This is a genomic window from Paenibacillus sp. FSL R10-2782 (assembly GCF_038592985.1).
GTDB lineage: Bacteria > Bacillota > Bacilli > Paenibacillales > Paenibacillaceae > Paenibacillus > Paenibacillus terrae_C.
Genome location: NZ_CP151951.1, coordinates 4,093,835 through 4,555,207 on the forward strand (window position 1 = coordinate 4,093,835; position 461,373 = coordinate 4,555,207).

The 461,373-nt window shown below is 46.8% G+C and carries 448 protein-coding genes, 17 tRNA genes, 2 rRNA genes, 12 pseudogenes, 4 riboswitches and 1 other annotated feature (2 of these 484 only partly in view); of the genes and pseudogenes, 172 read left to right on the forward strand and 307 right to left on the reverse strand.

Going from position 1 to position 461,373, the window contains the following annotated elements:
* The 11 genes from NST83_RS18510 to NST83_RS18560 all read right to left on the reverse strand — a co-directional run.
* A protein-coding gene (locus NST83_RS18510; protein ID WP_342417995.1) for an NAD(P)-dependent oxidoreductase crosses the window boundary here: on the reverse strand, positions 1-616 show its 5' portion. Its footprint begins 32 nt before the window's first position; the window shows 616 of its 648 coding nt (coding positions 1-616); it begins with the start codon at positions 614-616; its stop codon lies off the left edge, out of view.
* A gap of 8 nt (positions 617-624) precedes the next feature.
* Complete coding sequence (gene ccsA, locus NST83_RS18515; RefSeq protein ID WP_137059962.1) at positions 625-1,452, reverse strand: cytochrome c biogenesis protein CcsA; 828 nt, start codon at positions 1,450-1,452, stop codon at positions 625-627.
* Between the two features lie 15 nt (positions 1,453-1,467).
* Positions 1,468-2,862 carry a glutamyl-tRNA reductase gene (gene hemA / locus NST83_RS18520; RefSeq protein WP_342415213.1) on the reverse strand — a complete coding sequence of 465 codons (1,395 nt, stop codon included), beginning with the start codon at positions 2,860-2,862 and terminating at the stop codon, positions 1,468-1,470.
* 263 nt (positions 2,863-3,125) lie between these two features.
* A complete protein-coding gene (yihA, locus tag NST83_RS18525; protein WP_342415214.1) occupies positions 3,126-3,740 on the reverse strand; it encodes a ribosome biogenesis GTP-binding protein YihA/YsxC in 615 nt (204 codons plus the stop codon).
* Between the two features lie 18 nt (positions 3,741-3,758).
* Positions 3,759-6,095, reverse strand: a complete 2,337-nt coding sequence (lon, locus tag NST83_RS18530; protein WP_137059964.1) for an endopeptidase La — start codon at positions 6,093-6,095, stop codon at positions 3,759-3,761.
* Between the two features lie 111 nt (positions 6,096-6,206).
* Positions 6,207-7,934, reverse strand: coding sequence for an ATP-dependent protease LonB (gene lonB / locus NST83_RS18535; protein ID WP_342415215.1), 1,728 nt, complete (start codon positions 7,932-7,934; stop codon positions 6,207-6,209).
* A 227-nt stretch (positions 7,935-8,161) separates the two neighbouring features.
* A complete protein-coding gene (gene ispG / locus NST83_RS18540; RefSeq protein ID WP_137059966.1) occupies positions 8,162-9,280 on the reverse strand; it encodes a flavodoxin-dependent (E)-4-hydroxy-3-methylbut-2-enyl-diphosphate synthase in 1,119 nt (372 codons plus the stop codon).
* Positions 9,281-9,390: 110 nt separating this feature from the next.
* Positions 9,391-10,647 (reverse strand): ATP-dependent protease ATP-binding subunit ClpX, encoded by a 1,257-nt coding sequence (clpX, locus tag NST83_RS18545; RefSeq protein ID WP_025684004.1) that lies wholly within the window; start codon positions 10,645-10,647, stop codon positions 9,391-9,393.
* Between the two features lie 12 nt (positions 10,648-10,659).
* Positions 10,660-11,250 (reverse strand): ATP-dependent Clp endopeptidase proteolytic subunit ClpP, encoded by a 591-nt coding sequence (gene clpP, locus NST83_RS18550; protein ID WP_137059967.1) that lies wholly within the window; start codon positions 11,248-11,250, stop codon positions 10,660-10,662.
* 413 nt (positions 11,251-11,663) lie between these two features.
* Positions 11,664-12,977, reverse strand: coding sequence for a trigger factor (gene tig / locus NST83_RS18555; protein WP_342415216.1), 1,314 nt, complete (start codon positions 12,975-12,977; stop codon positions 11,664-11,666).
* A 142-nt stretch (positions 12,978-13,119) separates the two neighbouring features.
* Positions 13,120-14,031, reverse strand: a complete 912-nt coding sequence (locus NST83_RS18560) for a hypothetical protein (RefSeq protein WP_170970713.1) — start codon at positions 14,029-14,031, stop codon at positions 13,120-13,122.
* Positions 14,032-14,290: 259 nt separating this feature from the next.
* Between NST83_RS18560 and NST83_RS18565 the strand changes: the two genes are divergently transcribed.
* A tRNA-Arg gene (locus tag NST83_RS18565) sits at positions 14,291-14,364 on the forward strand.
* 306 nt (positions 14,365-14,670) lie between these two features.
* A complete protein-coding gene (locus tag NST83_RS18570; protein WP_342415217.1) occupies positions 14,671-15,435 on the forward strand; it encodes an exodeoxyribonuclease III in 765 nt (254 codons plus the stop codon).
* Positions 15,436-15,523: 88 nt separating this feature from the next.
* On the opposite strand, the gene NST83_RS18575 is transcribed toward NST83_RS18570, so the two are convergent.
* The 4 genes from NST83_RS18575 to NST83_RS18590 all read right to left on the reverse strand — a co-directional run bounded on the left by NST83_RS18575 (position 15,524) and on the right by NST83_RS18590 (position 20,010).
* Positions 15,524-16,870, reverse strand: a complete 1,347-nt coding sequence (locus NST83_RS18575) for a GH1 family beta-glucosidase (RefSeq protein ID WP_342415218.1) — start codon at positions 16,868-16,870, stop codon at positions 15,524-15,526.
* A gap of 23 nt (positions 16,871-16,893) precedes the next feature.
* A complete protein-coding gene (locus NST83_RS18580) occupies positions 16,894-17,712 on the reverse strand; it encodes a carbohydrate ABC transporter permease (protein ID WP_137059972.1) in 819 nt (272 codons plus the stop codon).
* Positions 17,712-18,605 carry a sugar ABC transporter permease gene (locus NST83_RS18585; RefSeq protein WP_137059973.1) on the reverse strand — a complete coding sequence of 298 codons (894 nt, stop codon included), beginning with the start codon at positions 18,603-18,605 and terminating at the stop codon, positions 17,712-17,714. The genes NST83_RS18580 and NST83_RS18585 overlap by 1 nt, the downstream gene beginning before the upstream one ends.
* A gap of 76 nt (positions 18,606-18,681) precedes the next feature.
* Positions 18,682-20,010, reverse strand: coding sequence for an extracellular solute-binding protein (locus tag NST83_RS18590; protein WP_342415219.1), 1,329 nt, complete (start codon positions 20,008-20,010; stop codon positions 18,682-18,684).
* A 297-nt stretch (positions 20,011-20,307) separates the two neighbouring features.
* Here NST83_RS18590 and NST83_RS18595 point away from each other — a divergent pair, with 297 nt between their 5' ends.
* Positions 20,308-21,348 (forward strand): LacI family DNA-binding transcriptional regulator, encoded by a 1,041-nt coding sequence (locus NST83_RS18595; RefSeq protein ID WP_342415220.1) that lies wholly within the window; start codon positions 20,308-20,310, stop codon positions 21,346-21,348.
* A 213-nt stretch (positions 21,349-21,561) separates the two neighbouring features.
* Here NST83_RS18595 and glpK read toward each other — a convergent pair whose 3' ends face one another.
* Positions 21,562-23,058, reverse strand: a complete 1,497-nt coding sequence (gene glpK, locus NST83_RS18600; RefSeq protein ID WP_342415221.1) for a glycerol kinase GlpK — start codon at positions 23,056-23,058, stop codon at positions 21,562-21,564.
* A 30-nt stretch (positions 23,059-23,088) separates the two neighbouring features.
* Positions 23,089-23,910: an MIP/aquaporin family protein gene (locus NST83_RS18605; RefSeq protein ID WP_342415222.1), complete on the reverse strand. Its 822-nt coding sequence runs from the start codon at positions 23,908-23,910 to the stop codon at positions 23,089-23,091.
* Between the two features lie 407 nt (positions 23,911-24,317).
* On the opposite strand from NST83_RS18605, the gene NST83_RS18610 reads away from it, so the two are divergent.
* A complete protein-coding gene (locus NST83_RS18610; RefSeq protein ID WP_342415223.1) occupies positions 24,318-25,796 on the forward strand; it encodes a PTS transporter subunit EIIC in 1,479 nt (492 codons plus the stop codon).
* A 182-nt stretch (positions 25,797-25,978) separates the two neighbouring features.
* On the opposite strand, the gene NST83_RS18615 is transcribed toward NST83_RS18610, so the two are convergent.
* From NST83_RS18615 to NST83_RS18645, 7 genes are all read right to left on the reverse strand, one after another.
* Positions 25,979-27,100 carry an acyltransferase gene (locus tag NST83_RS18615; RefSeq protein ID WP_342415224.1) on the reverse strand — a complete coding sequence of 374 codons (1,122 nt, stop codon included), beginning with the start codon at positions 27,098-27,100 and terminating at the stop codon, positions 25,979-25,981.
* Positions 27,101-27,179: 79 nt separating this feature from the next.
* On the reverse strand, positions 27,180-27,800 hold the full coding sequence (locus NST83_RS18620) for a malonate decarboxylase holo-ACP synthase (RefSeq protein WP_342415225.1): 621 nt from the start codon (positions 27,798-27,800) through the stop codon (positions 27,180-27,182).
* The gene (mdcD, locus tag NST83_RS18625; RefSeq protein WP_137059981.1) at positions 27,794-29,467 is read right to left on the reverse strand and encodes a biotin-independent malonate decarboxylase subunit beta; all 1,674 of its coding nucleotides are present in this window, start codon (positions 29,465-29,467) and stop codon (positions 27,794-27,796) included. The genes NST83_RS18620 and mdcD overlap by 7 nt, the downstream gene beginning before the upstream one ends.
* A complete protein-coding gene (locus NST83_RS18630; protein ID WP_137059982.1) occupies positions 29,457-29,756 on the reverse strand; it encodes a malonate decarboxylase subunit delta in 300 nt (99 codons plus the stop codon). Before NST83_RS18630 ends, mdcD begins: the two co-directional genes overlap by 11 nt.
* A gap of 28 nt (positions 29,757-29,784) precedes the next feature.
* Complete coding sequence (locus NST83_RS18635; protein ID WP_342417996.1) at positions 29,785-30,609, reverse strand: triphosphoribosyl-dephospho-CoA synthase; 825 nt, start codon at positions 30,607-30,609, stop codon at positions 29,785-29,787.
* Between the two features lie 4 nt (positions 30,610-30,613).
* Positions 30,614-32,260 carry a malonate decarboxylase subunit alpha gene (gene mdcA / locus NST83_RS18640; protein WP_342415226.1) on the reverse strand — a complete coding sequence of 549 codons (1,647 nt, stop codon included), beginning with the start codon at positions 32,258-32,260 and terminating at the stop codon, positions 30,614-30,616.
* Positions 32,257-33,096, reverse strand: a complete 840-nt coding sequence (locus tag NST83_RS18645) for an acyltransferase domain-containing protein (protein ID WP_342415227.1) — start codon at positions 33,094-33,096, stop codon at positions 32,257-32,259. Before NST83_RS18645 ends, mdcA begins: the two co-directional genes overlap by 4 nt.
* 198 nt (positions 33,097-33,294) lie before the next feature.
* Here NST83_RS18645 and NST83_RS18650 point away from each other — a divergent pair, with 198 nt between their 5' ends.
* From NST83_RS18650 to NST83_RS18665, 4 genes are all read left to right on the forward strand, one after another.
* Positions 33,295-34,167, forward strand: a complete 873-nt coding sequence (locus NST83_RS18650; RefSeq protein WP_342415228.1) for a LysR family transcriptional regulator — start codon at positions 33,295-33,297, stop codon at positions 34,165-34,167.
* Between the two features lie 230 nt (positions 34,168-34,397).
* A complete protein-coding gene (locus tag NST83_RS18655) occupies positions 34,398-35,681 on the forward strand; it encodes an extracellular solute-binding protein (RefSeq protein ID WP_342415229.1) in 1,284 nt (427 codons plus the stop codon).
* Positions 35,682-35,715: 34 nt separating this feature from the next.
* Positions 35,716-36,591 carry a sugar ABC transporter permease gene (locus NST83_RS18660; RefSeq protein WP_342415230.1) on the forward strand — a complete coding sequence of 292 codons (876 nt, stop codon included), beginning with the start codon at positions 35,716-35,718 and terminating at the stop codon, positions 36,589-36,591.
* A 23-nt stretch (positions 36,592-36,614) separates the two neighbouring features.
* Entirely contained in the window at positions 36,615-37,442 is an 828-nt protein-coding gene (locus NST83_RS18665) for a carbohydrate ABC transporter permease (RefSeq protein ID WP_342415231.1), read from the forward strand.
* Between the two features lie 143 nt (positions 37,443-37,585).
* Here the strand turns inward: NST83_RS18665 and NST83_RS18670 are convergent, their stop codons facing one another.
* From NST83_RS18670 to NST83_RS18685, 4 genes are all read right to left on the reverse strand, one after another.
* Positions 37,586-39,004: a sodium:alanine symporter family protein gene (locus NST83_RS18670; RefSeq protein WP_289306496.1), complete on the reverse strand. Its 1,419-nt coding sequence runs from the start codon at positions 39,002-39,004 to the stop codon at positions 37,586-37,588.
* A 159-nt stretch (positions 39,005-39,163) separates the two neighbouring features.
* Positions 39,164-39,258, reverse strand: a riboswitch (glycine riboswitch).
* A gap of 17 nt (positions 39,259-39,275) precedes the next feature.
* A riboswitch (glycine riboswitch) is annotated at positions 39,276-39,352 on the reverse strand.
* Positions 39,353-39,543: 191 nt separating this feature from the next.
* Positions 39,544-41,001, reverse strand: a complete 1,458-nt coding sequence (locus tag NST83_RS18675; protein ID WP_342415232.1) for a glycoside hydrolase family 1 protein — start codon at positions 40,999-41,001, stop codon at positions 39,544-39,546.
* 24 nt (positions 41,002-41,025) lie between these two features.
* Positions 41,026-42,015 (reverse strand): Gfo/Idh/MocA family oxidoreductase, encoded by a 990-nt coding sequence (locus tag NST83_RS18680; protein ID WP_342415233.1) that lies wholly within the window; start codon positions 42,013-42,015, stop codon positions 41,026-41,028.
* A 36-nt stretch (positions 42,016-42,051) separates the two neighbouring features.
* A complete protein-coding gene (locus tag NST83_RS18685; RefSeq protein WP_342415234.1) occupies positions 42,052-43,086 on the reverse strand; it encodes an oxidoreductase in 1,035 nt (344 codons plus the stop codon).
* 196 nt (positions 43,087-43,282) lie between these two features.
* Here NST83_RS18685 and NST83_RS18690 point away from each other — a divergent pair, with 196 nt between their 5' ends.
* The 4 genes from NST83_RS18690 to NST83_RS18705 all read left to right on the forward strand — a co-directional run bounded on the left by NST83_RS18690 (position 43,283) and on the right by NST83_RS18705 (position 48,211).
* On the forward strand, positions 43,283-44,254 hold the full coding sequence (locus NST83_RS18690; protein ID WP_342415235.1) for a LacI family DNA-binding transcriptional regulator: 972 nt from the start codon (positions 43,283-43,285) through the stop codon (positions 44,252-44,254).
* Between the two features lie 232 nt (positions 44,255-44,486).
* Positions 44,487-45,335 carry a PRD domain-containing protein gene (locus NST83_RS18695; protein WP_342415236.1) on the forward strand — a complete coding sequence of 283 codons (849 nt, stop codon included), beginning with the start codon at positions 44,487-44,489 and terminating at the stop codon, positions 45,333-45,335.
* 262 nt (positions 45,336-45,597) lie between these two features.
* The gene (locus tag NST83_RS18700) at positions 45,598-47,454 is read left to right on the forward strand and encodes a beta-glucoside-specific PTS transporter subunit IIABC (protein WP_342415237.1); all 1,857 of its coding nucleotides are present in this window, start codon (positions 45,598-45,600) and stop codon (positions 47,452-47,454) included.
* A gap of 241 nt (positions 47,455-47,695) precedes the next feature.
* Positions 47,696-48,211 (forward strand): thioredoxin family protein, encoded by a 516-nt coding sequence (locus tag NST83_RS18705; protein WP_342415238.1) that lies wholly within the window; start codon positions 47,696-47,698, stop codon positions 48,209-48,211.
* 196 nt (positions 48,212-48,407) lie between these two features.
* Here the strand turns inward: NST83_RS18705 and NST83_RS18710 are convergent, their stop codons facing one another.
* A complete protein-coding gene (locus tag NST83_RS18710; protein ID WP_342415239.1) occupies positions 48,408-49,757 on the reverse strand; it encodes a sugar phosphate nucleotidyltransferase in 1,350 nt (449 codons plus the stop codon).
* Between the two features lie 155 nt (positions 49,758-49,912).
* On the opposite strand from NST83_RS18710, the gene NST83_RS18715 reads away from it, so the two are divergent.
* Positions 49,913-50,608: a response regulator transcription factor gene (locus NST83_RS18715; RefSeq protein ID WP_342415240.1), complete on the forward strand. Its 696-nt coding sequence runs from the start codon at positions 49,913-49,915 to the stop codon at positions 50,606-50,608.
* A gap of 45 nt (positions 50,609-50,653) precedes the next feature.
* Here NST83_RS18715 and NST83_RS18720 read toward each other — a convergent pair whose 3' ends face one another.
* Genes NST83_RS18720 through NST83_RS18730 form a run of 3 tightly spaced genes read right to left on the reverse strand, consistent with a single transcriptional unit; the run spans position 50,654 to position 57,295 of the window.
* Positions 50,654-55,081: a hypothetical protein gene (locus NST83_RS18720; protein ID WP_342417997.1), complete on the reverse strand. Its 4,428-nt coding sequence runs from the start codon at positions 55,079-55,081 to the stop codon at positions 50,654-50,656.
* A gap of 34 nt (positions 55,082-55,115) precedes the next feature.
* Positions 55,116-56,849 carry an ATP-binding protein gene (locus NST83_RS18725; protein WP_342415241.1) on the reverse strand — a complete coding sequence of 578 codons (1,734 nt, stop codon included), beginning with the start codon at positions 56,847-56,849 and terminating at the stop codon, positions 55,116-55,118.
* A complete protein-coding gene (locus NST83_RS18730; RefSeq protein WP_342415242.1) occupies positions 56,846-57,295 on the reverse strand; it encodes a hypothetical protein in 450 nt (149 codons plus the stop codon). Before NST83_RS18730 ends, NST83_RS18725 begins: the two co-directional genes overlap by 4 nt.
* Before the next feature lie 45 nt (positions 57,296-57,340).
* Here NST83_RS18730 and NST83_RS18735 point away from each other — a divergent pair, with 45 nt between their 5' ends.
* A complete protein-coding gene (locus NST83_RS18735; RefSeq protein WP_137060001.1) occupies positions 57,341-58,045 on the forward strand; it encodes a response regulator in 705 nt (234 codons plus the stop codon).
* Here NST83_RS18735 and NST83_RS18740 read toward each other — a convergent pair.
* From NST83_RS18740 to NST83_RS18755, 4 genes are read right to left on the reverse strand one after another with little or no spacing between them, the layout of a single operon-like run.
* Complete coding sequence (locus tag NST83_RS18740; RefSeq protein WP_342415243.1) at positions 58,013-58,924, reverse strand: glycosyltransferase family 2 protein; 912 nt, start codon at positions 58,922-58,924, stop codon at positions 58,013-58,015. The two genes, NST83_RS18735 and NST83_RS18740, sit on opposite strands and share 33 nt — an antisense overlap.
* On the reverse strand, positions 58,884-60,110 hold the full coding sequence (locus NST83_RS18745) for a glycosyltransferase family 4 protein (protein ID WP_342415244.1): 1,227 nt from the start codon (positions 60,108-60,110) through the stop codon (positions 58,884-58,886). The genes NST83_RS18740 and NST83_RS18745 overlap by 41 nt, the downstream gene beginning before the upstream one ends.
* Positions 60,094-61,359: a transporter gene (locus tag NST83_RS18750; protein WP_342415245.1), complete on the reverse strand. Its 1,266-nt coding sequence runs from the start codon at positions 61,357-61,359 to the stop codon at positions 60,094-60,096. Before NST83_RS18750 ends, NST83_RS18745 begins: the two co-directional genes overlap by 17 nt.
* Before the next feature lie 4 nt (positions 61,360-61,363).
* Positions 61,364-62,485: a glycosyltransferase family 2 protein gene (locus tag NST83_RS18755; RefSeq protein WP_342415246.1), complete on the reverse strand. Its 1,122-nt coding sequence runs from the start codon at positions 62,483-62,485 to the stop codon at positions 61,364-61,366.
* A gap of 398 nt (positions 62,486-62,883) precedes the next feature.
* On the opposite strand from NST83_RS18755, the gene NST83_RS18760 reads away from it, so the two are divergent.
* Positions 62,884-64,605: an NAD-dependent malic enzyme gene (locus NST83_RS18760; protein ID WP_342415247.1), complete on the forward strand. Its 1,722-nt coding sequence runs from the start codon at positions 62,884-62,886 to the stop codon at positions 64,603-64,605.
* Between the two features lie 24 nt (positions 64,606-64,629).
* Positions 64,630-65,583, forward strand: coding sequence for an AEC family transporter (locus NST83_RS18765; protein ID WP_342415248.1), 954 nt, complete (start codon positions 64,630-64,632; stop codon positions 65,581-65,583).
* A 51-nt stretch (positions 65,584-65,634) separates the two neighbouring features.
* Here NST83_RS18765 and NST83_RS18770 read toward each other — a convergent pair whose 3' ends face one another.
* The 4 genes from NST83_RS18770 to NST83_RS18785 form a co-directional block, all read right to left on the reverse strand.
* On the reverse strand, positions 65,635-65,829 hold the full coding sequence (locus tag NST83_RS18770) for an XRE family transcriptional regulator (RefSeq protein WP_342415249.1): 195 nt from the start codon (positions 65,827-65,829) through the stop codon (positions 65,635-65,637).
* A 66-nt stretch (positions 65,830-65,895) separates the two neighbouring features.
* Complete coding sequence (locus tag NST83_RS18775; RefSeq protein WP_342415250.1) at positions 65,896-66,063, reverse strand: aspartyl-phosphate phosphatase Spo0E family protein; 168 nt, start codon at positions 66,061-66,063, stop codon at positions 65,896-65,898.
* A gap of 265 nt (positions 66,064-66,328) precedes the next feature.
* The gene (locus NST83_RS18780) at positions 66,329-66,499 is read right to left on the reverse strand and encodes a hypothetical protein (protein WP_342415251.1); all 171 of its coding nucleotides are present in this window, start codon (positions 66,497-66,499) and stop codon (positions 66,329-66,331) included.
* Positions 66,496-67,146, reverse strand: coding sequence for a hypothetical protein (locus tag NST83_RS18785; RefSeq protein WP_342415252.1), 651 nt, complete (start codon positions 67,144-67,146; stop codon positions 66,496-66,498). Before NST83_RS18785 ends, NST83_RS18780 begins: the two co-directional genes overlap by 4 nt.
* Before the next feature lie 261 nt (positions 67,147-67,407).
* Here NST83_RS18785 and NST83_RS18790 point away from each other — a divergent pair, with 261 nt between their 5' ends.
* Complete coding sequence (locus tag NST83_RS18790; RefSeq protein ID WP_161797157.1) at positions 67,408-67,581, forward strand: hypothetical protein; 174 nt, start codon at positions 67,408-67,410, stop codon at positions 67,579-67,581.
* Positions 67,582-68,085: 504 nt separating this feature from the next.
* Here the strand turns inward: NST83_RS18790 and NST83_RS18795 are convergent.
* Together NST83_RS18795 and NST83_RS18800 are read right to left on the reverse strand one after the other, a co-directional pair.
* Positions 68,086-69,378, reverse strand: a pseudogene (locus tag NST83_RS18795) (transcriptional regulator); the annotation flags it as partial.
* 111 nt (positions 69,379-69,489) lie between these two features.
* Positions 69,490-70,458, reverse strand: a complete 969-nt coding sequence (locus NST83_RS18800; protein ID WP_342415253.1) for a LacI family DNA-binding transcriptional regulator — start codon at positions 70,456-70,458, stop codon at positions 69,490-69,492.
* A 172-nt stretch (positions 70,459-70,630) separates the two neighbouring features.
* Between NST83_RS18800 and NST83_RS18805 the strand changes: the two genes are divergently transcribed.
* The gene (locus NST83_RS18805; protein ID WP_342415254.1) at positions 70,631-71,974 is read left to right on the forward strand and encodes a 6-phospho-beta-glucosidase; all 1,344 of its coding nucleotides are present in this window, start codon (positions 70,631-70,633) and stop codon (positions 71,972-71,974) included.
* Between the two features lie 269 nt (positions 71,975-72,243).
* Here NST83_RS18805 and NST83_RS18810 read toward each other — a convergent pair.
* Positions 72,244-72,317 (reverse strand) — tRNA-Arg (locus NST83_RS18810).
* A gap of 176 nt (positions 72,318-72,493) precedes the next feature.
* On the opposite strand from NST83_RS18810, the gene NST83_RS18815 reads away from it, so the two are divergent.
* A complete protein-coding gene (locus NST83_RS18815; protein ID WP_137060014.1) occupies positions 72,494-72,787 on the forward strand; it encodes a DUF4870 domain-containing protein in 294 nt (97 codons plus the stop codon).
* 295 nt (positions 72,788-73,082) lie between these two features.
* On the opposite strand, the gene NST83_RS18820 is transcribed toward NST83_RS18815, so the two are convergent.
* Complete coding sequence (locus tag NST83_RS18820) at positions 73,083-73,442, reverse strand: hypothetical protein (RefSeq protein WP_137060214.1); 360 nt, start codon at positions 73,440-73,442, stop codon at positions 73,083-73,085.
* 162 nt (positions 73,443-73,604) lie between these two features.
* On the opposite strand from NST83_RS18820, the gene asnB reads away from it, so the two are divergent.
* Positions 73,605-75,449, forward strand: coding sequence for an asparagine synthase (glutamine-hydrolyzing) (gene asnB / locus NST83_RS18825; RefSeq protein ID WP_342415255.1), 1,845 nt, complete (start codon positions 73,605-73,607; stop codon positions 75,447-75,449).
* A gap of 172 nt (positions 75,450-75,621) precedes the next feature.
* Here asnB and NST83_RS18830 read toward each other — a convergent pair whose 3' ends face one another.
* From NST83_RS18830 to NST83_RS18840, 3 genes are all read right to left on the reverse strand, one after another.
* On the reverse strand, positions 75,622-76,254 hold the full coding sequence (locus NST83_RS18830; protein WP_044648295.1) for an XTP/dITP diphosphatase: 633 nt from the start codon (positions 76,252-76,254) through the stop codon (positions 75,622-75,624).
* A complete protein-coding gene (gene rph, locus NST83_RS18835) occupies positions 76,254-77,015 on the reverse strand; it encodes a ribonuclease PH (RefSeq protein WP_137060018.1) in 762 nt (253 codons plus the stop codon). The genes NST83_RS18830 and rph overlap by 1 nt, the downstream gene beginning before the upstream one ends.
* Positions 77,016-77,108: 93 nt before the next feature.
* Complete coding sequence (locus tag NST83_RS18840) at positions 77,109-78,167, reverse strand: GerMN domain-containing protein (protein ID WP_137060019.1); 1,059 nt, start codon at positions 78,165-78,167, stop codon at positions 77,109-77,111.
* Between the two features lie 152 nt (positions 78,168-78,319).
* Here NST83_RS18840 and NST83_RS18845 point away from each other — a divergent pair, with 152 nt between their 5' ends.
* On the forward strand, positions 78,320-78,877 hold the full coding sequence (locus NST83_RS18845; RefSeq protein WP_342415256.1) for a phosphatidylglycerophosphatase A: 558 nt from the start codon (positions 78,320-78,322) through the stop codon (positions 78,875-78,877).
* Between the two features lie 191 nt (positions 78,878-79,068).
* Here the strand turns inward: NST83_RS18845 and NST83_RS18850 are convergent, their stop codons facing one another.
* From NST83_RS18850 to NST83_RS18870, 5 genes are all read right to left on the reverse strand, one after another.
* Positions 79,069-79,854 (reverse strand): SDR family oxidoreductase, encoded by a 786-nt coding sequence (locus NST83_RS18850; protein WP_137060021.1) that lies wholly within the window; start codon positions 79,852-79,854, stop codon positions 79,069-79,071.
* Between the two features lie 107 nt (positions 79,855-79,961).
* Complete coding sequence (locus NST83_RS18855) at positions 79,962-80,600, reverse strand: TetR/AcrR family transcriptional regulator (protein WP_342415257.1); 639 nt, start codon at positions 80,598-80,600, stop codon at positions 79,962-79,964.
* Between the two features lie 128 nt (positions 80,601-80,728).
* The gene (locus NST83_RS18860) at positions 80,729-81,364 is read right to left on the reverse strand and encodes an SDR family oxidoreductase (RefSeq protein ID WP_342415258.1); all 636 of its coding nucleotides are present in this window, start codon (positions 81,362-81,364) and stop codon (positions 80,729-80,731) included.
* Positions 81,365-81,418: 54 nt separating this feature from the next.
* Complete coding sequence (locus tag NST83_RS18865; protein WP_342415259.1) at positions 81,419-82,441, reverse strand: MBL fold metallo-hydrolase; 1,023 nt, start codon at positions 82,439-82,441, stop codon at positions 81,419-81,421.
* Positions 82,442-82,464: 23 nt separating this feature from the next.
* Complete coding sequence (locus NST83_RS18870; protein WP_342415260.1) at positions 82,465-83,208, reverse strand: class I SAM-dependent methyltransferase; 744 nt, start codon at positions 83,206-83,208, stop codon at positions 82,465-82,467.
* 233 nt (positions 83,209-83,441) lie between these two features.
* Between NST83_RS18870 and NST83_RS18875 the strand changes: the two genes are divergently transcribed.
* Positions 83,442-84,320, forward strand: coding sequence for a DUF72 domain-containing protein (locus tag NST83_RS18875; RefSeq protein ID WP_342417998.1), 879 nt, complete (start codon positions 83,442-83,444; stop codon positions 84,318-84,320).
* On the opposite strand, the gene NST83_RS18880 is transcribed toward NST83_RS18875, so the two are convergent.
* From NST83_RS18880 to NST83_RS18900, 5 genes are all read right to left on the reverse strand, one after another.
* Entirely contained in the window at positions 84,312-85,430 is a 1,119-nt protein-coding gene (locus NST83_RS18880; RefSeq protein ID WP_342417999.1) for a glycosyltransferase family 2 protein, read from the reverse strand. The two genes, NST83_RS18875 and NST83_RS18880, sit on opposite strands and share 9 nt — an antisense overlap.
* An 89-nt stretch (positions 85,431-85,519) precedes the next feature.
* Entirely contained in the window at positions 85,520-86,350 is an 831-nt protein-coding gene (locus tag NST83_RS18885; RefSeq protein ID WP_342415261.1) for a methyltransferase domain-containing protein, read from the reverse strand.
* Positions 86,343-87,692 carry a nucleotide sugar dehydrogenase gene (locus tag NST83_RS18890; RefSeq protein ID WP_342415262.1) on the reverse strand — a complete coding sequence of 450 codons (1,350 nt, stop codon included), beginning with the start codon at positions 87,690-87,692 and terminating at the stop codon, positions 86,343-86,345. Before NST83_RS18890 ends, NST83_RS18885 begins: the two co-directional genes overlap by 8 nt.
* 2 nt (positions 87,693-87,694) lie before the next feature.
* Positions 87,695-88,675, reverse strand: a complete 981-nt coding sequence (locus tag NST83_RS18895) for a polysaccharide biosynthesis protein (protein WP_342415263.1) — start codon at positions 88,673-88,675, stop codon at positions 87,695-87,697.
* Positions 88,676-88,694: 19 nt separating this feature from the next.
* Entirely contained in the window at positions 88,695-89,402 is a 708-nt protein-coding gene (locus NST83_RS18900) for a glycosyltransferase (RefSeq protein WP_137060028.1), read from the reverse strand.
* 238 nt (positions 89,403-89,640) lie between these two features.
* On the opposite strand from NST83_RS18900, the gene NST83_RS18905 reads away from it, so the two are divergent.
* Together NST83_RS18905 and NST83_RS18910 are read left to right on the forward strand one after the other, a co-directional pair.
* On the forward strand, positions 89,641-90,354 hold the full coding sequence (locus NST83_RS18905; RefSeq protein ID WP_342415264.1) for a GT-D fold domain-containing glycosyltransferase: 714 nt from the start codon (positions 89,641-89,643) through the stop codon (positions 90,352-90,354).
* A gap of 224 nt (positions 90,355-90,578) precedes the next feature.
* On the forward strand, positions 90,579-91,706 hold the full coding sequence (locus NST83_RS18910) for an SGNH/GDSL hydrolase family protein (protein ID WP_342415265.1): 1,128 nt from the start codon (positions 90,579-90,581) through the stop codon (positions 91,704-91,706).
* Between the two features lie 160 nt (positions 91,707-91,866).
* Here the strand turns inward: NST83_RS18910 and NST83_RS18915 are convergent, their stop codons facing one another.
* Positions 91,867-92,283, reverse strand: a complete 417-nt coding sequence (locus NST83_RS18915) for a hypothetical protein (RefSeq protein WP_342415266.1) — start codon at positions 92,281-92,283, stop codon at positions 91,867-91,869.
* A gap of 165 nt (positions 92,284-92,448) precedes the next feature.
* On the opposite strand from NST83_RS18915, the gene NST83_RS18920 reads away from it, so the two are divergent.
* The 3 genes from NST83_RS18920 (at position 92,449) to NST83_RS18930 (ending at position 96,203) form a co-directional block, all read left to right on the forward strand.
* Positions 92,449-94,428 carry a methyl-accepting chemotaxis protein gene (locus NST83_RS18920; protein WP_342415267.1) on the forward strand — a complete coding sequence of 660 codons (1,980 nt, stop codon included), beginning with the start codon at positions 92,449-92,451 and terminating at the stop codon, positions 94,426-94,428.
* A gap of 53 nt (positions 94,429-94,481) precedes the next feature.
* Positions 94,482-94,658 carry a YjfB family protein gene (locus NST83_RS18925; protein WP_137060033.1) on the forward strand — a complete coding sequence of 59 codons (177 nt, stop codon included), beginning with the start codon at positions 94,482-94,484 and terminating at the stop codon, positions 94,656-94,658.
* Positions 94,659-94,847: 189 nt separating this feature from the next.
* Positions 94,848-96,203 (forward strand): dipeptidase, encoded by a 1,356-nt coding sequence (locus NST83_RS18930; RefSeq protein WP_342415268.1) that lies wholly within the window; start codon positions 94,848-94,850, stop codon positions 96,201-96,203.
* A gap of 76 nt (positions 96,204-96,279) precedes the next feature.
* On the opposite strand, the gene NST83_RS18935 is transcribed toward NST83_RS18930, so the two are convergent.
* The 5 genes from NST83_RS18935 to NST83_RS18955 form a co-directional block, all read right to left on the reverse strand.
* Positions 96,280-96,675, reverse strand: coding sequence for a hypothetical protein (locus NST83_RS18935; protein ID WP_170970714.1), 396 nt, complete (start codon positions 96,673-96,675; stop codon positions 96,280-96,282).
* 107 nt (positions 96,676-96,782) lie between these two features.
* A complete protein-coding gene (locus tag NST83_RS18940) occupies positions 96,783-97,274 on the reverse strand; it encodes a hypothetical protein (protein WP_137060035.1) in 492 nt (163 codons plus the stop codon).
* A 136-nt stretch (positions 97,275-97,410) separates the two neighbouring features.
* A complete protein-coding gene (locus NST83_RS18945; RefSeq protein ID WP_137060036.1) occupies positions 97,411-97,893 on the reverse strand; it encodes a hypothetical protein in 483 nt (160 codons plus the stop codon).
* A gap of 383 nt (positions 97,894-98,276) precedes the next feature.
* Positions 98,277-98,390, reverse strand: a complete 114-nt coding sequence (locus tag NST83_RS18950) for a putative holin-like toxin (protein WP_342415269.1) — start codon at positions 98,388-98,390, stop codon at positions 98,277-98,279.
* Entirely contained in the window at positions 98,380-99,018 is a 639-nt protein-coding gene (locus NST83_RS18955) for a hypothetical protein (protein WP_342415270.1), read from the reverse strand. Before NST83_RS18955 ends, NST83_RS18950 begins: the two co-directional genes overlap by 11 nt.
* A gap of 214 nt (positions 99,019-99,232) precedes the next feature.
* Here NST83_RS18955 and NST83_RS18960 point away from each other — a divergent pair, with 214 nt between their 5' ends.
* Positions 99,233-99,409: a hypothetical protein gene (locus NST83_RS18960; RefSeq protein ID WP_157136339.1), complete on the forward strand. Its 177-nt coding sequence runs from the start codon at positions 99,233-99,235 to the stop codon at positions 99,407-99,409.
* An 839-nt stretch (positions 99,410-100,248) separates the two neighbouring features.
* Here the strand turns inward: NST83_RS18960 and NST83_RS18965 are convergent.
* Positions 100,249-100,482, reverse strand: coding sequence for a LuxR C-terminal-related transcriptional regulator (locus tag NST83_RS18965; protein ID WP_028541512.1), 234 nt, complete (start codon positions 100,480-100,482; stop codon positions 100,249-100,251).
* A gap of 299 nt (positions 100,483-100,781) precedes the next feature.
* Here NST83_RS18965 and efeO point away from each other — a divergent pair, with 299 nt between their 5' ends.
* Genes efeO through NST83_RS18980 form a run of 3 tightly spaced genes read left to right on the forward strand, consistent with a single transcriptional unit; the run spans position 100,782 to position 104,889 of the window.
* Positions 100,782-101,660, forward strand: coding sequence for an iron uptake system protein EfeO (gene efeO, locus NST83_RS18970; RefSeq protein ID WP_342415271.1), 879 nt, complete (start codon positions 100,782-100,784; stop codon positions 101,658-101,660).
* Positions 101,661-101,664: 4 nt separating this feature from the next.
* Complete coding sequence (gene efeB, locus NST83_RS18975) at positions 101,665-103,050, forward strand: iron uptake transporter deferrochelatase/peroxidase subunit (RefSeq protein WP_342415272.1); 1,386 nt, start codon at positions 101,665-101,667, stop codon at positions 103,048-103,050.
* Between the two features lie 24 nt (positions 103,051-103,074).
* A complete protein-coding gene (locus NST83_RS18980; RefSeq protein ID WP_342415273.1) occupies positions 103,075-104,889 on the forward strand; it encodes an FTR1 family protein in 1,815 nt (604 codons plus the stop codon).
* A 135-nt stretch (positions 104,890-105,024) separates the two neighbouring features.
* On the opposite strand, the gene NST83_RS18985 is transcribed toward NST83_RS18980, so the two are convergent.
* From NST83_RS18985 to NST83_RS19040, 12 genes are all read right to left on the reverse strand, one after another.
* Positions 105,025-106,413, reverse strand: coding sequence for a type III PLP-dependent enzyme (locus NST83_RS18985; RefSeq protein WP_342415274.1), 1,389 nt, complete (start codon positions 106,411-106,413; stop codon positions 105,025-105,027).
* A gap of 29 nt (positions 106,414-106,442) precedes the next feature.
* On the reverse strand, positions 106,443-107,489 hold the full coding sequence (locus tag NST83_RS18990) for a Gfo/Idh/MocA family oxidoreductase (RefSeq protein ID WP_342415275.1): 1,047 nt from the start codon (positions 107,487-107,489) through the stop codon (positions 106,443-106,445).
* Positions 107,486-108,640 carry a UDP-glucuronosyltransferase gene (locus tag NST83_RS18995; protein WP_342415276.1) on the reverse strand — a complete coding sequence of 385 codons (1,155 nt, stop codon included), beginning with the start codon at positions 108,638-108,640 and terminating at the stop codon, positions 107,486-107,488. The genes NST83_RS18990 and NST83_RS18995 overlap by 4 nt, the downstream gene beginning before the upstream one ends.
* 17 nt (positions 108,641-108,657) lie before the next feature.
* Positions 108,658-110,151, reverse strand: a complete 1,494-nt coding sequence (locus NST83_RS19000; RefSeq protein WP_342415277.1) for a hypothetical protein — start codon at positions 110,149-110,151, stop codon at positions 108,658-108,660.
* A gap of 91 nt (positions 110,152-110,242) precedes the next feature.
* A complete protein-coding gene (locus NST83_RS19005; protein WP_342415278.1) occupies positions 110,243-111,055 on the reverse strand; it encodes an ABC-2 family transporter protein in 813 nt (270 codons plus the stop codon).
* Between the two features lies 1 nt (position 111,056).
* Positions 111,057-111,863, reverse strand: coding sequence for an ABC-2 family transporter protein (locus NST83_RS19010; protein WP_342415279.1), 807 nt, complete (start codon positions 111,861-111,863; stop codon positions 111,057-111,059).
* The gene (locus tag NST83_RS19015; protein WP_342415280.1) at positions 111,853-112,845 is read right to left on the reverse strand and encodes an ABC transporter ATP-binding protein; all 993 of its coding nucleotides are present in this window, start codon (positions 112,843-112,845) and stop codon (positions 111,853-111,855) included. The genes NST83_RS19010 and NST83_RS19015 overlap by 11 nt, the downstream gene beginning before the upstream one ends.
* A gap of 82 nt (positions 112,846-112,927) precedes the next feature.
* Entirely contained in the window at positions 112,928-114,013 is a 1,086-nt protein-coding gene (locus NST83_RS19020) for a hypothetical protein (RefSeq protein ID WP_342415281.1), read from the reverse strand.
* Positions 114,014-114,050: 37 nt separating this feature from the next.
* A complete protein-coding gene (locus NST83_RS19025) occupies positions 114,051-114,296 on the reverse strand; it encodes an acyl carrier protein (protein WP_342415282.1) in 246 nt (81 codons plus the stop codon).
* Positions 114,297-114,313: 17 nt separating this feature from the next.
* Entirely contained in the window at positions 114,314-115,690 is a 1,377-nt protein-coding gene (locus NST83_RS19030; RefSeq protein ID WP_342415283.1) for a peptide ligase PGM1-related protein, read from the reverse strand.
* 49 nt (positions 115,691-115,739) lie between these two features.
* Positions 115,740-116,933 (reverse strand): radical SAM protein, encoded by a 1,194-nt coding sequence (locus tag NST83_RS19035; protein WP_014277735.1) that lies wholly within the window; start codon positions 116,931-116,933, stop codon positions 115,740-115,742.
* 49 nt (positions 116,934-116,982) lie between these two features.
* Complete coding sequence (locus tag NST83_RS19040; RefSeq protein WP_342415284.1) at positions 116,983-117,261, reverse strand: phosphopantetheine-binding protein; 279 nt, start codon at positions 117,259-117,261, stop codon at positions 116,983-116,985.
* 445 nt (positions 117,262-117,706) lie between these two features.
* On the opposite strand from NST83_RS19040, the gene NST83_RS19045 reads away from it, so the two are divergent.
* From NST83_RS19045 to nagA, 3 genes are read left to right on the forward strand one after another with little or no spacing between them, the layout of a single operon-like run.
* Entirely contained in the window at positions 117,707-118,573 is an 867-nt protein-coding gene (locus tag NST83_RS19045) for a MurR/RpiR family transcriptional regulator (protein WP_342415285.1), read from the forward strand.
* Positions 118,574-118,575: 2 nt separating this feature from the next.
* Entirely contained in the window at positions 118,576-119,304 is a 729-nt protein-coding gene (gene nagB / locus NST83_RS19050; protein ID WP_342415286.1) for a glucosamine-6-phosphate deaminase, read from the forward strand.
* Entirely contained in the window at positions 119,301-120,521 is a 1,221-nt protein-coding gene (gene nagA / locus NST83_RS19055; RefSeq protein ID WP_342415287.1) for an N-acetylglucosamine-6-phosphate deacetylase, read from the forward strand. The genes nagB and nagA overlap by 4 nt, the downstream gene beginning before the upstream one ends.
* A gap of 97 nt (positions 120,522-120,618) precedes the next feature.
* Here the strand turns inward: nagA and NST83_RS19060 are convergent, their stop codons facing one another.
* Positions 120,619-121,569, reverse strand: a complete 951-nt coding sequence (locus NST83_RS19060; protein ID WP_137060054.1) for a YhcN/YlaJ family sporulation lipoprotein — start codon at positions 121,567-121,569, stop codon at positions 120,619-120,621.
* Between the two features lie 194 nt (positions 121,570-121,763).
* On the opposite strand from NST83_RS19060, the gene NST83_RS19065 reads away from it, so the two are divergent.
* Complete coding sequence (locus tag NST83_RS19065; protein WP_342415288.1) at positions 121,764-123,344, forward strand: alpha/beta fold hydrolase; 1,581 nt, start codon at positions 121,764-121,766, stop codon at positions 123,342-123,344.
* 105 nt (positions 123,345-123,449) lie between these two features.
* Here the strand turns inward: NST83_RS19065 and NST83_RS19070 are convergent, their stop codons facing one another.
* Together NST83_RS19070 and NST83_RS19075 are read right to left on the reverse strand one after the other, a co-directional pair.
* A complete protein-coding gene (locus NST83_RS19070; RefSeq protein ID WP_252361499.1) occupies positions 123,450-123,581 on the reverse strand; it encodes a hypothetical protein in 132 nt (43 codons plus the stop codon).
* A gap of 23 nt (positions 123,582-123,604) precedes the next feature.
* Positions 123,605-123,967 (reverse strand): sigma-70 family RNA polymerase sigma factor, encoded by a 363-nt coding sequence (locus tag NST83_RS19075; RefSeq protein ID WP_137060057.1) that lies wholly within the window; start codon positions 123,965-123,967, stop codon positions 123,605-123,607.
* 185 nt (positions 123,968-124,152) lie between these two features.
* On the opposite strand from NST83_RS19075, the gene NST83_RS19080 reads away from it, so the two are divergent.
* Positions 124,153-124,356 (forward strand): hypothetical protein, encoded by a 204-nt coding sequence (locus tag NST83_RS19080; RefSeq protein WP_137060058.1) that lies wholly within the window; start codon positions 124,153-124,155, stop codon positions 124,354-124,356.
* Between the two features lie 117 nt (positions 124,357-124,473).
* On the opposite strand, the gene NST83_RS19085 is transcribed toward NST83_RS19080, so the two are convergent.
* Genes NST83_RS19085 through NST83_RS19100 form a run of 4 tightly spaced genes read right to left on the reverse strand, consistent with a single transcriptional unit; the run spans position 124,474 to position 128,568 of the window.
* Positions 124,474-125,415, reverse strand: coding sequence for a DUF4340 domain-containing protein (locus NST83_RS19085; protein ID WP_342415289.1), 942 nt, complete (start codon positions 125,413-125,415; stop codon positions 124,474-124,476).
* Positions 125,412-126,803, reverse strand: coding sequence for a GldG family protein (locus tag NST83_RS19090; RefSeq protein WP_342415290.1), 1,392 nt, complete (start codon positions 126,801-126,803; stop codon positions 125,412-125,414). Before NST83_RS19090 ends, NST83_RS19085 begins: the two co-directional genes overlap by 4 nt.
* Positions 126,804-126,808: 5 nt before the next feature.
* Positions 126,809-127,531, reverse strand: a complete 723-nt coding sequence (locus NST83_RS19095; RefSeq protein ID WP_137060061.1) for an ABC transporter permease — start codon at positions 127,529-127,531, stop codon at positions 126,809-126,811.
* On the reverse strand, positions 127,528-128,568 hold the full coding sequence (locus NST83_RS19100; RefSeq protein WP_342415291.1) for an ATP-binding cassette domain-containing protein: 1,041 nt from the start codon (positions 128,566-128,568) through the stop codon (positions 127,528-127,530). Before NST83_RS19100 ends, NST83_RS19095 begins: the two co-directional genes overlap by 4 nt.
* A gap of 526 nt (positions 128,569-129,094) precedes the next feature.
* Here NST83_RS19100 and NST83_RS19105 point away from each other — a divergent pair.
* Entirely contained in the window at positions 129,095-129,466 is a 372-nt protein-coding gene (locus NST83_RS19105) for a glycosyltransferase (protein WP_342415292.1), read from the forward strand.
* A complete protein-coding gene (locus tag NST83_RS19110) occupies positions 129,466-129,591 on the forward strand; it encodes a hypothetical protein (protein ID WP_342415293.1) in 126 nt (41 codons plus the stop codon). Before NST83_RS19105 ends, NST83_RS19110 begins: the two co-directional genes overlap by 1 nt.
* 165 nt (positions 129,592-129,756) lie before the next feature.
* On the opposite strand, the gene NST83_RS19115 is transcribed toward NST83_RS19110, so the two are convergent.
* Positions 129,757-131,601, reverse strand: a complete 1,845-nt coding sequence (locus NST83_RS19115; protein WP_342415294.1) for a beta-glucoside-specific PTS transporter subunit IIABC — start codon at positions 131,599-131,601, stop codon at positions 129,757-129,759.
* 104 nt (positions 131,602-131,705) lie between these two features.
* Positions 131,706-132,986, reverse strand: coding sequence for a DUF4038 domain-containing protein (locus tag NST83_RS19120; RefSeq protein WP_342415295.1), 1,281 nt, complete (start codon positions 132,984-132,986; stop codon positions 131,706-131,708).
* 245 nt (positions 132,987-133,231) lie between these two features.
* Between NST83_RS19120 and NST83_RS19125 the strand changes: the two genes are divergently transcribed.
* The 7 genes from NST83_RS19125 (at position 133,232) to NST83_RS19155 (ending at position 141,432) form a co-directional block, all read left to right on the forward strand.
* The gene (locus NST83_RS19125) at positions 133,232-134,260 is read left to right on the forward strand and encodes a LacI family DNA-binding transcriptional regulator (protein WP_342415296.1); all 1,029 of its coding nucleotides are present in this window, start codon (positions 133,232-133,234) and stop codon (positions 134,258-134,260) included.
* Between the two features lie 437 nt (positions 134,261-134,697).
* Positions 134,698-136,623 (forward strand): BglG family transcription antiterminator, encoded by a 1,926-nt coding sequence (locus NST83_RS19130; protein WP_342415297.1) that lies wholly within the window; start codon positions 134,698-134,700, stop codon positions 136,621-136,623.
* Positions 136,624-136,863: 240 nt separating this feature from the next.
* On the forward strand, positions 136,864-137,187 hold the full coding sequence (locus tag NST83_RS19135) for a PTS lactose/cellobiose transporter subunit IIA (RefSeq protein WP_044645782.1): 324 nt from the start codon (positions 136,864-136,866) through the stop codon (positions 137,185-137,187).
* An 18-nt stretch (positions 137,188-137,205) separates the two neighbouring features.
* Entirely contained in the window at positions 137,206-138,501 is a 1,296-nt protein-coding gene (locus NST83_RS19140; RefSeq protein ID WP_342415298.1) for a PTS transporter subunit EIIC, read from the forward strand.
* Positions 138,502-138,590: 89 nt separating this feature from the next.
* Entirely contained in the window at positions 138,591-139,649 is a 1,059-nt protein-coding gene (gene uxuA, locus NST83_RS19145) for a mannonate dehydratase (protein WP_342418000.1), read from the forward strand.
* Positions 139,642-141,078 (forward strand): glycoside hydrolase family 1 protein, encoded by a 1,437-nt coding sequence (locus NST83_RS19150; protein WP_342415299.1) that lies wholly within the window; start codon positions 139,642-139,644, stop codon positions 141,076-141,078. The genes uxuA and NST83_RS19150 overlap by 8 nt, the downstream gene beginning before the upstream one ends.
* Before the next feature lie 30 nt (positions 141,079-141,108).
* Positions 141,109-141,432 (forward strand): PTS sugar transporter subunit IIB, encoded by a 324-nt coding sequence (locus NST83_RS19155; RefSeq protein ID WP_014277757.1) that lies wholly within the window; start codon positions 141,109-141,111, stop codon positions 141,430-141,432.
* 98 nt (positions 141,433-141,530) lie between these two features.
* On the opposite strand, the gene NST83_RS19160 is transcribed toward NST83_RS19155, so the two are convergent.
* The 3 genes from NST83_RS19160 to NST83_RS19170 all read right to left on the reverse strand — a co-directional run bounded on the left by NST83_RS19160 (position 141,531) and on the right by NST83_RS19170 (position 145,253).
* Positions 141,531-143,258: a methyl-accepting chemotaxis protein gene (locus NST83_RS19160; RefSeq protein ID WP_342415300.1), complete on the reverse strand. Its 1,728-nt coding sequence runs from the start codon at positions 143,256-143,258 to the stop codon at positions 141,531-141,533.
* Between the two features lie 100 nt (positions 143,259-143,358).
* Positions 143,359-144,123, reverse strand: a complete 765-nt coding sequence (locus NST83_RS19165; RefSeq protein WP_342415301.1) for a M15 family metallopeptidase — start codon at positions 144,121-144,123, stop codon at positions 143,359-143,361.
* A gap of 200 nt (positions 144,124-144,323) precedes the next feature.
* Complete coding sequence (locus tag NST83_RS19170; RefSeq protein WP_342415302.1) at positions 144,324-145,253, reverse strand: NAD-dependent epimerase/dehydratase family protein; 930 nt, start codon at positions 145,251-145,253, stop codon at positions 144,324-144,326.
* A 337-nt stretch (positions 145,254-145,590) separates the two neighbouring features.
* Here NST83_RS19170 and NST83_RS19175 point away from each other — a divergent pair, with 337 nt between their 5' ends.
* Positions 145,591-146,508 carry an NAD-dependent epimerase/dehydratase family protein gene (locus NST83_RS19175; RefSeq protein ID WP_342415303.1) on the forward strand — a complete coding sequence of 306 codons (918 nt, stop codon included), beginning with the start codon at positions 145,591-145,593 and terminating at the stop codon, positions 146,506-146,508.
* A gap of 73 nt (positions 146,509-146,581) precedes the next feature.
* Positions 146,582-147,298, forward strand: a complete 717-nt coding sequence (locus NST83_RS19180; RefSeq protein ID WP_342415304.1) for a glycosyltransferase — start codon at positions 146,582-146,584, stop codon at positions 147,296-147,298.
* A gap of 173 nt (positions 147,299-147,471) precedes the next feature.
* Here NST83_RS19180 and NST83_RS19185 read toward each other — a convergent pair whose 3' ends face one another.
* Positions 147,472-148,536 carry a glycosyltransferase gene (locus NST83_RS19185; protein WP_342415305.1) on the reverse strand — a complete coding sequence of 355 codons (1,065 nt, stop codon included), beginning with the start codon at positions 148,534-148,536 and terminating at the stop codon, positions 147,472-147,474.
* Between the two features lie 28 nt (positions 148,537-148,564).
* A complete protein-coding gene (locus tag NST83_RS19190; RefSeq protein ID WP_342415306.1) occupies positions 148,565-148,915 on the reverse strand; it encodes a hypothetical protein in 351 nt (116 codons plus the stop codon).
* 168 nt (positions 148,916-149,083) lie between these two features.
* Here NST83_RS19190 and NST83_RS19195 point away from each other — a divergent pair, with 168 nt between their 5' ends.
* Positions 149,084-150,301: a glycosyltransferase family 4 protein gene (locus NST83_RS19195; protein WP_342415307.1), complete on the forward strand. Its 1,218-nt coding sequence runs from the start codon at positions 149,084-149,086 to the stop codon at positions 150,299-150,301.
* 20 nt (positions 150,302-150,321) lie between these two features.
* Entirely contained in the window at positions 150,322-150,504 is a 183-nt protein-coding gene (locus tag NST83_RS19200; protein WP_068500425.1) for a hypothetical protein, read from the forward strand.
* Between the two features lie 98 nt (positions 150,505-150,602).
* Here the strand turns inward: NST83_RS19200 and NST83_RS19205 are convergent, their stop codons facing one another.
* From NST83_RS19205 to NST83_RS19285, 17 genes are all read right to left on the reverse strand, one after another.
* The gene (locus tag NST83_RS19205) at positions 150,603-151,313 is read right to left on the reverse strand and encodes a glycosyltransferase (protein WP_342415308.1); all 711 of its coding nucleotides are present in this window, start codon (positions 151,311-151,313) and stop codon (positions 150,603-150,605) included.
* Positions 151,310-152,239, reverse strand: coding sequence for an NAD-dependent epimerase/dehydratase family protein (locus NST83_RS19210; RefSeq protein WP_342415309.1), 930 nt, complete (start codon positions 152,237-152,239; stop codon positions 151,310-151,312). The genes NST83_RS19205 and NST83_RS19210 overlap by 4 nt, the downstream gene beginning before the upstream one ends.
* Positions 152,227-153,048, reverse strand: a complete 822-nt coding sequence (locus tag NST83_RS19215; RefSeq protein WP_342415310.1) for an SDR family oxidoreductase — start codon at positions 153,046-153,048, stop codon at positions 152,227-152,229. Before NST83_RS19215 ends, NST83_RS19210 begins: the two co-directional genes overlap by 13 nt.
* Positions 153,045-154,031 (reverse strand): polysaccharide biosynthesis protein, encoded by a 987-nt coding sequence (locus tag NST83_RS19220; protein ID WP_342415311.1) that lies wholly within the window; start codon positions 154,029-154,031, stop codon positions 153,045-153,047. The genes NST83_RS19215 and NST83_RS19220 overlap by 4 nt, the downstream gene beginning before the upstream one ends.
* Positions 154,024-155,115, reverse strand: coding sequence for a UDP-N-acetylglucosamine 2-epimerase (non-hydrolyzing) (gene wecB, locus NST83_RS19225; RefSeq protein ID WP_342415312.1), 1,092 nt, complete (start codon positions 155,113-155,115; stop codon positions 154,024-154,026). Before wecB ends, NST83_RS19220 begins: the two co-directional genes overlap by 8 nt.
* A 122-nt stretch (positions 155,116-155,237) precedes the next feature.
* A complete protein-coding gene (locus tag NST83_RS19230; RefSeq protein ID WP_342415313.1) occupies positions 155,238-156,929 on the reverse strand; it encodes a glycosyltransferase in 1,692 nt (563 codons plus the stop codon).
* Between the two features lie 59 nt (positions 156,930-156,988).
* Positions 156,989-158,107, reverse strand: a complete 1,119-nt coding sequence (locus NST83_RS19235; protein ID WP_342415314.1) for a glycosyltransferase — start codon at positions 158,105-158,107, stop codon at positions 156,989-156,991.
* Between the two features lie 33 nt (positions 158,108-158,140).
* The gene (locus tag NST83_RS19240; protein ID WP_342415315.1) at positions 158,141-159,232 is read right to left on the reverse strand and encodes a DUF3880 domain-containing protein; all 1,092 of its coding nucleotides are present in this window, start codon (positions 159,230-159,232) and stop codon (positions 158,141-158,143) included.
* A gap of 181 nt (positions 159,233-159,413) precedes the next feature.
* Complete coding sequence (locus NST83_RS19245; RefSeq protein ID WP_342415316.1) at positions 159,414-159,773, reverse strand: hypothetical protein; 360 nt, start codon at positions 159,771-159,773, stop codon at positions 159,414-159,416.
* A gap of 12 nt (positions 159,774-159,785) precedes the next feature.
* Positions 159,786-160,070: a hypothetical protein gene (locus NST83_RS19250; protein ID WP_137060080.1), complete on the reverse strand. Its 285-nt coding sequence runs from the start codon at positions 160,068-160,070 to the stop codon at positions 159,786-159,788.
* Complete coding sequence (locus NST83_RS19255) at positions 160,070-160,402, reverse strand: restriction endonuclease subunit S (RefSeq protein WP_149094711.1); 333 nt, start codon at positions 160,400-160,402, stop codon at positions 160,070-160,072. The genes NST83_RS19250 and NST83_RS19255 overlap by 1 nt, the downstream gene beginning before the upstream one ends.
* A gap of 29 nt (positions 160,403-160,431) precedes the next feature.
* A complete protein-coding gene (locus NST83_RS19260; protein WP_137060082.1) occupies positions 160,432-160,719 on the reverse strand; it encodes a nucleoside-diphosphate sugar epimerase in 288 nt (95 codons plus the stop codon).
* 119 nt (positions 160,720-160,838) lie between these two features.
* Positions 160,839-162,350 (reverse strand): glycosyltransferase, encoded by a 1,512-nt coding sequence (locus NST83_RS19265; RefSeq protein ID WP_342415317.1) that lies wholly within the window; start codon positions 162,348-162,350, stop codon positions 160,839-160,841.
* A gap of 72 nt (positions 162,351-162,422) precedes the next feature.
* A complete protein-coding gene (locus NST83_RS19270) occupies positions 162,423-163,154 on the reverse strand; it encodes a sugar phosphate nucleotidyltransferase (RefSeq protein ID WP_137060084.1) in 732 nt (243 codons plus the stop codon).
* Positions 163,151-163,951: a glycosyltransferase family 2 protein gene (locus NST83_RS19275; RefSeq protein ID WP_342415318.1), complete on the reverse strand. Its 801-nt coding sequence runs from the start codon at positions 163,949-163,951 to the stop codon at positions 163,151-163,153. Before NST83_RS19275 ends, NST83_RS19270 begins: the two co-directional genes overlap by 4 nt.
* Positions 163,948-164,883 (reverse strand): glycosyltransferase family A protein, encoded by a 936-nt coding sequence (locus NST83_RS19280; protein WP_342415319.1) that lies wholly within the window; start codon positions 164,881-164,883, stop codon positions 163,948-163,950. Before NST83_RS19280 ends, NST83_RS19275 begins: the two co-directional genes overlap by 4 nt.
* Positions 164,880-165,812 (reverse strand): glycosyltransferase, encoded by a 933-nt coding sequence (locus tag NST83_RS19285; protein ID WP_342415320.1) that lies wholly within the window; start codon positions 165,810-165,812, stop codon positions 164,880-164,882. Before NST83_RS19285 ends, NST83_RS19280 begins: the two co-directional genes overlap by 4 nt.
* Before the next feature lie 562 nt (positions 165,813-166,374).
* Here NST83_RS19285 and NST83_RS19290 point away from each other — a divergent pair.
* Positions 166,375-168,150: a M4 family metallopeptidase gene (locus tag NST83_RS19290; RefSeq protein WP_342415321.1), complete on the forward strand. Its 1,776-nt coding sequence runs from the start codon at positions 166,375-166,377 to the stop codon at positions 168,148-168,150.
* A 469-nt stretch (positions 168,151-168,619) separates the two neighbouring features.
* Positions 168,620-170,335 (forward strand): M4 family metallopeptidase, encoded by a 1,716-nt coding sequence (locus NST83_RS19295; RefSeq protein WP_342415322.1) that lies wholly within the window; start codon positions 168,620-168,622, stop codon positions 170,333-170,335.
* A 164-nt stretch (positions 170,336-170,499) separates the two neighbouring features.
* Here the strand turns inward: NST83_RS19295 and NST83_RS19300 are convergent, their stop codons facing one another.
* Entirely contained in the window at positions 170,500-171,258 is a 759-nt protein-coding gene (locus NST83_RS19300) for a WIAG-tail domain (protein ID WP_342415323.1), read from the reverse strand.
* A gap of 116 nt (positions 171,259-171,374) precedes the next feature.
* Positions 171,375-172,535 carry a glycosyltransferase family 4 protein gene (locus NST83_RS19305; protein ID WP_342415324.1) on the reverse strand — a complete coding sequence of 387 codons (1,161 nt, stop codon included), beginning with the start codon at positions 172,533-172,535 and terminating at the stop codon, positions 171,375-171,377.
* A 224-nt stretch (positions 172,536-172,759) separates the two neighbouring features.
* Between NST83_RS19305 and NST83_RS19310 the strand changes: the two genes are divergently transcribed.
* Both NST83_RS19310 and asd read left to right on the forward strand, forming a co-directional pair.
* Positions 172,760-173,875, forward strand: coding sequence for a YheC/YheD family protein (locus NST83_RS19310; RefSeq protein ID WP_342415325.1), 1,116 nt, complete (start codon positions 172,760-172,762; stop codon positions 173,873-173,875).
* An 88-nt stretch (positions 173,876-173,963) separates the two neighbouring features.
* Positions 173,964-174,761, forward strand: coding sequence for an archaetidylserine decarboxylase (gene asd / locus NST83_RS19315; protein WP_137060093.1), 798 nt, complete (start codon positions 173,964-173,966; stop codon positions 174,759-174,761).
* Between the two features lie 167 nt (positions 174,762-174,928).
* On the opposite strand, the gene NST83_RS19320 is transcribed toward asd, so the two are convergent.
* Complete coding sequence (locus tag NST83_RS19320; RefSeq protein ID WP_137060094.1) at positions 174,929-175,714, reverse strand: AraC family transcriptional regulator; 786 nt, start codon at positions 175,712-175,714, stop codon at positions 174,929-174,931.
* 220 nt (positions 175,715-175,934) lie between these two features.
* Here NST83_RS19320 and NST83_RS19325 point away from each other — a divergent pair, with 220 nt between their 5' ends.
* Positions 175,935-177,233, forward strand: a complete 1,299-nt coding sequence (locus NST83_RS19325) for an aminotransferase class I/II-fold pyridoxal phosphate-dependent enzyme (protein ID WP_137060095.1) — start codon at positions 175,935-175,937, stop codon at positions 177,231-177,233.
* A gap of 117 nt (positions 177,234-177,350) precedes the next feature.
* Here NST83_RS19325 and NST83_RS19330 read toward each other — a convergent pair whose 3' ends face one another.
* Positions 177,351-178,685, reverse strand: a complete 1,335-nt coding sequence (locus tag NST83_RS19330; RefSeq protein WP_342415326.1) for an ATP-binding protein — start codon at positions 178,683-178,685, stop codon at positions 177,351-177,353.
* Between the two features lie 149 nt (positions 178,686-178,834).
* Between NST83_RS19330 and NST83_RS19335 the strand changes: the two genes are divergently transcribed.
* Positions 178,835-178,951, forward strand: a complete 117-nt coding sequence (locus NST83_RS19335) for a YjcZ family sporulation protein (protein ID WP_209440990.1) — start codon at positions 178,835-178,837, stop codon at positions 178,949-178,951.
* 118 nt (positions 178,952-179,069) lie between these two features.
* Here the strand turns inward: NST83_RS19335 and NST83_RS19340 are convergent, their stop codons facing one another.
* The 5 genes from NST83_RS19340 to NST83_RS19360 form a co-directional block, all read right to left on the reverse strand.
* A complete protein-coding gene (locus NST83_RS19340; RefSeq protein WP_342415327.1) occupies positions 179,070-180,293 on the reverse strand; it encodes an ABC transporter permease in 1,224 nt (407 codons plus the stop codon).
* A gap of 2 nt (positions 180,294-180,295) precedes the next feature.
* Positions 180,296-181,042, reverse strand: a complete 747-nt coding sequence (locus NST83_RS19345) for an ABC transporter ATP-binding protein (RefSeq protein WP_342415328.1) — start codon at positions 181,040-181,042, stop codon at positions 180,296-180,298.
* 18 nt (positions 181,043-181,060) lie between these two features.
* The gene (locus NST83_RS19350) at positions 181,061-182,452 is read right to left on the reverse strand and encodes a DEAD/DEAH box helicase (RefSeq protein ID WP_342415329.1); all 1,392 of its coding nucleotides are present in this window, start codon (positions 182,450-182,452) and stop codon (positions 181,061-181,063) included.
* Positions 182,453-182,605: 153 nt separating this feature from the next.
* Positions 182,606-183,385, reverse strand: coding sequence for an SDR family oxidoreductase (locus tag NST83_RS19355; protein ID WP_342415330.1), 780 nt, complete (start codon positions 183,383-183,385; stop codon positions 182,606-182,608).
* A 39-nt stretch (positions 183,386-183,424) separates the two neighbouring features.
* Positions 183,425-183,883, reverse strand: coding sequence for a chemotaxis protein CheX (locus NST83_RS19360; RefSeq protein ID WP_137060098.1), 459 nt, complete (start codon positions 183,881-183,883; stop codon positions 183,425-183,427).
* A 427-nt stretch (positions 183,884-184,310) separates the two neighbouring features.
* Between NST83_RS19360 and NST83_RS19365 the strand changes: the two genes are divergently transcribed.
* The 3 genes from NST83_RS19365 (at position 184,311) to NST83_RS19375 (ending at position 186,938) form a co-directional block, all read left to right on the forward strand.
* On the forward strand, positions 184,311-185,213 hold the full coding sequence (locus NST83_RS19365; RefSeq protein WP_137060100.1) for a LysR family transcriptional regulator: 903 nt from the start codon (positions 184,311-184,313) through the stop codon (positions 185,211-185,213).
* A 60-nt stretch (positions 185,214-185,273) separates the two neighbouring features.
* Positions 185,274-186,083, forward strand: a complete 810-nt coding sequence (locus NST83_RS19370; protein WP_342415331.1) for a histidinol-phosphatase — start codon at positions 185,274-185,276, stop codon at positions 186,081-186,083.
* A 114-nt stretch (positions 186,084-186,197) separates the two neighbouring features.
* On the forward strand, positions 186,198-186,938 hold the full coding sequence (locus NST83_RS19375; RefSeq protein ID WP_342415332.1) for a GTP pyrophosphokinase family protein: 741 nt from the start codon (positions 186,198-186,200) through the stop codon (positions 186,936-186,938).
* A 416-nt stretch (positions 186,939-187,354) separates the two neighbouring features.
* Here NST83_RS19375 and NST83_RS19380 read toward each other — a convergent pair whose 3' ends face one another.
* On the reverse strand, positions 187,355-188,014 hold the full coding sequence (locus NST83_RS19380) for a hypothetical protein (RefSeq protein ID WP_137060104.1): 660 nt from the start codon (positions 188,012-188,014) through the stop codon (positions 187,355-187,357).
* 174 nt (positions 188,015-188,188) lie between these two features.
* On the opposite strand from NST83_RS19380, the gene NST83_RS19385 reads away from it, so the two are divergent.
* The 4 genes and pseudogenes from NST83_RS19385 to NST83_RS19400 all read left to right on the forward strand — a co-directional run bounded on the left by NST83_RS19385 (position 188,189) and on the right by NST83_RS19400 (position 192,159).
* Positions 188,189-188,404: a helix-turn-helix transcriptional regulator gene (locus NST83_RS19385; protein WP_137060105.1), complete on the forward strand. Its 216-nt coding sequence runs from the start codon at positions 188,189-188,191 to the stop codon at positions 188,402-188,404.
* Positions 188,405-188,439: 35 nt separating this feature from the next.
* Entirely contained in the window at positions 188,440-188,652 is a 213-nt protein-coding gene (locus NST83_RS19390) for a helix-turn-helix transcriptional regulator (RefSeq protein ID WP_342415333.1), read from the forward strand.
* Positions 188,653-189,983: 1,331 nt separating this feature from the next.
* Positions 189,984-191,045: a hypothetical protein gene (locus NST83_RS19395; protein ID WP_137060107.1), complete on the forward strand. Its 1,062-nt coding sequence runs from the start codon at positions 189,984-189,986 to the stop codon at positions 191,043-191,045.
* 227 nt (positions 191,046-191,272) lie between these two features.
* A pseudogene (locus tag NST83_RS19400) lies at positions 191,273-192,159 on the forward strand (NAD(P)H-binding protein).
* A 183-nt stretch (positions 192,160-192,342) separates the two neighbouring features.
* Here the strand turns inward: NST83_RS19400 and NST83_RS19405 are convergent.
* From NST83_RS19405 to NST83_RS19435, 7 genes are all read right to left on the reverse strand, one after another.
* A complete protein-coding gene (locus tag NST83_RS19405) occupies positions 192,343-192,975 on the reverse strand; it encodes a GNAT family N-acetyltransferase (protein ID WP_342415334.1) in 633 nt (210 codons plus the stop codon).
* A 52-nt stretch (positions 192,976-193,027) separates the two neighbouring features.
* The gene (locus NST83_RS19410; protein ID WP_342415335.1) at positions 193,028-193,768 is read right to left on the reverse strand and encodes a metallophosphoesterase family protein; all 741 of its coding nucleotides are present in this window, start codon (positions 193,766-193,768) and stop codon (positions 193,028-193,030) included.
* A 97-nt stretch (positions 193,769-193,865) separates the two neighbouring features.
* Positions 193,866-194,810, reverse strand: coding sequence for a metallophosphoesterase (locus NST83_RS19415; protein WP_342415336.1), 945 nt, complete (start codon positions 194,808-194,810; stop codon positions 193,866-193,868).
* An 88-nt stretch (positions 194,811-194,898) separates the two neighbouring features.
* Positions 194,899-195,708, reverse strand: a complete 810-nt coding sequence (locus NST83_RS19420) for an AAC(3) family N-acetyltransferase (protein WP_342415337.1) — start codon at positions 195,706-195,708, stop codon at positions 194,899-194,901.
* A 172-nt stretch (positions 195,709-195,880) separates the two neighbouring features.
* Positions 195,881-196,648, reverse strand: coding sequence for a succinate dehydrogenase iron-sulfur subunit (gene sdhB, locus NST83_RS19425; protein ID WP_137060113.1), 768 nt, complete (start codon positions 196,646-196,648; stop codon positions 195,881-195,883).
* Between the two features lie 30 nt (positions 196,649-196,678).
* Positions 196,679-198,424 carry a succinate dehydrogenase flavoprotein subunit gene (gene sdhA, locus NST83_RS19430; protein WP_342415338.1) on the reverse strand — a complete coding sequence of 582 codons (1,746 nt, stop codon included), beginning with the start codon at positions 198,422-198,424 and terminating at the stop codon, positions 196,679-196,681.
* 106 nt (positions 198,425-198,530) lie between these two features.
* Positions 198,531-199,205, reverse strand: a complete 675-nt coding sequence (locus NST83_RS19435) for a succinate dehydrogenase cytochrome b558 subunit (protein WP_137060114.1) — start codon at positions 199,203-199,205, stop codon at positions 198,531-198,533.
* A gap of 226 nt (positions 199,206-199,431) precedes the next feature.
* On the opposite strand from NST83_RS19435, the gene NST83_RS19440 reads away from it, so the two are divergent.
* Positions 199,432-200,337: a LysR family transcriptional regulator gene (locus tag NST83_RS19440; protein ID WP_137060115.1), complete on the forward strand. Its 906-nt coding sequence runs from the start codon at positions 199,432-199,434 to the stop codon at positions 200,335-200,337.
* A 5-nt stretch (positions 200,338-200,342) separates the two neighbouring features.
* Here the strand turns inward: NST83_RS19440 and NST83_RS19445 are convergent, their stop codons facing one another.
* Together NST83_RS19445 and NST83_RS19450 are read right to left on the reverse strand one after the other, a co-directional pair.
* Positions 200,343-201,020 (reverse strand): TrkA family potassium uptake protein, encoded by a 678-nt coding sequence (locus NST83_RS19445; protein WP_137060116.1) that lies wholly within the window; start codon positions 201,018-201,020, stop codon positions 200,343-200,345.
* An 18-nt stretch (positions 201,021-201,038) separates the two neighbouring features.
* Positions 201,039-202,379, reverse strand: a complete 1,341-nt coding sequence (locus tag NST83_RS19450) for a TrkH family potassium uptake protein (RefSeq protein ID WP_342415339.1) — start codon at positions 202,377-202,379, stop codon at positions 201,039-201,041.
* 376 nt (positions 202,380-202,755) lie between these two features.
* A riboswitch (cyclic di-AMP (ydaO/yuaA leader) is annotated at positions 202,756-202,905 on the reverse strand.
* Positions 202,906-203,168: 263 nt separating this feature from the next.
* Between NST83_RS19450 and NST83_RS19455 the strand changes: the two genes are divergently transcribed.
* Positions 203,169-204,899, forward strand: coding sequence for a type II CAAX endopeptidase family protein (locus NST83_RS19455; RefSeq protein ID WP_342415340.1), 1,731 nt, complete (start codon positions 203,169-203,171; stop codon positions 204,897-204,899).
* On the opposite strand, the gene uvrC is transcribed toward NST83_RS19455, so the two are convergent.
* From uvrC to NST83_RS19475, 4 genes are all read right to left on the reverse strand, one after another.
* Complete coding sequence (uvrC, locus tag NST83_RS19460; protein WP_342415341.1) at positions 204,868-206,958, reverse strand: excinuclease ABC subunit UvrC; 2,091 nt, start codon at positions 206,956-206,958, stop codon at positions 204,868-204,870. The genes NST83_RS19455 and uvrC overlap by 32 nt on opposite strands.
* A gap of 155 nt (positions 206,959-207,113) precedes the next feature.
* Positions 207,114-207,431, reverse strand: a complete 318-nt coding sequence (gene trxA, locus NST83_RS19465) for a thioredoxin (RefSeq protein WP_010347861.1) — start codon at positions 207,429-207,431, stop codon at positions 207,114-207,116.
* A 119-nt stretch (positions 207,432-207,550) separates the two neighbouring features.
* Positions 207,551-208,504 carry a primosomal protein DnaI gene (dnaI, locus tag NST83_RS19470; RefSeq protein ID WP_137060120.1) on the reverse strand — a complete coding sequence of 318 codons (954 nt, stop codon included), beginning with the start codon at positions 208,502-208,504 and terminating at the stop codon, positions 207,551-207,553.
* Between the two features lie 229 nt (positions 208,505-208,733).
* Positions 208,734-210,251 carry a helicase DnaB gene (locus tag NST83_RS19475; RefSeq protein ID WP_342415342.1) on the reverse strand — a complete coding sequence of 506 codons (1,518 nt, stop codon included), beginning with the start codon at positions 210,249-210,251 and terminating at the stop codon, positions 208,734-208,736.
* 348 nt (positions 210,252-210,599) lie between these two features.
* Between NST83_RS19475 and hemQ (NST83_RS19480) the strand changes: the two genes are divergently transcribed.
* Positions 210,600-211,379, forward strand: a complete 780-nt coding sequence (gene hemQ, locus NST83_RS19480; protein ID WP_137060122.1) for a hydrogen peroxide-dependent heme synthase — start codon at positions 210,600-210,602, stop codon at positions 211,377-211,379.
* Between the two features lie 123 nt (positions 211,380-211,502).
* Here hemQ (NST83_RS19480) and NST83_RS19485 read toward each other — a convergent pair whose 3' ends face one another.
* The 4 genes from NST83_RS19485 to NST83_RS19500 all read right to left on the reverse strand — a co-directional run bounded on the left by NST83_RS19485 (position 211,503) and on the right by NST83_RS19500 (position 215,980).
* Positions 211,503-212,669 carry an ABC transporter permease gene (locus NST83_RS19485; RefSeq protein WP_342415343.1) on the reverse strand — a complete coding sequence of 389 codons (1,167 nt, stop codon included), beginning with the start codon at positions 212,667-212,669 and terminating at the stop codon, positions 211,503-211,505.
* Positions 212,666-214,003: a biotin/lipoyl-binding protein gene (locus NST83_RS19490; protein ID WP_342415344.1), complete on the reverse strand. Its 1,338-nt coding sequence runs from the start codon at positions 214,001-214,003 to the stop codon at positions 212,666-212,668. The genes NST83_RS19485 and NST83_RS19490 overlap by 4 nt, the downstream gene beginning before the upstream one ends.
* 114 nt (positions 214,004-214,117) lie before the next feature.
* Positions 214,118-214,624, reverse strand: a complete 507-nt coding sequence (locus NST83_RS19495) for a MarR family transcriptional regulator (RefSeq protein WP_342415345.1) — start codon at positions 214,622-214,624, stop codon at positions 214,118-214,120.
* A gap of 165 nt (positions 214,625-214,789) precedes the next feature.
* Positions 214,790-215,980, reverse strand: a complete 1,191-nt coding sequence (locus NST83_RS19500) for an NAD(P)/FAD-dependent oxidoreductase (protein WP_342415346.1) — start codon at positions 215,978-215,980, stop codon at positions 214,790-214,792.
* 247 nt (positions 215,981-216,227) lie between these two features.
* On the opposite strand from NST83_RS19500, the gene NST83_RS19505 reads away from it, so the two are divergent.
* Positions 216,228-217,232 carry an NAD(P)/FAD-dependent oxidoreductase gene (locus NST83_RS19505; RefSeq protein ID WP_342415347.1) on the forward strand — a complete coding sequence of 335 codons (1,005 nt, stop codon included), beginning with the start codon at positions 216,228-216,230 and terminating at the stop codon, positions 217,230-217,232.
* 160 nt (positions 217,233-217,392) lie between these two features.
* On the opposite strand, the gene sda is transcribed toward NST83_RS19505, so the two are convergent.
* Both sda and NST83_RS19515 read right to left on the reverse strand, forming a co-directional pair.
* Positions 217,393-217,536: a sporulation histidine kinase inhibitor Sda gene (gene sda / locus NST83_RS19510; RefSeq protein WP_137060128.1), complete on the reverse strand. Its 144-nt coding sequence runs from the start codon at positions 217,534-217,536 to the stop codon at positions 217,393-217,395.
* A 281-nt stretch (positions 217,537-217,817) separates the two neighbouring features.
* Positions 217,818-218,474 (reverse strand): YheC/YheD family protein, encoded by a 657-nt coding sequence (locus NST83_RS19515; protein WP_342418001.1) that lies wholly within the window; start codon positions 218,472-218,474, stop codon positions 217,818-217,820.
* A 221-nt stretch (positions 218,475-218,695) separates the two neighbouring features.
* On the opposite strand from NST83_RS19515, the gene NST83_RS19520 reads away from it, so the two are divergent.
* Positions 218,696-220,243 carry a Ppx/GppA phosphatase family protein gene (locus tag NST83_RS19520; protein ID WP_342415348.1) on the forward strand — a complete coding sequence of 516 codons (1,548 nt, stop codon included), beginning with the start codon at positions 218,696-218,698 and terminating at the stop codon, positions 220,241-220,243.
* Here NST83_RS19520 and ppk1 read toward each other — a convergent pair.
* Entirely contained in the window at positions 220,203-222,317 is a 2,115-nt protein-coding gene (ppk1, locus tag NST83_RS19525) for a polyphosphate kinase 1 (RefSeq protein ID WP_342415349.1), read from the reverse strand. The genes NST83_RS19520 and ppk1 overlap by 41 nt on opposite strands.
* Positions 222,318-222,612: 295 nt before the next feature.
* Between ppk1 and NST83_RS19530 the strand changes: the two genes are divergently transcribed.
* The 3 genes from NST83_RS19530 (at position 222,613) to NST83_RS19540 (ending at position 224,633) form a co-directional block, all read left to right on the forward strand.
* Complete coding sequence (locus tag NST83_RS19530; RefSeq protein WP_044645463.1) at positions 222,613-222,858, forward strand: hypothetical protein; 246 nt, start codon at positions 222,613-222,615, stop codon at positions 222,856-222,858.
* 260 nt (positions 222,859-223,118) lie between these two features.
* Positions 223,119-223,778, forward strand: a complete 660-nt coding sequence (locus NST83_RS19535) for a futalosine hydrolase (RefSeq protein WP_342415350.1) — start codon at positions 223,119-223,121, stop codon at positions 223,776-223,778.
* Positions 223,779-224,633 (forward strand): 1,4-dihydroxy-6-naphthoate synthase, encoded by an 855-nt coding sequence (locus NST83_RS19540; RefSeq protein WP_137060132.1) that lies wholly within the window; start codon positions 223,779-223,781, stop codon positions 224,631-224,633.
* Positions 224,634-224,784: 151 nt separating this feature from the next.
* On the opposite strand, the gene NST83_RS19545 is transcribed toward NST83_RS19540, so the two are convergent.
* The 6 genes from NST83_RS19545 to NST83_RS19570 all read right to left on the reverse strand — a co-directional run bounded on the left by NST83_RS19545 (position 224,785) and on the right by NST83_RS19570 (position 228,068).
* Positions 224,785-225,105, reverse strand: coding sequence for a hypothetical protein (locus tag NST83_RS19545; RefSeq protein WP_014277849.1), 321 nt, complete (start codon positions 225,103-225,105; stop codon positions 224,785-224,787).
* A 312-nt stretch (positions 225,106-225,417) separates the two neighbouring features.
* A complete protein-coding gene (locus NST83_RS19550; protein WP_342415351.1) occupies positions 225,418-225,708 on the reverse strand; it encodes a hypothetical protein in 291 nt (96 codons plus the stop codon).
* A gap of 6 nt (positions 225,709-225,714) precedes the next feature.
* Positions 225,715-226,053 carry a hypothetical protein gene (locus NST83_RS19555; RefSeq protein ID WP_342415352.1) on the reverse strand — a complete coding sequence of 113 codons (339 nt, stop codon included), beginning with the start codon at positions 226,051-226,053 and terminating at the stop codon, positions 225,715-225,717.
* Positions 226,054-226,083: 30 nt separating this feature from the next.
* Positions 226,084-226,428 carry a YkvA family protein gene (locus tag NST83_RS19560; protein WP_342415353.1) on the reverse strand — a complete coding sequence of 115 codons (345 nt, stop codon included), beginning with the start codon at positions 226,426-226,428 and terminating at the stop codon, positions 226,084-226,086.
* A gap of 10 nt (positions 226,429-226,438) precedes the next feature.
* Positions 226,439-227,053, reverse strand: a complete 615-nt coding sequence (locus NST83_RS19565) for a hypothetical protein (RefSeq protein ID WP_342415354.1) — start codon at positions 227,051-227,053, stop codon at positions 226,439-226,441.
* A gap of 85 nt (positions 227,054-227,138) precedes the next feature.
* Positions 227,139-228,068 carry a DMT family transporter gene (locus tag NST83_RS19570; RefSeq protein WP_342415355.1) on the reverse strand — a complete coding sequence of 310 codons (930 nt, stop codon included), beginning with the start codon at positions 228,066-228,068 and terminating at the stop codon, positions 227,139-227,141.
* Positions 228,069-228,220: 152 nt separating this feature from the next.
* Here NST83_RS19570 and NST83_RS19575 point away from each other — a divergent pair, with 152 nt between their 5' ends.
* The 4 genes from NST83_RS19575 (at position 228,221) to NST83_RS19590 (ending at position 231,185) form a co-directional block, all read left to right on the forward strand.
* Complete coding sequence (locus tag NST83_RS19575; RefSeq protein ID WP_137060137.1) at positions 228,221-229,099, forward strand: LysR family transcriptional regulator; 879 nt, start codon at positions 228,221-228,223, stop codon at positions 229,097-229,099.
* A gap of 83 nt (positions 229,100-229,182) precedes the next feature.
* Positions 229,183-229,494: a nuclear transport factor 2 family protein gene (locus NST83_RS19580; RefSeq protein WP_137060138.1), complete on the forward strand. Its 312-nt coding sequence runs from the start codon at positions 229,183-229,185 to the stop codon at positions 229,492-229,494.
* A gap of 376 nt (positions 229,495-229,870) precedes the next feature.
* Complete coding sequence (locus NST83_RS19585; protein WP_252361503.1) at positions 229,871-230,248, forward strand: IS110 family transposase; 378 nt, start codon at positions 229,871-229,873, stop codon at positions 230,246-230,248.
* Positions 230,249-230,477: 229 nt separating this feature from the next.
* Positions 230,478-231,185 carry a DUF421 domain-containing protein gene (locus NST83_RS19590; protein WP_252361504.1) on the forward strand — a complete coding sequence of 236 codons (708 nt, stop codon included), beginning with the start codon at positions 230,478-230,480 and terminating at the stop codon, positions 231,183-231,185.
* Between the two features lie 20 nt (positions 231,186-231,205).
* Here NST83_RS19590 and NST83_RS19595 read toward each other — a convergent pair whose 3' ends face one another.
* A complete protein-coding gene (locus NST83_RS19595; RefSeq protein WP_252361505.1) occupies positions 231,206-231,688 on the reverse strand; it encodes a ferritin-like domain-containing protein in 483 nt (160 codons plus the stop codon).
* Between the two features lie 271 nt (positions 231,689-231,959).
* Positions 231,960-232,331: pseudogene (locus NST83_RS19600) on the reverse strand (hypothetical protein).
* Between the two features lie 213 nt (positions 232,332-232,544).
* Here NST83_RS19600 and NST83_RS19605 point away from each other — a divergent pair.
* Entirely contained in the window at positions 232,545-232,781 is a 237-nt protein-coding gene (locus NST83_RS19605) for a helix-turn-helix domain-containing protein (RefSeq protein WP_014277858.1), read from the forward strand.
* Between the two features lie 714 nt (positions 232,782-233,495).
* Here NST83_RS19605 and NST83_RS19610 read toward each other — a convergent pair.
* The 20 genes and pseudogenes from NST83_RS19610 to NST83_RS19705 all read right to left on the reverse strand — a co-directional run bounded on the left by NST83_RS19610 (position 233,496) and on the right by NST83_RS19705 (position 245,886).
* Positions 233,496-234,269, reverse strand: a complete 774-nt coding sequence (locus tag NST83_RS19610; RefSeq protein ID WP_342415356.1) for an S-layer homology domain-containing protein — start codon at positions 234,267-234,269, stop codon at positions 233,496-233,498.
* A 244-nt stretch (positions 234,270-234,513) separates the two neighbouring features.
* Positions 234,514-234,612 (reverse strand): annotated as a pseudogene (locus NST83_RS19615) (iron-sulfur cluster assembly accessory protein); the annotation flags it as partial.
* A gap of 776 nt (positions 234,613-235,388) precedes the next feature.
* Positions 235,389-235,841 (reverse strand): phBC6A51 family helix-turn-helix protein, encoded by a 453-nt coding sequence (locus NST83_RS19620; protein WP_342415357.1) that lies wholly within the window; start codon positions 235,839-235,841, stop codon positions 235,389-235,391.
* Positions 235,838-236,341: a hypothetical protein gene (locus NST83_RS19625; protein WP_342415358.1), complete on the reverse strand. Its 504-nt coding sequence runs from the start codon at positions 236,339-236,341 to the stop codon at positions 235,838-235,840. The genes NST83_RS19620 and NST83_RS19625 overlap by 4 nt, the downstream gene beginning before the upstream one ends.
* A 52-nt stretch (positions 236,342-236,393) precedes the next feature.
* Entirely contained in the window at positions 236,394-236,837 is a 444-nt protein-coding gene (locus NST83_RS19630) for a DUF2577 domain-containing protein (protein WP_342415359.1), read from the reverse strand.
* 18 nt (positions 236,838-236,855) lie between these two features.
* Positions 236,856-238,094 (reverse strand): phage tail tape measure protein, encoded by a 1,239-nt coding sequence (locus tag NST83_RS19635; protein WP_342418002.1) that lies wholly within the window; start codon positions 238,092-238,094, stop codon positions 236,856-236,858.
* A gap of 45 nt (positions 238,095-238,139) precedes the next feature.
* A pseudogene (locus NST83_RS19640) lies at positions 238,140-238,652 on the reverse strand (phage tail tape measure protein); the annotation flags it as partial.
* Between the two features lie 329 nt (positions 238,653-238,981).
* Complete coding sequence (locus NST83_RS19645) at positions 238,982-239,197, reverse strand: hypothetical protein (RefSeq protein WP_342415360.1); 216 nt, start codon at positions 239,195-239,197, stop codon at positions 238,982-238,984.
* Positions 239,198-239,251: 54 nt separating this feature from the next.
* Positions 239,252-239,596: a hypothetical protein gene (locus NST83_RS19650; protein ID WP_342415361.1), complete on the reverse strand. Its 345-nt coding sequence runs from the start codon at positions 239,594-239,596 to the stop codon at positions 239,252-239,254.
* 51 nt (positions 239,597-239,647) lie between these two features.
* Entirely contained in the window at positions 239,648-239,848 is a 201-nt protein-coding gene (locus tag NST83_RS19655) for a hypothetical protein (RefSeq protein WP_342415362.1), read from the reverse strand.
* Between the two features lie 59 nt (positions 239,849-239,907).
* Positions 239,908-240,789, reverse strand: a complete 882-nt coding sequence (locus NST83_RS19660) for a hypothetical protein (RefSeq protein ID WP_342415363.1) — start codon at positions 240,787-240,789, stop codon at positions 239,908-239,910.
* Between the two features lie 19 nt (positions 240,790-240,808).
* Positions 240,809-241,129 (reverse strand): cold shock domain-containing protein, encoded by a 321-nt coding sequence (locus tag NST83_RS19665; protein WP_342415364.1) that lies wholly within the window; start codon positions 241,127-241,129, stop codon positions 240,809-240,811.
* Complete coding sequence (locus NST83_RS19670) at positions 241,126-241,476, reverse strand: hypothetical protein (protein ID WP_342415365.1); 351 nt, start codon at positions 241,474-241,476, stop codon at positions 241,126-241,128. Before NST83_RS19670 ends, NST83_RS19665 begins: the two co-directional genes overlap by 4 nt.
* Positions 241,477-241,624: 148 nt before the next feature.
* Positions 241,625-241,849 (reverse strand): helix-turn-helix domain-containing protein, encoded by a 225-nt coding sequence (locus NST83_RS19675; RefSeq protein WP_058830664.1) that lies wholly within the window; start codon positions 241,847-241,849, stop codon positions 241,625-241,627.
* 81 nt (positions 241,850-241,930) lie between these two features.
* A complete protein-coding gene (locus tag NST83_RS19680) occupies positions 241,931-242,890 on the reverse strand; it encodes a hypothetical protein (protein ID WP_342415366.1) in 960 nt (319 codons plus the stop codon).
* Positions 242,891-243,755: 865 nt separating this feature from the next.
* The gene (locus NST83_RS19685; RefSeq protein ID WP_342415367.1) at positions 243,756-244,055 is read right to left on the reverse strand and encodes a hypothetical protein; all 300 of its coding nucleotides are present in this window, start codon (positions 244,053-244,055) and stop codon (positions 243,756-243,758) included.
* A 680-nt stretch (positions 244,056-244,735) separates the two neighbouring features.
* A complete protein-coding gene (locus NST83_RS19690; protein WP_342415368.1) occupies positions 244,736-245,101 on the reverse strand; it encodes a hypothetical protein in 366 nt (121 codons plus the stop codon).
* 2 nt (positions 245,102-245,103) lie between these two features.
* Positions 245,104-245,304 carry a hypothetical protein gene (locus NST83_RS19695; protein ID WP_342415369.1) on the reverse strand — a complete coding sequence of 67 codons (201 nt, stop codon included), beginning with the start codon at positions 245,302-245,304 and terminating at the stop codon, positions 245,104-245,106.
* Entirely contained in the window at positions 245,304-245,432 is a 129-nt protein-coding gene (locus NST83_RS19700) for a hypothetical protein (RefSeq protein WP_342415370.1), read from the reverse strand. The genes NST83_RS19695 and NST83_RS19700 overlap by 1 nt, the downstream gene beginning before the upstream one ends.
* The gene (locus NST83_RS19705; protein WP_342415371.1) at positions 245,398-245,886 is read right to left on the reverse strand and encodes a hypothetical protein; all 489 of its coding nucleotides are present in this window, start codon (positions 245,884-245,886) and stop codon (positions 245,398-245,400) included. Before NST83_RS19705 ends, NST83_RS19700 begins: the two co-directional genes overlap by 35 nt.
* Before the next feature lie 211 nt (positions 245,887-246,097).
* Here NST83_RS19705 and NST83_RS19710 point away from each other — a divergent pair, with 211 nt between their 5' ends.
* The 4 genes and pseudogenes from NST83_RS19710 (at position 246,098) to NST83_RS19725 (ending at position 247,859) form a co-directional block, all read left to right on the forward strand.
* The gene (locus NST83_RS19710; protein WP_342415372.1) at positions 246,098-246,355 is read left to right on the forward strand and encodes a helix-turn-helix transcriptional regulator; all 258 of its coding nucleotides are present in this window, start codon (positions 246,098-246,100) and stop codon (positions 246,353-246,355) included.
* A 136-nt stretch (positions 246,356-246,491) separates the two neighbouring features.
* A complete protein-coding gene (locus NST83_RS19715) occupies positions 246,492-247,274 on the forward strand; it encodes an abortive infection family protein (protein WP_342415373.1) in 783 nt (260 codons plus the stop codon).
* 96 nt (positions 247,275-247,370) lie between these two features.
* Positions 247,371-247,559: pseudogene (locus NST83_RS19720) on the forward strand (DUF3102 domain-containing protein); the annotation flags it as partial.
* 18 nt (positions 247,560-247,577) lie between these two features.
* Entirely contained in the window at positions 247,578-247,859 is a 282-nt protein-coding gene (locus tag NST83_RS19725; RefSeq protein WP_342415374.1) for a pathogenicity island protein, read from the forward strand.
* Positions 247,860-247,915: 56 nt separating this feature from the next.
* Here NST83_RS19725 and NST83_RS19730 read toward each other — a convergent pair whose 3' ends face one another.
* The 4 genes from NST83_RS19730 to NST83_RS19745 form a co-directional block, all read right to left on the reverse strand.
* Positions 247,916-248,476, reverse strand: coding sequence for a hypothetical protein (locus tag NST83_RS19730; protein ID WP_342415375.1), 561 nt, complete (start codon positions 248,474-248,476; stop codon positions 247,916-247,918).
* Positions 248,477-248,496: 20 nt separating this feature from the next.
* Positions 248,497-248,766 (reverse strand): hypothetical protein, encoded by a 270-nt coding sequence (locus NST83_RS19735; RefSeq protein ID WP_342415376.1) that lies wholly within the window; start codon positions 248,764-248,766, stop codon positions 248,497-248,499.
* A gap of 575 nt (positions 248,767-249,341) precedes the next feature.
* Complete coding sequence (locus NST83_RS19740; protein WP_342415377.1) at positions 249,342-250,376, reverse strand: tyrosine-type recombinase/integrase; 1,035 nt, start codon at positions 250,374-250,376, stop codon at positions 249,342-249,344.
* 224 nt (positions 250,377-250,600) lie between these two features.
* Positions 250,601-250,960 (reverse strand): iron-sulfur cluster assembly accessory protein, encoded by a 360-nt coding sequence (locus tag NST83_RS19745; protein WP_013311832.1) that lies wholly within the window; start codon positions 250,958-250,960, stop codon positions 250,601-250,603.
* Between the two features lie 372 nt (positions 250,961-251,332).
* Here NST83_RS19745 and mqnE point away from each other — a divergent pair, with 372 nt between their 5' ends.
* Together mqnE and NST83_RS19755 are read left to right on the forward strand one after the other, a co-directional pair.
* Complete coding sequence (mqnE, locus tag NST83_RS19750; protein ID WP_014277863.1) at positions 251,333-252,439, forward strand: aminofutalosine synthase MqnE; 1,107 nt, start codon at positions 251,333-251,335, stop codon at positions 252,437-252,439.
* 224 nt (positions 252,440-252,663) lie between these two features.
* Positions 252,664-253,731, forward strand: coding sequence for an NAD(P)/FAD-dependent oxidoreductase (locus NST83_RS19755; protein ID WP_342415378.1), 1,068 nt, complete (start codon positions 252,664-252,666; stop codon positions 253,729-253,731).
* A gap of 121 nt (positions 253,732-253,852) precedes the next feature.
* Here NST83_RS19755 and NST83_RS19760 read toward each other — a convergent pair whose 3' ends face one another.
* Positions 253,853-254,110, reverse strand: coding sequence for a YuzB family protein (locus tag NST83_RS19760; protein ID WP_137060141.1), 258 nt, complete (start codon positions 254,108-254,110; stop codon positions 253,853-253,855).
* 86 nt (positions 254,111-254,196) lie between these two features.
* Here NST83_RS19760 and NST83_RS19765 point away from each other — a divergent pair, with 86 nt between their 5' ends.
* A complete protein-coding gene (locus tag NST83_RS19765) occupies positions 254,197-254,442 on the forward strand; it encodes a NifU family protein (protein WP_013311836.1) in 246 nt (81 codons plus the stop codon).
* 92 nt (positions 254,443-254,534) lie between these two features.
* On the opposite strand, the gene NST83_RS19770 is transcribed toward NST83_RS19765, so the two are convergent.
* The 8 genes from NST83_RS19770 to NST83_RS19805 all read right to left on the reverse strand — a co-directional run bounded on the left by NST83_RS19770 (position 254,535) and on the right by NST83_RS19805 (position 262,635).
* Complete coding sequence (locus NST83_RS19770; protein WP_342415379.1) at positions 254,535-255,299, reverse strand: SDR family oxidoreductase; 765 nt, start codon at positions 255,297-255,299, stop codon at positions 254,535-254,537.
* 143 nt (positions 255,300-255,442) lie between these two features.
* On the reverse strand, positions 255,443-256,285 hold the full coding sequence (locus NST83_RS19775) for a MetQ/NlpA family ABC transporter substrate-binding protein (RefSeq protein WP_342415380.1): 843 nt from the start codon (positions 256,283-256,285) through the stop codon (positions 255,443-255,445).
* A 75-nt stretch (positions 256,286-256,360) separates the two neighbouring features.
* Positions 256,361-257,029: a methionine ABC transporter permease gene (locus NST83_RS19780; RefSeq protein WP_137060143.1), complete on the reverse strand. Its 669-nt coding sequence runs from the start codon at positions 257,027-257,029 to the stop codon at positions 256,361-256,363.
* Entirely contained in the window at positions 257,026-258,048 is a 1,023-nt protein-coding gene (locus tag NST83_RS19785) for an ATP-binding cassette domain-containing protein (RefSeq protein ID WP_342415381.1), read from the reverse strand. Before NST83_RS19785 ends, NST83_RS19780 begins: the two co-directional genes overlap by 4 nt.
* Before the next feature lie 113 nt (positions 258,049-258,161).
* A riboswitch (SAM riboswitch) is annotated at positions 258,162-258,301 on the reverse strand.
* Between the two features lie 131 nt (positions 258,302-258,432).
* Complete coding sequence (locus NST83_RS19790) at positions 258,433-259,152, reverse strand: Cthe_2314 family HEPN domain-containing protein (protein WP_342415382.1); 720 nt, start codon at positions 259,150-259,152, stop codon at positions 258,433-258,435.
* A gap of 52 nt (positions 259,153-259,204) precedes the next feature.
* Positions 259,205-260,971: a UbiD family decarboxylase gene (locus tag NST83_RS19795; RefSeq protein WP_342415383.1), complete on the reverse strand. Its 1,767-nt coding sequence runs from the start codon at positions 260,969-260,971 to the stop codon at positions 259,205-259,207.
* Between the two features lie 169 nt (positions 260,972-261,140).
* Complete coding sequence (locus tag NST83_RS19800; RefSeq protein WP_342418003.1) at positions 261,141-262,073, reverse strand: COX15/CtaA family protein; 933 nt, start codon at positions 262,071-262,073, stop codon at positions 261,141-261,143.
* A gap of 217 nt (positions 262,074-262,290) precedes the next feature.
* The gene (locus NST83_RS19805) at positions 262,291-262,635 is read right to left on the reverse strand and encodes a thioredoxin family protein (protein WP_342415384.1); all 345 of its coding nucleotides are present in this window, start codon (positions 262,633-262,635) and stop codon (positions 262,291-262,293) included.
* A gap of 219 nt (positions 262,636-262,854) precedes the next feature.
* On the opposite strand from NST83_RS19805, the gene NST83_RS19810 reads away from it, so the two are divergent.
* Positions 262,855-264,144: a DUF2515 family protein gene (locus tag NST83_RS19810; RefSeq protein WP_342415385.1), complete on the forward strand. Its 1,290-nt coding sequence runs from the start codon at positions 262,855-262,857 to the stop codon at positions 264,142-264,144.
* A gap of 28 nt (positions 264,145-264,172) precedes the next feature.
* On the opposite strand, the gene NST83_RS19815 is transcribed toward NST83_RS19810, so the two are convergent.
* From NST83_RS19815 to NST83_RS19845, 7 genes are all read right to left on the reverse strand, one after another.
* On the reverse strand, positions 264,173-265,807 hold the full coding sequence (locus NST83_RS19815) for a polysaccharide biosynthesis protein (protein WP_342415386.1): 1,635 nt from the start codon (positions 265,805-265,807) through the stop codon (positions 264,173-264,175).
* A 131-nt stretch (positions 265,808-265,938) separates the two neighbouring features.
* Positions 265,939-266,418 (reverse strand): DUF456 family protein, encoded by a 480-nt coding sequence (locus NST83_RS19820; RefSeq protein ID WP_342415387.1) that lies wholly within the window; start codon positions 266,416-266,418, stop codon positions 265,939-265,941.
* Between the two features lie 51 nt (positions 266,419-266,469).
* Positions 266,470-267,219: a Cof-type HAD-IIB family hydrolase gene (locus tag NST83_RS19825; RefSeq protein ID WP_342415388.1), complete on the reverse strand. Its 750-nt coding sequence runs from the start codon at positions 267,217-267,219 to the stop codon at positions 266,470-266,472.
* Positions 267,220-267,301: 82 nt separating this feature from the next.
* Complete coding sequence (locus tag NST83_RS19830) at positions 267,302-269,380, reverse strand: penicillin-binding transpeptidase domain-containing protein (RefSeq protein WP_342415389.1); 2,079 nt, start codon at positions 269,378-269,380, stop codon at positions 267,302-267,304.
* Positions 269,381-269,559: 179 nt separating this feature from the next.
* Positions 269,560-271,644: a penicillin-binding transpeptidase domain-containing protein gene (locus NST83_RS19835; protein ID WP_342415390.1), complete on the reverse strand. Its 2,085-nt coding sequence runs from the start codon at positions 271,642-271,644 to the stop codon at positions 269,560-269,562.
* A gap of 20 nt (positions 271,645-271,664) precedes the next feature.
* Entirely contained in the window at positions 271,665-272,816 is a 1,152-nt protein-coding gene (locus tag NST83_RS19840) for a transglutaminase domain-containing protein (protein WP_342418004.1), read from the reverse strand.
* 16 nt (positions 272,817-272,832) lie between these two features.
* The gene (locus NST83_RS19845; protein ID WP_137060155.1) at positions 272,833-273,318 is read right to left on the reverse strand and encodes a hypothetical protein; all 486 of its coding nucleotides are present in this window, start codon (positions 273,316-273,318) and stop codon (positions 272,833-272,835) included.
* 212 nt (positions 273,319-273,530) lie between these two features.
* Between NST83_RS19845 and NST83_RS19850 the strand changes: the two genes are divergently transcribed.
* From NST83_RS19850 to NST83_RS19860, 3 genes are all read left to right on the forward strand, one after another.
* Complete coding sequence (locus tag NST83_RS19850) at positions 273,531-274,700, forward strand: MFS transporter (protein ID WP_342415391.1); 1,170 nt, start codon at positions 273,531-273,533, stop codon at positions 274,698-274,700.
* Between the two features lie 127 nt (positions 274,701-274,827).
* On the forward strand, positions 274,828-274,944 hold the full coding sequence (locus NST83_RS19855) for a sporulation protein YjcZ (protein ID WP_235332204.1): 117 nt from the start codon (positions 274,828-274,830) through the stop codon (positions 274,942-274,944).
* 165 nt (positions 274,945-275,109) lie between these two features.
* Positions 275,110-275,451 carry a toprim domain-containing protein gene (locus NST83_RS19860; protein ID WP_342415392.1) on the forward strand — a complete coding sequence of 114 codons (342 nt, stop codon included), beginning with the start codon at positions 275,110-275,112 and terminating at the stop codon, positions 275,449-275,451.
* Between the two features lie 116 nt (positions 275,452-275,567).
* Here the strand turns inward: NST83_RS19860 and cyoE are convergent, their stop codons facing one another.
* A complete protein-coding gene (cyoE, locus tag NST83_RS19865; protein WP_342415393.1) occupies positions 275,568-276,512 on the reverse strand; it encodes a heme o synthase in 945 nt (314 codons plus the stop codon).
* Between the two features lie 204 nt (positions 276,513-276,716).
* Between cyoE and NST83_RS19870 the strand changes: the two genes are divergently transcribed.
* Positions 276,717-277,700 carry a metal-dependent hydrolase gene (locus NST83_RS19870; RefSeq protein WP_342415394.1) on the forward strand — a complete coding sequence of 328 codons (984 nt, stop codon included), beginning with the start codon at positions 276,717-276,719 and terminating at the stop codon, positions 277,698-277,700.
* A gap of 262 nt (positions 277,701-277,962) precedes the next feature.
* Here the strand turns inward: NST83_RS19870 and NST83_RS19875 are convergent, their stop codons facing one another.
* Positions 277,963-278,184: an alpha/beta-type small acid-soluble spore protein gene (locus NST83_RS19875; RefSeq protein WP_025686385.1), complete on the reverse strand. Its 222-nt coding sequence runs from the start codon at positions 278,182-278,184 to the stop codon at positions 277,963-277,965.
* Between the two features lie 120 nt (positions 278,185-278,304).
* Between NST83_RS19875 and NST83_RS19880 the strand changes: the two genes are divergently transcribed.
* A complete protein-coding gene (locus NST83_RS19880; protein ID WP_014277888.1) occupies positions 278,305-278,472 on the forward strand; it encodes a hypothetical protein in 168 nt (55 codons plus the stop codon).
* A gap of 45 nt (positions 278,473-278,517) precedes the next feature.
* On the opposite strand, the gene trpS is transcribed toward NST83_RS19880, so the two are convergent.
* Complete coding sequence (gene trpS, locus NST83_RS19885) at positions 278,518-279,507, reverse strand: tryptophan--tRNA ligase (RefSeq protein ID WP_342415395.1); 990 nt, start codon at positions 279,505-279,507, stop codon at positions 278,518-278,520.
* 58 nt (positions 279,508-279,565) lie between these two features.
* Positions 279,566-279,824: a binding site (T-box leader), on the reverse strand.
* A gap of 141 nt (positions 279,825-279,965) precedes the next feature.
* Between trpS and NST83_RS19890 the strand changes: the two genes are divergently transcribed.
* Complete coding sequence (locus tag NST83_RS19890; RefSeq protein ID WP_342415396.1) at positions 279,966-280,931, forward strand: aldose 1-epimerase; 966 nt, start codon at positions 279,966-279,968, stop codon at positions 280,929-280,931.
* Between the two features lie 90 nt (positions 280,932-281,021).
* Complete coding sequence (locus NST83_RS19895; RefSeq protein ID WP_137060162.1) at positions 281,022-281,258, forward strand: alpha/beta-type small acid-soluble spore protein; 237 nt, start codon at positions 281,022-281,024, stop codon at positions 281,256-281,258.
* Between the two features lie 124 nt (positions 281,259-281,382).
* Here NST83_RS19895 and NST83_RS19900 read toward each other — a convergent pair whose 3' ends face one another.
* Positions 281,383-281,784: an O-methyltransferase gene (locus NST83_RS19900; RefSeq protein WP_137060163.1), complete on the reverse strand. Its 402-nt coding sequence runs from the start codon at positions 281,782-281,784 to the stop codon at positions 281,383-281,385.
* Between the two features lie 260 nt (positions 281,785-282,044).
* The gene (locus tag NST83_RS19905) at positions 282,045-283,832 is read right to left on the reverse strand and encodes a M3 family oligoendopeptidase (RefSeq protein WP_342415397.1); all 1,788 of its coding nucleotides are present in this window, start codon (positions 283,830-283,832) and stop codon (positions 282,045-282,047) included.
* A 96-nt stretch (positions 283,833-283,928) separates the two neighbouring features.
* Between NST83_RS19905 and NST83_RS19910 the strand changes: the two genes are divergently transcribed.
* The gene (locus NST83_RS19910) at positions 283,929-284,099 is read left to right on the forward strand and encodes a YycC family protein (protein WP_014277894.1); all 171 of its coding nucleotides are present in this window, start codon (positions 283,929-283,931) and stop codon (positions 284,097-284,099) included.
* The gene (locus NST83_RS19915) at positions 284,096-284,332 is read left to right on the forward strand and encodes a hypothetical protein (RefSeq protein ID WP_137060165.1); all 237 of its coding nucleotides are present in this window, start codon (positions 284,096-284,098) and stop codon (positions 284,330-284,332) included. Before NST83_RS19910 ends, NST83_RS19915 begins: the two co-directional genes overlap by 4 nt.
* Positions 284,333-284,422: 90 nt before the next feature.
* Here the strand turns inward: NST83_RS19915 and NST83_RS19920 are convergent, their stop codons facing one another.
* Together NST83_RS19920 and NST83_RS19925 are read right to left on the reverse strand one after the other, a co-directional pair.
* Entirely contained in the window at positions 284,423-285,133 is a 711-nt protein-coding gene (locus NST83_RS19920; RefSeq protein ID WP_342415398.1) for a DUF2225 domain-containing protein, read from the reverse strand.
* Between the two features lie 42 nt (positions 285,134-285,175).
* Positions 285,176-285,553: a globin gene (locus NST83_RS19925; RefSeq protein ID WP_044645421.1), complete on the reverse strand. Its 378-nt coding sequence runs from the start codon at positions 285,551-285,553 to the stop codon at positions 285,176-285,178.
* A 413-nt stretch (positions 285,554-285,966) separates the two neighbouring features.
* Here NST83_RS19925 and ylbJ point away from each other — a divergent pair, with 413 nt between their 5' ends.
* On the forward strand, positions 285,967-287,301 hold the full coding sequence (gene ylbJ / locus NST83_RS19930; RefSeq protein WP_137060168.1) for a sporulation integral membrane protein YlbJ: 1,335 nt from the start codon (positions 285,967-285,969) through the stop codon (positions 287,299-287,301).
* Positions 287,302-287,367: 66 nt separating this feature from the next.
* Entirely contained in the window at positions 287,368-288,171 is an 804-nt protein-coding gene (locus NST83_RS19935) for an NAD kinase (RefSeq protein ID WP_014277899.1), read from the forward strand.
* Between the two features lie 141 nt (positions 288,172-288,312).
* On the opposite strand, the gene NST83_RS19940 is transcribed toward NST83_RS19935, so the two are convergent.
* Positions 288,313-289,239 (reverse strand): YutD-like domain-containing protein, encoded by a 927-nt coding sequence (locus tag NST83_RS19940; RefSeq protein ID WP_342415399.1) that lies wholly within the window; start codon positions 289,237-289,239, stop codon positions 288,313-288,315.
* 24 nt (positions 289,240-289,263) lie between these two features.
* The gene (gene lipA / locus NST83_RS19945) at positions 289,264-290,166 is read right to left on the reverse strand and encodes a lipoyl synthase (RefSeq protein ID WP_342415400.1); all 903 of its coding nucleotides are present in this window, start codon (positions 290,164-290,166) and stop codon (positions 289,264-289,266) included.
* A 248-nt stretch (positions 290,167-290,414) separates the two neighbouring features.
* On the opposite strand from lipA, the gene NST83_RS19950 reads away from it, so the two are divergent.
* Positions 290,415-291,518: a M23 family metallopeptidase gene (locus NST83_RS19950; RefSeq protein ID WP_342415401.1), complete on the forward strand. Its 1,104-nt coding sequence runs from the start codon at positions 290,415-290,417 to the stop codon at positions 291,516-291,518.
* 56 nt (positions 291,519-291,574) lie between these two features.
* Here the strand turns inward: NST83_RS19950 and yunB are convergent, their stop codons facing one another.
* From yunB to NST83_RS20035, 17 genes and pseudogenes are all read right to left on the reverse strand, one after another.
* On the reverse strand, positions 291,575-292,381 hold the full coding sequence (yunB, locus tag NST83_RS19955) for a sporulation protein YunB (RefSeq protein WP_342415402.1): 807 nt from the start codon (positions 292,379-292,381) through the stop codon (positions 291,575-291,577).
* A gap of 167 nt (positions 292,382-292,548) precedes the next feature.
* Entirely contained in the window at positions 292,549-293,481 is a 933-nt protein-coding gene (locus NST83_RS19960) for an aldo/keto reductase (protein ID WP_342415403.1), read from the reverse strand.
* Positions 293,482-293,564: 83 nt separating this feature from the next.
* Positions 293,565-294,401 carry a carbohydrate ABC transporter permease gene (locus tag NST83_RS19965; protein WP_342415404.1) on the reverse strand — a complete coding sequence of 279 codons (837 nt, stop codon included), beginning with the start codon at positions 294,399-294,401 and terminating at the stop codon, positions 293,565-293,567.
* 2 nt (positions 294,402-294,403) lie between these two features.
* On the reverse strand, positions 294,404-295,306 hold the full coding sequence (locus NST83_RS19970) for a sugar ABC transporter permease (RefSeq protein WP_137060176.1): 903 nt from the start codon (positions 295,304-295,306) through the stop codon (positions 294,404-294,406).
* Between the two features lie 32 nt (positions 295,307-295,338).
* On the reverse strand, positions 295,339-296,703 hold the full coding sequence (locus NST83_RS19975) for a sugar ABC transporter substrate-binding protein (RefSeq protein WP_342415405.1): 1,365 nt from the start codon (positions 296,701-296,703) through the stop codon (positions 295,339-295,341).
* Between the two features lie 99 nt (positions 296,704-296,802).
* Positions 296,803-298,659: a histidine kinase gene (locus tag NST83_RS19980; protein WP_342415406.1), complete on the reverse strand. Its 1,857-nt coding sequence runs from the start codon at positions 298,657-298,659 to the stop codon at positions 296,803-296,805.
* A 23-nt stretch (positions 298,660-298,682) separates the two neighbouring features.
* Positions 298,683-300,278 (reverse strand): response regulator, encoded by a 1,596-nt coding sequence (locus NST83_RS19985; protein ID WP_342415407.1) that lies wholly within the window; start codon positions 300,276-300,278, stop codon positions 298,683-298,685.
* A gap of 71 nt (positions 300,279-300,349) precedes the next feature.
* Positions 300,350-301,039 (reverse strand): DNA alkylation repair protein, encoded by a 690-nt coding sequence (locus NST83_RS19990; protein ID WP_342415408.1) that lies wholly within the window; start codon positions 301,037-301,039, stop codon positions 300,350-300,352.
* Positions 301,040-301,058: 19 nt separating this feature from the next.
* Positions 301,059-301,676, reverse strand: a complete 618-nt coding sequence (locus tag NST83_RS19995) for a DNA-3-methyladenine glycosylase 2 family protein (protein WP_342415409.1) — start codon at positions 301,674-301,676, stop codon at positions 301,059-301,061.
* A 71-nt stretch (positions 301,677-301,747) separates the two neighbouring features.
* Positions 301,748-302,566 carry a radical SAM protein gene (locus NST83_RS20000; RefSeq protein WP_342415410.1) on the reverse strand — a complete coding sequence of 273 codons (819 nt, stop codon included), beginning with the start codon at positions 302,564-302,566 and terminating at the stop codon, positions 301,748-301,750.
* A gap of 2 nt (positions 302,567-302,568) precedes the next feature.
* Positions 302,569-303,084 (reverse strand): methylated-DNA--[protein]-cysteine S-methyltransferase, encoded by a 516-nt coding sequence (locus tag NST83_RS20005; RefSeq protein WP_342415411.1) that lies wholly within the window; start codon positions 303,082-303,084, stop codon positions 302,569-302,571.
* Positions 303,065-303,670: a bifunctional transcriptional activator/DNA repair enzyme AdaA gene (locus NST83_RS20010; protein WP_342415412.1), complete on the reverse strand. Its 606-nt coding sequence runs from the start codon at positions 303,668-303,670 to the stop codon at positions 303,065-303,067. Before NST83_RS20010 ends, NST83_RS20005 begins: the two co-directional genes overlap by 20 nt.
* A gap of 272 nt (positions 303,671-303,942) precedes the next feature.
* The gene (locus NST83_RS20015) at positions 303,943-305,823 is read right to left on the reverse strand and encodes a beta-glucoside-specific PTS transporter subunit IIABC (protein WP_342415413.1); all 1,881 of its coding nucleotides are present in this window, start codon (positions 305,821-305,823) and stop codon (positions 303,943-303,945) included.
* A 250-nt stretch (positions 305,824-306,073) separates the two neighbouring features.
* Entirely contained in the window at positions 306,074-306,904 is an 831-nt protein-coding gene (locus tag NST83_RS20020; protein ID WP_137060184.1) for a PRD domain-containing protein, read from the reverse strand.
* Between the two features lie 270 nt (positions 306,905-307,174).
* Entirely contained in the window at positions 307,175-308,614 is a 1,440-nt protein-coding gene (locus tag NST83_RS20025; protein ID WP_342415414.1) for a 6-phospho-beta-glucosidase, read from the reverse strand.
* A gap of 486 nt (positions 308,615-309,100) precedes the next feature.
* The gene (locus NST83_RS20030) at positions 309,101-310,471 is read right to left on the reverse strand and encodes a cellulase family glycosylhydrolase (protein WP_342415415.1); all 1,371 of its coding nucleotides are present in this window, start codon (positions 310,469-310,471) and stop codon (positions 309,101-309,103) included.
* A 555-nt stretch (positions 310,472-311,026) separates the two neighbouring features.
* Positions 311,027-311,248: pseudogene (locus tag NST83_RS20035) on the reverse strand (IS30 family transposase); the annotation flags it as partial.
* 82 nt (positions 311,249-311,330) lie between these two features.
* Here NST83_RS20035 and NST83_RS20040 point away from each other — a divergent pair.
* A complete protein-coding gene (locus NST83_RS20040) occupies positions 311,331-311,582 on the forward strand; it encodes a hypothetical protein (protein WP_342415416.1) in 252 nt (83 codons plus the stop codon).
* Here the strand turns inward: NST83_RS20040 and NST83_RS20045 are convergent.
* Complete coding sequence (locus NST83_RS20045) at positions 311,579-312,385, reverse strand: RNA methyltransferase (protein ID WP_342415417.1); 807 nt, start codon at positions 312,383-312,385, stop codon at positions 311,579-311,581. The two genes, NST83_RS20040 and NST83_RS20045, sit on opposite strands and share 4 nt — an antisense overlap.
* A gap of 40 nt (positions 312,386-312,425) precedes the next feature.
* Positions 312,426-313,091, reverse strand: a pseudogene (locus NST83_RS20050) (TrkA family potassium uptake protein); the annotation flags it as partial.
* A gap of 158 nt (positions 313,092-313,249) precedes the next feature.
* Between NST83_RS20050 and NST83_RS20055 the strand changes: the two are divergent.
* Positions 313,250-313,483: a small acid-soluble spore protein SspI gene (locus tag NST83_RS20055; RefSeq protein WP_044648543.1), complete on the forward strand. Its 234-nt coding sequence runs from the start codon at positions 313,250-313,252 to the stop codon at positions 313,481-313,483.
* A 147-nt stretch (positions 313,484-313,630) separates the two neighbouring features.
* Here NST83_RS20055 and NST83_RS20060 read toward each other — a convergent pair whose 3' ends face one another.
* The 3 genes from NST83_RS20060 to NST83_RS20070 form a co-directional block, all read right to left on the reverse strand.
* Positions 313,631-315,211 (reverse strand): peptide chain release factor 3, encoded by a 1,581-nt coding sequence (locus tag NST83_RS20060; protein WP_014277971.1) that lies wholly within the window; start codon positions 315,209-315,211, stop codon positions 313,631-313,633.
* A 310-nt stretch (positions 315,212-315,521) separates the two neighbouring features.
* Positions 315,522-317,078, reverse strand: a complete 1,557-nt coding sequence (zwf, locus tag NST83_RS20065) for a glucose-6-phosphate dehydrogenase (RefSeq protein ID WP_342415418.1) — start codon at positions 317,076-317,078, stop codon at positions 315,522-315,524.
* A 186-nt stretch (positions 317,079-317,264) separates the two neighbouring features.
* The gene (locus NST83_RS20070) at positions 317,265-318,029 is read right to left on the reverse strand and encodes a YwmB family TATA-box binding protein (protein ID WP_342418005.1); all 765 of its coding nucleotides are present in this window, start codon (positions 318,027-318,029) and stop codon (positions 317,265-317,267) included.
* A 119-nt stretch (positions 318,030-318,148) separates the two neighbouring features.
* Here NST83_RS20070 and NST83_RS20075 point away from each other — a divergent pair, with 119 nt between their 5' ends.
* Entirely contained in the window at positions 318,149-318,700 is a 552-nt protein-coding gene (locus tag NST83_RS20075) for a hypothetical protein (protein ID WP_342415419.1), read from the forward strand.
* A gap of 111 nt (positions 318,701-318,811) precedes the next feature.
* Here the strand turns inward: NST83_RS20075 and NST83_RS20080 are convergent, their stop codons facing one another.
* From NST83_RS20080 to NST83_RS20165, 18 genes and pseudogenes are all read right to left on the reverse strand, one after another.
* Positions 318,812-319,462: a response regulator transcription factor gene (locus tag NST83_RS20080; RefSeq protein ID WP_044648538.1), complete on the reverse strand. Its 651-nt coding sequence runs from the start codon at positions 319,460-319,462 to the stop codon at positions 318,812-318,814.
* Complete coding sequence (locus tag NST83_RS20085) at positions 319,440-320,519, reverse strand: sensor histidine kinase (RefSeq protein ID WP_137060192.1); 1,080 nt, start codon at positions 320,517-320,519, stop codon at positions 319,440-319,442. Before NST83_RS20085 ends, NST83_RS20080 begins: the two co-directional genes overlap by 23 nt.
* A gap of 15 nt (positions 320,520-320,534) precedes the next feature.
* Positions 320,535-321,182: a cell wall-active antibiotics response protein LiaF gene (liaF, locus tag NST83_RS20090; RefSeq protein ID WP_137060193.1), complete on the reverse strand. Its 648-nt coding sequence runs from the start codon at positions 321,180-321,182 to the stop codon at positions 320,535-320,537.
* Between the two features lie 147 nt (positions 321,183-321,329).
* Positions 321,330-322,034, reverse strand: coding sequence for a PspA/IM30 family protein (locus NST83_RS20095; RefSeq protein WP_342415420.1), 705 nt, complete (start codon positions 322,032-322,034; stop codon positions 321,330-321,332).
* Positions 322,034-322,522, reverse strand: a complete 489-nt coding sequence (locus tag NST83_RS20100) for a PspC domain-containing protein (protein ID WP_137060195.1) — start codon at positions 322,520-322,522, stop codon at positions 322,034-322,036. Before NST83_RS20100 ends, NST83_RS20095 begins: the two co-directional genes overlap by 1 nt.
* A gap of 6 nt (positions 322,523-322,528) precedes the next feature.
* Entirely contained in the window at positions 322,529-323,200 is a 672-nt protein-coding gene (locus tag NST83_RS20105) for a PspA/IM30 family protein (RefSeq protein ID WP_342415421.1), read from the reverse strand.
* Positions 323,201-323,284: 84 nt separating this feature from the next.
* A complete protein-coding gene (locus tag NST83_RS20110; RefSeq protein ID WP_137060197.1) occupies positions 323,285-323,596 on the reverse strand; it encodes a hypothetical protein in 312 nt (103 codons plus the stop codon).
* A 142-nt stretch (positions 323,597-323,738) separates the two neighbouring features.
* A complete protein-coding gene (locus tag NST83_RS20115; protein ID WP_342415422.1) occupies positions 323,739-324,950 on the reverse strand; it encodes an MFS transporter in 1,212 nt (403 codons plus the stop codon).
* Between the two features lie 157 nt (positions 324,951-325,107).
* On the reverse strand, positions 325,108-325,659 hold the full coding sequence (locus NST83_RS20120) for a TetR/AcrR family transcriptional regulator (protein ID WP_342415423.1): 552 nt from the start codon (positions 325,657-325,659) through the stop codon (positions 325,108-325,110).
* Between the two features lie 464 nt (positions 325,660-326,123).
* Positions 326,124-326,366 carry a hypothetical protein gene (locus NST83_RS20125; RefSeq protein WP_342415424.1) on the reverse strand — a complete coding sequence of 81 codons (243 nt, stop codon included), beginning with the start codon at positions 326,364-326,366 and terminating at the stop codon, positions 326,124-326,126.
* Between the two features lie 42 nt (positions 326,367-326,408).
* On the reverse strand, positions 326,409-326,693 hold the full coding sequence (locus NST83_RS20130; RefSeq protein ID WP_342415425.1) for a hypothetical protein: 285 nt from the start codon (positions 326,691-326,693) through the stop codon (positions 326,409-326,411).
* Between the two features lie 12 nt (positions 326,694-326,705).
* On the reverse strand, positions 326,706-327,947 hold the full coding sequence (gene glyA, locus NST83_RS20135; RefSeq protein WP_137060199.1) for a serine hydroxymethyltransferase: 1,242 nt from the start codon (positions 327,945-327,947) through the stop codon (positions 326,706-326,708).
* Between the two features lie 33 nt (positions 327,948-327,980).
* Positions 327,981-328,334: a GNAT family N-acetyltransferase gene (locus tag NST83_RS20140; RefSeq protein ID WP_342415426.1), complete on the reverse strand. Its 354-nt coding sequence runs from the start codon at positions 328,332-328,334 to the stop codon at positions 327,981-327,983.
* 177 nt (positions 328,335-328,511) lie between these two features.
* Positions 328,512-328,631, reverse strand: a pseudogene (locus tag NST83_RS20145) (pyridoxal 5'-phosphate synthase glutaminase subunit PdxT); the annotation flags it as partial.
* 17 nt (positions 328,632-328,648) lie between these two features.
* Positions 328,649-329,530, reverse strand: a complete 882-nt coding sequence (gene pdxS, locus NST83_RS20150) for a pyridoxal 5'-phosphate synthase lyase subunit PdxS (RefSeq protein ID WP_342415427.1) — start codon at positions 329,528-329,530, stop codon at positions 328,649-328,651.
* Positions 329,531-329,711: 181 nt separating this feature from the next.
* The gene (hemL, locus tag NST83_RS20155; protein WP_342415428.1) at positions 329,712-331,034 is read right to left on the reverse strand and encodes a glutamate-1-semialdehyde 2,1-aminomutase; all 1,323 of its coding nucleotides are present in this window, start codon (positions 331,032-331,034) and stop codon (positions 329,712-329,714) included.
* Between the two features lie 187 nt (positions 331,035-331,221).
* The gene (locus NST83_RS20160) at positions 331,222-331,542 is read right to left on the reverse strand and encodes an aminotransferase class III-fold pyridoxal phosphate-dependent enzyme (RefSeq protein ID WP_342415429.1); all 321 of its coding nucleotides are present in this window, start codon (positions 331,540-331,542) and stop codon (positions 331,222-331,224) included.
* Positions 331,543-331,626: 84 nt separating this feature from the next.
* A complete protein-coding gene (locus NST83_RS20165) occupies positions 331,627-332,370 on the reverse strand; it encodes a YggS family pyridoxal phosphate-dependent enzyme (RefSeq protein WP_342415430.1) in 744 nt (247 codons plus the stop codon).
* A gap of 188 nt (positions 332,371-332,558) precedes the next feature.
* Between NST83_RS20165 and NST83_RS20170 the strand changes: the two genes are divergently transcribed.
* On the forward strand, positions 332,559-333,983 hold the full coding sequence (locus NST83_RS20170; RefSeq protein WP_342415431.1) for a PLP-dependent aminotransferase family protein: 1,425 nt from the start codon (positions 332,559-332,561) through the stop codon (positions 333,981-333,983).
* A 116-nt stretch (positions 333,984-334,099) separates the two neighbouring features.
* Here the strand turns inward: NST83_RS20170 and NST83_RS20175 are convergent, their stop codons facing one another.
* Positions 334,100-334,831 (reverse strand): gamma-glutamyl-gamma-aminobutyrate hydrolase family protein, encoded by a 732-nt coding sequence (locus NST83_RS20175; protein ID WP_342415432.1) that lies wholly within the window; start codon positions 334,829-334,831, stop codon positions 334,100-334,102.
* Between the two features lie 255 nt (positions 334,832-335,086).
* Between NST83_RS20175 and NST83_RS20180 the strand changes: the two genes are divergently transcribed.
* The 11 genes and pseudogenes from NST83_RS20180 (at position 335,087) to NST83_RS20230 (ending at position 341,609) form a co-directional block, all read left to right on the forward strand.
* Positions 335,087-336,517 carry a PLP-dependent aminotransferase family protein gene (locus NST83_RS20180; RefSeq protein ID WP_342418006.1) on the forward strand — a complete coding sequence of 477 codons (1,431 nt, stop codon included), beginning with the start codon at positions 335,087-335,089 and terminating at the stop codon, positions 336,515-336,517.
* Between the two features lie 106 nt (positions 336,518-336,623).
* A pseudogene (locus NST83_RS20185) lies at positions 336,624-336,962 on the forward strand (helix-turn-helix domain-containing protein).
* Positions 336,963-337,120: 158 nt separating this feature from the next.
* Entirely contained in the window at positions 337,121-337,468 is a 348-nt protein-coding gene (locus NST83_RS20190) for a tyrosine-type recombinase/integrase (protein ID WP_342418007.1), read from the forward strand.
* 245 nt (positions 337,469-337,713) lie between these two features.
* Positions 337,714-337,902 (forward strand): AAA family ATPase, encoded by a 189-nt coding sequence (locus NST83_RS20195; protein ID WP_342415433.1) that lies wholly within the window; start codon positions 337,714-337,716, stop codon positions 337,900-337,902.
* A gap of 4 nt (positions 337,903-337,906) precedes the next feature.
* A complete protein-coding gene (locus tag NST83_RS20200) occupies positions 337,907-338,467 on the forward strand; it encodes a hypothetical protein (RefSeq protein WP_342415434.1) in 561 nt (186 codons plus the stop codon).
* Positions 338,468-338,485: 18 nt separating this feature from the next.
* Positions 338,486-339,157 carry a hypothetical protein gene (locus NST83_RS20205; protein WP_342415435.1) on the forward strand — a complete coding sequence of 224 codons (672 nt, stop codon included), beginning with the start codon at positions 338,486-338,488 and terminating at the stop codon, positions 339,155-339,157.
* Positions 339,158-339,241: 84 nt separating this feature from the next.
* Entirely contained in the window at positions 339,242-339,982 is a 741-nt protein-coding gene (locus tag NST83_RS20210; RefSeq protein WP_342415436.1) for a C39 family peptidase, read from the forward strand.
* Between the two features lie 11 nt (positions 339,983-339,993).
* The gene (locus tag NST83_RS20215; RefSeq protein WP_342415437.1) at positions 339,994-340,215 is read left to right on the forward strand and encodes a hypothetical protein; all 222 of its coding nucleotides are present in this window, start codon (positions 339,994-339,996) and stop codon (positions 340,213-340,215) included.
* A 124-nt stretch (positions 340,216-340,339) separates the two neighbouring features.
* Positions 340,340-340,543 carry a hypothetical protein gene (locus NST83_RS20220; protein ID WP_342415438.1) on the forward strand — a complete coding sequence of 68 codons (204 nt, stop codon included), beginning with the start codon at positions 340,340-340,342 and terminating at the stop codon, positions 340,541-340,543.
* Between the two features lie 699 nt (positions 340,544-341,242).
* Positions 341,243-341,332, forward strand: coding sequence for a hypothetical protein (locus NST83_RS20225; protein WP_342418008.1), 90 nt, complete (start codon positions 341,243-341,245; stop codon positions 341,330-341,332).
* Positions 341,333-341,411: 79 nt separating this feature from the next.
* Positions 341,412-341,609 carry a helix-turn-helix domain-containing protein gene (locus NST83_RS20230; RefSeq protein WP_014278025.1) on the forward strand — a complete coding sequence of 66 codons (198 nt, stop codon included), beginning with the start codon at positions 341,412-341,414 and terminating at the stop codon, positions 341,607-341,609.
* A gap of 303 nt (positions 341,610-341,912) precedes the next feature.
* Here NST83_RS20230 and NST83_RS20235 read toward each other — a convergent pair whose 3' ends face one another.
* From NST83_RS20235 to NST83_RS20245, 3 genes and pseudogenes are all read right to left on the reverse strand, one after another.
* Positions 341,913-342,893 carry an NAD-dependent epimerase/dehydratase family protein gene (locus tag NST83_RS20235; RefSeq protein ID WP_342415439.1) on the reverse strand — a complete coding sequence of 327 codons (981 nt, stop codon included), beginning with the start codon at positions 342,891-342,893 and terminating at the stop codon, positions 341,913-341,915.
* Positions 342,890-343,465: a TetR/AcrR family transcriptional regulator gene (locus NST83_RS20240; protein WP_342415440.1), complete on the reverse strand. Its 576-nt coding sequence runs from the start codon at positions 343,463-343,465 to the stop codon at positions 342,890-342,892. Before NST83_RS20240 ends, NST83_RS20235 begins: the two co-directional genes overlap by 4 nt.
* 140 nt (positions 343,466-343,605) lie before the next feature.
* A pseudogene (locus tag NST83_RS20245) lies at positions 343,606-343,842 on the reverse strand (MFS transporter); the annotation flags it as partial.
* 757 nt (positions 343,843-344,599) lie between these two features.
* Here NST83_RS20245 and hemQ (NST83_RS20250) point away from each other — a divergent pair.
* Positions 344,600-345,346, forward strand: a complete 747-nt coding sequence (hemQ, locus tag NST83_RS20250; RefSeq protein ID WP_342415441.1) for a hydrogen peroxide-dependent heme synthase — start codon at positions 344,600-344,602, stop codon at positions 345,344-345,346.
* A 555-nt stretch (positions 345,347-345,901) separates the two neighbouring features.
* The gene (locus NST83_RS20255) at positions 345,902-346,459 is read left to right on the forward strand and encodes an NAD(P)H-dependent oxidoreductase (RefSeq protein WP_342415442.1); all 558 of its coding nucleotides are present in this window, start codon (positions 345,902-345,904) and stop codon (positions 346,457-346,459) included.
* Between the two features lie 247 nt (positions 346,460-346,706).
* On the opposite strand, the pseudogene NST83_RS20260 reads toward NST83_RS20255, so the two are convergent.
* Positions 346,707-346,766, reverse strand: a pseudogene (locus NST83_RS20260) (transposase); the annotation flags it as partial.
* 190 nt (positions 346,767-346,956) lie between these two features.
* Between NST83_RS20260 and NST83_RS20265 the strand changes: the two are divergent.
* Both NST83_RS20265 and rarD read left to right on the forward strand, forming a co-directional pair.
* Entirely contained in the window at positions 346,957-347,730 is a 774-nt protein-coding gene (locus NST83_RS20265; protein ID WP_342418009.1) for an ATP-binding cassette domain-containing protein, read from the forward strand.
* 44 nt (positions 347,731-347,774) lie between these two features.
* Complete coding sequence (gene rarD, locus NST83_RS20270; protein WP_342415443.1) at positions 347,775-348,677, forward strand: EamA family transporter RarD; 903 nt, start codon at positions 347,775-347,777, stop codon at positions 348,675-348,677.
* A gap of 840 nt (positions 348,678-349,517) precedes the next feature.
* Here the strand turns inward: rarD and NST83_RS20275 are convergent.
* The gene (locus NST83_RS20275) at positions 349,518-350,117 is read right to left on the reverse strand and encodes a TetR/AcrR family transcriptional regulator (RefSeq protein ID WP_342415444.1); all 600 of its coding nucleotides are present in this window, start codon (positions 350,115-350,117) and stop codon (positions 349,518-349,520) included.
* Between the two features lie 231 nt (positions 350,118-350,348).
* On the opposite strand from NST83_RS20275, the gene gap reads away from it, so the two are divergent.
* The 10 genes from gap (at position 350,349) to NST83_RS20325 (ending at position 364,768) form a co-directional block, all read left to right on the forward strand.
* On the forward strand, positions 350,349-351,359 hold the full coding sequence (gene gap, locus NST83_RS20280) for a type I glyceraldehyde-3-phosphate dehydrogenase (RefSeq protein ID WP_342415445.1): 1,011 nt from the start codon (positions 350,349-350,351) through the stop codon (positions 351,357-351,359).
* Positions 351,360-351,579: 220 nt separating this feature from the next.
* Positions 351,580-351,819 carry a NifU family protein gene (locus tag NST83_RS20285; protein ID WP_342415446.1) on the forward strand — a complete coding sequence of 80 codons (240 nt, stop codon included), beginning with the start codon at positions 351,580-351,582 and terminating at the stop codon, positions 351,817-351,819.
* 1,165 nt (positions 351,820-352,984) lie between these two features.
* Positions 352,985-353,221, forward strand: coding sequence for a hypothetical protein (locus tag NST83_RS20290; protein WP_342415447.1), 237 nt, complete (start codon positions 352,985-352,987; stop codon positions 353,219-353,221).
* Between the two features lie 34 nt (positions 353,222-353,255).
* A complete protein-coding gene (locus NST83_RS20295) occupies positions 353,256-353,453 on the forward strand; it encodes a helix-turn-helix domain-containing protein (RefSeq protein ID WP_014278025.1) in 198 nt (65 codons plus the stop codon).
* Positions 353,454-354,287: 834 nt separating this feature from the next.
* Complete coding sequence (locus NST83_RS20300; RefSeq protein WP_342415448.1) at positions 354,288-355,499, forward strand: tyrosine-type recombinase/integrase; 1,212 nt, start codon at positions 354,288-354,290, stop codon at positions 355,497-355,499.
* A gap of 347 nt (positions 355,500-355,846) precedes the next feature.
* Positions 355,847-356,638, forward strand: a complete 792-nt coding sequence (locus NST83_RS20305) for a ParA family protein (protein WP_342415449.1) — start codon at positions 355,847-355,849, stop codon at positions 356,636-356,638.
* Positions 356,628-357,656: a ParB N-terminal domain-containing protein gene (locus tag NST83_RS20310; protein WP_342415450.1), complete on the forward strand. Its 1,029-nt coding sequence runs from the start codon at positions 356,628-356,630 to the stop codon at positions 357,654-357,656. The genes NST83_RS20305 and NST83_RS20310 overlap by 11 nt, the downstream gene beginning before the upstream one ends.
* Before the next feature lie 15 nt (positions 357,657-357,671).
* Positions 357,672-358,124, forward strand: a complete 453-nt coding sequence (locus tag NST83_RS20315) for a DUF6075 family protein (protein ID WP_342415451.1) — start codon at positions 357,672-357,674, stop codon at positions 358,122-358,124.
* A gap of 771 nt (positions 358,125-358,895) precedes the next feature.
* Positions 358,896-359,270, forward strand: coding sequence for a TnpV protein (locus tag NST83_RS20320; protein ID WP_342415452.1), 375 nt, complete (start codon positions 358,896-358,898; stop codon positions 359,268-359,270).
* Between the two features lie 3,023 nt (positions 359,271-362,293).
* The gene (locus NST83_RS20325) at positions 362,294-364,768 is read left to right on the forward strand and encodes an SNF2-related protein (protein WP_342418010.1); all 2,475 of its coding nucleotides are present in this window, start codon (positions 362,294-362,296) and stop codon (positions 364,766-364,768) included.
* 73 nt (positions 364,769-364,841) lie between these two features.
* Here the strand turns inward: NST83_RS20325 and NST83_RS20330 are convergent, their stop codons facing one another.
* On the reverse strand, positions 364,842-367,832 hold the full coding sequence (locus NST83_RS20330; RefSeq protein WP_342415453.1) for a DEAD/DEAH box helicase family protein: 2,991 nt from the start codon (positions 367,830-367,832) through the stop codon (positions 364,842-364,844).
* 290 nt (positions 367,833-368,122) lie between these two features.
* Between NST83_RS20330 and NST83_RS20335 the strand changes: the two genes are divergently transcribed.
* On the forward strand, positions 368,123-369,100 hold the full coding sequence (locus NST83_RS20335; protein ID WP_342415454.1) for a DUF3991 and TOPRIM domain-containing protein: 978 nt from the start codon (positions 368,123-368,125) through the stop codon (positions 369,098-369,100).
* A 4-nt stretch (positions 369,101-369,104) separates the two neighbouring features.
* On the opposite strand, the gene NST83_RS20340 is transcribed toward NST83_RS20335, so the two are convergent.
* Genes NST83_RS20340 through NST83_RS20350 form a run of 3 tightly spaced genes read right to left on the reverse strand, consistent with a single transcriptional unit; the run spans position 369,105 to position 373,964 of the window.
* Positions 369,105-371,780: an SMC family ATPase gene (locus NST83_RS20340; protein ID WP_342415455.1), complete on the reverse strand. Its 2,676-nt coding sequence runs from the start codon at positions 371,778-371,780 to the stop codon at positions 369,105-369,107.
* Positions 371,755-372,306, reverse strand: coding sequence for an ABC-three component system middle component 1 (locus tag NST83_RS20345; RefSeq protein WP_342415456.1), 552 nt, complete (start codon positions 372,304-372,306; stop codon positions 371,755-371,757). The genes NST83_RS20340 and NST83_RS20345 overlap by 26 nt, the downstream gene beginning before the upstream one ends.
* Positions 372,306-373,964: a dsDNA nuclease domain-containing protein gene (locus tag NST83_RS20350; protein WP_342415457.1), complete on the reverse strand. Its 1,659-nt coding sequence runs from the start codon at positions 373,962-373,964 to the stop codon at positions 372,306-372,308. The genes NST83_RS20345 and NST83_RS20350 overlap by 1 nt, the downstream gene beginning before the upstream one ends.
* A gap of 400 nt (positions 373,965-374,364) precedes the next feature.
* On the opposite strand from NST83_RS20350, the gene NST83_RS20355 reads away from it, so the two are divergent.
* The 10 genes from NST83_RS20355 (at position 374,365) to NST83_RS20400 (ending at position 381,786) form a co-directional block, all read left to right on the forward strand.
* Positions 374,365-374,847: a hypothetical protein gene (locus NST83_RS20355; protein WP_342415458.1), complete on the forward strand. Its 483-nt coding sequence runs from the start codon at positions 374,365-374,367 to the stop codon at positions 374,845-374,847.
* Complete coding sequence (gene mobP3, locus NST83_RS20360; protein ID WP_342418011.1) at positions 374,783-376,063, forward strand: MobP3 family relaxase; 1,281 nt, start codon at positions 374,783-374,785, stop codon at positions 376,061-376,063. Before NST83_RS20355 ends, mobP3 begins: the two co-directional genes overlap by 65 nt.
* Before the next feature lie 312 nt (positions 376,064-376,375).
* On the forward strand, positions 376,376-377,083 hold the full coding sequence (locus tag NST83_RS20365; RefSeq protein WP_342415459.1) for a hypothetical protein: 708 nt from the start codon (positions 376,376-376,378) through the stop codon (positions 377,081-377,083).
* Positions 377,084-377,120: 37 nt separating this feature from the next.
* A complete protein-coding gene (locus NST83_RS20370; RefSeq protein WP_342415460.1) occupies positions 377,121-377,981 on the forward strand; it encodes a hypothetical protein in 861 nt (286 codons plus the stop codon).
* Positions 377,978-378,493: a hypothetical protein gene (locus tag NST83_RS20375; RefSeq protein ID WP_342415461.1), complete on the forward strand. Its 516-nt coding sequence runs from the start codon at positions 377,978-377,980 to the stop codon at positions 378,491-378,493. Before NST83_RS20370 ends, NST83_RS20375 begins: the two co-directional genes overlap by 4 nt.
* Complete coding sequence (locus NST83_RS20380) at positions 378,444-380,045, forward strand: type IV secretory system conjugative DNA transfer family protein (RefSeq protein ID WP_342415462.1); 1,602 nt, start codon at positions 378,444-378,446, stop codon at positions 380,043-380,045. The genes NST83_RS20375 and NST83_RS20380 overlap by 50 nt, the downstream gene beginning before the upstream one ends.
* Positions 380,045-380,383, forward strand: a complete 339-nt coding sequence (locus tag NST83_RS20385; protein WP_342415463.1) for an MMCAP2_0565 family pilin-like conjugal transfer protein — start codon at positions 380,045-380,047, stop codon at positions 380,381-380,383. Before NST83_RS20380 ends, NST83_RS20385 begins: the two co-directional genes overlap by 1 nt.
* 62 nt (positions 380,384-380,445) lie before the next feature.
* The gene (locus NST83_RS20390) at positions 380,446-380,676 is read left to right on the forward strand and encodes a DUF6133 family protein (RefSeq protein WP_342415464.1); all 231 of its coding nucleotides are present in this window, start codon (positions 380,446-380,448) and stop codon (positions 380,674-380,676) included.
* Positions 380,677-380,738: 62 nt separating this feature from the next.
* Positions 380,739-381,575 carry a conjugal transfer protein TrbL family protein gene (locus tag NST83_RS20395; protein ID WP_342415465.1) on the forward strand — a complete coding sequence of 279 codons (837 nt, stop codon included), beginning with the start codon at positions 380,739-380,741 and terminating at the stop codon, positions 381,573-381,575.
* A gap of 1 nt (position 381,576) precedes the next feature.
* Positions 381,577-381,786, forward strand: a complete 210-nt coding sequence (locus NST83_RS20400; protein WP_342415466.1) for a mercury transporter — start codon at positions 381,577-381,579, stop codon at positions 381,784-381,786.
* 104 nt (positions 381,787-381,890) lie between these two features.
* Here the strand turns inward: NST83_RS20400 and NST83_RS20405 are convergent, their stop codons facing one another.
* On the reverse strand, positions 381,891-383,150 hold the full coding sequence (locus NST83_RS20405; RefSeq protein ID WP_342415467.1) for a HipA domain-containing protein: 1,260 nt from the start codon (positions 383,148-383,150) through the stop codon (positions 381,891-381,893).
* A gap of 143 nt (positions 383,151-383,293) precedes the next feature.
* On the opposite strand from NST83_RS20405, the gene NST83_RS20410 reads away from it, so the two are divergent.
* From NST83_RS20410 to NST83_RS20490, 17 genes are all read left to right on the forward strand, one after another.
* Positions 383,294-383,626 carry a hypothetical protein gene (locus NST83_RS20410; RefSeq protein WP_342415468.1) on the forward strand — a complete coding sequence of 111 codons (333 nt, stop codon included), beginning with the start codon at positions 383,294-383,296 and terminating at the stop codon, positions 383,624-383,626.
* Positions 383,623-384,048, forward strand: coding sequence for a prepilin peptidase (locus NST83_RS20415; RefSeq protein WP_342415469.1), 426 nt, complete (start codon positions 383,623-383,625; stop codon positions 384,046-384,048). Before NST83_RS20410 ends, NST83_RS20415 begins: the two co-directional genes overlap by 4 nt.
* A gap of 39 nt (positions 384,049-384,087) precedes the next feature.
* The gene (gene cpaB / locus NST83_RS20420) at positions 384,088-384,846 is read left to right on the forward strand and encodes a Flp pilus assembly protein CpaB (protein ID WP_342415470.1); all 759 of its coding nucleotides are present in this window, start codon (positions 384,088-384,090) and stop codon (positions 384,844-384,846) included.
* Positions 384,836-385,687: a hypothetical protein gene (locus tag NST83_RS20425; RefSeq protein ID WP_342415471.1), complete on the forward strand. Its 852-nt coding sequence runs from the start codon at positions 384,836-384,838 to the stop codon at positions 385,685-385,687. Before cpaB ends, NST83_RS20425 begins: the two co-directional genes overlap by 11 nt.
* On the forward strand, positions 385,684-387,027 hold the full coding sequence (locus NST83_RS20430; RefSeq protein ID WP_342415472.1) for an ATPase, T2SS/T4P/T4SS family: 1,344 nt from the start codon (positions 385,684-385,686) through the stop codon (positions 387,025-387,027). The genes NST83_RS20425 and NST83_RS20430 overlap by 4 nt, the downstream gene beginning before the upstream one ends.
* Entirely contained in the window at positions 387,024-387,962 is a 939-nt protein-coding gene (locus tag NST83_RS20435) for a hypothetical protein (protein ID WP_342415473.1), read from the forward strand. Before NST83_RS20430 ends, NST83_RS20435 begins: the two co-directional genes overlap by 4 nt.
* A gap of 12 nt (positions 387,963-387,974) precedes the next feature.
* Positions 387,975-388,184, forward strand: a complete 210-nt coding sequence (locus tag NST83_RS20440) for a hypothetical protein (RefSeq protein ID WP_342415474.1) — start codon at positions 387,975-387,977, stop codon at positions 388,182-388,184.
* A complete protein-coding gene (locus NST83_RS20445; protein ID WP_342415475.1) occupies positions 388,184-388,930 on the forward strand; it encodes a JAB domain-containing protein in 747 nt (248 codons plus the stop codon). The genes NST83_RS20440 and NST83_RS20445 overlap by 1 nt, the downstream gene beginning before the upstream one ends.
* 17 nt (positions 388,931-388,947) lie before the next feature.
* Positions 388,948-389,820, forward strand: a complete 873-nt coding sequence (locus tag NST83_RS20450) for a secretion protein F (RefSeq protein WP_342415476.1) — start codon at positions 388,948-388,950, stop codon at positions 389,818-389,820.
* 36 nt (positions 389,821-389,856) lie between these two features.
* Positions 389,857-390,249, forward strand: a complete 393-nt coding sequence (locus tag NST83_RS20455; protein WP_342415477.1) for a DUF4320 family protein — start codon at positions 389,857-389,859, stop codon at positions 390,247-390,249.
* A complete protein-coding gene (locus NST83_RS20460; protein WP_342415478.1) occupies positions 390,246-390,788 on the forward strand; it encodes a hypothetical protein in 543 nt (180 codons plus the stop codon). Before NST83_RS20455 ends, NST83_RS20460 begins: the two co-directional genes overlap by 4 nt.
* Before the next feature lie 134 nt (positions 390,789-390,922).
* Positions 390,923-391,540 carry a DUF6550 family protein gene (locus NST83_RS20465; protein WP_342415479.1) on the forward strand — a complete coding sequence of 206 codons (618 nt, stop codon included), beginning with the start codon at positions 390,923-390,925 and terminating at the stop codon, positions 391,538-391,540.
* A 66-nt stretch (positions 391,541-391,606) separates the two neighbouring features.
* Positions 391,607-393,346: a hypothetical protein gene (locus NST83_RS20470; protein WP_342415480.1), complete on the forward strand. Its 1,740-nt coding sequence runs from the start codon at positions 391,607-391,609 to the stop codon at positions 393,344-393,346.
* A gap of 18 nt (positions 393,347-393,364) precedes the next feature.
* Entirely contained in the window at positions 393,365-394,036 is a 672-nt protein-coding gene (locus tag NST83_RS20475; protein ID WP_342415481.1) for a hypothetical protein, read from the forward strand.
* A gap of 84 nt (positions 394,037-394,120) precedes the next feature.
* A complete protein-coding gene (locus NST83_RS20480) occupies positions 394,121-394,861 on the forward strand; it encodes a C39 family peptidase (protein ID WP_342415482.1) in 741 nt (246 codons plus the stop codon).
* A 13-nt stretch (positions 394,862-394,874) separates the two neighbouring features.
* Positions 394,875-396,692 (forward strand): DUF87 domain-containing protein, encoded by a 1,818-nt coding sequence (locus NST83_RS20485; RefSeq protein ID WP_342415483.1) that lies wholly within the window; start codon positions 394,875-394,877, stop codon positions 396,690-396,692.
* 95 nt (positions 396,693-396,787) lie between these two features.
* The gene (locus NST83_RS20490; protein ID WP_342415484.1) at positions 396,788-397,819 is read left to right on the forward strand and encodes a hypothetical protein; all 1,032 of its coding nucleotides are present in this window, start codon (positions 396,788-396,790) and stop codon (positions 397,817-397,819) included.
* A 62-nt stretch (positions 397,820-397,881) separates the two neighbouring features.
* Here the strand turns inward: NST83_RS20490 and istB are convergent, their stop codons facing one another.
* The 3 genes from istB to NST83_RS20505 all read right to left on the reverse strand — a co-directional run bounded on the left by istB (position 397,882) and on the right by NST83_RS20505 (position 399,803).
* Positions 397,882-398,556 (reverse strand): IS21-like element helper ATPase IstB, encoded by a 675-nt coding sequence (istB, locus tag NST83_RS20495; RefSeq protein ID WP_342415485.1) that lies wholly within the window; start codon positions 398,554-398,556, stop codon positions 397,882-397,884.
* A gap of 564 nt (positions 398,557-399,120) precedes the next feature.
* Complete coding sequence (gene istA / locus NST83_RS20500; RefSeq protein ID WP_342415486.1) at positions 399,121-399,597, reverse strand: IS21 family transposase; 477 nt, start codon at positions 399,595-399,597, stop codon at positions 399,121-399,123.
* 44 nt (positions 399,598-399,641) lie between these two features.
* A complete protein-coding gene (locus NST83_RS20505; protein WP_342415487.1) occupies positions 399,642-399,803 on the reverse strand; it encodes a helix-turn-helix domain-containing protein in 162 nt (53 codons plus the stop codon).
* A gap of 246 nt (positions 399,804-400,049) precedes the next feature.
* On the opposite strand from NST83_RS20505, the gene NST83_RS20510 reads away from it, so the two are divergent.
* The gene (locus tag NST83_RS20510) at positions 400,050-400,304 is read left to right on the forward strand and encodes an ABC transporter substrate-binding protein (RefSeq protein ID WP_342415488.1); all 255 of its coding nucleotides are present in this window, start codon (positions 400,050-400,052) and stop codon (positions 400,302-400,304) included.
* Here NST83_RS20510 and NST83_RS20515 read toward each other — a convergent pair.
* Positions 400,246-400,488, reverse strand: coding sequence for a hypothetical protein (locus NST83_RS20515; RefSeq protein ID WP_342415489.1), 243 nt, complete (start codon positions 400,486-400,488; stop codon positions 400,246-400,248). The two genes, NST83_RS20510 and NST83_RS20515, sit on opposite strands and share 59 nt — an antisense overlap.
* A 394-nt stretch (positions 400,489-400,882) precedes the next feature.
* Between NST83_RS20515 and NST83_RS20520 the strand changes: the two genes are divergently transcribed.
* Positions 400,883-401,968 carry an ABC transporter permease gene (locus NST83_RS20520; protein WP_342415490.1) on the forward strand — a complete coding sequence of 362 codons (1,086 nt, stop codon included), beginning with the start codon at positions 400,883-400,885 and terminating at the stop codon, positions 401,966-401,968.
* 39 nt (positions 401,969-402,007) lie between these two features.
* Complete coding sequence (locus tag NST83_RS20525) at positions 402,008-402,604, forward strand: TetR/AcrR family transcriptional regulator (protein WP_342415491.1); 597 nt, start codon at positions 402,008-402,010, stop codon at positions 402,602-402,604.
* A gap of 80 nt (positions 402,605-402,684) precedes the next feature.
* Here NST83_RS20525 and NST83_RS20530 read toward each other — a convergent pair whose 3' ends face one another.
* The 4 genes from NST83_RS20530 to NST83_RS20545 all read right to left on the reverse strand — a co-directional run bounded on the left by NST83_RS20530 (position 402,685) and on the right by NST83_RS20545 (position 407,474).
* Positions 402,685-404,016 carry an ATP-binding protein gene (locus tag NST83_RS20530; protein WP_342415492.1) on the reverse strand — a complete coding sequence of 444 codons (1,332 nt, stop codon included), beginning with the start codon at positions 404,014-404,016 and terminating at the stop codon, positions 402,685-402,687.
* 1 nt (position 404,017) lies between these two features.
* Positions 404,018-404,686, reverse strand: a complete 669-nt coding sequence (locus NST83_RS20535; protein ID WP_342418012.1) for a response regulator transcription factor — start codon at positions 404,684-404,686, stop codon at positions 404,018-404,020.
* Between the two features lie 17 nt (positions 404,687-404,703).
* The gene (locus NST83_RS20540; RefSeq protein ID WP_342415493.1) at positions 404,704-406,662 is read right to left on the reverse strand and encodes an ATP-binding cassette domain-containing protein; all 1,959 of its coding nucleotides are present in this window, start codon (positions 406,660-406,662) and stop codon (positions 404,704-404,706) included.
* A 176-nt stretch (positions 406,663-406,838) separates the two neighbouring features.
* A complete protein-coding gene (locus NST83_RS20545; protein WP_342415494.1) occupies positions 406,839-407,474 on the reverse strand; it encodes an FMN-dependent NADH-azoreductase in 636 nt (211 codons plus the stop codon).
* A 407-nt stretch (positions 407,475-407,881) separates the two neighbouring features.
* On the opposite strand from NST83_RS20545, the gene NST83_RS20550 reads away from it, so the two are divergent.
* Positions 407,882-408,157, forward strand: coding sequence for an Rrf2 family transcriptional regulator (locus NST83_RS20550; protein WP_342415495.1), 276 nt, complete (start codon positions 407,882-407,884; stop codon positions 408,155-408,157).
* 181 nt (positions 408,158-408,338) lie between these two features.
* Positions 408,339-408,992, forward strand: a complete 654-nt coding sequence (locus tag NST83_RS20555) for an NAD(P)-dependent oxidoreductase (RefSeq protein WP_342415496.1) — start codon at positions 408,339-408,341, stop codon at positions 408,990-408,992.
* Between the two features lie 58 nt (positions 408,993-409,050).
* Here the strand turns inward: NST83_RS20555 and NST83_RS20560 are convergent, their stop codons facing one another.
* Positions 409,051-409,998 carry a YafY family protein gene (locus NST83_RS20560; protein WP_342415497.1) on the reverse strand — a complete coding sequence of 316 codons (948 nt, stop codon included), beginning with the start codon at positions 409,996-409,998 and terminating at the stop codon, positions 409,051-409,053.
* Positions 409,999-410,180: 182 nt separating this feature from the next.
* Between NST83_RS20560 and NST83_RS20565 the strand changes: the two genes are divergently transcribed.
* The 7 genes from NST83_RS20565 to NST83_RS20595 all read left to right on the forward strand — a co-directional run bounded on the left by NST83_RS20565 (position 410,181) and on the right by NST83_RS20595 (position 414,994).
* Complete coding sequence (locus NST83_RS20565; RefSeq protein WP_342415498.1) at positions 410,181-410,777, forward strand: TetR/AcrR family transcriptional regulator; 597 nt, start codon at positions 410,181-410,183, stop codon at positions 410,775-410,777.
* Positions 410,778-410,939: 162 nt separating this feature from the next.
* Complete coding sequence (locus tag NST83_RS20570) at positions 410,940-411,122, forward strand: hypothetical protein (protein WP_342415499.1); 183 nt, start codon at positions 410,940-410,942, stop codon at positions 411,120-411,122.
* Positions 411,122-411,802 (forward strand): DsbA family oxidoreductase, encoded by a 681-nt coding sequence (locus tag NST83_RS20575; RefSeq protein WP_342415500.1) that lies wholly within the window; start codon positions 411,122-411,124, stop codon positions 411,800-411,802. The genes NST83_RS20570 and NST83_RS20575 overlap by 1 nt, the downstream gene beginning before the upstream one ends.
* A 415-nt stretch (positions 411,803-412,217) precedes the next feature.
* Positions 412,218-412,598, forward strand: a complete 381-nt coding sequence (locus NST83_RS20580; protein WP_342415501.1) for a sigma-70 family RNA polymerase sigma factor — start codon at positions 412,218-412,220, stop codon at positions 412,596-412,598.
* A gap of 78 nt (positions 412,599-412,676) precedes the next feature.
* Positions 412,677-412,874, forward strand: a complete 198-nt coding sequence (locus NST83_RS20585) for a helix-turn-helix domain-containing protein (protein ID WP_342415502.1) — start codon at positions 412,677-412,679, stop codon at positions 412,872-412,874.
* Positions 412,875-413,426: 552 nt separating this feature from the next.
* Positions 413,427-413,699 (forward strand): helix-turn-helix domain-containing protein, encoded by a 273-nt coding sequence (locus NST83_RS20590; protein WP_342415503.1) that lies wholly within the window; start codon positions 413,427-413,429, stop codon positions 413,697-413,699.
* An 83-nt stretch (positions 413,700-413,782) separates the two neighbouring features.
* Positions 413,783-414,994, forward strand: coding sequence for a tyrosine-type recombinase/integrase (locus tag NST83_RS20595; RefSeq protein WP_342415504.1), 1,212 nt, complete (start codon positions 413,783-413,785; stop codon positions 414,992-414,994).
* 44 nt (positions 414,995-415,038) lie between these two features.
* On the opposite strand, the gene NST83_RS20600 is transcribed toward NST83_RS20595, so the two are convergent.
* From NST83_RS20600 to NST83_RS20755, 32 genes are all read right to left on the reverse strand, one after another.
* A tRNA-Leu gene (locus tag NST83_RS20600) sits at positions 415,039-415,117 on the reverse strand.
* Between the two features lie 345 nt (positions 415,118-415,462).
* Positions 415,463-415,537: transfer RNA gene (locus tag NST83_RS20605), tRNA-Cys, on the reverse strand.
* Positions 415,538-415,549: 12 nt separating this feature from the next.
* A tRNA-Gly gene (locus NST83_RS20610) sits at positions 415,550-415,621 on the reverse strand.
* Between the two features lie 7 nt (positions 415,622-415,628).
* Positions 415,629-415,703: transfer RNA gene (locus NST83_RS20615), tRNA-Gln, on the reverse strand.
* Positions 415,704-415,716: 13 nt separating this feature from the next.
* A tRNA-His gene (locus tag NST83_RS20620) sits at positions 415,717-415,789 on the reverse strand.
* Between the two features lie 19 nt (positions 415,790-415,808).
* Positions 415,809-415,882, reverse strand: a tRNA-Trp gene (locus NST83_RS20625).
* A 7-nt stretch (positions 415,883-415,889) separates the two neighbouring features.
* Positions 415,890-415,975, reverse strand: a tRNA-Tyr gene (locus NST83_RS20630).
* A 5-nt stretch (positions 415,976-415,980) separates the two neighbouring features.
* A tRNA-Thr gene (locus NST83_RS20635) sits at positions 415,981-416,056 on the reverse strand.
* 22 nt (positions 416,057-416,078) lie between these two features.
* A tRNA-Phe gene (locus NST83_RS20640) sits at positions 416,079-416,151 on the reverse strand.
* A 39-nt stretch (positions 416,152-416,190) separates the two neighbouring features.
* Positions 416,191-416,267, reverse strand: a tRNA-Asp gene (locus NST83_RS20645).
* 25 nt (positions 416,268-416,292) lie between these two features.
* Positions 416,293-416,366: transfer RNA gene (locus tag NST83_RS20650), tRNA-Met, on the reverse strand.
* Positions 416,367-416,392: 26 nt separating this feature from the next.
* Positions 416,393-416,468: transfer RNA gene (locus tag NST83_RS20655), tRNA-Val, on the reverse strand.
* A 69-nt stretch (positions 416,469-416,537) separates the two neighbouring features.
* Positions 416,538-416,609: transfer RNA gene (locus NST83_RS20660), tRNA-Glu, on the reverse strand.
* Positions 416,610-416,626: 17 nt separating this feature from the next.
* Positions 416,627-416,718, reverse strand: a tRNA-Ser gene (locus NST83_RS20665).
* A 3-nt stretch (positions 416,719-416,721) separates the two neighbouring features.
* Positions 416,722-416,797, reverse strand: a tRNA-Asn gene (locus NST83_RS20670).
* A 66-nt stretch (positions 416,798-416,863) separates the two neighbouring features.
* Positions 416,864-419,793 (reverse strand): 23S ribosomal RNA (locus NST83_RS20675).
* A gap of 339 nt (positions 419,794-420,132) precedes the next feature.
* Positions 420,133-421,690 (reverse strand): 16S ribosomal RNA (locus NST83_RS20680).
* Together the 16S and 23S rRNA genes with 15 tRNA genes alongside form the textbook arrangement of a ribosomal RNA operon.
* A gap of 509 nt (positions 421,691-422,199) precedes the next feature.
* Positions 422,200-423,078, reverse strand: a complete 879-nt coding sequence (locus tag NST83_RS20685) for a nucleotidyltransferase-like protein (protein WP_342415505.1) — start codon at positions 423,076-423,078, stop codon at positions 422,200-422,202.
* A 130-nt stretch (positions 423,079-423,208) separates the two neighbouring features.
* Positions 423,209-424,927, reverse strand: coding sequence for a glycosyl hydrolase family 18 protein (locus tag NST83_RS20690; RefSeq protein WP_342415506.1), 1,719 nt, complete (start codon positions 424,925-424,927; stop codon positions 423,209-423,211).
* A 166-nt stretch (positions 424,928-425,093) separates the two neighbouring features.
* Complete coding sequence (gene perR, locus NST83_RS20695; RefSeq protein ID WP_137060235.1) at positions 425,094-425,540, reverse strand: peroxide-responsive transcriptional repressor PerR; 447 nt, start codon at positions 425,538-425,540, stop codon at positions 425,094-425,096.
* Between the two features lie 110 nt (positions 425,541-425,650).
* Entirely contained in the window at positions 425,651-427,048 is a 1,398-nt protein-coding gene (locus NST83_RS20700) for a DUF4097 family beta strand repeat-containing protein (RefSeq protein ID WP_342415507.1), read from the reverse strand.
* A 7-nt stretch (positions 427,049-427,055) separates the two neighbouring features.
* Entirely contained in the window at positions 427,056-427,709 is a 654-nt protein-coding gene (locus tag NST83_RS20705) for a hypothetical protein (RefSeq protein WP_342415508.1), read from the reverse strand.
* 82 nt (positions 427,710-427,791) lie between these two features.
* Complete coding sequence (locus NST83_RS20710; protein WP_342415509.1) at positions 427,792-428,505, reverse strand: MgtC/SapB family protein; 714 nt, start codon at positions 428,503-428,505, stop codon at positions 427,792-427,794.
* A 76-nt stretch (positions 428,506-428,581) separates the two neighbouring features.
* Positions 428,582-429,043 (reverse strand): GNAT family N-acetyltransferase, encoded by a 462-nt coding sequence (locus NST83_RS20715; RefSeq protein WP_342415510.1) that lies wholly within the window; start codon positions 429,041-429,043, stop codon positions 428,582-428,584.
* A gap of 164 nt (positions 429,044-429,207) precedes the next feature.
* Positions 429,208-430,653 (reverse strand): Asp-tRNA(Asn)/Glu-tRNA(Gln) amidotransferase subunit GatB, encoded by a 1,446-nt coding sequence (gatB, locus tag NST83_RS20720; protein ID WP_342415511.1) that lies wholly within the window; start codon positions 430,651-430,653, stop codon positions 429,208-429,210.
* A gap of 26 nt (positions 430,654-430,679) precedes the next feature.
* Positions 430,680-432,137 (reverse strand): Asp-tRNA(Asn)/Glu-tRNA(Gln) amidotransferase subunit GatA, encoded by a 1,458-nt coding sequence (gatA, locus tag NST83_RS20725; protein WP_342415512.1) that lies wholly within the window; start codon positions 432,135-432,137, stop codon positions 430,680-430,682.
* A gap of 27 nt (positions 432,138-432,164) precedes the next feature.
* A complete protein-coding gene (gene gatC, locus NST83_RS20730) occupies positions 432,165-432,452 on the reverse strand; it encodes an Asp-tRNA(Asn)/Glu-tRNA(Gln) amidotransferase subunit GatC (RefSeq protein ID WP_044644442.1) in 288 nt (95 codons plus the stop codon).
* A gap of 280 nt (positions 432,453-432,732) precedes the next feature.
* Entirely contained in the window at positions 432,733-433,119 is a 387-nt protein-coding gene (locus NST83_RS20735) for a hypothetical protein (protein WP_025684465.1), read from the reverse strand.
* An 80-nt stretch (positions 433,120-433,199) separates the two neighbouring features.
* Positions 433,200-433,409: a hypothetical protein gene (locus NST83_RS20740; protein WP_137060242.1), complete on the reverse strand. Its 210-nt coding sequence runs from the start codon at positions 433,407-433,409 to the stop codon at positions 433,200-433,202.
* A 243-nt stretch (positions 433,410-433,652) separates the two neighbouring features.
* Entirely contained in the window at positions 433,653-434,282 is a 630-nt protein-coding gene (locus NST83_RS20745; protein WP_137060243.1) for an MBL fold metallo-hydrolase, read from the reverse strand.
* A gap of 3 nt (positions 434,283-434,285) precedes the next feature.
* On the reverse strand, positions 434,286-434,855 hold the full coding sequence (locus NST83_RS20750) for a thioredoxin family protein (protein ID WP_013311914.1): 570 nt from the start codon (positions 434,853-434,855) through the stop codon (positions 434,286-434,288).
* Between the two features lies 1 nt (position 434,856).
* Positions 434,857-435,471 carry a DedA family protein gene (locus NST83_RS20755; RefSeq protein WP_342415513.1) on the reverse strand — a complete coding sequence of 205 codons (615 nt, stop codon included), beginning with the start codon at positions 435,469-435,471 and terminating at the stop codon, positions 434,857-434,859.
* A gap of 143 nt (positions 435,472-435,614) precedes the next feature.
* Here NST83_RS20755 and NST83_RS20760 point away from each other — a divergent pair, with 143 nt between their 5' ends.
* Positions 435,615-435,938: a dehydrogenase gene (locus NST83_RS20760; RefSeq protein ID WP_137060403.1), complete on the forward strand. Its 324-nt coding sequence runs from the start codon at positions 435,615-435,617 to the stop codon at positions 435,936-435,938.
* Between the two features lie 110 nt (positions 435,939-436,048).
* Here NST83_RS20760 and NST83_RS20765 read toward each other — a convergent pair whose 3' ends face one another.
* From NST83_RS20765 to yyaC, 4 genes are all read right to left on the reverse strand, one after another.
* On the reverse strand, positions 436,049-437,263 hold the full coding sequence (locus NST83_RS20765) for an SAM-dependent methyltransferase (RefSeq protein WP_342415514.1): 1,215 nt from the start codon (positions 437,261-437,263) through the stop codon (positions 436,049-436,051).
* Positions 437,250-437,906 carry a DUF6483 family protein gene (locus NST83_RS20770; protein WP_342415515.1) on the reverse strand — a complete coding sequence of 219 codons (657 nt, stop codon included), beginning with the start codon at positions 437,904-437,906 and terminating at the stop codon, positions 437,250-437,252. The genes NST83_RS20765 and NST83_RS20770 overlap by 14 nt, the downstream gene beginning before the upstream one ends.
* 205 nt (positions 437,907-438,111) lie before the next feature.
* Complete coding sequence (locus NST83_RS20775; protein WP_342415516.1) at positions 438,112-438,906, reverse strand: alpha/beta hydrolase; 795 nt, start codon at positions 438,904-438,906, stop codon at positions 438,112-438,114.
* Between the two features lie 86 nt (positions 438,907-438,992).
* Positions 438,993-439,583, reverse strand: a complete 591-nt coding sequence (gene yyaC / locus NST83_RS20780) for a spore protease YyaC (RefSeq protein ID WP_342415517.1) — start codon at positions 439,581-439,583, stop codon at positions 438,993-438,995.
* Between the two features lie 120 nt (positions 439,584-439,703).
* On the opposite strand from yyaC, the gene NST83_RS20785 reads away from it, so the two are divergent.
* The 5 genes from NST83_RS20785 to NST83_RS20805 all read left to right on the forward strand — a co-directional run bounded on the left by NST83_RS20785 (position 439,704) and on the right by NST83_RS20805 (position 441,681).
* Complete coding sequence (locus NST83_RS20785; protein WP_044644451.1) at positions 439,704-439,931, forward strand: DUF1128 domain-containing protein; 228 nt, start codon at positions 439,704-439,706, stop codon at positions 439,929-439,931.
* 128 nt (positions 439,932-440,059) lie between these two features.
* A complete protein-coding gene (locus NST83_RS20790; protein ID WP_342418013.1) occupies positions 440,060-440,221 on the forward strand; it encodes a phosphatase PAP2 family protein in 162 nt (53 codons plus the stop codon).
* Positions 440,222-440,465: 244 nt separating this feature from the next.
* Positions 440,466-440,723, forward strand: a complete 258-nt coding sequence (locus NST83_RS20795; protein WP_137060250.1) for a GlsB/YeaQ/YmgE family stress response membrane protein — start codon at positions 440,466-440,468, stop codon at positions 440,721-440,723.
* A gap of 41 nt (positions 440,724-440,764) precedes the next feature.
* Positions 440,765-441,169, forward strand: coding sequence for a YtxH domain-containing protein (locus NST83_RS20800; protein WP_342415518.1), 405 nt, complete (start codon positions 440,765-440,767; stop codon positions 441,167-441,169).
* Between the two features lie 104 nt (positions 441,170-441,273).
* The gene (locus NST83_RS20805; protein WP_342415519.1) at positions 441,274-441,681 is read left to right on the forward strand and encodes a DUF5665 domain-containing protein; all 408 of its coding nucleotides are present in this window, start codon (positions 441,274-441,276) and stop codon (positions 441,679-441,681) included.
* 91 nt (positions 441,682-441,772) lie between these two features.
* On the opposite strand, the gene NST83_RS20810 is transcribed toward NST83_RS20805, so the two are convergent.
* The 11 genes from NST83_RS20810 to NST83_RS20860 form a co-directional block, all read right to left on the reverse strand.
* Positions 441,773-442,741: a magnesium transporter CorA family protein gene (locus tag NST83_RS20810; protein WP_342415520.1), complete on the reverse strand. Its 969-nt coding sequence runs from the start codon at positions 442,739-442,741 to the stop codon at positions 441,773-441,775.
* Positions 442,742-442,848: 107 nt separating this feature from the next.
* Positions 442,849-443,622 (reverse strand): sigma-70 family RNA polymerase sigma factor, encoded by a 774-nt coding sequence (locus tag NST83_RS20815; RefSeq protein ID WP_014278091.1) that lies wholly within the window; start codon positions 443,620-443,622, stop codon positions 442,849-442,851.
* Complete coding sequence (gene rsbW / locus NST83_RS20820; protein WP_137060254.1) at positions 443,619-444,071, reverse strand: anti-sigma B factor RsbW; 453 nt, start codon at positions 444,069-444,071, stop codon at positions 443,619-443,621. Before rsbW ends, NST83_RS20815 begins: the two co-directional genes overlap by 4 nt.
* Positions 444,072-444,089: 18 nt before the next feature.
* Entirely contained in the window at positions 444,090-444,428 is a 339-nt protein-coding gene (locus NST83_RS20825) for an STAS domain-containing protein (RefSeq protein ID WP_342415521.1), read from the reverse strand.
* 111 nt (positions 444,429-444,539) lie between these two features.
* On the reverse strand, positions 444,540-446,210 hold the full coding sequence (locus NST83_RS20830; protein WP_342415522.1) for a response regulator: 1,671 nt from the start codon (positions 446,208-446,210) through the stop codon (positions 444,540-444,542).
* A 19-nt stretch (positions 446,211-446,229) separates the two neighbouring features.
* Positions 446,230-447,099 carry a protein-glutamate O-methyltransferase CheR gene (locus NST83_RS20835; RefSeq protein ID WP_342415523.1) on the reverse strand — a complete coding sequence of 290 codons (870 nt, stop codon included), beginning with the start codon at positions 447,097-447,099 and terminating at the stop codon, positions 446,230-446,232.
* A gap of 77 nt (positions 447,100-447,176) precedes the next feature.
* The gene (locus NST83_RS20840; RefSeq protein ID WP_342415524.1) at positions 447,177-450,833 is read right to left on the reverse strand and encodes a response regulator; all 3,657 of its coding nucleotides are present in this window, start codon (positions 450,831-450,833) and stop codon (positions 447,177-447,179) included.
* Entirely contained in the window at positions 450,817-451,998 is a 1,182-nt protein-coding gene (locus NST83_RS20845) for a fused response regulator/phosphatase (protein WP_342415525.1), read from the reverse strand. The genes NST83_RS20840 and NST83_RS20845 overlap by 17 nt, the downstream gene beginning before the upstream one ends.
* A gap of 240 nt (positions 451,999-452,238) precedes the next feature.
* A complete protein-coding gene (locus tag NST83_RS20850; protein ID WP_342415526.1) occupies positions 452,239-452,580 on the reverse strand; it encodes a general stress protein in 342 nt (113 codons plus the stop codon).
* A gap of 100 nt (positions 452,581-452,680) precedes the next feature.
* Positions 452,681-453,199: a hypothetical protein gene (locus tag NST83_RS20855; protein ID WP_342415527.1), complete on the reverse strand. Its 519-nt coding sequence runs from the start codon at positions 453,197-453,199 to the stop codon at positions 452,681-452,683.
* Positions 453,200-453,250: 51 nt separating this feature from the next.
* Entirely contained in the window at positions 453,251-453,772 is a 522-nt protein-coding gene (locus NST83_RS20860; protein WP_342415528.1) for a DUF948 domain-containing protein, read from the reverse strand.
* Positions 453,773-454,031: 259 nt separating this feature from the next.
* On the opposite strand from NST83_RS20860, the gene NST83_RS20865 reads away from it, so the two are divergent.
* Positions 454,032-454,199, forward strand: a complete 168-nt coding sequence (locus NST83_RS20865) for a DUF1328 family protein (RefSeq protein WP_137060263.1) — start codon at positions 454,032-454,034, stop codon at positions 454,197-454,199.
* A 139-nt stretch (positions 454,200-454,338) separates the two neighbouring features.
* On the opposite strand, the gene NST83_RS20870 is transcribed toward NST83_RS20865, so the two are convergent.
* Entirely contained in the window at positions 454,339-455,508 is a 1,170-nt protein-coding gene (locus NST83_RS20870) for an SH3 domain-containing C40 family peptidase (protein WP_342415529.1), read from the reverse strand.
* A gap of 191 nt (positions 455,509-455,699) precedes the next feature.
* A complete protein-coding gene (locus NST83_RS20875) occupies positions 455,700-456,569 on the reverse strand; it encodes a cation diffusion facilitator family transporter (protein WP_044644467.1) in 870 nt (289 codons plus the stop codon).
* A gap of 581 nt (positions 456,570-457,150) precedes the next feature.
* Here NST83_RS20875 and NST83_RS20880 point away from each other — a divergent pair.
* The gene (locus NST83_RS20880) at positions 457,151-457,336 is read left to right on the forward strand and encodes a hypothetical protein (RefSeq protein ID WP_013311941.1); all 186 of its coding nucleotides are present in this window, start codon (positions 457,151-457,153) and stop codon (positions 457,334-457,336) included.
* Between the two features lie 174 nt (positions 457,337-457,510).
* Here the strand turns inward: NST83_RS20880 and NST83_RS20885 are convergent, their stop codons facing one another.
* The 4 genes from NST83_RS20885 to isdE all read right to left on the reverse strand — a co-directional run.
* Positions 457,511-459,139 carry an ATP-binding cassette domain-containing protein gene (locus NST83_RS20885; protein ID WP_137060266.1) on the reverse strand — a complete coding sequence of 543 codons (1,629 nt, stop codon included), beginning with the start codon at positions 459,137-459,139 and terminating at the stop codon, positions 457,511-457,513.
* A 258-nt stretch (positions 459,140-459,397) separates the two neighbouring features.
* The gene (locus NST83_RS20890) at positions 459,398-460,213 is read right to left on the reverse strand and encodes an ABC transporter ATP-binding protein (protein ID WP_342415530.1); all 816 of its coding nucleotides are present in this window, start codon (positions 460,211-460,213) and stop codon (positions 459,398-459,400) included.
* Positions 460,203-461,186 carry an iron ABC transporter permease gene (locus tag NST83_RS20895; protein ID WP_342415531.1) on the reverse strand — a complete coding sequence of 328 codons (984 nt, stop codon included), beginning with the start codon at positions 461,184-461,186 and terminating at the stop codon, positions 460,203-460,205. Before NST83_RS20895 ends, NST83_RS20890 begins: the two co-directional genes overlap by 11 nt.
* Before the next feature lie 14 nt (positions 461,187-461,200).
* Positions 461,201-461,373: the 3' portion of a heme ABC transporter substrate-binding protein IsdE gene (gene isdE / locus NST83_RS20900; RefSeq protein ID WP_342415532.1), read on the reverse strand. Its footprint extends 763 nt past the window's final position; the window shows 173 of its 936 coding nt (coding positions 764-936); its start codon lies beyond the right edge, outside the window — the gene reads right to left on this strand; its stop codon occupies positions 461,201-461,203.

Below are 461,373 nucleotides of genomic sequence, written 5' to 3' on the forward strand. Positions count from 1 at the left end.
CCATCTCTTCTTGCGTCCATGCCGTAAATTCCTGACGTCGTATTTGCTCCAAAATTCCGCCGCTCGCCAAACGTCTCAGCAGTTTCGCCCTTTGCTGCGGGGAGGATACGATACGTTTAATCGCTTGCCGCATTTCGTACATGAAATCCAGGTACAGTTCGTATTCATTGCCAAACAGCGTATCCAGAGCCGATGTAATTTCGGACGTAACAGCCGGCCCCGCACCTGCGGTGGATACGCTGATGGTTAGCCTGCCCCGCCGGATGATACCCGGCGTTATAAAGTCCGCCTCTTCCAAACGATCCGCCACATTTACCAGTATACCCCTTTGTCCGGCCTCATGCGCAACCGCATCGTTCACATCTCTCTGGTCTGTCGCCGCATATACAAGAAAGGCTCCCTGGAGGTCACCCTCGCGGTATACGCGATTTACCCAGTGGAGCTGCTTATGATCGGCCAGAACCTGTAAATCCGGCGTTATATTCGGACTGATGACGGTAATGAGCGCCCCGCTTTTCATCAGTCCCTTTACCTTGCGTTCCGCTATCCTTCCACCGCCTACAATACAACAGATCTTATTTTTACAATTCAGCAAAATCGGCACAAAATGCTGCAAACGACCACTCACTCTCCCGTCCACTGATGAAATACAGACCAGGAATTAAGCAAAAAGTTAAGAATCAATAGCGTGTAGCCCACTAATGCCCACTTCGCCATTACGAGGCCCGACTTCTGATTGAACCTTTTGCTCACTAAAAATACAATATACACGCATAGGGCTATCGCTGTCATTAATACTTTGGTATCCAGCAACAAACGCCAGCGTTCTTCAGCAATAATAGAAATGACGGCAACTACAATAGAGACCGCAAGCAAAGGAGTACCGATCAACAGCGCCATGTGGGTATACCGATCCATCATTTCTAGACTCGGCAGACGCCGGATCGTATCATTCCATTTCTTGACTTTCAATTTACGATGCAAAAACAGATAAAGCCCCGAAAATACAGCCGCTACCGTCATGGCTACAAAGCCAAGATTGGCCAAAGCGATATGGATGAGAAGCAGCCCATGCACCGTATGCCAACTTCCAAGCGGATTGTTGGTGGGCTCCATCCATATATTATTGAGCACAAGAACTGCAAAACTAATAATGTTAAGCAGCAATACCGCAAATTCCGACCGCTGATAGCGTGACAGTATTAAAGAAATCACGACCAAAATAAATGAAAACAGGAATAAAAAATCGTAAGTCACGAAAATAGGAAGATGTCCTTCGTTCCAAGTTCTCATTCCCATATATATAAGCTGGAGACCAAGAACGACAGCAAGAAGCCCTGTACCTGTCCGTTTGGCACTCGCATTACGGCGAATGCCATCCGAGAATACAAACAGAAGGCTCAGGGCAAAAACATAAATCATCGAATCATATATAAGCGTGCTTAAGGCCACGTCCATCCACCGCCTTTACAGGCCAGCCGGCGCAAACGACGCTGGCGAGGCTTGGGCCTGACCGGATTTTTCATGAATACCGACCTCCGGTTTCATTAACGCGGATGCATCGCTTTTATCTACTTTCTGAGCGGCGTCCTCCAAACGATCCTCCAGAGCAAAAATGTGGCTAAAGAGTTCAAGCGCCTCATTCCCCTGCTTTTGGACAGCCAGTTCCTTCACCGTATTGATCGGATCATGCATCATCTGGTTCAGCATGCTTTTCGTCAAACGGCTAATCACTTTGCGTTGTCGTTCATTCAGCTCGGGAAGCTTGTTGAACAAGCTTTCGAGCGTATCCTGATGCACAGACTCTGCTTTTTCCTGTAAAGCACGAATCACCGGACGCACTCCCATCGTTTTTAACCATTGGTAAAAATCGCCAAGTTCTCCTTCGATCATATGCTCAATTTTGGCAGCCTCGGTACGACGCATTTCCAAATTGCTCTCTACGATGCCTTCCAGATCATCAATATCGTAAAGAAAAACATTCTGCAATTCGCCAATAGCCGGGTCCAAATCACGCGGAACCGCGATGTCAATCATAAACAAAGGCCGGGAACGACGTCGTTTCATACTGGCTTCAACCCGCTCCCGATCCAAAATATATCCTTGTGCACCTGTCGAGCTAATGATAATGTCCACATCCGCCAACCGATTCATGCCTTCCTCCATCGTGACCGGCGTTCCGTGAAACTTGGAAGCCAAATCTTCCGCTCTGGATAAAGTCCGGTTCGCCACAATGACCTCGGCTGCTCCCCCGCTGTACAAATGCTTAACGGTAAGCTCGCTCATTTTACCCGCACCGAGAATCAGCACCTTCTTATCGGTAAACATCCCGAAAATCCGTTTGCCAAGCTCCACTGCTGCATAGCTGACGGATACGGCGCTTTCTCCAATGGACGTCTCCGAATGGGCACGCTTGCCCAATGTGACGGCCTGCTTAAACAGCATATTAAACCACGTTGCCGTAATTTTCTGGGATTGAGCCTGAAGAAAAGCGTTCTTCACCTGTCCCAAAATTTGTGTTTCTCCGATCACCATAGAATCCAGGCCACAAGTCACACGAAACAAATGCCGGATGGCCTGCTCGTCCTCATATATATATAGATGCTGTGTAAATTGATCGCGAGGAATACCGAACCATTGCTCCATGAAACTACGTATAAAATAACCGCACATGTGAAGGCGGTCCACCACGACATATATTTCAGTCCGATTGCAGGTTGCGACAATTACGCCCTCCAACACACTTTTGGTGAGTTTGAGTTGTTCCAGCGCTTTTGGTAAATCTTGTTCCGCAAATGTAAAACGCTCTCTGACTTCCACAGGCGCCGTACGATAATTCAACCCAACAACGACGATGTGCATTGCAAGTTCACCTGCCTAAACTGTAATAAGAATAACCACTGTTATCATAAACTATGTTAATTATATCACAGAAGTCCGAATGTCCTCCGGCTGTTTTATGAATTGTTTATGAAAATTGGATGGCAAACTCCAACATCCAAAATGTTCTCTATTGTTTGATATAGTTTGAGCCAGTTTTAAAGCAAATAACCATGGATTAAATCCATGGTTATTCTTCGCATATGTCTTTTCCGATAGAGCGCTCTCCACGAACGTCCTTCTTCTTAGATTTCCGGTTGTTCCTCGTCTTCGTCGTTCTCAATATAGCTGGAGATGACCGACCATAGCTCGTCCTTACCCATGCCTTCTTCAGATGAAAAGGGGATAAACAACCCCCCGGGAAGTATTCCGAGTTCCTGCTTGATTACTTTATAATGCTTTTCCCGCCGTGTTTTGGGGATTTTATCTGCCTTCGTGCCCACAACGCATACCGGAAGCCCGTGATGGCGCAGCCAGTCGTGCATCATGATATCATCCTTGGATGGCGGATGACGCAAATCGACCATTTGAAGCACCAGCTTGAGCGGCTCCCGTTCCAGCAAATACGACTCAATCATTTGTCCCCAGGCTTTACGGGACGTTTTGGATACCTTTGCGTAACCGTAACCCGGAAAATCGACGAAATAGAGATCATCATTAATCCGGTAATAATTGAGTTGCTGTGTTTTCCCCGGCGTAGAACTGGTGCGCGCCAAGTTTTTACGGTTAATCAACCGATTAATCAGTGACGACTTCCCTACATTGGAACGCCCCGCCAGAGCAATCTCCGGCAAAGCGTCCACAGGAAACTGATCGGGGCCAACCGCGCTAATAATAAATTCTGCTTTTGTTACTTTCATTGTGTCCTTAATTCCTCTCTAATGTACCCTCGCCTGCTCAACCAAAGCATGCTCCAGCACCTGATCCATATGGGCAACGGGAACAAATTCAACATCCTGCCTAATACTGTCGGGAATATCTTTTAGATCCCGTTCATTATCCTTGGGAAGCAGAATTTTTTTGTAGCCTGCCCGGTGGGCTGCCAGCGACTTCTCTTTCAATCCGCCAATAGGCAATACGCGGCCGCGCAGGGTAATTTCACCCGTCATAGCCACATCCTTGGATACATGACGGTTGGTCAGCGCTGAAATCAACGCTGTAGCAATGGTAATCCCCGCCGATGGCCCATCCTTCGGAATCGCTCCCTCCGGAATGTGGATATGAATATCATTTTTCTCATAAAAGTCCATAGCAATGCCCAACTCAACCGCTTTGGAGCGAGTGTAGCTAAATGCTGCCTGCGCGGATTCTTTCATAACGTCTCCCAGCTTACCTGTAAGAATCAGCTTACCGCTGCCGGGCACGACCGTCACTTCAATCATCAGCGTTTCACCGCCAACCTCTGTCCACGCTAAGCCTGTAACCGTACCAATCTGGTCTTCCAGCTCCGCTACACCGTAACGGAATTTGGCGACGCCTAAATAATCTTTTAGATTATCCGGTGTAATTCGAATCGGGCCTTCTCCGCCGGATACCACTGACTTCGCAGCCTTGCGGCACAGAGAAGCCATTTGCTGTTCGAGATTCCGCACGCCGGATTCACGGGTATATTCGCGGATGACACGCAGCAGCGTATCCTCCCCAATGTCCAGCTGCTCCTTTTCCAAACCATGCTCTCTCTTCTGTTTGGGCAGTAGATAACGATTAGCGATTTCGAGCTTTTCCAGCTCGGTGTAACCCGGAATGTACAATGTCTCCATCCGGTCCATCAGCGGACGCGGAATGTTGTGAGCAGCATTGGCTGTCGTCACGAACATCACATTGGACAAATCGAAGGGCAGCTCGACAAAATGGTCACTGAACGTATTGTTCTGTTCAGGATCAAGCACCTCCAGCAACGCCGCCGAAGGGTCACCTCGAAAATCAGAAGCCATTTTATCAATCTCATCCAGCAAAAAGACTGGATTAGACGTTCCTGCCGTCTTCATCCCCTGAATGATACGCCCTGGCATCGCGCCCACATAAGTGCGGCGATGACCACGAATTTCTGCTTCATCCCGCACGCCCCCGAGCGAGATGCGGACAAATTCCCTCCCCATAGACTTGGCGATGGAACGAGCCAACGAGGTCTTGCCGACCCCAGGTGGCCCTACGAGACACAGAATCGGCCCCTTAATGGTCTTCACCAGTTTGCGTACAGCCAGATACTCCAGCACCCGCTCCTTCGGCTTATCCAGTCCATAGTGGTCATCATTCAGTATCTCTTCAGCCTTAACGATATCCAGATCATCATCTGTAAACTTGTTCCATGGCAAGCTTAACAGCCAATCGACATAATTACGGATAACCCCGCCCTCGGCAGAGCTTGCAGGCATTTTCTCCAGACGGTCGATTTCCTTTTCAACCTTCTCCTTCACAGGAGCGGGCAGCTCCAGTTCACTTAGCTGATTGCGCAGTTCTTCTACTTCTCCCGCGCGACCTTCCTTCTCGCCAAGCTCCTTCTGGATCGCCTTCATTTGCTCACGCAGGTAATACTCCTTCTGCGTTTTCTCCATCTGTTTCTTCACGCGCTGGTTAATTTTACGTTCCAGCTCCAGTACCTCACGCTCGTTATTCAAAATATCCAGAAGCTTCTCCAGACGCTGAGTTACGTCGATCGTCTCCAGTATATCCTGCTTCTCCTTGATTTTGAGCGTTAGATGGCTTGTAATCACGTCAGCCAGCCGTCCGGGCTCCTCAATATCGGATACCGCAGCGAGAGTTTCGGGGGTTACCTTTTTGGACAAGTTGATATAATGCTCGAACTGGGTCAGAACCGTGCGCATGAGCGCATCCGTCTCGGGATGCACGTTTTCTGCCTCATGCAGCTCCTTTGCCAGTACCTCGTAGTATTCCTCATTGTCCGTATATTGAATAATCTCGGCACGTTCCAGCCCTTCCACCAGCACCCGAATCGTTCCGTTGGGAAGCTTGAGCATCTGGCGCACTTTGGCTACCGTGCCGACTCGAAAAATATCCTCTTGTGCGGGTTCTTCAATATTTACTTCTGATTGAGAACACAGGAGAATCAAATTATCTTCAACCATCGCTTTTTCCAAAGCCTTGACCGATTTTTCCCGGCCCACATCGAGATGCAGAACCATGCTCGGGTAGACGAGAAGTCCTCTTAAAGGCAGCAAAGGAAAACGACGACCTTTTGTCTTGTTGGGTCCCATCGCTTTCGCACCTCCAGTGATTCTCAGGTTCCGGATTTTACAATCCTTCACGTTGTTATCTTTCATATTTTATCAAATGTTTTATGAAAAAACCAATGAAAGGGTAGTTCATTAGCAAGATCCTGTGTCCGATATCGTCCCGTTATGCGTCCCATCGGCCTGCAACAGGGAAGATTGGGATGGGCGAAAAGTCTCAATTGGCGCGTGCACAGGTAAATCTGACGTCAATTCCTCTCCAAATACGTGGCGGAATACTTCCGTAACCGACTGCACCGGAATGACTTTCAAGCCTTCAATGCTGTCAAAAAGAGACTGCCAGTTGTCCTGAGGAATGATCACCTTTTTAGCTCCTGCCTGAAAAGCAGCCTCAACCTTCGCTAATACGCCGCCAATCGGTTTGACACGACCGTGAATGCTGACCTCTCCGGTCATCGCAATTTCGTGATCCACCGGAATCCCTCGCATTGCGGAAGCAATAGCCGTTGCCATTGCAATACCTGCCGACGGGCCATCTACTGGTGTTCCCCCAGGAAAATTAATATGCAAATCGTAATTTGACGGGGACAATCCGAGCGTACGCAAAACGGTCAATACATTTTCTACAGAGCCTTTGGCCATACTTTTACGCCGCAGCGTGCGGGAGCCTCCGCCAATCTCTTCCTCATCGACCACACCCGTAATATTATAGGTTCCCTTTCCCGCAGGAACCGGAACTGCTGTAACCTCAATTTCCAGCAGCATGCCCATATTCGGGCCATATACGGCCAAACCGTTAACAAATCCGATTTGCGGCAGACCCGGTACTTTCCGGTCAGGACGCGGTTGAATTTGGCTGCTGCCCGCTACCCACTCCACATCCGAGGCGTTTAGACGTTCCCGTTTCTCCGTAAGTGCCAATCCAGCGGCAAGCTGAATCATATTGACGGCCTCCCGGCCATTTGTGGCGTAGCGCTGTACGACTTCAACTGCCTCTGGACAAGGACCGAAGCCCAGCTTGTGGACGGCATCCTCAGCAATACGAGCAATCTCCTGCGGCTGGAGAGCACGGAAATAAATTTCCATGCACCGGGAACGAATGGCAGGCGGCAACTCATGCGGCGAACGAGTCGTCGCACCTACCAAACGGAAATCGGCAGGCAAACCATTTTGGAAAATATCATGGATATAAGCAGGAGTATTCGAATCCTCCGAGTTGTAGTACGCGCTCTCCAGAAATACTTTTCGGTCCTCCAATACTTTCAACAGCTTATTCATCTGTGTGGGATGCAGCTCGCCAATTTCATCAATGAACAACATACCGCCATGCGCCTTCGTTACAGCTCCGGGCTTGGGCTGTGGAATACCCGCCACTCCCATTGCTCCAGCACCTTGATAAATCGGATCATGAACCGAACCAATCAACGGATCTGCAATACCCCGCTCGTCAAAACGGGCAGTCGTCGCATCAATCTCCGTAAATTTGGCGTCTCCCTTGAACGGGGAAGACAGGTTTTTCTTAGCTTCTTCCAGCACCACACGCGCAGCAGCCGTCTTGCCGACTCCCGGTGGGCCATAAATAATAACATGCTGTGGATTCGCACTGCATAACGCTGCCTTGAGGGCACGCAATCCATCCTTCTGACCGACAATATCCTGTAATGTGGCAGGACGAGTGCGTTCAGCCAGCGGTTTGGTTAATGAAATGGAGCGCAGTTTGCGCAGCTTATCCAGTTCCTTGCGGGATTCCCGGTCCACTGCGCTGCGGTTCGTCTTTTGGCTCCGCAAAAGGTTCCAGAAATACAGACCGATGACAATCCCAAAAAACATTTGCACCAACAACAAAATCATAGTAAAGTCCATCGTATTTCCTCCGTTTCTCATCTCAGCATTTTGAAAATGCCGCTAAAATGCCGTCTATGAAAAACAGTATTTCCTTTTCCCCAATAGCTAAACGGCAGTCTTCCAAAAGATCAGAGAGAAAATACAAAAACACCGCGAAGAACAGTTCTGTAGCAGAGCTGCCCTCCACGGCGTTTACATGATGGCAATAGAATATGATTATGCCTCTTTATGAGAACCGATGTGGCTTATACCTTCTCGGCTGTATGACGTTCCTCGCGACCCGGAATTTTACCCGTCTCTTCATACGCCTTGACGATGATGTCAATTTCTTTTTTCAATTCTTCAACCATGTCAGCCTCGGGTACTTTGCGAATCATTTTTCCATAACGGAACAGAAGTCCTTCCCCGCGTGCTCCGGCAATACCGATATCAGCTTCCTTTGCTTCCCCCGGACCGTTCACCGCGCAACCCAGTACCGACACTTTAATTGGCACCTTGAGTTTTGCAATATAGTCTTCGACTTCGTTGGCGATAGAGAACAGATCGATATCCAGACGTCCACAAGTCGGACAGGAAATCAAAGTCGCTGCATTCGTGATTAGCCCAAAGGTTTTGAGCAGTTCCCGCGCAACCTTCACTTCTTCCACTGGATCGGCACTCAGCGAAATACGCATAGTCGAACCAATACCTGCTGCCAATAAAGCCCCCATCCCCGCTGCACTCTTAACGGTTCCGGTAAAAAGCGTACCCGCTTCGGTAATACCCAGATGTAGTGGATATTTAATAATCTCGGCTGCCTTCGTATAAGCAGCTATCGCCATAGGCACGTCAGATGCTTTCAGCGACACGATAATATCGTGAAAATCAAGCTCTTCCAGTATACCGATATGGAATAGTGCGCTTTCTACCATCGCTTCCGGCGTAGGATAGCCGTACTTATCCAGCAAATGCTGTTCCAATGACCCGGCATTCACACCAATCCGAATCGGAATTCCCTTTTCCTTGCATGCCTTTACGACAGCTTCCACTTTTTCACGACGACCAATGTTGCCAGGATTGATACGAACCTTGTCAATTCCGTTTTCAATCGCCAGCAGAGCCAGCTTGTGATTAAAATGAATATCCGCTACGAGCGGAATATGGATCTGTTTTTTAATTTCCTTAATGGCTGCGGCAGCTTCCTCATTATTGACGGTGACACGTACAAGTTGGCAACCCGCCTCTTCCAAACGGAGAATTTCAGCGACGGTAGCTTCCACATCTGCTGTTTTGGTCGTACACATGCTTTGGATGATGACTTCATTGCTGCCGCCAATCGTCAGATTCCCGACTTTAACGGGACGTGTGTCTTGTCTTAAGAACATGTACTTTTCTCTCCCATTAACGCCAAACCTCCACCCCATAAAACCTCATATGGGTTTAGTGAAGTGGAGATCTGGCTTCTCGTGTTGTAGAGATCGCGAAGTATCAATCCTTAGGCGCTCTCTTCTTGTTTTTTATCCTTATCTGTACCACCAAGTTCAGGTGCGATTTTATCTTTTACAACCTGCTCATTGATGACGCAAGTCGTGATATCATCACGGGAAGGAACCTCGTACATCACATCCAGCATAATGCCTTCAATGATCGCACGAAGACCACGGGCACCTGTGTTACGCTTGATGGCTTCACGGGCAATGGCTTCCAGAGCATCTTGCTTAAACTCCAAAGTAACATTATCCAGTTCAAGCATCTTCTGGTACTGCTTGACTAACGCATTTTTCGGCTCAGACAAAATACGAACTAATGTGTTCTCATCAAGCGGCTCCAGCGTAGAAATAACCGGCAAACGTCCTACAAACTCTGGAATCAGACCGAATTTCAAAAGATCCTCAGGCAATACCATAGAAGTATATTCACCCGGTTTCAAATCCTTTTGATCTGTAGTCGCATTGAAGCCGATGACTTTCTTACCGACACGACGTTTGATCATTTGCTCCAGACCGTCAAAGGCACCGCCGCAAATGAACAGGATGTTCGTGGTATCAATCTGAATGAACTCTTGATGAGGATGCTTACGACCACCTTGTGGAGGTACAGAAGCAACCGTGCCTTCCAAAATTTTAAGCAAAGCCTGCTGCACACCTTCACCCGATACGTCACGCGTAATGGACGGGTTTTCGGATTTGCGGGCTACTTTATCAATTTCGTCGATGTAGATAATGCCGCGTTCGGCTTTTTCCACATCATAATCGGCAGCTTGAATCAATTTCAGCAAAATGTTTTCAACATCTTCGCCCACATAACCTGCTTCCGTAAGGGAAGTGGCATCTGCAATGGCAAAAGGAACGTTCAAAATTTTAGCCATGGTTTGCGCAAGCAACGTTTTACCTGAACCTGTAGGTCCGAGCATCAAAATGTTACTTTTTTGCAGTTCCACATCATCAATTTTGTTTTGTGTATTAATACGTTTGTAGTGGTTATATACCGCTACGGACAACGATTTTTTCGCTTGATCCTGACCAATTACATATTGATCCAGAATGTCACGGATTTGCATTGGTTTAGGAATGTCTTTCAGATCTACTTCTTCCTCATGACCCAATTCCTCTTCCACGATTTCTGTGCACAACTCGATGCATTCGTCACATATATATACGCCCGGTCCAGCAACTAGCTTGCGAACCTGATCCTGAGATTTACCGCAGAAGGAACATTTCAGTTGTCCTTTTTCATCATTAAATTTAAACATAGAGCCACCCCTTTACAGATTAATCGGTCTAGACAGCACCTGGTCAATGATACCGTATGCTTTTGCCTCTTCCGCTTCCATGAAGAAATCCCGGTCAGTATCACGTTCGATTTTTTCGAGGGGCTGACCCGTACGCTCTACATAGATTTGATTCAGCTTGGCACGCGTTTTGATAATCCAGTCTGCATGGATCAGCATATCGGAGGCTTGCCCCTGAATGCCACCCAACGGCTGATGGATCATGACTTCGCTGTTGGTAAGCGCAAATCTTTTGCCTGGCGCACCTGCTGTGAGCAGCAAAGAGCCCATACTTGCAGCCATGCCTACACAGATCGTCGATACGTCCGGCTTAATGAATTGCATTGTATCATATATACCCATGCCCGCAGTTACAGAACCGCCCGGTGAGTTAATGTACAAATTAATATCCTTCTCCGGATCTTCCGCAGAAAGGAATAATAGCTGTGCAATGACGAGATTGGCGACATCGTCATCAATCGGGCCACTCAGGAAAATGATGCGATCCTTAAGCAACCGCGAGTAAATATCGTAAGATCGTTCTCCTCGATTCGTTTGTTCCACAACCATAGGGACGAGACTCATCACGACCAACCTCTTTTCTTTATTAAAATGAACACCAGTATTCATCCACTTCCGTTAAATCCCATTCAAAACGAAAGCGGCAAGCATGAAACGGGGACACCTTACAAAATATTTTAACATGTTCAGAGTCTCGTGTCATATTTTCAACCGCTCATATATAGAGTTCGAGCTGTTATACAACGTACTTAGCTGAGACCTTCTCATATTTAACCATGTTTCGTATGTATGTGCAAATGTACAGCAGTGACTTATGTACAACAATAAAGTACAACTCACAGCACTTTCCATAAACGACTAAAATATGGATTACCCAAGGTAAAAATAAGGCACGTAACTTTCACTACGTGCCTTATCCCTATCTAATTGCTAGGTTGCAGCCTGTGCGGCATACCCCATATATTCTATCGTTTGAATTACTCGGCAGCTTCAGCTGGCGCTTCAACTTCTTTGCTGTTTTCCAACAACAAAGCGATCGTTTTGCGCAGTGAAATTTCTTCTTTCAGGTTTGCGAACGAACCGTTACCTTCCAGAATACTGCGAATTTCTTCAACCGAACGTTTGTAAGCTTCAGCCATGTTTTTCAGTTCTTCATCAATTTCCGCTTCGGAAACTTCGATGTTTTCCGCTTTAGCCACTTGCTCCAGCACGAGGTTGTTGCGTACACGCTTCTCAGCATCCACTTTCATTTGCGCTTCCAGATCTTCCTGACTTTGACCGGAGAATCCGAGGAACATCTCAAGATTCATGCCTTGGCTACGCAGACGGTTGTCGAAATCGCGAACCATGTTTTGCACTTCACTTTTGATCATCGCTTCAGGAATGTCGATTGTTGCGTTCTCAGCAACCTTCTCCACTACCGCACCCTCACGGGCAGCTTTAGCTTCGTTTTCCTTACGCTCCAGCAGTTGCTTTTTCAAGTCTTCCTTGAATTCAGCCAGTGTATCAAATTCACTTACATCTTTTGCAAATTCATCATCCAGTTCAGGAAGAACCTTGCGTTTCAGTTCATGAACTTTCACTTTGAAGACTGCTTGTTTGCCAGCGAGATCAGCAGAATGGTAGTTCTCAGGGAACGTTACTTCAACGTCCTTGGAATCGCCTGTGTGCAAACCGATCACTTGCTCTTCAAAACCAGGAATGAAGGTATTGGAACCCAGCTCCAGAGAATACTTCTCAGCTTGTCCGCCTTCGAATGGTACACCATCAACAGAACCGTCGAAGTCGATAATAGCCGTATCGCCGGATTGTGCAGCATCTTCATCAACGACAACCAGCTCAGCATGACGTTGTTGCAAACGCTCCAGCTCTTGAGCCAGTTCTTCGTCAGTTACTTCGAGTTTGCTTACAGGCACTTCTACGCCTTTGTACTCACCCAAAGTCACTTCAGGTTTAACAGTAACCTTTGCTTTGAATTTGAAGGATTCGCCTTTAGCGAATTGATCAATTTCAACGTCAGGGCTGTCTACCGGGAAAATATCCGTTTTTTCTACAGCTTGGCTGTAGGCTTCTGGCAGCAGGAAGTCAATTGCATCCTGATACAAGCTTTCAATACCATAACGCTTTTCAAAAATAGGGCGTGGTACTTTACCTTTACGGAATCCTGGTACACTTACTTGCTTAGCCACTTTATTAAAAGCTTTGTCGAGTGCAGCGGCTACACGATCCGCGTCAACCTCAACTTCAAGAACCCCAAGGTTCTTCTCTATTTTCTCCCAAGTTGCTTTCATTTTATGCTTTCCCCTCCAACAAAATCTTCACTTAGTTTTCATATGATCAACGCACACAAAATAACCACTATAGTATATCTAACATTACTATCTTTTTCAAGGGCAGCCCCTTGAATGCTTCACAGGTAAACGTTTCCGACCGTTATGGAGTGCTCATTCCCGCCGCTACGAATAGACGCATCGACCGGTATACCTGTTCAAAACGGAAGCGCAATGCATCGGTAATGCCATATATAGCACGGGTTTCTTCCTCATCCTTGTTGCCACTCAGACTCTCCGATACCGTCTGATGGAGTGCTGCCGCCCAAATATCTGGCATCCCGTCCTCCTCCACCAGCATTGACCTGTAATCTTTCGTGCCGTACACTGCCATCACATACTGCGACCATAGCTCCTGCGCAAAATAGAACAGCGTAGGCTCATGTACCTCAGTCTGATCGGCCACCCGCTCCAGAATACGCATAATCGGCTCAGGAAATTCATCCGGCTGCAGCGGAATCGACTCAATCTCGATCTCCGCCTTTTCATCTCCCCGGCTGATTTCGATCGTCCCTTCCATTCCACGTCGCCGTAGTGTCTGCAAAACACGGAATTGAAGCAGAGGGTGGATTTCCCGTTCCTTAATCCACTTAAGCAGCGCATCGTCGATTTCCGGCAGATCCAGATAAGACAGTTGTTCCAGCGCTAAAATCGTCTGTTCCGACAACGGTTCATCCATAGCCATATGTAGCAGCTTGTTGCCGTAGCCTGCGTCCTGCTCCTGCTTGAAGCGTACATGTCGACGGGCCAGCTCTGCTTCATTGATCTCATCATCTGCTGTAGCGTCCGTTTCCGCCCCTCTGTCGGCATACTGTGGAAATGCGGCCTCCAGCCATTGTAAAAGGGCCTCCCACTCTTCGTACTGCTTCTGTTCCTGTCCCTGACACTGTATCAAAAAACGCAGCATCGCCATCGCCTCTCCGTAACGCTCGTTTTCAAGCATCACAGTGAGTTGAATTTGATAGTAATCCAATGTCTTCGGAAACAATACAATATTATTTTCTTTTGTCGTCACCTTGGAGTCCTTTATTCAAGGCACCCCCTCTCCTCCGCAAGCTAAAGTATTTGTAGATTATATGAGAAACAGCGGCCGAAGTCCAACCTCTCGTCTTCCACATATTCACCTGTATTCTAGCATACCCTTTTATAAGGCCAAAAAAACCACACATCTACTCCAAACTTATGTCGCATAAAGGCTAAAACAATCAAATAATATAAAAAAGACTTGAATCTTTTTTGCCCATGTGATATATTAATATTCGCTTGAATTTTATGTCCCAGTAGCTCAGCTGGATAGAGCAACGGCCTTCTAAGCCGTCGGTCGGGGGTTCGAATCCCTCCTGGGACGTTATCGTGAGAAGCTTCCGTAAGGGAGCTTTTTTTCGTTTTACAACCCCCTACAAAAAATATATTCTATTTTAATTCCAGCATTTTGCATCATTTGACTCCCCACGCTCGAAAGTACAGTAGATAGACGAACTAAATCGTTTCGATCTCTATATCGCTGATTTGAGGTCGTGAATGCCATCATCTATAATGTCGAATATTTTCTGATATAATTTTGAATATTTTCTGAAGAGCATGAACTGGACAAAGTGCCTCAGAAATAAAGCAGTAAGCTTACATGTTGGGTACAGCAAGGGAGAAATAATTAATGAAATTAGTATCTTGGAATGTTAATGGCTTAAGAGCCTGTGTGACCAAAGGATTTTATACTTATCTAAAAGAAACGAATGCCGACATTTTTTGTGTACAGGAAACCAAGCTTCAAGAGGGACAAATCCTGATGGAGAACATGGAGGAATACACAGAGTACTGGAATTATGCCGAGAAAAAAGGATATTCCGGGACGGCTATCTTCACCAAAATCAAGCCTCTTTCTGTGCATTATGGGCTTGAAGAAAATGGGGAGCCTGAAGGCAGAACCATTACTTTGGAATTCGAGAAATTTTATCTGGTTAATGTATATACTCCGAATACCAAACGGGATTTGTCCCGACTGCCGTACAGACTGGAATGGGAGGACCGTTTCCGCAGCTATCTGCAACAACTGGATGCATTGAAGCCTGTCATTGTTTGTGGTGATCTCAACGTGGCTCATCAGGAAATGGATTTAAAAAATGCAAAAGCCAACTATGGCAATGCCGGATTTACGCCTGAGGAACGGGAGCGAATGTCACAACTGCTCGAAGCCGGATTTATAGACACCTTCAGATACTTTTATCCTGACAGGACGGATGTTTATTCCTGGTGGTCCTACATGCCGAAAGTGAGAGAACGGAACATCGGCTGGCGAATCGATTACTTCCTCGTCTCGGACAGACTTCGTCCGTTGTTGATAGATGCAAGTATTGATTGCCATATTACAGGCAGCGACCACTGCCCTGTTATATTGGATATGCAAGATATTTCAGCATAGTCCCCCCTTGCACAAAAATTTATGCAGTCTTAAAAGCCGTCATGCGCTGTATTGCAGCATGACGGCTTAGATTATTATGATACACTGTTTAAAACCCGTTATTCGCCATCACTCGCTTGAACCACAGCGCACTTTGTTTGGGTGTCCGTTCCTGCGTTTCGTAATTAACATGTACAATACCGAAACGTTTGCTGTAGCCCCAGGCCCATTCAAAGTTATCAAGGAATGACCAGACAAAATAGCCCTTGAGCTGCCCTCCCTCCCCGATGAAGCGATGGCATGCCTTTAAATGCTCCTCAATGTAGCGCTGACGTCCGGTGTCGTCAATCTTTCCATCCATCAGTTCGTCCTTCATCGCTGCTCCGTTTTCCGTAATCAGAATGGGCAAGCCCTTGGTGAAGTCCTTCTCAATCCGGGTCAGCAGCTTATAAAAGGATTCGGGGTGAATCTCCCATCCCATATCCGTTACCGGTTCCTCGAAGCGAACCTGCTCTGCCTGAAGCAACGAAGCGTCTGTGGCCGCTCGGATGACACTGCGAGCGTAGTAATTGATACCCAAAAAATCCCCTGGCTGCTGAATCAGCTCCATATCACCAGACTGTACAAAATCCAAGCCATTCAGATACGCACCATACCATTCCACCATATCCTCTGGATATTTCCCGTTAAACAACGGCTCGGCAAACCAACGATTGATAAAGCCATCTCGGCGGACGGCAGCGGCTACGTCCTCAGGTCGCTCAGAAGCGGCATCCACATGCTCCATGTTCAATGTAATACCTATCTTGCCCGTCAGCCCTTTTTCCTTGTGTAATTTGATGGCTATCCCATGACACAGCAGAGTATGATGGGCGGCAGTAAAGGCTTCCTTCCAGTTCTGATGGCCGGGAGCATGCTCTCCTGTACCATAGCCCAAAATAGAGGCGCAATAGGGTTCATTGATCGTATTCCACCAGCTTATACGCTGTCCAAAGCGATCCATAATGACAGAGGCATACGTCATAAAATGCTGGATAATCCCTCGATTTGTCCAACCGCCCTCGTCCTCGATCCACTGCGGAAGATCCCAGTGATACAATGTCAGCATCGGAATGAGCCCGGCCGACTCAATCTCATCCAGCAGACGCTCATAGAAGAGCAACCCCTGTTCGTTAACCACGCCGGGTGCGGGAATAATGCGCGGCCAGGCCACGGAAAAACGGTAATGTAAAAAGCCAAGCTGCTTCATCAATTGCACGTCTTCCTTAAAGCGGTGAAAATGGTCACAAGCTATATCTCCGCTGTCACCGCCTATCACCTTCCCGGGTGCTTGACAGAAAGTATCCCAAATGGAAGGCATTCTTCCTCCCTCAGCTACACCACCTTCAATTTGATAAGAAGAGGTCGAGGTTCCCCACATAAAAGTGTCTGGAAATAAAAAGGTATTCTCACTCATACTTGGTATCTTCCTTTCAGGATTTAAGACTTCACAGCTCCGGCCATTGCACCACCGACAATAAAGCGCTGTAGGAAAATATACAAAATGACCAGTGGTAGTGTAACAATCAGGATACCGCAAGCGAGCAGCGGCCAGTTGTTCATGTATTGTCCGTAGAAGGAGAACAATCCCTTGGTCACTGGCTGATACGCGGGATCAGACAAATAAATGGTAGGACCTATAATGTCGTTCCACGCCCCGATGGCTGTCAAAATAATGCCTGTCGCCAACACCGGCTTCATCAGCGGAACAAGAATCGTAAACAAATAGCGTGAATACCCGCACCCGTCCATTGCAGCCGCTTCATCCAGCTCTCGGGAGACAGACTTGATATATCCCACAAACATCAGGAAGGCAATGCCGGTACCCGTTGTTTTCAGCAAAATAAAACCAAGCTGCGTATTGTAAAGTCCCAGACTATTAATGAGAGCAAATTGCGGAATCAGCGGGTTCGGAAGATACATGGATATCAGGAAAAACACATAAAAGAAGGTACTGAACTTAACGTATCCCCGCGCCAATGGAAAAGCTGCAAACACGGATATCACCAACGTTAATAGCGTAGATACGCCCGTATACAAAATACTGTTCCACATGTACTGAGAGAAATTCCCTTTTTCCCAAGCGTCCATGAAATTCTCCAAGCGCAGACCCTTGGCTATAGCCACAGGATCTATCAGATACTCACTTTGAGTCTTCATCGATACATTAAAGAGGTAGAAAAGCGGGAATAAATATAACGAAAGCATGAGCAGTACGATGATGTAGCTCAGTAGTTTGGTTCCTTTGGTACTGCTCATTACATTTCCACCTCTCTTCTGCGCAAGTAATACAGAGCAATCATCGACACCGTAAATACGAACAGAAACTGGATCATAGCTACTGCGGAAGCAAGGCCGTAATCCGACGTCCCGGAGCCAAAGGCTGTTGCATACACATCAAACGCAAGTGTCGTCGTGTTGAATTTACCACCTGTCAGCACATAAATAATATCAAAGGTTTGCAATGCTCCGATAATGGACAGCAGCATATTGACTGTAAAGGATGGCGCAATCATCGGAAAGGTAATATTTTTGAACGCTTTCCACCCGGAAGCACCATCCATGTACCCTGCTTCATATAAATCATTGGGAATGGATTGAAGTCCAGCTAAGAAAATAGTCATCGAGTAACCCATGTACATCCAAATTTGCACAAAAATAATCAGTTCAAATGCTATATCATAGTCCCCGAAAAAGTTGGAGCTGGTTCCAAAAAAGTTCATCATGGCTTGCGCAGGACCGCCAAGCGGATTGGCAATCAACTGCCAGATCAGGCCGGATACCGTTACTCCGAGCACAACGGGCAGGAAAAATACAGCACGGTAAAACACATCACCCTTGAGCTTTTTATTAATAATGACGGCCATGAACAGCCCTACTGCATTTTGAATCACAACCACAGCTACGGCGAAATATAGGGAACGACCAATAGATGCGATTCGATCTCCAGAATCAGAAGAGGTAAAAAAGGTCATATAATTCTCGAATCCAACAAAATTCCACGTTTGTCCCGGAACCCCTGAAGCATTTGTAAAGGAAAACAGTACGGTTACCATTGAGGGACCAAAGCCAAGAAGCAAATAGAGCAGCACCGGAATACTCAGTAAAAGATACGGCATTAACCGGGCCGCGCCCTTTCCGAAGGGATACATGGGCCTCACACCTTTTTTACATTATTATGGGAGCTTTACAGTTGCCAATCTGCGCTCATGCAAAGCCTGTGTTGATTTATTTAGGGGCTGCCGCATCCCAGTCTGCCTGAGATTTTTGGGCAAGCTCCAAAGGCGTCTTTAGCGGACCAGCAGGCGTCAGAAATTCAGCATGTACGCTGGCATCCTTAATGTACTGTCCAACATTCTTACGATTGATAAACAGCTGATCCCAAGAGAGCTTGAAGTTTTCCAGTGAAGGCTGGATTTCATTAACAAATTCACTACTTATCTTCACATCAGGCTGTGTCGGCAAAAATCCGGCGGCGTTCACAAAATCCGTGTAGTTCTGCTTCTCAGAGAGCATTTCAAGCCATTTGATCGCATAATCCTTGTTTGGCGACTTTTCCAATACCATCCATGTCATATCGTACTTGCCTGCAAGGTTCTTATTTTTTGCCGGATCATTGCTGCCCGGAATCGGGAAATAACCAAATTTCATCTCTGGATTGGCTGTCTGGATCGTCGTTGCATCCCACGTGCCATCTGCAATCATAGCTACACGCCCTGTAGCAAACAAACTTGGCAAGGTTCCATAGTCAATCCCCATAAATCCACCAATGGCGTTGTTCATCAAAATTTGTGTTTTTTCCAGCACCTCAAGCTGGACGGGGTCTGTCAGCTTTGTCTTACCTGTCCACAGCCCTTTAATATATGCCAGCTGATCATCATGGATAGAGGCTTGAAGCCCTTGGACAGCAAGGTTAATAGGCCATACATCCTTCCCGCCGAAACCAATCGGTTCTACACCATTGTCCTTGAGCACCTTCATCACATGTACCAGCTCATCCCAAGTTGTGGGCACAGCAAGATTATATTTTTCAAAAATCTCTTTGTTATAGAACAGACCTGTAAGTGCCACCTTACCCATATTTACACCGTATACCTTGTCCTTATAGGTCATGGCATTTTTGACATCTGCAGGATTATAGTTTTTGATAAAAGCTTGATCCGACAGATCGGCTATTAGTCCTCCGTCAATCCATTGCTTCCACATCGGATCTGCTGCTCCCTTGGACCATTCCTGTGGGGCGCCTACGAAGCTGAATTTCAAAGGAATAATGTCTGCATCACCGGATGAACCAGCATTCATACGCGTTTGCATCAATTGATCATACGTTGAGTCAGCAGGAACCGTCGTATACTCCACCTGAACATCAGGATACTTCTCTTCAAATTTTTTATTGAATTCCTTTATATAGTTATTAATATTTTCCTGCTGCCAATGAATAATCTTTAACGTGACCTTTTTATTCCCCTCCTGTGCAGCTCCGCTACCTTTACCGCAAGCGGCCAATACCACGATTAAAGCGGTTACAAGAAGTAAAGAAAAACTCTTTTTTAGCATTGCAGAATCCCCCATATCATTTTTAGAATACATACACCCACACATTACGAAAGCAGTTTCGTTATTTACATTTACTATTATGTAACGAATGATCTGTATTTGTAAATAGAGATTTGTGAAATATCAAAAAAAAGATGAACCACCACTAAATCAAACTTATTTTTCCATAAAATATTAAGTTATATCCTACTAAGCACTGTTGACTCTCCTCTATAAGGTAGCATAGAATACGAGTAATCATTAAATTTAGAATGCAAAGTCAATTTCAACTAAACCAGTTTAGTTTCGGAGGATTTTATGAATATAAAAACAATAGCGAGTATGGCAGGAGTTTCGGTAGCAACGGTTTCAAAAATTATAAATAATTACACGGATATCAGTGAGGAGACCCGGCAGAGGGTGCTTAAAATTATGGAGGAAACAGGTTATAGACCCTCCTCCTCGGCTAAAACGCTTGCTACCAAGAAATCAAATCTGGTAGGCGTTATATTCGCTGGCAAGCTGAATGTCGATTTTAGCCATCCTTTTTTTGTAGATATCATTAATGTCTTCAAAAAACAGATTGGCTTGCTCGGTTACGATCTGTTGTTTTTTTCGAATGAAAAATTTCTGGACAATGGAGAGGACTATTTGGCTCGTTCGAAATATTTTTCAGTGGACGGGTGCATTATTATTGCTGGAGATGAAGTGGAGAAGAGCGTTTTTGATCTCGATGCCAGCCCCATTCCCTGCATCGGTGTCGATATTGAACTAACCGGAGCCAGTTCCTGCTATGTTATGTCCGATAATCAGAAGATCTCAATGAAGGTTGTTGAGCATTTTTACATGAATGGCTACCGCGAAATGGGTTTTATAGGCATCGAGCGCCCATCCCTGGTGATTAAGGAGAGAGAAGAAGCCTTTATCGCTTCACTAAAACGGTTTAGTCTTGATGTCAGACCCGAATGGATCGTGTATGCCAAGGACTACGCAGCGGAAGATGGGTACCAGATCGCGAAGACGTGGATACAGCAAGGAGATTTACCAAGGGCTATTTTTGCGGCTACCGACCTGCTTGCCTTTGGTGCCATCCGTGCTTTCAAGGAAAGCGGCTTGAGGGTACCCGAGGATATTGCTGTAGTGGGATGTGATGATATAGAAGCCTGTCGTTACACCGATCCTCCACTGACCACCGTAAAACAAGATAAACAAAAAATAGGCCGTCTAGCCGCTATGGTGCTATTTGATCTGATGAATAAACAGATGGAAACGAAATGTATTAAAGTAGAACCGGAGCTAGTCATACGCAGCTCCTGCGGAGCCCGGGAAAATTGGAACCATACGATAGTTCAGGGGTAGTACCCTAACGAAAAAAAGGGAGCCACCTCAGTGTTACATGACTATGCCCCGTAAGATGGACACTTTTTCTCAAAGTGTCCATCTTACGGGGCATTTAGGGTTTTAATCAGAGTAAACAACAGTGGAGCGGATAAAATACAACGTCTAATTCAAATGTCCTACGTCTAACCGAAAAAGACATTACGATGCTCTAGAAGATAACCTTCGTATAGGCTATGACTTGTAGGCCATCGCCGCGGTCACGGCCCTTTTCCAGCCTTCATACAAACTGCTGCGCGTTTCTTCATCCATACCGGGGGCAAAAGATCGCTCCACCCTCACACGCTTGCGAAGCTCATCCATACTCTTCCAGTATCCAATCGCCAAGCCTGCCAGGCATGCGGCTCCCAGTGCCGTCGTCTCATGGATAACAGGCCGTTCTACTGTGGCATCCAGAATATCGCTCTGGAATTGCATCAGAAAATTGTTCAGCACGGCTCCCCCATCCACCCGCAACGTCTTTACTGCAATACCAGAGTCTATTTCCATCGCGGCAAGCACGTCTTTCGTCTGGTAAGCAAGTGCCTCCAGTGTTGCACGGATAAAATGCTCTTTCGTGGTGCCCCGTGTCAGACCAAACATCGCTCCACGCACCTCACTATCCCAGTACGGACTGCCCAGTCCGACAAAAGCAGGTACCAGATACACCCCTTCCGAAGAGGAAACGCGGGCTGCATAGGCTTCGCTGTCTTTGGCTTCACGGAACATGCGCAGACCGTCACGAAGCCACTGGATCGCCGAGCCCGCTACAAAAACACTTCCCTCCAGCGCATATTGCACCTTGCCTTCCTCCAGCCCCCAAGCGATGGTCGTAATGAGTCCATGCTTGGATTCCACGGGTTGATCGCCCGTGTTCATCAGCATGAAGCAACCTGTGCCGTAAGTATTTTTGATCATCCCTTTTTCGTAACAAGCCTGACCAAATAGAGCCGCCTGCTGGTCACCTGCAGCGCCAGCAATCGGTATATTTTGACCAAAGAAATGATAATCCACGGTGTGCGCGTATACCTCGGAGGAAGGCCGTACCTCAGGCAGCATTTTTTTTGGAACATCGAGAATGTCCAGCAGCTCATCGTCCCACTTTAGCTCATAAATGTTATACATCAGCGTTCTGGCTGCGTTGGAATAGTCGGTCACATGCGCCTTGCCGCCGGACAGCTTCCAGATCAGCCACGAATCAATCGTACCAAACAGCAAGTCGCCTCGTTCCGCCTTTTCGCGCGCACCTTCTACATGGTCCAGTATCCACTTCACTTTTGTGCCAGAGAAATACGGGTCAATCAACAGCCCTGTTTTACTGTGGAATAGCTCTTCATGCCCTTGCTGCTTCAGTTCTTCGCAGATGTCCGAGGTTTGGCGCGACTGCCATACGAGTACGTTATACACAGGCAGTCCTGTATTTTTGTCCCACACCGCTACCGATTCTCGCTGATTGGTAATGCCGATGGCGGCAACCTGATTTGCTTTTACACCGGATTCGGATAGACAGGATGCAATGACCCCCAGAATGGAACTCCAGATTTCATTCGCATTCTGTTCCACCCAGCCGGGATGAGGAAAGTATTGCGGAAACTCCCGCTGAGCAGAGTACACCACATCCCCTTTACTGTTGAACAAAATCGCTCTTGAGCTTGTCGTTCCCTGATCCAGTGACAAAATATATTTTTCCATCGTTGATCTCTCCCCTGTAATGAATCCATTTTATGCAGTCATTTTATGAGCTTTATCACTTTTATAAGTACGGCTGAAACGAAAGGTAACCATAAGCACCACTACAATCATACCAAGCACAATCCAGAAAGCTGGAGTCATACTCCCTTTAAATACGGTCTGGTAAAACACCCCTCCGAAAGAGCCGCCCAGCAATGGTCCTACAATCGGCACCCAGGCATATTTCCAGTTCGATGTTCCTTTACCGGGAATCGGTAGCAACCAATGCGCAAGACGCGGCCCCAAATCTCTAGCCGGATTAATAGCATAACCTGTAGTCCCGCCGAGAGACAAGCCGATGCTGACAACCAGAAAACCCACAATGAGTGGATTCAGTCCCTCAGCGAAGGAGTTGACACCGAATGACTGCAAAGCAAGAACAAAGATGAAAGTACCGATCATTTCACTAAGCACGTTGGCAAACGGATGATCCATAGCCGGTCCTGTAGCAAATACACTGAGTTTGGTTGCTGTGTCCTCCGTCTCTTTCCAGTGGGGCAAATAGTGCAAAACCACAATCACGGCACCTGCCATGGCCCCGAGAAGCTGAGCTGCAATATAGCCCGGGACATCCCTCCACGGAAAAACTCCCTGAAATGCAAGCGCCAGCGTCACCGCAGGATTCAAGTGTGCTCCACTGATCTGACCAACCACATATACCGCAACGGCAACCGCGAGCCCCCACCCCAGTCCGATCACTATCCAGCCAGAGCCGTGGGCAAATGATTTTTTCAGGGACACCCCTGCGCACACTCCGCCACCTAGGGCAATAAGGATCATCGTCCCTATGAATTCGGCTGCGTATGGCGACATACAACCTACCTCCTCAATAGATCAACCGATTTTCAATCGCTTTCACCGCGCACAAAAAAGAAAAGCCATCACAAACCGCCCCCTATGTTCTAACATGGGATGTCTGCGTGGCTCTCTTGTCTCCGTCACGATTATTAACTTAAATTTGATATTATATAAGCATGTAAGCGATGTCAACTGCGGATTTACGTTTTCTTATGTACAAAAATAATCGTTGACTATGTCAGATTTCCCGATTTATGATGTAAAAAAATGGGCAACCCAGTTTTTGGGTATATGACCAAACTCATAGTTATGAGCTAGAAAGCGAAAGGAAAGAGATCCCCTTTGCGGTTCTTTTTTGTTGTCCAGTAAGAATTTCAGGATGGTACGACGCTTCCAAACTCGACGAAGAAGGGAAGAATGTTATGCTGAAATTTCTGCAAAAAATCGGTAAGTCATTAATGCTTCCAGTAGCCACACTACCCGCCGCAGGGATTTTACAAGGATTGGCTCTGATTAACTATGAAACGGATATACCACTTGGTCCCGAAGTGGGCGGATTTCTGAATCATTATGTCACTCCTTTTCTGAACGAGGGGGCGGGTGCCGTCTTCGGCAATCTGGCGTTAATTTTCGCCATCGGTGTTGCTATTGGCCTGGCCGGGGATGCTGTAGCCGCACTATCAGCAGTCATTGCCTACATGGTGCTGACCCGCATTTTGGCGGCTGTACCGGGCATATTTGCATATATCCCGGATGACGTCAAACTGGACATGGGGGTATTGGGTGGTATTTTTATCGGCGGATGGTCTGCTTTTCTGTTCAAAAAATATCACAGCATCCAGCTTCCGGATTGGCTCGGTTTCTTCTCGGGCAAACGTTTCGTCCCTATGATCACGGCCTTCACGACCATGATTCTGGCCATTCTGCTCGGTATGATCTGGAGTCCGATACAAGATGGGATTGCAGCCTTCGGCAACTGGATTGTCGGCTTTGGCGGAATCGGGTCGATGGTATTCATGATCGCTAATCGGCTGCTGATTCCGCTCGGTTTGCACCATGTCTTGAACGCTATCGCGTGGTTTCAAATCGGTGACTACACCAATGCAGCAGGCGAGGTCCTTCATGGTGACCTGACACGTTTCTTCGCAGGCGATAAATCGGCAGGAATGTTTATGTCCGGCTTCTTCCCCATTATGATGTTCGCTCTGCCTGCGGCTGCCCTCGCATTCATTCATACGGCAAAACCGGAAAAACGTAAAGCGGTCGCTTCCATCTTCATCGGTTCTGCGCTGGCATCGTTCCTGACCGGAATTACCGAGCCCCTCGAATTTTCCTTTATGTTCGTTGCACCGTTGCTTTACGGCATCCACGCACTGCTTACAGGTCTGAGTGGCCTGATCATGTACCTACTGAATGTCAAACTTGGCTTTTCTTTTTCGGCAGGACTCATTGACTATCTGGTCAATATGAAGCTCTCCACCCACCCATTGCGAATGATCCTGGTCGGGCTTGCTTTTGCCGTCGTATACTACTTCCTGTTCCGGTTCATCATTCTCAAATTCAACCTAAAAACCCCTGGGCGTGAAGACGATGCAGAAGACAGCCTCCTGCCTGACACTAACAAATCCAAACCCAATGAAAAGGCGGGTGCTGCATCCGACAGTCAGTCCAGTCATGCAGCCAAGGTGCTGACCTATCTCGGCGGTTCGGACAATATCCAAAGCATCGATGCGTGCATCACACGGCTGCGTCTCGTCGTCAATGACGACAAAGCGGTTAACGACCAAGCTCTCAAGCAGCTCGGAGCGTCGGGAGTCATCAGGCTTGGCAGCGGTACGGTACAGGTTATTTTCGGTACGCGATCCGAAATTCTGAAAGATGAAATACAACGGTTGATGTAGACAAGTTCAGGTTCGATAAGCTCTTGAATTCCTCCGCCGCTTCTTTACACAAAAAGGGTATCTCTTCAATCATCGAGATACCCTTTTGGGTTGCCGTCAATCTGCTAAATAACTTAAATACAACTAAATTATAGTGTCATATACACGATGTTACATGTATTGTTTATTTTTAAGCACTTATCTTAGTGATTGGTGCTGTGTGCTCCTTTTTGTCTCAGAAATACCCCCTCAGCCCATACCTTTAGTTGCGCAAAAGCATAAACGACGCCGAACGAACATGTTAAAGTCGAAAGATAAACCAAGAGCAGCGCCACGAAGAAAGGAAGCTGGCCTATCAAATTACCAAACAAGCGCAGCACGATGACCAGAATGAACACGTTCGCTGTAAAGGCCCGATACGCGTAAGTAGATAACCATTTGTAATAGGGAAGTGAACGGGAATTCAAGCTGATCAGATGCCTTGCCAGCATGTAAATCAGGAATATCACTACCAGACTATACAAGGTCATGGACGGCTTCAGATAAATCAGATTTCCGAAGGACATATCATCAAATCCAAAACCGAAAAATTCGTGATTTGTCCAAATGAGAATAAGCAGCATTACCGGAATGAGTATGAACTGAATCCGGCGAAGCACTCCGTCGAACTGTTTCTTATATACCCAAGCGATTCCACCTAGTAAAGCATAAATAAAATAACTAACGAAAAAGCGGTCAAGGTAACGCAGACTAATCGCATATGCTCCTCGGAATACAAAGGTATCGTACATCCATAACCACGCTCCGAAGATCACAAAGCTCACAATAAGCAGCGAAATGACCCGCTTAGGCTTAGCCAGGTATTTGTAGCAGATGAAAATAAGGACTGGCATCAGCAATTGAAATTGCAACATCATCACTGTGTACCAATACTGTGATGATGCATTACCGAGCACAAATGACTCGATGAGCGTCCAGAATGATGTAACGTGCTGATTAACCTGAATTTCCGGGAAGAAAATTAGGCCAGCCGCTGCCCACAGTAAATAAGGAATCACGAGCTCACCGAATTTTTCCTTGTAAAAATGGGATGCCTTCGTATGCTGATTATTTTTCACCATCCCATATACAATGGCAAAAATAAAGACTGGCGCAGTATACTTTACTATATTGAAAATAACACCTAATAAGGCTAGGTCATCATTAGTGTGTGCATACTTCAGAAACATTCCCAGAACGCTTTGCAAGATCGCTCCGCTGACGGCAAACACCTTTAAGATGTCGCTCTCATTAATATTAATATTCCGCTTTTCAGTGTTTTCCATATTACGCACTTCCCCTTGGACAGCTTGCCTAAAGCCAAATGGTCGTGCATTCCTCCCTTTTGCCGTTGATTATAGCTCCTTATTGCCGAGGATTACGAACGAGCTTGGGACCCGAAGAAGTTCGCAGCACCACAGTACTGGCCCGTCTCTCAAGAATTTCGCGCAGGACGTAGGCACCGTCTCTTGTCTCCAATTGAATGTCAATTCGAACACCCAGATGCTCCAACTTGTGCACAAGTCTTTCAGCTGCTTCATAATCAATAACCTCTGAACCATCTATAACAAGGTCAAGATCACTCGTTTCCTTCACAGTTGGGTATTGCGTTACTATTTCGAAACCCGCACTTCCCACTGGTCCCCAGCGCCAATCCAGCATGATTTCTGCTAATAAATCCATCACCTGCAGGACAGGCTGTTGCCGTCTTGTTGCAGATAAAGAGTTCCACATCTGGCGCTCCGCTATCGCATAAGGAGACACGAGCTGGCACACGCCCTCCGGGTCAAGCAAGGCAGATTCCCGTTGATTTCGGTCTGTTCCACGTATTCCGACGGGAATATAACTATTTTCTAATAGTCCAGCCCTGCGAACGACTACAAAGGGGGCCCGCCTCAGCGAGGCGGTTACCCACTCCTTGTCTTCGTAGAAGGAGAGATATTTCAAATTGGACACTTCAATCAGATCATGTGGCCGAATTACCATTGCTCCGAAAGCACTTGTCGCACGTTATTAGTTGCCATACGCCCACCTGCCAGAGCTTCCTTGGTCTGCAAGCGGAAGCTAAGGTCACGAGGCGCTCCTTTCGTACTCTCAATAGCCTCGGAAATGGTCCGTTCCACAATGGCTACATCACTGTTCTGTGGATCGTCCGCTTGGATCCCGCTCAGCAGCGAATATAGTGCTCCCAGAGTACTGTAGCTGCGCACATCGTAGGCCATGGCTGGAACTTTCTTGGTAGCTTCATCCAGCTCGGCAATCGTCCGCTTGGTGATTCGGGCAGCAGAAGCCTTGGACATGGCCTGAATATTAACCTTGCTGTCATCCAGTGCGATCAAACGATTCGATTGCAGCCCATGCGCGAGGAAGCCTCCCGAAATCGCGTTACCGACGATCACACCGATGACCGGATGACCCTCTAATCTAGCGGTTGCATAAGCATCTGCACTTGCAGCGAGGGCAAGGCTGATGCCGACCATTTCTTCCTTATAGCCGTAGGCTTGACTCGGTACATCAATGATGGCAATGATCGGACGTTTGGTTTCTTTTTTCTCATCCTGACGGATTGCGTCCTTGATGACTTGAGCCACCGTCCAGCCTTCAAGCATACCGACCTCGCCGTTTCTGACACGCGGGAATCGGTTGGAGGCATCCGGAACAATGGCGACATATCTGCACAATTGTCCGTTCTTTTCCACATCGGCCGCAAGTACGGAAGGAACATCGCTGACTGGGTGAGTAATGCCCGTCAAGCGGGAGAACCAGCGATAACCTCTACTGTCCGAAATGTCGACCGCGCCCTCTGTTGCCAGCGGGACAGGCTGCTGCACAGGCTGTATCTGCTTGTAAAATTCACGATAGCGCTCAGGTGTCCAAGGTTCTGTAGGATCAAGATTGCTTAACAGGGTCAGATAGAAATCGATTTGCTCTGTTTTAGCAGGCTTTGCCGGTGCCTTGAGCGCAGTATCAATCGCTTCGATAACTGCATCCGTCGTATCTTCCACCACTTCGTCAATCAATCCGGTTTGGAAGCGCTGGTTGACTCCAATTGTGTTCCAAATCAAGGCTTTGTCGCTTGAATCGAACTCCATAACCCCTGCTTCCTGCTCAATGACCTCCGGCCCGTTCAGACCGAGGCGCGCTTTCTTCGTAGCAATCAGAGTGGTAAACAATTCTGCAGTAATGGACATTCCCCCAAATGCCCCTACGCGGCCCGGAATCAGCCCGATAACTGGAACGTATTTACGCAGGCCGACGATCTGGGTCGCAATCTCCGAAATCGACAACAACCCATAGTTCGCTTCCTGTAGACGAACGCCTCCTGTATCGAAAATCATGATGGGATATAGCTTGTTCCCGTCCTTATTCACTTCCAGTGCCAGTTCGAGCGCTCCGGAAATTTTGGCCCCGCTGACTTCTCCAATGCCCCCTCCTTGAAAAGCACCTTCCATCGAAATGATCAAGACCTTCTGTTTGTGTATTTCGCCAAGAACCAGAATGATCCCGTCATCGCTCTGAGGAACAATGCCTTGCGGCTCTAAGTGGGGGGATTGGATTTTGTCCAACGGCCCAAGCATCTCCCGGAAAGTCCCTTCGTCCAGCAACGCTTTGGCTCTCTCGCGTCCATTCAGCTCCACAAAACTATTCTGCATAGTCTAGCACCTCCAACACTTGCGTAAATCTAAGCATTACTACCCCCGGAGTAGCTCCGAAGTCATGAACTGTAATATTGGCAGTAATCGGATAACGGTTAAAAAAACGGATCAGAACATTCTCCCATACTTGTCCAAATCCTTCACTGCCTGTTAAAATGCTGACGTTGGTGGTCTGGCCTTCCACAGGCTCTACAATAATCTCCAAATCCCCCGAACCGACAACACCGATATGTGCTGGCTTACGGATGGGCTTCGTCGTTTGATATTGAAACTGTAATTTTTCCATCCTTCAGGAACACCTCCAAGTAAAAGTATCAATCGATGAGAAACAATGTGGCGGCTAGCAGGTCGGCGCTGCCTCCAGGTGAGAGCCGTCTAAATTTACAATGCTCGGACAATCGGTAAAACAGCTTTCTGCCCGACTGGGTTCTGAATCCGTCTGCAGCAAGGAAGGCACCGGACATTCGCTTGATCGTTATCAGGTCTGACCAATGGCCGCGATGTAGGATGCAGGTATCGTCCACACTTGCCATCAAAGCCAATAATGCTTCGATGCGTGCTTCCTCCTCCGTCTTGCCACAAGCTCTGGCGTGCAGCAAAGTGGGCAGGGCATTATCACGGATGTGCGGAAAACCGAGCCTCGCCTCTTCCTCTGCTCCCATTACCGCGTATCTCTTCTTCACCGATTGTCCATTCGTCCGCTGCATCGGGCGGTACCGATCATGGAACGATGCGATTGTTCCTGCAATGCTCATAATCTGATGTGGGTCCCGTTCCCTTGGAAAGGCTGCCCGTGCACTGGTTAAAAGACCAAGGGCCCAAATGGCACCCTTATGTGTATTGACACCGTTCGTTGCACGGAGCATCACCTTTTCGCCCTCCCGCCCGATTAGAGCTATCTGCTCGCGCAAAGACTGGTCCACCGGGTGAAGGTATGACACAATGGCTATTTCCCGAAACGTATCCTCCAATGCTCTCGCGGATGCAAACATCAGATCGATGGACATATCTGTATGAGAGCCATTGTCTCTGGCATCGACAAGTCCAGGCTTGGGCGTAAGAAGAGCCTCTTCCGTCAATGCCTTTACCGCTTTGGCAGCCAGAGAAGCCGCGAAAGCCGAATGCTTCATCGTGAGCATGGCTTTAAGACCAGCTCCGGAATTTAGCCGGTGGATCATACAATCCGTCTGACCAATCTACGAGGTCGTTGATCGTTTGTGCTGCCAGCAGCGAGCGCTTGGCTTGTCTACGCATGATTCCAAGATCCTCCGGATAGGCCACGATCCCCCTGTCACGCAGCAAGCTTACATCGCTCTCATGGCTTTCCATACCCAATGGCGTTACGCCCGCAATTGCCGCGAGTGCCTTCTTTCTCTCCTCTATGCTGTCCGTCTTGTAGAGGTATGCGATACCTTCCTCGGTGAGGACGTGGGTGACATCATCCCCGTAAATCATAACCGGCGTAATGGCGAGGCCGGATTCATCCTTCACCTTGATGGCATCTAGCGAATCCACAAATACTGGCTTTTTGTTGGCACCGTATGTTTCAACCATCTGCACGACCAATTTCCGGCCTTTAGAGAGTTCCGTCGGGCGCTCGATCATGTCAAGCCAGGCAGGAGTCGCATGTCGCCGTCCCCGAGGATCATGCCCCATATTCGGTGCTCCTCCAAAACCGGACAGTCTGCCGGAAGTAACGGTAGACGAATTACCCGCGCAGTCCATTTGTAACGTTGATCCGATAAACATATCTACAGCGAATTGGCCTGCAACCTGACACATCGCGCGGTTGGAGCGCATAGATCCGTCCTTGCCGACGAAGAACACATCTGAACGAGCCGCAATGTATTTCTCCATACCGACCTCGCCTCCAAAGCTGTGAATGCTTTCGACCCAGCCGGATTCAATCGCCGGAATCAAAGTCGGATGCGGATTCAGGGCCCAGTGCTTGGCAATCTTCCCTTTCAGGCCGAGCTGCTCGCCATAGGTCGGCAGCAAAAGCTCAATCGCTGCAGTATTAAAGCCAATGCCGTGATTAAGCGACTGCACCTGATGTTTTCCATAAATGCCCTTGATCGCCATCATGCCCATCAGGATTTGCAGTTCAGTAATATTCTGCGGATCACGGGTAAAAAGTGCTTCGAGTGCGTAAGGTTTGTCGGCCTGTACAATGACATCGACCCAGGAGGCTGGAATATCGGTTCTCGGCAGTTCGTCCACGATTTCGTTGACCTGCACGATCACGATCCCATCCTTGAAAGCGGCCGCTTCTACGATCGTCGGAGTTTCTTCCGTATTGTTTCCGGTATACAGATTGCCCTCGCGATCTGATTTGTCTGCCGCTACCAGCACCACATCTGGAATAAGGTCAATGAAGAGGCGTCCGAACAATTCCAAATACGTATGGATGTCACCGAGCTTAAGCGTCCCGTCATCAATCATTTGCGCTACACGCAGGCTTTGGGAGCCACTGTAGGAGAAATCCAGCTTCCCGGCGATGCCTTTCTCGAAAATATCCAAATGTTCAGGTCTTGAAATGCTGGACATAATCATATGCAGGTCATGCACCTTGCCAGAATCGACTTCCAGCAGCTTCTGGGAAAGGAAGGACGCTTGCTTCTGGTTATCTCCTTCCAGTACGACCTTCGCACCTGGCTCGATTAGCGCCTCCAGCAGGTCGACGATTCGGGAGGAGTCGATGTATTTTCCGTCCAGCCACTTTTCCACCTTTCCTAACTTTTCCTGCTTTTTATCACGTTTTTGTGACCAGGATCGCAGTACTTTATTCATTCTTCTTGCTCCTTCCATTTTCTAATCAGATACTGAGTCGCTTCCAAACCGATCTCGTCCACAGATATTTGCCGGGTATCCTTATGGGCTTGCTTGGCAAGTGTGGAAAGAGTATGACCCGGCGGCATCTCGATGAAACAGTCAACTCCCGATTCGACGCAGACAGCCGCCATATCCATCCACCGGACGGGATATGCTACGTTTAGGGCAAGGTCCTCCGCAATTTTTTCCTTGGCTGTCGTCTTTCTCCCCGTATGATTCATCAAATATGGTATTTGAGCGTCCCGCATGGAAAAAGTGTGCATTTTCAGCAATAGCTTATTGGCTACCTCTGACATCAGCGGGGAGTGTGAAGGAATCGGAACCTTCAGAAGCACTGTCTTAGCGGCCCCAAACTCCTTCGCATGCATAAAAGCTTTATTTATCCCTTCCAATGAACCGGATATGACGATTTGCTGCTCTGCATTCATATTCGAGAGGTAGACAGGCATCGCCTCGCTATGAGAAAGATCCACGGCTTGTTGAACCTCTGCCTTCGTAAGCCCAATAATCACACCCATTCCATATCCTTCAGGAAAGGCTTCTTCCATCAACCGGGCACGGAGCCATACGATCCGAAGCGCATCCTCGAACGAGAGAACTCCCGCGATGACCGCCGCAGGAAATGCACCAATGGAATGCCCTGCCACAAATTGGGGACGGATCCCCTGCTCGATCAACCGGTAGGCTATTGCCGTTTCCTTAACGAAGAGTGCCGTCTGAATCCAGACCGTTGAGCCCATAGCCTTCTCATCATCACGCAGTTCAGTTCCGATGATACTTGTTGCCTTTTTCACATACTCGGGCACATCCTGGAGCATTCCAGGAACCTGTGACCCCTGGCCGGGAAATGTAAAAACGATGTTCAGAATCTCACCACCTTTAGCGGATTCATTTTCTTACATTGTCAATTGTAATAAGTGAGCAAATACCTGTAAAATATATATATTCACATATGATTGATAACCTAATGGTTATAAAGGAGCTACTCCATAATGGATTATTTACAGCTTAAGTATTTTCAAGTGACCTCGAAGTATGAACATGTCACACGTGCCGCGAACGAGTTGTTTATTTCACAGCCTGCCTTAAGTAAAATGATTCGAAACCTGGAGACGGAATTGGGTGTGCAGCTATTTGACCGCGAAGGAAAACATATCGTGCTGAATGAATACGGCAAGAAGTTCCTGAAAAGAGTGAATCAGTCGCTCTCAGCGCTAGAGCAAGGCATATCCGAAGTCAAAGAAATGAAGAACGAAAAGATTGAGGTCATCACGTTATACGTCGCCGTCGGCTCTATGCTATTGCCCAACCTGGTTGGTAAGTTTCGCGATCTCTACCCTCAAATTAGATTCAACCTGACCCAGCACCCTGCGATGGTGAAGAAAGGACTGGCGTACGATTTTGCGATTACGTCCGAAGAGTTGGCAGACAACGAACATGCGATCCTGCTGGAGGAGGAAATTTTGCTTGGCGTACCAAAATCTCACCCTCTGAGTTCTCAGGACACCGTATTCCTGAAAGATCTAGAGCATGAGAAGTTTATCAGCCTTACACCTGGAAATTCGCTTAGGAAGACAACAGACCGCTTTTTTACCCACGTCCCTTATGAACCGGACATCATCTTTGAAAGTGATGATCCGGCTACGGTAAGAGGGTTGATTCAGACAGGACTTGGCATCTCCTTTATTCCTTCTATCCTGTGGAGGAACGTCGTAACCGAAGACATCAAGCTGCTTCAAATCAGGGAGCCTCGATGTATGCGAACAATCTATCTGTCCTATCCTACTGGGGAACTGCACACCGATATAGAGAAATCGTTCTTCGAATTCATCATTAGATTTTTCCAGGATATTGCCCAGCAGTGACGATTTAGATACCTTTTGTCATAATAACTGACTTATTGCTTTATCATTCTTCGGATTAGTAGGATCAATATCTTTAGAATATTTAATTTCTATACATGCTTCGTTTCAAATTTTTTGTTTTTGGTTAAGGCATTTGCACATAAATGGATAACCGATTCATATGATGGAGCTATACCATTCACAACTTGTTCAGCAGGTAGACCATCTCAGACAGCAAGGAGGGAAATGACGTGAAGACAGTGCGATGGCTGGTGTTATGTCTTGCTTTCCTCACTATGATTAGTGGTTGTAGCGCCCCTCTGTCCTCTGAAAGTCGTTCATCTGGTAGCAATTTGCCAAACCGTAAAAAGATATCGCTTACATTATGGTACTGGAACCGTTCTATTGATGATGAGCTACTCGCTCGTGCCGAAAAGCAGTTTCCCGACATTGAACTGAACACCCAAAAAATCGGCGGTGATTTCAAAGCCAAGCTCAAGACAACTCTGGCAGCCCGTTCCGGGGAACCGGACATCGTAGCTTTGAACGACTGGATGGTAGAGTTATTTCCTAGTGCGGATCGTTTTTATGATTTGAGAACACTGGGAGCCGATCAACTCAAGGATCAGTATTTGGAGTGGAAATGGAATCAGGGCATCACCCCTGATGGCAAAATGATTGCCTTTCCCATGGACACAGGCCCTACCGCCCTCTTCTATCGTAGCGATCTCTTTGAACAGGCGGGTCTGCCCAGTGATCCTGAAAAGGTCAGTGCTACGATTCGCACATGGGACGGCTATATGGCCGCCGGAGAACAGCTTCAGCAAAAGTTCGGAAACCGTTCGTTTTTAGCTGACAATATTGTAAACGTTTACAATCAGATGCTTGCCCAAAATACGGACCTGTATTTCAAGCCGGACGGCAGCTACATCGGTAATCAATCTCCTCATATCCGTTTGGGCTGGCAAACCGCCGTGGCTTTTCACAAAAAGCATCTACTCGCCAATGCGGATGGCTGGACCCCCGAATGGAATGCTTCGGTCAATAACGGAAAAGTTGCCTCTTTTGTAGGGGCAATCTGGATGAAGCAGGTTCTCACGGAGGCCGCGCCGGATACTGCGGGCAAATGGAGAGTCGCCCGTGCCCCTGGAGGGGACGGCAATTTGGGTGGATCTTTCATTTCCATCCTCAAATCCAGCAAACACCCCAAAGAAGCCTTTGAAGTCCTGACCTGGCTTCAAAACCCGGAGCACCAGTTGGAAGCCTACCAAAAAATCGGGCTGTTCCCATCCACTCCTGGCGTCTATGACGATCCTGCCATGGAGACACCCGAACCTTTCTTTGGCGGTCAGGCCACCGGACTGATCTTTGCTGCCTCCGCACGTAATGTCAAAAGCAGCTATTTCGGCGAGCGTTATCCTGTCATTCACGGCATTGTGACACGTCGCCTTGCCAATGTCGCCAAGCAGGATGCCGATCCCGATGCATTATGGACGGAAACGATGGACCGAATCGAACGGGAATTACAGCGGTAAAAAATCAAAAATTTAAAAAAGGCGTGTGGTCAATATGCTGAAAGAAATATGGAAGCACCGTGCCGTATATGCCGCAATCTCGCCGTTTTACCTGCTGTTTGGCATCTTCGGCTTGTTTCCGATTGGCTTTTCAATATATCTGGCGTTTCACAAATGGGATGGCATCGGAGATATGACCTATAACGGCTGGGGTAACTTTCGCTACCTTGTGACAGATAACGAATTTTGGCAGGCTGTGGGCAATACCTTTGCGATCTGGGTGTATTCAACGATTCCGATGCTATTTTTTGCACTGATTATTGCCTTCCTGCTTTATGCACCCTTTGTCAAAATGCGTACCCTGTGGCGGGTCGGATTTTTTCTGCCGAACGTGACATCCATTGTGGCGGTTGCCATCATCTTTGGCGCTTTATTTGCCAATAATTTCGGATTTCTCAATTACCTGCTGCAACTCCTGGGCTTGCCTATGATTCAGTGGCTTAATGTGCCGTGGGGTATCCAAATCGCCGTTTCCTCCATGGTTGTATGGAGATGGACCGGCTATAACGCGATCATCTATCTGGCAGGACTCCAGAGTATTCCGCATGTGCTGTATGAGGCTGCGAAAATAGATGGAGCAACCGGAGCGCAGGCCTTCTTTCGCATCACCATTCCCATGCTGCGTCCAGTCATCCTGTTTACCGTAATTACGTCTACCATTGGCGGAATGCAGTTGTTCACCGAGCCGCAGGTGCTGGTCGGTAATGACGGCGGCGCCGGAGCAAGTGGCATGACCATTGTGTTGTATCTGTATCGTGAATCGTTCATTAACAATTATTTTGGATATGGCGCAGCCGTTGGATGGGGCATGTTCCTCATTATTGCCCTGTTTTCCATCGTGAACTGGAAACTCGTACAAGGTAAAAAATAACGGCAGGAAGGGGGCTCTACAACATGATGCAGGCACGTGTAAAATCCGTTATTTTATATACCGGGCTGTTGGCGGGAATGATCCTGTCGATGTTTCCTTTTTACTGGCTGATCGTCATGGCTACCCGTACAACTTCGGACATCTATCGTTTTCCGCCGCAGCTATGGTTTGGAAGCCACTTCTGGAGCAATGTGACAAGAGTGTTGCAGCAGATTGATTTTGCCGGAGCCTTTTTTAATACGCTTTTTGTAGCCAACTCCGTTACCCTGTTGGTGCTGTTTTTCGATTCACTGGCCGGTTTTGCATTCGCTAAGTTTGATTTTCCGGGCAAAAAAGCATTATTCATCATTCTGTTGGCTACCATGATGGTCCCTTCCCAACTGTCGCTTGTCCCCTCCTTTGTCATGATGGCCGCCTTTGGATGGGTGGGCACGTTCAAAGCGCTGATCATTCCGGGGATGGTAAATGCCTTCGGCATCTTCTGGATACGCCAATATGCAGAGGAATCCATTCCAACGGAGCTGCTGGACGCGGGGCGTATGGACGGATGCAGCTTTTTTCGGCTGTATTGGAATGTGGCGCTCCCGATTCTACGTCCTGCGTTCGCTTTTCTCGGCGCATTCACCTTTATAGGAGCATGGAATGATTATTTATGGCCGTTAATCGTATTAACCGATGAGCGCAAATTTACGCTCCAGATTGCGCTGTCCCAATTAAACGGTATTTACAATACGGATTATGCGATGGTCATTGCTGGCACCCTGTTGGCTGTACTGCCACTTATCATTTTATTTCTTTTCATTAGCCGCCAGTTTATTTCCGATCTTGCCGCCGGAGCGGTCAAAGATTAGATTTACTGAGCCAGCTTTATCCTGCTCTAAAACGCAAAAAGGGAGTGTCCTCCCAGCCTGTAATGGCTGAGGGACACTCCCTTTCGTTATCCTGGCAAATGTTCTTGCAGAGTCAATATTCTTAAATCCGGATATATCGGACTTTACGATCTGACTGTTTGTCCATTTTCTTCTATGTCTATGGCTGCTCCTGCACTGGCACCTGCGAGTATTCCCTTTTTCTTGTTGGGATACAGGGAATCCATATAGGTACGGGTTTCTGCAACTACAATTCCCGACAAGCCAAGCAATGCAATCAAGTTCGGGAAGGCCATCATGGCGTTAAAGATATCTGCCAGTAACCAGATCGCATCCAGCTTAATAAACGCGCCTCCGGCAACCAGCGCAATGAACAGATAACGGTACGGTTTAATCCATTTGACACCCAGCAAATATTCAACACAGCGTTCTCCATAGTAGTTCCAGCCAAGCATCGTGGTGAACGCGAACATAATCAGAATGATTGTGAGCAGTTCCGCACCAAGCGGGAATGCGCTGGAGAAAGCTTGCTGCGTCATCAAGCCCGCATCGGTAGGACCGCTCCATACGCCACTAACCAGCAGCGTTAGCCCGGTCATTACGCAAATAATCATCGTATCTATAAACACACCTGTCATGGAAATCAGCCCTTGCTCCGCAGGCCATTTGGTTTTGGCGGCTGCGGCTGCAATCGGTGCGCTTCCCAATCCGGCCTCGTTGGCAAAAATCCCTCTGGCTACCCCGCTGCGCATCGCCAGCATAATCGTAGCTCCGGCAAATCCACCCGTCGCAGACGTCGTGGAAAATGCCGAATGCAGCACAAGTGCGAGTGCGGCAGGAATCTGATCGGCGAACCGAATCAGTACGATCATACAGATCAACACGTACAAGCCTGTTTTGAAGGGGACAACTTTGGTCGATACCTTGGCAATGCTCTTGAGCCCTCCAATAGTAACGAGTCCCGTAAGGGTAGCAATAATCAATGCCGTTACAATTGGCGGAACACCGAAGCTGTTTTCGGTTGAGGATACAATCGCTTTGACCTGAGGAAATGTTCCAATCCCGAACAGCGCCACCAGCATCCCGGAAAAGGCGAATAGCATCGCCAACGGTTTAAAGCGGCGTCCAAGCCCTTTTTCAATATAATACATCGGGCCGCCGGAAAATTGTCCATTCCGATCCTTCACCCGGTATTTTACTGCAAGCACACCTTCCGCATATTTCGTCGCCATCCCGAAAAAGGCTGCAACAACCATCCAGAACAGGGCGCCTGGTCCTCCCAGTTTTATCGCTGTCGCGACGCCGACAATACTTCCTGTACCTACTGTAGCTGCCAGCGCCGTACTCAGGGCCGCAAAGCTGCTAACATCCCCGCTACCCTCATTTGGAGCCTTGCCGATCAGCTTGATCGCCAGAGGCAGGCGGAAAACCTGCAACATTTTCAAACGTATGGTCAGCCACAGACCTGTTCCCATAACGAGAATAATCAGTGGAGCCCCCCATATCCAACTGCTAATTGTCTCTAACACATGTACCAAATTCATTTCAACCCGCTCCTCCAGCATATTAAAAAACAAAAAAGAGTCAAATCCGCTGATTCGACTCCTGGAGAGGTTAAAGGCACGAAAAAATACAACCATCTTGTGCAGGATTCAGCCACTAACAGCTCATAAAAAAGCCTAGGGCATCCCCTGTCACAGGTTATTCGCGTCTCTGTCCTTTTGCCTGAGAGTTTAAGCAGATGATATCTGCGGTGCACCTTCGGCGCCCAATTAAGGGTCTCTCCAGAGTTCTGTCCGTTTACGGTCCCGCTTGTTGCTGTAATCAGCCCAAGCACCTGAGAGTTTTGCCCCTTCGGTCGGAACTTACGTTCCATCTCCCGCAAACATCAACCAGACATATGAAATTGTTTTTTATTATACAGAAAACTTTCAGCTTTTTACAAGTGAAAAATTTGTGAAGTTGTTCCGTTTTTTTAGGACGAGCCTATAAAATAAGAGCGGGCGCAGCCAGATTCATCCTCATGATGTTCTTCGCCGCACCCGCCCCCAGACCATATCGGGTTATATTCAGTTAGCTTGGATTACAGTTCTTCGCCGTTAGTGGCAATTACATTTTTGTACCAGTCAAAAGAATCCTTCTTGGAGCGCTTCAATGTTCCATTACCGTCATCGTCCAGATCAACATAAATAAATCCGTAACGCTTGGACATTTCGGAAGTAGACATACTCACAAGGTCGATAGGCCCCCAGCTAGTGTAACCAATCAAATCCACACCGTCCGCAATCGCTTCCTTCATTTGGGCGATATGCTGGCGCAAATAATCAATGCGATAGGTATCGTGAATGGAGCCGTCTTCTTCCACCTTGTCATATGCACCCAAGCCGTTTTCCACGATGAACAGCGGCTTTTGATAGCGGTCATATAATGTGTTCAGCGTAACACGCAGGCCGATCGGATCAATCTGCCAGCCCCAGTCAGAGGATTGCAAATATGGATTTTTCACGCCACCAATCAGGTTCCCCGCTGCCTTCTCGCCTTCCGGACCTGCAGAGACGGTCAAGGTCATGTAATAGCTGAATGAGATGTAATCAACCGTGTTGTTTTTCAAAATTTCGGCATCGCCGGGTTCTGTGTGCAAAACAATATTATTTTCTTCAAAATAACGATTCATATAATTTGAATATTCCCCACGGGCATGTACATCCGTAAAGAACAGATTCATTTGGTTTTCATGCTGACTTTTCAGCACGTCCTCCGGGTTACACGTATGTGCATAGCTTTCCATACGAGCCAGCATACAGCCGATTTGAGAGCCAGGAATAATCTCATGGCCTCGTTTTGTCGCCAATGCGCTCGCCACAAACTGGTGATGCAGGGCTTGATAGATCGCTTGTTGCTTGTTATCTACACGGTCAATGACCACACCGCCACCTGTGAACGGACTCATCGTCATCACATTGATCTCATTAAAAGTCAGCCAGTATTTCACTTTATCCTTATAACGTGTAAACACCGTTTCGGCATAATTGACGTAGTGTTGTATCACTTCACGACCGAGCCAGCCATTATATTTCTGTGTCAGTCCTAGCGGTGTTTCGTAATGGGACAATGTCACCAGTGGCTCTATCCCATACTTGCGCAGCTCGTCAAATACATTATCGTAAAATTGCAGTCCTGCTTCATTCGGCTCCGCATCATCACCATTCGGGAAAATCCGTGACCAGTTAATGGACATGCGGAATACCTTAAAGCCCATTTCCGCAAATAATGCGATATCTTCTTTGTAATGATGGAAAAAATCCACACCCTCGCGCTTTGGAAAACGGGCATTTACCTTACCAGACAAAATGTCTTCGAGTCGCTCGGACGAAATCTCTATAGCATGATCGTTTGTGCGCTCTGCTTTGGGTACATAAGCAATCACGTCCGCACTGGACAATCCTTTTCCATCTACGTCAAAAGCGCCTTCCAATTGGTTAGCTGCGGTTGCCCCGCCCCACAGAAAGTTTTTCGGAAATCCTTTTAATGTCTTAGTCATAGTATGAGAGCCTCTTTTCTTTAGTTATTTTTGTATATCTTCAAAATAAATGCCATTTTGATGGCGCAGCTCATTGCTGATCTTCTGAACCTCTATGCTTAATGACTTCAATTCTTCGTAGCGGTCTTTGTCCTTTTCGGCAATGATCCGATAAAATTCCTGAGCCTCGTGAAACATGAAATGATGAGTTTCAGGAGCACTTATAGTATCTATTTCCTGAGTACGGACATCCATCACCGATACCTCCGTGATACCAGAAACACCACTGGAGATCATAGTGGCCTGGTCCCCGTAAATTTCAACACGGTTGGTGGTTACAGCATTTTTGGCCAGTTGGATCACCACTGTAAAATCGGGATACGACAGTAGGATCGGGCCGCCCAAATCCACGCCATTCTCATGCTTTTGGGCACGGTACAAGCCTGATGTCGGAGCTCCGAGCAAATCAATGGCAAAATACAGTGAATACACACCCAAATCCGTTAATGCCCCCCCGCCATAAGACAGAGAAAAAATATTAGGAGTATCTCCTGACAGCAACTGATCATACCGGGAGGAAAATTGCATGGAGTACAAGGTGCCGCCCTGGATATTGCCCACGCGCTTCAAGTTGTCCTTAAGGCGCAAAAAATTAGGCTCATGGATATGGCGAACCGCTTCCAGCAGGTAGCAACCATTTCGGTCAGCCAACTCGTAAGCTTCTCGCAATTCCTGTTCTGTCAGGCTGATCGGTTTTTCGACAATCGCATGTTTGCCATGCTCCAAAAAAAGACGCGCTTGCGGCATGTGCAAGGAATTGGGCGTAGCAATATAAATGGCATCAATATCGGATTGAGCCATCTCTTCCAAACTGTCATACAGCGTAATGTTTTCAAGCTGACACCCAGCGGCAAAAGCTGTGCCTTTGTCCTTATTTCGAACAAAGAGGGCTGTAATTTCCCAGCCGCCACCTTCTTTCACGGCTTTAACCCATTCCGTGCTGATCCATCCGGTTCCAATCATTCCGAGCTTCATATGGCATAACTTCCTTTCTTGATGGCGAGTCTATCGTCAGAAATCAACGATGGACGGGGAAGGCTGCTTAAAGCCGCTTTCCAATATTTCGATTGTCAGCAATATGTCCTCGTCCTTAACCAGCTTGGGTGTTCCGTGCACAATGGACTCGTACAACGAGTCATACAATTGTCCATAATCTCCTATTGGCGTAGGAAGTGTTTCCTCGATAGCTTCACTACTACCGGGCGTCACGTATTTAAGTTTGCCATAGGAAGTGGGATTATCCAGTCCGAAACCTTCCGCATCCGGGGTCTTGCCGGCTTTCAGCCAGGTTTCCTGCTGATCGTCCCCCCATTTGACAAAGCTGCCTTTTGTCCCGTGAATGGTGAACTGCGGGTAAGGCAGGCACACCACCAGAGAAGTTTTTACAATCACTTTTTTGTCCGGGTAATATAATATAGTTTCATTGTAATCATCAGCGCCATGAGGAGTACGAATGGACTTGATGTCATACCCGACTTGCTCCGGTCTGCCAAATAAGGCGATGAGCCTGTCCAATGTATGAACACCGAGTCCGTAGTACATTCCGTTGACAGGATTGCCGCCGGGCATACTGGCATCGGGACGGAAATAATCGTAATGGGATTCAATTTCGACGATGTCGCCCAGTTTTCCGGAATGGAGAGCTTCCTTGAACGCTAGATAATCGCTGTCAAACCTACGGTTTTGATAAGGCATAATGATGAGATTATGTTCCTTGGCGAGTTGGGTCAGTTCCCGCGCTTGCTCAAGGTTTTCACAAAAAGGCTTTTCCACCAGCACATGCTTGCCATGGGATAGAGCCAATTTTGCATATTCATAATGCGTAGAGGAAGGCGTACATACAACGACAAGTGATATTTCCGGGTCGCCCAGAACGTCCATAATTTGGTCCGAGAACTGAATGTCCGGGTAAGCCGTTTCCATGTCCTCCCTCACTTGGCGTGTGAACACTCTCGATACTTGAAAGGTGTCCCTGATCTGAACATAGGGCAGATGATATCTGGTTGTACTTTTGCCAAATCCTAAATATGCAATTTGAATCGTCATTTCGCAAATCCCCTCGTTTCCTAAAGGCTTAGCTTTACGATATCGCAAGTATTGCCAGGATAATACCACAACATAAGGAACGTTTTTTTGAAATGCATCGACAGATGCTATAAAATAGACGTAATGCCCTCATAAGCATCCTAAACGTTGTAACGCGTTTCATGTCAAATATTTTTCATATGTGAGGAGAAGCAGCATGTCGAATCTTGATCAAATTGCCAAACTGGCGGGCTTTTCCAAAGCTACGGTATCCAGAGTGTTAAACAAGTCCCCCCATGTGAGCCAGGAGACGAGAAGCAAGATTTTAAAAATCATGCAGGAGCTGGATTACGTTCCCAATCGGAACGCCATTTCCTTATCCAAGGGTCAGACCCTTCAAATTGGCATCATCACTTCAACCATTAATGAAATTGTTCTCGCATTTCTGAACAGCTTTGTAGAGGTGGCGGGCCAGTACGAATTTCAAACGATAATTTATACTTCGGGAGAAGACAAGAAGAAAGAGCTTCAGGCCTTCGAAGATCTGAAAAGAAAAAGAGTTGATGCGCTGGTCATCATTTCCTGTGTAAATGATACCGATTTATTAAGCACTTATTGCAAGTATGGCCCGATTGTGTCGTGGCAACGAATGGATCATACCGATATTCGCTCCGTCGCCATGGACCAGTACGAAGGATACATGCTAGCGCTAAAACACTTGATACAAAAAGGCTATACTCGTATAGCCAATGCCTTTGGTCGCCCAAGCAGCATCAACACCCATAGCAGACAACGAGCCTATGCGTATATCATGGAGCTGCATAATCTTCCTGTATTGCAGCATTGGAATCAATCTTCCATCTATAACATCCGTGACGGTGAGCAGGTGGTGCGCGATTTATTACAGTATCGGGACGAATTCCCACAGGCTATTCTGTGCTCCAACGATTATGTGGCGGTTGGTATTCTCTGCGAAGCCCGCAGACAACTGCTGAGCGTGCCGGAAGATCTGGCAATCGTCGGGTTTGATAACACGGAGCTCTCGCATACGATGGGCATTACAACCGTTCAGAATCCAATTGAGGCTCAGGCGCAAAATGCCTTTTACATGCTTTCCCCTCAGCTCGTGGGTCGCCAAATGGAGCTGCAACCCCTGCAATACAGCCTCATTGAACGCACGACTACATAGAGTAACGCTTAACTGAGGGGCTAGGTGAAAGGACCTGTGTTTGTAATGTTTTTTGTCGAATAAGAATAAAATATGTTGAAATCGCTTTTTTTTGTGCTACAATAGCACTATATAAAGGATTGTGACCGGTGATGCGGGCAATGCCTGAGTTCAATTGAGTGCTATTGCTAACAATAGTGTTGAATTGTGCTTAGGCATTTTTTATTGGTAAAGGATGGGAGGGGGAACTTCAATGATTATTGAGAAGGTGCTCAATAACAACGTCCTGTTGACTAAAAACGACAAAGGCAAAGAGGTCATCGTGATGGGGAGAGGCATTTCCTTCAAAAAGGTGGCTGGCGACCACGTCGATGATGATAAAATAGATAAAATCTTCATGTTAAATGAAAACGAGTTCACGGCCAAGCTTACCGAGCTGTTAAACGACATTCCCGTATCTCATCTGGAGGTCGTGAATGAAATTGTAACCCATGCAACGGAAGTGCTGGATACGGAATTAAGCGATAATATTTATTTAACGCTGACTGATCATATTCATTTTGCGATACAGCGGCAAGAAAAGGGACTGGCGCTCCAAAACGCGATGCTGTATGAGATTAAGCGCTTTTACAAGAAAGAATTTGAGGTTGGGCTGAATGCTCTGCAAAAAATTGAAAATACGCTCGGAGTGAAGTTGGGCGAAGACGAAGCCGGCTTTATCGCATTGCATATGGTGAATGCTCGGATCGACGGTAACGAAATGAAGTCTACGCTGAAAATGACGGAAATCGTTCAACATATATTGAATATTATTACGTATCATTATGGTATTGTGCTGGACGAGTCCTCTTTTAGCTATTCGAGATTTTTGACGCATTTGCAATATTTTGCGATGCGGGTGATTCGTAAAGAAGTCATTCACAGCGGCGAAGAATTTTTGTACAACCAGGTAAAGCAAACGTATACCGAAGCTTTCGCTTGTGCGCAAAAGATCAATGAATATCTGGAAAAAACCTACGATCAATATTTAAGCAAGGACGAATATGTATATCTGACCATTCATATTCATCGAGTGACCGAGCGAAATAATATTGCGGAATAATATTGTCAAGTAACAAGTCAATCATAAATCTGGCTAAAAACTTCATACCTTCATCGTTCATGGATTGTGACTGGTAAGGCAGGCAAAACCTAAACTGATGGCGAAATCCACGTTCTTCTTTAAGAGGACGTGTTGCTTTCGCTACGAGTTTAGGTTTTTCTTGTTTACAAGGTTAAAAAGATGCACGCCGGCGCATCTTAGCAACATGAAGTAAACAGAAAGTCCTATCCATAACAAGAATAACCTATAAGGAGTTCTGAACATGAGCGATAAAGAGCTATCCAAAAAAATAGTGACCCTCGTTGGCGGCGAAGAGAATGTCAATTCGGTATTCCATTGCGCTACACGCTTGAGATTTAAATTAAATGATCGTACAAAAGCAGACAAAGCTGCCTTGGAAGCAACGCCCGGCGTCATTACGGTGGTGGAAAGCAGCGGCCAGTTTCAAGTTGTTATCGGCAACAATGTAGGTCAAGTATTTGAGCATATGATGGCAGAAACGAATTTGCAGGATGCCGAAAATGCAGGTGAGAAAAAGGAAGAATCTTCCGAGAAAACGAACTTTCTTGGTAAAGCCGTCGATATTATTTCCAGCATTTTCTCTCCTATTCTGGGTGCCCTTGCCGGAGCAGGTTTACTCAAGGGATTGCTGGCGTTAATTCTATCCCTCCATTGGATTGATGCTGCAAGCGGTACGTATCTGATCCTGAGCGCAGCTTCGGACAGTGTATTTTATTTCCTGCCTGTGTTTCTGGCTATTACGTCGTCCCGTAAATTCAAAACCAATACCTTTGTATCCGTGGCAATCGCCGGGGCTCTGGTCTATCCGGCCGTTATAGCAGCGGTAAGCAACCCGGAAAGATTGGCGTTTCTCGGTATTCCGATCATTCTGATTAATTACAGTTCCAGTGTCATTCCGATTATTCTCGCGGTATGGGTGCAATCTTATGTGGAACGCTGGTTCAATTCCTTTATCCATCAATCGGTGAAAAATATTATCGTACCGATGCTGGCGTTGCTGGTCGTTATTCCGTTGACATTCCTGGCTTTTGGTCCGATAGGTAACCTGATCAGCCAAGGCTTGGCGAATGGCTTTACATGGGTATACAATTTAAGTCCGCTGGTCGCTGGTGCTGTTGCCGGGGCTTTCTGGCAAGTGTTTGTTATTTTCGGCGTGCATTGGGGCTTCGTTCCGGTCATGCTGTCGAATATTGCTACACTGGGTTATGACACCATGCTGCCGATGCTTACAGCAGCCGTGCTTTCTCAGGCTGGTGCAACACTGGGCGTATTCCTGAAATCCCGCAATACTCAAATGAAGGCTTTGGCGGGTTCCTCTATGCTGGCGGCTGTTTTTGGGATTACAGAACCAACCATTTATGGCATAACTTTGAAATTGAAAAAACCTTTTATTTATGCTTGTATTTCCGGTGCAATCGGCGGAGCTATTATCGCTTCCGGTGGAGCGCATGCGCAATCCTTTGCATTACCGGGCCTGCTGGCGTTGCCGACTTACTTCGGACCTGGATTTTTGTGGGTTGTCATCGGCTTGCTCGTTGCCTTTGTACTCGCAGCTGTGCTGGTTATGATTTTGGGCTTTGATGATCCAAAAGAAGAAGCTGTCAAAGCAGCACCTACACCTGAGAAGAAAGAAACTGTGATTGAGAAGGAAATTCTCGTAAGTCCGCTGCAAGGTAAAGTGTTGCCACTGGAAGAATCTTCTGATGTCGCTTTTGCCTCAGGGGCTATGGGTAAAGGAATTCTGATTGAACCTACAGAGGGTGTACTGACTTCTCCTGTAAACGGAACAATTACGACGGTATTTCCTACCGGACATGCTATCGGTATTACTTCCAATGACGGAGCAGAAATTTTGATCCACGTTGGCGTGAATACAGTGAAGCTGAAAGGACAATTTTTTGACAAGCGCGTAAAAGAAGGCGACATCGTGACTCAAGGACAACTGCTGCTCGAATTTGACATTGAGCAAATTAAAGCCGCAGGCTACCCGACAGCTACGCCGATCATTGTGACGAATTCTGCTAAGTACCTGGATGTTCTGAAAACAGCAGAATCTGAAGTGAAACGCCAAGACTACTTGATGACAGTAGTTATCTAATCATGAATTAACACAGTAATATTGCCTCACGTATAAAAGAAGCTTCCCTTGCGGGGAGCTTCTTTTGCGTTCCTCCACTGTATTTTATATTTTTCCTCAGCTAATAAATTCACAAATATATCCTATTTATTGTTTATGTCATGATTCGTAGAAAAAAAGTAAAAATGAGACAATTATTACAGCGAAAAATGGAAATATCGTGTATGGTGTGTATAAGATTGTTAAATAAAGGAGGATTTTCGTGAAAAAAGGATATATCGTCGGTTTAAGCGTAATTGCACTGCTCGTCATTGCTATCGCTATTTCGGCTGTGTTCAAGTTTCAGGATCTGGAGCAGGTTGTTCAGCAAAAAGACAAAGAGATTCAAGCGAGTAAAAGCAATTATCCCGAAATATACGATCATTTGAATGCGGTTACAGTTGATGGTTTTAAAAACCTGATCCAGCAGGATCAAAGTGTGTTTGTCTATGTTGGCAGACCCAGTTGCGGTGACTGCAATCGCTTTGAGCCTAACTTTAATAAGATGATCGAGCAGTATGATCTGGGCTCCAAAATCACTTTTTTGAATGTTCACAAAATTCATAAGAACAAGCTAGAATGGAATAAATTCAAAGAGGAATACAACGTAAAGTACACCCCCACCATTGCGGAATTCAGGCATGGCAAGCTGGTGGATAAAGTGGAATGGACACCAGAAAGAGACCTCGGTACGGATGTGGTAAAAGAGTGGCTGATTTCCAAGAAACTGATTTTATAAGCATCGTCCCTATACCGTGCCTTACGCAAGCTTCAATGCAGAAAAAGGTATTCACGCGTTCACCGCATGGATACCTTTTTTTAGAAATTTTTAGTTGATTTAAGGATTCAAGAAAAATTGGTTCCTGACGCTCCTTACTGCCTTATGATAGCATCGTCCATACTCAGCTGAGTCCTACCTGGTACGATGGCTAGTATTAGATGGCGTCGGGAAATTCGTATCTGATAATATCGGTTTCTGATACAATATGCCCAATTTGAGATTCGATGAACTCCAAATCCCCCTCGACAGCACCTATATAATGCTTCGTACCCGGCTCGACGACGATAACCTCACCGGGGTTGACCGTTTGCTTTATCCCATCGATGCAGACATTACCCACCCCAGACACAATAGTCCAAACCTCTTTACGGAACTGATGCTCATGATAGCTGATGAATCTTCCAGCAGAGATGACTACCCGTTTGGTAACTGTTTGTAAGCCGCTGGTCGCTTGTTGGTGAGACAATACCGTTTGTTTCCCCCAAAAGCGCTCCTCAAAACGAGGGCCAATCTCAATTTCCGCCACCATATCCTTAATCCCTGTAGACGACTGTCGATCGGTGACCAGCACACCATCCGGTCCCGCAACGACGATGATGTCCGGGACATTCCATATGCTAACCGGAATCTCCAGTTCATTGATAATATGCGAATCACGAGAAGCTTCCGAAATATAGCCCGGGCCGCTCAGCTCCGAACTCATTTCCCGCACTAGCGAATCCCATGTTCCTAAATCCCTCCACTCCCCATGATACGGAAGCACCGAAAGCTGACGGGTCTGTTCCACCACCGCAATATCGAAGCTTGTTTTGGGCAATTCTGCATAATTTGTCGAAAGAGATGCATAGTCCGATGATAGGCCCTTTTGCTCCAGCATGTCCAATAAAAAACCAAGCCTGAAAGCAAACACACCGCAATTCCATAGGGCTCCTTCCCGGATCAGCGCCTCCGAACGGATCAGATCCGGCTTTTCCACAAATGAGCTAACCCTGAGATAAGGCTGATTGGAGGAAGGAGATGACGAAGGAACAATATAGCCATATTTGTCAGAAGGCTCCGTTGGAACAGCTCCCATGAGTGCGATGTCACTCCCGGATTGCTCCAATATAGATGGAAGCCTGCGTAAATGCTCGAAAAACTCATCTCCCGCATATCCGTCCACTGGCATAACCCCTACAACTTCGTCGCGCGATGCACCTGCCCGGTCATGCAAGTAGGCGGCAGCCAAGGAAATAGCTGGAAATGTATCCCGTCGGGTAGGCTCCTCAATTACTACAGCATCCGCTCCAATTTGCCCACGGATCAGCTCAGCTTGAGTTCCACTCGTTGAAAAATAAGCCTCCCCTGCCAAATTTGCTTCAGTTAACTGCCGCCAAATCCGTTGCAGCATACTTTCAGGTCGTTCGTCATGACGCAGAATCGAAAGAAACTGCTTGGGGCGACTCTCATTGGACAAAGGCCAGAGACGTTTACCAGAACCTCCAGATAATAAAATCATTCGCATTTATGCAACCTTCTTCCTCTTAATTAATAAGTTACATGCCACCTGGCACTGTTCGTTTTTCATAAATTTGCCGATTACATAAGTATGCATAAATCGAAATTTATACATGATTGCATCATGTATTTGTATATTTGTTTGTACAGGAGCTGTCAGTTATGTCCATTAAAATACTTATCATTGAAGATGAAAAAAGTTTGGCAGATATGATCGCCCTTCATCTTCAGGAAGAAGGTTATCTTACCGAACTTATTTACGATTCCAAGCAAGCAGTTTCGACACTTATACGTTTTAAGCCTGATATTATTGTGACTGATCTTTTGTTTTCCGGTATGGTCGAATGCGCACTAATCGGCCAACTCCGTCAATATACGACGGTTCCTGTGCTGGTGATCTCCAACAATACCCTTCTGAATATAAGAATTAAAGCACTGGAAGACGGAGCGGATGATTTTTTATGCAAGCCATTCAACCTGAGAGAGCTAACCGCCCGTATCAAAGCCTTACTTCGCCGCTGTGGCCGCAGCATGCCTGCCGAGTCCCAAGCCATAACCAAAAAACTCAAAAAAGTGCGGGTCTGGGTGAATGATTACCGTCACAGCCTGTTGGTCGATGACCGGGAGGTTGAAGTGACTCAAATCGAATTTTCCATTATAAAAGAGCTATCCTGCTATCCAGGCAAAGTCTTTACCCGCAGCGAGCTGATGGATCGGATTAAAGGCGGAGACGGTGCCTATCTCGATCGCACGATTGACGTACATATTTCCAGTCTCCGCAAAAAAATCGAACGCGATCCCAAAAATCCTCAGCACATCCGTACCGTTTGGGGCCGAGGGTACAAATACGAGATGTAGCCGTGCCCTCTAATGGCTACTGAATTGCATCATGGTAACTTCCTTCTATGGAATCTTTCGTTTTATCCATCGCCGATATGGAAGGAAGCAAGCCGCTCCACCAAGTATCCCAATAATGAACAGTATCCAGCCAAAACGGTAGGCGGAAGCCAGAATAATGACGACCTTGCCACTTCCGTTGCCACTCGTTATAAATCCGGTAGTCACTCCGTTCACCGACAGACGCGCACGCTGGGTTTCATTTCCCAGTCTGAATTCCCACAGTGGATTAGGCGACTCGGTTTCCCGAATAAGTACCTGCTGATTCGTCGGATTATACAGCGTAAAGCTGCGTTCCATGGAATTTTCACGAGTAGCCTGAATACTTTCTGAAGCATGGGGAACCGTAAAAAAGGTTTCCATATCCGTCCCCTCAAACAGCGTAAGCTGATCCACCGTAATCATTGCCCGATAAGGAATGATGGAATAATGCTTCATTTGAAATAAGCCTGACTGCTTCTTATGCGCATGTGCCAAAATCTGAAACTGCATAAAGGCGGCTCCTGCCGGAGCCTTCACAATCTGATCGTAATGATTCCATTGCTCCTTATCTCGCTCCTCCACCTCGTTAATATAAGAGGTCTGGAGGATTTGGGAGGCCTTATTCAAAAAAATAACCTTCATATGCCTGCTTCCAATTTGTTCTGACCGCGCATCCAGTTGTACGGCATACTCTTGTAGTGGCTCAGCCTTCATCTTCTTCGACGCATAGATATTCCAATCACATGAATAGCTCGGTGCGTAACGAATGGACAACCCCTCGCCATCTGAGGACAGACTCGTCTTGCCAGGCTGAATATCCGCCACGCAGCCTACATCATTGCTTAAAGATTCCTTCGTATTTTCCTCTGGCTTAACCGTCATTTCCTGCGCAGCCATCCGATGAATATCTCCATACCCGCTCATGGACGGCACCTGACTGTCCAACGCCAGCGTTAAGCGATACTTCCCCTTGGTCAAAAAGAGTTTCTTGAATTCTACTCGTCCATAATCGTTTAGCAGACCGGGAATTTGAATGATTTGTTTGGCAAAGCCATCCTGATTCGGCACCGTTTCAATAACCTGATCTTCGGAAGAAGAAGTAACGGGCAACCGCTTATACGACTCACCTGTATAAATCGTTCTTGTAAGCACCTTGCCTGTCTCTTCATTCGTCCACTTCATTGTCAATACGCCATGGTAACCCGCAGGTAAATCAGCCAGAATAGCTGTGGAATAGGTGCCGGTTTTGGCGATCTCCACATCCCTGCTTAATGTACCTTTCTGATAGCTGATTCCCCGTCCCATGCTGAGCCTCGGCAGAGCACGCTCTGACTGTACATTTCCTTGGACGTTAAAATCGCTCTCGGCCTCCAGAGTGAAAAAGAGCTTGCCTCGCTTCAATGCCTGCTCCACCGGAAAAGATAGCTCATCCAGTTGGTCTACAGGCACAATCGCAAATTGGTTGACCGCATTAAAGCCTTGCAGGTTATTCACCGTAATCGGGGTATCCCCTTTGGGAAAAGCATGCTCTCCCAGGTCAACCCATTGGAACTGATTCAAGCCTTCATCACGGGTCTTGATGTCGACCACTCCACCTGGCAGCGTAACTTGTAGCTTCCCGCCTGCCTTATTCATAAACACTCTCGCATATACATGCGAGGCTTGCGGCTGTTCCAGCTTTTTGTGCATCATAAACGCGTTGGGCCTACTATATTGTCCCAAATCACGTAATTGGATATCATGAATCCACCAGTAGTTCTTTTGCTGCGGGCGTTGCAGGGTTAACAAATCCATTCGCATCCAATAGCTGCCCGGCGGGGACACATATTCCCCGTAAAATTTCACACCGTCAAAATCATGTCCCTCCGAAGGAGCTACGACATAGCTAACCCCCAGCTCACGCATCTGCTTATCATAAAATCTCATTTTAACATGCATTTTGTTCGTGCCGCGTCCAGAGACAGTGATCTGAAACTGGTACGGGTTATTTTCCTTGGCTTCCAGTAAACCGGATCTGGCGACCTGCCATATATTGCTTGGGTCTCCCTTCATAATCTCGCCGTGCAGGGTCGGCACGTCATTCAATTCCTCACGCGGGTTAGCCTCCACGCTGAACAACTGCGGATTATCCGGTTTGAAAAAGGTTTCGGTCCGCAGCATGGAATCAAAATCCACGACGGTTTTCCCCTCAATACTGCTCATCTGATAAGGGGCCACATCCAGCTTCTTACTGGCAAAGGTGACAGCAATTCCAGCGTCCATTTCCATATCAAAAGGGAAATTTCGTATATTTTGGGACGATAAGTACCATAGCCATTCGCTGGTCGAGGCAAAGGTTTTGGACCATTTTAAAAAGGCGTTGCCGTCTTCAATGACATCAAACGGACGCAAATAATCCTCTGCCGGAAGCTGTGACAACAGCAAATCGTTAAAGGAGGCCGCTTCCACATAATCCCCCTTTTTGACCGTCTGAATGGTTTTTAGCTCAGGCTTTAACGCACTGAACAATACGCCGAAGCGACTAAAATCAAATCCAGGCAGATGGCTGTAACTCTCCAGTCGGTTAAAGCCGTAAGGTGTCACAATTTTGCTCGTTAATATGTTCATATAAGACGGGGCCTGATCCAAATTAAATATGGAAAAAATTCCGTTCTTGTATGTGCGTTTCAGCCCGGTCTGGCCTTCCAGCTGAGACAGATGGAAATCCTGCCGCTTCTCCTGCCCCTCATATTCGTCATGGTAGACTAGCTGATTAGCCCCAAAAGTGGAGAATAACGAGCCTAACCGCGAGCTTAGTCCATTGTCCAGCAGATACTCCAGAAAGTTCATATAGTATGTAATACCAGGATCGTTGCCTTCATGATGAAAGATCGTATTTTTGGGCGAAGAATATACCTGAAAATCTCCGGTTGCCTTTTCGTTCGCGGTCTTACCCTTATTCCATTTGGGTGTGGCTACGCCGTTGAAACTCTGAATCATATTGTCGGCAATCGGAAAATACAAGGCTTTGCTGTCAAAGCGATCCGGGTCTGTCAGCTTTTCAGCCAATTGACTGTAAGCCTCCGGTACTTGAACAGGCTTGTAATACCCCTCAATGAACTGGGTGCGCAGAGGAGCAAAATACACGCCAAGGCACAGGACCACAATGACAAGCGCCAGCCTTTTATATACTCGTTGCAGCCGCGATGATCCAAACCATTCCATAAACTGAATCACACCGAAGGTCAGCAGTACCCCGAAATTAAGGGCAATCAGCCCGATAAACTTGTTGGGATCACGGAAAACCGAGCCAATCACAGGGGTCTTCGTCACCAGAATGACAAACCACTTGGCAATGGATGGAAAGGTTGTCCCGGTGGCGGCGACGAGAAATAATAACGTAAGCAGCGAAAAAATCAGAATGATCGGATTTTTGTGTGAGCGTGTCACCATCGCATAGCCAATCAAGAGCAGTAAAAATCCTCCGCCCACATAAAACATTGCAGGCAGTGAGGAAAAGGAAAACATAGGCCACCAATAGCTCAGTAAATAGCCCACATTATATAAGCTGCTGTTGCGGCTGAACAGGGACAAGGTATCAACGACGTTGATATTATGCTGCGACGCTTGGGCATCCATCACCATACTGCCGAGATACAGGGACAACCAGTAAAAACTGAGCAGGCCGAAGAATACGCCAAAAATGATCCCTTTACGCAAAAAATTGCCGTATAACGGCTGTAAATAGGTGCGACCGGCCTTGCGGTGCGTCCAGGTCAGCTTGATCAGCAAAAGCATGGTGAACAATCCCAAATAAATCATGCCGAAGAAAAAATAATGAATCGCAGCGGCACTGACGGTAAATACCGCAGCCAATAGAAACAAGTCTATCCAGTTCCGCTGGTACAGCTTGTGAGGATTATAGTTTTTAATTTGCTGAATTTGAAATTTGGGATCAACCGCGCTGAAAAAGAAGCGCAGCATTAACGGGAACAAGCTATATCCACAGAGCAAGTAGATATGCTGAATGCGAAAAATAACCCACGGATTCAGTGCATAAAACAGTGCGCCAATCATGATGGCAAAAATGCGAGTTTTCGTAAAGCTCGGTGAATAATATACACTGACCAGCCGCTTGGCAAAGGCATACATCGAAAATGCCGAAACAAACAGCAAACCCGTGATAAACGACTTGAGCAAGACCGGTCCGCTTTCTCCGAATAGCAACGAAAATCCATAGAAGGGCAAAATATAAAGGATACGGGGGGCATTGAACATGGTAGAGGTAGACCACCGTTCGTTCCATACCCCCATAATTTCCTCCAGGTACCGATGAGAGGTGGCACCAAAGGCAATATCACTAAATACGATTTGCCCCGGTCCATAGATAGGCGCAAGATAAACGCCAATCGCAGCCAGCATTAGCAAGATTGCTGCCATATCATAGCGGTATCGAAACATCCATTTTCTCACCATGCCTGGCCCCCTCCTCTCTTGAAATTTCCGATTATCTTCTCAAACGAACAATTGCCTGCAAGCCTTTATCCGTATTACGCAGCTTTAAGCGGCCACTGATTGTTTTTAGATAGGCATCCATATGATACAGGCTGAACGTATGCTCCTGCGAATTTTGCGAATATTCAGGCTGAAAATAGCTCCAACGCATCTTGTCATCAATACCGCCGCCCGTATCCTCAATGGTAATAACGATTTCTCCTTCTTCCAGCCGCGAGCTGACCTTAAGCACTTGAGTCTGTCGCTTGGAGCGCAGACCCGTACGACCTCGCTCCTGAACCTCCGATAGCTCATCCACTTGTCCCATCGCCTTCACGGCATTTTCCAGCAGTCCCTGAATCGTCTTGTACAGCATTGGTGCTTGGGCTGCAATGGACGGAACAGGCTCTTGCCGCAAGATGACCTGAATTTCCTTCATGTTCATCGAACGGTTCGCCCATTTCAGCGACTCTGACAATACCACGTTCATATCCGTGAAGCTGATTCCGCTATTGTCGTGCATCTTCTCTTCCAGCTCATTACGCAAGGTGCGGACTCCGGTCAGCAGCCCTCCCAGTGAGGATTCCTGTTTGAGACGTCCCTGAATGAAATTTTCATTTAGCTCACGGAAATATTCCAATTCCTCATGGGATGCTCCCTTCCCCTGACTGGAAGCTGCTTCAAAGCGGTTCGCCAGATCATGATAAAAGCCTAACAGCTTCAAGTCATCTCCGCCAGTCAGGCGGGCAGTCTGCTCTTGCAACTCTTGTAGCCGCTGCTCAATCGTCTGCATTAACGGCAAGTAATACGTATCCTGCTGCTGACGCATATCTTCATCCCGCCGTTGGTCCCGCACCTGATTATTCACGAGCGTATCCTTCACGATCTGTTTGCGAAACTGTACGAGCATGGCCCATAGTATCAACAATAGCAGAGCCATGACCAGCCGCACCTTTTTGCGAAAAGAGCTAATTCGCTGGGCAGCGTCCTGATCAACATCCTCAACTGAAATGTAAAGAGCCTCTTCCCCAACGCGGCTGAACCCTATGCCATGTTTCACTCCCTGATCTTCAACAACACCCGTATTGCCCTCCAGCAACCTGCGGGTTACACCCGTAATGTCTGTCCGATTGATATCCGATGTGTTGAGGGAAGCTACGACCTTAAATTGATCATTATAAAATAAAGTCTCGTGCGGATTGATCGGTTTACTCTTGATGATACCGCTGAGCATACCGGAGTCAATGGTACGCACCATAAAGCCACCAGTCTGCGCCCCTTGAATCCTGCACACGATATACTGCGCAGGCTGATGATCCTCCGTCACAAAGGAGCTTACGGCACAGCCATTTTGCAGCAATTTAATTTGCTGTACCGCGCTTTTCATCTCACGGTTATCACGTCCGGCAATCACACGATACTGTTCATCCAGCACATAAAATGCCCCGCTTTTACGCTTAAAGCCCTCGGTATACTGACGTGTCCCCTGATTCAGTATATTTCTGCCGAGGCTGGAGGCCAGCTCATTCAGTTCAGCCTGCCATGCCGCGTAGTGCTCGGATATACGACTGGACAAATCCTGCACCTCATACCGGAGCTGCTCGTCCTGAATGTCCGCCAATTGACCGCTGAACTCCCGAACGATAAACCATTGAATCGCAATCGCCAGAAGCACGGTCGCGCCCAGAACAAGCAGGTACAGGATCAGCTTTTGCCAACCCGGTTTCAACAACGCCCATCGCTTCATGCTTCCCTGTCCCCTCCAGTCGGTTCAATTCGGCCCAGAATGGCCTGCATCAGACACTCCAGCTCGTAGCTGACCAGCGGCAGCCGTGCACACAGCAACCGGGGAGTCCGGCGCTGGAGTGCGGCAAACCTTGCAGCGGTTTCCGTTGCCCCATCCGTCAGCAGCAGCAACTCGCAGGTTTTTGCAATATATAAACGATCCAGCTCTTCTTCGCTGTACTCGCGCAGATCAACAATGTAAATATCATGACGATCGTCCATATGCTGAAGTGCGCTGGAGACGGTCAGGGTTACTCCTGCATGTCGTGCAGCATGGTACTGGTGAAGCAGACGCATTCCTTTTTCCCAGAGCGCATGTTCAGCCGAGTCGAATCGTTCACAAAAAAGACGCAACGCCCGTTCTGTATTGACATCTTTCAAAAATGCCAAAACGCTGATATTATACATGTAGTTCCTCATTTCTTACTTCATGATTGGAGTTGCGCAGTTCTTATGACACCCCAAAACATTCTATTTGTTGACGACAGTCCTATGGTTTTATCCCTGCTTGAACGGACATTGTCGGAAGAAAGGTTCACCTTACATACCGCTCATACCACCAAAGAAGCCTTGCAGGTGCTGGAGCAGCACCCGATTGATGTCGTGGTTTCCGATTTGCTTATGCCTGGTTTGGACGGAATTACCTTTCTTCGTATGATCAAGGAGGACTATCCCCATATCGTGCGGATCATTTTGTCAGGTCACCTGCATACGCAAACCATTTTATCCGCGATTAATCAAGTGGGCGTATTCCGCTTTTTGACGAAACCACTGGAGTTGGATGATGACACGCTGAAAACGATACTGTACGAGGCGCTTGATGAAGCCAAGCTCAATCGAACACATCTGAACACAGACCAGAGCATCGCTCCTGCCCTGTCGGTATTTATAGACAGCATTCTGAATGCTCCATACCGACCCTATGTGCTGCTGAATGAGCAAGATATCGTAACTGCTGTACACGTTGCACTGGCTGAACTGTATCCTGTAGGCAGCTCGCTTCGTCATCCTGCACAGGAAGGCATTCAGTTAACTGCACACTCACTGTATATACCGTATGATGAGTCGGAATCTTCCGATCCCGACCTGTACACGGTGGATACGCTGACCTTGGGCCGTTCATCCTTACGCCTTGTCCGCCTTAGCGAGATCGCCTGAGTGACGGCCGCCGCCCTTCAACACGGCGGCTGCCCCAATCACGGTCAGGCATGCATACATCCACAGCATCCCCGCCGTTAGCAGCGGGTGACGAATGTAGCTTTTCAGATTGCTCCATGTATATAGCACCGGACGGAAAAAGTACCACCGTTCCAGCGCCTTCCGCAATCCCCCCTCCTCAGACGACAGCGTACGATCCATCACCGAGAAGTAGTAAGCTTTTTTACGTAATACATCACGCAGATAGACTTGTTTTTCATCATGATATACACGGGTAAACACCGCCCGCCGGATGACTCCGCCAGACTCTATATAACGCAGGGTCGGCTGTATTTCTTCAAAAGCAATCTGCTCCGCGTTAAATCCGCCCGTCGATTCATAAGCGCTCATTCGCCAGAAGCGTGCCGCTTCAATCGAACGTTTTCCCAAGCTCTCACCCGCGTTGTTAATCACATTCCGCTCAAAGACTTTGACTTTGGAAAAAAAGTTGGCCGCCTCCGAATAGGCCTCCTCGGGAACGACCAATGCGCCGATGTCCTGATGATGGTCAAAAAAGTCGATGCTCTGCTGAATCAAATGCTCGGCTAAAATCATATCCGAATCCAATACAAGTATGTATTCGGCACCCAAACGTCCAGCTTCCTCAACCGCCTTGACTCTGGCAACTCCCCGCTCTCCATGAGGAAGCTCCAATATCGTTACGGGTACTGGACTCCCTGCGGCTAGGGTACGAATCGTCTCCACCGTCTGATCCTCCGAGCCGTCATCGGCAATCACGATATGCAGATCCTTGTAATTTTGCCACATACAGCTCCGCAAACAAGGCTCTATCGTCCGTTCATTGTTGTACGTGGAGAAGAGAATGACCACTTTGTCCACTCTGTTCCGCCTCCTTTACCCAATCTCCCATTAACTGCTCAAATGCAGCCGCCGTATGATCAAAATGAAATCCCAGCGCATACTGATACGCCCGCTCACGCATGGCCATATAGTCTTCACCGCCGTTGGCTGCTCTTTCCATTTGTTCAGATAATCCCCGGACGTCGCCGTGGAAGCACAGGTATCCGCTTTTCCCAAAATCCGTCGCATCCACCAGTCCGGGTGAATTACTGACGATGCTGGGAGTCCCCACAGCCGCTGCTTCAGTAATCGTCAAGCCCCAGCCTTCACGCAGGGAAGGGAATACGAGCGCGTGGGCGCGGCTCATCAGCTCCAGCTTATGCTCTGCTGAAACGAATCCGTAAAAGGTAATATCCGCTTGGGATTGTCCCTGTTCATCCGGTTCTCCGTAGGTCAATCCATACCGTTTCATAATCGGCAATAATTGTTCTGCCACATAGGTTTTATCGGTTTTTCCAGCGATCCATAACATAGCCTGCGGGAATTTTTTCTTAAGCTCTCCAAAAGCTTCAACCACCAGATCAATGCCTTTATATTTTACAAAGCGTCCGGCGTACATAAAGGTCGGATTGGACTCCTTGGTTAAAAATTGTTCCCGAGGCCAGTGTTCAAACTCGATGCCTTCAGGCAGTAGATGAACACGATCCGGGTGAAAGCCCAGCTTGAGCAGATCATAACGGGTAGATGGGGATACGGTAATTGTCCGATCCTTACGAGCAAGCTTGAGCATCAATGGCTCCAAGCGATATCCGATATGATTTAGCGGGAATCCAGCATTTTCAAACCATATTTCCCTTGTTAGCTGATGTATAAAGAAAATTCGCTTGGGCGCCTCCACCCAGAAACGGGTGAAAAACTGATGCGTGTTCGCCTGATTAATCACATAATCAATATACTTACGATGATGGCGATAATAGCGCATGGCATAATAAATAACGCTATAGATGTTTCCTTTTCGGATATACGTAATTCCGTCTATGATTTCTTCCTCGGGCATCCCCTCGAACCTGGGCGAAAAATGAATAAACTGAAAACGGTCTTGCTGCGAGCGTTTGAGCATTTCGTGGGTGAAAATTTCGGCTCCCCCGCTTTTAGGTGAACGAATGTCACGCCAGGAGAGCAACAGAACTACGGTTTTACCATCCTGTTCAGGCATTGTATTCACGGGTTGAATCCCCCCTTAGCTTTATTTTGAACAAATATACATAGGCATCTACCACAAAGTAGAAAGACATGGCGCCGTAAACAATCAATTCAGATAGCAGAAAGTCAGACGGGTTTTGATGCGCAATATGAAAGGCTGCCAATAAAGTTGCAGCTCCGGCCAGCAGCCCGAACATAAATTTGCGCCTGCCCACCAACACATGCACATGAACAAAGAACAGCACGATAGAAAACAGCCAATACACCCATCCCCCTAGCGGAATATAGGCTTCTGCCGACTGGTATGAAGACCCGAATAGTGCGGGAATAGAGGGCGGGAATACAAAGGTGGTGCCTACATATACACAGATCGCTGCAACAGCCATTAATCCGGCATAGACGGCAACCAGCTTGCCCAGGGCTTGGCGATCATGACCCTGCGCACCGAGCTTTGGTATAAAGGCGGCAATCAGGCTGTACGACACGTAATAGACCAACTGGCTATATTTCAGCGCAATCGCATAGCCACTGGCCTGTTCGGGAAAATAATGCTGCACATACAGCATGTCAATGGAAATGCAGAACAAAATAAATAAATTCGTAATAAGACTATCCGTAAAATCCTGGCCTAGTGATTTCCATAGCCCGGAAGGTATACGTTCCCTGGCATGACCGAGTAAGGATAAGCCTCGAACCGAAACAGCCCAGCCGTGAAGCAGCGACAGCAGCATTCCCCCACAGCTTGCCAGCAGCAAAGCCTCCAGTTTAAGCCCTGACGCAGCCAGTATAAAAAACAGGCTCAGCTTTCCTAAAACCTCAATGTAATAGTTGATATTGAGAGCCAGCATGCGTTCCCTGCCCTGTAAATCTCCACGGCACGAGCTGACGAGAATATGCAGCCCTACCAAGCCATACAGCATGAACAGCGGGCCAGAATCCACGCCTAATAGCGAGCGCAGCAGCGGATGAAACGCCAGCAAAATGACTATGGCAAGCGCGGTTAGCAACAGTGGTGCTTTTAGCAATAGGGAACCAAGTGGCAAGCTGCTCAATGGAAGCTTCTTGTCTCCCTTGGAGACCAGCTTGGCTGTTAATAGCTGAATGGACAGACCCAAAACGGACAAAAGTGCAAAGAGGGCCAGCAGCGCATTCGCCTGACCATAAGCTTGTCCGGTAAGATACCAGCTCGCTGCAATATGGAAGAAAAAATTAAAGCCGTTCAGCAGCACATTAAATAGAGGAAACATCAACGTTCGCAGGCGGTTTGTCACGTACTTATCTCACCCGCCGATCCAGTCGCCAAATATCAATGATGGAGCGCAAAAAACGAATAGAATCCTTCCAGACATGGATGTGCGATCCGTCCCGGTCAATACACTTGACAGGTAATTGCAGCACTCGAAGCTGGAGTCGCTTGGCGATAAACATCATTTCCAGATCCAGCGCCAGTCCGAGCTGTTCCTTCAAATGCGGGAACATCCTCTTCACAGCGACCGAACTCATCACTTTAAGCCCTGTTTGGGAATCTACCACGCCTGTCGGTAAAAACGGCCGCGAAATGACACGTTTGCCGAAACTGACTACAGATCGTAATAAGGAACGGTTTTCAGCCGTCATGTCCTTGGTTCCAATCACCACATCATAGTAGCCCTGCCGAACGACATTAATCATTTTGGCAATATCCTCAATAAAAAAGGAATCGTCCGCGTCCACAAATACATAGTAATCCGCGCCGATGGTACGCATCCCTTCCAGATACGTTCCTGCCTTGCGGGTATTGCGTCCCAGTTCCCTGGTTTGAAGCAGCGGACTCAGATTCTGATTAATCCGGTTCACGGACAGGTCTGTCGCTGCCTCCAGCGCTTTGATCAAGGCATTCGTCCCATCGTGACTGCCATCATCAATGAGATAAATGGAGCCCTCTACAATATGGCTGCGGATAAAGGCTTGCAGCCGTTCAGCAAACTTCTTGACATGCACAAAACGCTGCTCCTCGTTATACACAGACAAGATAAAAGCAATATGCCGACTTTTGGCTGAATACTCGGGATAGAGCAAGCTTTGAATTTCGGAAAGCAATTCTTCGTTGTCATGGGCTTGCCAAAACAGCAGGCGCAAACGGCCTATTCCGGTAATCTGCACCATATGCTGATCACTGAACGGATGCGATACATCCGTCACCAGCAACAGCGGCATCTGCGGAAATCGGCTACGAATCTGATTGGCTACCCATACAGCCTGTCCAGGCTCCCTGTAATCAATCAGGCAGCAGCATGCGTCTTCATAGACTGAAGTAGCCTCCTGATCCTCACACTGTATATACTCGTAAAAATAAATCACGTTGGGATAATCAATAGCCCTGTGGTTATCGCTAAAAATGGCTATAGGTCCCTGCACACAAACATCTCCTTTCCCTCCGGGTAGTTCTATTTTGTTGAAAAGGATTTAAAAATGTTCGCTTATAGGGATTAAACATAGCTGCAAATCCTTCATATTTTTTTAATAAAATAGCTCACACATCTTGATATATATGGATAATGTCGAAATGAGACTGATATTTCACATTTATCAGAAAACAAGTATTTAGACCTACTTTTCCCTGTAAAAATAAGTGTAAAAAGACCTTGTACCCCATTCTCATATATAGTTCTTTTTGATCAAAAACAGAATACATTATGGTTATTTTGTCATAGAAAACTAGGCGAATAAATCAGATTCACGCGTCCATACTATGGATAACATGTCATCTTTCATCACAAATGGTCATCAATACGAAGTGAAAGAAGGTTATTTCTATGGAAGCATTTTATGTGAATAAGGACGGGTCATTATCCACCCCGCTACGGGGTAAGGATGTATTAGCCAATCCTCTTTTGAACAAGGGGGTCGCTTTTACCGAAGAGGAACGCAAAGAACTGGGGCTTGAAGGAATTCTTCCGCCAACCATCCTTTCTCTGGAAAAACAGAGCGTTCGGGCGTACCAGCAATTTTTGGCACAACCGACCATGCTGCGCAAAAACGCTTCCCTAAACGACCTTCACAATCGAAATGTCGTGCTGTACTATCGGCTGCTAACCGACCATTTGAGTGAGATGCTGCCTGTAGTCTACACTCCTACGGTTGGGACCGCGATTCAGGAATATAGTCATGAGTATAATCGCCCCGGCGGCGTCTATTTGTCGATTGATAACCCGAACGGCATCGGACAAGCATTCTATAATTCTGGCCTGAGCGGTGAGGATGTAGATCTGATTGTCGTGACGGATTCCGAAAGTATTTTGGGGATTGGTGACTGGGGTGTGGGAGGCATTAATATTGCCATCGGCAAGCTGGCTGTATATACGGCTGCGGCAGGAATACACCCGGGGCGGGTGCTGCCGATTGTGCTGGATGTGGGCACGAACAATGAAAAACTGCTGAATGATCCGCTGTATATCGGAAACCGCCATAAACGGGTTCGCGGAGAGGCTTATAACCAGTTTATTGATACCTTTATCAGCAAAACGTTAGCTCAATTCCCAAAGGCGCTTTTGCATTGGGAAGACGTGGGTAGTGTGAATGCACGCCATATTATCGGAAAATACGGTCAAAGTATTCTCACGTTTAACGATGACATTCAGGGTACGGGAGCCGTAACCTTGGCTGCAATTCTTTCGGCGGTAGGCGTCACCAAGGTTCCGCTGCGTGAGCAACGAATACTGGTCTTCGGCCCGGGAGCAGCGGGAATCGGCAACGCCGACCAAATTCGCGGGGCCATGATCGTGGACGGCCTTGCAGAAAAGGATTCCTTCAAGTCCTTTTGGGCCTTTGATTATCGAGGTCTGCTAACGGACGATATGGAGGATGTATTGGATTATCAGAAGCCGTATGTGCGCAGCAAGGAAGAAGTCAGCTCCTGGACCCGGTCTGATGACGGCAAAATATCGCTGCTGGAGGTCATCCGACAGGTGAAGCCTACGATATTGATCGGAACTTCCGGTGTAGCGAGTGCCTTTACCGAAGAGATGATCAAGGAAATGGCCAAGCATGTGGAGCGTCCCATTATTATGCCGATGTCTAACCCTACGAACCTGGCGGAAGCCGTGCCGGAGGATTTGATTCGATGGACAGATGGCAAGGCCTTAATCGCTACCGGAAGCCCCTTTGAACCTGTTAGCTATAACGGAACGAAATTTGAAATTGGACAGGCGAATAACGCCTTTGTTTTTCCGGGGCTTGGTCTGGGCGCAATTGTGGTCCGAGCAAAAAGAATTACACCCGCCATGTTTACCGCTGCGGCAGACGCTGTTGCCAATGGGGTGGATACCGATCAACCCGGAGGCGCATTGCTTCCCAACATCCGAAAATTACGGGATGTATCGTTTGCCGTTGCTGTTGCAGTAGGAAAAGCTGCGATTCAGGATCAGGTGGCTCAGGCACGCATTTCAGATATCGAGCAAGCCGTTCGGGATGCGATGTGGAAGCCGGAATATGCGAAGGTAAAAGCAGTGGAAAACGTAATACACCACCCGCATTAAGAGGGCTTTCAGGAGGAACAATCCATGAGTGTCGGACATATCTTTTACATTTTGGTGCCTATTTTCTTCGTTATTATTTTAGGGTGGTTGGCAGGCCATTACAAAAGCTTCGATGCCTCTTCCTCGAAAGCCCTAAATTCACTGGTTACCAAATTTGCGCTACCCGCGCATTTATTTATCGGCATTACGACCACCAGCAGGAAATCTCTTATCGAGCAATGGCCTTTCTTGCTGGCTCTGTTCATCGGTATTGTCGGCTTTTATGCCGTCCTCCTGCTGGTGGGTCGGTTTGCGGTGAAGCAATCGGTAAAGGATGCATCCATGTTTGCTTTGAACTCGGCCCAGCCGACGTTTGCCTTTATGGGCATTCCGGTGCTGGGTGCCATCTACGGTTCCTCTGCTGTAGCTATCCCGATTGCGATTACGGGGATTGTAGTCAATGCTGTTCTTGATCCAGCGGCTACCATTATAGCTACCGTCGCCAGCCGGAACTCAGGCAAAGAGCGGAATGGTCACCTCGGAAAGCTTATTGGGGACTCCATTCTCCACGGTTTAAGAGAACCGCTGGCGCTGGTGCCGCTTATTGGTGTTATTTTGACCTTGTTCGGCTTCCACTCCCCGGATTTACTGAACAAATCGTTCAATCAAATCGGGGATATTACATCCGGGGCCGCTTTATTCGCGGTCGGTGTGACCATAGGTGTGCGCAATATCAGTTTCAGCATAACCGCCATTGCCATCGCGCTGTTAAAAACGGTAGTACAACCTCTATTGATGCTACTGCTTGCCTACCTGTGCGGTCTTTCGTCTGCCGATACGGTAAAAGCCGTATTGCTCGTTTCCTTCCCTGGCTCAGCCGTCGCTGCCATGATTGCTACGCGTTTTGAAAGTCTGGAATCGGAAACGGCCTCTGCTTTCGTCATTAGTGCGGTCATTTCTCTTGCTACACTGCCCGTGCTTATTTCACTGCTGGTGTGAATTCATGCGTATAGATAGAGCTGACTTTCTCCAGAAATAGATAAAGATACGTTATTCTTCAATTCCAAGCAATTCGGATACTTGCTTTCTATATCTCGTAGCCTTACGTGTCCCGTGAATGAGTTTGGACAATCTGGAGGCCGGAATATGATATGTAGTACAAAACGTTTTTTGATCCATTCTTTTCTCGATCAGTTTTTGTTTGATCTCCCACCCAAAAGGGGTTACAGCATTTCGTCGATTCAATTTTATTACCTCCAAGCCTGGTTTTTGAAATCATAGTATGATACAACACGTAATACACCCATTAACTTAATGCTCTGATTTGCCCGTTTGGTAATGATTCAGCAGATCATCCAGCTTCTTGGATTGTTCAATCACTTTGGGATGTGTTAAAAATCCGTACTTTTTCTGAACTTGATACAGTTTCCTCATGGCTCTCTCGACACGAAGTAAAGTCACACCTTGATTCATCAGCATGACCTCCTCCTATATGTCATATTTTATAATAAAAAGACTTTTTTGGATTTATGAATGATGATCCCAGCAAAAAAAGAGCAGTTCCAAAAGTTCGCATAAACTGGGAAGTCCCCAAGTTTTACGCAAAGGAACCTCCGTCTCCACTACTAAAGTGGGGACAGAGGTTCCTTTGGTTTGGATAACAACCCTTTTACAGTTTGATCTCTTTTCATAAATAATGAGAAAAAATCCCTTGATTTTTAATGCAATCAAGGGATAGACCGATTCATTTCTCTCGTTTTGACAATGCAAAATTGATTATCTCTCCAGTTACAGTTCCAGTCAAAATAATATAAAACATCATAGCATGAAACTTATACCCCAGTGCATAAAATATTCCCAAACCTATTGCATAGCCTAGCAAAATACTAGCATAACGTTTTAAAAATTTGTTCATGGAGTACATCCGATAGGGTATGGTTGCGAACTAAAGAACTTTGCAGAGTCAGTCGTACCAGTTACTTTGTTTCGTGATGCATCTTGATAGAACACCGTATGATTAGCGTAAGGGATAGCTTCACACTTTCTAGGATACGAATATTGATAAATAGTGTAATAAGATACGGTATTCAAACTTGCTCCAACGCCTATAATTGCAAGAATCGTTGATACAGGTGCTTTAGTAATAGTTGCTATTGCCGCTGCTGCATAAGTTATTCCTACGTTCACCCAATCATAGGAGTAATCAAACTTGCCTACAAAGGTTCCACCTGAAGGAACAGCATTTAACGAAAAATCAGAACGGCTCTCTTTAACATTAAAGTTCTCCTGTTTTACACCGTCAATCAGCAAAGTTTGATCTTGTGGGAAATACTCAATTTTAGTTGTTTTTCCATTCTCAACAACAGTCGTTATTCTATGATTGCCATCATTAAAGTTTGTTGTTACAGTGGCCTCTCCACGATCAGTCTGAATAACTTCTATTTGAACTAGGTTTACCTCTGGCTTAGTGACTTGTTCAGCATTACTCACCGAAGGTAAAACAGTCGCGCAGAGTAATACTGATGCCAATAAAGGAACGAACACTTTCTTGAAAATTTTCATAATAATTCTTCTCCTATACAAATATTTCAAACAGTTAAAAATATTACACTTTGTATAGTGAGAAGTAAGGGGAATTTTGTCGAACATTAAATCAATTAAAAAAGTCAACCTCATTTTAGAAAAAGTATTTAATTAACAATAAATTAAACTTACGTTCTGTTCGGATACTCTTCCAGCTTATGACCTACCCAACTACCAGCTCCTCAGTTATCACTAGGGGTTATGTAGCGAATCTACTTACTTCCTTAAGATAAGATGGTTATGATTGATTTAGGCACAGATAGAACTATTGATTCATATAAGCTTAAAAGTGATTCAAAGAATATGAGAATAAGCTTTTATAATCGGGGTGTAGGTTATGAAGGTGCATTTGCAACGAATGTAGGGGATGGAGATCTCAAAACGCTTCCTGATGAAAAAAAGTTTATAATGTAATCGAACCAACATAACTAACTGGTGAGCGCGCTGTTCTGACTGTAACAATGGACAATGGATTTGATAATTCCTTTAATTACTGTGATTAACAACGACGAATAATGGAGGAAGAATGAAAAGAAAGTGGTATTTAAGACCAATGGTCATAATTTTAATGATCATTATAACCCCGCCGATAGGCTATTTGAATGTATTCTTCAATAGGAAGAAATTTGAACCCAATGAACGATTAGGCTATCTGGCAATAACTACAGTATTTGCTGCCCTATGGTTAACTAAATTTCTACCGCATTCATGGCGAATTCTCGCTATAATAGTTGTTGCACTTATCGGGATATTCATATTCAGAAAAAAGTAAATAATAAAATAAATCCCCGTTACCTTAATTGGTTGGCGGGGATTTTTTTGTTCCTATCCGTTTAAGAACCTCCAATTTGCACTTGAGGCTGAATTTTTTGATTATCGCTATGCGATAGAACAGGCATAGCTAAGATAAACAAAAAGCTAGTTGTGATGACCAGTAGAACTACTTTTTTCAACATTGCTTACCCACACCTTTTCAATAAGATTGAAATACTCCGCTTTGGTTTCAGGAACCGCATGGACTTGGAAACGAACAAACAATCCCATACAATTTATAAAATATGTCTCATTATTTAGTATATTCGCTTTTATCGATGCATTCTTCAAATGTTTAAAGCCATTACTGTACATCCCTTGGTTTAAATAATAGTGAGCCAGTTCGTAGCCAAACCACGCGAAATAATCTGGCATCACTTGCTGAGAATACATATCATTAGATGCTGGCAATAGATCAAAAGAATCAATTTCCAATTTGAACCGCTGGAGTATATCATCTACATTCAGTTGATATCGATTAGCCGCTATCATAACGTTTAACAGCTTTGAGAGTTTTTCATTTTCGGCTGTGACTGAAGCTGCTGCAATATACTCAACATAATCCAGAAGCACACTTATATCTCCAGACAGGAGTTTATTTACATAGGTATTACCTTCTGCCCAATGTTGATACAGTTTGATCCAATGCAGGGTATCCTCGTCCGTCTCTTTGACCCAATCTAAATTAGCGTAGGCGTATGTATAATCTAGAGCTTGTTGATAATCGCCTTGGGCTTCACAAACACCTGCACACAACAAATCGGCATAGGTGATGTACACAAACATGGGACGACTCAGCCTTCTATCAGGCTCCACGCGCTTTTGCTTCTTCTGCTGATGTTTCAAAGTATATTGGATTTCCGCTTTATCTCTCATTTTTCTAGCCGTTTCATCCAGCTTGTCCCATTCACGCAATGAACGATACACATTCGCCAAATCTTTCAACGCATCAAGCTGGTCTATTTCATCCAGACGTTCGACAAAGGGCTCAAATAGCGTAGCTGCCCTGAGATTTCGGTTTTGATCGTCTCCAACCTGAATCGTAAACATACGATACTGACAGATGGCCAAGCGTTCAGAATGCTGGTACTTCTCTCCTTCCGCAACCCCCTCATAGAGCAACAACGCAGCAGCATGTCGACCTTGTGCGAATAATATTTCCGCTGTATCAAATAGCTTCGGGGAATATAGCAGCTTGTCCATGATATGACCAACTACACGCTGAATCGCTTCCAGCTTATCCAGCTCAGCACAGCGATACAATACTGGCTCAATTCGCCGCCAATCCGGGGAACGTTCGATAATGTAATGATCTATGTATCGTTCGTAAAAAGAGCCTTCTGGTAATCCCATAGCCAGCGTCATTCGATCAAGCTGATGTATAGCAACAGGACGATGCTTAAGAATCCAAATTTTATAAACTTATCTCATATAATTGTCCAAATATTGGCATGTGTCAATATGCTTTTTCTCTATATTCGCATATCAACTCAAAGCTCTTTCCCAAAATCAGGTGGTCGCTCTCTCCACTAATCTAAACTCCAAATGATGCAGCGCTTCCTCTAGTCCTTCAAGGGTGTTGCGAATCATGATGAACGCGTTCTCAGCCTGTTTATCAATCGGGTAATGAATCGTTGTTAAATCAAGCAAATGCGAAATTTCTGTGTTATCAAAGCCGACCACCGCAAATTGATCCGGCACAGAAACGTCGAGCCTGCGTGCTTCGGTCAGCAGCCCTGCTGCCAAATAATCTGTAGAACAAGCAAACGCATCCGGCTTGTTAGGTTGTTCTACCCACCAGTGAGCGATTTGTTCACCCTCTGCTATTGAATTTAAACCATAAAAATGCGGGAAGGCCTCAGCGTCCAGATCATATTTTTCACAAAAATCATGATAGGCCCGAATGCGTTCCTTCGTATTAAGTCCCCGCATATTGCCATACACGTTTACAATTTTCCGGTATCCTCGGGAATACAAATGCTCCAGCGCCAGCGTATAGCCCTGATACTGATCCATGAATACAGACGGGATTGCCTCTATGGTCACACGCTGCCATGTCACAATCGGACCGTATTTTGTATAATGCTCGATCACACTCCACTCATTGACGCGAATCATACAAACCAAGGCATCCAACTGCTTTCTCCGCAACATTTCCAGTGCTTCAAGCTCCCGCTCCTTATCCCCATTCGTAATAAAAAGCGCTATATTAAAACCATGCTCCTGAGCATACATCGTAAAACCACGCACAAATAAATTTAATGAATCATTAAATGAAACTGAAACAATTCCAATGAGCTTTGTCATGCCTGTTTTTAAAGAAATCGCATTCAAATTAGGAACGTAATCCAGTCGGTTTATGACCTCCTGCACACGCTGTCTTGTCGGTTCACTCACATACGGGTGGTTATTAATGACACGGGACACCGTTGCCGAGGATACACCCGCAAGCTTTGCAATCTCATGAATATTCGCCATAGTCCTCACCTCGTTCTTTCTATTTTAGCATGTTCGTGTCCCTCGTCCTATAATGTCATCCTTTCAAAATAAGTTTTTTAAAAGCTCTTGACCTGTAATGCATTACAGAGATTACAGTGAAACAGAAGCTTGAGAAAGCGGTTTAAAAAAATGTACTCAGGAGGCAACAATCATGAAAAAAGGCTTAAAGATAGCAACCATCGGTGGCGGCTCCAGCTATACTCCGGAATTAGTAGAAGGCTTCATCAAACGTTATGCAGAACTTCCCATTCGGGAATTGTGGCTGGTAGACATTGAGGCAGGACGCGAAAAGCTGGAAATCGTAGGGGCCATGGCCAAACGAATGGTGAAAGCGGCAGGCATTGATTGTGAAGTACATTTGACGTTGGATCGTCGTGAAGCCTTGAAGGATGCCGATTTTGTAACAACACAGTTTCGGGTAGGCTTGCTCGAAGCCCGGATTAAGGATGAAAGTATTCCGTTAAAACACGGTATGATCGGTCAGGAAACCAACGGTGCCGGAGGAATGTTCAAGGCCTTCCGTACCATTCCTGTCATCCTCAGTATCGTCGAGGATATGAAAGAGCTGTGTCCGAATGCGTGGTTGATTAATTTCACCAACCCTGCGGGTATGGTCACCGAAGCCGTGCTTCGCTATGGTCAATGGGACAAAGTCATCGGATTATGTAATGTCCCCATCGGAGCGATCAAAAGTGCATCAGCGGTGCTGGACAAACCGGAAGAAGAGCTGTTCTTTAAATTTGCAGGGATTAACCATCTTCACTGGCATAAAGTTTATGACAAAACCGGGGCCGAATTAACGGAGCAGGTGATTGAAGGGCTGTACGCACCCGGCGCAAAACCGGAAAAGGTCGTTGAAAATATTAGAAACATGCGTTTCCTGTATGATCAGGTTCGTCAATTGAAAATGCTGCCGTGTCCATACCATCGGTATTACTACATGACAGACAACATGCTGAAGGAAGAATTAGAGGAAGCCAAAACCGAAGGAACTCGGGGTCAAGTCGTCAAGCGTCTCGAAGAAAGCCTGTTTGAACTGTATAAAGATCCGAATCTGGATTACAAACCCGAGGAATTATCCAAACGTGGCGGTGCCCATTATAGTGATGCAGCCTGTGAAATTATTAATTCCATCTATAACAACAAAGGCACGCTGATGGTGGTTAGCACACGTAACAATGGTGCAATTGATGATGTTCCTTATGACAGCGCGATTGAAATTACCAGTGTAATCCGTGCGCATGGTGCTGAACCTGTAAACTTTGGCAAATTCCCGCCTGCACAGCGCGGCTTGCTGCAAGTGATGAAGGCGATGGAAGAATTGACGATTGAAGCGGCGGTTACTGGTGACTACGCAACAGCGCTGCAAGCCTTCACCCTGAATCCGCTTGTACCAAGCGGTGACATCGCCCAAACGGTGCTGGATGAGCTGCTGGAAGCGCATAAAGAGCATTTGCCACAATTTTTTGCGCATAAGGCGAAGGCGACAGTGTAAATTTATAAAGTAGTTTGTTCATGCTGGATGTATGACAGAACGGTCGTCTCCCTCAGCCTCGGATGGGATCACGACCGTTTTTTCATTGCACATCCACGTAGATTGTAGATGAACCTGCTACTATACGTCGTAAGAGGAATATTCTCCCAACGATTGAGGCTGCGAAATTTATGCTAGCACTGCTTGTGCTCCGACACTCCCCAAGGAGTTCTCATCCCACTACAACACAAAAAAAGCTCCTGCACAGGAGCTTTGAACTTCTAGCTATACGTCCCAGGAGGGATTCGAACCCCCGACCGACGGCTTAGAAGGCCGTTGCTCTATCCAGCTGAGCTACTGGGACAAAATGTATTTCGTAAAACCTTATGTATTCAGCGCATTGATTATTATATCACATCCATGTTCACTGTCACAAGCATTTTTTTCATTCGTACAGTAAACAGCCTGCAAAAGGAATCATTTGGACGCTGTCAGGGTATTATGTACAAAAGGGCCATGCTACGAAGGAGGTGTATGTCCGTGAGAGGTCTATTGTCATCACTTTGTTATTTCAGTATTTTTTTCGCCCCATTTCTGTTGCCTGTCATTGTATGGATTGCGGTACGGGACGAGTATGTTCGGGAACATGCAAAAAAGGCCATTTTATCGCACATTTTCCCCATGATCGCGGCGATTCCGCTATTTTATTTTATTGCAACGGCGAATCATGCAGGCTCTGTAATCGGGTTTGTGCTGCTATTCGCTGTGGTCTATCTCGGGGTATTTGTCTACAACATCTACAAAGGAATTATGACGCTCCGTGAAGCCGCATAAATCTAAAGAAGAAGCCTCCTGCATCCCGCGAGTTAAACGGGATACGGAGGCTTCTTTAAAAATTTTTAATGGACAAATTTATTTATTACCGAAGCGTCTAGGACTTTTTGGCACTTCATGCCTTACGTTTTTCTCAAGCACTTCTTCCGCAAATTCATTGTTATGAATATAACTGCTGCCCTTGTTCTTCTTGTATTTCGCTTTGCCGTCTATGATTTCCCCCTCCTTTCACGCGGATTCCGCGATGGTGCTGGAGCCCAAATCAACAAAAGCCGAGGCATGGCGCATCCTATTCTCATACGCCGAACTCCTTGGCAAATTCCGTGCTAAGCTGCCCATAGGAAAGCAGCTCCCTTTTAAACTTTTCCCGTTCTTCCCCAGCCGTAATGTGAGTGGAGTCGGTAAAAGCCTTATCCGTCACTTCCTCAAACGCGGAATGCAGGTTATTGTCGTACCAATCCAGCGCTAGATCGGCATCATTACGAATGATGCGTATCATGTCATAGCCTGCCTGACTGTCCTGCTGATTGGTGGCGGTAATGTAGACCAGCAGTTCCGGGTCATCTGCTGCACCAGGCCGCACCTCTACCTCTGCGCAGCGCACGCCGTCAAGCTCGGTGAAGCGGCGTATTTTAGCATCCTTGATGTAGTACATTGCCTTCCTCCTTCCTTGCGAATACACGGGTCGCCCCATTTGTAGTTTTCGGAACGGACAGACATTTTATGCTCCTTTTCGGCATATATACTGATGAACTGGGGATTTAGTTTGGTTTCATCCCAACACTGGATGAACACGACAAAGAGAGGATGAACATACATGTGCGGAATTACTGGTTTCATACAGTGGAACGGGGACTTAATGCATCAATCGGAGCTGCTGCTTAATATGACACAAACGCTCTCCGATCGTGGACCGGATGCTGCTGGCACCTGGATATCCAACCCGTGTGCCTTCGGACACAGAAGACTGAGCGTCATGGACCCGGACAACGGCGCCCAACCCATGATCCGCCAGCTTGAGGATATCACTTATACGATTGTATATAACGGGGAAATATATAACGCGCCTGAGCTGAAAAAAGAGCTGCAACAGCGAGGGCATATTTTCCGTACACAATGCGACACAGAGGTATTGCTTGAAGCCTACATGGAGTGGGGCCCTGATTGTGTGGATCGGCTGAACGGCATATTTGCCTTTGCGGTCTGGGACAGTGAGCGGGAGCAGGTATTTCTCGCACGGGATCGGCTAGGCGTAAAGCCGTTATTTTACAGCCAAGTCGGAGACGTATTCGTATTTGGCTCCGAGCCCAAAGCGCTGCTCCAGCATCCTGCGGTAGAAGCCGCAGTCGACGCCGAGGGATTGGCCGAAATTTTCATCATCGGACCTGCACGCACCCCCGGACACGGCGTCTATTCGTCCATGAAGGAGCTGCGCCCCGGACATACGCTAACGTACAGCCGAGACGGTGTGCGCATTCAAGCCTACTGGAAGCTGGAAAGCTTTGCGCATGAGGATAACACCGAAGAAACTGCACTCAAGGTGCGCGAGCTGCTGCTGGATACGGTGGAGCGGCAGTTGATTTCAGACGTTCCGGTATGCACCCTGCTGTCGGGTGGTCTGGATTCAAGTGCGCTGTCTGCGCTGGCTGTCGAGTATTACAAGCGTACCGGGCAGGGACAAGTTCATACGTATTCGGTCGATTATGTGGATAACGACAAGCATTTTAAAGCCCATGCGTTCCAGCCCGGAGCCGATGCCCCATGGATTCAGCGGATGGTCGATGAGCTAGGCACGAACCATCACTGGATCGAATTCGATACGCCCGAGGTCGTAGCAGCGCTGAACAACTCCACGCTAACGCGGGATTTGCCCGGTATGGCGGATGTGGATTCGTCGCTGTATCTCTTTTGCAGGGAAATTAAAAAGGGGGCTACCGTCGCTATTTCCGGCGAAGCAGCCGATGAAGTGTTTGGCGGATATCCGTGGTTCCATCGTGAGGAAATGCTCAATTCGGGTACATTCCCGTGGTCAGTTGCTCCCGACATGAGAGCCAGTCTGCTGTCTCCCGAGGTGCGGGACTGGATCAAGCCCTTGGAATATTTGAACGACCGCTACTCGGAAGCGGTAGGAGAAGTGCCGAAGCTGCCGGGGGAAACAGATAAAGCCGCGCAAATGCGCGTCATGTCCTATTTGAACATCACCCGCTTTATGCCTACTCTGCTGGACCGTAAGGATCGGATGAGTATGGGGGCTGGACTGGAAGTACGGGTGCCATATTGCGATCATCGGCTGGTACAGTATGTATGGAACATTCCGTGGAGCATTAAAATGACGGGCGGACGTGAAAAAGGTATTTTGCGCAAAGCGCTGGAGGGCGTATTGCCGGATGATGTGCTGTATCGCAAGAAAAGCCCCTATCCCAAAACGCATAATCCTTCCTATCTTGCTGCTGTGAAAAAGCAGGCGCTGGATCTATTGGATGATTCCTCCTCCCCGCTGCTCAAGCTGATTGATGCCCAAAAAGTACGGGATATCGCGGCCTCGCCGGAGGCATCCAGCAATCTGCCCTGGTTCGGTCAATTGATGTCAGGGCCTCAATTGTTTGCGTATTTGACTCAAGTGGATAACTGGCTGCGCACTTACAAGGTAGCGATTCGGTAAGGATAAGGCAAAAGCTAAAGTAGCAGGCTTCGAGGCAAAGAACGGCGGTGTTTTCTCGTCGTATATGGGAAATAAAGACGGGAAATAGTGAATGTCAAAAAGGCTATCCGCAGCTCATGACTGGCGGATAGCCTCTTGATCGTTATGTGTCTGGCCTGTTACTTATATCAAACTATGCCTGCGGATTCCCCAGCTTTTTCGCCAAGTCACGCAATGCTACGCCTCGGTGGCTAATGGCTTGCTTTTGTTCCAGCGTCAGCTCGGCCATCGTCTTTTCAAACTCCGGCAAATAAAACAACGGATCATAGCCAAATCCCCCGCTGCCTGCAGTTTCCGTTGTAATCCAGCCCTCCACCGAGCCAGTCGATTCCAAGGTCTCCCCTGTCTGCGGATTATACAGAATCAAGGTGCAGACAAATTGAGCCGGGCTTAGCAAAGGCTGTCCGGTATCATCACCAAGCTGCTTCGATTCCAGAACGTCAAGCAGCTTGATATTGTTTTCGTGATCGCTGGCACCTTCTCCGGCATAACGGGCCGAGTATACGCCCGGCGCACCGTCCAGCAAATCCACGCACAGGCCGGAATCATCAGCCAGCACAGGCAATCCGAGCACATCTCCGACCGCTTTGGCCTTTTTCAAGGCATTCTCGGCAAAGGTTTTACCATCCTCAACGACATCAGGAATGTCGGGGTAATCGTACATGCTTTTGACCTCCTTGCCAAACGGAGCAAAGGCATGTGCGAATTCACGCACTTTTCCCTTATTCTTCGTAGCGACAATAACAACCGGACCCTCCAGCAACATCAGACCCCAGCCCCCGCACGTCCTGCTCCGATCTTGTCTGCAATCGGTCCGAGCACCTCTTTTTGGCGCTCGATCATTTGCAGAATTCCTTGTTCACCCAAGCTGAGCAGTTGATCCAGCTCCTGACGGTCGAACGGACTTTCTTCACCCGTACCTTGCAGCTCAACATACTTGCCGCCGCCCGTCATCACGAGGTTCATGTCTACTTTGGCCTTGGAATCCTCTTCATAGTTCAGGTCGAGCAGCGCTTTGCCGCCAACAACCCCCACGCTGACGGATGCCAAAAAATCGGTAATTGGAAAAACAGGCAGCTTGTGCTGTAGCGCAATTTTATTCACAGCAATCGCCAGCGCTACGAAGGAACCGGTAATTGAAGTCGTGCGTGTGCCGCCATCCGCCTGAATCACGTCACAGTCCAGCGTAATCGTACGCTCACCCAGCGCCTGCAAATTTACAACCGAACGCAGCGCTCTTCCGATCAGACGTTGAATCTCCATTGTCCGGCCTGTCAGCTTTCCACGTGCAGCCTCGCGCTGATTACGCGTATGAGTCGCCCTCGGAAGCATGGAATACTCTGCCGTTACCCAGCCCTTTCCTTGTCCCTTCATAAAGGGTGGAACGCGTTCTTCCACGGTAGCCGTACAGATGACTTTCGTCTCGCCAACCTCTATAAAAACAGAGCCCTCCGCATACTTATTTACTCCTGCTGTCAATTTCATCGGGCGCAGCTCATCACCGTTTCGTCCGTTAGATCTACTCATGCTTTTTCCTCCTACGTCGTATGCAACCTGTTCTTATACGTTTATTTTACCAAAGTGTGCAGGCAAAAGCACCCCAAGGACGATTCGTCGCCCTTAAAGAGGAATTTCGTTAATGTGCTGGGGCTTGGCTACAGGCTCTCCATAATTCTGATTATTTTGTCCAATCACGCTTTTTTCACCGTTCAGCTCAATCCGGATTTTGGTTTTAACCGCATCCTCTGAATTGTCTGCCGCCGTCAGTACGACCGATTCCAGAAACTCGGCAGGCACCGCTTCTCCCTTGGCAAACATATCATCCGAGAGCGATACCGTAATCACGTTATCCTTGGAGCGTTCCACAGATTTCAGAGCCGTCTCCCCTGTCATGACTTCCTGTAGTCCATCCTGGGTCTGCGGCCCCTGGATCAACTGATGCAGCGCGGACTGAACACGATCTTTTTCCGGGGTGACCAGCCGTGTTACCGGCACATAATATTGAACTCCAGCGGGAGATGAAGATGAAAAATATACCGTAACCGGACTGGAATCCAGCGGCGTAACGCCATGACCTACCTCCAGATTAATGCCTACTGCACGGGTCAGGGGATGATCCAGCGGTGTGCCGCCAACAGGCATTTCGTTCAGCTTTTTGCCATCCACCCAGATTTGTACGCTTTGAATATCGGGACGGTCAGTCAGGGTCCAGGTCAAGCTCTCCATTAATTTGCGTTCTTCCTGTGCCTTGTAGCTGCCGAACGATTTGTTGAATTCGACGACTGCCAGCTTGTTCTTCTTGTCCACCGTCACACTCTTCACTTCTGTACCTTGGGGCAGCACGCCCTTGAAACCCTCCGGCAATAATCCGGCATACGGACCGCCCTCCACCAGCGTTTCCAGCGCCGACTTGGCATCCGCCTGCACATCACCTGTAGCAATCGGTAAGGATACCGGGGCCAGCAAACCGTTATGATCCTGTAAAAATACAGCTCTCAGTTGTCCAGTGCTGACGGGGGCTTTTCCGGTCACCGCTTTGATCATAGACTGCTCCGTCGTGGATGGCGGGGGATCAATAGACGCCGATTCATTGCCAAAAAGGCTACAGCCTGACAACAACAACGGCAGGGTCAGCAGCCCTACTACGGACGTCACGCGCAATGGATGTTTTATGTTCATAAATGAAGTTCCTCCCTAACAATTTTGTACAGATTGTACTAATATGTATACGAGCCTCGCGTAAAAAATAACTACTTTTTCATCCGATTGGACACACTGGTCATAATTGCAGTAACAATCAGGAACGATACGAGGAGGGGAACTTCAACTTTATGGACAAGAAAAAAGTGCCTTATAGCCTGAATAGTAAAAAGGTAGCCGATGCCACCCGCGAATGGCTGCACAAGCGTGGTGTAAACATTACGGAAATCGCAGAGCTGGTCATGCTTTTGCAAAAAAAATATTACCCGAATTTAACGATGGAGGAATGTATTGAGAATGTGGAAAAGGTACTGATGAAACGCGAAGTCCAAAATGCGGTGCTTACGGGCATCCAACTGGATATCCTTGCCGAGCAAGGCGCTCTCCTTCCCCCATTGCAGGATATGATCGAAAATGATGAAGGGCTGTACGGAGTGGATGAAATCTTGGCCTTTTCCATTGTAAATGTATACGGCAGCATTGGATTTACGAATTACGGTTATGTGGACAAGCTTAAACCGGGCGTGCTGGAACGACTGAACGATAAAAGCCTGGGACCGATCCATACGTTTCTGGACGATATTGTCGGGGCCATCGCTGCTTCGGCCAGCAGTCGTATCGCGCATCGCAAGCAGGCAGAACGCGAGCAGGAGCTTGGGGAGGAAAGCGCCCCGAATACAACCCGTTAAATAATAACTCGCTAAATAACGACGGTTAGAATACAACAGATATATGCAGGGTGAGAGGAGAACAAGACATGGCTGGAGTAGCGTCTGTGCGCTTGACCTGTATATAAGCAAAAATGCCGGGTCTGATCTTCAAATGAGAAGCGATCAGACCCGGCGCATGGGGAAAACTAACGTAATGGTTACAATCTGATTTATTTTTGTGGGCGCAGTGCACGTTCTACAATTCCCAGCGTGGATTGACGAGAGAAGAACCGGGACACCTGAGCTACCCAATAGTTTTGACGACCGGAAATGATGTGACTACGCCCCTTTTCAAATGCTCTCAGCGCGTTCTTCACAACGGTTTGGGGAGTTTCCCTAACTCCAATTGACGCTTCACTTGCGCCAACAATATCAAAAAACGGCGTTTCTGTTGAGCCTGGACAAAGCGCCAGAACTTTAAGCCCCCGTTTCCGATTTTCTGCCCATAGCGCTTCAGTAAAAGAAAGCACAAATGCTTTGGTTGCTCCATACACCGCCATATACGGATCGGGCTGAAATGCGGCTGTGGAAGCCACATTGATTAATCCGCCATCCCGGTTACGCAATAAATCAGGCATAAATGCATGGGTGATATCGACTAAAGCAGCCACATTGAGCATGACTTCCTCATGCTGCCGTTCTCCTGAAACCTGCTCGAAGTATCCATAGGTGGCAAAGCCGGCATTGTTAATCAAGAGATCCACCTTTAGTTGATGTTTTTGAACCTCCTGATGTAATGTTTGCGGCGCTCCTGTCGCGGAAAGATCAAGTGCGATGACTGTTGTCTTTACATTGTATTTAGCAGAGAGCTCCTCAGCCAACGCCTTCAACTTCGTTTCATTACGTGCCACCAAAATGAGATTGCATTTTTGAGCTGCCAGCGAATAGGCAAAGGCTTCCCCAATACCGGATGATGCACCTGTGATCAGAGCTGTTTTGTTTGCGTACATAAACATGATTATTAACCTCCGTAGTATCATTGTTTTATATAAGAAACATTGTTACCATTGCTACAAAATGAGCTGAAGTCATCCACTATGACGACCTCAGTACACTTCATATTTTAAGATTGGGATGAGGGTGTTTTAAATGCTGGGAGCGTATTCTTTAGTGTAAATGCATACACCTCTTGAGCCATGTCTATATCTGAAAAATGACCAGCAAACTGAAGATGTATGACTCCGTGTAAAGCAGACCAAAACATCCGGACAACCAGCAGCGGATCATGTTCTTCCAGTTCACCCTGCTCCATACCGTGTATGATGGTTTGCAGGATTTGAGACAGGGCCGTTGTCGTGCCCTCCAGACTCTGTTCATCCGGCTTAAAATCAGATAAAGCCCCACCAAACATCATTTTGTAATAGGCCGAATGAAGCTGCGCAAATTGCCAATACGCCCAGCTTAGAGCTTCCAGATCAGCGAGTACGTTATCGGTCTTCGGAACTTGTTGAAAGGTTTCGGCCAATAGCCGACATCCATCCAGATACATCTCATTGGCGAGACCATCCTTGCTGCCGAAAATACTATAAATAATTTTGGTGGAGCAGCTTAATTTCTGGGCAACTCGTCGTACAGTCACAGCCTCTGGCCCTTCTTCCGCAAGAAGGATACATGCCGCATCAATGACATTTTTACGAAGCAATTGCTGCTGCTGTAGCTTCACTTCCGAATAGGTTTTATAGGGATGCGATGGCTCGGACATTTTTTAATGCACTTCCTTACTATTTTTAACATAGAGTTTGAACATGGTCTTTCCGGAAACGTTGTTACCAACAAGAATCATAGTATTCTAAATCTGATTTTTTGTCAAATCCTAAAATCGCTACAGCATCAATAGGCAATGCCTACCCGTGTGTGTAGAAAGTCAGTGCTACTCAACTGACGATAGGTAAAATCGGCCGTGTCAGCGGTGGAAATTTGTGTGCCCCCCTCGGGCAGCAGATCCTTTTCCACGCGATATATGCCCGTCCGCGCTCCGTCCGGCAGATAGGTTGGGCAGACTATCGTCCAGTCCAGCGCTGAATCGCGCAGCAGTTCGTACACCCAGCGGTGTTCCTCAGCCGCACGGGTGCTGCGCCGCCGGGTCTCGGAGGATTCATACCGATACAAGCATGGCTCCGTCCGACTCTGCAAAATCCCTGCCGTCCCTACTGTAATGAGCCGGGAAACGGACTGCTCCTGCATAAGCCGGATCAGCAAACGCATATTCACGGATAAGGTCGTGGTTCCGTCCGTATTCAGCGCGCTGATGACTGCTGTCGTCCTGCCCTCCAGCGCTTGTGCTACATCCTCAGCATGGGTCGCATCTCCTTCTACGATCTGAAGCTGCGTTCCATATCTTAATTTGTATGCCTCCAGCTTGTCCGATGAACGAACAAGGGCTGTAACGGTATGACCGTCTGCCAACGCGTATTCCAGGATAAAACGCCCCACGCGACCGGTAGCCCCCAGCAGCAATAAATTCATATCAGCCTCTTTCCCGGCTTGGATGCCGTTGGTCCTTCTGTTAACTTTCCGCAATTATTTCCCGCAAAGTGGATAGAAACGCGCGGTATGGTTCGTCTCGCTCATCGAGGCCCGACCACGTCGCTCCAGTTCCACCAGATGGGCCAGTGTTTCAGACATGGCAAACCGCAACTGGTGAATACCCAGCTTGTCACTGAATACAGCGATACACAGCTCATAGGCTGTACTGCCCTCTGGCTGGATCAACTCATGGAACTTGTCCAGCCGTTCTTCATGATGCTCCAGCAGCGCCTGCGTCCGTTCACGAAAGTACCCAAACGGATTACGATGCCCCGGATATGCCCACGCTACCTCCAGCTCGCCAAGACGCTGCAAGCCGTCTAAAAAAGACTGCAAGGGCTGGGCATCGCTCCCTGGCAACAGACTGATATTAGGCGAAATCCTCGGTAAAACCGCGTCACCGCACAAAATAACGCCGCTATCCGGCTCATACAAAGAGACATGTCCAGGCGCATGCCCCCCTGTCTCAATGGGCAGCCAGCTACGTCCACCCCATTCCAGACGGGCAGCCTGCCCGACAGGAATAACAGTGATGTCAGGCTGTGGATTCACTTGCAGATGAGCCTGCTGCATGTGCAGCTCCAAGGCCGCTACCTGCTCCACAGGAAAGCCGTGACGGACAAAAAAGCTTGGCAGCCTCTGCTCCATCGGCATAGAGATATCCGCTTGTAAATCTGGGCGACCCCACATCATCATCGCTTCCTTATGGCTCCGCGCTGACATATGTACACGAGCCTGACCTTGCTGCTGCATCCAGCCCGCCAAGCCGTAATGATCCGGGTGATGATGAGTCACGACAATGTCCGAGATATCACCGAAGGACATCCCCAGCTCCTGGAAGACATGCTCCCATTCCTCCTCCGTATCCGTACTGCGCGGGCCGGGGTCTACGATCGTAAATCCGTCCTGTCCCTTCAGCACATAGCTGTTCACCCACCGCAGCGGAAAGGACATGGATATTTTGACCTGAAAGCCTCCATCTATTCGTTCACACGGCGTCAGCTCCGGCATCCTCATGGCTTCCCATCCGCCTTTCCGTATTAAGCACGCACGCCGACAAAAATCATTCGGGGCGATGCATTTTCGATATATTTATCTTCATTATAGCTTCCATGTACCTGCTCTACAGACAGTCCGGCTTCCTCCAGCAAAGCACGAAATTTTTCATACGGGTACAGCTTGACACGTTCATGATACACGCGTGCAGGCTCTTCATCCGCTAATCCTATTGAACGAATGGCGATCTGTTTTTTTACAAATCCGTCCTCGATAACCCGATGCTCCTCAATCTGATTTCCTTCATCCTCCCGTGATGAATGCGGCACCAGATGAGCAGCTACGTACGCAGGATTCAAATAATCTATAATAAAACGTCCGCTCGGCTTCAACAGCCGATAAATTTCTTTTAATACTTTAAGCTGCTCCGTGTCCTCCTCAAAGTAACCGAAGGAAGTAAACAAATTCACCACCGCATCAAAGCTTTCCTCCAGCGGCACCTCTCTCATATCGCCCTGATGCCAGCTTACCCGTCCTTCGGGATCGGAAGCATGTGCCTCACGCAGCAGCACACCGGACAAATCCACGCCCGTTACCTTATAGCCGGCATCGGCGAGCGCAAGCGAATGACGTCCCATGCCACAGCACAGATCCAATACGCTGGATCCCTGCGGTAATTTGAGCCAAGAGATCATTTTCTGCACTTCCTGATAGGCCCCCTGAAAATCGCGATGCTTGTATACTAATAAATAATCTTCCCCAAAGCTCTGCTCATACCATTCTGCCATATTGTTTCTCCTCCATGAACTCATTTCACTCTATTACATACTATATTAGCTTTTTAAAGCTGGAACTCAAAAACATTACGATTAAGGCTTTTGCAAAAATCCACAAAGCGACTTATATTAAATATTCGTAGGAACTTCATACCAGCTTCATGCGATTCATCCCATTTTATCATTAAAATGAATCAAGGGAACGCCTTTTGATGCTATTCATGAAGGAATGGAGCGGCAACGTTATGATTCAAATCGGACTTACGGGTTGGGGCGATCACGATGATCTGTATCCGGTCGGCACCAAAGCCAATCAAAAATTAAGCGTCTATGGAAGCCATTTTTCAGTGGTGGAGATGGATAGTTCTTTTTATGCCGTGCAGCCCACAGATCGTATGGCACGCTGGGCGACCGAAACCCCTGACTCATTTTCATTTCTCGTCAAAGCCTATCAGGGCATGACCGGGCATACGCGCGGCAAACAGCCTTATTTCAAAACAACTGATGCCATGTACGAAGCATTGCATACCTCCATACACCCTCTCCGCGAAGCGGGCAAGCTCAAGGCTGTGCTGTTTCAATACCCGCCCTGGTTCGACTGTACACGCGAGAACGTCGCCGTACTGCGGGACACGAAAAAAAGGATGGGAGAGGTCCCATCCGTACTTGAATTCAGACATCAAAGCTGGTTCACACCTGAATTTCGAAAGCAAACGCTAGCATTTATGCGTGAGGAAGGCTGGATACACAGCGTATGCGACGAGCCGCAGGCGGGACTGGGGTCCGTCCCGATTGTGCCGCAGGCTACGGACAGCAATCTGACAGTGGTACGTCTCCACGGACGCAATGTGTCCGGCTGGAATCAAAGCTCCGCACCCAACTGGCGAGAGATTCGTTACCTGTATCGGTATAATGAGAGTGAGTTGGCCGAATGGAAGGACCGATTGCTGGAGCTAGAGCAGCAAAGCCGCGAGGTGTGCGTTATGTTCAACAACAATTCAGGTGGAGATGCCGCCGCTAACGCCAAGCAGCTCATGACCATGCTCGGCATGGAGCCTAAACCCTTTCCACCCCGCAAGCCACCGGAAGAGGACAATGGACCGGAACAGCTCGAACTATTTTGAAGGGCGGGCTGAGGATGAAAGGTTTTGAATAGCACTCCTTAGCTTGCGCTCGTTATCCAGCAAATACGGGTCCTCAGGCAAATATCGCAAAGCTTTTTGGTTATGCTCATATGAAGCGTCCAGCTTGCCCAGATTGGCGCAGCAATGACTAAGTCGTACATGCGGCAGCCAGGAGTAGCAGGGCAGCGGAACAGCTCTCAAACCAGACACACCCTGCTGCTCCAGTGCTTTTTCGTACCAATAGGCGGCTATGCTCCACTCTTTTCGTGTAAAAAACCAGTCACCGATCATGCAGCACAGGTCCGCTTGCGGCACATCATATCGGAAGGAACGCAGCAGAATATCCAGTTGTTGCTCTGGCTCCCCGAGATGAAGATAGCATTCCGCCAACCTTACGCAAGCGGTAATCCGGTCCTCCCGGTAGCCGCTCGGCTCACCCAGCAGGCGATTGAACGCCTCTGCCGCCTCGGCATATTCCTTGCGATCAAAGCACTCATTTGCGTGAAAATACAGCAGTCGTCCCTCCAGCTTGTCGGTCTCGCTGATCCAGCGGGCAAGAATACGTTGATTACGGAGCGTGTGATCTTCCATGCGGCGGTGCGTTACAGCCACATCTGAATGGACGATTCGCCCCTCGGGTATCACCAGATCCTCATGCAGACGCCCTGCCCAGCGGTATTGGCGCTCCCTCTTTACGAGACGAATACGGCGCGAGGTGAACAACGGCTCACCCTGCTCACCTTCCGCCAGATGGAGTGGCATCATCACCGCGTCGATGTCCGTAGCCGTAGACAAATGCCGCTTCAAGGAACGCAGGCGCTCCCGATCTGGCTCCAGCAGCACATCGTCCGCATCCAGCCACAGGATATAGGAACAAGTGGCCTTGTCGAACGATTCGTTGCGGGCGGAGGCAAAATCGTCGTTCCAGTCGAATGTATACAGCCGATCCGTATAACGGGCTGCAATGGTCTTCGTCTGATCCGTGGAACCAGTATCCACAATGATCATTTCATCCATCAGGTCCGCCACCGAATCCAGACACCGGGCAAGCGTCTGCTCCTCGTTTTTCACAATCATACACAAGCTGATGGTGACGGGAGGTTTAGTTATAGAGCCTTCCGCGCTACAGCTATGCGTCTTGGGCATTTCCGTCGTCATGACTTCAACCCATCCCCTTTACCGTTGGCTGTATTCCCGGTCTATTTCCCAGTAGACCCGCCATCAGTATATGCACCTTTCCCTTCACCCTGCGCCTTGCCTACCTGTTCAGGACGTGCAGTCCTCTCCGCTGGCAAAGCCCGTTCCTCCATATGCCGGATTCGCTGTACCGCCTTGTCAAGCGCTGCCTTGCGCTGATTCATTTTGCGAACATGCTGCTGCTCCACCAGCCGGAATTGTTCCTCGTCTAGCTCCATCCAACGGGCCAAATGCTCTGCCCCCGGATTGACTTCGCGCATATCTTTCGATTTTTTGCGGCCTGCGAAGCACAAATATTTGTGATGCACTTCCAGCGCTTGTTCATCAACATAAGGATATAGCACACGGGACAGGCTCCCGGCATAGTAGGTCCGCTTGTGATCGTGAAACGGATGATATCCGTAGGGTACGGAAAGGACGAGCGTCCCTTTTTTATGAAGCAAACGGTAGGCTTGTGCAAGCAATGTATGAGGGTGTGCGTAATGCTCCAAAATCTCGCCTAAAATAATCGTGTCAAATCCGCCGGGAGGACGTTCGAATAGAGAAATATCCTTTAAATGAAAATGAACCCTTCCCCGAACAGGTGCAGATTCCTGACGAAGTTCTTTTTTTGCATATGAAATACTTCCCTCTTCCAAATCAATGGCCGTTACCTCAAAACCTTCACGCCCGAGCAAAATAGACGTTATCCCCTGACTACATCCAGCATCCAGCACAGTATGACCCTGCACATGGCGGCAAATCCAGTGGATTCGGCTACGGGTAGCCTCATGGGATTCCTCCGAGTTAATCTGCCCGTAATAACGCTCATTCACTTGATCACGGTTAGCCAACAGCGGTGGCCCCCCCTGCATCGGGTTGTCCCAGAATCACGACATGCCCACCTGTGCAATGCACCGTCGCATTGCGTGTATCGAACACCAGTGGCGCATGGTCGACCAGTTGCTGGTAATCCAGCACCGAATGATCCGTCGTGATTACGACGATATCTGCACTTTCCCACAGTCGGGAATCCGCCACACGAGATGGGATGACCTCGCTGTTCAGCTTAAAGCTCTTTACATACGGGTCGGTGAAGCTCACCACAGCACCCATCTCCTTTAGGCGCTCAAACAGGACAAGAGCAGGGGATTCCCGAACATCATCAATGTCTTTTTTGTAGGCAACGCCCGCTAAAATGATCTCGGCCTTGTTCATGGCTTTGCCCTCCTTGGCAAGCAGAGCTTCAATTCGCTCCGCTATATACAGTGGCATACGCCGATTCATACGGTCTGCCAAGTCCACAAATTCCAGCGGAAACCCATGCTGTTCGGATTTCCATGACAAATACAGCGGATCGATCGGAATACAGTGCCCCCCGATACCAGGCCCCGGATAGAACGGCATATAGCCGAAGGGCTTCGTTGCTGCCGCATCCAGTACCTCCCATATGTTGATGCCGATTTTCTCACAGGCCGACGTCAGCTCATTGACCAATCCGATGTTAACGCTGCGGAACGTATTCTCGAATAGCTTCGCGGCTTCCGCAACGGTTGTCGAGCTGACCGGAACCATTTGCTCCAGAAAGGAGCCGTAAAAGGCTACTCCTGCTGCCAAGCAATCCGACGTACAGCCACCGATCACCTTGGGCGTGTTCCGAATGTTAAAATAAACACTGCCCGGATCGACGCGCTCCGGTGAAAAACACACGTAAAAATCCTGACCTATCGTCCAGTCCCTGCGCTGTTCAATCACTGGACGGATCAGTTCCTCCGTTGTTCCCGGATACGTCGTGCTTTCCAAAATGATTAGCGTCTGTTTACGCAAATAGGGGATTGCCTGGTCGATAGCCGTTTCAATATAAGAAGTATCCGGCTGATGCTCATCCGTCAGTGGCGTAGGCACACAGATGACAACGATATCCGAATGCTCCAGCACCTTAACATCCGTAACCGGATACAGACGCTGCCCGATCAGCCCCTCCAACGCATCATCGCCAATATCTATGATGTACGATTGTCCTTGAAGCAGCTTGGCTACTTTGGCCGGATCTGAATCCACACCGTACACCTCATAACCAGCTCGTGCCATTTCCACAGCCATCGGCAGTCCCACGTAACCAAGGCCGATCACCGCAACCTTTACCGTGCCTTTGCTTATTTTATCTATAAGTTGCAAAATACCCACCTCTCTCATCGTTACTCCATGCCTCGCAATAGCTCGGCAATGCCTGCGCGGTCCATTAACTCATCGTCCGAGCGGTATTGATCAAAGCTCACACGCTCCAGCCCTCCGTACTGGCTCAGTAATCGCTTGTCTGCCTGCTGTGGGAGAATGACAAAATAACGATCATCATAGCGGTATGTGTACGGCACCTCATAAGGAGAAATCAGCACTTCGTGCAGCTTTTCCCCACTACGTATGCCGATACCCTTCAACTTCAGCGCTGGCTGACCTGCCTGCTCCTTCATCACTTCCGCCAGATCTGCAATGTTGCAGCCTTTCATTTTCATAACCAGCGTCTCTCCACCAATCGCCGCCACAGAAGCCTTCAGCAGCAAGCCAATAGCCTCTCCAAGCGTGAGGAAAAAACGGGTCATATCAGGACTGGTCAGCGTCAAATCCTGCCCTTCCGCAATCTGGCGCTTGAACAGCGGAACAACACTTCCGCTCGTACCCAGCACATTGCCGCCGCGAATGCACACAAAACGGGTGCGCTCACTCAGATCGTTGGCACGAATCATTAGCCTTTCGCCAATCGCCTTCGTCATGCCATATACATTCACCGGGTCAACTGCCTTGTCGGTAGAGACGTCAATAACCTTGGTGACTCCCTGCTCAATGCTGGCCCGAATTACATTTTGCGTACCGTGTACGTTCGTCTTGAAAGCCTCTTCCGGCTGTCTCTCGCACACGGGGACATGCTTCAACGCCGCCAGATGGAACACATAGTCCACCCCGCGACATGCCTCTTGTAATGCTTGTAGATCCCGAATATCACCAATAACGAAATTCAACCGGGGATCAGACTGGAATTGACGCTGCATGGCAATCTGTGCAAATTCACCTCGTGAAAAAATACGAATTTCCGCTGGCCCCTCCTTGAGCAATTCCGTCGTCAGACGTTGCCCCCAAGATCCCGTTCCTCCGGTCACCAGCAGTTTTTTTCCTTTGAACAATACAATCTCCTCCTGACCGTTACGAATTTGCAGTGCCTGTTCCCAGAAATTCAGCCAGCACAGCCTTCATTTCATCCTCTGTCAGCCGATCCTTTGCCGGTACTTTTTTCACCGAGGTATTCGCGGCATGAATGACGTTTACATAGTTGCGAAGCGGAATGACCTCATGTGGCAGCTCCGTTACATAGCCATGCGTACCCTTACCGGGAATGACAATACGATAATCATCCAGATAATCCTTCGCTTGATAGCGGAACACATAAAAGGAGGGCGAACGGTGAAATACCGGTGCCATCTGACCTTCTACGGCATCCCACAGGTAACCCATCTGGTTCACCAGCGCGACCGTATCCGGCTGAAATTCGTAATCATGCAACTGCTGTACAAACGATTGGTGATACAAATCGTCGGAATCAATTCGGGCAATTAGCAGTTCGTCCGTGCCTTCGATATATGCGTGAATGCGACGCTTGCTTTCGATGCTCGTACCGAAGCGGATGTGGCCGGGGATTGGCTCACGCTCGGCCAGTTCCTCCTCCACGATGTCGCTGCATCCACCTGCCAGCTTGACGACAGACAAGAAATCCGCATTCGTCTGACTAAGCAAGCTGCGCAGTGTAAAGGTTCTGAATACATCCAACCGCTCGCTGATCCACTCCCGTGTCAGCCGATTGGGATTCATCCCGTAGTTATTAAAATTAATCTCTATGACAATCTTGCGATTCATTCATCTTCCTCCCTTTCAACCGTCTCTTCACAAGTTATGGAACTGCTGGGGAAACGGCACGTACAAATGCATCAACTCTTTCAAAAATAGGTAGAATCCAAAAATGAATAGCCGATCATACAAAAATCTTGCTGCTTTCGACATATGATAGAATACAGAGTTTTGTACCATTGAGCATTTTGCAGCAATCCCAAGAGCGATTTCAAATCAGCAATAGATAGACAGGGAGGAAGCATATATGACTAAGCCAAAGTATCTGGAGATCGATGAGGTACTGAATCACCTAAAACTGGCACTGGATCAACAGCAGCCCTTCTCATTCATTCGTATCGGGGATGGCGAAAATTTGATTTTGTCTCAGGATACCGTATGGCCGATGGGAAAGGTGTTGCAGGAACGATGGGCAATCAAAGCCAATCTTGGGCAAAAAGGACTGTTCCTGCCGAATACGGAATTGCGAGATGAGGTGGCAGAGGCAGTACGTAAAGCCGATATTGCTGGCATCCTGCCATACGATGACGTATCTATTAAAGCGCCATCCTATATGAAGCGAGAGCTGACTGACCAGGTTTTTACTCACTACGGCCTCTCTCCCGCGCTGACCTGCCATGCCTGCCTGAACCGGTATTTGGCTGAGACACCCGCTTTCTGGGACATGCTGAAACATCGACGCATACTGCTCGTCACCCGAACAGCCGCCGAAGTGAAGCCCGTCCTTGAAGCTGAGCCGTATCAACTGCATATCTCGCACACACTTGCATTTCATCAATATGAACAAATGGATGAAACGCTCCAGTGGATCACAGAGCATAAAGATGACTTTGATATTGGGCTATTCTCCTGCGGGGTCAATGCGGTCGTACTGGCACAAAAAACGGCAGAACTCACTGGCAAAGTAGGGATAGACTTCGGCAAGGCGATTAACATCGTGATGTTCGGCAAAGCGAATTAATGGATAGCCTCTGCTTCTCATATCAAAAAAAGCACCAGCAAATTCAAGATTTGCTGGTGCTTTTGGCTATCACAAACCGTCCTAAAATCCGGGGCGCATGGAATATCTATATAAAGCCTCGAAACCTTACTTGCTTAAAAATAGACTTTGAGATTTCACGTCACTTATTTTACAATATTATAGAAACAAGCATTAAATTGGAGATCATGAGGAGGATATCGTAAATGACACATAACAATAAATTGAAGACATATCCACTTCCAAAAGCTAAGCATGTAAAGGTTCATGGTCGAACTACGCAAGCACTTAAACCACTAACTCTGTTTTGGACAGGCAGCGGCATTGAATTGAATATGAAGGGCTCGGAGCTGTGGATTGAAATTGAGGCCGATTACCAGGTGTATGAGCACTGGATCAGTATTGTCATCAATGGTGCCCCGATGAGTCGCTTGATGGTGACCGCAGGACGGCATTGGATTTGTCTTTTGAGAGGAATGAATCCTGACAGGGTTAAAAATGTCCGGGTGGTCAAGGACGTCCAGCCTATGAGTTTTGACTCGCGCATCTTGCTGCAAATTCATGCCCTGAGGATTGACGGAGAATTGTTGCCGGTCACCGATAAGCCCTACAAGGTGGAATTTATCGGTGACAGCATTACCTCGGGAGAAGGAGCAATTGGAGCAAGGGAGGAGACAGACTGGGTTCCCATGTTGTTCACGGCACTACATAATTATTCTGCCATAACTGCCGAAGCACTGAATGCCGATTACCGAGTATTGTCACAAAGCGGATGGGGTGTCCTGACGAGTTGGGATAATAATCCGCATGCGAACATACCCGCATATTATGAGCAGATATGTGGTATGCTCACCGGGGAGAGAAATGAAGCATTAGGGGCACTTTCCGATCATGATTTTACCTCATGGCAGCCGGATGTGGTCGTGGTGAATTTGGGGACTAATGACGGGGGCGCCTTCTATTCTCCCGCATGGACGGACCCAGCAAGCGGGAAAGTGTACAAGCAACGCTTGAACGAGGACGGAACATTCAATGAAGAAGATTTACAAGCTTTTGAAAACGCTACCAAAAATTTTCTTGTCAAGCTTCGGGCCTGTAATCCTGCTGCCCATATTGTGTGGGCCTATGGGATGCTTGGTACTCCGATGATGCCAGCGATCTACCGGGCGGTAGACGCGTACAAGAAAAGAACGAGGGATCGGAATGTGTCCGTGTTCCAACTGCCTAACACGACGGAAGAAACGTTAGGGTCTCGCAGCCATCCAGGGCTTCTCGCCCATACCAAAGCGGCAAATGAGTTGACAGGGTATTTGCGAGAAATTTTAAAGAATTAGAATCCATGAAGCAGAATCAACTCTGTTGAACCACGCTCATGAAGTAAACATAACGTCACAACACCCAGGATATTTGTGTTCTGGGTGTTGTTGTTGACCATCATAGGAGAACCATGAACAGGCGGCAAGGTCTTAATAAGGAAATACTCGTCTGATATATTTAGAAAAATGGAGTCGAAGCGATGCCAGTAAATACCTCCGGACCATTACGAACCGTCGTCGATACACCGGAAATATAAGAGGAATACACCGTTTGTATCACCCATGGCGCGGAAAGATCCTGTGCATTAAAAGCTTGCGTTTCATTAACCCCTGTAGCTCCCAATACCCCTTCGGCTCGATAGACTACCTCGCTCGGATTATAATCGGTGCCACGTACGATTTCAACCGCATACGTATCACCCAGTTCACCAATCAGCCCAATGGAACCGCTAAAAGTCACAATCGGACTCGGTACAAGAAAAGTTCGCAGGGTAATCAAACCAAACCGCTCCGGTTCAGGACCCAGCTGGATATCGGGACCCTCACCTGTTTTGGATGAATTTGTGGAACTTCTCATATCCAGAAAAAAACCCATTGTTTAATCCCTCCAAATTGCAAGATACTCCATACTATGCAAGCAATTCTTCTTTGACTTGGACAAATTAGTAATAAATCTATCAAATCCGCTTAAAATAACCGATAGTAAATACATACATTATGCATTTTAGAAATGAAATGCACATAGAAAGCAGGGGGTTTGATGAAACAACTGAAACGACTGAAAACTTTAACACTACGCAAAAAATTGACTGCGGCATTCCTGCTGGTCATGCTTGTTCCTAGCATTATTGTCAGCTCTTTTTCTTATCAGGCAGCGTATAATCAGACAGACCAACAATTAATGGACAGTGCGACAACTAGCGTTACCGCAGCCGACCGTGCGGTGGCTCAGACGATTCAAGCTAAAATTGCAGATATCGAATATTACGCTACTACGATGACAGCTAGTAACAGCAGTCCAGAAGCAGATGCAGCCATTCTGACAGAACTGCAAATCTATTTGAAAATGCATGCGGAAGCCCTCGATATGTTCGTAGGAACTCCCGAAGGAAAACTCATTATTGGCAAAGCCGTAGGCTCCACAAACGATCCTCGTGAGCGTCCGTGGTACAAACAGGCCATGGAGAAACCCGGACAAACTGTAATCAGCCCTGTCGGACTCAATACGACTAAGGTCGCCGTTGTGTATATTTCACGTACGCTTCCTGACAATAGCGGTGTTCTCGGTCTTTCCCTGAACCTGAATAATTTAAAGGAAATTACGAATTTAAAAATCGGGCAGCAGGGCTATGTCATGATATTGGATACCACCAAGCGTATCGTTACTCACCCGACAGAAGTCAGCGGAAGTACCCAATTGGGGGAAAAACTGTCGCAACTGTTTGCCTCCAAGGAAGGCAGCTTTAATTATGATCTGAATGGCGTATCCAAAAGCCTGATTTTTAAAACTAATGCTCTGACCGGCTGGAAAATTGCTGGAACGATGGACAAGTCGGAAACAAGTGCCTCCGCCAAACCGATCCTCATCACGACCATCGTGGTGCTGGTCATTTCAGCTATCGTCATCGGTGTGCTGGCGCTGTGGCTAATCAGCAGTATACTCAAACCGATCCAAAGATTGCGTAATTCTATGGATGCTATCAGCCAAGGCAATCTTTCCATCAATGTCGCTACGAACAGCACAGATGAAATCGGCGAATTATCGAGATATTTTCAAAAAACGGTGGATAGCCTGCGTAACATGATCAGAGAAATCCAAGCCATGACTGGCAATCTGTCGGCCTCCTCGCAAGAGCTCGCCGCAGGTGCAGAACAAACAACCCGCGCGATTGAGCATGTGACCGAAGCCATTCAGGATGTGGCCGCAGGCAGCGAGAGACAGGCCAACAGCGCCAAAGAAAATCAGGATCGTGTGTCAGGCATGTCAACAGATATCACGGCTATGACCGAGGCCATGACTGAAATGACCACGTTCTCTTCTCAGGCCATTCAGGCGTCGGATACAGGCAGTGAACATATCGGCAATAGTGTCGTCTCCATTGACGGCATTCGCACAACAGTGGAAGAACTGGATACGATTATCGGCGCATTGAGTGAGAGATCTGGACGGATCGGAACCATTGTCACCGTCATTACAGAAATCGCCAGCCAGACCAATTTGCTTGCCCTGAACGCTTCTATTGAAGCAGCACGCGCCGGGGAGCATGGTAAAGGCTTTGCTGTCGTAGCAACTGAAGTCCGCAAGCTGGCGGAAAACTCCGCTCATTCGGCACAACAAATCCGTGAGCAAATTCAAGGTATTCAAAACGGCGTATCCGAGGCCCTGACCGCAATGGAATCTGCCAAAGAACGCGTAAGCGAAGGCACCAATTCGGTTGACCTGTCCGGCCGCTCCTTCTCCCGTATTCGTAGAGCGATCGTTAAATCGGCGAAGCAACTCGACAACGTCTCAGCTTCTACAGCAGGAGTAGCACAAGGAACAAGTGCAGTAGTCGGAAGTATGGAGGAAATTACACGTATTGCCGAAGAAGCCGCATCCCATACCGAGACGGTATCTGCGGCTGCAGAGGAACAGCTCGCCTCCATGGAAGAGATCGGTTCCTCTGCCGCAGAATTAACCCGGCTGGCAGAACAGCTCCAGGATTTGCTGGCACAATTCCAATTGGATGAAATAAAATAACAGTTCTGACCGATAAATAGTAAGAGTCTTCACGACAAAGGAGGAATGAAAACATGGATATCGCAGCATTATCAACGGGTATGAGCCAGGCCAGCTTGGCGCAAGCCGTAAGCGTGAAGGTATTGAGTATGGCTAAGGATCAAGCTGGTGAACAGGGACAAGCACTGATCCAGATGATGGAGAAAAGCGTACAGCCTCATCTCGGGGGTCAACTGGACCTTCGAGCGTAGCTTTACCGCTATTGGATGGGCGATCTGTTCGGGTCTAAACGGACCGGAGCAGATCGTCTTTTTTTATCACATCGACCATCATGATTTTTCGTTCGACGCAAAACGTAGTAAACTATACATATTATCCACGGCCTTGATTCGGAGGATATAGCAAAAAAATGCACATTGAAAGAGGAGGATACATAAATCATGAGTTATTCTGCATATTTTGAAAAGGTCAGAGAGCAGCAGCTTGATGAGCTGAAGGAATGGTTGTCCATTCCAAGTATTTCCGCATTATCCGAGCACAAAGGTGACATTAACAAAGCAGCCGATTGGCTTGCTGCCAAACTGACGTCTGCCGGGCTGGAGAACGTTGAAATTATTCCGACTAAAGGCCATCCGCTGGTGTACGCGGATTATCTGCATGCGCCTGGCAAACCGACGATCCTCGTGTACGGCCACTATGATGTACAGCCGGTCGATCCCCTTCACCTGTGGGAAACTCCACCGTTCGAGTCGTCGATCCGTGATGGAAAGCTGTATGCTCGCGGAGCTACAGACGATAAGGGCCAGGTATTCTTGCACATTAAGGCGGTCGAAGCCATTTTGAAGCAGGAAGGCAAGTTGCCGCTGAACATCAAATTTTGCATCGAAGGCGAAGAAGAAGTGTCCAGTCCAAACCTGCTTGAGTTTTTGCAGACAAGTGCCGACCGTCTGACTGCCGACGCTGTACTGGTATCCGACACCTCCCTGATCGAAAAAGGCAAGCCTGCCATTTGCACAGGTCTGCGCGGATTGTGCTCACTGGAAGTTGCGATCCACACCGCCAATACGGATTTGCATTCCGGCTCCTTTGGCGGCGGTGTACCGAACGCGCTGCATGCTCTGGTGTCCTTGCTGGCAACGCTGCATGACGACAAGGGACGCGTCAGCATCGACGGCTTCTACGATGATGTCGCGCCGCTATCGGCGGAGATGAGAGCAGAGTTCATGAAGCAAGATTTTAATGAGAGCAAGCTGCAAAAGGATCTTGCGCTTGATTCCCTCTACGGCGAAGAAGGATTCAGCTTCGTCGAGCGTGTCGGGGCACGTCCGACGCTGGAGCTGAACGGCGTGTATGGCGGCTTCCAGGGTGAAGGCACGAAGACGGTCATTCCGAAGGAAGCTCATGCGAAAATTACGTGCCGCCTGGTTGCCAACCAGAATCCGCAGGACATTCTGGACAAAATCGAGCGCCATCTGCGCGCCCATGTTCCGACAGGTGCCACGGTGAACATCCAGCAGGGTGAAAAAGCAAACGCCTTTAACATCGACCCGTCACACGCATTTCTGCAAGCAGCGGCGGATGCTTTTGAAAAGGTATATGGTGTACGCGCCCTGTTTACCAAGGACGGCGGCTCCATCCCTATCGTGGAAACCTTCTCCCGTGTGCTAACCGCACCCGTCGTATTGATGGGCTTCGGCTTGCCGGATGAGAACTTACACGCGCCGAATGAGCATTTTAATTTGGAAAATTTCGATAAGGGTTTGCTAACCATCGTGGAGTTTTTGAAATCTGTGTAAGCTGATACCAAAAAAGCATTCACGGCATGTGATCAACCATGCTTCGTGAATGCTTTTTTACATTGGCTGCCGTCGCCTAAGAAAAACGGGTGTAGCGCAACAGATGAACCAGCCGATTCAACCGCTCTATTTCCCGATCCAACTCGTGAAGCGGTTGCCCGGCCAAAGCAGCGTTCGCTCTCAGATCACGCAGCGGGTTCATTTTCCGACCCATAAGTTTCAACACCGTGGCCTTCCCCATGTTGTTCACCACCGCATATTGCGTTAGCGGGTCAAGCTCGATCCACAATACATGATGCTGTTGAAAAAACGACAATAGTTGCTTTTTCAGTTCTTCCAGCTTTTTCGGATCTTCAAGCTCACCTGTAATTTGCGGATGATGATGAAAAGCCACATAGCCCATCACCCGCAGGTCACTTATCATTTGTTCCAAATGAAGTGTTTCGTTTATGTACACACTGTTCGTGCTCATGCGATTCCTTGCGCCGTTCGTATGATGTTCCCGGATGACGTTCACCACCTGACTATCGTTATCTTTTTATCGAGTATGCTTCAATCATATACAAAAAAACAACCGGCTTATACGCCAGTTGTTTCCCGCTCCACAAAATACTTATTGGTCATATAATGAGCCTTGCCTCTGGAAGTGTCAACCATTCCCTTTTTGTTGTCGAGAAAAACAATTTCCCGGCATTTGGTGCAGTACCACTTGGTCCGCTTAAATGGAGATTCCGTTACATACGAGGTGCCGCATTTGCAATCTACTTTGATCAAGGTTTCTGTCGATTTGTAAGCTTGGGAGAGCTCTTTCAAGCCCGTATCAGGCTGCTGAACCGGGATAATGACTTCCTGATAGCTTGAATATTGATTATGAACTTTAAAATCAGCCACCAGTTCCGCATGCAGCCCAAAGTACTCTTTGCCAATCTCGGTTACAAATTTCTTGCCGATTCTGTAACACTCAAGCCATTCCTGTATCTGTTGATTAGACAAAGGCACCGTGCCCTTGATACCGCTATTTAATGTGTAAGTCATGATGTATAAAGTATCATCTTGTCTATGTCCGTACATGGGAAGCCTCCTTATAATACACTTGATAATGTACTACAAAGCGCAAAAAACATCAATTTTATTATTTGGCAAAAGGTTAAAGCTGAATTATAAAGCTCAGGGAATGGACATATAGAATAAAAGCAACTGACAGATGTCAGTTGCTTTGTCTTTCCACATAGTATTTGTTGGTCATGTACCACGCCTTGCCTTTTTCCGTATCCACCATACCCTTTTTACGATCCAGGAACACAATGTTATTGCATTCCTTGCATGACCACTTGGTCCTTTTATGCGGCGACTCTTCTATATAGGAAGCTCCGCATTTGCACTCTACCTGAATCAACGTTTTATACTGACTGTATGCCTCTGCCAACGGGTCTACGTCTACAGCTTTACTTACCACTGCAGGCTGTATCATGGATATATGATCCCGCTGCTCCGAGTATTCATTATGTACCTTAAAATCTGCTACCAATTCAGGATTCAAACCAAAATACTGTTTACCAACTACCGTTACAAACTTGCTGCCAATTCGATATGCTTTTATCCATTCCTGAACCTGCTTATTGGATAGGTCGACTGTTCCCTTTATGCCGCTGTTCAGCGTATAGGTCATCAAATGTTCGTTTTGTGTCATATGTCTCCCCGTTCACCTCCGATCAAGAATATACCACAGGTAGACCTAAGCAAAAGCCACTTACTGCTACCTGGAGCAACAAGCTTTTCTGAATTGTGATCCTTTTAATACAAGTATAACTCAAAACCCGAGTCACCTTCCATTTTGTCTATATCCTGATCAGTGATTTCGCAGGGATCTATACTCGCCTCCTTAAACTATCACAAAATGCATTTTTATCTTTTTATCACTTTGTGGTACAGCCTTCTATATTAATCATTCATGTGGGCGAATGATCTAATGGTAGTTTCTTCCTTCCCTATATATTACAACACTTTTGCACAAATTCCTACATATTTCAGCGGTGTAATCATTTTTTTCGTCACCTTGCCAGAGTATGCCGTTTATTTCTTTTTGTTTTGGTTCAGTGCAATAACAATGGTGACGATTAATCCGATTAACGTAACTAATAACGTACCGAACAACATCATTAATGTCAGAGCATCTTTAACCTCCACAAGCTTGATCTTCTGCTCTTTCAACAGCTTGAATGAGAGTCATGTCTAGTTGATCTCGTTTATACTCAATAGCCTTTTCATATGTACCACCAGCGTCACGCCACTCCCAAAAAGTATGCACATCAACAGTCTCAAGGAAATAAACAGACAATGCCTCCACTGGGTTCGCAACATACATTTTGATGAATTCTTCATTAGGGAGTTGAGCGTACCGGAGATACTGGCTTTTCATTTTATAGAGTACATTAGCAATATCATGTAAGTTTATATTTTTAATTTTGCTGATGAATTCATTGCGTCTTTCAACCGTATTCAGTATGATTTGGATAGCATTACGAATACTCCAATCATCAGGTCCGATTTCGAGGATATTGATTAAATCGTTAGCAGTAAGATTAAAGTTAAATGGAGCTGGCTTAATAATACGTGTCCACACGTCATCATTTCCGTTTTCAAACACTTGAATGGCGTCTGATACGTTTAACCCGATGGTCTGCCATTTTCGGTTAAGGACATCTGTAATATGGTAGTAGTATAAGCCTGTGTCATCGTTTTCTTCTTCCCAAACCTGCTCCATACGTACAATGTCCTTGATGGCTAATTTGTTGACCTTTGTTTTATTCGTCATATGGCTCATCCTTCATTTTAATTTATAAAAAATAATTTCCAGAGGCCATTTCTATATATATTTGAATTCATTTATACCTATTATGCATTCATAATAACCATTTTAGAATACATAGTCAATTGTTTTTGAACACAAAAATGTCCTTTTTCAATTCATTTTCGTTTTTTTGAATTCATTCGTGTGATATATTTTCTCTTAGGGAGGCGAATCCATTTTGGAAAGAAAAAGTGTTATGGTGTATGAAGATATAAAAGAAAAATTACAATCCATAAAAACAGAGTTAGGTTTAAGTAATGAAAATGATGTTGTCAGTTATTTGATCAGTGTATATGAACACTCCGATTCTCTGCCCAAACAATCTCAAATTCAACTCATTAAACTTATAAAATAGAGAAATAAAAATCCTTGAGCGTATAAGTGCTCAAGGATTTTTTGATTTTTGGTAACGTGATTCGATCAACGGTGTTTGAAAGGAAATGGATTATATTTTATCTGTGAATCGTTCTTAACATCAGCCGTTAACGGTTTACACTGAAGCCTCATTGCAGCTATCACTGTGATATAATGGCCTAAGAGTATAAAAAGCTGTACCCTACACGTGAGTTGTATGTCTTTCATACCAATCGAACCGATGTACAAACAAGTCGTTGAATAATTTTTTTCTGGGTTCCACTTTCACCTTTAAAATAACTCCAAGCAGGTGACTCATGCCTAATCAATTAAATCAGATGACCATCACGCTCAGCCCGTAGAAGTATTGATTATACCCTTGGTTTCTCCTGCGGGCTGAGCCTTTGCCCAAGGGAGCGTGATGGTAATGAAGCCTAACCGAAAAAAACGTAATCAAGCCTATTTTAGACACCACAGAAAGCGAGTTATTCAGCGTAAGAAGCGACTTTCAGCACACCTGGGATGGGTCGCCAAATTCGACGGTGCATTCTCCAAAGGGAAAATTCATTGTTCCTGCTGGATGTGCAGTGAAAAAACAAACCGACTTGGGCATCCCAAATCGGAGTTATCAAGAATAGCTAACTGTCAGGAACAGCTTCTGGATTATAATTTTTAAACTACAAATGATCAAAACAAGCGAATGTCCTTTTCTGTGACAATCGCTTGTTTTTACGTTGGGTCACTTGGCAAGGTCATCCCACAAAAACAAAAGCCTTCCCGACCATCCTTCACTGTTGAAAGATTATCGAGAAGACTTTGCACCCCGCAAGGAACAAGAGGTCAGATTTTTAATTCTCCAAGCCTGATTAATTCCACGACCGCCTGTGAACGACCTTTTACGTTCAGTTTCTGCATTACATTGGAAATATGGTTACGCACCGTCTTCTCACTAATAAATAGTTGTCCGGCGATGTCACGTGTTGTTTTGTCCTGCACAAGCAGTTCAAATACTTCACGCTCACGGTGAGTTAACAAAAACTTGTTTTTGTGGTCGTTACCCTTCGTCAATTTCACCCCTCCTTGCTCGGGTTTTGTGTGGTGTAACAAGGTTAAGGGATACAGTCAACACATTTTATGTCATGTACTCAGGTATGGTTCAATATGCGTATAAAAATGGGCCTGGGCACTTATTTTCTGCCTTTGCTGAATCGTTAAACTCTGCGTCTAATTTTATGTATTGACAGGCATATGGGGCAGCCTTATGATAAGAAAAACCGCGACTGATAATCATTATCAAATAATAATTCGATATAGATATCTCGCTACAGATTATTGTTCATGGCCTGCTTGGCCAGAAAGGGTGTTCATTGATTATGAAATTACGTTACGCTGTACCAGCCGGAGTGCTGGTTTCTTCTATTCTGTTCGCAGGCTGCGGACAAACTGGAACTGCTAATCAGCAGCCCGCTGCAACGACCAAGGATGCGGGAGCAACTACACAGACAACGACTCCTGCGGCCTCTGCCCCCAATTTTGATCAAGCGGTAGCAGCTTACCGTGCCTATGCTACCCAGCAATGCGATACGTTTGTGAAAAAGACAGAAGAATTCACCAATGCGGTCAAAGCTGGCGAACTGGACAAAGCCAAGGCGCTGTATGCTCCTGCACGTATGTACTATGAACGGATTGAACCAATTGCGGAAGCACTGGGCGACCTCGACCCTAATATTGATGCGCGTGACGGTGATGTGGATGCAGCGGACTGGCGCGGCTTTCACCGGCTTGAAAAAACGTTGTGGGAAGAAAACACCACCAAAGGGTTGGACGAGTTTTCCGACCGCCTGTTGAGTGATGCAAAGCTGCTGCGTGCCAAGGTGGAGACGGTCAACATTGACGCCAGCCTGATGGTAACGGGTGCAGTCGAGCTGCTGAACGAAGTATCCACCTCCAAGGTGACGGGTGAAGAGGAACGGTATTCCCACACGGATTTGTACGACTTTGCAGCCAATGTAGAGGGCGCACAAAAAATATATGAGATTTTGAAAACAGATCTGAATCAAAAAGATGCGGCGCTGGAAAAGCAAATTGGCGAGCGCTTTGAGGCATTGCAGCAGGAATTGGCTCCTTTCAAGAAAGGCGAAGGCTATGTATCTTATACGAAGCTGAAACCGGAAGAAATTAAAAAGCTGAGCCAAAACCTCGATGCCCTGGCAGAGCCGTTGTCCCAAATGGGAAAATTGTTAGGAGTGTAACGATATGAAAGGCTTCAAGTGGCAAAAGGGAACGAGACAGGAACAGCAGCAGCGTACAGATACCCGTGAAGAACAGGTTGATCTGGTCCAAAAGGATGCTAAGTCAGAGGATGTTCTGCTAGAAAATGATGTGCGTTCAGCAAAGAGTAAATCTGTATCACGCCGGGATCTATTGAAGCTGGCCGGGGTCGGGGGACTGGGTCTTCTGCTCGGCGGCGGTGGTGTGGGAGCTGTGCTGACAGCCAGCCAACGGCTTGAAAGCATGATGACGGACGCAGATACCAAGGATGTGGTTCCTTTTTACGGGAAACATCAGGCTGGTATTGTGACTCCGGCACAGGATTTCATCTGCTTCGCCGCCTTTGATCTAACGACGAGTGACAAGGAACGGGTGCGCAGCCTGTTTAAAGCCTGGACAGAAGCCACCGCTACGATGACTTCCGGCGCGCTGATCGGCAACGATAACGAAAACCTCAACCTGCCTCCATCCGATACGGGCGAAGCGGCGGGATTATCGCCGTCACGGACGACGATTACCTTTGGTGTGGGTCCGTCCTTTTTTGATGGGCGCTACGGCCTGGCAGGGCTTAAACCTGCGGGACTTCGTGAGCTGCCCCGTTTTCAAGGGGATGCGCTGGACGACCAATGGTGTGGCGGCGATATTGGGGTACAGGTATGCGCCAATGATTTGCAGGTAGCTTTCCATGCCCTGCGTAATTTGGCGCGTATCGCCAGAGGAACGGCGGTGCTTCGCTGGACACAGGAAGGCTTCCAGCGGACAGCACAGGCCGATCCGGCGGGAAGCACGCCGCGCAATTTACTCGGCTTCAAGGACGGTACGGGGAACCCGGATACCTCCAAGGCTGACGAGATGAACCGTCTGGTATGGACACAGGCGAGTGATGGCCCCGCGTGGATGGGCGGCGGCAGCTATATGGCTGTGCGCCGTGTACGCATGCGGATTGAGGTATGGGATCGCTCGACACTGGGCGACCAGGAGGATACCTTTGGACGCCATCGCAGCAGCGGGGCCCCGCTGGGCAAGGCCAAGGAGTTCGACAAGCTTGATCTGGCGGCCACAAGTCCGGAAGGCAAGCCGATTACGCCCCCCACCTCTCATGTGGCATTGGCTCATGGGGACGGGAGCATTAATATTTTGCGACGGTCTTATTCTTATTCAAGCGGATTGGATAAGCAAACAGGACAGCTGGATGCCGGGCTGCTGTTCATCAGCTACCAGCGTGATCTGTTCAAGCAGTTCGTCCATATTCAGGAGAAGCTTGCACGCAATGACAAGCTGAACGAATACATTGTACACAAAGGCAGTGCGGTGTTCGCCTGCTTTCCGGGTGTATCGCAAGGCGGCTACATCGGGGATACGTTATTTTAGCAGCAGGCAAGGAAGGGGATTTATATGAATCGGCGCAATAAAAGCTTGGGATGGGTATTTCTGCTGGTGGCTCTGCTGCTGACAGCAACTCCGTTCATATCCGGCTCCGGGTCGGTCGCTTTCGCACAAACAGATGCCAAAGCTGCTTCCAATGATCAGCTCATGCCTGTGGTGGGTGGCGCACTGGTGGAGGCGGGACAAGCCCAATGGACGGAAGCCTCCAGGGACGTCAAAGAATTCCGTACGCTGTGGGAAGCTGCCAAAACAAACGGTGGTGATGCAGCCCATATCGCAGCGGTAGACAAGGCTCTCGCGGAGGCAGAGCAGGCACTTGCCAGCGGCGGCGGAGAACCAGCAAAAGCTGCACTGTCCGTGCTGGCTCGTTCGGCCAACGAATTTGTGACTGCTGCGGAAGGCGACAAGCCCGCCCCGGCTGGAGCCAAAGCAGCGGAAAAGCTGCTCCCCATGGCGAAGGGCAGTCTGGCTGCCATGCAAAAAGGCGATTGGACTGCGGCCCGCGCTGATTACGACCGGATCGTAAAAGCATGGTATCAGGTGGAGACACCGATTCGTTCGGACCATTTTCCGGTATATAGTGCGCTGGAAACTAAAATTAGCCTGATTCGCATCTCCATGCAAGCCGAGCCCATACGACAAGAGCAGGCTCTCAAGGAAATGCAGGAGCTAACGGCCTTGTTGTCGGATTACAGTCAAGGCAAGTTGGTGAACACGGGTCAAGAAGCTGGTGCAAACAACGCGGCTAATGGCTCATTAGCCTCGCTAAGTGATGCGGTCAAGCTCCTCGAATCCGCACGGCAGGATGCGGTAGCCAATCAGCCTGAGCAAGCGGCTGACAAGGTAGGGCGGTACATCGCCCTGTGGCCTTCGGTGGAAGGTCATGTGCAAATTTCCGATCCGGCGTCCTATACCGCGATTGAAAATGAAATGGCCGAGACTTCCGGTTATCTGCTGTCTTCTCCACCGAACACGGCCAAAGCCATCCAGACGCTGGATCAGATGCTGGAAAGGCTCCGTCCGTTGACGGAAGAGCGTTCCTACACCGCTTGGGATGCGGCACTGATTTTGCTGCGTGAGGGGCTGGAAGCCATTCTCGTGCTCGCGGCTCTGCTGGCGTATGCCAAAAAAAGCGGCGAAGCTGTGGCTGGTCGCTGGATATGGGCCGGTGCCGGAACAGGGCTGGTACTGAGCGGAATCCTGGCAGTGCTGTTCACTACACTGGTCGCGGCTGCCGCATCGGGCAGCATGCGTGAACTGCTAGAGGGTGTGACCGGACTGGTCGCGGTCGTGCTTATGCTGACTGTCGGTAGCTGGCTACATTCCAAATCCAATGCTGCCGCATGGAACCGCTTTGTCGAGAACAGCGTAGACAGCGCGCTGGCACGTGGTAGCCTGTGGTCGCTGTTCGCAGTTTCTGCGCTTGCGATTTTGCGTGAAGGCGCCGAGACGGCTATCTTTTATATCGGTATGGCCCCGGCCATCGAAACCTCTCAATTGCTGATTGGTATTGGCTCGGCAACTGTCATATTGGTTGTGCTGGCATTTGCGATCATCAAGTTTAGCGTACGATTGCCGATTCGCGCCTTTTTCCTGACAGCCACCATACTGATTTACTATCTCGTATTTCGCTTTCTCGGCGAAAGTATTCATTCGCTTCAGGTGGCTGGCAAGCTTCCGGGGCACACGGCCTCCTCGCTGCCATCCATTAGTTGGCTGGGCATGTATCCGACTTGGGAAACGTTCATCCCACAGGCCGCTGTGCTGATCTTCATGGTGTGGCAGCTTGTGCGTCAGGAAATGCGCAGCTCCAAGCAGCGTTAAGGTCCAAGCCTCACACATATAATTGAGGATTTTGCAAAATCCTGAATGCAAAAAAACGTCAAAACACAGGCCGATCTCTATCGGCCGACGGTTTTGGCGTTTTTTAGTCCTGAAAACGGAGTGCTGTTTTTACGATTAGAAAATGTCCTCCAACAACGGAATCATACGCTGATGATGCAGCAAGTCCGTACGGTCACCATGCTCACGAATTATGTGTACCTCACCGCGAAAATCCAGCAGCTCCGCCGGCGTAGCATGTCCCAGAAAATGCACCGGACTATAGCTTAGTCCATAAGCTCCTGCATTCGGAATGACAATATAATCGCCCTCCTGAATCGAAGGAAGCAGCGCTTTTTTCACAAGACAATCCTCGGGTGTACAAAGCGGTCCGACGATGCTCACGGTTTCCAGATCCACGGTTGCTTCTGGCTGAGGCTCCCCGATCCGGTCTGCGGCCTTCCCTAATGTTAGCTCGACAGCAGCAGCCTCTTGAACAGGCATGTCCTTCCCCTGTCCCATCTGAATCACCACTTCCTGTCCCTCTTGTCTACGCATAATTCGCAATGGATAGTTGTCCCTAATCCGACGTCCTCGAAAAGCAGCCGAGGCATAATGATTCATACCGCCATCAGCCACGACGAACTTCTCGCCCTTGGATTCCTTGGTGTACAACGCCCGACAGACGTACATACCCGCCTGAGCAACCAGATATCTGCCGCTTTCGATGATCAGCATAACACCTGGCAGACGGGATCGAGTTTGCTCGGCCATTGCGTTCAGTCCGTCAATCACTTGCCCCATATCCAACGGCTGCTCATGAGTAAAATAAGGAACACCAAACCCGCCGCCCAAATTTACCGTATGCATCGCCACACCATACTGATCCTGTATCCGTTCTGCCAATTGAAGAGTATTCGCAAATGAAGCTAAAATCTGATCCGCTTTCAGCATTTGCGTACCTGTATACACCTGAATGCCCTGGAAAAATACATGTGGACAATCTTCCAGCACCGTAAAAAAGTGATCCAATTGCCCCTCGTCCACACCAAAGGGACGAGGAACGCCGCCCATTTTGATCGTCGATCCCGACAAATCGTTATCGGGATTCACACGAACCGCAGCGCGGACAAACAAGCCTGCTCGGGCAGCAATATCCTCCAGCAGGTGCAGTTCCCGCACCGACTCGACATGAATGCAGCCGATTCCACAGGCTACCGCCTCACTCAGTTCGGCTACCGTTTTTCCCGGCCCGGCGTACAACACATCTTCTGGGGCATACCCGGCCTCCATCGCAACGAACATTTCTCCGGCCGAAGCGATTTCGACGCCACAGCCTAACGAGCGAAGCAATCCCGCCAAGGCTACGTTGCCATTGGCCTTGAGTGCGTAATGCACACGCACAGCCGGGTGCAGCCGGGATAGTAGCGAGCTGACATGAGCATACAGCGCGTCGCCATCGTAATAATAAAATGGCGTCGGATGTTCGCCGAAGCGTTCCAGCAAGGCTTCGTCCTTTTTATCCATCTGCTGAATCTCCTCCCTTCTTCTTTTTCCTATTCCGCATAGATCGTCTGGCCTGAACGGGCGGCCTGATGAATAGCTGCCAGCAATCTGACGCGCTCGGCGGCCTCGTGGAACGGAACAGGCTCCGCGACTCCCCGGATGATATTGCAAAACGCCTCCAACTGATTGACGTAATAGTTCATGGGCTCGAAAACGGTTTTCATTTTGGAGACTGCCATGGTATCCTTCGTTATTTCCGTCTTGAGCGTTATTTTATAAAAGCCCAGATTCGCCCGAAAGCAGTCCTGCAAAGTAACTACCGCCGAATCAAAGGTTAATACATGAGCGCAGCGGTATGGCCGCTCAAATGAAAAGAGGGCGGATGCCTCCAATCCCCCCGGATAGCGGGCCTGTGCACGAAATGTCCAGTCACAGCCGTTAGGACCGTCGAAATCCGATTGACTGCGGAACTCCGCCTGCTCCAGTCCAGCGACTGCCTGAAGAAACTGGAGCCAATACACGCCCAAATCCCAAAAGCATCCCCCGCCCTGCTCCGGTCGGGATCTATAATTCTCCGCATGCCCATCCTTTGCGGGAATGCACAGGCTGGTTGTTATGGAGCGCAAACAACCATAGCGACCGGAATCCACGATATTGCGCAGCTCGCGCTGCCAAGGATGATGCTGCACCATGACTCCTTCCAGCAGGTGAACGCTGCTCTGCCCGACTGCCGCTTCCAGGGGAGCCAGCTCCGCCGTATTCAGACATAACGGCTTCTCCACAAGCACATGCTTGTGAGCCTGTAATGCTTTACCGATCCACTCCGCATGCAGATCGTTACTCAGCGCAATATACACGGCGTCAATCTCCGGGTCGCTCAGCATATCCTCGGCATGCCGATAAACGACACTAACGCCGAAACGGTCCGCCAAATCTCCTGCCTTGGCAACGGTTCGGTTCGCAAGCGCGGTTACACGGGCCCCGGTAACGTAACGGATCGGCTCCAGCAGCGCACGAGGGGCAATGGCTGAACAGCCAATGAGGCCAAAGCGAATATCCCGTACCGCAGGCTCTTGTGCGGCGGCAGCGGTGTTCATGACCCTTTCTCCAATCCCGTTGAGCTTACTTGCACTTGGGCGTTCCTTACATATGACTCCACGTAGCGTGGTGTCTGACTACGCAACTCCACGATCTTCCGGTGCATGTCCTCCAGAATCTCAGCGCCGCCACCATAGATTTGCATCCACGTATCGTACCGTATCCCCAGTCCCAGCCGTTCCCACAGATCCGCATTATGCATTTCATGCACACCGAACGGCTCCAGCATAATGAGTGGAGTGGCTGTGGCGAACGAATCTGCCAGACTACCCCCGCCGGGCTTGCTGACAATGGCCTGGACATGACATGCCTGGTCTAGCATGCTATGGTAATCTGGCCTGGCCTCATACAACGTCTCCTCGCCTGCCTTCACCTCACCAAAAGGCGGAAAGGTATGCTCCCCGGCTTCATTCCGCTGCCATGTTCTCCACTGCGGGTCCATTCGGAAATAGCGTATACCGTCCCGCTGCTCATCTGGCTGATCCTGATCATACAGCAGCAAATCCAGCTCCCAGCCCGCCTCTTCCAGCCGTCCGACCTTTTCACGGTACGTGCCCATACCCCAACCGCCGCCATGCACAAATAAGCGGGATTTCCGGGCCTCAAAGGGAACATGCTCTACAGCCGGGACATCAATATAGTGGCTGACTTTATTTTGGTCACTTTCAAAAAATGTCATTTCTCCACACCCATCGGCAAAATGCGGGTTGTGCTTGGCTAGATTTTTCCATGAAGGAGAAGGCGTGGAATCCATATACACAATGTCCACATGTACTGATCCCGGCTCCCTGCGCTTGCGATACTCCTCCAGCACATACATCCAATGGCCGGACAAGCATATAAAATGCCGCCGATCTTCCTCTATCCATCGGGTCAGCAGCACTTCCATGGCAGCGAGATCAAGCGAATTGCGCATATCCTGGGGAACCTTCTGTGACATTAAGGCCACAGCGAAATTATCATGGTACGCTTTGCGGCTTTTGTCCACCTTGAGACGGGCCGACTCAGGCAGCACATTTTCAAATACATGAATCGCCGTCTCCACACCCAACCTGCGAAGACCCGCTTGCATAAGCAAGCCGGGAGTATAAAAGCCCAATCCAAAACCGGAACACAAAATCGTTACCTTCATACTCTTGTGCATACTCATGCTCATACGCCTCCCGTTTAATTCAGCACTGTAAAATGATGCTCCGCCAAAAAATGCTCCAGCTTCGTAGTCAGACGCATTTTTTCCTTATCACCCGCGGCAACCAGTTCCAAATAAAGACGACCTTTTCCACGTGCTACGCCTTCAGGCCCACCAGACACGGAAGGACCGTCACCACTGCTAATCCCGCTAACACGAGCCTGCTTGGCAGACAACCTGCCCCCGCGCTCCGTTGTATTTCTGCTTGGGGTGCTCTTAGGACCTGCATTCCTGTTTTCGCCATCTCGTCCGCCCGTGTTCACATACAGCGTATTGGCACCCAGCGGCATCACGCCTTCTTCACTCTCGCCTGTGAACAGCAGTCCCTCACATTCCAGCCCTTCCAGCAATTCTTCATAGGACAAACTGCCGTCATGGGACAACGAATAATTCGTCAGCGTGCCACGCATATTTTTCCCAGCTAAAAAGGTGTCCAATTGGTGCTTGATCAGACTCATGGATTTACGGGCGTTAATTTCGATAATAGGCTCCAGCTTCCCACCCCGAAGTGTCATCGAGTCAATGCAGACGTCGCCGTAATAACCGTCCTGATACAACTGCTTCCCTACATCCTGCATTAAGCGAAAATAGCCCTCACGCTCCAGCCGCTCCATAAAAGCCTCATCCGGCGACAACGATTCCCGGTAGGCGAATTGGGTGTTAGCCAGCCACTGCACAGACAGGATATCGACACTTCCGTTATCACCAATCGTAAATTGGCATGAAAAATCCTGCTCCTTCTCCAGAAAAGGCTCCAGAAGGAACAGTACGCGTTTGCCTTTTCGTTCCTGTCCACGTAAATACGATACAATCCGGTCCAGCATCTGTGTTGAGGTAATGTGCAGGTTTCCTTTGCCCGATACGCCAAAATCATCCTTGATTAAAAAGCTTCCATCCCGCAGCAGCTTGCGTCCCGCCTCGGCTACATCCGCAAACGAAGTCACAATATAGCCGGGATGACGCAGACCGAGACTGCGTTTTAAATCGGAAGAATAGGTTTTGGCATTCACCTTGCGGATCGTTTCCAGCGGCGGCTGATGCAGCGTAATACCCCAGGCGCGTGCGGCCTCCTCCACATGAGGCAAACCCGCAAACGGGCTAAGCACACATCCCTCCAGTTGCGGAAAACCCGTACTGGTATCGGCCTTGCGACTGCCCAGCAGTTCAAAAACAGAAGCCGCCGACACATTCCCCGCCTGCTCCGTTCCGTCAGTCAAATCCCGTTCATTCACAGCCGGGCGAAAGCCCAACTGCGCGATATACTGACGATGTACAGGCGAAATCGCATAGCGGGTCAACAACGCATCTCCCGGCTGGCAAAAGCTGAACAGCAGCTCATCCATTGCCGCCACAATCGCAGAAGAAGCCCGGTCAGGAATGGCGGGCAAGGAGGCTAGCTGGGCATCACGCCAGTAAGCCTCCGCCTCGAACGTTCCCATATACAAATGACGCTGGTTCGGTATCGCGTTCATATGATTCGCTTCCTTTCCTACTTCGCTTGTACAGCACCATCCCAATAATCCGCTTTCCATGTATATTTTCAACTCATATATGGCAGTACCGCTACTGGCTTGCACTTGTATAATCACGCAAGGCAAACTGCCATATAAAGCGGATCACCGCCAGTAGCCAGATCGGGGCGAGGAATGCCCATATGATCAAACCGGGTTCCATTTTGCCCAGAATAAACATGGGTGGAAAATTACAAATCACAAACACTGGAAGCACAAACAAGCCGATACGCTGGATCAGGTTACTATATACCGCCATCGGCACATAGTTCGTCTCGAAAATGCTGTTGGACAGCTCCGTCACCCCGTTCGTGCGGATGATCCAGAAGGCTAGCAGTTGGGGCAGCAAAAACACAGAATAGGCCGTCAACACTCCGCAACCGAGCAACACAGTAAAGCCCCCGACCGTTTCAAAATTAAACGGCAGACCGAGCTTATACCAGCCAATGCCCGTCATGATTCCGCCGCCGACTACGTTTGGAATGGTGTAGCCCAGCTCAAATTGCCGCAGCGTCACCATAAATTGCAGGGACACCGGCTTGGTCATGAGCACATCCAATGAACCGGTACGGATTTTGTCAGGCAGACTTGTAAAATTGCTGTAGAACAAGCCGCTGTAAAACCCGCTCATCATCGTAAATACGCCGATATATAGCAGCACCGCGTCAGGAGACCAGCCGTTAATATCCGTCCCGGCCCGGTATGGAACCGAGGCGTACAGCAGCTTGATGAGCAAATAAGCAGTTTCAACCAGAAAAGCAGTAATGAAATTAATGCGGTATTCCATCTGCGACATGACGGAAAACTGGACGAACTTCCAGTACAGTCGGATATAACGCCCAGCGTTTCGGAAAACATTTTTCATGTTAACCTCCTACCGAGACAAAGCGTTTGACCCCGGCTTGCCACACCCGGCGCGATACGGCCGCCAGCACTACAATCCAGAGCCATTGCACGCCAATGCCTTCAGCGGCTTCCAGCATGGTCAGCTTGCCCGTTAATGCGTTCACCGGAAAAAATACGGTGTAGCTAAACGGGAGCAAACTGAACATGCGGGCCAAAACGTCTCCAAAAATCGTCAGCGGAAACACGGTGCCACTAGCTACATAAATGACGAGCGACAGCGTGTAAAATAGTCCCCCCGATTCCGTCACCCAAAAGGCTATGCCGCTCAGCGCGTAATAGACCACAAAATTGAGCACCAGCGCCCCTGGCAACGCCAATATGTAAAGCAGGATATACGACAGCCCGAAGCTGATTCGTCCTTCCAGGCTAAGGCACAGCAGTAGAATTGCAGCCGCCAGCAGCACTACTGCGGACTGTACCGCCTTGCCTCCAATAAACCGACAAAAACGGTAAGCAAAATAATGTACAGGCTGCACCATGAATTTGGCCAGTCCGCCTTCCTTGATGTCTGTAGCAATTTCGTATTCAAAACCCGTAGCGATCAGCTTCCCGGTTACCCCTGCCATGACTACATACACCAGCATTTCCGGCAAAGAGTAGCCCAGCACCCTTGCTTGTCCCGAAGAACCGAATACCGCAAGCCAGAGAAAAATTTGGGTCATGATCGGCAGCATGAACCCCGCCATCTGGAGCCAGTAATTGGCCCGGTATTCCATTTCGTTTTGCATACCAAGCTGGAGCACCTTCATATATTTGTTATTTCGCATCAGCTAGCCTGCCTCCATCGTACAAATTGGCTATCCCCTCTTCCAACGGGACGTCCTCAATCGTAAAATCAATGACAGACAGCGCATCCAATATCTTTTTGGACCAGGTCAGAGTATCTTCTGCATCCAGCTCAAATACCGCCTCCAGCTCCGAGTTGGAGCGCAGCTTGCCAAGTCCCGCCAACGTCAGGTTAGGCACAGGGCTCTCCAGTCGAACCTTGAGCAGCTTGCGGGCACCGATCACCTCATTCACCTTTTTCAAATCCCCGTCATACACCAGTCTTCCCCCGCTGATAATGATGGATCTGCTGCACAAGTCCTCAATATCCTTCATGTAATGGCTTGTCAGCAGGATGGTCGTCCGGTGTGTGCGGTTATAGGCTTTGAAAAACTCGCGAATGCGCCGCTGGGAAACCAGATCCAGTCCAATGGTCGGCTCGTCCAGCAAGATGACCCGTGGGCGATGCAGCAGCGCGGCAATCAGCTCCATTTTCATACGCTCGCCGAGAGATAAGCGCCGAACCTGAACATGAAGCTGCTCCTCCACCCCAAGCAGGGTAACCAGCTCGTCCAGCGCCTCCTTGTAATGACTTTCATCTATCTCGTAAATAAGCTTGTTCAGTTCGAACGACTCGCTGGCAGGCAAATCCCACCAGAGCTGGTTTTTCTGTCCCATCACGATGGAAAACTGCCGTTTAAACTCCTTTTGCCGCTTCCACGGGGTAAAGCCAAGTACAGATGCCTCCCCGTCACTGGGATGGAGAATGCCGGACAGCATTTTGAGCGTCGTTGTTTTGCCAGCCCCGTTTGGACCGAGAAATCCGACAATTTCGCCTTCCTCAATGGTGAAGCTGACATCCCGTACGGCCTCCTTGGTCAGCTTTTCCCGCCTGAACAGGTTTTGTAATGATTTGCGCACGCCCGGCTCCTTTTTATAGTACGTAAACGTTTTCGACAAGTGATTCAATGTAATGGACGGCATTCAATTCTCCTCCTCTTTCATCTGTCCGTGACACCTTGGTGAGCCGTTTCCTGATATGATTTACCTGATACGTTATGCCTAATTACTCGGTTGCTTGCTCAGCTAAAATCATCAATTCCTCCAGCATGTGCCGCTGTTTGTCAATCAAGCTGAGGGCGCGTTCGGTAATGTCAGGCATCCGTTGCTTACGCAGTTGAAGACCTGTTTTGTAAATATGCAGGTTGAGCTTATGCCATTCCGCATGCAATGACTGCGCTAATTCCACCACATGCTGCGCTCGCGGTCCCAATGTCTCTTCATGCAGCATGCAATAATCCGCTGTGTAATCGGTCAGATGAAGGGCGCTGCCCAAACGCAGATTGTAATAGATTTCATGGCAGTACGTACGGAAGTCCGTATCCTCCATGTCTGTCAGCAGGCGGAAATCCTCGACAAAGGCACGATAGCCCTCATCTCCCCGCTTGACCTGTTTGCCAACTGCGACATCTCCGGGGTTATTTCCCGGGTCATCGGACGAGGGCACACCTCTCCAGATCGCTTCATGTCCAGTAACATATTGACGAATATGGTATGCACACGCCGCATGCAATTCGCCTGGCGAAAGGGGCGCGGGCTGTTCCACCAGCCAGGCATATTCAATAATGCCCTGCATCAGATCGTCGAGCCGGGCGGAACCGACGTAAGTCATGGCATGGCCCGAGGAATCCAGCAGGAAGCTGTCATTTACCTGTGCTGTTCGCCGCTGCAAGTCCAGTCCAGACAGCTCAATGACATGGCCCCTTGGGTAATTTTTCACATACACGTCGTGGTAGGTTAAAGCGGTACTCGATGTGTGTAGCATCGTACCGTAGCCTGTAGTCAGCGCCAGCAGCAGATCGGTTTCATTGCTTACGCCAGCAATCCACGGCTCGACCCGAATTACCGGACCGCCGCTGGCTGCCATTTCCTGAAGCTGCTCCGGATATTTCTCGGGACCGAAGCGCTTCAAATCGCCGCTATACTCCGCGCACATGCTGCCGCACAGCATGAACAGCTCGGATTCGGCCATGTTCACGCCATATCGCCGTAGCGAGGTGCGCAGGGAAGAATATACACAATGCTTCCCTGGAGCAGCATCTATCGATTCTTCAGCAGCGTAGTCGACAACGGACTCATGAACGTTCTCCATGCCCGATGCCTGCACAGGTCTGATCTCTGCCGCCCCCTTATGCATATTTGCTCAGCAGACGTTCAATGCCTTGAAGTGTAGAAAGATGCTCCAGCACCAGATCGTCGTCCTCCATCGTAATATCAAGCTCATTTTCCAGCTCTACAATCAATTCAACAGCGGATAGGGAATTCAGCCCCAAGGTTCGCAAATCCTGCTCCGGCGTCAATTGTTCCAGTTCACCTGGAGCCAGCTTCAATACCTTTTCCAGCAAAGGTACTACGTGGTACACATCTGTCTTCATCCTAAATTCCTCCCGGTTTATGAGCTTCCCAATCCCGCAATGATACCTTCCAGCCTGTGCGCATAGGCTTCGGCTTCCTGCCAGCTATCTGCCATAATCAGCGTGAAAATCCGATTCACATACCCCCGCTTCACCGGCGTACCGGACAACGTACCTGCCGTATAAACAAACACCCCTTCGGGGCGCTCGGGCGTGTAGAGTAAGCCTTCCTCTGCCAGCAAGCCGCATAAGCGACTGTAGGTCAGCGGTGTGGCGGTAACGTTGCGGTAGTAGCGGGACAGCGTTTTATGCTGCTCTCCCAAGACCGACGACAGGAACGAAATATAGGTAGACAGGGTAAACCTGCCGTTAATCTCGATCACCGGAACCAGCAAGCCTCCTTCATCGACAAAACCGTCAATGGAAGCCATGCCTGTATAACCGATGGAATACAGATACGTTCCCAACTGGTAAGCGCAGCGCCTCACTTCTTCTTCCAGCGCAGCGCCAAGCTCAGCCGGAACGCGGGACCCGGTGTACACCGTGCCGTCCACATTTTGCCTTTTCAGCGAAAACATCGTCACCCCACCGCCCTCGTCAATACAGAGCTGGTAGTTCAGATCCATCTGCTTGTTATGCCAGCGCTCCACCAGCCAGCCTCCCGAAGAAGGAGATGAGCCGCCAAAGCGTTTCATCACACTTAACAGCGTATCCAACTTGGACAGCTCGTCCAGCATATACATGCCTTGCCCCGATGCGCCATGCGGCTGCTTGATGATCAGCTTCACAGGCCCGTCCGACAAGTCGGCCAGTCTGCCGCATTCCCTGCGGATCGCCGCTTCGTCTGCGCATACGGCTCCCTCACTGACGGCAAAACCGAGCTTTTGCGCAGTCAGGCGGCTGAATATTTTATCATTCACCTGGGCACTGACCGAGGACGGTGCACCAATCAGCTCCAGTCCACAGCGCTCCGCAATCGCTTCCTCCTGCGGGGTAACCGCATACGGAACGAGCCACGCTTTGGCTCCGCTACTGCTGTGGCCTGCTTCCGCAACCACACGCAGCCGTGCCAAAAGTGCCTCGTCCGCCAGCACCAGCTCCGAAATCGGCGTTAACGGATCAGTCGGCTCCGGCACCTCAATACGCGGCAGGCTAAAGCCCAACCGCTGAAGCATGTCCAGAAAAGCCTGATCCGGCTGTTCTCGCAGCACGATCACATCCTGACTTCGGCACAACAGAAGATTCATTTCCTCCATTCGATTTACCACCTGCTGTTCATCACGATCTACCATCCCCCCCTTACGGGGGGACGGATGCCATACCTGCTCTGCGCCAATATTAAACAGCCAAATCAGGACTCCATGATCGCGTTCATGGGCAAGCGCTTCCACGAGGTTAATGGTTTTAGTCGTCACGTCCTGTCATCCCTCTCTTCCATCCAGTAAGAAACAACTGCGATCGAAACTAAATATATTTCAGGGAGCCAGCTCCGTGCAGATACAATACGCTGCATTTGGAGCACACCGGCGTTAATCCTTCGTGATTAATCGTTTGGCGTGTTTTCTCATACGCATCCGAATTCCAGATTTCCTTCAGACTGTGCTCTCGCAAGCTTCCAATCGTGAATTCGCTAAAAAATTTGCAAGGCATCACCTTGCCGTCCGGCAAAATATCCGTTCTGGAGGTGAGCGCCAGGCAATGATTGGAGCAGCGACTGACCATTTCCTCTCCATGTATAAATTTGTCGATTTCCTCATAGTCCAGACCAGGCTGATAGCGCACACGAATGTTCCACACCCGCTCATTGATCCGTTGTAGCTCCTGCATCAAAGGATCGATGTTATCCGGGTTGATTTTATATTTGAAAGCATGCCAGCTACTAATATTTTTTTCCTCCAGTTGTCGGAGCCAAGAAAAGTTTTGTGTAAAATAGTCATCCATTTTTAGGGAGGTTTCTTTGGAAATATACCAGGGGAACGTCAGCAGCACCAGATCCAGCCTCTTGTCCTCCAGCATTTGCAGAAACTCGTACATCCGTCCGATCATGTTATCGTTAATGACGGCATGGACGGTCACCCGTCCCTTGTACAATCCCTGGTCACGCAGTTCAATCAGCTTATCCATCTGCCGCATCGTTTTTTGAAAGGTGCCTTTACCGCGAATCAGATCATGTTCTCTTTCAAAGCCTTCAATCGCTATTAACAGCTCCAGATTTTCAGATAAATCCAAAATCCGGTCCAAATATTTATCAATCAGCAGTCCATTGGTACAAAAGGTCATTTCTCGCCGATCTTCCGCCAGCACGTCCAAAATTTCGTCAAAACGCCGATGAAACATCGGCTCTCCGCCCCACATATACAGCCGGGACTTGGCCTCCTTCGTCTCGCTCAAAATTTGCCGAAGCATATCCGGGGCAAGATCCATGTTTTGCTCTTCTTTATCCATTTGATGATGATAGCCTTCCTCGTTCCATTCAAAGCAGTGCGTACATCTCAGGTTGCAGCGGTTGGTCAGCTTAATGCCGATCGTCTGGGGCATGTCCGTTTTGAAGGCAGGGTCCTGTGTTGCGTTACGGTAAGATACAGAAGCGTTTTTCAGGTTGCGCTTGATGAGCTTGAACGCTTTCTCATCAATCAGCACATTGCTTTTGGGCTGCATGCTAACACCTCGTTTAATGGATTTTCAGGCACATGTACCAAGCTGTACGTCAGACCGTCTCCATTCCCTCCGGGTGCGGCGATTTTTCCGCATCGCTGATTCCCTGAATGTAGCTGCAAAACGCATCTACCGAGCTCAAATGCTCCAGCTCAAAGGAATCAAAATCAATTTCCACGTCAAACGCATCCTCCACTTGCAGCATGAAATGAACCAACTGCAACGAATCCAGTCCAGCATCATGAATAATGTCCGAATGTCCATCCAGCTTACCGATCAGCTCAGGATCTTCCTTGACCGCGCTGATCATTTCAATCACTTGGCTTTGCATAGCAAACTCCTCCTTGTGAGTGATTCTATTCGTGCCGCCCGACAATGCCATCTGCAAAGCTCCTCGAAAAATTCCTACACTGGAACTTTATTCAATTATACTCCTCCATTTAAGAGACAAGTCAATAGGTTGTTTTGTAAATATAACGCACAATATGTAAATTAATGTATGGTTATTTCGACAATTTTTGCTACCTTATCTAGTCATTCTTTTAAACTTAAAGGTTACCTCTGGCGCCAGTGCGCAGTCGGATCGTGGCTCCTATCGCCACCACCACCGGATTTCTTGGATAAAGCCTTAGCTTGCTTGTATCTTCTTGCATGTGAGACAGAATTAATTTACAATATACATAAATCATATGAAAATATTTTTCTTCATAAGATTAATTTTTACGATAATTATTTTCATACGAACGAAATATTCTATAGCCAAAGGAGCGCTGCTCATGTCCCCTATTCTTCATACATTAACTCACAGATTGGAGCAGCTTCCAGTCCAAGAGCGCAAGCTGGCGGAATCCATTCTGCAAGCTCCGGGAGATGTGCTGCATCTGGGCATTCGGGAGCTGTCGGAGCTTTGTGGGGTGAGTCCGGCGACCGTTACGCGGTTTTGCAAATCACTGCATTTTAAAGGCTATCCCGATTTCAAAATGAAGCTGGCCGCCGAGCTGCCCCGTTCGAACAGTGACGGTGAAGCCTCCTATCAGGACATCGTCGCCGGAAATTCGCTCTCTCGTATCGTGGAAGCTATAGAGGCGAATCATACCGCATCCATTGCAGATACGACCCGACTGCTGGATTTCAGCAAGCTGGAGCAGGCGATTGCATGGCTGTCCGCCACAAGCCGCATTGATCTGTACGGCATGGCGACCTCCTCGATTGTGGCGCAGGATTTTTATCAAAAGCTCATTCGAATTGGAAAAAATAGTACCGCCTTCGCGGACTCGCACATGCAGATTACCTCTGCCTCCTCGCTTGGGCCAGGAGATGTCGCCTTTGCCGTCTCCTATTCGGGGGAAACACAGGAAACCATCGCGGCTCTGCGCTGTGCACAGGAACAGGGGGCCAGAACATTATCCCTGACCTCCTTCGGAAATAACACGCTGGCAGGTATTGCGGATATTGCGCTATTTTCCTCCTCGCTGGAAGAAGGGATGCGGCGTGGAGATATGGCGTCACGCATTGCCCAGCTTCATATCATAGATATCCTGTTTACAGGTATGGTCAGCGCGAATTTTGACAAATATATTCCGAGATTGGAAGGTTCATATCAACAAGTAAGCAAGCTCAAAAAACAACCAGGGGGCCACTGAAGATGAACATACGTATTTTGAACAGCCGTGAAGACCTGAATGCTACCGCTGCCGCTGTGATCGCCAGTTTACTGCTGAACAAGCCTCAGGCCATGCTTGGGCTCGCTACCGGAAGTACACCTATCGGCATATACCGTCAGCTTGTAGAAATGTACCGTAAGGGACAGGTGAGCTTTGCACGAGCCTACTCCGTGAATCTTGATGAATACGTTGGCCTGCCCCCAGAACATCCGCAGAGCTACCGCAGCTTTATGAATGAGCACTTGTTTCAGCATATCGACATTCCTCTTGCCCATACACGCGTACCTGACGGTAATGCGGCCGATCTGGCAGCAGAATGTGCGGCCCACGAACAAGCAATTCTGGATCACGGACCCGTGGATGTCCAATTGCTCGGCATTGGCCACAACGGTCATATCGGCTTTAATGAACCCGGGCAAGGCCTGAAGGGAGCCACACATGTGGTAGATTTGGAAGAGGGGACGCGTGCAGCAAATGCCCGTTTTTTTGGCAATATAGCTGATGTACCCAAGCAAGCAGTCACAATGGGTGTAGGGACAATTCTAAAGGCGAAGCAAATTATACTGGTAGCTTTTGGCGCGGATAAGGCAGACATTGTCAAGCAGGCTTTCACTGGACCTGTAACCACAGAATGCCCGGCTTCCCTGCTGCAATGTCATCCCAACGTGCTAATTTTACTGGATCAGGAAGCGGGAGGTTGGTTAATTTGAACTCGGATGAAACGAATAGCTATTTAACCCAACTACTGTATGGACAGGTCGTCATTGGAGATCACATGATTGAAAAAGGGGTTGTCGCTATTGAGGGGCAATCCATCGTATATGCCGGTGCAGAGGATGATTTGCCTGCTGATCTAATTGCAGCAATAGTGAAAAATCAGAATATTGGTGTAGCGGTGGAGCCCAACATCGTGCGATTGGAAGGCGGCTACCTGCTGCCGGGCTTTATTGATATTCATGTTCACGGCGGTAACGGCGAGGACTTTATGGACGCTGACCCGCAGGTACTGGATACGATTACTTCTTTTCACGGCACCCAAGGAACGACCGCCATGCTGGCTACCACCATGACCGCACCAAAAGAGCGAATCGACCAGGTGCTAAGTGAGGTTCACGCCTATATGGCGCAGCCTATGCCCTATGCACAACTGGAGGGCGTACATCTGGAAGGTCCGTTCATTAGCCCGAACTGGCCTGGAGCGCAAAACCCGGAGCACATTCAACCGCCGAATCTGGATTGGGCGCAGGAATGGGAGCAGCGCTATCCCGGCCTTGTCCGCCAACTGACGCTTGCCCCGGAGCGGGAAGGCGCGCTAGAGCTGATTACCTGGCTGCGAAGCCATAACATTACTGCAGCTCTCGGTCATACGGATGCCACGTATGAAGAGGTGGAACGCGCAGTGGCGGCAGGCCTGAACCATGCGGTTCATTCATTTAATGCCATGACTCCGCTGCATCACCGCAAGCCGGGAGCCGCCGGAGCCGTGCTTGCCGATCCGCGCATTGAAGCGGAAGTTATTGCGGATGGTATTCACGTACATCCCGCTGCTGTCTCCCTGCTCGCCAAGCTGAAACGGGAGCACAACCTCATTCTGATCACCGATGCCATGTCTGCCACCGGGCTGGAGGACGGACAATACACACTCGGCGATTTACCAGTAATCGTGGAAGGCGGCGTGGCACGGCTAGAGGATGGCGTGACTCTGGCAGGAAGCACGCTGACAATGATTGAAGGCTTCCGGTATCTGGTTCGTCATGTGGGTCTGACCATTCCCGAGGCGTCACAAGCCGCTAGCCTGAATCCAGCTAAGTCCCTGAATATAGCGGATCGAACAGGCTCGCTTGAAGCAGGCAAACAAGCAGATGTTCTGTTACTGGATGCGGACTTAAAGCTGCAAGGCGTATGGATTAAAGGAATACGAAGATAGTTTCTTCTTATGGTTCCCCCTAAACCAAAGAGCTATCCCTCAGCGATTCGCCGAGATGGATAGCTCTTTCTTTGGCATTACACACATATGTGGTGAATTAGCGATGATTCATAGGTGCAGGGGTATAATTTTGTGGACGAGTTGGTGCGGTTGTTGATCCATTTGTTGGATGAGTTGCACCAGCAGCAGGAGTCGGGAATACGCGTTGAATGATATCTGCCAATTGGGTACTCATTCCTTTGATCGGATGACCGTTTTGCACACTGCGTGTAAAGTCAGTGGTATGCTTTACAAAATCCGGGTTAGCCGATACATATACCTGTTCAATCGAAGGTGCAAATTGCTTTACCTTGTTGGCGATGCGACTTTTGACGGCTTCGGTCAACGTACTAGGCTCATACGCAGTTCTTGCACCTTCCACTGTGGTGCCATCCGTGCGTCCGATATCCGTGCGGGTACCGTCCGCCAAGCCACGAATCATACCATAAGAACCAGTACCCATCGTGCCGTACAATCCGTCACCACGACGCGGAGGTGTTACGGGTCGGCTCATTCCATTGTCCGTAATTCCCGGCGTTATGCCATCGGTGGTATAGTTGCCTCTTGTACCATCCACCCCATACGTAGTCATGCCATGTGTATTCATGGGATGCTTAGTACCTTTAACGCTTGAAGTACCTACACCGGTTCCGTTGGCTTGATCCTTCAAGGAAACCGCTACATAAGCATTACGATTACCGACCAGCACTGTCGCAGATTTTACATCCGGCAACTCGGATATACGTTTGGACAAATTACGATCGACTTGCAGGTTACCAATTTGGTGTCCGGTTCCATTGGCATTTTGGTTTAAGCGCATTCCGTCCATACCGTTGGACTTAACTCCGAAACGGTTCACACCATCCATATGATGTGTACTTTGCGCATTATAGCGGGTAGTGTTCGTGCGGACATTATGATTCGCAGTCCCACACCCTGTCAAAGCAGCCATACTGGCGAGCAAAGCAGCAGAAATCGTTAAACTGATTACCTTCTTAGTCCCTGGCATGAACTCATCCTCCATACATATAAAATGTGTGACGAGATTAGGATGCGCTACGATTCTCAGGGCTATGCTGACTAAAAAATGACTAAAAAATAAATTTTTAATGTAAATATGAAATACAATTGATGATTTACCACAAGATGGCATGTATAATAAGATTGAAAAATACTTTATTTTACAAAAGGAGGATTTCAAGCTTGAAAAAGATCACCGTTTTGATGCTCATTTTTTTGTTGTCCGTCACTCTTGTCCCCGTCGGCGCCTTTGCAGGCTCCACTACACCCGAAGCCCCGAAAGCACCTGCTGGAAGTTGGGTAGAAGGCCCGCCACCTAATCGCGTTGATCCGGCTAAACCTGCGTTATTGTTTGTACATGGTTTGAACAGTAGCGCTGAGGTCTGGACTAAAAATGACAATGATATGCTTCAGCTCGCACGTGATGCCGGATATCAGACGGCCACCATTAATCTTTACGATGCAAATGGCACATCACAGGATATGTGGGACAATGGTAAGCTTCTAGCCGACAAAATTAAGGTCATTAGTAATCACTTTGGCAAAAAGCTCATTATCATCGCCCACAGCAAAGGTGGAGTGGATACCCAAACCGCTCTCGTATATAACGGAGCCGCTCCTTATGTACAACGTGTTATCACCCTCAGCAGTCCCCATCATGGCTCACAGCTTGCAGATCTTGCATACAGTAGCTGGGCTGGATGGCTGGCAGATATTGTCGGCTCACAAAATCCAGGTACCTCCACTCTACAGACATCTTACATGAAGTATTTCCGATCCAAGACTGATGCACTCAGCAACGCGACTACCATTCCTTTCTTCACGTTTGCTGGTGATAACTGGTCTGGCGGAAGCGCTTCCTACATACTGGGCGGACTTTATCTTTCATCCTTTGGCAAAAATGATGGAGTGGTCACAGTCGATAATGCAAAGCTTCCCGGTGGACGTATAGTCAAAGTCGGACCCTGGGATCATGCCAAAGTGCGTACCGGCTCTTACGTCTTCTCCCTGATCCAACCCTACCTCCAAGCAAACACTCCAGCATTGAATCAGGAAACTGAAGCACTTTCAGCAGCATCTTCCCTGACTGCTTCTGCTCTACAATCCACTTATGGCGAGATCGACAATTCATACTTTATCCGCGGCGGAGACTATAACGGAAAAGCCTCCGAAATCCTCACCGTTGAAAATGGTGTCAAATCCATTGATCTGGACTGGATCAGCGATAAACGTGTAAGTAAACTGGAACTGACCAAGCCTGACGGTACAAGCGAGATCGTTAATCTGAAAGCAGGTTATGATGACGAAATTTTTGCTGGTGCCTGGCATCATAACGCCGTCATTCAAAATCCAAAACCGGGTATCTATAAACTGAATGCCACGATTCCTGATACAGGAGCATATCTCCTGATTGCCCGTTATCAGGCCGCTCAAGTTCCTGAGCTGAAATATAATCTGAATGCCGTAGGTCCGAAGCTGAATCTGCAACCACAGGATTCCCCTAAAAGCGTTACACAAGTCACGTATCAGGTTCAATATTACGGTGATCCACAGCAAGGAATGACTCCCGCGTCCAAAGGTCTGACGGTACAACAAAAAACGGTCAACCCCACAGGACAAATCGAGCTGTCCAAAGCGGACAAGCCCGGCATGTATTCCGTAACCTATGAAATCGAGGGAACTACAAAGGCAGGCTATCCATACCGCCGTACAGCTGTTCAGTCCATTTATATTGACGCTGACGGGAATAAGTATGTTGATTAAACTCCCTACGTAATCATTTATATCAAAAAACAAAAAGGTGTAGGCCCTCAAAAGCCTACACCTTTTCTTTTCTGTATCATAATAATGGCGTCCGGTTTAATCACTTCAAATATCGTCACGCTTCAAGTCTTCTATAAAATCAGTCACAATACTTTGGACGGCATCTTCCCGGGACATTCGGATATACCGACTGGTTTTCTGAATATCCTCCTCGAACAGATGAAGTATACTGCTCATAGCTTCCTGATCTCCGCCTCGTGCTAATTTGAGCAGTTTGATGAACTCAGCATCTGAGATAATTGATTCAGCATTTTCTTTTTCCATTTATTCACCGCCTGTTGGGATAGCTTCAGCTCTCTTGCAATCTGTGCTTCGGTTTTGTCTAGTATGTAAAGGTCAAAGATGATGGCTTTTCCGATCTCAGATGGTAGAGAGTTAATGAGCTGTAGGGTATACATTTTAGAGTTTGCAGAGTCTGTAAAAGATGGAGTAGCGACGGCTTCGTTTTTTTCCATGACAAATTCATGATTGGTTTGTACCCGGGCACGATACTGGATTCTCCATGCAATGCGATATAGCTTCTTACGATATTGCTCAACCAATGTTAGCTGAGACTGATTCATCTTAAACCACCCTTTCTCTTTGGATTTGGCTTTTCTAAATCCTCATATTATAGGGTAATTTGAGAACACATTTTACAACCAAATCAGAACATTTGTTCTTATTTATTATACTATTTTTTGAGTCGGTTGTATACGATTCTTTTGATTTACCTTCCTTTATATACGGCTAAAAAGGAGGGAAACCATTGCAGATGGATGATGCTCTTTCTATCATAACCAACGTAGGCTTTCCGGCAGGTCTTTGCTTTATTTTGTTGCGACACATCCTGCACACCATGGAAGAAAAACTGGATAAGCTAGATCTCTCGCTCCATGAGCTGATTGAGGTCATTAAGGAATTAAACGATGGGAACCGTCATTCTTCCAAAGGCAGTAAGCTTGATGAATAATGAACACAAAGAAGCTCCAACCGACGATCCTCGCCGATGGAGCCTCTTTGTTCGTTTTATACCGAAAAATTTGCTTGATTGCGGATCTGCTCATACTCCAAGCTCGTGTTCAGATGATCATTTTCCAGCTTGAGCCTGGTCATGTCCAGCCTGTTCAATACGCTTCACGTCAGATACGGACAGACCATACGCCCAATTGCTTTGCGGAGGCACGACCCATACGGTATCCGGGTCACCGTCCACCGTCCAGCCCTGATACACCTGCTGCGGCTCATCCTGTTTGCCCAGCGATACGCTCAGCGTAAAGCGGTGAACAGGATGGTTCAGCTCGGAGGCTTTACGCAAGGATTGGCTGCTGGCCAGATTTTTGATTTGCTGCGATAAGGAGGTCGCCGTATCACTGGTTACCGACTTTCCATTCAGCGTCCAAGCTGTGGAAGAGCTTTCCCCGGTTCCCCCGTCACCGGATGACTTAAGCATCCAAGACGCGGACTGGCCTTCCCACTCCAGTCCGCTCAGCTTGTCATCATCCCAGTCAAACGGCGTCGTATCCGTAAAATCGGCTGCACCCAGTAACAACCCGGAAAGGGTATCCACAGGTACGGAGGCTACCTCTTTTTTATCTGACAGCACATAAGCAGCATCTCCGGAAGGCAATGTTTCGCCAAAAGCAAAGGTATGCTCGCTTCCATCCTTGGTCTTGATCTGAATTTGGTTGCCGGTGGCGCTGATTCCGTATTTGGCTACATCTTTTGGAGAGGTTTCCACCACCTCACCAAGCTTCACATTTTGAATAGCAGCTAACCAATTGTCTATCGTATAACCGTTTAACGGATAAGACTGCGGCTTGCTCATGCTCCATTTGCCATCACGTTGTGTAAGTTCGACCGTCTTGCCTTCCTTCCCTGTTATAGCAAAAGACGAAATATTCCCCTGCGTAAGCTGAACCAGTTGGCGAGCTGCAGGAGCTTGTTCACGAAAAAAGTTTTGGCTCTTGGCATAGACTATACCCGCTCCCAATACAACTAACAGCAGCACGGTGGGTATCCATTTTCTCATGCTCTTCTTCGCCTCCACCATAATAAGATTCCGGCTGCCGCAAACAACAATGGCAATCCGATCACGGATAGGGTCATTATCGTCTTCGCTTGCGCAGGAGTCAAATAAACCACCTTATAATCCTGCTCCTGACGAGGACGAATGGTAAGCCCGTCAGATTGTTCCTGTACATAATTCAGACTGTTCAGCACAAAATCCCGATTGCCTCCCGTGCTGATCTCGGTGTCGCTCATAAGGGCTGACGTTCCGAGAATAATGGCTTTGGGTTTGCCATCCTTGCCATTTACCGCGTAACCCAGATCAAGCGGCCCCTGCGGGTCCTTGTCATCCTTCTGTGTTTCGTTGTTTAGCAGCCCCTGAATATTCGTTTCCCCATAGCTGGCAGCAGAAGATTTGAGCAAGGCCGTAGTCTTCCAATTCTTCTGCTCCCCTGCTTGCAAAGCAATAGACAGCGAAAGCACCGGGTACAGATTGGAGGCCGCCAGCTTATCGGTAATTGCATGACTGCCAAAGGTAGGCACTGTAAACAGAGGTCCAAGCGTATTCGTCTGCTCCTGATCCACCACGATCGCATGTGTATCCTTCACACCGTAATCCGCCGCCAGTGCGTCAAGGTTTTTCCAGTCCGATTGCATGTTCGGATGAAAGCCCAACGCCAGAAAAAGCTTTCCACCACCCTCCAAATAGGTGCGAATGCTTTTCAGCTCCGTCGCGCTGATATCTCGTTGTGGCCCCACAATAGCCAGCACCGATGCATCTTTAGGCACACTCCCCGCCTGATTGAGCTGCACTTCTTCTGTTTTTACATTATCCTGCGCCAGTGAGCTGCTCAATCCGGTCATTTGGGACAAAGGGATTTCCTCATGTCCGGTCAGGAAAACGACTTTTCCCTGACGGGTAGATGATAGTCCTAGCAGTCCGCTGGTCAGCTTTTCTTCCCCGCTAAACTGGTACGCTCCCTCGCTACTTCCCTGTGCCTGCGTAAACAGACTACCTATATCAATAACACGTTTCTTCTCACCCTGAACCAGCACGATGGATGCTTCGGTGACACCGTATTCCTTGGCCAGCAGCGGCTCCTGATTCAGATCATATTGCTCGACCTTGAGCTTGCTGTTACGCTTGGCGTATTCACTCAGCATATCCGTAACGTCCCGGTTCAGCTTTTGATTTTGCGAAGTCGATACGGTAAAAGCAATCAGCCGTATGTCTTCCTTCACTCCCTGAATGGCCGTCAATGTCTGATCAGACAACGTATACTGCTTGCCTGCCGTCAAATCCACCTGAAAGCCTCCCAGCGAACGCAGAAACAGCGTCAGCAAAATAAAAATACCTGCAGCAGCAACCGACAATACCACACTGTTGGTATGACCCAGCCATTTTTTCATGTTCATCACCTCCACCGTTTCCGTTCGACCACCTGGATGCTGAATAGCAAAAAGAGCACCGCCACTGTCACGTAATACAGCACATCGGCTCCGTTCAGCAATCCTTTGGTGAAGCTGTCAAACCGTGCGGTTAGTGAAAAAGGCTCCAGCCATTGCTGCAAGTCCGCAGATGCGCCTGTTTGTCCACCAAACGAATCCAGCATCCAAAACACGAGCAAAATAATAAAGCTGACGACCGCCGACATCATCTGATGCTGCGAAAGCGTCGAAGCGAACAGACCAATGGCCATCATGGCTGCACCCAGCATAAACAGACCGATCACAGACGTAAATACCAGTGTCCAGTCCAGCGATCCGTAAAAGGACATCACGACCGGGTACGCCAGACTGCACAGCACCAAAATCAGCAGCATGCCCAGCGACGCCAAAAATTTACCCACAATCATTTCTGTCACACTCACTGGCGAGGTAAGTAACAGCTCATCCGTACCCTGTCTGAATTCCTCCGCTACCAGCCTCATCGTGAGCAGTGGGACAACGAACAACAGCATGGACAGCGTGTCACCGAGTACCAGCCGATAGTCCAAGATGCTTGGCTGATACATGACAAAATTCGTGTAAAAGAGCAGCCCCGTCAGCAGCATGTACACCGCAAGCGCAAAATACGTTGTCGGCGTCCATAAATAGGCTTGAAGCTCCTTTTGACAGACCGCGAACAAGCGCCTCATGATCGTTCACCTCCTGTACTCTTGTCTTGCCCGGCCTCATCCGTTTTCGACTCGCGAGTCGTTAACTGCTGGAATATATTTTCCAAGCTGAGGCTTTCTTTTTTCAACTCTATAATCGGAAGCTTCGCACCAGACAGCACATAAAAAAGCTCCTCACGGAAATCCTCATCGGAAGCGCCTGTGAGTAACAGCCCGGTCAACTCTTGCTCATTTGCAATTAGCTTTGTGTCAGCTTGAGACAAGCCAGATGTTAAAAGCTCCACCTCAACTTTCCCCCAAGCGCGAAGAACGTTCAGCACCTGCTCACGGCTGCCTTTGACCTCCACTTTTACCTTAAATCCGTCTTCTATCGATCCGCCTAGCGCATCAGGCCGTCCATCCAGCACCAATTCACCCTCATGAATGATAAGAACCCGATTGCACAAGGCGTCCACCTCGGGCAAAATATGCGTGCTGAGCAGCACCGTATGATTCTCTCCAATCTCCTGAATGAGCTGGCGAATCTCCAAAATCTGATTCGGGTCCAAACCTGATGTCGGCTCATCCAGCACCAGCAAATCCGGGTTATGAATAATCGCCCCCGCCAGTCCCAAACGCTGCTTGTACCCTTTGGACAGACTGCGTACCAGTTGTCTTTCACGCCCGTTTAACCCAAGCCGGGAAATCATTTCGGAAATGCGCAGCTTGTGCTCTCTCGCAGGCACATCTCGAATGCTCGCCACAAACTTTAAATAGGATCGAACGGACATATCTCCATACAGAGGGGGCGTTTCCGGCAAATAACCGATTTTGGAACGAGCCTGTCTGCCCTGCTCCTGAATCGGTATGCCATCAATCGTAATCACTCCCTCATTCGGTTGGAGATACCCTGTAATCATGCGCATCGTTGTCGTTTTGCCTGCACCGTTAGGCCCCAGAAATCCAACAATCTCACCACGCTGCATTTCAAAATCCAGCTTATGTACGCCCCTGTTGCCCTCATACCACTTGCTGACCTGCTGCACCTTGAGCACACGCTTCACCCTTTCTTTTATCATAGCTCTCCCTCAACACTTTAAACTCTAATGTTAATCCCACACATATAGCTCCAGCTTAAAGTCACTTAAATATAAGCTTAAAATAATGTGTCCAAAATGTGAATAGAAGAATGTACAGGAGCATTTCTGCATTATTTGAAAGCTGGTAAGTGCTAACCGTTACGATGCCATCGTCGTCTCGCCGGATTACCCGATGCTTCCCAGGCTAAGAACGTTGGGCTATCAGGGTATGCTAATCTATGAATCACAGGGCTTCGGTTCGCAGGTGGAAGTTGCGTAGTAAGCGAAGCCACACCCTTTCTACAAAGATACGCCAATGCAGTGCTGCTACCAGATACGGCTCATCTAATGGATTTATTCTCCAGTATGTGTCCCTGGCTTGAACGTTATGTATTTCCAAATGTGCTGGATACCCGCGTATTTAATTATGTTAATAACACTCCCCCCGATCATCCCGGTTATTGCTTGAGTTGGACGGCTGGAGCCGAACAAAAACTGGAGGCATTTTATCGATATCTCTTACTGGATGCTGCAAAACCGTCCGGATCTTCGCATCTGGATGTTCTATGATAATACCCTTTCGCAGCCAGAGGATAAGATACAATTCGAGAGCATGGTTACACAGCTTGGCTTGTCCTCCATTGTAGAACGTTTCAACAACGTGCCCCATGCTAAAATGCCTCTGTATTACTCCGTGATTGGCGATTCGGGAGGGTGTCTGTTGTCCACTTCACTGGTAGAGGGATTTGGATACGCCGTAGCTGAGGCCATGGCTTGCCGCTGTCCCGTGCTCAGCTCTGATTCTGACGGGGTGCGAGCCTTCATCGATCACAACGTAACAGGTAAATTTTATACGCAAGGAGATATCTGCAGGCGGTATTGGAGGGACTGGATCTGATGAACAACGTGCCACAACGCGAATCCATTCGCCAGAAGGGGCTGACAAGGATCGTCGACCTGTTAGCACCGGATAAATATGTGCAATCCTTCCGGCAAATGATGAATGCGCTGGGCGTGAGGTAATTTATTATTTTAATGAAGAATTACTCCAACAGCTTAAAGTAGGGCAGGTCTCCAAGACGATACAGAAACCATTATCCCCCAAAAATAATAGCTGACGACATCCCTTTTTACACACGGGCCATCGTCAGCATTATGACTTTCTTTTTTATCACTACTGTTCGGAATCTATCTAATCTTTAATAATTGGTCTCCAGCATGAATATCTGTTGTAGCTTCCATTATGATATCCGTGTACACGGCTGTGTTGGTTACAATGATGGATGTGGTGATATCATATCCTTCATCTGCTATAGCCTCGGGATCAAATTCAACCAGCTTGTCTCCTTTTTGAATGGTATCTCCTTCAGAAATAAAAGAAGTGAAATGTTTTCCTTTCAAGCTGACCGTATTGATTCCAATGTGAATGAGCAATTCAACTCCATCCTCAGAGATAAGCCCGATCGCATGCTTTGTTTTGAAAACGGTAACAACAGTTCCGTTAAACGGCGCGTAGGCTACCCCGTCTCTTGGAATAATAGCCGCGCCCTGACCCATCGCACCACTTGAGAAAGCTTCATCATTTACAGCGGTTAAAGGAATCAATTCACCGTTTAGAGGACTGAATACCACTTTGTCCTCCTCTTTGCTTACATCTGCAACCTTAATCTCAGAAGCAGGTTTAGCATTTTTGTAGCCGAAAAGATAGGTCAGGATAAATGCGAGTACAAAAGCCACAACCAAAGATATGATAAAGCCGATGAAACCTGCATCTATACCTTTTGGATTAATGAACAGCGGAATACCGAAAACGCCGCCTGAGGCAAAACCATATGCCGTTGATCCCAGCGAACCTGCTGCGGCTCCCCCTATACCTGCGGCAATGGAAGCTAAAATAAACGGCTTTTTGGTAGGTAGCGTAACCCCGTAAATAGCTGGTTCCGTAACTCCCATCACCCCTGCAATTGTAGCAGAAGTGGCAATAGGCTTTAATTTAGGGTCACGTGATTTCAAAGCAATGGCAAAGGCCGCACCGGTTTGAGCAAAAGTAGTACAGAACAACATCCCGTTAATCGGATCAAACCCGTTCGTAACTACATTATTCAGGAGAATTGGAATAAACGCCCAATGCAGACCGAAGATAATTATGCCCTGCCAGAACCCGGCCAGAACGAGGCCAGCTACAGCCGGACTTAACTGGTAAATCCACATGGAGCCATTAGCTAACCCATCGCTGACTATAGTTGCTATCGGCCCGACAACCAGAAAAACAATCGGTGATATGATGACCAAGGTCAGAAAAGGCACAATGAACATTTTAATGGAGGCAGGTGCATACTTACTTATTATTTTTTCGACCTTAGCTGCCAAAAACGCTCCAATAATGATAGGTATAACAGAGGAAGTATAATTAATCAGAACAACAGGTATGGTCAAAAAGGACAGCGCCGTTTTATCCGTAAAGGCGGAAGTCATGGTCGGATACACCAAGGCTGCCCCCAAAACAGCAGACAGGTACGGGTTTCCTCCAAATTTTTTACCTGCTGAAAATCCTAAAATAATCGGAAAGAAATAAAACATAGCGTCTGCTGTCGCATATAAAATTTTATACGTGCCCATCTGATCCGTCATCCAGCCCAGGGATGTGCATAAGGCCAAAAGTCCTTTTAGAATCCCCACAGCAGCGAGCACACCCACAACGGGCATGAACACGCCTGAAATTACATCGACAAATCGGCTGAATATACTTCCTTTCTGATCTTCTTCAGCTCTCTGTTCTCCATGCTTTACGCCCATCGTATCCAAAAGAGCTTCGTATACTTTGGGAACCTCATTCCCGATGACCACCTGAAATTGGCCACCGCTCTCCACGACGGTAATGACACCGTCAATCCGCTTGATTTGTTCCTTATCTGGTAATTTATTATCCTTCAAATTGAATCTCAATCGGGTTACACAGTGAATTACACTGTTTACATTGTCATTTCCTCCTACTGAGTTCAATACTTCTTTGGCTGTTTTTTTATGATCCATGATGTTCACTCCTTCTTGGATGCGCTTTCTATTCTACCCTGTGCCTATGACACCAATTTCCCACATGTTGCTTCGCTCCATCCACATTCTATTCCTCTTTTTTTCTATTTGGTTCCGATGATCACAACATCACTTTCAAAACTATGCATATCTATAATGGATTGACCTTCCTGGACGTACACCTCCGTTTGGGCAAATCGTTTCCCTACTAAATCAATCGTTGTAAACTTGTAATCCTGCACATTGATGCTTAATCGTACCTTCGTGTTAGCCGGGATATACAAGACGAGAGTATTCTCGGTGCCCGCAGCTCTGATTTCCTCCGTCTTGTTTAAAATAATATCCTGCGGCTCCAAGCCAGTAAGGTTATACATTTCAAACAAATATTTAATAAAGGAGTAATCCCACGCGCCTTCAAATCGTAATGCCGTTCTCCAATCATAGGGACTATCAAAGCCTTCCCCTTCTACATTGCCGAATTTCTTTCCTTTTTTATGCCAGCTCCAAATGCCATGCGCCCCATAAGTGATTCCCGCTCCCCCTCCTGCAAGGAGGCTTTGCCATGCCGCTTTTCTAGCATCCAGTGAAGTGTATCTGCCATACACATTACGACTGTAGCTGATCTGTTCATAACATGGTTCCCCATTAATGACGGGCCGTATTTCCGATTTATGATAGAAATGCTGTGCAATCTCATGGGCCACATGTTGAAATTGTGAATTATGCCCGGATTGATACATATAGAATCCTAGACCATTGTGTTTCTCAAAGACTTCAGGAATCTCCCTCAATCTTCCCTGAATATGCAGCGTAGTTAAGCTAGCCGGGCTTAATTGGTGTACAATATCCAGTGCTTTTAAATAATAAGAATTGGCACGTTCGGTCGGAAAATCACTATCCCCGCTGATCAGGAAAATAGGTTCAAATGGAGAAAATCGATTTACAACGTATGTTACGTAGTGTTCAATGCATTCAAATGGCATTTTATTGCCCTTTTGGAACATTTCAGCCCATGTATCTGGTACATAGTTACACCATAGAAGAACCAATGCCGGAACAAATCCGCGCTCTACAGCCATTTTAATCATGACCTCTGCTCGATCAAAATAAGCTTCGTTTAATGTATGGTAGTCGAAGTCTCCATTTTCCAGTAATGCAAACGGCTGTAGATTCAGATCCGATTCACTTGCATCCCATTGACGGAGCATGTTGATTTGCAACACATTGAATCCCTGCATCTTCCGATAATCAAGGTAATCGCTCCACTCCTCCATCGTCGCATTGGTAAATGCGCTCCAAACCGTATCCGCTAAATAAAAAAAGGGTTTTTCCTCTTTGATAAAACTTCTTTGATTTTCAGCAATGTTTAAACTCAAATGAATCACCTTTCCTTCCTAGCCACACTCATAACATTCTCTAAACAAAAGTAAATAAACAACTAAAATTATATGTTTTATTCGTTAAATAAACTAAATTAAAGCGCTTTACACTTGAATATTAACACCATTAATTATAAAAGGTCAACATTTTTCTGTTCAACGTTTTTTTAGTTTAGTTTAGTTTATAATCTAAACTTTTTTGTGGAGTAATGATATAATTTATGTAGTTTAGTTCAATAGGGGGTTCCACATTGAAAATTGATGATATTGCAAGGCTTGCAGGTGTTTCGAAATCTGCTGTCTCTCTTGCTTTTAATAACAAACCCGGAGTCAGCGAAGAAACCAAGGAGCACATTCTAAAAATAGCCCAAGAGCATGGATATAAACCACGTACCATGAAGTCAAACAAGGAATTCATTAAAAATCACCATGTGATTCGCTTTGTGGCATGTAAAAATACAGACATCGTAACAGAGCATTATGATTCATTTCCCTTTTTCAATGAATTAATTCATCATATTACCAATCAGGTGAGAGAGCATGGAAATACCCTGATTTTTTCGTCTTTTGATAGCCATAGCCTCGAAGAAGAATTATCTGCTTTGGAAAAAGATCAGCCCTCTTCAGGCGTACTTCTGCTTGGCACCAATTTAACTTCCGAGATTATTGATTCTATACAATCCATTCATACCAATATTGTGATTTTGGATACCTGCTTTGAACACGTCGACGCCAGTTTCGTATCCATTAATAACTATCTTGGCGGGTATCAGGCAGGCCAATACTTAATTCAGTCTGGACACAGACGAATAGGATACGTGCAATCCAGTACCAGAATCCTCAACTTTAAAAAACGAAAGGAAGGGTTTATGGCGGCTTTAGAGGAGCACAATCTTTCCATAGAAAATGGGCTTATATTTGATATGCATCCCATGCTTGTGATGTCACAGGACGCATTTAAAACAGCTATTCATGAATTGAATGAGCTACCTTCGGCCCTATTTTGCGAAAATGATTATATGGCGATCAGTGCCATTAAAACGTTCCAGGAAATGAACATTCGAGTGCCTGAACAAATTTCCGTCATGGGATTTGATAATATTCATGAGGCCAAGGTCATTAGCCCGGAACTCACAACCATTCATGTGAAAAAGGAGGTTTTGGCTCGAACTGCTGTAAACTTGCTTATGGAGAAGCTGAATAAAAAACAAGAACATCATACTCAGGTGCTGGTGAATACCGAGGTGATTGAACGAAGATCTTGTTTAGCCTCAGAATGACCTAGGATAAGGTGAACCAAATGGGGTAATAGAGAAGATTAGAAGAGGGAGGGATCATCATCATATATAATTATGTGTGGTGGGCAGGAGCGGTCTTCATCATACTCGCCATTATCTTAAGTGGAACAGGGGTTAGTGGTGACCGTATGCGTGCCAATTTTTATAATGAACAGGCAGCCGATCCCGAGGGGAAAGATAGAAAAACCAGATGGAAATGGTCCTTTATTCTGATGATCATTGGATTATTACTGTTTGCTATCTCTATGATTCTAGAATAAGGCCGCCGTGTAGGCGGTCTTTTCTGGTTATCAGATTTCACATACTCAACACCACTCTTTTTCAATCAATTGTATAATCGGATTTTTCACTTTTACATAACCAATCTACTTTAACCGTTGTATACTGTTCATCAGAACAGCTATGGAAGGAGGCTCGTTTTGCGTATTTTTGATATTCTTCGTATATTGGTTGCAGAACAGATGGTCAACGGAGAACACTTGGCAAATGCATTGAAGGTATCCTCTCGAACCATACGAACGGATCTAAAGGAATTGGGTGCGCTGTTGTCAAAGCATGGAGCAGCAGTCAAACCCCTTAAAGGAACAGGCTACAAGCTAGAGATTCATGACGAACAAGCATTTCATCATCTGCTGAAGCAATTAAAGGATTATGAAAATCATGTGCCCTATCCATTAGCGAATTCTTCTGAAGCCAGAAATCGTTATTTAATGAAAAAGCTGCTGCTTAGCAATGCATATGTCAAGCTTGATGATTTAGCTGAGATCCTGTATGTTAGTCGATCTACTTTACAGAATGACCTCAAAGAACTGCGCAAGTTACTGGCAACCTACGGACTATCCCTGGAGAACAGACCGTATCATGGCATTCGAGTCAAAGGTAACGAGGCCAAGCTGCGTTATTGCATTTCCGACTATATATTCAGTAGAACAGATGAAATAGGCGAGCAGCAGATGTCCCACCCTCCTCTGATTTCTAACGAAGAGATGGAATTTATCAGAGAAGTGATTCTGGATCGCATTGAATTCAATGATATTCAGTTGTCGGACATTGCCTTGAACAATCTGGTCATTCATATTGCTATTGCATGTAAGCGTATTCGTGAAGAAAGGTATGTTTCGTATTATCCTCAAGAAATGAAAAAAATTGAAGCGCAGAAAGAGTTTATGGTGGCAACTGAGATCGTATCTGCTTTAGAACAAAACATGAAGCACTCCTTTCCACCTGTTGAAGTTGCGTACATTGCTGTGCACCTGCTGGGTGTAAGGACAGTCGTTAGTGCCCATTTGGACGAAGCGGAGATTAAGAAGATCATTGATAAAGATATCTATGAGCTAACGGTTGAAATACTGGATCAAATTGATCAACAGTTGAAAATGAACATTCACAACGACAAGGAATTGCTGATTGCTTTTTGCCTTCACCTCAAACCGGTCATTAACCGCTATCAATACGGAATGAATTTGCGTAATCCTATGCTGGATGAAATCAAAGCCAATTACCCGCTTGCCTTTGAAGCAGGTATCATTGCTGCAGAAGTCATCAAGCAACGGCTTCATATACACATCGAGGAAAATGAAATTGGATATTTAGCCATTCATATCGGAGTCGCAATGGAAAGAAAGAAAATGGAGGGCGCACCCAAAAGGTGCATGATCGTATGTGCTTCTGGACTCGGCAGCGCAAAGCTGCTGTATTATAAGCTTCAATCGGTCTTCGGTTCCAGGTTGGATATCGTGGGAACCACTGAATTTTATAAGCTAAAACAAATGCCGTTGGATACACTGGACTTTGTCATTAGCACAATCCCTATTTCAGAGCCGCTTTCTGTCCCCATCATACATGTAAATACATTTTTGGGCGGTTCCGATATCACTAAAATTGAACAAGCAATCTCAGAGGCAAGACTTCCTGCTGTGCAGTATGTACGCAAAAAAATGGTCTTTCTTCAGCAGAAGTTTGATAACAAACTCCAGGTGCTTGAATTTATAGCCGCAAAAATACGCGAAGCCGATCTAGTGAAAGGCCCTCTACTGCAATCTGTGATAGAGCGCGAAGCTGTTTCCCCCACTTCATTTGGCAACTTTGTCGCGATTCCGCATCCGATGGAACCATTCGCAGATTCCACGTTTTGGGCCATCTGTACATTACAAAAAGCCATCGATTGGGATGGCAAGCCAGTACAGTTTATTTGTATGCTCTGCATACAGCGCACCAAATCAGAAGATTTACAGAGTATGTATCATATTTTGCTTGAAATTTTAAATAATGAAAAGCTCGTCCAGCAGCTTATCCGCTGCAAAACATACACGGAATTCGTAGAAGTGCTGCATAAAAATAGTTGAACATAGAAGTATGTAAAGACAGGAGAAATCTGAAGCCTACATGGCCAGGGTCTCTCCCTTTTTATGTTTAGTGATGGAGATAGCATTAAAAGAACGATTTATTTCCGTTAAGAAGAGGAAATAATGTGCGTTATGTTGAAAGCGATTCCAATTTATAATGCTGAAGAAGGCAGCTTTTGAAGGGAGATAAGAAATATGAATAATGATGAAACTACAGAGCACGACGTGAGCATGGAGGGCATGGATGATACAGAAATTGTATTCCAAATTATATTATACGCTGGGAATGCACGCAGCTCGGCCATGGAGGCGATTGAGCTTGCAAAGGCGGGAAAGTTTCAGGAAGCCAAAGAAGAATTAGCCTCAGCTAAAAAAGAACTGGTGTCCTCCCACAAAATTCAAACTAGAATCATCAATAAGGAAGCAGCGGGTGAAAAAACAGAGATGTCGGTCATGATGGTACATGCTCAAGATCATTTGATGAATGCCATCACCATTCGCGATATGGCCTCAGAGTTTGTAGACCTGTATGAACGTATTGATCAATTCGTACCCAAATCGTAGAGGGAGGGGCGCTATCCCATGGCTTTCAAAGACAAGCTAATCAACGGCCTCACATCAGTGGCAAATGCAATCAACAATTTTAAATATATTATAGCAATCAAATCAGCCTTTATCACATTAATGCCTGTCATCATTGTGGGTGCCTTTGCTGTACTGATTTCCAATATGGTGATGGACCCCGTAAATGGTCTGGCCCACTTTAAGCCGTTCTCATTCCTGGCAGAGTACAAACCGATTTTCTCAGGTATTAACTATGCCAGCTTGAATATCCTTACCATCCTGGCTATTTTCATGATTGGTCTGGAGCTAGGAAAAATAAACGGGGAGAAAAACCTCTTTCCAGGACTACTCGCTGTAATCTGCTTTATATCTGTGACGCCGACCACGATTGAGCTGATGGTTAACGGGGAAATGCAGAAAGTAACGGATGTCATAGCCCGCCAGTTTACGGATACCAAGAGCTTGTTTTTAGGTATTTTCATAAGCATTCTATCCGTTGAGCTGTACAACAAGCTGGGCAAGTCCGATAAGCTAAAAATTAAAATGCCTGAAAGTGTTCCCAGCAATGTGGCTGTTTCTTTCTCGGCACTCATTCCAACCATCATTACGGTGACTGTCTTCTCGATGCTTGGATTCTTCTTTCATAAATTTACAGGTCTCTACCTGTATGATGCCGTCTATAATGTGGTGCAAAAACCGCTGGAGACCGTGGTGCAGGGACTGCCGGGTATACTGGTGCTGATGCTGGTTGCGCAAATCTTCTGGGTGATCGGCATTCACGGGAACCAAATGGTAAAACCGATTCGTGAACCTCTGCTGCTTGGAGCGATTACCGTCAACATGACTGCCTATGAGCAAGGACTGCCGATTCCGAACATTATTACGATGCCTTTCTGGGACGTATACATGAGTATCGGTGGTTCAGGGATTACGCTGGCCCTTTTGATTTGTATTATGATTGCTTCCAAGCGGGAGGATATGAAGGAAATTACCAAGCTTTCGTTTGGACCGGGTCTGTTTAATATTAACGAGCCTGTCATTTTCGGACTTCCAATTATGTTGAATCCATTGATGGCTATCCCTTTCATTATTACTCCGCTCATCACAGGAACGATTGGCTACTTTTCGACGTTGCTTGGATTTGCAGGTAAGGCCGTCGTCATGGTTCCATGGACTACTCCGCCTATTATTAATGCCTACCTGTCTACAGGTGGAAGCATTGGCGCCGTCGTAACCCAGATCATTTGTATTGTGGTAGCGATTATCATCTATTTCCCGTTCGTCAAAATTGCCAACAAGCGAACGGCTGAATAATGCGCTACTATGGAAGTATATTCCCTAATTGAAAGCGCATTATTAATGGATTCAGTTAACGCCAACTTTAAAGGAAGAAGCTGATCATGGTGAAAATGACTTTTCGGTGGTATGGCGAGCAGGATTCCATTCCACTCTCTTACATCCGGCATGTCCCTTATATCAAAGGAATTGTAAGTGCGGTTTATACCGTTCCGCCTGGAGAGGTATGGCCATTGGACCGTATCACTGCTCTCAAGCAGCAAATCGAGGAAGCGGGACTTACATTTGAAGTCGTGGAAAGCGTTCCGGTACATGAAGCGATTAAGCTGGGACTCCCCACCAGGGACAACTATATTGCCAACTATAAAGAAACCCTGAGAAGGCTGGGTGATACCGGGGTAAAAGTCGTCTGCTACAATTTCATGCCTGCCTTTGACTGGTTTCGTACCGTCATTGACAAGCCTCTTCCCGACGGATCGTTGACATTGGCTTTCTCAGGGGAAGAACTGAAAAGGATTGAGCCGATCATTGCTGATTTTACGCTTCCGGGTTGGGATTTATCATATCCAAAGCAAAAGCTTCCTGCTTTAATGAAGCAGTATAAAGAACTGGGAGCCGAAGGAATCTGGGAGAATCTAGCTTATTTTCTGGCAGAAGTGATTCCCACAGCCGAAGAGGTCGGCGTGAAAATGGCGATCCATCCAGATGATCCGCCATGGCCTGTTCTGGGTCTGCCGCGTATTCTTAGCAAGGAAGCAGATTTTGACCGTCTGCTGGAGCTTCAGCCCACCGTGCATAATGGTATTACCTTTTGCAGTGGCTCGCTAGGCAGCTCACCAGACAATGATTTACCCGGAATGCTAGACAAATACGTCGCGCAGAAAAGGATTCATTTTGTTCATCTACGTAATGTCAAACGTTATCCTAACGGTGATTTTGAAGAGTCAGCGCATCTGTCCGAATCGGGTAGCATAGATATGGCGGAGCTGATTCATATCCTGCATCGTCATCAGTTTGAAGGGTATGTAAGACCTGACCACGGGAGAATGATCTGGGGAGAGCAAGGAAAGCCCGGCTATGGACTGTATGACCGTGCATTGGGAGCGGCCTACTTAACGGGCCTTTGGGAATCTACAGTACGAAAAGGAGAAGCATGTAATGGCTAAACATACGATACAAATTCCGTCGAATTTCATCATAGGTGCTGCGGCTTCCGCCTGGCAGACAGAGGGCTGGAGCGGTAAAACGGAAGGTCAGGACTCATTTCTCGACCAATGGTACAAAAATGACCGCTATGTCTGGCACAATGGATATGGACCTGCGGGTGCAACCGACTTCTATAATCGTTACGCTGAGGATATTGCGCTGATGAAGCAGATTGGCCTGACCCATTATCGTACTTCTATTAATTGGTCCCGCTTCTTAACGGATTATGAGAATGTTGTCGTGGATGAAACGTATGCAGATTATATGAGCCGGGTCATTGACGAGTTGATTGCCAGTGGGGTCGAGCCCATGATTTGTCTGGAGCACTACGAGGTGCCCGCTTTTTTGCTAGACAAATATGAGGGCTGGTCTTCCAAGCATGTGGTGGAACTGTTTGTGAAATATGCGGAAAAGGTTTTTGAACGGTACGGAGATCGGGTAAAACACTGGTTTACATTTAATGAGCCGATTGTTGTACAGACTCGTGTCTATCTGGATGCCCTTCGCTATCCCTATGAACAAAATACGCGGAAGTGGATGCAATGGAATTATAATAAAACGCTGGCTACTGCGAAATGCGTACAACTTTTCAAAGCCAAAAACTATAATCAGAACGGGGCGAAAATAGGCGTTATTCTGAATCCCGAAGTTACTTATGCCCGATCCAGCGCCCCTCATGACCAGTACGCGGCACATGTGTATGATTTATTTTACAATCGAGTATTCTTGGACCCTCTTATTAAAGGCGAATACCCGCAAGAACTATTCGACTTAATGAGCAAGCATGATATTACATTTGAATCAACCACAGAAGAACTAACAGTCATTAAGGACCATACTGTGGACTACGTCGGCATCAATCTCTATTATCCACACCGGGTCAAGGCGCAGAGCAAAGCGTGGAATGAAAATATTCCCTTCCATCCCTCTTACTACTATGAGCATTTTGATCTTCCGGGTAAAAGAATGAACAAGTCACGGGGCTGGGAGATTTATCCCAAGATCATTTACGATATGGGAATGCGTATCAAGAACGAATATAACAATATCGAGTGGTTTGTCGCGGAAAATGGTATGGGCATTGAGAATGAAGTTGTCTTCAAAAATGAGGAGCACATCATTCAGGACGACTATCGCATTGACTTTATAACTGAGCATTTATACTACACGTTACAAGCTGTAGAGGATGGTTCGAACTGTACAGGTTATATGCTGTGGGCCTTTACAGACAACGTTTCTCCTATGAATGCTTTTAAAAATCGCTATGGACTGGTGGAAATTAACCTGGAGAATGATCGAAGTCGGCATTTGAAGAAGTCCGGCTACTGGTATCAATCTGCTATCAAAGAACGCTCGTTTGTTGCTGATCTGGATGAAGAGTATAAATAATTAAAAATCAATTTCTGGAGGCGTTCAAATATGAAAAAAATTATTCTGGCATGCTCTGCGGGTATGTCCACATCCATTCTGGTTTCCAAGATGAAAAAAGAAGCGGCAGCCAGATCCATAGAGCTTAACATCGAAGCCATCCCCGAAAGTACCATTAAGGAAGAGCTGGAAGGCATTAAAGATTCTGTAATTGCTATTTTGCTTGGTCCTCAAGTACGGATGCGTAAAAAGCCGGTTGCCGAAATTGCAGCTCCCTATGGCATCCCGGTGGATGTCATTGATACGATTGCTTACGGTAGAGCAAACGGTGCCGCCGTGCTGGATCAAGCCTTGAAGCTGGCTGGCGAATTATAATGAACATGTAGACACTTTTCGATGAATAAGCAAAAGGCGGCAGTCTCCCATCAGGAAGCTGCCGCCTTTCCGTATATTGGTATACATATTGATATTGATTATCCCGTCACCTTAAACCGTCCAATCAACTGGCGCAGCTCAGCGGACATCCCTTTCAGACTCTCCGCCGATTGGCTGACGCCTTCCATGGAGGTTAGCTGCCCATCCGAGGCTTCTGCAATCAGGTGGAAGTGTTCAGCTGCATGCCGTGAAATTCCCTCCATCTGATCCACAGAAGCTGCGACTTCCTCAGAAACAGAAGTGATTTCCTCCGAGGCAGCCGATACCTCCTGCAATTGTGTCGTGATCCGCTCCAGACCGGAATGAATATGGCCAAAGGATTGTCCAGCCACATTTACAATGTCCATTCCCACCTTGGCTTCAAGGGCGCTTCCCTCCATCTGTATGGACAGCTCGGAAGTCTGTTGCTGAACCGAGGTGATGATGCCTGCGATAACCGCCGAGGACGACTGGGATTGAGTCGCCAGCTTCCTTACCTGCTCGGCTACCACGGCAAAACCACGCCCATGCTCTCCGGCCCGAGCCGCTTCTATCGCTGCATTCAGCGCGAGCAGATTGGTTTGTCCGGCAATATCCGTCATCAGGGAGAGTACCTCTCCGATTTCCACGGAATGCTCCTCTAATTGTTTGGTGGCGGCAGCCATTGCCGCTGTAGAGTCTACAATGGATTTCATTTGATCCACAGCCCTGACAATGGCTTCATTACCCTGATGCGCATTCTCGGTAGTTTCCTGCGATAAGTCCGTTACAATCGCAGCAGATTGTGCAATGCGATGCATGCTGGAGGTCATGTCCTCCATGCCTTTATTCATCTCCATGGCCTGGAGTACCTGGGTTTCTGCCCCCACCGCAGCTTCTTTAATATGTATGGAAATATCCCGACTGGCTTCTGCTGTAACGTGGGCATGATTGTATACATCCCCGGATGAAGACAGGATCTGGTCCGAGCCTTTGCGAATGCCCTCAATTACCGTTCTTGTATCCGTTACGAGGACCCCAAAAGCCGAAGCCAGATGGCCAATTTCATCCTTACGATTCGTATCAATAACGACCGTCAGATCGCCTTCACCAACCTTGGCGACGTCTCGGGTCAACCTTAATAACGGACGAGTCAAATATTTGGCTAGTGCAAAGACCAACAGAATACATACCACCAGCACAATCGCAGCTACGATCAGCATCGTTCTTCTGGATGCTTCCATTAATTTGTATACCCCTGTAGCATCCAGATCTGCCCCGACAACTCCTGTAATACTGCCGTCCTTGCCTTTAATCGGAACATAAGCCGAGACGGTGGCTCCGTATTCATCCTTTGTCAGATCGCCTATGGAAGCCTCGCCCGTTTCAAAGGTATGCAGCATCCCCGGGTACGCATTGTTTTCGGGAGTGCCTAGCGGCGAATAGTCCTCTTTGGCGGTGGAAGCAGCCACGCCGTCAACGATGTACACATAGCTCGCTTGGCCTCCGTCTTCCACTTTCCCCAGCGTGTATAAATACTTGAAGCCGTTAGCTTCCTTCAGCTCGTTAAGCTGATCGCGAAGCTCATTAAAATAAGCATTCTCTCCCCCTGCAACGGGTTTAATGTCTGTATATTTGTCCACATTAATCATGGCTGCGGCCCTTTCGGCCACCGCTTTGGCCTGCTGGCCCATGGAGTTTTCCACCAGTTCGCTCGAAGATTGATACAAGGTAAAACCCAAAATGGCTCCACCGATTACAATAAGGCTCGAAAAAAACAACACCATACGTGACAACAGACTGTTCAACCCGCCAACGCTCCTTTGGATACTCCAACTTGTATTTACATCATTTTATATTATACATGTCTTTCTGCCTATCCTTTTTAGTTAAATCGTCCCACATTTCCTATTCCACATCAAAATTGAAGTATGTTTTAGCATAAGGCTCCTTCATCAGCGTAAAGTGCCACCATTCCTTGCTGTAAGGCTTGAAGCCATGCTTCACCATAGCATCCCTAAGAATTTTTCGGTTCGCCTGCTGTGTCTTGCTGATCAGCTTCGTGTTGTAGTAGGAAATATCACCGAAAAAATCAAACGGACTCCCCATATCGACAGTCTTCCCCGTTTTGATGTCCACCAGCGTCAAATCCACAGTGCTCCCCCGCGAATGGCCGGATTTCCTGGCGATGAAGCCCAGCTTGAACAAATTGCGCTTATCCAGCTTCGGGTAATACTGCTGCTTCATTTTGAGATCACCGCTATCCTGCGACCATCTGACAAAATGATTCACGGCTTTTTGCGGACGATAGGCATCGTATACTTTCAACAGGTATCCTCTGGCTGCCAGATCATCGCTGACCCCTTTTAAAGCCGCTGCACCTGTATGGGTCATGATCGCAAAAGGTCCCTTATATCCATCAATCCGTCTGCCAACAAAGTTATTTTCACTATAATAGCGGATTTCATATTGCGCCGCAGGAATCACTTCATCCAGATACACGAAGCCCTTGGGCAATTTATTTTTCTTTTCAATGGTCAAGTTCTGCGTTGTACTGCTATCCGTTGTTCCGTCCGAAGCTCCGGCAGCAACGGTGAAAAAAGGACCTGCATTTAGCAAAAATGCACATGTAATCAGTGCGATGCCGATTTTTCTTAAAGACTTTTTCAACATAGGTCAGACTCCCCTTTGTGAAACTGGTTGGCTTACTGCTGACCATTGTATCAGGTGAGGACATATTTTCCTATAAGTAGCTGCCCGGCCATGCTTTAATTCAAGCTTCTTAAATTCCCTTTATACACGAGAATTTTGCAAAATCCTGACACAAAAAAAGAGGCTGCCCCCAGCCCCTTCCTGAATCGCACGCTTTCCCGCTACACGCCTTCTTTTCCTGAACCAATACTGCTCACATACGTCTCCTTCAATCCGGCAGAGATGCCATATAGCGGCTCCCATCGAAGCCAATGTCTCGCAACTACGTTGCTAAGACAGCTATGGTGAATGTCTCCCGCCCGCGCAGCTGAATACACGGGGCGAACGGTCGAGCCGTGCAGCTTTAGCAAATCGTAGGCCAGCCGATTGATGGACGTGGTTCGTCCCGTACTCACATGTACCGTACGCTGATCCGCTGCACGTATAGCCGCCAGATTCGCTCTGACTACATCCTTGACGTACACAAAATCGCGGGTTTGCGTTCCGTCGCCGTGAATGAGCAAGGGGCTTCCTTTTTTTAGCCGATCCATAAAAAGAGCGACTACACCGCCCTCTCCCTTCGCCGCCTGACCGGGACCATACACATTGCCGTAACGCAAAATCGTGTAATTCATGCCATATAACCGATGAAAAAGCCGGATATACGACTCTGCGGTCAGCTTGGAAAGCCCGTAGCCCGAAATCGGCTCCACAGGATCGTCTTCCTGAATACATTGCTTTTGCAGTTCACCGTATACGCCGGATGTGGACGCAAATATCAGCTTGGATACACCAGCTTCATGACAAGCCTGCAACAGATGAATCGTCCCCATCACATTCACATCTGCGTCCTCATCTGGTCGATGGATGGATTGCTGGACATCGGCCTGTGCCGCCAAGTGAAACACAATATCCGGGCTTTCCCGAATGAGCAGCGTCCGGGTCTCGGAGCTGCGGATATCCGCCATATGCATGACCGCGCGCGGGTCCACATTTGCGACATTCCCGGTCGTCAGATTATCCAGCACATGCACCCTGATGCCCGAATCGACAAGCGCACGCACCAGATGGGAACCAATAAATCCGGCTCCCCCGGTAACCAAAGCCTTCACTGGCGCCCTCTCCTTTCAAAACTGAACAGGTCGGCTCTTGGGCCATATCAGCAACTGCGGAGACAGACGTCCTGACACGTTGTTATCCCGGTATGACAGGCCCATATGTGCTATCCCCTCTTCACATTATTTTATGCGTTGCTCCATAGCTTGGCGCAGGCGCAAGTACAAACAGGCACCAAAACGATCATTTCACGCGCACGAGTATCCCAACGGAGGAAGGCACAGAGCTGAAGATGGCTGACCCGTGAAGATGCGCAGCATGTCTGGGTCCAAGACCAATCCAAATCGAGCTTTGTTGAATATGAATACAATAAAGAAAGGAGGAGAATCTCATATGAAAGTTGTTGTAACTGGTGGAGCCGGATTTATCGGGTCTCACCTGGTCGAAGAACTGCTTGCACAACACGCGAAAGTACACATCATTGACAACTTCTCAACCGGTCTTCACAGTAATGTACCAATGAATGCAGTAGTTCACGAGGTTGATATCAATACCCATGAGGCCTGGCAAGTCATCATGCGTGAAAAGCCAGATATTGTGTTTCACCTTGCCGCACAGGCCGAGGTTCATCGTTCGATGCTGGAGCCAAAATTTGATGCAGACGTAAATATTTCCGGGACAGTGAATATCCTTGACGCTTGCCATGCGTCCTCAGTTAAGCATATTGTATTTTCTTCTTCATCAGCGTTATATGGAAATTTACAGCGTTCACAGCTTTCTGAGGACGATCCTATTCATCCCGCTTCCTATTACGGACTTTCTAAATGGGTGGGTGAGAATTATCTTCGTTTATTTTATGAGTTACGCGGACTCTCTTATACCAATCTGAGATATGCCAATGTATATGGACCACGTCAAACAGTAAAAGGAGAAGGATGTGTGGTAGCCCTAATCATACAAAAGCTACAGTCTGGGGAAACATTCAATATCCATGGAGACGGCGAACAAACACGTGACTTCGTATTTGTGAAAGATGTTGTACAGGCAAATCTCTCCTCAGTTAAACTAGGTAAGCAGCAGACATTGAATATCGGGACTTCCAGCAGCACTTCAATTAATAGACTGATTGAACTGGCTGAACAGCTCCACGGCTCAAAACTGCCCACAGCTCACACCTCTTCCAGATCAGGTGATATCCGGCACAGTTGTCTAGATAACACTAAAGCACGCCAACAATTGAAATGGAGACCCCTATTCAATATGATAGAAGGTTTTACAGAAACATATCATTATCATGTTACCAATAAATAATAATATTTCTATATACTCTTAAAACAAGACCTTTTGTAAGCTAAATAAGCGAACCGGAAAGGAATGAATCACATTGCTGCCCAGAGTTTCGATCGTTATTCCCTTTTACAATTGTCCTTATATCAGTTATTCCATAGAAAGTCTGCTTGCTCAGACCTATCCGAACCTTGAAGTTATCGTTGTGGATGATGGTTCAACAATACACACCGATAAAATCCAGCCCTATCTAAGTGCAATCCAGTATATTGGAAAGCAAAATGGCGGCACTGCAAGTGCCGTTAACCACGGATTTCATCTGGCCAGCGGTGAATATGTTGGATGGCTCTGTTCCGATGATTTATTTTACCCGGACAAAGTGATGAAGCAAATGACATTTATGCTCACTCACCAGCTTCATGTATCCTTTTCCAATAGTGACTATATTAACCCGGATGGAACAATTGAACCTGCATTGTGGCCAAAAATAACAAGCCAAGCTGACCTTTGCCGACTCTTTCAATCCCAGAATCCAATTAACGGCTGCGCGGTGATGATGAGAAAAGAAGTGTTAGCACATGTTGGCATGTTTGATCCAGGCCTACCCTACACACACGACATGGATTTATGGATTCGTATCCTGCTTGCAGGCTATAAAATGGGCTATCTTGATGAATCACTAAATCAATATCGGGGGCACCCCAATACGGTCACGAATCGCATGAGTGATAAGGTGCTGGAAGAATTTCAATTCCTTATTCAGAAGTACCATGGCAAGCTCCATGAACGTATCGTTCGTCTTGAAAATCCATAAACAATATAAGTATTTGCACTTCTTGGGTCTTTATTGGAATAACCATTTGGTTTATCCGATGAGATTCGGAAGTGCTTTTTTATGAAAATCAAAAAAAGCCCGTACCTGACAACAGCAGGTACCGGCTTGCGATGTAGTTCATATGATGCGTTTCCTTTTGTCCAGCATTTCACTCAACCAATCTCACGTGCCATACTAATCAGGTGCTCTGCGTAAGCATGAAGCGAGAAATTGGCCACAACATGTTTTTGCGCCGTCTGAATAATATAATCCCTGACCATCTGATTATTCATTAAATCCAATGCCTCATTTACAGCTACTGTGACCTGTCCTAGCGGGTACAATTTACCTGTTTGTCCGTAAGTTATCATATTGATCACCCCATCTTTTTCGGAAGATAGTACCGGACAACGGCAACTCATCGCCTCAAGAACAGAATAAGGTGCTCCCTCTTCCTTGGATGTAGAGATCAGCAATCCCCCTGAGTCCCCAATCATTGAATAATGTTCCATCATCTGAACATGCGGTACGTTATGGCGAAGGGTGATATGAGGGGTCAACCCAAGCTGATCCATGGTTCCCAAAAAGTTTTTCCGTTCACTTTCTTGAGTAAAGGTCGGATCTTCATACATCCAAAACTGCAAATTCGGCTGATGTTGAAGAAGATAATGACAGATCACGAGAAACTCGCGCCAGTTTTTATTATCCTCTGCCCTGCCGATCCATGCAATGATTGGAGATGGCTGCTTAGGAAGCTCTATATACGTAAAATTTTCAGCGTCAAAAGGGTTATTAAAATAAAATTTAGGAATTCCCGAAAAAAATTCTTCATATAAAGCACTGATATGCGGAGTACAGGGATTTAATAATCCGGAGGTGTAAGCAGCTACACAAGCACTGGCGCCTGACAAGGAACTACGTGCGACAGTTTTCGCACCATACCCTTGAACTTCCAAAATAAGCTTTCCTGTATACCCGAGACATCGAAGCCGCGGAAACGCAGTATAGTCTGTTGTCACAACAATGAAGTCATATCCATTGGTATTCAAAATTCCACGGATTTCTTCATCACTATTCGTAATAAAAACCTCATGATCTGTATTGTTCTGCAGAGCGGGACTGAGAGAATAATACAAGCAGTGGCCTTCATGACCATACATTTTCAGAGCTTGACAGCGATAACGATTAAGCGGATCGATTCCCCCGCCGGATAAGTAAAATACAAATAAAAATTTCAAAAAATTCTCCCTCGCTTTCTTCTACAACCTATTGATCCAGGAGTACAAAGTCTTGCTCTGTGAATACGGCGACAAGATTTCCTTCATTTTTTGCGTAAACAACCATTGCCGTTGAATCGGGCTGATTTATATTCGTGATGACTTCGAGTCTAAACGGCAGGTAACTGGTTCTAACATCGTTAATATTGATCGTGGAATATACGAGCGGTACGGTTTTGATCTGATTAAGCGACAGGTGTATTTTATCGTCTCCACAATAGCCGATCATTAATGCTTCATACACTCTGGAGCCCGGATTTTGAATGACCACATCCAAGCTGTTAATGTACCTCGAATCTATACGGGCGTTCGCATCTGCTACTAATTGGAAAACTGACAAATACCACACCCCCCTTTCTTGGGAATACTAATTTATATGAATAATAGAACCAAGAGGTTTGGACATTTAGTTATTTCTTTTATAGTAGGGCTCTCAACCATACCTTCTGATTTGAAAAACATATAGTATTATGAACTGCTATTACACTGGAAATGGGGAAAATAAGAAATGAAAATATTGCTGGCAACAAACTGGCTTCTTCCTCACTTGGGTGGAGTCTCAAACTATATGGCAATAGTCAAGAAAAAACTTGAAGAAATGGGACATGAGGTGGATTTATTTGGAAAAAATGATACAAATTCATTCTACATGTTAACCACAGGGGAACAATTGAACAGGTTCGATCATCTTCATCCGATGCTGGAAGCCAAGAACAAATCATTGTATGAGCCGCTTTTTAAGCATGGGTTGGATACCATTTTCCACATTGAAACAGAACGATTCGCGTTGGAATTAACGCTAGCCTACCTTGGCTTGCACAAATATGACCTGATTTACAGCCAGGATATTATTGCAACCTATGCATTGTCACGAGTAAAACCCCCAAAAACCCCTCTAGTCGGTTCTGTCCATGGGGATATTGTACAAGAGGTATCGTTTATCAGACCTCAAGAGGAATTAGAAAAGCAAAATGGGCTGTTGTTGAAATATTACTCCTTCCTGGAACAATTGGGTGTCAAGTTTGCGGATCAAACCATCGTTTCCTGTAATTACATGAAAAATAGTTTGGTCAGCAAACATGCTGTAGCTCCCGAACATATTCGCGTTGTTCCACTCGGATTCGACATTTCCAATTTTTACGAGAACATGCAACACTCCGTTCCTTTTTCCACTCCCAACGGCAAAAAAGTGATTTTGTTCGCTGCAAGGCTTACTCGCTTAAAAGGACTTGATATTCTTATCCATGCATTATCCTTGTTGTCTAACGTCCGTAATGACTGGGAATGCTGGATTGCGGGTGACGGCGACGCGACAGAAGAGATGCAGCAACTTGCATCACACCTGAGCCTGAACCATCAAATTCGCTTTCTAGGGAAGCACGACGATATTCCTGCCTTATTGAATAAGGCTAGTATTTTCCTCCTACCTTCTCTGCATGAAACACTGCCCTACTCCGTAATGGAAGCCCAATTGGCAGGAAAAGCAGTGATCGCAACGAATGTCGGCGGCGTTCCTGAGTTAATTCAGGATGGTATTACCGGTCTTCTGGCTCCAGCTGGAAATAGTGAACTGTTGTTCAACCATTTAAATACGCTGCTTAGTCATGATCATCTGCTTAATGAACTTGGTCATAATGCCAAACAACACGCCTTACAGAAGTATTCTGCGGATATGCTGGTCCATAATTTGACAGGAGTGTTTAATGAGGTTCTGCATGTCCAATAATTAACGGGGGAGAGATACCGATGAGTGATTCCTATAAAGTAATTTCAGATTTATATAACATTCTGTTTGTTAAGCCAACATCTGATATTGATTTGTTAGTAGATTATAAAATATGGAATAGAATTAAACAAAATCTTCCTGATTCCTATTTTGTACCGGATCAAACGACCCTTTACTTTTTAAATAACTATTTAAACCATTGACTTAAAATGCGGTAGAGCTTCCTTGCACAATAAGTAAAAAAAATGCACACCCAGCGGATTGTATGCCTCGGGCGTGCATTTTTTCGTCTTACCGTCCACTACTTTTGACTAAGCAATTGCTGGAATGGTTCACGAAACCTAGCTTGCGTGATCGATATTTCCTTTTCAATGGCCGGACGATGCTGTATCGTTCCCATTCCGTCATGCCATCTGTAAGAAGTCAGCGATTCGTTCAAGTATGATATGTCGTACCTGTTCAACATGACTCTGAACCACATATCCAAATCATGCGTATAGGTCAAATATTCATCAAACAATCCGATATGGTTAAACAATTCCCTCTTCATCATTACCGTACACCCATTGATCGGGTTAGCCAGCAGAAAACAGCGAAAAAAATCAACCGTGGTTGAGAATGACGGTGCGGCGTTATTCTCAATTAACTCACCCCGATTGTTGATATAGTTGTAATTAGTATGGGAAATGTAGGCGTCCCGTTCCAGCATGAAATCAATTTGATGAGTGATTTTATCCTTATGAAACAAATCATCCGAACTCAGCCATGCAATGTAGTCACCCGAAGCATGGCGAATTCCATGATTCAGAGCACTCGCCGTACCTCCGTTCCTCTTCCCTAAATAATAGATATGGGAAAGATAAGGATCTATTCGTTCAGCGTGGGCTGTCGAACCGTCATCCACAACAATGATCTCTAATTGGGAATATGTCTGGTTAAGGGCACTTTGGATCGCCTGTTCAATATATGGACAATTAAAAAATGGGATCACAATTGAAACAGTTGGTTTCATACGCTCCCTTCCTCTCTCCGAAAATATTGAACAATGTCGTAAAGTGATGCCATAAGCGGGATTTGCGGCTTCCATCCCCATTTTTCAAGCTGATCCGCTTGATATAACAATGGCTTCTCCAAAACCGTAAGCGATTCAGTCCCCCATTCCACCGAAACAGTCTCTTTTACAAAAGACAGCAGCTTATCGGCGACATCACCGAGACCAATTTCCGTTCCTGAACACACCTGGTAAATCTCTCCCGGTTCCCCTCGATGCAACAACAGATCGTAGGCACGAATAGCGTCGCGTACATCCAGAAAATCCCGCTTTTTTGTACGTGAGGACACTGTAAAGGAATGAGATTTCTCGCCTCGCTCGCAACGTACAATATACCGGGCAAGCAAAGCACAAAATCCGGTAGACGGACCAGGTCCTATTAAATTGGACGGCTCAGCCAGTATCACTTGTTGTCCAAACAATTCTTGCCAGGAAAGAACTGCTGCTTTCTGAAGGCTTTTACTCAGACTGTAGGGATGGGGCGGTCGATAAGGGATCGTCAATTCAAAACAAAGGCGAGATCCCACGATAACGGTTCGGCAGGCAGGAAACATACGAAGAGCGTCCAGCAGATACAAAGTAGAGAGTATATTCGTCTGCATATAAAGCAACGGCAGCTCCCATGAGTGGGGCACAGAATTTTTACCGCCCAAATGGAGAACATAGTCGGGCACAACACATTTTAGAACTTCACATAGACGTTCTTTGTCCAACAAATCTCCCAGGTAAGATTCAATACCCTGCGGTAACGTATCGTCTACTCTGCGAACAAAGGCTGCAACTCGCAGCCCTTGCTCCACAAAATATTGACATGCATGCCTTCCCGTAAATCCCGATGCCCCGGTTATCAATATCGTTTTTTTAGAATCGGGTGTTATTGCATCCATGTCCACAGCTCCTTCAGCATTTGCTCATAACCCGGTACAGGATAAGAGACGTCGTCTCGTATTGATACCAACGAGCGATCTTGGACAGGGACATCGACGGGAACGACAGTAATATCTTGCAGATCCCAAATTTGCTTGATCAGAAGCAGTAAATCATGTTTACAGATCGGATCGGGATGAAACAAATGAACCAGACCAGAAACTGGCCGCTTCATTAAAAATTCCACAGCTTTGGCCAGTTCCAACGTTGTGACTCCATTCCATAAAACACGCCGATACCCGGTAACGGGACCTTTTTGCTGCATAAACCATTGCATAAGGCCGATGCCTTGCTTCCGAATCTCCGGACCGATAATCGAAGTCCGGATCGTCAGATGCCCCGTTGCCTGGATCTCGCCCAGCGCTTTGGTGGATGCATAGATACTTGTTCCGTCAGTGACGTCATCTTCCCGGTAATGACCACGTGTGCCCTCGAATACACAATCCGTACTGATGTGTATCAAGCGCGCTCCGAATTTATCTGCCGTACGGCGCAACACGTGGGGCAAAAGTCCATTGATTTGGTAAGCTGCGATTTTATTTTCTTCGGCCTTACGGTTCAACACACCAGTAGCATTAATAATAATCCCTGGTCTGACCGCCTCCACGAGCTTTTCCACCATAAAGGAATTACTTGCTTCCAATACTAAGCCCTCCGGATCAAGCGTATTCCGGGTCGTGTAGAAGACTGTATATTCACTGCTTCTTTTGAAATAATCCACCAGCACATGACCCGCCATGCCGTTGCCGCCCAAAATAAGAAGCTTCATTTAATGAACCCCCCGCGCTGCAAGATGTCCCGTATTTCCTCTTTGGACATCAAATTGAATTCTGAGCTGAAGCTGCTGAAGGAAACCGGAGAGCATTGCTTATAGCGCTCCTCCAATTCCGGCATATTCAGCATGGGGAGAATAATAAGGTACTGCTCGTCATAGACGACAGTCGTCTTGCTTTCAAAATCACTCATTAAAATTTCATGAATTTTCTCGCCAGGACGAATACCCCTCTCGATAATCTGTACATTTTCTATGCCACTATCTTCTATGAGTACCTCAGCCAGATCGACAATTCGGCAGGTAGGCATGGTCATGATGAAAATTTCCCCACCGATACTTTCCACTGACGCCTTAAACAGCAGACTGATCGCATCCCGCAGAGTTAGGAAAAAGCGCGTCATATTCATATCTGTAATCGAAACCGTGCCCTTTTGACGAATCTGACTTTGAAAAAGATGTACAACACTCCCGTTCGTCCCCAGCACATTGCCACCGCGCACCGTAACGAACTGGGTGTCGCTGTTCAGCAGGTTAGCATAAACAATCAGCTTTTCACCAATCGCCTTGGTCATGCCATAAAAATTGGACGGGTTCGCCGCCTTGTCGGTCGATATATAAATCACTTTTTTTACATGATTGGCGACGGCGGCCTCAATTACGTTTTGGGTGCCCATCACATTCGTTTTGAGCGCTTCATTAGGCTGGTCTTCACAGACGGGAACGTGCTTGAGGGCCGCCAGATGAAATACATAGTCCACACCCTGACAAGCGGTAACAAGCGCCTCCCTGTCACGAATATCCCCGATACAAAAGCTGAGCCGTTCGTCCTCGAACTGCCTGTTCATCGCCACCTGACTCGATTCTCCGCGCGAAAAGATAATGACCTCTTTGGGGTTGCGCGGCAGTAATTGGGTAACCAGTTCATGCCCCCAGGAGCCAGTACCGCCGGTCACCAAAATACGCTGGTTTTCAAACATGTCGTTTCCCTCCAAGCAGAAATTTAACTACCTTATCCGATACATCCTCCGCCAGGTAGCCTGCAGGACACTGCCACTTATGCGTTATCCCGGTCATTAAGGCTACGGCATTTGCAATGACCTCTCCATCCAGGCTGGACACGATATTGCTGCCGCAATCCACCGTCTCCGGTCGCTCTGTCGTCCGGCGCATCGTGACCGTCGGCACACCCATGATGCAGCATTCCTCCTGTACGGTGCCGCTGTCCGTCAAAGCGCAGCGGGCATGCCGCTCCAGCAGTACGAAGTCAAAAAAACCGAACGGTTCGTGGAACTCCACTAGCGGATCAAGCTGGATCGGCGGATGGCTCGCGATACGAGCGGCAGTCCGAGGATGAATACTGCAAATGACCCGCTGTCCGGACTGCTGCGCTACCCGATTGAGGCCATCCAGAATAGCGAGCAAATGCGGCGGGTGGTCGACATTTTCAGCTCTGTGGGCGGTCACCAGGAAATATTGTCCAGGCGACAGCTCCAGATTTTTCAAAATGTTGCTGTCGGATATCTCATTTTCATAATGCTGCATCACTTCATAAATCGGGTTTCCGGTCAATATAATTCTTTGGCTCGGAAAGCCTTCCCGTATCAGATGCTGCTTGCTTTGCTCTGTATACGGCATATTAATCGTAGAAATCGCGTCAATGACGCGGCGATTCTTCTCTTCCGGTACATCCAGATCGTAACAGCGGTTACCCGCCTCCATATGCACCACCGGGTAGCCCATACGTTCCGCAAGCAAGGCGCACAAGGCGCTGTTCGTATCACCGAGCAGCAGCACATGATCTGGACACTCCTTATTTAAAATATCCTCCATCTGCGAGTACATCGCAGACAATTGTTTGCCCAGCGTCCCTGCCTTCTCCTGAAGCACATAATCCGGGGCGCGCAGTCCCAGTTCGCGGAAGAATTGCCCGCTCAGGCTTTCCGTGTAATTTTGGCCCGTATGCACAAGCACATGCTGATCTGCATAGCGATCCAGCTTCGGAATGATCAGGCTGAGCCGTATAATTTCCGGTCTTGTGCCGAGCACGGTCAATATTTTCATTGTGTTGGAACCCACCTTTGCTGTCGTTGTTTCAATAACTGTGGAGTTTAATAAGTGAGATAGCCATCCAGCAAACTGTCTGTGCTGCAGCTAAACGTTCACCTCAACGGTCCGGCGTGCTTTCACCCGGACCGTTGTCTGTGGTGCCGTCCAGCCTTGAGCGGCAGTTGCTTCCGTTTGTGTGGATGCAGATGCTTCGACACAGGCTTGAGCTTGAATTTTCGTTTGAGCTTCCGTTTCAACCGGGGCTTCTGTCTGGACCTGGATTTCGGCAGAAGCCCCGACAGCGGAAACCAGTGAACGCTCTTGCTATGGCTCCTGCTGCTGGTATTGCTCTTACCCTTGCGCTTGCAATTGCGCGATCTGTTATGCTTGCTAGTCGCTGGCCGTCTCGCCCGAATGCCGCGCTTGCCGTGATGCGGGTCTGGCAGTGGCTCCGGCACAGGAGCAGGTGGCTGTGGCAAACCTGGAATGACTGCATACTCGATAGGCGGCAGACCGAGCGCGGGCAGTTGGCAAACCACCGATTCGGGAAATTCTCGAACAGTGCTGGTATATGCCTCTGGTATGGCAGTCACCTGACGAAGCCCTTCTCCCTCCCGCGTCCAAATGGGTCCTCCTGGCTGCTGGATCAACGGGAACCATTGCGGAACATGGAACACCCATTGGCTGACCATGACGTGCAGGTTGCTCTGGTAGGAATCAGATCCATAAATACGTGTAGCGACGCTGTTGTTCCGTAAACCAATCCGCTCCACTTCCTCGGGATGATTGAGCAGATAGCCCACTTTTTCCGCCAGCATATCGCTATTTCCCGGCTCTACCAAAAATTCTGTATTTCCGGTCGCTTCCATCAGCTCCACCAGTCCGCCCTGCGCAAAGGCCACAACGGGCTTGCCGTAAACCAGCCCCTCCAGCGCTGTCAGACCAAAGCCTTCCTCTACCATGCTCGGGATGACGACTATATCCATCGCGCTATAAGCGGTGGATACAGATTCCTCAAATGAGCTGAATTGGAAGCGACGGCTATAGCGGGATTGACGAATTAGAGAGACGCATTTCACGTAATATTCCGAGTCCACCGAGCTGCCGATGATCCAGAAGCGACAGCGAGAATTGGTTTCACACAGCTTCAGAGCCATTTGAACAAAAGGCAACAGTCCTTTGGCTTCGTAGATAAAGGAAGAAATATAACCAATACAAATATGCGATTCCTTCAATCCCAGCTTTCCACGTTTGCGTTTCCGTTGCAGTACATGCTCTTTGTGTGGCGGCATATCCATATCCCGGCATGGAGACAACACCGTATGCGGACGTGTCAGCCCTGCCCTATGCAAAGGCCGCAAAACGGCTTGTGAAATGCCGATGACCCATCGGCTGTAACGCTCGATGATGGAAACCGAAACAGGTGTATGCTCATTCTGGTTAATGACCTCGGTTATTTTCCAAACCACCGGAATATTCAACTCATAGGAAGCCATTGCAGGCATGACGTTCACACAGGTATTGACCAGCACTACATCAGGCTGCGCTTGTCGTAACAACTGGAGCAACGGTGCGTACGCAGCATGATTTCGCAAATTGTCCGCATCCTGCGCCAATCCCTCATACGGGGTGTACATGCCGTGCAGCATAGGCAAGTTCTGAATTTGGACGGTAATTCCGCGCTTGCGGGCAATCGTTGTCAGCCGACCTTCACCGGGCGTCACCAGAATGCAATTGAAGTACGCACGAATGTCTACACAAAATTGCAATAACAGCTTCTCCGCTCCCGTAATGCTGCGGACGTTGCTGACATGGCTGAATAGCATCATTTTTGGTTTGATCGGAGTTCACCTCCTTTAAAATAGACACCATCGGGCGTATAACCGAATTATGGAAATACGATCGACAGCAGTTGGTCAATCCGGTGACCATACGTGTGCTCACGCAGTGTCCGTTCCAGAGCACGCAAGGCAATCTCACGGCGTTCCTTTTCGTTCGTCAAATAAAACTCAATCTTCTCCAGCAGCTCCTGTTGGGAACTGTACGTCTCGATCTCTTCTCCCGGCTTGTAAAAACGAGCCAGATCATCCCGTGTGTCGGTCAGTTGCAAGGTGCCGCAGGCAGAAATTTCGAACGTGCGCGGATTCGGCGACGCCCCCGGAATTTTCAGCGCATTGTTATTCACTGAATCATCCTGATGCGAACGATGAAGATTAATGACAATTTTGCTGCCATTATACGTATCATTCGTCTCGACCGGAGACATCCAGCGGCCTATCTCGATTTTGTCTCCGTACGATTGATAATCAGGGAGACGATCCCACCAGATTCCGTTGATTTTAATATTACGAGCCATGAGCTGCGGCATAATCGGATTAAAGAAATAGATGCGATTCCAGTAGGCCGAGCCGGTAAACCCGATTTCACGCCGTACAGAAGCGGGAGAGCTAAGCGGGAAATATTGAGTCAGAAATGCCGCAAAGGGCAAGTAATGTACAGATGAGCAGCCAAGCTGACGGTACATTTCAATGCAATTCAGCTCTAGCGTGAACACATAGTCATAATGCGGGACAATTTGGGTCGTCGTGTCCGTGTAATAGGGATCATCCGTTAGCCAGATGGCGGTCGGAATGCCCAACTGACGTACCGCTTTCACCTGCTCCAGCGGAAGCTCCATCCCATCCAGCGCCAGCACCAGATTCGGACGGAGCTGAGCGGCTATATCACTTACTGGCTGACGGGGATCCGTTACAGTAACCTGAGCCGTCATGCTTTGCAATGTGGTAATCACCGCTTCATCCAGTGGAGAATAGGGCAGACCTTTACCGGAGGTTACATACAGCACATGAATTTGCCGAAAAGGGAAGACCGCCTTCGTCCGGGTAAGAATTGCATTGGCGCGTCCGCGCAAGTAGCCTTCATCGTAGCCGTCACTGATTCCCGCAGCTCTCCCCTTTTCCCAGGAGTTTGCAGCCGGGTCAAACGGTCCTGTCGTAGATATCGTCATCACTTTCACTCCTCACTGTTTTGGGTGTTTACTTTAGGCCATCGCCTTGTCCAGCAATTCTTCCATTCGATTGGTGTACAGATGCTTTTGCATGGTGGTGTGCAGCCCGCGCCAAGCCATGCGTTCACGTTCCCACTCATGCTTGAGATAGTAGTCCAGCTTGACCTTCAATTCCTCTACTCCACCAAAGGTTTCAATGTCATAGCCCGGTCGGTAATAGCGGCTCAAATCCTTCCGAATGTCCGTCATCTGGAGCGTGCCACAGGCAGCAATTTCGTAGGTCCGGGGATTAATGGACTCCGCTGACAGCTGATGTGTATTCCGGTTATCCAGTCCGGGGTCCGTCGGACGATGCAGATTGATAACAATTTTGGACCCGTTGTAATATTTGGCCGTTTCCTCCGGCTCCATGAAGATTGGACGGATAAATCGGTCCAGCACATCCCGACGTTTCAGCCGATCCCAGCTTCCACCCACGATCAGCACCCTTTTATCCGCCAAAAAAGAAGCAAGGTGGTCAAACAGCTTTACGCGGTTCCAAAAGGCATTCCCGATAAAGCAAATGTCATGCTGGTGCTCCCGCTCCACCCGCTGGGGATAAAAGATCCGGGCTGACGCAGCAAGCGGCAAATAATGTACCTGTGCCACTCCCTGATCTCGATAAAACGGCAGGCATGACATCTCGTGCGTAAATACAACATCGTAGGATTGGCAGATCAACGCCGTATCCTCCGTAAAGTAGGGATCATCTACAAACCATATGGCCGTCTGAATACCCAGGCCCCGTATTTGCTGCACCTGCTCCAGATGATCCGGTGGAAAAACATGCAGCCCGTTCATGACCAGTACGAGCTCGGGTCGATGGACTTCGGCGTCAGCCAGCATTCTGGCAGGAGTACCGATGATGAATTCACTGCATATTTGGCTTAATGCCTCTTGTACCCCTGTGTCTATTGCGGCGAAGCCTTGCGGAATATACAGCACTTTCAAATGGCGAACAGCAGGCACCGTGGCCACGACCTGTGACAGAGCAGCCGCGCACCCCCCCATTCTGCGTCCTTCCCGATAGCCACATCGATAGGCTTCGCGTTTATTCCCGCTTCGTTGATCGTTCACATCCTTCACCCTGTCCTGTTGTAGAATAAACTTCTGTTACTCCTAAACTATATGCGGAGGGGTCAAACGCATCATGGACGACTGCCACTGCCCGGACAAAATTGGCGTTTGCCCGTCCATCTGCCAAACAACAAATAACCCCGAGGCTGTTAGCTTCGGGGGATCAGCAGCAATAGATGATGTTCACGGTTTACTGGGCCTTGTAAGCGACTTGGTGTCCATCTTCGTAGCCTTTGGCAAAGCCTGAATTGAAGCCCTCGTTATAGGCAGCATCATATCCCTGCTGGAATGCCTGTGGATCATGCTCCAGCACAACAGGCTCGGGCTGTGGATTCTCCGCAGCAGGAGCTGTAGACTGGGTGGACTGAGGTTTTTTCTCCCGACGCAGATGAGGACGACTTCTACGGGCGGAGTGAAGCCCTCTTTTACGCCGTCTTAAAGCAAGCAGACGTTTTCTTCTCAGCTTTAATCTTCGGATACTCGAACGCCGGGTACTTTTGCGTCTTTTGCGGGCTTTTCCCCGCGTAAAGCGTTCCCACCGTATTCTCATTCTCATTCCTCCTTAGTTTCCTCGTCGTTGTTGCGTTTTTGGAACAGGCAGCTGGAGCCACGGCTGAGTCGGTTTACCATACACCTGCCGTCTTAATGGTATGCCCGCCAGCATCTGCGTGATTTTCCCCTGGTAGTTGCTGAGCACACGAATGGTTTCTTCCAGACGGGTAGCGGACATATCCGCATGGGGCGTCAAGTCCGCAAGACTGCTCAGCATCCGGGCAACGGCATGCTGGCTGGCAGCAATGGACTCCATCATATCCAGCTTGATCTCACGTTCGCGCCTCATGCTCATTAGCTCATATCCCCCGGTCCCATTCCTCCCATCATCCCTTCCATTCCGCCACCCTGCTGCTCATCCTGATCCAGTAATGCCTTGAGATTACTGCACAGTCCGGTTTGAAGTCGGGTTAAACCCTCCAGCATTTCCACCATCTGCTCATGAATTTCCAAAGGCCGTCCCAATTGTTCTTCATCCGTGTCAAATGCGTGAGGCTCCAGATGGTTTAGCGTCCAATTACGCATTTTTTCGGCTTCTACCGCCTTGGCCTCCAGGATCATGGACACATTCCATTGCATTTTGGAAGCTGCGTCCAGCATATGAATCATTGCTTTTTCCCTACTCATGTGTTCACTCCCTGCCCTCGGTTGGTACGTTACTCCTCGTCCGGGTATGCCGTCTCTTTCACGACACGAACGAGCATTTCAGCCATTGCTTCCTGAAGATCGGCAATACCGTTCAAGTAGGCAACAATGCTTTTGTTTACTTGTCCCGAGCTGTCGAGAATACCCGGAATTCCATCAAAACGCGGCTCTTCGTCCGGCAGTTCATGTATGATCTGCGACATGCGCACGACCACCTGCCGCTCCGCATCCAACAGCCTTGACATCTGCTGCTGCGAGTGCGAAATATGGATCAGCAAATCATCAATCTCGTTATGCATAAGGCCCTCCTTAATGTGCTCCGCCGTGCGGAACGCACGAATTGCCTACAGGCTTTCCGCTACTACAGCGTATGCGGAAGCGGGGAGTCGGTTCCGCATAAAAGCGCCTATTCCGATCATTACAAATGCCCGTGCAGCACAGGTGGCGCAATAATAGGCTGCTCCTCCGCCAAATCCGACAAATCTCCGGGGGATACCAGTCGAATCCGATAGTCAGCTGCCCGCCAGCTCATGGCGGCATAGGGGGTAAGGAACGGCCTTTTCCAGCCATTCCCGATCTGATAAAGTTGCCCGCCTTCGGCATAAAGGACCTCAATCCACCGCTTGCGTTGATCCGGGGCATTAAGCGTGGGAAGTGCGGGCATGTTCTCCAATTCCGGAGCAGCCAGCACAGGGACAGGTTCTTCTGGCACAAGAGATGCAGAAGGCGAAACGGCTTCCACATTTTGCAGAACAACCGGCTGTACAACTACAGGTACATCCACGACATCAGAAATCGCCACCTCTGGCTTTGGCACCAACGGAAGTGCCATTAGATCAAGCTGTGACACCCTGACCGGGGCAACGTCTTCGCCTCCTGTATCTCTGACTCTATGCAGAAGCCGCCTTCTCCCTGGCTCCAGCCGATATATTGCACCGGACGGTCCCTGAACGAGTACTCCAACGGGATAAAAGGTTGCCGCCGACACGTGTCTGTCCTTGGTTGGCGGTATCTGGCTGTCCGGCTCTGCTGTTCCGAACTTCAGGTTGTGGAGCAGCTTATCCCCATCCCCCCACTTTTGGACAAAAAAGGATCGGTTCCGACTCCCTTTCTCCGTCAAACCACCTTCTCCGGTCGTCTGGGGAGAGGCATAAGCCGTGTCCCGATCACTTTCTGTGCAATGGATATAAGCATCTCTCGCAATAACCAGACGTGTCCCCAGTATGCGTACACGCAGCAGCCAATCTGCATCTGCTTCCTGACCACTGTAACAGCCTTCGTCCCAATACCCCGTCTTTTCCAGCGTCTCTCTGCGCAGCAGCATACAAAATCCGGCCAGACTTTTGGTTTCCCGCCATACGGCCGGATTGGAAACATTATGAGAAATAGCGAAATGACGAGCTTCATTTTCGTGCGTATAAGGCACCTCAATCTGTTGCTCTCCGAACGGACCGTTCGTTACAGGCCCGACGACACCAATACGCGGATCACTGTGCAAGCACTCCAGCAAACGATCCAGCCAACCTGGCGTTACCAGCGCATTTGGGTCCAGCACCACAAGGGTCGTGCCTTTCGCCATCATCAGCCCCTGATTCAAGCCGCCTGTCAAATGAATGTCCTTTTTGAGCAGCGCATAACGCACAGCAATGCTTTTACGAAGCAGATAGATGCGTGTCCCGTCCATTGAGCCGCAATCCACCACAATGATTTCATGCGGCTGACTTGTATTTTCCTCAATACGATGAATACATGTACGAAGTTGATGCAACTGATTATAGGACGGAATGATAATACTGACGCCTTCAAAAACCTTGCCGAACGAAGCCTGGCCCAATCTACTGCCCTGCTCCCGGCCCCTTTTATATCCCGCCCAATAGCCTTTCTTACTGAGCCGCTTGCTGTGTTTCCTTTTTATACTCAGGCGTTTCATGCCGTTCACTCCTCCGGGTGGCATTATGTCCATAATATATGCCTAACCCGGATAAATGGTGTATCGCTGAGATCAGGGGAGAAGGCCTTTCATTTTTACCCCGGCTTCCTGAAGGGAATCGAAGGTCCCCGCATCGCTCCAATACCGCCGCAAAATGTCGTATTCAAGCCTGCCTTCTGCTGCATAGCAATTGTTTACATCCGTGATTTCAAGCTCACCACGCGCCGAAGGCGTAATTTGCCGGATCTTATCGAACACGGCGGTATCGTACATGTAGATGCCGGTTACACAATATCTGGACTGGGGATGCTGCGGCTTTTCTTCAATCCGTACAATGCTCTCTGGCCGCTCGGGATCAAATACGGGTACTCCGTAGCGGTGGGCATCTGCCACCTTTTTTAACAATACCCTGGCGCTCCCCGGAGGCTGCTGACCGAACCGTTCAATAACAGGTCCCAGATCTTCCTTGAACAAATTATCACCCAGCAAAACAGTAAATTTTTCTCCTGGCTCCATGTAGCTTTTCGCCAGTTCCAGTGCTTCTGCAATGCCGCCCGCCTTTTCCTGAATCCGGTACGTCAGTTGGACACCATAATTGCTGCCACTACCTAGAAAATCGGTATACAGCCCGGCCGATTGTTTGCCAATAATAAGAAGCATATCGGTAATTCCCGCCTGTCGCAGTCTTTCGATACCATACACGATCATGGGATACTTGCCGACCGGAAGCAGGTGCTTGTTGAGTAATGAAGTCAACGGATGAAGGCGCGATCCGGTTCCTCCTGCGAGAATAACCCCTTTCATATCTTCCTTCCTCCTTCGACAGCATGTTCGGTGAATGAAGATCCACCATTTCCAGTCTCGATGAACGCTCTGGGGTCCAAGTTCCATTTGTCCATAAACAAACGATAATTCCGCTCAATCAACTCTTCGACCCAGGCAGATTCCGAGCGTGAAAAGCTCGCACTCCCCTGATGATAGACAAAACAATCGTTGCACATCAACAGTTTGTAGCCATGTACACGTGCGCGCAGACAATAATCGTCATCCTCATAATGCCCGGGGTTAAAACGTTCATCCAGTAATCCGATCCGTTCCATCAGCTCACGCCGGAACATCAGACAAAACCCGACCAGCCGCTTGACCTCCTGCCATCTGGACGGATTACTTGCATTATTCTGCTCTGCAAACTGGAGACAGCTATCCAGATCCCCTGCTAATCCGTCAATCTGCTGAGTACCGCTAGCATAATTCGTCACTGGTCCCACCAGTCCCACTGTGCTTTGGCTCCGCAATGCAACCAGCATATTGGATAACCATCCCCGTGTAACCGTCACATCATTATTCAAAATAACGAGCTGATCACCCGAAGCCAGCCGAAGCCCTTGATTACAAGCTGCCGGAAAACCCCGGTTTTCGGGGAGACGGATACTGATCAGCCGCTCGGCTTCACAAAAATCATCCGTTCCGTCATTTGAAGCGTTGTCCGCAACAATAATTTCATAAGGCACATCTGTCGTATGTGTCCGAATCGCCTCAATACACGGCTTGAGCAGGTGCAAACCGTTATAGGTCGGAATAATAATGCTCGTCAGACTCATCGTGCATTCCTCCCTTTGGCGACGTCGGCCCGTGTTGGAACAGGTCCCAACGGGAAAGCTCCGGCTACCTGAAACACCCCAGCCAGTGCCTCCGCATGATCGCCGACGATCAATTGCTCCATGGCATTCCCTTTGCCGATATTGATAGTCCGCTTGCGGTTTGTTCCAATGACGTCTACGGCATGTACTGCCGTCACCTTCATACCGTGCAGTATCGCCATAGCGTGGGCTTTCGGCGGAACAGCGAGCATAGCCGGACCGAGCAGCTCCAGCGAACGTCGTGATAACGCGTGCGGTACAGCGGTCAAGGAGCTTGCTCCCAGATCCGGCCTGCGCAACACGCGGTTCAGGAACCCTTTGCACCGGGTCACGCTGTCCTGCCGGAAGTAAGGTGGCAAATGTCTGCTCAGATCATTAAGTGCCAAATCCGTTCCTTGATCCACTGCATAGAGGAACGGCAGCAAGTCAAACGCAGGAATCGGCAGATCCCCGTCTACGAACAATACGATTTCAGCCTGCGTCATACGTGCGCCTACCGCCCGTCCGACATCATGCCCGAGCCGAGTCGGCACGCTGACGAGAGTCACACCCGGATGATGCTTCGCTACTATAGAACGCGTGCCATCCGTGCAACCGTTCAATACGACGATGATGTCCGTAAGAGGCAGCTTTTCCAGCTCGCTCAGCACCCCGCCAATCGTAGATTCCTCGTTGCAGGCGCTGACCACTGCGGCGGCTGTCCCCCGCAGCAGCATATCCTCGGGCAATGCCCGTACCTCCAGCGGATTTGCTTCGGTCATTTTCCCTCGCTGGGGCGCGGGTTTCCTCACCCTGCGGCTATCCATCATAGTCGTTGTTCCATGTCTTCGCTGTACACGTCGTATGCCCCGGCTTCGGTCATCACGCCTCCCTTTTCGATACATTCTGCTCACGGCCTCACCTCGTTTCTGATCCGTTTGCGTTTCAAATCCGTATATCCTGCACGCGTTCCCAAATGTGATGTAAGCCAGGCAATCGCGTCAAGATGATCCTGTACAACCACATCCACAAGCGGGTCCCTGCCGTTTATTTTTTTGCGGGTCGCATTCACTTTACCCACGGCTATTCCACGAACAGTCACCACCCGCAAGCCAGAGGTAATCGTCATGGCCTGAAATAACGGAGGTTTTTCCAAGGACTTTAGACCTATTTTATTTAAGGTCTTTCGACTTATGGCATGCGGAATTCCAGTCATGGATGCCCCTCCTAAATCAGCACGGTTCGACAAAATATTCAATACATGCTTTGCTTCAACCACAGGATGCACCGAAGTACGGTCTACTGGCCCATGATAATCATTCAGTGCAAGATCCGCTCCCGCATGTATGGCTTGTATGAATGGCTTGAGTCTGACGCAGGGAATAACGATATCACCATCCAGAAAAAGCAGTACCTGCCCGGAAGCCGCCTCCGCTCCAATGCGGCGACCAATATCATGCCCTAATGGTTGCGGAAAGGAAAGCACTCGCGCGCCCGCCGCTTTTGCCGCCTTGGCCGTCCTGTCGCTTGATCCGTTCTCGACCACAATGACCTCAGTGTGTGGATGAACATGGCGTGCCTCACGGACAACAGCCCCGATCGTTTTTTGCTCATTCATAGCCGGAATAATGACGGATATCAGCAATTTTTCAGCCGAAGACGAACCGTGGGACCGTTCTTCACCTGTCTGTGCTTCTGTGACGGGACCTCTTCTTGTTAGAGGGTCCGATGGGATATGCACGGATGGTGTTCGTACAGGCAGCCACAACTTTGGGTAGAGATAATTAGCACTGGAATGCCGCCTGCGATTAGCCTTGAATCCAAATCTTGTCTGCTTCCTCATGCTACCGCCTCACCTCCCTTGCTGCTGTATGGATAGACAGCTTGATTAGGACAGTTCAACATAACCTATGCGGTCTAAAACCCGTGTGTAACGGCAAGCGTGGAGTCTTTTCGACATTGCATTTTACGATAAGTTTCGACAAAACCGATTAAACCGATTAAATAAATTAGTTATTAGGGACTAAAGAATCATTTTGGATGAATTTGTAACATACATCTTCTCGTACGTCATTCTCTGTGCTAATATCAGAGCCAGATGGTGGGAGTTCAAAAAATTTACATTTGTTTTTTTTGCATAAATATTCGATTCCCATTATCTGGATTATTTTTACTTTCACTTATACGACAGGAGAGGAGGAGTTTGTTACCTTTTCAGGCTGTACGCTTCATAATGGAGTACCCTCTTTTCACACACGCTTCACGAAAGACACTTCGGTTTTTCATCTTCACGTTCCATTTTCTTCATGTTCCAGACGACAACACGACCTACATAAACGGCGCAATGCCTATTTCTTAACAGGATGGTCTTCATTCTGACATTAACCGGGGAGAGTGAATTTTTAATGAAAAAAGTATGGGTTTCGCTTCTTGGAGGAGCTATGTTATTAGGGTCGGTAGCGTCTGGTGCATCTGCGGAAAGTTCCGTTTCGGAGCCAAATCAGCTTACGCCAACCTTCCACGCCGAGCAATGGAAGGCCCCTTCATCGTTATCGGGTGACGACATTGTATGGAGTTATTTGAATCGACAAAAGAAAACGTTGCTAGGTGCGGACAGCACCAGTGTCCGTGACCAATTTCGCATCATTGATCGTACAAGCGACAAATCCGGTGTAAGTCATTATCGGCTGAAACAGTATGTAAACGGGATTCCCGTATATGGAGCTGAACAGACGGTTCATGTGGACAAGTCTGGTGAAGTTACCTCTTATCTGGGGGCCGTGATTACTGAGGATCAGCAGCAAGAGGCTACGGAAGGTACAACTCCGAAAATCAGCGCTACCGAGGCCGTATATACCGCTTATGAAGAAGCCGCTACACGGATTCAAGCCCTCCCTTCCTTCGACAATACGATCTCTAAAGATGCTAAGGAGCAAGGCAGCGTAAGTAAAGACACCTACAAGGAAGCTGCTAACAACGAACAAACTATCTTTATTGATAAGGACAAGCTAAATCTTGAAAAAGCAGGTGAATTGAAGGACAGCAAAATTGAAGCTGTTGAAGCACAAAATTCCATCGCTAAAATTGCCAATTTACAGCCTGAAGTAGACCCTAAAGCCGAGCTGTACTTTTATCCTACTGGCGATACAACGCGTCTGGTCTATGTAACAGAAGTTAATATTTTGGAGCCTGCGCCGCTGCGTACACGCTACATCATTGATGCCAATGATGGCAAGATCGTATTCCAGTATGACATCATTAATGAAGCAACGGGCACAGGTAAAGGTGTGCTTGGTGATACCAAATCGTTCACCACTACGCAGTCTGGAAGCAGCTATCAGTTAAAAGACACAACACGCGGTAACGGAATCGTGACCTACACGGCCTCCAATCGTCAGACCATCCCAGGTACACTCCTGACGGATGCCGATAACGTATGGAATGATCCAGCCGGCGTAGATGCTCATGCTTATGCAGCCAAAACATATGATTACTATAAGGACAAATTCGGACGCAACAGTATTGACGGACGTGGCCTGCAACTCCGTTCAACGGTTCATTACGGCAGCCGCTACAACAACGCCTTCTGGAACGGCTCCCAAATGACTTATGGAGACGGGGACGGAACCACATTTATCGCTTTCAGTGGTGATCCCGATGTGGTTGGTCATGAACTCACACACGGTGTTACAGAGTATACTTCGAATTTGGATTATTATGGGGAATCCGGCGCGCTGAACGAGTCCTTCTCGGATATTATCGGCAATGACATCCAGCGTACAAACTGGCTTGTAGGCGATGATATTTATACGCCAAGCATTGCGGGTGATGCTCTGCGCTCTATGTCTAACCCTACCCTGTATAATCAACCAGACCACTACTCCAACTTGTATAAAGGCAGCTCGGATAACGGTGGCGTTCATACCAACAGCGGCATTATAAATAAAGCATATTATCTGTTGGCACAAGGCGGTACCTTCCATAATGTAACTGTAAGTGGAATTGGCCGCGACGCAGCCGTCCAAATTTACTATAGTGCCTTTACGAACTACCTGACTTCTACTTCCAACTTCTCCAATACGCGTGCCGCTGTGGTGCAAGCAGCAAAAGACCTTTACGGTGCGAATTCAGCGCAAGCAACCGCAGCCGCCAAATCTTTTGACGCTGTAGGAGTTAACTAAATCATAATTGCATTCCTCTTATTCATCCTCGTCCATAGACCATTGTCGTTGTGCAGCTGTCATCCAACCCTGCTCATAAAATGGACGAAAAAAAATAGGGGTGCAGTTTACAAGACTGCGCCCCTCCCCCCTATGTATATGGCGTCCCCCAGCGGGACGCTCTTTTTGTTTCTCCTATACCATTCGATTAATTTCGACTAAATAAGACAAATACAATCTAAATCGGGTCTTTAGTCTCATTTTGGAGTAATTTGTAATTTACATCTTCTCGTCCTACATTCTCTGTGCTAATATCAGAGCCAGAACGATGTAATCACAAAAAAATAAAACTTGTTTTTTTGCATAAGTTTATTTTTTTCATGATCTTCACGTTTTAAAAAGCAGCAAGACCTACATACATGGCGCCATGCCTAAAAAACAAAACAGGATGCACATCATCCTGACCTAAATTTGGGGAGAGTGATTTTTAATGAAAAAAGTATGGGTTTCACTTCTTGGAGGAGCTATGTTATTAGGGGCTGCAGCACCTGGTGCCTCAGCAGCGGAGAATTCTGTTCCCGATCCTACTCAGCTTACACCCACCTTTCACGCAGAACAATGGAAGGCTCCTTCATCCGTATCGGGTGACAATATTGTATGGAGTTATTTGAATCGACAAAAGAAAACGCTGCTAGGTGCAGACGGCACTAATGTCCGTGATCAATTTCGTATTATTGATCGCACGAGCGACAAATCCGGTGTAAACCATTATCGATTGAAGCAGTATGTAAACGGGGTTCCCGTATATGGAGCTGAGCAGACCATCCATGTGAATAAGTCCGGTAAAGTCACCTCTTATCTGGGCGCCGTTATTTCGGAGGATCAACAACAAGATGCCACTGAAGACACCACTCCAAAAATTAGCGCTACCCAGGCCGTCTATACCGCGTATGAAGAAGCAGCTATACGGATTCAATCCTACCCTTCCGTCAACGATAACGTTACTGAGGGTAGTCAGGATCAAGGCAGTGTAAGTCAAGATACTTACAAAGAGGCATCTAACAACGAATTATCAATCTCAAAACAAATTTCCATTGCCAAAATCGCCAATCTGGAGCCAAGTGTAGAACCTAATGCAGAACTGTACATCTATCCTGACGGTGAGACCACACGGCTGGTTTATGTGACAGAGGTTAATATTCTGGAGCCTGCACCTTTGCGTACACGCTACTTTATTGATGCCAAAGACGGAAAAATCGTATTCCAGTATGACATCCTCAACTACGCAACGGGCAACGGCCGCGGCGTGGATGGTGTAATGAAATCGTTCACGACTACAGCTTCCGGCAACGGATATCAGTTGAAAGACTCGACACGCAGTAGCGGAATCGTAACCTACACTGCTGCCAACCGTCAGACGACGCCGGGTACTATTTTGACGGATGCGGATAATGTATGGGATGATCCGGCGGCTGTTGATGCCCATGCCTACGCTATTAGAACCTACGATTATTATAAGAAAAAATTCGGACGCGACAGCATTGATGGACGTGGCATGCAAATCCGTTCGACCGTCCATTACGGCAAAAAATATAACAATGCCTTCTGGAACGGCTCTCAAATGACATACGGCGACGGCGACGGTAAATTATTTACCTTTTTCAGCGGTGATCCCGATGTCGTAGGGCATGAGCTCACCCACGGTGTCACAGAATTCACCTCCAATCTGGAGTATTACGGTGAATCTGGTGCGCTGAATGAAGCCTTCTCAGATATTATTGGTAATGATATGGATGGCAGCAACTGGCTTCTTGGAGATGGCATTTATACGCCTAACATTCCGGGCGATGCTCTGCGCTCTCTATCCGATCCTACAAAATTTGGTCAGCCAGATCACTATTCCAATTTTTACACGGACCCTAACAATGATGATGAAGGCGGAGTCCATACGAATAGCGGTATTATCAACAAAGCCTATTATTTGCTGGCACAAGGCGGTACGTCCCATGGTGTAACGGTAACCGGTATCGGGCGCGAAGCGGCTGTATATATTTACTATAATGCCTTTACGAACTATTTGACCTCTACCTCCAACTTCTCTAACGCGCGGGCCGCCGTTATCCAGGCAGCCAAGGACGGCTATGGTGAAAATTCAATAGCAGTCATTTCTGCTATTAAGTCCTTTGACGCTGTAGGTGTGAATTAAATTGAGCTTAAACTAGCAATCTTCTGGCTCTACTTAGAATATATAAAAAGAGGGCGATATTACCATTACAAGTGTGCCCTCTCCCCCCTCATATATACGGCGTCCCTTCATCGGGACGCCTTTTTCTTGTTTTATGAAAATTCGCAACCCTGTGCAGGCGTGCTTTAATCGTGCCCGATTGCAATCCACAGAATCAAACCTTCACAAATTGAACCTGCGTGTCCGCGTTCCACAGTAAACACCGCCGAATCTCTCTGACATTTCGTGACAGATACCGTTACCCCCGGTAAGCTCGCATTTCCTGTGATTGCATAATGCACGTCCTGGAATGGCTGCTCAAACACAATGCTCACTTCATTCCTGCACGCTTCTGCGGGAATGTGAAAAAAAACGCTGCCAAACCGTGTTGAAGCCGCTCTTGAATTAAATGCATGCTTACGGAGAAGCCCGTCATCATCCGTAAAAGCAGCTTGCTTGTCAGCGGACAACGCTAACCGCTGCTGCTTGGGGCGATGTCTGCCTTCGGCAATGTGAATACTGGTAATGGAACAATCCAGCAACGATTCCTGCTCTGACTGACCCCTGGACGTTACAGACGTCTGGCCGTCTTCCGTCCCGGATTCCATATTCGTCTCTGGCACAGACAGCAGCAATACAGACGCCCGGTTCATCAGCATGGCTTCCTCCAGTGTCTTGGGAAGCTTGTGCTTTCGCCATGCTGCTTCATCCACAGTGATAGGGTCATGAGTTAGAGCTTGGGTATCCACGATTGACTTTACATTCACCGTTTCCCGCTGGAGCGGTTTATCATTGCCGGGGGAGGACGTTTTATTTTTGTCTATACGAGGGGAGGGAACCGCGTTGGAAGAGTTACGCCGTACTGTTCTTTTATCCTTACTATTATGGTTCATGCGATGGTTCATAATGACCGCTCCTTTGGCACAGGAGTGAACCAGCGGTCGCTCCGCTTCATTCACTCGGCTGGAAATCATGGCTAATGCCTATAGGATAGCCTATGCTCACAACTGGGCTCATGTCACTACGTTACGCAATCCAGCATGATTTGCGCCCAGCGATGTGCTGAATGCTGCCATAAAAACCGTTTTCGCACCTCGTCAAGCCCTGCCTCTCCCATTCGTCGCCGCAAGTCAGGTTGCTGGAGCAGTCCAATGACGGCAGCAGCCATTTCCTGCTCCCCCGGAGATGATGACACAAGCCAGCCCGTCTCCCCGTGTTGTACAACCTCCGGGATGCCGCCCGTACGGGAAGCAACTACGGGTACACCTGCGGCCATCGCTTCCAGATTGACCAGCCCGAAGGCCTCATTTCCCACCGAAGGAACGACGGTCACATCGGCCAACTGGTACAGCGAGGCCAGTGCCGGATGAGGAACATAGTCGAGAAACTCGACGTGCTTCCCCATCCTGAGCTTACGCGTCTGCCGATGCAGCGACGCCGAATAGGATGTGAGACGGTCCTGCCCGTAATAGGCGCTGCCCGCAATGAGCAGCAGCACATCCGGGCAGGCACGGGCGATACGCGGCAGGGCCTTGAGCAGCCGATGAACGCCCTTGCCGGGCACCAGCCTGCCCGCATACAGTATGATCCGGCGGCCTGCCCAGCCAAAATCGTTCAGCCGCGCCGCTCTGACCGCTTCTGCCGCAGGTGTCCAGCGCGGCAGGAAATCGCCGGGATGAATGCCCAGCTCATTTATAGCGATGCGTTGCCTGACAGCATCAGAGCTGTCAGCAGCTACGACGGATCGCATGTAGGCGCTGTTCACAATGATCCGCTCCAGCGGCTGCAGCAGTCGTTTCACTTCCTTCCGTTGCAGGTACGGCTCCCGAATGAAAGTGGTCGAATGCAAAGTCAGTACGATCCGGCTATCGGGCAAAGCGTTGTGGATCGCATATGCCGCAGCAGGGCGGTTGTGTACATCGACCACCGCAGGAGACCATCTTTTCAGGTCGGAAATCACCTCGGAAATATAGCTTGACCCTTGCTTATAACGTATGCAGGGCACCCCGTCCACATCGGCGTTATCCGGTACCTCTTCTCCCCGTATGCCATATATCTGTACCTGAAGCTTATCGCTGGCCAGTGGTACCATATGGGCAATAACCCGCTCCACCGAACTGCTGCGGGGCGAAGGTATAACAAAAGAACCCGGTGTAACGACTGCTACCTTCGGCCTCTGCATCAGTCCTGCACCTTCTTTCCTCTCTGATTCAAGCGATCCTGCGCATTCAACACTCCTACACTCATGGTGTATCATATCGTCTCCCTGCCTGAAAGGTGCCTGGCTCCTTACTTTGGGCAAGCAGCAAGGCAACCGTCCATGCCTGGCCGATCTTTAAAACATATGATGGACTAGAACCACTGAGTTGTCAGTTAGAGTCTCAACAAGGAAGGGCGGACATACCCATGCTGCATGTAGGCATCATGCTCAACCCGGCGACGTACCGGGGCATCCCCGCCATGAGGACGGGTTATGAATCACTCGTCAATTACGAAGACGCCGGATTGAGCTACGAGCTAATTCCCTGCTTTCTTCGTCTGGAGAATATTCATATACCATCTGGAACATGCCGGGCTTTTGTTAAACATGGTAACGGCTATCATCAGATGACTCTCCCGTTGCCACAGGTCATCCACAATCGGACACTCTATCGACAGAACGAAAACGCCAGTGACATCAACAGACTGGTACAGAACGGAATTTATATCTTTAATGAACAAAACCGTTTCCGTAAGGACCACATACATGCGATATTGCAGGAAGACCCTCTGCTGCACCCTCATCTTCCGCGAACGCTGCAAGGCAACCTGGCTTCGATTCGTACCTTGATGGAGCAAACCGGAGATGTCGTCATCAAGCCAAGCAGCGGGAGCATCGGCAAAGGAATTATGCGTCTGAGACATTCCCGTGGTGACTGGACCTTACAATGCGCACATCCCGCTGTACCGGAGCGCTGGATCACCCTGCGCCTGCATGCCGGAGAACTGCCTGCATTTCTGCCCAAGCGGCTGTTGCATAGTCCTCATATCGTGCAGGAAACTTTACCGCTCGCTTTGTATAACAACCGCCCTTTTGATATTCGCGTGACGGTTCAACGCGGATATGGCGGCATTTGGAGCGTAACAGGCATGTTTGCCAAAATTGCTCCCTCCCACACCTTCGTTTCCAATGTGGCGCAGGGTGGCTCAGCCCGTTTCTTGCCAGAGGTGCTGTCACAGGTACGGACGGCTCAGCCATGGAACACAGCCCGTCTGATGAATGAATTGGAAAGGCTCGCGCTGCAAATCGTTCATCGGCTGGCACAAAACCTTCCCCGGCTGGCTGACGTCGGTCTGGACCTGGGCATTACGCAAGAAGGCAAGATTGTTTTTATCGAATGCAACGGCCGCGATCAGCGCTACGGATTCAGCCAGGCGGGCATGAACAATGTCTGGAAAGAAACGTACACTCAGCCGATGGCTTACGCCCGTTGGCTTCTCGAACGGATGCCCCCGGCGGACACCGACCGTCCACTGTATTGATTTACGTCACATTCTGTGTCAATATAGTTCAGAGCGGCCGGACATGTTCCGGCCAAGACGGCTCGGAAATGAACAAGGGGGATCTGAAATGGCAAAACAGTGGCTGCGGCTCATGACTGAGCTATCATCGCGCAAGTGGGTGTGCCGGGTTGTGGGTTCCTTTGCCCAAAGCGGTGCAAGCCGACTTTTTATCCCCACCTTTATACGTACGTACCAGATCCAGACGCATGAGGCTGAACAGGAATGGAAGGAATACCGTTCCCTGAACGCCTATTTTACACGCAAATTAAAAGCGGGCATGCGCCCGATTGATACGAACGCCGAGGTGATGACCAGTCCAGTGGATGCGCGGATTACGTTCACTGGCCCAATTACATCCGGCACGATTTTGAATGTCAAAGGTCAGGACTATACGCTGGATGAGTTGCTTAACCGTTCGCCGCGTCTTGAGAAATACACGCACGGCTATGCTTTTGTGCTGTATCTCAGCCCGACTGATTATCATCGTATTCATGCGCCGGTATCCGGTACACTGGTGGAGAAGGAACATTTGCGCGGCAAGGTATATCCGGTGAATGACTTCGGCTTACAGCACATGAGAGCGGTTCTGAGCCGCAATGAACGGCAGATTACGTACATTGCCCATGAATACGGCGAGGTGGCGGTCGTCAAGGTTGGCGCGATGAATGTAAGCAGCATCAAATACACCGATGACGAAGCCCTCTCATGGGAAAAAGGCGACGATCTCGCCTATTTCGAGTTTGGATCAACCGTCGTTCTGTTGACCGAAAATGGCACATTTGAACCTGACCCTGTGCTGAAGCTGGGAGATGTAGTTAGAATGGGACAGCGTCTCGGTTGCTTCCGGCACGATCCCAAAGCATAAGCGAATTTGCCGTTACATCACGGCAACGGCGACACGGATGAAAGGACCCGGCAGCATTGCTCAGGTCCTTTTTGGCGTTTATCTTTTTATTCGTTATAGGAATATCCTTAGAACCACACGTTCACCTCTCCGTCGCTAGGCTACAGCCTGTCCACCCGCTCATTCCTTCACCTGATCTCGGACGGACTTTTCCCAGTGTACTGCTTGAATTGACGGCTGAAGAAAAAAATATCCCGGTATCCCAAAGCCTCTGCCACCTCAGTCACATTCATTCCGGCATGCAGCAACAGATGCTGTGCGCGCTCAATTCGCATGCTGATGATATGAGATTGAGCGGAAACACCCAGCAACTCCTTGAATTTGATTGAAAAATAGCGCGGTGACAGCCCTGCCCGTGCCGCCAAATCCTCGACGCGGTGAGGAAGCCCCGGATGCTGGCGCACATAATTGGCCGTTTCCCGGATGACTTCGGTGAGCTGATGGCTGACCGGCTGCTCCTGCGGCTCCTTGCGGTCGGCACGCAGCAAATGTATCATGAGCTGCTTCAGGATTAGCCTGCCCTCCTCCTCGGCCCCGTAAGCGAGTTCCAGGCGCAGACGGACGTACCTGGCAAGCATATGCTCCACCTCGACCATTTCCTCCAGCATTCGATAGCTGGCAGGGATGATCTCCGGCTGCTCGGTAAGATCAAAATGGATATAGGTAAGTACTAGCGGCTTCTGAGGGTTATGTGTGGCATGAGTATCATCCCCCGGCTTGAACAGGAAGCAACTTCCTTTGCTTACCGGAAAGGATTCCCCGTTCAATACAACCGTTCCTTCACCGCTCCATACATAAAATAAATCATAGTTTGGCATCGGCCTTTCGCGCACCTGCCATTTCCAGCCCGGCTCGCACACAATTTTGGCAAAGGCGGACAACAGGATGAACGATGACGCAGACGTATCCAGCAAAACCTGCACCTCCTTATGCTATTCTTTCGTTGTCCCAGATCCCGTTAAATTATAATATAAGCGCAGAACAGCCATTACGCAAAAAATAAAGCTTTTCCTCCATTTCTTGCTTTTTAATTTTGTGTAAGTGTTTTTCTTTTTCTGGGACGCTTTTGCGTGACGCTTACCGTGTGTAATGCTATAATATGTAATCAAAATGACTTGGAAGGATGAAACCGGAATGAATCCACTGGCAGCGCAGTTAAACCGCAACATTCAGGCAGGCAACGAGCATGTATATGAAATGCTTTCTCTTTTAGGTAAAGAGATTTATTTCCCAAAAGAAGGAATTTTGAGTCAATCGGCAGAGGCGGGGAAACTTGCTAAAAAATATAACGCTACGATTGGTATTGCTACCGAGGGTAGCGGCCCTATGCATTTGGGGGTCATTCAGGAGAAGCTGTCCGCATACAGCCCCAAGGACCTGTACCCTTATGCGCCCCCTGCGGGCAAGCCTGAGCTGCGTAGTGTATGGCGGGAAAAAATGCTGAAGGAAAACCCGTCGCTGGCGGGAAAAAGCTACGGCCTACCGGTGGTTACGAACGCGCTGACTCATGGTTTGAGCATCGTTGCCGACCTCTTTACAGATGAAGGGGATGCTGTCATTTATCCAGACAAAAACTGGGAAAACTATGAACTGACCTTCGGTATTCGCCGTCATGGACGATTGGTAAATTTCCCATTGTTCACAGAGGACCAACATTTTAATAGTGATGGGTTACGCGAAGCACTGCTAGCGCAGAAGGATTACGGCAAAGCCATTGTTGTGTTGAACTTCCCGAACAACCCGACTGGCTATACACCGGGAGTCGAAGAGGGCAAAGCCATTGTTGCTGCCATTCAGGAAGCTGCGGAAGCAGGCATCAATGTCGTAGTTGTAACAGATGACGCTTATTTTGGTCTGTTCTTCGAGGACTCCCTGCATGAATCGCTATTCGGCCAGTTAGCTGGACTTCATCCAAGAATTTTACCAGTCAAAATTGACGGAGCCACCAAAGAAGAATTCGTTTGGGGCTTCCGTGTCGGATTTATTACCTTTGCTTCGGAACATCAGGACGTGCTGAGCGCACTGGAGCAAAAAGCATTGGGAATTATACGGGCAACGATTTCCAGCGGCCCTCACCCGTCGCAAACCTTCGTGCTGGATGCTCTCAAATCACCGGATTTTGAGCAACAGAAGGAAGAAAAGTTCCAAATCATGAAAGGCCGGGCCAACAAGGTCAAGGCGCTACTTGATAGCGGAAAATACGGAGATGTATGGAGCTACTATCCTTTCAACTCGGGTTATTTCATGTGTCTCAAGCTGAACGGCTTGTCCGCCGAACAACTGCGCACACATCTGCTGGAGCAATATGGGGTGGGAACGATTGCACTGGGTGAGCATGATCTCCGTATCGCGTTCTCCTGTATCGAGGAAGAATATCTGGAAGACTTGTACGATATTGTTTATCGTGGTGTGCAAGACTTATTGAACGCCTAATCTAATCGGTCGGTATGAACTGGTTAGACTTATAGCTGGATTAAGCGGTGTGCCGGATGTTGCGGCATACCGTTCTTTATATCCCCTGTTGAACGATTCATTCCCAACTCGAAGCACTTATCCCTCAGCAGCCAGCAAAGATTGTTGTGCCAGCGGCAGCAAAATGATAACCTCCGTACCCGCTCCCGGCTCGCTCTCATACCGTATACTGCCGTTCATCGCTTCAATCATGCGAAAAGAGACTGCTGTTCCCAGCCCTGTTCCTACTTCTTTGGTCGAAAAAAACAAAGTGCCTACACGTTCCAGATGCTCCGGGCTCATGCCTTTTCCACTATCCTTGATATTCAGACATGCCTTCTCTTCCTGAACTACCAGCTTTATGTCTACCTTGCCTCCATCTTCCGCAGCCTCAATCGCATTTTTCGTGATATGAATTAACGCCTGCAACAGTTGATTACGATCCGTATGTAGATATATATTATTCCTCAGCTCCGTCTGCATTCTTACGCCTTGCTTGGCCGCCATCGGTTTCAGGAGCAGAACAATCTGTTGAACCATACCGGACAAATCCATCAGCTCCGTCTTCCCAATCTGTGGCTTGGATAAATTCAAATAGTCGCTAATGATTCTTTCAGCCCGATCCACCTCCGCCAGCGCCAGCGCCATATATCTGCGGTTTTTTCCTTCCAGCCCTGACTGGGCCATTTGCAGGAACCCTTTTACGACCGTCAACGGATTACGAACTTCGTGAGCCATGGAAGCGGCCAGTTCCCCTAACGTATTGAGACGTTCAGCATATTTGATCTTTTTTCTCATCTCTTCCCGTTCGAGACTAAACTCCATCCAGCAAGAGGCAGCTCCGATACTTAGAAATTGAATTATAGCAAACCAAAGAACCCCCTTGATCAGCTCGACTTCATCCTCATTCAGTCTGCCGTTGGCCCAGGAATGCATCATAAGAACAACCAGCATGATCACATTCATCCACACACTCATGAGCAAGTTTATCAATACTCGGGCCAGCATGCCTTTGAGCTGCATAAATTTTTTTCTCACCAAGAGAGGTACGAGATAACATAACAGCATGCTAAGCAGCCCCACACCGATGGAATCAGGTCCAACATAAATGCGGGCCAGCATCATGAGTGTTATATTCACTAGTCCTGCTCCGGGGCCAAAATATAAAACGGAGAGGATCAGCGGAACATATCGGAGATCCCAAAGGAAGCCGTACCAGCTATACGAGAAAATAAGACAAAGCACAGAAGAGATACCCAGCACCCCTCCCATGAGCAATGGGGTCTGTTTCATATGTCGATAATCCGATAAAGCGCTGTACACCAGCAAGGGTACAAAAACCAGAAATATATTCACGAGCAGCTTGTCTGCCAGCATCTCGTCGTTCCCACTTTCCAAGTAATAATGATTATATACTTCTTCTATTCTCGACAAAACGTGTCTTTTCCTCTCTATCCCCTCATATCCGCTGAAAAAAATAAGGCGATCCGGCAATGTACCTCCACGTTGGCCCACGCAATCCGAAAATCGGCTTCATAATATACGGTGTATCCTACATCACAAGGACCGAGAGGAGAATGAGCATGGGAGCAGAAGAAACAAGAGGCGGTTACGGTGGTTTCGGCGCATTCACAAGCACAGGAACGATTCTGGTGCTGTTCATTTTGTTAGTGATCATCAGCAAAACGATTTTCATTTAAGCAGGCGGACATCTGCGCCCACGGCCGACAAATAGCAGTACCCACGCAAAAAGGCTATTCTGCAAACAGCGCTTGCTGCTTACGGAATAGCCTTTGTTTTTACTTTATACACACAGGATCAAACTTCTTCCTCATCTTGACCGTCCAGACGCCATTTTTTCGCCTGAGCGCCTCGTACCAGGTATACTACCAGCACTCCACCAGCCAGCGTAAGCAGTGTGGTGATCAGCCCTTCAGTTCCTCTCAACAAAAAAGGAAGCCACAGGATGACCGCAACCGGCAACAGCAGCCGTACAACAAAGTCCAGGAAAGACGCACGACGGGTATGTACAGGAAGCGGATAGAGCTGAAGCCATAGCGAATCCTTATGGTACTGCCTTAACGAAGTAATCTGCACGCCGATCAGGAATATAAAAAATAAATACACAGCGATACCGATCCAGCTCGTATGCGTGATCCATATAATCAACAGGCCGAGGATCCCCAGTCGTATCACCATCCCCACAGGCTCTGTGCGCACAAAGGTCTTAAACAGCAGGTAACGATAAGCACCCCTTTTGTCCCACGGTATGTTACCGCCTAACCAGGACAACCAGCGACGCGGAGTCACTCTCTGCGTAAGGGCCGGCACATCAACAAACCAGCCCAAAGTACGCATCACACGGGCAGCCTGTACGCCTTCTGTACGGATCAGGTTCTCCCATGCCACCAACAGCTTGACCGGAAAACGCAGGACAAGCACGTACACCACACCCACCAGCACGATAAACGGCAAGCTGCGCAGCGGAGGCTGCCACAGCCATGCGGCTACCAGCAGCACGGCCAGCGCCCAGCGAAGCAGACGATACGCCATACTCGCACTGCGCGATACCATGCGCAGCTCCTGCCAGCCCCCATAGCTAAACAGCAGCTTCAGCAGCACGAACAGCAGTATGGTCAGCAGTAGTGGCTTAGGCGCAGTATCGCTGCGGATATACAACGGCCACGCGATCACAAGCAGCAACAGCAGACCAAATATTTTATACACCACGCCACGGATACGGCTGGACTTAAAATATTCGTGCATCGCATGCTCCTGAGGACGCAGGAAGACGATATCGGCTTCGTTCAAATACGTACGGAAGCTCATATGAGCGATCGGAACGGCTACAGTGAGCATAATCCAGCGGATGGGCAAATCCGGCGGGATATGCATAATCAGCGACGTGTACCACGCGGCAAAGGCAATCAGCGCAAAGCCGAAGACGACCGCCAGGCCGCTCTGAATGACATAGCCGAGATAAGGCAGCACTTGTCCCCAGAACGCAGCACGTCTTTCTTTATGCAAGCGTTGCAAATCCATGCTCATTCCCTGCCCTGTACCAGCTCATAAAATGCATCTTCCAGCGGCATGCCCGGCTTACCCGCCTGTGCTGTCACTTCATCCAGCGTGCCCTGTGCAATGATGGCACCCTGATGAAGCACAATGAAACGATCACAATAATTTTCAATCGTGGACAAAATATGAGAACTGAGTAAAATGGACGAGCCCGAGCGCTTCATTTCCAGCATAAAATCAAGCAGGGAACGAATACCGAGCGGGTCCAGACCCAAAAATGGCTCATCAATGACATACAGTGGCGGCCCAGCCAAAAATGCGCACATAATCATCACTTTCTGGCGCATCCCTTTGGAGAGATGCATCGACATGCTTCCACTCTTATCCCGCATACGGAACAAGTCCAGCATTTGGTCACTGCGGGTGCGAAAATCAGCTTCATTGACTCCATACGCTCTGGCAGTGAATTCCATATGCTCCATTACGGTCATTTCGGGATACAGCTCTGGAGACTCGGGTACAAAGGCAATGGCTCCTTGATACTGCTCGGGATTTTCCGCCTGCTTATGTCCCTGCACGCGAATTTCTCCCGCCTGCGGTGTCATCAGGCCCAAAATATGCTTCATCGTCGTACTTTTCCCGGCTCCGTTCAGACCGATCAGCCCCACCATTTCGCCCGGCTTTACATCCAGAGAAATCTGGTGCAGCACCGGGCGCTTGGCGCTGTATCCGCCTGTCAGTCCATTAATTTGCAATACAGGCTGTTGTTCCATGGCTCCCCCTCTTCTCACTTATCCGTTCGGCTTTGACCCTTTTTCCTTCAGCCATCTTGGCGCTCCCTTGTTTTTACGCTCACGCTCGCGCTGCGCTTTCCCTGCTTTGGACAAGGCCGCTCCTTTGCTCTTGCCTGGAGCCGAGCCATTTGCCGCAGTTCTGCCAGGACGACCGTTCTCACCGCGGGCAGGCGCCTTGCGGCTTTCCGTGGCTGCTCCGTCAGAATTGGCTCTGGCTTCGGAAGGCCTTACAGGCGCACGTTTGACATCCACCGGACGCGGCACGACAACCCGGCCTCCGTACAACGCACGCTCCGCAATGTCGATGCCCAGTTCACGGGAAAATTTACGCATGATGAACGTTTCACGGTCGGTAACAACCGACGCAACCAACCCTTTACGACCCATCCGTCCGGTCCGTCCTGCACGGTGAACATAAGCCTGACTGTCCGTAGCCGGATCAAAATGGATCACCATTTCCAGTCCCTCAATATCCAGACCACGGGCTGCCACATCGGAAGCAATCAGCACCTTGAGCTTGTCCGCACGAAACTGGGCAAGCACATTGGTACGTGTAACTTTGTCCGCATCGCCATACAGGGATGCTGTAGTCAGTCCCATATGCTTGAGCTTGGCCTCAATCTCTCCGATGGCATTGGTGGTATTGACGAACACCAGCGCTTTTCTCGGATTAAAATGACGCACCAGTCGGCGCAGCATGTCCACCTTATCCCGTTCTTCAGATACAAAGTAGTAGTGTTCCAAACCGCTGGCCGTCTTCTGGTCGGGATCAATCCCGATTTCCACATAATCCTTCATTTCCCGCTTGGCCAGCGCTTGAATTTCGTCGTTCAGCGTTGCGGACAAAAATACTAACTGACGGTCACGCTGGGCAGTGCCCAAGATGTTCGTGACATCGCTTGCTCCCCCGAGCTGGAACATCTGATCCACCTCGTCGATGACGATGGTTGTAATGTTGTGCATTTTCAGCTTCTTGGAAGCGATGAGTTCCCGTACACGTCCCGGTGTGCCGACCACAAGCTGGGGATGGTCCTTCAGCTTCTCGATCTGGCGCTTGACTGCCGCTCCGCCGATCAGGCCGAGCACACGGATGCCGCGATGCTCCCCATAACGCTGGCCTTCGCGTACAATTTGCATCGCCAGCTCCTGACTGGGAGCCAGGATCAGCTTTTGCGTGGCCTTTTTCTGCGGGTCAATGGCTTGCAGCAGCGGCAGCAAGTAAGCCAGCGTCTTCCCTGTGCCAGTCTGCGAACGCGCCAATACATGCCTGCCCTTGATCATTTCTGGTATAGCCTGCGCCTGAACTGGCGAAGGCTGTGTAATCTCATGCTCAGCCAGCTTGGTCAACAGATCTTGTTCCACGCCGAGCGATTCAAAATTCAATGTCATGAAAAGGTCCAACCCCTATACGTAAATTCGTTACTCTCCATTATATGCGAAAACCGCCCTGTAACCAAATGCAGATATTTAGTCATACCTCCCTTTTATTCAAAATGACAAAAAAGATGTCCCTCCACCATCACATGGTTTGCGGGACATCTTTTATTTTTTGTTCATCACGCCATGGCCCAACCTGTCGGTCAGCCTGGGAGCAAGCTGGTACAGCTTGAGAAAAGGAGATATCCACCGTGGCAGATTAACCTCCTCCTTGCGAAGCTCCATCGCTCTCACGATGTGCTGAGCCACCTTGTCCGGCTTTAGCATAAACCAGCCTACATTACGAACATATCCGCCCGAAGGATCAGCGAGGTCAAAAAACGGCGTGTCAATCGGTCCGGGGTTAATCGTTGTTAGCGTAACTCCGCTCCCGCGCAGTTCCTGCCGAAGCGCATTGCTGAACCCTAGCAGTGCATGCTTCGTTGCTGTGTAGGAGGACGATTTGGCTGTCCCGATTTTACCGGCCATGGATGCCACATTGACGATCTGTCCCGTACCTCTTGCTGTCATTTGCGGCAGAAATGCCTTGATACAGCGGACAGCGCCCATATAATTCACATCCATCATTTGTTCAAACTCCGTCAAGTCTGTCTCATGAAAATAATCAAACTTCCCGTAACCTGCGTTGTTGAGCAAAATATCGACCCGTCCGAACTGCTCCAGCACACGGGCAGCCACGGCCTCTACCTGCTCTTGACGAGTGACGTCCAGAGGGATCAACTCATGCCTGCCACTAATTCCGGCTGACACTTGTTCAAGCCGTTCCTGCGAACGCGCAGTCAAAATAGGAATCGCACCCTTTTCGCTCAGCAACCGTGCGCAGAGGGCACCAATTCCACTGGATGCACCTGTAATGACAACCACCTTGTTTTGCAATGTACTCATGGACATCCCTCCATATTAAAGAAACCTGCTTCTTTAATATTAAGAGATCATCACCTGAATATCCAGCTCACCGATCCCTTCCATCGTAAGCGGAATATAAAGGGCACGCTGAGGTACGAAGGAGGTCAAGTTTTCCGACTTCATGACCTGCGGAGGCGTAATGTCGACTACAATCCCCTGATTGGACAAAATCGTGCTGGCATTACCGCTGATCATATTTCCCAATTCAGAAATGGCGCTTTTGCCCATCTCATCAATTTCAGTCAAAACGAATCCGCCCATCATCGCCGATACCATGCGCAACGCTACCTGTTCATTCAGGCCGAACACAATATTTCCGCTAAGCTGTCCGGTCATCCCGATCATAATCCAAATATGGTCATCCACCAGCTCGACATTTTTCACACCGAGATCGCCGGGTGAGGGAGAGATTTGGATCAATTGTTCAATGACCCGCCGCGCCGACTCCAAAAAAGGATTTATCACTTCTGCCTTCACGATCATTGCGCCCCTTTACGATGGGCTTTTAGACACACAACAAAAGTCCCATTTTAATTTGAATTTTATTTTTCAAAATGATGCATAACGAATCAACCTTCAATAAAATACTCTCTCTATCACTTATCGACAGCTATCCGGCAATTTTTTATAGCCGAATCACAAAAAATGTGAATAATGTCCTATTCCATCGCTTTCCATCGAATTCAAATGGATTACTTTTGATGTATAGCAGGACTTTAGTCTTTATTTTCCAATATACCATACTTCACGGTGTTCTGCTTCGATTCATTGCCCTTCCCGCTCGAATAACCTATAATTTAATGAAATAAGCATAACGATGGTTTTACATATGCACATGTGGATTTGTGAAAAATCCTCAGGCTGTATTGCTGCGACAGAATTAAGAAAAGAGAGGAGGAACTTCATGAACATCAGTCAACTTGAAACACTTATCATGATTTCCAAAACAATGAGCTTCCGCAAAGCCGGAGAACTTCTCAATTTGACGCAGCCGGCGGTATCCGCCCAAATCAAAAGTCTGGAGGACGAGTTCAAGACCATTCTGATCGACCGCAACCAACCCGTCACCCTGACCGACCGAGGGGCTGTTTTTTTGGAACATGCCGAGCGGATCTTGAGTGTTGTCGAGGAGCTGCGGCAAAAATTGTATGATCTGAACGAAACGCCGCAGGGTCATATTGCGCTCGGCACTACAACGTCCATCGCTATTCAAATTTTACCGCGTGTACTTTCCTACTTTCAGGATCAATTCCCGCTCATCAAAACCTCCATTCAATCCATGGCTTCCTCCATGATTTATCAGCAGGTGGAAAACGGGCTTATTGATGTTGGCATCGGTTACTTGATCGAACGTAATCCCAATTTGAGCACTTCGATTTTGTATTACGATTCCTTTGAGCTTGTCGTATCGCCCACTCATCCATTGGCCTCCCAACCGCATGCTACCATTGAAGCCCTTCGGGAAATTCCACTTATTCTGCTCTCACCCGATACGGTAGGACGAAAATTCGTGGATGATGTATTTAAAAAACACCAAATTGTGCCTCATGTCGTGATCGAGTTGTCCAGCAGCGAGGAAGTCAAACGGATGGTAGAGATTAATCTTGGCGCCGCCATTATCTCCAGGCTGTCAGTCTCTCCTGAGCTACGCGCGGGTACGTTGAAAATGATTCACATTACCGAGCTGGAGGTTAGCCATCCGGTAGGGGTCATTTACAAATCCGGCCGATATCTGAATTCAGCCATGCAGCAGTTTCTAAGCGATTTAAAAGGTATGCCGGAGACCAATTTTATCAGTTCTGAATAACGCACTCAGCTATGAACACCCTACGAAATACAAACCTTGATTACGAAAGGACGACATCCTATGAAATTTGATCTGCACACCCATCACTTCCGCTGCGGTCATGCAGACGGTAATATTCGGGACTATATCGAAGCAGGCATTCAGTCCGGTTTACAGGCTATTGGTATTTCAGACCACTCCCCCTTCTTATGCAGCGAGCAGGATCAGGCTTTTCCAAAAATTTATATGGCGAAATCACAGCTTGCCGAGTACGTAGAAGAGGTACAGCAGCTACAGAAGGAATATGAAGGCCGTATTGACGTGCTGCTCGGATTGGAAACGGATTATTTCCCTGATTATGCAGAACTGTACCGTTCCACCCTGGCCCCTTATCCGTTCGACTACCTCATTGGGTCGATCCATAATGTTGAGGGAGACAGCATTTTTAACCGTAACCGTTGGAACGAAGTAAGTGATGCTCGCAAAATCGAGGTCAAGCAAGCTTACTATTCGCTCATTCAGGAATCTGCTCGGAGCGGTATGTTTCAGATTTTGGGTCATATCGACGCCATGAAAGGGAATTTCCCGGCTTTCTCAGATATTCCTGCCGATGAAGCGATTGATGAAACCTTGAGAGTGATTGCAGAGTCCGGTGTGGCGATTGAAATTAACACTTCAGGCAAAACCAAGCTCAGTGGCGGATGGTATCCGTCAGTCCCCATTTTGGAAAGAGCGCATCATTTTGGCGTAGAGGTCACTTTTGGTTCAGATGCCCATAAACCTGCGCGGGTAGGTGAAGATTGGGACGATGTGAAGGCGATGCTGAAGGATATTGGCTTCCGCGAATGGGTTTATTTTAAACAAAAACGTAAAATTTCGGTGTCGCTTTAAAATTTGTTTAGGGTGGGAATTGCCGCCTCGCTGCCAACCACCTTAAACTGCACGGCTCCATTATTTTAAATATTATTTATATTTTACAACATCTATGTGTGAGGAGAATTACATATGTATCTGGAAGACCCGATGGACAAGATCAAAAAGCTAAAGCACGATATCACGCGTTTTATGCTGATCTATAAATTTGCTCTCGACGAAATGGAAACCAAGATTGAAATACTAAAGCAGGAATTTCAGGCGTTGCACGATTATAGCCCTATTGAGCATACCAAATCGCGCCTCAAATCCCCTGAGAGCATCATGAACAAAATGCTTCGTAAAAATAGTGAGCTTTCCCTTGCTGCCGTCAAGAATCACATTAAGGATATCGCGGGACTACGCATTACCTGCTCTTTTATTTCGGACATTTATGATGTAAGTGACATGTTACAGAGACAAAGTGATTTGAAGGTGCTGGAGGTCAAGGATTACATCAAAAATCCCAAACCAAACGGCTACCAAAGTCTGCATCTGTTGATCCAGGTTCCTGTATTCATGTCCGACTGCCAGGAACTAGTCTGCGTAGAGGTACAAATTCGGACAATTGCGATGGATTTCTGGGCCAGTCTGGAGCATAAAATCTTTTATAAATACAACCAGTCCGTCCCCGAAAGCCTGACACGCGAATTAAAAAATGCGGCAGATTCAGCCAATGCGCTTGACCTCCAAATGGAACGTCTACACCGTGAAATTAAAGAGATTAAAGACGCCCAAGGTGAAGAGGACTCTATTGAAGAGATTCGAAAGATTATCATTAATAATCAGCAATTTTCAGTGCCAGCCAACTTTTTGAAGCTGCTCGGGGAGTAAGATTAGGTAGTGATCCACCACTACGCAAATGATTTGATCTTACGTTCGCTGTTGCAACGGGATTCTCAGGATTTATAAACCCTTTAAAGGGTTGAATCCCATTGCAAAAGCGAACGCTTACGCTTATCCAGATTCAGATTCTTCGCTCCGCTGCCAACCGCCTCTCATTCTTCATTTCGTTTTTATGTTCTTTCATCGCAGTTATTTAAAAAGATTAAATCATTGAACTTGAGCCTTGCAGTTTGGATTAATTTGAGCGATTCCTTTAACTGTATCTAAACGAGGAACTTTAGATTTAAAATTAGGATGCTCCGATATAGCGGGTTTAATGAGCATCTGGAGGCTGATCCAATCGCCTGAAAGTGTCTTCAGAAACAGTTTGCCGTTAATTAATCTTCCTGTTCTGTACATACACGTTAATAACCGGATACATAGCGGTCGACTTCGTCCTCAACCCTCTCAATCGCTTGAATCAAGGGCATTTCAGGTTCCTCCTGTTTATATTGAATAGCCTTCTCACACGTACCTCCTGCCCCTGCCCACTCCCAATACAGATGAATGTCTACAGACTCCAGAAAATATACAGATAAGGCTTCAACAGGATTTGCAGCATACAGCTTCATAAATTCCTCGTCTGTAAGCTGATGCTGCCGAAGATACTCACCTTTCATATTGCAGAGTAGATTAAAAGTGTCTTGTTCGTTAATATAAATAGAACGGGCAACGAATTCATTGCGCCTTTCAACCGAGTTCAGTATGATTTGCATAGCGTTACGGATGTGCTCGTCTTCGGGACTGATATGAAACATTTGAATGAGATTGTTCGTGGTCAATTTGGGGTTAAACGGGGCTGGCTCTATGATTCGTGTCCACACATTAGTCTTTCCATTCTCAAACACTTCAATAGCGTCTGAGACATTATAGCCTATCGTTTGCCATTTACGGTTCAGAGCATCGGTGATGTGATAATAATGTATCTCTTGGTCATCGCTTCCCACTTCTTGCGGCCAAACTGTTTCCATGCGAACGATGTCCAGAATATGTTGTTTGTTGACTTTGTCTTCTAGTGTAGTCATATGTATTTCCCCCGATTCTTTTTGGTAAAATGGCAATAGCAAAGCCAAGGATATGATGCATATCCTTTTGTTTAGGATGAATTTCACAGTAAATATATACTCTTATAGCGATAAATAAAATATACTCTTGAAGATATAAATTGTCAATAAAAAAATCCCGGAGGCATCTATTTAATGTTGAAAATCAAAATTAAGCTAAAGGAAGTATTAAAAACAAAAGGAATCACTCAAAAAAACTTAGAAGCTATGACAGGAATACCCCAATCCAGAATATCTACTCTTTGTAGTGGTAATCGACAAGAAGTTAACCTACTCATGCTTGAAAAAATCGCCCATGCTTTGGAGATCACAGACTTATCCGAATTAATTCAGTTAGAAGAAGAGAACTAATGACTTCTTAATTCAAGTTAGGAGATAAATCTAAGATGGAACTGATCATAAAACTTAAAGACGTTATGAAAGAAAGAAACATCACTCAGTTACAATTGGCAAAAATGGCAAATGTCCGGCAAGCTGCAATATCGGAATTATGCAGAAATGCTCGGGAAGAAGTAAATTTAGCTATGCTAACAAGGATCGCCATCGCTTTAGATATTAAGGACATATCAGAATTAATACAATTTGATGAGACAGAGTAGAGAAATTCTACAGGGATAACTGGAAGGATTAGATAAAACTCCATGTTTTTTCGGACAGACGACCGAAGTTAAATGAATGAGGTTAAGGAAACATTACATCTTTGATAAAAACCCATAGCTGCCTTTAAATATATATCTACCGAAGGTTATACTAACGTCTCCATGTGTGATGTAACTGAAGAAGCAGGCGTGTTATCAAATCAATTAAATTACTACTTTAAGGATTATTGAAACTCAAATTACAACGAGCAAGCCTAAAATGGCATTGCTCGACATTGAAGCATGAGAATCTTTTTCGGGATACTGCTCAACACATTTCTTAATTGTAATCATAGTTCTGAACTTTGACAAATTCCTTCTAGATCTACTCCCGTCATACCCTCCGTTACTTGAGCAAAAATAGAAAACGAAACATACTCACTAAGTATCGTAATTTAGTAAAGACAGCGCAATAAGATAGCCAAAACGTGATTTAAGCAAGGATACCTCCATTCCTCATATCACACGCGTCGAGACGATGGAAAGGGATATACGTCTTCTACAGTTTATGTAGTCTTCAACCTCAAAAATATTTTCTTTCAGACTAACTCGTTGGGAACCAGTCTACCTCAGCCCTAATATGGTAGCCCGAAAATCAACAAGGTTCTCAATAAACAAGGAAACGGATATTTTAGAAAGCAGTAGCTCAAATCATGTAAGACTTAGGGCTAAAACCTGCCACCGTCAAGAAATATAAGGCTACAATGTGTTTAATTATAATCAATTTCGTCCGAACACTCCGTATGAGCCGAGGTATCATCTAATTCCCACCGAAGAAAGCTGGCTATACCGGGCCAGCGTAATGTACCTGTGCAGCCGTAAAATCGTAGGTTTTTTATGGATGGAAGAATGGCAAAGGAACTGGTCGTTCAAGCACTAGACTGGGATTAATCAGCAGGAACTATCCGGAGTAGTCCTCTCACCACTCAATCGGGAAAGTAATACATGATATCAAACTCGATTGAACCAATACAATATGAAGGGGGGCTTAAGTCGGAGGGTAACTGTTATGACAATGTATGTATTGAATCTTTCCATAGCATCCTGAAAAAAATGATTTACCTAGAAAAATTCAAGACACGGGGAGCGCATATTCGAGTACACTACATTTTCTATAATGCTAAGTACATTCACTCAACCATTGGGTATATCACACCGAATGAATGCAAACTTATGTACCAAAAAACAGCCTTATTTTCTCGATTCTAGGTGTCTACTTTATTAACAGAGGTACACTTCTAATCTCAATGTGCACAGTCGAATTTATTACCATTATGAAAGGAAACTTCAAAATGCGAAAACAATTTTTCGGATTGGATTTCGATATCCAGACATCAATCGAAAACAAAGAAAAAAAATTAATATTACTGCCTAACCCTGAAGCACAATTACAATATCAAAATTCACTTGCAACTTTAGATGAGCAAAGTTTACAACTATTGTGGAGTAAATCATTCTTCGGAATCAATCATACAACACAATTATTTCGAATCATGTATGATACTTTCAACTCAAAAGTTAATGATATAAAAACCAACGATGACATATTAACAGTACATGCTTTATTTTGTGATATGATCATACGTTTTGGCACTATAATAGAGGATTTTGCTGGATTTTGTTCTGCATGTAAAAGACATGTGACAGAAGGAACTAATATTGCTGAACATTTTTTAGCTTACAGTAATCCAAATCAGTTTTATACAGACATGCTCTCTAAGCAGGGTGCAGAATTCATCCGACAGATCTTCAGAATACCGCAATCGCAAGATGATCTGGATACTATTTTCACTAATTTATCTGCTGCTGAGAAAGAATTACTTTGGAAAGGTATCTCAGTAACAACAGAAATAATATCTGAACGTATGAAGATAACTGCTAAATCAATTGTAAGAGAACAACCAACAAACTTCACTCTTTTCGACTTATATAATAAATTAAAGCATGGATTCGCACCTTATTATTCGTATATATTCCCCATACCAATTACATTAACAACTACAGAAATAGAAACTACCAATGAAGAAATGGTTGAATCATATCTGATTAAATTTATGCTAATCATGCATAATAAACTCAAAGGGCAGATGAATAACATAGAATTACAAAAGCTAAGAGTTAATAAATTGGCCACATGTGCTACAACTCTAATTGAGGCTACCAAAGAAACCGCTGATGAAATCTTGCAAACTGTAATAGAGATCGATTATCTATACAAGTACTTAGTTAAAAGATATATCACTTACGCATCAGGTAGCAAAAGAATTCTACTTCTCGGAAGTAAAGATCATTTAACAATAGAAGAATCAAATGATATTGAAACAATCATCTCTAATGACAAACGATACACTTAAAAAGTGTGGATCTAATGACTTGTGAGAAAAACAACCCCCATACAATCAATTCAAAACCAGGAGTGTTTTAACAAAAGTTGAGTCTACTCCTCATTTTCCAACACGTCCATTTTTGTGTCGTAAAATTGGGTTATTATGCTAAAATAGTACTTTCATCGTTCCGTTTCCTTTGAGAACATTATTCCGTCTACCTTAATAAAACCAATCCCTTAAGGAGTGATTCATGAATGAGAGAGATACTTGTATTAGGTGGAACGCGCTTTTTTGGAAAAAGGCTGGTGGAACGTCTGGTGGAGGATTCCGAGAATAACGTTACGATCCTCACGAGAGGTCAAACAAGTGATTCGTTCGGTGACCGCGTTCAGCGGATTATTGCAGATCGTAACGATGCAGAAGCGCTGGCTGAGGCGGTAGGTGAGCAGGTTTGGGATGTTGTCTACGATAATATTTGCTTTTCTCCAGATGAAGCCAGAGAAGCCTGCCGTATTTTTGATGCTAAAGCCAAACGGTATATTCTGACCTCCAGCTTATCCGTCTACGATCCAAGTCCAGAAGTGCTGACCGAGAGTATCTTCGACCCTCAGGCTTACCCGGTCGCAAAGGCAGACAGGACGATTTTACATATCAGGAGGCTAAACGGCAGGCAGAAGCGGTTTTCATGCAACAAGCTACGTTCCCGGTTGCCGCTGTTCGTTTTCCGATTGTATTAGGAGCAGATGATTATACGAAAAGACTTCATTTTCATATAGAGCATGTTCGTGATGGATTAAAAATCGGCATACCGAATCCGGCAGCGCACATCTCGTTTATCCGTTCTGATGAAGCCGCAGATTTTCTGCTTTGGCTTGGTCACTCTCATTTGACAGGACCCGCCAATGCTTGCTCCGACGGTACTGTGAAGATTGGAGAACTCATTTCCACCATTGAGCAGGTAACTGGAAAACAAGCCGTGATTCAAGAAAAAACAGCGGACGAGCATATGTCTCCATTCGGTATTACACAATCCTGGTATATGGATACGACCAAAGCCCAATCAGAAGGATACTCGTTCCTTTCCCTGATCGAATGGCTTCCCGAGCTGATCACCAACCTGAACCGTTCCTATGAATCATAAAAGTAACTTGTAAATCACAAGTAGCTGCCATAGAAACAAGGCAAAAAAAAAGAGGACCCGAATCATCGGGTCCAGCAACATATATTATTCAAAAGGGGGTCATGTCTGTATTGTACCCGTCCTGTGTTAGAGTTAGTTTGCAGTTATATTTCATCTCTGTAACAAAATATTCCACTGCCATTTCTATGCATAATCCCCTTGGGTAATCGAGAACACCAATACACCCGGTACCTCTCCTGAATGATCATAGGCACTGATTATGCGCAGCATGCGCATCTTGTTTTTAATCAGCACACGCACGGAAGCCTGATTATCCTCTTGGCAACGACCTTCGATCCTCTTGAGCTTTAAAGCACCAAAACCAAATCTCAGCATTTCCTCCACGACCTCTGTAGCCAGCCCTTGTCCCCAGAAAGGACGGTCCAAAATATAGCCTAGCTGCGCCTCACCCGCTTTTTCATTCCATTGCTGGAAAGAAGCGATACCGAGCAGCGGCGAGTGGCTGAGTTCATTATGTTCATGGAGTTCGTTAAGTTGGCCGGGTTCGTTGTTTGCTGCTGTATTTCTCCCATGCCATTCCACCGCAAAATGCAGGGAATCCAGCGAATCCGCAGCCACTCTTATTTGCGCTACCAAACGACGCATCCGCGCATCGACTGGCTTGCGAATCCGGTTCACATACCGGATAACCAATGGATCGGACAGCATCCGTTCCAGCGCGGGGTAATCCCTTGCTTGTAGCTGGCGCAACCGGACACGATCGGTATAAAGCTCCGGTAGCCCTGACCCTGAACGAAGCATTTCTCTGGTGAGCACAATGATCCCTCCTGCGGATGGATTGGCTTTTTGCGGCGAATAGGTTGCACACTCAATCCAGGTCCTGAATTCCCCGGTAAATGCCTGTGCGCAGCTCACGAATGTAATACGGCAAAGAAGGTACGTCTGCTTCCTCAGCCTGTTTCACCGCCAGCTCTATATTATAAGGTACACGTACAAACTGGATGGAAAAAGGTGCAGGGCTCTCTTCTCCCATGCTCCCCTCCAAAATGCAGTAGGAAGCCTGAGTTACATCCAGCGGATTGCCAACACTGCCGACATTAAAAAGCGTTTTGCCCTGAAAATGCTGTATAAAGGCATTATGCACATCTCCATATCCCACGACATCCGGGGCAAAAGCGGCTTTTCCATTTTCCTCGGCCAACGGGTCGAACATAGCGATTCTTTTCTCCGGCTCATCCCATGGCTGCACGCGATGATATACACTTTGCGGCGAAGCATGCACCAGACGGATACGACGTCCGCTCATCCTGAAATCATGATGAAACGGCAACTCTGCCAAATACTGTAGCCGTTCTGTGCCCAGGCGCTCGGCTTGCCAGCTAAAATTGAGATCATCTGTAATGCTAACCAGCTCATCCCAATTACCACGCACCACCACTTCGCAATGTTGACGGACAGCCTCCAGAACCTCGCACGGGCTAGGCCCTTTGCCGATCAGATCGCCCAAACAAAACACACGACTAATCCGTCGGGAAGCAATATCCTCCAGCACCGCCTCGCAGGCAGGCCAATTGCCATGTATATCTGAAATGACAGCAATACGATCCATCTGAATATCACTCCTTTGTCCGAAACAGCTACACACTACACTAAACCCTTTTTATGTAGTTACAAGCCCATACTGATGAAGGTAAACATATAATAGCCTATTGACCGGATTTCAGTGTAATGACACTCAGCTCCGGCCTGCACAGCACACGAATCGGCAGCTTGGTCATTCCAATGCCTCTGCTGACATACAGCGGCATCCTGTCAGTCCCTACATGAAATAATCCCTGAATGTACTTGCGTCCACCCGGAGGCGGCATCGGCGCTCCGAGGACAGGCAAGCGTACCTGTCCTCCATGCGTATGTCCCGACAATTGAAGATCAAAGGACATTCGCGCCGCCACATCCGCATAATCCGGCTCATGCATAAGCAGCAGCTTGCACAAGTCATCAGAAAGTCCGTGGATGGCACGCCGTGGATTGGGTTTGCCCATAATGTCATCCTCTAACCCAACAATCGCCACACGCTGCCCGGCTCGCTCTACAATCGCGTGCTCATTTCTCAGCAACGTAAACCCGGTTTTTGGATATAGCTCCTGTACCCCGGCTGGTAAACCCCGATAATCGTGATTGCCGAGAATGGCGAATTTACCGAGTGTGGCGTACATCGAAGCCATGACCGGAACAGCGGCTTTCATAGATACGGCATAATCATCTACAATATCACCTGTAAAACAAAGCAAATCCGGTTCCAGTCCTGCAATTCGGTCCGCAAGCTCCCGCAGGTCCTGCTCATCCATGTGAAAGCCCAAGTGTACATCACTAAAATGCACGACTCTGATACCGTCAAAAGCCGACGGCAGACGGGGCAAAGATAGTGTAAAACGTGTAATCTCCAAATGATTAGGCTCCCATAGGGAAGCGTATCCTCCAGTTAAAAGCGCGGTTCCGGCTGTCGCTAAAGCGGCTTTTTTCAAAAAACGACGACGCGAAGGATTGGCTGGCTCATTTGAAATGGAACGACGCGAAGAACCGAGAGGGATCGCGGCCTCATCGTGTGAGCCATCCTGACTCTCGCGGCGGGTTTGCGGCGTCTTCTCCATATGCGTGCCCCCTTGCTATCTATTCAACTATTGTACAGTTCAAATATCTCATGATTCAAATGTTCAAATATTTCACGCTTTTAGCCCTCTAGCGGTTGGTGGCTAACCATCGTTCTGCATAGTCTACCAAATCACGCTGCCTCGCTAAAAAACACGATGCATCCCCGATGTTCACTCGCGTAAAGGCTGCGGGACGATCCCGCTCAAAATCAAGCCCCAGCTTGTCAAAATCATCCGAGGATATATTAAAATCCTGAAAAGATACCCATACTTTCTCCCCGTTCACCATCATCGGGGCTTGTTGGGTTGTTTCTTCACGTCCATTGTACGCTGTGCGGTGTTCCGCCAAATGAAAGGACGTGTTGCTGTCATGTCCGCAGCCCAGCAACAGCACATAGGCGTCTGTCTCATATAGCTTCGCCAGTGGCGAATGTTCACCTAGCCCGAAATCAAGCTTATGCCCTTCCAGTAAGTGTAAAGCCGCAGGTCCACGGGCCGCAAACGAAACATGTGGGTGTCCACTCCGCAGTGTTCCTGGCAGACCACGGAACGTTTCCACAATGATCCCCATGCCTCCGGTCAACGTCCAGGCCGGATCATAGGCGGGCATTTCCTCGCGTACAAGTTCCCACCATGACTCATCCAGAGGCGGGTTCATCCATGTCGACGGATCGGTCAGATCATGGGACTGCGTCGGCGTGACCAGCGTTCCTTCCGGGCCAATCGCATCGGTTAATGCTGCAAGAATAGCAGAGGCCCCGCCCGGAACAAAACTGCCAAAGCTGCGCATCGACGAGTGCACAAGCAACGTCATGCCTTTTTGAACCCCCAGTTCCTTTAATCCTTTCAGCACATCCGACCCGATAACGGGCCGACGCGTCATCGGTTGTACAGCCACCTGTCCAGCCTCCTTTTCTCCAAAAACGATACACAATACCATAATTATACCATAACTGCTGCCCTACTCTCCTCCCTCCACGGTAACTCCGATCTGTCCTGAGCATACAAAAACAGGCTTTCTCCGGTTCAGGGAAAAAGCCTGTTTTGTATAAAGCATTCACTGACTAGTGCTATACGGTCAACCAGCGCTTGAACATATGCTTGGTTGTTTGCTTGTTCATTTCGGCAATGGAGGTTGTCAACGGAATGCCCTTCGGGCAGGAACGTACGCAGTTTTGCGAGTTACCGCAGCCCTCCAGCCCGTCGTCCGTCATCAGCGCATCCAGCCGCTCCTCCTGATTCATTTCCCCAGTTGGATGACTATTGAATAGACGAACCTGAGATATCGCCGCAGGTCCAATGAATGTCGTTTTCTCGTTAACATTCGGGCAAGCCTCCAGGCAGACACCGCAGGTCATGCACTTGGACAGCTCATAGGCCCATTGACGCTTCTTCTCTGCCATTCTGGGGCCGGGGCCCAGATCGTAGGTACCGTCAATCGGAATCCACGCTTTGACCTTCTTGAGCGCGTTAAACATCCGGCTCCGGTCAATGACCAAATCCCGCACAACCGGGAACGTGCTCATCGGCGCAATGGTAATCGGCTGCTCCAGCTTATCGACGAGCGCCGCACAAGCCTGACGCGGCTTGCCGTTAATCACCATGGAGCATGCTCCACACACTTCCTCCAGACAGTTCGACTCCCAGCATACCGGGGCCGTATCTTTACCATGACTATCCACCGGGTTACGCTGAATCTCCATCAACGCACTGATTACATTCATCCCCGGTCGATAAGCCAACTCAAATTCTTCCGTATATGGATTCGCATTAGGTTCATCCTGACGGGTCACGACGAACTTTACGGTTTTATCCGATTTCACTGCTTGCTCCGACATCTCATACACTCCCTTCTGTATCTTCCTTAATTACTTGTTCTTGGAGTAATCCCGAATACGCGGCTTGATCAGCGAAACGTCCACCGCTTCGTACGAGATTTGCGGTCCTTCCGGTGTCCAGTCCGCAATCGTCGTTTTCAGGAAATCCTCATCGTTACGGTCCGGGAAGTCAGGTTTATAGTGGGCTCCACGGCTTTCGTTACGCAGCAGCGCTCCTTTGGTCATCGCTTCAGCCAGCTCCATCATATTCCACAGCTGACGCGTGAACGCCGCACCCGCATTGTTCCAGCGCGAAGCATCATTGATGTTAATATTGGAATAACGCTCCTTCAGCTCCTTGATCTTGTGGATCGTAGCTTCCAGCTTGTCATTATAACGAACCACGGTCATGTTGTTCGTCATCCACTCGCCCAGCTCTTTATGAAGGACATAGGCATTTTCTTTCCCATCCATACGCAAAATACGCTCATACTTCTCCGTCTGCTGATTGACCGCTGCATCGAACACGGAGGAAGCCACATCCTGCGCGGATTTTTTCAAGCCTTTAATGTATTCCACAGCTTTTGGTCCAGCCACCATCCCGCCGTAAATAGCTGACAGCAGCGAGTTTGCACCCAAACGATTCGCTCCGTGATACTGGAATTCACATTCTCCGGCGGCAAACAGCCCCGGAATATTGGTCATCTGATTGTAATCGACCCACATGCCGCCCATCGAATAATGCACAGCCGGGAAGATTTTCATCGGTATTTTGCGCGGATCGTCACCAACGAATTTTTCATAAATTTCAATAATACCGCCCAGCTTCACGTCCAGCTCTTTCGGGTCCTTATGAGACAGATCGAGATACACCATGTTCTCGCCATTAATGCCGAGCCCATCATCGACGCATACACTGAATATTTCACGGGTCGCAATATCACGAGGGACCAGATTTCCATAAGCCGGATACTTTTCTTCGAGGAAATACCACGGCTTGCCGTCCTTGTACGTCCAAATACGGCCGCCCTCTCCCCGTGCCGACTCGGACATCAGACGCAGCTTGTCATCCCCCGGAATAGCCGTCGGATGAATCTGGATAAACTCGCCGTTGGCATAGCGTACGCCCTGCTGATATACCGCCCCGGCAGCCGTACCTGTATTAATTACGGAATTCGTGGTTTTACCGAAAATAATGCCAGGACCGCCCGATGCCAAAATAACCGCATCTGCTACAAAGGTCTTCACTTCCATCGTGCGCAAATCCTGCGCACAGATGCCGCGACAGATACTCTCATCATCCAGTACAGCCTGTAAAAACTCCCAGTTTTCATACTTGGTCACCAAGCCCTCAGATTCCCAGCGCCGTACCTGTTCATCAAGTGCATACAGAAGCTGCTGCCCTGTCGTCGCTCCAGCAAAGGCGGTCCGATGATGCTGCGTCCCCCCAAAGCGGCGGAAATCCAGCAGTCCTTCCGGTGTCCGGTTAAACATGACACCCATGCGGTCCATGAGATGGATAATCCCCGGGGCCGCTTCGCACATCGCTTTTACCGGAGGCTGGTTTGCGAGAAAGTCCCCGCCATAGACTGAATCGTCAAAGTGAATCCAGGGCGAGTCGCCTTCACCCTTCGTATTCACCGCGCCGTTGATGCCGCCTTGAGCACAAACGGAGTGGGACCTTTTGACCGGAACCAAAGAAAATAAATGAACGTGAACTCCTGCCTCTGCCGCCTTGATCGTAGCCATTAGACCCGCAAGGCCGCCGCCCACGACAATAATGTTGGATGCTGCCATTTCTGCTCACTCCTTTTTTTCAGGATTTTAGCCAAATCCTCTTTTACCATAAGAAATAGAATCTGCAAACGATGTATTGCAAACACGTAAAGTGTACATTCATTTTTTACAGTAGCTGTTGAATAGCACTGCTTTGTATCAAGGCGGTTGCCGTTTCCTGGAATTCCGCGCTGCGGAATGCCAACAGGGAAGCGATGAAGCCGATGGATACAACCACGAACAAGGTCATGCAGATATAGGAGGACACTTTTTGTGCACGCGGTCCCACCGTAATCCCCCAACTGACCATAAAAGCCCATAGTCCGTTTGCAAAGTGAAAGGATGCCGAAACGACACTGATTAAATAAAGGATAAAATAGACTGGATTCGTCACAATGCCATGCATCACACCGCCTAGCTGCTCATGTGTTACATGACCCAAAGCCACCTGAAAACGTGTATCATATACGTGCCAGATAATGAATACGAACGTAATCACACCGGAAATGCGCTGAAACAGAAAGCGCCAGTTACGCGAATAGCCAAAATTTTTGACATTCGGATCAGCCTGATAAGCGATATACAAGCCATAGATTCCATGGAACAGCAATGGCAAGTAGATAAATAACGTTTCAAGCACAATAACAAGTGGCAGACCATTCAGGAAGGCCACGCTGCGATTGAATCCTTCCTTGCCGCCCTCCACCGCTGTGAAGTTGGTCACCAAATGCTCTACAAAAAATAGAGCCAGCGGAATGACACCAAGAAGCGAGTGTAGCTTTCTGGAATAAAATCCTTTCATCTAGGTAATGCTCCCTTCTCCCAAAAATAGCGTTTTCAATAGTAATATAACATATAATATGACATTTCCCGACAGGAAATGTCCAGCAAGATGTTTCTTAAAAGAGAAAACAAAAGTGTGAACATCTTGTGTCGCTTTCATGTTACTCCTTTTCGGCTTATAATGGAATTGCAATATACGTATTAATTGTTATGTCTTTTTTGCATATAGAGAGGAAGTGAATGATTTGTTTGAGGAATTGAACGCTTTTGCCGTCATTGTCGAGCAATCCAGTCTGAATAAAGCCTCCAAGCTGCTTAATCTCTCCCAGCCCGCCCTGTCCCGCAAAATCGCCAAGCTGGAGGAAGAGCTGGGTGTGAACCTGTTTGATCGACGGGGCAAACGACTCGAAATTACATCAACAGGCCGATTTGTATATACCTTCGCGCTGGAGCAACGGCAACGGCAGCTCCGCTTTTTGCAAAAGCTGTCACAGCACAAAAACGAAGCCCAGAGCATGCTTACGCTGGGTGCGAGTCTGACGACACTCCAAACAACGCTGCCTACTCTCGTCGAAGCCTTCATGAGCAAGCATCCCCAAACCGAGCTGAAGCTACTCACAGGCAAAACCCATGAGATCGTCGCTTTTGTGCGCGACAAAAAAGCAGACGCCGGTATTGTCGGGTCTGCCATTCATGAGGCCGGCCTGCGCTGCATTCCCCTGTTTGACGATCATTTGGAGCTAGTCGTTCCGATCGGTCATGAATTAACGATGAAGACGGAAACAGCCTCGATGAAAGATTTGCAAGGGCTGCCAATGATTATTTTTTCCAAGGGAACCTGGTATCGCAGTCTTACGGATGACCTGTTCCAGCGCAGCGGGATCATGCCGGATATTCGTATGGAAATCGACTCGTTCGAGGCGATTGTGCGCCTCCTGCCGACCTGCAAGGCTTCGGCATTGCTGCCCAAATCCTACTTGCGCAACGAGTTGCTGCGGGATAATGGGCTAACCCCGCTGTACTTGCCTGATTTGAAAGAGACACGGCGAACCACCTCCCTTATCTACTCGGAGACGACCGATCTGGGACCGACAGCACGGCGCTGGATCAGCGAGACACGTGCATCGTTTGCCGGCTATCGTATGGTGTAGCAGGGTTAGCCTTCTTCATTAACGTTAACGACCTCGTCCTCAAAGCGGCCGATATTATCATTGGAGCCGATGATGACCATAATATCGTCTGCTTTTAGCCGATCCATCGCTGTTGGTGCAATCAGAATACCGTTCGCCGTATGAAGCGCCACAATGCTGCAACCAAAGCGGGTACGGGCATTCAGCTCAGATAGCGTTTTGCCATGCAGGCATGCAGGAACATTGAGTTCCACAATGCTGTATTCCTTGGACAGCTCCAAATAATCAAGCAAATTAGGTGTAACCAGTTGATGCGCGACTCGTATCCCCATATCTCGCTCGGGATAAATGACCCGGTCCACACCGAGCTTTTCCAACGCTCGTCCGTGCAGCACAGAAATCGCTTTCGCAACGACTTTGCTCACACCCAGCTCCTTTAGCAAAATGGCAGCCAGAATGCTGACCTGAATATCAGCACCAATCGCAACAATGCCGCAATCGAAATTACGGATGCCCAATGATCGCAGCGAATCCTCATCTGTAGCATCTGCCACGACGGTATGCGTCAACAGCTCACTCATACTGTCCACAACATCCTCATTCCGGTCGATGCCTAGCACCTCGCACCCCATATCTACCAATTGCAAAGCCAGGCTTGAGCCAAATCGTCCCAAACCAATAACTACAAACTGCTGCGTTTTCATATCTACTCTAGAACTCCCTTATCCTATAATCATTTTGCCTTCCGGATGACGATATAATTCCTTACCCTTTTTGGGTCCTAGCGCATACGCCAGTGTAAGTGGGCCGAGTCTACCTGCAAACATCGTCAGGGTAATGACCAGCTTGCCTATAAACGTCAAATCAGGTGTAAGTCCCATCGACAATCCCACCGTCCCAAATGCAGACACCGCCTCGAACAATATCATTAGAAAATGATGATCCTCGGTTGCTGACAAAATCATCGTCACGCCAATCACAAACAGCAACCCCAGCAGTGTAATGGTCAAAGCCTTGTAAATTCGCCCCTGCGCAAGCCGGTATTTGAACAGTACAATATCCTCTCGACCTCGCAGCATCGAAATCACGGCTCCAATGAGCAGCGCAAACGTTGTCGTCTTAATCCCGCCTCCAGTAGAGCCAGGAGAAGCACCGATAAACATCAATATAATGATGAAAAACTGCGTAGCCTGTCGCAAGCCAGCGATATCTAACGTATTGGCACCTGCGGTGCGCGGTGTTACGGACTGGAATAAAGATCCCAGCAGTTTTCCACCCCAATCCAGCGAGCCCAGTGTCTTCGGATTGGTAAACTCGAATACAAAGATGACAAGCGTGCCGACTACGATCAGGGTAGCCGTCATACTGAGTACCACCTTGGTATGCAAGGAAAGTCTCCCACGCTTGCGGTATTCTACCAGGTCCGACATAACCACAAAGCCGATGCCACCCGAAATAATCAGAAACATAGCTGTAAAATTAACAATAGGATCATACACATAACCTGTCAGGCTGCGAAAGTGACCGAATAAATCAAAGCCCGCATTGTTAAACATGGAAATGGCATGCCAGATTCCAAAATAAATCGCCCTGCCTACGGGCATATCAAAGGACCAGCGAATCGCGAATATCGTGGCGCACACGCCCTCAATGATTAGGGAGTACAGCAACACCCTGCGGATCAATCCGACAATTCCCTCAACAGAGGTCTGGTTCATCGCTTCCTGCAAAATCAGGCGCTCCCGCAAGGAAATGCGGCGCTTGAATACCAGCGCAATCAAAGTAGCCATCGTCATAAAGCCGAGACCGCCAATCTGAATCAGCGCAGCGATAACCACCTGACCAAAGGTGGTAAAGAAGGTACCGGTATCCTTAACGACAAGACCTGTAACACAGGTTGCGGAGGCGGCTGTAAACAAAGCATCTATAAATGCAAGCGGCTTCCCCGTTGTATTGGAAATCGGCAGCATTAACAACAAGCTGCCTATAAGAATGATAATGGCAAAACCCGCAACGAATATCTGCGGTGGAGAAAGCCGAAGCCATCTTGCATTGGGATTCATCTATTTATCACTGCTCCTACTTGGTGAATTATGAGCATGGAGACGCTCCGGGTGCAGATTGTTCTTATGATTGCTGTTACCCCCGGATTTTTTTCTGATTTTTAAGCCCTTTTAATGGTTAAAATCCGGTGGTAGCTTATGCTTACGATGCGAGCTTTCCTATGGAAAGCTTTCAGGCAACCGCTTCGCTTCTTCAGAACCATTCTGCCCCCTCCGCTACTGCCAGCTCATAAAATCACCAATCTCTTTTCAGTTTCTTTAGTCCGTTTCTTTTAGAGAAAACAGCGATCGGAAGATCAAATGGATCGCGAAGCGGGCTTAACTCAGCTACGTTTTAATAACACAAAAAAAGACACCGGAAATCCGAGTGCCTGACTTGGTTCCTGTTCACAGCCTACGAGGTTAGCTGACGGATTCGGGCTGCACAGTATGCCCTATTCACACTTCCGGTCCGGGACCGGCTGTAAAATTCACCCCAGTAACATGGTTCCCCCGTTTTCCTATGGAAATTCGGCTCAATTGTATATCGTTAACTATATATTTCATATGCATTGTCTCAACAGATTATAATCCTTCTATATACAGAGCACAAAACCGATTTCGCCGAAATAACGTTAAATTAGCGGTAATTGGAGAATACGCCGCCTTTAATCGCAACTTATCTAATTTTATTGAAACTTTAAACTGCTTTCACTCCATTTTCATGAATATCGTAGGTCTGTTGGCGGGAACCTGTGCAGTATGATATCTTTAATGGATGTTCTTATTTACAGATTAAGGAGGAAACTCATGAATCCTATCGGGAAACCGGTCGTGCTCACGGCCAACTTCAAAAGATTAGGCTTGCTGGGCGGGATTGGCCTGATTTGCTTTTTTGTCTTTCAATTGCTTATTCCCTCGTTTAGTAATCCGAATCCGGAAGCACTGACGAATGCCAAGGTCATCAGCAAGCAGGAAGCAGTCATGCACGCACTGGACTTCGCCCGCTCCGAGCTGGGCTATACCGAATTACGGTCTAAGGAGCCTCTGGTGACCTATCAGGCCGAGACGGATTTGTACGGTTATTTATCCAGAGAAAAGCTGCTTCAACAGTATGATCGTATTTGGAAAAAAAGGTATCCCTACGAAACCTTCCGTGTCGATTTGCAGGAACCATCTTCCAAAAGCAAACTGCAAATTCATGTAGATTTGTCCACTGGCAAAGTCGTTAGCTTTAAACGAATGACCTCCAGCACCAGTTACACACAAGCTGATATTTCTACGGATGAGCAAGCACGTAGCAGGCTTGTACGTGCAGCCGAGGGAGACATGACGCTGGAAGCGAAGGAGCAGGCAGCGACAGCCTGGGTAAAACGCTTTGGCTTTAAGCCGTCGGACTTGAAGCTCGCGACAACCGCAGGCGAGGGTGGATTGAAGTATACCGTGGACGATAAGAAAATCGGTTCCTCGGTGCTTACACTGGCCTTTACTTTTGAAGACGGGGATGTTCGCTCGTTTACACAAAGCTTTTCGGCCCCATCGTCCTATACGGATTATGTCAAAAAACAAACGTACTGGGCAAACTGGATGACCTACGCGGGTTATGCCTTATTAAGCTTGGTTTTGGGCATACTTGCCATCGTATACGCCTCACTCACACGACGCCACACTTCCTTTGTACGTGGCATTGTGCTGTCCATTGTATATTTTGCTGCCAGTATGGCAGGGACATTTAACATGCTGCCTATACTGCAAGCAGAAGCAGGTGGTCAGGGAGCACTTATATTTCTTATGATTTTGCAAGTCGTGGTTTCCTTCGTAATGGCTGTAGCAATCTACTTCTCCTTGGTCGGCGGTGACGGGCTGATGAGCAAGGTTGGACTGAATGCATGGCCACGCGCCAAAGAGCCGGGCTACGGACTGTATGTGCTTCGCAGTATGTATGTGGGCTACTTGTGGGCCTTTATTTTACTCGGTGTACAATCCATTTTGTTCTTTGTGCTGGAGCGTACGCTTCATACGTTCTCCACAACAGATGCCACACAATCTCCTTACAATATGGCCTATCCATGGTTACTGCCGATTATGGCATGGATGGCAGGCATTGGAGAGGAAGCCGTATACCGTCTGTTTGGTATCCCGATGGTGAAAAAGATGGTGAGAAATACTTTTGTTGCCTGTCTGATTACCACGCTGATTTGGGCACTCGGGCACACACTGTATCCGATCTATCCGGTCATTTCCAGACCGATTGAGCTGACCTTCCTTGGATTGCTGTTCAGTTTTGTGTTTCTGCGCTACGGCTTTATTGCCGCCATGTTCAGCCACGTTATTTTTGACAGCATTCTGATGGGACTGAGTGTGATGACGCTAGGAGATAGCGTGAACCTGTTCGCAGGTATATTCTGGATCGTGCTCCCTGCCGTTGTGGCCTATATCATGTACTGGTTTAGTCCAAAGAAACCAAATCGAGTCATGTTTGAGCCCATAAAAAAAGAAGAGCCGTATTCTACGACTCCTCCTCCCGAAGGGCAGCTATAATCTGACGCGCAAGCTTATCACCGATAGAGAGAGGCCGGAAGTCTTCGACGCTGGCCTCTCTTATTTTTTTAAGTGAGCCAAAATGCTTAAGCAGCAGCTTACGCCGCTTCTCGCCAATTCCCGGAATCGAGTCCAAACGAGAGGTTACCATGGATTTGCCCCGTTGTTCACGATGGAATGTAATGGCGAATCGGTGAACCTCGTCCTGAATCCGTTGCAGCAGGTAAAATTCTTCACTGTTGCGGGCCAGTGTCACGGCCTCGGGAGAATCCCCCACCAGTAGTTGAGAGGTTCTATGCTTGGCATCCTTCACCAGACCACATACAGGAATGAACAAACCCAGTTCATTCTCCAGCACATCCACAGCGGCCTTAATCTGTCCGCGTCCACCATCGACGACGATCAAATTCGGGCGCTCCAGATTTTCCTTGAGCACACGCTCATATCGACGCCGAATGACCTCACGCATCGTTTCATAATCATCAGGCCCCTGTACCGAACGGATTTTATATTTACGGTATTCCTTCTTGGCAGGCTTGCCATCAATGAACACAATCATGGCCGATACCGGATCAGAACCCTGTATGTTGGAGTTATCAAACGCCTCGACCCGGTGCAGGCTATCCAGCCCAATCGCACGCCCCAAATTGCTTGCAGCCTTGGATGTCCGTTCCTCGTCCCGTTCAATCAGCTTAAACTTCTCATCCAAAGCGACCCGTGCATTTTCCGTAGCCATCCCTGTCATTTGCTTTTTCAATCCACGTTGAGGCACCAGCACCTTTACATCCAGCCATTCAGCCAGAGCGTGAGCTGCCGTAGCTGGTTCCTCCAGCCCACCTGACAGTTGGGTTTCTGTGTTGTCTCGGTCCAATGCTTCTCCATAAGAAACACGCTCCTCTGCCACTAGCAGTGTATCAGCGAGACGCTCGAACGAATGTTCTGCATTTTGCACATCCGGCACTGTACCTGCTTCTTGCGCAGCATCGTTACTGGTCTGTCTGGTTCCCTCGGTTGTTGCAGTGTGAGGAGCAGCTTCCGCCTCAGCCGATTGACCGACATCCCCCGGTTCCTCCTGCTTCATCAGCTTCGGTGTATCCGGCAGCAATATTTCCTGCGGCACCGCCGGGTTATCACTATAATATTGCGTTACATAGGACATAAAATCGCTGTAAGCCTCTCCGTAAAAAGGAAACGTAGACATATGCCTCTCGATCATTTTACCTTTACGAACATATAGAATCTGCACACACATCCAGCCCTTATCCACCGAAAATCCGAATACATCGCGGTCCTTCGCATCGGCTGTCGTGATTTTCTGCTTTTCCATCATCGCGTCAATGCTGATAATCTGGTCGCGCAGCTCCTTGGCACGCTCAAAGTACAGTTCCTCTGCGGCCTCCTGCATTTTATGTTGAAGATCTTTTTTAATTTCCTCATGCCCACCACTCAAAAAAGAACCAATCTCCTGACCAATCTGGTCATACGTTTCCTGCTCAACCTCTTTCACACAAGGCCCCAGGCATTGATGCATATGATAATAAAGGCACACTTCCTTCGGCATCACACCGCACTTGCGTAACGGGTACATGCGGTCCAGCAGCTTCTTCGTCTGATGTGCCGCGTAGGAATTAGGATAAGGGCCAAAATATTTTGCTTTATCTTTCAGAACGCGCCGGGTCACCTCCAGCTTGGGGTGCTCCTCGTTCGTAATTTTCAAATACGGAAAGGTTTTGTCATCCTTCAATAGCACGTTATAACGCGGCTGGTACTTCTTAATCAGGTTGCACTCCAGGATGAGCGCCTCCATATTACTGCCCGTAACGATATATTCAAAATCACGGATGTCGGAAACCAGTCGCTGCGTCTTGCCGTTATGGCTACCTGTAAAATAGGAACGGACCCGGTTTTTCAGCACTTTGGCCTTGCCGACATAAATGATGGTGCCCTCGCTGTTCTTCATCAAGTAACAACCCGATGCATCCGGCAGCAACGCTAATTTGTGCCGTATGTTCTCCAGCGCCTTCTCCTGATCTCGCAAGTCCTCCGCATAAGATTCCATTCGCCCGGTTCCTCCTTCCATTCTTAAATGACTTCAACTACTATATAATATGCAGGAATAATACACAAAAACGCCCCCGGTATTTACAACCGGAGGCATTGACCGTTCATGGCCGCTCCCCAAGCCCCCGCAGGAGCATGGGTCACATGCGATGATTACTGGTGTTTAGTAAGCATGCTTTTCAGCGCTTCTTTGGAATTCAGACCCACCACTTTATCAACAGGCTGTCCGTCTTTGAAGACGATCAGGGTAGGAATGCTCATAACGCCGAAACGGGAAGCAGACTCTGGATTTTCATCCACGTTTACTTTCGCGATTTTGACGCTGTCGCCAACTTCTGTGGACAGATCCTCCAGAATAGGAGCGATCATTTTGCAAGGACCGCACCATGGCGCCCAAAAATCAACTAAAACGGTTCCTGTACCTTCGACTTCTGCGTTGAAGGATTGGTCGGACACGTTAACAATTGCCATTGTATGTTCCTCCTTTATAGAAAAGTCAAGATTATTATAACCTGTAATTTCTTTTTTGACACCTTTTAATTATATCACAATAGTTTTTTAATTGTAAGATATCAAAATAGCAAATTGATTTACGATGATCCTCGCTGATTTTTTCCTTTGACAGTAATGACGTCTACAAAAGGACGAATCCGGTCCATCAAACGTTGCCCCTTGTACAATTCCTCACCGTCCTTGCTCGTAAAGCTCAGGTGCTTCTCCAGCCCCTGCAACGAGTAATTCGAAGTATAAAAGGTAGGTTTGCGGTTCATTCGGTAATTCAAAATCGAGCCCATTACATGATCCCGTACCCATGGACTCAAATTTTCGGCTCCAATGTCGTCAAATACGAGCAGATCACAATTTTTAAGCATTTCGGTCGTTTCCTTCAGCTTTTGTCCTTCCTGAATCATGGACTTTAAGTCCTCCACAAAATCAGGCATATACACGATCACACCGTTCAGCCCGGACAGGGCCAGCTCGTGCAGCAGATATCCCATTAAAAAGGTCTTCCCCGTACCAAACGTACCTTCCAGGTACAGTCCTTTTTTGGATAAGCCCTGGCTTTTCGTTTCTTCGATGTAACGGAATAGCTGTGTGACTGCGGGCATACGTTGTGAGTCCTTACGTGCAATTTCAAGGGCATTATAGCCTTCCAAAAGCGCACGCTCATCCACATAAAAGCTTTTAATCCGCTGACGCACCCGCTGCTCGTGCTGTGAAGCTACCAGCTTGGCGCAAGGGGTACGAATGTCTACCATTTCAGCTGTACCATTCGGATATTCCACGCCCAGCTTGCAAAAATGTCCCTGAAAATCGTTAGGACACTGTTCCAGCCCCGGACAGTTGTCGCAATTCCGACGATCCCGGGTATACTGAAAAAGCATGCTCATATTTAATCGCAGTTGTGCTTCGTCAATATCGGGATGCGCAACGCAAAATTCCTGCACCAACGGATCATTGAGAACCTGATCGGCCACATTGCGCGTGCGCTGGCGAAACGAAGGGTTCTGCAGCTGCTGTAGCAAATCGCCCAGTGATTCCAAGAACGCTCCTCCTTTCTAAAATGTGCAGAGTTATGGGGGAGAGACGCTTCGCGTGCAGATTGTTCTTCCGATTGCTGTTATCCCCGGATTTTTCCTATTGAAATAAAATTTTAAAGGTTAAAATCCGGGGATAAAGGCAAACGCTTCGCTTCTACAGAACAATTCTGCCCGCTCCGCTACCGACCGCCATAAAGTCAACACATATTTGAATTGGCTTCGCTTAATATTTTTACACCTTTTTCTGTTTACCCGATTGCATTCGTTCAGCCAGGCGCAGCAGTTCATCCAGTTCTTCCTCGGATACGGATTCCTCGGAAGGATGATCCTGTACGATGGGAATGGATGGCTTGGATGGGCCGCTGTTTTTGGCATACGACCGCGAACGGCCACCGGAAGGAGAAGCAGCGGACTGCTTGCCTTTTACCTTGGCCTGATCCCGTATATATTGAACGGCCTTTTCGTAAGTATTTACCTGCTTTAGCAGCATGTTGGAGGCAACGGCCTCGACAAAATTGCGGTTGATCCGCTGATCGCTCCCTGACACCAGCAGGGACATTAAATAATGGATAAGTACGTTGATGACTTCACCGGGCAGCTTGTAGCTGATATCAATCTTTTCGAATATATCCAGCAGGTTACCGGGAACCGTGCCCGGGAAAAAGGTTTGCAGCAAACGTCGATAAGGCTCATTGCGCAGCATCATATTATATTGGTGAATGTCGCACTTGGCTGTGAATTGTGGTGGAACCTCCACATAAAATTCCATCTCCACGGCTTGCTCCGCAGGCGGCTCTTCTGGATTGGCTGCTTCTCTCTGGCGCAAGGCAACCACTTTGGCGGCCTGCACCTGCTGTTCCTCCTGACGCTTCCGATCCTGTCTGGAATGCTGGCTGGCCCGGAGTTGAAGCTCGTCTAGCAGCAAATCGCCCGCTTCGGTAAAGATACCGTCCTCATCCAGCAAGCGGCTGATGTCCTGCACAGATAAGTCAAATTTGCGAACAACGTAATTGACCATGCCTAGCTGCTCGTGCTCAAAGCGGAGGCGTTCCACATGCTTGCGATTAACGGATTCGCGTGGAAAACGGAGAATGATGTCTGCATAATTCAGCCCTTCCTCCGACTCTGCGGCCAAAGTCCCATTATGACGACCCGAAGACACCTCGGACAGCGCCTGCTCCAACTCGTAATCAATGACATGGGTGTTCAGCTCAAATAACTCGTAAAACGGAATAGATATATTCTCTTTATTATAGGAAGATTGCGACCATTCCGCAGATTCGCTGCTCCACAGCGATTCTCGCAGAGAAAGCACCGCAAACTTGCCGATTTTGTCTCTCAACAAAAGAGTAAGATGCTGCGTTCTGAAAAAATCGGCAGGCGCAAGCGGTGGCTGCATCTCATATTCATACATATAATCATCCGTTTCCGGTGCATATAGCCTGGACGTCTGCAACAGACCGACAGCCTCCAGCTTGGAGGTCTGTTCAATGAGATACTTGCGTCCCTTCTCGCTTGGCTCCAGCCCTAGTGTCAGAAAAAGACGACGCTGCTGCTCCAGCGGCGAATAACCGATCTGTCCGACTGGCACATGCTGGAACAATAGCCGATACAGGCTGACCGCAAATGCGCCTACCATCGGCTGATAGACACTTCCCAGCATCAATTCATCCAGTGCGCTCAAGCCGAATTCCCGATAAACGCAGTAGCGGTGGTTCTCAGTATAGTGCAGCAGGTTTTTCATCCGCATTCCAACATTCTTCCTTTCCTGACATAACGGTCACCAAGATGTTTTTCTATTCTATCATACTTGCCCCTAGCTGAGACCAGCAAAATAAGTCCAATTGTCCTCCTTTTTGGCAGTCTCATTCGTCCGTGTTCCCCTTTTTTCGAGAATACTAACTATTTTTACAACTTGTGACCTGCATCACGGAAAAAATAAAATTCTTCACATTTCTTTCATTGGTGAAAATCCTTTATTTGGGCTACAATATAATAGTTAAGCATTACACATTTTTTATTCGCAGGACATACTTACAACGCACATGTTTCGGCCATGCCGATGATTATTTACAGATTTGAAAAAGGAGTGACCATTGTGAACCAACATCAACCTCAACAACCCCCATCAACGCCAAATGAAGTAGCATCCACGCTGGAAGGCTGGTATGCACTTCACGATTTCCGATCCATCAACTGGACCGCATGGAAAACAGCAGACGATGAAGAACGCGCCGGAGCGCTGGACGAGCTCCAAGAGTTTATGAAGGAATGGAGTGTTACCGAGGAAGCAGGTCTAGGCAGCTCTGCCGTATATACTGTAATCGGACAAAAGGCTGATTTTGTGATGTTGCATCTACGCGAAACGCTGGAAGACCTCAACAAACTCGAAAATGAGTTTAACAAAACAACCTTTGCCAAATATACGACTAAAACCTACTCTTACGTGAGTGTGGTCGAGCTGAGCAACTATTTGAGCAAGGACGAAGATCCGATGCAAAATCCGCAAATTGTTGCACGTCTGAAGCCTGTTTTGAACAAGGCTCGATATATTTGCTTCTATCCGATGAACAAAAAACGCGATCTGGACGACAACTGGTATATGCTTTCGATGGATGAGCGCCGCACTCTGATGCGCAGTCACGGTTTGATCGGACGCAGCTATGCTGGCAGAGTGAAGCAAATCATTTCCGGTTCTATCGGCTTCGACGATTGGGAATGGGGTGTCACGCTGTTCTCCGATGATGCCCTTCAATTCAAGAAGCTGATCTACGAAATGCGTTTTGACGAAGTCAGCGCCCGTTACGGCGAGTTCGGCTCCTTCTATGTCGGCAGCGTCCTGAACGAAGAAACATTTGAAGACATGTTAAAGCTATAAAACGACCAAGGATTTCGTGAACTCCCGCTTTAGGGAATGCGGAATCCTTTTTATATGCTGCAAAGCCGCACAGGATGAGAAAAGGCCCCCTCACGGGCGCCTGAAAAATCATATTCTTATATATTAGTGTAACACAGGTTCAACCACTATAGCTGCATCCTCGCTTTTTGCCAGCTTTCTTTTCTCCAGAGCAATCAGAATAAAAATCAGAAGCAACAAACCACTTAACAGGATCAAAAATCCTCCAACCTCAGGAATGAAATACTTCAAGCTTCCGCCCTTGAATCCCATCCCTCTCAAAAACTTGAAATGCCATGTTAATGGAAGAATGTTGCTTACATACTGCAACGATGGAGGTAGCATAGCTACCGGCAATTGAGCACCACTCAGCATAAACGAAGGCAATATAATCAGCATGAGACGCGGGGAAGCTTTTCCCGGATTCGCAGCACTCCATCCCAGAGCCATTGCAAACAAACCCAAAGTAATCGTGTACAGTAGAAACGGAATACTCATTTGCCATATATTTGCCTCAAAACGGAGTCCGCCGATCTGCTTGAGCAAACCAATGGATAGAAAAAAGGATACACACCCTACTACCGCATACGGTATCACCCTCAAAATCAGACCGTATGAATGCTGCAGCTCATCTTTTAATCGTCCTTCCTCCCGTAAGCGAGGAACAATCGTCAGCGTAGCAGCACCAATCAGCGAAATCATGATTGTATTCATGAACCCCATAACCGAGGTCATCAGCGTAATGTTGGTTGGATTATACAATAGCCGCTGCTGGAGCAGCATATTGGAGGTAAGCCCTGTAACTTGGCTGTCACTCATTCCCATACCCTTTAGTCCACCACCAGCCAGCATCGCATTTTCCGTGGCAATGATCTCTGTGACTGCCGAGCGTAGATTTCCAGTAGCCTGACCTACCGTATTATCTACATAAAAACCGATGTTGCTCTGAACTCCTTTAATCCTATTTTCCTCCAACCCAGCTGGAAGGTAAATCACCGCAAAAAACTTTTCATTATATAAAAGTAAATTCGGATCGGTTTCGTTCTCTTGCACATGGCGTACATCAATATACTGCGATGCATCTAATTTATTAATAAGCTGTCGGCTATAATGGCTATGATCTAAATCGACTACAGCTACAGAGGCATCGTTAAGCTGATTATTTTTAAAAACAAACCCTAAAGATGCCGATACGACAATCGGGACGAGCAGCATAACAAATACCAGCTTGCCGCTGATCAACAGCTTCCATTCCTCTATAAACGCCTTCATTTCGTCACAACCTCTATCGTCATTCCAGGTAATAATTCAGGTGTTCGCTGAACATCTACCCTTACCTGGAAGGAGCTTATATCAGCCAAACCTTTATCCCGGCTCATTCTCATGTTGGTATACTGCGGAGCAGAGGTAACGTATCTCACCTTGCCCTGGATATTTTTGTCTAAAGCTACGACATGTGAAGCCACATTTCCCCCTGCTTTAAACTGTGAGATGGAATCCTCATTCACATAAATATCATAGTATAGCTGGTTGGTTTCAATAACGACGCCTGTTGCCCCTGTAGCAACGATTTCTCCCATCTTGGGAACAATGCGGGACACTTTACCGTCTGCGGATGCCTTCAGCACCGTACGTCCGCGCTGCAATTCCAAGGTTTTGAGCTGAACGGTTAATGCCTGTTTTTGTTGAGCCAGAAGATCTACATTGTATTCACTATTTTTAACATCTTTACGTGTTTGGGAGGTCTGGGTAAGTGCTTCCTTGGCCTTTTCCGTTTTGATGCGGGCCTGTTCGCGTTCCTCTGCGGTTGCGCCTGCCTCCATTTTTTCCAGAGCGGTTTGCTGCTGGGCGATACTATTTTTAGCAATGTCGGATTGTTTGCTGGCCGCAGTAATCTGATTATTGGCAATCTCCACCTGATCCCGAGCTGTATCCAGCGTAATTTGGGCAGAATCCAGTTGGTTTTTGGCGTTATCCAGCTCCGCCTTGGTTCCAGCCCCAGCATCGTACAAAGCTTTGATACGGTTGTAATTGACTTTAGCCAACTCATGCGCCTGTTGTCTGGAGGTCACTGTCTTTTGCGCGATCTCTGCATTTCTTTTGGCTGTCTCCACCCCTGTCAGAGATGCGTCCAACGATTGCTGCGCCGCTTCAATAGCCAGCTTTTGCTTTTGGATATCCTCCGCACGTGTGCCTTGGTTCAACAGGGATTCTCCCGCTTGCGCAGCCTGAATATCCAGTTGCCCCTGTTTTTCTGAAGTCGAAATTTTCTCCGACTGGTTTTGCAGTCCGTCTTTAGCCTGCTTTATTTTTACATCAGCCTGCGCGATATCCGTTTTTAATTTCTCAATTTGCAGGTCGAGGTCCACAGGATCGAGGGTCATGAGCACATCGCCTTTTTTCACCTGTTGTTCCTCCTTCACCTCAATGGTGCTCACTCTTCCCCCAACGCCCTGAAAAGCGACATTTACGGTATCTGCGGTAAGTAACGTGTTTTTTTGTGCGGCAGCCATACTCACAGCATCCTTGCCGCTCATAGCCATCAGCGTACCTCCAGTACCTAACGCGGCAATAAGTATAACGTACACAATGATATTTTTTTTCATTGCTATGAACTCTCCTTCATGATGATTTAGCTAATAATAAGCGGAAAATGAAAGTTAAAAAACAAGTACGCAACCTGATAGTACGACGTCTAACTATTGGTCTCGGGAAAGGTATTATTCCCGTTTTATTCGCTCCAGACCTGTGGAAAGCTTCTGTAGCATCCCCGCGAAGTGGACATGATCTTCCTTCGTAAATTCCTTCAATAAATCGGAAAAAAGCTGAATGAACAGCGGAATTCTTTCCGTCATTAACTGTCTTCCTTCCTCAGTCAAGGAGATTGCGGTCATACGGCGATCCTCCAGCGTACTTCTTCGGATGATACCGTCACGTTCCAGCTTGTCGATTACACTGGTTACGGTTGAACGTGTTACTCCTGAATATTCGGCCAGTTCAGATGGAGTCAACGCACGTTCATGCAGATACAGCGGAATTAAGATTTTCAGACTTCCAATGGATAGTCCATATTCCGACAGTCTGGAGCACACACCATTGTATACTTCATGAGCCGTCTGCATGAAAAGCACTAGCGTACTCAACGATTGGGGGTCCACATGGGGAATTTTTTCTGCCAATAAGTTTATCTTTTTGGGATCACCCTTGAAGTTAAAATCAAAATACAACGTGAAAGCCCCCTCTGTAATTAATATCCACACTATACGTCGCCGTATAGTTATGTGTCAATACTCTTTTTAGAGGCGCATTAATAAAAAAGGTTTCCAAGCTCCCTGGCCAGGAGTCAAGAAAACCTTCTCAATGCATAGGATTTTTTGATGTCATGCTCAAGCTTAGAAAAACCGTCCCTTTTTAAGCACTAGCGGAATCCCGCCAATGATAAACAGATAACGGATATCCACAATTTTCTTCAACTGCGCGGCAATCCAGCCCTTTATTTTGCGATTGCCCACGACCGCGACAGCCTCCCCTTTTCCAAGAGAAGCAACCGTGCCTTTATTGGAAAATACGAACTTGTGCAGCTCCTTTTTCCGAAGTGTAGCTGCCAGATTCTTTGCGCAGAGTACCCCTTGCTGCATTGCAATTTGGGCGGTCGGCGGATACGGGCGTCCTTCGGGATTAAACATTAAAGAACTGTCCCCGATAATAAAAATGTCGTCATGGCCCGGTGCGCGTAGAAAATCGTCGATCTTCACCCGTCCGCGCATCACTTCAAATCCGGCTTTCTCGATGAGGCCGTTACCACGAATACCTCCAGTCCATACGACCGTGCAGGCTTCGATTTTCTCACCCTCACCGACAATGACGCCGTCCTCAAGACATTCCTTAATGGGAACACCGATGCGGAAGGTAACGCCCTTGCGCTTAAGGACTTCCATCGCGTATTCTACCAGCTCCGGATCGAAGCCCGGCAATGCCGTAGGAGCCGCTTCGACGTTAATGATTTGAATCCGGTTAAAATCAATATCATAGGCTCTCGCCAATTGTGGCAGGCGATCCGCCAGTTCTGCCACGAATTCAATGCCGCTAAAGCCCGCTCCTCCGACCACAAAATTCAGCCGTCCGGGGTTTCCGTCATTTTTATACAAAGCAAGCTGGTATTCGATATGCTCACGGATCAAGCGGACCGAGTTAATGCTTCGAATCGTAAGCGCGAACTTATCCATCCCCTGAATACCGAAGGTTTCCGGTTCCCCACCCAGTCCGATCACCAGATAATCATAGGATAGCGATCCATCCTCCAGCACGATTTTCTTCTCCTTCGGTATGATTTCCTTAACCGTTCCTTTGATTAGATCCACCTTGAACTCATCGATCAGCTGCGAAATCGGAATCCGTGAATGCTCAATTGTATCCGTACCCGCCGCAGGCATGTGGAGATGCGTTGTTATATAATGATAATCATGGCGGTTAATCAGCGTGACATCGGCCTCGTTGTGCTTGAGCTCCTTTTGCAATTGCTGAGCCGTCAAAATACCGCCATACCCGGCGCCCACAATGACAATTTTGGGAATACTGCCCATGCTTTTACCCCTTCCGGTTTACGTAATCTTTGATATTCACAGCTTTGCTACCTGCATGACTAATTTATGCACACCAGATAATCTTCATCAAAATATTAATCACTTAAACTTTGCAAGCGGAACCCGGCAGTTTATAATGATAAACAGTGAATCATGCGTTCGATGGCTTTCTTACCTCTGCGGCTGATTCAACATTTAACATTCAATATCCATTATCCATACTATTCCTTTCGGAGGTGTTTTTAGAGTGACAGCTCAATCCACAGGTGCGGAGCTCCGCGATCTGATTATCATCGGAGGCGGTCCAGCCGGTATTTTCGCTGCTTTCTACGGGGGAATGCGACAGGCATCCGTCACCTTAATTGAAAGTATGCCCCAACTCGGGGGCCAGCTTGCAGCCCTTTATCCTGAAAAATATATTTATGACGTCGCTGGCTTTCCTAAAGTGACTGCACAGGAACTGGTCAACAATCTCGTTCAGCAGATGAACCACTTTAATCCAGAAGTACAGTTAGAAGAGAAAGTCGTATCATTAGAGAAAAAGGAAGAACGCCACTTCATCGTCAAAACAGATAAAGGCGGCGAGTATCACGGTAAAGCGGTCATTATTACCGCTGGCGTGGGTGCTTTTGAGCCGCGCAGACTGGAACTGCCGGGCGCAGATCGTTTTGAAAAAACGAACCTGCATTACTTTGTCAGCGACCTGAGCAAATTTGCAGGCCGGAAAGTGCTGATCAGCGGCGGCGGCGACTCTGCGGTAGACTGGGCGCTCATGCTGGAACCGATTGCAGAACAGGTTACATTGATTCACCGCCGCGACAAGTTCCGTGCGCATGAACACAGTGTAGAAAACCTCCTCGCTTCCAAAGTAAACGTCGTTACACCGACTGAAATTACAGAGCTGCATGGGGAAGACTTGATTACGAAGGTTACTCTTGCTCATGTAAAAACCAAAGAAACTCAGGAAATCGAAGTGGACGATGTAATCGTTAACTTTGGATTTGTATCCACACTCGGCCCGATTGCCGAATGGGGAATCGAAATCGAAAGTAACTCCATCGTGGTCGATTCCCGTCAGGAAACGAATATTCCCGGTATTTTCGCCGCTGGGGACATTACAACCTATCCAGGCAAGCTCAAGCTGATTGCTGTCGGCTTTGGTGAAGCCCCTACGGCCGTCAACAATGCCAAGGTATATGTTGATCCGGACGCCAAGCTGTCCCCGGGTCACAGTAGTAACATGAAACTGTAGTCTACTTTAGACTATGACAAAAAAGGGTATTTTACTCCAAATTTGAATTATTGGAGTGAAATACCCTTTTCTACGGTGTGCCTATTCGTTGCAATGATTGTCCGTAAAGCCATTCGAACCCTGAATGACTTCACAGTCACAGTACGAGAGCTTGTCCGGTCTAATGAAGGACTACGGCTGTACTCATCTCTAAGTTTCTTTTGTGAATCTCAGCCAGCAACAGTGCAATGAAGTCACATTCAAGTTTAAGCTCGATTGCCATCTGATAGGAATCCAAAAGCATTTCATCCGTCAGCATAGCCATCCTCGACACAACCTTTCCTTATATTTCAAAATCTATTCTATCAAAATACCAAAAACGGAACAAGCGTTCTGTTATCCACAGCATGTTGTGGAAATCCTGTGTATAAATTGTTGGTAAGTGTCGTAAAGCCTTATATGTGACAGGGGATAATGTGGACAATACTTATACACAGGATTTTGACGCTGGTAAATAAAAAAAAATTTTCATTGTTTACACAAATATATTATATTCACAATCTACTAAATTGAATTTTATGGTATTAAATTAAATAAAATCAAGAATTATTGGGGTCTTGTGTTTACCTCCAAAATCCATATCCGTCCATTCGGATCAAGTCCATAATCAAATCCCAATTGTCCAATCCCTGGAAATCTTTTTTCCAGTACAGGAATGCATCGCTGTGTAAGATTAACGATTTCACGACGCTTTCGGATAGCCACCCGACGGGGATAAATCTTCCGAAGTGCATCCATTCCCTTGATCAGAGTTCCCCCTTTGCACAGGTTCGTAATGACCAGTCCGGGACGGGCATGACGGGCAACCACGGATCGGAAAAACCATTTCTGCCCCTCCTTCACCACTTTTACCCGATAGTCCACAGGTCTATCCTGAATCGTAGCCAACAAAATACCCTGCTGAATCAAATACGGACGCCGGAGCCGGAGCTTCCCGATTCCTACAGCCAGCGCTTGAAAGCTGCTGAACCGGTATGTGCGTTCCATATGTGTGCAGGTGTATTCCCTACGACCCCTAGCCACACGCATGACTCCGCTTCCACCGCCGCCCTTCACGGGCTTTATAAATACAAAAGCATATTGTCGTAGCATCATACGCAACTGTTCCTCGTTATACAGACTGGTTTCCGGTATATAAACAGCGGTATGTGGATGGTGCAGCAGCGCCTTTGTCTTTAACCATTTGCTTGCTAGTTGTCTCATCATACCCTTTCTCCTTTCGCCGTGAGGTATACTTATACATACTCAACAGCAACCAGCTATTCTTGTATGATCGTCCAAGGACCAAGTCCATTTCGACAAGATCCCTGTCAACGGTAGCATGCACCTGATATCACTGGTACAATGACAATAATCTGACTACCATTTGCACAGAGCAGCGAAATTTACGCTCAAATCGTTTTTTTCGACAAGGAGGTCATACCATGAACAGCAAAATCGGCATCATGGACATTGGATCAAACTCCATTCGTCTAGTAATCTATGAAATGACAGAGACAGGCGCCTACCGGATTGTGCAGGAATGCAAGGAAGCTGCACGACTGAGCGAGAAGGTCGGGGCGAATGGACGTATGGAACGAGAAGCTGTTCGGAGCATTGCTCCATTACTGAATCAATTTAAGGCAGTATGCCGTATGCACGGGGTCCTTCGTATGCGTGCAGCAGCGACAGCAGCCATCCGCAATGCGGCGAATTCAGATGAGATCGTCCAATGGATCGCGGAGGAAACGGGCTTAACGCTGGAAATACTGACCGGAGAGCAAGAGGGCTATGCGGGCTTTCTGGGCGTGGTCAATACCATGAATGTAAACGACGGCATTATTATTGACATCGGGGGCGGCAGTACCGAAATTACGCTGTTCCGCGAGCGACAGCGGCTTCATACCGTATCGTTTCCTTTTGGCGCGGTCAACACGAATTCGCGCTTTGGCCAGGAGGTCAGGAACGGTGAATGGTCCTCTCAGCAGATCGAGGAGATGGAGAGCTTCGTCCGTTCTTCCCTGCAAGACCATGATTGGATCTTTTCCAATCCGGGCCTGCCGTTCATCGGTTTGGGCGGTACCTTGCGTACCTTGGCCAAAATCAATCAGAAGCGGCAGGATTACTCGTTGCCCGTGACGCACCATTACGAAATGACGACAGAAGATGTCGATTATTTTTATGTCAGTCTGCCCCATCTTCCCTATGAAAAACGCAAAAAAACAGCCGGCCTGTCCAAAGACAGAGCCGACATTATTGTACCGGGGCTAGTTATCTTGAAAACGATATTCGAGGCCGCTCATGGTTCCACCTATTGGGTCAGCGGAGCGGGTCTGCGTGACGGTTTGTTTCATGAACTGGTCAATTCCGAAAAGCCTGTGGTCGACAATCCGCTCATCGCGTCGATCCGCAATATACTTTCATTCGCTGTCCCGGTTAGCGAAGAGCACGTCAAGCGGGTTAACGAGTACGCTGTCCGACTCTATGACGAACTCGTTGACGTATGGGCTGACGTATCATCCTCAGCGATGGACAAACGTCTGCTGCTGACCGCCGCAACGCTGTACAAAACCGGAGCTGCCTTAAATTACTATCATTTCCGCCAGCATTCCGTGTTCTGGATCCTACATGCGGGCATCGGCGGTTTATCCCATCAGGAAACGGTGCTGGCTGCGCTGATCGCAGACTACCATCCCAAGAATCGGACGCCCCGACTGTTGCGCACACATGCCGATATTCTGGAGCCTTCCGACGAAGAACGTGTACATCGGTTGGGCTCCCTGCTCCAGCTTGCGATCGGCATGGATCGGAGCGAATCCGGCATCATCACCAGCATCAATCCCACCACAGGTGACGATGCGCTGCATCTTCGTCTGGAAAGCATGGGTGAACCGATTCTGGAACAGCGGGAGCTGGAGGCTGTCGCCAAAGATTTTCAAAAAGCATGGAACCTTACGTTGTCGTGGTCCATTCTTCCTTCTTCCAATTTCTAACCTTCATGGCTTCGGATTGGCTCCGCCTAGGGGCCTCTTCGTCGTTTCTTGTCACAAACTGATAGCTGCCATTAGACAGAAGCTGCCGCGCCTTCACATTATCCCTCAAGGACAAATGCAAAATGTCCGACAGCATTCCCTTGATCCGGTCATCATAAATCGGGCACATCAGTTCAATCCGACGAGTCAAATTACGAGTCATCCAATCCGCACTGGAGAGAAATAGCTCCGAATTCCCCGCATTCTCAAAATAGAACAGTCTGGAATGCTCCAGGAAACGGTCAACAATACTGATAACCCGAATGTTCTCGCTGAAGCCTTCCACTCCGGGACGCAAACAGCAGACCCCTCTAATGATTAAATCAATCTTCACACCTGCTTGAGAAGCAGCATACAGCTCATCAATCATCTCCTGACTGGATAAGGAGTTGATTTTGGCGATAATCCGGGCGGGCTTGCCTGCAAGTGCTTGCTCCGCTTCCCTGCGGATCAGCTCGAACAGCTTGTTTTTCATTCCCGTCGGAGCCACCGTAAAAGCTTGCAGCGTCTTGAGTGCGGAGAAGCCCGTGATTTCATTAAACAGCTCGGAGGCATCCTCGCCCAAGACCGGGTCTGACGTGAATAACCCGATATCCGTATATACGCGAGCCGTGCTTTCATTGTAGTTGCCAGTCCCCACATGCACGTATCGTTTGAGCATGTTACGCTCGTGGCGTACCACGAGAATGATTTTGGCGTGCGTCTTCAAACCGACTAGCCCGTACACCACATGGCAGCCTGCTTTCTCAAGCGTACGCGCCCAAGCAATATTACGCTCCTCATCAAAACGGGCCTTTAATTCCACCACCACCGTGACCTGCTTGCCTGATTCAGCCGCACGTGCCAGTGCCGGTATCAGCTTGGATTCCCCGTTGACTCGGTACAGGGTCATTTTGATCGCCATCACATCCGGGTCCTCTGACGCCTCAATGATAAAATCCGTTACCGCATCGAACGACTCATACGGATGATATACCAGCACGTCCCGTTTGCGAAGTACGTTGAAGATATCCTCTTGTGGGGGCAACTCTTCCGGATACACCGGTTTGATTGCCGGAAACTTCAAATGCGAATACCCTTCCAATTGATCGGCAAAGGACGATAGAAATGTCAAATCCAGCGGCCCGTCCATTTCAAACACATGATCGAACAACTTGAATTCGCGCTGAAGCTCCATCAGAGCAAAGGGATTAATCCCTTTTTCCACTTCCAGCCTTACTGGCGCACCGCGTCTTCTGCGACGCAGCTCTTTTTCAATCTCTTCGAGCAAATCTTCGATTTCTTCTTCATTAATGGACAAATCGGAATTGCGCGTGACACGAAAGGCTTGAACCGATTCTGGCACATAACCTGTGAACAGCGTTTGAATATGATGCTTGATCAGCTCTTCAATTAAAATGAATGATTTCTTCTTGCTATTGGAACGCAGCGGCACAGACACGACACGTGGAATATTGGAAGGCACCTGCACGATGGCAAAAAACGGCTTATCCTCCTCCGTATCCCCTTGACGTCTCAGTACAACTGCCAAATATACATATTTATTATGAACCAGTGGAAAAGGACGGCTCTGATCGACCGCCATCGGCGTCAGCACCGGAAATATAATTTCATGAAAGTAGGTATCCAGAGACTTGCGCTGTGTCGCATTCAAGCCCTCATATTCAAGCAGCAAAATCCCTTTTTTCGTCAACAGGCGGGAAATTTCGCGGTAGGTTCGATACTGCTCCGATACCATTGAGACTGTGCGCTTGATCAGCCGTTTGTACAAACCAGAGGGGGTATATCCGGTGAAGTCCTTTTGCATAAAACCGGCCTTGATCTTCTCCCGCGTCTCTGCCACCCGAACAGCCATAAATTCATCCAGATTGCTGGACACAATCGCCAAAAATTTGGCTCTCTCCAGCAACGGTGTATCTGTATCCTGCGCTTCCTGAAGCACACGGCGATTAAATTCAATCCAGCTTAAATCCCGATTAAAGTAGCGTTCTGACCCGGCTTTATCTTTATCCTTATTCTGACTCTCTATCAACATATGGCCTCCATCAATCATGCAGTATAGTTATGCTTTATTGTACTATTAGATGAAACGCACTAGCATCATAGCTGTGTAAACACAATGTAAAATGTGTGTAAAACGCAGCCTGATGTTGAAAAGGTCACTCGGATACTTTACAAAAATAGTATTAAAGGGTACAGTGTTTACGTCTGTTTCATTGATAGATTGTCGAATCGTACTTTTTTCATGTTTATCATGTTGTTACTTGTCACATACCAGCCACGTTCAATTGCTTCATTTTCAAATGGCATCATATAGGAGGATTTACGTTATGGAACCCAAGAAAACGCCACGCGTACTGCAAAAAAACATCGAATTTTTCACCGCGGCGCTGTCTCAGCATCTCGTTTCAGTCTGGCAGGAGGACCCGACGGGCGTATACTGCGAGATTGGCAGCGGATATATCGAATTGTTCAGCAGCGAGATGATTCGGGTGCGCAATCAGGATGGGACCCAAAGCCATTATGACCGCAATATCACGATGTTTCAGTTGATCACCAAGGATCAGCCGATATAATTATTATATGCTATGCCTGTACTGTTCTTCCAGATTAGAATTGCTTTTTCACCTTGAAAATAACTGATATCCAACTGTTACCACAGGGTGATCGTTATTATTTAAGGCAGCGATTCTGCTGGCTTTCAATTTGTGAACATATTGCAGGTTTATCCAAAAGGCGCCACAGAGCGCTTTTTTTGTCGTTATTTTTTGAACATAATTTCAAAAAGCAGTATGATGAAGTAGCATATGATCTAAATTAAAAGGGGAATCAACCGATGGAGCATACAACATCAGACGGACGCATCCTGATCATAACCGCGGTTGAGGGCGAACGGGAAGCCGTGCTGCGCGGGCTGAAAGGCGACAGCCGCTTTGCAGTAGAACTGGCTGGTGTGGGCGCTCCGTCCGCAGCAGCTTCGACCGCGTTGGCGCTGGCTGGCGGTGGCTACCGCCTTGTCATCAGCGCCGGAATCGGCGGCGGATTCGTGGATGTCGCCGCACTGGAGAGCGTCGTCGTCGCTGACGCGATCATCGCGGTCGATCTTGGAGCCGAGACGGCGGAAGGCTTCAGCAGCGTGGACGAGCTGGGATTCGGCTCCAGCCGAATCGGCGTGAACGGCGCAACCACGCAGCGGCTCGTTGAGGCGCTACGCGCCGCCGGACAGACAGCTGTCGCCGGGCCGATCCTGACCGTCACGACAGCGACAGGTACGGCGGCTACGGCAGAACGGCTGGTGATGCGCGTTCCCGGAGCCGCTGCGGAAGCAATGGAAGGCTACGGGGTAGCGGTAGCGGCGAACAAGCTGGGGCTGCCCGTGATGGAAATCCGCACGATTTCCAATGCAGTTGGCCCACGTGACCGCGCTGCCTGGCGGATCAAAGAGGCCTTGCAAGCGTTGGAAGCCGTATTCTCTACATTAACGGAGGTTATATAGATGCAAATTGCTTTTTCACCTTGTCCCAACGACACCTTTGTCTTCCATGCCTTGGCGCATGGATTAATTCCGGGCGCACCCTCGCTGGACATCACATTCGCCGATATCGACATCACCAACAATCTGGCGGTAACGCCAAACGGGCTGGATGTCATGAAGATCTCTTATGCTGCACTCCCTTGGGTGCTGAAAGAATACGCCCTGCTGCCTTGCGGCGGCGCGCTCGGCCGGGGCTGCGGTCCGCTCGTGCTGACCAAGGAAGGCACCACGGCGGAAGGACCGGAAGCACTGTCCGGCAAGCGCGTGGCTGTGCCGAGCGAACGCTCCACGGCTTATCTGCTATTCCGCCTGTGGGCGGCCAAGCATGTGCCGGGAGGGGTTGGTGAAATTGTCGTGATGCCGTTCGACCAGATCATGCCTGCTGTCCGTGATGGACATATGGATGCCGGGCTGGTTATTCACGAGGCACGTTTCACGTATCCATCCTACGGTCTCAGCAAGCAAGTGGATCTGGGCAACTGGTGGGAAGAAGATACGGGGCTCCCGATTCCGCTTGGAGCCATTATTGCACGTCGTTCTCTGGATCTCGATGCGATCGCAGGCTGGATACACGCTTCTGTCGAATATGCCTGGAAGCATCCCGAGGCCTCACGCGAGTATGTATTGTCCCATGCGCAGGAGCTGTCTCCGGATGTGGCCCAATCACATATCGACCTGTACGTGAACGACTTTACCGCCAATCTGGGCGACAGTGGATACGCGGCCATCGAAGCACTGCTCGGACGGGCAGCACAGGAAGGGCTGGTTCCTTCGTTTGATTTAGCCAAGCTGCGCCTTGCGTCCACCACCCGCTAACGGGCCGACATTGCATGTTTTCTTGCTGAATAGAGCAGCTTAAACATATAAAACCTCCCGAACGAGCACATTGCCTAGCCATGCGCCCCATTCGGGAGGTTTTATGATTTCATATTGCGAATCATCATTCAGACTCGCCTGATCCTTGTGCTTAGTTCTGTTCCTGCTCCACGACCTCGGTCTTAAACACGTTATCCAATTTGGTACCCAATCTTTTGACCAGCGGTACCTTAATATCCCGGCTCAGCTCCTTGAAAAAAGCGTCCATGTCACAATTAATCTTATCCAGCACGACCTTCACGGTGCCTTCTGCCAAGATCTGCTCATTCAGATCCTCCGGTACAGTAACCGAGATATCATACTTCTTGCTTAACGTTTTAATATAGCGGGTAAAGATTTCGATAAGCTCCTCATTGTTGAACTTCTCGACTGCAACTTGCCCTTTGTTCGTAAATTTCAAATTCACTCTCACGTTAGCATTTCCCCTTTTCCTTTTGACCATTTATTTTGGATAAACGTTGAACCTTACGAGGCTCTTCAAAGAAAGGGCCTTACCGGTCGTTTTAGACTCTTGTCCTTTGATATACTAAGTATAACACATTAAGTCCGTTTTCATTTCCCAACTTGTCGTTTTATGATAAAAAATGATACAATTTGCGCACTTTCAGCATTAATTCTTTCTTTTCATGCCAATCATTAGGAAAAATTTATACACCAATACACAAAAAAACGCCTATCTCGCAAAAGAAAGACGCTTCCGTATAGTTGCTTATGCAGTATGGATTTACACAGGTTTTGTACATTCCCAACCATGTGAACGATACTCACGCACCGCATCCCGTACATCCTCAATATCATCGGTATGCAGCAGAACCGCAGGTAAAATCACCCAATATTCGTTCTCTGCCAGATCAATAAACACGTCCTCGACATCATAATATTGCATATCGCCAAAAGCCGTATCCCTGATTTTCTGTCCAACCAAAGGTGCAAAATGGGAATCAAATGTTTTAATCACCTTCGTGTATTCCTTCACGCCCGTTGCTGATATCTGCTGTGAAATAATGACGCTCAATACCGTTTACCTCCCTGACTGATAATGCTCATTATAACCTCTTATCAGGCCTTCCACAAAACCTTGTGCTCCAAAAATAATAAAAATCAACAACCCGATGCCGATCCCAACGGAGCTTAAAACGATAATCAGGATGCCCTGTGTATCTCGTTGCTCTATCCGTTTCGTCAAAATGCCGAAGACTAAACCCAGAATAGCCGACAGATTACCAATGACTAAAATACTTAATAGTAGCCCCAATCCTGCAAAAATCCAGCCAAACAAAGCAAGCACCCAGCCCTGCGGCTGTGGCTCACTCTGTCTCATCTGCCAGCGTTCCCTCGCTGTCGGTATGTATCTATCCATCACCTAGTTCCCCCACTCTTTAAGCAATCCTCAAGAAAGAAATTCTTTCGCCTTCTCCCGGTGGGCAGGCTTGATATGCATGTCCAGCACTTTTAAGGCCGCCAGCACGACACCCGCATCGTCCGTGAAGCCCAGCATCGGAATAACATCCGATATGGCATCCAAGGGTGAAATAAAATACGCCAAGGCCCCGAAGGCCACCCCTTTGGCATAAAGAGGCGTTTCAGGATCTATCGCACAATAGTACATGGCCACCGCATCCTTCACAAAGGGAACCTTCCCGGCCGTGGATTTCACCTTTTTGAAAAATCCCTTTTTCACCTGATCTTCCTGCTTCGGATCATACTTGGCTTTAGTTACATCAAAATCCTTCATAAGGTACCTCCTATTGCTGACTGGTAAGCTTGAAAGTGCCGCCTTCCCGCTTTCCGAGCGGATAATTGTGGACCGTCATTTCCACCGTCGTCTTCTTATCCCATACCGGAAGCTTGTCAGATGTACCGTACTCTTTCATAGCTATGTTTATGACTTCCTCCGCCTTCTTCGTCAAAGTAGAAGACGCCATATTATATTTACCATAACCCTGATAAGCACCACCCAAACCAAGATTCGGTTGATTGTTCACATTTAAAAGCACAGCCTTCAATGTACCATTCTCTGCTACATCAAAGGTCACTTTTTCCAATACAAAATCATCCGTAACGACAGAAGTCTGCTCCAATGCATGCGATATGGACGACAGGTTGGCTGCTAATCTAACCTGTTGCAGCAGCGCCTCTGTATCGTTTTGTTGCTTCGTTAATGCTAGCGTAGTCTTGTTGAGTGAAGCATTTGCTGTCGTTAAAGTATTTACCTTCGTATTCAGATTATAATTCCATACCGCCAAGGCTATACATCCTAGTACCGCTACTCCTGAAATGACCGTGGCTACAACCGCGAGCTTACGAACAGCCTGTGGTTGCGGCTCCACAGACTGAGTATGACTGCCTAATTCCCCCATAACAAACTTCCTCTCTATTTATATAGTCATATTTTACTATGGCCCTCTTTTATAATCTAGTATATTTTTCCTACTTTCGCATTCTCTATTCATTGGTACAGGATTTCGTTTCATTGGCCCTTGAGCTTCGGTTGCCCCATTTTCCAGGTGAATCCGTATTCACCAGATACACACTTCCCGCGATCAACACCAATCCCACCACGAATGTCAAGGTAAGCGACTCCTTGAGTATCACCATACTAAAGATCGTAGACAGCACCGGAATCATAAATGTATAGGAGCCAACCGTTCCTGCTTCTCCGTTGTCGATCAGTTTAAAATAAATCATCCAGCCCATCGCAATTACGAATACCGATATAAACAGCAAGATACCGATAAAGGAGGGGGTCCAGTGAATATCGCTCCATTTCTCCGTCGTAAGTCCAATCCCATTCAGTATAATTCCCCCAAAAATGAGCTGCATCGTCACCGCCCAAATGGAGTCCAACTGCTTGCTTTTTTTCTTCATATAAATCGTTCCGAGTGCCCAGCACAGTCCAGAGGCCAGCCCCAGCACGATACCCAAGACGGACAAATGCCCGGCCATCCCTCCGGAGCTAATCACGATCACCCCGCCAAAGCCAAGAACCAGTCCAATGACCTTCATCGGAAACATGCGCTCACCCAACCACAACCAGGAGAACAATCCAAGCAAGATCGGCTGTAGGAATACTAAAGTGGAAAATAACCCGGCAGGCAAATATCGTAGCCCCACCGTCTGCAAGCCATAGTAGCCTGCAATATTAAGTATCGCCAGAACGAGATAGGTCCACGCATTCTGCCTCAAACGCAAGGTTTCCCTGTGACGCATAGCAAACATAAGCAGGATTAGCCCGCCCAGCAGCGTACGTATGCCTGAAAATAAAATCGGCGGTATATCCGGCAAAGCCAGCTTGGTCAACGGCCAGTTAATTCCCCACACCATCACTAATATCAATACAAGCCACAGCGTAGCTTTAGGTGTTAATGTTTTCATAGATGTCTTCCTCTCCTCTAGCGATGATCATCGCTCATTTCATACGGCTATAATCATTTACAGCCATTTGCAAAGCTTCACTTTACTAGCGTATACTGTGGGCACTAATAAATAAAATGAATGTTTTCGATAAGGGAGATAACCTTTCGCTTATGACCATTACCCAAATTATGATCTTTGTACGTGTAGCTGAAACGCTAAACTTCACCCAAACTGCGCATGAGCTGCATATGACGCAACCCGCAGTCAGCCATGCCATCGCCAGTATTGAGAGTGAACTAGGTGTCCAGCTATTGTTGCGTGACCGGAAAAAAGGCGTACTGCTGACGGATATCGGGCAAAAGGTACTACTGCAATTCCGCATGATGCTGCAAAGCATGGAAAAAGTAGAGCAGCAGGTCGCCGCCGAAAAAGGGCTAGACGTTGGCACCATCACCCTCGGAGCCTTCCCTTCGGCCTCAGCCTATTTTCTGCCCCCCATCATACATCATATTCGTCAGCATTACCCGAACCTCATATTCGATCTGCATGAAGGCTCCACCAACGAAGTCAAGGAATGGCTGCATAACCGAGAGATTGAAGCAGGTATCATTCTGCTGCCAGATCCGCAGGTGGATGTCATCCCTTTATGTCAGGATAATATGGTTATTCTCCTGCCGGACGGTCACCCATTACAATCACAAAGCAAAATCGCCATTCGAGATTTGAACCAGCAGGATATGATCTTCTGTAAAGGCGGGCATGAGGTTGCCATTATGGAAGGCTTCGAGCGTGAACAAAGCCAGTTGCAGGCACGCTTCACCACTCACAATGTCAGTACATTAGTCAGCATGGTTCGACAAGGACTGGGCATGGGGATCGTCTCTGCCCTCTCCTTGTCCACATTCCCCCATGATCTGACTGTCAAGGAAACCACACCCCTGATTACGCGCCAGATCGGTATCGCCGTGCCATCCCTGCACAATGCTTCTCTGGCCGTACAGTTATTTGTGCGCACTGCGCAGGAACTGTTTACAGATGTGACAAATTAGGAGACATTGGTAACGAGATTTTGGCAGATGCATAATTATTCTTAAATACTTACTGATCGTAATCATAAGGGGTGTCTGTTCAAATGCAGAAAAATCATATTATTGAATCCGAGGAAAAGCTTCGTAAAGCCATGTTATCCAGCGATGTGAAGGTCCTGGATGAACTGATTTATGATGATCTTATATTTGTAAATCACTTTGGACAGATGTTGGACAAAGAAGCCGATTTGGAAGCTCACCGTTCAGGTGTATTACATTTTACGGATATTCAAGTTCTGGATCAAAAGGTGATTCTGCTGGATGATACTGCGGTAACTGTGACCCGCGTTTCTTTACGAGGAACGGTAGGTAATGAACCCATTGAAGATGAAATGTGCTATACCCGGGTAAAATAAGAATAGCCGCGATTGTTGCACATCGCGACTTTCTGACAAAGGCCGGTGGGCGACCACGGCGAGAATTTCATACTGCGTATGAAAAACCACCGGATCAGGGGCCAACCTATTCCCGGTGGTTTTCGTATTATTAGGTCAACCAAAAATTTTGGTTGGCCTATTTTGATAGGTGTTTTAAGATGACGATAGCCGGGAAGAACTAGGTGGTTTTAGGGGAATAAATAACCCCGTCAAGAAAACTATTCTCTCACTATCACCAACGACCATGTTTGAGCTGGTTGGGGCATGCGATCCCGTATAACAAGCGAAGCTATGAGGTTCGAATCATCGTGGGCTTGTTGCATTTCTCATACGAGAAGAAATTGCACATTTCATTGTGAATCCCTTGCAGTCCAAGCGAGCTCGGGGGACTACGCTACGCAAAGTTAAGACAGATGCAGCAGACGCTTGGCACTTAGCTGAAATGTTCTACCACGGTGATATAAAGCCGCATCGGGCATGTGATGAAGCCCACACGGAGCTTCAAAATGTGACCAGACAGCATGAATTTGTAACATCCTTATACGTGCAAGCAAAGCTAAATGCTTGGGCTTTGCTAGATCAGGTATTCTCCGAATATGAACCCGTATTTTATGACCTTTACTCGGAAACGGCTCTAAAAGTCCTACAAGCCTGCCTTCAGGGTGAGGTGGAAAATGGCTCTACGCCATCCTTAGTAAAAACGAGCCTTATCGCCTGTAAAATACCATATTAATTCAGAAACTTTCTGTATAAACAGAAGGCTTTCTTAGTCATGTCTGTAAACAGAGTATATCAAGTTTATGGATTTATTCAAAAAGTATTCTTGACGGGGCTGTTTTGATAGGATTAGCAGTTAGCAGTTCCAAAGCATTTATGCATTAATTCCACTGGTATATTATTCTAGTGCAGCGGGTAACCTATATACTGAATACCTGCAATTTTTAAACAAGGAGGTTTTTACATTGGACCATCTCGTTATTTTGATCAGAAGTTTTTCTGCATTCGTTATCCTTATGATAATTGGGAGAATATTGGGGAAGCAAACCCTTTCCAATATGAACTTTCATGAATTCGTGACGGCAGTCATATTGGGAGCTATGGCTGCTAACTTTGCATTTAACGAAAAAATAGAAGTTGTCCACCTATTAATAGCCCTGTCCGTTTTTACAATTACTTCTTATGTTTTAGCCAAGCTTTTTTTGAAATTCAGAAACTTTAAGATGTGGACAGAGGGAACACCCACCGTTCTCATAGAAGGAGGGTTCATTCTCGAAGATAACTTAAAAAAAAATAATATGACATTGGATTCTTTAAACCAGCAACTTCGCGAGAAAGATATTTTTAATATAGAAGAAGTGGAGTACGCCCTCCTTGAGATTAACGGAAAACTATCTGCCCAAAAGAAAAAGGAACTGCAAGCCGTGACATTAAAAGATCTGCAGTTGAATGCAGGTAATGCCGCACAGTTCCCAATTGAACTTGTAATCGACGGACAGCTTTTGCATGGCAATTTAAACTCCAACCATATTCCCGAAACCTGGCTGCTATCCCAATTGAAGGCTCGCGGCAAAAAGTTAGAGGACGTATTCTATGCCGTTAAAGGCAGCAACGGTCAGCTCTATGTGGATGAATATAAGGATAAAATCCAGCAACCAATTGATGTTGAATAGTATTGACTTTCGGTCAATAGCTACTTGAGATTCAACGTAATCAGATAATTGTATTTGGCAGCGTGCTTAAGCTCATCCAATATGATACCGTACACCGTGTCCTTATAGATGCCAGCAGGCAAACCAAACCAGATGTTGCGGTATCGTTCCACCGCACCCAATTCTCCCATCAAGGCACGTTGTAGACCTTCTGTATAGGATTTCACCCTCTCATATTGCTCACTACTGATGCCTGTAATTTCCTGTCCTGTCAAAGTCAGATACATCTCTCTGAACATTTTATTGTGGCCACGTTCATCGTTACGGATGCTTTCAATAATAGCTACCTGCTCTTGTGAGGGAGCCAAATGGATTAATTCATCGTAGAACAGCTCATCGTTACGCTCCCCTTGTACCGCTTCCTTTATCATTTGTACTGCTTTCGGAAATCCTGTGCTCCAGATAGGTACAAAATCGACCCGCATATAGTATGAATTTCTCCAATAAGAAGGTACTTGATACAAGTTTGTCTCCTCCCGACATTAGTATATAGAAAGTATATGCGCATCTGCCCATGTTGGTTCCAACATTAGGAAAAATGAACGCCGTTCCGCCCGCTCCCAGTCGCCCTTCTCTTGTGAAGTAATGCTGGTGGCTATTTGACTTACCAACATACTGGGTTGATTATACTGAGCTAGCTTCGCCGTATCTTACCATCGGTAATTTTGTCCAAATCATTATAGCTAAATGGGATAATTGGAATATAGAAGGAACCATAAGAAAAACAATATTAGCTTACAGATTTCCCTTTGTTTTCACGAGGCTAAGTTCAATGTGACTTCTACCATGTAGCCATAGCAGTTCATCCAGTAAAAATGCTAATCCATCCTTGCTACGCAAACGCTCGATCAGTTCTGTAACGACTTCCATAATCTCACGTTGTACATTCTCCGCTAATTGTAGCCCCCCACTTTACCCATCCACATAAAGATGTGAATGATCCGGTTGTTCTACCTTTCGTACATGTCGCAGATACAATATTCCATGTTCAAGATAAAAGAAATAGCTACGATCATACAGGACTCCCTCAAATAGTTCATACATATGAGGATCATCATCAGGTCCATATACCATGGCAACTCTTTTCAATTCAACAGATTCGCTCATAAATAAATCCTTCCTTCTGTATTGATTAGTTTTTTTGTCAAATAAAGAACATAAAATATGTTTATATGTATTTAATATACGACTTCTTATACATATAATACACTTTCACATTCATATTTTCAACACTTATCGAATAAAATGTACGCATTATTGTAATTTAAGTTTGACTTCTATAAGATTTGAGTACATATAATAAGTTGAGGGGGATTGCTCATGGGATTGAAACCAAGTTATAAACCAATGGAAATCACTCTAATTAAACGAGATAAAACACGAACTTACCTTCGTACTCAATTAGGAATTTCACCATCTACTTTGGCGAAAATGTCAAATGGGGAATTTGTAGCTATGAGTGTCATTGCACGCATTTGTGAGGAATTAGATTGTAAAATTGAAGAGGTTGTAGAGTTTATAAAGGAGCAACCATTAGATACAGAAAAAGAGCGCTAGCCTTTTTGAAGAGGATAGCGCTCTTCCTTTTTTATTAACTATATTTTCCTATTGTTAATCTACCCGCTGCATAAGGAAGCGATCAATTAGTTCTATTTTTTGCTATATAGTAAGAAATGTACATGAAAAGCGGAGAAGACGGAATGGTGCTGTACAAGCGAAGCGGTCGCTTTTGTCCCCGGATTTCTACCCAATTATAAGCTTTATTCAAGAAATCCGGGGGCGGTGGCGATGGGAAGCACCATCCGTCTGCGGAGTGGCACTAAAGTAACTTTTAAGTTCCATTTCTTTTAAGTTCCATTTATATATTCGTTCTTTTGATTGGTTGCTCCACAGCTTTATAAGTCATGTCAGGGTAATCAATTATAATAAAATGGAGAGTGATAAAATGCACTTTATAAAATCGATTTACACAAAACAAAACATAAATACCTCAGTGCTCTTTTTTTCATTTTTAGTTCTATATAGTGTTTTTTCTGAGATTGAAATTAAACCCATAGCACTCTTACTTTTTACAGTTGTATTTGCCTTTTTTAATGCCCTGAGTAAATTTGTCCAATCCACACGTAGTGATAATGATCTTAAATAAAGTTTCTTCAACACATTCAAAAAGGCCTCCATAGCATATAGTACGCGACTATACCGCTATAGAGGCCTATATTTATAGTTGGATCATTTCTTTGCTTTCGTCTGATCCTTCGATTGCTTTAGAAATCACTTTGATTGCTTTGTGGCTTCGTACAAACGCTGTAAAATGGTAACCGCCTCAGCCCGTGTGACTAGCGCTTTGGGGTGAAGGTATCCATCATTGGCGGTAAGGACGCCCATATTAGTCAGGGTGTAGAATGCTTCTGCCTTTTGATCTTGGGAATCTCCATCATAATAGGGCTCCTCTTGAGTCGTGTCGATGTATATTACTGGATAGTTGATCGAGAAATTGTCATTGTAATTCGCCTGACGAATTTTTATATCCTTATACTGCGCAGCTGCAGAGATTACTTCCTTGATCTCAGGATGAAGAGTCTGATTCGTATAATCCGTCCGAACGGAAGCAATCATCATAACATCCCAGCGGGTCAGCGGTTTGTCGGGATTGATATAGAATTGATAGTTTGGATATTTGCCTCCTACTCTTTCAGTGAAGCCCCAAACATAATCCCCATTGAATAATGCTGCAAAATCTTTATTCGCCCAGTGCTTACGCGCATCAACAAATTCTGAAGCTTTTCCGGACGAATGATTGATCTCTGGAAAAAGCTTGTGAAACATATTTACAAATTCCGCTTTCGTTATGGTTTTGCCTGGCTTGAAGGTCCCATCCGCATAGCCCTTGACAACACCTTTGTCGACCATCGAACGAATAGATTCAGCAGCCCACTCATATTTTGTCCCGTTCACATCAGTAAACGTATTTGCCGCGAATGCGGATTGACTAAAAAACAGTGCCACCGCAACCAGCGGAGTGATAAGCCATTTCTTTTTCAACATCTCTTTCCACTTCCTTCAGGTAAAATTTATGTAGAAAATAGTTCTCCAGAACTCCATGTTATATCGGCATCTCAAAAGCAAATGATGATGATAAACAGAAAAAAAACAACACAAAAAAGACCTCTGCAACGAGTAAATCCCGTCACAAAGGCCGTTATCCACTATCCCGAACACCTATTCCGCTAGGCTAACACATCTACCCCCGAACAGATCATCGGAAGACAAAACGTTGACGTAACGTGTGTTAACAAGGTTCTTCGTTCGGCTTCCCTGCATCCGTAGCTGTACGGAAGCTTGAACCGCAACCACAGGTAGCAATTGCATTCGGATTATGAATCGTGAATCTGGCGTTAGGCTCACGTTCGGCCAAAACCGCGTCAGATCAACGTTTTTGAGCGTTGAACGGGATTGTGGATACGCACGACTACTTGTTAATCACACGCCTCTACAGCGTATAATCACGTTAATCGTATTCTACCCCAATGGATGACGGAACGCAACGCCTATAAACGAAGAAAAAGCGCCTGCCTCCGAAGAGACAAGCGCTTAGTTTATCGTTATGTTAGGTTATCCCCGAGATAAAAAATACTGTCTGGATTGTTTGCGCACCAGATTTGGGGCCGCGCGAGGGGGCGCTTGGGGGTACGCGGTTAATCCTCATAGCGCTCTGTCTTCGGTTTACTCACCGTTTTTCACTGACTCATTTACGTTAGCTTTTGAATCGGACACTCGGACGCACCGACCCACGTGCCGGATAAATATACAACGGGTGTATACACTGGAGATTGTTAATTTGCAATCCGCAATCCCGTGTAAATGCCCGAATCCCGCGCCCCGTCTACGTTTAACGGACAGCCCCGAAAATGTACCGTATTCACCGTATATACATTTCCAGTTAATACGCTATAAAACCGCATAACGGTGCGGGCTAACGGGTATACACGCTGGTAATTTATGCACGGAGGTAGATGCATAATATCTCGTTTAACCAACGTAGGACGCGGCACTTAAATCCGCCATTACGGAAACCCCCGCGCCAGCCAACCCCCGAGTTTTAAGGCGGGTGTGCGTCGGGAGCTTCGTGTAGGTAAAACGGGCTATCTGTCCGGAATCGTCGGATTATCCCGCGAGCAGTCGGTCCAACTCTTCGATGTCTTTGCGGATAGCTTCGTCCGATCTACGTTTGTTCTCGACCTCTTCACGCATATCGACAACCTCCGTCCGATCCGTTAGCAACCCGTATCTACGCATGAACAAATCGATTGCCTTTACGGAAGGCATACCGTTATTACCGCCCATTATCGCTTTCATCAACTGAGTGTACACGGTCGACCGCATGGAATCAAGTTGACGCTCGGCCAGGTAGTTAACGTAGGCAGCGAACGTCGTCTGCGCTTTCCACTCGTATAGTGTTGAGCGCGCTATGCCGAGTTCGTCCGCAAGCTCCTGCATTGTGCGCTTCTTTCCGCCATCCGATAACAGTTCGCCCCATTCGTTAGATACGAGCAGTTGCGCGGCCCGTTGCTGCTGTGCCGTAAGTTGTTCCTCAAGTCGTCTACGCTGTGAGCTCATTCGGTCTCCCCCTCTATACGTTTCTTCACGTCGGCTATTGCGGCTTGAAACGTTTCCTCATCGCTAAACGCTTCCGCCTTTTTCATCGTGTCCCTACTCGTCAACCAATTGAGCGCAATATGAAGGCTCCGCACTTGAGTATTAATGTCGAGTGTATCCAACTTATCTTCGTCTATTGCGTTGTTTACGCGGTTAATAACTCCGAGAGATAGCTCAACGCCCAAGCCCGGTACGCCACAATGCCTCTCCTCCGCGTGTTTAAGCAGCCTCGCATACTCAACGTATTGGGAAAGTCTATCCGTATCAATACGTGAAACCTCGCCCTCGGCCAGTATTCGGGCGTATTTGACCACGATCGCGGTAAACGGTTTGAGTCGGCCGATTATAGCGAGAGCCAGCGGCGTGCTAACGAACTTAGGAACGGGCTTCGGGTACGCGTCTAATCCTTGTTCAATACGGAGTTTACGTATGCACTCCGTTAAACGTGTGACGCCGTTCATACAATCATATCCCCTTTCGTAAGTAAAAGAGCGAGCCGCAGCCCGCCCGTTATTAAATCCGCCCCAACACGATATAACGCTGTCCCGCGCCAAACGACGCGACGGCCACGCGATCGCCCGCCTTCAACTCGTCATGAAACGTAATCTCGAACGTACCGGACGTAAATGAGCCGAGATTAAATACGTCGCTGAACGCCTTCGAATTGACAGGCGTAGACGATTCCGTTTCCTTTGTTACGCGTGTGTAACGGTTGAGTTCGAGCGTAGTCGGTTCCACCGCCTTGACGGACACCTTCCGCGTATGTTCACGTAGATGCTCCGGTATAATCACGTCGTCTCCGTCGAGTTCGATCTTCATGTTATCGACTTGTACGCGGAGAGCTGGCGGAGGTGCGGTGATCGTCGCGTATTCGATATCGACCTCCACGTTGTGTCCGAGTTGCTTAATGACGTCGCGGAATTGCGATACGCCGTTACCTTCGATTAATTTAATCACTGACCTGTTCTCCTTTCGTTAGATAGCGAGACGACGCGCCAACATACTTGCGAACCGTTCAACGTCCATGTCGTTAGTGATCGTGACGTTCTGAATGACGATTGACGGTGCGTTGCTGCCTTTGCCACTTTGCTGATCACGCCATTCTGACGCCTCGTGCTTCGTAAGGACCGCCTCATCACGGTGAAGTGTAGCGGGATAACCGTTCATAGGTACCCGGTCAAGTCCGCCTGCGTGCTTATTGCCGAGCTTATTTCGACGTTCAGCGTTATGTGCCGCTAACTGATCGTCCGGAACACCGCCCATCCACGTAGGTAAGTGCTTATTCGTCCAGTCAAAGAACCCGTTCACAGCGTCACTCGATCCGAGAGACTTCGCTCCCTGGCCAATGTAGACGTTAGATGCACCGCCGCCTGCTCCTATTGCAGCCCCTGCGAGCGCACCGCCAGGACCAAACACACCACCAACTATCGCACCGCCACCGCCATTAAGTACTGCACTAGCGATAGGGTCATTAGCGATCGCTTTTTGTATCCCGTCAATTAATCCAGACCCAAGTTTTAACCCGACACTCACAAACGTTGGTACGGCTGCTTCGAGGGACGAGGCCATGAACTGGACAACCTGTGCAGTTAAGTTCTCTACAGTTACCCGACCCCCACCATTCCACCAACGGGCAAATGCCTTTTCTATCTTTTCGAAGGCGAACGCTACTTTACTTTTAATGTCTGGAAGCTTCGTAAACTCAGGGTTATTAATAAAGTTATCCTTGAGGAACGTCTTAGCGGTTGTTACTGCGCTCTGTACGGCTGCGGTAATCTGCGGAGTATACTTAACGACGAAGTCTGCGGCAGCTTGCGCGAGCTTCTTCAGGATCGGCATCGTCGGAAGCAACGCGGAAATCTGCAACGTTTCGATTGCGCCCTGGAACTGCTCGACCGCACCCGCTGCGCTGTCCATCTTCTTAGTTGCTACTGAAAGCGCGGTTACATTCGCCATTTCCTGCTGAAACTTCTTAACGCCAGCCGCGCCTTCTTTGAAGAGAATATTACCGGCACGTATCGCATCGGACCCGAATATCTGATGCAAGTAGTATTGACGCTGCTCATTCGTAAGCTTACCGAATCGATTCTTCAGCAAATCCGCTACTTGCGCTAGGTCTTTAATCTCGCCCTTATTATCGTAGAAAGCGGAATGAATGAGATTACTCGCAGTCAGGAACTTCTTCGTTTCCTTCGCGGCCTTAGACGTCCCCACCTTGAGTCCCGTCTGCGCTGCGACGTATTTTTCAATGTCCTTCGTAACCGCTTGTACGGATGTGCCCGTTGACTTGATGCCTTTCTTATTCATAAACGCGAGTGCATCCGTCGTATTAACGGTCAAAAGGTTGAAGTCTTCGAACATGCCGTACGCCTTGTCCGTTGCTGGAACCAAGTTGGACAGCATCGTTTTCAGCGACGTACCTGCGTCTGCGCCTTTTAATCCATTATTCGCAAACAAGCCTAGCGCAGTATTCGTATCTTTAAACGACATCCCTACGCCGTCCGCAACGGAACCAACAGCAGCAAGCGAGTAGCGTAAGTCGTGTACGTCAGTCGCGGATGCGTTCGCTGTACCCGCCAAGATGTCCGCAGCCTGCGCCGCAGTTAGGCCGTCTTTCTTAAACGAGTTAAGCGCGGTCGACATAATCTCCGCGGATTCCGCTAGGCCGAGACTACCCGCAGTTGCGAGATTAAGTGCTGCGTTAAGTCCCCCCGCTTGGACTTGCGCGGTGGACATGCCCGCCTTTAAAAGCTCCTCGATCCCTTGTGCAGCTTCAAGTGCTGAATCAAAATGTTATCGTAGAGGCTCTTTATCCTCTACTTCTTACGGTTTCCCGTAAGTTCAGACTATATCTTCGCCCTCGACATAACTCGGTCGGGCGCTGTGCGCTCGTGGGTGTTTTGCCATGCCTTATGGTTTAGGCTACTCCACCTAGTCGTTACACCTTCCGGTAATTTCTTACACGGCTTGGCTCGGTATTAGCATGGGGAAAGGGAAAAGGAATGCGTCCGTCAAGCGCATTCCCCGTTTTCTCCCTTTAGCCTTCACCGAGTTCACACAGTTCATTTTTCTACGGATTACTCCGTAGCGAAGCAATCAGTTTACTTCGTTAACGCCCCTTGCTGAAGTGCGAGTTGCTGCATGGCTTTCGTCTGTTCGTCTGTCGCTCCGGTTAACGCCTGTATCGTAGACATCTGCGACTCGAAATCCATCGCCTTTTTGACGGAGTCCGCTGCAAACGATACTCCCGTTACCGCCACGCCAAGTCCTGTCGCCGCTACACCGAACTTCGTTATGCTGCTAAAAGCCTTGCGCATGGGACGGCTCATATCGTCGACTAGGCGTAAGTGTCCTATCAGATCGAATGAAATTTAGATCGCCGTCCTTTCGATCGCACGCACCAGGAGTCCCAACGCCTTGTAAACGGCCATTGCCGGTCCTACTACGCCTTTTCCAGTCCGGACGGCTTCGTCTACGTCGTCGATCGCGGGAAGTAGCTTCTTCATACGGAATCCCATTGCTTGTACACGCGCCATGTCTGAAGCTTCAAATTTTGCGGCCACTTCGTTCCATATCGCTGCCTGCTCAGGAAAGCTATCTGCGAAATCATACGAACCGGGACGCTTGTGCGTTAAGACCGATTCAACCAGTCGGATAACGGGCGTCACGCGATCCATATCTGCGAGGACGCTGTCCGGTAGTTTAGACTTACTCATTCGTATTCCCCCTTTATCTTTGTTGCGCCGCCTTCGCTTCCTTCGGCCAACTTATGAGTACCAACTGCCAATAGCTTTCGGCTTCACTGGCTCTACTGGTGCAAATAAATAACCACTCCTAGTCCTAAGTGTTTCAATCGCGTCATCAACTCCCCACACCTTGCCGTTATCGTCAATGGATACGCCGGACAAGTCCGCCAGTGTGTACGCGGCGTCGAGTGCATCCGGAAGCACGCCAGCATTTCTTGACACGACCAGAAACTCCGCCCGGACAAGGCGTTTATTTGCGGCCTCTAAAACACCATCGCTCATTACTCCGCCGCCTTTCCTGCCCCAACGCTTAACGTCTGATTCTCGTCGTCTTTATAAATCCAAGCCAAGTCTTCCTCAGTTTGGCGGATACGGTCCCCCTCTTCGTCCACAAACGGCTTTGGCGTGTATTCTGGATGTTTAACAAAAAACGAATCCGTATCGTTGATATAGCGCGCATAATCCGCCCCGAATGTTTCTTCTGCCGCGCTGTTTACGATAACGCTACGGTGAATGCGTGAATCCTCAACGAGCATTTGCGCAATCTCAAGGACTTCGCTGGCCCCGCGAAAATCCTCGCTTTGAAACGGCCTCATCAAACCGTCGTACATCTCGCCGAGTTCTCTACGGACGGAAGTCGTTACCGCCGCAGCGCCAGTGCCTTTTTGGGAGTTACCGTCCCCTGGAGTAGCGAGGACTTTCGTTGTGAGCTCCGCAAAGTCGTCCCGGACAAGCTTCGCAAGGTACGGGTCATCCAACTTTTCGATGAAGCCGCACAGCTTATCAAACGCCGACTTCTGCGACGTGGCGAACATTAATTCCGTTTTCAGTGACCGGAAAGCGTCCTCAAATCGGCCGAGTTTCGTCGCATCCGGCTTTCTCGGGGGCGTGTAAATCACCTTTTCGGCTTCCTGGATTGTCTTTTTGATGTCCGCGACGTACTTTTGCCTCATCGTGTGTGTTTTTTGCAAGAATTCAATCGCATGCTTTTGTTTAGCTTCGGCTTTGACCTCCTGCTTGCCCTCTTCGGTGAGGCGGCGGTCCGATTCTATCTGTGAAATTTCAGCGGAGAGTTTCCTTTTATATTCCAGCATCATACCAGTTGAGGATTGTTCAATTTCGCGTGCTCTCTGTAAACTTGCCTTTGCTTTTGCGTAACTCATTTTCATTTCCCCTTTTAGTTTAGTTTGCTTGTACGTCCTTCGCCGCAGGCTTGCCGCCTCTACCCTCCGTTAATACGTAACTCACGTGTAAGCCGACCGGCACCTCCGCCGTATCGAACGATTCGCAGTCGGATAGATGGAAGAATACGCGATCCTCACCGGATGAGATGAACCCGTAGCCCCGATCGCTAAAGTACGAAACTACACCGGATTTACGCTTTACTCTCGCCGGCTTATCCGACTCCTTCCGACTGATACCGAGTGACGGGCCGATGCTGGCGATCTCGTCGCCGGTACCGCCGCCGCCTGTCCACGTTTTTGAGTTAATGAATTTGCTCACGCTGATTCCTCCCCTTCAAACTCTTTAACAAACTGGTCCACCGCTCCATTGACGTTTGACACCACGGCAACCGGATAATTCCCGAAAAGGTGACGCCGGTCTTGTACCTCGAAGTACCCGGACCATAGCGCATCAACGGCGCTTTCTAGCGGTGTCTTCTCTGCATTAACAGGCCAAGTCCCCGTCAGCGTATCAATGCCGGACGCGTCGTAAATCTTAACGATATCCTGGCCGCCCTCTTGCTTATGGATAACTTGCGTACATTGCTCGCTCATTTCCGTTTCCCCTTCCGCTTTCTTTTTCTCCGTTCCTCTTCCGCGATCATAGGTGCGGCGAACCGAATCCACGCGCGGGATACAGAGTCACCGAATGTCACGGAAACATCAGCGTATGTTACGACCGTATGGTACTGGTTAACCCCATTGCTTAGCATGTTCACGCCATCCTTTTCTGATTTAAAGCATTAAAGTATCGGTATAAAAATAAAGACGCCTGTTAAAGCGCCAGTTTAGTTGATTCCTTTGCCCGCTGAATTGCAGCTAAAACGTCGTCTCCCGTTCCGAAAACCTGCGCGATCTTGATTCGCAAGTCTCGGGAAACCGTTCGACGGCCGTTTTCAACGTCTGATATGCAAGACTGACTCACGGCTAAAGCCTCCGCGAAACTTGCCTGCGTCATGCCGACCATAACACGGATGCCGCGAACTCCTGTCCCATCCATTATCACAGACCCCCTTGTCCTATTTGTAATAACGCTCTTCGCTTAAATAAAATTAACGGGAACGTTAGTTCTCTTCCCACCTTAGGCGGAAATGTGGACAGTACGGGGCTTGCGGCATTCTACAAACTCCTCTGTCAATGGTTGTTCGTACATGTTATACGTGACTACCGGCCCCCACCATATGGAATGTTCATTGCCCTTGTATTTGTTCCGGTTACTCGTCCACCTATATTCCCCATCCAGGTAGCCCGCGCTCTCAGTTCCCTTCTTATCCACGAGCTGCACAGTATTCTTTCGACCGCGCCCTTCCTTCCGCTTCTTCGCATCAATCATATTCGCGATTTTCTTTGGATTTCCAAATGACCGCTCAGAGCGCTCCTGTAGGTCCTCCATCTCTTGGGGATTGTAGAAACCGTACTCCAATTGTGTGCGGTTTCGCTCACCCTCAAGTTTGACAGTTCCGTATCTGTCGCGGCGTTCCCACAGCGTCTTAGATACTCGGCGGCAACTTGGTCCGCAATCCACCTTACTCGCGCGGCCCTCGAAAGGGTAATGGCACACGCGACATAGCTTGACGCCCATTTTCTCGGCGATACCCTCTGCGTCAGCCTCACAGTAAATCCGTACATTGTGCTTCCTCATGAAGTCTCGCGCGCCCTCACCTGGCGGAACATCAACGTCACGATCACGAGGTTTGTCGTATGGGTCGCGTAAAATTGATAACCCGTTAACGTGATCCTCAGCGAGAACATAATCCACCAGCCGTTCCAAGCGCTGTTTATCGAGCCGCGTCCGAAACCTGCCGTCACCGCCTATGTGAGAAGCGAAATAATAAGCGTCATATAATTCGACCATTGTCTCCGCTATCTTCAGTCTCAGCTCAAGCGGATGCTTAGCGTAAGCCCGGTAGTTGGCACGCGTCCAGTTCGGGAACAATTCGCAGGATTCTCCAGAATAATCATATCTGTCTACGTCCGGCGTGACGATGAGCTCAAGTTGCGGACTATGTTGGTACTCAACTAACTTTTTGGCCGCTTCCAATAAATCCCCCTCCTATATGGAAACTTAATATTTTGATATCCGCGTATTTGTTGTTCTTCCTTAGTAGAAGTTTTCACGCAAAAATCTATATGTGAATACTCCATTGCGCGCATGGTACTTCGCTAGGAATGAGCGTAAGCGAATGACGACGCGTGAGGGATAGTGGTCTTCTATCCCGAAACAGATCTGAGCTCCGGAATTATTTATTTTTCTCTCTTATTACTCTTTCTTCTTATTCTTTCTCTAGTTAAGTAAGTGAATAACGGATACTAAACGTCTTAATCTTGGTTATTAAGTAGTTTCGCATCGACTAAAAAACATCGGTATCGGCTATCTGCTTTCGTTCAAATTCCTCCTGCTTCTCTGTGAGACGAGCGCGATCGGCTTCTAGTTCACTCTCTAGCCTGTCAAGTTCTCTAGCGAATCTCTCTATTTCCGCCTTGTGTAGTAACCTAAATTCTGCCTCACTTAATGGTTCTAGCGGTTCATATATTAATTTGTTTGCGGTTCGGGATGACTTCGTAACCCTTAGGAGACCGTGTTCTTGCAGGATGTCGACGTGTTTACGTATTCTATATGGTGACATGCCGGTCTGTGCGGATATTTCTTTTTGATTCAACCAAGCTTTCCCGTACATACGGTGACCTGGTCTATTCTGACGCCATGATCTGAGATACCCGTATAAACCGACAGTTTCCAACGTAAACCCGTCCAATAGCGGGTACATTCGGTATACGATATTCGGTACACGTGGAAATCCCTCATCATGCGCGAGTGATTTCGTTGTATCAATTGCCATCGCGTTCCCTCCTGCGCAAGATAATTGAACGGCAGCCCACAACGGAGCCGCCGCGTTTTATGTTACTCATCTTTCCGAAACAAGGTAGAGACCGCTCTCCCTTAGTCCTTTGTCTTCCGCCTCATACGCTGCGTATACCGCTTCCTCATAGTCACCGTGCTTCCGGAGGATTTCCGTAACCAAACGGATTCCTTCCGGCGTGTTCCGAATGTCGATTGCAATCTTTCCGGAACGTAGCGGACGTATCGACACACCCGCGTTTCTGCTTTTAGATAAGATATCAGACAGGACGGTATCGCTTGCGTAACCTGTATAGATATACACCGTTGTTTTTCCGTTTTTGCGTTGTTTGATGTTCATAAACATTATAAAATCGCTCCCTTTTCGTTTGGTTTATATGAGATGCGGTTTCCCGCGGTCTACCTACTTAACCGAATGCGCGGCGTCGTTATGCACACTTACACTACGTTTGTTTCCAGCGGAATGAGTTTCGCACATTATCTACAGCGTATTTTTCGTCCTACATTTAATATAGGGACAAGAAATTGCGAATTTGGGACACCTTCTTTCATTGAATTTCTTCGACATTATATATAAGCACACGTTTATTCTAAATTGGGACATCGTCTCCTCTCCTTTTATATATAAGGACAGAAACTTTTCAAAATGGGACACGCTCAAAAACTTTTTTCGTTATTTCCGAAACCATCGGAACTTACGTTCGTATTACTCGATATAACAAGCAGACGACCGGTGCCTGAACCGGATTTACCGGCCGATCGTCCGAGGAAGAAAAATCTATATGAACTACGCCTGCCTGACGGATATTGCCGTATCCGGACGTAGGAATTATCGAAGCCGGCCAAACCGTAGTACATGCGTTGGCGCGCAGTCTACGGACGGCCGGGATTTAAAGAAGCGACCTGTTAGCGCAGGCCAGGCGTCCTCATAAAGTACGGACATTTGACCGCTCGTTGGCGCGAGACAGCCGGGTAATACACGCGCGTCTCCTCCCCATATTGGCGTTAGGTTCATCGGAGGGCGCGTTATCCCTTCTTCTTAACGAGATTCAATTCGATGTCACCGCGATCATCCAGCCAAAGGAGTTCGTCGACTAGAAACGTTAAGCCGTTCATGGCGCGGATATGGTTGAGGACTTCCGTAACAACTTCCAACAAGTCACGCTGAACGTTCTTCCCGAGTTGAAGGCCGCCGGAGTCTCCGTCGATAAATAAGTGCGTGTGTTCCGGATGCTCGACCTTGCGGACATGACGGAGCCACAAAATTCCGGTCTCAAGATGAAAGAAGTAGCGATCCGCGTATAGTACGCCCTCCACGAGCTCATACATATGCGGCAGGTCGTACGGACCGTAAGCAAGCGCCGCCCGTTCCAATACTGTTGATTCGCTCATACTCAAACGCCTCCATTCGGAAATACGTTGTTAAACGCTGTATCTAATTCTTTTAACGTCTCGACCCGCTCCGCGTCGGTGAAATGCGGACTCTCTAATACGTTACCGACCGCGAGTGTATAGAAACGGAACGCGATCATCAACGCATCGCCATAGGTTTCCGATCCGAGTCGGTAGTCCGTGAAAATTTCCAAGTACGTCATTACGTCAACACCTCTCGCGTGATCAATACGACCGCGTAGATAAACTTGAGTACAGCGACGATACGTTTACGAACCTTACGTGACAATACGATGTTACGCGTAGCTGGCGAATTTACTGTTTCGTTCAACCCTGACGCCTCCCTTCTTGACGATGAATCCGAGTTCACTCATGACGTCCATTGACAGCGTTAAACTGCCGAGCGGCGAACGCCGACTGGCTCCGGTTATTTTCCAGAACGCCCGTGGCTGTATGACGAGCTCCTGACGCGTGCCGACGTATCGAAGTATGTAGTTGCCCGTGATCGGATCGAGTACGTAGCGGACTTGAGCCGGAGTAACTAGCGGACGAACAACACGGAAGACTTCCCGCTTCATTTCTGCGTCCATCTCAAAGCCGAGTTCGACGAGTTGTGCCGGAGTAGTTTCGACTGTATCACCGTAGAGAAACGGATTGGCTTGCGGTATAATGGAAAAGAATAATTCCGATGTAACGCGGAGTTCTTGACGAGTGCGGCCGCTTCCGACCGTGATGATGACGTTACTTTCGCGACGATTACGGACGAAACCTAACGTTATTGACATATGATTCGCCTCCAAGCGGGATATATAGGATGAGTTGCGGGCGTAGCTTCGGGCCGGTACGATGTTGCTAGATATAAATACGAAACTTTTTATACTATTATTCGTATATTCGCTTATCTGTTTTAGAGTATATACGGCTTTTAGTATAGAGTCAACACTTAATTTACGAATATTCGTATATCGGATAATGAAAATTGAGGAAGGGGTAAATATGAGAACGATCCGCTTGAGATTAAATGAGGTCATGGCCCAACGAGGGTTAACACAAACACAGCTCGCAGAATTATCCGGTGTCCGCCAAGCTGCTATTTCCGAAATGTCGCGGAACATTCGCGAACAAATAAATCTTAAAACACTTGTGAAAATTGCGGATGCACTTGAAATAAACGATATTTCTGAATTAATATCTCTTGAGTACATATCTCAAAGTGCCAAAGAAAGTACCGAACCAAAAAAAGAAGACCGTTAATGTAGCGGTCTTTTTGCGTTAAATAAAAATTTTACACTCATCCTTTCATGCATTAACGTGGACTTATGTAGGTAGTTTCACGATGTAGTTGATTACTAATATAGAATTACAAAAATTTCAAAAAAAGAGGTGCACAATGATTGAGAACCCATATGAAATTATAAGTAAAGTAAAAAATCATTTAAAAAAATGCGTTAGTAATTATGAATATATAAAACAATTGGATGAGAGTGAATATACTAAATGTAGATTGATTATTTTAAGATTATGCAAAGAGGAAGGTAGAGAAATTCCTAAAGTACTAAGTGGTTGTTTAGATATGGATGAATTTCTAACTTACACTTATGATGGTATAAGAGAAAATAGTGAAGCTCTATTATTTATTCAAGAAACTTTTAATCCATTTTTAGATATTGCAAGAGAACGATCCATTGCTGTCCAATTCATACCTGTTGAGTTCACTCCCCCTAAAGGTCTTTATTATAGTCACATTGAGAGTGAAATAAAAAAGTGCGATAGAAAAATATTAGAGCAGGACTATGCTGGTGCTATTACTAATGCTAGAAGTTTACTTGAGGGAGTATTGAAAGAAATAATCCTTAAAATAAGCGGTACGCATCCAGACCCAAAAAAAGATTTGGTCAAACTTCATAATGATGCGCGAAGTTACTTAAATCTTGACCCCTCCAAACCTGAAATTATTGAACCGTTAAAGCAAGTAATTACTGGGTTGGCTAGCACTGTGCAAGGTTTAGGGACGATCAGAAATGTTGTAGGCGATTCTCACTCAAGAAAATATGAGCCCGATGCACATCATGCAATCCTAGTCGTTAACGCTGCAAAAACATTAGCATCCTTTCTATTTGGAACATATGAGTACCAAATTTCAAAGGGTTTTTTGAAGAAAAGAGAAGTGTAGAACATTGTTGTTTGCGCAACTTTATCATCCGATTTACCTACGATAACTGCGGAAATCAACGCATACAAGCGTGTTGCAGGCGAGGCTATCTTCGAAATCGGCCGCCGTCTCAAGTCTGTACGCGATGCGAAATCAAACAGTACGGAGCCGGAAGTAAGGAAACTCGCCCAACAACGTGAGGAAGCAGGCGGGTGGATACGGTGGCTTGAGGAACACGTTGAGTTTAAGCGGTCATACGCACACAAATTTATCTCCGTATACGACGAAATCGGAGAGAGCGTTTCGACGTCGAAACATCGAGGTTTGGAAGCACTCTACGAGATCGCAACGCTTCCGTCTGACGAACGCACTCGGGAATACACGCTGAAATCCGGAGTTACGAAGGTTCCGGACGAAATGACTGTACGCGAGCTACGCGAAGTAAAGGCTGCGCTGAAGGCCGAGCGTGAGGCACGAGAACAAGCAGAGGCTCGCGCGGAGAAAGCGGAGGCACTATATAAACAACGAAAAAGCCCGCAATCCTCTACGTTGAGGACACGGGCTTTTAACGTTAAATTAGGCGTTTATGGCGCTACCCTTACGTAGGTATTCAGAGCGGAGTTACGGCGCTTTTTTGCGGTCAGAACGCAGGAGATTAACGCCTAATAACTATGTACGCGTTTTGTCTGAAACCCATCTTCCGAGTTAAGTCCGATCATTTTAAATAGCTGAGTTATAAAGTCTCCAACAATTTGTGGCGCTCTAATTGCCATTTTTTCTACGATACCATCGTTGTATACAATTAGCTTGTTGGAAGAATCAAAGTGTATTATTTTATTCCTTAACTTAGTTAATTGTATGTAGGCTTTCTTAATTTCTTCCGGGAACTTCTGCGCCAATAATCTTTCAATTATTTCAATTTTTCCTGGTATTGACTTAAAAGATTTTGGTGGCTTAATGACAGGATTGTTAAGACTTTTGAACAATAGTTTATCCTCTCTATTCCTTAACTCATTTTTAAACTGTGATAAGTGTTTATGTATTACTTTTGCCATAGCTGCTTCTGCGGATGTACAAAAGTTTATGATAGATGATCTATTATATCTGTGCTTTGTAAGTTCATCACTTGCATTACGGGCTTCGTGTAGATAATACAATGCATCATTAAACATTTCAGCCATATACGATGTGGAAACAAGAGACACGTCTTGTTCGGAGGCCATTTTTCCAACTCCTTTGTTACTTAATTTCTCGTTGCGCCCAAATACAACCCGCCCAACACCCCGAGCACGCCACACGCAATCGCCGCGATCATAATTACCGGCCCTTGTATATCGCGACCTTCAACCTTCTTCGTAAGGAATCCAAGTATGACCGCAATCGGCGACGTGACCACAGGAAACCACAACAACGAGAGTACAACAAACGTCCATCCGAGGAACGCGAGCGCACTACCCTTTCGTTGCTCTTGCCTTTCCGTCGGTGCATCGTTCTTTACGACACCGTTAATCAAACCGATCCCCTCCGTTAACTCACATTTACCTAAATAATACCATCGGACTAGTACGTTGTCACTAAAAGAAAAACGGACCCACCTACGCAGTATCGCGCAAATGAGTCCGCATATACCCGTCTTACTTCGTTGTCTCTTCCGTCTTGAACGTCGAGTACACACCAGTCCCGATCAACGCGTATGAAACGATGTCTACTCTACACTTTTTAATTATCTAATCGATTAGACAATTGGGATGAGATTGTGTAAACTAAAAATGTAACGTATTACAAAAAGAAAAAGGCCGCTAGTATCGCAAGACATAGCGCGGCCCTATTTAGGTACGAAATTACGGAAAATAGCCGTTATCTTTGGTCGGATGGTCGGCTATTTTTCACGTCTTATTACAATGACGAGTGCGGCAAACATTATCATTAAAGACAATGATTCATATACGGTCATAGGCGGTCACCTCCAAGGTAGGCCGCTTTTGCTATGTCTTGCTTGTCTATTATACAACGCCTCTCTCTCACTGCCTACTACTTAGTACTCTCTTAAAAAATAACGCCCACCTCCAGAGAGATGAGCGTTGTGTGTTAAACTCGCTTCTTAATAAACCGCGATGTCGGCGAATACTCGTCATGACTTCGCCGTATATCGTTCGTATCCATCTGAATATACCGACGCATCGTGCGTATGTCGGACCAACCGCCCATTTTCTGTACGGTAAACGGGTCAGCTCCGTTAAGGATCATTGCTCGCGCCCAGGTATGCCGGTACACGTGCGCCGTCATCTTCTTGCCGGCTACACCCGCCTTTTCTCCGTAATACTTAAGCCGTTTATTAAAGTGGTTCGCTGTTACGGGGTCGCCGAAGCAAGACATGAATATCCGGTCCGTCGTGAAATACTGGCGGTTTTCTTCTATTAATTGTAGCAGCAGTTTCGCCACGTGCGCAGAAATCGGAACCATCCGAGGCTTACGGTTCTTGTTCACTTCCCCGCTCAACGTGATAAATCGTGTCTGAAAGTCGATGTCCGCTATTCGTAGGCTGAGCATTTCCGATACGCGACAACCCGAGTCAAGTAGTAGCGCGATTGCCACGTAATCCCGATACCCAACGAAATCCCGCTGTTTAGGTTGCGCCAATATCGCTTTTACTTCATCGTCAGTCAGACAATTCGTGAGGTCAACGTCCTGACGCAACAACCTCACTTTAGTGACCGGATTAACCTCGATGAGCTCATCACGTTCCATCTGATTAAATATCGCCTTTAACGTACGAAGACGAATGTTGACCGTTGTATCAGACAGTCCGACAGGTTGATTTTCCGTAGGAATGAACTTATGACCGGAATAACGCACCTTATCGAATTTCATGTACGCAACATGGTCACGGATAATCTCTGTCGTGATATCCTCGACGTATTGAATATCCGGATGTTTCTCGCGTAGCCAATCGACAAAATATCCGTAGTGTTTCGCGTAATCCTTGAGCGAGCGGTCACGCAAGCCCTCCGCTTTCTTCGCACTTATAACAAAGTCGAGCGCTTGCTCAAGTGATAATTGCGGATACTCCCGCGCTAACCTTCCGCCAGCCGGAACCCGTCTTTCACGTTTCTTTAACGCCATAATAAAGAAGACCTCCACATAAGTATAGTACGTGACTATACCGCTGTAGAGGTCGTAATTCACAACCCTAAATCGCATGTTTCGGGGTTGTTAACGTTCGTCTTACGGGATTGTTAACGCTCAAAATCTCGCCGTTATCCACTATCCCGAACACCTATTCCGCTAGGCTAACGCATCTACCTCCGAACAGATCATCGGAAGACAAAACGTTGACGTAACGTGTGTTAACAAGGTTCTTCGTTCGGCTTCCCTGCATCCGTAGCTGTACGGAAGCTTGAACCGCAGCCGCAAGTAGCTACAGCATTCGGATTATGAATCGTGAAGCCGCCTGACATACCAGACTCTTCAAAGTCGATTTCCAGACCGTCCAGGTAGCGGATGCTTTCCTTTTCCACTACAATCTTCATATCCTGTACGTTCATATATATATCCTGATCCGTCTCGTTGTCGTCAAAGCCCATGGCATACGAGAATCCGGTGCAACCGCCCGGCGTAACACCCAGACGCAAAAACATATTCGGCGTTTCCTGCTGCTCCAGCATATCTTTCAAACGCTCGGCAGCGGAATCGGTGATGTTAATCATGACTCCATCCTCCTCTTTTACTTCATGTTCTCCTTCAGTATACTCCACTATTTGCAGGTGCTCAAGTCATGGAATGTCCTTCCCTTACGGGCTAAAGGACCTGTTTTTCTGTTCATTTGTATTGAACACCTGTGAGGTGAGGTTTATAATAGGTGAAGAGTGTGTAAAAGAAACTGTCGGAAATTTGTCATTTCATAGGCGATGTTCTGAGACATTCATCATTGTAGCTTGGTATTGTAACATTTTTCACATATCATATATCCGCGCTGCCGGATTCGTACCGACGGAACGGGACATCCTGTGTGCATTAAGCGCTTGTGCCGCTTATAGGGCGGACAGCCTCGCACAGAGCAACTTGAAGGAGGAATAGGCATGTCCACATTAGTTACACCCTTTACAGACCGCAGAATGGCGGAGATTGTAGAAAAGGTACAGAACGGCATCCGTTTGAACCTTGAAGATGGTATATATTTGTACGAAACTGACGATATTCTCACACTGGGTCAGTTAGCTAACGAAGCGAATTTACGCAAGAACGGAAAAAAGGTTTATTTTATTGAGAATATGAGCCTGTACTTCACCAATGTATGCGAAGCGCGCTGCGCGTTCTGTAATTTCCGCAAGGATCAGGGGGAAGACGGCTCTTATACTTTGTCCGGGCAGGAAATGATTGATTATGTTGAGCAGCATATCCATCCGGGCGTGAGAGAATTCCATATCGTAGGCGGTCATAATAATCATGTGCCTTTCCAATACTATGTAGACTCATTGAAGGCGCTGAATGAAAAGTACCCCAACGTTACACTCAAAGCTTACACCGCAGCGGAAATTGACTTTTTCACACGCATTAGCGGCTTGAGCATTAAAGAAGTGCTTCAGGAGCTGCAAAAGGCAGGACTTCAAACCTTGACCGGCGGTGGCGCAGAGATTTTATCAGATGAGTATCGCCAAAAAATGCGTGTCACCAAAGCGAATGTAGATCGCTATCTTGAGGTTCATCGCACGGCTCACAATCTCGGCATGAGAACTCATACGACGATGTTGTACGGTTCGGTTGAATCCTACGAGGATCGTATTGAACATATGCTGCAAATCCGTGCATTGCAGGACGAAACGAACGGATTTATGGTATTTATACCATTGTCCATGCAGCCGAAAAGCAAAAATGCCAACATCATGCGTCGCAACTCTGCTTACGAGGATCTCAAAACCATTGCGATCAGCCGCCTGATGCTGGACAATATCGACCATGTCAAAGCTTACTTCATTAATATTGGTCCGCAATTGACGCAGGTCGCACTGACCTTCGGCGCATCGGACGTCCATGGTACGATTGTGCGTGAGCAAATCAGCCATGCCGCAGGTGCACTGACCCCGGCGGGTTTGACCCGTAAAGAGCTGATCTGGCTGGTCAAAGGTGCAGGACGCATCCCGGTTGAACGGGACACCTTCTATAACGAAATCGAAGTTTTCGAATAAAAGCCATATCGGATTTCCCACAAGCTGCCCCGGAATTTTCTGGTCTGTCTGCCTATAGGCGGGCCGGGAACCCGGTTTTACAACAACAAAAAACCTGTGTCTGATCGGAAACATTGAATTTGCATGTCGTCGGGATAAGGCGTAATTTGAAGGCGAACAAGGTTTCCTGATGAGGCACCAGACCATTTGCCGGGGACACGGCAGCGAAAGGACGGCGGATTTTGATGAAAAATTTCGTTATTCTGGGAGGCGGCTACGGTGGCCTTACCATTGCCAAGGAATTACTGAATAAGCATATTCCCGATGATGTCCAAGTTATTTTAGTGGATCGAATGCCCTTTCAGGGATTGAAAACAGAATACTACGCTCTCGCGGCGGGGACGGTATCTGATTTTGATTTACGGGTACATTTTCCCGATGAACAACGGCTCATTCGCAAATATGGGGAAGTTACTTCAATGGATCTGGAAAATAAAATCGTACATTTTCAGGATGGCGAGCCGTTGCCCTATGAGCAGCTTGTGATTGCACTGGGCTGTACTGACCGTTTTCACAACACACCGGGGGCTGAAGAGCATAGCTGTACCATCCAGTCCTTTAACAATACACGTCAAACGTATCTGCGCCTGAATGAAATCAAGCCTTACGGACATGTGCATATTGTAGGTGGCGGCCTGAGCGGCGTTGAGATTGCGGCGGAATTGCGCGAAAGCCGCACAGATTTGAATATTACCATTATGGATCGGGGCGAGCGGGTGCTGTCGGCATTCCCGCAGCGTTTGTCTGCCTATGTGCATGCCTGGTTTAAGGAGCATCAAGTCGATGCATTGAATCATGTCGGGGTTTCCCGCATTGAGCCGGGTGCTATTTACAATCATGATGAAGAAATTGTGACGGATGCGGTTGTATGGACAGCCGGGATTCAACCCGTGAAAATCGTGCAGGATTTAGCTGTGCCCAAAGACCCTCAAGGCCGCATTGTACTAAACGAATATTACCAAATCCCGGATCATCCCGAGGTGTACGTGGTCGGAGACTGTGCCAGTCTCCCCTACTCTCCAAGTGCCCAGGCAGCGGAGGTGCAAGGTGAACAGATTGCACACATTGTACACGACCTGTGGAAAGGCCACACGCCTCACCCGCATCCTTTGAAGCTGCGTGGTACATTGGGTGCGCTTGGCAAGAAGGCCGGATTCGGCTACGGCTTTATGGGCAGTACATCTTTGCGTGGACGAGTACCACGCCTGCTCAAAAGCGGTGTGCTCTGGAAGTCCAAACGGCATTTTGGATAATCTGTTGGTATAACAAACAAAGAAGAACCGCTCTGGGAGCGGTTCTTTTTTGTTTTGGGTATGGTATGGAAGGCTCGTTATATCATAGCCAGAACAAAGCAGGCTGACAAAGGATTACATCTTAGTCGAGATCAAGGTTATCCCACGCCTCGGCTTCTTTGATTTTGTTCATAATCACTTCGTACAGCAGCTCGGCTGTATCGGCAGATACAATCTCGCCGTTGACCATCGCATACGGTTCTGCATTGCACTGACCACAATTGCTGAGACAGCCGTATTCAATGACGTCATAATCCGGATTTTGCTCCAGTCTGGACATGATCTCATCGGTGCCAAAATGCATATTGCTGGTGCAAAATTCAATGATGGGTCTTAACATTTTTTCACCCGCTTTGGTCGACGGGCATTTTAATTTGGCCCGCTTTGTAATATAATAAAAAGGTATAGGAAAGGAGTTGAATTCTAATGAGCGAAACACAAAGCGTTCAAATGTATGATGAAGTAGCAGATGTACTGGATAAGCTTCGTCCGTTCCTGCAACGCGATGGCGGCGACGTTGAGCTGGTTGATGTTGAAGACGGCATCGTTAAGCTGAAGCTGGTAGGCGCTTGCGGCAGTTGCCCAAGTTCCACAATCACGCTGAAAGCAGGGATTGAACGCGCTCTTCTCGAAGAAGTCGACGGCGTCCAAGAAGTGGTACAAGTATTCTAATGCTTGATGCATAATGATCATGAGAGTCTTGACTTCGATAACGAAGCTCAAGACTCTTTTTTGTGTGACGGGGCTTACTCGATCTTAATCCCTTATATGATCGGCCGAATCGGGTCCAGCCCTCCTGACACATCCATAATGTTGCCTGTGATAAAATCCGAATCCTCATCACACAAATAAGCAATCACTCGTGCAATGTCCTCTCCACTGCCTGGACGTCCACGAGGTGTCTCTTTATCCTGCAAGCCGATGACTTCGGCAATTGACTTTTCCTTGTTCGCCCCCCGGATATCCCCGGGACAAACCATATTGACCGTGATACCATAAGGAGCTTCTTCCACAGCCAGTGACTTTGTAAAGGAAACCAGCCCCACCTTGGCGGCTGCGTACACGGCGCGATGCGGCCAAGCTCGTGCTTCTCCAGCATGACCAAAGCCAAAATGAATAATACGTCCCCATTGCTGGTTCCGCATATGAGGTAGTACCAGATGATCCAGCAGCATCGTACCGACCAGATTCCCCTGAATCATGGCATGAATCTCGGCTACACTGTAATCTGCAAACAAGCGACGTTCCCTAATAAACGGTCCGGCGTTATTTACCATAATATCTACGCCGCCCAGCCGATCCTGTACTGCACTGATCAGCCTTGTAATATCCTCCTGAATCGAAATATCTCCTTGCAAAGACAGGCAGCGTACTCCCTTGGCTTCAATCACCTGCCTAAGCTCTTCGGCTTCAGTTTGGCTATGCACATAGTTTAGTACAATGTCACAACCTTCATCAGCCAGACGCAGAGCGGTCATTTTACCTAATCCTTTGGCACTGCCCGTTATAAGCGCGACTTTGTGTCTCAACAGTTTTCCTCCTCTTCACAGAGAACGGTCACCCCCAAGTATAAAATATTTAGGCTTCGCCTACAACTCCAAGTAAAAAGAAACCCCAAATCCTCTTGTTCAAGAGAATCGGGGTTTGGGTTCAAAGCGTTCTTGTGTCCAGCTTAAAATGCCGGGATAATCGCGCCCTGGTATTTGTCTTCGATGAATTTTTTAGTTTCCGGGGATTGCAAAGCCTTGATCAGCTTCTGAATCGCTTCGGAATCTTTATTATCAGGACGCGCTACCAAAACATTGGCATATGGGGAATCCTTGTCTTCCAGTGCCAGTGCATCCTTCGTCGGGTTCAGCTTCGCTTCCAGAGCATAGTTCGTGTTGATCAGAGCAATATCCACTTCAGGTAACTGACGTGGCAGCATAGCCGCTTCCAGCTCCTTGAATTTCAGGTTTTTCGGGTTTTCTGTAATATCTTTTACTGTAGCTTCGATGTTGCTTGCGTCTTTCAGCTTGATCAGACCTTGTTTCTCCAGCAACAGCAATGCACGTCCTCCATTGGTTGCATCGTTAGGAATGGCAACTGTTGCACCGTCCGGAAGTTCATCAAGCTTTTTATATTTTTGCGAGTAGATACCGAATGGCTCCAGATGAACCGCGCCTACAGATACCAGGTCCATTTTGCGCTCTTTGTTCATAACATCCATGTATGGTACATGTTGATAGAAGTTAGCATCCAGTTGCTTGTCGAACAATTGTACGTTTGGCTGTACGTAGTCGTTAAACTGAACGACTTGAAGACGAACGCCCTCTTTTTCCAACTGTGGCTTGATCGCTTCCAAAATTTCCGCATGCGGTACAGGAGAAGCGCCAACTTTCAGCTCAACTTCGCGTGGTGACCCGCCTGTATTTTGGGTCGCATTGTTTGTATCGGATGTCGTGCTTTTCGTACCGCAAGCTGCCAGTACCGCAATTAATGTCAAGCTTAATACGGCCAATACCCATTTTTTCATGTGATTACCCCTCCAATGAATTGTAATGTTCAGGATTCAGACGCCCTGATCAATAAGGATTTCTATATGGTTTCCCTATTTTCGAGTATAATGCCGCACCAGACGGTCTCCCGCCATTTGCAGCAATTGCACCAGTACGACCATCAGTATGACCGCAACGATCATGACAGCCGTTTCATAACGGTAGTATCCGTAGTTGATAGCTAGTGTACCCAAACCACCGCCCCCAATCATACCGGACATTGCTGTATAGGATACCAGCGTAACGACGGTAATCGTTAATGCGGCGAGCAGACCCGGCAGGGCCTCACGCAGCAGCACCCGACGGATAATCTGCCCTGTAGAGGCGCCCATGGCTTGTGCAGCCTCGATAACACCCTTGTCCACTTCGCGCAATGACGTCTCCACGAGACGGGCGAAGAATGGCGCAGCACCAATGACCAGCGGTGGAATCGTACCCAGCACTCCCGTGGAAGTCCCCACCAGCGACCGTGTAAAAGGAATCAGTGCAACAATCAAAATAATAAACGGTACGGACCGCAAAATGTTAACGATAAAGGAAAGTACAACGTATATCACCTTCATCAGACTCCATGAGGAGCGGCTTGCCAGAAATAATAAAACCCCAAGCGGCAGACCAATAATAAGGGTGAACAACGCAGATGCACCGAGCATCTGGAGTGTCTCTAAAGTAGAGTTACCTAGTTCTTCCCAACTCACTTGCGAAAAATCAAGTTCACTCATTGTCCGATCACCTCCACATCAAGTCCCTGACCGGACACCTCGCGCAGCGTGTGCTCAATATCCTCCTGATTTCCTTCAAAACGGACGATAAGCTGCCCATAGGGTACGTTTTTAATCGTGGAGATAGTTCCCTGCAAGATCGCAAAATCAACCCCGGTGCTACGGGCTGTACGTGACAGAATCGCATCATATGTCTTGCTGCCCAAAAATGAAATCCGTACAACATGCGCCGATTCGCCGCCACCCGCGGCTGCAATGGCTGCTTGCAGCTCCTCGGGATGCTCAGACTCCCGCTGGATAAAGTCCTTGGTTACTTGACGCTGCGGCTTGAGGAATACTTCTGCCACCGGACCTTGCTCCACGATGTCGCCCTGATGAATGACACCAACACGATCACAGATGCTTTGAATGACATGCATTTCATGCGTAATCAGCACGATGGTCAAATTAAAACGCTGGTTAATGTCTAACAGCAATTTGAGGATGGACCCTGTCGTCTGTGGATCAAGCGCCGAGGTCGCCTCGTCGCACAGCAGTACATGAGGATCACTGGCAAGCGCCCGTGCAATACCAACCCGCTGCTTCTGTCCGCCCGAAAGCTGTGACGGATATTTCCCACTGTGCTCTTCCAGACCGACCAGTTCCAGCAGTTCACGAACCTTCTGGTCCAGCTTTTGCTTCGGCGTATTCACCAGACGCAGCGGAAATGCAATATTGTCATACACCGTAGCCGAGGATAACAAATTAAAATGCTGAAAGATCATTCCGATTTTACGACGTTGCTTCTGTAGCTGTGATTGGCCCACGGTGGCGAGATTCACACCATCTACCCATACTTCACCTGAAGTGGGTCGTTCCAATAAATTAATACAGCGGATCAGCGTACTTTTCCCCGCCCCGGAATGACCGATGACTCCAAATATTTCACCACGCTCTATGGAAAGATTCAAACCGGACAGCGCACTAACGCGTCGGCTGCCTTTGCCATAATGCTTGGTTAATTGCTTAAGCTCTATCAACGTGCTGCGACCCCCTTCACTCTTCCTTACCCTTTTAAGCGACTTTCATCTCTATGATGATACAAAAAGAGCCCCTTTCACAGAATGAAAAGGGCCCCCATCATACGAACCTGTTCTCATCTGTCAAAACCGCTATAACTCTAGCGGTTTTGTAGGAATTAGCACCATAACGTTCCCTTCCGGTGTACCATACCGGAAAAGAACGGGTTGCCGGGCTTCATCGGGCCAGTCCCTCCACCTCTCTGGATAAGAAAAATATGTTAAACTCCAGCTTTAGCTGTCCGTTAAATTTATATTTAAAATCATAATTCAAGCATTTTTCTGAAACTAGATTTCAGTATAGATATTTTACATAGCTTTGTCAAAGGATATTTTCTAACATAATTATGGACGGACTGCCCGGTTCTCCCAATGTTTGACCGTATAACGAAAGGCTGTTGCCAAGGAACGATTCACCATTTCCAGTCCTTGCTTCAAATCCTCCAAATGATGATCCAAATCCTCCAGTTGTATCTTGCCGTACAAAGCGCGATGCCGCTGCCAGAGATCATCCTGCATCTCCGTATTCATATAGTGTATTTCCGTATTCCGACGCTTGCGTAGCCGATTGATCGCGTCAGTGTATGAGTCCTTGATATCATTTAAGCTGTCCGTCATTACAGGATGCATCTTCAAATATTTGAATTGCCGCAGCACTGTAAAATAAGAATAATGCGGCTTATACTCGCCTGTTTTCAGATCATACAGATCATTGAGCCAGTTCCCGAGCTTATCCAAAATGGAAAATACCCTCACAAACCCATCCTTATAAAAGAATACGTACAGCGCGTAATCCGATTTTTCATCAACGCTCATATCCTCGGCATAACCAGCTTTGACCTTCGTTCGGAAAAAGGCGGCAGCATGATGGCTCTGCTCCAGCTCATCCAGAGATGACATCAGGCCGCGTGTCAAAATATCCGCTTTGCGAAAATCATGAGTCGGATCTCCGCTGGCCTGAATATGCCGCTCCAGCATTTTCAGCATGTCTGACATGCTATTCATAGCATCGAGTAGAATGCCCTTGTTCACACGCGGCGGCTCGCCTAGCAGCTTGCGTATCATGCTAACGCCTCCTTTTATAATGTAAAATCAGGTTGTTGGGTTGGTCAGGGCGTCAGGCAAAATAACTCGTCCACCGTTGGTCTACAAGCTTAACAATATCCTCGCGCGGCAGTACTTCATCCGGGTAGCCCGGCTTCATGCGTGCATCGACCACAATTGGCAGCTTGTAGTTCAGATGATGCAAACGCACCTCGCTGTCTGCGTACATATCCGTAGCCGGGTTAAATCGCGTAAACACCGTCCACAGGAATGATGCTTGTGAGCGGACGACTTCCTTGGCATCATCTACAATAAAGACAAGCGGCCATTCCTGCTCACCCGCAGCCAAACGTTCCAATACACTCGCCGCCAACTCAGGCTCCTGCTCAAAGGACGCACCCGATACGACGAGACAACCTCCGCAATACGACTCAATCTCGCGGATACCCGGCAGGTCGCCTCCTTCATAGGCGCGGGGCAACTCACGTATAGGCTCACCTACACCCATCAGGATCGCTTTACTACCGTGATTCAGCTTACGGCCCGTGTAATCAAGTGTATCGTGAGACGTATGATTGAAAATAAACAAATCTGTCGCTGGATTAAATCTCTCCAGAATGGTTTCCAGCAGCAGGTTAAAGTCGGATAGATCAATGACCCGATCCGTGAGCATCAGGAATTTGGTTAACGACAATTGGCCCTGTCCCAAAATGGTAAAGCCCGAGACCAGTGCTTCACGGGAATAGCTTTCACGAACAACTGCCGCTGCCAATGCATGTACGCCCGTTTCTGCGTAAGCCCACAGCGACTTGACGGAAGGCATCACAAGCGGATAGGCAGGTGACAGCAGACGTTGTAAAAATTCGCCGAGATAATAATCCTCCTGCCGTGGTTTACCTACAATGGTTGCTGGATAAATGGCATCCTTGCGGTGGTACATATGCTTGACATGAAATACAGGGAAATCATGCTGTAAGGAGTAGTAGCCAAAATGATCGCCAAACGGTCCTTCCGGACGGCGTTCATGAGGTGGCACATAACCACTGATCGCAAATTCGGCCTCTGCCGGAATCCGGTGACCGCCGAGCGGGTCCTCCGTCATCGGCAGCTTGCCGCCCATAATGAGCGAGGCAAGCAGCAGCTCAGGCAGATTTTCCGGTGCCGGAGCAATTGCGGACGCAATCAGAGCTGGTGGCCCGCCGATAATAACTGTCGTTGGCAACGGCTCATTACGCAGCTCAGCTTCATGATAATGAAAGCCGCCGCCTTTATGAATTTGCCAATGAATCCCGGTCGTCTGATCATCATAAATCTGGATACGGTACATGCCCAAATTATGATCCTTGGACTGACCCGGCTTCTCGGTATATACGAGCGGAAGCGTGATAAACGGCCCCCCGTCGTCCTGCCAACTCGTCACTCTGGGGAGTGGAGCCAGCGGAGCATCCGTACGGCGAACTCCCAATACAGGAGCCTCACTATGAGATACCGTTTTCAGCCCTACTTTTAGCATGTCCTTAATCAGCCCACGTTCATTCCATAATGCCTTGGGTGTGGGTGGAAGCAATGTTTTGGTCGCCCCTACAATCGCATCCATCAATTGCTCCGGGCGAGGGCCAAAGGCCATGTCCACACGACGGTTTGTGCCAAACAGATTGCTGGCTACAGGGAACGGGGTACCTTTTACATTGGTGAACAGCAATGCGGGGCCTTCCTCCTCAATAACTCTCCGATGAATCTCGGCCAGCTCCAAATAAGGATCGACGGGTGCTTCTATAATTTGAAGATTATTTTCTTTACGCAGCGCTTCAATAAATTGGCGCAAATTCTGGTAGATCAACTGGACGATTCCTCCTAAGCAAATCAAGCCCTTGAGTAACTCGCGGGCCAGGTTTGTTTCTTATACCGGATTTTGCAAAATCCTTATATGCTATTATACGTGCTTAAGCGCCTCTTGGGCAAAATATCCGTTGAATTCATCACAGCTTCGTTCATCACAAATGAAATGCTTAGGTACGCTGTGTGCGTGTCCGAACGATGTTGCGATCTGGTGACAATTGCCACACACGGTAGCTCATGTAGCACAAAATGGAGAACAGCGTTGCAATGACCAGCATGTGTGCCAGTACCACAAACATGTAAATTTCCGGTCTGGTGACATACAACAGGCTAATGCCAATAACGACCTGAAGCATAATCAATGCCACCGCAACGACACCCAGTACACGAATATCCCGATGATTTGGATGATAGCGATAAGAATAGTGCCCCACGGCCAAAATGACCACGAACAGCAATCCCGATGAAAGCTGGTGAAGCAACAACGGAGATATAATACCGCCGAGGTTTACAACTTTTTGAATGACCGAGTGACTGAGCAGTGCGCCCGAGTAAACCGCAATATACGTATAGATCGTCGATAACCATATAAAATTGCGATAGCCCCGGTTAACAGGCACGGTGGGCAAACGCGGGTTAAAGCGCGAATCCGCATGCTCCTTCCAGGCTCCCAATGTCATCATAGTCGCGCTGGCAAAGGCGATCAGGGCAAAGCCAAAATGCAGCGCCATGACCGGAGCAGATTGGGAAAAGACCACAGCTAAAGCCCCCATCGCTCCTTGTATAATGACAAATAGTAGCGTCAGCAACGAGAACAGCTGCAAATCCTTCCGATGCTTCATATACAGCAGAAAGCCAACAAAAGAGGCGATAGAAAGCAACCCGGCCATCGTGCTGACGGAGCGGTGGGTAAACTCGATAATGGATGCAATCGTATGTGCTGGAACCAGCTTACCGTTACACAGCGGGAACTCACGTCCGCAGCCTAGCCCCGAGTCCGTCCGCGTCACGACACCTCCGCCAAAGGTAGCCAGAAACATGACAATACATGTTACGAGTGCAAGCCACTTTAATATTCTAATTTTGTTGTTCAACGAACTCACCATATCCTTCCAGATAAAATATTTATTATCCTTATATGTTGTGAAATGATCACTTAAAATAATTATAACTGATATATCGTTCCTTGACATACGCGCTTTGTTGACAAAATGTGAACGTGTCCCGTTAGAAAGCCGCCCCCTTTGGAAGGAAGCGGCTCTCTGAATACCCATATGAATAGAATTCCCCTCGGAACCCTCATGCCATGCACAACATCAATTATTTAGTCAAGCTGGCGTGTACTTCCACAGCCCGGTCCAAAAACTGCTCGATTTCCTCACGAGATTTACGCAATCTGTTCACCAGACGCACCAGCTCGCGGCCTTCACTGTAAGCGATAAAGCTGGGAATACCCAGTACATTTTGCTCCTGGCTAACGCTCTCCGCCTGTTCTACATCAATCTCAATTAATGTAAGCTTGTCTGCATATTGCTGCTCTACATCAGGCATGAACGGATCAATGAAATGACAATCCCCACACCAGTCCGCCTTAAACACAGCCACCGTTACGCCAGAAGCGGATATTGCCTTATTAAAGTCTTCATGAGAGACGATCTTTTGCATGGATAATTCCTCCTTGAATTCTGTTTTGTAAAAAGAGTTTGTGCTTTCTATTGTAACGCCAAGTGGCGCTTTTGCACACTCCTCTATTATTCCCGTATCACCGATTGGAAGCCCTGCCATCGAGACATACTAACCATATAACCTAAGAACACACTTAGAGCATCCCCATGTACTTAACGGGTACGAAGTGTTCTCATTTTTGAAAGGAGGTTATCCAGTATGTCTCTCACCGAATGGTTCCATGTGGCATCACGTCAGCTTCAGGGTGGGCTAAAGCTGCTCGGTTCCGTACCACGTGCTGCGGAGGAAGCTTGGGAAGGCAAGCGGGCGGCCTGGACTGAGTCCCGCAAACTGCGCTATCCGCTACGTGAGTTACCGTGGGATTATCATACCGCGCAGGCCGCTATGGATGAAGCCGAAGCGCTGATGCTGGTGAATGGACCTGCAACCCGCCCCTCTTCTCTGAATATGCCCTTATGTGAAACGGACTGCGAGCTAGTTGAGCGGATCAAGAACGATACGGCACAGGAAAATCGCAGCAACATCACCCGTACAGCCGCTTACCTGGAGTGCTATCATGGTTATCCCGAGTTACATTGGGCGCTGCTGGCTCACCTGGTTTCTCGCAATGGTGGATATAACATGACCGATTTGAAGGGCGGTCTGATCGACAGTCTGTTCGGCGAACAGGAGAAGGAATGGTTATATCGGCTGCTGGAGCGCTGTAATGCCCTTATTTTTCAGGACGCCTACCCTCAACTGCAGCTATACATGCACAGCCGTCATCTGGGCCGAAGCTGTTTTCATTTGCTGCCCCATTTTCATGTATCACCATTCATGAGACCCTTCTGGGAACGTTTCTGGGCTTGGCGGGACAGCTCTCTCTTAAGCATAGCCCTCATCATCAATGAACAAAACTATATTGAAGGACGAGTGGTGAAAGATCCGTATTTCCAAAAATTTGTGACGCACAAGCCGGGCTTTTATTTGCACGATTGGCTCCAGTTGAATCAGATCATATTTCCGCTCGGGCTGAATGGTGGCCTCGCCGGGCTTGTGATGGAGCGCTTTGGCCATCTGGATGAGCGTATCGGCTTTGGTAAAAGCCTGTATGCCATGCTGTTCGGACACCAGCAGGTGCTGGATCAAGTAACAGCATTCGCTACCAGCGTGCCCCACACTGGCTCACGCAGCGACTATTGGCCGGGACTGTTCACTTCGGACAAACAAAAAGCGCTGCGCTCCCCTGAAGAGAGTGCAGCGCTCCTGGCGCATGAATGGCTGCCGCAAGGACAACGCCTGTACAGCCCCGAGCTGAACGCCGTCTGGTCGGATACGGCTTATGATCCGATCCCCCGTTACGACTGGTTTCATGACGGATCTACGCTTGGACATCTCAGCGAACCAAGACGACCGCTGTTATTTGCCATGCGCCATGAGCACCGCCATGGCATCCAAAAAACAGCGATGGCCCATGATGCCCATGCCAGCCTGCGGCCTTTCCACTAAAAAAGCTGGAGGGCTGCCTATGCTTCTTTTAGCCTCGTTGCCCTGTGGACTCACGCTGGAGACGCATCAGTGGACGCAGTACCTTTTGCAACACACGCGGGTAGTTACCCAACTCGTCCCTGCGCAGTACGCGCAGCACAACCAGCAGCACCAAATAGCATACCAGTACAGCCGCACCGGCAATACAGCATGCGATGAGGAAGGCCACACGTGCAGGCATGATATGAACCAGCAGAATACAAGCCTCATTCACACCGTATCCAATGGCTCCCGAAAGCACGACTGCGGTCAGAAAACCCGCCCAGCGACGACCCATGATGGAGAAGGATACGATGCCTTTAAGCACATGCAAATTCAGCAGCGTGATCACGAGGAAACATAATCCGGTTGCGGCAATGATGCCGTAAATCCCGAGCCAACCAGCCAGCAACCAGCTCGCAGCCAGCTTAACAACGATACCGACCAAGACATTAACCATTGAAATACGCGGTTTGCCCATACCGATCAAAATCGAGTTAGAGGTCATCATCGTGATCTGGAATATCGTTCCGAGTGTCAGAACAGCGATAATTCCGCTGCCTCCAAGCGAACTGAACAGTAAGCCATTGATGGAATAGGCGGTTACACACAAGGCCAGCACAATCGGCATTCCAGTCAAAATAGAGATCCGCAAGGCCAGCGTCATCTGATTTTGCAAATGCTGTTCATCCTTGCGGGCAAAAGCCGCCGAAATGATCGGAATGAGCGATTGACTGAGGGCGATAGCCAAAATCGGCGGAATCCCCGCGACACTCTGCGCACGTGCTCCCAAATAACCCAACTGGGTCGTTGCCTGATCCAAGCCGATTTGGACGGATAGCAGTCTGACCACAATCGACGTATCAATAAAGTTAACGGCCGGGACCGTCAAAGAAGACAATACAATTGGGATAGACAGCGTAAAAATGTCTTTGTAAATGCGCATCATCGGCAGCGCGGAGCTTTCCTCCTGGAATTGCTCTTGTCGATCTTGTCGATCCTGGCGACGCATTTTAAACGTATAATACAGCATAACGGCAAGTGCGCCGATGCTTCCCATGACCCCCCCGAACGATGCCCCGGCCGCAACCTCGCGATCTCCATAACCGAGCTTCAAAATAATAAAGGCGAGCAAAATAGCAGTAGCCACCCGTGCGACTTGCTCCACAATTTGTGAAATACCACCTGCGGTCATGTTGCCTCGCCCTTGGAAGTACCCGCGCATCATGGCAATGGCGGGAAACAGCAGCAAGGCTGGCGCCAATGCCTGAATAGCCAAAGCCGATTGCGGAACCCCTGCCACTTTCTCGGCAAAATAAGGCGCACCAAAATATAGCACCACCGTAATGATAATGCCCGCCGCCGCCGCAAACAACAACGCCGCATGATATACACGTCGTGCTTCCGAAGGTCGATTCAGCGCGTAGCGTTCGGAGACCATTTTGCTCAACGTGCTTGGAATACCCGCTGTAGCCACCGTGAGCAACATTAAATAGGCATTGTTCGCTATCGTAAACGAGGCGTTCCCCACAGAACCGAGCAGATGCTCTAACGGAACACGCTGCACCAGACCAAGCACTCTCGCCACCAGCGCAGCAGCGGCCAAAATAAGCGTGCCTCTAAGAAATGTTTCTTTATTGGACAAAATACGTTCCCTTCTTTCTTGCTGTTGACACGCATGCAAAAGCTCCGCAAAGCAGTCATGGCCTGAGCCATCACCGGTGCGGAGCCGCATGTCGATTCTGTCTCTGCAAAACACAAGCATAGGATGTTAAACTAGAACACCCAAATCAAGAATACAAGAATCATGACAAGCTGTAAAATTACTTTCATCACGGTGCTGGTAAACAGCCCTAATACAGAACCAAAGCCCACCTTAATCGCCCGATCCAGCGGGGCCTTGCTCATTAGTTCACCCAGCACAGCGCCAATAAACGGCCCTAAAATCAGACCAAACACCGGAATAACAAAAGGGCCGATAATAATCCCGATGGTACTAAGAATCGTGGACAGACGCGAGCCTCCAAATCGTTTGACCCCCCACGCAGTGACGGCATAATCTGCAACAAATAGTGCAACTACTATTAGTGTCTGTATGATCCAAAACCATACATTATATGGAGCAAATGAGAAAAACCAGCCGTACACAAAAAATGCAAAGTAGATGGCGAGCGCCCCTGGCAATACGGGATATACTGCCCCGGCCATGCCAACAATGAACAGCGCAACGATAATAATCCAGCCTACAATGTCCATTGGCTCCCTCCTTCTCGTCCAATTATCCTATATGCTTCATCATTCGTTCTCTTAGACAAGTACGTAATCGCGGATAACTTCAACGATGCCATCTTCATTGTTCGAAGCGACGACCAGATCAGCCGCTTCTTTTAGCGTATCCTGTGCATTACCCATCGCAACACCCAGTCCAACCGCTTGAATCACAGCCAAATCATTCAAACTATCACCCACTGCAACTACCTGTTCCATTGTAATTCCAAGCAAATCGCATACTTCAGCAATCCCACTGGCCTTCGATATACCAGCCGGGTTGATTTCCAAGTTCGTCATGGATGAATTGGAAATTTCAAGTCCACCCATGTCCTGAAGCTTGAGCAAAATTTGATGACGAATTTCGTCGTTTTCCGTATTATAACCGAATTTGAGCCATTCCTGTGTATCCAACGTATCCGGCCAACGATCTCTATTATATAATTCCTCCGTCGAGTAAGCCCAGAACCAGGAATCTGTTTCTACAGCAATCTGGTGCATTTTCCGAACTAGCTCCTTATCAAGCAAATAACGGCGCCACAGTTCATGCGGGGATTTCCATACCTCACTGCCATTTACCGTTACCATAGGCGTATCCAGGCCGAGCTGTTGCCCGTAAGGCAAGGCATGCATCGCCGCCCGTCCGGTAGACAAGCACACGTGAATCCCCTCTTGAATCGCCTTATTAATCCAGTTGATCGTTTCCAGCGTAATTTCCTGATTGTCGTTCAATAAAGTTCCATCCATGTCGAGCGCAAGCAGCTTGTATTTATATTGGTTTTCTCCCATGGGTTCTCTTCCTCCTGTATGTCCCTTATGTCCAACGACATTTTACCATGAAAAAGAGAAGCCCACAAAAGAATTCAAGTCCTCACTTCGCTGCCTGCGGCTTTTTTGGAGTACCATCCAACCCGTAAACCTCGTCATAAGCGTCAAATATTTTACGGGCCACAGGTCCAGCGCTCGTCGAGCCAAAGCCCCCTTCGGGAATAATGACCGCAACGGCCAGCTTCGGATTTTGACGTGGAGCAAAAGCAATGAACACCCCGTTATCTTTAACCGCACGCCCTACCACCTGCTGGGAAGTCCCCGTTTTACGGGCATAATCATACGGAAACCCGTTAAATGCTTTAACATCCGTAGCCATACCGCGAATCACCGTATTCCAGTACATATCTGAAAAAGCGACCTCATTCAGCATCTTGGGCTTGAACTCACGCACGAGGTTGCCCTGATCATCCACAATTTTACTGACCAAATGCGGCTGCATACGCTTGCCCTTCGTTGCCAGCACAGTTGTATACTGGGCAAGCTGCATCGCCGTATATTTCCCCTGTTGACCAAAGGAAGCCTGTACCAAGCGTGTCAGCGCACTTTCATGCTTGCTCGTATACTCAAGTCTGCCTGCCCACTCGCCTGGCAGATCGACTTCAGTCGGTACGCCTAATCCAAATTCCTTCATATACTTGTCCCATACATCAATTCCCTGATGCACCCCTGCATTACTTCCGTATTTGTCATACAGCGGCTTGCCGATCATATCCACCATGAAAGTATTCGACGAGAACTCGATTGCCTTGCTAGGTGTCAGAGGACCATATACATGTCCACTCGAATTACCGACCCGACTTGATCGATTTTTACCATAGTATGCGCTCCCCGTATCCAGATAAGTTTGTCCGGGAGAAAATAAGTTTTCCTTCAACCCGATCAGCACGGTTAGGGGTTTAATGGTTGAACCCAGCAGCACCGAGGATTCCGGGTGCGGACCCGCTTTTCCGCTAGGTACGGATTTAATCGTTCCGTTCCCCATTTTATGCTGAATTTCGTCATATACCGAAGGCGATGTACTTCCCGTCTTCCATACATTGGAGTCATAGTCCGGCATACTGGCCATCGCTACGACATTCCCTGTCTCGACCTCCATCGCTACAGCGAAGCCGGTAGTGGCATCACCGTGGAGCTTACCCGATACCGGATGGGTATGAAGCCAACGAAGCTGATCAACAATCGCTAGTTCCGTTTTTTGCTGAATTTCCTTGTTAATGGTGGAATACAGATGGTATCCTTTTTTCGGAGGAGTAATGGATTCTATGCCTTCCGGCATGCTGCGCGGATTTACCTCTACCGTTTTATAGCCGTTTTTTCCTCTCAGCTCATCCTGATACTGAAGCTCCAAGCCATCATATCCTACGGTCTCACTTTCCGAGTAAACCTGTTCGGGTCTTTGGACCTCCGAATTGGCTTCATATTGCTCCTTGTACTTTGGCCGATTGATGCGCGCTCCTTTAAACTTGTACATATATCCAATCGTTTGCACCGCCACCCGATCCGGGTCATAATGGCGCACACTTTCTTCTACAACCTCAATCCCGGGGAACTCCTGCCGATGCTCCAAAAAATATGCGATTTCCTCACGATTCAAGTCAGATTTGACCAGGCGCGGAGTAAAGCCCCTATATTGAGTGTAGTCCTTGTCCAGCCGTTCCTTAATTTTCTCTACATCAAGCTGCTCGCCCTCTGTACTGCCTAACTCATTCAGCTTGACAGCAAGCTTTTCAGCAAAAGCATTAAACTCTGGGAGCAGCTTTTTTTCCGGCTTGCGGTCCTTTTCTGCTTGTTTGCTATAATCCTTGGGTAAGGTCACATACAGCGACTGTACCGGAGTAGAATACGCCAGCTTGACGAGACCCGAAGAGTCATAAATCGTGCCGCGTCTCGGGGCTAACGGGACATTTTTCGTATTTATGGATTGCTGCTGCTCTTTCAGCTCTGCCGATTGCACAAACTGTAAGACCGCCAGTCTGGTAAAGATAATGGAAAATAATACAAAAACACTGAAAAAAAGAAGATTAGTCCGAAAAACCGTCCGCTTTTTTTGTGCCTCTTCATTTTCTTCATGGCTTTTCTTTTTGAATGAAAACTTCTTATCCAAACTGCCTCTGTCCATATTAGCAGGTCATTACTCCTTTCACCGGGTTATCATATCCCTGATCCTACCATATCCAAAGCAATAAACGATGAATTCCAAGATGACAATTTTGTAAGAAAACGTAGAAAAAGCATAAAAAAGCTTCCCTCAGCCCTAAGGCTAAGAGAAGCTTTAATGAAATTATACGTAGTATGTTATTATGGCTGCTTGACTACATTGGAATCGGATGCTGTAGCATCCTTTTTCTTAGGTACTCCGTCCAATCCATACACCTCATCATAGGCGTCAAAGATTTTGCGTGCCACAGGTCCCGCGCTCCAAGCCCCGAAGCCTCCCTCTGGAATGACAACTGCTACAGCCAGCTTGGGATTCTTGCGTGGCGCAAAGGCGATAAATACCCCGTTATCCTTCAGTGTTCCGCCTACGCTTTGCTGTGATGTCCCCGTTTTACGTGCATAGTCATACGGGAAACCACTAAATGCGCTGACATCTGTAGCCATCCCGCGTATGACTTCATTCCAGTAAGCATCCGGGAATTTCACTTCATTTAGCACCTTCGGCTTAATCGTTTGGACTACATTGCCGTTGGTATCTTTAATTTGGCTGACCAAATGCGGCTCCATCCGTTTGCCCTTGGTAGCCAACACCACTGTATATTGTGCAAGTTGGAGTGCTGTATACTTCCCTTGCTGACCAAAAGAAGCATACGCCAACTTGGACAGTGACGACTCCTTGCTTCTAGGTCCATACTCTCTTAACCCAGGATATTCCATTGGCAAATCTACCCCCGTAGACACGCCTAGTCCAAACTCCTTCATGTAACGGTCCCATACATTCACACCTTGATCTTCCTTGGCATTATTAATGTATTTGTTGTATAGTCTTTTGCCTACCATGTCGACCATGAATGCATTCGAAGAATGTCGAATGGCAGATGCCGGGTCCAGCCCGCCATACACATGTCCTGAAGAGTTCTGAACCCGTGACGAATTATTACGTCCAAAATAAGCCGCTCCAGTATCCTGGTAATAGGAAGAAGTACTGAATAGACCTTCCTCTAGACCCACTAATACAGACAGCGGTTTGATGGTGGAACCGAGCAATACAACCGACTCTGGATGTTGACCCGATTGACCGGAGCCGAAGGAGCGTATAGTACCATTCAAATATACATTTTGAATTTTCTTGTAGTTATCTGATGATATATTTCCGGTTTGCCAATAGTTCGCATCATAATCCGGCATACTGGCCATCGCGACTACATTCCCTGTATCCACTTCCATGGCTACAGCAAAGCCTGTTTTGGCATAAGGATGAGTTTTGCCAGATACAGCATGGGAATGCAACCATCTTAATTGATCCATAATGGCGTTTTCTGTTTTAACCTGAATCTCTTTGTTAATGGTGGAATAAATGTTGTTTCCCTTTTGCGGAGGAGTAACGGAATCTACACCCTCTGGCATATTACGCGGATCAATCGGGACCGTTTTGTAGCCATTTTTCCCTCGTAACTGCTCCTGATATTGAAATTCCAATCCATCAAAACCAACAGATTCGTTATCCATATAGATGAGTCCTGGATCATTTTCCGCTGACATGGATTTTTGAATATTTTTATATTTATCCAGGTTTTCACGCGCACTTTTGTAGCTTTTAATGTAACCAACCGTTTGGACAGCCACCGTATCAGGATCATAATGTCGTACGGTTTCCTCCACAACATCTACCCCTGGAAACTCGCTCTTATGCTGCATGAAATAAGCAACTTCATCTTTATTAAGATTCGTTTTGATCAGGCGGGGCGTAAAACCGCTAAACCGTTGATAGTTCCGGTCCATAGCGTCCATAATTTGCGCTGCCGTCATTTTGGGCTCATCTTTATTACCATATTGAGCAAACCGATTTGCCAGCTTTTGCGTCATCTTATCCAGCTCAGGCAACAGCTTTTTATCATCATCACGCAATTTTTCCATGCTGTCACTGTAGTTCTTGGAAAGCGTGATATACAGCGATTGTACCGGTGTAGAATACGCCAGCCTGTTCTGCCCGGTTGAATCATAAATCGTTCCGCGAATCGGCGTAAGCGGTACATTTTTGGTAACATTACTGGCCTCCTGCTGCTTAAGCTGAGGGCCCTCCACAAATTGAAGTATCGCCAGTCTTACGATAATGACCGTAAATATAATGAACGAGCTGAAAAAGAACAGATTGATCCGGAAGCTGAATCTTTTTCGGTCGGACGTCTCGTTGTCTTTTCCTTGCTCGTTGTCCATCTTTCTCATGTGCCCTTTTCCACTCCTTTTTAAATCACTTTATCCTTGATATGTGTCTGGGCAAAACCAGGCGGATTAAACCAGTCCCCACTCTGTGCCCAGGTCGGGTCTAACGGTACCCACTGATGCTGCCCGCTCAAGTACACTTCATTCCAGGCATGTGAACCGTAGCCTCCTTGACCGTTGTAGCCAAGCCCGGTCACCACCTTGACCTGAAGTCCCTGAGAACGGGCCATCACTGCATAGAGGCGGGCATAGTCAATACAGACACCCTTGCGTGTATCAAACGTATCTCTGGGAGTCTGCTCATGCCAGTCACCACGCCGCTCATAGGCGTCCACCTTGCCGTAATCATAGCTGATACGCGTGCCTACCCACTGATACAACGCTCTGGCTTTTTGCTCATCACCGCGAGCCCCCTCTGTAATCTTGGTCGCCGCCTGTTCAATATCGTTCGGAATATCCCGGTCGATCATTTCATATTTACGCTGCATAATGCCGTTCAATTCCTTGGTGACGGCCTGCGTAAATACGGGCAGCTTATCCTTAATCAGCGTACCGGACAAAGGTTCAATGACCGATTGCGCTCCTTGTTTATAAATGGGTGAAGCTTGGACATAGCTGCTAAACCCGCTGTCCGGGTATAAGCTTACACCTATAAACAGCAAGGCTATGACCATCACAGCGCGTGCTCCACCGATGAGGGTACCAATTCCGGCCCCCGCCAGCCTGCTGAAAAAGCCCGATTTCTTTTCCTGCTCACGTAGAGAGTTATCCGATCTGCCCCCTACCACCATGACATAAATTGCACGCAGTACAAATTGCGCGACAGCATAGCTGAGCATGAACAATACGGCAAAACGCAGCAGCGGAAAGCCCTCCAGCCCTGCTACAAGCGTATAATAAAATTGCTCAATTCCGCTCAGTCCACGTTGCGGCAAATGCTCCATATAAGCGGTCAGCCATTGCTGCACCTTCGGTGAAAGCCACATAGCCAGCCCTAATGAGCACAAAATTCCGGCAACGGTCAGTATGCCATCCACGATGAGACCGAATAGCGCACCTACAGATCTGGAAGCTCCCCGCCGCCAGCCCTGTATTAACGACACAAGAACGATAGCGATCAACAACACCGTCACGCCATTCCAATGAAGGACAGGCTCCAGCCAGGATGGTTTCATCATGCTCCCCATGTCTTTACGGCGATTGCGGCGACTGTTGTGTTACAGTCGAGCCTTTCGCACTTTCGATATATTTTTTGACGGTGTCGCTCATGCTCCACTCGCCCAACGGCATGCCTTGAAACCATACCTTGACCTTATCGCCATCGAACGGGCCTTTTACCTCCAGGTTGGAGCTGGTTACCGAAAACGTACCGTCTCCGTTAGAGGTATATTTCGCATCCCGTCCTTCCTTGATCATCATATTCAGGGCCTCGCTCTGAAACTTGTTAATTGCATCATCCTTCGCCTGGGTAACTACCTTGCCGACCTGATCAAAGGAAATACCGCTGTAGATTAGCAAGCCCACAACCACCACAATGACAAGCAGCCATTTAACAAGGGTTCTCACAATCTTCAATATAACAAGCAATAGGACAAGCCCAATTAAAATATATAGCCAGTTATCCTGAACGATCTGCCAGTTATGTTTTAAAAACTCTGTCCAGACACTCTTATCCATTTCACTACACTCCCGTTTTCAACTGCATCTTTCGAATTCTAAAATCATCTCTGTAATTATACATGATTACATAACGCCCTGTCAGCTTAGCTCTTTTCCGCGTCTTGTTCGCACAAAAAGGGTCTATGTTCGTCCACTCCAGCGTACAACTTAGAAAGAGCTAATACCACTAGCAGCATAGAAAGTCTATTTAGGGAAAGGGGGTCATCTACTTGAAAACAGCTCTCTGGCTGTATCTGTTTTTGTTCATCGCTTTTTTTGATCTGCATGCACAATATCCTATTCTCACACCATTCGCCATCTCTCTGGGTGCAGCACCCACCTTTATCGGCTGGATGTTGGGCATATATTCCCTGACTCATCTGCCCGGTAATTTAATGGCGGGGCCAAGGGTAGATAAACACGGCAGCCGCCGATATATTATGTTCAGTCTGACAGCCGCAGGGCTCATCCTGATCATTCAGGCATACATTCATACGCCATGGGAGCTGCTTTTTCTTCGTGCCATCAGCGGCTTTGTGCTGGCCTTTTTGTCCCCTGCTTGCATGACTATGCTCGCGCAGCTATCCGATCATCCGGTTACGCAGGGCAAATATATGTCGGGACATGGCGTCGTTCACACGCTGGCCTCCGTCCTGTCTCCAGCGGCAGGCGCGTTCATCGTAGCCAGCTTTGGCTTTAGCGGAACATTCCGTTCCCTCGGCATCATTCTCGTGATTACAGGACTCATGGCTTATTTTACATTGCCTAAAACAGCACCCGCTCTCCAGGCTCAACGATCTGACGGACATGCGGCACCCGCTCCACTGACCGGGGCACAACCGCTTTTACCATTTAATTGGCGTTACCTGCTTGTGCCTTTTGCTTTGGCGTGCGGACAAGGCATTTTATTTTATGTCATCCCGTTGCGCAACAATGGTACTGCGTCCATGATGTCCACAGGACTGCTCTTTTCCATTATCAGTCTGGGAGCGCTCTGTACACTCAGTCTGCTTTTTCTAAACAAGTATTCACCGATGATACGGCTGATTTGCGGCATCATACTGATGTCGCTGTGCTTTTATGCCCTCGCCACCTTGCCCGAGTCCATGATTGGAATCGTACTCTTTATACTTGGAACAGCCAAAGGCATCACCTTTCCAGCGTTGGCCTCACTCTTTATACGGCTTGGAGGGGAACGGTTGGGCAAAACCTTTGCGCTGCAATCCATTGCAACATCTATCGGCTCCTTTGCCGGACCGGTGCTGGCTGGCCAGCTCCCCGTTCATTTTTCACCTTTTTTTATCGCTTTTCTGATTTTGATGACCGGCCTGCTGTTCATTCCCATTCAACGGTTATTCCCGGCACCGCCGCTGTCTACTTCAGGGCCGTATCATCCCTAGATCGTTTGAGATGCTCCCCCTTTAACGCCCAAAGTACCTTACAAGAAGGCGAATGCACAGTACCTAAATCCCTTATCAACATAGACTGGTTTGACTGAACATTTATGTATGAAGGGAGGTGCATTCCGTGAGCCACTGTCATCCTGTAAGCCCTGTTTCTTGTGGTGGATTTGGGACTTCGACCGGCACCATTCTCGTTCTTTATATCCTGCTCGTCATTATTCTCCGTACTTGCTGGATTTAATGTCTGAATTGCCCTAACATGCCGCCCTGTACCCATGCCTGCCACTCCCGGCAGGCTGTTTTGTTGCTTTTTTGCATGAGAACCCTGTTTGGAGCTACACTATACACATATTCTTTCATTTCCCGGGGAATTTCGAGCACAGGCTTTAAGCAGGGGGTGAGCAAGATGACGATTACCGTTATCGTTGAAGGGAAAAATGACCGCAGTAAACTTCGTCGTTTACTTGATCCCGAGGTTCATATCTTATGCACCTTCGGCACGCTAAACTCAGTAAAACTGGAGTCCCTCCGCAAGCAGGTCAAGCATGACGAAATATACTTGTTTATGGACAATGACAGCTCAGGCAAAAAAATACGTGGTGTGCTTGCCGACTCTTTTCCAGATGCGCATCATATGTATACTCGCAAAGGATACGCAGGAGTCGAAGGTACTCCAGATGAATATGTCATCGCACAATTGGAAAAAGCAGGACTGGAAGAATATATTTTATACCCGACTGTTCCCTAGTTATGAAAACCATAGTTATGAAAACCATTCACAAAAAAAGCTGTCCGCCAGGCCGCTTTATGCCTGATGGACAGCTATATGTTACACGTAACAAATTTTATTAAAAATGTCTTGTCTTAGAACTTGTGAACCGTGTCCACGATCATCAACAGAAAGCTGAGTGTCAGATGATTAATGGAAAAGAAAAATACTTTTTTAGCCCAGGAATCCGTCTCTTCTTCTTTAATGGTAAAACCTTTAAAGGCATAAAATGCCCAGAGCACGGACAGTAGCACGGAAACGATCATGAAAATCATGCCAGCATATCCATAAGCATACATCAGGATCGGTACCGGAATCAGCAACACGATATAAGGAATCATTTGAATTTTAGTACGTTGAATACCTTTCACGACAGGCAATAATGGAAATCCTGCTGCGCGGTATTCTTCGACCCTGCGGATTGCAAGTGCCCAAAAATGAGGCGGCTGCCACAGGAACAAAAGAGCGAATAAGAGCCATGCGCCCATATCAATACGGCCCGAAGCAGCCACATAGCCGATCACAGGAGGCATTGCGCCCGAAATACCGCCAATGGATGTACTCCATGTGGATGATCGTTTCAGCCAAAGTGTGTAAATACCGACGTATACGAACATGCCGAGTACACCAAGCAAACCTGCCTTGACACCAGAGAAAAGGAATAGTACAGCCAGCCCGACAGCGCCCAAAATAATAGCGTATGACAATACCGTTGTGGGAGTCAAACGCCCTGTTGGCAGTGAGCGATTGCGTGTACGCTCCATTTTTAAATCCAGTTCACGATCAAAATAGTTGTTAAAAACACAAGAAGACGCCATAACCAGCACGGTACCTAGCAACGTCAGAATCAGCTTTATATAGTCAACGTCCCATTGTGAGGCCAACCAAAAACCACCAAATGCCGCAACCAGATTAGTGCGGAGAATGCCTGGCTTAGTGACTGTTATAAAATCTTTCCATGTACCCGCCTTACCGGGTGGTTTGGATTTAACCGAATAGGTAGCCGTATCTGAAGTAGCCTTATAACTAATATTGTCCATAGTGAGTAACTCCCCCTTAGAGATATATGAATTCGGGAGTAAGTTGAACTCCGATATAAATTTTATCATATAGTACCCGTAAAAAGTTTGACAGAAAACGCACAAAACGTTCACAATTTCGATGACGAATCGACCTTGCTGATCGTTTACAGTAATTTGGGGTAGTAATAAATACAGGATACAATACAAAAAGGAGCGACAGATATGGATACAGCCACACACTTTGTCATGGGGATCGGGTTGGCGGGGCTGGCCTACACCGATCCTGCCGTCGCCGCAGATCCAAAGTTGGCGGGGGTCATACTGCTCGCCACGGTCGTAGGGTCACAGGCACCGGATTTTGACACCTTGCTTCGATTAAGAAACAATGCAGCCTACATCCGCAATCATCGCGGACTGTCGCACTCCATCCCCTTCTGGTTGATATGGATCTTGTCTATAACAGGATTAATTGGCCTTATTTTCAGGGATGTACCTATCGAACATGTCGCCTTGTGGGTCACGATTGCTGTCTGCCTGCACGTGTTTGTAGATTTGTTCAATACGTACGGGACACAGGCATTCCGACCGTTTACGCCCCAATGGATATCATGGAATATTATTCACATCTTTGATCCCTTTATATTCGGCACCCATGTTGCTGCTATTCTACTGTGGATCACTGGACTGGTTTCACCAGCTCCCTTATTTATTACGTTGTACATCATTACAGGCCTGTACTATATTTGGCGCAGCTGGAGTCATTTCCGTACCAGAAATGCGGTAGGTAATATGGACACCGAGCGTCAGCCTGACGATATCTATTATATCATTCCCACGGTTTCATGGAATCGGTGGCATGTGGTAAAAGCTCATCAGAATGGAAGTTATCACATTGGTGGACTGAACGGAAAGCATCTTTTTTGGACAAAACATGCGGTTCCGTCCACACATCCGGCCGTAGAAGCATCCAAATCGTACCGTGACGTGCAGGCATTCCGCTATTTTTCTTCCTTTGCTGTTGCGGAGGTGGAAGAGCTGGAATGGGGTTACATTGTACGCTGGGCGGATGTTCGGTATCGGCATCGGAGGCAATATCCCTTCGTGGCCGTGGTCGCCATGGATAAGCAGTTTGGACTGATCAACAGCTACATCGGCTGGCTCAGTAATGAAAAGATGCAGAAACGCCTCTCCCTGCATACGAATTAAAAAAGCATATCAGCAAGCAACGCGAACGACAAAAAAACAGCAAGTCTCCCCTGACCCCGGAACTTGCTATTCTTTTGCCGTTCACCAAAAAAACATCCCTCCATAAAGAGCTGCATGAAAGCGCCCTCTTGACGAAGCGGACTTGTGTGATTCACAATGGTCATAAGCCATGCGCGCAAAAAATCCGGAGCATGATTGCTCCGGATTTTCTTCATCACAGTTGCTCATAATACAGCTTCCAAGATGGAGTTGTTTATGTGTATTACTGCATACGGCCACTGCCCGACAAGGATTGCTCTGCTTGTTGGACCAGCTTTTTCGTGATGTATCCCCCGAGAGAGCCTGTTTCGCGGGAAACGACGTTACCGTAATAACCATCCTGAGGGATTGTGATGCCGAGTTCTTGAGCGGCCTCATATTTTAATTGTTGTAAAGCGGCGTTGGCCTGCGGTACTTGCAGGTTGTTTGAACGACGTCTGCTCATATTTGAATCTCCTTTCAGTTCTTTGTGAGTGAGGTTCATTGCAAGCTTGCAAGATTATTATGGCTCGCTTACACCTGCTTATCCCTAAAATTCTACATTCGAACGCTGGAGGTTTTTTCCATGAGCAAAGGTCTATCACTGTGGTTTGCCGTTTCATCTATTGTCCTGCTGACGGCAGCCGCCATTTCCATCAGTTATTCCGCTTGGCTTGCCATTTTACTGGGCCTTCTCTCTGTCGGCAACATCGGCTGGGGCTTTGTTATCAAGGCCAAACAACGTCGCTCCTAAGACATTCCCTGTCAAACGCCTGATTGCGTTGGCCTGCGGATTGTCTTAGCGCTTGCGGGGCAGAAACCCCATACGTTCTTTGACCGCGGCCAGCGTGATTTCAGCCGCCTCTTGCGCCCGCTCTGCGGACTGGGCCAAAATGCGTCCAATCTCACCGGATTCCCGGATGTCACGATAACGCTGTTGAATAGGCTCCAGGGTGGCTACAACCGCCTCTGCCAGCTCTTTTTTGAACGTACCGTACATTTGACCTTCATAACGATTCTGCACTTCCTGAAGCGACAAGCCGGTGCACTGGCTGTAAATTCCCATCAGATTGCTGATCTCCGGTTTGCCTGCCGGGTCATATTTAACCTCACTGCCGGAATCAGTGGTAGCGCGACTGATTTTCTTGCGAATGACTTTCGGTTCGTCCAGCAGAGCGATATGGCTGCCCGCATTCGGATTGCTTTTGCTCATTTTTTTGGAGGCATCATCCAATGACATAATTCGTGCGCCCACCTCAGGGATATACGGCTCGGGAACAGTGAAATAATCTCCGTAGCGGTGATTGAAACGACCAGCCAAATCACGTGTCAGCTCCAAATGCTGCTTTTGATCATCACCTACCGGAACCAAATCCGCATTGTAAAGCAAAATATCAGCTGCCATCAGCGCTGGATATACGAACAATCCCGCACCTACCGAGTCCTTACCCTCCGATTTGTCCTTGAACTGGGTCATGCGTTCCAGCTCGCCCATATGGGTCAGGGTTGTCATCAACCATCCCAGCTCCGCATGCTGAGGTACATGGGATTGTAAAAAGACGTTGGATTGCTCGGGGTTAATACCTGCTGCAATAAATAATGCCGCCACGGCCTCCGACTGTTCACGCAATTGAGCAGGTTCCTGCGGCACGGTAATGGCATGAAGGTCTACAACCATAAAGTAACAGCGATGATCCTCTTGCAGCTTGACAAAGTTTTTCATTGCACCGATATAATTGCCCAAAGTAAGCTGTCCGCTAGGCTGAATACCTGAAAGTACAGTTTTCATATTCATCATTCCTCCTGAAATTTATTTAAACCATTGAACGCAAAAAGGCCACGCATCCTCAAGGGACGCGAGACCGTGGTACCACCCTTATTCATTGCCTTCAGCCTGTTACTTGTCGGAGTCATGCCCCGTGGCTACTTGCAATCTTATAGCTCCGTTAACGGGGAGCAATCGGCCGTCATACTGAGGAAGAATGCTTCCTGTTCTGTACGGCACTCCAAGGTCCATTCAGCAGTGCAGGCTCACCGGTTCGCATCTACCACCGGCTTTCTGAAGAGCGTATGCGAAGGCTTACTTGTCCTCATCATCGCATTATCCATGTCATTACATCGTAAACTACATTTATGATAATTCCGTATCCTGTAATTGTCAAATGACAATTGTGCCCTGCGGTCAAAAATCTGTTATCATAATGACACGAAGCTTCAACCGATTATAGTGGACAAAGGAGCATGGATATGAAACAAGTGACCAAAGAACATTGGAATGGTTACGACACGTATGTTTTACATAGCCCTGAACTGGAGGTTACGATGATCCCCCGCCTCGGTAATAATATTATCTCGGTGCGTGATCTGAAGCTGGACCGGGATATCGTACGGCGACCTGGCGAGGAAGAACTGGCCTTTTATTTGCAAAAGCCGTATCATTTTGGCCTGCCGATTCTGATCCCTCCCGGCCGAATCCGCAAAGGACAGTTCGAGTTTGACGGTGTTCCCTATCAGTTTGATCGGAATACAGCCAACGACAATCATATACATGGGTTGCACCGAAATCAATCCTGGCGTTGCAGTGATATTGAAGAAGATGAGGAAGGCTGCAGCGTGACCACCGAGCTATTGACGGAAAGTGATCCGCACTGGATGGAACAATTTCCTATTCCCCTACGGCTGGAGATGACTTACCGTTTGCAGGGACCTGTATTGAGTCAAACGCTGCGTGTAACGAATCTGGGTGACAAAGCAGCCCCATTCGGCTTGGGATACCACACCTGGTTTATGGTGGACGGAGAGCCTGAGCGCTGGCGCCTGAAGCTGCCTGTGAATGGCATATATGAGCAGGACGCTGAACAGCTCCCAACAGGTATAATCACCCCTTTAAATGACTTGGAGCCGCTTTCTACGGGACTTTCCCTGAAAGGAACGAATCTGGATACGCTGCTGCGAGCATCGGAAGGACCTGCTGAGGCCCTATTGACCCGTGATGACGGTTATCAGATTCGCTACACAGCAGATGAGCAATACTTTAAGTATTGGGTGTTGTATACCAAGGGGGAATGCGATCAGTATTTTTGCATCGAGCCTTATACCTTGTTGCCTAATGCACCCAATATGCACGATCCTGTAGGAACGAGCGGACTGATTCGACTGGAGCCTCAGCAGTCCATTAACCTGAAAACTCAGGTTCATATGATATATCCGTAATTTCCCTCTATTCATTTTCCTTCCTTCGGCGCATATTTTCATAACTATGTCGCATAATAACCTCATCACAGCCGAAGGAGGTGACTACACATGTATGAAGCTAATCAAGGCAGAGGACGCCGTAGCAACAACCTGGTTGTACCTCAAGCCAACAATGCACTGCAACAATTGAAATACGAAGCTGCACAAGAGCTGGGCATTACCATTCCGGCAGACGGTTATTATGGTGACATGCCATCCCGTGAGGCTGGTTCTCTGGGAGGTTATATCACTAAACGCTTGGTACAGCTGGCCGAACAGCAATTATCAGGTCGTTCAGGTCAATAAGCGTCATTATTCCACATGAAGCATCCCGTTCATCGCAATGAACCAAAATACGATAGTTCGGGCATATAACAAAGGCGGTCTTCCCCAGGAAGGCCGCCCTTTCTTTACTCTTCAATATGGATGATTATTCAGAATTAGCCGCTCGGTATGTAGGCTTATTATATCGGATCATGAGATTCGCCATGTTATAGTTCGATTCCAGCGTAGCATCCACCAGAATAGTTCCCTGTCTGACAGCAAAATCGAAAGCAATTTCACCATGAGTCCAACTCCGCTTGTGATTTAGTGTGTCCAGCGCCATACGACGGAAGTCCGCCCGATGATCTACAGACAGCCCCGGCTCCACCGCACCAAAAGTACCTCCCTTACCCGCAATCGGATTATGACGGATACCAAATTTTCCAACCACATTGTTACGTATTTGTACAAATACAGTTCCTGACGACAAACCCGCAAGTTCATCATCCAGTTCTTTAAATACGATATCCATCTGTCTTACTAACGACAATTGACCTACTTCATTCATTACAAAAATCCCCCTATATACCTGTTTCAAAACCATTAATAGGTCTTATGACTCAATTATATGCGAAGCTTTTTAACGTTACAATCATATACAACATAAATGGGCATTTATAACTAATTTCTAAGTATATCCATCAATTTAAATTTCACCAACAGGTAATACCAACTCTAATTCGACACATTATGACTTCATTCCTCATAATCTGCAAGAATTACAAAAAAGGCCCCCCTTGCGGGAGACCTGATTGGAGTGTATATCCGTTATTCCGTCATTTGCAAAAATTGCTCTATATCCTGAACTGTGACTTGCGCGGCATTACGCCAGAAGTCAGCTTGTGTTAAATCGATCCCCAGATGCTTGGAAGCCAAATCTTCCACCGTCATGCGACCCGTATCACGCAGCAAGGCATCATATTGATCGGCAAAGCCATGTGAATTTTTCTTCGCAAAGGCGTAAATCCCGGCACTGAACATGTACCCAAACGTATATGGGAAGTTGTAGAATGGAGTGTTCGTAATATAGAAATGCAGCTTGGATGCCCAAAAATGAGGGTGAGCCTCATCCAAAACGCCGCTGAACGCTTCACGCTGTGCTTGCTCCATTAATTCTCCCAGTTGCTGCGCTCCTACAACTCCGTTTTTTCGTAGCTCGTAAAAACGGGTTTCAAACAGGAAGCGGGCATGGATATTCATGAAAAAGGCTACGCCGCGCTGGATTTTATCCTCCAGCAAAGCAACCTTCTCCTGCCCCTCCGCAGCCTCCAACAAAGCATCTGATACAATCAGCTCTGCCAGCGTCGAAGCCGTCTCAGCTACGTTCATCGCATAATTTTGATTCAATGGATGCAATTCATTCATCACATGCTGGTGGTAACCGTGTCCAAGCTCATGGGCCAGTGTCGAAACGTTGGAAGGCGATCCGGCGTAGGTCATGAAAATACGGGTCTCTTTGCTAAGACGAAGAGAAGTACAGAATCCACCAGGACGTTTGCCCGGGCGATCTTCTGCTTCAATCCAGCTTTTCTCAAAAGCCATTTCAGCAAAATGGGCCATTCTTGGACTGAATTTACCGAATTGCTCAACAATCGTTACGGCTGCATCGTCGTATGGGATTTTAGTAGTAGACGTTCCCAGTGGGGCCTCAACGTCATGCCACGACAGTTTCTCCAAGCCCAGTAGCTTCGCCTTCCGCTCCAGATATTTAACCAGTACAGGCTTCGTTTCATTAATGACCTGCCACATGGTATCCAGCGTCTGTGCCGACATCCGGCTGATTTCCAGCGGCTCCTTAAGCACGTCAGTCCAGCCCCGTTTTTCATACAGCTTGAGACGGAAGCCTGCCAAGTGATTAAGTGTATCCGCACAATAGTCCTCAACCTTGGTCCATGCTTCTTCCCAACGCGTGAACACTTCTTGACGCACACTACGATCCGGTTCATCCAGCTTGTTGGCAGCCTGCCCTACAGACAAATTTACGATTTCTCCATTCTCTGGAACAGGGATCGTCATATTTTTGACAATCGTGTCATAAAAATCACCCCAACCGTGGTAGCCGTCCACAGCCAAATCCAATGCCAGACTTTCCAGCTCAGGTGCCATTTTCTCACGAGCCTCGTTCCGATATTCATTCAGGACAAAAGAGATCGGCCTAATCGTTTCCCGTTCCATCCACTTTTGCCAAATGTCTTCACTCGTTTGTGCCAGCAAGTTCTGGAAGGATACCAAAGTACTTTTCCCCTGTGCATACAGCGTATTTATGCGTGCGCCCAGTTCAACAGCCTGCTTGTCATGTTGGTTCTGAGCGGTTAGACAGGAAACAAAAGAACCTGCTTGCGATGCTCCGTTAAACATCTCTTGCATAGCATTCAGCACATTATCCAGACGCTCGGTATCCAATACCGTTTGCGGTACTTTGGCTGATTTAAGTTGAGACTGCAATTGTTGAATCTTGCTCTCCAGCTCCTCCAAAAATGCTTTAAATGAGGGAGAGGAAGACCCCCCACTAAATATGGAGTCCAAATCCCATGTTTGCTTCAATGGTGTTTTCATAGCAGTTCCACCTTTCTTTTGGCGAATTCATGTGGTTTCATATACAATAAAGCTACATCGTGATGGTAAAATCACTACAATTAGGAGGAATACAGGATGAGACCTTTACAAATTTCGCCGGAAACGGCTGTGAAATTATCCGAAAAACTTGGCATTCCGCTGGAACATCTCATGCATACACCCCAGCATATTTTGATGCAAAAGCTGGCTGAGCTGGCCAAAGAAGAAACCGCTGACCCGAACGGCGGTGAATCGGACAAATCATGATCCCTTTTCACAAAACCTGGCCTTATGACATTGTCATGGGGGACGTTTATGTACAATCTTGTCCGTTTTGCGACCAAGAGAACGTCCTGCTCCCCCTAAAGCCCAAAGAACTTAAGCTTATACATGAAGGCATGAAGAAGCTGCTTGTATTCCCATGCTGCCACAGCAGGATTACTTTGGTGGATTGTGACAACGATTATCTGCTGTCAGATACCACCCTGCGCCATCATTAATTGATGAGTCTGTTTAGAAAAAGGTAGCCGTTGTTGATAAACAAGGTGTGAACCATGAGCCTAAGCTGGCCATAGTGCACACCTTTTTTATCAGGAGGAGCTTACGTCCTGCATTTCCTCAGGCAGTTGAATTTCCTTAGCCAGCATTTGCTCTCTTAATACAGCCCATTGTTCACGAGAAGCCCGAATCATAGCCGCGTCCATAATTTTCTTGTCATTAATGACACGTGAAAACCAGCGAACCGCTTCGTTAAAGTTGCCTGTACGTCGATGCAATTCTCCAATCAGATAGAGAAGCTTGGCATTATTCGCCCCGACGCCTTCCAGCTCATAGACTCGAATATAGGAGTCCAGACTAAACTTTAGAAATCGAAGCTCCTGCTCCTCGTTCCCCTGGTATCGGTACATCCACGCGATATGCTGTAACAGGCTGGCTATCACCCGTTCCTTTTCCCCGATGACCTGCGCACACAGTAAACCCAGCTTGTACGTTTCCAGCGCCTCTTCCCAGTTGCGATGTCCGCCATACTCACGGGATTGCCATCGATTACCAATTTTGTCCTTAAACAGCTTGTTCTGCTGATCGCTTAACTGAATGGTAGAATGCTCTGTTGAGGTAAATCCGCAATGAGGACAAACCCGTACGACATAAAAATCGGGATTTTCATTCTTGTAATACGCGCAGAAGTCTGAATCCGTACGAATTGCCTTCTTTAGGCTCGGTCTGACACGAGATGTCTGAAATTCTTCTTCACAAAGAGGACAAGAGATTTTAATCTGATATAACGGTTCAAGTTCCAATGTTTTTACAACCCTCTCCAAAATTCGGCAATCCCCGCAAGCTTACGGGGTATTTACAAAATGATGCGCAGGACCAGACAATCGATTAAGTATAAATGAACGAAGCGGCTCCTCAATGCCTGTATCCGTTAAGGCACCCGCCATACAGGACAACCACGCTTCTGCTCGCTCCTCCGTTACGGGAAACTTCATATGTCTGGCACGTAACATTGGGTGACCATAAGCATCTGAAAACAGGGACGGTCCACCAAAAAACTGGCTCAGGAACATATACTGTCTTTCCTTGACCGACTCTATGTCTTCAGGAAACAGAGGACTTAACAACGGATCTTTATAAACTCTCGGGTAGAAGGCCTCAATAATAGCACGAACACCTTCCGCACCCCCAAGATTGTCATAAATGCTCAGGCTAGGATTCACTTTTCCCCCAACTTTCTGTGCTATGGTAATAAATATACACCCGTATTATAACAAAAAACAAAAAATGACGCTAAGAATAAGCGTCATCTCATCATTTCACATATACAGACAAGCTTGCACGACTTACAAACAGGTCCGCAATATTCAAGCACACCTAATAACTCCGCCAATCCTCTTCACCGGGATGGACGAGAGAGGCACGAATAACATACACAAAAGCACACACCAGTAGACCGGCAACGATACTCATCCTGATCACTCCATCCTTAAGGTTATGGATCGTTGTTTTTTTGATTTTAACATAATCTTTACAAAAATACAGCATTTCGCGCAAACGCTTTCTTAACTTTTTGGTACTCTTTGTCCATCCTCGTCCATAGAAATAAAAGTAGAACTCCAAAGGAGGGGCCTCTATGCCGCTGTACCGCCGTTACTCACTCCCTTTGTTCATTCTTATGCTGCTATTCCTATTCATACTTATGGCGGCGCACCCACAATCATCTGTGAATGCCGGACTTCGTGGTCTAGCCATTTGGTGGGACGTACTGTTTCCGTCTTTATTCCCGTTTTTCGTTATTTCCGAGCTGCTGCTCGGTTTTGGCATCGTTCATTTTATGGGGGCACTGCTGGACCCGCTCATGCAGCCTTTGTTCCGTGTACCCGGTTGCGGAGGCTTTGTCGCCGCCGTCAGTTGTGCATCCGGCTACCCTATTGGAGCCAAATTAACGGCCAAGCTGTGGGAGCAAAAATGGATCACCCGCATCGAAGGAGAACGGCTGGTCGCCTTTACAACTTCTTCTGATCCAATATTCCTCATCGGTGCCGTCTCCGTCGGGTTCTTCCATCAACCTGAAATTGCAGTCGTGCTAGGCGCTGCCCATTATGGTGGCGTGCTGATCATCGGCCTGCTCATGCGCTTTCACGGTTCCCGTTCGGGGGACGCTGATATTCACGGCAACCGTCTCCAGTCTGCTGCAACCGCAGCAGGCCACACCGGGCAGCCTAGACCAACATCCCTCGCTGTAGCTGCAAATTCCAAATTAGATATGTCCTCTGCACAACGAAGCGGACGACTGCGCCAAGCGTTATATGCCATGCATACAGCACGCTTGGAAGATGGGCGTCCGTTTGGCGAGCTTCTTAGTCAAGCCATTGCTTCCTCTCTCCGTCTTATTATTGTCGTAGGGGGACTGGTTGTATTCTTCTGCGTCATTCTGGAAGCTTTGACGAACTCCGGTTTAATGAGCGGGCTTCGCCTGCTTACAGCAAGCTTCTTGTCCGCCTGCGGCCTTCCTCCTACGTTAACCGATTCCATTGTAGGCGGTATTTTCGAGGTCACTTTGGGGGCACAAGCCGCTGGTAAAGCCACGGGAGCGGCTTTGCCGTTCAAGGTAGCCGCAGCAGCCTTTGTCCTCTCCTGGGGCGGACTATCGGTTCATGCTCAGGTCGCGAGCATTTTGAATACGACGAATCTCCGGTACCTACCGTTTGTGCTGGCCCGCGCTGCGCACGGCATCATCTCTGCTCTGCTGGCTCTCGTGCTATGGCGTCCGCTCATGGGTCAGGGAAGCTCGCCAGTCTTTTCCCCGATACATGTTATCACCTGGTCTCCCGGCTTTTCACCCACTGTGCTGTGGCAAAGCCTGCTATTCCTTGCCTGCCTGCTGACAGTAATGCTCTGTCTCTCTTGGTTGAGTGTAGGCACAAGCCGCTTATTCGCACGTCTGAGGGGAGCGTCTAGGGAATGAACGATTGTGTTCTTGCTCATAATTGATTATGATCGGTATATACCCATGACAAAGGAGCTTTTCATCTTGAGATATTATGTTCTGGATCGCGGGGATCAGCACTCCATGGACTTGAGTCAGCAGTTTCACCGTCTTGCCCAAGAAAAGAATTTCAAGCTGGATGCCGAATCGCCGGAAATCGTCGTGTCAATTGGAGGCGACGGTACTATGCTTCATGCGTTTCATACCTTCATCGACCGACTTTCGGATATAGCCTTTGTTGGTGTACATACCGGTCATCTGGGCTTTTATGCCGATTGGCGTGCGGACGAGCTGGAGGAGCTAATCCACCTGATGAGCCAAAGCGGATCTGAGGGACCCCTTAAACCGAGAATCGTCAAGTATCCATTGATCGAGCTGGAGATTCACAAGAAGTCTGGAAATGCCTCTTTTATTGCGTTGAATGAATTTACGTTAAAAGGGGTCGATGGCACTGTCGTGGCGCAAGTGGATATTAACGATGTCACTTTCGAAATGTTCCGTGGAGACGGAATATGCGTTTCTACCCCTTCAGGTACGACTGCCTATAACAAAGCACTCGGCGGAGCTATGGTTCACCCCACTATTGAAGCGTTGCAACTAACTGAGATTGCCTCCATTAACAACCGGGTGTATCGGACACTTGGATCGCCATTGTTGCTACCCAAGCACCATCATTGTGATATTTTTTCGAGAAAAGATCAGCGTCTTCTGCTGACGGTAGATCATCTAAACTTCCCTGTGGATGATTTGATCTCTGTTCGTTGTCAGGTCTCCAGTCACAAAGTCAGCTTCGCTCGTTATCGTCCCTTTCCATTTTGGGATCGGGTACGCATTGCCTTTCTTAATTAGGCAAGCTGCTTTGAAATACACATAGAACTGAAAAGCACTAGAACATGCAAAAGAGCCAACCTTGGCTCTTTTTTTGTATGATAGGGCCAACTCAATCCATAGTGGATCTTGTCACCGATCAACAAAAACGGCTCCTGAAATTCAGGAACCGTTTTGTTGTGGAGCTGTAAATGTTTTATTCTTTTTGCTTTCCTCAGCTCTTTCGGCTTTGGCAGCAGGCTGCGTCTGACGCTGGCCTCTGGAATCACGTGAGACGCGGACTTGCCGTCCCTCCCGGTTTTCCTTCGATTGACGCTCATAGCGTGGACCATGGGATTCCTTTTTCTCGAAATTCCCTTGCTGATTACGCTGTTTCCGTGGTTCGCGGGCTTGCTGCCCTTCACCGGAAATTCGTCCCTCCTTTGCCTCACGCGGTTCCCTCGGCTGACGCGAATCACGTGCTTCTCGCGGCTCACGCTGCCGATTCCCTTCGCGTTCTTCTCTGGTCGGACGGCTTTCACGGAATTCCCGTGGCTGTCGCTCACGCAGTTCCTGAACTTCCCTTGGTTCCCGTCGTTGCAGCTCCCGCGACTCCCGAATTTCCTGAGCTTCACGAGGCTGCTCCACTCGCAGCTCCTCGGTTTCCCTGGACTCACGCTGTGGCTCCGGCCATTCCCGTTCTTCTTCGTCTGCGCGTTGCAGCACTTCTTGCAGCTCGCCGGCTTCAGCCGTTTCCGTTGGTTCCGCTTGAGGTTCCGCCAACTGTTGATAATCTGACGATACGGATTCATCATTGTTTTCATTCTTGCTGAGCACTTCGCGGCTCTTAAGCAGCACAAAATAAGCACAACCGAAATTACAATATTCATTAATGTAATCGTCCAGTACTGCTATGGATGTATCTTTGTTGGCCTTGGGATGCCCGTCACGGTAAAAACCCTTTAGACGTAGCTGATTGTAACCCCAATCACCAATAATATAATCATAGCGCTCCAGCACTTCACTATACCGGTCACGAAAAGCCTCGGGATTCCACCCGTTCTTGTGATCCTGCAACACTTCATAGTTTTTACCACCGATATGAAACAAGCTAATCTAACCGCCTTTCCCGGATCAAGCCTGCGAAAGGGCGCCTTCTTCCTTATGCTGAGCGGCAGACTTCACCTGCTCATGCGCTTGGTAGGAGCTGCGGACCAACGGACCTGATTCCACGTGGCTGAACCCCCGTTGTAATCCCTCTTCCTTTAACTTCGCAAAATCTTCCGGTGGGTAATATTTTTGCACATACAAATGTTTCTCGGATGGCTGCAAATATTGTCCAATTGTCATAATATCGCAATCGACTTTACGCAGATCATCCATGGTTTGTAAGATCTCGTCCCACTCTTCTCCGACACCCAGCATGATACTGGATTTGGTAGGGATAGACGGATTTAATTGCTTTGCATTTTGAAGAAGCTCCAGGGAGCGACGGTATTTCGCCTTGGCCCGAACTTTATCGGACATTCGCTCTACCGTTTCAATATTATGATTCAAAATATCTGGCTTGGCATCCATGACTATACGCAGCGATTCGATATCGCCCATAAAATCGGGAATCAACACTTCTACGCTACAAAAAGGCAATCGGCGGCGAATCGCACGCACCGTTTCTGCAAATATAGTGGCTCCCCCATCCTTCAAATCATCGCGGGCCACACTGGTTACGACACAGTGTTTCAAGTTCATGTTTTCAGCCGCTTCCGCGACGCGTTCAGGCTCCTGTAAGTCCAGTTCCGTAGGCATTCCCGTATTCACTGCGCAAAAACGGCACGCACGCGTACAAATATCACCCAAAATCATAAATGTAGCTGTCCTGTTGGCCCAGCATTCATATATATTAGGGCATCGCGCCTCCTCACATACGGTATGTAATGTCTTGGAACGCATCATGCTCTTGATTTCCTGATAATTATCGCCTGTCGTGAGTTTAATACGAATCCAGTCGGGCTTGGCTTCCTTCACTTTTCTAGACAATGGCATAGACCTTCTTTCTGATAAGCTTGGGCTGTCATTGCCATACATTATAACATGAAAGCCATGGAAAAACCTCCATTCATTGTTCCCTTTTTGATATGACTTTGATGCCGGAAAAGTAAAATCCTTATATGGATAAAAGCGACGGATATGGCTCAATCTAAACCAAAGCGCCCGTACCAATGCCGCTGGATGCGGGCCTGTAATCTACGGGGCTGTCAAGCTCCCTTATGAGGAGGTTGGTTCACGTGCCTTACCCTAAACGTACAGTCCGCGCTGTTTGCCTGTTGCCGCTGCTGTTATGCGTTACTACATTGACAATGGCCTGTCCGCTTCCTGCTCAGGCCTTGGCCAAACCTTTACAAACATCATCCCAAAGCATTCAGCAGGCACATATCGCTACTCCAAATTCCCAGTCATCATTGTATACGTCCAGGCTTGCTCTATATCGTTCCGTCGAAGCCTTGACAGGAATTCCGTGGTACAGGCTGGCCGCTATCGACCAGTATGAACGCACGCTTACGATTGCGCATCCCAAGGATCGCAAGCATGCGGAGCGAGTCACAGGTATCTTTGTCACTGGCCCCGTCTGGTCTGGTCTAATGAACCCTGATCCCGAGGATCGGCATCCACGTTCCATTTCTTTTTTTTCCGGGTTGGGGCAGGACGGATCGGGTGACGGAATTGCTGACCGAGATGATGACAGGGACTTGCTGTTCAGCATCGCCTCTTATCTCGGTAAATATGGAAGCACAGAGGATGAGTTTTCCATTGCAGTATGGGAATATTACCACAACAGCCGTGCCGTTCAAAGGGTACAGCAGTTCGCCAAACTGTATCGAACATATGGAAAGCTGGAGCTAGGCACACAAGCCTTCCCGCTTCCCTTGGGCAGCATTTATAGCTATCGCAGCACTTGGGGCAGTCGTCGGAGTTGGGGCGGTTACCGCATTCACGAAGGAACAGACCTATTCGCTGGCTACGGCGTTCCGGTTCGCAGTACCTGCTACGGCGTAGTGGAAATGAAAGGCTGGAATCCGTTCGGTGGATGGCGAATCGGGATTCGGGATCTCAGCAACCGCTATCACTACTATGCGCACCTCTCTGGCTTTGACAAGACCGTTCACAACGGGGACATTGTCACGCCAGGTCAGATTGTCGGCTGGGTCGGAAGCTCGGGTTACGGCAAGCCCGGTACCCAGGGGAAATTCCCGCCACATCTGCACTATGGCATATACCGGGACAGCGGTTGGATGGACTGGTCCTTTGACCCATATCCGTTATTAAGACAATGGGAGCAAACGGAGCGCAAAGCGCTCAAAACCAGTAAAGTAAAAGGGACCTCCACATAAGGTCCCTTTTGCTTTTCATATACAACAATCAAGCCCTCTCACCCCTTTTCATTCGCTTATGGCGTTGGAGATGAAGTGGTGGGTTCGTCTTGCTGCATCTGTGGAACACTCTCTATGCCGGAATCCGCAACGCCGCCTGTCTCTATCGAATGTGGCGGCAACGCCAAATTAGGGGCGACGGCTCCATTTTTACCGACGGGCTTACCCTGATTATCATAGTAGTACATTGGGACATTGCCTACCACCAGCAAATAAGACACCGGGATTTCCGTCTCCACAATTTGAGGCTGCATTTCAAAAGGAATCACGACGGACACCTCCGTCGTAATCCGAATATACACTTCCACCAAAATCATGTTGATGCCCGCATCCTGCTGGCGTGTATTTAAATCTACCTTGATCGCTCCATGCGGCTCCACCTTGAGTGGAACCTTCGGGCCATAGGCTGCCAGCAGCGGACTGCCCAATGCCTGACCGATTGGAACGCTCTCATCAAAATGGCTCATGCTGTCCATCGTTGCCTTGACTGCCTTGAGCGTATCCGAAGTAATTCTCATATGCTCCGCATAATTGAGAACAAAGCCGGAGGTTTTCCCTTGCGCATCCGTTCTCCATTCGATCAGTTTATCTGCGCTCTCCCCCTGCTCAACCTGCGCAGTAATCGCTGAATTAATGGCCTCCGTCGCCATTTGTTTGACCCGTACTTTTGCCAAATGCATCATAGGTGGCTTCAAATGCTGCTCCACATAAGAAGCAACCTGTACGATTCCCACCAGCAGTATCAGCCCCACAATGAGCCATACTCTGCGTCCGCCGTGTTTTCTTCTGTTGGGTCTGCTATGCCAATGCGGTCTTCTCTTCATCCCGATCCCCCCGCAGCGATGAGCTTACCCTACAAGGATATGCGAGGGGTACACGAAAAAGAAGCTGCCCGTCCGGCAGCTCCCTTGGGTGTGCTAAAAATTTAACATTCCCGTTGTGACACTTAAGTCAGGATTTTTGCAAAACCCTCAAGTATGAATTGAAAAAATTATTTAAAAATACGGTCAATCTTTTCAATATCCGCCTGGTTCAGTTGAACATCCAGCGTTTTCAGATTCGCCAGCACCTGCTCCGGCCCCTTCGCCCCTGGAATGAGGGCATCAATCGAATCACGGGTCAGATACCATGCGAGCACAACATGAGCGACCTCTGCATTCAACGCATTGGCAATCTGCCGTACCTGCTCCACTTTGTCCAAATGACGAGCAAATGCCTCTCCCTGGAATAATGGATTTTTCGCTCTGTTGTCCGTGAAGATTGTGTCTTTCGTATACTTACCGCCCAGCAATCCGGAAGCCAGCGGGAAATAAGGCACAAATGAAATGGCATTGGCCTTGGTGTAAGGCAGCAGTTCCTTTTCCGCTTCCCGTTGGAGCAAATTATATTCAGATTGAAGCACATCTACATAGCCGTTACTATTCGCATCCTTAAGTTGTTCAATGGAAAAGTTAGAAACGCCAATGGCCTTGATTTTGCCTTCGTCCTTGAGCTTCTTCAATTCTCCGACAGCCTCTGCCTTCGGCGTAGCTTCATCCGGGAAATGGATATAAAACAGATCGATATAATCGGTCTGCAATCTTTTCAGACTGGATTCGACGGATTCACGTAAAAATGCAGGCGAGTTGTCAAAAACAACCTCTCCGTTCACAAATTTGTGTGCCCCCTTGGTCGCAATGACCGCTTCCTCACGTTTGCCCCGCTCCTTCAGCACCTCACCGATCAACCGCTCTGAGTGCTCAGGTCCATAAATAAAAGCCGTATCCAGAAAATTGATGCCGTTATCCAAAGCTGTGCGAACGACTTCTTTGCCCGTTTCATTGTTCAAACCGGAAAAAAGATTATGTCCTCCCACCTTATTTGCACCCAAACCGATTGGTTTTACGTATAGATCTGTTTTGCCAATACGCACTTGCTCTGCCAATTCACGTCATCTCCTTTTCGAAAGTTACTTCCATTTTAATATTAAATTCCAAAAAAATCAAAGTGCGTACTTGGCAGTTGCTCCTATCCTTTAATCCCCGTTAAGGCAATCCCTTCCATAAAATACTTTTGTCCTATGGCAAACAAAATAATAGCAGGCAAGACAACAATTAAAGAAGCTGCCATCAAAACGCCCCATTGAGCCGAATATATCCCCTGAAATTGCTGTAGTCCAATCGCCAACGTAAATTTGCTCTCATCATTAAGATAAACCAGTGGTCCCATAAAATCATTCCATGTATTCAAAAACGTAAACAATCCAATAACCAAAATCGCCGACCTCGACAAAGGCAAAATAATACGGGTAAAAATCGTAAAATGATTGCCTCCATCCACAAATACAGCTTCATCCAGTTCGCGCGGTAGAGTCATGTAAAATTGTCTTAGCAAAAAAATATTAAAAACGCCTCCACCAAAAAACGAAGGTAATACCAATGGAACGTACGAATTAACCATGCCTAATGCCTGCCAACCAATAAATGACGGAATTAGCGTGACTGCAAACGGCAGCATCATGCTGCTTAATAACAAGGCGAATACCTTATCTCTTCCCTTCCATTTCATTCGCGCAAAGCTATAGGCAGAAATCGTACTCGACAGAAGTACACCCGCCAAAGTACCCGCAACGACGATAAATGTATTCACAAAATAGCGCCCAAAGGATAACTCTTCAAACGGCTGTAAAAAATTTTCGAGTACAAAAGGCTCTGGAATCCATTTCGGCGGGATCAAAAAAATCTGACTTAAATCCATCATAGAGCTTCGCACCAGCCAGTAAAAAGGAAACATACAAAACAGTGAGCCCACTACAAGAACTGTGTAGAGTGAAGCCCTGCTCCAACTCCAACCGCGTTTTTTCATCTTCATGCCCCCCCGCCTTCGTAATACACCCATTTTCGGGCCGTCTTGAACAGAAAGGCAGTGAATACCAAAACGACAATAAAGAGTACCCAAGCAATAGCACAGGCATAACCCATATTCGAAAAAGTAAATGCCTCGCGGAACAAATAAAATGTATAAAACAAGCTGGAGTTATTGGGTCCACCCTGAGTCATGACGTACGGCTGAACAAACACCTGAAACCCACCGATGAAGCCCATAATCGTATTAAAAAAAATAGTGGGCGATGTCAATGGAATTGTAATATAAATAAGCTTATGAAGAGCGTTCCCACCGTCAATTTCAATGGCTTCATAATAATGTCTAGGTATATCTTGCAAGCCTGCCAGAAAAATAATCATGGTTCCTCCAACGGTCCATAAGCTCATTAAAACCAGAGTAGGAACTACCGAACCTTCGCTATAGATCCATTGACTTTCGGGCAAATGCAGCGCACGCAGCACCACATTTAGCAAGCCAAGATCGGGATCAAACAGCCACATCCAGATCATGGACGATGCTATGAGTGGCACAATGGTAGGCAGATAAAAAACGGTTCTGAAAAAAGCCAGACCTTTTACCTTTTGATTAAGTAATATCGCCAAAAAGAAAGCTACAATAATTTGCAGGGGCACACTCAGAAACACATAATAAAACGTAACCCCGAGTGATTTATAAAAAAATTGATCCGTACCGTCAAATAAGTGGACGTAATTATCCAGACCGATAAAATGGGCCTGTGAAGCAACCTTGTAATCGGTAAGACTGAACCAGAGACTAGCGATCATCGGTCCCAGAACAAAAATGACAAAGCCGAGAATAGCAGGGGCGGCAAAAAGCCACCCCAACCCATTTTCCTTCTTACGAATAGAAGATAATGATTGCATTCTATCCCTCTCTTTCTGTCAAAACACTCACCCTATTCTTTTGGATACGTCCCTTTAAATTCCGCGTTAGCCTTTGCGGAAACCTCCTTGAATGCTTGCTCCACCGTTTTCTTGCCCAGCCATACCTGATCCAGCGCCGGGTTAATGATGGCATTGATTTTTTCCGAGTTTTTCAGATAATAGTCGTAAGAATTGACACCGTTATGCAGCGTTTGGTTCATGACAGCATCACGGTAACCATCGGCATGACCTGGTTTGACATCGGCCCATTTGCTAATCAAGTCTGGTTCGGTGTACCACTTTTTCATGACAGGCATCCACAATCCGCTGGAATGCATGTCAAGTCCGCTTTCAGCATCCAGTAAGAATTTATAAAACATCCATGCTTCTTTAGGATGTTTGGTTTTGGCAGAAATCACTTCCGGTTCGCCAAACAGGATCGTTTTGCTGCTTTTCAGCTTGGGTAATACGCCTACACCGAAATTCACCTTCGATTCTCCAAGATCCAATTGAACCCACTGTCCATCCAGATCCATCGCCACACGCTTACTTTGCAGTGCTACGGCCGGAGAAGGTATATTTTTGGATTGCGTCGGCGACGGTGCCACATGATAAACGTTGATCAGATCAGCCATTTTCTGAACAGCTTCAATCACATCAGGGTTCTCAAGATTAAGCGAGTGACCTTTGTCTGAAATGACACTTACATTATTGGAAGGCACAAGCAAATGCCACATCCATGTATCAAACCGAACTCCGTACTGTTTAATGTTACTGGCATCGAAATTGGGACTGAGCGCATTATTTCCCGCTTTATCAATGGTGAGCTTCTGTGCTGTCTCTAAAAACTGCTCCCATGTCCAAGCCTCCTCAGCCTTTACTGGTGGCAAAGCAACACCAGCCTCATCAAACAAATCTTTATTGTAATAGAGGGCGAAAGCTTCCTCAGTTACCTTGACCCCAGCCACTTTGTCCTTATCCCAATAGATGACTGAATTAGGAATGAGACTTTCCTTCGTTAGCTCCTTATCCTCCTTCAAAAATTCATTTAAATTATATAGTTTGCCTTGTTCAGCCCATTGCAGAGCCTGTGCTTTATAAATGGGAAATACATCGGGTGCCTGATTGGCAGCAAACATCGTCGTTAATTTGGTTACGTAATCCCCGGGGATATGCATATAGTTGATTTTGATCCACGGATATTTCTCTGTAAATTTTTTAGCGATTTCCTCCTGAACCTTCTTTTCATTAGTGCTACCCCAACTGGCATAGGTCAGTGTCACTTGCTCGTGACCCTGCAAATCTACTGGCTTGCTGCTGCTCTCATTTGAACTACAGGCTGACATAAGCCCAAAGATCAAGCACATGCAGACGATCCATAACTTTCGCTTTAACATGAGTAACGCCCCCAAACCATTTATTTTTTGATCTTTTCGTTTGTTGCTTCGTCACTAAATTCATTTTAGCAAACGCTTACATTATTAAAAGTCGTACTCTCATTGGATTGGTGTCATTTGATTAGATCTATGAATTTCTCCGATGCGGATCAGGACAAATGTCCCCTTACCTTCTGACGAGTGGAGCGTAACGCCATATTCCATTCCATATAATAGCCGTACTCTTCTGTCTACATTTTTAATGCCCGTTGATCTGATTTCTCCAGCTTGAATTCGGCGTATATGATCTTCTTGAATTCCTAATCCATTATCCTCCACTTTAAAACACACCAATTGTTTCTCGATCCAGGCTGTGATCCTAATCCGACCACCTGATTCCATTTCGGCGAAGCCGTGAATAATTGAATTCTCCACAAAAGGCTGTAAGAAAAGCTTGGGAACTTCCATCTGTAGCAAAATGGGATCAATATCATATTCCACCGTGAACTTGTCCTCAAAGCGATTCTGCATAATATAAATGTATTTTTCCAGCCAATTCAGATCGGTTTCCAAACTCCATGTATCGTTTTTATTCCGAGTCGTAATTTGCAGCATTTCTGCCAAACTAATGATCATCTGTCCTAATTCCTGCTGTTTATGTTCTAACGCGATCCAATACATGGTCGTTAAGGTGTTATACAAAAAATGGGGATTTAGTTGTAAATTAAGTGCCATTAACTCCGACTCTTTGGCTCGCAGACGTGACTTGTAATTTTCCTCGATTAAATCTTTAATTTTTTCATTCATTTGATTAAATCGAATCACCAGATCTCCCAATTCATCATAGCCACGTACAGGAATCCGAATATCAAAATGCCCCTGCTCCATTACTTTCATCGCCTGTTTCATATCCGTGATAGGCTTACTGATGTAAACAGACAGTAAATAAGCAAGAATAACAGCAACGAGCATCATAAAGCCTAAAAAAAACAATGTGTAGGTGCGAATCGTTGACAGATGTCCCAACACATCTTCCATGGGAATGGCTATATAAGATACCCAGCCTGTCGTCTTCATCGCTTCATAAACAAGTAATATGCTTTGACCCTTAACATTTACCATTTTCATTCCTTGCTCCGAGGTAATAGCATTTTTGAGCCAGTCTGCCACGGGCTTTCCCTCTTGATTCGGTCCGTCAGAGCTAATGACCAGCCCGTTCTGATCATGAATCATGCCGTAGGATAGATGTGCAAATCCGCTGCGGGCTGCGTAATCTTCAAAACCCCCTTTTAACAAATCAGGACGGAAATTCAATATAAGTATAGGCTTTTCCTTTCCCTCCGGAAGCGTATGGAAGGTTCCCGCATCATCTATTGCAGTCAAGTGAAGCTGCTTCACAACAGCAAATAAAGAACTAAACTCATACGAGCCCTGTTTTAAATCCTGCTGATGAAATGTATCCGCATACGAATAGGTAGGGATCCACTCGGTAGCCCCCTCTGCTTCCACTGCCGTAGTCGCCAAGGGAGAAGAATAGAAAGGCTGAACGGGAATATACATCCGATTGCTGCTTCCATAGGCATAATTTCGCGTCATAATCTGAGAAGCGTATACTTCCTCCATATTGCCAAAGTATCTGTACAACATGTTCGTAATGCTGCGATCAGCTTGTAAAAGAGATGAAGAATCCGAAGTATCCACGTCTGAAATGGTCTGAAGAAGGTCATGGTCGATCGGAATCATATCTACGGTTTTTTGAATTGCAGTCAGCTTGTTATCCAGCAGTTGGTTATTACTGCGCAGAACGCTTGTCACGCTATCTGTTACGTTTGTAGTAATATTCCGTGCACTTGTTTCAAAGTAAACAAAACCCAGGATCAAAACCATAAAACCAGACAACAAAAAATAGGACAGCATCAATTTCGTACGAAAGCTACTGTCCAAAAATTTTTGATACATATATTTAACTTGGCGCATCGTACCTTCCTTTCACCTAACAATCAGTTGAATTTCCTGCGAAATTCTTCCGGTGTATGCATTACGTTCTTTTTGAAAACCTTAAAAAAATACTTGATATCTTTATAACCAACCTGTCTACTAATTTCTGCGACCTTGGCGTCTGTATGCAGCAGTAAATGCTGAGCCTTTTGCATCCTGAGCTTCACCATATATTCCGTGAACGAGAGTCCAAAATAATTTTTGAACAGAATGCTAAAATAGGACGCATTATAGTGGAAGCGCCGGGCCACGATCTCCAGACTTAGGTCTTCATGTAGATGTGTATCCAGAAATTCCTTGCACTTTTTCATAATGGGTTCGCCTTTGGAACCGCTATGAAGCTCAAGGATCAGCTCTTTAAGCCACAATGCAACACGATCCTGGAGATCCTGAAGACATGTGGCTTCCAAGACAGCTTTGTTCATCTGCTCTGAATGACGCGAGTAAAATTCTTCACTCCACCCTATATTTAACCCTTGTAAACTAGCCAACAGAAGCTGTATCAATTTCGTTTTGAGCACTTTAGGTGCAGGATACCCTTGCGTCATTCGTCCAATGAAATGTTGCACCCTATCCAATAGCTGATCGGTCTCTTCATTGGAGATAGCGCTTTCAATAAATTTCAAATTGGTCATTTGTTCGTGTGTGCTCATTTCCAGTACCGACTGCTCATCATCTGATACGACAAGGTCCAAACATCTGATGTGAGGTGTATAAAAACGCATGGAGATGAGGCGAACGGCCTTTTCGTAAGATTGGCTTATTTGCATCTCATCAAAATCAAAAGGTTGACCCCAAGCAGACCAGATCGAAATAGATTGCTGCTGCTCCATCTTTTCCAGTCTAATTTGAAGCGCTCTTTTGGCCTCCCTACCTTCAGTCCTGTCCTTCCAATTTACTACTGCAATCACATGCTCTTTATGGGATTCAAGTGGAAACACGACAGATGATGCCCAAGGCCGCAATATTTCAGCAACCGTATTATGGAGTAGGGAACCCCACTCATGTATATCCTCCGGGCGGGAGGCAGATGCTCCCAACGCAAGAACTTCTCCTAGCCCCTGCCATCCAAAGTGACTCTTTAACAGGCTTTTCTCGTGAGCCTGTAACTTGTCTGTCACCCATCTGCTAAACAAATGCTCCAAAAATGCAGGCATACTCTGCTCGATCTGGTTCAACGCCGTTCGATTTTCACTGAGTGCCTCATGCTCCTGTACAATAACCTTTTCCATGTGTTGAATCACTTCAATGAGCTGCTGCGATTGGACGGGTTTCACCAAATAATCATTCGCCCCGTACCGCACCGCCTGCTGTGCATAGCTAAATTCCTGGTAGACTGTCACTAAAATAACTTTAGTTTCATGCTGGCCGGATGTTCTCAATTGTTGAAGATATTCAAGTCCATTCATAATCGGCATTTGAATATCCGTAAAAACGATCTGGATCGGTTTGGACAACGAAATGGTCAGAGCATCTTTCCCGTTCTTGGCTTCCCATACCTGATATTCGGGACGTAAATCCCTGACCATGGCAGCCAACCCTCGACGCTGTCTGGTTTCATCATCTACAACAAGCACTCCCAGCGGGATCGAATTCACTGACTCCCCTCCTGTCGTTTTCATACAAGCATGTTTTTTTACAGTATAACACTTACAGGTGGGGTCCAATCCTATTTTCTTTTTCGCTTCATACTGCGAATGATTGTTTTCGTTTCCTGATCCACCCGGTATGATTCCGTGATCTTTTGCAAAGCTTTGTTGAACGTAAAATCATCCAGTGTATTGTTTTTCAAGTAATTCATCGTCATCTCGGGCAGCTTGATATAACAGATAGATATCGCCCATGCGACCGCCATTTGTACATAATAATCCTCACGGTGGGTTTGATCCATCCATTGCAGTACCCGGATGATATACTCTTCCTCAATATAAAAGTTCAGAAGCATAACCACGCCAAACCGAATTTCATATTCTTTGCTGGATAACAGATACGGCTGGATAAAGTCCCATACCCGTTCCTTATGATTTTTTGTACTTTTTAATCCGCCGCAGAAGCTGTCACACACCGACCAATTATCAATTTTAGGAATAAATCTGGCGACGCAGCCCAAAACTTCCTCTATATCCGCTTTCACATAGCCAATCACCATGCCTTGCAGCATGACTTCCTCGAAATGTTCACTTTCAGCGGTTTCAAGGTAGAGACGCCAATCGCCCTTGGCAATATCCTGAGCCAGCTTACGTAGCACCGGCAGACGTACGCCCAGGACATTATCAATATTCGGAATCAATGCCGCCGTAAATTTTTGAAAATCTGAATCGACATATGATAGTATTTGTTCTCTGATTGTTGTTTTCACAATTCCCACTCCCTGATCCTTAACGAAATGAAATACTCCATAAATAAATAGAGGCCACCGAACCATAAGGCGAATAGGCTCGGCGGTACTCCTCAAATTGTTCCCTGGTAAGTGTATCCAGATTGTACAGCTTCATCATTCCCCGTCGAATAGCTATATCGCCCCAACTGACGACATCCGGACGTTCCATGGAATTAATCAGCATCATTTCAGCCGTCCACGGGCCGATCCCATGCAGCGAGGACAGTTTTTGAATCACTTGGGTATCGGAGAGCTCATATAATTCCTGCAAATCCAACAAGCCCTGCTCTATCGTTAGGGCTACATTCAGGATACAAGCCGCCTTCTTCATCGTTATGCCACAGCTTTGAATAGCTTCGACCGACTGGGCCGCTATATTTTCTGAATTCATGGCTCCCACTTTCTCCTGCATTCTTGCCCATATGCTTTGAACAGCTTTGGCAGAAATAAGCTGTCCCACAATCGCATGAACAAGCGCAGCGAACAGATCGGGAATAACCTCTCGTTCGACCTTGCCTAATTGCGTCATCGCTGTACCGAGTACGGTATCCACACTTTTCAGATAATTGATTTCCTTCTCTCCATAGTCAAAATTTTTCGTGATCACGGTTTGCACACTCAGCTCCCCCCTCTGCAACCCTTATACTGTTCCACCTACATTCCCTTTGAATGAGGTCTATCCCAAAATCAGGGCTCAAATCCTTCACGGCTCACATAAAGCTGTTCTTCAGGAAAAACATTGCGAAATTGTTCGTAGATCGCCTTGTAGGCTGCCGGATGATACCAATCCTCCAGCCCTAATGGCTCATACAGCGCACCCATATTTAAGCTTCGTGTACGCCTTCCTCCACTGCCGTCTCCCATAAAATAATCATCAATACAGATACGGTTGACCAGTGGCAAAAGCTTGTCCGCAAAATGATTGCTACTTGGAAGCATCGGAGCGATTGTGGCTTGCGCCGGTATTCCTGCCTCTTTTAACAGTTGCAGCGTCTTGAAACGGGCCTGAATGGGGGGCGCATCCGGCGTAAAATGTTTGCGTATATCTTCGCGGTCTGTTTCTACCGTCATGCTCACCCGTACGCGATCCTCTAATAGGAGCAACAGGTCGATATCCCTTCGTACAAGCGGACTGCGAGTCTGTACAAACAGGAAATCTGGCGAATCTTCCACCATCACCTCCAGCAGTGAACGAGTCACCTCTTCCTTGTACTCGACAGGCTGATAAGGATCTGTGCTGGACGACATAAAAATAGTGACTTTCCCCTTGGATTTGGCCCGCCGAAGCTCCTTGCGAAGAAGCTCTGCCGCTTGCTTTTTAATATCAACCCATGTTCCCCAAGCTTCCTTACGGAACGTGGAGACTGGCATTTGGCGAACATAGCAATACGAGCAGCCAAAGGTGCAGCCTGTATACGGGTTCAACGAGTGCGTATACCCTGACAGAAAGCCTGTCCCTTTATTCAGAAGGGTCTTGGGGGACTTGTATATATGATGTGCTTTCATGGTTAACCTCTTTCGAGTCGCAAAAGCTTTACTTTCATATCCAAACCACCACGATATCCGGTTAAAGCACCATTTTTGCCAATGACCCGATGGCATGGGACGGTGACCAGAATTGGGTTAGCACCGATTGCAGCCCCCACCGCCCGAACAGATGCGGGCTTCTGAATAGCGTTGGCAATGTCTGAGTAGGATTGTGTCTCTCCATACGGAATGTCACACAGCGCGTTCCAGACCGCCATTTGAAACACAGTCCCCCGAAAGTCAAAAGGAACGGTAAAACTTGTGCGCTTCCCTAGAAAGTATTCAATAAGTTCTGTGGCATAGGGCTGTAAGACCTCATCATCTTCAACCAATGGACTGCCAGGAAATCGGCTCCCTGCCCATGAAGTTAATTCCTCTAAAGGTTTATCGGGTGAGCCTACGTAACATATTCCATCCGATGTAGCTGCAATATATAAATTCCATTCTTCATGAGTTAACAATGACCAATAGATTGTTTTAGGGGTTTGAGTTAACATGATGTATACCTCCATTTTGTAATTTTGCTGATTTAAGCTGACGATATTGCAAAGGCGTATAGCCTGTATTCTTTTTAAATAACGTAGAAAAATAAGGGGTATTGGACAGACCTACGCTCTCCCCCACTTCCGCAACGGATTTATCCGAGTTCATTAGCTGTTGCTTGGCTTGTTCCAATCTGGTTTGCTGTATATATTCCATAGGGGTTATACCCATGACCCGCTTGAAGGTACGATGCAGATGGTACGGGCTCCCATGGCTCATCTCTGCAAGCAAATGCAGCGTTAAATTTTCCTTGTAGTTAGCATCCACATACTCTGTAACCAGCGCGATCCATTCATGATCAGGCAAGCGCTGCCCCGTCGGCTTACACCTTTTGCATGGTCGAAAATGCTCCGCTAAAGCCTGTTCTGCTGTTTTGAATAAGCGGATGTTTTCTCTTTTGGGAGGACGGGATTTGCAGGAGGGGCGACAAAATATTCCTGTTGTCCTCACAGCATAAAAAAATTCACCATCATAAGACTTGTCGTTCTCCACAATAGCTTTCCACTTCTCGCTAGTTATGGGCAACTCGGATTTCTTCATTTAAGTTCACCTCTCATTTACAATGTGGCCTCCCACATATCTAAATTATAAACCAAACAGTGAACGTATGTACCCCTCTTGGAATGTAAAGGCAAGATAACGAAAAAAAGATGACTCCATCGGAGCCACCTATCCATAAAAACCAGCTATCTGATCATACGAAAAGCCGCCTCCTCGGTTATAGGTTTGTATCCTACTAATCCCGAAAAGCGCGGCTTGTTCAACTCACTAAATCACTTATTCTGGTTATTCAACAGACGTATTCAGATAATTCACTCTTTCTCGTTCGTACCGCCGAACAGCTGTAACAGTGGGTCATGTATCTGTACCTGTCCTTTGGCGGTTGGAAGGATATCTGAGTAAGCGGAAGAATTCGTAACGATAATCGGTGTAATCGTAGGGTAGCCTTCTGCCCTGATCTGCTCAACGTCAAATTCGAGAAGCAGGTCTCCTGCTTTTACCTGGTCGCCTTCTTTGATATAGGAGGTAAAATGTTTACCGTCCAGCTTAACTGTATCTACTCCGACATGAATCAAAATTTCTGCACCTTTGGGCGAAACAATCGCAAGTGCATGTTTTTTCTTGAACGCCACAGTAATCGTCCCGTCAAAAGGGGCTACAACCTTGCCCGATGTCGGTTCGATGGCGATACCTTTACCCATAGCTTCCGACGCAAATGCAGGATCGGGAACTTCCGAGAGGGCAACAACGGTTCCTTCAATCGGACTAAATACCTCTTCGTTAGAAACATCTGTTGCATGAACTGGTTCTTTAGTCGAACTTTCAATTGATTCTTCCGCTTCAACCGGATCTTCAAACCCTAAAATATAAGTCAGAATGGCCGAAACCAGAAACGATACCGAAATTCCTAAAATCAGTCCCGGGAAGCCTTGTCCGCCAGGGCCGTAGAAGATAGGCAAGGTCAACAGTCCCGGAGCGCCGGAAGCGAATGCTTGCGTTCCTGCTTGGCCTATAATTGCACCACCGATCGCGCCGCCGATAATACCTGCAATAAACGGACGTTTCAATGGAAGCGTGACTCCATAGACAGCTGGTTCTGTGATACCGAACAATGCGGTAAGCGTAGCGGAACCCGCCAATGTCTTCAGCTTTTTATTTTTTGTTTTCAGCATAACACCAAACGCAGCACCGGTTTGGGCGAAGATGGAAGCCGCAGCGGAAGGCTTGATTCCGTCTTTGCCGTTAACAGCAATGTTATTAATGAATACAGGTACGAGGCCCCAATGGACACCGAAGATAACGAGTAGTTGCCAGCAAGCACCCATGATTGCGCCAGCCAACAACGGGCTGAAGCCGAACGCGGCAATGAGTCCAGTTGCGATGCCGTTGCCCACATAGACTCCGAATGGACCAAACACGATCAAAGTCAGAGGAAGCATAATCACGAGCAGGATCAATGGCGTAATAAAATTTTTGACGCTTTCATGGATTAACCGGTTACACCATTTTTCCAGCTTGCTCATGACAATGATAGCAATAATAATGGGAATAACCGTAGACGAATAACTCATCATGACAATTGGAATACCGAAAAAGTCAGTAGGTGTACCTTCTGTCTTCAACGTGACGATGGACGGGTAAAGCAATCCTCCGGCAATGGTCAGGGCAACGAAGATATTACCTCCGAATTTCCGTGCCGTTGTAACCGCCAACAAGAGAGGAAGGAAATAAAACAAGCTGTCGGCCCCAGCATACAAAATCATATAGGTAGTGTCTTTCGGTAGCAACCAGCCGAGGTTGCTCGCAATCAGCAGCAGACCTTTCAGAATACCGGACCCCGCCATAACTCCAAGCAAAGGTGCAAAAATGCTGGAAATTACGTCGATTACGGCGCCAAATCCTTTGTTTCCCTTAGCTGGATGATCTTCTTTTCCAGTTTCATTCAAAATGTTGGATACTTTGCCGATTGCATTATATACCTCTGGTACTTTGTTGCCGACTACGACCTGGAACTGACCACCGCTCTGCTTAACCGTGATGATCCCATCGGTTTTTTCCAGTTTTTCTTTGTCCGCTTTCGCCTCGTCCTTTAGCACAAAACGCAAGCGGGTGGCGCAGTGAACGAGTGATACCACATTTTTTTCACCGCCTACCAGCTGAACGATTTCCTTAGCCAATTTTTCATAACTCATGCTAGACACCTCCATGTTCTAATGGGCATTTTACGTATTTAGGCGCACAAAAAACCTAAGCCTTGAAAAATGGTGGGCGCTTTTTGTCCCGCAATTTTTCATGACTTAGGTTTTGCCTGCATAACCAGTAACAATCCCAGTTAAAACTTATTAAATTCCTGTTGTTCTCATAATATAATTAATCAACCATATCTGTCAATAAAAATATTTAGTCATATATTCTCTATCCTGTTTCCTGGAAACGTCCAGCTTATCTGTTAACCACCCGCTCAATATGCACAGTCAGATACAGCTTTTCTTCGTTCGTCAATTCGTGGTTGTATTCTTTTTCCACAAAAGCTCCGATTTTCTCCGTGCAAGCAGCCGCGTCTCTGTGCTTTTCCTTGATCATGTCATACAAATGATCGTAGTTGTTTTCGTAGTGATTCCCCTTAAACACACGCTGGGCAAAAAATTTCAGATGAGTAATAAAGCGGAAATAACTCAGAGAGTCCTCGTCAAAATCGACCTTAAAATGATATTTCGCTATATTAATAATTTGCTGCATAAATTTTGTAATACTCATTGTGGTGATAACTTCCTCGTTCATTTCGGCATTCACGATGTGAATCGCGATAAAAGCCGCTTCGTCCACAGGCAGTTCAATATCGAGTTTTTGTTTAATTTGTTCCAGCGTTTTCAGACCGATCGCAAATTCTTCTTTGTACAACTGCTTGACTTCCCACAATAGCGCGTTTTTGATCTCCAATCCTTCCTGGTATCTTTCAACGGCGAAATTGATGTGGTCAGTCAAGGAAACATAAATATTTTCGTTCAGCTTTTTGTTTAAATTGTGCTTGGCATCATTAATGATCTCTTCCACAATCACAATCAGATCTAGCGGAACCTCACGCAACAGCATTTTGAAGTTGTCGGAAGTCTGCTTGTTTTTCAGGGCAAATACTTTCTGAATTCTGGTTTCGTCTACTTTATCTCCGGGCTTCTTCTTAAAAGCAACCCCGCGGCCCATCACGACGAGTTCTGTACCGTCCGTCTGGTAGACGCTGATTACATTGTTGTTGATGACCTTTGCTATTTTCATCTAAATCCCCCCATATGCCAGCAAGAGCCACTCCTGTTCCATCCTGTTTATGGCAAACAAAAAAACCGAAGCTCAACAAATAAACAAGACTGTAAAATCCGCTTATTGGTGGCTTAGGTTTTGCCTGCCTATGCAGTAACAATCCTAAAAATGATGGAATTGCGTCAAGTATAGCCCGAAGACGAGAGATTGTCAACGCTTTCAATCAAGAAACATAGACCGGAAATCCCCTTTACAATCGGGATGTCCGATCTATTTCTTATGAGATTCTTACTCGCCCAGATTCTCGCCATCAGAATGAATTACGTTTTTGTACCAGTGGAAGCTTTTCTTTTTAATCCGGTTCAGCGAGCCGTTGCCTTCGTTGTCCCGATCCACATAAATATAGCCGTAGCGTTTTTTCATCTCTCCAGAGGAAGCGCTGACGATGTCAATAGGACCCCAACTCGTATAACCGATAATCTCAACCCCATCCTGAAGGGCCTCGCCCATTTCCGCAATATGCCGCTTCAAATAGTCGATCCGGTAATCGTCGTTGACTTCTCCTTCAGGAGAAACCACGTCGTTGGCACCAAAGCCGTTTTCCACCACAAACAGAGGCTTTTGGTAGCGGTCGTGCAATTGGTTTGCCGTGATACGGAACCCCTTCGGATCAATCGTCCAGCCCCAATCGGACTTGTCCAGATACGGGTTGGATACGGAGCCAAACACATTGCCGCTCGTCATGTTTTTGACAACTTCTGGGTCTGTGCTGGTCGTCCGGCTAGAATAATAACTGAATCCGATATAGTCAACGGTATGATGCTTCAAAATATCCGCGTCGTCCGGTTCCATCTCGATGGAGAGTCCATGATCCTTGAAGAAGCGCTTCGCATAACCTGGATATTCACCGCGTGACTGCACGTCGATGAAGAAGTAGGACTCGCGGTCTTTTTCCATTCCTTGATAAACATCTTCGGGATTGCACGTATACGGATAGAAGCTGCCGGCAGCCAGCATACAGCCAATTTTGGCATCTGGAATGATCTCGTGGCACGCTTTTACAGCCAGTGCACTTGCAACAAGCTGGTGATGTGCAGCCTGGTACTGAATTTGTTTGACGTTTTCACCTTCCTGGAAAACAAGCCCGGCTCCAATAAACGGCAAATGGAGCAGCATGTTAATTTCGTTGAACGTCATCCAGTATTTCACTTTATCCTTATAACGGGCGAATACTGTTTTGGCATATGTTTCAAATAAAGCTACCAGTTTTCGGCTTCGCCAGCTTCCATATTTATCAATCAGATTTACCGGTACATCAAAATGAGCGAGGGTAACCACTGGCTGGATGCCATGTTTAAGCAATTCGTCGAACAGATCATCGTAAAATTGTAGCCCGGCTTCATTCGGCGTGGCGTCTTCTCCCGTTGGAAAAATACGAGCCCATGCAATGGAAACACGTAGCGCCTTAAAACCCATTTCCGCAAATAACGCAATATCCTCGCGATAGCGATGGTAAAAATCAATCGCTTCGTGGGAAGGATAAAATTCGCCTTCGAGTGGAGTGAGCGAGGGAACATTCCCCTTCATGATATTTCTTCTCTTCTCTCCAGACGGCAACAAATCCACCAGACTCAATCCTTTGCCGTCTTCCAGATAGGCACCCTCGGCCTGATTGGCAGCAAGAGCACCACCCCATAAAAAGTCTTTCGGAAAAACAAAGCTGGACATAAACGTTCTCCTTCCAAATGTGTGATGGGGAAAGCCGAAAGGGTTAAATGAAATAAAAAAACCCAAACTGGCCCAGATACACGCGTAGTGTAAACAAGCCGGTTCAGGTTATGCCCTAACGGTAACATCCCATGAAAAGGTTATACGTATTTGATGAAACTCTAACAAAGATTTGGGAACCTGTCAAATTTATTACGTTGCCTTCGGTGCATTATCTTCGTATCACAAACCCAAAATGCGAAGGAACCATGGGATTGAACTGGATTAAAGGACGGTACATCTCTGATGCGGGTCAGCAATTCAGGAAATTTATCTTCCGTTGTTTTGCAGAACAGAGATAAACCTCCTGTGGGTCACTGCCCCACTTATTGCTCCAAATGATAAAATTAGTCTCTTTCGTATGGAAAGAACGCCATACTAAGATTTATACTAATGCGACAGCCTATCCAATTGGACAGGCTGTCAATAGCTGAGGTTATTTTAATATCATTCCGATAGTGCATTAGTAGGTGCCTCAGTTGGGGCATCAGTCGTTTCATCAGTGGGTATATCAGTCGTTTCATCAATGGATGTATCAGTTGGGGCATCAGCCGTTGCTGATTCACTGTTCTGTAGCGTAGCTCTCGGATAAGCCTGTGCACGCTCATAATACCAATCGAACAAGAAGCGGGCCATTGCCTGACGGCTAGCATTGCCATCCCATTTTAACCCAGCAGTTGGGTCCGCGAACGAGCTCCTTGTTCCAGGCTCCAGCAGAAAGCCATTCATGTGTGCGGTCATGCTGACATTTCCGGCTGCTGTAAAAATGGACTTAGTGTTTTTCCCAAATCCGTCATTGGAGCCGTTAAACAAATTCCAGTACTCTGAATCACCGGGCTGTGTTTTAAACCAGGTGAATTCTGTCATATTTATCGGATAGGCTTGAGCTGCCGCCTTAATGTTGGAATTCCATTGTGATTGCAGAATGTCTTTGTTGTCATAAGCTCCGTAGCCTGGATACCAGTGAACAGCATAGCCGTAATTGTTCAAGGGATCTGTCAGCGGATGTTTTGCCGTCAGGCTGTAAAATTGGTTGTATCCAAGCCCTGCAGCCCAGATGACATTATCCGCACCTTTGCTTCGAATCGTGGAAATGATAGAGTTTTGAAATCTTCTCAGGTCATTCCAATGGTCAAGAAAATCATTCTCGCCGGCATAGCCTCCCCAATGTCCGTTCGCATACGACTTAATTGGTTCATTGATCAGTTCGAACATGACGTTATCCGCGCTTTTGATAGCCGACTGTGAGGCAAGATAACCCCAGATTTGATTGAATTTGTCCAAATTGGATTGTGTTGTAGCCTCGTCGTTAGCCAGAGTAAAATCAAGACCAATGGTAACATAAATGCCCTTTGTTTTTGCATAATTGATATACGGAATAATAACATTTTGCGTAGCTGCCTGTAAACCGGCGAAGTTGTATGACCCTGCGGCCACATCTCCCATATCTTCACGGTCAATAAACAATCGAATCTGATTCATATTCCAGCCGTGGCTGCTTCCATACTTCGGTCTGGTGTCTGTAAAGGTGTCGGTGATATCCTTCAAATACGCCAAAGTCGCCGCATGACGATTGTTACCATTCAATTTAAGATAATAATTACTGTTTTGATAAGTCCAGTATGCACCCGACGGCTGATGCCAACCGCTCAAAACAACAGGTTGTCCGCTGTTATTCACCAATTGATTGCCCTTGACATGGAGTTTGCCCATAGGCATACCTGTCCATGCATCAATACGTTGTTGAAAAACCGGTGTTACTGGCAATAAGAAAGCAAGAATTAGAACGATTTTACATACCATCCCTAGCTTTTTCAAAAGAAAGCCTCCCATTCACGGATCTACTTGACCATTATTCTCCATAAAATCGCAGTCTATTTACCCATTTCGAGTAGCGAAGAGGCTAAAAATATGTAGGGCCCCGCTTCCTGAGTTCCTCCCATATAAAAAACATCATTACCCTCCTTTGGATTGTGATTCCAAACTAATTGTTTATTCCCATCTCTAATTGTAGCGCTTACAATTTTGGGACACAACTTGATAAATTTTAGATTTTAAACCTAAAAAACCATATATTGAAATTCAATTTCCAAATCAATTAGGAATGAATATTCATTCCTAATGTTGGAACGCAATTCATGTCAATGTTTTCAATACTTTTATATAAAAAAGATTGAGAACGCCCCCATCTATATAACATCTACACCGGAAATGTCACGTTCTTATACGTTTTCCTCTCAATCCTTGTCCGCTTTAATAGTAAAGCCAGACTGATAAAAAGGAACCTCCAGTTCCACTTTTATAGTGGTGTTGAAGGTTCCTTTGCATACTTCTCTGCTGTTAAGTAATGGTACGTTTTTTATTGATGGATTGTCAAAACAAGTGCGACAGTTCCTCTGTAAACGATTCGTGAGCAGTTTTCCAACCCAAGCATTTTCGTGGACGATGGTTGATTAAATCCAGGGAACGCTCCAATGCTTCATCTGTGAATTGTGCGAAATCTGTACCCTTGGGAATGAACTCTCGAAGTAGCCATTGGCATTTTCATTTGATCCGCGTTGCCAGGAAGGGTAAGGGATCAGCAAAATAGACCTGTACGTCATGCGTAGCTTTCAGGTTCGCATAACAGGCAAACTCTTGCCCCAGTCAAGCACACCATACACAGCTCAAGAAGCAGGTGGAAGCTGAAGAGATCAACCATCTGCTGTTTGAAGACGAATCCATGATTCGTTCCTATCAAGCGCTTCGATACAACTGGTTTCCACGCGAAAAGCAACGCCAAGTGCCAACGTACGGCATACATGAAGGCGCCAAGTTGTTTGGAGCGATCCACTACGTTTATAAGATTAAGCTTCAAGTCAGCCAGTTTATGAAGCGAATCATTAAGCAACCGATGGAAACGATTGATCGCCTGTTGATTAGGTTTTAATCTTTGTGAATTTTATAATTTCGCTGCCTCATTGCCTCAAACAGCAGCACCGTGGAGGCCATCGCTGCGTTCAGCGATTCCGCCTGTCCCTGCATCGGAATGAACACCGATTCATCAACCATACGTGCGGTGGATGCAGAAATACCCTGTCCCTCGTTCCCAATGACGAGCCAAGCGGAAACACGCAAATTAACGGCATAGCATGACAGACTTGCGTCCAGCGAAGTGCTGATCAGTCGGGCACCTTTGCTTTTGGCCTGTGGCAAAAGCTCCTCCAAACTGCCCTCAATCACGGGCAGGTGAAAAAGCGATCCCATCGTAGAGCGGATCGTCTTCGGGTTGTACAGGTCGGCGCAGCCATGACCCAGAATGACGCCTGCGGCTCCGGCGGCGTCCGCACTACGGATGATGGTGCCCACATTGCCGGGGTCCTGTACCCCGTCCAGCACCATCACCAGCGCATCCGCCTGCTCCAGCAACGCCGGGAATGCGTCGCGCTCCTCCTTGTGCACGATAGCAAAGACGGACTGCGGTGTCTTTGTATCGGTGCATTTGGCAATGACCGCCGCCGACACGGGAACCCATTCCACCGGCTGGTCTGCTTGGTCCACGCCATTCAGCTCGGCAGGAATGCCCTTGTCCAAATCATAGGCAACGCTTTCGACAACCGCGTTCGAACGCAATGCTTCCTGCACCAGATGAATGCCCTCGACGATATATTTATGCTGCCGGGTGCGATGCTTTTTTTCCAGCAGTTGTGCCCATTCCTTTACACGTGTATTGTTCGGTGAAATGATTTCCATTCGTTATCCGTCCGTTCCTTTATAAATAAATGATTTATCATCACACTGCAAAAGCCAGCTCTAGCTTGGTTAAATCATCCTTGTGGCCTACAATAACAAGTACATCCCCCGTCTCCAGCCGATCTTCAGCATAAGGGGAGATATTCATTTCCTGATCTCGGCGAATCGCCATCACATTACAGCCAAAACGAGCGCGTATATCAAGTTCCTTCAGATTTTTTCCTACCATGGAATCTGCGGCTTTGATCTCCAAAATACTATAATCCTTGGACAGCTCGATATAATCCAGAATATTCGGGGACGTCAAATGATGGGCTACTCGCAGCCCCATGTCCCGCTCAGGATAAACCACCTTATCCGCGCCTATCTTTTGCAGCACTTTCCCGTGTAATTCATTTTGCGCTTTTACGATCAGAGCTGGCACCCCCATATCCTTGAGGATTAATGTCGTCAATATACTTGCCTGTATATCTTCGCCAATCGCCACCACGATGACATCAAAATTGCGAATACCGAGCGCTCGCAGCGCTTCCTCATCCGTTGAATCGGCAGATACCGCGTGGGTCACAATATTCGACATTTCCTGTGTGCGCTGTTCGTCCGAATCAATCGCCAGCACATCAAAGCCCATTTCGCTCAATGCAGTGGCAACACTGGAGCCGAAACGCCCCATGCCAATTACCGCATACTGCTTCTTAGCCATTCCTTCCTTACCTCCCGATCACCATACTGTCCGTCATAGTATAGCATAACCCGCCAAAAACATAAATTTGGCATACTTATGCCAATTGCTTCTTCATGTATACCGGGCAGCAGCCCAAGCCATAATACACCCGACAACAATTACAAATACGGGAGGTACACATGCCCATTACACTGGATTTACGACAAGCCATTGTTCACAAAGTTCACGGCAAATCAGAAGCTGATCTTACCGATATGATTATCGGGTCAGTAGATGGACCAGAAGCCGCTTTGCCCGGATTGGGTGTCATTCTTGAGGTGGCATGGAAGCACATGAACCAGACCCAGCAACAAGAGTTTGTCCACCTGGCACATGAGCAGCTTGATAAAATCAAGCCCGTCCCGCTAACCTGAGTCTTATTTCCAAACTTTTGTTCATCCCTGCTTCATCCTACTGCCCGTATACGAGAATAGTCCACTCGCCGTAACACCGAGTGGACTATTCGTTGTACAGATCAAATAACAGTTTTCATTCCCGTCCTGCTTATCAAATCCAAATCCTTATGGAGCCATCTCCAAAAACTTGGCTGTAGGATTTTTCTCTATAGCGGTCCGCATCGCATACTCATTTTCGAACAAGGCAACATAATTGCCCTTCTTGTCCTTCACCAACGTAGAGTTAATACGGAATTTGCTTGGATCAATCTGATCATCCACAATCCAGCGTGCAAATTGGAATGGCATACGCTGAAGCTGTACATCAACTCCATATTCACCCTTCATGCGGTACTCAAATACTTCAAATTGCAGTTGACCGACAACGCCCAGCAGCGTATCGTCAAAGCTTACCGTACGGAATACCTGGATCATACCTTCCTCGGTCAACTGATCAATACCCTTTAGATATTGCTTGTGCTTCAAGGCATTCTTCACCGTTACCTTGGCAAAAATCTCAGGCGAGAAGGTCGGCAACTCATCAAATACAACCTCTCCTCCTTGACTAAGTGAATCCCCAATACGGAAAATACCCGGATCAAACAAGCCGATAATATCGCCCGGGAAAGCTTCCTCGACAATATCGCGGTCCTGCGCGAGAAACTGCTGTGGTTGGGACAACTTAATCTCCTTGCCCATCCGTACATGCTTAACACTCATCCCCCGTTGGAACTTACCAGACACAATACGCAGGAATGCGATGCGGTCACGGTGAGCCGGGTTCATGTTTGCTTGAATTTTAAATACATAGCCAGTAAATTTCTCGTTCGTCGGCTCGATTTCCCCCGCTGTACTGCGACGTGGCTCCGGCTTGGGAGCAAGCTGAAGAAAGTTTTCCAAAAACGTTTGAACTCCAAAGTTATTAATCGCACTACCGAAGAATACAGGCGTTAATTCCCCGCGCTGTACTTTCTCCATGTCAAAAGGGTCGCCCGCAACATCGAGTAACTCCAGATCCTGACATAATTGGTCATGCAAATATTCACCCGCCATTTCGCGAATGATTGGATCATTGTAATCCTCCACTTTTTGTACCTTGATCGTGGAATGGTCATCTCCCTGAAACAGCTCGACCTGATTTTTGACACGGTCATAGACACCGCACAGCTCACGTCCTGTACCAATTGGCCAGTTCATAGGCACCGAACGGATGCCGAGCACCTGCTCCAGCTCCTCCATCAGATCAAAAGGACTGCGTCCCTCACGGTCCAGCTTGTTAATGAAGGTAAAAATCGGAATGCCACGCTTGGCACAAACCTGAAACAGCTTAATCGTTTGCGCTTCCACACCTTTGGCTACATCAATCAGCATGACTGCGCTATCCGCTGCTGTTAATGTACGATAAGTGTCTTCGCTAAAATCCTGGTGACCTGGGGTGTCCAGAATATTAATACGGTGCCCATTGTAATCAAATTGCATAACGGAGGATGTGACCGAAATCCCCCGCTGCTTTTCAATTTCCATCCAGTCACTCGTGGCGTGCTTGCTTGCCTTACGCGCTTTAACTGAACCGGCAAGACGAATCGCGCCCCCGAACAGCAGCAGCTTCTCCGTCAGTGTCGTTTTCCCCGCATCCGGGTGAGAAATAATCGCAAACGTGCGCCGTTTGTCGACTTCCTGTTGAAGAATATCCAGTGTTTTACTCATTTCACATATCCCTTCATGATCAAATCCATTGCGTTCCTGCTCAAGCTATTCATAAAAAGGCCATGATGCACGCCTATTAACGTAAATTCATCGGTGCTAGCGGTTTCATTACCGTTAGATCCAGTATTCGGCGTACTCCGTTACCATATTCATTATAAATACGATCTATTTACATGTTTTAGCCTGCCTTTAACGTATAATCAGTTGCAAACTGAAAACCTGAGACTAAGTTATTATAGCATACTCCGAACGCAAAGCATCCCCTTACATCCTGAACAGGACGTAGGGGGATGCTGAACAATTATCAGGATTACTGAGTACCGCCTACCCGCCAGATGACATTGTCTTCATCCTGGCCGCTGACCGGCCACCATTTGAAGCCATCTTGCTCCAGCAGCTTATGAGCGCCTTCCGGTCCCCATGAGCCTGCAGCATAGGTTTCCAGCGTATCAGGGGCTTGTTGCCATGCTTTGGCGATCCGATCCACGAATCTCCATGCTGTCGCAACCTCATCCCAACGCGTAAAGTACGTAGAGTCCCCCTCAATCGCGTCCATCAACAACCGTTCATAAGCCTCCGGTGAGTTGATGCCGACCATACAGCTTTGGCAGAAATCCATAGCCAGCGGCTCAATATCCGATTCCGAACCCGGCTTCTTGGCATTAATCTTGATGTAAATACCCTCCATCGGATTCACCCGGATCACGAGCAAGTTCGGTTCCAGCTTATGCTTTTGACCCAGATATACGTTCGTAGGCATACTCTTAAATTCCACAACGATTTCGGTTGTCTTTACAGGAAGACGTTTGCCGGTACGAATGTAGAAAGGAACCCCTGCCCAACGGAAATTATCCACAAATACGCGTGAAGCAAAATAAGTCTCTGTGCTCGACTGTGGATCAACCTTGTCCTCTTCACGATACCCCGGCAAATGCTGACCGCGATAGCTTCCCTCTGTGTATTGACCGCGTACCACATTAGTCAGCACATCCTCTGCGGATTCAAAAGGACGCAGCGAACGCAGCACTTTTACCTTTTCATCACGGATATCCTCAGGGAGCAATCGACTCGGTGGTTCCATTGCAATCATCGTCAGCATTTGCAGCATGTGGTTTTGTCCCATATCCCGCAGAGCGCCGGAATGATCGTAATAACCTCCGCGTTCCTCTACGCCCACGGTTTCACTAAGCGTAATTTGCACATTGGAAATATGCTTGTTATTCCATAGCGGCTCAAAGAAGGCGTTTGCGAAGCGGATCACTTCGATATTTTGCACCATTTCCTTACCAAGATAGTGGTCAATCCGATAAATTTCTTCCTCTTCAAATACTTCGCGTATTTCAACATTCAGCTCTTGCGCAGATTCCAGGTTATAACCGAACGGCTTCTCAATGACAAGACGATTCCAGCCCTTGCCGTCCATCATCCCGCCTTCTTTGAGGCTCTTCGATACGCTTCCAAACAGTTCAGGGGCCAAAGCCAAATAGAACAAACGGTTCCCCGGAATACTGAATTTCGTCTCTATGATCTCTGTCTGCTGTCTGAGTTCATGAAACCCTTCGACATTGTTGATATCCAGTGATTTATATTCAAAATGCTCGGCAAATGCCTGCCATTCTTGATCGTTCTCTGCCTTGTAACGGCTAAACTCCTGTATCGAAGTGTATAGGTCATTACGGAATTCTTCCTCTGTGCGAGGGCGTCTCGCTACGCCAATAACGGCAAAATCTTCACCAAGCTTCCCTTCGCGGTACAAGCTGTAGATCGCAGGAAAAAGCTTGCGGCGGGCCAAATCGCCCGTAGCACCAAAAATAAATAACACAGCGCCTTGCGCCACAACAGATTCATTATTAGTTATGTCAGCCATGAAGTACCTCATTCTTCCCATGACAAGATTCCGCTTCCACAACCCTCGAAATCTGCATGTAGTATTGTGTATATTTATACAAGATCATACTTGATTTTCGACAAACATGGAACTGAAGATTTGATGACATTTTAGCATATTCAGCATGGATAAGCTATCCGATGAATCATAAATTTACCTTATAAGTCAGTATTCTATCGTAATCAGCGGAAAACCGATCGTAATACGAGTATCCTGATGCTCCTCATCTTCATGCACAGCCATCTGCATATGTACCTGATGCTCACCACTTTGAACTGCCAGGGGCAGCTTCGGTGCTTCATAGGATACAGCCACCGTCGTCGCGTCTGTATATCTTTCTTTTGCCTTCATGGACAAGCTTCCTGTTAAACGTGTCTCTGTCAGCTTCATCAGTTGGTCCACGGGCTCATTTGATTTCAGCGAATGCTGAATAGACGTATTCCATACTGCTTGTACTCCCACAGCCGCCAATTGTTCAGCACAAAGCTCATGCAGCCGGATTAACTGCTCACGTCCTGCATTGCTACTCTCCAGTTGAACGACCGTATACCATTGACCAGCTAGCTGCTCCATCACGTTTAAGCGGATTTTCAGCTCTCCGCTTCTGCCAACAGACCGATACACCGTATGTCCATTTTCCTCAACCTTGCTTACGGCGGGAATATTCAGTTGATCGGCTATCCGGGCCGCCATGGCAGCCGGATCATCACCGTAAGAAGTCCAATCACCTTGCCATTTCACAACCAGCTTATCCAGTGTACCAGGAGCCTGATCCGAGACGGCCAATACAGAGCGCAAGTCTGTTTCTGGCTTAAGGGAATCATATCCAGTCGCTTGAAGCGCCCCGTAACGCCAGCCTACCAGTAACAGCAACGTTCCGAATACCGCGATAGCGACAATCCCTTTTTGGATGACCTTTGCTTTTAACATCATGTTTCCTCCCGCTCCACAAGCATCCGATTCCTGCAGGCACATTCTGGATGTTTATTTCGGCTGGCTTGGATTCTATCAATCTATCAATAGCTTTCCCGTTGCAAGAGGTTTTATACATGCAAGAAGCAAAAGCACATCTTTTAAAAATATTCGTTCACCTGTTGGGTGTTCGACCATACATGATAGGCACCGTGAGAATAGACTATGATCACAACGTATCTTTTTCAGAAAGAGGTGAAATCATGTTTCCCATATATCCTGTAAATGAAGCTAATGTGGCACCTCACGGTGGACGTCTGGTCTGTGCTGTTCTTCATGACGGTACACGCCATGTTGGTATTCTCAGCGGGTGTGGCAAAGGCAAGCTAATGCTGAACGGGTATCCATCCCCCTTTTCTAACAGTCTCTATGCCGAAAACTTTAATAACAAGGGAAAACAAGAAGCCAAGAAGATATCCTCCAAAAAGCAAAAACGAAACTCTAAAAACAAAGCACGCTCCTCTGCCAAAATAAGCAGCTCAATCAAACGTCCCCGGGAGTCGCTAGCTCCCTATGACACAGGTAGATTTGCTGGAAATGGTGGACTGGGCTATGGCGGCAGATATGGATACGGGGCCGGACTTGCGCTTGATTTGGCTTTAATCGCCTTTTTGTTCCTACTTATTTAAATACCGTTTTAAGGTTCGAAAAAAACCGGAGAGCTACCACAAGTCTCCGGTTCGTTGTATTCAAAATGGCACCATTCTGTTGTATCTCATAGTATCAGTCCGTTTTGCGCGTTACTCTGCTAATCCGTTTTTGTAGGCATAGATTGCCGCCTGTGTGCGGTCCTCCACTCCCAGCTTGGCGAGAAGATTGGTGACATGGAATTTCACTGTCTTAATCCCTATGATCAACTCATCCGCAATATCCTGATTGGATTTACCTTGTGCTAACAGCCGAAGCACTTCCATTTCACGATCCGTCAGTTCCGCATGCGCAGGCGCTTCAGCCTGTGGCTGGCGAAATCGGTTCATCATCTTGGAAGCAACCTGTGATTCCAGCACGGATTGTCCGCGTGCCGCTGCACGGATCGCATCCGCAACCTCGGATGCGCGGGAGGTTTTGAGCAGATAGCTGAACGCGCCCGCTTCAATAACTGGATACATTTTCTCATCGTCCAAATAACTCGTCAGTACGATGACCTTCGTCTCTGGAAGCAGGCGTGTCACTTGGCGAGTCGTCTCGATTCCATCCATGCCGTCCATAACCAGATCCATTAAAATCACGTCCGGCTTGTATTCCGTAGCCAGTCGTATGCCTTCTTCTCCGCTCCCGGCCTCGCCTACCACTTCAATGCCTTCTTCCGTGCCCAGCACCGCCGCCAGACCAATCCGCACCATTTCATGGTCGTCTACCAACAGTACGCTAATCGGCAATTCCGTTTCCATGATCATCGTTCCTTCCGCCTTCATCATTTATAACCGGCACCGATACCTCAATTCGTGTTCCTTTCCCCGGAGCCGTTATATACTGGATAGCTCCCCCAATCTCGCTGACCCGCTCCTGCATCGTGGACAATCCATACGAAGTCTGCTTTTTCTCATCCAGCTCGAATCCAATTCCGTTATCCCTAATCGTTAACCGAACGGAATCCGGGCGTTGCACGATACGAATCTCCATACGACTTGCTTTGGCATGACGCAGCGTGTTGGACATCGCTTCCTGAACGATGCGAAACAAATGATTCTCGATGCCTTTAACCAACTGTACTCCGCTCTCCATTTCAAAATCAATCTCCATGGGGACCTTGGCCTGCAATTCCTGTATCAAATCACGCAATCCCTGTTCCAGCCGCTTGCCTTCCAGATAGACAGGTCGTAAATGAAGCAGCAACGCCCTCATTTCGGATTGCGCCACCGAGGACATTTCTTCAATCAATGCAACCTGACGCTGCGCCTTATCAAAATCCTTATCCAGCGTCCTCCCTACAGCCGTCGCCGTCATCGAAATGGCGAACAATTGCTGCGACACTGCATCATGTAGCTCCCTCGCCAATCGCTGCCTTTCCTCGACAATCGCAGTCACTCTGGCCTGCTCTGCCAGCTGTGCATTGTTGGTGGACAAGCGTTGCAAAGAAGTAACCTGCTCCTGCCATTTGCGCCCGATTCGCTCCAGTTGCTCGCCCAGCCTGCCCAACTCATCATGACCCAGTGGCGGCAGCTCCCGAGCAGGGGTTCCCTTTTCCCACATCAGCAGCGTCTCTCGCAGCTTTTCCAGCCTGCTTTTGAAGCGGTAGCTCTCATAAAAACCGTATATTGCCCCAGTGCCAATCAGTACCATGACGACGGCTCCCACAAATTTCAATATCATTCCCCAGGTTGGGAACGACTTCACATATCCATATGTATACAGCATATAAAAAACAACTACGCCCACAACAACACACAGGAGGATACCTTCACCCATACTGCGGGTTACCATGTTGGACGTTTTTTTATGATTCATCCGGGCTCCTCCTGATCAATAAAATCGGACGCGTACATCGCCCGCCAAATACGAAATGACAAACTTCACTTTATATTCACTCTGCGCATAATTGGGTGACTTCCAAACCAGACGATTGAGCATACCCGCCTCATGGTCACGGTCAAATTGAATCTGCCCAAACAACACGAACATTTCCACCTCTACACCGTAATTATCCGGTAGCGTGATGTCAATATCACCGAAGATCCCCTGCAAAAATATAACGGGTTCACGTTCTTCGGGAAGTGCCAACGTTAAATCAGCATCCACATCCCCAACCACATGCCATATACTTGTGCTGCGCAAGCTCCACGGCACTTCGTCCCATTTATGATTGGATATAAAATTGTGCTTGAATAGCGAGCTTTGACCCTTATGAAGCTTTCTTGAACGTGAATAAAATACAGCTAGCGACCCTATGGTTACTAGCACAAAAAGGAATAAATGATCAAGCACGAGTAGCCCTGCCCCGATTGCGAGCATTCTATAGCCTTTTTTGATTTTGGAATTACGAATCTTATATATTCCGGCCAACATCAGGATCAGTGCAACCACGGAGAGGAAGCCAATCCACTGACCGAATAAAATGATAATCCCGATTGCGATAACTGCCAGTGCCAAGACTGATTTCCTTTTCTCCATGCTGCACCCCCTTTATTTATACAGGAAGGAAAAGCCATAGTGGCGCGACATTCCGCCATATGGCTTTTCCGAACCATACAGATTGAGCACTATAATTGACCAGTGTCCATTCCATACAGCATATCATAATGTCTTATTTTCGAGTAGTCAGTCCTTCTTTATATCTACTGGTTTAGCACCCGTTTGAATTTTGGATTTGAGCTGTTGAAGCTGCTCATCCACTTTGAACTGCTTTTCAGCCTCAGCCGGGTTGATATAAGCTTCCCCCGGAGCTTGACGGTAAGGGGCACGCAGCACGTCGGCTTCCGCTTCCAATTGCATAATTTTTTCTTCCATCCGGTGGAAGCCCATCGAAGCAGATCCGCTTTCAATCGTGTGCAAACTGTTGATCTGCGACAATTGCTTTTTCGCTTTCGCCATTTGTGCACGGGATACCAGCTCATTACGCTTGTTGCGCATTTTGTAGAACTCATCCTTCATGTCGTGAAGCTGTTGCACCAATTCTTTGGCTTGAAGCTCGGCTTGCGTATGCAGGTCGCGATATTCATCTTGTTTTTGTGTAAAATAGACCTTTTCACCTAGCAGCTTGCGCGCTACTTCCTCCTGACCGTTCCGCAACGCGGATTCTGCTTGTTGTTCACGCTCATTAGATACTCTTACTGCTTCCTCCAAGCGCTGTTTCATGCGACGTTCATTTGCCATTTGCTTGGCAACCGTTACTTCTGCCTCGTGAATTTCCGCCTCCATATCGCGCAGATATTGGTTCAGCATAATAACCGGGTCTTCCACTTTATCCAGCACTTCATTCACCGATGCTCTTGTCATATCCTTCATTCTTTTAAAGATTCCCATTATTTACGATCTCCCTTCTCGAATTGCTCTACTTTTTTGCGTAACTCTGCCAACTCTTTTTTCATTGCTTTTTTCTCGATATCTTCCATCATGGAATCCAGATCACTGTTAGGACCTGTATTAAATTTGGATGAATGACGGGCATCTTGACCAAAAGATTGGCTCGGATTACCGTATGCTCCGCCCTGATTGTAACCAGTTCCCGGTCCATACTGTGAACCAGTGCTGTTCCCGCCATAATAGCGTGAATCTTGTTGATTGTAAGGCCCGCTGTTGGGACCAAATCCTCCATCATAAGGGGATCTCGGCTCCTTGGAGATAACCAGCGCCGCAATCACATAAATCATAAACGTGGTTCCTGCTGTAAAAAAGAAACTGAGTATAACCAGAATACGAATCCAAGTTGAGTCCATCCCTGTTGCGTCAGAAAGACCGCCGCATACCCCTGTTAATACTCTATCCCGGTTTGATCGGTAAATTCGGGTCATAATCACTTACTCCTTCCCGCTGTTGTTCAGCTTGCTCTTCAGTCTCGCCCACTCTTGTTCGAGCAGCGATCCGCCGCCATGGGCATCCTCCGTGTGGCCGCCTTCTCCCCGCCGCAAATCACGCAAGCTCAACGTTTCTGCTTCCATATCGGCTACCCGATCTTCCAAGCGGTTGAACATTCGGGGAACATTCCGTCCACCGTATGTACCTGCCCGTTCGTTCATCTGCTGCTGGAGTCTCAACGTTTGTACACGTGCTGCATAATACTGGCGCTTACTGTTTACCGTTTGATATTCCGTTTTTAAGGTATCAAGCTGATGCTCCAATTCCCGTAGCGATTCACGGCTCTGCTCCCACAGCTCTCTATACTGCTCTTCTTTTTCTGCATACAGCATTTTTTCCTGAAGGGCCAGCTTTGCAATGTGTTCTTCATCAGCCTTTAAAGCCAGCAGCGCCTGTTCCTCCCGTTTAATCTGCATAGACACTGCGTGATCCAACTGTTGCTTCATCTGTCTTGTATGCACTGCGTATTGCTGATGAAGCTTTTCTGCTTCGGCAATATCCTCACGGGTGTTATACAAGAACTGGTCAATCAGTTGTATCGGTTCTTGACTTTGTTCCAAATGCTCATTGAAGGTCGCTACGGTAATATCACGCATTCTACGAAACACACTCATTTGCGTCTGCTCCTTTCACATTTCGTATTTTCATATCTTCATACTTCGTTTCTGTAATCCACATTACCCGCGAATCCATCCATCTCAGTAACGTCTTCTGCGGTCACTCAGCATTGAAACACCGAATATGATTAATCCAATTGCCAGCAGCGGTCCCAAAAGCCATGACAGCTTGCCGAGTAAAACCAGTACCCCGATTACAAGCACGATCCATCCGAAGACCACATTTCCTCTTTTCACACCGTAGTAACCTAGCATGATCATCGCTATCGGGATTAAGTAACCGATCAAGTGTCCTACAAAGTAACCGAAAAATGGAGTAAACTTACCGAGCAGCATAATCGAACCCAATACAATCAGTACAATAGCCAACCCATTGCCTTTGTTAACTCTCATCATCTCTCACCGCCTTTCACTGTGTCTTGCTTATGTCCTTATTGTACGCTGATCCGGAGTTCGCCAAAACGGACCCCAGACGGTTTTTGAACCTAGACCTAAGTCGGGGGTGCATACAGACCTACGGCTATCACCCTCTAGGCTATTCTGCCGTACGGGCTGTTGGTTGTTGCTCACCCGCTTGCTTGGAGCGTAGTGAAAGGACGAGACAAGCCAGTAATGCTATAGCTGCAACCATATATGGCAGGTTAATATGAACATCGAACAGCAGTCCTGCAATCAGTGGTCCGATCACATTACCCAAGCTTGTATAAGATGAGTTCATTCCAGCCACGAACCCCTGCTCATCCCCTGCCTGCCGTGATAAGGAAGTGCTTACGGCTGGACGAAGAATGTCCATGGCCAGAAAAATGATAAAAGTCGTCAACATAATCATGGCGTACTGCTCAGCAAACAGTGTCAGAAAAATGAACAATCCAGCCACTGCCAGACAGATATGAATGACCTTTTTCTCGCCAAAACGATTAATAATCCAGCCAAATATAGTCGCCTGGACAACTGCCCCCAGAATGGAACCTGTGGTTATAATGATGGCAATATCCACTGGCGTAAAACCATATTTATGATCTACAAACAACCCGAACACCGTTTCAAAGTTAGCCAGCCCAAAAGCAACCACAAATACAATGATCAATCCCATGAAATAAGGAGAACGATACGACTTAGCAAACTGCTGCAAAAGGTTTTCCTTTTGCCGTGGAAGCTCTCTATTATCCCGTTGCTTTTCCTTGCTTAAGGATTCGGGGAGCACTAGCAAAGACAAGATAGCCGCTATCCCCGCAGCTCCTGCGGCTGCAAAAAAGGGAATACGTATGCCGTATGTGGCCAGCAAACCACCAATACCTGGTCCGATAATAAACCCAGTGTTAATCGCCGCGTTAATCATCCCCATTCCCTGGCCTCTTTCTTCGAATGAGGTCACGTCAGCGACATACGCCATTATAGAAGGAGTAAGCAGTGCGGCCCCCGCCCCGCCCATGATTCGAGCTACAAACAAGGTAGGTACAGAACTAGCCAGCCCAAAGACAAGCTCGGATAACATAAAAATAAACATACCTGAAACAATCATTTTTTTACGTCCATAACGATCAGACCACTTGCCCGCCAATGGTGATAATAAAAGTTGTGTCAGGGCAAAAGCCGCGACCATCAGTCCCATCGAGGAACCATTCATTCCCAGCTCGCTTATAAATTTAGGTAATACGGGAACAACCAATCCAATCCCCATGAATGCCAAAAAGATGTTAAGCATCAGTAACAGCATGGCTCCCCGATTTCGTGTCAGCATAGACATGTTTCAACCCTTCCTTTTCCTGTGTAGCTTTTTTTATTTATCATTTCTTAAATTTGCTTACCGTATCTTCGAAAACAATAAAACTTAAATTGTTTTATTAGTTTTCTTATAAAAAAATGACCTCTTCAAATATGTAACATATTGTTGAGGCCATTTTCTATTTTTCGACCAGTCCAAATAACAATATATCTACAATAGAATAAATAGCATCCTCTACCGTCACGCTGTTATCCAGAAAAAATCGCTGATCAAGCGTTAAATTTATAGAATCAATAATAAGTCTCATGATGAGAGCTTCGTTTTTATTAACAATAATCCCTTCCTGAATGCCCTGCTGGATCAAAGTTCTGATCTGGGGCCAATCATTCAAGTCGGTATGAACCCTTTTCCAATGCTCAGGATAATATTTTTTCATTTGATCCAGGATTCGTAAATCATAAAAATCATTATATTGCGGTATGACCCTGATCGACTGCTTAATCTTCTCTAGCAAAGTTAATTGGTCGTTTCCGACAATTTGCTCGGTTTTTCGAATCATATCATTATTTGTACGTTCTATAAGCGTTTCTAAAATGAGTGTTTTGGATGAAAAATGCTCATATAAGGTACGCTTACTAATAGCGAGTCTTTTCGCAAGATCATCCATGGTAAATTTCAAACCACTATCATGTGCCTCCTCCACAAAAGCTTCTAAAATCCTTTCCTTCATACTTTATCCCTCATTTCTTTACACCAAATAAAACTATAAACGTTTTTTCAGTACCAATATCCTACTATATAGTTAGAGAACCTGTCAAATTACATTTCTCTAAAACATAAATATAATAACTCCCTAGAGATTCTGCAATTTCCTTATCTGTCTTGCATAAATTTCAGGTACTGTACTTTTTTTCGGATGGTTTCAATGTTTTAATAGCTTGAATCAATTTCATAAATGATAGCAAACGAAATGTATAGTACATATAGACAAACTAAACCATTTTGATCTATATGTACTCTTGATTAAAGCTACTGAGGGTATTATGAAATGGATTCAGCTTCTAAGAGAATTCTCTATCGGTAATGTGTTATATGTAGGGAAGTTATGTTGAGTGTTGAGGCTCGCCTCAGAAATTTTGAACCCTGAATTAGGCAGGCTCTAAAAATCGGAGAGAAGAAATTCGTAAAATCATCTTAGGTTAGCTGTGGGTATATCGCGGCAACACCGCTTTGGACAGTGCGGCTCACGTCGTCGGCAATAATTTCAAAACTATCGGACTCTAAACCATCGATGGCCAATTTTGCAATATTCGCAGGATTGGATTTGGGAGCTTCAATGCCTGCCGTCATGTCTGTGTCTATAAATCCCACATGCAAGCTAGCTACCCTCACTTTTTGAGGATACAGATTAAGCGCAGTGCGTTTGTCATTCCCCACTCTGCCGCCTTTGCAGCCGTATACGCGCCTCCACTTCCCAAACTAATCCAAGATAATACGGAAAGAATATTCAGAATTGAACCCCTGCCATTTTTTTGAAATAATAGGTGCAAAAGCACGAACCATGGATAATGTACCAAAGACGTGTGTATTAAACTCCAACTGTATTTTATCGATATTTCCATCAAGCAAAGAAATGCCTGTAGACGTGCCTGCATTATTGATGAGAAGCGTAATATCCTTAGCTGACAGAATAGCTGCGTCAAGCGCATCCATGCTTATTATGAAAAGAACTGTCGATACAAATTCGACAGTTCTTCTCCTCAAATCCTCAGCCCTCTAAAGTCCATCGTATAAAGGAAATTGAGAAGTGATCTCTCGTATTGTTCCTAAAATCTGTTTTTTAATCGTCGAGTTCTTGGGGTTTTTTAAGGCGAGTCCAATAAGCCGGGCAATTTCTTTCATTTCCATACAGCCTAGTCCCCTAGATGTCATGGCAGGAGTGCCGAAACGGATGCCACTCGTTACTAGCGGACTAGCAGTATCGTAAGGAATAGCATTTTTGTTAGCGGTGATTCCCAGTTCGTCAAGTATTGTTTGAGCCTCTTGGCCTGTCATTCCAATTGTACGCAAATCAACCAGTACAATATGATTATCCGTTCCTCCTGTAACAACAGATAACCCTTCATTTATTAATGATTCCGCCAACACATTGGCGTTTTTAAGAACTTTTTTTATATAGGTTACAAAATCCGGTTGCATTGCCTCCCCTAGCGCAACTGCCTTTGCTGCAATGACATGCATAAACGGACCGCCTTGTGTTCCAGGGAACACGGCTTTATCAACCGCTTGCGCCCAAGATTCTCGGCACATAATCAGTCCCCCTCTTGGTCCTCTCAATGTTTTATGCGTTGTTGTTGTAACAAAGTGGGCATAGGGTATCGGGTTAGGATGTAAGCCTGCCGCAACAATTCCAGCAATATGTGCCATATCTACAAAAACAAGTGCTCCAACTTCATCAGCAATTTGGGCGAACAACTCAAATTCAATCATTCTTGGATAGGCACTTGCTCCTACTACAATCATGCGTGGAAGATGCTTGTGAGCGAGTTTTCGCACTTGATCAAAATCAATACGCCCCGTTTGTTGATCGACACCATAAGAAACAAAGTTATACATTTCTCCAGAAAAATTTACTGGACTTCCATGCGTAAGATGTCCACCATGAGATAGATTCATGCCTAGAATGGTGTCGCCAGGCTTAATTGAAGCAAAATAAACAGCCATATTTGCCTGCGCGCCAGAATGAGGCTGTACGTTGACATGATCGGCACCAAAAAGCTCCTTGGCACGATGAATAGCAAGTTCCTCCACCAAATCAACGTATTCACACCCACCATAATATCTTTTCGCTGGATATCCTTCGGCGTACTTATTGGCCAATACTGTACCTGTCGCCTCCATGACGGCTTGGCTAACAAAATTTTCAGATGCAATCAACTCTATTTTATTCTGTTGCCTTGCAAGCTCTTGTCGGACAGCATCAGCTATTAATTTGTCTTGGTGAACCAAATTTTTCATGAGCCTCTTCCCTTCACTTCAAAAAATCATATATTATTTCTTGCCTTTGATCATAAATCCGTTATTGATCTTGTCAAAGCCCACTTTAGGATAGTACGTCATTGCACTTGGTGCGGCTAATAAAATTAAAGTAACCTCTTTCCCGATTTCCTCCTGTACCTTGGAGATAAGCTTCCGTCCCACTCCGCATTTTTGATAATCTTGATCAATAGCCAAATCTGATAAATAGCAGCAGAAACTCCAATCTGTCAGCGCACGAGCTACGCCAATCATCTTATCTCCACACCATGCTGACAGGAGTACATCCGCATGATTGATCATCAATTCGATTCTTTCAGGTTGATCGATTGGACGAACAATCCCACTTGTTCTAAATACCCGGATCACATCCTCAACGCTTACACCTTTATGATTCTTATAAGTGATTTCCAGCCTACTTCTCTCCTTTAGGTTTCAAAAAGAGTTATTTTTAGTTGTACCATCTCAATAAAATACGAGTGTAGAGATTTATCGCTAGTTAATTCTGGTTGAAATGAAGTAACCAATAGATTATCCTGTTGAGCTGCCATCCAGTTCTTCCAACTGATCAACCTGTTTGACTAAAACCCCTTCCCGACCCGCTTGCTCAAGACTACGTATATGCTCGATAACTGCACCTTGAAGTGCCAACACTCCAATCTTCATCTATGTGTTCTCTTATCTTACCATCCGCGATCCTGCATTCGGTCTTGCGGAGACAGCCTAGAAATCTCTATTCCCTTCATCGGTTTACCTAAATTTTTGGAGGCCTCGGCAATGAGATTGTAGTTTGTGTACTGCGTGGTCGCTTCCACAATGGCACGTGCAAATTTCTCTGGACTTTCGGATTTGAAAATACCAGAGCCCACAAATACACCGTCAGCACCCAAGTGCATCATTAGAGCCGCGTCAGACGGAGTCGCTACGCCCCCGGCCGCGAAGTTAACTACAGGCAGCTTACCATTCTCATGCACCTCAACTAAAAGTTCATAAGGAACGCCCAAGTTTTTGGCTTCTGCATACAACTCGTCCTTCGAAATAGTTTGAATTTTTCGAATCTGACTATTAATCAATCTCATATGACGAACAGCTTCCACAATATTACCAGTACCCGGTTCACCTTTTGTACGAATCATTGATGCGCCTTCGCCAATTCGACGCAACGCTTCACCCAAGTCTTTGGCTCCACACACGAATGGGACCGTGAAGTCTCTTTTGTTAATATGAAATACCTCATCGGCAGGCGTAAGCACTTCACTTTCATCCAGATAGTCCACACCCAGAGATTCCAGCACTTTCGCTTCAACATAATGCCCGATTCGAGCTTTGGCCATAACAGGAATGGTGACGACCTTCATAACCTCTTCTACAATTGAAGGATCGGCCATACGAGCTACCCCTCCAGCTCCACGAATGTCAGACGGGACACGCTCTAAAGCCATTACTGCCGTAGCACCTGCAGCCTCGGCAATTTTTGCTTGCTCGGCATTCATAACATCCATAATAACGCCACCCTTTTGCATTTCCGCCATGCCTCTTTTTACACGCTCAGTACCTGTGCTCATTTTTCATGCCTCCTGCTTATCTGTATGCAATTTGCTATAATCAGTTCAATTCATCAACGGATCAAAAGTTCTACATAAGCATACTAACAATTGGATTGTTTATAAACATCCATAACTGTCATACTCAAACCATCCAAAAGTTTTTACAAAATGACTATTTTAAAAAGCTCTACGTATATAACTATTTATCACCAATATCACAAATTTGTTCCAACGCTTCATAGTGACCGTTGATTGTATTTTCAATATCCCTATCAGAATGTGCAGCAGATACAAAAAGAGCCTCATATGGACTGGGAGCTGCCAAAATGCCCTGATTTAGTAAAGCTGCATAATAAGATTTAAATAATTGCAGATTAGATGAATTAACGGTTTCAAAATCGACGACTTCACCATCGGAAAAGTATGAACAAAGCATAGATCCTACTCGGTTAACCTTCAATGAAATCCCTATTTTCTCAGCGTTTTTCAAAAAACCTTCCTCCAGCAAAGATGCTTTTCTTTCCAGTTCATCATACACACCAGGCTGTGATAAAAGTTTCAACGTGGTGTAACCTGCAGCCATAGCAATAGGATTGCCGGAAAGTGTCCCTGCTTGATATACAGGACCGACAGGGGCAACGTATTCCATGATTTCACGTCTCCCTCCATAAGCGCCGACCGGAAGTCCGCCACCAATCACTTTGCCAAGGCACGTAATATCCGGTGTAATGCCATACAAGCCCTGAGCTCCTTGCAGCCCGACTCGGAAACCTGTCATTATCTCATCAAAAATAAGCAAGCTTCCAAATTGCTGTGTCACCTCGCGCAGTCCTTTTAAAAACCCGAGCTTTGGAGGAACGACACCCATGTTTCCTGCTATAGGCTCGACAATAATGGCCGCAATGTCTTTACCATATTTCTCAAATGTGCGAAATACATAATCCAAGTCATTATAAGGGAGAGAAAGTGTATTCCTTTCCACATGGTGAGGATCTCTTGAAGTACGACCCTGTATCCCTAATGTGAGTATCCCTGAACCGGAATCAGCCAGTAATTCATCTGCATGTCCGTGATATCCCCCGCTAAATTTTACAATTAAATTTCTTTTGGTAACCCCCTTGGCTAGTCGTAAAGCGCTCATCGTTGCTTCTGTACCGGAATTGACCATCCGAACCATTTCAACAGACGGAATACTCTCGCATATGATTTTGGCCATCTTGATTTCAATCTCCGTTGTTAAACCCAGACTGGTTCCTTTCAGTGCTGTGCTCTGTATCGCTTCTACTACACTTGCGTGAGCATGGCCCAAAATCAATGGTCCCCATGATCCAATATAATCAATGAATTCGTTCCCATCGATATCTGTTACATGGGAGCCATATCCTTTTTTCAATACTACGGGTGTTAATCCAACAGATGAGAATGCTCGTACAGGGCTATTTACACCACCTGGAATAAAGGATAGTGCCTCTTCATAGGTCTGTCTTGACTTCTGATCCTTCCTGCCTTTCATCGGTATCATGCTTATTCAACCTCTTCTCCTGTAAATTAAAAAAACTGAACCTACCGAATGACAAGTCTCTGTTCTTTCTTTCAAAAAATAGCTTTGACTTCAGCCACAACCTTGAGATAGGCAAGAGATAAATCCCCCGGCCCTTTAACAGGCAAGCCTGCTTCCAATTGGTCTAAAATAAACTGGTCCGTTAAATTCAATACCAATTAACAATCCCATACCACGTATAGCCTATACTCCAACATCGTTTTTTTAACAAGGCGGACAGCTTTGCCACAATGGATTGGCCCATCTGTTCAGCGTGCTTAAAAAGTCTTTCCTCGGGCAACACTTCCAATGTAGCTATGCCAGCTGAAGTGGCTAATGGTGAGCCACCAAATGTCGAAGCATGACTTCCAACTGAGAAAGCATTAATGGGCTTTTGTCTGGAAGCAGCACTATCCAAATACACGAGGGAATGCCCATTTATTTGTAGATTAAGGATTGGAAATTTCTTGCGAACTTCGAGCTGATCCATATGCTTCGTTCTCCAATCAAGGTCTACATAAGGACAGGATTGGATTTTCGTCCCGATGCGGTTATAGGCTCTTACACAAATTCTCTAGTCATCATGCTTTACGTTCTCATTCCAATAATATTCGTCTGGCAAATACCGTTGGCCGAATACACTTGTCCCTACACGAATGATCGTGGCCCCTTCTTCAATGGCTACCTTGAAATCTCCAGACATGCCCATTGAAAGGACGTCCATTTCTACCCGCGGGATATCTTTCTCTTTCACTTGTGCTTGAATAGACTTTAATAGCTGGAAGCAGTGGCGAGTCTCGTCGTTTGTAGCCCCCAGCTTCCCAATTGTCATCAAGCCTTTTATGTTTAACGTTACGTACCGGGACAACTGCTCCACCAACTCTATGGCTGATTCAGGTGAAGCGCCAAATTTGCTTGTTTCATAGGAAGTATTGATTTGCACCAATATATCCATCGTTTTATTCTCTTTGAGAAGCTGGTTATGCAACGCCTGTCCCAGCTTCAGACGGTCTACAGAATGAATGAGCGTGACATATTTAACAACATCCTTTACTTTGTTTGTTTGCAGATGTCCAATGAAATGCCATTCCACCTGTTCGTATTGCTGCATGAGCGGGAACTTGCCCCGCAGTTCTTGTGCTTTATTCTCACCGAATAATGTTTCGCCAGCTTGCATAGCCATTTCCAATTTTTCAATGGGAACGGTTTTGGTCGCCAATAACATTTTCACATCTTCGATTTGACGACCTGAGACTTGACAAGCTAATTTCATTTGTTCCCTTACGGTTTGAAGGTTCTCTTGGACTAAAGAACTCATGGTCTCCCCCTCTTCCTGTTCGTTTTCTCCACTGTAATCGACACGTTCGTATTCTATTGTGGAATCAAAGAACTTTATGTTAGTATATCAGCAGATGGATTGGTTATATCTATCCAAAACACATGCATTTCAGCAATCCAAAATGATTATATATTCCTATTTATTCCAGAAAGGCAGGATACGCATTTATGAAAATAGACCGCACCAGCACAAGGCCCATATGGCAGCAATTGCTTGACCAGGCTATAGATCAGATTACAAATGGCGTGTGGAAGCCTGATGAAGTCCTGTCTCCTTCTCGTGAACTTGCTAAACAGCTAAACGTTTCTCGATCAACGATACAAATTGTATATGAAGAACTGCTTACTCGCGGATATACAGTGACCTCGCGTCGCGGGGGGACACGCGTGAATGACTGGCGTCACATGGCGGGCAAACCAACAGAAGAATCTGCTTCTCGTATTCCCCCACAACTCCCTGCAATGCCCCATCTCATCGGTCAATCACAGAAATGGTTCAGAAGCAAGGATCATCCGAATTCAGTCATTGACTTTAGTCCCTATCAGCCTTATCTGGATTCACACTTTCATAATGCATGGCGCAAATCCTATCTGAACGCCTCTTCCGAATTAAGCACATCCACATGGTCTTATGGGGATGCCTTTGGATTTGAGCCTCTGCGCAAACAAATCCAGCGTTATTTATCCCTTGAACGCGGCATTCACGTTCAAACCAACCAGATTTTGTTGACATCCGGAGCGCAGCAAAGTATTGACCTCATCGCTCAAGCCCTTTTAACCCGAGGTGACACGGTTACGGTCGAAGATCCCGGCTACCCTGTGGCGTGGATGACGATGAAATACAGGCACATGAAGGTTGCTCCGGTTCCTGTTGATGAATATGGCCTGGTCGTGGAGAAAGTACCGTCTGAAGCCAGGCTTATTTTCGTTACCCCTGCTCATCAATGCGCCGTTGGTGTCATGTTATCGGCATCACGCAGGCAGCAGCTTTTGCATACAGCTGCACAACAACGGGCATGGATTGTTGAAGATGATTATGACAGTGAGTTCCGATACCGCGGTGAGCCAGTGCCGTCCTTGTATAGCCAGCTTCCACAAAATTGTCTGTACTTAATGAGCTTCTCAAAATTGACTGCACCGGGCATTCGAATATCCGCAGTGATCGGGCCTACGGAGGCAATTGCGCAACTTGCTTGCATTCAAGCGTTTACCTATCGCCATCTTCCTGTCATGGAACAAGTAACGCTGACACACTTCATAGAGCACGGCTATTTCATGCGCCATATGCGACGAGTTCGAAATATTTATCGCCGCCGGCACGAAATCATGCAAAAGTCCATTGCTGCAAGCGGTCTTGGCGACAAATTCACTTTAAGAGGAATTGAAACAGGTCTCCATGTCTTACTGGAGGCTGATGGATGTTTTGATGAGGATACAATGACCCTTCGTGCGCTTCAGAGGGGGGTTAAGGTGCATCAACTCCATTCCTACTGCCTGGAGAGCAAACGTAAAGGATGGGTGCTGGGCTTTGCCAAGGTAGACGAGGAACTCATTGAGGAAGGAATACATCGACTGGCAGACACGGTCTTATAAACATAGATGGACAGCATTCATCATGGTCAAAGACAATAAAAGAACCATTGTCTCTGCTAACAAGAGTCGTGGTTCTTGATTGTCGTTTGACCTGAAGTCTTTGACATGGTGTCGATCTATTTCCAGTGCGATTTCTCCACATATGCAGCCATGAATGTATCCAAAAATACAAATAGCTGATGATTCATGCTGGTATAATCATTTTTCCTTAAATTCTCCGGTTGCTGAACATAACGTCTGTATTTGTTGTCGGCCAATTCTTCTTCTGAATGCGCAATCAAAAGCTCAATCAATTCAGGGTTGAACTCCATGTGGCATTGAAATCCGTATACAAATTCTTCGTATTTTACAATTTGTCTCGGGCAGCCTTCGCTATATGCTACTATTTGACTTCCTTCTGTTAATCCGGGCATGTCACTATGCCAATGGCCTACAACACTAGTATTACCGAAATGAGAAAAGAGATCTATGCATTTCCCTTCATCCGTAAAAGTTATAGGAAAGCAGCCAATTTCTTTTTCAGTACTATGCTCATGTCTCGCACCAAGGGCCTCCCCAATGAGTTGGGCCCCCAAGCACACGCCTAATACCGCTTTGTTGGACTCTACGCATTGCTTAATCAGGGCCATTTCCGAAGCCGCATCAAAATGCGGACACATTTCAAGCGTTGTTCTTGGCGATTGCGGTCCACCCATTACGATTAATAAATCAATTTCCTCAACCGAATGAGGAAGCTGCTCACCAATATAAACCCTCGAATAGCCAACACTATATCCTTTTACTTCGGCCCATGCGAGAAAAGCGCCTGGTCCTTCAAAAACTTCATGAATGAGAAAATGGATGTGCACATGAAAAACTCCTTTTCATTTGGTATGTTCATTCATCAAACATCAATACTCTTTAAGTGTAGCAATGATATAGCGGCAAGAAACGGTCCAAAATGAGTACTCTGAACAATCCATTTCATCCGCTGTCGTTGCAACAGTTTGCCAAAGCAACTTTGATCATGTTAGTATATGGACTAATGGATTGTTAATCATATTAAAAAACATATGTTTTAGGCAATCCATACTTCATGATTGGAAGTATTCGAGGTGAAACCGATGTTGACCGTAAACCGAGATGATAAACAGCCAATTTGGCAGCAATTACTTGACCAAATGATTCATAACATTACAACCGGGAAATGGCCCCCTGGGGAATTATTGCTTCCTTCCCGTGAACTTGCGCAATTAGTGGGAGTCTCGCGTTCAACAATTCAGATGGTCTATGAGGAGCTATTCAGCCGAGGGTACACCGTAACATCTCGTCGAAGCGGTACAAGAGTTAGTGATTGGGCGTATGCGCCTCATTCCTCAGCAGAAGCCTCCTCCCATCAACCTGGAACTCCTGAACTACCAAAAATAAATATGGATGTAAGCCATTTATACAACTGGATCAGAGGCAACGAGGAACAAGTCGCAGAGATTGATTTTAGTCCTCATGAGCCGTATTTGGATGATCAATTTAAAAAGTATTGGCGCAAATCTTTTATACAGGCGTCCTCCGAAGCAGACCTGGACCATTGGGCATACGGTGACACCTATGGACTAGTGTCCTTACGCGAGCAGATTCAACGTTACTTATCATTGGAGCGAGGCATCCACGTGGATCTCGACCAAATCCTGTTAACCTCAGGTGCACAGCATACTCTCGATTTGATCGCCCAGGGCCTTTTACAAGAAGGAGACATCGTATCGATAGAAGATCCCGGCTTTCCTGTGTCCTGGTTGACAATGAACTATCGGCGTATGAATACTGTTCCTGTTCCAGTGGATGCTTATGGGCTGCAAGTGAATTGTGTTGACCCTCAATCCAGACTTGTTTTTGTTACGCCTGGTCACCAATGTGCAGTAGGAGTCATCCTGTCTGAACCGCGCAGGCAGCAATTGTTACAGATGGCCGCGCAACATTCATTCTGGATTGTTGAGGATGATTATGACAGCGAATTTCGCTATCGGGGCGACCCTCTTCCAACGTTATATAACCAGCAACCGCAAAACATATTGTATATGATGAGCTTTTCCAAAATGATTGCCCCCGGTATTCGTATATCAGCACTTGTTGGCCCTAAAGAAGCCATCCGCCAGCTTTCCCGCATTCATGAATTAACCTATCGCCATCTGCCCATTATGGAACAATTAACGCTTGCTCATTTTATTGAGCATGGCCATTTCTTGCGACATATGAGAAGGGTGCGCAATATATATCGGCGTAGACACGAGGCCATGACAAAAGCGATCCTTACGACAGGTCTGGATAAACGCTTCAAATTAAGCGGTGTAGATACAGGCCTGCATATACTTCTTGAAGCTGAAGCCTCATTTGATGAAGAAACGGTAACCCGACAAGCCCTTGAAAAAGGGGTTCGCATGTACCCTCTTAGCACATACTGCTTTGAAAGTAATCGGAAAGGATGGGTGCTGGGCTTTGCCAAGGTGAATGAAGCGACCATTGAAGAAGGGGTTCGTCGGCTAGCAAAAATACTGACATAACGACTACACTTAGTTGGTCCATGAAAATGAGGGCTTGTAGAATGAGCATATCTTCCTAAAGTAGTCAGGTACAATCGACTGTAGCTTCAAGAAAGGAGAAGACAATGTGAAGAAAAGCGGGAGACCTCGCGAATTCAACAGACCTGAAGAATTAGAAGCCGCAATGGATGCTTTTTGACAAAAAGGATATGAAGCCTGCTCAACTGAGGACTTATGCAGTAGAACAGGACTTGGCAGAGGCAGCTTGTATAATGCGTTTGGCGGTAAGCATGAACTGTATGAGCAGGGAATCGAGTCTGGAGATATTGCTTCCGAGAGACCCGCCTTGGAACTGGCAAAAACGTTTCTAAGCAGCTACTATGGTCTTCGCATTCTCAATGCCTCTACGCGGAACCGCGACATGGCACACAACATTGTCGATCGCACATTGGCCTCCATTTTTTAGCTGGTAGAACCGGCCATTTTTTCAGTCTAATTTGTACTGAATAATCAAATATATATAAAATCAAGGAACTCCTATTAACACCAACGAAAAGGAGATTTTTCAAATCCCATTTGTTATTTACGTGTTTAGTCTGACTATTTTTTGCATGAGACCTCCGAATTCATGGTCGCGGGTATGATGAAAGCAAGTCAAGCTACTGCACGGAATACCAAGAGTATATTTATCTGGACAAGTTGGGAAAACAGATTAAGCCTAGTTCTGTCACTCAACATTTCTCTGCGGAGCTTAAGCTGAATAACCTAAGGCGTATGCGATATCATGACCTTCGCCATAGTTGTGCTAGCCTTTTGTTGGCAAATAGTATCAGCATGAAGGAGATTCAGGAGTGGTTGGATCATAGCGACTTTTCCACTACAGCCAACATATACGTGCACTTGGACTATAGCGCAAAAATATCTTCAGCCAAAGCTATGACAAACTGCTTAAAATATAAAAAAGACTCGTAAAATTGTCGAAGCAATCCTACAAGTCAATTTAAGTATACCGGCGAGAGGACTCGAACCTCCACGGTTTCCCACTCGATTTTGAGTCGCACATGCTATTGCGACATGAGCAGAAGTTAAGTCCAAGAAGAGGAATATAAAACCCGCGAAAAGCCTTGTAGAATCAAGGTTTTTCGCGGGTTTTTGCGTTGAATTCAGAGCCAGTCTGACTTCCCGACGATCATCGAAAAAGAAGCCATTTTTAGACGTTGGGAAGAACTCGGGAAGAACTAAAGCAGAACCAGCCCGCCCCTACCATTGACCAAATTAATGGAGCGAATGCTCCAGGGAGGGTATATATCATGTCCAAAACAACCGTCATCACTATTGCCAATCAGAAAGGCGGCACAGGCAAAACGACCACCGCCTACAACCTGGTGGTCTGCCGGTTGGCATGAATACTTGGTATGGATTCCAGACTGGGAATGGGTTGAAGGTTCGAATGGCAAAGAACACTGGAGAGATCGTGGCTATTGGGAGGATCAAGGCTGGTGGGATTATCGCCGCGCAAGCTACATGGCCTCACTATCTGCAAGCCAAACCATTGCTCCAGATTCCAAGTCCCCTACCCGCTCAACGAGCCAACTGAAATCTGGGTACGGCATTAATATTAACACTTACACCTCTCTCTCCTCCAATGCGCCAAGCAGTCATATCACCGGCGCTCAACACGCTCTCTCTTACTTTCCTGAATTCGCATATCAGAAATTTTGGCGTCTGCACGATATTAAATCCGCCGGATACAGCGCCAGCTTCTGGCTAAAACCCAATGAGTATTCCACCTATGAAAGTCGGGTTCATTTTACTCCTATTTGGTTCCCAGATGGCCCCTACACTCCCATTACGCGCATTCTGGACGCATGGACACCTGCTGGAATGCTGTCGCTTCAACTACAAACCACGATCACGATATCCGGCAATCTCTTCTCGGATTGGCACATTGCTCCCCAGAATCCCACATAGAAAGAAGGTGCTTCTTCTATGATGCTGCCTATTGTCATCCTGCTCCTCTGCCTTGTTGGCGGAGGAACTGTTTTATTTTACTTGAGAACCAGTAACACCAAATCAAAAGTGCAAGTAAATTTGAGCGGACAAATCGCTCAACAATTCGTGAACGTACAAGATATCCGTGGGAATTTCCTTTTTACGCAGGACGGCTGGCTGCTCTGCTATTTGCGCATATTCCCTATCAGTCTTGACCTGCTCAGTGCTTCAGAAAAAAAACTGCTCATTCAAAAATTGACAGCCGAGCTATCTTCTATTCGTTTCCCCTTCAAGTTTCTCGCCGTCAGCCGTCCGGTAGATATTTCTCCGCTCATTTCCGAACTGGCTTCTATACTTCGTGCTGCTGATCCGAAACAAAAGGAGCTGCTGAGACAAGAGATCGCTGAAATGAACAATCTGGCTCTATCCGGTGAAGTCGTTGAACGACAGTTTTATTTAACCCTCTGGCAGCGACAAGAAAATGGTGAACGTGACCTGCTAGAGAAAGCAAAGCGACTTGTACAGCACTTTGAAGACGAACAAGTTCAGGCTCATGTATTAAAACAGCACGAAATTGTCCAGTTATGCAATTTGGTTAACAATCCAGCTTATACCCATTTGGAAGATGCCGAGGCCAAAGCAACGATTCCGTTTCTAAGGGAGGTGTGAGTCATCGAACCTGCTACCGCAAAACTGCTGGCTAAGCTCGCTCTCAAATTGGCAACAGATGAAAAAGCTCGAAAAAGGTTTTGGATGCTCATACTGGCGCTCATTGTTGGTTTTCTGCTTCTGGTATCTCTGGTGTTGCAGCTTCTTACCTCTCCAATAGAGTCACTCAAGTTGATGCTAGAAGCCGGAGAGCAACCTGTGGTTAATGAGCTACGGATGGACTATGGCTTCACGCAACTACTCCAAGAATCAGATGAAGGCTACACGGAAAGCTTGGGAAAGCAATACGAAGGGGTTATTTTGAAGGACGGAAGTCGGGAAGTGGTTTATTTCAATCAGTTGGATCAACGTTGGGCCGATAAGCCTTATGGCCCTCGTGGCACCATTGGCGTTTCCGGTTGTGGGCCTACTTCGCTGGCTATGGTCGTATCGACGTTGGCCGGAACAACCGTCGATCCAATTGCCATGTCCAAGTGGGCTTATGACAACGGATATCTGGCAGAAGGTAACGGCAGCTACCATAGTCTGATTCCTGATGGAGCCAAGCATTTTGGCTTGCAGGTCGAAGGGGCCTCGCTCAATGAACCGCAAAAGGTCTTGGATACCCTCTCCAACGGAAAGCTGGTTATTGCCATTATGAGCAAGGGTCATTTTACCTCATCCGGTCATTTTCTGGTGCTGCGCGGCGTAACGGCGAATGGCGATATTTTAGTTGCAGATTCAGCCAGCCGTAAACGTAGCGGGCAAACCTGGGATTTCTCCATCGTTTTAAATGAAGCCCGTAAAAATGCCGCCGCGGGCGGCCCCTTTTGGATTATCAGTTAGGAGGCACACGCATGACGAAATCTGAAAAAAACGTTCTGAATGTCAATACTTCCTTATTGAATGTCATTACCCCAATGGGATTGGAGTTTTCTCGAAACGGTCTCATCATCGGTGAGCAGGCTGCGAAGCTGTATGGCGTCATTCAGTATCCGCCTAAAGCGAATGTAGGCTGGGCTTTCTCCCCTTACCAATTTGCCCTCTACGAGGGTAGCCATCGGCTTTCAGCCTATTGATAATAGTGCGCTTATCACCGCCATATCCAAATCTATTACACAAAATCGCAGCGCCGCTGATAGCGCCAAAGACCCGCTTACTCGTCAACGTGCGGAGAAGGCTGCTACAGACGGAGAAAACATTATGCTACAAATTGACCAGAATGGAGAAACCGTTGGTCTGATGAATGTCACTGTCATGCCCTTTGCCAATGATGATAAGCTCTTTGCCCGCACCTGTCGGCGTGTTGAAAGTACATTTAGCCTGATGCGATGCAAAATACGTACATTAGCCCATTTGCAGAAAGACAGCCTGCGGCATCTTTCTCCGATGTATCCGAGTCGTTAGGGAAAAATAGGTACAATAGATTTACTGTGCACAACTACCTTTGAATATGTATGGAAGAAGGTAGGATACAGGAATGATTGAGAAATTCCAAATCATTATCATTTTAGTAACCGTCGGGCTCGGTCTTTTATTAGGACAAGTTCCTGTCATTGAGCAGTATGCCGAATCAATGGTTATACCAGCTTTACTATTTATGCTATACGGATTATTTTTAACAATCCGATACTAGAAAATGAATTTGAAACAAATCAGGTTACTTTTAAAAACGAACGTTACCCTTAAATGAGGATAACGTTCGTTTTAATTTTTATACAAAGTCACTTAAATAAATCAAATCAATTTCGAGCACATTCTGACATGCATTTCATTCATTTTATGTTAGAAGAAGACGAAAATAGACTTGCATATCGGGAGTTGGAACTAATGATTTACTTGAAAGAGCATTCAGCAGTTATGTTAAAGCCTGTCTCCAGCACGCTCAAAAAGATTATTTTGAGAAACTGAGGCGTGATTCAACCTATGTTGTTCCCATGGATGCTGTCACTTTTGAGATTAATATCAATTTTCTAGTTGGTCAGCACAATCTGCCACACATCAACACATTCCTGTTCTTTCTCAAATTCCTGAACTATCGCATCTTAATCAAAAGAACAAAGACTTCTTTACCATAAATATTACGAAGACAAAACAGATAAGGAAATTACTCGACTTTTAGGAACCAGCAGACAAGCTGTTTCCAAAATGAAATCAAATGTTTTGGTGAAGCTTAAAAGAATTATGGAGAAGTAAAAGCCCGTTTGCTTGTCGCAGTCCTCCCTTTTCATCAACATCGCCATCAGCCTTCCTTGACGATAAAAGGAGGATAAATATGAATAGCGTATCTAATCTGCTTCATTTAGCACAACAAGGTGACAAAGAAGCTGAAGCCAAATTGATTATCCGTTATGAGCCAGTTATAAATAAATACGCTAAACGAAATGGAACCATTGATGCAGATTGCAAACAACAGTTGACAATTGCCTTTATCCTGGCAGTTCGTCGCTTTGATCTTAGTCGTTACAAATAATACAAGGACAAGCCATGTGGAGTTTGCTTCACATGGCTTGTCCTTGTATTCACATACTGTATTCTAAATTATTTATAGAGAAATATTCGAGGAAGCAGTTGCTCTTTTCTCTCTTCCTCCCCATTTATATAACAGGAAGCAATCATCAGATCTTAATGTTACCTTGATTACCCCTCGATCTTTAGGAACTTCATATTACTTGTTTCAAGTACGTTCTTTTCTCTGCTGTCTGCCATATCGACAAAAGGGGGCAAGTCCAGAGAACGACTAACCGGCGATTGCCGGCGTTCGCCCTCCAAAGCACTATCGTCGAGCAGATGGTTCCTCATAGCTTTGCAAGCCCGCGTCGCGCAAAGTTCTTCCGACATAGCCCAACTCTCGACGTGCAGCGGCATCGTTGACTGTGAACTCACGCCCGATCATGCGTATCATCGAGCGTGAGATCGGCGGATCCCCGTCTTTCCGCGTGACGGCCCAGATAGTGTCGAGCAGCCGGCCAATGGCAGAGGCAAGCCAGTAGGGCATCGAACGCAACTTATCGATGGACAGGCCCTGTAAGTTCGCGAGCGAGGTGACGAACTCACGGAAAGTCTGCCCTTCCTGGTCTTTGATGAAGAAGGCATGACCGCCTTCTCCGCGTTTGAGAGCGCATTGTATGGCTTCTACCACATTGTCCACGTGGCAGGTTGCAAAAGCGTAGTCACCGCGGTTGATGAAGGCGAACTGTCCAGATCTGACTGCTTCGGGAAGCCCTTGACTAAACGGATCACCAGGCCCCCAGATAGCCGGCGGGCGAAGCGCGATGGTGCGAAAGCCGGGTTTGTTAGCTGCCAGAACCATTGATTCGGCCCGTGCCTTGCTCGCCAGGTAGGCGGAGAAGTGGTTCGGGAAAATCGGCGTGCTTTCATTAACGTTGCGGATTGGCGTACCGCCATTATCCATGAGGATTCCCGCTGCGCTGATGTAGACGAATGTCTTCGCACCAGCGGACTCGGCTGCCTTCAACAAGGCTACGGTTCCATCAACGTTGGTGCGGAAGAAGGGTTCGCGAGGCCCCGAAAAGCGGAACAGGGCGGCCGCGTGCACAACCGCATCAATCACCGGCAATATGAGTGGCGTGCTGCTTTCGAGATCGGCATCGACTGGCGTAGCACCCATGGACTTGAGTTTGGCGTGAGATGATATGGAGCGTGTGAGTGCGAAAATCTCGTGACCGTCCTCTATGAGCTTCGGGATTAGGCGACCGCCTAGCAGACCAGTACCTCCCGTGACAAGAATTTTCATTGTGTTCGTCCTTTCTGTTCAGGATTTAGGACGGACCGTATGGCACCCTCGCGGATTTCCTCCAGGATTTCTGAAGTGGGTGGCACCGCTTTGCGTAGCCGAGCTGTGACGTATAGTAGGGATGCAGCATTCGCAGACGCCCACATGAGATCGGCAGCCACCTCCACCGTCGGCCTGAGCCGGCCCTCAGCAGCGATGGCCGCGATGCGTTGGATGAGGAGCGCAAAGGCCTGCTCGGCGGCGGGAATTTCAGCATCGTTGAGAACGCGGCCCATCATCACCGCGTAGAGCCGTGGACGAGCCGCCGCGAAGCGCACGTAATCGTCCCAGCCTTCGCGTAGTGCCATAACCGGATCGAAGGATTGCGTGGCAGTCCTTTTGCTTTCGAGAAACTGAGCAAATGCTTCCTTAATGGCGGCGCTCAGTAGCCCGTCGGCGCTGCCGAAGTGATGGTACAGCGTCGGTGCGGTCACCTTCGCGATTGCGCAGACGGAGCGTGTTGTGAACTGTGCCTCGCCCTCTTCCTCGAGAACTTGTAAAGCTGCATTGAGTAGAGCGTCGTGTGTATTCATGCGACCAATATAGCACAGCTATATTGGCTTGTCTATAGCGATGCTATATTGGTGCCAATACCCTCCTGACATTCGATAACCCCCAGGTTCCCGACGTGACTATATCCGTTCCCCGTACGGACGCTGAAAATCCCTCGCTTCATTCGATGAGTGGCGACTGTGATGATAGGAGCTCCTATAGCCACACCCAGTGCATATCCGGTAATGAGTAGCCCTGCTGAGGGGATGGACACCTGCAAACTTTTGGCCACTTCAGGAAGTAACCCCATAATAATAAATTCAGTCATCCCAATCGCAAATGCCCCTATTATCAGCGCTAATAGCGCCAAAGTCGGGCTTTTACTTTCTGGTTTATTTTCTATATTCACTGCATCCAAATAAATAACCACCTATCCGTTTTTTTTAAAAAGAAAGCACTCGAAAACCAGCAGCTTTAGCACCGGACTCGGGTGATTCCTGCATTATTCACAAGCCCCATTCGACAAGCTCTTTTTGCTACTCCTTCGATATAGGTCACCAATTTTGTCATACATATACACACAATGGTTGTTGCATCTACTCGTGTTTCCTTGCGAAACAGCATTGCTGCAAATAAGACGAGAAGAATGTTAAATTCATTAGCATGCGCTTGTTATCCCTATCCAATTTGCTGAGCAAAACGCCTCCGAATCCAGGCCCCCCCCTAAACTCCCCAGCTTTAATCCCGTCACGAAATAATCAAATATACGATTCCGGTCTTGCCTTTCACTAGAATCATGATACAATAAAAGGTACCGTTCGGTATCTTTTATTGTACAACAAGCTGTTCTAAAATGAAATAGCGCCGAGCCATTTTGATTTCATGAGAGGTATTACCTTTTTGGAATAACTAAAACTTATAGGAGGACTTGAAAATGACTGAAAAGTAGATTTTAAAGGCGTTGGACTGATCTGAAGAAAGACTGGATGGTCGATCAAGCGTATGATGATAAATCATCATTTCTTAAAACACGACAGTTCGACTATAGTCCCGTTATATTGGATGCAGCAACTCCTTATCAGGGTGAAATCACTCTTTGTTCTAAGATCAAGAAATGAAATTCAAAAAAAGACTGCTATTGGATAAGCCACAACAACCAGGGGAGCTGAATTAAGATGAGTGAAGCAGCAGAAACGATAGAGGGTTGGTACGCGCTGCATGATTTCCGCACAATCGACTGGGTTGCCTGGAAAAGTGCAACCGCAGAGGAACGCGAGTATGCAAAGCATGATTTGGTGACGCTAATCTACGAATGGTCGGCGGTCGAATCCCGGATGGAAGGCAGCTTGGCAATGTACGCCATCGTCGGCCAGAAGGCAGACATTATGTTTATAAACCTACGCGAGACACTCGAGGAGCTGAACTCAGCGGAGAACGCATTTAATCGTTCTCGGTTCGCCAAATTCGTAAAACCAGTTTACTCGTACGTCAGTGTCGTCGAGCTGAGCAATTATTTAGCACCTCCCGGCTCCGATCCGATGCAAGTGCCCGAAGTAGCCGCTCGCCTTAAGCCAATCTTACCCAAGTCGAAACATATCTGCTTTTACCCTATGAACAAGCGACGCATGCTCAACGATAACTGGTACATGCTTTCTATGGAGGAGCGCAAAAACTTCATGCGCAGTCACGGTATGATCGGTCGCACTTATGCAGGCAAGGTCAAGCAGATTATCACCGGCTCGGTCGGCTTCGACGATTGGGAGTGGGGTGTTACACTGTTTGCCGACGATCCGCTGCAGTTTAAGAAGCTCGTCTATGAGATGCGGTTCGACGAGACTAGCGCACGCTTCGGCGAATTCGGCCAATTTTACGTTGGCAACATACTCACACCCGGTGGCTTGACAGAGTTGCTGAACGTGTGAGGCCAAAAGACGCCGACGGCTAAATTATGCTTCACGGATTTGTGATTTTTTTATCTTTTGTGACAGTTCTAGGTCCGTTTCGAAAATACAAGTATCTCGTATTGTAAGCGTGCAAGAAAGAAAAATTGGGCTGCAACTAATAAACCTGCATTGTACCGAGGGAACTTAACAAAAACGGATGTCCAGATTGTCGATGTGTTGCGACTCAATACGGAATTGTCACGTTGAATGAATAGGCGTCAACCCCTGATGGGGCCGATCCGATGCTGGATCTCGTTATTTCCGTGATAAGAACTTAGAGAGTCGTCGACATTGTAGATTAAGGTCTTGACACCATTACTTGTTAAGTTTTTGAATCATATGAGTATGCTTGTCCGTTGACAGCATTAATTTCATTACCGGTATCATCGTAATTTGTTGTTGTATTCATACCTGCCGATTACTACCTTCGATACGGGTTACCAATTTGTCATACGAGTTTGCAATGGTTGTTCCGTCTACCGTATTTTGAATGTATAACTAAAAATCAACCCGGATAAGGAGAAACTTAGATTGATGACAAACCAAACGAAAAAAACATTGGCCATTGTAACCCATCCTAACTTAAATAGTTCAAGAATAAATAAACGGCTGACCGAAGAACTATTAATACATGAAGAAGTCACCGTCCACCTGCTGTATGAAGCTTACCCTGACGAACAAATCGACGTGGAAAAAGAACGCCAACTTTTGGAAAATCACGACCGAATTGTACTTCAATTCCCATTTTACTGGTACGGCGCTCCTTACTTGTTGAAAAAATGGCTGGACAAAGTATGGGGCAGCGGCTGGGCGTACGGGCCGGGAGGAAATAAGCTGGAAGGTAAGGAACTGCGGCTGGCCATTTCAACCGGCGGTGTTCGTGAAGCTTATCAAGCCGGCGGATTCCATCAATATTCTTATAGCGAGCTGCTGAGACCCTTCCAGGCTGCTGCAAATCGTGTAAAAATGCTTTATAAACCCTCCTTTGAAATTAGTGGTGTTAGAGAAGTAAATGACGAAGCTCTTGAAAAACTGGCTAGGAAGTATACGGAATTCGTCACTCAGCCATTTCTGATTGCAGGTGAATCCTAAGGGGGGGTCTCACTCGGGGAGTCACCCAAAAACTTAACCCCTCATAAGCGGCGCTGCGCTCATATGTCCAGTAATCGTTGCTGGTGCATAAAAAAAGAACGGTTCCTGAGCATAATGTTATCCTTCAGGATCATGATTTTCTGGCCAGCTTAAGCCGGGAGAGAGCAGAAGAATTCAGCTGAAGCAGGGCCAATTCCCCGGGCTACCATTGAAAAAAGACATTGTTTACGACATCATGTTTCAGTCACTTCCACAATCCTTCGACAAGATTAAGCTCAGGGCTATACTTGGGTAAAAAACAAATTTCCTGGGGGGTGTTGGCACTTGGTGCTTATCTAATATCGGATGGAACGCTAGCTGGCGTATATCTGGCTATGCTTGTCATGGCCTCATTAACTGTATTTGAAGAAGCAGCGGCTATGGCCACTTTGCCAGCATATAAGCAAGATAGCGAACATGCAGCCAAGCGGCTGACGGAAGCAGTATTGACTCCTGCAATGCAGCCGGTTCAGCCAAGTTGTACGTTAAATACCGACCATGCCGTTTCTATTGAACTATCCGGCGTTTCATTTCAATATGAAGACGAGTGGAGACCTGCATTAAAGAACTTTTCGTTGCAAATTCCACCGGGATCCAAAACAGCGGTTGTCGGACCTAGCGGATCGGGAAAGTCTACGCTGATTGAGTTGTTACTCAAGCTACGTACGCCAACGGCTGGGGATTTACGACTGAGCGGCATATCAGTACAGGAACTGGAGGAGTCGAGCATTTGGAAAACGGCTAGTGTCGTGCTGCAGCAAAGCCATTTTTTCCGGGGAACGATCCGGGATAACTTGCTCATGGATGGTGAGAATCATTCTGACGGCGACCTGTTGGATATTCTCGCTAAAGTGCAATTGCCGACCATCTCGTTAACGGACCCCGTGTACGAAAAGGGAGCAAATTTATCGGAAGGCGAGAAACAGCGGTTGGCCCTGGCGCGGGCCATACTTCGCAAGGGAAAGCTATGGCTACTGGATGAGCCGACGTCTTCGCTGGACTATGTGACAGAGCAACGTGTTTTGACGTACCTATACGAGCAGGCGTCCGAAGATACGCTTCTGCTAATCTGTCACCGGCTTAACGGTTTGGAAGGAATGGATAGAATCGTCGTTATGGAGCAAGGAGGGGTAGTAGAAACGGGTTCGTATTCCGAATTGATGGAGCAAAAAGGCTATTTTTATAAGATGAAACAAATTGAGTTACAATTAATTGGCGCTACGGGGGACTGAGCAGATTGCACTCAGACATCGGAGCGGGAAGAAGGAAATTGATTATGAATAATGGGTTAATCAACGCTATTATCGCTTATATCATGTGGGGAGTTCTCCCGCTTTATTGGAAGTTGTTTAATGATGTGCCTGCAGGCGAGATTTTATCACATCGGGTTGTCTGGTCGTTTGTCTTCATGGGTATTCTCGTTACCGTCCAGCGCCGCTGGGGTGATATGAAGCGGATTGTGACTAGCCGTTCGCTCCTGCTATCGCTCACCGCCAGCGGACTGTTGATCGCTGCTAATTGGCTCATCTTCATCTGGGCTGTCAACAACAACCATGTCGTTGAGACAAGCCTCGGCTATTATTTAAACCCGCTGCTGAACGTGTTACTAGCGATCGTCTTCCTTCGTGAGAAGCCGAATCGTGGCCAGTGGCTCGCGATTGCCGTCGCTGGCGCGGCGGTGCTCATCATCGCAATCGACTATGGGCGATTTCCGTGGGTCGCAATCTCGCTGGCCGCGTCGTTTGGCTTATACGGCCTTGCGAAAAAGAAGATTGTGCTAAACGCTTCTGTAGGCTTGTTGTCGGAGACAGTTGTAGTTCTACCCATTGCACTCGGCTACTGGGTCTATTTGGCCTCCGTGGGCAAGGCGATGGCATGGACACTGCCCCCGTCCATGTTCATCGAACTACTCCTTTCGGGCGTAGTAACGGCACTGCCGCTGTTCTTCTTTGCACGAGCAGCCGCCCGCATGGCGTTTTCCACACTCGGATTCGTACAATACATCGGGCCGACAATCATGCTGTTACTGAGCGTATTTGTGTTCAAGGAATCGGTTTCGTCTACCCTTCTCGTCGGTTTTGCACTCATTTGGACAGCGCTTGTTATATACGCTGTGGCATCAGTTCGTAGCACAAAAGTCACGAAGGTGAATGTGCACCATGATAAAACCTATGTATGACGAGGCCTTCAGGTGTCAGACAGTACAACATATTAATGAAAGCGTCCAAACGGTGACAGATGTCACCTGAGAACTGAAGATTAACCACGACACAGTGCATGGTTCTCCAATAATAAGCTGCCCGTTCAACACAATGTGTTAAACCGCTAGTTCCAAGCGACGAAGCTCGAAGAGAAATGGGGCAGCGATATCATCTATGTCTGGACCGCGGAAAGATGGCTGTTTTGGGCCAAGCCTGTTGGTTAGCCAAAAAAGGTAAAAAAGCCGCCTCATTCGGTAAATTGTTTGTACTCCTGCAATCTCCCGAAACGAGGCGGCCTCATGAAAAAGCCTACTTCAATATCCAGCATTCTTCAATATACTGATTCTGGAAGAAACCATCCTTCCCTACTAAGCGAGATGCACTACGTCGATGTTGCGCGGAAATTCACCGTATATAAGTTATTTGTTTTTGGCGGAAGCTGCCTTCCAGCAGTGGAAGGGATTTCGAGGATGGGGAGCAGCGGATGACGCGTAGCGGGCATGCAAGGTTACCACTCCACCATTTCTTCAAGCGTTTGCTTACTCTCATGATTAGACTCTACAATAAAAAAACGGCCACCTGCCTTGGGCTCCCCATAAGGGGCTAAAAAGCAACATGTCGGACTTATTTGCGACCGTGGAGAACTCTACAACGTTCCGAAACAACAGGATATAAGCCCGATTTAAAACGCTGCCCTCATTTGCTGGACCTGGAGTACATTCTGGTCGCAACAAATACTTTTATGTCGATATACCTCCAAAATGTTTAGAGAGATCATATAAGCATCTTATTCTCTCTACGCTTCCAAGCACAACTGATTAACTATTTTTCAAACAACAATTCTGTAAATAGAATGCAAAGGATGCTGTATTCATTTGCATATGCTTATTATCCCCCTCTAACTTGCTGAGTAAAATGCCTCCTTCGAGCAAGGAAAAGGCAAATGAAGCAAGTGCATCCGCATTCAAATCCTCCTTAAACTCCCCACTATTTATCCCGTTAAGAATTATACTCTTTATCATATCCAAATGGTTATGCAACCCTTGTCTTGCCCGATCTCGAAGCTCCGTATGAGTATCGTCACTTTCTACTGCTGTATTCTGCATAGGACATCCGCCAACAAATGGTGGATTACCAACAACATCTTCATAAACACGAAAAAAAGCAAGTAACCTCCCTGACGCAGACTGCTCCCGGTCGACCGCCTCAGCAAATTTGCTGATAACTATACTGGCAGCGTAGTTGTAGGCTTCAAGTGCAATCTCATCTTTATTTGTAAAATGTCGATAGATGCCCCCCTTCTTAATCCCGGTGTCGGCAATAATATCGTTTAACGATGTACCAGCATAACCTCTTTGATTAAAGATTGCTGCCGATTTCATAATAATGTGCTCTCTTGTTCGATCTCCTTTTTTCATAGTTTCCTCCAAATGATCTTATTCTAAACTAACATTATATCAAATTTACGGCCGAAACCTTGCCAAAGTTTTAAATTCTGATATAATAAAAGATACCGATCGGTATCTTTTATTATAAAACAAACCCATTCCAAAGGCAAACTTGTTTGGCTTCGGCCCATTGTTTACCTTTAAGTTCTATTAGACAAACTTATGTGGAATGGATTTGGAACGAAACAGGAGGACTATTCAATGAGAATAAAAGTAGGCATTAATGGTTTTGGCCGAATTGGAAGACTCGCTTTCCGTCGTATTCAGGAAATGGAAAATATCGAAGTTGTAGCGATAAACGATTTAACTGACGCAAAAATGCTGGCGCATCTGCTCAAATATGATACTACACAAGGCACTTTCCATGGTGACATTGAAGTTCATGATGGAGCTCTTACTGTTAACGGCCAAGAAATTAAAGTGCTGGCCAACCGCAACCCTGAAGAAATCCCTTGGGGCGAGCTTGGCGTAGCTATCGTACTCGAATGTACTGGTTTCTTCACCACCAAAGAAAAGGCAGAGCTTCACCTGAAAGGCGGAGCAAAGAAGGTCGTTATTTCCGCTCCGGCAACAGGCGACATGAAGACCATCGTATATAACGTAAACCATGAAACACTGGACGGAACGGAAACCGTCATTTCCGGTGCTTCTTGCACAACGAACTGTCTCGCTCCCATGGCTAAAGCTTTGAACGATACATTTGGAATTCAGTCTGGGTTGATGACTACCGTTCACGCCTATACAGGCAACCAGAATACTCTTGATGCGCCAGATTCAAAAGGAAACTTCCGCGCAGCACGGGCTGCAGCAGAGAACATTGTTCCTTACTCCACCGGTGCTGCTAAAGCCATAGGCCTCGTTCTTCCTGAATTGAAGGGTAAACTTGATGGTGCATCTCAGCGTGTACCTGTAGCAACAGGCTCCGTAACAGAACTCGTAGCTGTTTTGAACACGAAGGTTACGGTTGAAGAAGTTAATGCCGTTATGAGAAAAGCATCAGATCCAGAAACATACGGATATACTGAGGACGAGATCGTATCTTCCGATGTTAGAGGAATGACATTGGGGTCTCTTTTTGATGCAACTCAAACAAAAGTTCTAACAGTTGGCGACCAGCAACTGGTGAAAACTGTAGCCTGGTACGATAATGAAATGTCTTACACCGCGCAACTGGTTAGAACATTAGAATACTTCGCAAAAATCGCCAAGTAACATCATTGCAATTCTTCTTCACCCTAGCTGCAAGCATCAAAAGAGCAGGGTTTATATGTACTGTAAGGAAAGTTGCATAAGCAGGAGCAAGATCGGTACTTCCGATTTCTAGAAAGTTACGCCAGGTGAAGAGTTAAGTTTTATCAAGACATGATTGATGAAATAAAGAAAATACGAACGGTGAAGCTGATAGCACAGCCTTTATGAAAGGAGTCATGAAGTGGGAGATTCTCAGGAATTGTTCGAAGATGTAGATGATGTATTGAGAAGACTGCGTCCTTTTTTAAACCGCGATGGCGGAGATGCCGAATTGGTTCAAGTTAAGGACGGAGTGGCTAAACTAAAATTCTTGGGAGCGTGCAACGGCTGTCCCAGTGCAACGATCACATTGAAGGCTGGAATTGAACGTGCCATTTTTGAAGAAGTGGACGGCATTCATGAAGTCGTTCAAGTCTTCTAGAGAAAGGGTGACCACACAATCTACTTCCTTGCTGACATATGTTTGGATGCCTTTTCGCTACAATAAGAGCGTAAATTAACTTGAAAAACATACTGCTTCATGACGAAGATTGCTCTAGATCCAACGAAAGTATGTGCTTCTGAAAAGATCGGCTTTTCCAAGTGCATGAAGTAGTCGCGCTTCAAATTGGCCGCAGCACTCTGCCTCTGCCAGCCATCTCGCCAGTTCTGCAGCATAACTTTGAAAGGATCGATACATTCGAGAACGACAGCGCCATGGTCTCGCGAGCAGAAGATGTCCTAATTGGCCCTCTCCGGGGTGCTTCGTGGCAGTAGAGTGACCTCAGCATTGATCGGCGCTAGCTAAGTTAGTCAAATTGAGGATGCGGTATCGTTAAATGTACCGGAGCTTAGCCGTAAGAACTGGAACGGATCGAAGCGATTTTGCTCGGATAATTTACTTTCAATATAGGAGGCGGGGACAACAGTCCCCGCTTATTCTATTCTATCTACACTATTGTTTTCAAAAGCTATATTTCCACGTAAATATTATAGCGATAACAATCAAATCTGTGAACTATATGGTAGTACACATCAGGGGTGTAAATGCCAAACAATAGATCGAGTTGACACACATAAGGTCTCAATTCACTTTCGGGCCGAAGTATTAAAATATGTATAGTCCTTGCTCAATTATAAGCATGCACTCTGAATTTATTAGGAGTCATCCTTTTTAGTGCACCTTGCTAACGATCCGAACTGTAATTGCCATTACCGTATGTTCAATCAAAAACCCGTCTTTGCTCGATATCGATTCCTTCATATACCCTTAGCGCAGCGCACCTTTGGATAATATAGTGAATCCCGGAACAGAAATTTGCCCCTCTACAATGACGTAGATACTTAATGGTATTGAGAACTCTTTTCTCGAAATCTTAATCAAATTGACAATGTAGCAGATTACAGCATCTTTTATATAGCTCGCGAACATTGAGCTTTTTAGCCAAGCTACCTTGGCGTCAAAAGTTTAATAATTACATTTGCTTGCCCTATAATCTCTTTTCCACAGACCATGCATGGGCTTGCGTTCCATACTGAGCCTTTACACTCTACTCCTTGTTCATCCCTTTTCATTACAGGTTAATTTTCCGGATCATGCTCTGAAGTTGTCAACAAAAGTGCAGTTTGAAAACACACACAACAAGCTGATGGCTGCTTGCGGCGTTATACTAGATCCACTCTATGGCACACTGCAAAGCATTATCGGCGGGTTGACGCTGGTGCTGCTGATTGCTGTTGCCAGCAGTTTCCGCTTCGGCTTTCAAGTTGCTAAACAAACAGCATTGCCACTGGCTCCTTTTCTGGCTATTGGCGGCGTTGCTGCTTTTTTTCTTTCGCATTAAAGCTATTTTTCATTTCGTATTAAGGAGGATAAATATGAATAGCGTATCTAATCTGCTTCATTTAGCACAACAAGGTGACAAAGAAGCTGAAGCCAAATTGATTATCCGTTATGAGCCAGTTATAAATAAATACGCTAAACGAAATGGAACCATTGATGCAGATTGCAAACAACAGTTGACAATTGCCTTTATCCTGGCAGTTCGTCGCTTTGATCTTAGTCGTTACAAATAATACAAGGACAAGCCATGTGAAGCAAACTCCACATGGCTTGTCCTTGTATTCACATACTGTATTCTAAATTATTTATAGAGAAATATTCGAGGAAGCAGTTGCTCTTTTCTCTCTTCCTCCCCATTTATTTAACAGGAAGCAATCATCGGATCTAAATGTTACCTTGATTGCCCCTCGATCTTTGAGAATTTCATATTACTTGTTTCAAGTACGTCCTTTTCTCTACTGTGAAAACAGAAGCGACGAAGCGGAAGCGCCATGATAGCTCTCTATTAGGGCTTGAGCGACCACCTCTCCGGCTGTAATCATCCTGTGGTGGGATGAATCGCGATAACCAGAGAAAGAGATTATGATACTTCTGCCCGGCCAACGTCACGGTATTGGGGGCAGCCCGCTCGATGAGGGGGGGCTTCATCAAAATGTTGAAGCTATGATGCTGACTTGCCATCAGCAGCTTGAAAAATCATTTATCCTTCACAATATGGAGATGAGAACATTGTGATGTCTTCTTTTTATGCACGCAGCCCACCGCGACATAACTACATATCCTGTTGAAAAGGGGAATTTTCTATATGCCAGATCAATCCATTCCATTACCATTGAACACAATGCAACTTCTGACATCCATGTTTGAGCAGTATCCTGATGTCGTTAATGTTCCCAAGATACCCAAAATTCAAATTATTGCCTACCTCCAATCATTGATGCACATACATCAATCAGATATGATAACGCACTTCAACACTTTAACGCATTGAACCGATATTGATACTGTGCTATAATAGTTATGTCAATGGTATGGTTTGTGGGCTGCTAACCAAAGGAGGATCGGGCATGATAGCAGGCCACCTACAAGAGAAAAAGGGTCTTTTTTATATCGTCTTAAATTGTAAAGACGCACATGGTAAAAGAAAACCCAAATGGATTCCGACAGGACTCAAAGTAAAAGGCAATAAGAAAAAAGCAGAAACTATGCTTCAGGACGCTAGGAAAAATCATTACTTGGAGGAACAATCACAAGCTGAGGAAGCCGAAAAACAAGCTGGTAATGCAAAGACAACCTCTTCATTGGATGATAACAAACGGCTATTTGCAGACTACATGTTGCAATGGCTGGAGATAATGAAAAACAGCATCGAGCTTATCACATACATCTCCTATTCACACGCTGTTAAAGGCCGTGTAGAGCCTTATTTCCGGGAAAAGGGGACAATGCTTGAGGACTTGACTACAGAGGATATCCAGAGCTTCTACACGCATGAAATGGATGTTCGAGGTGTGAGTGACAATACCGTTATTCATTACCACGCGAACATTCGCAAAGCCCTTCAGAATGCCGTAAAGATAAAGCTGATTGTGACAAATCCTGCTGATCTGGTGGAACGTCCTAAAAAAGACACTTACGTGGCAAGTTTTTACAATGCCGAGGAGCTAAACCAACTCTTGGCCGCAATTCGCGGTGAAAAAATAGAACTTGCCGTTATTCTCGCTTCTTTTTATGGGTTAAGACGAAGTGAAGTGGTGGGATTAAAATGGTCCGCCATAGATTTAGTCAATCGCACCATTACGATTAAGCATACCGTTACCTCAGGAACATTAGACGGTAAATTCATTGAGATTGAAAGCGACCGCACGAAGAACAAAGCTAGTCGTCGCACGCTGCCACTTGTGGACACGTTCTATGACCTTCTAATCCGAATGAAGGAACAGCAAGAGGTTCATCGCTTTTCTTATGGCAGCAGCTACTGCACCGACTATATGGAGTATATTTATGTAAATGAATTAGGGCAGCGAATTAAACCAGGCTACATTACGCAGAATTTCCCTATTCTGCTGAACAAACACGGGTTTAGGCATATCCGGTATCACGATCTCCGTCATAGCTGTGCCAGTCTGTTGCTTGCCAGCGGTATAAGCATGAAGGAAGTCCAGGAATGGCTAGGCCACAGTGACTATGCAACAACAGCCAACATTTATTCTCACCTGGAGTACAACACCAAGGTATCTTCAGCTCAAATAATGAGTGGGGTACTAAAACTAAAATAAAAAAAGCTCATTAGAGAATATCTCCAATGAACTCTTTTAGCTATACCGGCGAGAGGACTCGAACCTCCACGGTTTCCCACTCGATTTTGAGTCGCACACTCTATTGCGACATGAGCAGAAGTTAAGTCCAAGAAGAGGAATATAAAACCCGCGAAAAGCCTTGTAGAATCAAGGTTTTTCGCGGGTTTTTCCGTTGAAATCAGAGCCAGTCTGACTTCCCGACGATCACTGAAAAAGTAGCCGTTTTGGAACGTTGGGAAGAACTTGGAAAGAACTGAAACAGAACCAGCCCGCCCCCTACCATTGACCAAATTAACGGAGCGTATGCTCCAGGGAGGGTATATCTCATGTCAAAAACCACCGTTATCACCATCGCCAATCAGAAAGGCGGTACAGGTAAAACGACCACCGCCTACAACCTTGCTTACGCCTTATCTAATGAAGGAAAAAAAGTACTCCTCGTCGATTTCGATCCACAAGGCAATCTTTCTATGTGCTTTGGTATTGAGCAACCGGATCAACTTCCATACTCCATGTTCAATGTCATGAACGCCATTATGAGCGACGAGCCACTACCTCCTGCTGAGGAGTATATCCACTCGCACGGAAATATCGACCTCATCCCGAGCAATATTGAGTTGTCCGTTGCCGAGATCAACTTGCGAGATGAAATGGGCGGCGAAAAAACGCTAGCCTCTCTGCTGGAACCGATGAAGCCAAACTACGACTTCATCATTATCGACACTAATCCTTCGCTTGGGTTGCTGACGATCAATGCTCTTGCAGCTAGCGATAGTGTGCTGATTCCGGTCAATCCGCAGTTATGGTCTGCAACAGGATTAACCCAATTACTCAGAATCATTGTCAAAGTCAAAAAACGAATTAATCCACGCATTAGTATTGAAGGGATCTTAATGACTATGTGCAATACCCGAACCAACTTATATAAGGAAGCTTTTCGTCTGGTCAAAGTCTATTACCGTGAAACCTTCCGTATCTTCGATGTGCAGATTCCCTTATCCGTTAAAGTCGGAGAAGCAAACTTCTACAGCCAAAGCATTATTCAATTTGAACCCAAGTCCAAGGTTGCCGCGGCGTATCAAGAACTGGCGAAGGAGCTGATGGAAATTGGCTGCTAAACGTCCTGTTCCCAAGCTATCCAGCATCGACGAGTTGTTATTGTTATCGGAGAAAGACCAGCCTGTGTTAGAGCAAACTGGCGGAATACAAACTATACCCATAAGCAAAATCAGAATGTACAAAGAACATCCATTCCGCTTATATGAAGGTGAACGATTGGCGGATATGATGAGCAGCATTGAAACTAACGGTATTCTTGTCCCGGTCATTGTGCGAAAAATTGAAGTCGATGAGAACGGCTGTGACCACGAAATGCTGGCTGGACATAACCGGATGAACGCCGCACAATTGCTGGGTCTTGATAGACTGCCTGCTGTTGTGAAGGAAAAGCTTACTGATGAAGAAGCGCTCATGTATGTAGTTGAAACTAATGTATTGCAGCGCTCCTTTTCAGATATGTTTCCATCAGAAAAAGCAAAAGTGTTGTCACTTCGTTATTCGGATATGTTCTCACAGGGGAAAAGAAATGACATTATTGAAGAATTAAAAATACTAGAAAATCCGCAATACAACAATGAAAATGAAACTTCGCCCCTAGTAGGTACGAAGTTGAGAAGTGATGAAAAGTTGGGGCATGAGTATGGACTATCCAAAAATACAGTTGCCCGCCTGCTTCGTATAGACAAGCTCACTCCTCTACTCAAGAAACTGGTAGATGATGCGAAGATCGGACTATATCCTGCGGTCAGCCTTTCCTATCTGAATGAGACTGAACAACAAGCTGTCCATGAAGTACTGTCTCAGAACGAATACAAAGTTGATATGAAAAAGGCAGAGCTCCTGCGTGAATACTCCGGCAAGTTAACCGATGAGCAAGCAGCCAAAATCTTGTCTGGCGAAGCCACACGTAAGCCGAGAAATAAAACGCCAGCTCCCTTCAAGCTCAAGCATAAAGTATATGCAAAATACTTTTCCTCAGTTCACAAGGCCACCGAGGTCGAGGAAATCATCGATAAAGCATTGGAAATGTATTTCTCAAATCAGCAGCAACCATCAGATGAATCATCCCATGAATAAAAGGAGGACACACACATGAATACGATCTTTAAGGACATTGATCATGAGCAGTTTTACGAGGGCAATCTTCGCATGACCCATAGTCAACACGATCCGTACCGTCAGGCTTTCTTCTATGTTCTTGGAATTACGCCTCAAACCCGCCAACATATCCAAGACCTCTACGATTATGAAGAACAAGCAATTCGTTTGGACGCACTGGAACAAGGCTGGCAAACTAGTACTTCTATTAAAATGACTCGTCTCGCCTTTAACTTGTACAACGGCTATTCCGGAGATTCTGAAACAAGACGCGATAATCCTAGTCAATATAGCCCATATCAACTATTTGACACTGGACTGATGCCTTACTTTTTTGAAGCAATCAAGCTGCGTTATGCAGAATATGCCCATACCCTGGAACAACCATACTTTGCCTTTCCACCAACAGAAACAGATCATCATTCTTCATATGAACACGAAGCCTGAATTATATAACGCCTGTCTATTCCAATCAGAAAGGAGAGCCTGCCATGAGCCGTTTTCAGCCCTTGCGCCAACTATATGCATCTGCAATTAGCGACATCACATCCAGCGGAGACACCTGGCAACAATACCTGCGCTTTGCAGCATCAATCTACAAGTACTCATTTGACAACAGCTTACTCATTTATGCTCAGCGGCCAGATGCGACCATGTTGGCTCCCCTTCCATTATGGAATCAGCTAGGCCGTTATGTGACAAAAGGTGAAAAGAGCATTTCCGTCTGTAATTTCCAACAAACCACACCAGCGCTGAGTCATTTATTTGATGTCACCCAGACGACAGGCAAACAAGCCCCTACTCTCTGGAGTCTGGAACAGCTTGATTCTGAGGAACTGGCTGGGAGAATAACTTCCTACGATACGCTTAACCTTACTGAAGCTATCTCGCAGCTCGTACGTGACACGGTTCATTCAACCTGGGATGAATGGCTACATGACATTGAACATGATCTTCAAGACCATTTCTTAGGTAGCATTCCTATGTTTGGACTTGAACAGCATATGGGCGACTTAATAGAGGACAGCGTTCGCTACCTTATCCATCGCCGCTGCCAGTTGCCTGAACCAAATCATACAGACTTTTCGACGATTACCCATTTTGATACCTTGCCGCTTGCTGCACGCTTGGGCTATCAGGTAAACACTCACGCCCATACCCTACTAACAGACATTGCACGTTACGTAAAAATTATGGAACAGGAAAGGAGCTTAGCTCATGAATCATCCCGACAAACCGACATTGACGTATCACGAAGTGGACGGATTACTGTATCCGAACCTGCAAATCTCGAACGAAGCGATAAGAGATCAACAGCCCTTGGGGAAATTCGGGCGGCTGGCGCTGAACCATCTGCGGAATCATCACCCGCAACGCTTTCAAATTCTTCAAATGGAAGGCAACCTGATGACCAAAATACATCAGGTGGAACAGGAGGCACTGGAACGGATGGAACAATTGACCGACCAACTGCTTCTCCTTCAGCCCCTGCCACAGACGGACGATACATTGGAACGTACACGCCATCTGAATCAGATCAAATCAACAGCGGAGGAACTGGTGATGAACGACATCATTCTAAAACCACGATAAACCAAGATAGTCTCCCTTCTCCGACCTCACCTGAGCCGCCATCAAGCGGTTCTTTTTTTATGCCCAATAAAGGTGCAGTTCTTTCCGAAGTGCACAGTGGTGAAGATATGCTGGCATATTTAATCGTAAGAAACAGAAGCACTTGGGCAACAAAAGAACGTATCTATCAGTTTGTCGTAGATAACTATCCTGTTAAGTCGGCTGATTTGATCTCTTTTCTAAAACCTCTCTATGGAATTAGCGGAGCACGAGGCAATTTTGAAAATGGACTTGTCGGATATGCCTTTGATAGCAAACAGATTACGATTTCCTGGAAAGATGCAAATGGATCACACGAAGAACATTTTAAATGGAAGAAATTCAGCAACACATTACTTCAATTAATTGCAGAAGGACGATATGACGAACACGCCGCTCCCTTTCCACCTGAAGAGTCAGAATGGACCTTATTCAATTACGCCAACGAGCAAGTAGAGATTAAAGATGATTTCAGCGAAGGCGAAGAGAACCAGCACCATTTATCCAATATTGCTGATGGGCAACAACAAGACTCCCATTCTCTATTAGAAAACACTGAAGGCACGATTAACAATGCAACGTCCTCTTTAAATACTCTTCCCAGAGTTCCTGCTGTGGCCAACTATCACTTTCAAGCTGAACAATCCCCCTATGTATCTGGTCCAAAGAGTAAGTACAAGCGGAACGTAGAGGCCATTCACCTACTCAAGCAATTGGAATCAGCTCAACGGCAAGCGACAACGGATGAACAGCATGTTTTAGCCGGTTATGTCGGCTGGGGTGGATTAGCCAATGCCTTTCATCCTACTGCGAGTGGCTGGGAGACTGAATATACTGAGTTAAAACAGCTTTTAAATGAAGACGAATATGCAGCAGCCCGCAACTCCACAATTACTGCCTTCTACACCGAGCAATCCTTAATTCAGACCATCCATGCAACCTTGCAACGTTTTGGCTTAACCGATAGTGGTGCTGGTCGGCGATTGTTAGAGCCTTCACTGGGCAGTGGAAACTTCTTTTCCGTATTGCCTCCTGAATGGGAACATGCTGAACTTCACGGCGTAGAGTTAGACTCTCTAACGGGCAGAATTTCACGACAGCTCTATCCCAAGGCGAACATTCTTATCCAAGGCTTTGAAACAATAGACTGGCACGATCGACGCTTTGACGCTATCTTCTCCAACGTTCCCTTTCATAACATTCGTATCCACGACCGCCGTTATAGCAGCAGCCATTACATCCACGATTACTTCTTTATCCGTTCGCTGGACTTGCTCAAGCCTGGCGGCATGTTGGCTTTTATAGTCAGTAAAGGCACAATGGATAAACAAGACTCCAGTGTACGTCAGATCCTAGCACAAAAGGCCGAATTAATCGGTATGGTTCGTTTGCCGAACACGACCTTCCAATCCCTTGCCGGGGCTACAGTTACCACAGATATCGTATTTCTACAAAAACGGGAGTCACCTCTTACTCTCACACAAGCAGACATGCCCGAATGGATTGAGGTTGGTGAGACGCTAGACGGAGTGCCCATCAATCGTTATTACCTCTCTCATCCTGAAATGCTGTTAGGACAAATGCAATGGGATCGGGGTATGTACGGTGCAGAGAAAACGAGTGCCTGCATTCCATATGAGGGACGTCCTCTGCTACCTTCCCTGGAGCAAGCACTCGGTACATTACAGGCTCGTTTTCCAGAGCTACCGAATGAGATAAGCCTAACCCAAAGCAATAGCTCACCACTCTCACTAGATGGGGAAGAGGACCCCGTCCGAAAAGCACCTCCTGGTACAAAAAACTATACGTTTATCGTCGAACAAGAACGCATTTATTACTGTGAGGACGGTATTCTTCTCCCTCAGGACATCAAAGGCAAAAAAGCAGATCGCATCAAAAGCTTATGCGCCATACGCGCGGCTTTGCTTGATGTCATTGAGATCCAATCCCGCGAATACGGCTATGAAACAGAAGAACTGGAACAATCTCAATTCAAACTGAATCAAAGTTATGACCGTTTTGTTCATCAGTATGGAGCTATTAATGAACGGGCAAATACTTCTGCCTTTGCCGATGATGACCAACTACCATTATTGCGCTCTATTGAAGACTTCACAGCAGATAAAACCTGGACAAAAGCCGCTATTTTTACTCGTCCGACGATTCGAGTCAACGCCTTGCCGGAGCATACGGATGATCCGGTGGAAGCCTTACAAATTTGCCTGAACCACCGATTACGCATCGACCTGCCGTATATCGCCCATCTTTGCGGTAAAACAACCGATGAAGTACGAGAAGCACTAGGGGAACGAATTTTCCAAAGTCCGCAAGCTTATACAGGAGATACAGAAGAAGGCTGGGAGTTGGATGAGGAATATCTGTCTGGCAATGTTAAGGACAAACTCGCCTATGCCATGCTCAAAGCACAGACGTACCCGGATGCATTTCAGCGTAATGTTGCGGCACTTACTCGTGTCCAACCTGCTCCGTTGCTGCCTGGAGACATTGACTTCCGTATCGGCAGCCCCTGGATTCCAGTTAAGGTATATCGGGCCTTTATGTACGAAACATTTGGAACAGCACGAATCATGCAAGATTCACAGACCATTGATGTAGACTATCTCGAATACACCAATACATGGCGCGTATCTGGAAAATCTGTGGAAAGAGGCTCGATTAAAGTCAACCAGACCTTCGGTACAGGACGAGCCAACGCTTATGAGATTTTCGAAAGCAGTCTCAATTTACAAAGCATTACCATACGTGACCCTGTAACTTATCTGGATTCGAACGGCAATGAGCAAATCAAGTATGTGGTCAATGCCAAGGAGACGATGATTGCCCGCGCCAAGCAGCAGCAGATGAAAGAAGCATTTGCCTCTTGGCTATTTCAGGATAAGGACCGAGCTGATACACTGCTCTCCATCTACAATGACAAATTCAACACGATTCGCCCGCGCACCTATGATGGGGAGCATCTGGTGTTTCAGGGTATGAATCAGGAAATGAGACTCCGTAAGCACCAACAAGATGTAGCTGCCCGTATTATTTACTCTGGTACGGCACTCATGGCTCATGAAGTAGGAGCTGGCAAAACAGCGGCAATGATTGCTGCAGGTATGTATTTAAAACGAATTGGTGCAGTTCACAAACCTTTATACTGCGTTCCCAATCACTTGACTGAGCAGTGGGCCAACGAATTTTTGCGTTTCTTCCCCTCTGCCAATGTATTAGTGACTACGAAAAAGGATTTTAGCTTGGCTAACCGTCAACGTTTTGTCTCCAAAATTGCGATGGGTAATTACGATGCCGTCATTATCGGTCATTCGCAATTCGAGAAAATCCCCATCTCCCGTGACCGTCAGGAGCAGCTCCTGCAAGATGAAATCCACAACGTCTCTCACATGATTAATCAGATGAAAAAAGAAAAAGGCGACAATTGGAGCATCAAGCAAATGGTCGTGTTTGAAAATAACCTAAAATCCCGCCTGGAGCGTCTTATGAATGAAAGTAGAAAAGACGACCTCCTCACCTTTGAACAGCTTGGTGTGGATATGTTATTTGTGGATGAAGCTCATGCCTATAAAAACTGCTTCACCTTCACCAAAATGCGTAATGTAGCCGGAATTGGCAAATCCAGCAGTCAGCGGGCAACCGATATGCTGCTTAAGTGCCAATACTTGCAGGAGATGAATCAAGGACGCGGAGTTGTATTTGCCACAGGAACACCGATTAGCAATAGTATGTCAGAGATGTATGTCATGCAGCGATTTCTCCAGCCTCAATTGCTGCAAAAGCTGGGACTTAACTTCTTCGATAATTGGGCCGCAACGTTTGGCGAAGTTGTTTCTTCCCTAGAGATTACGCCAGAAGGCAGTGGCTATCGCATGAAATCCCGTTTTGCCAAGTTCCATAACTTGCCGGAGCTGATGAGTATGTTCCGTCTCGTTGCAGATATTCAAACTGCTGACATGCTAAAACTCCCCGTTCCAAAGTTGGAAGGCGATAAAGCTAACGTAGTTGTCAGTGACCGCTCCCCTTATCAAGAGCAGATGATGGATGATTTCGTTATGCGGGCTGAGAAAATTCGGAATAATGAGGTTGATGCTAAAGATGACAACATGCTCAAGCTAACTCATGAAGCCAAGCTGATGTCTATTGATCCTCGCCTTGTACATGAGGATGCCCCCGCTGATCCGATGTCCAAGCTGAATCTTTGTATTAATAACGTATTTGATATTTGGAAGGAAACGCATGCCAATCGCCTGACCCAAGTTATTTTCAGTGACAGCGGCACTCCAAAACCAGGGCAATTTAATGTGTATGATGAAATGAAATCCCAATTGGTGCTTCAAGGCATCCCGAAGCAGGAAATCGCCTTTATTCATGATGTCAATACAGATGTAGCAAGAGAGGCTTTGTTTGAGCAGGTACGCCGCGGCGAAGTCCGCATTCTGTTAGGCTCCACGCAAAAAATGGGAACCGGGACGAATATACAAACAAAGCTCATCGCTGCCCACCATATCGACTGCCCGTGGCGACCTTCTGATATCATTCAACGGGATGGACGCATTTTACGGCAAGGCAATCAAAATGAAACGGTGCAGATTTTTCGCTATGTGACCAAAGGAACCTTCGACTCTTATTTATGGCAAATCCAAGAGCAGAAGCTGCGCTATATGTCACAAGTCATGACTGGCAAAAGCATTTCTCGCTCCTGTCAGGACGCCGACGAAACGGTGCTTTCCGCCGCTGAGGTAAAGGCTGTTGCTGTTGGTAATCCCATGCTGGCTGAAAAAATGGAAGTGGACAATGAAGTAATCCGCCTCAAGCTACTCAAAACAAATTGGCACAACGAGCAAGTTATGCTGGAACGGCAGCTCAGTAAGCATTACCCTCAGGTGTTAGCCTCCTGTGCAGAAAAGTTAGAACAGTATCAGGCAGATTTGAGCCTTGCTGAACAGCACCAGCTTCAGGAGTTCTCCATCACCTTGGATAGTACGGTTTATGCCGAGCGTCCCCAAGCAGGAGAAGTGCTGCTTCTTTTATCCAAAGTCACTGAACTAGAGCATCAAGCTGTAAAGGTGGGGCAATACAAAGGCTTCGATATTTTGTTATCTCGCTCTGCCTTTGAACATGCCAATCTGCATCTGCGAGGAACGGGAACTTACACGGTTGAGCTTGGAGATTCAGCTTTGGGCAATATAAGCAGGTTAGAGAACCTTTTGGAGAAAATACCCGTCAGGATCGAGGCAATCAAACAGCAGCAGGATGAAACCCTCCACCAGATCGATGCAGCGAAGAAAGAAATCGGGAAGCCTTTTGAATTTGAAGATCGGCTGAGTCAATTTGTAGTGAGACAGTCTGAGATTAACTCGGCACTGGAGTTTAAGGAGTTACAAGAGCAAGCCATACTGAATGGAACAGAAGATGAGGAACAGAAAGTTCATTTCGGAGAATACAGAGAGATTGAACGATAGCCCAAAGCAAAAGGGAAATTAAAGAAGCACTCTTTACTAAGTGCTTCCTTAAAGGTAAGTTTAAAATTGGAATTTACGAACATATTAATTGAAATTTCAAACCATAAGTATCTAAAAGATAAGATTTTGTGCTGCCAAGTACCTGATGCATTTGATCAGAAATTGCTTTAGAATCAACCCCAGGTTGAACCACACTTATTTCCAAGCTAAAAGGGAACATTTTTAATCTATTTTTTATTTCATTCAATTTTCTAATATCCCCTTTTTGAAATCGGGTTCCATCACCTTTAGTAATTCGTGATCGCTCTCTGCTAATCATTCTATCAATCAAAGCTACACCATTTTGCTTCCAAATAATTGATTTTTGTGCTTGTCCGCATACCACATAAAGATCATCTACACGAGATCCTGGAGTAACTTTTGAAGAAAATTTACAGTGATAGAATTCAAATTCGATTTTATCACTTCTGCTCTTTAAAGTAATAATATCTGCAATCTCACCAGGATTATCATCATCAAAAATAATATCGTAATCCCTATCACTTAAAACACTGATCGTTTTATATTGTATAGAATTTTTTTCTTTATTTTTGCCTTGAGATTCTTTTGTTATATCAACATCTTTCCAGTCCCAAGTAATTATGCTACCTTCATCAATTTTTATATAGTCTTTGTGCTTTAACTTCGTATAATAATTTGATTCAAGTACAGACTGATCAACAAATCTAAATAATGGACCATTCTGCTGAAAATAATCAACGATCTTCTGCTGAGAACGTCCAATTTTGATATCAATACTTGGTTTATCAAGACAAATATAATAGGCAGAGTTATTTGTTTCGTTAAATCGCAATTCAAATGTAGCCCTAAAGCTATCATTGACCAACACAAATCTTAATGGACTTGTTTCATCAAAAGTATCAAGCAAGATATCCACTTCGTTTGCCGAATATTCCCCTAAAGGTAAAACGATAGTTGCTTTATCTTCAATATTAATTTGGAAGTCAATGGGCCATTCTACAGTGCAAGGAATTAAATTCGGTCTTTGCGCTATAATTTCAGGGACCAGAACTCCTTTCAATACATCTGTAACCTTAATTTCATCATCCAATAATTTAATCGCTATACCATTACACCAATTACGCCAAAAATCCAATGATTCGATCCAACGAGACCATATTCTTCCTTTATACGAACAGCCTATGCTTACAGGTCCATTTCCATCAAAACCCACACCAAACAAATTAGACTTTTCATTGTTTTCTTTTTGAGCTTCCGAAATACCTGTTGCCACATCAATACCAGCAAACATCTTATACCTTATCGGCCCATCAATTTTAGAATTTAGACCTACAGTTGCCAGCATAAGTCTATTTATACCATGTAAGCATCTAAATGTTTGTTCTCCAGAAATTACTTTAGCATCTGAAAATATGTTCTCAGACAACTTTCTATGGATAGACTTGTTAGTACTATTTATAAAGGCAACTCTAGTTTCTCTATTCCAATAAATCAAATGCAATTCCCAGTTCACATTACTAATTTCCTTAACTTTTGACCACTCAATTTTCCCATCAACTTTCTCAATAATTATTGCTATTTTTTCTTCTTCGTTGACTTTAAAAATACATTTATTTTCATCAAAAACATTTTTCCATCCCTCAACGTTCCAAGATGTTAATAACGTTGTAAATGCAACCATGCTCATTTTAGGCCTTAATTGCTCAATTCCAATGTCCTTCATCGAAAATCCAGAGAAGCCTCTCGACAAGTCTTGCAAAGAAATTTCTTTACCAATTGCATCTCCTGAGATGGTTTTCAAGAGCTTATTCCAATCAGCATCTTCACGGTAAAGATCCTTTATTGCTCCATCAATATCATCATTAGCAATATTTGCAATGACTGATGCTTCTCCCAAGCCAGTTTGAGCTCTTGCAAATCGACCGATAAATTGTACAGTTATTGCAAGACTTTTATATCTGTCATGAATAGCAGCAATTTTTAATTGAGGAATATCTACTCCTTCTCCAAACATATCAACGCAAACTAAAATCTTTGAGATGCCGTTTTTAATATTTGCAATTGCACGCTCTTTCTCCGATTTTGTTATTCCGCTGTAAACCAAAACTGGGTTGTAGTCACTATAATACTTTTTGTATATTTCATTGTATAATCTCTCAGCTTTACTTTTTCTACTAGAACGTACTAAAACAACATGATTATACCCATTTTGTAAGTCAAGCTGTAGGCGTTCTATAGCTTTTTGAGCAATGGAACGATCTGATTTTTCATCATCAAACTCGTAAATAGGTATAAAATTAATTGGACGAAAATATTCCTCTTCCTGTGCTTTTGAAAGTGGATAGTTGAAAATAATTTTACCGTCGATTTTCTTTCCATCATTCCTATAAGGCGTCGCAGTAAATTGAACTATCGGTTTTCTTCCAAATTTCAGTTTAAAGCTTTTCCAAGTGCCAGCTTCCACATGGTGACCTTCATCAATAAATAAATGAGAAAATGAATCGGCAATTTTTGATTTAAATCCCTCAGACAATCTATTAATTAATGACATTGTTATAATTACAACATTTGCTCTCTCTATTAGAGCATTTAACTCCTCAAGTGATGCTGGGCTTTTCTTTAATACCCCTACGATTGGACTCAATACACTATCAGGTACAACACCCAATTCTCTTAGAATACCAAGAGTTGCGAATTTGTCACCAATCTGGCTTCTCAATAAATCGCTAGGCACTATAATTAGAGCTTTCTCACAACGTTGTGCAACCACTGCGCAAACCATTGTTTCTGTTTTTCCAGTGCCGGTTGGCATCACTATAGTACTAGTTTCTTCACCAGTAGTCCAATGTGATAATAATGCAAAGAGTGCTCCTATTTGCGGTTTTCTTAGCCCATCAAATGACATAGAAGAACTTTCTTGAATAAAGTTAATTCCATTTTTCCACGATTCTAATACTTGAGAGGAGGATAATTGAGTTGAACTACTATTTTCAACATGCTGAATGATAAAATTCTTACCTATAGCTTCTTTATATAATTCCACAAAAATCTCCCCTTCAATTACAAATATATGTAAAGGCTCTAATATATAAGAAAAAAGTCACCAACTGTCTTTTATCAATTCGACTTAACTCCTAATTCCCCCTTCTAAATTTGTAGAAATTTGTATTTTTCCTATATAGGTGTGTTGCTGAATTAAATACCCTCCCCCACAAAGATTCGCTGCCACTCTTACTTAAAATTGAGTTGGAACATCAAGCTGTAACAATGGAGAAGATATTTTTCTATCCCATCCTGATTTACCTACCTAGGCAAGAATGGAGGAATATTTTCATGACAAAGCATGCCCTGTTTACCAAAGAGCAGATAAAATTGGCCAATCAGGTAAATTTGATCGGGGTTGCAAAATCACAAGGCTATATACTTGAGAACGGCGGCCGCCGCGCATATCATGCCAAGCAAAGTGGCGGTCTTTACTTCTTTAAGGACAGTAATCGGTATTTTCACTTTTCTAGTAACACACATGGCGGAGTAATTGATTTTGTCATGGATTTTTGTAGGATGACGTTTAAAGAAGCTGTCGCTTATTTGCTGGAATTGGCTCTACCTCAAATGGCTGTTTCCTCTTCTATGAGAAAACGGGGACATCTCATCCTTCCCGATAAAGCACCAAATTACAGACGGGTTATGTGGTATTTAACTCAAGTACGCGGAATAACACCTGAAATCGTCTCGTTACTCATGCATGAAAAGAAGTTGTATCAGCAGGATAAAACGGGCAACTGCGTGTTTGTCGGATATGACCAAGAAGGAGTTGCAAGGTATTGCTCTATGCGCAGCACCACTCCCAACAAGCCATACAAACAAGACCGAGAGTATTCCGACAAAAGTTATCCGTTTTATCTATCTGGGCATTCTGAAAGCAAACGGGTGTATGTATGTGAAAGTCCTATTGATGCTATGAGTCGGGCTACAATTGAAAAACTGCGTGTTCAAGATTGGAAAGCCGCTCATTATATTTCGCTCGGATGCCTATCCGATCAGGCACTGAAGAGATTTCTTCAATATAATGTGATTAAAGAGATTGTGTTCTGTTTAGATAATGATGCAAATGCTACTTATAGTAATGGCAGCCCCGCCCCCAATTGGGGGCAAGAGGCTGCCAGAAATTTAGAGATTACGTACCAAAACTCAGGATATACAACGATAATCAAAACGCCAAAACTAAAAGATATCAATGAAGATTTAATAAAAATTCGAAATGAGAAAGGAGCATTTTTTCCACAACAAGGAATAGAGTATGAAGAGTAAAAATTTATTCATAAAGAATCTGTTGTATTTTGTTTTGAGTAAGAAAAGGGCTTGTAAAACTAAAAACTTGAATATCATCCTTTTTATGTTCGTTCTTTTTCAAAAATAATTTTACAAAGTCTAGATCATGAGTAGAAAATATTATTTGCTTATCAATTTGACCTAAAACATCACAAATTGAATACTGATTTACATCATCCATATTTTGAATTGGGTCATCGATTGCAATAAAGTCAAGTGCATTGATATTTTGAGCCTCATTGATCGCTAAAAAAATAGAGAGTGCCAAGACGTTTAGTTGTCCAGAACTCAGTATATTCTCAGCATTACTTTCTTCAATACTATCCTCAAAAATAACTTTAATAGACAATTTTTCATCTGCCCCATCAAACTGAAGCGGATTGTTAGATGGAAGTGGATTTAGGTATCTATAATATTTTTGTATAGGCGAATTGTTGTCATTCAAATAATCTTTTGTGTCTGAATCAAAGAAATCAAATAATTGCATGATATAATCATTCAGAGAATCCGCAATTTTATCAATTTCAATTCTTTTGTTATTAAGCTTCTCAATAGTTTTTTCGACTTCTTGAATTTGGTTTTGAATTTCTTGATTTTGTTTAATGGTATATTGCACTTGACTTATATCTGATAGTCGACTGATCTTTCGCTCATTATTTAATATGGAATCTTTACTTTTTGAAATTAACGACTGAAACGGAATATCATAATGTTCCGGCTCTAGAAATATCTGCAGACGCTTTAATATGATTTGCTTATCCTGAATTTCAGAAATTTGTTGTTTAATGTTGCTCTCTATTTTATTCAAGTACTTTCCTACTCTGCCACTTGCTCTCTCCATGCGTTCAATTGACTGTCCTACTTCGTTTTCTGTTTTTATTCTCTTTGAAGAAGCTTCGCTTCCAAGATCCTTCAGTTCATCTTTTAGTTTTTCAAGTGAGATTATTAATTCAATAATTTTTTGCCGCAAAATAATTCCTTCTCTTACCTTGCTTAACTCCTCGTTTAAACCAGGAATTTCAGCCTTACTCAGTTCTTCAGAAAACAAATCGTTATTTCTGTAGGTATTGTATTCTTCTTGCAAACGATCCAATTCTAAATTCATTTTAGTAATATTATTGTTCGTTTCGTTGATTTGCTCGTCCGTTTTAGTTAACTTGTTAAAAATCTTATTTTTTAATAAAATGGCTTTGCTAACGTAAGTAGTATCCTCCTCCAACTTTGTAGTGTATGAAAGAATATTATGATCAATGCATGACTCAAGGTTTTCTTCAGGACTAGAAGAGCATACCGGACATTTTTCCAGCTTATTTGCAATAACATAATGTTTGATATCTGTTATGTTTGCAATAAGTTGAAGAAGTAAATTATCCTTGTTTGCTTGTATGACTAAAGATAGTTTCTCTGTCAGATTGAATAACTTTTCTTTTCTTTTTCTAAGAGTAGCTTCTCTTTTTCTTAAGAGTTCCCGTTCAGTAGGTAATTTTTTTTGTTGTTCTAAATTTAGTACTATTGTTGACTGGAAAGACAGCGCAAATTCTATAGAAGAAGCTCTCTTTCTCAAAATATTAAGATTCTCTCGAACTTTATTTAAGTCAATAGAATCCATATTATATGAGGCTAATTCTTGCTCCTTTTCTTGAATAGCAATCCGTGTTTGATTGTATCTCTGAATATTATCCCTTTCTTTTATTAGGGAATTTGTTCTTTGGTTTATTTTTTTCAAGAATTCTTTTATATTGTCTCCTTGGGTCTTTAGCTTTTCATTAATGGATTCTTTCTCAGAAATCTGGTTTACAATTATTCTAGCATTTTTGAAATGCCCTAAATTTAGTTCCTCGTATAGACTTAAAAATTTTTCGGCGTTAATCTTATCAGTTGATGCCTGCTCCCTAGTTTGAGTAATTTGAGTATCTAAACTACTATCAATATGAGCAATACCTATTTCGAATAATTTTTGATTAAAATCAAAAATATCAACCTGTTTCTTCACTTCCTCTTTGCTCTTAATTGAATTCCCTTGCAAGGTAATTTGATTACTTATAGCCTCAGACTGCTTAATCAAAGAAGTATGTATTTTCCTCATGTTATCAGACTCATTTAGTAAAGCCCTAAATCCCATAATATCTGCCAGTGCCCTAAAACGATCAGAAGGATCACCAGAGGTCACAAAATCTGTAACTTGGCTTTGAGACAATATAAATGTCTGTTTAATAAGTTTGCCATAACTACCACGATCAAAAATTGTCTGATCCAAAATCCCTTGTTTCAAGAATGTCTCTACTCCTACTTGCCCGTTGTAAGGAGTTCCATCACTACTAGTCAAAGTAACCTGTGTATTACCGTAATTATTTCCAGCAACGTTTCCAGTAACATTGAACCAACGAGTTAATGTGTTTCCTTCAAATTCAATAGAAACCGATACAACTTGACTTTCTTTGAGTTTACAACGTTTATTAAAAATGTCCCTTTTAATTTCTGCATCCGTGCCCTTCAAGTGAGAAATCTTACTTGTAAAGCACCATTCAATGGCATCAAAAAAAGAGCTTTTTCCAAATCCATTATCCCCATGAAGAATAGTTATTTTTCTCGTTAAATCAAATGAAATTTCCCCATAGTAATTTCTAAAATTTTCAAGAGTTATTTTGTCTATTCTCATAGCGCAGCTCCACCATTTTTATTATTTTTTTCGTTAGCTCATCCACTTGGTTGCCATTTAATTTATTCTGGTTGCCATCACTTTCTTGGAGAAAACTAATAATTTCTTGTAGGTATTCACTTTCCTCCTCTGAAGTCACATCGTTTTTAATCGGCTTACTTATCTCTCTAAACTTGTCAAGAAAGGGGATTCTATTTAAGTCTAAATCACTGCATATAGCATATTTTCGTAATGCCTTAGTGTCACGTTCAATTCTGTAATTTGTTTCAGAATCAATTTCGTTACCTATGCAGAATAGTAAATACGTATTCCAAATATTTTCATTACCCTCCATCAAAATAGATCTTATCTTCATTGAAAATGATTTTATCAAATCGCTCTCTTCGTTATAATGAAGTTTTTTTAACACTACGTTATTTATAGAAGACTTATAAAATGAAGCACCTAATTTCCTGATTTCTTCTATATCGTGTACTTCAAAACCATTTTCAAGTAATCTGTTATGAGTTGTATTAAAAATATCCATCAGTTCACCTCGTTACAATACTGATTCCAAATTTCTTGCATCTTATCTCGAAAAGAATGTTGTTCATCTAAAACCAAAACTTCGGAAAAATCACCTAAAATCTCTTTTCCTGGAATGACTTCAACCATATATGTTACTTTGTTAAGTGGTTGCTCATCTTCAAATCCTTTTAATTTAATCTCCGGAATGTTTTTAACCTCATGTCGGACGGTTTCCCTAAATCCCCTGTCTGTATAATTTTGAAACACAACTCTTAGTGACTTATCCAACAGGTAAAGATGATCATTCGTGTCAGATTGTTGTATGATTGATTCAAGTTTCTGTAAGCCTGATTCTAAATTACTTCTCAATTCCAAACTTAAAAATGAGAATAACAGGTTAGAAACCGTGCATTTCTTAGTTAATAAGCTATTCGAATCGGTGAACTCCAAAAATGAATTTTTGACAATCATCATGATAAAAACAATATTAAAAAAATCATATAGTTTTTGCTCTCTGTTTAAATCTTTTAAGTTGGCATAGGCCGAGCTTCGGATAGTACCGTCCACATATCTCTCAATCAGTGACCGAATATTCCCCCCGTTATCAACCCACTGTCTTAGATATTCGCGATAGGTATAAAGTTTATCTTTAAATACAGGTGCATGAACACCGGTCTCATTTTCACTGACAATAGAATCAATAATTTTAGAAATAATAGATATATTTCCATGTTTTTCGGTAGTCTGTTCAACCGAATCTAGGCATCTTGTTCTTATCTCAGCTAGTATTTCCTCTAATTTATCTCTTGTAATAAGCAATCTTTCGGCATTATCTCTATATATACACCTCGTGCATAAATGACCAATTAAGGTATTTAAATCATTGGGATGAACCCTGACCCTGTCTCCAACATCACTGAATAGCCACTCACTGAGCTTCATACATAAATGATTCTCAAATACCTCTAAATCTTGCAGCCCTATACCAGTATGTAAATAGAATCTCTTCAAAAGCTCTTTTGGTTTTTCTCCACATTTGACTTCATAATCATAGCGTTCTCCATTTTTGTCACACACGGGATCACTGAGCTTTAAAAGCAAATCATCATTGTCCGCAATGTCCATATTGTAATTAGAATTCCCTGTATACACATCAAAATCATAATTACCAGTTTTTATAAAATGATAACTCGAATACAACTGAAACTGCGTGATATACCCATTCATTTGCTGAAGTAGTTCCGCCTTAGATACCAATTTATCAATCCAACTGTTATTTTTTCTTTCTGTCCCCCCTGCTATAGGTGATCGAAGATATAACCCCGATGCGGGACTATCAGTTGCTTTCATTTTAACTTTTTCACTGCTCTTCACTTGGACGAATCTTACCATCTTACCTTTTCCAACTACAATGTCATCGAGATGCTCTATAAAAATGTAATCCCACTTGTCCTTTAGCATTTCGATTATGTACTCAATCGCAACTAAGAATTGATAATAAAACCCCGAAATTGCAACAATCCCCCCCGTCTCTTCCGGTATAACATTTGAAAGCAAAGTAGCAATCTCATCGCTAGACTTACCTACTACATTCTCTTGTAGAAAAGCTACATTTTCAGCGTTTTTTTCTTCTTGGTTATCAATATAATGCTCAATGATTTGTTCTAACTTATCCATAGTAAAATAATCCCCTTAAAATCAATATGTTCTTTACTATTAACATCAAAGCTACTCAACTCTAATAGTAGGAAACATTCGACATCCTAAGACAAAATACCTTCCAAAAGACTCCAAAATTTGTATCCTGAAACATCTGTTTTCCTTTTAAATATCACAAGCAGGTATGGAGGAAATCAATATGTATACTTATTCTTTTTCTCATTGGATATCTTTTCAGATTTCCCACTCTCCAAGAGGCCCGCCCTTTGGACTCTTGGGAGTGGCGTAAAGGCAGGAATAGCCAAATGTCATTTGGCGCAAGAAACCGCGTGGAAGCAGAGCTTCCACCGACATTTTTGGATGTTTCTACCCGATAACCGAATGTCGCTCATAGATTGATTAAAGCGAGGTGAGGCCCTTGGCTCAACCTGAAAAGACCGTGCAAATTACCGTCAAACTACCCAAGAAACAGTATGAAGCATTAAAAAAATATGCGGTCTCCAAACACCTTACCATGGCGGATGTAGTACGAGCCTTTGTGCAGAAAGGCATGTCTATTGAGTCCTACACACAGGAGATTGACTTCCTCACCACCATCATCCGTCAAGAGATCAACATAGCCATCGGCGGGCTTAGCAATCGGCTGGCCGGACTCGCCAGCAAAGACCTCATCATGTCTGCCGCGGCGTACTATTCAACCATCGCCATCATCACGGATCTCATCGACACCAACCGTTATACCACCTTTCGTGAAATTGAAAAGAAGGCCAGACAGCTTGCTGTGGAGTATACCAAGATGAAACTGAGCGATGCTGAAAAACTGTTTCTTTCTGGCGATGCTTTCGAGCAAAATATTGAACGATTGCGCGGAGGTGATACCACTGTCAGTCCTGATTTATAAACAGCGCTTCTTTCATCCCAACCACCACAAAACTCCCGTCAGCAACTATGTCCATATCGGATACATTGCTACACGCCCCGGTGCAGTCCGACATGAGAACTTGCCTCATGGACTTTTTGGCAAGATGCAGCCAGGTAATTTACAAACCTATCAATCCTGGCAAGAAGTCGCTCGAATCGCCAGAGAATTTTCACGAGAAGGAAAGAACATGTATCGAGGCGTTATTTCCTTTCGTATAGAAACAGCGATGGAATTGGGCTTGAATGACTTTGCAACTTGGCAACAGTATGCAGAGCAGCACATGGCCACTCTCGCCGCTCACAACGGAATCCGAATTGAAAATCTATGTTGGGCTGCTGCCTTCCACAATGAGAAAGATCATCCCCATTTACATGTTGTCTTTTGGGACAAAAATCAGGCGATCATGAAAAACTTTACTCATCCAGAGATTCCAAACCGAATCCGCAAACAGCTTATCAAAGATACGTTTGCTTATAAAATCAAAGCATTTTGCGAACAACGTGATCTGGCTAAGTCAGGCATAACGGAGATCACGGATCAAGTTATTGAACAGTTTGAATCCCATATGAAATCACTAAGCCCCAGAGCATTTCGAGAATTTCAGCAACGGTTTGAAGACGAGGATGAGGATTCATTGCTTCGTCTCCCTAAACATCACCTAATGGATAAACAAACGATTACACTGCTTGCCTCACGTCTCATGGCTTTACGTAACTACATGCCGAAAACAGGCCGACTCGCTTACAAGCTGCTGCCACCGGATACAAAAAAACAAGTGGACGAGCTGGTTCAGGATTTACTTGAGGCCAACCCTTATTTATCTCAAATGACAGAAGAATACGTACAGGCCAAATTGGAATTAAGCAGGCTGTATACGTCCGATCCAGAGCAACTAGAGAAACAGCGAATCCAGTATCAGGCAGAAGCTGAAAAGCGTATTGCCAATCGCATCCTCTCCACTATTCGGACGATCATCAAATTAGAAAAAGACGTTGATTTCCACCTTTATCAATCTGAGCGGCAGACGGCGATGGCAGAGCAGCTTTTACTAGAGCTGCTTCATTTAATGGAAGGTTTAACGATGACCGCTCAATTGGATTTGGATGAAAAATTAAAAGTGATCGGAGGCGATTTATCAAAACAAGCGAAAAAAGAATGGCTGTTACGGCATAAGGATCAAGGATTGGAACAATAAACAATACTACACGCTGAGAAAATCGTGTTTTTTTGTGGACAATATCTTGGATAACTTGTGCATAACACTCATTACTCTGTGGACAAATATTCACAAATCGAAAGGATAGATACCATGTTATTTACAAATGGTCGGCTGCAATCCTTTGAGCAGATGATGAAGCAACCTCCGCATCACCCTCATCGTAGCCCCAAAAAACAGCCCCAATCGAAAACTTCCGTTCCCTCAAACTCATTGAATCAGAATGCAAACCATCGTGAAGAAACAGGAGAAAAAACACCTCCTCCTACTGACTTATAGGAGTGACACGCTATGAAAAGCAAACAAGAATTTTACAAAGCCTTCTTTGCAGCGCTAACCGCTCAAGGTATTGAAGTTCACCGCTCCACATCTGCCGACTACTTAGCTGATCTTTATCAAAACGACCAGCTCATTGCTTTCTTTACCCGCATGGACAGCATTGAGAAGAATCCGTTTGTTACGGTCTCGGACAGGCTGATGAGCAGTATCCATGACTTAGCTAGAAAAACAGCATTCCAATTAGGAATCTGCACGGAGAAGCCCTATCACGACAAGACCGAAAAAATCGCAAATGGCGTATATAAGCTATGTGAACATGGCGATGTTATACTGGCCTGCAAACATCACCCACTATTTGAGTATGTCTTTTCCACCTATCGTCTGGCCCCGGACAACCAAGTGCCCGTACAACGGCAGTATTTTTACAACAAAGATGAAGCTATGGAAAACTTCGCCGCCCGCAGCGGTCTAGTCGATGCCCGCAAACTGTTCAGCGAATCCGAACTGGTACTCATCCACGATGAGATGGTCAAATTTCTCATTACCCCCAATGACAAAACGATAGAGCAATTCGAACAGGTTCAGATCCTGATTGATCGTCTGGAAGATTTGTTGCCTGCACTGAAAGAAAGGGACATTCATCTCAATTATGATACCGAATTTTCTCATGACCTTGACGGTAATCCTGATGTGCTGGGTGCTGCCGAACTGTCACGCTAAGTCTCATTCGCATTCATTGTAGAAAGAAGGGATTCTCATGACACAACCGCAGACCTCTATATGGGGAACCATCTTGACTTGCGTTGAAATTGGGCTGAATATTTACGCCCTGCAAGCTGAACACAATCAGGGGCTGGTAGTGGACGCCAATTTCGCTAAGGAAAAGCTCAGTGAGGAAGCGTTGATGTTGGGCCAGCAACAGGGCGACCACATCTATTTTGATGATGTCAAAAGCATTGTTCCCACCTATGAGTTAGCTCAGCAAGGTGCAATCAACCACCCGGAGCTTAGTGAAGTCATAGCCAATCCAGATAAACTGGCTCAGGAAGGGCGCTATTTTGCCCCCGAATACTTTGGCGAATTTGAACCCCCACGAGACGCAGCAGGTAAAGAGTTAAACTCCTGTCAACGCTGGGACAATGGCATTTACCTAACAGAACGGCATGGCGTCCAGCAACTTGCTGTACATCAGACTGCCGGGAATCAAGTATTGTCGGATATGGCCCTCCACCACGCTTCTGGTCAGGGCGACTACTTCTTCTTCCCGATTAATGACTGTTCCATCCCAGTTTATGAACTGTCGGCTTCTCATCCTGGCGTTCTTGCTCAGATCATTAATGAAGATAGTCTGCTTCACACACTCTGCGAGGATTACCCCCAATATGTCGGGATGCATAACCTGCATTCGGAGGAATGGGGACATATCCATGACTGCCCGGCCCCCAAGTCGCTCTTTTTACAAGTACAACTCGATCATGCTGCTAAACATGAGCCATTTCAGTTGGATACAGATATACATCTTTCATCAACCTATGTTCAATCGAACCACTCCCCTGTCCTACAGGCCAGGGAATCCGCCGAAGCATTTTTTGAACCTAGCGAGGGGATGGAGTGGTGACACTCAAACCCAAGCTATGGCTTTCGCTACTGTTCTTTGCTTTTGGTGCCATCTTCAATTTGTTTTTCACTACAGCCTTGCACAAGCTTTTGTCTGGAACCACACAAACATTGGCTTTTCCTTCATTAAGCTATAGCCTCAACAGTCTGCTTCACACCAAAGCCCATCTGCTACTATTCCTCTGCTTTCAGGGTATCGTGATGGTGCTTTCAGTCCTGTTTTTTCTTGCGAACAGCCAGCCTTATCAAAGCAAGCTGAAGCAAGTTGCGCCGGGAATTGAAACGCCTGTTCCAGTCGGACAGCATCAGCACGGTTCGGCACGCTGGATGCGTGAGGAGGAAATGCCTCTCTTGTTTGAAAGTCACACTGTTGACCTTCAGCATCCATTCATACGTCACTTGATCGACACTGGCTATGACGATCTATCGTTTTTACATCCAATTGAAGAAAAGGAGTCTGTCGATGAAGTTGAATCACCCGAAAGGAATTCCGAAACAGCATCCACCGAGTAAAATGGACAAGCTCCTCATATCTCCTCCTTCTGTTTCTTCAGGCGGAATTGTTCTTGGCCAGCGACAAGAACGTAACCTGGAGCGCCTCTATTATATTGGTGATGATGTACATTCTCTCTGTATAGGTGCAACCCGTAGCGGCAAGTCGCGAACAGTCGTACTGCAATCCATTGGTCTGCTAGGGTTGGCTGGAGAGTCTATGGTCATCAGTGACCCGAAAGCCGAGCTTTACCACTATAGTCATGTTCTCTTGGAAAAGCTGGGTTATACCGTATGGACACTGGATTTTCGGCATCCTGAAAAAAGCCACCATTATAACCTGTTGCAGCCTGTCATTGACGCAACACTTGCTGGCGATCAAGAACAAGCGGAAATGCTCGCTTGGGATATGACACAGGTATTGGTAGGTAAAGCGCAAGGCGAGAAGATATGGACAAACGGCGAAATGTCAGTCATTGCGGCTTCCATCCTCAGTGTCGTGTGGGACAATATCAAACGACCCGAATATCAAAACCTGACCAATGTATACTGGTTTCTTGCGGAAATGAATAGGCAAATTGGCAACAAAACGCCAATGCAAGAGTATATCAAACGCCTGCCTCAACAACATCCAGCACGCGCTTTGCTCAGTATTTCTGACATTGCCCCTTCCCGTACCAAAGGTAGTTTTTATACTTCGGCGCTTACCACCCTTCGGCTGTTCACCTCTAAATCCATTTATGCCATTACCCATAAAAGCGACTTTTCTCTGGCTGACCTTGGTCGTGAGAAACAGGCGCTCTTTATTATTTTGCCCGATGAAAAAACGACCTTCTATCCCGTTGCATCGCTAATGGTGTCTCAGCTTTATGAGCTGTTGACCACCCAAGCTGACGAGCGTGGCGGGAGATTGGAACGGCGGGTTAACTTCATTCTGGATGAATTCGGGAACTTCACGCCGATTGCCGACTTCACCAACAAGCTCACTGTTGGTGGCGGGCGTGGAATGCGCTTCAATCTATTTTTGCAGAGTTTCGAGCAGCTCAAGGAAAAATACGACGACCATGCAGCCAGCACCATCAAGAGCAACTGTCAGACCTGGATTTATCTGCAGGCTGACGATCTGGAGACGCTGCGAGAAATCAGCGAAAAGCTGGGGACATATACGACCTCCAGCTATCAAATTTCCGTTTCCCACGGCAAATACTCCACGCCAAGCACCTCCCACTCACTCAATTTGCTGGAGCGCAAGTTGTTGACAGTTGATGAGGTACGCCGCGTATCTCGTCCTTATCAGATTGTACTTTCCCGCTCCCATCCCGCCATGATGTTCTCACCTGATCTGAGTCAGTGGGCATTCAACCAGATGATGGGTCTTGGAGACAAAGAGCATAATCGCAAGGTTCGGGAAGAACGGGAACAACGACGACCTATCCTGACGGATACGAGAGAGGAGGTGAAACTGTGGAACATCTGGATTTATTACCAAAAGGATATTACAAGACAACTAGCCGAGCAACGCCAACAAGCGGCCGCTTCCGCTGGGGGAATGCCGCCCTCCTTCGACGATTAATGGGCGGCAAGAGATATTTTCGGCAGCACATCGTTAATGCTTACGCTGCCTTGTGGCTGTTACTAAGCGCTCCTCCTGCTTTTGCATCAGGTGACATCAAAGGAAGTAAACTCGTCACCGGAACTGAAAAGCTGATTGGTGACGTTACTACCTGGCTGATGATTCTAGCGCCTATCGTATCGGGTTTGCTCATTATTTATTTCTGTATTCGCCGCTCTGCTGCAGATGAAATGGATACCAAGAAGTGGAATAACCGAATCATTGTTGCTGTCGTCTCTTGTATCGGTGCTGTTCTCGGCTCTGCCACTCTAAACATTCTCATCGGTTACTACAAGTAAATCGAGCTTGCCTTATACGGCAGGCTCTTTTTCATTCAAATTTAACTTGGAGGTTATGAAAAATGAAAAAATGGATGAAGGCAGTGAAGGAAAAGAGCATGTATACGATGGTCATGACAAAATCAGCGCTTCGCAATCGCCGCGGCGAAGGTTTCATTGACACGGCTGTGAAAATCCTGATTGGTGTCGTTATTGGTGCATTGATACTGGGGGGACTGTACGTTCTGTTTAGCACAACAATTCTTCCTACTTTAAATCAGCGGATTATAGATATGTTCAATTACAAGCGCTAATCCCCAACTACCTTCGGCAAGAAGCGGCCCACGGCGCTTCTTGCAAAAAGGAGGCTCATCATTTGGAGAAAATTATATTGTTACTTATCATCGCCCTACTGAATGGTTCCTTGATATACATCGATACGCTCTTGAAAGACATTATTCCGATTTCGCTTTATGCTGAACGATACATGACCTTGACCACGGGAGCGAATCTGCTCGAAAACCTATACGATATTGTATTTTCCTTTGGTGTAGCACTGATGATTCTCAAATTTCTAAAAAAGGGATTTGAAATCTATGTCCTGTGGACGGATGGCGATCCGGACGAGGAACCCTTGTTTCTGCTTACCAATTTCTTTCGTGCAATGGCGGTAGCCGTCTGTTTTCCAACGATATACACTTGGCTTGGCAGCATGGTAGAAGACTTAACCAATCGCCTGCTTGGTGCAATCGGGCAATCTACCAATTACGATTGGCAATTATGGGTCGAAGCGCTGGAATCAGCCGGGTTGGTTACGGCAGTGTTTGGTCTGATTTTCATTGTCTGTTTCTTTATTCTCTATTTCCAGTTTTTGATGCGGGGGCTAGAGATGTTCATTCTGCGAGTTGGTATTCCCTTAGCCTGCGCGGGACTATTGGACAACGATAAGGGCGTATTCCGCGCCTATGCTCAAAAATTCACCCAATCCATGTTGGCTGTCGTCATTCAAATCGCTTTAGCTAAGCTAGGTGTTGGACTAATGCTGCAAAGCCATGTGTTTTGGGGCATGGCTTGTATGATGCTTGCCATTCGCACGCCACGATTCCTATCCGACTTCCTCATTACAACAGGCGGTGGCGGCGGTGTGGTGAACAACATCTATCACAGCGTTAAGCTGATCGGCATGGCCCGCAAGCTGAGCAAGGCGGGCTAACATGGTTACCCTAGAGGAATTGGCCCAAGCTGTTGTTCTCCTCATTCGGGCAGGCTGTGCCTTCCGCTTCATTTACACCATGATTCGTTTGTCTGGTGCAGACGATGAATCCAGTAAATACAAAAAGCGCGCTCGCAATGTCGTTATTTTTTATATCCTTGCGGAAAGCATTTGGCAAGTGAAGGAGCTGATCCTGATTTACTATCGCTAGTAACACTTATCGGATTTGTGCCACAACACAAAAACGCCTCCACAATGTTTATCTTCGTAGAGACGTTATGATCACTGGTCAATTGTACGCTTCAACCCGTATATCTATCTTTCCCACTCGTCTTCTTCTTCTTGTAAGCCACTGTAGGCAATGTTCTCTTTTACATCGGTGCTGTGGTCATCTTCCCGCGCTTGCGGCGCAAGAGTATGAATGATTTCCTGTAAACGTGCAATGCGTCCACGCAGAGCCTGACAAATCGCATGAATACGGGCTTCGTCCACAAAGAGCGAATCGCGGAAAACTTTCCGCACCTCATCTTCAATCCCATCTAGCAAAGACAAATCCAGCCATTCAAAAGAAGTCACCAGCTTGATCTGTTCATTGTGATCCGGCTTGAACGGCTTACAAGTGAGCTTGCCGTCTGCACGAATCAAACCGAGCGGCTTGGAAAACCAGAGCGACGAGCCACTATCGTATATCGGCGCGGGTCCGATCCATTCCAATGTCTCCGCATGGCGGATTACACCGAAATTGTTCTGATGCCGGTCTTCATTCGCAATCAAGTAGTCCACTACAATCATTTGGTCAAGTGATTTCACAATGTCGAGAATGCCCAGCGCCTCACAGCAGTTCACGTAATGCTGATACACCGATACATGATTCGGCTTTTGCTGGGTGTGCATCACATACCAAGCGGTAATCAATTCCGTCCGCGGGGTAATGAAGTTTTCACACACACTGTACGGGTAATCTTCCTGCTCCATCAATGTGTACGGAACATGAGGTATACCCAGCCGCTCCATGATTTTGCTGGCAATCACTTCATTGTACGGCTCCTGCTGAGTAGCACCACTTCCGCCTTTCACCAGACAGCGCTTGCCGTCCATAACGGCCCATTTCTTTTTCAGCCAGCCATCTGAGGTATTGTCTGGGGACATCAGACTCATGGCATCCGATGAGCCTTGCCCAAACAATACATTCCCTACGTCCTCTGAAAAGGGATTGTCAAAAAAGTTAATGGTGCTCCATTCCAAATGTGATGCAGAGGGAGCAATCCAATATTGATCGGACAAGCTGAGTCCGTAGCTTTTATCTAACAGTTTTTGTGTCGCAGACAAGTTCAATTCAAGCAACGCTTCTTTAATTCCGTCCCGGCTGGCCGGAATTGCACGGCCTCTCCACCATTCATTGAGCGCCGCGCGGTCTATTTTCCCCTTCTTGACAGGTATACCCACGGGTACATGCTTTTCACTGTATACTTGTCCAATCGCTGAAATGGAGACTGTCGCTTCATCCAGCTCAATCTCAGCCACAGGTAGATTTTTGTGCATGAGTGTGTAAGATTTATTCCAAGATTCAGCCACGATTGTTTCCTCCATTTCTTGATTTTCTTATTTTTCGTATTTGATTCATTCTATGAGTTCTATTATAGCAAGCCTGCGGAGATTTCGTCATGCAGGCTTTTCATTTTTTCCATTTTCTTCTTTTGAAGGGAGTCCTCACTTGCATGAATCAGGAGCCGCAAACCTTATATATCCCAATGGGCGTCAAGCCGGAAGCGGAATGGTTCCCTGGCTTTGGCAAACAGCAATTGTGGCAAAGTGCCATCGGTTCCATGCTGGCGGTTGCTCTCGCCTTACTGATCTGGCTAGCCAAAGGCAGCGTTCCTTTCGCTGTCGTCACCTTTTTAAGCGGCGTTGCAGTCTCCGTCATGATGACAACGAAAGATCGGCATAACCTGTCAGTGCTGGATCAACTACGCTTTATGGTGAAGTTCAAAAAAAGCCAGAAGTATTATCCTTATCGCGCTTTACCGGAATGGGATGAGTTTCCTTTATGAGCATCGTAACCATCGAAACGCTAAGTTTCATCCTGCTGCTTTTGTTTGCAAGTGTATGCGATCTCCGGACACGTCAGATCCCAAACAGCCTGTCACTGGCAATCGCTGGCGTGGGATTACTTCATCATTCTCCGCTTACTGCCCTAATTGGTCTGTTCATCACAGGCTTGCCCTATTTATTAGGGGCAATCTTTTCTGGTGGCAAAATCGGTGGCGGTGACATCAAGCTGATGGCCGCCTGTGGTGTTGTACTTGGCCCCTTCTACGGTACGCTGCAAAGCATATTGGGTCTAACACTGGTACTGCTGTTTGCATTAGCCCTTTCCTTCCATCACAGCGTCTCTCCAACCAGTCAAACCGCACTACCCTTGGCTCCTTATCTTGCTGTGGGCGGAATCGTAGCCTATGTCCTTTCGCATTAATTAATGTATTTCAACCCTAGAATTAAGGAGGTTTTTCTATTGAAATCATGGTTCCGAAATCGCACGATCGTGGGCATCGTTTGTATTGTGTTTTCTCTTATCCTCACCTTGGGCATTGCCCCTCTTTTAAACCGGACAAGCAGCGAGCAGATTGCTATCGTCCGTCTCGCTAAAGACGTTCCGAAAGGCGCGGTTATTACCGCCGATCAAATCGAGTCTGTTCAGGTAGGAGCGTATCATTTACCCCAAGAAGTATTAACTTCATCTGAAGCCGTTATTGGTCAGTACGCTGCTGTTGACCTAAAAAGGAACGATTATTTACTGCCTTCCAAATTATCCAACACTCCGCTAGATGCATACCTTAGCCGCTTGGACGGAAATAAACAGGCCATTTCCGTCACTATCAAAAGCCTCGCTGCCGGGCTGTCCGGTAAACTCCAGCCTGGCGATATCGTGACGATCATCGCTTCAGATTACGGTGAACTTCGCACTACAACTCTTCTGCCGGAGTTGCAATATGTGGAGGTTTTGGCTGCAACAACAAGTAGCGGACATGATGCACAACAAAATAACCAATCTGACCAAGAGCAGGACGAACAGGCGCTGCCTTCAACACTAACTATGCTGGTTACGCCTGAACAGGCCAAGCTTTTAGCTGATCTGGAGAATAAGAGCAAGCTCCATGCAGCGCTCGTCTATCGCGGAGATGCCAACACTGCAAAGGCATTTACCGATCAACAGGATGCCTACTTTGATTCCAAGACGACACAGAAAGAGGAGGATGCTCATGAGCAATAAATCCTTGATAGCCGTCTGGGGTAGCCCAAACAGCGGCAAAACGGTCACAACGGTCAAGTTGGCGCAAGCCTTCGCCGCGCAGAAGCAAAATGTGCTTGTCCTCTGCTGCGACGCGCTCTGCCCATCCGTATCTACAATTGCTCCACAAGGAGCTGCTAAGCATCATTCGCTTGGAGAATTGCTTAGTCTGGCTTCTTTAACGCAAGAAGATTTATTGCGTTATGCACTGCCACTGGATGTGTCGCCACACATTGCCTTCCTCGGCTACAAAAAGGGCGACAATACCTTTACGTATGCCAGCTACAATCGAGAACGCGCTGTAGACCTGTTAACGTTGGCTCGTCATTTGGCGGATGTCGTATTGGTCGATTGCAGCAGTTTCCTCTCAGTTGACCTGCTTTCCACCGTTGCACTGGAGCTTGCAGATCATGTCATTCGTCTGCATAGCTGTGACTTGAAAAGCCTGATGTTTTACGCTTCCTATCTGCCGCTCGTAACTGATGCCAGATTCCGCCGTGCCTCCACACTTTCGGTCATGTCTAATGTGAAGCTAGGGCAGGGCAGCCGAGAGTATAGTCAGGTGTTCGGTGGTATTCAGGTGATGCTCCCTCATGTGCCAGACTTGGAACAACAAGCAGCGAATGCGCGATTGCTGGAGGACTGTTCTGGCAAAGAGGCCACTGCATATTCCAAAGCCCTAAAGCTTATTCTGGAGCAGTGCCACCATGGGGAGCATCCCGTCTCAGCATCCAGCGAGAGAAAGATTTCTTCCCATTCCTTCCCCCGAATTGCACACCTATTACAGCAGTTATGGCCAAAACACCGAGGTGATAAGCAATGAACAATGCCTCTCTCTTTTTCTCAGCTACCGAATCCAAGGCATTCGCCGATGTCCTGCAAGACGTACAAAGCTATCTTTCAGGTAAATATTCCACACTGATGAGCCGCAAGCCAGAGGAACAAAAGCAGCAGTTAATTTCGTATATGAGTCAATATTTGACGGACAATCGGCTCCATGTACCGGGACTTTCCTTTGACGAACTGGTTGATCGGCTCTATGCCGAAATGGTCGAGTATTCCTTTCTGACCCGCTATTTATTTTCCAGAGACGTTGAGGAAATCAATATTAATGGCTACAACGATGTAAAGATCAGCTATACTGACGGACGTATCCTGCCAGCCGATGAACAGTTCACCTCGCCAGATCATGCGGTCGATGTCATTCGCCGGCTGCTGCATCAGTCAGGGATGATTCTCGATTACTCGCAGCCTATCGTGCGCGGCCACTTGGCGAATAACATCCGCATTACCGTGTTTGGCCCCCCTGTTACAGATAAGGAAAAAGGTATTGCTGCTTCCATTCGAATTATTAATCCGCAAAAGCTGGCACGAGAAGACTTCATCAAGAGCGGAACGGCAACGGCTGATATGCTCGATTTTCTAAGCCTTTGCTTGCGCTATGGATTGTCCATGTGCGTGACCGGAGCGACAGGCAGCGGAAAGACCACACTCATGAGCTGGCTGCTGTCCACCATCCCCTATGACAAACGGATATTTACGATTGAGCAGGGTGCGCGGGAATTTGATCTGGTCGTCGCTGATGAGTCGGGCCATGTACTGAACAATGTTGTGCATACAGTTACCCGCTCCAGCGAAGATCCCCGTCAGCATATTGACCAAGAAAAACTGCTTGAATTCGCTCTAACCGCTAACCCTGATGTCATATGCGTAGGTGAAATGAAATCAGCCGAAGCCTTTGCTGCCCAGGAAGCTGCTCGTACCGGACATACAGTCATTACAACCACCCACGCCAATTCGTGCCTCTCCACTTATTACCGGATGGTGACGCTTTGTACGCAAAAGTATGAAATGAACGATGCCACACTGTACAATCTCGTTACCGAAGCCTTTCCCTTGGTACTGTTTGTCAAAAAGCTGGAGGACAACTCGCGGCGCATTATGGAAGTGACGGAGTGCTGCATTTTGCCAAATGGAACACGCGAGGTCGTAACGCTTTATCGGTATGCTGTTCACGCTACAAAAGAGCTTGCTGGAAAAACCGTCATTGAAGGTGGCTATGAAAAAGTAAACGATATTTCGCCTGGTCTGCAAAAACGGCTGCTTGAAAACGGATTGCCTCTATCTCGACTTGCCACGTTAATCGGAGGTGATAACGGATGACTCTCCTGCTGCTCTTGGCTTTTTTCGGTCTTTCCACTGGCTTTCTCTTTCTGCTCCACCTGACTCCACGAACTTTGCTTCAAGAGCTTACTCATCTGCTGACTCATGCCCAGCCCCGTAAGCACTCTATCAGCAAGCTTATTCATGCTGTTCAACGTCCAAAAAAACTCAAAGGCTGGCGTGCCACCATATCGGAAGCCAAAGCGATTCTTAGGCAAACCGGACAATCTGGCAAGCTCGGACTTCTCACTGTCAGTTCTCTTGGGCTATCGATCATCGGTGCAGTTTTAGCCTTTCTGTTACGCAATATGTGGCTGATACCTGTACTGGCAGCAGGCTTTGCCCTCATTCCTTTCTGGATAGTGCTGTTTACTTCAACGTTCTATAAAAAGCGACTACACAGTGAACTAGAAACCGCACTCTCCATCATCACAACCTCTTATTTACGAAGTGAAAATATATTAGCTGCAGTAGAGGAAAACGTACTGTACTTGAATCCCCCTGTGTCCGATGTATTTCAAGCGTTTCTGGCCGAATCCAAGCTGATTCATGCGAATCTTCGCCTTGCCTTTGAGCAGCTCAAGGGTAGAATCCATGATAGTGTATTTCAGGAATGGTGTGATGCCCTGATTGCCTGCCAGGAGGATCGCACCTTGAAAACAACGCTGATGCCAATCGTTGCCAAGCTATCGGATATGCGTGTCGTTTCAGCCGAACTGGATTACTTGCTTTATGAACCATTAAAAGAATTTATCACCATGGCGTTGCTCATGCTTGGCAATATCCCATTACTGTACTTTTTAAATCGGGATTGGTTTATTACCTTGACTACCAGCACACCGGGCCAGATCATTTTGGCGTTATGTGGCGGAACATTATTTATCTCTTTTGCATCTGTCATTCGTTTAACTAAGCCTCTTGAATACAAACGGTAGAGGAGAGATTCAATGTCTACATCCGAAACAGCTAACTTGTTGAGTGCATTGCTGGAGGTTACTCCCAAAGAACAGGAGCAAATCGCAACGCTACTGTCACAAAACGGAACCATTACATTTTGGGAGTGCTTAGAGAGTTGGGGTTTGTCCGCTGAATTACTGGAGAAATTGCAGGCGGTAAAACAAGTATTGCAGGCAACGGAAGAAGGAAGGGATACTTAATGGCTACACCGCCACTCGATGAGTTAATGATTGCTGACTACGTAAAATCCCTTCATAAACTGACTGGCATTCCCCTCCGCAAATTACAACAATATGGCGCTCGAAACAGTTTACTCAATGCGGTTGAGCATCCCTATGCGTTAGAGTTAACGACAAAACAGCTTTTAAAGGTGGAACAACTCAATGCCTTTCTTCGCTCTCATCGTGTTCTGCAATGGGAAGAAGAAAATGCAAAACAGAAAATATCCACTCCTGAATCAGCACACCGGTATTTTTCTGCCTACTTAAGCGGTATTAAGGATCGGGAGCAATTCATGGCTGCTTTCCTCGATATTAAAAATCAAGTCATTGAGACACGCATCATTTCGGAGGGAGGCGTATCCGAGGCACTCGTACATCCACGCAGCGTATTAAAAGCCGCTTTAAACTGTGATTGCTCCTCCATCATCTTAGCTCACAATCATCCAAGCGGCATTCCAACGCCTTCTCCAGAAGATATGTTGCTGACAGAGCGGATGCTTGCCATTTTTGACCCGCTCCGTATTAACGTGTTAGATCATATCATCATTGGTGGCACGAATTTTGCATCCTTGGCTGAATTGGGACAAATGCCCCGTGCAGCAGAAAGAGCGGCTTCCTATGAAATCATTACAACAGCAGCCCGTGAAGCATCTGTTATGTATGCTGTGGATGAGTTAGAACAACAAATTGGAGATGAGCATTCCGATGAAGAATGGGAGCGATAAAGGAGATGAGAACATAAATGATAGGATGGTTGGTTAGCTTCGACTTGTTTATGACAGTGGGAGCTTATTTTCTTTTGGCCGCTTGGCTCAAGCTGCCTACACTTGCCTCTACACGCGCCATCCTCAAGGTGGCGAAGATCGGTAAACAGAAAGATTCAGCTATTCAAGCGCTTCTCTTTCGTTTGTCCGCATGGCTGGCTGGGAAGTTGGCACTTAGCGACTACTATAAACGAAAGACAGTCGCAACTCTACGCTCAGCAGGTATCCAAACGACACCAGAAGCTTATCTGGCGGGAGCCATTGTTAAAGCCACGCTTATTTTCGGTAGCGGATTGCTACTACTGCCTCTACTGCCGCTTGTATTTCCCTTGTTTGTCTTCCTCGCTATTGCTATCTTCTTTAAAGAATCCCGAAGCGCCGATGAAATTGTTCGAAAAAAACGGGAGCACATCGAAATTGAATTACCTCGTTTTGTCGCTACCGTTGCCCAGGAATTAAAAGCAACACGGGATGTCCTGCGTATATTAGAGGTTTACACCAGACATGCGGGTGGTAGCCTGCAAAGTGAACTCTGGATGACGGTAGCAGATATGAAAAGCGGCAATCAAGAGACGGCACTCTTGCGGCTGGAAGCGCGTATTGGCAGCACCATGCTCTCGGATGTCGTGCGCGGGCTTCTGGCAGTCATGCGCGGTGATCAAGGAGTTGTGTACTTTGAGATGTTGGCTCACGATTTTAAGCTCATGGAAATTCAACGGCTGAAGCTCATCGCCATGAAACGTCCCGGCAAAATCCGAAAATATTCCTTTTATATGCTTATCTGCTTCATGCTAATGTACATGGTTATCCTGGGCATGGAAATTATGAAGGCGATGGGCGACCTGTTTTAACCCCTTCCCCCATCCCATGAAGAAAGGAGTCTCCTTATGAAGTTCCTCACCAACAAACGAGGCGAGGGCTATATTGATGTAGTTGTCCTGGTGTTGGCTGTTATGCTATGTGTTGCGCTGGTCGTAAAGGTGCTGCCTGTGTTTATTACCAAACATCAACTGGACACGTTCGCAGCAGAATTGGTACGTGAAGCCGAAATTTCGGGTAGAGTCGGGTCGGAAACGTCAGTGCGTACAGCAGCATTGCAAACACAGACAGGCCTTCATCCCACAATTATCTGGAGCAAAACGGGGCAAATTCAGATTAATGAAGAAGTAGCCGTGACACTACAAACATCAGTTAATATTGGCTTATTTGGCAGTTTTGCATCATTCCCCATTGACCTTACCGCCAAAGCCAGCGGGAAGAGCGAGGTGTACTGGAAGTGAGACGAATTTGGCAAAATCGTTCCGGCAGCGGCTTTCCTTTAACGGTAGCAATTGTACTGGCAGTGTTGCTTGTTTCCTGTGCCCTATACGAATACTTACGTCTAACCATCATTACTGCTGGTGTACGTGATGCCGTCCAAAGCGCCATCACTTCCGTAGCAACAGAAAACTACAGTAATGTGTATCCCGGTCTGCGCCAAAGCTATTCAGGCGGTTTTAGTCGTTCCTCGAACAAATGGGCGGAACAAATATCCACAGGCGACATTTACTCGCAGCTTGCTGAAACACTTGGCCTAGTCGAAGAAAGTGATCAATATGTAAAAAGAACAGCCAATCAGTTCGAGTACTCACTGTCCAGGCTGACTGTAACGATTCTTAATGCCCCTTTTGCCCCAAATGATCCGAACAGTATTCGACAATTTACCGCTCATGCGAAAATTCATATCAAAGTACCCTTATCCTTTGGTTGGGGGCATTTGCCACCGCTGGAAGCAGACCTCCCCATTCAAGCTGTATACCGACCTCGATTCAGCAAATAACATGATATCGATACCAATCTCTACTATTAAGATCTACGTTTTTATTGGTATTTACAGAATTATACAGTATGATAGAGATAGAATCGTAGTACCTCTCATACATGAACTTTTGAACATAAAGGAGTGACATGAACATGAAGAAAAAAAACTTGCTGCTTGTTGGTGGAATTGTCATTGCCGTAGCCCTTGTGGGATTGGTGATATGGAAAGGAACATCTCAGCAAACCGAAAATGAGCTCCCTCCTGATTCTATTGTGATTCCAGTAACTTCGGCTCCCGCTGTTAATGCACCAGAAATTTCACCAAGTCCCATTCTACCTTCAGCGGACCAACCTACCGTAAATTCAGAATCTACCAATACAACACCTACTCCTGCTGTTTCTTCTGAAACAAAAACAGAGCCAACTCCCTCTGGTACTCCTGTACTTCAGCCGGAAAAAGAGAATAAGCATGTCGAAGTACAACTAACAAAACCAGAAAAGACCACAAAGCCTACGGAACCACCGAAGCCCAAGATAAAGGAGCCTGAGAGTGAGCAATCTCCTGCTGCTCCACCTCAGTACGAGGAAAAAGAAACTCATCCAAATAAAGAAACCGCTGCGATACCAAAAGCCGGGGGAAAAAATAGCAATGGACAGGTTTATGTACCAGGCTTTGGCTGGATAGAGGATCAAGGAGGCGGAACTCAGGAAACCGTCGTTGGTAGTGAAGGGGATGAATTAACCGGAAATAAGGTTGGTACGATGGACTAATCTAACAGGCATTTCGAATCTGAAAGCGTAGCGATTGCTGCGCTTTTTTGTTGAGGAGGCTTTCCTATGATAAGACGAGTTCTATCAGTCATTCTCCTGATTTCTTTTTTAGTAATCCTCCCTTATTCCAATCTAGCCAATGCCGAAGGGGACGGAAACATTGACCATGGCGGTGGGGGAATGGGGAGCGGTAGCAGTCAAAACTTCTGGAATTCACACGATGAAGGAGTCCGTGTTTCAATTATCCGAGACAGTGATAAATCACCAGTAGCTAGTCCGGTTGATTTCACCAATCGAACTCCTCCTAGCAATATTCTACACTTCGGAAAAATAAGCAAGATGCAATATGCAAGCGGAACACGACTTTCCCCCAATACTGGAGTTTATAATTATGTTCATCCTCAAAAGAAACTACCTTATATCATTAAAACCAATAGAGGGCAAACAAGTATTGAAGAAATTAAGAGCTATTTCACCGACGAACTGGTAGTCCGATATATCGCTCAGGCCGGTAGCGTTGACTATGATACTCTCACTAATGGCAATTACAAGCTTCTCCTGGAGCCTATCGCCTATATCACCTTCCAAGGCACAAAAATGGCCATGACTGCTCATGAAGCAGCTCTGTACGATCAAGTTCTTAGTGGCGGTTTACGCTCCAAAATGACCAGTCTTACCCATCAAAATTTACCGCTGGCAATGTTCCTCGAAACCCCTGATCTTGGTTTTCCGTCCTGGAATGGTTCAACCAGCGGACGTGTGAGTAATGACCAAATCCTCTCCTCCCTTGGTCTTGGCATTGTCCGTTTCAAGGAAGCTCCCACAACTCCACCACCAGTTAAAACTCATGTTGAGTATCGAACGAATACCGACGTCATCACCTCCGTTCTTCTCTCCACTTCAAAGCAAATTAATCCCAAAGCACCCGCCAACGTGACCTTCTCCATGATGGGTAGCAGCCTTACTGTAACCAATATCGTTATTCCCGAGGGAGATAGTCAACTCGTATGGGTAAAGTGGCAGACACCAAGCACACCCCAAACGGTTATGATTCAAATCAGCTCCACAGACGGCCAATTAAGCGAGAATGTCATTCAGGCAGCTATCGTCGATTTAGATCAAAATCTTCCCCCTGACCCCAAAGCGACAGATCGAAATTCCACTTTTAAACTCCCCACTGTCCCATCCTACTCCGGTAAAACCTCTGCTTCCTGGGGCGTATGGTCTGCCAGTTGGCATCAATACCTAGTATGGATACCTGACTGGGAATGGGTTGAAAACTCTAAAGGCAAAGGACGTTGGAGAGACCGCGGCTATTGGGAAGATCAAGGTTGGTGGGATTATCGCCGCACCAGCTACACGGCCTCGCTATCTGCAAACCAAACTGTTACACCTGACTCCAAATCTCCTACCCGTTCAACTAACCAAATGAAATCCGGGTACGGCATTGAGATGAATAGCACCACGACCCTATCCTCCAATTCGCCAAGTAGTCATATCACTGGCGCTCAACATGCCCTATCTTACTTTCCTGAGTTCTCATACCAGAAATATTGGCGGCTGCATGATGCTAAATCAGCAGGATATAACGCCAGCTTTTGGCTCAAGCCAAACGAGTATTCCACTTATAATAGCCGTGTCCACTTTACCCCCATCTGGTTCCCCGATAACTCCTACACTCCCATTACCCGCATCATAGACGCATGGACCCCAGCCGGGATGCTGACCCTTCAACTCCAACGAACGATTATGATTTCCGGCAATCTTTTCTCAGACTGGCATATTGCTCCCCAGAATCCCAAATAGGAAGAAGGTGCTGCTTCTATGCTGCTGCCTATTGTCATCCTGCTCCTCTGCCTTGTTGGCGGGGGAGCTGTTTTATTGTACTTGAAATCGAGCAAACCCAAATCCAGAGAACAAGCGAATCTAAGTGGTCAAACGGCTCAACAATTTGTGAATGTAGAAGATATTCGTGGAAATTTTCTTTCTACACAAGATGGATGGCTACTCTGCTATTTGCGTATTTTCCCTATCAGTCTTGACCTGCTCAGTGCTTCTGAGAAAAAAATGCTTATTCAGAAATTAACAGCCGAGCTGTCCTCGATTCGCTTTCCCTTTAAATTTCTCGCAGTCAGCCGCCCGGTAGATATTTCTCCAATCATTTCTGAACTGGCTTCCGCACTTCCCACTGCTGATCCAAAGCAAAAAGAATTGTTGCGGCAAGAAATCGCTGAGATGAACAATCTGGCTTTATCTGGCGAAGTCGTCGAACGGCAGTTTTATTTGATCCTCTGGCAGCGACAAGAAAATGGTGAACGCGACCTATTAGAGAAAGCAAAGCGACTTGTACAGCACTTTGAAGACGGACAAGTCCAGGCTCATGTACTAAAGCAGCATGAAATTGTTCAGCTATGTAATTTGGTCAACAACCCAGCCTATACCCATCTGGAAGATGCTGAGGCCAAAGCAACCATTCCGTTTTTAAGGGAGGTGTGAGACATCGAACCTGCTACTGCAAAACTGCTGGCCAAGCTCGCTGTCAAATTATCCACAGACGAGAAAGTTCGCAAACGGCTATGGATGCTCATCCTGGCGCTCATTGTTGGCTTTCTGCTACTCGTATCCATGGTGTTACAACTCCTTACCTCCCCGATTGAATCACTCAAGCTGATGCTGGGAGCCGGCGAGGAACCGGTGGTCAATGAACTGCGAATGGATTACGGCTTCACGCAACTACTCCAAGAAACAGATGAGGGCTACACGGAAAGCCTGGGACAGGAATACGAAGGGGTTATTTTGAAAGACGAAAGCCGGGAAGTGGTTTATTTCAATCAGTTGGATCAACGTTGGGCCGATAAGCCATATGGTCCCCGTGGCACTATTGGCGTTTCCGGATGTGGGCCTACTTCGCTAGCTATGGTTGTCTCAACGTTGACCGGAAGAACCGTCGATCCAGTTACCATGTCCAAATGGGCTTATGAAAATGGGTATCTGGCAGAAGGCAATGGTAGCTACCACAGCCTGATTCCCGATGGAGCCAAGCATTTTGGACTGCATGTAGAAGGGGCTTCTGTCAAAGAGCCACAGAAGGTGTTGGATGCCATCTCCAACGGAAAATTGGTTATTGCCATTATGAGCAAAGGACATTTCACCTCATCCGGTCACTTTCTGGTACTGCGTGGTGTAACTGCGGAAGGGGAAATTTTAGTTGCAGATTCAGCCAGTCGCAAACGCAGTGGGCAAACGTGGGACTTCTCCATCATTTTAAGTGAAGCCCGCCAAAACGCTGCAGCAGGTGGTCCCTTTTGGATTATTAGTTAGAGGAGGTACATGCATGGCAAAATCCGAAAAAAGTGAAATGAACGTTAATGCTTCATTGCTGAATGTCATTACTCCTATGGGATTGGAGTTTTTCCGGAACGGACTTATCATCGGTGAGCAAGCCGCAAAGCTATATGGCGTAATTCAGTATCCACCCAAGGCAAACGTAGGTTGGCTTTCCTCCCTTACCAATCTCCCTTCCACGATGGTGTCCATCGGCTTCCAGCCAATTGATAATAGTGCGCTTATCGCAGCTATATCCAAGTCCATCACCCAAAATAGTAGCACGGCTGATAGCGCCAAAGACCCGCTTACACGTCAACGTGCGGAAAAGGCCGCTACAGACGGAGAAAACATCATGCTGCAAATTGACCAAAATGGAGAAACCGTTGGTCTGATGAATGTCACTGTCATGCCCTTTGCCAATGATGACAAGCTCTTTGCCCGCACCTGTCGACGTGTTGAAAACACCTTCAGCCTAATGCGTTGTAAAATACGCACGCTAGCCCATTTGCAGAAGGACAGCCTACGGCATCTTTCTCCCATGTATCCAGCACAAGAGGCACTGGAGAATATCTTGAACAGAATTATACCCATGAGTACCTTTGTTGGAGGATTCCCTTTTGCCAGCAGTGGTTTTAACGATGGCAGCGGGTATTATCTAGCGAAGGACGCTAGTGGTGGATTAATTATTATCGACCCGTGGAAGCGCGGCGGAGATCGTACTAATTCCAATATTGTCGTCATGGGCGTAGCAGGCGTAGGTAAATCCACTGCCGTAAAACATATTGCTCTCAGCGAATATATGAAAGGCACTAAAGTCATATTCATCGACCCTGAATCCGAGTACAAGGAACTCTGCCAACAGTTAGGCGGTGACTGGATTAATGCTGGCGGTGGCTCCAGTGGCAAAATTAATCCGTTGCAAATTCGCCCCGCTCCTCGCGATGAGGAAGACGAAAAACATCCACTTTATACGGATGAAGGGCACGGCATGTCCGACATGGCCCTGCACCTTAAAAATCTGGAGATTTTCTTCAATCTGTATATCCCCGATCTGAACATGATGCAAAAAGCGGTTCTCAAGCAATGTCTGATCGAACTTTATAACCAGTTTCACATCAACTGGACAACGGATATTACCAAGCTACAAAGCATAGACTTTCCCACCTTTGCTGACTTATACGAGCTCATTCAAAACAAGGAGCAGACCTTGGGAGATTATGTGTACAAAGAGCTTTCTCTCCTCCTCTATGATATCGCCCATGGCGGCGATTCCTTCCTCTGGAACGGACACAGTACCATTCAAACGAGTAGCCGATGCATCTGCCTAGACACTCACTCTTTGCAAAATACAAGTGATAATATCAAGCGAACCCAATATTTCAATCTCCTCTCCTGGTGCTGGGAGCAGATGTCGCAAGACCGTGCAGAAAGGGTTTTGCTAATTTGTGACGAGACCTATTTAATGATTGACCCGCAAGTTCCGCAAAGCTTAGTCTTCCTGCGTAATGTAGAAAAACGCTCTCGGAAGTATGAGGCAGCTTTAGCGATCATTTCTCATAGTGTGGTAGATTTTCTAGCCCCTGAGATCAAAATGTATGGACAAGCCTTGCTCGACATCCCCTGCATTAAAATACTCATGGGAACCGACGGGAAGAACCTACAAGAAACACGGGAACTGTATAACCTGACGGATGCCGAAGAAGAACTGCTCGCCAGTAAGAAACGAGAGCATGCTTTACTCATGATTGGCTCCAAGCGTATCCATGCTCATTTTGAAATCCCTGACTACAAATTTGCCTATATGGGTTCGGCTGGAGGACGATAACGATGGATAAACGAAAGCAGTTCATCGAATTATTCTTTTATGTCATCCTCGTCATTGTTGGACTTATTCTCTTGATTATGAAAGAGGGATAAATCATGATTCTATATTTGACCTGCGATGTCCGTATCAATATGCTCGACTTTTTAGAAATGGAACAAGAGTTGCCTGTTAAAAAGCTGGTTGGAACTTTTTCCCTCTTATCCTTTGTCATTAAAGATATGAGACATTTTGCTCATGCACGCTATTTAGCTCTGGATCGAGAGGCAATAACTGAATCTGATGAAGAATTGATTCAAGCCCTGCAATCTTATCAAACAATCTATGACATGCGTGTAGTGATTATTGCAGAAGGTCTTTCCTCAGGCAGTCCATTTCTTCAAGATCTGATTCAATTTGGGGTACTTAATATCGTCACTACTACGGAGATTGGGGAGATCCAAGCGGAGCTACGGGAATGTTTTTCGGAGGACGGAATGCAACGCTTCAAGCCTGATACTCTCCCACAAGTATCTGAGGTAAAGCCAACCACCATGCTTCTGGAAGAAAGCATACAATATCACTTCACTTGCTCCAATGTCAAAATCGCCGTTGCAGGATGTGACCGACGTGTTGGTGTTACAACCACCGCAATGAATCTGGTATGCTGGATTAATGCTCATGGGGGAAAAGCCTGTTACGTGGAAGCCAACACAAACAATCACTTAGCCCATATCATTCATTTGTTTGAGCCAGAAAAGATGGGTAATGCTTACGTTCTGGAAAATAACGACTTCTACATGACGAGGGAATTGAATAGAAACTATAATGTAATTGTTTTGGATTGCGGCGTTCTTACTGAGCAGCGCTTGCAAGATGATTTTGCATCAGCTAACATCCGGCTACTCTGTGGTTCTTCTATGCCTTACGAACTGGCAGGTTTTTATCGAGCTGTTGAGCGGTGCAAAGATTTGTCCATACAACCACTTGGGCTATTTGTTCCTGACGACATTAGGAATTATCTTACGCAAACAATTGACAGGAATATTATTTTTGCAGACCATTCACACGAATTGTTTGATTCGCAAATTAATGGTGAACTATATAAAATGCTACTTCATAATCACCTAAGAGGTAATAGTGTTGATTAACTTTCAGGCTGTCAACATCGGATGAAAATTCCCCAAAAGTATCAGTTTAAAATCCCCCAATTTCATCGGTCGGCTTCAGTGTCTCCTGTTGGTTCAGGACGGAAGAAGCCGGCTTTTTTCTTTTCCTTGATACGATAGCTCTCCCCCTTGATGTTGACCGTGCTCGAGTAGTGGAGGAGGCGATCGAGGATCGCCGTCGCCAGTACCGTATCGCCAAAAATATCACCCCACGTCCCGAACGTCTTGTTAGAGGTGAGCATAATCGAGCCTCGCTCGTAACGCTCGGAGACGATCTGGAAGAAAAAGTGGGCAGCTGTCTCGTCCATCTTTCGGTATCCAATCTCATCAATGATGAGTAGGTCGGGCTTGATGAACATCTTGATCTTCTGTTTGATAGTGTTCGTCAAATGAGCAGTCTGGAGCGTCTGCACCAAGTCATGCGCCGTGATGAAATAGACGGTATGGCGCTGTTTAATGGCTTCAAGCCCGAGCGCTACAGCGAGGTGCGTCTTACCCACACCAGGCGAACCGAGAAAGATGAGGTTCGCCTGGTGCTCTACAAAGCGAAGCGTGGAGAGATCGGGGATTCGCCGCTCATCGATCGATGGCTGGAAAGCGAAGTCGAACTGATCCAGCGTTTTGCAAAACGGCAAATGCACAAGACGTGTCCGCGTCTGGATGAATCGGTCGTGCTTGGCAAGGAGTTCTTCGGCCAATAGCTTGTCCAGAAACTCCAAATAAGATATATTCGCTTTAGACGCTTCTTCGGCGTGCTGAAGGATGATTTCTGGTATGCGGACCCACCCAAAGTGGCGAATCGCCCCTCCAATCTCTCTTGCAGGATCATTGGATTACCACCTCTTCCATGAGTGAGTCATAGATCGATAACGAGCGTTCCGACACTTCTGGTGCGATTTGGCTGACATAACGAGGCGTGGGCTCACCAACCGGACGACTTGATATGCTGCAAATGTCCTCGAAGTGTTTTTAATTCCTCACAATTTGGTGGCGCCCCATGGACGCGCGATGCTCCGCAATGAGTTGTTTGCTGCAGTAAAAGCGCCGCATGCGATTCTTCTCGTCCTGAATCTCTATGGTGGAACCCGCGTAGGCAAACGGGACGGTATACCGGTTCGCGTTGTATGAGACGTAGCAGTCATTGGACACTTTTCGGTGATGCCGCTCGGCGAATGCAAAGGCGACGTTGCTCACGGGATTGAGACGTTCCTCTTTCCACAGATCAAGCGGCACCCGGAACGTCGTGCCGTGTAGACGGTTATTCGCGATCGTATCGAGCCAGTTTAGCCGACGCCGTTTTCCGCATTTCCTTTGGTTCTTGGCCGATACGGCTTGCACCGGCGCAGCGTAAAACCATAATGTTTTGCAATCCGCGCAAATGGCTCGTTCCAGATTGTCTCGCCGCTTTCGTCCTGTCCAGTTACGACCGTCTTCATGTTGTCGTAGAGATAGTGACGGGTCATACCGCCGAAGTATTCGAAAACTCTCGTATGACACCCCATGAGCGTATCCAACCGCTCATCCACTGTAAATTTCACATACATCGCTTGCGAGTAGCCAAGCACCATAGCGAACGCATACAACCTTTTCATTCGGCCGTCATGATCCACTCTGAAGTGCCCCCAGTCTACCTGTGCCTGCTCGCCAGGCTGTGTTTCAAACCGCTCTGTCGCCTTGGACTGAACCACTGGCCTAAGCGGCTGCATAAAGACACGCAGAATGGTACTGCTGCCGGTATAACCATTTTTCTTGAATTTCATCTAAAATGACACTAGCATTTAGGCAGACCTCTGCCATGCGAATCCTAGTAATCTTTGTAAGCATCCAGCTTGCCTGTAACCGGCTTGTGTATCACATAACTGACCGGCTCGTCTGCTTGCAACCACTTCCTGATCGTCTTGCGGTCACGTCCCAACTCGTCTGCGATCTGGGTAATGCTCATCCCTTTATCCTTCATGTCTTTCATTTTGAAATATTCCCCATTTCCAACCAATCTCGACTCTCTCCCTTCGGTGAGTATGTCGGCTGTAGGTGGGGAATTTTCAACCGTTTATATTGGGTATTTTACAACCGATTTTCACATTGATCACGTTAGCAACCTTCGCCTTGGCCGCCTCCACAGCGGATTGCGGCTGGCTGGCATTATGGCGCGATCCTCGCACTGGGTGTTGAGCCGGCGGCTGCGTCGGCCAGCTTTATGCGGGAGTATCCGATGCTGAAAGAGGAGGTGATCGGCATTGAGGAGGTGGGCTCTCCGATCAATGTGGAGAAAATGCTGGAGGTAGACCCGGATCTGATTCTTGTCGGCAGCGATGAAAGCTATGACGATCTGTCCAAGATCTCACCGACGGTTGTACTTCCCTGGAATGTGTATGATGTGCGGGAGGAAATTGAGAAGGTCGGCGATATTATCGGCAGGCAGGCGGAGGTCCGGAAGTGGTTAAATGATTTTGACGCTCAAGCATGAACAAGGCGAGACGGAAATACCGGTGAAGCCGCAGCCGCGTCTTTTCTACCCCTTCGCTCTGTACTTTATCAACAGCGGCATACTTATCTCCCGATGTCTTGCCTTCCCCTGCGCTGTTCGTTCCACAGGCGCCCAGCACCGCCACCATAAGCCATGCCAACCCTGTTACAATGATATTTCTCATGCTGCTAATGCCCCTATCAATTAAATTGATAATCATTATCAATTGTGAGTATAGCATGCTCCGAGAAGCAACATATCTTTTAACTAATTAAAGATTGTACTTTCCCGGGTCTGTCAATAATTTTGTGTAAACAGCCTTGCTGTATGGAAAAAAGGTGGACTAAGCTACTCTCTGTCTTCTGATGAGGGACTAGCAGTTGCTCAAATGCAGGCTATGATTGAGAGCAACCTCTAAAGCATTATCGAAGCCTTCTTGGACCATTCATCCTATTGAGAATGGTCCTTTACGTTATTTTCTTAGAAATATACTCTTATTCATATTGACTTGGAAAGAAAATGTATGTTAGGATAGCCCTTGTATTAATTAATCAATTAATTAAAAGGAGCTATGCTAAATGAAACATGCAATAATTTCGTTGATGAAACACCCTGCTGCCAAGAGCGCCCTGATTACCGCGCTAATGTTCCAGGTTATTTTCTCTCTGGTTTGGATGACCGGATATAAGAATGTATCCAACAACGTTCATAACTTAAAAATTGCTCTTGTCACTGAATCAAACGCACAAAAAGAATTAGCAACCCGTTTAAAATCTGCCCTGCCCTTTTCAACCGTTATTTTAGACTCGCGTGAAACGGCTATGAAGCAATTAGAAAACAGGGATATCCAGATGGCTGCTGTATTTAATGCTGATTTCACAGGCCAACCGCTGAGTTCCAACAAGCCCGCCACTATTGAATATTTTATCAATGAATCCAACCCACAGATGATTAAAGCAATTATGGAAAAAACGGTTGCAACGATTACAGATCATACGAACCTTGAGGCCACTGCGACACCCCCAGCTGTTGTCTCTGATCTTCACTACCTTCATCCTGTGAATGGAACCCATAACCAAATGCTGCCTATGATGATGTTATTGGCTTCCTTCGTTGGTGCTATGATTATGCAGTTAAACATGCAGCAAGCTGCCATGACATTAAGTACGCGCATCGGCAAGTGGAGGCTCTTTGGCGCCCGAACTCTGATCAATGTCGCCGCTGCCATTGTAATCTCCGCGGTAGGTTCGACTTTAGTGCTTGCTTTGGGTGGGCAAAATGCTGGCGGATTTATCGCGCTTTGGCTGTTTCAAAGTTTGTTTTTAGCCGCCTTCATGTTTTACTCGCAGATGTTCTTGATCGTATTCGGGATGCCTGGAATGCTCCTTAATATCATCAGTTTGTCCGTTCAGCTTGTGACCTCAGGCGCCACGATCCCGAGAGAATTACTATCCGGGTTTTATCATAATATCAGTGCGTTTTTACCTGCTACCTATGCAGTCAATGGTTTAATGAACCTATTATTCGGTGGGCCCAGTATCGGACATGCAACAAGTATCCTGATTCTGTTCATAGTGATATACTTGGGTATCAGCACATTTGCAGTTATGCTTAGAGGCAAGAACAAAGCCTCCCAAATACAACCTACTCCCGCACACCATTAATTTAAGGCCATTAAGGGGGAGAAGAAAGGACGATAGCTGATGCATGAAGAGCCTGCTTCCAAACAACGTATATTGCAGGCAGCTAAACGCCAATTTGCCAGACAAGGCTTTGATGCCACTAGCCTACGCCAAATCTGTACCGATGCAGGAGTCAACACAGCACTTATCTCCTACCATTATGGTGGAAAAGAACAGCTGTTCAACGCTATTTATGAACAGTATTATCTGCCAGAACGTTATGAGCACATCTTTGAGGTATTAAACAATCCTCATACCGCCATGGAAGCTTTTATCGAACTGATGATTAAATATCGCTTTGAAGAGCCCGATCTAATGGCTATCACGTATCAGGAGTTAGCTATGAATTCCAGCCGTTCACACTTTATCAAGCAATTTTTACAGCCCGCATGGAATCTAATGAAGCAGATCGTTACTAAGGGACAAGAACGATCTATGTTTTATTGCCCATCTCTGGATTATGCATTAACCAGTATTATGGGAACACTCCTTTACCCACCCCAGATCAGCTCCATTCAGCCGTTAATGGAAAAAGAAGTGAGTTATGAGGATATGCTCGAATATGTAACGGTATATGTTTTTCGTATTCTTGGAAGCAAATTACAGGATAATAGATAAACAGTAAAGGACCATTCATCCAATTGACGAATGGTCCTTCCTGTTTCTCTGCTGATGTTCATTTCAGTCTGGTTATCTCTTCAGCCCACCTTAAGAGGAATGGATACCGTAAATCGGCTTCCCTTCCCATCCTCGCTAACCACTGTTATTTTACAGCCATGAAGCTCAACAATCTTCTTCACAATCGACAACCCCAGGCCGTTGCCCCCCTCTGATCGATTGCGTGATTTATCCACTCTGTAGAACCGATCAAAAATCCGGGGCAGATCCTCGGCGGGAATTCCCTGACCCTCATCCTTCATATGAACCAGAACCGTCTCCTTCTTCACTTCAATATCTACTTCGATCACGGCCCCCTCCATTGAATGCTTGATCGCATTGCTGAGCAGGTTCTGCCACACCTGGGCAAATAAATCCGCATCCAATTTCACAACACAAGGCTGTAATGCAAGCCTTAATTCGAGTTTGCTCGCCGTCCATAAAGGCTCTTGCAGCAGAATAACCCTGCGAAGCTGTTCATCCAGACGATATTCCGTTCGATGAACTGGATGTTGATCCGAATCAAGCGAAGCCAGCCGCAGCAGATGCTCACTAAGCTTCGACAGCCGCACCGTTTCCTGATAGATGATGTCCATGTGCTCCTTCTGCTGATCCTGAGGCACAAGTCCGTCCCGAATGGCCGCCGTGAACCCACGGATGGATGTAATCGGGCTCTGAATTTCATGAGATACGTTCCCGACAAAATCCTCACGCATCTTGTCTATTTTCTGAAGCTCGCTTACCATGTGATTGAAGCTATCCATCAATTCTCCGAATTCATCCTTTTGCTTATGCTCTAGACGAATCGCCAGATTGCCAGTGGCCATCTCCTCTGCTGCCCGGGTAAGTCTTTTGACTGGCTCCACAATATACCGAGAGGCAAGCAGGATGAGCAAGCTGCCAATAACTAGAACGATGAACAAGCCGATGAACAGCACCTGATTCATAATATAGAATACGTTGGTGAAATTCACCCTCAGCACCATGGCATTTCCCTCATCGTCAAAGCTTGGTACTCCAACGATCTGTATCGTCCCTTTATCCCGCTTCAGAAGCAGAGGACTGGCGGCCTTCGGCAGAAAGAGCGGTCTTACTTGCTCCTCTGTCAAGCCAAAAGGCACTGCTCCACCGGCTTGAACAGCCTCAATATCCACATGGTACTTAGAGAACAGTTTCACCAGCTTGTCACGCTGGCCGGAATCTGCATGGTTAATAATAGACGCTATATCAGCAGAGACGGCAGGCAACTGTTCTTTGAAGTCCGGTCTTCTCTGTGAGATCAGGGAGGTGATCACAAAGGACAAAGAGAGACTGACAATAACAATGAGAGTAAAAGTAAACACAATGCGAACTCGCAGACTTTTTCTCAACATATTATAGATTCTCCAGACGATACCCAAGTCCGCGGATGGTTGTAATAATCAAAGTCGGGAAACCTTCCAAGCGCTGGCGCAAGCGTTTAATGTGAACATCCACGGTGCGCTCATCTCCTTCATAGTCAATTCCCCATATGCTCTCAATCAGCTCCGCACGGGTGAAGATCCGTCCGGGCGAGCCAGCGAGCATGAACAACAGCTCACACTCCTTCTTTTTTAATTCGATGGTCTTCTCGCCCGCAGATACCTTTAATTCGGCCAGATTAATGCTGGCATCATTAATCTGGATCACGCTGGTCGATGAAATATTGTAGCGCTTCAGCAAGGATTGTACACGCAGCACCAATTCCACAGGATCAAAGGGCTTCACCAAGTAATCATCCGTACCTGCCTGATATCCCTTTACCTTGTCTTTCGACTCCCCTTTCGCGGTCACCATCAGAATCGGAATATCCAGATAGCCACGAACATCCTCAGTCAATTCAAAGCCGTCAATGTGCGGCATCATCAGATCGACAATCAGTAAATCCACCCGGGTGTGCCCGATATAATCAAGAGCCTCTTTGCCGTTCCCGGCTTCCAGCACAGTATAATTGCTGTTCTCGAGGTATAGCCGGATCAGCTTGCGAATATGGGGATCGTCATCTACTACCATAATCGTGTTCAGTGCAACTCACCTCATTTTTATTCGTAACGTAATGATTCCATTGGATCAAGTTTAGCCGCCTTGGAAGAAGGAAGCAAGCCCGCGATGATGCTGATCAGCGTACTTACGCCAAGACCAAACAGCAAGTATACAAAGGTTAAGCGGATCAATTCAATTCCTAAGGCATTGACGATCACACTATTCAATACAGCACTGACTGCAAGTGCCGCTACCACAGCAATAGTACCGCTTAACAAGCCCAGAAGTGCTGATTCTGTGAAGAATATACGTCGAATATCCTTTTTTCTGGCCCCGATTGCCCGCAAAATACCAATCTCACGGGTGCGTTCCACTACGCTGATGTTAAGCACCACCAGAATCATAATTCCTGAGACGAGAAGGGAGATACCGGCTATAGCGGACATCACCCATGAGGCCATTTTTAGATAGGTAGTTACCTTATCCATGATGCTAGCTATGGGCGAGCTGGTAAATCCCGCCGCCTTCACCTCTGCTTTAATCGAAGCCACATCATCCTGATTCGCTGCATAAGCGTTAAGCTGAGTAGGCTGCAACACGAGTTCTTTCTGGCTGAAGGCATCTTCAAGCGTTGCATACGTTACATAAGCTTCGGGTACTGCCACAAAACGACCTTCAGCCGGTTTATATATACCCGAAACCATCAATTCCTTGGCCACTGTAACCGGCTTGTTCCCTGCAGCCATCTCGTTGACATATAGACTCACAGTTTGACCCACAAGGGAGCGATAACTCTCTTTACTGCTCAAGCTTTTGGCATACGCATCCGTCAGCATCACTTCCCCGCTGGCAGGCAGCGCCCCGGCTTCCAGATTATCCGCTTTAACAGCCTCCGTTAACGTCCCCAGTGTTGCAAGCTCCTTATTCTTTTTATTCCATACGATATTGCTTTTCCCGTTTATTGTGGCCAACTTCTCAATTCTTTCCACATGCTTAAGTCCGCTAATGGTCGTAATTTCCTTTTCGGTGAACGGCTCTGACATGATTTTGGGAGGACCGGCCTGCACCTCCGCTTCACCCTCCGCAGTTTTAACCACATCGATCAGCCGCGGGTTCAGATTGGAATTAATTTCATCGTTAATATAGCCCGTGACTCCATTGCCAAGCGAAAGCATCAGAATCACACTCAATATCCCGATTGCTCCGCCTGATGCAACGAGGATATTCCGTTTGGCATTTAAAGTCATATTTTTGAGCGCCAGCTTGAAGGAAGCCGCGAAGCTGAGATTCTTTGCTACCTTCACTTCTGATTCCTTCTCCGGGTGGTAGTGGTCTTTAAGAATGTGATCTCTCTTAATGCTTCCATCCTCTACCTCAACAATTCGGCTCCCGTAATTAGCCACGCGCTGCGAGTGGGTTACCGTAATAATCAGCACGCCTTTTTGGGCAATGGAGTCCAACAGGACAAGAATCTGTTCACTCGTCTCTTGATCAAGTGCTCCGGTCGGTTCATCCGCCAGAATAATATCCGGATTGTTCGCAAGAGCCCGTGCAATCGCCACCCGCTGCTTCTGCCCGCCTGATAACTGGTTAGGACGTTTGGTCAAATGATCCTTCAGACCAACTTCGGTCAAAATTTCCTTGGCACGTCGTATCCGTTCTTTGGCCCCATGGTCCGTCATCTGCATGGCGATTGTCACATTCTCCAGCACGGACAGATGTGAAATCAAGTTAAAGCTTTGAAAAATAAAACCGATTCTATCCTTCCGATAGGCATCCATTTCGACTTCCTTCATCGCCCGGAGTGTCTTTCCCTGCACGATGATGTCCCCTTCATAATCGGAATCCATTCCTCCGATAATATTCATCAGTGTGGACTTGCCCGATCCCGATTCGCCCAGTATGGATACAAATTCACCGCGTTTAAATTTCAAATTCACATCCCTCAGCACGGACACCTTTTCTTTTCCCGCCAATGTGTACGATTTGCTCACCTTACTAATCTCCAGCAATGTCATCTTCGTTTCCTCCATCTCCTGTGTTTATGTTTGCTCTCTGTGATATTGACACTTTATCAGCCCAATGTGTCCTGAACATGAACTGGAGAATTCCGCAGCCCTTCATTGTCCATCTCATGAAACACAAAAAATCTGCAGCCCAATGGCTACAGATTCTTTGCAACAAGCTTTATCAATTAAAACTGTTTAGCTGCTTCTTTCGCTTTAGCAATGGCTTCATTCTTGATATCCCCTGCTCGCTCTGGCGTATAATGCATACCTTCAACGAGAATACCTTCGAACGACGTGATTCCAATGAATCCCAAGATTTTACGCAAATAACTTTGACCACTTTCCAAAGAAGAAGCCGGGCCCTCCGAGTACATCCCGCCGCTGGCTTGAATATGCACAGCCTTCTTGTTTTCAAGTAGGCCTACCTGTCCATGTTCTGTATAACGGTACGTTTTACCTGCCAGACACAGGCTATTAATATAGTTAAATAATACAGCTGGCAGCGTCAGATTCCACATAGGTGAGGCAAAAACATATTTATCTGCCGCGACAAACTGATCGCAAATTTCATGGATGCGGGTAAACTTCGTTCGCTCACCTTCGGTCAGCTGATCCATTGTCACTCCAGCACGTGTTTTGGATAACGCATTAATAATATCGGCATCAAAAGTCGGAATATTCATTTGGAACAAGTCCAAATGTACGATTTCATCCTGCGGGTTCTCAGCACGATATGTGTCAATAAATTCTTTACCCACAGCCAAACTGTAGGATTCTGAAGCTTCAAGCGGGTGAGCTGTAATATACAATACGGTTGTCATAATATAGTTTCCTCCAAGTTTATCTTTTTTCTAGAGCACAGCTTAGTTTTTGATGAAAGTCAGCTGATCCAGCAGATTTCTGATTTCATACCTGGATCAGGAAGAAATCAGGCTATCTGACGGTCATAAGTTGATCCTCTTTTTGACTAAACTGATTACAGTATACAAGGGTACTACTGACAGCGTTATGTCAGTAGTGTTTTTTTTATTTTTTTATAACTAAAAATATTGACAATTTCGTCCGTTGTAATATTGTAGTTATAACAGAGGTGATTTCAAATGAGGCATCTTAGCAGTCGGTTCACAATGGCGGTCCATACTATATATTTTATTGCATATACGCCAGAGGAATGTACAGGTGATTTCATAGCCAGCAGTGTAAAAGCCAATCCTGTAGTCATCCGAAATTGTTAAAAAAAGCTAGACTTGTAGAGGTTCGACCTGGAGTAGGCGGTGCCTATTTAAAAAAAGAAGCCAGCCAAATTACACTCCTGGATGTATATCTTGCGGTCGATCTTGTTGAAGATAATCAACTTTTTCATTTCCACAAACCAAAATCGGAGTGTGAAATTGGACAATTAATGGAAAATGTACTTCGACAGGAGCTTGCTGTCGCACAAAATGCGCTGGAGCAGCAGATGCAACGAACCACCATTCAAGATCTTCTGAATAAACTAAGGTAAGTCCATTGAACCTTTTTCCTTTTTTTGTAATTAAATTAATTATAACCATTATTATTACAACAAGCTTTTCTGTTTCCATTTCCCTTTGAATATGCATAGCAAAAGAGCAGTCTATTTCAAAAGCCCTCTTTTGCTTTTTGTATAGATCACATTCTTCCTAACGATTGGAGCGGTAGCAAACATGAAAATTGGCGTAATTGGCGCAACCGGAAAAGCAGGAATTCTGGTTGTAAACGAAGCATTGCAAAGAAACCATCAGGTTGTAGCCATTGTCCGTAATGCGAGTAAATTGCAAGAAAAAAACGTTGTAGTCATTGAAAAAGATATTATCGACTTGGAAGCGGCAGATATTCAAGGGTTAGATGTATTGGTTAATGCCTTTGGAGCTCCGTTTGGACAAGAACACTTATTTGTTGTTGCCATGGAGAGACTGATCGAAATTTTGAAGCAATCTCCTTCTACCCGATTGATTGTAATTGGCGGCGCAGGGAGTCTGTATACCGATGAAAGTTTGACTACACGCTTGATTGATCTCATGGAAGTTATGGAGGATATTCCAGAGGAAGTTAAACCAACGGGAAGAAATGCAGCTAAGAGCTTCGAATTGCTACAAGCGTCCAGTGAAATACAATGGACTTATATAAGTCCACCACCGTTTTTTGATGCTGAAGGTCCCAGAACACGCTCTTATCAGAAAGGGAAGGATATTCTGATCAAAAATAGCAAAGGGAATAGCTATGTTAGCTATTCAGATTTTGTGATCGCCTTACTTGATGAGATCGAACAACCCCAGCATACGAATGCACGCTTCACTGTCGTTTCTGAAGAAACATAAAACATGATGCGCACCTCTTGGGAATTCATCAGATTCTAAGGGGTGCGCTTTACATCGGTCAGTAGCGTTTTCTCATCCTTTCAATCTCTTCTTTTACACGAATTTTCAGTGACTCTGGTTCAAGAACAATAACCTGCGATCCCCAGCCAAGCACCCAATTCAATATCTCCTCCGGACGATTAACCCGATAATTTACATCGTATCCATCAGCATGCAGCCGACTGTTCTCTATGTAATAGTTGTTTGAGTTCTCCACCTTATCTGCGATATCAGCATTGAAGCGAAGACACACCACATCATGGCCAATGCCGATTGGCTGATACTCATGCAAATTAAAGTCAGTTGGGATCTGATATCCATAATTTGTAATGACAGGATTAATTATTCGCATTATTCGAAAATGGCGAACGTCCTGGCGTAGATCACAATTAGCGACTAACATCCACATTCCATTTACCAGAACCAACCCATAAGGCGCAACAGTACGAAATGTTGCACGATTACCTTTGCCGTCAGCCAGATTTTTATGATATTCAAAGCGAATTTTCTTTCCCTCAAGAATAGCTAAGCGAATCGTCTCAATATTCGATTTTTCACGCTCTACAATTCTCGGCTCCTCTGGATGAATGAGACGTATACCACTACGAACACGCGCCGTCTCCTCTTTAAGAGTCTTAGGTAATAATGCTTCAATTTTCCCCCGCGAAGCGCGGGCATTTTTGCCATAATGATGATCAAAGCGCTGCTCTATAAAATCAGCACCAATAATTAAGGCCACGGCTTCTTCTAAAGTAAAACTGACTGGTGGTAGAAAGTAACCTTCAATTAGCGAGTATCCTACTCCCGGTGAGCCCGATACAGGTACGCCTGCCTCACTAAGCGCCTGAATATCACGATAAATCGTTCTGACACTGGTTTCAAATGTTTTAGCCAGATCCTCTGCTCTCATTACCTCGCCTCGCTGGAGTTCCAATACAATGGCGAATAGACGATCCGTCTTGTTCAATTCGTTCCCTCCTCTATCTCTTGTAACTAACTTAGTTTTAAATAAGCGAATTGTCAAATGAAAAGCTAGTGCTTATTCCTCTGTCGTTCGTTCTTTATTTATTGGGAAAAATCAAATATAAAATGTTATATTAGGTTCAACGCATACATAGTGCCTCAACTCAGAAAGGAGCTGTATGGATATTGAGATTAAGACCTAAGGAAACTGATCCCAGGGTGGTACGCACCAGAAAACTTCTGCTTGACGCGTTCCTTTCGCTGATGGCAGAGAAGGATTTTAATGTCATCAGCGTTCGAGACATCACGTCTAGAGCCAGTGTCAATCGGGCTACATTTTACGCTCATTTCAGTGATAAGTATGAACTACTTGAATCGTTCCTTGTTCATTCATTTGAAACCTTCATGGTCGATAGTTTACCTGATCAGGATGATCTGACAGAGCAGCATCTTGTTCAGTTAATTCTAATCATGTGCGAGTATCACCGAAATATGAGCAGCCATTATAAGCGAAGCTACAACACGGTCATTCCATTGATGGAGTCCACAATTCATAAACAATTAGAAGGTATTTTTATCAAATGCACCCATCAAAATGTACAAACAGAGGCAGAGAAGCGCAAGCTGGAGTGGACGGCCACCATGATAAGCTGGTCGATTTACGGTGTAGCCGCCCGTTGGAACAATGAGGGAAGAAAAGTGGAAGCAGAAAAGTTCGCTCAAGAGGTCGCGCCGTTTATTTTATACGGGTTGCCGTATTCCTTGCAACACTTAAAGCCATAAACCAGTGATACTTACCCGACAATATTTGAGAAGAGTTGTTTAAGTGACACATGAACTCTTTTGACGGTTGTTGTTAACCCGTTGTCGAACTATGATTACAATAGATGTTGCTTAAGCAGCATATTATAAATAACGGTCCATCATCAGAAAGGGGCAAATGATATGAGTCAAGCTAAATACACAGAGCCGAAGGCCACTAATCCATCATCTACAACGGATCGGCAAAAGAACACAGAGGCAAGGGAGAGCGTATCGCAGCAGAAGATTCGCAATGACAGTAAGCTCATTGCGTTGGATACGCAGGAGCTGGCAGGCATATGTGAATTGAATGGAGTGTGTCACTAATGGCTACCTCAACGAATTCTCAAGACAGCACACTTGTTACTGTAGACGTCTGGTCTGATATCGCCTGCCCATTCTGTTACATGGGAACGACTGCACTACAACAGGCAATTGATCAATTCGAGCATGGTCACTCTGTTCAAGTAGTGTACCATAGCTTCCAACTTAATCCTGAATTACCGGAAGAATATGCACAATCCGCCAACGAATTTCTGGCCCACGAGATGCGAGTTCCCGTAGCACAGGCTGCCGCGATGAATCAAGAGCTTAGCGTTCGTGCTGCGACACTTGGACTGAAATTCCAGACCGATTCTATGATTTTGACTAACACCAGAAGGGCACATCGCCTAATTCATTTCGCACGTAAGCATGGACAACAAGTAGAGATGGTGAAGCGGTTGTTCCGTGCCCATTACACCGACAGCCTGCATATTGGACATTACGATGTGCTAGCTGATCTGGCTGATAAGGTTGGCCTCGACAGACAGAAAGCACTGGCTACACTTGAGAGTGATGCATTTGAAGATGCTGTGAAGGCAGATCTTAGTCATGCACAGAAGCTGGGAATAAAGGGAGTGCCGTTCATTCTTCTTAATGGCAAATACACCTTAACGGGCGCACAGCCTGTGGGGAGCTATTTGAAGGCGTTGCAAGCTGCTTGGGAGGATCGCATTAATCAATAATTCGGTGACTTCAGTGGTGTTAGTATTAAATTTTCCAATTGCTTTATGGGACAATGAGCAGAAACAAGCAGAGCCTTGTTCGTTTTTGCTGTAGATGGCTTTACTTATTGCAAAAATGAGCGACGCCTGATTGACTCCAACGAAATCAATCTATCAAAACAAAGAAATTAGTTGAAATCGCTGAACTTCCAAATAATAAGAACACTTGTTCCTTTGTATCCATCTGTAGAATAATAACCTATAGCCTCAATTATCCCTCATCCTTCCTTTATATTGAAGTGCGCGATCAAAAATCGGCACGTTCAACGATAGAGGGAGGATTTTTCCTGTATCTAAAGGAATATTTATCAATTTTTTATCTAAAGTTGTTTTTTAGAAAGTTCTTCCCATTTCATTATGAGAGGAGATGTTTAGCATGAGTCATGACTCAAAAACAGGTATACATGTCGAAAAAGGATTTAGTCGCTACGTTCACGCTTGCTTGTATCATGCCAGTCGAGACTTTTTTAGGAAAGCAGATCGGGACTTTTATTATACAGTGCCATTAAATGAGAATACTGACTTGTATCTCACCATCAATATCTTCCCATCCTCAACTATATATGAGGAAACACAGGAAGAGCTATACCATGCCGTCCAGCAGTTAAGTTTAACCGAAAAAAAACTACTATTCCTCAAATATATTGAAAAAAGAACAGATAGCGAAATTGGAAAAAAACTTGGAGTCACCCAACAAGCTGTGAACAAGGCCAAACACATGATATTGGACAAACTTAAAAGCAAGTTGGAATTGTAACGCCCTTTTTTGTATTCATGTTCGTGCCCCTCCCTCCTCTCTGAGCCACATATCTTGTGGGAAGGGAGGAAATCTAATATGTCCAAAATAATGAATCTTATTGAGCGGGCCCAAATTGGTGACAAACAAGCAGAAGAAGAGTTATTGACCCGTTATGAACGATTAATCCATAAATATGCTTGGCATAATGGGCAATATAACGAAGATTGTAAGCAGCATTTAGTAATTACATTCATGTTAGCTATCCGTCGCTTTGATCTTAGCCGCTACCACTGATTGATTGAATATTCTATCAAATACCAAATTTTTGTTGTTGGTTGTTTTTATTTATCTTATCCCCAATTAAGTATAGAGAGATATGTTACATGAATAGCTTATGCAACTATCTCTCTGTAATAAAATCTTAGGAAAATTAACGCTCCTTGATAACTTTATATGTTCTAGTTTCAAGTACTTTCCTCTTGCCTCTGTTAACAACAGAAGCGACTTAGCGGAAGCGCCACAATGATCGGGTCATTCTCTTAAATGGCCAGATTTGAGCGACCTACTCTCCGGCTAAAATCATCCTGTGGTGGGGTGAATCGCCATAATTGACAAGAGGGATTATGATACTTCTGCCCGGCCAGCGTCACTGCATTGGGGGCAGCCCGCTCGGATGAGGGGGAGCTTCGTCAGAAAGAAGGAGCTATGATGCTGACTTACCCTCAGCAGCTTGAAACAACACTTAACCTTAAACCTTTGGAAATGAAAATCATGATAATTTTTTCTTATTATGCGCAAGGTCCACCGCGGCACGTATACATATCCATTTGAAAGGAGTTCTTTGTCATGCCAGAACAAGCTATTCCATTTCTCGAAGATACGAAGCATCTCCTTACATCCATGTTTCAAAATTATCCTGAAGTCGTTAATGTTCCACAACTCTGCGAGATGCTCGGGGGTATTAGCATTAAAAGCGCATATAAGCTTTTACAAGAGAACCGCATTCCCCACTTTAAAATCGGACGAACATACAAGATACCCAAAATTCATATTATTGCCTACCTCCAATCATTGATACACTCACCAGAAATAAACGCAAAAATAACTTCAGCGCTTTAACGCATTGAACTTATTATTTTACTATGATATAATCATGGTGTCAATGGTAGGTATGCGGGCTGCTAATCAAAGGAGGAGCGGTTATGATAGCAGGCCACCTACAAGAGAAAAAAGGCCTTTTTTATATCGTTTTGAATAGTAAAGATGAAAATGGCAAACGAAAGCCAAAGTGGATTCCTACGGGGCTCAAGGTAAAAGGAAACAAGAGAAAAGCAGAGATCATGCTTCAGGAAGCCAGAAAGAATCATCACATGGAGGAACAAGTGCTCGCGGAAGAAGCCAATCAACATGCTTTAAAAGCAAAAGCTGCCTCTACACATGATGATAACAAAAGGCTGTTTGCAGCCTTTATGCTACAATGGCTAGAGATGATGAAGAACAGTATAGAGCTTATCACCTACATCTCTTATTCAAACGCTGTTAAAGGCCGCATAGAGCCATATTTCCGTGAGAAAGGGATGATGTTAGAGGATTTGACTACGGAGGATATTCAGACCTTCTACACCCATGAGATGAATGTACGAGGTGTAAGCCCCAATACCGTTATTCATTACCATGCGAATATCCGCAAGGCCCTTCAGTATGCAATGAAGACTAAACTGATTGTAGCAAATCCTGCCGACCTAGTAGAACGTCCGAAAAAGAACAATTATGTCGCAAGCTTTTACAATGCCCACGAGCTGAATCAACTTCTGGCAGTAATTCAGGGTGAAAAAATTGAGCTTGCCATTATCCTTGCTTCTTTTTACGGGCTAAGACGAAGTGAAGTCGTGGGGTTAAAATGGTCAGCAATTGATTTAACTAATCGAACCATTACAATTAAGCATACCGTTACTTCTGGCACGTTAAACGGTAAATTCATTGAAATTGCAAAAGATCGTACCAAGAACAAAGCAAGTCGCCGCACGCTGCCGCTGGTGGACACGTTCTATGAACTACTGATCCGTATTAAGGAACAACAAGAAGTTCATCGCTCATCTTATGGCATTACTTACTGCACAAACTACCTGGAGTATATTTATGTCGATGCATTAGGGCAGCGTATTAAGCCAGGCTACATTACACAGCATTTCCCCATTTTGCTGGGGAGGCACAAGTTTAGGCGTATTCGGTATCACGATCTCCGTCATAGCTGCGCCAGTCTACTACTTGCCAACGGTGTAGGCATGAAGGAAGTTCAGGAATGGCTCGGCCACAGTGATTACGCGACAACGGCGAATATTTACTCACACTTAGAGTACAATTCCAAGATATCCTCAGCTCAAGCAATGAGTGAGGTGCTTAAACTCAAATAAAAAAAGCCCACTAGAGAATGTCTCTAATGAACTCTTTTTGTTAATACCGGCGAGAGGACTCGAACCTCCACGGTTTCCCACTCGATTTTGAGTCGAGCGCGTCTGCCATTCCGCCACGCCGGCAAAATATAATGTCTTCCATCGCTCCTCTGGACAAAGGAGAGAACTACAGGAGAGAACTTTTGAAACACTTTTTAAAGAATCCAGTCATACCAAGTCTTTAGCGGTTATTTCTTCGACTTACGCTCACGATTTTGAGTCGAGCGCGTCTGCCATTCCGCCACGCCGGCAAAATATAATGTCTTCCATCGCTCCTCTGGACAAAGGAGAGAACTACAGGAGAGAACTTTTGAAACACTTTTTAAAGAATCCAGTCATACCAAGTCTTTAGCGGTTATTTCTTCGACTTACGCTCACGATTTTGAGTCGAGCGCGTCTGCCATTCCGCCACGCCGGCATATTCAATTATGGAGGCGCCACCCAGATTTGAACTGGGGAATAAAGCTTTTGCAGAGCTTTGCCTTACCACTTGGCTATGGCGCCAGAATATTACAAAGCGGACGACGGGAATCGAACCCGCGACCCTCGCCTTGGCAAGGCGATGCTCTACCGCTGAGCCACGTCCGCATTAAGATGGCTGGGGATATAGGATTTGAACCTATGCATGACGGAGTCAAAGTCCGTTGCCTTACCGCTTGGCTAATCCCCATTAAAAAGAAAAGGGCGGCCGATGGGGCTTGAACCCACGAATGCCGGAGTCACAGTCCGGTGCGTTAACCACTTCGCCACGACCGCCACAAGGGCAAAAAAAATTTGGCAGGGGCAGCAGGAATTGAACCCACACCAACGGTTTTGGAGACCGTTGTTCTACCTTTAAACTATGCCCCTATAAAACTGGTGGAGGATGATGGATTCGAACCACCGAACCCGTAAGGGAGCAGATTTACAGTCTGATGCGTTTGGCCACTTCGCTAATCCTCCAAAAATGGTGCCGGCGAGAGGACTTGAACCCCCAACCTACTGATTACAAGTCAGTTGCTCTACCAGTTGAGCTACACCGGCACATAAATTATACAATTAAAAGTGGCTCGGGACGGAATCGAACCGCCGACACGAGGATTTTCAGTCCTCTGCTCTACCGACTGAGCTACCGAGCCTTATTCTAAGGCTCTTCGACAAACGAATTATAACTAAAATGGCGGAACTGACGGGATTCGAACCCGCGATCTCCTGCGTGACAGGCAGGCATGTTAGGCCTCTACACCACAGTTCCAAAAGGATTTCCTTAAGGAAATTAATTGCGGGGACAGGATTTGAACCTGTGACCTTCGGGTTATGAGCCCGACGAGCTACCGAACTGCTCCACCCCGCGACAATAATAAGTATTTATTTTTCAAATGGTGGAGGCTGAGGGGCTCGAACCCCCGACCCTCTGCTTGTAAGGCAGATGCTCTCCCAGCTGAGCTAAGCCTCCACAATGCGACACTTCACATATTATACCATTATAATTTTTTTATTTCAAGCTCTTTTATACAGTAATTAATGACCCGTAGGGGAATCGAACCCCTGTTACCTCCGTGAAAGGGAGGTGTCTTAACCGCTTGACCAACGGGCCATACAAAAAATAATATCTGGCGGAGAGAGAGGGATTCGAACCCTCGAGACGCTTTTGGCGCCTACACGATTTCCAATCGTGCTCCTTCGGCCAACTCGGACACCTCTCCATATGGCTCCCCGAACAGGACTCGAACCTGTGACAACTCGATTAACAGTCGAGTGCTCTACCAACTGAGCTATCAGGGAATAAAAAATTCATTCAAGGTATTACACCCTGAAAACTGGATCCGAAACTCCATTGCGTTCTATCTTTAGGATAAGCCCTCGACCGATTAGTATTGGTCAGCTCCATGCATTACTGCACTTCCACCCCCAACCTATCTACCTCGTCGTCTTCAAGGGGTCTTACATACTGGGAAATCTCATCTTGAGGGGGGCTTCACGCTTAGATGCTTTCAGCGCTTATCCCTTCCGTACATAGCTACCCAGCGGTGCTCCTGGCGGAACAACTGGTACACCAGCGGTACGTCCATCCCGGTCCTCTCGTACTAAGGACAGCTCCTCTCAAATTTCCTACGCCCACGACAGATAGGGACCGAACTGTCTCACGACGTTCTGAACCCAGCTCGCGTACCGCTTTAATGGGCGAACAGCCCAACCCTTGGGACCTACTTCAGCCCCAGGATGCGATGAGCCGACATCGAGGTGCCAAACCTCCCCGTCGATGTGGACTCTTGGGGGAGATAAGCCTGTTATCCCCAGGGTAGCTTTTATCCGTTGAGCGATGGCCCTTCCATGCGGTACCACCGGATCACTAAGCCCGACTTTCGTCCCTGCTCGACTTGTAGGTCTCGCAGTCAAGCTCCCTTCTGCCTTTGCACTCTTCGAATGATTTCCAACCATTCTGAGGGAACCTTGGGGCGCCTCCGTTACTCTTTAGGAGGCGACCGCCCCAGTCAAACTGCCCACCTGACACTGTCCTCGCACCGGATCACGGTACCAAGTTAGAACCTAGATACGATCAGGGTGGTATCCCAAGGATGCCTCCTCTCAAGCTGGCGCTCAAGTCTCTCAGGCTCCCACCTATCCTGTACAGATCGTACCCAAATTCAATATCAAGCTGCAGTAAAGCTCCATGGGGTCTTTCCGTCTTGTCGCGGGTAACCTGCATCTTCACAGGTATTAAAATTTCACCGGATCTCTCGTTGAGACAGCGCCCAAGTCGTTACGCCATTCGTGCGGGTCAGAATTTACCTGACAAGGAATTTCGCTACCTTAGGACCGTTATAGTTACGGCCGCCGTTTACTGGGGCTTCGGTTCATAGCTTCGCCCTAAAAGGACTTACCACTCCCCTTAACCTTCCAGCACCGGGCAGGCGTCAGCCCGTATACTTCGCCTTGCGGCTTCGCACAGACCTGTGTTTTTGCTAAACAGTCGCTTGGGCCTTTTCACTGCGGCCCCCTCGGGCTATTCACCCTACCGAGGCACCCCTTCTCCCGAAGTTACGGGGTCATTTTGCCGAGTTCCTTAACGAGAGTTCTTCCGCGCGCCTTAGAATTCTCTTCTCGCCTACCTGTGTCGGTTTGCGGTACGGGCACCTTCTCCTGGCTAGAGGCTTTTCTTGGCAGTCTGAGATCATGACCTTCGCTACTACAATTTTCGCTCCCCATCACAGCCCAGCCTTACGATGTGCGGATTTGCCTACACACCAGCCTCACTGCTTAGACGGACATCCATCAGTCCGCGTCACTACCCTACTGCGTCACCCCATCGCTCATAACGGATTACGGTGGTACAGGAATTTCGACCTGTTGTCCTTCGACTACGCCTTTCGGCCTCGCCTTAGGTCCCGACTTACCCTGAGCGGACGAACCTTCCTCAGGAACCCTTAGGCTTTCGGCGGATCTGATTCTCACAGATCTTTTCGTTACTCATACCGGCATTCTCACTTGAATGCAGTCCAGCGCTCCTTACGGTACACCTTCAACCCGCATTCAACGCTCCCCTACCCCTGATACCTAAGTATCAAGCCATAGCTTCGGTGGCGTGTTTAGCCCCGTTACATTTTCGGCGCAGAGTCACTCGACCAGTGAGCTATTACGCACTCTTTCAATGGTGGCTGCTTCTAAGCCAACATCCTGGTTGTCTGTGCAACTCCACATCCTTTCCCACTTAACACACACTTGGGGACCTTAGCTGATGGTCTGGGCTGTTTCCCTTTCGACAATGGATCTTAGCACTCACTGTCTGACTCCCGGAACCAAGTCTATGGCATTCGGAGTTTGACTGAGCTTGGTAACCCTTGCGGGCCCCGCACCCAATCAGTGCTCTACCTCCACGACTCTTATTCCGAGGCTAGCCCTAAAGCTATTTCGGGGAGAACCAGCTATCTCCGGGTTCGATTGGAATTTCTCCGCTACCCCCACCTCATCCCCGCATTTTTCAACATGCGTGGGTTCGGGCCTCCAGTGCGTGTTACCGCACCTTCACCCTGGACAGGGGTAGATCACCCGGTTTCGGGTCTACGTCCACGTACTCAAGTCGCCCTATTCAGACTCGCTTTCGCTACGGCTACAGTTTTTCACCTTAACCTTGCACGGGAACGTAACTCGCCGGTTCATTCTACAAAAGGCACGCCATCACCCATAGATCGGGCTCTGACTTCTTGTAAGCACACGGTTTCAGGATCTATTTCACTCCCCTTCCGGGGTGCTTTTCACCTTTCCCTCACGGTACTGCTTCACTATCGGTCGCCAGGGAGTATTTAGCCTTGGCAGATGGTCCTGCCGGATTCATACGGGGTTTCACGTGCCCCGCACTACTCGGGATCCGTCTCGGAGGGAACAGGTTTTGAACTACAGGGCTTTTACCTTCTCTGGCGGGCCTTTCCAGACCTCTTCATCTAACCGGTTCCTTTGTAACTCCATGTGAGACGTCCCACAACCCCAAGGAGCAAGCTCCTTGGTTTGGGCTAATCCGCGTTCGCTCGCCGCTACTGACGGAATCACTATTGTTTTCTCTTCCTCAGGGTACTTAGATGTTTCAGTTCCCCTGGTATGCCTCTGTTCTGCCTATGTATTCAGCAGAAAGTGACTGTCGATGAAGACAGCCGGGTTTCCCCATTCGGACATCCCCGGATCAAAGCTTGCTTACAGCTCCCCGAGGCTTTATCGTTGTTCGCCACGTCCTTCGTCGGCTCCTGGCGCCTAGGCATCCTCCGTGTGCTCTTTGTAGCTTAACCTAGCATTTACTTCGTAAATGCGATTTGCTTTGAATTTCGGTTCCACACGAATGTGTGAATGAAATTCAAGGCAGCTACCTTTATTTCACTTGTTTACACAAGATCAGCGTAAAGGAATATTCTAAAACGCAATTTCGTTTCGGTATCCAGTTTTCAAGGTGCAATTCGCTTCAAAGAAGCGAAACCCGATGAATATTTCGGTTCCACACGGATGTGTGAATGAAACATTCGTCGAAGCTAGAGAGTTTGAGCTCTCAAAACTGAGCAACGAGTGAGTAAGTGTTTGAAGCTTACGCTTCATATTTGAATGTTTCCGTTGCAGGAAACGATTCTCCATAGAAAGGAGGTGATCCAGCCGCACCTTCCGATACGGCTACCTTGTTACGACTTCACCCCAATCATCTACCCCACCTTCGGCGGCTGGCTCCCTTGCGGGTTACCCCACCGACTTCGGGTGTTGTAAACTCTCGTGGTGTGACGGGCGGTGTGTACAAGACCCGGGAACGTATTCACCGCGGCATGCTGATCCGCGATTACTAGCAATTCCGACTTCATGCAGGCGAGTTGCAGCCTGCAATCCGAACTGAGACCGGCTTTTCTAGGATTCGCTCCAGATCGCTCTTTCGCTTCCCGTTGTACCGGCCATTGTAGTACGTGTGTAGCCCAGGTCATAAGGGGCATGATGATTTGACGTCATCCCCACCTTCCTCCGGTTTGTCACCGGCAGTCTGCTTAGAGTGCCCAGCTTGACCTGCTGGCAACTAAGCATAAGGGTTGCGCTCGTTGCGGGACTTAACCCAACATCTCACGACACGAGCTGACGACAACCATGCACCACCTGTCTCCCCTGTCCCGAAGGAAAGGCCTATCTCTAGACCGGTCAGGGGGATGTCAAGACCTGGTAAGGTTCTTCGCGTTGCTTCGAATTAAACCACATACTCCACTGCTTGTGCGGGTCCCCGTCAATTCCTTTGAGTTTCAGTCTTGCGACCGTACTCCCCAGGCGGAATGCTTAATGTGTTAACTTCGGCACCAAGGGTATCGAAACCCCTAACACCTAGCATTCATCGTTTACGGCGTGGACTACCAGGGTATCTAATCCTGTTTGCTCCCCACGCTTTCGCGCCTCAGCGTCAGTTACAGCCCAGAGAGTCGCCTTCGCCACTGGTGTTCCTCCACATATCTACGCATTTCACCGCTACACGTGGAATTCCACTCTCCTCTTCTGCACTCAAGCTCCCCAGTTTCCAGTGCGACCCGAAGTTGAGCCTCGGGATTAAACACCAGACTTAAAGAGCCGCCTGCGCGCGCTTTACGCCCAATAATTCCGGACAACGCTTGCCCCCTACGTATTACCGCGGCTGCTGGCACGTAGTTAGCCGGGGCTTTCTTCTCAGGTACCGTCACTCTTGTAGCAGTTACTCTACAAGACGTTCTTCCCTGGCAACAGAGCTTTACGATCCGAAAACCTTCATCACTCACGCGGCGTTGCTCCGTCAGGCTTTCGCCCATTGCGGAAGATTCCCTACTGCTGCCTCCCGTAGGAGTCTGGGCCGTGTCTCAGTCCCAGTGTGGCCGATCACCCTCTCAGGTCGGCTACGCATCGTCGCCTTGGTAGGCCTTTACCCCACCAACTAGCTAATGCGCCGCAGGCCCATCCATCAGTGACAGATTGCTCCGTCTTTCCTCCTCTCCCCATGCAGGGAAAGGATGTATCCGGTATTAGCTACCGTTTCCGGTAGTTATCCCAGTCTGAGGGGCAGGTTGCCTACGTGTTACTCACCCGTCCGCCGCTAGGTTGTTTGAGAAGCAAGCTTCTCAAACAACCCCGCTCGACTTGCATGTATTAGGCACGCCGCCAGCGTTCGTCCTGAGCCAGGATCAAACTCTCCATTAAAGACCAACCGAAGCTGGTTTATAGAAAGAGCGATTCGCTCATTTTGAAACTGACGAGATAAAATATCTCATTGTTCGCTTCCATTTTATACAGCCTGACGGCATGTACCAAAATCTCAGCGTTGGATTTTGCAAGCAAAATCCGTACTCACTCGTTGTTCAGTTTTCAAAGATCAAACCTACATCATATCTTGCTTTTGCCTTACTTCGTTTCACCACCGCGTCTCAGCGGCGACTTAAATAATGTAACACATAACCTCATTTTACGTCAAGCATTTTTCAAAATTTTATTTTCATGCTTGTTTGCAACATATTTATCCTGCTGTAAACAGGTCTAAATTATTCATGCTGTTTAATGGGGCGAGTTATAACTTAGCATATCTTTTATAAACTCGTCAACCTTTAACGACAATTTTTATGTTTTGATCGTCAATGTGGTTCTATTACGCATAAAAAAAGGAAGAAAAATCCGTTATAACGGATTTTCCTCCCACTGATTCGATGTATCCATTAAATAAGGGAATAACGTAATTCAATATGGTTTCCGCGATTCCTGAGATTCCCGCCAGCCGATTCTCTGATCAATGAGCGGTATACGAGCTTACGTAGCACTACGGTAAGATCCAGTTGAAGATTTTTTAGCTCAGGATGATTAATAAGCTCACCTATGGACCAAGGTTCCCGTCTGCTGCCTAAAATGCGGAATAGTAGTGCTGAGCACCCCTCCATTTTAGACATCACTGAAAATTCGCAAGCAAGCAGCACAAGCTCAACCCGCTGCTCAAGAGTTTCCGTACTTAACGTGAGTTCGTTGTATAGCTTGTAGATCGTTCGATCCAACGGCTGTGTCTGAACCCACAAGTGAACCGTTGGATAAATCCCTCGCTCTATAAGCTCAATGGATGCCCAATGATCCAACGCCTTCAGAATACTCTGATGAGCGTCAATAATCCGACCTTCTCGCATCGCTCTTTTACCATGAACGTAATTAGCCAGAAAACGGGCAAATTCATGAAATTGCTTTTGCTCGCGTAACGGGTCGTTGAATTCGATAATTTCCCGCCTTAAAAGGCTGACCCTTTCATCCTGCTCCCACAGGATGCGGCCTTCCAGTAAATAATCTATTATGTTGGGATGTTCACCGGCGATAATCCACGCTTTCAGACAATCCAGTGTTGCGTACAACACCTGACACCTTAATCCATTAATCAGTAAATGCTGAATGGAACAGGTTGGCTTCCGGATTTCTCCAATAATTAGTATGAGTTCATCCAAATCGTATAGCATGGTTCCATGAAAATATTCGCTCGGCTTTCTATACAAAATAATGCCGATCGAATCCTCCTGCAACAATTCATCATACATCAAGCTTAATTTGGTTAGCTGCACTTCTCCCTCCATACCTGTAAGGCGGCCATTACCGCTAAATTTAGATATATGTGAACATTTCTACATAAAAAAGAAACTTCCTTCTTCAATTCTATAAATTTTATATTTTATTTCAGGTTTTGCAAATTCCTCATTTACTTATTTCTTTTAAAGTATCCCAAGCGGCTTCATCCGCAAAGGTTCGGTTCCAAACACCGATTCCTCCAAGCTTCAATGACTTGGCGAGTTGCACCCTCGCTTTCAGGGATATACGATCCTCCAGCCAAATCTTTTTTACAACGCCATCCTCATTATACTCGACATAGTTCTGGCCTTCTGACGCTCTGAATTTAGGTTTCAGCTTAAATTTCTCGATAATCGCTGCTGTCGACTCCATACCAAGTGATTTAGAGCTAACCTTGATGCTGTCCCCTTTGGATGTTTCAGACCATACACGAGTGTATAGCGGAATGCCTAAGACAACTTTTTGAGATGGTACTTCATCCTCCTGAATGATTCGCTTGATCGACGCTTCCACCCACGGCAGCGAGGCGACAGAACCAGCCTTCGGGCTGGCTGCCCAATGCTCATCATAGGCCATAACCATGAGATAATCCGTAATGGAACCCAATGATTTTCGATCCAGAAAAGCAGACCACATTTCACTTTGAGACTTAGGTGTCACATCTATAGACAATATCAAATCATGTTCACGAGCCATCGGCTTAAGCTCTCGCAAAAATTGGGTGACATTGGGTCCATCCTTCGTATGAACATTTTCAAAGTCAATATTGATACCGTCCAGACCATTTTCCTCGGCAAGTGTAATTATCTGATCTATAATCGACTTTCGTCGTTCAAAGCTAGACAAGGCCTCTGTCGTTAATTCAGGATTAAAGCTGTTGCTCAACAAGCCCCATACTTCCATCCCCTTGCGATGCGCCCAACTGACATAGGCAGGATCCGCTTTGCTTTGTACGGTGCCCTCATTATCTATGACACTGAACCAGGTGGGGCTTACCACATTCACTCCAGGCATAGGGCCAAATTTGGAAGGATCGGGTTTACGATTGTAAACAGCCTCCCAGGCGAGGTTCACAGGTCTCCCCTCCCAGTGCTTCTCGGAGATAGATGGAGTATCTTTAGCCGGAGCAACCGCAAGCTCTTCTCCTTCAAAGACATTGGCTGCCTGCACATATCCAGCGTAGCCGTTATCCAGTTGAACAAAATACCAATCAGCCTGCTTGGACCAAATACGCACCTTCGTTTGTTGAGGTATATCCGTCAAAATAAAAGACAGGCTGGAGGCTTCTTTACGCAAAGCAATTTTGGCATCCTGTCGTCCATCCTTCTTCTCCACGTTCCCCAGTCTGACTTTCTCTCCGGCTTTCATCAGGATAACTGCACCCGTCACTGTGTCTTCATGAACGGATACACCATACACTTCACGGACAGCTTGCATAGGTATATAAACTGATCCACTAATAATCTGGGGAGCTGCGCTGAGCGTATATGATGTTCCATTCAATTCCCCTTGGGGCTTTGAAACGGTCATATGCAGCAAATTTTGCCTCGTAGCCAAAATAATAGTTTGGCTGTCGCCCTCATAACGGATCGCAGGATCAATTTTACTTTGCACAAATTTGAGCGGTACCAGCATGTTCTTGCCTGAGTTTTGGGCTTCATACCCGGTCAGCTTTCCCTGGATAAAAATAGGACGGACACTGCTTTGCCAATCGGGTTTTTCATGCAGTGGATTACCGAACCATACGACAGTAATTGCGCAGATGATCGCTGCGAACAATAGCAAGCTTGCTGCCCCTTTGAAACGTGAACGTTTACGGCGGCGTCTGGAATGATTTCTGGCCAATATTCAACCTCCATTGTCGGAACTTTGAATTACAGGATAACGTAAACTGAACTGGTTACTTAAACAAAAGTTATTTAAACAAAAAAACGCGGTAAATCCCCGCTTGTGGGGAATTTCTCACGTTTCCAACCCATTACAATATATACATATCGTACCAAAAAAAAATCTATTCCTTGTTTCGCTGAATTTCCTTGTTCATACAAGCTTTGCACACTCCGTATAACTCCATACGATGTCCATGCACTTCGAAACCTGTCTCCAACGAGGCATGGTGTTCCACATCAGCCAAGTACGGATAGCTGAAATCCTCAATCTTTCCGCATTTTTCACAAATGATATGATAGTGCTCCGAAACATTGGCATCATAACGACTGGCGTTATCTCCATAGGTCAACTCATGTACCATACCCGCTTCTATAAACATCTTTAAGTTATTGTAAACCGTAGCCACACTCATGCTTGGAAACTTGGATTCGAGCGCACGATATATTTCATCTGCGGTCGGATGCCCCATAGATTCCATCAAATAGTTTAATATGGCATGGCGCTGGGGTGTTATGCGTACACCTGTCTTCTTTAGAAGTTCCAAAGCATGCTGGACGCGAGCTGCCATATATGTCCACCGCCTTATCCCTTACTTACTATTCGCTTTATTACAACCATTTTACATTCTATTCATGTTATAAGGTCTATCCACATTGTACGGTCAATTCAAGTTTCTTGTCAACGCACTGCATTATCGTTGGATGTCTCGTTGGAGGCCCCGGTAGCGGGAGATTCAGCCGAAGGCGTTTTTGATGCATCAGGTATATTCGGTCCTACTGACTCGTCCAAGCCAGGTAGCGATGGCATCAGTAGCCTTTTGATCGTTAAATTACTGTTGCCTTCCACGTTGACCGTATACTTACCTGTCCCATTTTGGCCTGAGATACTTTTACTGTCTATTTTAAAAGGGAAGTCTGATCGAAGGTTACCGTAACTGCTGGACCCCTCCAACTGAAAGTCACCATTCGACGGAAGGTCCAATGCAATATCACCGACGGCACTGTATATTTTCCAATCTCCGCCTACCTGCTCGCTATGAACTTTGATCCCACCATTAAGCGAATTTGCATTCAGCTTTGCTGTGGGATTCAGAACGTTCATGTCACCGTTTTGAGTATCAACCGTAATATCACCTTCCGAGCGGGCAAGCTGGATGTCGCCTATCATCGTGCGCAGCGCAACTGTTCCTTCAATATCCCCTGCCTGCATATCGCCGCGATTGGTTCGAATATCTACATCTCCAGTGATACGATGCAGTTTGACCTGACCGTTCAAGGTGACTCCTTTGACATTGCCGATAGCACCATTAACCGTGAGATTCCCATTTCCGCTCTCAAGCCGGATGCTGTCGATGGCATCTACTCCGTTCAGGGTAATATCCCCGTTGGAGGTTCTGATCTGCATATTAAATCGCCGATCCTCCGGCACTGTAATTAGCATATTCGTACGGGGCTGACGTCTGCTCGATGCTCCGTATGACTGTACCTCCGGACGAATCTGAATGGTCTTGCCATCTGTAGAAGTCAGCGAGGAGGCTTGAGCAATCTTGTCCGCTTCGGCAGCAGGCGCTTGATCCACCCACAAGGTCGCACGTACCTCTACATTGGATACAGGTCGTCTGATCAGCGTTACATCGCCATTGACCGAATCAACTATCAAATCGGACGTCTGCATCGTTACAGGCACCAGGACGCCGCCCATATCATATCGGTTTCCCTTCGCCTGACTAAAATCCATGGACGCCGTGGTCAGATTCAAACTAACCTGGTTCCACAGGTACATATAATGATTTTGTTGGGTCATGGTAAAAACAGCAGCAGTCACTACCAATGCGGAGACAATTCCCTTCAGATCAGGTCTGAAACGCCGTCCGTTGTCGGGCTTGCCCTCCTTGCGGTAGTAAACCCCAAAAAAAACCAGATACTCCAGTCCCCACAGCACAAAAATAACGGGCCACCATACGAGGAGCAAAAGCATATATTCGGTATGCTGGACAACATCCAGGATAAGCAGAACACCTACAGCCATCACCAGAAGCGAAGAGGTGTAGCGCCCGACTCTTATTTTGCGGTGCAAGCCAGCTTCACCCTCTTTCTTTTACCTTTTTATGCTTGACCGACAAGCCGACTTCTCGCAAAAAGGCTAATAGTCCGATCAGCATTAATAAAATAGCTAGCGTCAAAAAGCCATAATCCTCGAAAAAGTTGCCCAGCCAGCGTGGTTTCATACGAAACAGAATCATAAGTCCGCCACCCACCACGAGCAGCACGGCAAAAAACAAGCCTTTCTCCCAAGCATAAAATGGACTGCTTCGCTGTCCTCGTGCATCCATCTGTGCATTACGATCTGGCTTACGGCGATAGCGAACCATATAATCCGCTGATTGTAACACGTCATATACATTATAAAAATATAAAACAGGAATGAACAAGCCGAGCAAAATAAGCAACGGAATGTTAATCCTCAAGCCGTCAGAAACAACATACAGCATCGCAAAAGTATCTAACAAAAGCAATACGATAAAAGTAAGCCCTCTAATGAATAGCCCCAAAAAGAGATGCCCCATTCCGGGTAACAATGCTGCCATTATAATAGAAATACCTTTGCGAAATTTAGCGTATTTAAAACGTTTACCCTGTTTGGGATGTTCCTGCTGTTCCGGCTCCGGTGACTGTTGTCCCTCTCCAGACAGTATCGGTTGTTCCGAGTCCATGCCATCCTCCCCCTTGAATTCCATGCGTGATCCGCAGCAAATCCTCCAATGGTTAGATAGTACCCCAATCGGATTCAAGAGTAACTGGAAAAATTATGTTAAACCCTCATTCCACGGAAACTGCCGCTACATCCTCCCACTGCCTGAGATCGGCAGCAATACGCACCGGATTAAATTCGCGGCGAACCAGCACTTCCAAGGAAACCTCCATGCTTTGCCGATTTGGATGCAGTTCGTGAAAAGGGACATTCTCATGCTCTTTAATCACTATTTTACGTATTTCCACTTTTTCTTGCTCTAAATAAGTCGAAATTTGCTCCAGCAATTGATGGGATGACAATCCGTACAATGTTATAAGATGAGCTTGTCGTCCACGCATATACCGCAATTCAACTTTGTTAAACACCCATAAGTTTAGAAATACAAGTACAGTCGCCGCAATAGATGGAAAATAAAAACCTGCCCCGACTCCAAGGCCAATGGCTGCTACGACCCAGATAGAGGCTGCTGTCGTTAAACCAGTGATGGACTTGCCTGTAAATATAATAGTTCCAGCGCCTAAAAAACCCACTCCCGTAATCACAGCCGTAGCCAAGCGAGCCGGATCAATACGTACATTTGCTTCCTTGATAAAATCGGCAAAGCCGTAAATGGAGAGCAGCATAATAAGCGTCGAGCCGAGACTGACCATAATATGAGTCCTCAAACCAGCCGCATGCTTTGAACGCTCGCGCTCAAAGCCAATGCATCCACCGAGGAGCATGGACAGCAAAAGCCGTAAAATGATATGCGAATTGTCTATAACCCAAGGATTATCCATAAAGCTCCCTTCTCCGGTTATGTTGTACTTCCCTCGCCGGGTTCGTGGTTTCTGTGCTAGTAAGGCTATTTGAGTGCTATTTCACGTTATGCAGGTGGTATGTGGTTAACTCCACGCCCGGAGCCACCTCCACCGCCGATACGGGGCGACAACCATGTTTTCGATAAAGGGCCACTGCAGGAGCATTTAAAGTTCCTGTAGTTACGATAAACAGCGGTATATGATGATATTCATTCAAAACATGCTTCATTAAGGAGTCGGCAATCCCTTTGCGAAAATGATCGGGATGAACCATCATACGTGTAAGAGTGAGCGAGTCGGGTGACTCAGACTGCACCGCCAGCGCCCCTAACAGGTCGCCCTCCTCAATCCAGCCATAAAATGTCTCTCCGCAGCTTCGCAGCGTATCAAACGTATCCAAAAGGGGTGGTATTGCATCAAAACCGATCCGCTCAGCCTCCAGCCTGTAGGCGATATGCTGAAGACGCCATATCTGACTGACCATTTCATCATCTTCCAATGGACATATGCTAATCATGCTGTATCCCTCCTTTTATTCAACAGGGCAGCTATATTACTGTTTTCTATAGGAAAACTCGTAGCATGTCATTGCGCTTCCAAATTCCATACAGCAACTCTAACAGGGCCTATACAAAAAGGGACCTGTCCCTATTAAGACAAGCCCCTTTCAAATCTATGCCATTAGCGGTTTAACACTTCGGTCAGCAGCTTGTTGGCGAGGCCAGGATTTGCTTTGCCCTTGCTCTCCTTCATTACTTGACCAACCAGGAATCCGATGGCCTTCTGCTTGCCAGCTTTGTAATCCTCAACCGACTGCGGGTTAGCCGCTACAACCTGCTCTACGATCGTCAGGATCGCACCCTCGTCGCTGATTTGCACAAGCCCTTTTTCTTCAACAATTTGCTGTGGCAGTTTATCACTCTCCAGCATTTCCTTGAAGACTGTTTTAGCAATTTTACTATTGATCGTTCCCTTCTCCAACAGCCCGATCATTTCACCCAAGCCCCGACCTGTCAGTTTAACCTGTGACAGCTCCACACCGACACTGTTTAAATAGCCGAGCAAATCCCCCATAATCCAGTTGGATACTGCTTTGGCATCCTTCGTGTATTGAAGACTATCCTCGAACAAATCCGCCAGTGGCTTGGAAGACGTAATGACCTGTGCATCATACTCAGGCAAACCATATTCCGAGGTGTAGCGTGCTTTACGTTGGTCAGGCAATTCAGGAATCGAAGCACGAATGCGTTCTTTCCATTCTGTATCAATATGCAGCGTAACAAGATCCGGGTCCGGGAAATAACGATAGTCATGCGCCTGTTCCTTACCGCGCATGGACAGGGTTTTGCCTTGAGCTTCATCCCAACGGCGTGTCTCCTGTACAATCGTTCCGCCTTCCTCCAGCGTCTGCTCCTGGCGGAACTGCTCATACTCCAATCCGCGCTGTACGCCACGGAAGGAGTTCATGTTTTTCAGCTCTGCTTTAGTACCCAACTCTTGCTGTCCATGCGGACGAAGGCTGATGTTCGCGTCGCAGCGAAGCGAGCCTTCCTCCATCTTCACATCGGATACGTCACAATACTGCATAATGGCACGTATCTTTTCCAAGTAAGCCTTGGCTTCCTCCGGTGAAGATATTTCCGGTTCCGAAACGATCTCGACCAACGGTGTACCGACACGGTTAAAATCAACCAAAGACGCATAGCCGCCATCGACGTGTGTTAATTTGCCTGCGTCCTCTTCCAGATGCAGTCGGGTAATACCGATACGCTTTGTCTCACCGTTCACTTCAATATCAATCCAGCCATGCTCGCCGATCGGCTGATCGTATTGCGAGATTTGGTAGGCCTTGGGTGAATCGGGGTAAAAATAGTTTTTGCGGTCAAACTTGCTCACATCAGCAATCGTACAATTAAGCGCCATCGCCGCTTTCATCGCATAATCAACGGCCTGACGGTTTAATACCGGCAGTACCCCCGGATGTCCAAGACAAATGGGACATGTGTGCGAGTTTGGCGGTGCTCCGAAGGATGTCGAGCATCCGCAAAATATTTTAGACTTCGTATGCAGTTCCACATGGACTTCCAGTCCGATGACCGTCTCATATTTGGATGTAGTTGTAGACATAAATAGGTTCCCTCCTTTTCGGCAAATTACAGCTGCGGACGCTGCTTGTGAAATTCGGTATTTTGTTCAAATGCATGCGCTACACGCAGCACGGAAGACTCGTCAAAGGCTTTTCCGATAATTTGCAGTCCAACCGGCAATCCATCTGCAAGACCACAAGGGATGCTGATGGCTGGCACTCCAGCCAAGCTCACCGGAATCGTCAAGATATCGTTTAAATACATCGTTAATGGATCATCCACTTGCGAACCGATTTTAAAAGCCGTGGTCGGCGCAGTAGGTCCAATAATGACATCATATTGTTCAAACACACGATCAAAATCCTGTTTGATCAGTGTACGCACTTTTTGAGCTTTCAAGTAGTAAGCATCATAGTACCCGGAACTCAGCGCATAGGTGCCCAGCATAATCCGGCGCTTCACCTCGGGGCCAAAGCCCTGCGTGCGGGATTGATGGTACAAATCCAGCAGGTTGTCTGGATTGTCTGCACGTACGCCATAGCGTACACCGTCAAAACGGGCCAGATTGGACGATGCTTCGGATGAAGCCAGCAGATAGTATGTGGCTACCGCATATTCGGTGTGCGGAAGAGAAACTTCTTCCCATACCGCGCCCAGTCCTTCCAGCGTTTTCAGTGCGTCCAGCACCTTTTCCTTGACCTGTGGATCGACACCCTCACCCAGATACTCCTTAGGTACAGCAATACGAAGCCCTTTTACATCTCCAGTCAAAGCGTTCAAGTAATCAGGAACGTCTACCTTCGCAGAAGTGGAGTCCTTCTGATCATAGCCTGCAATGGCTTGCAGGACGTACGCCGAATCCTGAACATTTTTCGTAATCGGTCCAATTTGGTCCAAAGAGGAAGCAAAGGCTACCAGGCCAAAACGTGATACCAGACCATAGGTTGGCTTCAAGCCCACTACGCCACAATAGGACGCAGGCTGGCGAATGGATCCACCTGTATCCGAGCCGAGAGTGAAATAAGCCTCGCCCGCGGCTACAGCCGCAGCCGAGCCGCCACTGGAGCCGCCGGGAACGCGTTCCAGATCCCAAGGATTTCGTGCCGGGAAGAAGCTAGAGTTCTCGTTAGAGCCGCCCATGGCGAATTCGTCCATGTTCATTTTGCCCAGTGTCACGGTTTGCGCCGTACGCAATTTGCCAACTACCGTTGCATCGTATACAGGATTAAAATTCTTCAAAAACTGACTGCCGCATGTTGTACGCAGCCCTTCTGTCACGATGTTATCCTTAATGCCGACTGGCAGGCCAAACAGCAACCCTCGTTCCTCTCCCGAGATCAGATGATCGTCCAGCTGACGTGCGGACGCACGTGCCTGCTCCTCGTCAATCGTAATGTAGGCCTTGATCTTGTCTTCCCGCGCACCAATCGTCTCCAGAGCGTGACCCACCAGGTCACTCACGGAAATTTCCTTTTGATGCAGCTTGTTATGTATTTCCGGCAATGTATGATCAAACAAGCTCAATTTGCATCCTCCTTTCAAATGTGAAATCTATTCCAGAACAGCAGGAACTTTAAACTGTCCGTCTTCTTCTTCAGGCGCATTGCGCATCACTTGCTCGTGTGTCAAACTTTCGCGAACTTCGTCGTCCCGCATGACATTGCTGACGTGCAGCACATGAGTGGTCGGTTTTACCTCTTCCGTATCCAACTCATTCAGCTTCTCCGCATAATGGAGAATGGCGTTCAATTGCCCTGTCATCGTGTCTTCCTCGGCTGCGGTCAGATTCAACCGGGACAGCTTGGCTACGTGACGGACATCTTCCGTGGAAATGTTCATACAAAAACCTCCTCGTGTATAAGAGGATTTTGCAAAAAAATTTTGCAAAATCCTGATATCAAAAATGCTGCACCGAACTTTGAAATAACGTTTTTAATTATAGGATAGAACCCTTTACAATTCAATCTTTGACGCGGTACAGAATCAAACTGTACAACCAAGCGGTAAATGTTGCTAAATGTATATAAAAAAAGCACCTCTCGGTGCTCTTTCGAAAAGCGATAGGAGCTAAGAACGTGCTAATTATATATTCTTAAAAAGAGTGGGCATTAGCCTCCACCTATATCCAAGCACGTAAATTGACTTGTCTAATAAAATCAGCCTGTGATAACAACTCTGTCGCGGTTTCTTCTTCCTCAGCCTCAACCGAATCAAGACCACCATTCATCACATGTCTGAACAGCTTCTCATTATGAGTAGCAAGGGCGTAATCTATCAGCGCTTCACGCTCAATTCGCTCGGCTTCCAGCTTCAAAATACTTTCTTCCAGCTCGATGTCCCCGGATGGTACAAAAAAGTTGCGATTCACCTTCGGGACGCGAATGACATAGTCAAAAGCATTGTCCGCATTACGGTCGTAAGCAATGATATAACCATGTTCGCCCACAGGAAGATTCTGCTCAAAAGCATCCGCGACGATCATAATTCTAGTTCCTAAATGATGCATCGTTAGCCCCCCCGTTTGTCTGAACTTATCTGCTAAGTCTACTAAAAAAAAAGTAGCTTGTCTATATCATCTATGTATCTTCAAAATTGTCCGTCACCACGTCCCAGCCTGTACTCATTCAGCCTTGCGTGCCAATTCTGTGCGATGGTTCCATCCTGTTTTGTTACCTTTGTCCAAGTTATTATCTTCGCTTCAGAAGCCTGTACAGAAGCTCCATCTTCTTTCTTTATGGAAAAATGGCGGCTATCTCCATTCTCACGATGCAACCCAGATATATACTTCCTTTTCATTGATGCTCCCCCTTGTGATCTGACGGCAAATGCCTCTTTATCCTCTTAATGGGCAAAAAAAAGAACGCAAACCGGGATTCATCCACAGCTTGCGTGCTTCGCGAGTTTAGTATGTAACTTCAATATGTATATGTTAACAAAAATAAAAACCTTTGTCTATACACTATTTATAATTTGTTGTCGAAATGGGGCAAAACCTGTCACAACCTCGATTATACCCCAGTTGAAAACATTCATCACTTTTTATCGTATATACGGATTGTTGGCTTTCTCATAACCGATGAACGTTTTGGGACCGTGACCGGAATACACCGTAACGTCATCTCCAAGCGGGAACAATTTGTTCTGAATGGAATCGTACAAGTCTCGTTCTCGCCCGCCTATCAAGTCTGTGCGGCCGACACCCTGACGGAATAATACATCGCCAGAGAACAAGTCCTTACCACACAAAAAGCTGACGCTTCCGGGTGAGTGCCCAGGTGTATGGAACACCTTGAATGTATGCCCAATCAGGTTCAATTGCTGACCTTCCGCCAAATCATATTCGGCAGGCTCCGTCGAGATCGGCGGGGATGCCTCGGGCCACATCAAAGAGCCGTTTAATTTAGGGGATGTAAGCCAGTCCTGCTCCAAAGGATGCAGATAAACCGGACAACCCTTCGCTTTGCGAATCTCATCCACTCCACCGATATGATCAAAATGAGCATGGGTCAGCAAGATGGCTTCAATCTTCAGTGACTCAATGGCTCTCAGCAAAGGACCCGGATTCATGCCAGGATCAATGATAACGGCACGCTGCGGGTCATCCCCCTGAAGCAAATAGGCATTCGTTTGGAGCGGGCCCAGATTAAAGCTGCGAATAGACAACGTCATATTTTAAAATCCCGAGATGAGCTCGCGCAATTCCTGAACAATCACAGGATGAACCTCGGTTCCCTCCCCATATTTCTCAGCCATTTCTTTACGGGCCACCGCAATTTTTTCTTGATAATCATCGGCTTCCCGATCTGGATTTTCACGTTTGAACCCGATCATAATTTGTTGAACATGTGCAGGACGCGGCCCCCAGTGACCCAGTACATGGCCCCCTGTATCGGCAAAAATAACAATCGGCACAGCACGTCCGCCCATCGTCAGAAAGTCATCCATCAGCGCTTGATGATTTTCCAAAATCAATACTTCAGTCGGAATCCCGCTATTCTCCAGCGCACGGAATACGACCGGCACGTTACGTACTACATCTCCACACCAGTCGGCGGCCAAAATGAGTACACGCAGGTCATCCCGATGGTTCAGGCTTTCAAAATACTCACGGTCCTCTTCACGGTTCCACACAAACTGATCATACCCGGAGCGGAAGGCTTCCTTGTTCTTTTCCATCCCCTCCATAAATTGTTCGGGGCTCAGACCTTTTCCAAAATATTGCGACACGTTAGTACGACTCATGTTACACACTTCCTTTCTTCTTTTTGGACATAATCCATTTGATAACAAAATAAATGATCAAGAGCGCAAGAGCAACCAGCAAAATCGGTTTGATATAAGGTGCTGCCACTTCGTCAATCTGCTCCCACTTGTCTCCAAGCAGCATTCCTAAATATATAAACAGAACAGACCAAGGTATAACTGCCAGCGTCGTCAAAATAATAAAACGCCATACACTCATGCGAGCCAGCCCGGCAGGGATTGAGATCGCGTGACGCACAACAGGAATAAAGCGGGCTGTGAAAATGACCCCTGTTCCGTATTTGTTAAACCAGGCTTCGGCGTGGTCGACATGGCTTTTTTTGATGAGTATGTATTTTCCGTACTTATCCAATACCGGTCTGCCACCATAGCGTCCAATCCAGTAAATAAACAGTTGTGCCAGCACTCCGCCAATGGTTCCAAACACGACCGCACCAAAAAAATTAATGTGACCTGAGGAAACTAAAAAGCCGCCATAAGCGAGGACAATTTCACTTGGAATGACCTCAACCATCAGGCCTAGCATAATACCAAAATACCCAAGACTACGAATGATCTCAAACAAATAATTAATGATACTAGATATATAGTCCATTTTCTTCCCACTCCCTGCTTGTTTCTCTATTTTCATTAGTGTATCACAGCGGCAGAACAAGTCGCCACTTCGCCCAAACAGGGAGGTCAGTGACCCTCGCTCTTCTGCCCGCATAAGTTGTGAGAGAGAGGAGGGGATATGATATGCCTCCCGGCAAAATCCCCAAACATAACAATCCGCAATCCCGTTTACCCACGGCTCGTGGTATCCGGCGTGCATGCAGCAAAGAACTGTACCGAGCCTGCAAGCGTCTGCCTGTTCACATCGCCCCCGATCTGGTCAAGCAGGGCGAGGAGCTGTACTGCCGCAAGGTCGTCGGACACCTCATCTGGATCGCCGAAAACCACAGCAATCGCAGACTACTGTGCGACTGGTGGGATGAGGATGTCAGTGAGGAGCTCGCGGCATTGTGGAAGGTTGATCGCACCGTTTTGTGCACTGCCTTCAGAAGTGCCTATGGCGGGTAGTTCTGCGTATCCAAGAATAGGCAAGGGAAGCAACCTAAAGCAGCAAACTGTAAACTGTGATTTACAAAAAAGTGGAGCCACACCGCAGTGGCCCCACTTTTGCTATTTCCCTATCCCTGCTTTTTCGTTTGCCCTGCTCCCTCGGGAAGCAAATCTGCACAAGCACGCTCCAAATAAGGATCAGCATGGATAAAATCCCGAAATGCCGAGTATTCACGCCATAAAACAGAACGTTCCCCGGCTTGGCCTTTGACAGCACGTATCAAAATATTTTTAGGCGTATGCTCCATGTCGATAAATTCCAGCAGCTGTGTCCGGTATCCCATCATGTCCAGCAGCTTGGCCCGGATACCGTCTGTCGCCAGCGCTGAAAAGCGCTCCTTCAAAATACCATGGGAAAGCAGCGGCTCCAGTACCGGATTTTCCAGCTGGCTGAACAGCTCATGCTGACAGCACGGAACCGACAAAATGACAGATGCATCCCAACGAACTGCCTTCTCCAACGCGGCATCCGTTGCGGTATCACAGGCATGCAAAGTCACAACCATATCCACCTGCTCCAGCTCGTTATAGTCCGCGATGTCACCGACCAAAAACTCCAATTGGCGGTATTGCAGCTTTTGAGCCAGAAGATTACAGGTTTCAATAACATCTGCCTTCAAATCCAGACCGACGACCTGCAAAGGTCGTTTTTGCTGTACTGCCAAGTAATGATACAGTGCAAAGGTCAAATATGATTTGCCGCAGCCAAAATCCACAATGGTTAACGGGCGGCCTACGGGCAGGTTAGGCAGTACATCCTGCACCATTTCGAGAAAACGATTGATTTGGCGGAACTTATCATACTTGCGGGCCAGTACCTTGCCGTCCTCATTCATGATCCCAAGCTCAATCAGGAAAGGAATCCGTTCCCCTTCCTCCAGCACATATTGCTTTTTGCGGTTATGAGACAGGTCGGCTGTACTTTTGCTCGGTGATTTTGTCAAAATAGACACTTTATATTTTTTACTGATCAGCACCTGATAGTCCGCATTCTTCGCACACAAGATTCCTTGACGGAACGTGTCCTCAAACAAGGCGGTCATGCGCTCGTTAGCTTCGTCAGGGGGCAGGTTTTCATGAATGACCTTGTTGCTATAATGAAAAGCAAACTGGTAATGCAGCTTGTTCTTCAATTCCACAGGCTTGATTTGCACTTTAGTAAAGGAAGCATCCTCCCGTTTGCGAAGCTGGCTCAGCGTCGCGGTTATGAGGGATCCTCCTGTAGTTAGTTGGTATATAAGTTCACGCAGTGAATCCAAAAGGTACATCTCACTTTCTTTCATGTAGTTGGGTAATCTCGACCAGACCCTCGGTTACTTCCCGGCGTGAAAGTCCACCCTGTTGAAGCTCCGCATCAGTCTTATTCAGCAATTGAGTATAAAATGCCTCTGCTTCCGGCAGCAGCTCCGACTGCTCCCATGCCAGTCCAAACCAGACATCAGCAGCCTCGTCCAATCTGTTCTCTCGCTCGTAATGGGCAGCCAGCAGCTTGCTTGTATCGACTGGCAGCTCATATTCCCGAACCAGATTGACAATACACACAATTCGCTCAGGCAGCACCTGAATGTCACGGGTTGCGCCATTCAAATCACTGTACAAATATAGATGAAGGGATTTAATCAAGATTCGTATGCCCTCGTTTGTTCTGTCGGTTTCCAGGTAAATAGCGGCTTCTTCTTCCAAAATGCGAGCCACCTGCTGAAGCTTGTCTGCTTCAATACCGGGACCCAATCGAAAAAGCTCTATAATTTGTTCCGGCGGCAATCGTCTGAGCAAATCTGAACGAAGACGAAACTGCTTGTTAAGCAGGTCATCCAGTTGTTTCAGCGCTTCGACGTGTTTATTTTCACGCCTTAGACCGAGCACCGATGCCACTGCGGATGTCATTTCTTCCATCATACTGAGCAAATAATCTTTTCTGAGCAAGCCGTTCGCTTCCTTTCATCCCGATGCCTCGACAACCAGGAGCCATTACACTTCTGATTGTAAGTCATCCTTGTACAAAAGCCAAATAGCTCAGTCGAGGCGGAATCCGGTTTGTAACAACCAAAATCAATTTAGAACGCAAAAAAGCCGGAGACCCTCTGTATTTGCACCAGATGGTTCCGGTTTTTGGCTTTGCTGCTCGGGCTTACTGCTGGATGTTTTGTTGTAAAAATGTCAAAATGGCATGTGCCAATTGTTCCGGCGCTTCGAACAGGCTCATATGACCAACTTTAGATATTGTGACCTGAGTGACCCCGGCCCGATCTGTCGTAAACGTCCGGGCGGGAGGAACCGCCTGATCCTGCTCACCCGCCACTAACAGAGTTGGCAAGGTGGAGGCTGACAGAACGTCGCGGCGGTCAGAACGCTCACGCATAGCCAAAGATGTGCCTACGGCTCCTTGCGGCGGCGTTTTATAACCGATTTCTTTGACCTTGAGTACCTGATCCGATAAGGACTCTACATGTTCTGGAGCAAATAGTCCGGGGACGAGTCCATCTACAAATGTGGTAATTCCCTCTGTTTGAATAGCGGATACGGCCTTGTTCCGTTTTTCCTTTCCTTCCTCCGTATCCGCATAGGCGGTGGAGTGAATCAGCCCGAAGGCTGTAAGCCGCTCGGGATGGCGCTGTACCGCAGAAAGCGTCAAATAGCCCCCGAGGGAATGACCGAACCAGGCAGCCTGTGGGATGTCCAGTTGCTCTTGAAGCTTAAGCACATCGTTTGCCATTTGATCAATCGTGTAGGCTCCAAGCGGAGCATCGCTACGTCCATGACCACGCAAGTCTGGAACAATGCAGCGATAGCTTTGGGACAGCAATGGAACAACCTCATCCCAATAGGAAGAGCTTCCACAAAATCCGTGTAACAGGATGATGGGCTCTCCTTTTCCCTGTTCGGCATAGCAGATCGTCGTTCCTTCACATAGTACCTTTTCCATGTGGAACCCTTCCTTCTCTGTATATAATCTATTGGAGCGAATATATTATGATTAGAACATGCTGATGTATATTATTAAGCAGACCATCAATATCTGAAACGGTAGCCCTCTGGAAATTCTTGCGAATCTGCTCTTAAACCAAACCCACAAGATGCAGCATGGGCGATGTGTGCAGCCATCGTCATGACGAGATGTAGTGATGTCATTTGCAATGTCCAGTAGGGTTTGGGACTACGCTCATTCACAATAGCTGCGACGCTGTAATCTCCGACAGACGGCAGCGCCAGTCCGACCGAACGCGCCGGAGTTAACGGCTCACGGGCAACCAGAAACATCCCCGCCGATCCTTGCTGCCCCAGACAAGCGTCTATGGCAATCACATGATGGTCTTGGGGAATACGCTCCAAATACGAAACCAGATGATCCGCGTCGCACGGCTCAGTCATTGTGCCGATCACGTGCGGAAAGCCCTGTCCCATAAGCATGGTGCCGACCAGCGGTCCCAGTGAATCGCCTGACGAACGATCCGTGCCGATACAAACAAAGGTCAGCTTATTCATCTCATGCTGAGAATGAATTTCCCGAAAAAACGGTACGAGCCCTTCGCGATCTGTTTTTTCCGCATTACTGTCTATAGGAGAGCGCCCAGATACGGAAGCCCGATTATACAAAGACACCTTCGTCCATCCTCCTTGATCCGGCCATTGACCGATAATCTGACTTTCAGTACATTCTACAATAAAAACATGATACAATACAGGCAACTTCCCCTGATATGAAAGGATGGAACATTAACGATGGATTTGTCTGTACCGTCTCATGCCAACATTGAACATATGATTGAAGGCATCAAAACCAAGCTTCGTATGGCGAGTGGCGCTGCTATGCAGTCCTCCGCTTTCTCTCTGGAGCAATACGAGGATCTCCGTGATGTCTATGATATGGTGATAAACAAGCCTAATCTGAGTATTTCAGAAGTCGAGGCCATCGTCTCCGAGCTGGGAAGATTACGTAATCCCTCCTAATCAGAAGACAGATGCACGCCGTTTATCATACTTGCAGCCTATCATCTTGGGTGACACTGTTCATAGTAGCGGCCTGTGCCCGTAAATAAAGCTCGTATCTCCGTTCGCATCAACAGACGCGCAACGGGATAGGAGCTTTATTTTTTATCATTCTCTTCTGGATTTCTTCGCGGATGTCTTTCCTCCTTCCTTGCGTACTTGGCGCGCTTTTGATTCTCCCGATTGGGCTAAGCCGTATCTATCTGGGGGTTCACTGTCCAACCGACATCGTGGGCGGTTATATTGCCTGAATCATTTGGCTCGTGTTAACCGTTCCTGTTATCTATAGGCGACCACGGCTGCGGGGTCCTCTGCCTATTTCTGCCCCCTCCCGTAAGCGGTTCGAGGCGCTTTCTTGTTTCACACGGAGTCACGGCGTTTATATACGAAGTAAGCGAGACAATGCAGCACTCTAAACTCACCACTCACAAAAAGCGTTATGATTCTGTTAAACAGACGTTTCTGCTAAACTAAAGGATAAAGGAGGCGATCCTTGTGTGGGGAATAGTATTAAGTATTGTAATGGCTATTATTATCGGATTGATTGGCGACGCGCTCGCTGGCCATGAAATGCCCGGTGGCATTGCAGGCTCTATGATCGCCGGATTTGTAGGAGCTTGGCTCGGTGTCACGCTGTTGGGAAACTGGGGTCCGGTCATCGGTGATTTTGCAGTCATTCCCGCCATACTCGGAACCGCATTATTTGTGTTCCTGCTCGGACTTGTGTCCAGGCTTTTAAGAAGGGCTACCTAACATTTATATATTTTTTTATTCTATACGAGGAGTGATATGACATGAGTAACATTGATAATCAAAATACAGTAGGTAATACTTCAAGCTTTGCAAAAGGTTTATTTATCGGAGGTTTGATTGGTGCTGCGGCAGCCCTGCTGTTCGCTCCTAAACCGGGTCGAGATTTGCGCAGCGATTTGTCTGATAAAATTACAGTGGTTGCCGATAAAACAAAAGACGTTGCATCTGTAGTCAGCAACAAAGCAACGGATCTGGCTAAAACGGTTTCCACTAAAACAGGAGATGTAGCTAAAACCGCATCCGGTAGCAAAGACATTATTTTATCCAGCGTAGCCAGAGCCTCTGCCGATGTTGCTGATGAAGCAGTCAAGGCTGATCAAGAAATTAAGGATGCAGCGGCCCAAGCTGCCAAGGAAACGCAAAAACAATTAAACACTACTTCCTAATGACAGGAAATTCTGTGTACAACAAGAATAGACCTTAAAACACTGAACAGCCAGCATGCACGAAGCTGGCTGTTTTTTAGATGACAGAAAGGCAGGGATGACGGATGAGCAAGCCCAGCTCGTATGGAGATGACCTTAGCGTAAACAACAAACGGACCTTTCATCCCCCGCAGGATCAAGATCAAACCAGGGATTTTGATGTGAATGAGCACCCTTTTGAGCTGCGTCATGAGGTGAAGCGGCTTAATAAGCGCTTAGATCAAATAGCCGACATGCTGGAAAGAGTAGAATTTCGCAATGTATTGGAAACCTATTCCAACCCCAAAAAAAGGATCATCAGTAATCTGACAGCAGGCATTGCAAGGGGGCTTGGCCTTACGCTGGGTACGGTCGTCATACTCGCTCTGCTCGCTTGGCTGCTCAGCTTCCTTGTACAACTGAATCTTCCAATCATCGGAGATTTTATTGCCGAGCTGCTGGGCTATATTAAAATGAGCCAAGGTGGAAATTAGACAGCAAACGATCCATAGTAACCAGAGGTTCGTGTGTACACGTAGCCCATTACCATGGATCGCTTTTATCTGTACATTTGGGATGGCTCAACTAAAGTTTGTTGCGCTTGTTCGTTTTCAGCAAATCTCCTGTCCATCCCTTCATCATCAGCCAGCCGTACATACCTACCATACTTAACAGGGTCGCCGCAATCACGGCGGTAAAGCCCCACCCTGTTTTGATCCAGGGCAGATTCTCGAAGTTCATGCCCCAAATAGCGCCCACTACGGTTGCAGGCGTAAATACGGCTGTTACAATGGTGAGTGTCTTCGTAATTTCATTTCCCCTAAATGCAGAAATGGCATCGTCAATGGAGATCAGCGTGTCAATTTCCTTTTCATAATGCCGAAACAGTCCTTCCATTCGATTGACACGGTGAAGCAACTGCTTAAAAAAGCGATTTTCCTCCAGCTCATCCAGATACGCTTCCCGGGAAGCCGTTACCAGTTCTGAAAATGGAATGAACATATTACTCCAATACAACAGCTCAAAACGCGCATTCAATATGGAGTCCATTAGCGTACGGGCATTTCTTTTCTCCATAGTCTCTTCCAGTTTTCTCAGGTTAATCTCGAATTTGTCCATCCCCGTATGAAAATAATGAAGAACGGCCCTTGCCAGTACAAACATGCCATCAGATGCATTTTCACATCGGTCGAGCATTTTTTGACGCTCGGCCGTATGCATAATTTCGCGGGTATTTTGATCCAGGTTTAAGGTCACTAATCTCTGGCCCAGGACCAGGAAATAGAACTTGTTACCATCGCGTTGGCTGTCGATTTCCTCCTGAATGGAATAGATCAGCGATCCGCATATCAAGGGTAAAATTCCATCCAGAAAGCGCACAGAAATAAAACTGGATGGGATGTCCTCTACCTTGTCCAGCCATTCCCGGGCCTCTGGAAGTTTCTCTTTCAACTCTTGTATAATGGGGTCGTGCCAGTCTGTAGCGCCGATGTCCCACCATTCCCACCCTCCGCGAAAGGAGGAAATCTGTTCAAATGCTGCCGTAGATTTCACCCTTCCTCCCCTCCTTTTCCGCTTAAAAAAGGACACGCTTCCCTTATGGAATGGCGTGTCCTATTATGTGACGTCCAGTAATCGAAACCATGAAGTTCGTCTTCCTCTCATGAGATAGAAGAATTAGACATGATCTGCTTCAGCTTCTCGGTCGCCCGCTTCTGGATGCGGGATACGCTCATCTGCGATACGCCCAAGGTCTGCGCAATCGCACGTTGAGATTGACCATCCTGAAATGCCAGAAGGAGCACCTTCTGTTCCTGCTCTTTCAGCTGGCTTAAGGCTTGCTGCAAATCCATTCGTTTTTCCACAGTGTCGTAGTCGTTGGCATCCGAACTGATAAGCTCGCCTAACGTAGCCGCACTCTCCTCCTGGGATAAAGGGGAGTCCAGTGACACATAATGGTAGCACTCACGGCCTGCGAGCACTTCGATCGTTTCCTCTACGGTAAGGTCCAAATACTCCGCGATCTCGTTCACATTCGGCGAACGTTCCAGCTTAACGGTCAGTTCGTCGATGGCATGCTGAACGAGCGCACCCTTTTCCTTAATGCGGCGTGGAACCTGAATGTACCAGGATTTGTCGCGCAAATAATTTTTCATATGTCCCAGCATACTTTTCATAGCATACGGTTCAAAGGGGATACCCAAGCTGATATCGTATTGCTGAAGCAGACGTATCAATGCCATCTGACCGGTTTGATATAAATCCTCGTATAAGTCCGGACGGTTACGGGAGATTTTCCCGGCAGCCATCTTGACCATCGGCTCATACTTGCGGATCAGTACGGTAGCAATCTCGTTATCTTTGGTTTGCTGGTACTCCCAGATTAGACCAACGGCTTCATCCATCGACTCCGGGGGAGTTACCTTTTCATTCATACTTTTTCCTCGCTTCTGACCAGACGCTTTACAAGCACGACTTCCGTGCCTTTTCCAGTCTCATTCAAGATATGGACATCGTCCATAAGCGCCTGCATGAGATAGAAGCCCAGTCCGCCTACCTGTGCATCATTCAGCTCTTTGTCATGCAAGGATGCAAGTCGGGACGGGTTCTCCATTCGTTCAAAGCTCTCCCCTTCATCTTTGACACGGATGGACAACGAAGCTTCGTCAAATTCGAATGTTACTTCTACCACTCCGCCTTCATGACCGTAAGCATAAAGGACAGAGTTATTACAGGCTTCAGATACAGCCACTTTCATGTCTTCTATATCCTCGTAAGAGAATCCCATTTTCACGGCAATTCCGTACAAATTTAATCTTACAATATCGACAAAGTCAGCAGTTGCCGGCAAGTTAAGAACTACTTTTTGAATTTGAGCGTTCATTTCTTTTTCTTTCCTTTCCTATTGGGAATTCTCCTGGGGGACAAAGAATTTGGCAATACCGGTCATATCGAACAGTTTTTGAATTTGAGGGGGTACCTCCTGAACGGCAAACCGGGACTCCATCCCATGCCTTGCCTTCAAAATAGATAACAAAATACCGATACCTGTACTGTCAATGTATTTAAGTTCTTTTAAGTTAATAATCAAGTCTTGGGCGGATTCCCCCACCAAAGACTCCATCACCAGACGAAAATCAGGTGCCACCGAAAGATCCAGCTCTCCGCTAAGATACACGGTATTTACTCCATCGTTTGTTTCAGTAATCGCATTGAACTTCTCATTTTTATTAGTATTCATAGGCCAACTCTCCCGAAAAAAGATTTCCTTACATACTAACCCATTATACGAACGCTTGAATCACCGCATGATGCTTTCTGCACCTCCAAATGTCACCATCTACACATCAGGCTACGCCTCGTGAATTTGGTCTTTGCCTGATTGCATTGGAAAATGATCCGGAGAATGCCGCAGTAGAGCCTGTTTTACACTGCTGATTTTCACGGGCTTGCTAATATAATCGTTCATTCCGGCTTCAATACATCGGGGCTGAATACCATCCATCACATTCGCTGTCATGGCGATAATAGCAGGCTGTGACCTTCCCGCCAATTGTTCACGCACCTTGCCCGTACACTCTAATCCGTCCATCACAGGCATTTGCAGGTCCATGAAGATATAGTCATAATCCTGGTTAGCCATGACCATATCAAGCGCCTGCTGCCCGTCTGCTGCCACATCCGAAGCCAAACCGAGCTTATCCAGTATATTGACCATCAGCTTCTGGTTGATTGGATGGTCATCTACGACCAATACGGGTTTACGGCTTAAGGAGTTCTGATGGGGAATTTCCCATTCGTAACTGGACTCTCCCTCCAGTTCATTGTCCTGAGCACAGCCAAGCTTCGTTGTAAAATGGAATGTTACCCCCTGCTCTCCACTTGGATCCACACCGATATCTCCGCCCATCATGTTCACCAATGTTTTGCAAATAGCGAGTCCTAAACCGGTTCCACCATATTTGCGCGTCATCGAGGAATCAAGCTGGGAAAAGGGTTGAAACAGCCTTCCAACCTTGGCTGGCTCAATACCAATGCCTGTATCCTTTACGGAAAATTCGACAGTAAGTCCTTCGGCGCTACGCTCTTTGACCGATGCAAAGACATATACACCACCACGATCTGTAAATTTGACGGCATTGGATACCAGATTAATGAGAACCTGACGCAGTCTTCCCATATCACCGTATAATACTGGAGGTAGCTGTTCATCCAGAAAATAATCCATCTCCAGATTCTTTCGATTTACTTCCACTGTAAACAGGCTGAAAACTTCCTTGATACAGGAAACCAGATCGAACGGATATTCCTCTACCTCCATTTTGCCTGACTCCAGCTTGGTAAAGTCCAAAATATCATTAATGACCGCTACGAGCGCATCTGCACTGCGGCGGATGATATCGGCATACTCCTGCTGATCGCTGTGCAGCTCTGTTTCCATCAACAGGTCAATCATGCCAATCACACCGTTCATAGGAGTCCGAATTTCATGGCTCATCATAGCCAGGAACTCCGTCTTGGCATTAGCCGCGATTTCGGCTGCCTCCTTGGCGGCAATCAGTTCGCTATTCATCTTCTCCAGCTCATGTGTCTTCTGATGAAGCAGCATGGACTGTGTTTTCAGGCGTTTGTTGGTCAGATACATCTGCACAAAGCCTTCAATTTTGGACTTGAGAATTTGAGGGATGAATGGCTTCACCATATAATCAATACCACCCGCTGAATAACCGGCAAACAAATGCTCCGCTTCTTTACTGTTAGCGGAAATGAAGATAATCGGAATATCTTTCGTTTTCTCTCTGGCCTTAATCAGCTTTGCGGTCTCAATTCCATCCATACCCGGCATTTGTACATCGAGGACTACCAGTGCGAATTCATCTTTTAACAGACATCGCAGCGCTTCTTCCCCAGACGTAGCCTTTACCAAATTATATTGTTCACTCTCCAGCACCGCTTCAAGAGCGAGCAGGTTCTCAGGTCTGTCATCTACCAGCAGTATATGAATCGGTTCATGAAGCCCCATGGAATCCTCCTAAGCATCTCTATTTAATCTTCCGGTATATTTTTTCTATCCGGTCCAGCGGCTCGTAGGAATCACTATAATCGGTAAAATGTATGGATTCCTTGGCCCCCAGCACCAACACGCCAAAATGACTCAAGCTATCATAAAACAACCCATGTACATGGTTGCGAAGTTCATCGTTAAAATAAATCATGACATTCCGGCAAAAAATAACGTTGAACTCGTTAAAGGACCGGTCTGTCGCCAAGTTGTGCTCCGCAAAAATAATGTTTTTACGTAAAAAAGGATGAAGCATGACTGAATCATACTTGGCTGTATAATATTCGGAGAACGATTGCGTGCCTCCTGACTCCAAATAATTTTTGGTATACAGCTTCATTCGATCAATTCCGTATACGCCTTCCTTCGCCTGCTGTAAAGACAGGTTATTCATATCCGTCGCATAAATACGGGCTTTATCATATAAGCCTTCTTCATGCAGCATGATCGCCATCGAGTATACTTCCTCACCTGTCGAGCAACCTGCATGCCATATTCGAATGTACGGATATGTCCGTAAAATCGGTATTATTTTCCGCCTGAAATTCTGAAACAGCTCAGGATCACGGAACATCTCGGTCACTGGAATCGAAAGGCTTTGCACCAGTCTGTCGAAGGCGCTGCGATCATGCAGCACCTTCTCCTGAAGCCCTGATATCGTGCTAACCTTCTCGGACTGTGCATGATAATAAATACGCCGCTTGATCGAAGGCAGAGCATAGTTACGAAAATCGTAGCCGTACAGCCGATGAATTCCTTCCAGCAACAGCTCTATTTCAATCATTTCCCGCTCAGCTTCATTCGATTTCAGTTCAATAGCAGCATTATCCGCCGCATCCTTTGATGTCATAATCTCTCTCCAATTCCTGAGGTTTTGCCAGTACCGCCCCAATTCCTGTGTTGATTTATATTACCCATTTTTTCAAGCTACGAATACAGCCATACCCGCATTAATGACAAAAGCTGTTCGGTTTGAATCGGCTTTTTCACATAATCAGAAGCGCCTGCCTCAATACACTTGGAACGATCATCCTTCATAGCCTTGGCTGTGAGCGCAATGATAGGCAGCTTCTCGAATTGTGGCAACAGCCGGATTCGCCGCATGGCTTCATATCCGTCCATTTCCGGCATCATCATATCCATCAGCACCAGATCAAAATCAGGTGTCTGTTCCAGCATTTCCAGCGCTTCTCTACCATTTTCCGCAAAAGTAACCTCCATACGGTAACCTTCCAGCACGCTGGACAGAGCGAATACGTTCCGAATATCATCATCCACTAACAATATTTTTTTACCTTCAAACAATTCTTCCTTGTTATATAGCTTCTGCAAAATTTTACGTTTGTCCTCAGGAAGATTCGCCTCAACACGATGCAGGAACAGGGTCGTTTCATCCAAAAGCCGTTCCGGCGATTTAACATCCTTAATAATAATGGACTCCGCAAATTTGCGCAGTTGCGTTTCTTCTTTGCTGTCCAGATCTTTACCCGTATAAATAATAATCGGCAAATCGGTCAGTTGCTCATTGTCCTGAATGCGGTCGAGCAATTCAAAGCCTGTCATATCGTTCAGCATAAGATCCAGCACCATACAGTCATACCGCTGTACCCCCAGCTCATTCAGTGCTTCTTGCCCGGTGGACACCGCCGTAATAGCAACATCGTCATGGTCAATCAGTTCAATAATGGATTTACGCTGATTCTCATCGTCCTCGACCACGAGAAGACGTTTCACCATTTTATCTGTATATGATTTAATATGTGAAAATGCCTTATCCAGACTTTCCTTTGAAGATGGCTTTTTGAGATAGGCAATCGCGCCCATCATCAAGCCTTGCTTCACATCGTCGATGACCGAAATAACATGTACCGGAATATGCCGCGTCGATGAATTTCCTTTCAGCTCGCCCAAAATGGACCAGCCATCCATTACAGGCAATTGAATATCCAGAATAATGGCGTCCGGCAAATAGGATCTGGCCATGTCCAGCCCATCGTCTCCCTGTAGAGCGATAAGTGCCTTAAAGTCACGGCTACGAGCCATATCGTACAGGATTTTAGCGAATTTAACATCGTCCTCTATGATCAGTAATACCTTATCCTTCGAGGCAATCTCGTTCCGGTCGTCGCCCGGGTGCACGATGTCCTCCGATTTTTCCTTTGAAGGCATCTGATACATAGGTAACTGCTCAGCGGGAACAAGCATAGGAGAATTCGACTCTGCGGATGCTGCGACGCCACCCATATCCAGTTCCGCACCCGATTGCGACTCCGCACTCTCTGTTGTTTGCGTTTGTTCCGGCAGATACAACGTGAAGCAACTGCCCTGCCCCGGCTCAGATTCTACCGTAATGACACCGCCCAGCAATCTGGAAAGCTCGCGGCTGATCGACAAACCAAGTCCAGTTCCGCCGTATTTACGGCTGGTTGTTCCATCTACCTGCTGGAATGCCTCGAAAATCAGATCCGTTTTATCCGAAGCAATGCCGATGCCTGTATCACGTACAGACAAGGCCAAATAAGATTTATGCGGATTTAGAAAACCGGGAAGCTGGTCACTGGTTGCCCTTGATACACTAAAACGAACAGATCCCTCTGTCGTAAACTTGAATGCATTGGACAGTAAATTCCGTAAAATTTGTTTGAGACGATAACCGTCACTGATAATGGCTTCTGGCAAGCTCTCTTCTATCTCGGTATGGAGTTGAAGCTCACGTTTGGCTGCGACCGGAGCAAAATTTTGCTCCACAAACATCTCCAGCTCTTTCAGATTGACGACTTCGTGGTTAATATCCATTTTCCCGGCGTCCACTTTGGATAAATCCAGAATTTCATCAATCATTTTCAGTAAATCCGCGCCTGACATATAAATGGTTTGTGCATACTCAACCTGCTTGGGCTTGAGATTGCCATCCTTGTTCTCAGACAGAAGCTGAGAAAGAATGAGCAAGCTATTCAGCGGAGTACGCAGCTCATGAGACATGTTGGCCAAAAACTCGGATTTGTATTTGCTGGTGATGCCCAACTGCATCGCCTGCTGCTCCAACTGGGCACGCGCACGTTCGATCTCGTCGTTCTTTTCTTCCACTTCCCGAACCTGCTCTTCCAGCGCTCTCGTTTTGGCAATCAGCTCGGTGTTAAAATGCTCCAGTTCCTCCTGCTGACGCTGTAACAGCTCTTCAGAGCGTTTAAGCTCCTCTTGCTGGGTTTGAAGCTCTTCGGACTGGCACTGCAATTCCTCAGTCAACGCCTGCGATTCGCGCAGCAGTTGCTCTACCCGCACCCGTCCCTTGATGTTGTTCAAAATGATCCCCAAGCTCTCGACTAATTGAGCAAATAGCTTCGTCTCCAGATCACTAAAGCGGTCCAGCGACGCTACTTCCACAGCACCGATACAATCGTCCTCGAACAAAATAGGGAAAATCATAATTCCCACCGGCTTACTCGCCCCCAATGCGGAGCCGATGGACAAGTATCCATCAGGAGCTTCTGTAATCAGGATCGGCTTACGATCCTGAACACTTTGTCCAAGCAAGCCTTCGCCAACATGGATAACGTCCTTGATCGAATCTTCACCAGACTCCTTCGCGTAGGAGCCGTACAGCTTAAATTGGGCATCCTCCACTTCCTTGCCTTGCAAATAAATCGCTCCGTAGCTGCCTCCCAAAATGGGCGTAAACTCACTGATAAACATCTGTGCGACCTGCTCCAGTGAATTCACGCCTCGGAACAGCTCTGTTACTCGTGCCGTATTGGCATTAAGCCAGGCTTGATCCTTCTGCGTCTGAAGAACGGAATGCTCAAATTTGCGTTTTTCCTCCAGGTCTCCAGCCATTTGTTGAAATACGCGGGCAACCTCCCCAATCTCGTCCCTGGAGGCTACATTCATTCGGCTGATCGCCCTGTATTTTCCTTTGCCAAAGCCGTTGATCATGAGGTTAACGATATTCAGGCCCTTCGCAATACTTGGAAGCACCCACAAAATAACCAATAACCCCATAAGCAGACCCGCGACCATCAGAATCGTGGTAATCTGTACAGATTCCTGATAAGCCTGATTGGCTTGCTCCATATCATGATCAATTTCCCGATCCTGAAAAACGGCAAGTGTAGAAACACTGTCCAGCGCCTCCTGTTGAGCAGGTAACCCCGTACTATTACGGAAAGCATTTGCTTCCTCAATACGATCTTGACTCAACAAGGAAATCAGCCTTTGCTCATAGCTCAGGAAGTCCTTCCAGGCGGCCGCTACCCGATCCACTTGCTGCTGTTCCTCACTGGTACCGGAATCGGATTCCAGTTGGTCCAGCACTTCATTCCCGGAAGCGGTAATACGATCAAGGTCGCGTTTGGCCTCACTGACAGAGGAACCGGGATTCAGAATCAAATTGGCCATAACCTTCGCCATATCATTCACCTGACCGCGAATGGCCGTTGTTTTTCGGACCTTCATATAGCGGTCCTGATAAACCTGATTTAGCTGCTCATTCAGACTCCCCATTCGATCATAGCTGATTAGTGTCAGCACAAGGAGGATCGCCATAAGCGACCCGAAGCCGATCAGCAGTTTATTTCTGATTTTCATGCAAGCCCTCTCCCTCTTTCAATGAAATCCAGATCAGGCACTTATCATCATCGCGATCCTGCGGTGCTTCTTTACGAAAAAAAGCATCCAGCATCGCTTCTTCATTCCATTCCTCATGCTGGCGCAGACACGCAGTCAAATATTCCAGTTGTTCCTCATATTCGCCCTCTACGGCCTCCAGCAAGCCATCGGTATACAAAGCGATATGCCCCGATCCTTCATAATGGATCGTGTGCATTTCCGCATCAATTTTATCAAACAAGCCTACCGGACTGCACGCACGGTCAAATTTGGTGATGCTGCCGTCCTGACTGAACAGCAAGCCGGGCGGATGCCCCGCATTCACATAATCAATCCGCCGAGAACGGGTATCAATGACCATATAGATCGCCGTAAAATAATACTGCACGAGCTGCTTGCCCAGATCCAGTTGATTAAAGCGACGATTCAGCTCCTGAATTACCTTTTCGGGCTCTACGTACGTGGTCACGGTATCCTTGAGTACAGAAGCAATGAACATGCAGAACAGTGAAGAAGAGATGCCATGACCCATCATATCCAGCAAAATGATGGCATATCTTCCTTCCCCGAGTGAATACCAGGAATACAAATCTCCCGCCAGTTCAAAGGAGGGCTGATACAGGGCATTGACTTGCAGCGCCGGGTCTTGAATGGCAGGACTAAGCACCGCCTGCTGTACCATCGCGGCCAGCTTTAGTTCGTCTTGAATCCGCTGGTCCCGGTCTTTATGCCAATCCTTTTCCTGTTTGAGACGCAAGGCAAGCCGTATTCTGGCCATTAACTCTACCTTATTAATAGGCTTGGTGACGTAATCGACGGCCCCTACGTCCAGTGCCTCTGCCAGTTTCTTGGAATCGCCTACAGCAGTTACCATGATGATGGGTATATCTTTCAGATGCTCGTATTCCTGTACGATGCTGCAAGCTTCGATACCATCCATTTCAGGCATCATCATATCCAGCAGAACCAAATCAATATCGGAAGGTCGGGGGCGCAGACTAATGGTACGGTCGCCGATCCCCAAATGCTCCAACATTTCTGCGGCTGAGCTGGCAGAGATAACATCCCTATAATTTTCTTTCTTTAATATTTCACGAATAATAATGACATTGGTCGGATTATCGTCAACAATTAGGATTCTCATTTCTCTCTCCTTATCTGTAACCCATGTATTATACTATACCTGTTTAAGCGGCAACCCTTATGGATCTGAAGCTGAAATAGCGTCTCCATAAGAAGGCATTCCAAAAACATAGATAAGGAATGAGGCCCTCGCCCCATTCCTTATCTATGTTTTTGGAGGACCCGCGAAGCACTTGTGCGGCGGTCAACATCCTCTTTTGCAGCTCTAATGCCAGTCTATTTTCCTGCTCAACCGACGTTATCAAGCTTTTTTGGCAATGACTAGAACTTTGCCCTGATCCAGTTCTTTTTCGTAAAAATCAGCTTCCGTATCTGTAAATCCCAAGGAAGTAATTTTAGCGCGAAGCTCGTCGCCACGGGAACGGAACAGATTGGCTAATGAGTCAAAAACGCCCTCTTCCTTCATCCCGATTTCCTTGGCATCCACCGTATCTGCAATACGATCCGTCCGGTCCTGATCATGAGCGAGCACGAACACATCCTCATAACGATAGCCCGTGTTGCGCAATTCATTCACCGCTTCGACGGCTTGTACACCGTTCTCTACCACTTTGGCATAAGATTTATGATGGGTCTGATTCATGTTTCTCACGCTCCTTATTAGGATTGACTTCTCTGACTATTACACGCTGTACATTCGTTTGAAACTTCCATGTTATGTCATGCTCTTAAAATTAAAGATATTACCATTCTGCTTCGTCAAAAAACTCGACATATTTGGGCTTATCGGACGCCTCATCCATAAACACTTTGATCGCACGCTGTCCACGAACGTATACCTCGCCATCCTCCGCTGTAAATTGCGAGCCACCCAGCGCTTTATCCAGCGTCTGCCGTTTCAGCGGCAGCCACTCATCATTGACCTTGATCCGTCCAGCAGCGGGATCTACATGCACATAAGAAACCATATCACCTCGCATACCAACCACGACGTCAGGATATTGATATTCCGTAGAAAGCAGCAGCGTATCCTCCTTCACTCGAAGGGGCTTGCCCCGTTTTTTCAATACATCCGCACGCGTATCGTCCAAAGATATGCCGTTTAGCGTATGAAAATCAGCCGGTACGGCATTTTTGGCGGGAATCGTCTGCACAGCCCTTACTACATGCCCCGCCGTATGCGGGGAAACGGCTTGCTGAACCGTATCCTGTCCGGAAAAGGGAGTGAGCAAACCAGCAGCTAGCCATAAAATCTTCATCATAATTCTCACCCTTTCAATGAATTTCCTATAGTTTACGGTTCAGTCGCTATGCTACTGACGCATTTTTTGCCACACCCCGGCAGCGATATCTACATAACCCAACCAGTTTTTGGCCGGCTTTGCCGCAGGCTCCTCGTAGGTCTCATTGTAGCTCTGAACCGTCCGTTCCGTTGAAGTTAACGGCCTGTTCGAAGAAGCTGACTTGATCGCGGTTTCCGTACCTGTCTTTTTATCCACTGTATGATGCGGCTTCTGAAACCGGGTGATTAATGCCGCTGAAGCCTGCTTCGCAGCCAGAGTGACTTCGTTAAGCACCTCGCCCAAGTTTTTTACCGATTCCATCACAGGCTCCACCTGCTTCAATTTATGATCAACATCAGCGGTAATATCATTGGCATGTCGAACCGTTTGCTTTAATTCATAGCTCAGTTCATCTACCGTTTTTTGTACATCCTGGAGAGTCTGAGTTACCTTTTCCAGAGAGCCTTGTGCTGCTTTGAGTGTTTTAATGAGGAAAATAACGAGAATTGCAAATGCGATAGCGATAATAAAAATACTGACCTGTGTTAACATGGCCTAACCTCTCTTTCGTTTTTCACGATGATGTTTATGATTACTGCATAGTTACCCCTTACATTCAGACACGAAACAACGTTACAGCTTGCTTTTCCCCCACTCCTGACGCTATGTTTCAAGGATTCGGGCACGGTTTAAAACAACATATAACGATGGCAGAGCCACGAAAGATTCAATGATTCAGCCGTTATTCGCAGCCACGCTCTATCGGGCGTGAGTATGCCACATTATATACAATTGAAGGAGGATGCAGAACATGCTGAAATGGTCCGCTTTATTTTTAGTTTTTGCCTTGATCGCCGGGATTTTAGGTTTTTTTGGTATCGTTGTATCCATAGCTGCTACAATCGCCAAAATATTGTTTGTGTTATTTCTGGTGTTGTTCGTCATTTCACTCTTTACCGGAAGAAGACGAGCGTCATAGGCGTAATAGAAGAAGTCTGAAACAAGTGTAGTGAAGATACATCATTATATAGCTTTAAAAATAGGATGTTCCCGCCCCAATTACAGGGTTGTGGAACATCCTTTTTTTGATGCGTAATTTTTTAAGGCTAATGATGCTTTTATTGGATTACGCTACCACCGAACAGGAAACGATCCTGCCAAGGCTTGCTGAAATCCGTAACTTTCACACCGCCACCCGCTACAGAAAACGTATGAAGAAGCTTGTTGTCTCCCAGATATACAGCTACGTGTGTAATCGTTTGGGAGGAATTATCCAAGGACGTATACGCCCCTGAAGACGCGTTGTAATTAGTAAAGAAAAGCAGATCGCCACGCTTCAACGTGGTCATGTCTGTGTTTGGCTGACTATTTTGCTTGATCCACTCACCCTGTGAACGTGAATCCGCCGGAAGCTGAATACCTGCAGCCTGACGGAAAATTTGACGGGTAAATGCCGAGCAATCAAAAGTAGCGGTACTGCTACGATCGGAACCATATTCATACGGAGTACCGAGATAAGTCATCCCTGTGTTAATAACCTGTTCAATGGCAGCCACTGCGTCACCAGAAGGCAAGTTTATGGCTTCCGCAGGTGTTGCTACAGCAGGAATCGCGGTGGTGTCAGGAGCAGACGTCACCGGGGCAGCCACTGGCTGCTGTACAAGAACGCCCTCTCCAATACGGATATACTGTGGAGACGAGCTGACATAGCCCACCGTGCCATCAGCACTGGTAATCTTGAACCAATAAGCGTTGCTTGGATCGGTAATCGTCACGATATCTCCGGCATTCATATAGCCCAAAACCTCGGATGAAGTGGATGCCTCCGCCCGTAAACGAACGGACGTTTGAATCGTAGCTTTCGTTTGACCGGCAGAACTATTCACTGAGGCTGGAGCCTCTTTGGCTGAACTGTTAGTTTTAAGCGATTCTTTGGCTTCCGGCTTACGGACGGCAGGCTCGGTGACAGCAGCAGCGACGCTGGTAGCGCCTACTTTTATGTACTTGTCGGAGCTGCTTGTGTATCCAGTTACCCCACCAGACGTCTTGATCTTATACCAATAGCTGTTTGTTTTCTCCAATACCGTTACGGCCTCTCCCTGCTTCATAAAGCTGACTACATCTCCCGTAGTAGAAGGGCCGGATCTAAGCTTTACAGCCGCCTGAATAACCGCCTTCTGTCCCGTAGATGCTGTCGATGCCGCTGCGTCAACCTGACCCGGCGCCATATGAATTGCTGCCAACAGCACGGCTGACGTCATGAGCATTTCCATCACGCGTCTTCTCAATGTTGCACCTCCTGGCTGTTTTTACGAATTTGAAGAGCAAGTCCAATTCCGACGAATGTAGCCGGACATGCTTTCATTATAGTAAAAGCAACAGGAAGAGAGATATAATCCAAACGTCACAAAAGGCAGCGCATACACCTTTTATGCATAGGTCTAAAGTCATTTTTACCACTAATTATTAAATAAATAATCTATAATTTGGGTTCCACATGGACATGAACATGCATCGTATTATGAACCTCTTGCAGGCGTTCCTCAATCCTGTCGCTGATCCGATGTCCTTCAATCAGGCTGAGTTGCGGATTCACCTCTATGACAACATCCACCAAAGCATGATTGCCGTGTACCCGTGCCTTGACATCACGAATCCCCTCTACACCGGGTATATGAGCAATCGTGCTACGTAAGTCTGACAGCTCCTGCTCATCAAAACCATCCGTCAGGCTGTGTGTAGAGTCCTTGAAAATATCCCACGCCGTTTTACAGATTATAAATCCTACCGCTATCGCTGCAACCGTATCCAGCCATGGCAATCCAAACTGTGCCCCGATAATACCAACCGCTGCACCGATGCTGACAAGCGCATCTGACAGGTTATCCTTGGCAGCCGCCAGTAACGCCTTGTTGTTAATTTTCCGCGCCAGTCTGTTGTTGTACATATATACTCCCAGCATAATGACCGCACATATTACCGCTACTCCTGCGGAAGTAACATCAGGCGTCTGCTTGCCCCCTCTGAAAATACTTCCGATCCCGTCAATAAGCACCTGAAGACCGACGACAGCCATAATAAAGGATGCCAGCAATGCCGCTATTGTTTCTGCCCGAAAATGTCCATAGGCGTGGTCGGAGTCCGGCGGTTTTTGAGATATTCGCAGACCGATCAGTACGGCAACGGACACCACAATATCGGTGACATTGTTAAATCCATCAGCCAGCAACGCACTGGAAGCAAATATATATCCGCTAATCAGCTTAAAGGCGGATAGAAAAAGGTAGGCGATAATGCTCACCCATGCCCCACGTTCACCTTTTCGTATTTCATCATACACATTCACCACAACGGGGGACACTCCTTCAAAAATAGAGTTTCCGACAGAACGTTCTCACCCTAATAATCACGGGAAAGCCATAAAGTCAGGATAAGCTTTTATACCATTTCATGCTGCGTCCAGCCCAAAAAACTTTGTAAACCTAAAAAACTTTGCAAACCTAAAAAATAAAAATAGCAGCTTAGCTGCCCTGAAAAATAACCTCCAACCATGCAGCATAGCTGCCCTATGCAATGACCTTCCAATCAAGCAGCTTAGCTACCCTGACAATAACCATTTGCCGTTGGGTAATGGTTATTGTCAGGATAACAGACCATGTTTGTGTGGGTCTAGAGAAACAGTCTTTCCGCTCCGCATCGCTGTAGGAACAACGAAAAAGTATTGCCAAGCCCCATCCCTGTGGGGTTTATAAAACATTTTTTCCTTTATGCAAAAAATAGGCTTCCCCTCTTCCGGTTCGCCCCGTTGTCATGTTATCATTGTTACCCTTGTCCCATCTTTTAAAAACGTATAAAATGGGGACACAGCCGCGTTTTCCTTCAATCCAGCATGATTGACTTGAATTTGGCGGCAACAGGAGGAATTTATTTATGAGCGATGCTAATGAACCACGTAAAGTTAATCTCGCAGATGCCATTCGAGAAAAGCTGGCACAAAAAAAACAGCAGTCCGGCGCTTCACAGCAGGGCGGCTTTCAAGGCGGTTCCGCCAAAACACTGAAAAGCCAAAATACGAAGAAGCCGAACAACCAACGTCGTCGTACAGGCGGATCATAAGCCAACCCATTAGGCTATACCGCACCGGACTCAGGCAGAATTAATTCGCCTGTAGCCCTGACGGTGTAGCCATGGGTAATGGCCCAAACGAAAAAGAGGAGTCTCCCCGCCATCATCAATGGCCTGAAGGAGCTCCTCTTTTTTGTTTATCGATTTACTGAAGGTTAGCTGGTTTTAGACGTTTTCTACTGGATACATACTTTCACGCAATTTCGTGATTTCATCGTTTTCCAAGTATTCATCATAGCTCATCGTACGGTCGATTACACCGTTCGGCGTAATTTCCACGATGCGGTTTGCAATGGTTTGAATGAACTGATGGTCATGCGATGTGAACAATAGGGTACCGTCAAAGTCGATCAGACCATTGTTCAGCGCTGTAATGGATTCCAGATCCAAGTGATTGGTCGGTTCATCCAGCAGCAGCACATTGGCGCCATTCAGCATCATCTTGGCCAGCATACAGCGAACCTTCTCGCCCCCGGACAGCACGCTTGCTTTTTTGAGCGCTTCTTCACCTGAGAAAAGCATACGTCCCAGGAAGCCACGCAGGAACGTTTCGTCCTGATCCTTGGAATATTGGCGCAGCCATTCCACGAGATTCATATCCACACCTTCAAAATAGGTGGAATTGTCTTTCGGGAAATAAGCCTGAGTGGTGGTAATCCCCCAAGAGAATTCACCGCTATCCGCTTCAGTTTCGTTCATCAATACCTGAAAGAGCGTTGATTTAGGCAAGCCGTTCGGGCCGACAAACGCGATTTTATCGCCTTTGTTCACAACCAGACTGAACTCATTCAGCACTTGCTCGCCTTCAATGGATTTGCTGAGACGGTCTACCGTCAACAGCTGTTTGCCCGCTTCGCGTTCGGGCTTGAAGTTCAGGAACGGATATTTACGGTTCGACGGACGAATATCGTCCAGCGTAATTTTATCCAATTGTTTTTTACGTGAAGTAGCCTGTTTGGACTTGGAAGCATTCGCGGAAAAGCGCTGAATAAAGGCTTGCAGTTCCTTGATCTTCTCTTCCTTTTTCTTGTTGGCATCACGAGTCAAGGCAAGCGCAAGCTGGCTGGACTCATACCAGAAGTCGTAGTTGCCGACGTACATCTGGATTTTGCCAAAATCAATATCCGCAATATGTGTACATACCTTGTTCAGGAAGTGACGATCATGGGATACGACGATGACGGTGCCTTCATAGTCCATCAAGAAATTTTCCAGCCATTGAATGGATTCGAGGTCCAAATGGTTGGTAGGCTCATCGAGCAGCAAGTTGTTCGGACGACCAAACAACGCTTGAGCCAGCAAAACACGTACCTTGTCATTACCGCTCAGCTCAGACATGTTCTTGTCATGCAGATCACGCGGAATACCAAGACCGATCAGCAAGGAAGCCGCATCTGGCTCGGCATCCCATCCGTTCAGCTCCGCAAATTCACCTTCAAGCTCGCCGGCACGCAGGCCGTCTGCCTCTGTGAATTCCGATTTAGCGTACAGTGTATCTTTTTCCTTCATGATTTCATACAGACGCGTATGGCCCATAATAACGGTTTCCAGAACCGGAAATTCATCGTATTCGTAATGGTTCTGCTTGAGCACTGCCATCCGTTCGCCCGGTGTCATGTGAACCTCGCCTGAATTGGCTTCGATTTCACCGGAAAGAATTTTCAAAAAGGTAGATTTGCCCGCGCCATTCGCCCCAATCAGGCCGTAGCAGTTCCCAGGAGTAAATTTGATATTTACGTCTTCAAAAAGTGGGCGTTTACCATAACGAAGCGTTACGCCGCTTGTACTGATCATATGAGCATACCATCCTTATCATTAGTAAAGTGCTAATCACAAAATTACCGACGGCAATAGTATAACACACAACGGATCGGATTCGAACCGTGTGTCAACCGAACAACCCTGAAACCTCCGTCAATATTCTGAAAATAAAATAAAAAATGCTTCCGTCCCCACGATTGTCTCCTGACAAAAACGCGGGTCAGAACCATTTTTTCTTGTTTCCAAATTCGATGCCACCAGGAGACAGACGAGCTATTCAGCAGACAATATCTACACTCCCTGTGCTGGTAAACGTATGGAAGAATCTGCGGAAGCTCCCACACCAATCGGAATAAGATACATCCCCGCCTCAGCGTCATGTCTTACGGCTACTTCCACGCCATAGACTGCCTGAATCATATCGGATGTGACGACCTCGGCGGGCGGACCGTTCGTTATAATGCGCCCTTCCTTCATGGCAATCATAACGTCGCTATAACGAATAGCCTGATTGATATCATGCAGCACCATTACGATCGTCAGACCGTGTTCCTGATTTAACTGCCGGATGAGTTCCAAAATTTCAAGCTGGTAGTACATATCCAGATAGGTGGTCGGCTCATCTAAAAATAAAATCGGCGTCCGTTGTGCCAAGGCCATTGCAATCCATACACGTTGCCGTTCTCCCCCCGATAACTGGTCCAGTGTACGTGTTCTGCGTTCCTCCAGATTCGTACAGGCTATCGCCCATTCGACCGCTTGCTCGTCCTCCTCACGTCTCGCTGTGAACATGTTCTTATGAGGAAGCCTTCCAAAGCTGACTAGCTTTTCTACGGTCAGGTCAGAGGGTGCCTCATTCTGCTGATGAACCACCGCCAGTTGACGGGCCAGTTCCTTGGGCTTGTATCGGGCAATCTCTTTACCGTCCAAAATCACCTGACCCAGGCGGGGAGTTGCATTGTTCGACATGACGCTAAGCAGCGTCGATTTACCACAGCCATTGGGACCAATGATGGTTGTAATTCGTCCCGGCTCAATGACAGCATTGATGGCGTGAAGACGATCTGTTTTCCGGTCATATGAAAAGGTAATATCCTTAATGTCCATAGGTGCGATCCGCCTTTCTGATCAGGAATATCAGGAACGGCCCGCCAATGACGGCCATAATAATGGAAGCCGGAATTTCATTGGGAGCAAGCACCGTCCGGCCCAGCGTATCCGCGAGCAGTAGCAACAAACCGCCGCACAATGCGGAAAACGGAATCAGCCATTTGTGATCCGAACCAACCAAGTAGCGGGCACAATGCGGAACGAGCAGGCCAATAAATGCAATAACTCCAGCAATGGCTGTAGCCGTTGCTGCAAGCAGCACAGCAATAACAGAAATTAAAAGACGCGCACGCGTCACATTGAATCCCAGGTTTTTAGCTGTTTTATCTTGCAGCGACAAAAAATTGCACCAGGAAAACACGAGCATGGCTAAAATCAGCCCAATCCCGCCATAGGTCACAATAACCTCGACATCGACCCATTTTTTCATGGACAAGGTTGAGGTTGTAACCTGATTAATGCTGGTGACTGCGTAACTGCCCCGATAGTTAAACGATTGCCCGAGACCCGAAAAAATCGCATTCACAGCGACCCCGATCAAGATCAAACGGATCGGATGCAGGCCGGATTTCCATGAAAATCCGTAAACCATGAGACAGGCCAGCGCTCCACCGATAAAAGAAAAGAAGGGCATCCAGAAATAGAGTGCCGGAAAGATCGTAACCGCAATCAGCGAAACCAAAGCTGCCCCCGAAGAAATACCGATAACCCCGGCATCAGCCAGCGGGTTTTTCATCACGGCTTGCAGTAAAACACCCGCCACCGCAAGCGTGGCTCCCGCCATCACGGCTACGATAATTCTCGGTAGTCTCAGATCCTTGACCACATTCACCTGATCATCCGTCCCTGTCCACAATCCGGTCACCAATTGACTCAAATTCACCTTGAGACTGCCTGTCATCGCTGAATAGAGAATGACGCTGATGAGCAAGGCGATTACAACGATAAAGCTCCAACCTTTTTTCGACATGTCTTCAGCTTCCTCTAATTCGTAGGATACAACATTTTTACTAGCTCATCCAGCGCCGAGTTTACCGCCAAATTTCCTGTTGTTCCAAACAGCGGCTCCGGCAAATCATAGACGTGTCCGTTTTTCACAGCGTTAAAATGTTTCCAAATATCGTTAGTTTTGAACTCTTCGTCGAACATTTTGACCA

Bases quoted from the DNA above. Each gene is read 5' to 3' on its own strand.
- hemA (WP_342415213.1), bottom strand. From the start codon at position 2,862: ATGCACATCGTCGTTGTTGGGTTGAATTATCGTACGGCGCCTGTGGAA.
- yihA (WP_342415214.1), bottom strand. From the start codon at position 3,740: ATGAAAGTAACAAAAGCAGAATTTATTATTAGCGCGGTTGGCCCCGAT.
- lon (WP_137059964.1), bottom strand. From the start codon at position 6,095: ATGGGACCCAACAAGACAAAAGGTCGTCGTTTTCCTTTGCTGCCTTTA.
- lonB (WP_342415215.1), bottom strand. From the start codon at position 7,934: ATGGACTTTACTATGATTTTGTTGTTGGTGCAAATGTTTTTTGGGATT.
- ispG (WP_137059966.1), bottom strand. From the start codon at position 9,280: ATGTTCTTAAGACAAGACACACGTCCCGTTAAAGTCGGGAATCTGACG.
- clpX (WP_025684004.1), bottom strand. From the start codon at position 10,647: ATGTTTAAATTTAATGATGAAAAAGGACAACTGAAATGTTCCTTCTGC.
- clpP (WP_137059967.1), bottom strand. From the start codon at position 11,250: ATGAGTCTCGTCCCTATGGTTGTGGAACAAACGAATCGAGGAGAACGA.
- tig (WP_342415216.1), bottom strand. From the start codon at position 12,977: ATGAAAGCAACTTGGGAGAAAATAGAGAAGAACCTTGGGGTTCTTGAA.
- NST83_RS18570 (WP_342415217.1), top strand. From the start codon at position 14,671: ATGAAATTAGTATCTTGGAATGTTAATGGCTTAAGAGCCTGTGTGACC.
- NST83_RS18575 (WP_342415218.1), bottom strand. From the start codon at position 16,870: ATGAGTGAGAATACCTTTTTATTTCCAGACACTTTTATGTGGGGAACC.
- NST83_RS18580 (WP_137059972.1), bottom strand. From the start codon at position 17,712: ATGAGCAGTACCAAAGGAACCAAACTACTGAGCTACATCATCGTACTG.
- NST83_RS18585 (WP_137059973.1), bottom strand. From the start codon at position 18,605: ATGTATCCCTTCGGAAAGGGCGCGGCCCGGTTAATGCCGTATCTTTTA.
- NST83_RS18590 (WP_342415219.1), bottom strand. From the start codon at position 20,010: ATGCTAAAAAAGAGTTTTTCTTTACTTCTTGTAACCGCTTTAATCGTG.
- NST83_RS18595 (WP_342415220.1), top strand. From the start codon at position 20,308: ATGAATATAAAAACAATAGCGAGTATGGCAGGAGTTTCGGTAGCAACG.
- glpK (WP_342415221.1), bottom strand. From the start codon at position 23,058: ATGGAAAAATATATTTTGTCACTGGATCAGGGAACGACAAGCTCAAGA.
- NST83_RS18605 (WP_342415222.1), bottom strand. From the start codon at position 23,910: ATGTCGCCATACGCAGCCGAATTCATAGGGACGATGATCCTTATTGCC.
- NST83_RS18610 (WP_342415223.1), top strand. From the start codon at position 24,318: ATGCTGAAATTTCTGCAAAAAATCGGTAAGTCATTAATGCTTCCAGTA.
- NST83_RS18615 (WP_342415224.1), bottom strand. From the start codon at position 27,100: ATGGAAAACACTGAAAAGCGGAATATTAATATTAATGAGAGCGACATC.
- NST83_RS18620 (WP_342415225.1), bottom strand. From the start codon at position 27,800: ATGGTAATTCGGCCACATGATCTGATTGAAGTGTCCAATTTGAAATAT.
- mdcD (WP_137059981.1), bottom strand. From the start codon at position 29,467: ATGCAGAATAGTTTTGTGGAGCTGAATGGACGCGAGAGAGCCAAAGCG.
- NST83_RS18630 (WP_137059982.1), bottom strand. From the start codon at position 29,756: ATGGAAAAATTACAGTTTCAATATCAAACGACGAAGCCCATCCGTAAG.
- NST83_RS18635 (WP_342417996.1), bottom strand. From the start codon at position 30,609: ATGCTCACGATGAAGCATTCGGCTTTCGCGGCTTCTCTGGCTGCCAAA.
- mdcA (WP_342415226.1), bottom strand. From the start codon at position 32,260: ATGAATAAAGTACTGCGATCCTGGTCACAAAAACGTGATAAAAAGCAG.
- NST83_RS18650 (WP_342415228.1), top strand. From the start codon at position 33,295: ATGGATTATTTACAGCTTAAGTATTTTCAAGTGACCTCGAAGTATGAA.
- NST83_RS18660 (WP_342415230.1), top strand. From the start codon at position 35,716: ATGCTGAAAGAAATATGGAAGCACCGTGCCGTATATGCCGCAATCTCG.
- NST83_RS18665 (WP_342415231.1), top strand. From the start codon at position 36,615: ATGATGCAGGCACGTGTAAAATCCGTTATTTTATATACCGGGCTGTTG.
- NST83_RS18670 (WP_289306496.1), bottom strand. From the start codon at position 39,004: ATGAATTTGGTACATGTGTTAGAGACAATTAGCAGTTGGATATGGGGG.
- NST83_RS18675 (WP_342415232.1), bottom strand. From the start codon at position 41,001: ATGACTAAGACATTAAAAGGATTTCCGAAAAACTTTCTGTGGGGCGGG.
- NST83_RS18680 (WP_342415233.1), bottom strand. From the start codon at position 42,015: ATGAAGCTCGGAATGATTGGAACCGGATGGATCAGCACGGAATGGGTT.
- NST83_RS18685 (WP_342415234.1), bottom strand. From the start codon at position 43,086: ATGACGATTCAAATTGCATATTTAGGATTTGGCAAAAGTACAACCAGA.
- NST83_RS18690 (WP_342415235.1), top strand. From the start codon at position 43,283: ATGTCGAATCTTGATCAAATTGCCAAACTGGCGGGCTTTTCCAAAGCT.
- NST83_RS18695 (WP_342415236.1), top strand. From the start codon at position 44,487: ATGATTATTGAGAAGGTGCTCAATAACAACGTCCTGTTGACTAAAAAC.
- NST83_RS18700 (WP_342415237.1), top strand. From the start codon at position 45,598: ATGAGCGATAAAGAGCTATCCAAAAAAATAGTGACCCTCGTTGGCGGC.
- NST83_RS18710 (WP_342415239.1), bottom strand. From the start codon at position 49,757: ATGCGAATGATTTTATTATCTGGAGGTTCTGGTAAACGTCTCTGGCCT.
- NST83_RS18715 (WP_342415240.1), top strand. From the start codon at position 49,913: ATGTCCATTAAAATACTTATCATTGAAGATGAAAAAAGTTTGGCAGAT.
- NST83_RS18725 (WP_342415241.1), bottom strand. From the start codon at position 56,849: ATGAAGCGATGGGCGTTGTTGAAACCGGGTTGGCAAAAGCTGATCCTG.
- NST83_RS18730 (WP_342415242.1), bottom strand. From the start codon at position 57,295: ATGTATAATATCAGCGTTTTGGCATTTTTGAAAGATGTCAATACAGAA.
- NST83_RS18735 (WP_137060001.1), top strand. From the start codon at position 57,341: ATGACACCCCAAAACATTCTATTTGTTGACGACAGTCCTATGGTTTTA.
- NST83_RS18760 (WP_342415247.1), top strand. From the start codon at position 62,884: ATGGAAGCATTTTATGTGAATAAGGACGGGTCATTATCCACCCCGCTA.
- NST83_RS18765 (WP_342415248.1), top strand. From the start codon at position 64,630: ATGAGTGTCGGACATATCTTTTACATTTTGGTGCCTATTTTCTTCGTT.
- NST83_RS18775 (WP_342415250.1), bottom strand. From the start codon at position 66,063: ATGCTGATGAATCAAGGTGTGACTTTACTTCGTGTCGAGAGAGCCATG.
- NST83_RS18780 (WP_342415251.1), bottom strand. From the start codon at position 66,499: ATGAACAAATTTTTAAAACGTTATGCTAGTATTTTGCTAGGCTATGCA.
- NST83_RS18785 (WP_342415252.1), bottom strand. From the start codon at position 67,146: ATGAAAATTTTCAAGAAAGTGTTCGTTCCTTTATTGGCATCAGTATTA.
- NST83_RS18790 (WP_161797157.1), top strand. From the start codon at position 67,408: ATGATTGATTTAGGCACAGATAGAACTATTGATTCATATAAGCTTAAA.
- NST83_RS18800 (WP_342415253.1), bottom strand. From the start codon at position 70,458: ATGGCGAATATTCATGAGATTGCAAAGCTTGCGGGTGTATCCTCGGCA.
- NST83_RS18805 (WP_342415254.1), top strand. From the start codon at position 70,631: ATGAAAAAAGGCTTAAAGATAGCAACCATCGGTGGCGGCTCCAGCTAT.
- NST83_RS18820 (WP_137060214.1), bottom strand. From the start codon at position 73,442: ATGTACTACATCAAGGATGCTAAAATACGCCGCTTCACCGAGCTTGAC.
- asnB (WP_342415255.1), top strand. From the start codon at position 73,605: ATGTGCGGAATTACTGGTTTCATACAGTGGAACGGGGACTTAATGCAT.
- NST83_RS18830 (WP_044648295.1), bottom strand. From the start codon at position 76,254: ATGTTGCTGGAGGGTCCGGTTGTTATTGTCGCTACGAAGAATAAGGGA.
- rph (WP_137060018.1), bottom strand. From the start codon at position 77,015: ATGAGTAGATCTAACGGACGAAACGGTGATGAGCTGCGCCCGATGAAA.
- NST83_RS18840 (WP_137060019.1), bottom strand. From the start codon at position 78,167: ATGAACATAAAACATCCATTGCGCGTGACGTCCGTAGTAGGGCTGCTG.
- NST83_RS18845 (WP_342415256.1), top strand. From the start codon at position 78,320: ATGGACAAGAAAAAAGTGCCTTATAGCCTGAATAGTAAAAAGGTAGCC.
- NST83_RS18850 (WP_137060021.1), bottom strand. From the start codon at position 79,854: ATGTTTATGTACGCAAACAAAACAGCTCTGATCACAGGTGCATCATCC.
- NST83_RS18855 (WP_342415257.1), bottom strand. From the start codon at position 80,600: ATGTCCGAGCCATCGCATCCCTATAAAACCTATTCGGAAGTGAAGCTA.
- NST83_RS18860 (WP_342415258.1), bottom strand. From the start codon at position 81,364: ATGAATTTATTGCTGCTGGGGGCTACCGGTCGCGTGGGGCGTTTTATC.
- NST83_RS18865 (WP_342415259.1), bottom strand. From the start codon at position 82,441: ATGAGGATGCCGGAGCTGACGCCGTGTGAACGAATAGATGGAGGCTTT.
- NST83_RS18870 (WP_342415260.1), bottom strand. From the start codon at position 83,208: ATGGCAGAATGGTATGAGCAGAGCTTTGGGGAAGATTATTTATTAGTA.
- NST83_RS18875 (WP_342417998.1), top strand. From the start codon at position 83,442: ATGATTCAAATCGGACTTACGGGTTGGGGCGATCACGATGATCTGTAT.
- NST83_RS18890 (WP_342415262.1), bottom strand. From the start codon at position 87,692: ATGAGAGAGGTGGGTATTTTGCAACTTATAGATAAAATAAGCAAAGGC.
- NST83_RS18900 (WP_137060028.1), bottom strand. From the start codon at position 89,402: ATGAATCGCAAGATTGTCATAGAGATTAATTTTAATAACTACGGGATG.
- NST83_RS18905 (WP_342415264.1), top strand. From the start codon at position 89,641: ATGACTAAGCCAAAGTATCTGGAGATCGATGAGGTACTGAATCACCTA.
- NST83_RS18910 (WP_342415265.1), top strand. From the start codon at position 90,579: ATGACACATAACAATAAATTGAAGACATATCCACTTCCAAAAGCTAAG.
- NST83_RS18915 (WP_342415266.1), bottom strand. From the start codon at position 92,283: ATGGGTTTTTTTCTGGATATGAGAAGTTCCACAAATTCATCCAAAACA.
- NST83_RS18920 (WP_342415267.1), top strand. From the start codon at position 92,449: ATGAAACAACTGAAACGACTGAAAACTTTAACACTACGCAAAAAATTG.
- NST83_RS18925 (WP_137060033.1), top strand. From the start codon at position 94,482: ATGGATATCGCAGCATTATCAACGGGTATGAGCCAGGCCAGCTTGGCG.
- NST83_RS18930 (WP_342415268.1), top strand. From the start codon at position 94,848: ATGAGTTATTCTGCATATTTTGAAAAGGTCAGAGAGCAGCAGCTTGAT.
- NST83_RS18935 (WP_170970714.1), bottom strand. From the start codon at position 96,675: ATGAGCACGAACAGTGTGTACATAAACGAAACACTTCATTTGGAACAA.
- NST83_RS18940 (WP_137060035.1), bottom strand. From the start codon at position 97,274: ATGTACGGACATAGACAAGATGATACTTTATACATCATGACTTACACA.
- NST83_RS18945 (WP_137060036.1), bottom strand. From the start codon at position 97,893: ATGACACAAAACGAACATTTGATGACCTATACGCTGAACAGCGGCATA.
- NST83_RS18955 (WP_342415270.1), bottom strand. From the start codon at position 99,018: ATGACGAATAAAACAAAGGTCAACAAATTAGCCATCAAGGACATTGTA.
- efeO (WP_342415271.1), top strand. From the start codon at position 100,782: ATGAAATTACGTTACGCTGTACCAGCCGGAGTGCTGGTTTCTTCTATT.
- efeB (WP_342415272.1), top strand. From the start codon at position 101,665: ATGAAAGGCTTCAAGTGGCAAAAGGGAACGAGACAGGAACAGCAGCAG.
- NST83_RS18980 (WP_342415273.1), top strand. From the start codon at position 103,075: ATGAATCGGCGCAATAAAAGCTTGGGATGGGTATTTCTGCTGGTGGCT.
- NST83_RS18985 (WP_342415274.1), bottom strand. From the start codon at position 106,413: ATGGATAAAAAGGACGAAGCCTTGCTGGAACGCTTCGGCGAACATCCG.
- NST83_RS18990 (WP_342415275.1), bottom strand. From the start codon at position 107,489: ATGAACACCGCTGCCGCCGCACAAGAGCCTGCGGTACGGGATATTCGC.
- NST83_RS18995 (WP_342415276.1), bottom strand. From the start codon at position 108,640: ATGAGTATGCACAAGAGTATGAAGGTAACGATTTTGTGTTCCGGTTTT.
- NST83_RS19000 (WP_342415277.1), bottom strand. From the start codon at position 110,151: ATGAACGCGATACCGAACCAGCGTCATTTGTATATGGGAACGTTCGAG.
- NST83_RS19005 (WP_342415278.1), bottom strand. From the start codon at position 111,055: ATGAAAAATGTTTTCCGAAACGCTGGGCGTTATATCCGACTGTACTGG.
- NST83_RS19010 (WP_342415279.1), bottom strand. From the start codon at position 111,863: ATGCGAAATAACAAATATATGAAGGTGCTCCAGCTTGGTATGCAAAAC.
- NST83_RS19015 (WP_342415280.1), bottom strand. From the start codon at position 112,845: ATGCCGTCCATTACATTGAATCACTTGTCGAAAACGTTTACGTACTAT.
- NST83_RS19020 (WP_342415281.1), bottom strand. From the start codon at position 114,013: ATGGAGAACGTTCATGAGTCCGTTGTCGACTACGCTGCTGAAGAATCG.
- NST83_RS19025 (WP_342415282.1), bottom strand. From the start codon at position 114,296: ATGAAGACAGATGTGTACCACGTAGTACCTTTGCTGGAAAAGGTATTG.
- NST83_RS19035 (WP_014277735.1), bottom strand. From the start codon at position 116,933: ATGCAGCCCAAAAGCAATGTGCTGATTGATGAGAAAGCGTTCAAGCTC.
- NST83_RS19040 (WP_342415284.1), bottom strand. From the start codon at position 117,261: ATGCAAAGCCAAGTGATTGAAATGATCAGCGCGGTCAAGGAAGATCCT.
- NST83_RS19045 (WP_342415285.1), top strand. From the start codon at position 117,707: ATGTCCCCTATTCTTCATACATTAACTCACAGATTGGAGCAGCTTCCA.
- nagB (WP_342415286.1), top strand. From the start codon at position 118,576: ATGAACATACGTATTTTGAACAGCCGTGAAGACCTGAATGCTACCGCT.
- NST83_RS19060 (WP_137060054.1), bottom strand. From the start codon at position 121,569: ATGCCAGGGACTAAGAAGGTAATCAGTTTAACGATTTCTGCTGCTTTG.
- NST83_RS19070 (WP_252361499.1), bottom strand. From the start codon at position 123,581: ATGAGCAGTATACTTCATCTGTTCGAGGAGGATATTCAGAAAACCAGT.
- NST83_RS19075 (WP_137060057.1), bottom strand. From the start codon at position 123,967: ATGAATCAGTCTCAGCTAACATTGGTTGAGCAATATCGTAAGAAGCTA.
- NST83_RS19085 (WP_342415289.1), bottom strand. From the start codon at position 125,415: ATGAGAAAATGGATACCCACCGTGCTGCTGTTAGTTGTATTGGGAGCG.
- NST83_RS19090 (WP_342415290.1), bottom strand. From the start codon at position 126,803: ATGAAAAAATGGCTGGGTCATACCAACAGTGTGGTATTGTCGGTTGCT.
- NST83_RS19095 (WP_137060061.1), bottom strand. From the start codon at position 127,531: ATGAGGCGCTTGTTCGCGGTCTGTCAAAAGGAGCTTCAAGCCTATTTA.
- NST83_RS19100 (WP_342415291.1), bottom strand. From the start codon at position 128,568: ATGATAAAAGAAAGGGTGAAGCGTGTGCTCAAGGTGCAGCAGGTCAGC.
- NST83_RS19105 (WP_342415292.1), top strand. From the start codon at position 129,095: ATGCTGCAAAACCGTCCGGATCTTCGCATCTGGATGTTCTATGATAAT.
- NST83_RS19110 (WP_342415293.1), top strand. From the start codon at position 129,466: ATGAACAACGTGCCACAACGCGAATCCATTCGCCAGAAGGGGCTGACA.
- NST83_RS19115 (WP_342415294.1), bottom strand. From the start codon at position 131,601: ATGGATCATAAAAAAACAGCCAAAGAAGTATTGAACTCAGTAGGAGGA.
- NST83_RS19135 (WP_044645782.1), top strand. From the start codon at position 136,864: ATGGATGATACAGAAATTGTATTCCAAATTATATTATACGCTGGGAAT.
- NST83_RS19140 (WP_342415298.1), top strand. From the start codon at position 137,206: ATGGCTTTCAAAGACAAGCTAATCAACGGCCTCACATCAGTGGCAAAT.
- NST83_RS19150 (WP_342415299.1), top strand. From the start codon at position 139,642: ATGGCTAAACATACGATACAAATTCCGTCGAATTTCATCATAGGTGCT.
- NST83_RS19155 (WP_014277757.1), top strand. From the start codon at position 141,109: ATGAAAAAAATTATTCTGGCATGCTCTGCGGGTATGTCCACATCCATT.
- NST83_RS19165 (WP_342415301.1), bottom strand. From the start codon at position 144,123: ATGTTGAAAAAGTCTTTAAGAAAAATCGGCATCGCACTGATTACATGT.
- NST83_RS19175 (WP_342415303.1), top strand. From the start codon at position 145,591: ATGAAAGTTGTTGTAACTGGTGGAGCCGGATTTATCGGGTCTCACCTG.
- NST83_RS19195 (WP_342415307.1), top strand. From the start codon at position 149,084: ATGAAAATATTGCTGGCAACAAACTGGCTTCTTCCTCACTTGGGTGGA.
- NST83_RS19200 (WP_068500425.1), top strand. From the start codon at position 150,322: ATGAGTGATTCCTATAAAGTAATTTCAGATTTATATAACATTCTGTTT.
- NST83_RS19205 (WP_342415308.1), bottom strand. From the start codon at position 151,313: ATGAAACCAACTGTTTCAATTGTGATCCCATTTTTTAATTGTCCATAT.
- NST83_RS19210 (WP_342415309.1), bottom strand. From the start codon at position 152,239: ATGGATGCAATAACACCCGATTCTAAAAAAACGATATTGATAACCGGG.
- NST83_RS19215 (WP_342415310.1), bottom strand. From the start codon at position 153,048: ATGAAGCTTCTTATTTTGGGCGGCAACGGCATGGCGGGTCATGTGCTG.
- NST83_RS19220 (WP_342415311.1), bottom strand. From the start codon at position 154,031: ATGTTTGAAAACCAGCGTATTTTGGTGACCGGCGGTACTGGCTCCTGG.
- wecB (WP_342415312.1), bottom strand. From the start codon at position 155,115: ATGAAAATATTGACCGTGCTCGGCACAAGACCGGAAATTATACGGCTC.
- NST83_RS19230 (WP_342415313.1), bottom strand. From the start codon at position 156,929: ATGATGCTATTCAGCCATGTCAGCAACGTCCGCAGCATTACGGGAGCG.
- NST83_RS19235 (WP_342415314.1), bottom strand. From the start codon at position 158,107: ATGACGATATCTACGACAGGACCGTTTGACCCGGCTGCAAACTCCTGG.
- NST83_RS19245 (WP_342415316.1), bottom strand. From the start codon at position 159,773: ATGAGAATACGGTGGGAACGCTTTACGCGGGGAAAAGCCCGCAAAAGA.
- NST83_RS19250 (WP_137060080.1), bottom strand. From the start codon at position 160,070: ATGAGCATGAGGCGCGAACGTGAGATCAAGCTGGATATGATGGAGTCC.
- NST83_RS19255 (WP_149094711.1), bottom strand. From the start codon at position 160,402: ATGAGTAGGGAAAAAGCAATGATTCATATGCTGGACGCAGCTTCCAAA.
- NST83_RS19260 (WP_137060082.1), bottom strand. From the start codon at position 160,719: ATGCATAACGAGATTGATGATTTGCTGATCCATATTTCGCACTCGCAG.
- NST83_RS19265 (WP_342415317.1), bottom strand. From the start codon at position 162,350: ATGAAACGCCTGAGTATAAAAAGGAAACACAGCAAGCGGCTCAGTAAG.
- NST83_RS19270 (WP_137060084.1), bottom strand. From the start codon at position 163,154: ATGAAAGGGGTTATTCTCGCAGGAGGAACCGGATCGCGCCTTCATCCG.
- NST83_RS19275 (WP_342415318.1), bottom strand. From the start codon at position 163,951: ATGAGTCTGACGAGCATTATTATTCCGACCTATAACGGTTTGCACCTG.
- NST83_RS19285 (WP_342415320.1), bottom strand. From the start codon at position 165,812: ATGAGGAAGCAGACAAGATTTGGATTCAAGGCTAATCGCAGGCGGCAT.
- NST83_RS19290 (WP_342415321.1), top strand. From the start codon at position 166,375: ATGAAAAAAGTATGGGTTTCGCTTCTTGGAGGAGCTATGTTATTAGGG.
- NST83_RS19295 (WP_342415322.1), top strand. From the start codon at position 168,620: ATGAAAAAAGTATGGGTTTCACTTCTTGGAGGAGCTATGTTATTAGGG.
- NST83_RS19300 (WP_342415323.1), bottom strand. From the start codon at position 171,258: ATGAACCATCGCATGAACCATAATAGTAAGGATAAAAGAACAGTACGG.
- NST83_RS19305 (WP_342415324.1), bottom strand. From the start codon at position 172,535: ATGCAGAGGCCGAAGGTAGCAGTCGTTACACCGGGTTCTTTTGTTATA.
- NST83_RS19310 (WP_342415325.1), top strand. From the start codon at position 172,760: ATGCTGCATGTAGGCATCATGCTCAACCCGGCGACGTACCGGGGCATC.
- asd (WP_137060093.1), top strand. From the start codon at position 173,964: ATGGCAAAACAGTGGCTGCGGCTCATGACTGAGCTATCATCGCGCAAG.
- NST83_RS19325 (WP_137060095.1), top strand. From the start codon at position 175,935: ATGAATCCACTGGCAGCGCAGTTAAACCGCAACATTCAGGCAGGCAAC.
- NST83_RS19335 (WP_209440990.1), top strand. From the start codon at position 178,835: ATGGGAGCAGAAGAAACAAGAGGCGGTTACGGTGGTTTCGGCGCATTC.
- NST83_RS19340 (WP_342415327.1), bottom strand. From the start codon at position 180,293: ATGGATTTGCAACGCTTGCATAAAGAAAGACGTGCTGCGTTCTGGGGA.
- NST83_RS19345 (WP_342415328.1), bottom strand. From the start codon at position 181,042: ATGGAACAACAGCCTGTATTGCAAATTAATGGACTGACAGGCGGATAC.
- NST83_RS19350 (WP_342415329.1), bottom strand. From the start codon at position 182,452: ATGACATTGAATTTTGAATCGCTCGGCGTGGAACAAGATCTGTTGACC.
- NST83_RS19355 (WP_342415330.1), bottom strand. From the start codon at position 183,385: ATGAGTACATTGCAAAACAAGGTGGTTGTCATTACAGGTGCATCCAGT.
- NST83_RS19365 (WP_137060100.1), top strand. From the start codon at position 184,311: ATGAACATCAGTCAACTTGAAACACTTATCATGATTTCCAAAACAATG.
- NST83_RS19370 (WP_342415331.1), top strand. From the start codon at position 185,274: ATGAAATTTGATCTGCACACCCATCACTTCCGCTGCGGTCATGCAGAC.
- NST83_RS19375 (WP_342415332.1), top strand. From the start codon at position 186,198: ATGTATCTGGAAGACCCGATGGACAAGATCAAAAAGCTAAAGCACGAT.
- NST83_RS19380 (WP_137060104.1), bottom strand. From the start codon at position 188,014: ATGACTACACTAGAAGACAAAGTCAACAAACAACATATTCTGGACATC.
- NST83_RS19385 (WP_137060105.1), top strand. From the start codon at position 188,189: ATGTTGAAAATCAAAATTAAGCTAAAGGAAGTATTAAAAACAAAAGGA.
- NST83_RS19390 (WP_342415333.1), top strand. From the start codon at position 188,440: ATGGAACTGATCATAAAACTTAAAGACGTTATGAAAGAAAGAAACATC.
- NST83_RS19395 (WP_137060107.1), top strand. From the start codon at position 189,984: ATGCGAAAACAATTTTTCGGATTGGATTTCGATATCCAGACATCAATC.
- NST83_RS19410 (WP_342415335.1), bottom strand. From the start codon at position 193,768: ATGGATCGTATTGCTGTCATTTCAGATATACATGGCAATTGGCCTGCC.
- NST83_RS19415 (WP_342415336.1), bottom strand. From the start codon at position 194,810: ATGGAGAAGACGCCGCAAACCCGCCGCGAGAGTCAGGATGGCTCACAC.
- sdhB (WP_137060113.1), bottom strand. From the start codon at position 196,648: ATGTCGGAGCAAGCAGTGAAATCGGATAAAACCGTAAAGTTCGTCGTG.
- sdhA (WP_342415338.1), bottom strand. From the start codon at position 198,424: ATGGCAGCATCCAACATTATTGTCGTGGGCGGCGGCCTTGCGGGTCTA.
- NST83_RS19435 (WP_137060114.1), bottom strand. From the start codon at position 199,205: ATGAAAGGATTTTATTCCAGAAAGCTACACTCGCTTCTTGGTGTCATT.
- NST83_RS19445 (WP_137060116.1), bottom strand. From the start codon at position 201,020: ATGAAAACGCAGCAGTTTGTAGTTATTGGTTTGGGACGATTTGGCTCA.
- NST83_RS19450 (WP_342415339.1), bottom strand. From the start codon at position 202,379: ATGAATCCCAATGCAAGATGGCTTCGGCTTTCTCCACCGCAGATATTC.
- NST83_RS19455 (WP_342415340.1), top strand. From the start codon at position 203,169: ATGAATCCTATCGGGAAACCGGTCGTGCTCACGGCCAACTTCAAAAGA.
- uvrC (WP_342415341.1), bottom strand. From the start codon at position 206,958: ATGGAATCTTATGCGGAGGACTTGCGAGATCAGGAGAAGGCGCTGGAG.
- trxA (WP_010347861.1), bottom strand. From the start codon at position 207,431: ATGGCAATTGTTAACGTGTCCGACCAATCCTTCAACGCAGAAGTCGAA.
- NST83_RS19475 (WP_342415342.1), bottom strand. From the start codon at position 210,251: ATGCGGATGAAAAACCTGCTGCACTATACTGAGAACCACCGCTACTGC.
- NST83_RS19485 (WP_342415343.1), bottom strand. From the start codon at position 212,669: ATGAAGGCGTTTATAGAGGAATGGAAGCTGTTGATCAGCGGCAAGCTG.
- NST83_RS19490 (WP_342415344.1), bottom strand. From the start codon at position 214,003: ATGAAAAAAAATATCATTGTGTACGTTATACTTATTGCCGCGTTAGGT.
- NST83_RS19500 (WP_342415346.1), bottom strand. From the start codon at position 215,980: ATGGGCAGTATTCCCAAAATTGTCATTGTGGGCGCCGGGTATGGCGGT.
- sda (WP_137060128.1), bottom strand. From the start codon at position 217,536: ATGGCTATGCTGACGGATGAAATGCTTTTGGATTCCTATCAGATGGCA.
- NST83_RS19515 (WP_342418001.1), bottom strand. From the start codon at position 218,474: ATGAGACAACTAGCAAGCAAATGGTTAAAGACAAAGGCGCTGCTGCAC.
- NST83_RS19520 (WP_342415348.1), top strand. From the start codon at position 218,696: ATGAACAGCAAAATCGGCATCATGGACATTGGATCAAACTCCATTCGT.
- ppk1 (WP_342415349.1), bottom strand. From the start codon at position 222,317: ATGTTGATAGAGAGTCAGAATAAGGATAAAGATAAAGCCGGGTCAGAA.
- NST83_RS19530 (WP_044645463.1), top strand. From the start codon at position 222,613: ATGGAACCCAAGAAAACGCCACGCGTACTGCAAAAAAACATCGAATTT.
- NST83_RS19535 (WP_342415350.1), top strand. From the start codon at position 223,119: ATGGAGCATACAACATCAGACGGACGCATCCTGATCATAACCGCGGTT.
- NST83_RS19540 (WP_137060132.1), top strand. From the start codon at position 223,779: ATGCAAATTGCTTTTTCACCTTGTCCCAACGACACCTTTGTCTTCCAT.
- NST83_RS19555 (WP_342415352.1), bottom strand. From the start codon at position 226,053: ATGGATAGATACATACCGACAGCGAGGGAACGCTGGCAGATGAGACAG.
- NST83_RS19560 (WP_342415353.1), bottom strand. From the start codon at position 226,428: ATGAAGGATTTTGATGTAACTAAAGCCAAGTATGATCCGAAGCAGGAA.
- NST83_RS19565 (WP_342415354.1), bottom strand. From the start codon at position 227,053: ATGGGGGAATTAGGCAGTCATACTCAGTCTGTGGAGCCGCAACCACAG.
- NST83_RS19570 (WP_342415355.1), bottom strand. From the start codon at position 228,068: ATGAAAACATTAACACCTAAAGCTACGCTGTGGCTTGTATTGATATTA.
- NST83_RS19575 (WP_137060137.1), top strand. From the start codon at position 228,221: ATGACCATTACCCAAATTATGATCTTTGTACGTGTAGCTGAAACGCTA.
- NST83_RS19580 (WP_137060138.1), top strand. From the start codon at position 229,183: ATGCAGAAAAATCATATTATTGAATCCGAGGAAAAGCTTCGTAAAGCC.
- NST83_RS19605 (WP_014277858.1), top strand. From the start codon at position 232,545: ATGGGATTGAAACCAAGTTATAAACCAATGGAAATCACTCTAATTAAA.
- NST83_RS19610 (WP_342415356.1), bottom strand. From the start codon at position 234,269: ATGTTGAAAAAGAAATGGCTTATCACTCCGCTGGTTGCGGTGGCACTG.
- NST83_RS19620 (WP_342415357.1), bottom strand. From the start codon at position 235,841: ATGAGCTCACAGCGTAGACGACTTGAGGAACAACTTACGGCACAGCAG.
- NST83_RS19625 (WP_342415358.1), bottom strand. From the start codon at position 236,341: ATGAACGGCGTCACACGTTTAACGGAGTGCATACGTAAACTCCGTATT.
- NST83_RS19645 (WP_342415360.1), bottom strand. From the start codon at position 239,197: ATGCGCAAGGCTTTTAGCAGCATAACGAAGTTCGGTGTAGCGGCGACA.
- NST83_RS19650 (WP_342415361.1), bottom strand. From the start codon at position 239,596: ATGAGTAAGTCTAAACTACCGGACAGCGTCCTCGCAGATATGGATCGC.
- NST83_RS19660 (WP_342415363.1), bottom strand. From the start codon at position 240,789: ATGAGTTACGCAAAAGCAAAGGCAAGTTTACAGAGAGCACGCGAAATT.
- NST83_RS19675 (WP_058830664.1), bottom strand. From the start codon at position 241,849: ATGGATGGGACAGGAGTTCGCGGCATCCGTGTTATGGTCGGCATGACG.
- NST83_RS19685 (WP_342415367.1), bottom strand. From the start codon at position 244,055: ATGTTTATGAACATCAAACAACGCAAAAACGGAAAAACAACGGTGTAT.
- NST83_RS19690 (WP_342415368.1), bottom strand. From the start codon at position 245,101: ATGAGCGAATCAACAGTATTGGAACGGGCGGCGCTTGCTTACGGTCCG.
- NST83_RS19695 (WP_342415369.1), bottom strand. From the start codon at position 245,304: ATGACGTACTTGGAAATTTTCACGGACTACCGACTCGGATCGGAAACC.
- NST83_RS19705 (WP_342415371.1), bottom strand. From the start codon at position 245,886: ATGTCAATAACGTTAGGTTTCGTCCGTAATCGTCGCGAAAGTAACGTC.
- NST83_RS19710 (WP_342415372.1), top strand. From the start codon at position 246,098: ATGAGAACGATCCGCTTGAGATTAAATGAGGTCATGGCCCAACGAGGG.
- NST83_RS19715 (WP_342415373.1), top strand. From the start codon at position 246,492: ATGATTGAGAACCCATATGAAATTATAAGTAAAGTAAAAAATCATTTA.
- NST83_RS19730 (WP_342415375.1), bottom strand. From the start codon at position 248,476: ATGGCCTCCGAACAAGACGTGTCTCTTGTTTCCACATCGTATATGGCT.
- NST83_RS19740 (WP_342415377.1), bottom strand. From the start codon at position 250,376: ATGGCGTTAAAGAAACGTGAAAGACGGGTTCCGGCTGGCGGAAGGTTA.
- NST83_RS19745 (WP_013311832.1), bottom strand. From the start codon at position 250,960: ATGATTAACATCACCGATTCCGCTGCCGAGCGTTTGAAAGATATGCTG.
- mqnE (WP_014277863.1), top strand. From the start codon at position 251,333: ATGTCCACATTAGTTACACCCTTTACAGACCGCAGAATGGCGGAGATT.
- NST83_RS19755 (WP_342415378.1), top strand. From the start codon at position 252,664: ATGAAAAATTTCGTTATTCTGGGAGGCGGCTACGGTGGCCTTACCATT.
- NST83_RS19760 (WP_137060141.1), bottom strand. From the start codon at position 254,110: ATGTTAAGACCCATCATTGAATTTTGCACCAGCAATATGCATTTTGGC.
- NST83_RS19765 (WP_013311836.1), top strand. From the start codon at position 254,197: ATGAGCGAAACACAAAGCGTTCAAATGTATGATGAAGTAGCAGATGTA.
- NST83_RS19775 (WP_342415380.1), bottom strand. From the start codon at position 256,285: ATGAAAAAATGGGTATTGGCCGTATTAAGCTTGACATTAATTGCGGTA.
- NST83_RS19780 (WP_137060143.1), bottom strand. From the start codon at position 257,029: ATGAGTGAACTTGATTTTTCGCAAGTGAGTTGGGAAGAACTAGGTAAC.
- NST83_RS19790 (WP_342415382.1), bottom strand. From the start codon at position 259,152: ATGATACGCAAGCTGCTAGGCGAGCCGCCGCGTGTGAACAAGGGCATT.
- NST83_RS19805 (WP_342415384.1), bottom strand. From the start codon at position 262,635: ATGCAAAAGATCGTCTCTCATGAAGACTTTAATAAGGCAATATCCGCT.
- NST83_RS19810 (WP_342415385.1), top strand. From the start codon at position 262,855: ATGTCTCTCACCGAATGGTTCCATGTGGCATCACGTCAGCTTCAGGGT.
- NST83_RS19820 (WP_342415387.1), bottom strand. From the start codon at position 266,418: ATGGACATTGTAGGCTGGATTATTATCGTTGCGCTGTTCATTGTTGGC.
- NST83_RS19825 (WP_342415388.1), bottom strand. From the start codon at position 267,219: ATGGGAGAAAACCAATATAAATACAAGCTGCTTGCGCTCGACATGGAT.
- NST83_RS19830 (WP_342415389.1), bottom strand. From the start codon at position 269,380: ATGGACAGAGGCAGTTTGGATAAGAAGTTTTCATTCAAAAAGAAAAGC.
- NST83_RS19835 (WP_342415390.1), bottom strand. From the start codon at position 271,644: ATGAGAAAGATGGACAACGAGCAAGGAAAAGACAACGAGACGTCCGAC.
- NST83_RS19840 (WP_342418004.1), bottom strand. From the start codon at position 272,816: ATGAAACCATCCTGGCTGGAGCCTGTCCTTCATTGGAATGGCGTGACG.
- NST83_RS19845 (WP_137060155.1), bottom strand. From the start codon at position 273,318: ATGGATAAGAGTGTCTGGACAGAGTTTTTAAAACATAACTGGCAGATC.
- NST83_RS19860 (WP_342415392.1), top strand. From the start codon at position 275,110: ATGACGATTACCGTTATCGTTGAAGGGAAAAATGACCGCAGTAAACTT.
- cyoE (WP_342415393.1), bottom strand. From the start codon at position 276,512: ATGGACAATATTAGTTATAAGGCTACTTCAGATACGGCTACCTATTCG.
- NST83_RS19870 (WP_342415394.1), top strand. From the start codon at position 276,717: ATGGATACAGCCACACACTTTGTCATGGGGATCGGGTTGGCGGGGCTG.
- NST83_RS19875 (WP_025686385.1), bottom strand. From the start codon at position 278,184: ATGAGCAGACGTCGTTCAAACAACCTGCAAGTACCGCAGGCCAACGCC.
- NST83_RS19880 (WP_014277888.1), top strand. From the start codon at position 278,305: ATGAGCAAAGGTCTATCACTGTGGTTTGCCGTTTCATCTATTGTCCTG.
- trpS (WP_342415395.1), bottom strand. From the start codon at position 279,507: ATGAAAACTGTACTTTCAGGTATTCAGCCTAGCGGACAGCTTACTTTG.
- NST83_RS19890 (WP_342415396.1), top strand. From the start codon at position 279,966: ATGAAACAAGTGACCAAAGAACATTGGAATGGTTACGACACGTATGTT.
- NST83_RS19895 (WP_137060162.1), top strand. From the start codon at position 281,022: ATGTATGAAGCTAATCAAGGCAGAGGACGCCGTAGCAACAACCTGGTT.
- NST83_RS19900 (WP_137060163.1), bottom strand. From the start codon at position 281,784: ATGAATGAAGTAGGTCAATTGTCGTTAGTAAGACAGATGGATATCGTA.
- NST83_RS19905 (WP_342415397.1), bottom strand. From the start codon at position 283,832: ATGAAAACACCATTGAAGCAAACATGGGATTTGGACTCCATATTTAGT.
- NST83_RS19910 (WP_014277894.1), top strand. From the start codon at position 283,929: ATGAGACCTTTACAAATTTCGCCGGAAACGGCTGTGAAATTATCCGAA.
- NST83_RS19915 (WP_137060165.1), top strand. From the start codon at position 284,096: ATGATCCCTTTTCACAAAACCTGGCCTTATGACATTGTCATGGGGGAC.
- ylbJ (WP_137060168.1), top strand. From the start codon at position 285,967: ATGCCGCTGTACCGCCGTTACTCACTCCCTTTGTTCATTCTTATGCTG.
- yunB (WP_342415402.1), bottom strand. From the start codon at position 292,381: ATGAAGAGAAGACCGCATTGGCATAGCAGACCCAACAGAAGAAAACAC.
- NST83_RS19965 (WP_342415404.1), bottom strand. From the start codon at position 294,401: ATGAAAAAACGCGGTTGGAGTTGGAGCAGGGCTTCACTCTACACAGTT.
- NST83_RS19970 (WP_137060176.1), bottom strand. From the start codon at position 295,306: ATGCAATCATTATCTTCTATTCGTAAGAAGGAAAATGGGTTGGGGTGG.
- NST83_RS19975 (WP_342415405.1), bottom strand. From the start codon at position 296,703: ATGTTAAAGCGAAAGTTATGGATCGTCTGCATGTGCTTGATCTTTGGG.
- NST83_RS19980 (WP_342415406.1), bottom strand. From the start codon at position 298,659: ATGCGCCAAGTTAAATATATGTATCAAAAATTTTTGGACAGTAGCTTT.
- NST83_RS20000 (WP_342415410.1), bottom strand. From the start codon at position 302,566: ATGAAAGCACATCATATATACAAGTCCCCCAAGACCCTTCTGAATAAA.
- NST83_RS20005 (WP_342415411.1), bottom strand. From the start codon at position 303,084: ATGTTAACTCAAACCCCTAAAACAATCTATTGGTCATTGTTAACTCAT.
- NST83_RS20010 (WP_342415412.1), bottom strand. From the start codon at position 303,670: ATGAAGAAATCCGAGTTGCCCATAACTAGCGAGAAGTGGAAAGCTATT.
- NST83_RS20015 (WP_342415413.1), bottom strand. From the start codon at position 305,823: ATGAGTTATGAAAAATTGGCTAAGGAAATCGTTCAGCTGGTAGGCGGT.
- NST83_RS20020 (WP_137060184.1), bottom strand. From the start codon at position 306,904: ATGAAAATAGCAAAGGTCATCAACAACAATGTAATCAGCGTCTACCAG.
- NST83_RS20025 (WP_342415414.1), bottom strand. From the start codon at position 308,614: ATGTCCAGCTTTGTTTTTCCGAAAGACTTTTTATGGGGTGGTGCTCTT.
- NST83_RS20045 (WP_342415417.1), bottom strand. From the start codon at position 312,385: ATGGAAATCATTTCACCGAACAATACACGTGTAAAGGAATGGGCACAA.
- NST83_RS20055 (WP_044648543.1), top strand. From the start codon at position 313,250: ATGCCCATTACACTGGATTTACGACAAGCCATTGTTCACAAAGTTCAC.
- NST83_RS20060 (WP_014277971.1), bottom strand. From the start codon at position 315,211: ATGAGTAAAACACTGGATATTCTTCAACAGGAAGTCGACAAACGGCGC.
- zwf (WP_342415418.1), bottom strand. From the start codon at position 317,078: ATGGCTGACATAACTAATAATGAATCTGTTGTGGCGCAAGGCGCTGTG.
- NST83_RS20070 (WP_342418005.1), bottom strand. From the start codon at position 318,029: ATGTTAAAAGCAAAGGTCATCCAAAAAGGGATTGTCGCTATCGCGGTA.
- NST83_RS20075 (WP_342415419.1), top strand. From the start codon at position 318,149: ATGCAAGAAGCAAAAGCACATCTTTTAAAAATATTCGTTCACCTGTTG.
- NST83_RS20080 (WP_044648538.1), bottom strand. From the start codon at position 319,462: ATGGAAACGGAATTGCCGATTAGCGTACTGTTGGTAGACGACCATGAA.
- NST83_RS20085 (WP_137060192.1), bottom strand. From the start codon at position 320,519: ATGAATCATAAAAAAACGTCCAACATGGTAACCCGCAGTATGGGTGAA.
- liaF (WP_137060193.1), bottom strand. From the start codon at position 321,182: ATGGAGAAAAGGAAATCAGTCTTGGCACTGGCAGTTATCGCAATCGGG.
- NST83_RS20095 (WP_342415420.1), bottom strand. From the start codon at position 322,034: ATGGGAATCTTTAAAAGAATGAAGGATATGACAAGAGCATCGGTGAAT.
- NST83_RS20100 (WP_137060195.1), bottom strand. From the start codon at position 322,522: ATGACCCGAATTTACCGATCAAACCGGGATAGAGTATTAACAGGGGTA.
- NST83_RS20105 (WP_342415421.1), bottom strand. From the start codon at position 323,200: ATGAGTGTGTTTCGTAGAATGCGTGATATTACCGTAGCGACCTTCAAT.
- NST83_RS20110 (WP_137060197.1), bottom strand. From the start codon at position 323,596: ATGAGAGTTAACAAAGGCAATGGGTTGGCTATTGTACTGATTGTATTG.
- NST83_RS20115 (WP_342415422.1), bottom strand. From the start codon at position 324,950: ATGTCTATGCTGACACGAAATCGGGGAGCCATGCTGTTACTGATGCTT.
- NST83_RS20120 (WP_342415423.1), bottom strand. From the start codon at position 325,659: ATGAAGGAAAGGATTTTAGAAGCTTTTGTGGAGGAGGCACATGATAGT.
- glyA (WP_137060199.1), bottom strand. From the start codon at position 327,947: ATGAAAAATTTGGTTCACCAAGACAAATTAATAGCTGATGCTGTCCGA.
- pdxS (WP_342415427.1), bottom strand. From the start codon at position 329,530: ATGAGCACAGGTACTGAGCGTGTAAAAAGAGGCATGGCGGAAATGCAA.
- hemL (WP_342415428.1), bottom strand. From the start codon at position 331,034: ATGATACCGATGAAAGGCAGGAAGGATCAGAAGTCAAGACAGACCTAT.
- NST83_RS20160 (WP_342415429.1), bottom strand. From the start codon at position 331,542: ATGGATCAGCTCGAAGTTCGCAAGAAATTTCCAATCCTTAATCTACAA.
- NST83_RS20165 (WP_342415430.1), bottom strand. From the start codon at position 332,370: ATGAGTTCTTTAGTCCAAGAGAACCTTCAAACCGTAAGGGAACAAATG.
- NST83_RS20170 (WP_342415431.1), top strand. From the start codon at position 332,559: ATGAAAATAGACCGCACCAGCACAAGGCCCATATGGCAGCAATTGCTT.
- NST83_RS20180 (WP_342418006.1), top strand. From the start codon at position 335,087: ATGTTGACCGTAAACCGAGATGATAAACAGCCAATTTGGCAGCAATTA.
- NST83_RS20205 (WP_342415435.1), top strand. From the start codon at position 338,486: ATGATGCTGCCTATTGTCATCCTGCTCCTCTGCCTTGTTGGCGGAGGA.
- NST83_RS20210 (WP_342415436.1), top strand. From the start codon at position 339,242: ATGCTCATACTGGCGCTCATTGTTGGTTTTCTGCTTCTGGTATCTCTG.
- NST83_RS20215 (WP_342415437.1), top strand. From the start codon at position 339,994: ATGACGAAATCTGAAAAAAACGTTCTGAATGTCAATACTTCCTTATTG.
- NST83_RS20220 (WP_342415438.1), top strand. From the start codon at position 340,340: ATGCTACAAATTGACCAGAATGGAGAAACCGTTGGTCTGATGAATGTC.
- NST83_RS20230 (WP_014278025.1), top strand. From the start codon at position 341,412: ATGAATAGCGTATCTAATCTGCTTCATTTAGCACAACAAGGTGACAAA.
- NST83_RS20235 (WP_342415439.1), bottom strand. From the start codon at position 342,893: ATGAAAATTCTTGTCACGGGAGGTACTGGTCTGCTAGGCGGTCGCCTA.
- NST83_RS20240 (WP_342415440.1), bottom strand. From the start codon at position 343,465: ATGAATACACACGACGCTCTACTCAATGCAGCTTTACAAGTTCTCGAG.
- hemQ (WP_342415441.1), top strand. From the start codon at position 344,600: ATGAGTGAAGCAGCAGAAACGATAGAGGGTTGGTACGCGCTGCATGAT.
- NST83_RS20255 (WP_342415442.1), top strand. From the start codon at position 345,902: ATGACAAACCAAACGAAAAAAACATTGGCCATTGTAACCCATCCTAAC.
- NST83_RS20265 (WP_342418009.1), top strand. From the start codon at position 346,957: ATGCAGCCGGTTCAGCCAAGTTGTACGTTAAATACCGACCATGCCGTT.
- rarD (WP_342415443.1), top strand. From the start codon at position 347,775: ATGAATAATGGGTTAATCAACGCTATTATCGCTTATATCATGTGGGGA.
- NST83_RS20275 (WP_342415444.1), bottom strand. From the start codon at position 350,117: ATGAAAAAAGGAGATCGAACAAGAGAGCACATTATTATGAAATCGGCA.
- gap (WP_342415445.1), top strand. From the start codon at position 350,349: ATGAGAATAAAAGTAGGCATTAATGGTTTTGGCCGAATTGGAAGACTC.
- NST83_RS20295 (WP_014278025.1), top strand. From the start codon at position 353,256: ATGAATAGCGTATCTAATCTGCTTCATTTAGCACAACAAGGTGACAAA.
- NST83_RS20300 (WP_342415448.1), top strand. From the start codon at position 354,288: ATGATAGCAGGCCACCTACAAGAGAAAAAGGGTCTTTTTTATATCGTC.
- NST83_RS20305 (WP_342415449.1), top strand. From the start codon at position 355,847: ATGTCAAAAACCACCGTTATCACCATCGCCAATCAGAAAGGCGGTACA.
- NST83_RS20315 (WP_342415451.1), top strand. From the start codon at position 357,672: ATGAATACGATCTTTAAGGACATTGATCATGAGCAGTTTTACGAGGGC.
- NST83_RS20320 (WP_342415452.1), top strand. From the start codon at position 358,896: ATGAATCATCCCGACAAACCGACATTGACGTATCACGAAGTGGACGGA.
- NST83_RS20325 (WP_342418010.1), top strand. From the start codon at position 362,294: ATGAGACTCCGTAAGCACCAACAAGATGTAGCTGCCCGTATTATTTAC.
- NST83_RS20335 (WP_342415454.1), top strand. From the start codon at position 368,123: ATGACAAAGCATGCCCTGTTTACCAAAGAGCAGATAAAATTGGCCAAT.
- NST83_RS20340 (WP_342415455.1), bottom strand. From the start codon at position 371,780: ATGAGAATAGACAAAATAACTCTTGAAAATTTTAGAAATTACTATGGG.
- NST83_RS20345 (WP_342415456.1), bottom strand. From the start codon at position 372,306: ATGGATATTTTTAATACAACTCATAACAGATTACTTGAAAATGGTTTT.
- NST83_RS20350 (WP_342415457.1), bottom strand. From the start codon at position 373,964: ATGGATAAGTTAGAACAAATCATTGAGCATTATATTGATAACCAAGAA.
- mobP3 (WP_342418011.1), top strand. From the start codon at position 374,783: ATGCTTTCGAGCAAAATATTGAACGATTGCGCGGAGGTGATACCACTG.
- NST83_RS20365 (WP_342415459.1), top strand. From the start codon at position 376,376: ATGAAAAGCAAACAAGAATTTTACAAAGCCTTCTTTGCAGCGCTAACC.
- NST83_RS20370 (WP_342415460.1), top strand. From the start codon at position 377,121: ATGACACAACCGCAGACCTCTATATGGGGAACCATCTTGACTTGCGTT.
- NST83_RS20380 (WP_342415462.1), top strand. From the start codon at position 378,444: ATGAAGTTGAATCACCCGAAAGGAATTCCGAAACAGCATCCACCGAGT.
- NST83_RS20385 (WP_342415463.1), top strand. From the start codon at position 380,045: ATGGGCGGCAAGAGATATTTTCGGCAGCACATCGTTAATGCTTACGCT.
- NST83_RS20390 (WP_342415464.1), top strand. From the start codon at position 380,446: ATGAAAAAATGGATGAAGGCAGTGAAGGAAAAGAGCATGTATACGATG.
- NST83_RS20400 (WP_342415466.1), top strand. From the start codon at position 381,577: ATGGTTACCCTAGAGGAATTGGCCCAAGCTGTTGTTCTCCTCATTCGG.
- NST83_RS20410 (WP_342415468.1), top strand. From the start codon at position 383,294: ATGAATCAGGAGCCGCAAACCTTATATATCCCAATGGGCGTCAAGCCG.
- NST83_RS20415 (WP_342415469.1), top strand. From the start codon at position 383,623: ATGAGCATCGTAACCATCGAAACGCTAAGTTTCATCCTGCTGCTTTTG.
- NST83_RS20425 (WP_342415471.1), top strand. From the start codon at position 384,836: ATGAGCAATAAATCCTTGATAGCCGTCTGGGGTAGCCCAAACAGCGGC.
- NST83_RS20430 (WP_342415472.1), top strand. From the start codon at position 385,684: ATGAACAATGCCTCTCTCTTTTTCTCAGCTACCGAATCCAAGGCATTC.
- NST83_RS20435 (WP_342415473.1), top strand. From the start codon at position 387,024: ATGACTCTCCTGCTGCTCTTGGCTTTTTTCGGTCTTTCCACTGGCTTT.
- NST83_RS20440 (WP_342415474.1), top strand. From the start codon at position 387,975: ATGTCTACATCCGAAACAGCTAACTTGTTGAGTGCATTGCTGGAGGTT.
- NST83_RS20445 (WP_342415475.1), top strand. From the start codon at position 388,184: ATGGCTACACCGCCACTCGATGAGTTAATGATTGCTGACTACGTAAAA.
- NST83_RS20450 (WP_342415476.1), top strand. From the start codon at position 388,948: ATGATAGGATGGTTGGTTAGCTTCGACTTGTTTATGACAGTGGGAGCT.
- NST83_RS20455 (WP_342415477.1), top strand. From the start codon at position 389,857: ATGAAGTTCCTCACCAACAAACGAGGCGAGGGCTATATTGATGTAGTT.
- NST83_RS20465 (WP_342415479.1), top strand. From the start codon at position 390,923: ATGAAGAAAAAAAACTTGCTGCTTGTTGGTGGAATTGTCATTGCCGTA.
- NST83_RS20470 (WP_342415480.1), top strand. From the start codon at position 391,607: ATGATAAGACGAGTTCTATCAGTCATTCTCCTGATTTCTTTTTTAGTA.
- NST83_RS20475 (WP_342415481.1), top strand. From the start codon at position 393,365: ATGCTGCTGCCTATTGTCATCCTGCTCCTCTGCCTTGTTGGCGGGGGA.
- NST83_RS20480 (WP_342415482.1), top strand. From the start codon at position 394,121: ATGCTCATCCTGGCGCTCATTGTTGGCTTTCTGCTACTCGTATCCATG.
- NST83_RS20485 (WP_342415483.1), top strand. From the start codon at position 394,875: ATGGCAAAATCCGAAAAAAGTGAAATGAACGTTAATGCTTCATTGCTG.
- NST83_RS20490 (WP_342415484.1), top strand. From the start codon at position 396,788: ATGATTCTATATTTGACCTGCGATGTCCGTATCAATATGCTCGACTTT.
- istA (WP_342415486.1), bottom strand. From the start codon at position 399,597: ATGAAATTCAAGAAAAATGGTTATACCGGCAGCAGTACCATTCTGCGT.
- NST83_RS20505 (WP_342415487.1), bottom strand. From the start codon at position 399,803: ATGAAAGACATGAAGGATAAAGGGATGAGCATTACCCAGATCGCAGAC.
- NST83_RS20510 (WP_342415488.1), top strand. From the start codon at position 400,050: ATGCTGAAAGAGGAGGTGATCGGCATTGAGGAGGTGGGCTCTCCGATC.
- NST83_RS20515 (WP_342415489.1), bottom strand. From the start codon at position 400,488: ATGAGAAATATCATTGTAACAGGGTTGGCATGGCTTATGGTGGCGGTG.
- NST83_RS20520 (WP_342415490.1), top strand. From the start codon at position 400,883: ATGAAACATGCAATAATTTCGTTGATGAAACACCCTGCTGCCAAGAGC.
- NST83_RS20525 (WP_342415491.1), top strand. From the start codon at position 402,008: ATGCATGAAGAGCCTGCTTCCAAACAACGTATATTGCAGGCAGCTAAA.
- NST83_RS20530 (WP_342415492.1), bottom strand. From the start codon at position 404,016: ATGTTGAGAAAAAGTCTGCGAGTTCGCATTGTGTTTACTTTTACTCTC.
- NST83_RS20540 (WP_342415493.1), bottom strand. From the start codon at position 406,662: ATGACATTGCTGGAGATTAGTAAGGTGAGCAAATCGTACACATTGGCG.
- NST83_RS20545 (WP_342415494.1), bottom strand. From the start codon at position 407,474: ATGACAACCGTATTGTATATTACAGCTCACCCGCTTGAAGCTTCAGAA.
- NST83_RS20555 (WP_342415496.1), top strand. From the start codon at position 408,339: ATGAAAATTGGCGTAATTGGCGCAACCGGAAAAGCAGGAATTCTGGTT.
- NST83_RS20570 (WP_342415499.1), top strand. From the start codon at position 410,940: ATGAGTCAAGCTAAATACACAGAGCCGAAGGCCACTAATCCATCATCT.
- NST83_RS20575 (WP_342415500.1), top strand. From the start codon at position 411,122: ATGGCTACCTCAACGAATTCTCAAGACAGCACACTTGTTACTGTAGAC.
- NST83_RS20580 (WP_342415501.1), top strand. From the start codon at position 412,218: ATGAGTCATGACTCAAAAACAGGTATACATGTCGAAAAAGGATTTAGT.
- NST83_RS20585 (WP_342415502.1), top strand. From the start codon at position 412,677: ATGTCCAAAATAATGAATCTTATTGAGCGGGCCCAAATTGGTGACAAA.
- NST83_RS20590 (WP_342415503.1), top strand. From the start codon at position 413,427: ATGCCAGAACAAGCTATTCCATTTCTCGAAGATACGAAGCATCTCCTT.
- NST83_RS20595 (WP_342415504.1), top strand. From the start codon at position 413,783: ATGATAGCAGGCCACCTACAAGAGAAAAAAGGCCTTTTTTATATCGTT.
- perR (WP_137060235.1), bottom strand. From the start codon at position 425,540: ATGGCAGCTCGCGTCCAGCATGCTTTGGAACTTCTAAAGAAGACAGGT.
- NST83_RS20705 (WP_342415508.1), bottom strand. From the start codon at position 427,709: ATGGAATTCAAGGGGGAGGATGGCATGGACTCGGAACAACCGATACTG.
- NST83_RS20710 (WP_342415509.1), bottom strand. From the start codon at position 428,505: ATGGATAATCCTTGGGTTATAGACAATTCGCATATCATTTTACGGCTT.
- NST83_RS20715 (WP_342415510.1), bottom strand. From the start codon at position 429,043: ATGATTAGCATATGTCCATTGGAAGATGATGAAATGGTCAGTCAGATA.
- gatB (WP_342415511.1), bottom strand. From the start codon at position 430,653: ATGTCTACAACTACATCCAAATATGAGACGGTCATCGGACTGGAAGTC.
- gatC (WP_044644442.1), bottom strand. From the start codon at position 432,452: ATGAACATTTCCACGGAAGATGTCCGTCACGTAGCCAAGCTGTCCCGG.
- NST83_RS20735 (WP_025684465.1), bottom strand. From the start codon at position 433,119: ATGCATCATTTAGGAACTAGAATTATGATCGTCGCGGATGCTTTTGAG.
- NST83_RS20740 (WP_137060242.1), bottom strand. From the start codon at position 433,409: ATGAAAAGGAAGTATATATCTGGGTTGCATCGTGAGAATGGAGATAGC.
- NST83_RS20745 (WP_137060243.1), bottom strand. From the start codon at position 434,282: ATGACGTTGTCTATTCGCAGCTTTAATCTGGGCCCGCTCCAAACGAAT.
- NST83_RS20750 (WP_013311914.1), bottom strand. From the start codon at position 434,855: ATGAGTCGTACTAACGTGTCGCAATATTTTGGAAAAGGTCTGAGCCCC.
- NST83_RS20755 (WP_342415513.1), bottom strand. From the start codon at position 435,471: ATGGACTATATATCTAGTATCATTAATTATTTGTTTGAGATCATTCGT.
- NST83_RS20760 (WP_137060403.1), top strand. From the start codon at position 435,615: ATGCCTCCCGGCAAAATCCCCAAACATAACAATCCGCAATCCCGTTTA.
- NST83_RS20765 (WP_342415514.1), bottom strand. From the start codon at position 437,263: ATGAAAGAAAGTGAGATGTACCTTTTGGATTCACTGCGTGAACTTATA.
- NST83_RS20775 (WP_342415516.1), bottom strand. From the start codon at position 438,906: ATGGAAAAGGTACTATGTGAAGGAACGACGATCTGCTATGCCGAACAG.
- NST83_RS20785 (WP_044644451.1), top strand. From the start codon at position 439,704: ATGGATTTGTCTGTACCGTCTCATGCCAACATTGAACATATGATTGAA.
- NST83_RS20800 (WP_342415518.1), top strand. From the start codon at position 440,765: ATGAGTAACATTGATAATCAAAATACAGTAGGTAATACTTCAAGCTTT.
- NST83_RS20805 (WP_342415519.1), top strand. From the start codon at position 441,274: ATGAGCAAGCCCAGCTCGTATGGAGATGACCTTAGCGTAAACAACAAA.
- NST83_RS20815 (WP_014278091.1), bottom strand. From the start codon at position 443,622: ATGAATGAAAAGGTAACTCCCCCGGAGTCGATGGATGAAGCCGTTGGT.
- rsbW (WP_137060254.1), bottom strand. From the start codon at position 444,071: ATGAACGCTCAAATTCAAAAAGTAGTTCTTAACTTGCCGGCAACTGCT.
- NST83_RS20825 (WP_342415521.1), bottom strand. From the start codon at position 444,428: ATGAATACTAATAAAAATGAGAAGTTCAATGCGATTACTGAAACAAAC.
- NST83_RS20830 (WP_342415522.1), bottom strand. From the start codon at position 446,210: ATGGGGCTTCATGAACCGATTCATATACTGCTGGTAGATGACAGACCT.
- NST83_RS20835 (WP_342415523.1), bottom strand. From the start codon at position 447,099: ATGACATCAAAGGATGCGGCGGATAATGCTGCTATTGAACTGAAATCG.
- NST83_RS20840 (WP_342415524.1), bottom strand. From the start codon at position 450,833: ATGAAAATCAGAAATAAACTGCTGATCGGCTTCGGGTCGCTTATGGCG.
- NST83_RS20845 (WP_342415525.1), bottom strand. From the start codon at position 451,998: ATGAGAATCCTAATTGTTGACGATAATCCGACCAATGTCATTATTATT.
- NST83_RS20850 (WP_342415526.1), bottom strand. From the start codon at position 452,580: ATGAATCAGACCCATCATAAATCTTATGCCAAAGTGGTAGAGAACGGT.
- NST83_RS20855 (WP_342415527.1), bottom strand. From the start codon at position 453,199: ATGATGAAGATTTTATGGCTAGCTGCTGGTTTGCTCACTCCCTTTTCC.
- NST83_RS20860 (WP_342415528.1), bottom strand. From the start codon at position 453,772: ATGTTAACACAGGTCAGTATTTTTATTATCGCTATCGCATTTGCAATT.
- NST83_RS20865 (WP_137060263.1), top strand. From the start codon at position 454,032: ATGCTGAAATGGTCCGCTTTATTTTTAGTTTTTGCCTTGATCGCCGGG.
- NST83_RS20880 (WP_013311941.1), top strand. From the start codon at position 457,151: ATGAGCGATGCTAATGAACCACGTAAAGTTAATCTCGCAGATGCCATT.
- NST83_RS20885 (WP_137060266.1), bottom strand. From the start codon at position 459,139: ATGATCAGTACAAGCGGCGTAACGCTTCGTTATGGTAAACGCCCACTT.
- NST83_RS20890 (WP_342415530.1), bottom strand. From the start codon at position 460,213: ATGGACATTAAGGATATTACCTTTTCATATGACCGGAAAACAGATCGT.
- NST83_RS20895 (WP_342415531.1), bottom strand. From the start codon at position 461,186: ATGTCGAAAAAAGGTTGGAGCTTTATCGTTGTAATCGCCTTGCTCATC.